This is a genomic window from Mesorhizobium sp. NPDC059054 (genome assembly GCF_042739215.1).
GTDB lineage: Bacteria > Pseudomonadota > Alphaproteobacteria > Rhizobiales > Rhizobiaceae > Mesorhizobium.
In genome coordinates, this window is sequence record NZ_JBHYHV010000001.1 from 1,232,216 (window position 1) to 1,620,575 (window position 388,360).

The 388,360-nt window shown below is 60.4% G+C and carries 347 protein-coding genes and 3 tRNA genes (1 of these 350 only partly in view); 198 read left to right on the forward strand and 152 right to left on the reverse strand.

Going from position 1 to position 388,360, the window contains the following annotated elements:
- Together ACFWXH_RS06035 and ACFWXH_RS06040 are read left to right on the forward strand one after the other, a co-directional pair.
- Positions 1 to 866 carry the 3' portion of an ArnT family glycosyltransferase gene (locus tag ACFWXH_RS06035; RefSeq protein ID WP_379118337.1) on the forward strand. Its footprint begins 649 nt before the window's first position, so the window shows 866 of its 1,515 coding nt (coding positions 650-1,515); the start codon falls outside the window, past its left edge; the stop codon is at positions 864 to 866.
- 228 nt (positions 867 to 1,094) lie between these two features.
- Positions 1,095 to 1,358, forward strand: a complete 264-nt coding sequence (locus ACFWXH_RS06040) for a DUF982 domain-containing protein (RefSeq protein ID WP_379118981.1) — start codon at positions 1,095 to 1,097, stop codon at positions 1,356 to 1,358.
- Between the two features lie 13 nt (positions 1,359 to 1,371).
- Here ACFWXH_RS06040 and ACFWXH_RS06045 read toward each other — a convergent pair whose 3' ends face one another.
- The 3 genes from ACFWXH_RS06045 to ACFWXH_RS06055 are packed head-to-tail and all read right to left on the reverse strand — an operon-like array spanning position 1,372 to position 3,516.
- Entirely contained in the window at positions 1,372 to 1,821 is a 450-nt protein-coding gene (locus tag ACFWXH_RS06045; RefSeq protein ID WP_379118339.1) for an Lrp/AsnC ligand binding domain-containing protein, read from the reverse strand.
- Entirely contained in the window at positions 1,706 to 2,875 is a 1,170-nt protein-coding gene (locus tag ACFWXH_RS06050; protein ID WP_379118341.1) for an amidohydrolase, read from the reverse strand. The genes ACFWXH_RS06045 and ACFWXH_RS06050 overlap by 116 nt, the downstream gene beginning before the upstream one ends.
- A 2-nt stretch (positions 2,876 to 2,877) precedes the next feature.
- The gene (locus ACFWXH_RS06055) at positions 2,878 to 3,516 is read right to left on the reverse strand and encodes a GntR family transcriptional regulator (protein WP_054313255.1); all 639 of its coding nucleotides are present in this window, start codon (positions 3,514 to 3,516) and stop codon (positions 2,878 to 2,880) included.
- Between the two features lie 308 nt (positions 3,517 to 3,824).
- On the opposite strand from ACFWXH_RS06055, the gene glpX reads away from it, so the two are divergent.
- Together glpX and recJ are read left to right on the forward strand one after the other, a co-directional pair.
- Positions 3,825 to 4,808 (forward strand): class II fructose-bisphosphatase, encoded by a 984-nt coding sequence (gene glpX / locus ACFWXH_RS06060; protein WP_054313254.1) that lies wholly within the window; start codon positions 3,825 to 3,827, stop codon positions 4,806 to 4,808.
- A gap of 62 nt (positions 4,809 to 4,870) precedes the next feature.
- Complete coding sequence (recJ, locus tag ACFWXH_RS06065; RefSeq protein WP_379118343.1) at positions 4,871 to 6,655, forward strand: single-stranded-DNA-specific exonuclease RecJ; 1,785 nt, start codon at positions 4,871 to 4,873, stop codon at positions 6,653 to 6,655.
- Between the two features lie 26 nt (positions 6,656 to 6,681).
- Here the strand turns inward: recJ and ACFWXH_RS06070 are convergent, their stop codons facing one another.
- The 3 genes from ACFWXH_RS06070 to folE form a co-directional block, all read right to left on the reverse strand.
- The gene (locus tag ACFWXH_RS06070; protein WP_379118345.1) at positions 6,682 to 7,653 is read right to left on the reverse strand and encodes a patatin family protein; all 972 of its coding nucleotides are present in this window, start codon (positions 7,651 to 7,653) and stop codon (positions 6,682 to 6,684) included.
- Between the two features lie 85 nt (positions 7,654 to 7,738).
- Positions 7,739 to 8,197, reverse strand: coding sequence for a phosphoribosyl-AMP cyclohydrolase (gene hisI, locus ACFWXH_RS06075; RefSeq protein ID WP_379118347.1), 459 nt, complete (start codon positions 8,195 to 8,197; stop codon positions 7,739 to 7,741).
- Between the two features lie 36 nt (positions 8,198 to 8,233).
- Complete coding sequence (gene folE / locus ACFWXH_RS06080; protein WP_379118349.1) at positions 8,234 to 8,872, reverse strand: GTP cyclohydrolase I FolE; 639 nt, start codon at positions 8,870 to 8,872, stop codon at positions 8,234 to 8,236.
- Between the two features lie 241 nt (positions 8,873 to 9,113).
- Between folE and ACFWXH_RS06085 the strand changes: the two genes are divergently transcribed.
- Complete coding sequence (locus ACFWXH_RS06085) at positions 9,114 to 9,560, forward strand: iron-sulfur cluster assembly scaffold protein (protein ID WP_379118351.1); 447 nt, start codon at positions 9,114 to 9,116, stop codon at positions 9,558 to 9,560.
- 8 nt (positions 9,561 to 9,568) lie between these two features.
- Here the strand turns inward: ACFWXH_RS06085 and ACFWXH_RS06090 are convergent, their stop codons facing one another.
- Together ACFWXH_RS06090 and ACFWXH_RS06095 are read right to left on the reverse strand one after the other, a co-directional pair.
- Positions 9,569 to 10,681: a glycosyltransferase gene (locus ACFWXH_RS06090; RefSeq protein WP_379118983.1), complete on the reverse strand. Its 1,113-nt coding sequence runs from the start codon at positions 10,679 to 10,681 to the stop codon at positions 9,569 to 9,571.
- Between the two features lie 28 nt (positions 10,682 to 10,709).
- On the reverse strand, positions 10,710 to 11,273 hold the full coding sequence (locus ACFWXH_RS06095; protein WP_054313248.1) for a polysaccharide biosynthesis/export family protein: 564 nt from the start codon (positions 11,271 to 11,273) through the stop codon (positions 10,710 to 10,712).
- A 276-nt stretch (positions 11,274 to 11,549) separates the two neighbouring features.
- Between ACFWXH_RS06095 and ACFWXH_RS06100 the strand changes: the two genes are divergently transcribed.
- A complete protein-coding gene (locus tag ACFWXH_RS06100) occupies positions 11,550 to 13,793 on the forward strand; it encodes a GumC family protein (RefSeq protein ID WP_379118353.1) in 2,244 nt (747 codons plus the stop codon).
- 99 nt (positions 13,794 to 13,892) lie between these two features.
- Here ACFWXH_RS06100 and ACFWXH_RS06105 read toward each other — a convergent pair whose 3' ends face one another.
- Positions 13,893 to 15,119, reverse strand: coding sequence for a GNAT family N-acetyltransferase (locus tag ACFWXH_RS06105; RefSeq protein ID WP_379118355.1), 1,227 nt, complete (start codon positions 15,117 to 15,119; stop codon positions 13,893 to 13,895).
- A gap of 105 nt (positions 15,120 to 15,224) precedes the next feature.
- On the reverse strand, positions 15,225 to 15,440 hold the full coding sequence (locus ACFWXH_RS06110) for a DUF2842 domain-containing protein (RefSeq protein ID WP_054313245.1): 216 nt from the start codon (positions 15,438 to 15,440) through the stop codon (positions 15,225 to 15,227).
- Positions 15,441 to 15,591: 151 nt separating this feature from the next.
- Here ACFWXH_RS06110 and ACFWXH_RS06115 point away from each other — a divergent pair, with 151 nt between their 5' ends.
- A complete protein-coding gene (locus ACFWXH_RS06115; protein WP_379118357.1) occupies positions 15,592 to 16,686 on the forward strand; it encodes a COX15/CtaA family protein in 1,095 nt (364 codons plus the stop codon).
- A gap of 23 nt (positions 16,687 to 16,709) precedes the next feature.
- Here ACFWXH_RS06115 and ACFWXH_RS06120 read toward each other — a convergent pair whose 3' ends face one another.
- From ACFWXH_RS06120 to speB, 3 genes are all read right to left on the reverse strand, one after another.
- Positions 16,710 to 17,546 carry an aminoglycoside phosphotransferase family protein gene (locus tag ACFWXH_RS06120; protein WP_379118359.1) on the reverse strand — a complete coding sequence of 279 codons (837 nt, stop codon included), beginning with the start codon at positions 17,544 to 17,546 and terminating at the stop codon, positions 16,710 to 16,712.
- 67 nt (positions 17,547 to 17,613) lie between these two features.
- Positions 17,614 to 18,546 (reverse strand): N-acetyl-gamma-glutamyl-phosphate reductase, encoded by a 933-nt coding sequence (argC, locus tag ACFWXH_RS06125; protein WP_379118361.1) that lies wholly within the window; start codon positions 18,544 to 18,546, stop codon positions 17,614 to 17,616.
- Positions 18,547 to 18,580: 34 nt separating this feature from the next.
- Positions 18,581 to 19,570: an agmatinase gene (gene speB / locus ACFWXH_RS06130; protein ID WP_379118363.1), complete on the reverse strand. Its 990-nt coding sequence runs from the start codon at positions 19,568 to 19,570 to the stop codon at positions 18,581 to 18,583.
- A 344-nt stretch (positions 19,571 to 19,914) separates the two neighbouring features.
- Between speB and ACFWXH_RS06135 the strand changes: the two genes are divergently transcribed.
- On the forward strand, positions 19,915 to 20,364 hold the full coding sequence (locus ACFWXH_RS06135) for a universal stress protein (protein WP_054313242.1): 450 nt from the start codon (positions 19,915 to 19,917) through the stop codon (positions 20,362 to 20,364).
- A 95-nt stretch (positions 20,365 to 20,459) separates the two neighbouring features.
- Positions 20,460 to 20,717, forward strand: coding sequence for a DUF1344 domain-containing protein (locus ACFWXH_RS06140; protein WP_379118366.1), 258 nt, complete (start codon positions 20,460 to 20,462; stop codon positions 20,715 to 20,717).
- A gap of 253 nt (positions 20,718 to 20,970) precedes the next feature.
- Here ACFWXH_RS06140 and ACFWXH_RS06145 read toward each other — a convergent pair whose 3' ends face one another.
- Positions 20,971 to 21,456 carry a phasin family protein gene (locus ACFWXH_RS06145; RefSeq protein WP_379118368.1) on the reverse strand — a complete coding sequence of 162 codons (486 nt, stop codon included), beginning with the start codon at positions 21,454 to 21,456 and terminating at the stop codon, positions 20,971 to 20,973.
- A gap of 300 nt (positions 21,457 to 21,756) precedes the next feature.
- Between ACFWXH_RS06145 and ACFWXH_RS06150 the strand changes: the two genes are divergently transcribed.
- The 4 genes from ACFWXH_RS06150 (at position 21,757) to ACFWXH_RS06165 (ending at position 26,634) form a co-directional block, all read left to right on the forward strand.
- Positions 21,757 to 23,055, forward strand: coding sequence for a DUF445 domain-containing protein (locus ACFWXH_RS06150; RefSeq protein WP_379118370.1), 1,299 nt, complete (start codon positions 21,757 to 21,759; stop codon positions 23,053 to 23,055).
- A 69-nt stretch (positions 23,056 to 23,124) separates the two neighbouring features.
- Positions 23,125 to 23,553, forward strand: a complete 429-nt coding sequence (locus ACFWXH_RS06155) for a phasin family protein (RefSeq protein WP_379118372.1) — start codon at positions 23,125 to 23,127, stop codon at positions 23,551 to 23,553.
- A gap of 15 nt (positions 23,554 to 23,568) precedes the next feature.
- Positions 23,569 to 24,837 carry an alpha-hydroxy-acid oxidizing protein gene (locus tag ACFWXH_RS06160; RefSeq protein WP_379118374.1) on the forward strand — a complete coding sequence of 423 codons (1,269 nt, stop codon included), beginning with the start codon at positions 23,569 to 23,571 and terminating at the stop codon, positions 24,835 to 24,837.
- Between the two features lie 291 nt (positions 24,838 to 25,128).
- Positions 25,129 to 26,634 carry a helicase HerA domain-containing protein gene (locus tag ACFWXH_RS06165; protein ID WP_379118376.1) on the forward strand — a complete coding sequence of 502 codons (1,506 nt, stop codon included), beginning with the start codon at positions 25,129 to 25,131 and terminating at the stop codon, positions 26,632 to 26,634.
- Between the two features lie 34 nt (positions 26,635 to 26,668).
- On the opposite strand, the gene ACFWXH_RS06170 is transcribed toward ACFWXH_RS06165, so the two are convergent.
- Positions 26,669 to 27,442 (reverse strand): esterase/lipase family protein, encoded by a 774-nt coding sequence (locus ACFWXH_RS06170; protein WP_379118378.1) that lies wholly within the window; start codon positions 27,440 to 27,442, stop codon positions 26,669 to 26,671.
- 202 nt (positions 27,443 to 27,644) lie between these two features.
- Positions 27,645 to 29,084: a wax ester/triacylglycerol synthase family O-acyltransferase gene (locus ACFWXH_RS06175; protein WP_379118380.1), complete on the reverse strand. Its 1,440-nt coding sequence runs from the start codon at positions 29,082 to 29,084 to the stop codon at positions 27,645 to 27,647.
- 260 nt (positions 29,085 to 29,344) lie between these two features.
- Here ACFWXH_RS06175 and ACFWXH_RS06180 point away from each other — a divergent pair, with 260 nt between their 5' ends.
- The 4 genes from ACFWXH_RS06180 to phaZ all read left to right on the forward strand — a co-directional run bounded on the left by ACFWXH_RS06180 (position 29,345) and on the right by phaZ (position 34,240).
- The gene (locus ACFWXH_RS06180) at positions 29,345 to 31,042 is read left to right on the forward strand and encodes a long-chain-fatty-acid--CoA ligase (protein ID WP_379118382.1); all 1,698 of its coding nucleotides are present in this window, start codon (positions 29,345 to 29,347) and stop codon (positions 31,040 to 31,042) included.
- 75 nt (positions 31,043 to 31,117) lie between these two features.
- Complete coding sequence (locus ACFWXH_RS06185; protein WP_054313232.1) at positions 31,118 to 31,603, forward strand: MaoC family dehydratase; 486 nt, start codon at positions 31,118 to 31,120, stop codon at positions 31,601 to 31,603.
- 3 nt (positions 31,604 to 31,606) lie between these two features.
- Positions 31,607 to 33,361 carry an alpha/beta fold hydrolase gene (locus ACFWXH_RS06190; protein WP_379118384.1) on the forward strand — a complete coding sequence of 585 codons (1,755 nt, stop codon included), beginning with the start codon at positions 31,607 to 31,609 and terminating at the stop codon, positions 33,359 to 33,361.
- A 48-nt stretch (positions 33,362 to 33,409) separates the two neighbouring features.
- Complete coding sequence (gene phaZ / locus ACFWXH_RS06195; RefSeq protein ID WP_379118386.1) at positions 33,410 to 34,240, forward strand: poly(3-hydroxyalkanoate) depolymerase; 831 nt, start codon at positions 33,410 to 33,412, stop codon at positions 34,238 to 34,240.
- A 106-nt stretch (positions 34,241 to 34,346) separates the two neighbouring features.
- Here phaZ and ACFWXH_RS06200 read toward each other — a convergent pair whose 3' ends face one another.
- The 3 genes from ACFWXH_RS06200 to ACFWXH_RS06210 are packed head-to-tail and all read right to left on the reverse strand — an operon-like array spanning position 34,347 to position 36,781.
- The gene (locus ACFWXH_RS06200; RefSeq protein WP_379118388.1) at positions 34,347 to 35,387 is read right to left on the reverse strand and encodes a zinc-dependent alcohol dehydrogenase family protein; all 1,041 of its coding nucleotides are present in this window, start codon (positions 35,385 to 35,387) and stop codon (positions 34,347 to 34,349) included.
- Between the two features lie 48 nt (positions 35,388 to 35,435).
- A complete protein-coding gene (maiA, locus tag ACFWXH_RS06205; protein WP_379118390.1) occupies positions 35,436 to 36,089 on the reverse strand; it encodes a maleylacetoacetate isomerase in 654 nt (217 codons plus the stop codon).
- Entirely contained in the window at positions 36,086 to 36,781 is a 696-nt protein-coding gene (locus ACFWXH_RS06210; protein ID WP_379118392.1) for a fumarylacetoacetate hydrolase family protein, read from the reverse strand. The genes maiA and ACFWXH_RS06210 overlap by 4 nt, the downstream gene beginning before the upstream one ends.
- Before the next feature lie 231 nt (positions 36,782 to 37,012).
- On the opposite strand from ACFWXH_RS06210, the gene ACFWXH_RS06215 reads away from it, so the two are divergent.
- Complete coding sequence (locus ACFWXH_RS06215; RefSeq protein WP_054313260.1) at positions 37,013 to 37,696, forward strand: response regulator transcription factor; 684 nt, start codon at positions 37,013 to 37,015, stop codon at positions 37,694 to 37,696.
- Between the two features lie 67 nt (positions 37,697 to 37,763).
- On the opposite strand, the gene ACFWXH_RS06220 is transcribed toward ACFWXH_RS06215, so the two are convergent.
- Together ACFWXH_RS06220 and ACFWXH_RS06225 are read right to left on the reverse strand one after the other, a co-directional pair.
- Entirely contained in the window at positions 37,764 to 39,098 is a 1,335-nt protein-coding gene (locus ACFWXH_RS06220; protein WP_379118394.1) for a hybrid sensor histidine kinase/response regulator, read from the reverse strand.
- 5 nt (positions 39,099 to 39,103) lie between these two features.
- The gene (locus ACFWXH_RS06225) at positions 39,104 to 40,306 is read right to left on the reverse strand and encodes an FIST N-terminal domain-containing protein (protein WP_379118396.1); all 1,203 of its coding nucleotides are present in this window, start codon (positions 40,304 to 40,306) and stop codon (positions 39,104 to 39,106) included.
- A gap of 223 nt (positions 40,307 to 40,529) precedes the next feature.
- Between ACFWXH_RS06225 and ACFWXH_RS06230 the strand changes: the two genes are divergently transcribed.
- The 3 genes from ACFWXH_RS06230 (at position 40,530) to ACFWXH_RS06240 (ending at position 44,408) form a co-directional block, all read left to right on the forward strand.
- The gene (locus ACFWXH_RS06230) at positions 40,530 to 41,030 is read left to right on the forward strand and encodes a (2Fe-2S)-binding protein (protein WP_379118398.1); all 501 of its coding nucleotides are present in this window, start codon (positions 40,530 to 40,532) and stop codon (positions 41,028 to 41,030) included.
- Positions 41,031 to 41,144: 114 nt separating this feature from the next.
- Positions 41,145 to 43,487, forward strand: coding sequence for a xanthine dehydrogenase family protein molybdopterin-binding subunit (locus tag ACFWXH_RS06235; protein WP_054313225.1), 2,343 nt, complete (start codon positions 41,145 to 41,147; stop codon positions 43,485 to 43,487).
- A 111-nt stretch (positions 43,488 to 43,598) separates the two neighbouring features.
- The gene (locus ACFWXH_RS06240; protein WP_379118400.1) at positions 43,599 to 44,408 is read left to right on the forward strand and encodes an FAD binding domain-containing protein; all 810 of its coding nucleotides are present in this window, start codon (positions 43,599 to 43,601) and stop codon (positions 44,406 to 44,408) included.
- Between the two features lie 52 nt (positions 44,409 to 44,460).
- Here ACFWXH_RS06240 and ACFWXH_RS06245 read toward each other — a convergent pair whose 3' ends face one another.
- On the reverse strand, positions 44,461 to 45,324 hold the full coding sequence (locus ACFWXH_RS06245; protein WP_379118402.1) for an NmrA family NAD(P)-binding protein: 864 nt from the start codon (positions 45,322 to 45,324) through the stop codon (positions 44,461 to 44,463).
- A gap of 195 nt (positions 45,325 to 45,519) precedes the next feature.
- Here ACFWXH_RS06245 and ACFWXH_RS06250 point away from each other — a divergent pair, with 195 nt between their 5' ends.
- Positions 45,520 to 46,158 carry a class I SAM-dependent methyltransferase gene (locus ACFWXH_RS06250; protein WP_379118404.1) on the forward strand — a complete coding sequence of 213 codons (639 nt, stop codon included), beginning with the start codon at positions 45,520 to 45,522 and terminating at the stop codon, positions 46,156 to 46,158.
- 322 nt (positions 46,159 to 46,480) lie between these two features.
- Entirely contained in the window at positions 46,481 to 47,857 is a 1,377-nt protein-coding gene (locus tag ACFWXH_RS06255; RefSeq protein ID WP_379118406.1) for an OFA family MFS transporter, read from the forward strand.
- A 176-nt stretch (positions 47,858 to 48,033) separates the two neighbouring features.
- On the opposite strand, the gene ACFWXH_RS06260 is transcribed toward ACFWXH_RS06255, so the two are convergent.
- Both ACFWXH_RS06260 and ACFWXH_RS06265 read right to left on the reverse strand, forming a co-directional pair.
- Complete coding sequence (locus ACFWXH_RS06260) at positions 48,034 to 48,528, reverse strand: GNAT family N-acetyltransferase (RefSeq protein ID WP_379118408.1); 495 nt, start codon at positions 48,526 to 48,528, stop codon at positions 48,034 to 48,036.
- Entirely contained in the window at positions 48,525 to 49,292 is a 768-nt protein-coding gene (locus ACFWXH_RS06265; protein ID WP_379118410.1) for a copper homeostasis protein CutC, read from the reverse strand. The genes ACFWXH_RS06260 and ACFWXH_RS06265 overlap by 4 nt, the downstream gene beginning before the upstream one ends.
- Before the next feature lie 426 nt (positions 49,293 to 49,718).
- On the opposite strand from ACFWXH_RS06265, the gene ACFWXH_RS06270 reads away from it, so the two are divergent.
- The 5 genes from ACFWXH_RS06270 to msuE are packed head-to-tail and all read left to right on the forward strand — an operon-like array spanning position 49,719 to position 54,200.
- Complete coding sequence (locus ACFWXH_RS06270; RefSeq protein WP_379118412.1) at positions 49,719 to 50,729, forward strand: ABC transporter substrate-binding protein; 1,011 nt, start codon at positions 49,719 to 49,721, stop codon at positions 50,727 to 50,729.
- A 55-nt stretch (positions 50,730 to 50,784) separates the two neighbouring features.
- Positions 50,785 to 51,573, forward strand: coding sequence for a taurine ABC transporter ATP-binding protein (locus ACFWXH_RS06275; protein WP_379118414.1), 789 nt, complete (start codon positions 50,785 to 50,787; stop codon positions 51,571 to 51,573).
- Entirely contained in the window at positions 51,570 to 52,424 is an 855-nt protein-coding gene (locus tag ACFWXH_RS06280; protein ID WP_379118416.1) for an ABC transporter permease subunit, read from the forward strand. Before ACFWXH_RS06275 ends, ACFWXH_RS06280 begins: the two co-directional genes overlap by 4 nt.
- 35 nt (positions 52,425 to 52,459) lie before the next feature.
- Positions 52,460 to 53,611: an FMNH2-dependent alkanesulfonate monooxygenase gene (gene ssuD / locus ACFWXH_RS06285; protein ID WP_379118418.1), complete on the forward strand. Its 1,152-nt coding sequence runs from the start codon at positions 52,460 to 52,462 to the stop codon at positions 53,609 to 53,611.
- Positions 53,612 to 53,639: 28 nt separating this feature from the next.
- Entirely contained in the window at positions 53,640 to 54,200 is a 561-nt protein-coding gene (gene msuE, locus ACFWXH_RS06290; RefSeq protein WP_379118420.1) for an FMN reductase, read from the forward strand.
- Between the two features lie 27 nt (positions 54,201 to 54,227).
- Here the strand turns inward: msuE and dusA are convergent, their stop codons facing one another.
- The 3 genes from dusA to ACFWXH_RS06305 form a co-directional block, all read right to left on the reverse strand.
- Positions 54,228 to 55,247 carry a tRNA dihydrouridine(20/20a) synthase DusA gene (gene dusA / locus ACFWXH_RS06295; RefSeq protein ID WP_379118985.1) on the reverse strand — a complete coding sequence of 340 codons (1,020 nt, stop codon included), beginning with the start codon at positions 55,245 to 55,247 and terminating at the stop codon, positions 54,228 to 54,230.
- A 98-nt stretch (positions 55,248 to 55,345) separates the two neighbouring features.
- A complete protein-coding gene (locus ACFWXH_RS06300; protein ID WP_379118422.1) occupies positions 55,346 to 56,050 on the reverse strand; it encodes a TIGR02281 family clan AA aspartic protease in 705 nt (234 codons plus the stop codon).
- A gap of 5 nt (positions 56,051 to 56,055) precedes the next feature.
- On the reverse strand, positions 56,056 to 56,289 hold the full coding sequence (locus ACFWXH_RS06305) for a DUF1289 domain-containing protein (RefSeq protein ID WP_379118424.1): 234 nt from the start codon (positions 56,287 to 56,289) through the stop codon (positions 56,056 to 56,058).
- Positions 56,290 to 56,493: 204 nt separating this feature from the next.
- Here ACFWXH_RS06305 and ACFWXH_RS06310 point away from each other — a divergent pair, with 204 nt between their 5' ends.
- Positions 56,494 to 57,489 (forward strand): nicotinate-nucleotide--dimethylbenzimidazole phosphoribosyltransferase, encoded by a 996-nt coding sequence (locus ACFWXH_RS06310; protein ID WP_379118426.1) that lies wholly within the window; start codon positions 56,494 to 56,496, stop codon positions 57,487 to 57,489.
- A 105-nt stretch (positions 57,490 to 57,594) separates the two neighbouring features.
- Here ACFWXH_RS06310 and ACFWXH_RS06315 read toward each other — a convergent pair whose 3' ends face one another.
- Entirely contained in the window at positions 57,595 to 59,118 is a 1,524-nt protein-coding gene (locus ACFWXH_RS06315) for a sensor histidine kinase (protein WP_379118428.1), read from the reverse strand.
- A gap of 73 nt (positions 59,119 to 59,191) precedes the next feature.
- Between ACFWXH_RS06315 and ACFWXH_RS06320 the strand changes: the two genes are divergently transcribed.
- From ACFWXH_RS06320 to ACFWXH_RS06335, 4 genes are all read left to right on the forward strand, one after another.
- Complete coding sequence (locus ACFWXH_RS06320; RefSeq protein ID WP_379118430.1) at positions 59,192 to 59,812, forward strand: thermonuclease family protein; 621 nt, start codon at positions 59,192 to 59,194, stop codon at positions 59,810 to 59,812.
- A 45-nt stretch (positions 59,813 to 59,857) separates the two neighbouring features.
- On the forward strand, positions 59,858 to 60,469 hold the full coding sequence (locus tag ACFWXH_RS06325) for a glutathione S-transferase (RefSeq protein ID WP_379118432.1): 612 nt from the start codon (positions 59,858 to 59,860) through the stop codon (positions 60,467 to 60,469).
- A complete protein-coding gene (locus tag ACFWXH_RS06330; RefSeq protein WP_379118987.1) occupies positions 60,409 to 61,092 on the forward strand; it encodes a uracil-DNA glycosylase family protein in 684 nt (227 codons plus the stop codon). The genes ACFWXH_RS06325 and ACFWXH_RS06330 overlap by 61 nt, the downstream gene beginning before the upstream one ends.
- Before the next feature lie 108 nt (positions 61,093 to 61,200).
- Positions 61,201 to 61,692: an Lrp/AsnC family transcriptional regulator gene (locus ACFWXH_RS06335; protein ID WP_054313024.1), complete on the forward strand. Its 492-nt coding sequence runs from the start codon at positions 61,201 to 61,203 to the stop codon at positions 61,690 to 61,692.
- Between the two features lie 6 nt (positions 61,693 to 61,698).
- On the opposite strand, the gene ACFWXH_RS06340 is transcribed toward ACFWXH_RS06335, so the two are convergent.
- The 9 genes from ACFWXH_RS06340 to moaA form a co-directional block, all read right to left on the reverse strand.
- A complete protein-coding gene (locus ACFWXH_RS06340) occupies positions 61,699 to 62,238 on the reverse strand; it encodes a GNAT family N-acetyltransferase (RefSeq protein WP_379118434.1) in 540 nt (179 codons plus the stop codon).
- 4 nt (positions 62,239 to 62,242) lie between these two features.
- The gene (locus ACFWXH_RS06345) at positions 62,243 to 62,944 is read right to left on the reverse strand and encodes a DNA alkylation repair protein (protein WP_379118436.1); all 702 of its coding nucleotides are present in this window, start codon (positions 62,942 to 62,944) and stop codon (positions 62,243 to 62,245) included.
- 19 nt (positions 62,945 to 62,963) lie between these two features.
- On the reverse strand, positions 62,964 to 63,833 hold the full coding sequence (locus tag ACFWXH_RS06350; protein ID WP_379118438.1) for an NAD(P)-dependent oxidoreductase: 870 nt from the start codon (positions 63,831 to 63,833) through the stop codon (positions 62,964 to 62,966).
- A gap of 98 nt (positions 63,834 to 63,931) precedes the next feature.
- Positions 63,932 to 64,756 (reverse strand): ABC transporter permease, encoded by an 825-nt coding sequence (locus tag ACFWXH_RS06355; protein ID WP_379118440.1) that lies wholly within the window; start codon positions 64,754 to 64,756, stop codon positions 63,932 to 63,934.
- Positions 64,753 to 65,466: an ABC transporter permease gene (locus ACFWXH_RS06360; protein WP_379118442.1), complete on the reverse strand. Its 714-nt coding sequence runs from the start codon at positions 65,464 to 65,466 to the stop codon at positions 64,753 to 64,755. The genes ACFWXH_RS06355 and ACFWXH_RS06360 overlap by 4 nt, the downstream gene beginning before the upstream one ends.
- A gap of 115 nt (positions 65,467 to 65,581) precedes the next feature.
- Positions 65,582 to 66,367, reverse strand: coding sequence for an ABC transporter substrate-binding protein (locus ACFWXH_RS06365; RefSeq protein WP_054313018.1), 786 nt, complete (start codon positions 66,365 to 66,367; stop codon positions 65,582 to 65,584).
- Positions 66,368 to 66,567: 200 nt separating this feature from the next.
- Positions 66,568 to 67,077: a molybdopterin-guanine dinucleotide biosynthesis protein B gene (gene mobB / locus ACFWXH_RS06370; RefSeq protein WP_054313017.1), complete on the reverse strand. Its 510-nt coding sequence runs from the start codon at positions 67,075 to 67,077 to the stop codon at positions 66,568 to 66,570.
- Positions 67,074 to 67,700, reverse strand: coding sequence for a molybdenum cofactor guanylyltransferase MobA (gene mobA, locus ACFWXH_RS06375; protein ID WP_379118445.1), 627 nt, complete (start codon positions 67,698 to 67,700; stop codon positions 67,074 to 67,076). Before mobA ends, mobB begins: the two co-directional genes overlap by 4 nt.
- A 166-nt stretch (positions 67,701 to 67,866) precedes the next feature.
- Positions 67,867 to 68,874, reverse strand: coding sequence for a GTP 3',8-cyclase MoaA (gene moaA / locus ACFWXH_RS06380; protein WP_379118447.1), 1,008 nt, complete (start codon positions 68,872 to 68,874; stop codon positions 67,867 to 67,869).
- Positions 68,875 to 69,156: 282 nt separating this feature from the next.
- Between moaA and ACFWXH_RS06385 the strand changes: the two genes are divergently transcribed.
- Entirely contained in the window at positions 69,157 to 69,516 is a 360-nt protein-coding gene (locus ACFWXH_RS06385; RefSeq protein WP_379118449.1) for a gamma-butyrobetaine hydroxylase-like domain-containing protein, read from the forward strand.
- Between the two features lie 67 nt (positions 69,517 to 69,583).
- A complete protein-coding gene (locus ACFWXH_RS06390) occupies positions 69,584 to 70,195 on the forward strand; it encodes a pyridoxamine 5'-phosphate oxidase family protein (RefSeq protein WP_379118451.1) in 612 nt (203 codons plus the stop codon).
- A gap of 45 nt (positions 70,196 to 70,240) precedes the next feature.
- Here ACFWXH_RS06390 and ACFWXH_RS06395 read toward each other — a convergent pair whose 3' ends face one another.
- Entirely contained in the window at positions 70,241 to 70,693 is a 453-nt protein-coding gene (locus tag ACFWXH_RS06395; protein WP_379118453.1) for a MarR family winged helix-turn-helix transcriptional regulator, read from the reverse strand.
- A gap of 48 nt (positions 70,694 to 70,741) precedes the next feature.
- Between ACFWXH_RS06395 and ACFWXH_RS06400 the strand changes: the two genes are divergently transcribed.
- Positions 70,742 to 71,653 (forward strand): alpha/beta hydrolase, encoded by a 912-nt coding sequence (locus tag ACFWXH_RS06400; RefSeq protein WP_379118455.1) that lies wholly within the window; start codon positions 70,742 to 70,744, stop codon positions 71,651 to 71,653.
- 15 nt (positions 71,654 to 71,668) lie between these two features.
- On the opposite strand, the gene ACFWXH_RS06405 is transcribed toward ACFWXH_RS06400, so the two are convergent.
- A complete protein-coding gene (locus tag ACFWXH_RS06405) occupies positions 71,669 to 72,064 on the reverse strand; it encodes a rhodanese-like domain-containing protein (protein WP_082407567.1) in 396 nt (131 codons plus the stop codon).
- Positions 72,065 to 72,131: 67 nt separating this feature from the next.
- A complete protein-coding gene (locus ACFWXH_RS06410) occupies positions 72,132 to 72,758 on the reverse strand; it encodes a TetR/AcrR family transcriptional regulator (RefSeq protein WP_379118457.1) in 627 nt (208 codons plus the stop codon).
- A gap of 102 nt (positions 72,759 to 72,860) precedes the next feature.
- Here ACFWXH_RS06410 and ACFWXH_RS06415 point away from each other — a divergent pair, with 102 nt between their 5' ends.
- Together ACFWXH_RS06415 and ACFWXH_RS06420 are read left to right on the forward strand one after the other, a co-directional pair.
- On the forward strand, positions 72,861 to 73,607 hold the full coding sequence (locus ACFWXH_RS06415) for an SDR family NAD(P)-dependent oxidoreductase (RefSeq protein ID WP_379118459.1): 747 nt from the start codon (positions 72,861 to 72,863) through the stop codon (positions 73,605 to 73,607).
- A gap of 221 nt (positions 73,608 to 73,828) precedes the next feature.
- Complete coding sequence (locus tag ACFWXH_RS06420; RefSeq protein ID WP_379118461.1) at positions 73,829 to 75,724, forward strand: murein L,D-transpeptidase; 1,896 nt, start codon at positions 73,829 to 73,831, stop codon at positions 75,722 to 75,724.
- A gap of 34 nt (positions 75,725 to 75,758) precedes the next feature.
- Here ACFWXH_RS06420 and ACFWXH_RS06425 read toward each other — a convergent pair whose 3' ends face one another.
- From ACFWXH_RS06425 to ACFWXH_RS06510, 18 genes are all read right to left on the reverse strand, one after another.
- Positions 75,759 to 76,451: an MOSC domain-containing protein gene (locus ACFWXH_RS06425; RefSeq protein ID WP_379118463.1), complete on the reverse strand. Its 693-nt coding sequence runs from the start codon at positions 76,449 to 76,451 to the stop codon at positions 75,759 to 75,761.
- Positions 76,452 to 76,842: 391 nt separating this feature from the next.
- Positions 76,843 to 85,194, reverse strand: coding sequence for a beta strand repeat-containing protein (locus ACFWXH_RS06430; RefSeq protein ID WP_379118465.1), 8,352 nt, complete (start codon positions 85,192 to 85,194; stop codon positions 76,843 to 76,845).
- A gap of 1,967 nt (positions 85,195 to 87,161) precedes the next feature.
- Entirely contained in the window at positions 87,162 to 88,595 is a 1,434-nt protein-coding gene (locus tag ACFWXH_RS06435; RefSeq protein ID WP_379118467.1) for an HlyD family type I secretion periplasmic adaptor subunit, read from the reverse strand.
- Between the two features lie 5 nt (positions 88,596 to 88,600).
- Positions 88,601 to 90,754, reverse strand: a complete 2,154-nt coding sequence (locus ACFWXH_RS06440) for a type I secretion system permease/ATPase (protein WP_379118469.1) — start codon at positions 90,752 to 90,754, stop codon at positions 88,601 to 88,603.
- A 232-nt stretch (positions 90,755 to 90,986) separates the two neighbouring features.
- Positions 90,987 to 91,250 carry a hypothetical protein gene (locus tag ACFWXH_RS06445; RefSeq protein WP_379118471.1) on the reverse strand — a complete coding sequence of 88 codons (264 nt, stop codon included), beginning with the start codon at positions 91,248 to 91,250 and terminating at the stop codon, positions 90,987 to 90,989.
- 73 nt (positions 91,251 to 91,323) lie between these two features.
- Positions 91,324 to 91,398 (reverse strand) — tRNA-Val (locus tag ACFWXH_RS06450).
- 112 nt (positions 91,399 to 91,510) lie between these two features.
- The gene (locus tag ACFWXH_RS06455; RefSeq protein WP_379118473.1) at positions 91,511 to 92,191 is read right to left on the reverse strand and encodes a phosphoglycolate phosphatase; all 681 of its coding nucleotides are present in this window, start codon (positions 92,189 to 92,191) and stop codon (positions 91,511 to 91,513) included.
- Positions 92,192 to 92,269: 78 nt separating this feature from the next.
- Complete coding sequence (locus tag ACFWXH_RS06460; protein ID WP_379118475.1) at positions 92,270 to 94,078, reverse strand: ABC transporter ATP-binding protein; 1,809 nt, start codon at positions 94,076 to 94,078, stop codon at positions 92,270 to 92,272.
- Complete coding sequence (locus tag ACFWXH_RS06465) at positions 94,075 to 95,019, reverse strand: acetamidase/formamidase family protein (protein WP_379118477.1); 945 nt, start codon at positions 95,017 to 95,019, stop codon at positions 94,075 to 94,077. Before ACFWXH_RS06465 ends, ACFWXH_RS06460 begins: the two co-directional genes overlap by 4 nt.
- Positions 95,009 to 96,652, reverse strand: a complete 1,644-nt coding sequence (locus tag ACFWXH_RS06470; RefSeq protein WP_379118479.1) for an ABC transporter substrate-binding protein — start codon at positions 96,650 to 96,652, stop codon at positions 95,009 to 95,011. The genes ACFWXH_RS06465 and ACFWXH_RS06470 overlap by 11 nt, the downstream gene beginning before the upstream one ends.
- Before the next feature lie 42 nt (positions 96,653 to 96,694).
- A complete protein-coding gene (locus ACFWXH_RS06475) occupies positions 96,695 to 97,615 on the reverse strand; it encodes an ABC transporter permease (protein ID WP_054313005.1) in 921 nt (306 codons plus the stop codon).
- A complete protein-coding gene (locus tag ACFWXH_RS06480; protein ID WP_200911788.1) occupies positions 97,612 to 98,478 on the reverse strand; it encodes an ABC transporter permease in 867 nt (288 codons plus the stop codon). Before ACFWXH_RS06480 ends, ACFWXH_RS06475 begins: the two co-directional genes overlap by 4 nt.
- Before the next feature lie 19 nt (positions 98,479 to 98,497).
- Positions 98,498 to 99,103: an ANTAR domain-containing response regulator gene (locus tag ACFWXH_RS06485; protein ID WP_054313003.1), complete on the reverse strand. Its 606-nt coding sequence runs from the start codon at positions 99,101 to 99,103 to the stop codon at positions 98,498 to 98,500.
- A complete protein-coding gene (locus tag ACFWXH_RS06490; RefSeq protein ID WP_054313002.1) occupies positions 99,100 to 100,233 on the reverse strand; it encodes a transporter substrate-binding protein in 1,134 nt (377 codons plus the stop codon). Before ACFWXH_RS06490 ends, ACFWXH_RS06485 begins: the two co-directional genes overlap by 4 nt.
- A 184-nt stretch (positions 100,234 to 100,417) precedes the next feature.
- Entirely contained in the window at positions 100,418 to 101,809 is a 1,392-nt protein-coding gene (gene gor, locus ACFWXH_RS06495; RefSeq protein WP_379118482.1) for a glutathione-disulfide reductase, read from the reverse strand.
- A 111-nt stretch (positions 101,810 to 101,920) separates the two neighbouring features.
- On the reverse strand, positions 101,921 to 102,538 hold the full coding sequence (locus ACFWXH_RS06500) for a DUF2059 domain-containing protein (protein ID WP_379118484.1): 618 nt from the start codon (positions 102,536 to 102,538) through the stop codon (positions 101,921 to 101,923).
- A gap of 20 nt (positions 102,539 to 102,558) precedes the next feature.
- Positions 102,559 to 103,257: a ribose-5-phosphate isomerase RpiA gene (gene rpiA, locus ACFWXH_RS06505; protein ID WP_379118486.1), complete on the reverse strand. Its 699-nt coding sequence runs from the start codon at positions 103,255 to 103,257 to the stop codon at positions 102,559 to 102,561.
- 90 nt (positions 103,258 to 103,347) lie between these two features.
- Entirely contained in the window at positions 103,348 to 104,211 is an 864-nt protein-coding gene (locus ACFWXH_RS06510; RefSeq protein WP_379118989.1) for an alpha/beta fold hydrolase, read from the reverse strand.
- A gap of 86 nt (positions 104,212 to 104,297) precedes the next feature.
- On the opposite strand from ACFWXH_RS06510, the gene ACFWXH_RS06515 reads away from it, so the two are divergent.
- Positions 104,298 to 104,483 (forward strand): hypothetical protein, encoded by a 186-nt coding sequence (locus tag ACFWXH_RS06515; protein ID WP_379118488.1) that lies wholly within the window; start codon positions 104,298 to 104,300, stop codon positions 104,481 to 104,483.
- Here ACFWXH_RS06515 and ACFWXH_RS06520 read toward each other — a convergent pair.
- The gene (locus ACFWXH_RS06520) at positions 104,470 to 106,380 is read right to left on the reverse strand and encodes an ABC transporter ATP-binding protein/permease (protein ID WP_379118991.1); all 1,911 of its coding nucleotides are present in this window, start codon (positions 106,378 to 106,380) and stop codon (positions 104,470 to 104,472) included. The genes ACFWXH_RS06515 and ACFWXH_RS06520 overlap by 14 nt on opposite strands.
- A 433-nt stretch (positions 106,381 to 106,813) precedes the next feature.
- Between ACFWXH_RS06520 and ACFWXH_RS06525 the strand changes: the two genes are divergently transcribed.
- A complete protein-coding gene (locus ACFWXH_RS06525) occupies positions 106,814 to 108,187 on the forward strand; it encodes a class II 3-deoxy-7-phosphoheptulonate synthase (protein WP_379118490.1) in 1,374 nt (457 codons plus the stop codon).
- A gap of 56 nt (positions 108,188 to 108,243) precedes the next feature.
- Here the strand turns inward: ACFWXH_RS06525 and ACFWXH_RS06530 are convergent, their stop codons facing one another.
- The gene (locus ACFWXH_RS06530) at positions 108,244 to 108,537 is read right to left on the reverse strand and encodes a hypothetical protein (protein ID WP_379118493.1); all 294 of its coding nucleotides are present in this window, start codon (positions 108,535 to 108,537) and stop codon (positions 108,244 to 108,246) included.
- Positions 108,538 to 108,645: 108 nt separating this feature from the next.
- Here ACFWXH_RS06530 and ACFWXH_RS06535 point away from each other — a divergent pair, with 108 nt between their 5' ends.
- Complete coding sequence (locus ACFWXH_RS06535; RefSeq protein WP_379118496.1) at positions 108,646 to 109,548, forward strand: LysR substrate-binding domain-containing protein; 903 nt, start codon at positions 108,646 to 108,648, stop codon at positions 109,546 to 109,548.
- Here the strand turns inward: ACFWXH_RS06535 and ACFWXH_RS06540 are convergent.
- The 3 genes from ACFWXH_RS06540 to ACFWXH_RS06550 form a co-directional block, all read right to left on the reverse strand.
- Positions 109,522 to 110,295, reverse strand: a complete 774-nt coding sequence (locus ACFWXH_RS06540; protein ID WP_379118498.1) for an RES family NAD+ phosphorylase — start codon at positions 110,293 to 110,295, stop codon at positions 109,522 to 109,524. The two genes, ACFWXH_RS06535 and ACFWXH_RS06540, sit on opposite strands and share 27 nt — an antisense overlap.
- Positions 110,255 to 110,635, reverse strand: coding sequence for an MbcA/ParS/Xre antitoxin family protein (locus tag ACFWXH_RS06545; protein ID WP_054312994.1), 381 nt, complete (start codon positions 110,633 to 110,635; stop codon positions 110,255 to 110,257). Before ACFWXH_RS06545 ends, ACFWXH_RS06540 begins: the two co-directional genes overlap by 41 nt.
- Before the next feature lie 142 nt (positions 110,636 to 110,777).
- Positions 110,778 to 111,848, reverse strand: a complete 1,071-nt coding sequence (locus ACFWXH_RS06550) for a diguanylate cyclase (RefSeq protein ID WP_054312993.1) — start codon at positions 111,846 to 111,848, stop codon at positions 110,778 to 110,780.
- Between the two features lie 366 nt (positions 111,849 to 112,214).
- Between ACFWXH_RS06550 and ACFWXH_RS06555 the strand changes: the two genes are divergently transcribed.
- Positions 112,215 to 112,574: a diacylglycerol kinase gene (locus ACFWXH_RS06555; protein ID WP_054312992.1), complete on the forward strand. Its 360-nt coding sequence runs from the start codon at positions 112,215 to 112,217 to the stop codon at positions 112,572 to 112,574.
- Here the strand turns inward: ACFWXH_RS06555 and ACFWXH_RS06560 are convergent.
- Together ACFWXH_RS06560 and ACFWXH_RS06565 are read right to left on the reverse strand one after the other, a co-directional pair.
- Positions 112,556 to 113,176, reverse strand: a complete 621-nt coding sequence (locus tag ACFWXH_RS06560) for a DedA family protein (RefSeq protein WP_379118501.1) — start codon at positions 113,174 to 113,176, stop codon at positions 112,556 to 112,558. The two genes, ACFWXH_RS06555 and ACFWXH_RS06560, sit on opposite strands and share 19 nt — an antisense overlap.
- On the reverse strand, positions 113,173 to 113,751 hold the full coding sequence (locus ACFWXH_RS06565; RefSeq protein ID WP_379118503.1) for a DUF1003 domain-containing protein: 579 nt from the start codon (positions 113,749 to 113,751) through the stop codon (positions 113,173 to 113,175). The genes ACFWXH_RS06560 and ACFWXH_RS06565 overlap by 4 nt, the downstream gene beginning before the upstream one ends.
- A gap of 99 nt (positions 113,752 to 113,850) precedes the next feature.
- Between ACFWXH_RS06565 and ACFWXH_RS06570 the strand changes: the two genes are divergently transcribed.
- The 5 genes from ACFWXH_RS06570 to gltX all read left to right on the forward strand — a co-directional run bounded on the left by ACFWXH_RS06570 (position 113,851) and on the right by gltX (position 120,450).
- Entirely contained in the window at positions 113,851 to 114,564 is a 714-nt protein-coding gene (locus ACFWXH_RS06570; protein ID WP_379118505.1) for a DNA-3-methyladenine glycosylase I, read from the forward strand.
- Positions 114,565 to 114,672: 108 nt separating this feature from the next.
- Entirely contained in the window at positions 114,673 to 116,352 is a 1,680-nt protein-coding gene (locus ACFWXH_RS06575) for an NAD+ synthase (protein WP_379118507.1), read from the forward strand.
- Positions 116,353 to 116,354: 2 nt separating this feature from the next.
- Positions 116,355 to 116,762, forward strand: a complete 408-nt coding sequence (locus tag ACFWXH_RS06580) for a GNAT family N-acetyltransferase (RefSeq protein ID WP_379118509.1) — start codon at positions 116,355 to 116,357, stop codon at positions 116,760 to 116,762.
- A 367-nt stretch (positions 116,763 to 117,129) separates the two neighbouring features.
- On the forward strand, positions 117,130 to 118,932 hold the full coding sequence (locus ACFWXH_RS06585) for an ABC transporter ATP-binding protein (RefSeq protein WP_379118512.1): 1,803 nt from the start codon (positions 117,130 to 117,132) through the stop codon (positions 118,930 to 118,932).
- A gap of 144 nt (positions 118,933 to 119,076) precedes the next feature.
- Complete coding sequence (gene gltX, locus ACFWXH_RS06590; protein ID WP_379118993.1) at positions 119,077 to 120,450, forward strand: glutamate--tRNA ligase; 1,374 nt, start codon at positions 119,077 to 119,079, stop codon at positions 120,448 to 120,450.
- Here the strand turns inward: gltX and ACFWXH_RS06595 are convergent.
- From ACFWXH_RS06595 to ACFWXH_RS06605, 3 genes are all read right to left on the reverse strand, one after another.
- Positions 120,368 to 121,477 carry a DUF2865 domain-containing protein gene (locus tag ACFWXH_RS06595; protein ID WP_379118514.1) on the reverse strand — a complete coding sequence of 370 codons (1,110 nt, stop codon included), beginning with the start codon at positions 121,475 to 121,477 and terminating at the stop codon, positions 120,368 to 120,370. The two genes, gltX and ACFWXH_RS06595, sit on opposite strands and share 83 nt — an antisense overlap.
- A gap of 67 nt (positions 121,478 to 121,544) precedes the next feature.
- Positions 121,545 to 123,875 carry an NADP-dependent malic enzyme gene (locus ACFWXH_RS06600; protein WP_379118516.1) on the reverse strand — a complete coding sequence of 777 codons (2,331 nt, stop codon included), beginning with the start codon at positions 123,873 to 123,875 and terminating at the stop codon, positions 121,545 to 121,547.
- A 158-nt stretch (positions 123,876 to 124,033) separates the two neighbouring features.
- A complete protein-coding gene (locus tag ACFWXH_RS06605; protein ID WP_379118518.1) occupies positions 124,034 to 124,813 on the reverse strand; it encodes an SDR family oxidoreductase in 780 nt (259 codons plus the stop codon).
- Between the two features lie 214 nt (positions 124,814 to 125,027).
- Here ACFWXH_RS06605 and ACFWXH_RS06610 point away from each other — a divergent pair, with 214 nt between their 5' ends.
- Together ACFWXH_RS06610 and ACFWXH_RS06615 are read left to right on the forward strand one after the other, a co-directional pair.
- Positions 125,028 to 125,864, forward strand: a complete 837-nt coding sequence (locus tag ACFWXH_RS06610) for a UDP-2,3-diacylglucosamine diphosphatase (protein ID WP_379118520.1) — start codon at positions 125,028 to 125,030, stop codon at positions 125,862 to 125,864.
- Positions 125,865 to 126,008: 144 nt separating this feature from the next.
- Entirely contained in the window at positions 126,009 to 127,223 is a 1,215-nt protein-coding gene (locus ACFWXH_RS06615; RefSeq protein ID WP_379118522.1) for an MFS transporter, read from the forward strand.
- On the opposite strand, the gene dgcA is transcribed toward ACFWXH_RS06615, so the two are convergent.
- Positions 127,194 to 128,174, reverse strand: coding sequence for an N-acetyl-D-Glu racemase DgcA (dgcA, locus tag ACFWXH_RS06620; RefSeq protein WP_379118524.1), 981 nt, complete (start codon positions 128,172 to 128,174; stop codon positions 127,194 to 127,196). The two genes, ACFWXH_RS06615 and dgcA, sit on opposite strands and share 30 nt — an antisense overlap.
- A gap of 77 nt (positions 128,175 to 128,251) precedes the next feature.
- Here dgcA and ACFWXH_RS06625 point away from each other — a divergent pair, with 77 nt between their 5' ends.
- From ACFWXH_RS06625 to ACFWXH_RS06640, 4 genes are all read left to right on the forward strand, one after another.
- A complete protein-coding gene (locus ACFWXH_RS06625) occupies positions 128,252 to 129,436 on the forward strand; it encodes an MlaE family lipid ABC transporter permease subunit (protein ID WP_379118526.1) in 1,185 nt (394 codons plus the stop codon).
- Position 129,437: 1 nt separating this feature from the next.
- Positions 129,438 to 130,256, forward strand: coding sequence for an ABC transporter ATP-binding protein (locus tag ACFWXH_RS06630; RefSeq protein ID WP_054312979.1), 819 nt, complete (start codon positions 129,438 to 129,440; stop codon positions 130,254 to 130,256).
- Positions 130,257 to 130,264: 8 nt separating this feature from the next.
- Positions 130,265 to 131,638 carry an MlaD family protein gene (locus tag ACFWXH_RS06635; protein WP_379118529.1) on the forward strand — a complete coding sequence of 458 codons (1,374 nt, stop codon included), beginning with the start codon at positions 130,265 to 130,267 and terminating at the stop codon, positions 131,636 to 131,638.
- A 73-nt stretch (positions 131,639 to 131,711) separates the two neighbouring features.
- A complete protein-coding gene (locus tag ACFWXH_RS06640) occupies positions 131,712 to 132,311 on the forward strand; it encodes an ABC-type transport auxiliary lipoprotein family protein (protein WP_379118531.1) in 600 nt (199 codons plus the stop codon).
- A gap of 13 nt (positions 132,312 to 132,324) precedes the next feature.
- Here ACFWXH_RS06640 and ACFWXH_RS06645 read toward each other — a convergent pair whose 3' ends face one another.
- On the reverse strand, positions 132,325 to 132,714 hold the full coding sequence (locus ACFWXH_RS06645) for a DUF4440 domain-containing protein (RefSeq protein WP_379118533.1): 390 nt from the start codon (positions 132,712 to 132,714) through the stop codon (positions 132,325 to 132,327).
- 75 nt (positions 132,715 to 132,789) lie between these two features.
- Positions 132,790 to 140,193 carry a kinesin gene (locus ACFWXH_RS06650; protein ID WP_379118535.1) on the reverse strand — a complete coding sequence of 2,468 codons (7,404 nt, stop codon included), beginning with the start codon at positions 140,191 to 140,193 and terminating at the stop codon, positions 132,790 to 132,792.
- A 280-nt stretch (positions 140,194 to 140,473) separates the two neighbouring features.
- On the opposite strand from ACFWXH_RS06650, the gene ACFWXH_RS06655 reads away from it, so the two are divergent.
- Together ACFWXH_RS06655 and ACFWXH_RS06660 are read left to right on the forward strand one after the other, a co-directional pair.
- Entirely contained in the window at positions 140,474 to 140,839 is a 366-nt protein-coding gene (locus tag ACFWXH_RS06655; protein WP_054313037.1) for an Hpt domain-containing protein, read from the forward strand.
- 143 nt (positions 140,840 to 140,982) lie between these two features.
- Complete coding sequence (locus tag ACFWXH_RS06660; protein ID WP_054312974.1) at positions 140,983 to 141,303, forward strand: 2Fe-2S iron-sulfur cluster-binding protein; 321 nt, start codon at positions 140,983 to 140,985, stop codon at positions 141,301 to 141,303.
- 40 nt (positions 141,304 to 141,343) lie between these two features.
- On the opposite strand, the gene ACFWXH_RS06665 is transcribed toward ACFWXH_RS06660, so the two are convergent.
- Together ACFWXH_RS06665 and ACFWXH_RS06670 are read right to left on the reverse strand one after the other, a co-directional pair.
- The gene (locus ACFWXH_RS06665; RefSeq protein WP_379118538.1) at positions 141,344 to 142,822 is read right to left on the reverse strand and encodes an MDR family MFS transporter; all 1,479 of its coding nucleotides are present in this window, start codon (positions 142,820 to 142,822) and stop codon (positions 141,344 to 141,346) included.
- A gap of 280 nt (positions 142,823 to 143,102) precedes the next feature.
- Positions 143,103 to 143,783 carry a DUF922 domain-containing Zn-dependent protease gene (locus ACFWXH_RS06670; protein WP_379118540.1) on the reverse strand — a complete coding sequence of 227 codons (681 nt, stop codon included), beginning with the start codon at positions 143,781 to 143,783 and terminating at the stop codon, positions 143,103 to 143,105.
- Between the two features lie 84 nt (positions 143,784 to 143,867).
- Here ACFWXH_RS06670 and folP point away from each other — a divergent pair, with 84 nt between their 5' ends.
- The 3 genes from folP to folK are packed head-to-tail and all read left to right on the forward strand — an operon-like array spanning position 143,868 to position 145,574.
- Positions 143,868 to 144,719, forward strand: a complete 852-nt coding sequence (gene folP / locus ACFWXH_RS06675) for a dihydropteroate synthase (RefSeq protein WP_379118542.1) — start codon at positions 143,868 to 143,870, stop codon at positions 144,717 to 144,719.
- Positions 144,719 to 145,078: a dihydroneopterin aldolase gene (gene folB / locus ACFWXH_RS06680; RefSeq protein WP_379118544.1), complete on the forward strand. Its 360-nt coding sequence runs from the start codon at positions 144,719 to 144,721 to the stop codon at positions 145,076 to 145,078. The genes folP and folB overlap by 1 nt, the downstream gene beginning before the upstream one ends.
- Positions 145,062 to 145,574 (forward strand): 2-amino-4-hydroxy-6-hydroxymethyldihydropteridine diphosphokinase, encoded by a 513-nt coding sequence (gene folK / locus ACFWXH_RS06685; protein WP_379118546.1) that lies wholly within the window; start codon positions 145,062 to 145,064, stop codon positions 145,572 to 145,574. Before folB ends, folK begins: the two co-directional genes overlap by 17 nt.
- Before the next feature lie 126 nt (positions 145,575 to 145,700).
- Here folK and ACFWXH_RS06690 read toward each other — a convergent pair whose 3' ends face one another.
- Together ACFWXH_RS06690 and ACFWXH_RS06695 are read right to left on the reverse strand one after the other, a co-directional pair.
- On the reverse strand, positions 145,701 to 146,243 hold the full coding sequence (locus ACFWXH_RS06690; RefSeq protein WP_379118548.1) for a DUF924 family protein: 543 nt from the start codon (positions 146,241 to 146,243) through the stop codon (positions 145,701 to 145,703).
- A gap of 51 nt (positions 146,244 to 146,294) precedes the next feature.
- Positions 146,295 to 148,139, reverse strand: a complete 1,845-nt coding sequence (locus tag ACFWXH_RS06695; RefSeq protein ID WP_379118550.1) for a monovalent cation:proton antiporter-2 (CPA2) family protein — start codon at positions 148,137 to 148,139, stop codon at positions 146,295 to 146,297.
- A 164-nt stretch (positions 148,140 to 148,303) separates the two neighbouring features.
- Between ACFWXH_RS06695 and ACFWXH_RS06700 the strand changes: the two genes are divergently transcribed.
- Positions 148,304 to 148,768 (forward strand): hypothetical protein, encoded by a 465-nt coding sequence (locus ACFWXH_RS06700; RefSeq protein ID WP_379118552.1) that lies wholly within the window; start codon positions 148,304 to 148,306, stop codon positions 148,766 to 148,768.
- Between the two features lie 79 nt (positions 148,769 to 148,847).
- Here the strand turns inward: ACFWXH_RS06700 and ACFWXH_RS06705 are convergent, their stop codons facing one another.
- From ACFWXH_RS06705 to ACFWXH_RS06720, 4 genes are all read right to left on the reverse strand, one after another.
- Positions 148,848 to 149,405, reverse strand: coding sequence for a hypothetical protein (locus ACFWXH_RS06705; protein ID WP_379118554.1), 558 nt, complete (start codon positions 149,403 to 149,405; stop codon positions 148,848 to 148,850).
- A gap of 101 nt (positions 149,406 to 149,506) precedes the next feature.
- Complete coding sequence (locus ACFWXH_RS06710) at positions 149,507 to 150,577, reverse strand: YcjF family protein (RefSeq protein WP_379118557.1); 1,071 nt, start codon at positions 150,575 to 150,577, stop codon at positions 149,507 to 149,509.
- Complete coding sequence (locus ACFWXH_RS06715) at positions 150,574 to 152,049, reverse strand: YcjX family protein (protein WP_379118560.1); 1,476 nt, start codon at positions 152,047 to 152,049, stop codon at positions 150,574 to 150,576. Before ACFWXH_RS06715 ends, ACFWXH_RS06710 begins: the two co-directional genes overlap by 4 nt.
- Positions 152,050 to 152,145: 96 nt before the next feature.
- Positions 152,146 to 152,649 carry a SixA phosphatase family protein gene (locus ACFWXH_RS06720; protein WP_379118563.1) on the reverse strand — a complete coding sequence of 168 codons (504 nt, stop codon included), beginning with the start codon at positions 152,647 to 152,649 and terminating at the stop codon, positions 152,146 to 152,148.
- Between the two features lie 250 nt (positions 152,650 to 152,899).
- On the opposite strand from ACFWXH_RS06720, the gene dksA reads away from it, so the two are divergent.
- A complete protein-coding gene (gene dksA, locus ACFWXH_RS06725) occupies positions 152,900 to 153,316 on the forward strand; it encodes an RNA polymerase-binding protein DksA (protein ID WP_054312962.1) in 417 nt (138 codons plus the stop codon).
- A gap of 82 nt (positions 153,317 to 153,398) precedes the next feature.
- On the opposite strand, the gene ACFWXH_RS06730 is transcribed toward dksA, so the two are convergent.
- The gene (locus tag ACFWXH_RS06730) at positions 153,399 to 154,118 is read right to left on the reverse strand and encodes a hypothetical protein (protein ID WP_379118566.1); all 720 of its coding nucleotides are present in this window, start codon (positions 154,116 to 154,118) and stop codon (positions 153,399 to 153,401) included.
- Positions 154,119 to 154,355: 237 nt separating this feature from the next.
- Between ACFWXH_RS06730 and cckA the strand changes: the two genes are divergently transcribed.
- Complete coding sequence (cckA, locus tag ACFWXH_RS06735; protein WP_379118568.1) at positions 154,356 to 156,986, forward strand: cell cycle histidine kinase CckA; 2,631 nt, start codon at positions 154,356 to 154,358, stop codon at positions 156,984 to 156,986.
- 46 nt (positions 156,987 to 157,032) lie between these two features.
- Here the strand turns inward: cckA and ACFWXH_RS06740 are convergent, their stop codons facing one another.
- Positions 157,033 to 157,338, reverse strand: a complete 306-nt coding sequence (locus ACFWXH_RS06740) for a ribbon-helix-helix domain-containing protein (RefSeq protein WP_379118571.1) — start codon at positions 157,336 to 157,338, stop codon at positions 157,033 to 157,035.
- Between the two features lie 235 nt (positions 157,339 to 157,573).
- On the opposite strand from ACFWXH_RS06740, the gene ACFWXH_RS06745 reads away from it, so the two are divergent.
- The 3 genes from ACFWXH_RS06745 to ACFWXH_RS06755 all read left to right on the forward strand — a co-directional run bounded on the left by ACFWXH_RS06745 (position 157,574) and on the right by ACFWXH_RS06755 (position 160,196).
- Positions 157,574 to 157,969 (forward strand): VOC family protein, encoded by a 396-nt coding sequence (locus ACFWXH_RS06745; RefSeq protein ID WP_379118573.1) that lies wholly within the window; start codon positions 157,574 to 157,576, stop codon positions 157,967 to 157,969.
- Between the two features lie 83 nt (positions 157,970 to 158,052).
- Positions 158,053 to 158,583, forward strand: coding sequence for a twin-arginine translocation signal domain-containing protein (locus ACFWXH_RS06750; RefSeq protein ID WP_379118575.1), 531 nt, complete (start codon positions 158,053 to 158,055; stop codon positions 158,581 to 158,583).
- A 41-nt stretch (positions 158,584 to 158,624) separates the two neighbouring features.
- Positions 158,625 to 160,196 (forward strand): GMC family oxidoreductase, encoded by a 1,572-nt coding sequence (locus ACFWXH_RS06755; RefSeq protein WP_379118578.1) that lies wholly within the window; start codon positions 158,625 to 158,627, stop codon positions 160,194 to 160,196.
- A gap of 85 nt (positions 160,197 to 160,281) precedes the next feature.
- On the opposite strand, the gene ACFWXH_RS06760 is transcribed toward ACFWXH_RS06755, so the two are convergent.
- Positions 160,282 to 160,680, reverse strand: a complete 399-nt coding sequence (locus ACFWXH_RS06760) for a hypothetical protein (protein ID WP_379118580.1) — start codon at positions 160,678 to 160,680, stop codon at positions 160,282 to 160,284.
- A gap of 317 nt (positions 160,681 to 160,997) precedes the next feature.
- Here ACFWXH_RS06760 and ACFWXH_RS06765 point away from each other — a divergent pair, with 317 nt between their 5' ends.
- The 3 genes from ACFWXH_RS06765 to ACFWXH_RS06775 all read left to right on the forward strand — a co-directional run bounded on the left by ACFWXH_RS06765 (position 160,998) and on the right by ACFWXH_RS06775 (position 163,290).
- Entirely contained in the window at positions 160,998 to 161,174 is a 177-nt protein-coding gene (locus tag ACFWXH_RS06765) for a hypothetical protein (protein ID WP_162839673.1), read from the forward strand.
- A 101-nt stretch (positions 161,175 to 161,275) separates the two neighbouring features.
- Positions 161,276 to 162,286: a hypothetical protein gene (locus ACFWXH_RS06770; RefSeq protein WP_379118582.1), complete on the forward strand. Its 1,011-nt coding sequence runs from the start codon at positions 161,276 to 161,278 to the stop codon at positions 162,284 to 162,286.
- Positions 162,287 to 162,291: 5 nt separating this feature from the next.
- The gene (locus tag ACFWXH_RS06775; protein WP_379118584.1) at positions 162,292 to 163,290 is read left to right on the forward strand and encodes a hypothetical protein; all 999 of its coding nucleotides are present in this window, start codon (positions 162,292 to 162,294) and stop codon (positions 163,288 to 163,290) included.
- A 64-nt stretch (positions 163,291 to 163,354) separates the two neighbouring features.
- Here ACFWXH_RS06775 and ACFWXH_RS06780 read toward each other — a convergent pair whose 3' ends face one another.
- Positions 163,355 to 164,887: an acyl-CoA carboxylase subunit beta gene (locus tag ACFWXH_RS06780; RefSeq protein WP_054312952.1), complete on the reverse strand. Its 1,533-nt coding sequence runs from the start codon at positions 164,885 to 164,887 to the stop codon at positions 163,355 to 163,357.
- Positions 164,888 to 165,429: 542 nt separating this feature from the next.
- Here ACFWXH_RS06780 and ACFWXH_RS06785 point away from each other — a divergent pair.
- Both ACFWXH_RS06785 and ACFWXH_RS06790 read left to right on the forward strand, forming a co-directional pair.
- Positions 165,430 to 166,971, forward strand: coding sequence for a DEAD/DEAH box helicase (locus ACFWXH_RS06785; RefSeq protein WP_379118587.1), 1,542 nt, complete (start codon positions 165,430 to 165,432; stop codon positions 166,969 to 166,971).
- Positions 166,972 to 167,093: 122 nt separating this feature from the next.
- Positions 167,094 to 167,516 carry a GNAT family N-acetyltransferase gene (locus tag ACFWXH_RS06790; RefSeq protein ID WP_379118589.1) on the forward strand — a complete coding sequence of 141 codons (423 nt, stop codon included), beginning with the start codon at positions 167,094 to 167,096 and terminating at the stop codon, positions 167,514 to 167,516.
- A 3-nt stretch (positions 167,517 to 167,519) separates the two neighbouring features.
- Here ACFWXH_RS06790 and hutC read toward each other — a convergent pair whose 3' ends face one another.
- Together hutC and ACFWXH_RS06800 are read right to left on the reverse strand one after the other, a co-directional pair.
- Positions 167,520 to 168,245: a histidine utilization repressor gene (gene hutC / locus ACFWXH_RS06795; protein ID WP_379118591.1), complete on the reverse strand. Its 726-nt coding sequence runs from the start codon at positions 168,243 to 168,245 to the stop codon at positions 167,520 to 167,522.
- Between the two features lie 38 nt (positions 168,246 to 168,283).
- Positions 168,284 to 169,639 carry a formimidoylglutamate deiminase gene (locus ACFWXH_RS06800; protein WP_379118593.1) on the reverse strand — a complete coding sequence of 452 codons (1,356 nt, stop codon included), beginning with the start codon at positions 169,637 to 169,639 and terminating at the stop codon, positions 168,284 to 168,286.
- Positions 169,640 to 169,740: 101 nt separating this feature from the next.
- Between ACFWXH_RS06800 and hutI the strand changes: the two genes are divergently transcribed.
- The 11 genes from hutI to ACFWXH_RS06855 all read left to right on the forward strand — a co-directional run bounded on the left by hutI (position 169,741) and on the right by ACFWXH_RS06855 (position 190,591).
- Positions 169,741 to 170,973, forward strand: coding sequence for an imidazolonepropionase (gene hutI / locus ACFWXH_RS06805; RefSeq protein ID WP_379118595.1), 1,233 nt, complete (start codon positions 169,741 to 169,743; stop codon positions 170,971 to 170,973).
- Positions 170,970 to 172,514 carry a histidine ammonia-lyase gene (gene hutH, locus ACFWXH_RS06810; protein ID WP_379118597.1) on the forward strand — a complete coding sequence of 515 codons (1,545 nt, stop codon included), beginning with the start codon at positions 170,970 to 170,972 and terminating at the stop codon, positions 172,512 to 172,514. Before hutI ends, hutH begins: the two co-directional genes overlap by 4 nt.
- Positions 172,511 to 173,329, forward strand: coding sequence for an N-formylglutamate deformylase (gene hutG / locus ACFWXH_RS06815; protein ID WP_379118599.1), 819 nt, complete (start codon positions 172,511 to 172,513; stop codon positions 173,327 to 173,329). Before hutH ends, hutG begins: the two co-directional genes overlap by 4 nt.
- 19 nt (positions 173,330 to 173,348) lie before the next feature.
- The gene (hutU, locus tag ACFWXH_RS06820) at positions 173,349 to 175,025 is read left to right on the forward strand and encodes a urocanate hydratase (RefSeq protein WP_379118601.1); all 1,677 of its coding nucleotides are present in this window, start codon (positions 173,349 to 173,351) and stop codon (positions 175,023 to 175,025) included.
- Positions 175,026 to 175,029: 4 nt separating this feature from the next.
- Positions 175,030 to 175,605 carry a HutD family protein gene (locus ACFWXH_RS06825; protein WP_379118603.1) on the forward strand — a complete coding sequence of 192 codons (576 nt, stop codon included), beginning with the start codon at positions 175,030 to 175,032 and terminating at the stop codon, positions 175,603 to 175,605.
- Between the two features lie 280 nt (positions 175,606 to 175,885).
- A complete protein-coding gene (locus tag ACFWXH_RS06830) occupies positions 175,886 to 184,450 on the forward strand; it encodes a GH36-type glycosyl hydrolase domain-containing protein (protein WP_379118605.1) in 8,565 nt (2,854 codons plus the stop codon).
- A gap of 277 nt (positions 184,451 to 184,727) precedes the next feature.
- A complete protein-coding gene (locus tag ACFWXH_RS06835) occupies positions 184,728 to 186,503 on the forward strand; it encodes a glucan ABC transporter ATP-binding protein/ permease (RefSeq protein WP_054312940.1) in 1,776 nt (591 codons plus the stop codon).
- 215 nt (positions 186,504 to 186,718) lie between these two features.
- Positions 186,719 to 187,474 (forward strand): heme ABC transporter permease, encoded by a 756-nt coding sequence (locus ACFWXH_RS06840; protein WP_379118607.1) that lies wholly within the window; start codon positions 186,719 to 186,721, stop codon positions 187,472 to 187,474.
- A gap of 134 nt (positions 187,475 to 187,608) precedes the next feature.
- The gene (locus ACFWXH_RS06845) at positions 187,609 to 188,295 is read left to right on the forward strand and encodes a D-lyxose/D-mannose family sugar isomerase (RefSeq protein WP_379118609.1); all 687 of its coding nucleotides are present in this window, start codon (positions 187,609 to 187,611) and stop codon (positions 188,293 to 188,295) included.
- 293 nt (positions 188,296 to 188,588) lie between these two features.
- Positions 188,589 to 189,587, forward strand: coding sequence for a YeiH family protein (locus ACFWXH_RS06850; protein ID WP_379118995.1), 999 nt, complete (start codon positions 188,589 to 188,591; stop codon positions 189,585 to 189,587).
- 107 nt (positions 189,588 to 189,694) lie between these two features.
- Positions 189,695 to 190,591 carry a LysR family transcriptional regulator gene (locus ACFWXH_RS06855; RefSeq protein ID WP_379118611.1) on the forward strand — a complete coding sequence of 299 codons (897 nt, stop codon included), beginning with the start codon at positions 189,695 to 189,697 and terminating at the stop codon, positions 190,589 to 190,591.
- A 17-nt stretch (positions 190,592 to 190,608) separates the two neighbouring features.
- On the opposite strand, the gene ACFWXH_RS06860 is transcribed toward ACFWXH_RS06855, so the two are convergent.
- From ACFWXH_RS06860 to ACFWXH_RS06870, 3 genes are all read right to left on the reverse strand, one after another.
- Positions 190,609 to 192,030, reverse strand: coding sequence for a coniferyl aldehyde dehydrogenase (locus ACFWXH_RS06860; protein WP_379118613.1), 1,422 nt, complete (start codon positions 192,028 to 192,030; stop codon positions 190,609 to 190,611).
- A gap of 178 nt (positions 192,031 to 192,208) precedes the next feature.
- Positions 192,209 to 193,798: a GMC family oxidoreductase gene (locus ACFWXH_RS06865; protein WP_379118615.1), complete on the reverse strand. Its 1,590-nt coding sequence runs from the start codon at positions 193,796 to 193,798 to the stop codon at positions 192,209 to 192,211.
- Between the two features lie 4 nt (positions 193,799 to 193,802).
- Entirely contained in the window at positions 193,803 to 195,305 is a 1,503-nt protein-coding gene (locus tag ACFWXH_RS06870; protein ID WP_379118617.1) for an aldehyde dehydrogenase family protein, read from the reverse strand.
- Between the two features lie 196 nt (positions 195,306 to 195,501).
- On the opposite strand from ACFWXH_RS06870, the gene ACFWXH_RS06875 reads away from it, so the two are divergent.
- The 8 genes from ACFWXH_RS06875 (at position 195,502) to ACFWXH_RS06910 (ending at position 202,229) form a co-directional block, all read left to right on the forward strand.
- On the forward strand, positions 195,502 to 196,290 hold the full coding sequence (locus tag ACFWXH_RS06875; RefSeq protein ID WP_379118619.1) for an SDR family NAD(P)-dependent oxidoreductase: 789 nt from the start codon (positions 195,502 to 195,504) through the stop codon (positions 196,288 to 196,290).
- An 18-nt stretch (positions 196,291 to 196,308) separates the two neighbouring features.
- A complete protein-coding gene (locus ACFWXH_RS06880; protein ID WP_379118621.1) occupies positions 196,309 to 197,103 on the forward strand; it encodes a MoaF C-terminal domain-containing protein in 795 nt (264 codons plus the stop codon).
- 14 nt (positions 197,104 to 197,117) lie between these two features.
- Entirely contained in the window at positions 197,118 to 197,507 is a 390-nt protein-coding gene (locus tag ACFWXH_RS06885) for a nuclear transport factor 2 family protein (protein WP_379118623.1), read from the forward strand.
- Between the two features lie 60 nt (positions 197,508 to 197,567).
- The gene (locus ACFWXH_RS06890; RefSeq protein ID WP_379118625.1) at positions 197,568 to 198,770 is read left to right on the forward strand and encodes an amino acid ABC transporter substrate-binding protein; all 1,203 of its coding nucleotides are present in this window, start codon (positions 197,568 to 197,570) and stop codon (positions 198,768 to 198,770) included.
- A gap of 145 nt (positions 198,771 to 198,915) precedes the next feature.
- Positions 198,916 to 199,653: an ABC transporter ATP-binding protein gene (locus tag ACFWXH_RS06895; RefSeq protein ID WP_054309983.1), complete on the forward strand. Its 738-nt coding sequence runs from the start codon at positions 198,916 to 198,918 to the stop codon at positions 199,651 to 199,653.
- Positions 199,634 to 200,359 (forward strand): ABC transporter ATP-binding protein, encoded by a 726-nt coding sequence (locus ACFWXH_RS06900; RefSeq protein WP_379118628.1) that lies wholly within the window; start codon positions 199,634 to 199,636, stop codon positions 200,357 to 200,359. The genes ACFWXH_RS06895 and ACFWXH_RS06900 overlap by 20 nt, the downstream gene beginning before the upstream one ends.
- On the forward strand, positions 200,359 to 201,249 hold the full coding sequence (locus tag ACFWXH_RS06905; RefSeq protein WP_379118630.1) for a branched-chain amino acid ABC transporter permease: 891 nt from the start codon (positions 200,359 to 200,361) through the stop codon (positions 201,247 to 201,249). The genes ACFWXH_RS06900 and ACFWXH_RS06905 overlap by 1 nt, the downstream gene beginning before the upstream one ends.
- Entirely contained in the window at positions 201,246 to 202,229 is a 984-nt protein-coding gene (locus tag ACFWXH_RS06910; RefSeq protein ID WP_379118632.1) for a branched-chain amino acid ABC transporter permease, read from the forward strand. Before ACFWXH_RS06905 ends, ACFWXH_RS06910 begins: the two co-directional genes overlap by 4 nt.
- Before the next feature lie 127 nt (positions 202,230 to 202,356).
- Here ACFWXH_RS06910 and ACFWXH_RS06915 read toward each other — a convergent pair whose 3' ends face one another.
- On the reverse strand, positions 202,357 to 203,304 hold the full coding sequence (locus ACFWXH_RS06915) for an AraC family transcriptional regulator (protein ID WP_379118634.1): 948 nt from the start codon (positions 203,302 to 203,304) through the stop codon (positions 202,357 to 202,359).
- 182 nt (positions 203,305 to 203,486) lie between these two features.
- Complete coding sequence (locus ACFWXH_RS06920; protein ID WP_379118636.1) at positions 203,487 to 204,260, reverse strand: IclR family transcriptional regulator; 774 nt, start codon at positions 204,258 to 204,260, stop codon at positions 203,487 to 203,489.
- A 157-nt stretch (positions 204,261 to 204,417) separates the two neighbouring features.
- Here ACFWXH_RS06920 and ACFWXH_RS06925 point away from each other — a divergent pair, with 157 nt between their 5' ends.
- The 9 genes from ACFWXH_RS06925 to ACFWXH_RS06965 all read left to right on the forward strand — a co-directional run bounded on the left by ACFWXH_RS06925 (position 204,418) and on the right by ACFWXH_RS06965 (position 214,702).
- A complete protein-coding gene (locus ACFWXH_RS06925; protein ID WP_379118638.1) occupies positions 204,418 to 205,812 on the forward strand; it encodes a transaminase in 1,395 nt (464 codons plus the stop codon).
- 3 nt (positions 205,813 to 205,815) lie between these two features.
- Positions 205,816 to 206,613 carry an SDR family oxidoreductase gene (locus tag ACFWXH_RS06930; protein ID WP_379118640.1) on the forward strand — a complete coding sequence of 266 codons (798 nt, stop codon included), beginning with the start codon at positions 205,816 to 205,818 and terminating at the stop codon, positions 206,611 to 206,613.
- Positions 206,610 to 207,383: an SDR family NAD(P)-dependent oxidoreductase gene (locus ACFWXH_RS06935; protein ID WP_379118642.1), complete on the forward strand. Its 774-nt coding sequence runs from the start codon at positions 206,610 to 206,612 to the stop codon at positions 207,381 to 207,383. The genes ACFWXH_RS06930 and ACFWXH_RS06935 overlap by 4 nt, the downstream gene beginning before the upstream one ends.
- Positions 207,384 to 207,427: 44 nt before the next feature.
- On the forward strand, positions 207,428 to 209,092 hold the full coding sequence (locus ACFWXH_RS06940) for an amidohydrolase (RefSeq protein ID WP_379118644.1): 1,665 nt from the start codon (positions 207,428 to 207,430) through the stop codon (positions 209,090 to 209,092).
- Entirely contained in the window at positions 209,079 to 210,170 is a 1,092-nt protein-coding gene (locus ACFWXH_RS06945; RefSeq protein WP_379118646.1) for a CobW family GTP-binding protein, read from the forward strand. The genes ACFWXH_RS06940 and ACFWXH_RS06945 overlap by 14 nt, the downstream gene beginning before the upstream one ends.
- An 86-nt stretch (positions 210,171 to 210,256) precedes the next feature.
- Positions 210,257 to 211,384, forward strand: coding sequence for an ABC transporter substrate-binding protein (locus ACFWXH_RS06950; protein ID WP_379118997.1), 1,128 nt, complete (start codon positions 210,257 to 210,259; stop codon positions 211,382 to 211,384).
- 60 nt (positions 211,385 to 211,444) lie between these two features.
- Positions 211,445 to 212,314, forward strand: coding sequence for a branched-chain amino acid ABC transporter permease (locus tag ACFWXH_RS06955; protein ID WP_054309973.1), 870 nt, complete (start codon positions 211,445 to 211,447; stop codon positions 212,312 to 212,314).
- On the forward strand, positions 212,301 to 214,013 hold the full coding sequence (locus ACFWXH_RS06960) for an ATP-binding cassette domain-containing protein (protein ID WP_379118649.1): 1,713 nt from the start codon (positions 212,301 to 212,303) through the stop codon (positions 214,011 to 214,013). The genes ACFWXH_RS06955 and ACFWXH_RS06960 overlap by 14 nt, the downstream gene beginning before the upstream one ends.
- A complete protein-coding gene (locus ACFWXH_RS06965) occupies positions 214,010 to 214,702 on the forward strand; it encodes an ABC transporter ATP-binding protein (RefSeq protein WP_054309971.1) in 693 nt (230 codons plus the stop codon). Before ACFWXH_RS06960 ends, ACFWXH_RS06965 begins: the two co-directional genes overlap by 4 nt.
- Positions 214,703 to 214,757: 55 nt before the next feature.
- Here ACFWXH_RS06965 and ACFWXH_RS06970 read toward each other — a convergent pair whose 3' ends face one another.
- From ACFWXH_RS06970 to ACFWXH_RS07015, 10 genes are all read right to left on the reverse strand, one after another.
- A complete protein-coding gene (locus tag ACFWXH_RS06970; protein ID WP_244483312.1) occupies positions 214,758 to 215,321 on the reverse strand; it encodes a PRC-barrel domain-containing protein in 564 nt (187 codons plus the stop codon).
- Between the two features lie 86 nt (positions 215,322 to 215,407).
- Positions 215,408 to 216,448, reverse strand: coding sequence for an EscU/YscU/HrcU family type III secretion system export apparatus switch protein (locus ACFWXH_RS06975; RefSeq protein ID WP_054309970.1), 1,041 nt, complete (start codon positions 216,446 to 216,448; stop codon positions 215,408 to 215,410).
- A 27-nt stretch (positions 216,449 to 216,475) separates the two neighbouring features.
- Entirely contained in the window at positions 216,476 to 217,273 is a 798-nt protein-coding gene (locus ACFWXH_RS06980) for a lipopolysaccharide assembly protein LapB (RefSeq protein ID WP_082407292.1), read from the reverse strand.
- Positions 217,274 to 217,350: 77 nt separating this feature from the next.
- On the reverse strand, positions 217,351 to 217,785 hold the full coding sequence (locus tag ACFWXH_RS06985; protein ID WP_379118652.1) for a hypothetical protein: 435 nt from the start codon (positions 217,783 to 217,785) through the stop codon (positions 217,351 to 217,353).
- A gap of 10 nt (positions 217,786 to 217,795) precedes the next feature.
- Positions 217,796 to 219,151 carry a type II and III secretion system protein family protein gene (locus tag ACFWXH_RS06990; RefSeq protein WP_379118654.1) on the reverse strand — a complete coding sequence of 452 codons (1,356 nt, stop codon included), beginning with the start codon at positions 219,149 to 219,151 and terminating at the stop codon, positions 217,796 to 217,798.
- Between the two features lie 66 nt (positions 219,152 to 219,217).
- Positions 219,218 to 221,371: a type III secretion system export apparatus subunit SctV gene (gene sctV, locus ACFWXH_RS06995; RefSeq protein ID WP_379118656.1), complete on the reverse strand. Its 2,154-nt coding sequence runs from the start codon at positions 221,369 to 221,371 to the stop codon at positions 219,218 to 219,220.
- A complete protein-coding gene (locus ACFWXH_RS07000) occupies positions 221,368 to 221,607 on the reverse strand; it encodes a hypothetical protein (protein ID WP_244483311.1) in 240 nt (79 codons plus the stop codon). The genes sctV and ACFWXH_RS07000 overlap by 4 nt, the downstream gene beginning before the upstream one ends.
- Before the next feature lie 89 nt (positions 221,608 to 221,696).
- Positions 221,697 to 221,963, reverse strand: a complete 267-nt coding sequence (locus ACFWXH_RS07005) for a hypothetical protein (protein ID WP_379118658.1) — start codon at positions 221,961 to 221,963, stop codon at positions 221,697 to 221,699.
- 161 nt (positions 221,964 to 222,124) lie between these two features.
- Complete coding sequence (locus ACFWXH_RS07010; RefSeq protein ID WP_054309963.1) at positions 222,125 to 223,096, reverse strand: FHA domain-containing protein; 972 nt, start codon at positions 223,094 to 223,096, stop codon at positions 222,125 to 222,127.
- Positions 223,097 to 223,215: 119 nt separating this feature from the next.
- Positions 223,216 to 223,398 (reverse strand): hypothetical protein, encoded by a 183-nt coding sequence (locus ACFWXH_RS07015; RefSeq protein ID WP_054309962.1) that lies wholly within the window; start codon positions 223,396 to 223,398, stop codon positions 223,216 to 223,218.
- Between the two features lie 142 nt (positions 223,399 to 223,540).
- Between ACFWXH_RS07015 and ACFWXH_RS07020 the strand changes: the two genes are divergently transcribed.
- On the forward strand, positions 223,541 to 224,473 hold the full coding sequence (locus tag ACFWXH_RS07020; protein ID WP_379118661.1) for a MurR/RpiR family transcriptional regulator: 933 nt from the start codon (positions 223,541 to 223,543) through the stop codon (positions 224,471 to 224,473).
- 73 nt (positions 224,474 to 224,546) lie between these two features.
- The gene (locus ACFWXH_RS07025; RefSeq protein WP_379118663.1) at positions 224,547 to 234,590 is read left to right on the forward strand and encodes a LysM peptidoglycan-binding domain-containing protein; all 10,044 of its coding nucleotides are present in this window, start codon (positions 224,547 to 224,549) and stop codon (positions 234,588 to 234,590) included.
- A 16-nt stretch (positions 234,591 to 234,606) separates the two neighbouring features.
- Here ACFWXH_RS07025 and ACFWXH_RS07030 read toward each other — a convergent pair whose 3' ends face one another.
- The gene (locus ACFWXH_RS07030; protein ID WP_379118665.1) at positions 234,607 to 235,530 is read right to left on the reverse strand and encodes a LysR family transcriptional regulator; all 924 of its coding nucleotides are present in this window, start codon (positions 235,528 to 235,530) and stop codon (positions 234,607 to 234,609) included.
- 51 nt (positions 235,531 to 235,581) lie between these two features.
- On the reverse strand, positions 235,582 to 236,253 hold the full coding sequence (locus ACFWXH_RS07035; protein ID WP_379118667.1) for a L,D-transpeptidase: 672 nt from the start codon (positions 236,251 to 236,253) through the stop codon (positions 235,582 to 235,584).
- Between the two features lie 189 nt (positions 236,254 to 236,442).
- Here ACFWXH_RS07035 and ACFWXH_RS07040 point away from each other — a divergent pair, with 189 nt between their 5' ends.
- From ACFWXH_RS07040 to ACFWXH_RS07100, 13 genes are all read left to right on the forward strand, one after another.
- Positions 236,443 to 237,105 carry a type III secretion protein gene (locus tag ACFWXH_RS07040; RefSeq protein WP_379118669.1) on the forward strand — a complete coding sequence of 221 codons (663 nt, stop codon included), beginning with the start codon at positions 236,443 to 236,445 and terminating at the stop codon, positions 237,103 to 237,105.
- Positions 237,106 to 237,179: 74 nt separating this feature from the next.
- On the forward strand, positions 237,180 to 237,725 hold the full coding sequence (locus ACFWXH_RS07045) for a hypothetical protein (RefSeq protein WP_379118671.1): 546 nt from the start codon (positions 237,180 to 237,182) through the stop codon (positions 237,723 to 237,725).
- 81 nt (positions 237,726 to 237,806) lie between these two features.
- A complete protein-coding gene (gene sctJ, locus ACFWXH_RS07050; RefSeq protein WP_379118673.1) occupies positions 237,807 to 238,571 on the forward strand; it encodes a type III secretion system inner membrane ring lipoprotein SctJ in 765 nt (254 codons plus the stop codon).
- Entirely contained in the window at positions 238,568 to 239,191 is a 624-nt protein-coding gene (locus ACFWXH_RS07055) for a SctK family type III secretion system sorting platform protein (protein WP_379118676.1), read from the forward strand. Before sctJ ends, ACFWXH_RS07055 begins: the two co-directional genes overlap by 4 nt.
- Positions 239,192 to 239,195: 4 nt before the next feature.
- A complete protein-coding gene (sctL, locus tag ACFWXH_RS07060) occupies positions 239,196 to 239,813 on the forward strand; it encodes a type III secretion system stator protein SctL (protein WP_379118678.1) in 618 nt (205 codons plus the stop codon).
- Between the two features lie 41 nt (positions 239,814 to 239,854).
- Positions 239,855 to 241,159 carry a FliI/YscN family ATPase gene (locus tag ACFWXH_RS07065; protein ID WP_379118999.1) on the forward strand — a complete coding sequence of 435 codons (1,305 nt, stop codon included), beginning with the start codon at positions 239,855 to 239,857 and terminating at the stop codon, positions 241,157 to 241,159.
- Positions 241,146 to 241,634: a hypothetical protein gene (locus ACFWXH_RS07070; RefSeq protein WP_379118680.1), complete on the forward strand. Its 489-nt coding sequence runs from the start codon at positions 241,146 to 241,148 to the stop codon at positions 241,632 to 241,634. Before ACFWXH_RS07065 ends, ACFWXH_RS07070 begins: the two co-directional genes overlap by 14 nt.
- Before the next feature lie 29 nt (positions 241,635 to 241,663).
- On the forward strand, positions 241,664 to 242,755 hold the full coding sequence (gene sctQ / locus ACFWXH_RS07075) for a type III secretion system cytoplasmic ring protein SctQ (RefSeq protein WP_379118682.1): 1,092 nt from the start codon (positions 241,664 to 241,666) through the stop codon (positions 242,753 to 242,755).
- Positions 242,748 to 243,401, forward strand: a complete 654-nt coding sequence (gene sctR, locus ACFWXH_RS07080; protein ID WP_379118684.1) for a type III secretion system export apparatus subunit SctR — start codon at positions 242,748 to 242,750, stop codon at positions 243,399 to 243,401. The genes sctQ and sctR overlap by 8 nt, the downstream gene beginning before the upstream one ends.
- 16 nt (positions 243,402 to 243,417) lie before the next feature.
- On the forward strand, positions 243,418 to 243,687 hold the full coding sequence (locus ACFWXH_RS07085; RefSeq protein ID WP_054309953.1) for an EscS/YscS/HrcS family type III secretion system export apparatus protein: 270 nt from the start codon (positions 243,418 to 243,420) through the stop codon (positions 243,685 to 243,687).
- Positions 243,688 to 243,696: 9 nt separating this feature from the next.
- Positions 243,697 to 244,512, forward strand: coding sequence for a type III secretion system export apparatus subunit SctT (gene sctT, locus ACFWXH_RS07090; RefSeq protein WP_379118686.1), 816 nt, complete (start codon positions 243,697 to 243,699; stop codon positions 244,510 to 244,512).
- Positions 244,513 to 244,579: 67 nt separating this feature from the next.
- Positions 244,580 to 245,464 carry a D-glutamate cyclase family protein gene (locus tag ACFWXH_RS07095; protein WP_379118688.1) on the forward strand — a complete coding sequence of 295 codons (885 nt, stop codon included), beginning with the start codon at positions 244,580 to 244,582 and terminating at the stop codon, positions 245,462 to 245,464.
- Positions 245,465 to 245,540: 76 nt separating this feature from the next.
- Entirely contained in the window at positions 245,541 to 247,316 is a 1,776-nt protein-coding gene (locus ACFWXH_RS07100; protein ID WP_379118691.1) for an SLC13 family permease, read from the forward strand.
- A 61-nt stretch (positions 247,317 to 247,377) separates the two neighbouring features.
- Here the strand turns inward: ACFWXH_RS07100 and ACFWXH_RS07105 are convergent, their stop codons facing one another.
- Positions 247,378 to 248,004 (reverse strand): dihydrofolate reductase family protein, encoded by a 627-nt coding sequence (locus tag ACFWXH_RS07105; protein WP_379118694.1) that lies wholly within the window; start codon positions 248,002 to 248,004, stop codon positions 247,378 to 247,380.
- 186 nt (positions 248,005 to 248,190) lie between these two features.
- On the opposite strand from ACFWXH_RS07105, the gene ACFWXH_RS07110 reads away from it, so the two are divergent.
- The 10 genes from ACFWXH_RS07110 to ACFWXH_RS07155 all read left to right on the forward strand — a co-directional run bounded on the left by ACFWXH_RS07110 (position 248,191) and on the right by ACFWXH_RS07155 (position 261,584).
- Positions 248,191 to 248,427 (forward strand): hypothetical protein, encoded by a 237-nt coding sequence (locus ACFWXH_RS07110; protein WP_054309948.1) that lies wholly within the window; start codon positions 248,191 to 248,193, stop codon positions 248,425 to 248,427.
- A gap of 8 nt (positions 248,428 to 248,435) precedes the next feature.
- On the forward strand, positions 248,436 to 250,886 hold the full coding sequence (gene ligD / locus ACFWXH_RS07115; RefSeq protein WP_379118696.1) for a DNA ligase D: 2,451 nt from the start codon (positions 248,436 to 248,438) through the stop codon (positions 250,884 to 250,886).
- Between the two features lie 27 nt (positions 250,887 to 250,913).
- On the forward strand, positions 250,914 to 251,774 hold the full coding sequence (locus tag ACFWXH_RS07120; RefSeq protein WP_379118698.1) for a Ku protein: 861 nt from the start codon (positions 250,914 to 250,916) through the stop codon (positions 251,772 to 251,774).
- Positions 251,771 to 252,853 carry a tetratricopeptide repeat protein gene (locus tag ACFWXH_RS07125; protein WP_379118700.1) on the forward strand — a complete coding sequence of 361 codons (1,083 nt, stop codon included), beginning with the start codon at positions 251,771 to 251,773 and terminating at the stop codon, positions 252,851 to 252,853. Before ACFWXH_RS07120 ends, ACFWXH_RS07125 begins: the two co-directional genes overlap by 4 nt.
- Complete coding sequence (locus ACFWXH_RS07130) at positions 252,850 to 253,491, forward strand: alpha/beta family hydrolase (RefSeq protein WP_379118702.1); 642 nt, start codon at positions 252,850 to 252,852, stop codon at positions 253,489 to 253,491. The genes ACFWXH_RS07125 and ACFWXH_RS07130 overlap by 4 nt, the downstream gene beginning before the upstream one ends.
- Before the next feature lie 3 nt (positions 253,492 to 253,494).
- Positions 253,495 to 254,268, forward strand: a complete 774-nt coding sequence (xth, locus tag ACFWXH_RS07135; RefSeq protein WP_379118704.1) for an exodeoxyribonuclease III — start codon at positions 253,495 to 253,497, stop codon at positions 254,266 to 254,268.
- Positions 254,269 to 254,644: 376 nt separating this feature from the next.
- Positions 254,645 to 257,983 carry a M10 family metallopeptidase C-terminal domain-containing protein gene (locus tag ACFWXH_RS07140; protein ID WP_379118706.1) on the forward strand — a complete coding sequence of 1,113 codons (3,339 nt, stop codon included), beginning with the start codon at positions 254,645 to 254,647 and terminating at the stop codon, positions 257,981 to 257,983.
- A gap of 108 nt (positions 257,984 to 258,091) precedes the next feature.
- Entirely contained in the window at positions 258,092 to 258,496 is a 405-nt protein-coding gene (locus ACFWXH_RS07145) for a hypothetical protein (protein WP_379118708.1), read from the forward strand.
- Between the two features lie 47 nt (positions 258,497 to 258,543).
- Positions 258,544 to 260,277, forward strand: a complete 1,734-nt coding sequence (locus ACFWXH_RS07150; protein WP_054309940.1) for a type I secretion system permease/ATPase — start codon at positions 258,544 to 258,546, stop codon at positions 260,275 to 260,277.
- Positions 260,274 to 261,584 (forward strand): HlyD family type I secretion periplasmic adaptor subunit, encoded by a 1,311-nt coding sequence (locus ACFWXH_RS07155; RefSeq protein WP_379118710.1) that lies wholly within the window; start codon positions 260,274 to 260,276, stop codon positions 261,582 to 261,584. The genes ACFWXH_RS07150 and ACFWXH_RS07155 overlap by 4 nt, the downstream gene beginning before the upstream one ends.
- Positions 261,585 to 262,089: 505 nt before the next feature.
- Here the strand turns inward: ACFWXH_RS07155 and ACFWXH_RS07160 are convergent.
- Together ACFWXH_RS07160 and ACFWXH_RS07165 are read right to left on the reverse strand one after the other, a co-directional pair.
- Positions 262,090 to 262,404, reverse strand: a complete 315-nt coding sequence (locus ACFWXH_RS07160) for a hypothetical protein (protein ID WP_379112677.1) — start codon at positions 262,402 to 262,404, stop codon at positions 262,090 to 262,092.
- 126 nt (positions 262,405 to 262,530) lie between these two features.
- On the reverse strand, positions 262,531 to 262,866 hold the full coding sequence (locus ACFWXH_RS07165; RefSeq protein WP_379112674.1) for a hypothetical protein: 336 nt from the start codon (positions 262,864 to 262,866) through the stop codon (positions 262,531 to 262,533).
- A gap of 592 nt (positions 262,867 to 263,458) precedes the next feature.
- Here ACFWXH_RS07165 and ACFWXH_RS07170 point away from each other — a divergent pair.
- Positions 263,459 to 264,571, forward strand: coding sequence for a hypothetical protein (locus ACFWXH_RS07170; RefSeq protein WP_379112672.1), 1,113 nt, complete (start codon positions 263,459 to 263,461; stop codon positions 264,569 to 264,571).
- A gap of 193 nt (positions 264,572 to 264,764) precedes the next feature.
- Here ACFWXH_RS07170 and ACFWXH_RS07175 read toward each other — a convergent pair whose 3' ends face one another.
- Positions 264,765 to 264,974 carry a hypothetical protein gene (locus ACFWXH_RS07175; RefSeq protein WP_379112670.1) on the reverse strand — a complete coding sequence of 70 codons (210 nt, stop codon included), beginning with the start codon at positions 264,972 to 264,974 and terminating at the stop codon, positions 264,765 to 264,767.
- A 264-nt stretch (positions 264,975 to 265,238) separates the two neighbouring features.
- Here ACFWXH_RS07175 and ACFWXH_RS07180 point away from each other — a divergent pair, with 264 nt between their 5' ends.
- The 6 genes from ACFWXH_RS07180 (at position 265,239) to ACFWXH_RS07205 (ending at position 272,595) form a co-directional block, all read left to right on the forward strand.
- Positions 265,239 to 266,534: an HlyD family secretion protein gene (locus tag ACFWXH_RS07180; protein ID WP_379112667.1), complete on the forward strand. Its 1,296-nt coding sequence runs from the start codon at positions 265,239 to 265,241 to the stop codon at positions 266,532 to 266,534.
- The gene (locus ACFWXH_RS07185; protein ID WP_379112664.1) at positions 266,531 to 268,639 is read left to right on the forward strand and encodes a peptidase domain-containing ABC transporter; all 2,109 of its coding nucleotides are present in this window, start codon (positions 266,531 to 266,533) and stop codon (positions 268,637 to 268,639) included. The genes ACFWXH_RS07180 and ACFWXH_RS07185 overlap by 4 nt, the downstream gene beginning before the upstream one ends.
- A 1,111-nt stretch (positions 268,640 to 269,750) precedes the next feature.
- Positions 269,751 to 270,926: an abortive infection family protein gene (locus ACFWXH_RS07190; RefSeq protein WP_379112661.1), complete on the forward strand. Its 1,176-nt coding sequence runs from the start codon at positions 269,751 to 269,753 to the stop codon at positions 270,924 to 270,926.
- A gap of 1 nt (position 270,927) precedes the next feature.
- The gene (locus ACFWXH_RS07195; RefSeq protein WP_379112659.1) at positions 270,928 to 271,434 is read left to right on the forward strand and encodes a hypothetical protein; all 507 of its coding nucleotides are present in this window, start codon (positions 270,928 to 270,930) and stop codon (positions 271,432 to 271,434) included.
- A gap of 347 nt (positions 271,435 to 271,781) precedes the next feature.
- Positions 271,782 to 272,252 (forward strand): hypothetical protein, encoded by a 471-nt coding sequence (locus ACFWXH_RS07200; RefSeq protein ID WP_379112656.1) that lies wholly within the window; start codon positions 271,782 to 271,784, stop codon positions 272,250 to 272,252.
- 64 nt (positions 272,253 to 272,316) lie between these two features.
- On the forward strand, positions 272,317 to 272,595 hold the full coding sequence (locus ACFWXH_RS07205) for a DUF5334 family protein (protein WP_379112654.1): 279 nt from the start codon (positions 272,317 to 272,319) through the stop codon (positions 272,593 to 272,595).
- Positions 272,596 to 272,636: 41 nt separating this feature from the next.
- On the opposite strand, the gene ACFWXH_RS07210 is transcribed toward ACFWXH_RS07205, so the two are convergent.
- Positions 272,637 to 273,692 (reverse strand): lysozyme inhibitor LprI family protein, encoded by a 1,056-nt coding sequence (locus tag ACFWXH_RS07210; protein ID WP_379112651.1) that lies wholly within the window; start codon positions 273,690 to 273,692, stop codon positions 272,637 to 272,639.
- Between the two features lie 194 nt (positions 273,693 to 273,886).
- Between ACFWXH_RS07210 and ACFWXH_RS07215 the strand changes: the two genes are divergently transcribed.
- From ACFWXH_RS07215 to ACFWXH_RS07240, 6 genes are all read left to right on the forward strand, one after another.
- Positions 273,887 to 274,159 carry a hypothetical protein gene (locus ACFWXH_RS07215; protein WP_379112648.1) on the forward strand — a complete coding sequence of 91 codons (273 nt, stop codon included), beginning with the start codon at positions 273,887 to 273,889 and terminating at the stop codon, positions 274,157 to 274,159.
- On the forward strand, positions 274,156 to 275,565 hold the full coding sequence (gene hxsB, locus ACFWXH_RS07220; protein ID WP_379112645.1) for a His-Xaa-Ser system radical SAM maturase HxsB: 1,410 nt from the start codon (positions 274,156 to 274,158) through the stop codon (positions 275,563 to 275,565). The genes ACFWXH_RS07215 and hxsB overlap by 4 nt, the downstream gene beginning before the upstream one ends.
- 98 nt (positions 275,566 to 275,663) lie before the next feature.
- On the forward strand, positions 275,664 to 276,668 hold the full coding sequence (gene hxsC / locus ACFWXH_RS07225; RefSeq protein ID WP_379112642.1) for a His-Xaa-Ser system radical SAM maturase HxsC: 1,005 nt from the start codon (positions 275,664 to 275,666) through the stop codon (positions 276,666 to 276,668).
- On the forward strand, positions 276,668 to 277,231 hold the full coding sequence (gene hxsA / locus ACFWXH_RS07230; protein WP_379112639.1) for a His-Xaa-Ser repeat protein HxsA: 564 nt from the start codon (positions 276,668 to 276,670) through the stop codon (positions 277,229 to 277,231). The genes hxsC and hxsA overlap by 1 nt, the downstream gene beginning before the upstream one ends.
- A 147-nt stretch (positions 277,232 to 277,378) precedes the next feature.
- Positions 277,379 to 279,604: an AAA family ATPase gene (locus ACFWXH_RS07235; RefSeq protein WP_379112636.1), complete on the forward strand. Its 2,226-nt coding sequence runs from the start codon at positions 277,379 to 277,381 to the stop codon at positions 279,602 to 279,604.
- Position 279,605: 1 nt separating this feature from the next.
- Positions 279,606 to 280,514, forward strand: a complete 909-nt coding sequence (locus tag ACFWXH_RS07240; RefSeq protein ID WP_379112633.1) for a hypothetical protein — start codon at positions 279,606 to 279,608, stop codon at positions 280,512 to 280,514.
- Positions 280,515 to 280,610: 96 nt separating this feature from the next.
- On the opposite strand, the gene ACFWXH_RS07245 is transcribed toward ACFWXH_RS07240, so the two are convergent.
- From ACFWXH_RS07245 to ACFWXH_RS07255, 3 genes are all read right to left on the reverse strand, one after another.
- Positions 280,611 to 281,048, reverse strand: a complete 438-nt coding sequence (locus ACFWXH_RS07245; protein WP_379112630.1) for a MucR family transcriptional regulator — start codon at positions 281,046 to 281,048, stop codon at positions 280,611 to 280,613.
- 170 nt (positions 281,049 to 281,218) lie between these two features.
- A complete protein-coding gene (locus tag ACFWXH_RS07250; protein WP_379112627.1) occupies positions 281,219 to 283,234 on the reverse strand; it encodes an ATP-binding protein in 2,016 nt (671 codons plus the stop codon).
- On the reverse strand, positions 283,224 to 284,609 hold the full coding sequence (locus ACFWXH_RS07255; protein WP_379112624.1) for an SIR2 family protein: 1,386 nt from the start codon (positions 284,607 to 284,609) through the stop codon (positions 283,224 to 283,226). Before ACFWXH_RS07255 ends, ACFWXH_RS07250 begins: the two co-directional genes overlap by 11 nt.
- Positions 284,610 to 285,016: 407 nt before the next feature.
- Here ACFWXH_RS07255 and ACFWXH_RS07260 point away from each other — a divergent pair, with 407 nt between their 5' ends.
- Both ACFWXH_RS07260 and ACFWXH_RS07265 read left to right on the forward strand, forming a co-directional pair.
- Positions 285,017 to 286,306, forward strand: a complete 1,290-nt coding sequence (locus tag ACFWXH_RS07260; protein WP_379112621.1) for a hypothetical protein — start codon at positions 285,017 to 285,019, stop codon at positions 286,304 to 286,306.
- Entirely contained in the window at positions 286,303 to 286,461 is a 159-nt protein-coding gene (locus ACFWXH_RS07265; protein WP_379112620.1) for a hypothetical protein, read from the forward strand. The genes ACFWXH_RS07260 and ACFWXH_RS07265 overlap by 4 nt, the downstream gene beginning before the upstream one ends.
- 53 nt (positions 286,462 to 286,514) lie before the next feature.
- Here ACFWXH_RS07265 and ACFWXH_RS07270 read toward each other — a convergent pair whose 3' ends face one another.
- Positions 286,515 to 286,751 carry a multiprotein-bridging factor 1 family protein gene (locus ACFWXH_RS07270; protein WP_379113129.1) on the reverse strand — a complete coding sequence of 79 codons (237 nt, stop codon included), beginning with the start codon at positions 286,749 to 286,751 and terminating at the stop codon, positions 286,515 to 286,517.
- 153 nt (positions 286,752 to 286,904) lie between these two features.
- Between ACFWXH_RS07270 and ACFWXH_RS07275 the strand changes: the two genes are divergently transcribed.
- The 3 genes from ACFWXH_RS07275 (at position 286,905) to ACFWXH_RS07285 (ending at position 289,679) form a co-directional block, all read left to right on the forward strand.
- Positions 286,905 to 287,540 (forward strand): hypothetical protein, encoded by a 636-nt coding sequence (locus tag ACFWXH_RS07275; RefSeq protein WP_379112617.1) that lies wholly within the window; start codon positions 286,905 to 286,907, stop codon positions 287,538 to 287,540.
- Positions 287,541 to 287,697: 157 nt separating this feature from the next.
- Positions 287,698 to 287,961, forward strand: a complete 264-nt coding sequence (locus tag ACFWXH_RS07280) for a hypothetical protein (RefSeq protein ID WP_379118712.1) — start codon at positions 287,698 to 287,700, stop codon at positions 287,959 to 287,961.
- Positions 287,962 to 288,089: 128 nt separating this feature from the next.
- The gene (locus ACFWXH_RS07285; protein ID WP_379118714.1) at positions 288,090 to 289,679 is read left to right on the forward strand and encodes a recombinase family protein; all 1,590 of its coding nucleotides are present in this window, start codon (positions 288,090 to 288,092) and stop codon (positions 289,677 to 289,679) included.
- On the opposite strand, the gene ACFWXH_RS07290 is transcribed toward ACFWXH_RS07285, so the two are convergent.
- Both ACFWXH_RS07290 and ACFWXH_RS07295 read right to left on the reverse strand, forming a co-directional pair.
- Positions 289,647 to 289,720: transfer RNA gene (locus ACFWXH_RS07290), tRNA-Gln, on the reverse strand. The two genes, ACFWXH_RS07285 and ACFWXH_RS07290, sit on opposite strands and share 33 nt — an antisense overlap.
- Before the next feature lie 138 nt (positions 289,721 to 289,858).
- The gene (locus ACFWXH_RS07295) at positions 289,859 to 290,809 is read right to left on the reverse strand and encodes a lysylphosphatidylglycerol synthase domain-containing protein (RefSeq protein WP_379118716.1); all 951 of its coding nucleotides are present in this window, start codon (positions 290,807 to 290,809) and stop codon (positions 289,859 to 289,861) included.
- Between the two features lie 295 nt (positions 290,810 to 291,104).
- Here ACFWXH_RS07295 and ACFWXH_RS07300 point away from each other — a divergent pair, with 295 nt between their 5' ends.
- Both ACFWXH_RS07300 and ACFWXH_RS07305 read left to right on the forward strand, forming a co-directional pair.
- Positions 291,105 to 292,460 carry a Ppx/GppA phosphatase family protein gene (locus tag ACFWXH_RS07300; protein ID WP_379118718.1) on the forward strand — a complete coding sequence of 452 codons (1,356 nt, stop codon included), beginning with the start codon at positions 291,105 to 291,107 and terminating at the stop codon, positions 292,458 to 292,460.
- Positions 292,457 to 293,167: an RlmE family RNA methyltransferase gene (locus ACFWXH_RS07305; protein WP_379118720.1), complete on the forward strand. Its 711-nt coding sequence runs from the start codon at positions 292,457 to 292,459 to the stop codon at positions 293,165 to 293,167. The genes ACFWXH_RS07300 and ACFWXH_RS07305 overlap by 4 nt, the downstream gene beginning before the upstream one ends.
- A 10-nt stretch (positions 293,168 to 293,177) precedes the next feature.
- Here ACFWXH_RS07305 and ACFWXH_RS07310 read toward each other — a convergent pair whose 3' ends face one another.
- The 3 genes from ACFWXH_RS07310 to ACFWXH_RS07320 all read right to left on the reverse strand — a co-directional run bounded on the left by ACFWXH_RS07310 (position 293,178) and on the right by ACFWXH_RS07320 (position 296,964).
- Positions 293,178 to 294,593, reverse strand: coding sequence for a DHA2 family efflux MFS transporter permease subunit (locus tag ACFWXH_RS07310; protein WP_379118722.1), 1,416 nt, complete (start codon positions 294,591 to 294,593; stop codon positions 293,178 to 293,180).
- Positions 294,594 to 294,803: 210 nt separating this feature from the next.
- On the reverse strand, positions 294,804 to 295,883 hold the full coding sequence (locus tag ACFWXH_RS07315; protein ID WP_379119001.1) for a M48 family metallopeptidase: 1,080 nt from the start codon (positions 295,881 to 295,883) through the stop codon (positions 294,804 to 294,806).
- The gene (locus ACFWXH_RS07320; RefSeq protein ID WP_379119003.1) at positions 295,873 to 296,964 is read right to left on the reverse strand and encodes a YjgN family protein; all 1,092 of its coding nucleotides are present in this window, start codon (positions 296,962 to 296,964) and stop codon (positions 295,873 to 295,875) included. Before ACFWXH_RS07320 ends, ACFWXH_RS07315 begins: the two co-directional genes overlap by 11 nt.
- Before the next feature lie 267 nt (positions 296,965 to 297,231).
- Between ACFWXH_RS07320 and guaB the strand changes: the two genes are divergently transcribed.
- Positions 297,232 to 298,734, forward strand: coding sequence for an IMP dehydrogenase (gene guaB, locus ACFWXH_RS07325; protein WP_379118724.1), 1,503 nt, complete (start codon positions 297,232 to 297,234; stop codon positions 298,732 to 298,734).
- A gap of 48 nt (positions 298,735 to 298,782) precedes the next feature.
- Here the strand turns inward: guaB and rnd are convergent, their stop codons facing one another.
- The gene (rnd, locus tag ACFWXH_RS07330; RefSeq protein WP_379118726.1) at positions 298,783 to 299,940 is read right to left on the reverse strand and encodes a ribonuclease D; all 1,158 of its coding nucleotides are present in this window, start codon (positions 299,938 to 299,940) and stop codon (positions 298,783 to 298,785) included.
- 218 nt (positions 299,941 to 300,158) lie between these two features.
- On the opposite strand from rnd, the gene ACFWXH_RS07335 reads away from it, so the two are divergent.
- Both ACFWXH_RS07335 and aspS read left to right on the forward strand, forming a co-directional pair.
- On the forward strand, positions 300,159 to 300,575 hold the full coding sequence (locus ACFWXH_RS07335; RefSeq protein ID WP_379118728.1) for a GNAT family N-acetyltransferase: 417 nt from the start codon (positions 300,159 to 300,161) through the stop codon (positions 300,573 to 300,575).
- 168 nt (positions 300,576 to 300,743) lie between these two features.
- Positions 300,744 to 302,534, forward strand: a complete 1,791-nt coding sequence (gene aspS / locus ACFWXH_RS07340; protein WP_379118730.1) for an aspartate--tRNA ligase — start codon at positions 300,744 to 300,746, stop codon at positions 302,532 to 302,534.
- A gap of 81 nt (positions 302,535 to 302,615) precedes the next feature.
- On the opposite strand, the gene hspQ is transcribed toward aspS, so the two are convergent.
- Positions 302,616 to 302,939: a heat shock protein HspQ gene (gene hspQ / locus ACFWXH_RS07345; protein WP_054310027.1), complete on the reverse strand. Its 324-nt coding sequence runs from the start codon at positions 302,937 to 302,939 to the stop codon at positions 302,616 to 302,618.
- Between the two features lie 121 nt (positions 302,940 to 303,060).
- On the opposite strand from hspQ, the gene ACFWXH_RS07350 reads away from it, so the two are divergent.
- Positions 303,061 to 304,023 carry an AEC family transporter gene (locus ACFWXH_RS07350; protein WP_379118732.1) on the forward strand — a complete coding sequence of 321 codons (963 nt, stop codon included), beginning with the start codon at positions 303,061 to 303,063 and terminating at the stop codon, positions 304,021 to 304,023.
- Here ACFWXH_RS07350 and ACFWXH_RS07355 read toward each other — a convergent pair.
- Complete coding sequence (locus ACFWXH_RS07355) at positions 304,000 to 305,214, reverse strand: UbiH/UbiF family hydroxylase (protein ID WP_379119005.1); 1,215 nt, start codon at positions 305,212 to 305,214, stop codon at positions 304,000 to 304,002. The two genes, ACFWXH_RS07350 and ACFWXH_RS07355, sit on opposite strands and share 24 nt — an antisense overlap.
- A 117-nt stretch (positions 305,215 to 305,331) precedes the next feature.
- On the opposite strand from ACFWXH_RS07355, the gene ACFWXH_RS07360 reads away from it, so the two are divergent.
- From ACFWXH_RS07360 to ACFWXH_RS07395, 8 genes are all read left to right on the forward strand, one after another.
- On the forward strand, positions 305,332 to 306,228 hold the full coding sequence (locus ACFWXH_RS07360) for a DUF2182 domain-containing protein (protein WP_379118734.1): 897 nt from the start codon (positions 305,332 to 305,334) through the stop codon (positions 306,226 to 306,228).
- 14 nt (positions 306,229 to 306,242) lie between these two features.
- The gene (locus ACFWXH_RS07365) at positions 306,243 to 306,857 is read left to right on the forward strand and encodes a DUF1326 domain-containing protein (protein WP_379118736.1); all 615 of its coding nucleotides are present in this window, start codon (positions 306,243 to 306,245) and stop codon (positions 306,855 to 306,857) included.
- On the forward strand, positions 306,854 to 307,660 hold the full coding sequence (gene pcsA, locus ACFWXH_RS07370) for a phosphatidylcholine synthase (protein WP_082407288.1): 807 nt from the start codon (positions 306,854 to 306,856) through the stop codon (positions 307,658 to 307,660). The genes ACFWXH_RS07365 and pcsA overlap by 4 nt, the downstream gene beginning before the upstream one ends.
- 2 nt (positions 307,661 to 307,662) lie before the next feature.
- Positions 307,663 to 308,640 carry a quinone oxidoreductase family protein gene (locus ACFWXH_RS07375; protein WP_379118738.1) on the forward strand — a complete coding sequence of 326 codons (978 nt, stop codon included), beginning with the start codon at positions 307,663 to 307,665 and terminating at the stop codon, positions 308,638 to 308,640.
- A 119-nt stretch (positions 308,641 to 308,759) separates the two neighbouring features.
- Complete coding sequence (locus ACFWXH_RS07380; RefSeq protein WP_379118740.1) at positions 308,760 to 310,334, forward strand: ABC transporter ATP-binding protein; 1,575 nt, start codon at positions 308,760 to 308,762, stop codon at positions 310,332 to 310,334.
- Positions 310,331 to 311,446, forward strand: coding sequence for an ABC transporter permease (locus ACFWXH_RS07385; RefSeq protein ID WP_379118742.1), 1,116 nt, complete (start codon positions 310,331 to 310,333; stop codon positions 311,444 to 311,446). Before ACFWXH_RS07380 ends, ACFWXH_RS07385 begins: the two co-directional genes overlap by 4 nt.
- 1 nt (position 311,447) lies before the next feature.
- Positions 311,448 to 312,368 (forward strand): ABC transporter permease, encoded by a 921-nt coding sequence (locus tag ACFWXH_RS07390; RefSeq protein WP_379118744.1) that lies wholly within the window; start codon positions 311,448 to 311,450, stop codon positions 312,366 to 312,368.
- 50 nt (positions 312,369 to 312,418) lie between these two features.
- Positions 312,419 to 313,486, forward strand: a complete 1,068-nt coding sequence (locus ACFWXH_RS07395; protein WP_054309925.1) for a BMP family ABC transporter substrate-binding protein — start codon at positions 312,419 to 312,421, stop codon at positions 313,484 to 313,486.
- A gap of 81 nt (positions 313,487 to 313,567) precedes the next feature.
- Here the strand turns inward: ACFWXH_RS07395 and rimO are convergent, their stop codons facing one another.
- Both rimO and ACFWXH_RS07405 read right to left on the reverse strand, forming a co-directional pair.
- A complete protein-coding gene (rimO, locus tag ACFWXH_RS07400; protein ID WP_379118746.1) occupies positions 313,568 to 314,884 on the reverse strand; it encodes a 30S ribosomal protein S12 methylthiotransferase RimO in 1,317 nt (438 codons plus the stop codon).
- Positions 314,885 to 315,030: 146 nt separating this feature from the next.
- Positions 315,031 to 315,717 (reverse strand): TerC family protein, encoded by a 687-nt coding sequence (locus tag ACFWXH_RS07405; protein WP_379118748.1) that lies wholly within the window; start codon positions 315,715 to 315,717, stop codon positions 315,031 to 315,033.
- A 245-nt stretch (positions 315,718 to 315,962) separates the two neighbouring features.
- Between ACFWXH_RS07405 and ACFWXH_RS07410 the strand changes: the two genes are divergently transcribed.
- Together ACFWXH_RS07410 and ACFWXH_RS07415 are read left to right on the forward strand one after the other, a co-directional pair.
- A tRNA-Ser gene (locus tag ACFWXH_RS07410) sits at positions 315,963 to 316,052 on the forward strand.
- 253 nt (positions 316,053 to 316,305) lie between these two features.
- On the forward strand, positions 316,306 to 317,457 hold the full coding sequence (locus ACFWXH_RS07415) for a diguanylate cyclase (RefSeq protein WP_379118750.1): 1,152 nt from the start codon (positions 316,306 to 316,308) through the stop codon (positions 317,455 to 317,457).
- A gap of 129 nt (positions 317,458 to 317,586) precedes the next feature.
- Here the strand turns inward: ACFWXH_RS07415 and ACFWXH_RS07420 are convergent, their stop codons facing one another.
- On the reverse strand, positions 317,587 to 317,766 hold the full coding sequence (locus ACFWXH_RS07420; protein WP_244483319.1) for a hypothetical protein: 180 nt from the start codon (positions 317,764 to 317,766) through the stop codon (positions 317,587 to 317,589).
- On the opposite strand from ACFWXH_RS07420, the gene ACFWXH_RS07425 reads away from it, so the two are divergent.
- The 8 genes from ACFWXH_RS07425 (at position 317,756) to ACFWXH_RS07460 (ending at position 325,757) form a co-directional block, all read left to right on the forward strand.
- Positions 317,756 to 318,847: a septal ring lytic transglycosylase RlpA family protein gene (locus tag ACFWXH_RS07425; protein ID WP_379118753.1), complete on the forward strand. Its 1,092-nt coding sequence runs from the start codon at positions 317,756 to 317,758 to the stop codon at positions 318,845 to 318,847. The genes ACFWXH_RS07420 and ACFWXH_RS07425 overlap by 11 nt on opposite strands.
- Before the next feature lie 41 nt (positions 318,848 to 318,888).
- Positions 318,889 to 319,317, forward strand: a complete 429-nt coding sequence (locus ACFWXH_RS07430; RefSeq protein WP_379118755.1) for a hypothetical protein — start codon at positions 318,889 to 318,891, stop codon at positions 319,315 to 319,317.
- A gap of 70 nt (positions 319,318 to 319,387) precedes the next feature.
- A complete protein-coding gene (locus ACFWXH_RS07435) occupies positions 319,388 to 320,560 on the forward strand; it encodes a D-alanyl-D-alanine carboxypeptidase family protein (RefSeq protein ID WP_379118757.1) in 1,173 nt (390 codons plus the stop codon).
- 180 nt (positions 320,561 to 320,740) lie between these two features.
- Positions 320,741 to 321,415 (forward strand): dTMP kinase, encoded by a 675-nt coding sequence (gene tmk, locus ACFWXH_RS07440; protein ID WP_379118759.1) that lies wholly within the window; start codon positions 320,741 to 320,743, stop codon positions 321,413 to 321,415.
- The gene (locus ACFWXH_RS07445) at positions 321,412 to 322,467 is read left to right on the forward strand and encodes a DNA polymerase III subunit delta' (RefSeq protein WP_379118762.1); all 1,056 of its coding nucleotides are present in this window, start codon (positions 321,412 to 321,414) and stop codon (positions 322,465 to 322,467) included. The genes tmk and ACFWXH_RS07445 overlap by 4 nt, the downstream gene beginning before the upstream one ends.
- A 121-nt stretch (positions 322,468 to 322,588) precedes the next feature.
- The gene (gene metG, locus ACFWXH_RS07450; RefSeq protein WP_379118764.1) at positions 322,589 to 324,142 is read left to right on the forward strand and encodes a methionine--tRNA ligase; all 1,554 of its coding nucleotides are present in this window, start codon (positions 322,589 to 322,591) and stop codon (positions 324,140 to 324,142) included.
- Positions 324,142 to 324,936: a TatD family hydrolase gene (locus ACFWXH_RS07455; RefSeq protein ID WP_379118766.1), complete on the forward strand. Its 795-nt coding sequence runs from the start codon at positions 324,142 to 324,144 to the stop codon at positions 324,934 to 324,936. The genes metG and ACFWXH_RS07455 overlap by 1 nt, the downstream gene beginning before the upstream one ends.
- Positions 324,937 to 324,938: 2 nt before the next feature.
- Positions 324,939 to 325,757: an MBL fold metallo-hydrolase gene (locus ACFWXH_RS07460; protein ID WP_379118768.1), complete on the forward strand. Its 819-nt coding sequence runs from the start codon at positions 324,939 to 324,941 to the stop codon at positions 325,755 to 325,757.
- A gap of 255 nt (positions 325,758 to 326,012) precedes the next feature.
- Here ACFWXH_RS07460 and ACFWXH_RS07465 read toward each other — a convergent pair whose 3' ends face one another.
- The 3 genes from ACFWXH_RS07465 to ACFWXH_RS07475 all read right to left on the reverse strand — a co-directional run bounded on the left by ACFWXH_RS07465 (position 326,013) and on the right by ACFWXH_RS07475 (position 327,150).
- On the reverse strand, positions 326,013 to 326,381 hold the full coding sequence (locus ACFWXH_RS07465) for a GNAT family N-acetyltransferase (RefSeq protein ID WP_379118770.1): 369 nt from the start codon (positions 326,379 to 326,381) through the stop codon (positions 326,013 to 326,015).
- Between the two features lie 62 nt (positions 326,382 to 326,443).
- On the reverse strand, positions 326,444 to 326,629 hold the full coding sequence (locus tag ACFWXH_RS07470) for an alpha/beta fold hydrolase (RefSeq protein WP_379118772.1): 186 nt from the start codon (positions 326,627 to 326,629) through the stop codon (positions 326,444 to 326,446).
- A 143-nt stretch (positions 326,630 to 326,772) separates the two neighbouring features.
- Positions 326,773 to 327,150, reverse strand: a complete 378-nt coding sequence (locus ACFWXH_RS07475; RefSeq protein ID WP_379118774.1) for a tautomerase family protein — start codon at positions 327,148 to 327,150, stop codon at positions 326,773 to 326,775.
- Between the two features lie 94 nt (positions 327,151 to 327,244).
- On the opposite strand from ACFWXH_RS07475, the gene ACFWXH_RS07480 reads away from it, so the two are divergent.
- Positions 327,245 to 328,105 (forward strand): LysR family transcriptional regulator, encoded by an 861-nt coding sequence (locus ACFWXH_RS07480; protein WP_379118776.1) that lies wholly within the window; start codon positions 327,245 to 327,247, stop codon positions 328,103 to 328,105.
- Between the two features lie 177 nt (positions 328,106 to 328,282).
- Here ACFWXH_RS07480 and ACFWXH_RS07485 read toward each other — a convergent pair whose 3' ends face one another.
- Positions 328,283 to 328,984, reverse strand: a complete 702-nt coding sequence (locus ACFWXH_RS07485; RefSeq protein ID WP_379118778.1) for a GntR family transcriptional regulator — start codon at positions 328,982 to 328,984, stop codon at positions 328,283 to 328,285.
- 207 nt (positions 328,985 to 329,191) lie between these two features.
- Between ACFWXH_RS07485 and ACFWXH_RS07490 the strand changes: the two genes are divergently transcribed.
- From ACFWXH_RS07490 to ggt, 5 genes are all read left to right on the forward strand, one after another.
- Positions 329,192 to 330,235: an ABC transporter substrate-binding protein gene (locus ACFWXH_RS07490; protein WP_379118780.1), complete on the forward strand. Its 1,044-nt coding sequence runs from the start codon at positions 329,192 to 329,194 to the stop codon at positions 330,233 to 330,235.
- 76 nt (positions 330,236 to 330,311) lie between these two features.
- Positions 330,312 to 331,394, forward strand: coding sequence for an ABC transporter ATP-binding protein (locus tag ACFWXH_RS07495; protein ID WP_379118782.1), 1,083 nt, complete (start codon positions 330,312 to 330,314; stop codon positions 331,392 to 331,394).
- A complete protein-coding gene (locus tag ACFWXH_RS07500) occupies positions 331,391 to 332,314 on the forward strand; it encodes an ABC transporter permease (RefSeq protein WP_379118784.1) in 924 nt (307 codons plus the stop codon). Before ACFWXH_RS07495 ends, ACFWXH_RS07500 begins: the two co-directional genes overlap by 4 nt.
- On the forward strand, positions 332,311 to 333,138 hold the full coding sequence (locus tag ACFWXH_RS07505) for an ABC transporter permease (protein ID WP_379118786.1): 828 nt from the start codon (positions 332,311 to 332,313) through the stop codon (positions 333,136 to 333,138). Before ACFWXH_RS07500 ends, ACFWXH_RS07505 begins: the two co-directional genes overlap by 4 nt.
- Positions 333,131 to 334,717, forward strand: coding sequence for a gamma-glutamyltransferase (gene ggt / locus ACFWXH_RS07510; RefSeq protein WP_379118788.1), 1,587 nt, complete (start codon positions 333,131 to 333,133; stop codon positions 334,715 to 334,717). Before ACFWXH_RS07505 ends, ggt begins: the two co-directional genes overlap by 8 nt.
- 49 nt (positions 334,718 to 334,766) lie before the next feature.
- Here the strand turns inward: ggt and ACFWXH_RS07515 are convergent, their stop codons facing one another.
- Complete coding sequence (locus ACFWXH_RS07515; protein WP_379118790.1) at positions 334,767 to 335,090, reverse strand: SIP domain-containing protein; 324 nt, start codon at positions 335,088 to 335,090, stop codon at positions 334,767 to 334,769.
- A gap of 92 nt (positions 335,091 to 335,182) precedes the next feature.
- On the opposite strand from ACFWXH_RS07515, the gene ACFWXH_RS07520 reads away from it, so the two are divergent.
- Positions 335,183 to 335,659 carry a hypothetical protein gene (locus ACFWXH_RS07520; protein ID WP_379118792.1) on the forward strand — a complete coding sequence of 159 codons (477 nt, stop codon included), beginning with the start codon at positions 335,183 to 335,185 and terminating at the stop codon, positions 335,657 to 335,659.
- 86 nt (positions 335,660 to 335,745) lie between these two features.
- Here ACFWXH_RS07520 and ACFWXH_RS07525 read toward each other — a convergent pair whose 3' ends face one another.
- On the reverse strand, positions 335,746 to 336,822 hold the full coding sequence (locus ACFWXH_RS07525; RefSeq protein ID WP_379118794.1) for a DUF2218 domain-containing protein: 1,077 nt from the start codon (positions 336,820 to 336,822) through the stop codon (positions 335,746 to 335,748).
- An 11-nt stretch (positions 336,823 to 336,833) separates the two neighbouring features.
- Positions 336,834 to 338,948: a TonB-dependent hemoglobin/transferrin/lactoferrin family receptor gene (locus tag ACFWXH_RS07530; protein WP_379118796.1), complete on the reverse strand. Its 2,115-nt coding sequence runs from the start codon at positions 338,946 to 338,948 to the stop codon at positions 336,834 to 336,836.
- A 190-nt stretch (positions 338,949 to 339,138) separates the two neighbouring features.
- Between ACFWXH_RS07530 and ACFWXH_RS07535 the strand changes: the two genes are divergently transcribed.
- From ACFWXH_RS07535 to ACFWXH_RS07560, 6 genes are all read left to right on the forward strand, one after another.
- Positions 339,139 to 340,101 (forward strand): hemin ABC transporter substrate-binding protein, encoded by a 963-nt coding sequence (locus ACFWXH_RS07535; protein ID WP_379118798.1) that lies wholly within the window; start codon positions 339,139 to 339,141, stop codon positions 340,099 to 340,101.
- Between the two features lie 577 nt (positions 340,102 to 340,678).
- On the forward strand, positions 340,679 to 340,945 hold the full coding sequence (locus tag ACFWXH_RS07540) for a DUF982 domain-containing protein (RefSeq protein ID WP_379119008.1): 267 nt from the start codon (positions 340,679 to 340,681) through the stop codon (positions 340,943 to 340,945).
- A gap of 456 nt (positions 340,946 to 341,401) precedes the next feature.
- Positions 341,402 to 341,707 (forward strand): hypothetical protein, encoded by a 306-nt coding sequence (locus tag ACFWXH_RS07545; protein ID WP_379118800.1) that lies wholly within the window; start codon positions 341,402 to 341,404, stop codon positions 341,705 to 341,707.
- A 641-nt stretch (positions 341,708 to 342,348) separates the two neighbouring features.
- Entirely contained in the window at positions 342,349 to 342,558 is a 210-nt protein-coding gene (locus ACFWXH_RS07550; RefSeq protein ID WP_054309889.1) for a cold-shock protein, read from the forward strand.
- 113 nt (positions 342,559 to 342,671) lie between these two features.
- On the forward strand, positions 342,672 to 342,905 hold the full coding sequence (locus tag ACFWXH_RS07555; RefSeq protein WP_379118802.1) for a hypothetical protein: 234 nt from the start codon (positions 342,672 to 342,674) through the stop codon (positions 342,903 to 342,905).
- A 205-nt stretch (positions 342,906 to 343,110) separates the two neighbouring features.
- Entirely contained in the window at positions 343,111 to 343,320 is a 210-nt protein-coding gene (locus ACFWXH_RS07560) for a hypothetical protein (protein ID WP_379118804.1), read from the forward strand.
- A gap of 228 nt (positions 343,321 to 343,548) precedes the next feature.
- Here ACFWXH_RS07560 and ACFWXH_RS07565 read toward each other — a convergent pair whose 3' ends face one another.
- The 3 genes from ACFWXH_RS07565 to ACFWXH_RS07575 form a co-directional block, all read right to left on the reverse strand.
- Complete coding sequence (locus ACFWXH_RS07565; protein ID WP_379118806.1) at positions 343,549 to 343,698, reverse strand: hypothetical protein; 150 nt, start codon at positions 343,696 to 343,698, stop codon at positions 343,549 to 343,551.
- 9 nt (positions 343,699 to 343,707) lie between these two features.
- Positions 343,708 to 343,869, reverse strand: coding sequence for a hypothetical protein (locus ACFWXH_RS07570; protein WP_379118809.1), 162 nt, complete (start codon positions 343,867 to 343,869; stop codon positions 343,708 to 343,710).
- Positions 343,870 to 343,956: 87 nt separating this feature from the next.
- Positions 343,957 to 344,367, reverse strand: coding sequence for a host attachment family protein (locus ACFWXH_RS07575; protein ID WP_379118811.1), 411 nt, complete (start codon positions 344,365 to 344,367; stop codon positions 343,957 to 343,959).
- Positions 344,368 to 344,663: 296 nt separating this feature from the next.
- Between ACFWXH_RS07575 and ACFWXH_RS07580 the strand changes: the two genes are divergently transcribed.
- Positions 344,664 to 345,110 (forward strand): DUF305 domain-containing protein, encoded by a 447-nt coding sequence (locus tag ACFWXH_RS07580; protein WP_379118813.1) that lies wholly within the window; start codon positions 344,664 to 344,666, stop codon positions 345,108 to 345,110.
- A gap of 85 nt (positions 345,111 to 345,195) precedes the next feature.
- Entirely contained in the window at positions 345,196 to 345,504 is a 309-nt protein-coding gene (locus tag ACFWXH_RS07585) for a GFA family protein (protein ID WP_379119010.1), read from the forward strand.
- Here ACFWXH_RS07585 and ACFWXH_RS07590 read toward each other — a convergent pair.
- Positions 345,406 to 346,587, reverse strand: a complete 1,182-nt coding sequence (locus tag ACFWXH_RS07590; RefSeq protein WP_379118815.1) for a sensor histidine kinase — start codon at positions 346,585 to 346,587, stop codon at positions 345,406 to 345,408. The genes ACFWXH_RS07585 and ACFWXH_RS07590 overlap by 99 nt on opposite strands.
- A gap of 196 nt (positions 346,588 to 346,783) precedes the next feature.
- Between ACFWXH_RS07590 and ACFWXH_RS07595 the strand changes: the two genes are divergently transcribed.
- On the forward strand, positions 346,784 to 347,176 hold the full coding sequence (locus ACFWXH_RS07595) for a nuclear transport factor 2 family protein (protein ID WP_054309883.1): 393 nt from the start codon (positions 346,784 to 346,786) through the stop codon (positions 347,174 to 347,176).
- Between the two features lie 76 nt (positions 347,177 to 347,252).
- Here ACFWXH_RS07595 and ACFWXH_RS07600 read toward each other — a convergent pair whose 3' ends face one another.
- Positions 347,253 to 348,194, reverse strand: a complete 942-nt coding sequence (locus ACFWXH_RS07600) for a cation diffusion facilitator family transporter (RefSeq protein WP_379118817.1) — start codon at positions 348,192 to 348,194, stop codon at positions 347,253 to 347,255.
- A gap of 238 nt (positions 348,195 to 348,432) precedes the next feature.
- On the opposite strand from ACFWXH_RS07600, the gene ACFWXH_RS07605 reads away from it, so the two are divergent.
- Positions 348,433 to 350,754, forward strand: coding sequence for a glucose/quinate/shikimate family membrane-bound PQQ-dependent dehydrogenase (locus ACFWXH_RS07605; RefSeq protein ID WP_379118819.1), 2,322 nt, complete (start codon positions 348,433 to 348,435; stop codon positions 350,752 to 350,754).
- A gap of 123 nt (positions 350,755 to 350,877) precedes the next feature.
- Here the strand turns inward: ACFWXH_RS07605 and ACFWXH_RS07610 are convergent, their stop codons facing one another.
- Complete coding sequence (locus ACFWXH_RS07610; protein WP_379118821.1) at positions 350,878 to 351,360, reverse strand: RidA family protein; 483 nt, start codon at positions 351,358 to 351,360, stop codon at positions 350,878 to 350,880.
- Positions 351,361 to 351,553: 193 nt separating this feature from the next.
- On the opposite strand from ACFWXH_RS07610, the gene ACFWXH_RS07615 reads away from it, so the two are divergent.
- The 13 genes from ACFWXH_RS07615 to ACFWXH_RS07675 all read left to right on the forward strand — a co-directional run bounded on the left by ACFWXH_RS07615 (position 351,554) and on the right by ACFWXH_RS07675 (position 367,810).
- The gene (locus ACFWXH_RS07615) at positions 351,554 to 352,237 is read left to right on the forward strand and encodes a TetR/AcrR family transcriptional regulator (RefSeq protein ID WP_379118823.1); all 684 of its coding nucleotides are present in this window, start codon (positions 351,554 to 351,556) and stop codon (positions 352,235 to 352,237) included.
- A 149-nt stretch (positions 352,238 to 352,386) separates the two neighbouring features.
- Positions 352,387 to 352,785: a DUF2946 family protein gene (locus ACFWXH_RS07620; RefSeq protein ID WP_379118825.1), complete on the forward strand. Its 399-nt coding sequence runs from the start codon at positions 352,387 to 352,389 to the stop codon at positions 352,783 to 352,785.
- A gap of 62 nt (positions 352,786 to 352,847) precedes the next feature.
- Positions 352,848 to 354,218, forward strand: a complete 1,371-nt coding sequence (locus tag ACFWXH_RS07625; RefSeq protein ID WP_379118826.1) for a PepSY-associated TM helix domain-containing protein — start codon at positions 352,848 to 352,850, stop codon at positions 354,216 to 354,218.
- 226 nt (positions 354,219 to 354,444) lie between these two features.
- A complete protein-coding gene (gene adiC / locus ACFWXH_RS07630) occupies positions 354,445 to 355,785 on the forward strand; it encodes an arginine/agmatine antiporter (RefSeq protein ID WP_379118828.1) in 1,341 nt (446 codons plus the stop codon).
- Positions 355,786 to 355,787: 2 nt separating this feature from the next.
- The gene (locus ACFWXH_RS07635) at positions 355,788 to 356,093 is read left to right on the forward strand and encodes a hypothetical protein (RefSeq protein WP_379118830.1); all 306 of its coding nucleotides are present in this window, start codon (positions 355,788 to 355,790) and stop codon (positions 356,091 to 356,093) included.
- 9 nt (positions 356,094 to 356,102) lie between these two features.
- On the forward strand, positions 356,103 to 357,428 hold the full coding sequence (locus ACFWXH_RS07640; RefSeq protein ID WP_379118832.1) for an amino acid permease: 1,326 nt from the start codon (positions 356,103 to 356,105) through the stop codon (positions 357,426 to 357,428).
- Positions 357,428 to 359,734: an Orn/Lys/Arg decarboxylase N-terminal domain-containing protein gene (locus ACFWXH_RS07645; protein WP_379118834.1), complete on the forward strand. Its 2,307-nt coding sequence runs from the start codon at positions 357,428 to 357,430 to the stop codon at positions 359,732 to 359,734. The genes ACFWXH_RS07640 and ACFWXH_RS07645 overlap by 1 nt, the downstream gene beginning before the upstream one ends.
- Before the next feature lie 194 nt (positions 359,735 to 359,928).
- Positions 359,929 to 360,237, forward strand: coding sequence for a YtcA family lipoprotein (locus tag ACFWXH_RS07650; RefSeq protein WP_379118836.1), 309 nt, complete (start codon positions 359,929 to 359,931; stop codon positions 360,235 to 360,237).
- Positions 360,234 to 361,307, forward strand: a complete 1,074-nt coding sequence (mdtN, locus tag ACFWXH_RS07655) for a multidrug transporter subunit MdtN (RefSeq protein ID WP_379118838.1) — start codon at positions 360,234 to 360,236, stop codon at positions 361,305 to 361,307. The genes ACFWXH_RS07650 and mdtN overlap by 4 nt, the downstream gene beginning before the upstream one ends.
- Positions 361,285 to 363,327 (forward strand): FUSC family protein, encoded by a 2,043-nt coding sequence (locus tag ACFWXH_RS07660; protein WP_379118840.1) that lies wholly within the window; start codon positions 361,285 to 361,287, stop codon positions 363,325 to 363,327. The genes mdtN and ACFWXH_RS07660 overlap by 23 nt, the downstream gene beginning before the upstream one ends.
- Positions 363,324 to 364,913, forward strand: a complete 1,590-nt coding sequence (locus ACFWXH_RS07665; protein ID WP_379118842.1) for a TolC family protein — start codon at positions 363,324 to 363,326, stop codon at positions 364,911 to 364,913. The genes ACFWXH_RS07660 and ACFWXH_RS07665 overlap by 4 nt, the downstream gene beginning before the upstream one ends.
- Before the next feature lie 172 nt (positions 364,914 to 365,085).
- The gene (locus ACFWXH_RS07670) at positions 365,086 to 366,261 is read left to right on the forward strand and encodes an alpha/beta hydrolase (protein ID WP_379119012.1); all 1,176 of its coding nucleotides are present in this window, start codon (positions 365,086 to 365,088) and stop codon (positions 366,259 to 366,261) included.
- 181 nt (positions 366,262 to 366,442) lie between these two features.
- The gene (locus tag ACFWXH_RS07675) at positions 366,443 to 367,810 is read left to right on the forward strand and encodes an FAD/NAD(P)-binding protein (protein WP_379118844.1); all 1,368 of its coding nucleotides are present in this window, start codon (positions 366,443 to 366,445) and stop codon (positions 367,808 to 367,810) included.
- A 70-nt stretch (positions 367,811 to 367,880) separates the two neighbouring features.
- Here the strand turns inward: ACFWXH_RS07675 and ACFWXH_RS07680 are convergent, their stop codons facing one another.
- Positions 367,881 to 368,804 carry an LLM class flavin-dependent oxidoreductase gene (locus ACFWXH_RS07680; RefSeq protein ID WP_379118846.1) on the reverse strand — a complete coding sequence of 308 codons (924 nt, stop codon included), beginning with the start codon at positions 368,802 to 368,804 and terminating at the stop codon, positions 367,881 to 367,883.
- Positions 368,805 to 368,884: 80 nt separating this feature from the next.
- The gene (locus tag ACFWXH_RS07685) at positions 368,885 to 369,040 is read right to left on the reverse strand and encodes a hypothetical protein (protein WP_379118848.1); all 156 of its coding nucleotides are present in this window, start codon (positions 369,038 to 369,040) and stop codon (positions 368,885 to 368,887) included.
- Between the two features lie 273 nt (positions 369,041 to 369,313).
- Between ACFWXH_RS07685 and ACFWXH_RS07690 the strand changes: the two genes are divergently transcribed.
- Positions 369,314 to 370,498 carry an aromatic amino acid transaminase gene (locus ACFWXH_RS07690; RefSeq protein WP_379118850.1) on the forward strand — a complete coding sequence of 395 codons (1,185 nt, stop codon included), beginning with the start codon at positions 369,314 to 369,316 and terminating at the stop codon, positions 370,496 to 370,498.
- Between the two features lie 145 nt (positions 370,499 to 370,643).
- Positions 370,644 to 371,468 carry a nucleoside triphosphate pyrophosphohydrolase gene (gene mazG, locus ACFWXH_RS07695; protein WP_379118852.1) on the forward strand — a complete coding sequence of 275 codons (825 nt, stop codon included), beginning with the start codon at positions 370,644 to 370,646 and terminating at the stop codon, positions 371,466 to 371,468.
- 97 nt (positions 371,469 to 371,565) lie between these two features.
- Here the strand turns inward: mazG and ACFWXH_RS07700 are convergent, their stop codons facing one another.
- The 9 genes from ACFWXH_RS07700 to dusB all read right to left on the reverse strand — a co-directional run bounded on the left by ACFWXH_RS07700 (position 371,566) and on the right by dusB (position 382,094).
- Positions 371,566 to 371,961 carry a VOC family protein gene (locus ACFWXH_RS07700; RefSeq protein ID WP_379118854.1) on the reverse strand — a complete coding sequence of 132 codons (396 nt, stop codon included), beginning with the start codon at positions 371,959 to 371,961 and terminating at the stop codon, positions 371,566 to 371,568.
- A 1-nt stretch (position 371,962) separates the two neighbouring features.
- Positions 371,963 to 373,261: a GTPase HflX gene (gene hflX, locus ACFWXH_RS07705; protein WP_379119014.1), complete on the reverse strand. Its 1,299-nt coding sequence runs from the start codon at positions 373,259 to 373,261 to the stop codon at positions 371,963 to 371,965.
- A gap of 87 nt (positions 373,262 to 373,348) precedes the next feature.
- Entirely contained in the window at positions 373,349 to 373,594 is a 246-nt protein-coding gene (hfq, locus tag ACFWXH_RS07710) for an RNA chaperone Hfq (RefSeq protein WP_018428055.1), read from the reverse strand.
- A gap of 144 nt (positions 373,595 to 373,738) precedes the next feature.
- Positions 373,739 to 374,599 carry a D-amino-acid transaminase gene (locus tag ACFWXH_RS07715; RefSeq protein ID WP_054309865.1) on the reverse strand — a complete coding sequence of 287 codons (861 nt, stop codon included), beginning with the start codon at positions 374,597 to 374,599 and terminating at the stop codon, positions 373,739 to 373,741.
- A gap of 91 nt (positions 374,600 to 374,690) precedes the next feature.
- The gene (locus tag ACFWXH_RS07720) at positions 374,691 to 376,052 is read right to left on the reverse strand and encodes a sigma-54 dependent transcriptional regulator (RefSeq protein WP_054309864.1); all 1,362 of its coding nucleotides are present in this window, start codon (positions 376,050 to 376,052) and stop codon (positions 374,691 to 374,693) included.
- On the reverse strand, positions 376,042 to 378,330 hold the full coding sequence (locus ACFWXH_RS07725; RefSeq protein ID WP_379118857.1) for an ATP-binding protein: 2,289 nt from the start codon (positions 378,328 to 378,330) through the stop codon (positions 376,042 to 376,044). The genes ACFWXH_RS07720 and ACFWXH_RS07725 overlap by 11 nt, the downstream gene beginning before the upstream one ends.
- A gap of 148 nt (positions 378,331 to 378,478) precedes the next feature.
- Positions 378,479 to 379,939, reverse strand: coding sequence for a nitrogen regulation protein NR(I) (gene ntrC / locus ACFWXH_RS07730; protein WP_379118859.1), 1,461 nt, complete (start codon positions 379,937 to 379,939; stop codon positions 378,479 to 378,481).
- Positions 379,936 to 381,069 (reverse strand): nitrogen regulation protein NR(II), encoded by a 1,134-nt coding sequence (locus ACFWXH_RS07735; protein WP_379118861.1) that lies wholly within the window; start codon positions 381,067 to 381,069, stop codon positions 379,936 to 379,938. Before ACFWXH_RS07735 ends, ntrC begins: the two co-directional genes overlap by 4 nt.
- On the reverse strand, positions 381,066 to 382,094 hold the full coding sequence (dusB, locus tag ACFWXH_RS07740; protein ID WP_379118863.1) for a tRNA dihydrouridine synthase DusB: 1,029 nt from the start codon (positions 382,092 to 382,094) through the stop codon (positions 381,066 to 381,068). The genes ACFWXH_RS07735 and dusB overlap by 4 nt, the downstream gene beginning before the upstream one ends.
- Positions 382,095 to 382,233: 139 nt before the next feature.
- Between dusB and ACFWXH_RS07745 the strand changes: the two genes are divergently transcribed.
- Together ACFWXH_RS07745 and ACFWXH_RS07750 are read left to right on the forward strand one after the other, a co-directional pair.
- Positions 382,234 to 383,463 carry a bifunctional 2-C-methyl-D-erythritol 4-phosphate cytidylyltransferase/2-C-methyl-D-erythritol 2,4-cyclodiphosphate synthase gene (locus ACFWXH_RS07745; protein ID WP_054309859.1) on the forward strand — a complete coding sequence of 410 codons (1,230 nt, stop codon included), beginning with the start codon at positions 382,234 to 382,236 and terminating at the stop codon, positions 383,461 to 383,463.
- On the forward strand, positions 383,460 to 383,948 hold the full coding sequence (locus tag ACFWXH_RS07750; protein ID WP_379118865.1) for a CinA family protein: 489 nt from the start codon (positions 383,460 to 383,462) through the stop codon (positions 383,946 to 383,948). The genes ACFWXH_RS07745 and ACFWXH_RS07750 overlap by 4 nt, the downstream gene beginning before the upstream one ends.
- A gap of 50 nt (positions 383,949 to 383,998) precedes the next feature.
- Here ACFWXH_RS07750 and ACFWXH_RS07755 read toward each other — a convergent pair whose 3' ends face one another.
- The 6 genes from ACFWXH_RS07755 to ACFWXH_RS07780 all read right to left on the reverse strand — a co-directional run.
- Positions 383,999 to 384,457: a type II toxin-antitoxin system RatA family toxin gene (locus ACFWXH_RS07755; RefSeq protein ID WP_379118867.1), complete on the reverse strand. Its 459-nt coding sequence runs from the start codon at positions 384,455 to 384,457 to the stop codon at positions 383,999 to 384,001.
- A 9-nt stretch (positions 384,458 to 384,466) separates the two neighbouring features.
- Complete coding sequence (lipA, locus tag ACFWXH_RS07760; protein WP_379118869.1) at positions 384,467 to 385,435, reverse strand: lipoyl synthase; 969 nt, start codon at positions 385,433 to 385,435, stop codon at positions 384,467 to 384,469.
- 123 nt (positions 385,436 to 385,558) lie between these two features.
- The gene (gene lpdA, locus ACFWXH_RS07765; protein ID WP_379118871.1) at positions 385,559 to 387,001 is read right to left on the reverse strand and encodes a dihydrolipoyl dehydrogenase; all 1,443 of its coding nucleotides are present in this window, start codon (positions 386,999 to 387,001) and stop codon (positions 385,559 to 385,561) included.
- Between the two features lie 18 nt (positions 387,002 to 387,019).
- Positions 387,020 to 387,601: a GNAT family N-acetyltransferase gene (locus ACFWXH_RS07770; protein WP_379118873.1), complete on the reverse strand. Its 582-nt coding sequence runs from the start codon at positions 387,599 to 387,601 to the stop codon at positions 387,020 to 387,022.
- A 2-nt stretch (positions 387,602 to 387,603) separates the two neighbouring features.
- Entirely contained in the window at positions 387,604 to 388,242 is a 639-nt protein-coding gene (locus ACFWXH_RS07775; RefSeq protein WP_379118875.1) for an SGNH/GDSL hydrolase family protein, read from the reverse strand.
- 21 nt (positions 388,243 to 388,263) lie between these two features.
- The coding region (locus ACFWXH_RS07780) for a 2-oxo acid dehydrogenase subunit E2 (protein ID WP_379118877.1) at positions 388,264 to 388,360 on the reverse strand (97 nt) is incomplete at its 5' end.

Below are 388,360 nucleotides of genomic sequence, written 5' to 3' on the forward strand. Positions count from 1 at the left end.
CGATGATTGTCATCCCGCTTGTTGAACGGAAGCCGCGTGATGCTCTTGCTGCCATCGCCGTGGTTGTGCTCGCGCATCTGCCGATGCTGGCTTGGGTCTGGTCGAACCACCCCGATGCCGGCGCCGCGCACTGGATCAGCGAAATGCGGCTGGGCGGCGAGGTGGGTGGTGACAATCAACTGACCCGGTTGCTGCATCTCAGCGATCTGCCCCTGGCGATACTCTACCAACTGCCATTCCTGCCGGCTGCGGTTGCCATGGTCTTTGCACGCTCCGATTTGCCGCAGGAGCGGCGCTGGGTCGTCGACGCATTGCTTTTGGCTGCCGTCCCGATGGGCGTGCTGACCACAATCCTGCCGATCGGGCGGACACGCTATTCGATGCCTGCAACATGGCCGCTGGCCGTCATGGCAGGGCTGTGGGTGTCGATGAACTGGCGCCGGCTCTATTTCGCGCATTTCGTCATCGGCGCCGGCCTGACCGTCGCGGTTGTCGTGCAACTGGTGCAGATCGTCCTTATGGATGGGCGCACCGGCGGTCAGCGTCAGCTGCGTGCCGATGTCGAAGCTTTTTCAACGGTGATGAAAGACCTGCCGCCGGGATCGATGCCCGTAGTTTGGGATCGTGACCATATGAACGAGAACATTCTGGTTTACGGCCATCGCAAGATGTTCGAGCTGGGGCACGATGAGCTCGATTGCCAGGTGACAAGCGGCTATCTGGTTGCTGGTGCTTCCGATCTCGCTGTGTTGGATGCTTCGCCCAACTGGACAAAAGTGCAATCGTTGTCGGATTGGGGAGCGCTTTACAAACGGGTTCCTGATACGCCGACGCGAAACTGCAAACCGCGCTTCGCTCCTGCTTGATCGACGCTGCAACCGGACGCTTGTTTCTATTCGAGCGGAAAACGACCTCGGCGGGGCTGCATCGGATATGTCTGTTGCAGAGATACAACCAGTGGTCGCGCTCTTGCCACAATTCACCATAAAAGCCTCTGGCAAGGAACTTCCACTCAGAAAAGACGTTCACGCCCGGGTGGAGGCAGTTCAAGAGGCGTCGTCATGCGCGAATTGCAGTTTGCCATACCCGTTCGCATTGTTCCGGTCCCCGACCAGCCGGTCGAGGAGATCTATGGCGTGGAACAGGCGATGGACTTCTTGTCCGAATGGCCGACAGGCAAGCAGGGCAAACTCTATCAGACGGCCTTCAATGCCTGTTTTGGGGCCAGTGTCGGTGTCGCGACGTCGGAAGATGCCTGCCGGGCCTTTGCGGCTTTCTGCCGTGCCAGCGGCATCATGGCCAAGGACATGATGCGGCCGCGCAAGCGTGGCGAAGGATCGGAAATGCTGCCGATCTGATTCAGCGATAGGACTAAGATTCTACCAACGGGAGAATACGCCTTAGCAGGAATTCCGTCCTGATCTTCCTGACGCCAGGAAGTCTTGAAAGGACGTTCCGGTGCAACCTATCGAACTCCTGCATCTCACTGACTGAGACAAACAACAAATAGTCCGGATTGCCGGCGACCGCATAGCACTCCTTGATCTCAGGATGCTGCAGAAGGGAACGTTCGAACAATTCCACTGATGCTGTTGTGAGCGCTTCCAACTCGATCCAGATTGGAATTTTCGTGGCTTCGGACAGGCTCGCCTGTCGCACCTTGTCGCCGCGTCCAGGCAAAGCCCGCACTGTCGTTTTGCAGAAGCTAGTTCTGCCTGGCCTCAGCGAGTGAGGCAAAGTAGGAAGCCCCGTAGGGCAGCACCTCGTCGTTGAAATCGAACCATGCGCTGTGAAGTATGCAGCCGTTGTTATCCGGTCCATTGCCGATCCAGCCGTAGCATCCGGGTCGGTCCTGGAGCATGAATGCGAAGTCCTCAACGATCATCGTTTGTGGCGGGTTGGTCTCGATCCTATTGAACACCGACGACCCCGCAGCCTCTGCTGATCGGGCGGCGGATTGCGAATTGATGAGTGTCGGATATTGCTGGACGTAGGCAACCTTGCACCGGGCGCCCGTCGAAAACCCGATGCCTTCCACGATGCGCCGTATCGCGGGTTCGGCCGCTGCGCGCGCCTCGGGAGAGAATGCTCTTACGGTGCCTCGAATGGTGACATTGTTCGGCAAGACATTGTAAGCGTCACCGCCGTGAATTTGCGTGGCGCTCACTACGATTGCATCCAGAGGGTCGGTGTTGCGTGCCGAAATCTGCTGGAGTCCGACCAGGATATGCCCGGCCGTCATAACCACATCGACGCCTTTCTGCGGTTGAGCAGCATGCATTCCGGTGGACATGACCTCGATTTCGAAGGCATCGCCCGACGCCATCATTGGCCCCGCTTTCACGGCGAAGGTTCCGACGTCCATTCCCGGCCAATTGTGCAGTCCGTAGATTTCATCGCACCCAAACGACTGGAACAGACCTTCCCGGATCATGCGCGCAGCGCCGCCATCTTCACCGCCCATCTCCTCGGCGGGCTGGAAGATGAAGATCACACGGCCCTCGAAATTTCTCGTCTCCGCAAGGTAGCGCGCAGCTCCAAGAAGCATTGTGGTATGCCCATCGTGTCCACAGGCGTGCATGACGCCCTTGTTCGTCGAGCGATGCGCAAAATCATTGCGCTCCTCGATCGCGAGCGCATCCATGTCGGCCCTTAACCCGATGGAGCGAGCGCCTTTCCGGTTGCCGTAGAGGACGCCTACAACACCCGTTCCGCCGACACCTTCGGTTACTTCGATTCCGTAGGAACGGAGTTTTTCGGCGACGAATCTGGCGGTCTCCTGCTCCTGGTAGGAAAGCTCCGGGTTGGCGTGAAGATGATGCCGCCACTGCGTCATGTCATCGTGAAACTCGGCGATCCTGTTTATGACGGGCATCGCTATTCTTCCCGGTTTCGTATGTCGTGGTGGGCGAACCGCAAGTGCTCGCTCAGGATTGACATCGCGCCGGCTTCGTCGCCATTCCGGCAGGCCTGAAGCAGTTTCCGGTGTTCGGCGGCCGATTTTTCCGGGCGAGCGACAATGGAACTCGCGATCACCTCCGCGAGCGCCGACGCCCGGTTAAGCTGCTCGATGGTTTTCAGAAGTGTCTGCCGATTGGATGGGCGGTACAGGGCATGATGAAAATCCCAGTTCAGCGCTGAAAGCTTCGACGGTTGCCGTTCTGCTTCCGCTGCGTCGAGCGCCATCTCGGCTTTCGCAAAATCAAGCTTGGTATGGTGTTGAAAGGCGGATTTGAGCGCCAGCGGCTCAAGCAGGAGCCGCATCTCGAACAAGTCGTCGACCATCCCAGGGTCAAGTGCTGCGACCCTTGCTCCCTTGTAGTCTGTTGCCTCGACCAACCCGTCCTCGACAAGTGACTGTAGGGCGTGCCGCAACGGTGTACGACTGACGTTCAGCTGTTCCGACAACGCTTCCTGCCGCAGCGGCTGACCCGGTTGAAAAGTGCCATTCAGGATCAATGTCCTGATCTGGGCTGCGGCTGCTTCAGCTTGCGTTATGTTTGTATCCGAAATCATGATTGTATCCAATATTAATAGAGGCACGTGTTGTCAACACTTGGGACTTCGCTGCGCACCGGGATCTGCGCATGTTTCTCTGGCGGGCCTGGAGACGATGGAAAGGTAAGATATCCGCAGTTGTCTCGGCGACGCCAAGCGGAACCATGCTGCCGTGTGCGGCAGAAAAAGCCGTTATCTCTTTCAATCGATTGATATTGTTTCTTGGCCGGGAAAGCTTCTCTCCGGGTCTTGCTGTTGTCATGAGGCTTTGACACAAGAAGCGCGCCTGCGCCTATTGGCGCCTTGCAAATGAGGATTTCCACTTCATGAATGCTATTCAGAACACGATCGCCGGTCTCGACCGAATTCTCACCATGGAACTGGTGCGCGTCACCGAGCGTGCTGCCGTCGCGGCGGCGCGGCTGCGCGGACGCGGCGATGAGAAGGCGGCCGATCAGGTCGCGGTCGATGCCATGCGGTCTGAACTGAACCGCCTCAACATCAAGGGCACCGTGGTGATCGGTGAAGGGGAGCGCGACGAGGCGCCGATGCTCTACATCGGCGAAGAGGTCGGCTCAGGCAAGGGACCGGCGGTCGACATCGCGCTTGACCCGCTGGAAGGCACAACGATCTGCGCCAAGAACCTGCCGAATGCGCTGGCCGTCATCGCGATCGCCGAAAAGGGCAGCCTGTTGTTCGCGCCTGACGTCTACATGGACAAGATCGCCATCGGTCCCGGCTATCCGGAGGGCACCATCGACATCGACGCTTCCCCGGCTGACAACATCGCCAGCCTGGCCAAGGCCAAGGGCGTGCCGGTGAACGAGGTCACCGCCTGCATTCTCGACCGGCCTCGCCACGCCAAGCTGATCGAAGCGGTGCGTGCAACCGGTGCGGCCATCCGCCTGATCGGTGATGGCGATGTCGCCGGCGTCATCCACACCACCGACCCGGAAGAAACTGGCATCGACATCTATATCGGCTCCGGCGGCGCACCTGAAGGTGTTCTGGCCGCGGCAGCCTTGCGTTGCACCGGCGGCCAGATGCAGGGCCGGCTCATCCTCGACACGCCGGAAAAGGTCGCGCGTGCCGCCAAGATGGGTATTTCCGATCCGAACAAGGTCTACCGTGTCGATGAAATGGCACGTGGCGACGTGCTGTTCGCGGCAACAGGCGTCACTGACGGCAACATGCTGGCCGGCGTGAAGTTCGGCCGCAATTACATCACCACCGACACGATCGTGCTGCGTTCCTCCTCGCGGACGGTGCGTGAGATCAAGGCCCGTCATCAGGACCTCGATAAGTTTTGATTTTTGCCGGTTTCGCCGTATTGAGCCGTCATGTGGCTCAATACGGCGAACGGTAATCCCGCATGACCGGTGAAAAGCGGTTCTTCCTTGATGTCAGGCGATCGGCTACCGGGCTTGCCTGGATGCATCGGCTGTCCGAGCGGCAGGATATGACTGCGCTTGCCATTGCCCAGGGCCATGGCGTTCCGGACATCGTTGCACGCGTCCTGGCGGGGCGTGGCGTGACCGCAGTGGGCACCGAGCGTTTTCTTGACCCCACCATCCGCGATCTCCTACCGGATCCCGCATCGCTGACCGATATGGACAAGGCCGCCATACGGCTGGCCGAGGCCATCATACGCGGTGAAAGGGTCGCCATTTTCGGTGACTACGATGTCGACGGTGCCGCCTCCTCGGCACTGCTCAAGCGCTTCCTGGCGCATTTCTCGGTGCCGTCGGAAATCTACATTCCCGACCGTATCTTCGAGGGCTACGGTCCCAACCCCGATGCGATGCGCGAACTGGTCGGGCGTGGCGCGAAACTCATCGTCACGGTCGACTGCGGCACCAACAGCGCGGCTTCCATAGACGCCGCCAGGGAGGCCGGCGCCGATGTCGTGGTGCTCGACCATCATCAGGTCGGTGGCGCGCTGCCGGCTGCGACCGCCATCGTCAATCCGAACCGCGAGGATGATCTTTCGGGGCAGGGGCACCTGTGTGCCGCCGGCGTGGTTTTTCTGACGCTGGTGCAGACCGCCAAGCTGCTGCGCGAACGGGTGCCGGATGCGCCGAGACCGGATCTGCTCGCCATGCTCGATCTCCTCGCCCTGGCAACGGTCTGCGATGTCGTGCCGCTGGTCGGCGTCAACCGCGCTTTCGTCGTCAAGGGGCTGCAGGTCGTGCGCCAGCAAAGGAATGTTGGTCTGGCCGAGCTGGCGCGCGTTTCACGCATCGGCGAACCGGTCAACACCTTCCATCTCGCTTTCCTGATCGGTCCCCGTATCAATGCCGGCGGGCGCATCGGCGATGCGGCTCTGGGCAGCCGCCTGCTGGCGACGGACGATCCCGTCGAAGCTCGCACCATCGCTGAAACGCTCGACCGGTTGAACCAGGAGCGCCAGACCATGGAGCAGGAGATGCTTGCCCAGGCTCGCGCCGAGGCCGATGCCGAATTGACCGGCGGGGACGGGCCGGCGGTGGTCGTTACAGCCTCCGACAGCTGGCACCCAGGCATCGTCGGGCTGATCGCCTCGCGGCTGAAGGAGCATGCGCGGAGGCCGTCCTTTGCCATCGCCTTCAATGCCAATGGCATAGGCACGGGGTCCGGTCGCTCTGTCGTCGGCTTCGACCTTGGCCGGCTGGTGCGTGAGGCCGCGGACGCTGGCCTGATCGTCAAGGGCGGTGGCCATGCCATGGCGGCAGGTATTACCGTCGAACGCGAAAAGCTTGGCGCTTTGCGTGCCTTCTTCGAAGCGCGCGCGGCTGCCGACGTGTTCCGCCTGCGCGACGAGGAAAGCCTTCTGGTGGATGGTGCGCTCGCCGCGGAAGGGGCAACGCTCACATTGCTCGACACGCTTGAAAAGGCCGGACCGTACGGCACAGGCCATGTGCAGCCGCTCTTCGTGCTGCCGCGTCATCGGCTGGTTGACGCGCGTACGGTTGGTACCAACCACATTCGCGCCGATCTGGCCTCCGAAAGCGGTGGACGCATCCAGGCGATGGCCTTCCGCGCGGTTGACACCACCCTGGGTGAATTCCTCTTCAAGAACAGGGGAAAGACCCTGCACGTGGCCGGCTCGGTTTCGGGAAACTACTGGAACGGCAGCCGCAGCGTGCAATTCCGCATCACCGATGCGGCGATCGCTTGATCGATAAAAAGGTTGGCGCAGGCCAGCTAGGCCAGAACGGCCTGCAATCGTTTCAACTCCTCGACATGCGCCATCGTGGCTTCATAGCCGAGGCGGATCGCCTCGTCGGCGCGATGGAATTCAGTCAGGCCGACATGGCCGAGCTTGGGCTGCAACGACAAGTCCGGCGGGTCGCCCGCCATGCGGGCGCGCGAAATGCGATCCTGGATGATGTTGAAGGCTTCAACCATCATGCCGGTAATGCCGAGCCGCGTTCCTTGCGCGGTGGCATTGGGGTCGAAGCGGCCAGATCTCGGCGCGTCTTTCTGGACCACCAACTCACCGGCATTGTGCTTGATGACGGCGGCGCGGCCGAACAGGTCGTAGTGGAGGTTCACCGCCACCACCATCGGTTGCTCGTAGGCACGGCATACCGATACCGGAACCGGATTTACCAGCGCTCCGTCGGCCAACACGCGGCCATTGCAGTTGACCGGTTCGAAAACGCCGGGCAGGGCATAGGACGCACGCATTGCGGTGACCAGCGAGCCCTGATTGATCCAGATCTCGTGGCCCGTCCTGACTTCCGTTGCGACGGCAACGAATGACTTGGGCAGGTCTTCTATGCGAAGCCCGTCGAGATGCTCGCGCAGCCGGGCGTCGAGCTTCATGCCCCCGAACAGACCGCTGCCACCCAGATTGATGTCGAGCAGGCCGAAAATGCGCCGCCGGGTCAGGCTGCGCGCGAATTCTTCCAACTCATCCAATTTGCCGGCAAAATAGCAACCACCGACCAGCGCACCGATTGAAGTCCCGGCAATCATCGAGATTTCGAGGCCGACCTCATCCAGCGCGCGCAGCACCCCGATATGGGCCCAGCCACGTGCTACGCCGCCGCCAAGAGCCAGTGCGATACCGCATTTCTTAGGATGCTTGAGCGCTGGTGCCCCGTCCGATGACGACGGGTCATTCGCTTCGCGAACAATTCCCCTGCCACGCAATGACGCCCATTCGAGCATCACAGTCTCCCTTATCCCACGGCCATCTTACACAATGGCCGTATCGAAATCATGAATCGGGCAAAGTTGGGTCCCGGCGGGATAATCAACGAGGCGTCCGATAGGTTTCCTGCGCATCGAACAGTGGCTCGGAGCCATCTCCGGCGAGCGTCCCCTTGCCGTCGACAAGCACCACCGTCCGATAAAAACAAGAACGCCGGCCAGTGTGACAGGTTGCATCGTGTCCTGTAACTTTTACGCGAAGCCAGACCGCGTCCTGGTCGCAATCCGTTCTGATCTCAACGACATGCTGGAAGTTTCCCGACGTCTCGCCCTTCTTCCACAGCGCCTTGCGCGAGCGCGACCAGTAGTGAGCGATGCCGGTCTCCAGCGTAAGGGCGAGCGCTTGCGCGTTCATATGCGCGACCATCAGGAGCATGCCGTCATCCACGTCGGTGACGACGGCCGTGACAAGGCCGCCGGCGTCGAAACGCGGGGTAAAGTCACCACCTTCCTCCAGCTGGCGCTTGTCGCTGGATGGTTCGGAAAACTGCAAAGTCGTCATCGCCGGATCCTGGAAATCTGGAGCCGGAGAAGCGGATCAGGCTCCGCTGCCGGCGCGCACCATGGTAACGAACCGGATCTGTTCCTCGGGATTGTCCCGGAAGCTGCCGGTGAAGGTGGAGGTGAGGGTCGTCGACCCCTGCTTGCGGATGCCGCGCATGGCCATGCACATATGCTCGGCCTCGATCATCACCGCAACGCCGCGCGGATTTAGCACATCCTGAATGACACCGGCAATCTGCGCGGTCATCGCTTCCTGCGTCTGCAGGCGGTGCGCAAAGATATCGACGACACGGGCGATCTTCGAAAGCCCGACGACCTTGCCGTCCGGCAGATAGCCGACATGCGCCTTGCCGATGATCGGCACCATGTGGTGCTCGCAATGTGAATGGAACTTGATGTCGCGCACGATGACGAGGTCATCATAGCCGGCGACTTCCTCGAAGGTCCGGCCGAGTTCTTCGGCCGGGCACATATCGTAGCCGCCGAACATCTCGCGAAAAGCCTTGGCAACGCGTTTCGGCGTGTCGACCAACCCTTCGCGGTCCGGATTGTCTCCGGTCCAACGCAAAAGCGTGCGAACTGCCGCCTCGACTTCCTCCTGGCTCGGCCGGTCGGTAACCGGCTTCTCCATATAGGCCGACTGCGGCATCATCTTCTTGATGGCGGCATCCATGAAAGGCATCTCCCGTAGTTCCCTTCATAGAGGGAACGAGTTGAACGGACCACTGCCTTTTACGGTAGCGGGAATCCCACCCGGATTCCCGCCCGGAGGCGGCGTGAAAAAGGCCGGCTGACGCGACTGCCCGTCGCCTTGTCGATACCGGACCCGAAGCATTATATATGGTCGTGCCGAGCGAATGAAAGATACGCCAGCAGCATTCGATGATCGTGCCAGCATGGCAGGCTGAAACATTATGATCGACGACGTCTACAACACGAAAATTCTTGGCTTCGCGGGAAATATCGGCCGCATCGGTCGGCTGGAGAATCCTGACGCGACAGCCAAGGCCCATTCCAAGCTGTGCGGTTCGACCGTGGTGGTCGATGTCGCCATGCAGGATGGGATCGTCACCGATTTCGCACACGACGTGAAAGCTTGTGCGCTCGGCCAGGCTTCATCTTCCATCATGGCCGCCAATGTCGTCGGCGCAACCGCGGAAGAGCTGCGCGCCGTACGCGATGTGATGTGGAAGATGCTGAAGGAAAACGGCGCGCCGCCCGAAGGGCGTTTCGCCGATTTGAAGTATCTGGAGCCGGTACGTGATTACAAGGCGCGTCATGCTTCCACGATGCTGACCTTTGACGCTGTCGTGGACGCGATTGAGCAGATAGAACAAAAACGCGCCGAAGCCGCCGCCTGAATTCAGGACTAACCGGCCAGAGCCGCGAAATAGGCTTTCTCGATTTCCGCTGCCATGACGTCCGCACCGAACCGCGACTTGAGTTCGCTCGTTTCTGGCATCGCCTGTCGATAGGCGTCCAGATCGGCAAGCGCCTCGTCCATTTTCTCGCTGATTTCGCCGACATCCGGTTGCACGAGAGCGGGTGAGCCTGCACCGAAGATTTCCGGTATGCCGCCGACCGCGCTGGCGATCATCGGCTTTCCTGCCGCCAGGGTTTCGAGCACGATGTAGGGCATGGCCTCGGCGCGCGACGGCACGACCACAACATGCGCCAGCGCGAAAGCCGCGCGCGCCGGCATGGGCGGGAAGAAGCGGATGCGGCCGTCGAGGCCAAGCCGCTTCACCTGAGCGTGGTAGCGCGGCAGGTCGTCACCATCTCCGACCATGACCGCGCTGATGCTGCGGTCGGAGCGAACCTCGGCCTGGGCGAGGGCATCGATGAAGATGTCCGGCCCCTTCAGGTCGCGCATCATGCCGATATAGAGAAGGTCGGCGGCGTCCGTGTCCGCGGCGACCGGCTCGAATTCGATATCGCGCAAACCGTTATACACCAGCACGTTCGGAATACGCGGTTCGCCGACCTTGCGACGATAAGCCTGTCTCTCATAATCGGAAACGAACAAAAGATAGTCCGTAAAGAGTGCCATCGTCCGCTCAAGCGCGAAGAACAGCTTTCCGGTTGCCGTGCGCTCGTCATAGTGCAGGCTGCCGCCATGCGGCGAATAGAGGCGGGCCACGCGAGACCTTGAAACCCGCAACAGTGAGCCGAACAGACGCGCATAGGCGCCGCCCTTGGCGCCATGGCCATGGAGCACGTCCGGCTGCAATTCCTTGATGATCTTGAAGGTTCGCCAGGCCGAGGCGGCGTCCCCAGGACCGATATGCCTTTGCATGGGCGTGCGATGCACGCCAAGCGCCAGCGTTTCTTTCATGTCTTCGAACAGAACTTCCTCGAACGCACCGCCTGTCGTCGAATCGCAGACGATGCCGACGAGATGACCGGCTGCCGCTTGCGCATCCGCGAGGTCGCGCACGTGGCGGAAGATACCGCCTACGGGTGAGCGGAAGCAGTGAACGATGCGGAGAGAGGAAGGAGATGCCACGTGCTCAGAACAGGCGTTCGCGAACGTAGATCGTATCACCTGGCAGCAGCGGGTCGGACGTAACGACCCTGCCAGTCATCACCTCTCCATTGATGTCGCGCGTAACGTCGACTTCTGATTGATTGGCACGCGCCGAAAAGCCGCCGGCAATGGCGATCGCTTTCTGTACGGTCAAGCCCGGCACATAGGAATATTGGCCGGCCGCACCGACTTCGCCCATGACGAAGATCGGCCGGTAGCGGTCGATCTCGACTGAAACGTCGGGATCGCGCAGGTAACCCTGGCGCAGCTTTACAGCAAGGGCCTTTTCAAGCTGCTGGGCCGTGCTGCCTCGCGCAGGCACCGTGCCGACGAGCGGAAAGGATATGAAGCCGGACTGGTCCACACTGTAGGTGTTGGTCAAGCCATCCTGTTCGAAGACGGTTACCCGCACGCGATCGCCGGCACCAAGCCGGTAGGGCTGTGTAAGCGCGTCGTGGAAAGCCGGTGGTGTCGGTCGATAACTGGTGCAACCCGCCAGCAGCGACACTGCAAGCAACGCACCAAGGAGCGGGGCAGGGCTTCTCATCACCAGATATATGCCTTCGGCTGGTCGCCGGGTGGCCGGCTGACGTTCAGGATCGAGTCTTGTTATCGGTCTGTTAGGGTTAATGGCCGGTAAAATTCAATGGCGCCGAATATGCGTAAGTGCTGATTTTATAGTCGAAGCGCTTCGTGTCGGCTGGGCCTGAATGAATCTGGGCGCAGGGGAAATCACCGCCGGCTTATTGAGGTGCGGCTTTTTTAACGGCTGAGTTACCATGGTTGTTTACCATGCCTGCAACCCAAAGCGGGAGCGGGATGCATGTCGAGCGTACAATCTAGCGCGGCAGATGTTGATGTTGATCTGAGGCAGCTCTTCGCGAGTCTTGCGCGAAACTGGCTATGGATTCTCTTGGGTGCGCTGGTGGTGGCTGGCTTGGCCCTGGTTCTCACATGGCTCGCGACACCGCTTTATAAGTCCGAAACCCGGTTGTTGATTGAAGCGCGTGAGTCGATCTTCACGCGGCCCAATACGGGCAACGAGGCTGACCGTCCGAATCTGGATGAAGAGACGGTGGCCAGCCAGGTCGAATTGATTTCCTCGACGAACATCCTGAAGCAGGTGGCCCAGCAGCTCAATCTCGCGAAGCTGGCGGAGTTCGATGAGACGGTAAACATGTCGCCGATCAGTCGATTGCTGATCCTGGCAGGATTGAAAAGCGACCCCAACGAGATCCCTCCGGAAGAGCGCGTCTTGAAGAAGATGCGCGAGAAGCTCAACGTCTACCGTGTTGAAAGATCTCGCGTTATCGGCATCGAATTCTCGTCGCGCGATGCGAAGCTCGCTGCCGATGTGCCGAATGCCATCGCCGACGCCTATATCTCCATGCAGCGTAGCGCCAAGCAGGAATCGAATTCGGAAGCCACCGATTGGCTGGCGCCGGAAATCGCCGATCTTTCCAAAGGCGTGAAAGACGCCGAGGCGAAAGTCGCGGAGTTCCGTGCGCAGTCCGATCTTCTGATCGGTCAGAACAACGCTGTTCTGGCCACCCAGCAACTTTCCGAAATGTCGAGCGAGTTGTCGCGCGTGCGCGCCAATCGCGCCTCCGCCGAGGCGACGTCGCAGGGCGTACGCAAGGCCTTGCAGAGTGGTGGGTCGCTGGATTCCTTCCCGGAGGTGCAAGCCTCGGCGGCAATCCAGCGCCTGCGCGATCGGGAAGGTCAGATCAAGAGTGACATCGCCGATCTTTCGACGACCCTGCTTGAGAATCACCCGCGCATTCGCTCGCTTCGGTCCCAGCTTACCGACATCGACCGGCAGATTCGCGCGGAAGCACAGAATGTGCTGTCGAGCCTCGTTACTCAGGCGCAAACCGCGCAGGAGCGCGAGAATCAGCTCGTCACGGACCTTAACCGCCTCAAGGCCGAATCGGCGCGTGCCGGCGAAGAGCAGGTCGAACTGAATGCGCTGGAGCGGGATGCTGCCGCCAAGCGCCAGCAGCTTGAAGACTATCTCGCCCGATATCGGGAAGCCGCTTCGCGTCAAGGTCGCAACTACCTGCCGGTGGATGCGCGTATCTTCTCGCGCGCCGACGTGCCGATCGAACCCTATTTTCCGAAGATCGTCCCGATCGTCAGCGCAGCATTTGTCGCTTCACTGCTGATCATGTCGATCTTCGCCCTGCTGCGTGAGCTGTTCTCCGGTCGCGCCATGCGCCCGGCGCGTGGGCCGCAGCCTGAACCGGTCAGGCAGGTGCCGATGCCTGCCGCGCAGGTTGTTGTGGAGCCGGAAGCCGGGGAGATGCATCAGTCCATCGTGGAACCCCCGGCGCCGGTGAGGCAACCATCCGGCGACGAACGCGCAGCGGCTGTGCGCAAGGCTGCGGCGCTGATTGAGAACGCTTCGGCAGGACGCTCGCCTGTCGATGAGCCCGAGGCGGAGATATCGAAGCCGGAAGTGCCAAGCCTGGGTCTCGGCGAAATCGATGTCGAAAAAGCTGCCGACAGGCTGATTACCAGCGGCGCTGCGCGCGCGATCTTCATCTCGCCTGAAGGTGATGAAGCCGCCGCCAGCTCCATCCTGGTGGCCCGCGAGGTCGCGGATGCGGGCCTGCGTGTGCTGCTGCTCGACCTTACCGCCTCCGGGGCCGCTTCACGCCCGATGCTGGATGGCAGCAGTCAGGCTGGCGTCACCAATCTGCTGGCTTCGGAAGCTCAGTTCAGCGATGTCATCCATGCCGACCACTATTCGGATTGCCATGTGATTCCGGCTGGTACTGCCGATCCGGTGCGCGCCATGCGGGCGGCCGATCGGTTGCCCATCATTATGCAGTCGCTGACCACCGCCTACGATCTCGTGGTGGTGGAATGTGGGCCCGCCGATGCCGATGGTATCCGCCGCCTCGTTGGTGAGGCGACGGAAGTCTTCGTCAGCGTGTTGGAACCGAGCGATGCCGTCACCGATGCTGCTGTCAAGCTGATCGAGAGCGGCTATCCGGATCTGGTTCTGGTGACGCCCGCGGGCTATGGCAGGCCAGGTGCCCCGCTTGGGCGATCTGCTGCCTAGAGGGCACCAGAGCAATTCCAGCAAAAGTGCATAGCGGCTTTGCGTTCGGAATTGTGTAAAAACAAAGAGATAGAGCGCTTCCGTTAAAGCGGAGACGCTCTAGTTTTCTTCGGCGCCTCGTGGCGGCTCCTGGCCTTGCGCTCTGCGGCGCAGGGCCTTTGTGATCTTCCAGATCATCGGATTGTTCTTGATGAAGGCCTTGGTCCGCGCACCTTGATGCAGGATGCCGGCCAGCGCACGGCCTTTTGTCGTGAGCGGCAAAAGTGCATCGCTCTGCCGGATCTCAACGTCACACCACTGTCGCTTGTACGGCTCGTCCCCAACGGAGAAGTCGTAGAGAACATTGCCCTGCCGGCAGGCTTCCTGGATGTTGTCGAAGAACAGGAAATCGCCGGGACTGGCAAAGGAAAGTTCGTCTTCGAGGATTGCGCCGAACTCGCAGACGAGCCGCTTTGGCGAATGGCTGGAGCCGGTCACGGCACGCAGCTTGCCGGCGACTTCGAGCCCATGCAGGATGAAAGCGGGGTTCTTCTCGTCGAGGGCGCTCGTAAACAGCGTCTGGAAGAAGCTGCGTACGCGTTCGTCACCAAAGACGTTGCTGATGCCCATCTTGCGGAAACGCTGTTCTTTCATGGCAAAGAAGGCATCGAGCAGACGGCGTGCGTCCGCCGTGGTCCTGGCTTCGATCCTGGCGAAACCGCCAGCAGCCTCGAATTTGCGTGCCTGAGAGCGATGTTTCTTGCGTTTGCGTTTACCGCTGGCGCGTTCCAGAACACTGTCGAAGCCGCCGTCCAGATCGACGGCAAGAGCCAGGTTGGGGCTGGGAAACGAAGGAAGTGCCGCCAGCGGATTGCTGATGCCGTCGAGGTCGGGCTGCAGACGCTGCAGGGCAATGAGATCGATGTCGGGGCGGGCGGACTTGATGGCCGCAAACAGGGTCGGCAGCCATGAGGGCACGAGGTTTTGCCCAAAAACCACTGAGATAGCTGGGAAATTACCGTTGGCGTGTCGTCCGCCAAGAAAGCGGGCGACGCGGAACGGACCGCTGCGTTCGATTTCCAAGGCCAAGGCAAACATGGTTTGACCGTTGGCCATCAGTGACGCGATGATGGCATCTGGGCGCAGATGTTTGACCCAATGACGCACCCAGAGCGGATCCTGCGGTGGCGCGTGGAGAGCGGTCTGGCTGAACTCCGCATAAGAAGCGATCGCGTCTTCAGTCGCGGCTTCTACGGAAGCCGTGATCGCCGCTGCAGCCGGAGCCGGGTGAGGCGCCGTACGTGACGCGAAAGCCTTGTTTTCCCCCGACGCCGTTGCGTCCGCCATGCCTGCATCGTCCCGTTGGCGCCGTGCAGTGAGCCTGCATCAGACGGACGCAAAATGATGTAGGCATATTAGACTAAAAAGATAAATGAATCTTGGTCTTGCTTGCTAGTTCTTCGGGCGCGGCTCGAGGATAAGCCACTTGATGATGCCCATGGCAGGCAGGATCCAGAGCAGGCCGCTGAGAGCGAAGAAGGCGAGATGAGCCAGCGGGCCGGACTGCGAAAGCTGTGCGACGGCAACGATGGTTGCGACAATGGCGTAGACGACGACGAGCGCCACCAGGAGCACGGCTCCGATCAACTTCTTCAGGCGCATGGGCATGGCGACAATCCTTTGTGATCTTCGGATTATGCCGAATGGCAGTGACGCGCAACCGGCCAGCGCCGGCGCGACGGCGTGCCGCGCCGCGCTGCCTTGCCAGTTTTGGTGCTATGGTTCACTTGAGACCGCAAGACCAATGCTCGGACCAGCCATGGCAGCCACGACCGAAATTGCCGCTCCAGTTGCCGAACAGAACCGCGAGCTGCGCAACCGCGCGCTGGTGCGCGGCTGGCTGTATGTCGTGCTTCTGGTGCTTTTTGCAATCGTCATGGTGGGTGGAGCCACTCGCATGACCGGTTCTGGTCTTTCGATCACTGAATGGAAGCCTATCCACGGTGTCGTCCCACCGCTCAACCAGGCCGAATGGCAGGAAGAGTTCGAGAAATACCAGCAGATCCCACAATACCAGCAGATCAACAAGGATATGACCTTGAACGAATTCAAGGGCATCTTCTGGTGGGAATGGGCGCATCGGCTGCTGGCGCGCGGCGTCGGCTTTCTCGTTGCCGTTCCGCTCGTCTTCTTCTGGGTGACGCGCCGGCTGGAAAGCCGCCTGAAACCGCGGCTGATCGGCCTTCTGGCGCTTGGCGGACTGCAGGGTGCGATCGGCTGGTGGATGGTCGCCTCCGGCCTCAGCGAGCGCGTTTCGGTTAGCCAGTACCGGCTGGCAACGCATCTGACACTCGCCTGCATCATCATCACGGCGGTCGTTTACATCGCACGGGGCCTTGCGCCGTATAGCGAGCCGCCAGCCCGGCGCGGTACGCAGCGGTTCGCCGGCATCATGGTGCTGCTGGTCCTTATCCAGATCTATCTCGGCGCGTTGGTCGCCGGCCTGCATGCCGGCCTCACCTACAACACATGGCCGCTGATGGACGGCGCCATCATCCCCGGCGACCTGTTCATCCTCGACCCTGTCTGGCTCAACCTCTTCGAAAACCCGAAGACGGTGCAGTTCGTACACCGCATGTTCGCCTATTCGGTTCTGATCATCGCGTTGTGGCACGCGCTCTCGACGGTACGCTCCGCGCCCGGCAGCACGCACGCGCGCCGCGCCTGGGTTCTCTTTGGGCTCATTGTCGGCCAGGCCGCCATCGGCGTTGCCACGCTCCTGTTGCAGGCGCCGATCGACGTGGCACTGACCCATCAGGCTTTCGCGATGGTCGTGCTGATCTTCGCGACCGCGCATTGGCGCGGCACCAAGGGAGCTTATCCGCTCGAGACCGAGGTCGTCGTCAGAAGCTGACGGCAGCGGCGCTTGGCCGACATTCAGAAAGCGCTGTCGCGCACTGAGCGTACAGCCTCGACGATCGACAATTCCCGCGCTTCCTCGACGTCGTTCTTGTCCTGATTGTGCCAGGATGACGACAGGCAGCCATATGCAATGGCATGGTCGAGCAGGCGGCGGGGATCCTGGCCCATTGAGCGCGAGAAGATCGTTGCCATCGTCGCGATACGCTCGGGTTCGGTGCACAGCCGATCCAGCGGATTGAAGAACATGTTGGCGGCGTCGAAGCCCGGATCGCCCAATATGCCCTTGGGATCGATCGCCAGCCAGCCGCGCGGTGACTGGATGATGTTGTCGTGATGGATGTCGCCGTGCAACGGGCGCACGTCCAACGGATCGGAGAGCAGGCGCTCGGCGATTTCGGCAGCTTCGGCATAAGGGCTTTCAAGGCCGTCGCGCTTGTCCGCCTTGGCCTTGTCGAAGAGGCTGATAAAGCGTTCGCGCAACGGCTGCAGGTCGCTCGGCGCCGGGTGCCGCGACGGCGAATGCAGCCGTGCCATCACTTCGGCCGAGATTTCGGTGGCGGCGGTATCGCTCGCGTCATCAAGAACAGCGCGCAAGTGACGCTCTCCGGCATATTCGATCAGCATCATCTTGTCTTCGCTGTCGAGCAGGCGGACGAGGCCTTCGCCGCGCCGCCAGGATAGCAGGTGAACGCCGCGCAGTTCGTCTTCGACGTCGTCGAAGTCCTTCAGCGCCTTGACGATGGCAGGCGTGCCGTCGGCCTGACGTACCTTCCAGATGCGGCTGGAGAAGGTTTCGGTGACAAGAACAGGCTCGCTGACGTTCCAGCGCGCCGGCAGGGCAGGCGGGTGCATGGCTTCTTTCCAGGTGTTGAAAGCAAGGCCGCGCCATCGCGCGGCCCGGTTCTGATATCAGGTAAGATCAGCCGTGGAGGCCGAGCATCAGGTCCAGGTTTTGCACGGCTGCTCCCGATGCTCCCTTGCCGAGGTTATCATAGACGGCCACCAGCAGCGCTTGCGCGCGGGCATCGTTGGCAAAAACGTAGACCTTCATGCGGTTGGTGTCGTTGTACTGCTCCGGATTGAGTTCCGGCACGCGGTCGACAGCTTCGTAAGGCGCCACTTCCACCACACCGCCCTCGATGCCGGCAAAATGGTCGGCGATCGCCGCATGCAGCTCGGCGCCCGTCGGAATGTGGTCGAGCTGGGCCAGTTGCAGCGGCACGACGGTGATCATGCCCTGCGCGAAATTGCCGACTGCCGGCTGCATCAGCGCGTCATGCTTCAGCTTCGCATAGGCCTTCAGTTCCGGAAGGTGCTTGTGCTTCAAAGAAAGCGCATAGGGCGTGAATTCCGATGCGCTCTCGCCTTTGGCCTCATAGTCCTCGATCATCGTGCGGCCACCGCCCGAATAGCCGGAGATGCCGTTGAACGTGACCGGATAGTCGGCCGGCAGCAGGCCGCCTTCGACCAACGGCCGCAGTGTCGCGATTGGTCCCTGCGGCCAGCAGCCGGGATTGGCGACGCGCTTCGCAACCGCGATGCGCTTCATCTGCTCCTTGTCCATTTCCGGGAAACCGTATTCCCAGCCGGCAGCGACGCGATACGCGGTGGAAGCATCGATGACGCGGGTCGTGTCGTTTTTGATGAGCGACACGCTTTCCCTCGCTGCATCGTCCGGCAGGCACAGAATGGCGACATCGGCGGCATTGAGGAACTCGGCACGGGCTGCGGTCTCCTTGCGGCGCTCGGCCGGTACGGAGATGATCTCGAGATCGCCGCGGTCCGCCAGCCTGGCCCTGATCTGCAGGCCGGTGGTGCCGTGTTCGCCGTCGATGAAGATTTTCGGTTTCATTGCCTTGTCTGGTCCGATCTTTCTGGCCGGGACGTCAGATGTCCTGACCGGCATGGGTCTGGTTGGTGTTTTCTTCGGCTCTCGCCTTTCGTTCGGCCAGCAAGCCGAGATAGTGCATGGCGATGGTCGAACCGGCGATGGCCGTTATATCGGCATGATCATAGGCTGGCGCAACCTCCACGACATCCGCTCCGACCATATCGATCTGGCTGAGCAGCCGCAGCGTCGACAGGATCTTGGACGAGCTCGGGCCGCCTGATACCGGCGTGCCTGTGCCCGGTGCGAAGGCTGGGTCGAGGCAGTCGATGTCGAAGGTGAGGTAGGTCTTGCGGCCACCGGTGCGTTCGACAATGGCATAGGCGATATCGGCTGCGCGCATCTCCTCGATTTCGTAGCCGTGCAGGATCTTGATGCCGAAAGTGTCCGGCGCATGCGTGCGGATGCCGACCTGGATCGAGCGGTCGGGATCGATCAGGCCTTCCTTGACGGCGCGGCCGACGAAGGAGCCGTGGTCGATGCGCTTGCCGTCGTCCGGCCAGGTGTCCTGATGCGCGTCGAACTGCACGAACGCCAGCGGACCGTGCACGGCGGCGTGGGCCTTGAGCAGCGGGTAGGTGACGAAATGGTCGCCGCCTAGCGAAAGCAGGAACGCGCCGCTCTTCAGGATCTTGGCGGCCTCGCGTTCGATGATGCCGGGTGTCTTCTGGTGGTTACCGGTGTCCAGCAGGCAATCGCCATAGTCGATCACTGCGAGATGCTCGAAGAACTCGCGGGAGAACGGATATTGCGGATCGTTATCGAAGATGGCGGAGGCGCGACGTATCGCCTGCGGGCCGAAGCGCGCGCCCGGACGGTTTGTAACCGCGGCGTCAAACGGAATGCCCCACACGACGGCATCTGCACCCTTCACGTCCTTGGTGTATTTGCGGCGCATGAACGACAAGGCGCCGGCATAGGTCGGCTCGTAAGAGTGTCCGGTTTTACCGCGGGCGGTAAAAGCGTGATCGATGTTCTTGTTCGCCATCGCGTGTTCCTACGGTTATTCGGGCAGCGACACATAACGGACCGCTAAGAAACTTGCCAGTCACGAGACAGGAACGCTCCTGGCCCTAGCCGTGCCGGCGCGCCAGGATGCCGATCGAGGCCCGAGCAAGTCCCGCGTCTCGATTCGGCCTGGGAGCTTGCAAGCCTGCCGGACGCTTCGATCACGGTTTCATTGCACGAAGACGACAGGTCGTAACTACGCCCAAAGGGTTGGGTCTGCTCTTGTCACCTGGCCTTATCCTCGCGTGTCGCCTGTCCGGTTGATCTCGGTCAACACATACCCACCTTCTCTATGGGAGATTTAACTGACCAATGGAGATTGCGATGTACAAACATATTCTTGTTCCGACCGACGGTTCCGACCTTGCCGGCAAGGGGGTCAAGCAGGGTTTGGCGCTTGCCAAGGCACTGGGCGCCAAGGTGACGGTGGTCACCGCTACCGAGCCGTTCCCGGTGTCCGGCTTTGCGCTCGGCGCCGGCTGGGTTCCATCTGGCGCCGATATGCAGGAGTTCAGTGCCGCGCAGAAAGAGGATGCCGAGAAAATCCTGGCTGCCGTCAAGGCGGAGGCAACCAAGGCCGGCGTCGATGCCGACCTCGTCCATGTGCCTGATCAGCGCGCAGCCGATGCGATTTTGGAAGCCGCCAAGGCGCACAAGGCCGACCTTATCGTGATTGCGTCGCACGGTCGGCGCGGCGTCGAGCGTGTGCTGCTTGGCAGCCAAACCTCGGAAGTGCTGGCGCACTCGTCAATTCCGGTCCTGGTGGTGAAATAGGCTTTCGCCACCTTACCAATCTGTATGGTGGCGGCAATGCGCCCGCGAGATACGGCCTTCAATGTGGTGGTGCCTCAACAAAAGGAGTTGCCCTCATGAGGAAGTACATTGCCGCTACCGCCATCGTGCTCGCACTCGCCGGCGTCAACGGCGCCGTCGCCAAGGACCTCAAGGCCACTGTCAAGAAGGTCGATGCGTTGACCAGCTCGGTGACGCTCGACAACGGCCAGACGGTCAAGCTGCCGGCGGGCGTCAAGGCTGCCAGCCTGAAGGCCGGCGACAAGGTGTTGGTCAGCTATTCGACGGACGCCGCAGGCAAGACCACAGTACAGAGCATCAAGCCGTCGAAATAAGCAGCAGAGGCGTCTATTTCCGGCGCCTCGGACTGAAATTGTCATGGTAATTGACACGAAAAGGCCGGGTCGACGACCCGGCCTTTTGGTTGGCCCATAAGGTGTGCGGCAGAAATAGAAAGGCCCGCCGGGAAGCGGGCCTTTGTTATGCGAACTCTTACGCGACGTGCACTCGTACAGAAAATCAGAACCGGTTATGCGGAATTTTCCGCGCGGATGGTTTTCAATGCAGGCCGGTGTGTCCGGCTTGGTGTCAGGCAGCCTTCTTGTCGAAGGTGTAGAGCTTGCCGATTTCGGCCTGAACGGTCTTGGCGCCTTCGACGACGGTCGTCTTGGCGGTCTCGGCAGCGCCACGGACTCGCTCGATGTTGGCCGAGGCGTTTTCGCGCACGAAATCGGCCTGGATCTGAACGGCTTCGTTGAAGGACTGCGCACCGGCAATCTTCTCGACCGTGGTCAGGGTATGCTGGACATTGGCCAGCGTCGCATCGAGCAGGCCACGGGAGAAGTTGGCATAGCCGGCAACGAAGGAAGCGGCGAATTTCTCGACGCCGTCGGTCAGCTTGGCAGCGCCACCATGCACAGTCTCGGCGCGCTCCTTGGCCGTCGACGCGCCACGCTTCACGAAATCGCGGGCAGCAGCAGGAACTTCAAGCTTCGACTGAACGCCATCGAATGCGTTCTTGATCGAGGAAAAATAGTTGGAAGCAGGCGCGGTGGTCTTGGCGGTCTTGGTCATGGCGATTCTCCATCCTCATAAAGGAGCTATGGGTTGCACTCCGTTCAGGATCGACCCGGAGCATGGCGAGCATATAGAGATGATTTTTGTGCATTGCAACATGGTTGTTTGTTGCGGTGCAATAATATGCGCAACCCATTGTCAGAAAAGCATTTAATTTATTTCTGGCTAAGCGATACGGGGTTGAGACTGCTGCAATATGGCTCGGCTTGTGGCCGATGTCGTATGGCAATCGGCATGCGCAATCCCATTTTCCGATGCTAAGCTTATGTCATCGAGACAGGCAGGAGCAGACCGTCAATGTCGCAACAGGATGCTACCGCCACGGGATTTCTGGGCACCGACAAGGATGCCGAGGTAAAACTCGCTGCGCTGCGACGCACGAAGTTCGTGGCGGCCGCAGCGCTCGCGCTTTGTGTGGTGATTTTCGCCATCTCGAAGTCGCTGGAGGGGAGCTATCCCTGGCTCGCTTTTATTGCTGCTTTCGCCGAAGCGGCCACCATTGGCGGCCTGGCTGACTGGTATGCCGTGGTGGCGCTGTTCAAGCGACCGCTCGGATTGCCGATCCCCCATACGGCGATCATCCCGGAGAACCAGAACCGTATCGCCGACAATCTCGGCCGTTTCATCGAGGTCAATTTCCTGGCGCCCGGTCCGGTCCGGGAAAAGCTGAACGAAGTCGACTTTGCTTCCCTGGTTGCCGACTGGCTGGCCAACGAAGAGCGGGCAGCGGGCCTGTCACGCTTCGTCGTACGGCTGGTGCCCCAGACGCTCGGCGCCATCGAGCAGTCCGGCCTGCGCGGTTTCGTCACCCAGCGCATGCTGGAACAGATGGAAAAGGTTCAAGTGGCCCCGCTGGCTGCGGAATTGCTCGAGGCTTTCACGGAGGATCGCCGCCACCAGAAGCTGTTCGATGAATTCACCCGGGTCATCGGCCGCTTCCTTAATGACGAGCAGGCACTGGCAGCCATGCGTGAGAAGATCCGCGAGGAGTTGCCTTCGCTGTTCAATCTGTTTCGCGCCGACGCTTATCTCCTGAAGAAGATCGTCGCCTCCGCCGGCTCGCTGCTGGAGGAGGTGAGGGCCGATCCCGATCATCCGATGCGCGAGGAGTTCGACCGTTTCGTCGGCAAGTTCATCGAGCGGCTGCGTCAATCGAAAGAATATGCCCGTCGCGCCGAGCGGCTGAAACGCGGTTTCCTGGCGCGACCGGAAATCCGCGATCTGGCGCATGACATGTGGGACAGCCTGCGTCGCTTCATCGAGCAGGATGCGCTCGCCGAGAATTCGATGATCCGGCAACATCTGACCGGCATGTTCGTCGAGGTTGGGCGGCACCTGGCCAGTGATCCGCAGATCAGGGCCGACATGAACCAGGGATTTGTCGTTGCTCTTGCCTCCTTCGTGGAGAGCCAGAAGAGCGGTGTCTCCAAATTCATTGCCGATCAGGTCAAGCGCTGGGATCTCACGCAACTTACCCGGTTGATCGAAATGAATATCGGCCGCGACCTGCAGTACATCCGGTTCAACGGCATGATCATCGGCGGCCTGGCCGGCTTGGCGCTCTACATGATGGAACGGTTGTTTCTCGTCAATTGACGGTTGTATTCCCTGGTCTATTCTGACCCTGCGGCAATGGCGCCAGCGATAAAGGAGGAGAACACGACCATGGCCAAACAGTCCGAACCCGAATCCTTCATGGACATGTTCAGCAAGCTCGGCCGCGACCTGAGAATGCCGCAGGTGGACATCGACGCCATCCTCAGCCACCACCGCAAGAACCTCGAGGCGCTGGAGAAATCGGCAAGGGCCACGGCAACAGGTGCTTCGTCAGTCATGACCAAGCAACGTGAGGTGCTGCAGGATTCATTGCGTGAGATCACGGAACTCGTCCAAAACTACCGCGCTCCCGGCAATCCGCAGGAATTGGTGGCCAAGCAGGCGGATTTTACCCGCAAATCCTTCGAAGCGGCAGTGAAGAACGCCGGCGAGGTGGCCGACATCGTCAAGAAATCGGGCACGGAATCGGTCGATATCCTGCGCGCCCGCATCAAGGACGCGATGGACGAGATTCGGCAGAGTTACGAGAAGAAATAATCTCTTCAGCATTCCATGAACACCGAGCAGAAAAAGCCGGACGTCAGCCCAGGCCGTTTGCGCCAGATGCAGATTTATGTAACCGGCGCGGGCGGCAAGCGCCCAGCCGTCCCGGTTGCCCCCGATCTTCTGGAACAGGCAGCGATCCGCAAGATGACGCCGGAAGCGGCTGCCTACATCGTCGGAGGTGCCGGCGGTGAAGCCACGATGCGGGCCAATCGAGCCGCATTCGATCGTCATCAGATCGTTCCGCGCGTGCTGCGTGATGTTTCCCGCCGCGACCTTTCAGTTACGCTCTTTGGTCGCTGTCACGCCGTTCCTGTCCTGCTCGATCCGGTCGGCGTGCTGGAGATGGTGCATCCGGAGGCGGACCTTGCCGTTGCCCGCGCCGCAGCTGCGGAAAATATTGCCTATGTCTTTTCCAACCAGGCATCCGTGCCGATGGAGCAATGCGCTGCCGCCATGGGCGATACGCCGCGCTGGTTCCAGCTCTATTGGTCGAGTGACGATGATTTCGTGCGTTCGGTGGTCGCGCGGGCCGAGAAATGCGGCTGCGAGGCGATCGCCGTCACGCTTGACACCACGCTGCTCGGCTGGCGCCCGCGCGATCTCGACGCTGCCTACCTGCCGTTTCTGCGCGGTCTGGGGCTCGGCCAATATCTCAGTGATCCCGTCTTCAAGGGCAAGATTCCGCCCGGTTCTCCGGAAACCGGAGTCAGGCCGCGCGGGTTCGATCTGATCTCGACTGCGCTCAGCTTGCGCCGCAAGGGCAAGGAGTTCGGCTTGTCGATGCAGCAGATGCGGGCTGCCGTTGCCCATTTCACCGCGACCTATTCGCGACCGGACTTGAACTGGGTTGATATCAAACGGCTGCGCGACATGACGAAGATACCGATCCTCCTGAAGGGCATCCGCCATGCCGACGATGCACGGCTGGCGCACGAGCACCGCGTCGACGGCATCATCGTTTCCAACCATGGCGGCCGACAGGTCGACGGCGAGATCGCCACACTTGATGCCTTGCCGAGCATCGTTTCCGCAGCCAACGGCTTGCCGGTCCTGCTCGATTCCGGTGTCCGCTCGGGCAGCGACGTCGCCAAGGCACTGGCACTCGGCGCGACCGCCGTGCTGATCGGCCGGCCCTATGTCTACGGATTGGCGCTCGCGGGTGAGAACGGCGTGCGCGAAGTGATCCGCAACATCGTCGCTGAGTTCGACCTGACGCTGGCGTTGGCCGGACTGACCAAGGCGAGTGACCTCGACACGTCGATTCTGGCGGGGTAGGGCAGCTCTTCTGTGGGTTTCGCCATTCGTGCCCTGCACCGCAAGCCGGCGGGATGTTAGACGTCGCCTCCAAATGTCTGGAGCATGGTCTCGAAAAGTTGCAGACTTTTCGGGAAAGAATCATGCGCAAAACAAAATAGAGCGGAGTGCCGATTCATGGTGATCGTGCTCCGCTTTAGAGCAATTCCAGCAAAAGTGCGCAGCGGTTTTGCGTCCGGAATTGCGAAAAAACAAAGAGTTAGAGCATTTCCGACAACGCGGAAACACTCTAGAATTGGGCCGGGGTTTTGAATGAAGGTAGCCATCGAGATGGGGACGGCGTCGGGCGCGGCCGCCACGCTCGATCTTGAAGAATTGCTGGCGACGCGCCTGCTGGTGCAAGGCAATTCCGGCTCCGGCAAATCGCATCTCCTGCGCCGTCTGCTCGAACAGAGCGCGCCCTGGGTTCAACAGGTGGTGATCGATCCGGAAGGTGATTTCGTTACGCTCGCCGACCGTTTCGGCCACATCGTGGTCGATGCGCAGCGCACGGAGGCTGAACTCACCGGCATTGCCGGCCGCATTCGCCAGCATCGCGCCTCCGTCGTGCTCAATCTGGAAGGTCTCGACGTCGAACAGCAGATGCGCGGCGCCGCCGCCTTTCTGAACGGCATGTTCGATGCCGAGCGCGACTACTGGTATCCTGTCCTGGTGGTGGTGGACGAGGCTCAGCTGTTTGCACCGGCGGTGGCCGGCGAGGTCTCTGACGAAGCACGCAAGGTCTCGCTCGGCGCCATGACCAATTTGATGTGCCGCGGCCGCAAGCGTGGCCTTGCCGGCGTCATCGCCACGCAGCGCCTGGCCAAGCTGGCTAAGAACGTGGCCGCGGAAGCCTCCAACTTTCTGATGGGACGCACCTTCCTCGACATCGACATGGCCCGCGCTGCCGATCTGCTCGGCATGGAACGGCGCCAGGCGGAGATGTTCCGCGATCTGGCGCGCGGTAATTTCGTGGCGCTGGGCCCGGCCATGTCGCGGCGGCCGCTGCCGGTCGCCATCGGCACGGTCGAGACGTCGGCGCGCTCGGTCAGCCCCAAGCTGACTCCGCTGCCGGAGGCGATCGAGGATGTCGAGAGCCTGATCCTGACACCGAGCCCGGAGGAGTTGCGCCAGCCGCCGGTACGCCGTCCACGCCCGCCGGCGCCGACACCCACCGCTGACATCCTGGAGCAGCTGTCGCGTGCATTGCCCGAACAGGCTGCGACTTCAGAGCCGCCACCAACCCTGTTCGACGAAGTCGAGCGTGAGGCGCTGATCAAGGCGGTTCTTGCGGAGATCGTCGAAGATCCCGATGCGGCTTTTCGAGCGGATTCATTGCTTTACCAGGATTTCCTGGTGCGCTGCCGCATTCGCCGCGTACCAGGCGAACCCCTTGGGCTTTCGGTCTTCCGGCGGCGGCTGGCCATCGCCAAGACCGGTATCGACGAGACAACGGCGGCAAGCGATGTCTGGCAGCAGGCGCTGGCGCTGTCCGCCGACGTTCCCGAGGATCTGCAGGCGGTATTTCTGATTGTCGCGCAGGCGGCGGTGACGGGCTCGCCCTGTCCCTCCGATGCCGCGCTGGCGCGGGCCTATGGCACGCAGTCGGCGCGCCGCGCACGCCGGCTCCTGTCTTTCTTCGAAGAGCGTGGCCTGGCTGTATTGCGCACCGATTTCCACGGACGGCGCGTCGTTGCGTTTCCCGATCTCGGTTGCGAGACTGCGCCGGGAGACCCCAACCGGCTGGACGACGTGCCGGAACAGCAGGCGGCCGAGTAGCACGGCCTGCTTCTTGGGCCAATAGCGGCCGGTCTCAGTTCCGTTTCGGGTCGGGAAAGAACAGGCTCTTGAAGCCGCTGCGGTCGAATGGTCTCCATTCGCCCTCGATCTGCGCCAGTCGGTCGGCAATGGCATAGACCGCTGCAGGGTGATGGCCGAGGCCGCAATGACTCGCTTCAACCTCGATGCTCTCGGTATGCGGCAGTTCGTTTTCCATGCAGGCCTGCCAGGCACAGATGCCGTCGGTACGGCTGTAGATTGCCGTCGTCGGCACCTCGGGTGATTCCGAGATTGCGCCGCCCATATGGCCTTCGCGGTCATCAACCTTGTGGCCGGAGGTAAACTCGTAGAGTTTCCAGGCGTTGGTTGCGCGCGGATCGCCGTTGAACGGACTGCCCAAGGTGATCACCAGGCGGACTTCGTCGGGCAGCATCTTGGCGAGTTGCCGCGCATAGATGCCGCCAAGGCTCCAGCCGACAAGGCTCACCTTGCGGCCATGCTTGTCCGACAGCGCCTTGAGGCGGTCGACCAGCTTGCGCTCGACCCCAGGCAAGGGGCCGTAGTTTCGGCCGAGATCCCAGCCATAGGTGGCGTAACCCTTGGATTTCAGGAAACCGCGTAGCGCCACCGTCGAGCGATCGCTGGTGACGAGGCCCGGTAACACCAGCACGGGATGTCCGTCGCCGCGTGGCGCCAGCGCCGTCAGAAGTGGCAGTGAGGCAACGAAACCGCCAAGTTCGGGCAATGCCCTGAGTTCCAGCGCGAACAGCAGTCGCGAAGGCGGTTTCAGCGTATCAGCGTGGGCCATAACGGCTCCTGTCGGTTGCGCATCGGCCCGAAAATCGAACGATTTTCGGTAAGCACGATGCGCAGCTTTAAAGTTTTAGAGCGTCCTTTGCGCGTCCTGAAGGACGCGCGGCGCTCTAATTCCGGCTGCACTCAACGCAGATTATGCCGCTTTTGTTCACAAAACTGCAATATTGCGCACGGTTTCCGCAGCGGCAGCGGGTTCATCGTTTTTCATCTTTCGGCGAAGGCGGCGGCAGCTTTTCGGCTACCGCCTTGAGCTCCGCCATCGCCGTGATCAGCAGGTCGCCGAGGTGATCGATGTCGGGAACGGCGCGACGGTCGGCGGTGATGCCGAAATCGAGCCGGTCCTGATAGCTCTGCACGGTGATGTTGAGTGCGATGCCGTGGATGGGGATCGAAACGGGGAACATCGCCAGCACCTTGGCCCCGGCACAGAAAACCGGGATTGGAGGGCCAGGAACATTGGAGATGGTCAGGTTTGTGGTCGACGGCATCACGTCGGCGAGGCCGGTACGGCCATAGAGCTGGGCGAGGCCGGGGAACAGGATCGGCGCACCAAGCAGCGTATAATCCTTCGGCGAAACGTCTTTCACTGTGCCAGCCAAGGCCTTGGAATCGCCGCTGTTTTTGCGGATCGCCATCAGCCGTTCCAGCGGATCGGCAAGTTCCGTGGCAATCGGGCAGAACATGCCAAAGACCTGGTTGGAGGCATCCATGTCGCCCGGCTGGCGCAGCGAAATCGGCACGAAAGCCACCAGCGGTTTTTTCGGTAGTGCTTCGTGATCTTCCAGATAGGCACGCAAGGCGCCGGCGCTCACAGCCATCACCACGTCGTTGATCTTGGTGCCCGTCGCCTTGGCGATCGTCTTGGCATCGCTCAGCGACAGGGCGCGGGCTGCAAAGGACCGCTGCGCGGTAATGGTGACATTGAACGGCGTCTTTGGTGCCAACAGGTCGGGAATGCCAGGCAGGCCTTCGCCGCCGCTTTTGGCGATGAGAAGGTCTGTCAACGTTCCGAGGACCTGCGGCACGGCTTCCAGCGCTTTGATCTGCTGGCGCATAACATTCTGCACCACATCATTGATGCCGAGGATGGCACGTTCCTCGATCGTCGGCTTGCGGTTGGCCGGTTTTGGCTCCGGCGGCTTCACCTTTCGCGGCTGGGGCGACATGTCATAGAGGGCTGCCGCAATCGCCATGCCGGCACCGCCATCGATGGCGGCATGATGCACCTTGGAGTAGATGGCGACATTGCCATCCTCGAGCCCATCGATCACCGTGAACTGCCACAGCGGCCGCGAACGGTCGAGTAGGGTCGAATGCAGTTCGCCAACCAGGTCCTCGAGCTGTTTCCAATTGCCCGGCGAGCCCAAGGTCACGCGGCGCAAATGATACGAAACGTCGATCTCGCCGGCATCGACCCAGGCCGGGTGGTCGAGTTCCAGCACCGTGCGGGCGAGCTTCTTTTCGAAGATAGGCGCGAGATGCATACGGGTGAGGAAGAATTCCTTGAAATGGTCGTAGAACGAGCCTGAAAGATCGGCGGGCGGCTCATAGAGCGTCAGCCCGGCGACATGCATCGGCGTTTCCGGCGTCTCCATGTAGAGAAAGGTGGCATCGATGCCGCCGAGCTGCTTCATGCGTTCCTCCCCGCCACCGTAGCGCTCAACAGCCGCTCCGGCCCTCCTTTCAAATCATTTGCCGGATCGTGGGCAAAGGCAAGCTGCCGCACGGTGAGGTCGGGTTTTGCATATGAAGTGGCGCCGAGGCCGATTCAAATGCTGCCGCAACACGTTTCCGCTGGGTAATCACTGTGAGCCGCCTAAGACACTATGTGCCGCTTCCCAAGCATTTCCTGCGCGTCTAGATTGTAGGAAAGCGCGATCCAGGGGAGGAGCGCATGGAGCGTATCTGGGTAAGAAATTACCCTGCCGGCGTGCCGGCCGAGGTCGACATCAATCAGTATTCGTCGGTCGTTGCGCTGTTCGAAGAGAGCTTCGCGAAATACAGGAACGAAAAGGCCTATGTCTTCATGGACAAGGCCCTGACCTTCGGCGAAGTCGACAGCCTTTCACGCGATTTCGCGGCCTATCTGCAGGGGCTCGGTCTGAAGCGCGGCGATCGCGTCGCCATCATGATGCCGAATGTGCTGCAATATCCGATCGCAGTCGCGGCCGTCATGCGCGCCGGTTTCATCGTGGTCAACGTCAACCCGCTCTACACGCCGCGCGAACTGGAGCATCAGCTCAACGATTCCGGCGCGCAGGCGATCGTCATCCTCGAGAATTTCGCAGCCACTTTGCAGGAGGTCATCCGCAACACGCCCGTCAAGCATGTCGTCCTGGCCAGTGTCGGCGATTTGCTGGGTTTCCCGAAGGGCATGGTCGCCAATCTGGTGTTGCGCAAGGTCAAGAAGGCGATACCAGCCTTTTCGTTGCCCGGCGCGGTGCGCTTCAGCGCTGCGTTGGCAGCAGGCAGGGGCAAGAAATTCGATCGGCCGGAAATCGGGCCGAACGATGCGGCGGTACTGCAATATACTGGTGGCACCACCGGCGTTTCCAAAGGGGCGACGCTGCTCCACCGCACCATCATCGCCAATCTGCTTGCTTCCGAAGCGTGGACGCAGCCTGGTCTCAAACGCAGGCCGATCAGCGGCCAGCTGACCTTCATCACCGCGCTGCCACTCTATCACGTCTACGCCTTCATCACCTGCGGACTGCTTGCGATGCGTACCGGTGGGGTCAATGTGCTGATCCCCAATCCGCGCGATATCCCGGCGACGATCAAGGAAATGGCAAAATACCGCTTCCACGTCATGCCGGGCGTCAACACGCTGTTCAACGCGCTCGCCAACAATCCGGAATTCGCCAAGCTGGATTTCTCGCAGTTCCGCATCGCCAATGGCGGCGGTATGGCTGTGCAGGAGGCGGTGGCCAGGAAATGGCTGGCGGTGACCGGTTGTCCGATCGTCGAAGGCTATGGCCTGTCTGAAACCTCTTCCGGGATCGCCTGTAATCCGACCGACAACGATGCCTACACCGGCACGATCGGCTTGCCCTTGCCAAATGTCGAGATCAGGCTCCTCGATGATGACGGCAATGATGTGCCTCATGGTCAGCCCGGCGAAATCGCCATCCGTGGGCCGCAGGTCATGTCCGGCTATTGGAACCAGCCCGATGAGACCGAGAAGGTGATGACGCCGGACGGCTTCTTCAAATCCGGTGATGTCGGCATCATGGACGACAAAGGCTACGTCAAGATCGTCGACCGTAAGAAGGACATGATCCTGGTTTCAGGGTTCAACGTCTATCCGAACGAGGTCGAGGCCGTCGCCGTGCTGCATCCGGGTGTCCTGGAAGCTGCGGTCGTCGGCGTGCCGGACAAGAATTCCGGCGAGGCGGTGATGATGTTCGTGGTGCGGAAAGATCCGGCGCTCAGCAAGGAGGCGCTGGCGGAATTCTGCGTGAAGCATCTCACCGGCTACAAGAAGCCGAAATACATCGAATTCAGGGACGATCTGCCGCGTACGAATGTCGGCAAGATCCTGCGCCGTGAGCTGCGCGACCAGATGATCAAGGAGATGGCGGTGCCACGATGAGTGCTTTGTGGCCGAATTGACAGGGCGGCGCGTTCATGGTCGGACGGGGCAGCTGAAACAATCAGGAATGATGGAATGAGCAAGTCACCTCCGACCTACGAACAGCTCCGGGCCATGACCGGGCAGGAGCTTGGCGTTTCCGATTGGGTGGAGGTCGATCAAACCCGCATCGACCAGTTCGCCGAGTGTACCGAGGATCGGCAGTGGATCCACACCAGTCCCGAGCGAGCGAAGAAGGAAAGCCCGTTCCGTACGACAATCGCGCATGGCTATCTGAGCCTGTCGTTGATCGGCGGTCTCAGCCAGCAGATGAACGTCGTGCCTGAGAACACCCAGGCCGTCTTCAACTACGGCCTGGACAAGGTGCGTTTCCTGGCACCGGTCAGGGTCGGTACGCGGGTCAGACTGCGTGCCTCGCTGATCTCGGTGGAGGACAAGGCCCCAGGTCAGTACCTGATGAAATTCGCCAACACGATCGAGATCGAGGGTGAGGAGAAACCGGCGCTGATGGCCGAGACTCTGGCCATGTTCTACGAGCGGCGGAGAAAAGCGGGAGGATAATCCATGGCGAAGGCGCCGGCGAAGGACAGCAAGGACGGCGAAAAGCGTGGCGGTGAGGAAAGGGCGAGAGACACGCGCCCGCTTGCCGAGCAGATTGCCGATGAGGCAGCCGAAAACACGCTGGCGCTCAATCCGCTTGTCGGCCTGCGCACGCAGGATATCGCCGCTGCAACCGGCTCGGTGCTGAAAGCACTGGCCAGCCACCCGCAGGCGTTGGCCGAGCAATGGATCACCTTTGCCAGCGAGTTCGGCAAGATCGTCACCGGCCAGTCCGAAATCGCCGCCGATCCCAAGGATCGTCGGTTCGCCGATCCGGCCTGGAAGTCGAGCAGCCTGCACAAGGCGGTGATGCAGTCCTATGTCGCCTGGAGCAAGTCAGTGACAGAGTTGGTCGCCAAGACCGATCTGCCCGAGAAGGACGCGGCGCGTGCGCGGCTGATCACATCCATCTTCGTCGACACGATGGCGCCTTCCAACAACCCTGCCTTGAACCCGACCGCCATCAAGACCCTGGTGGATACCGGCGGGAAAAGTGCGGTCAGCGGGCTGAAGAATTTCCTCGACGACATGACGCGCAATGGTGGCCTCCCGTCCTCGGTCGATGCCTCCAAGTTCAAGGTGGGCGAGAACCTTGCCAACAGTCCAGGCACGGTCGTGTTCAGGAACGAGGTATTGGAACTCGTCCACTACACGGCAACGACCGAGAAGGTTTATCAGCGGCCATTGCTGGTCGTGCCGCCGCAGATCAACAAATATTATTCGGTCGATCTTTCGCCGGACAAGAGCATGATCAAATTCCTGCTCAGCCACGGCATCCAGCCTTACTGCGTTTCCTGGCGCAACCCGACGCCGGAACAGCGCGGCTGGGGCCTCGACACCTATATCGCTGCGCTGGATGAGGCTTGCGACGCTGCGCGCGAGATCACCGGCGCCGATACAGTCAACATCATGGGCTCGTGCTCCGGCGGCATCACGCTGTCGACCTACGTTGCCTGGCTTGCCGCGCAGAAGAAGGAGAAGATCAACGCCGTCATCCTGGCTGTCTGCGTGCTCAACACCCAGGCCGACACGGATTCGGATTTCGCGGCCCTGGTGACGCCCGAGACGATCATGGCGGCCAAGCAGATGTCGAAAGCGAGGGGCATCCTCGATGGCCATGAAATGGCGAAGATGTTCGCCTGGATGCGGCCGAACGACCTGATCTGGAACTATTGGGTCAACAACTATCTGCTCGGCAACGCCCCGCCGGCTTTTGACGTGCTCTACTGGAACGCCGACACCACCCGCCTGCCGGCCCGGCTGCATGGCGACTTCCTGGATCTCATCTTCACCAACCCGTTCATGAATCCGGGCAAGATGTCGATCCACGGCGTGCCGATCGACATGGGCAAGGTGAAGCACGACACTTATGTTATCGGCGGCACCACCGACCACATCACGCCTTGGAAAGCCGTCTATCAGACCGCGCGGCTCTATGGCGACAACACCACCTTCATCCTCTCCAATTCCGGCCACCTGCAGAGCCTGCTCAACCCGCCCGGCAATCCGAAGGCCTGGTATGTGAAGGGCAGGACGAAGGAAAAGGATGCCGATGCATGGACGGCAAAGGCAGAAAAGCACGAAGGCAGCTGGTGGCTCGACTGGGCGGCCCATCTCAAGGAGCGCTCAGGCGCCGAGGTCGCAGCGCCGAAAACGCCGGGCAGTGCCAAGCACAAGCCAATGGGGGCAGCGCCGGGCACATACGTGTTCGAGCCCTGATTGCTCAGGGACGTCGCAAAAGCTTTGAAACGAACGGGGACGGACTGAATGGCGATGGCTGCACGCAAGGCCAAGGCGGACTGCGCGATGGACATCAAGATGTTCGATGTCGACGGGCAGCTGCTGCGCGTCGGTATCCGTCACGGTAGTTCCAACCGTTCGCCTTTGATGATGTTCAACGGCATCGGCGCCAATCTTGAACTGGCTGCACCGTTCATGGCAGCGTTGGAGGACACCACCGGCATCATCTTCGACGTGCCGGGCGTCGGCGGCTCACCCAATCCGGTCTTCCCATATCGCCCTTCGACACTGGCGCGGCTTGGAAAACGCCTCGGCGAAATCCTCGGTCATGACAGGCTGGACATTTCGGGCGTGTCATGGGGCGGCGGGCTCGCCCAGCAATTCGCCTTTCAGTACCCGTCGGTCTGCCGCAAGCTGATCCTGGCAGCCACCGCGCCTGGGATCACCATGGTGCCGGGCGCTCCCAACGTGCTTTCCAAGATGGCGAGCCCGCGCCGCTACACCGATCCCGGCTACATGCGCTCGATTGCTGCCGATATCTACGGCGGCGATTTCCGCAAGGATCCGACGCTAATCAACCGCCATGCGTCGGCCATGAAGGGAGCCTCGCAATACGGCTACTTCCTGCAGCTCTTCGCGATGAGCGGCTGGACCAGCCTGCCTTGGCTGTGGATGCTGCGCCAGCCGACATTGATCATGGCCGGTACCGACGATCCGTTGGTGCCGGTGATCAATGCCAGGATGCTCAACACGATGATCCCCCGGTCGCGGCTTGAATTGCTCGACGACGGTCATCTGTTCCTGGTGACCAAGCCGAAACAGTCAGCTGAGATGATCGAGGCTTTCCTGAGGGAATGACCGATCGGAGCGTCGCGCGGCCTTTCGGACGCGCGAAGGACACTCTAACACTTTTATCTACGCATCGTGCTTTCCGAAAATCGACTCCGATTCTCGGGCCGATGCGTCAGAACCGTGTCACCACCCCAATGCCGGTGCCCTCGAAATTGCCCATGGCCATCAGCGCCGCCGGTGCTTCGTCGAGGCTGTAGGTCTTGCCGATCAGGAGGTCGGGCCGCAGCTTGCCGGTCTTGATCATTTCCATCATAGCGCCATAGCGGAACGCCTGCATGCCGTGGCTGCCACGGATCTCGAGTTCATGGGCGATGACCTTGGCCATCGGGATCGCCGCCTTGGCGTGGTCGCCGAGCATCAGCCCGACCTGAACGTGCCGGCCGCGGCGGCGCAGGTTCGAGATCGAGTTGTAGGACGTGGTCGGGTGACCGAGCGCGTCCATCGACATGTGGGCGCCGCCATTAGTGATCTGCTTGACCGCTTTCACCACATTGGGCGTCTCCGCAGCATTGATCGTGGCGACAGCCCCCAATTTCTTCGCCAGCTCGAGTTTCTCGTTGGTGAGGTCGATCGCGACGACATTGGCGCCCATGGCATTGGCGATCATGATGGCCGACAAGCCGACGCCGCCGCAGCCATGCACAGCTACCCATTCACCCGGAGTGACGCGGCCCTGGTCGACGACGGCACGGAAGGACGTCACGAAACGGCAGCCGAGGCTGGCCGCGGTGGCGAAATCCATTTCTTCGGGAATGGAGACGAGATTGGTATCGGCGTGATCGATCGCGACATATTCGGCATAGGAGCCCCAGGCCGAAAATCCGGGCTGGAACTGGTGCTCGCACACCTGGTGATTGCCGGAGGCACACTCGAAACAATGTCCGCAGGCTGCAACGAAGGGCACGGTCACACGCGACCCGGCCTTCCAGTTGCGCACCTGGCGGCCAGCCGCCACGACGGTGCCGGCAAGTTCATGTCCCGGCACATGAGGCAGGCGGATGTCGGGATCATGCCCCATCCAGCCATGCCAGTCGCTGCGGCAGAGCCCGGTCGCGGCGACCTTGATCACGACGCCGTCAGGCGAGGGAACGGGATCCGGCACCGTGCGGATCACGGGTGTTTCCCCGAATTTCTCGAACACGACGGCCTTCATTGGTAGTCTCCGTTCAAAGTCTTTTCTTCGGGAGTGCAGTGAGCTGCCCTAGCCCTCCGCGTCTGGCTGGTTCTGCGGTGCGGCCTTCTGGAAGGCGGGTAACTCCAGGCAGGCGGCGTTGATGCGTGAGATGACCGGATAGGGGCTCATGTCAACGCCGAAGCGGCCGTTGTTGGTAACCTGCGCGACAAGGCAGATGTCGGCCAGTCCTGGCGTGTCGCCATGACAGAACGTTCCCGTCTGCGGAGAGGAAGACAGCATCTTTTCAAGAGGTTGGAAGCCTTCATTGACCCAATGCCGAAACCAGTTGACGACGTCCTCGTCGCCTGCGCCGAACACTGTGCGAAGGCTGGTCAGCACGCGCAGATTGTTCACCGGGTGGATGTCGCAGGCGATCATCTGGGAAAGCATGCGCACGCGGGCGCGGCCGGCAGCATCTTTGGGCAGCAGTGCAGGCTCCGGTCTGATCTCGTCCAGAAACTCGATGATGGCCAGCGATTGCGTCAGCAAGGTGCCATCGTCCCAGATCAGCGCCGGCACGAGCCCCTGCGGATTGACCGAGAGATAGGCTGGCTCGAGATGCTCGCCGTGGCGCAGGTGGTGCGGCACATAGGTGTAGGTGATGCCCTTCATCTCCAGCGCAATTCGGACGCGGTACGACGTCGAGGAGCGATAGTAATTGTGCAGGACGATTCCGCTCATCGCGCTTGTCCTATTGTGAGTTGGATCGTGCCGATGCCGTCGACGCCGCCGTTGATGCGATCACCTGCAACCAGCGGACCGACGCCGGCTGGCGTGCCGGTGAAAATGAGATCACCGGGCTGAAGCTCCACCGCCTCGCTGCAGATCGCCACGATGTCGGCGATTGGCCAGATGAGCTCGGCAAGATCGCCCTCTTGCTTGACCGTGTCGTTCACCGAGAGCCAGATGCGACCCTTTTGAGGGTGACCGGATTGCACCGCCGGTGTCAAAGGCCCGCAGGGGGCCGAGAGGTCGAAAGCCTTAGCCCAATCCCATGGCCTTGCAGCCTTTTTTGCTTCCTCCTGCAAGTCACGACGGGTCAGGTCGATGCCGACGCCATATCCCCATACATGATCCAGGGCTTGCGCCGCAGGGATGCGGAAGCCGCTCTTGCCGATGGCGGCGACCAGCTCGATCTCATGATGCAGGTTTTTCGTGAGGGTCGGATAGGGGATCGTTTGTCCCGAATCGACCACGGCATCGGCAGGCTTGGTGAAGAAGAAGGGCGGATCGCGCTCGTCATTGCCAAGCTCGCGGGCATGAGCGGCATAGTTGCGGCCGACGCAGAAGATGCGCCGCACCGGGAAACGCTTGGAAGAACCGGCGATGGCGACAGACGGTGTCGATGGTGCCGCCAAGGCAAACGCGCTCATGCCTCATCCTTTCCCTGCCGAAACCCGGCATGTCGAACGCGCGCACATTCGTTTGTTTTGGATCGAGGGGCAAGGCATCAGCTTTCGCAAAAGGCAGCTTCCGCGATCAACAGTTGATTATGGCTGGCACACTGGCGCGATCTCTTTGCCAATGTACTATTGGCTAATGAACGGATTGTCGGTGCGGGCGTATGCTGGCCCATGACGACCGAGATCAGGGCGAGTGCGGCCATGAGTGCAGCGAGCGAAGTCGCAAGATTTCTGATTATCGACGACCACCCGCTGTTTCGGGAGGCTTTGCACAGCGCCGTGCGCATGGCCTATCCCGAGGTCGACACCGTCGAGGCCCGTTCGATCGGCGAGGCGGTTGAGTTGCTGGCCGAGGCCCTGCCATTCGATCTGGCGCTGCTGGACCTTTCCATGCCGGATGTTCACGGTTTCGAGGGTTTGCTGCAGCTGCGCACGCGTTATCCTCACCTGCCGGTCGTGATCGTCTCCGGTTACGAGGATCCCAAGATCATTTCCGAAGCCCTGTCTTATGGTGCGGCGGGCTTCATTCCGAAATCGGTGCGAAAGGACGATCTTGCCGCTGCCATCCGCTCGGTGATGGAGGGCGCGATCTATGTGCCCGATACTTACACCGCCGAGCAACCCGATTCGGAAAGCAGCGATCGTGCCGATATGGTGCAGCGGTTGTCGCGCCTGACTCCGCAGCAATTGCGGGTGCTGCAGATGCTGCGCCAGGGCATGCTGAACAAGCAGATTGCCTATGAATTGCAGGTCGGCGAGACGACAGTGAAGGCGCATGTCTCGGAAATCCTGCGCAAGCTCAACGTCTACAGCCGCACCCAGGCCGTGATCGAAGTGTCGAAACTCGACAACGCCGAGCTGTTCCGGGATCAGCAGGGGTTCTAGGGGGAGGCAGTAGGGGAGTAAGGCAAAGCACCATCTGCCTTATTGCCCTATTCCCTTAACTGCCCTTCTACGCCAGCAAATGCGCCAGCAATGCCCTCAACTGTGCTGGTTTCAACGGCTTGCGCATGAATTCGATGCCTGCGGCACGGGCGGCGTTCATGACACTTTCCGAGGGATCGGCAGTCACGAGCAGGGCGGGCACGGCACGGCCGAGATAGTCGCGCACTTGTGAAACGGTCATGGTGCCGAGGTCGCCGCCTTCCAGATGCTGGTCGGCAATGATGATGTCGGGCACCCAATCGGTATCGCCCAACGCGTCCAGCGCCTCGTCGGTCGACGTTGCCGCGCGCACCGTGCATTGCCAGCGTTCCAGCAGTGAGGTCATGGCAGCCAGCACTTCGATATCGTTTTCAACCAGCAGGACCCTGGTCCCGAACAGGCCGTAGCCAGGCTGGCGTTCGGTCTCGACCGTACCGGGTTCTGGAACTGAATGGGTGGAAACCGGCACGTCGATATGAAAGATCGTGCCGCGGCCGACCTTGGAAGAGAAGGTGACCGGGTGGCCGAGCGCGCCGGCCATGCGCTTGACGATGGCAAGTCCCAGCCCGAGCCCGCCGCCAGCCAACTCGGCATCGGGCATGCGCGAACCACGGTGGAATTCCTCGAACACCGCCTCGCGCTGATCCTCGGGAATGCCGCAGCCCGTATCTGCAACGTCGATGCGGATCACGTTGTCGCGCTGGCGTGTGCCGACGAGTACGCCGCCTTGCCGCGTATAGCGGAGCGCGTTGGACAGGATGTTTTGCAGGATACGGCGCAAAAGCGTGCGGTCGGACCGGACAGCGATCGCCACTGGCCGGAATCGGAGCGACAGGCCTTTTGTTTCGGCGATCGGCTGGAAGTCGGAGCGCAGTGCCGAAAACAGCGTTTCCAGATTGACGTCGGTCGTTTCAGGTTCGACCACGCCGGCATCGAGTTTCGAGATGTCGAGCAGTGTATGCAGTAGGTCTTCCATGGTCTGCAGCGAACGCTCGACCTGACGAACCAGTTTGCGGCCTTCTTCCGAAGTCTGCAGTTCGGCCAGCGCCGAAACAGACAAATGGGCCGCGTTCAGCGGCTGCAGCACATCATGGCTGGCAGCCGCCAGAAACCGGGTCTTTGAAAGGTTGGCATGTTCAGCGCTTTCCTTGGCGACCGAAAGCGCCATGTTCGACTGTTCCAGCCGGCGCAGCGTGGAATGCAGTTCCTCGGTGCGCATGCGCACCCGGTTTTCCAGCGATATCGCCGTCTGGAACAGCGAGAAGGCATTGCCCTGCTGGTCCATTGAACGTTCGACGCGGCTGACCAGAGCTGCGTTGATCTTCTTTAGCCGTTCGATATCCTGAATGTCATTGAGCGGCATCCGGCTTACTCCGCTGCCTGCGGTTGCCCGAACGCGATGCCGGTGAAGGTCTGGTTGAGGTGCATGGACCGGTATTGCTCGCCATAGGTCCCGAAGCCGATCACCTTGTTGGCGCGGTAGAGCTCGGAAATGTCCCGGAACACCTGGCGGTTGCGGGCATCGAGCCGACGCAGGACGCAATCGAAGCCGAGGATCATGTCGATGCTGCCCAACTTGGTCTCGACATCCTTGAGTGCGGCCTTGGTGGTCTCAACCATGCCCAAGGGCTGGGCGACCGACAGCACCACGCCATCGTCGATGGCACAGAAGAAGGACAGCGAGCCGTCCGAATTCATCTTCTGGATGGAGCGGCAGTAATACTCGCCGCCCACCTTTACCACGACTGGATGCGAGGCGAAGGAGAATGGCGTCAGCGTCTGCTGCACGATGCCGACCGAAGCGGCATATTCGGTGGCTGCGACATCGGCGTTGAATTCGCGCACGATGCGGTGATCGGGGTCGGATGCCGTCACCACCAGCTTCTCGTCGGTCGGCACGAAGTTGTCGGTCTTGAAGACCTGGAAGGGGATGGTCGTGGCGATCAGCACGACAATGGCGCAGTCGGACGCGACATGGCCGTTGCTGATCAGGGTGGTGGTCTCGAATTTGAGGTCGTCGCCGGCCGAACCGCCGAGCAGGGGAATGTCGTCGAGGCCCCAGTGGATCGCCGAAGTGACCGCTTCCTCTGCGTAGGAGAGACCATCGATGAAGCAAAGCGCGAAGGTGTTGCCGGTTCGCGCATATTTGCTTGTTGCGCGCAGTGTACGCCGCAACGTCTCCACTTCGCCGGTGATACCGTCCATTGCCGAGGATGACAGGTCCCGCACCATGGAGCTGGCAACGGTGAAGGTCGCCGAGGGAAGCAGCATCGCCAGCATATGGCCTTCTTCCAGGCCATCTGGCGTGATCTCGCCGGCGGTCGAGCAGGCAGCGTAGTCCAGGGTAGGGACATGGCGCTTCAGGGCGGCAGCAAGCGTCTGCGCATCGATCAGGCTCTGTGAGAAGAACAGCAACATGAAGCCTGCGCCGATCGCCTCGGCTTCCCGGGCGATCTCGGCCGCAAAATGTTCCGCATCGGGTTCGCTCGAGGTGAGCGCCGACAGGCCGCACACATAGCGCGTCCGCGAAGCGACCAGCTTTTCCTCCCCAATCCTATCGGCGCTCCTCAACGCCGTTCGTATTGTTGCAATAGCCTCCTCGATTGGCAATGGGCGCGCCCTCAAGCCCATGACCGAAAGTACAATATACGGCGTATTGGACGGATTGCATTCTCACAAAACAGGGATTGTCCGGAGTGAATTTTCAAGCGATTCCAAAACACAAAATACGGTCTGCCGGTCCGTCCGGAGGAAGCCGGCAGTCACACCGAGGTTGAATACCCAGGGAGGCTTCATGTCGGACATTTCGTTGACCGTGAACGGTAGGCAAGTGCGCGCCACTGTCGAGGACCGCACGCTTCTGGTTCATTTTCTACGCGAACATCAAGGACTTACCGGTACGCATGTCGGTTGCGATACCTCGCAGTGCGGCGCCTGCGTTGTCCATGTCGACGGCAAGGCGATGAAGTCCTGCTCGATGCTCGCCGCCCAGGTCTCGGGTTCGACCATCGTAACGATCGAAGGGATCGCCAATGGTGCGGATCTGCATCCCGTGCAGGCGGCCTTCAAAGAACACCATGGCTTGCAATGCGGTTTCTGCACACCGGGCATGATCATGACCGCGACCGATATGATTGCCCGCCATCCGGAAGGACTGGACGAGGCGACGGTGAGAGTGGAGCTCGAAGGCAACATCTGCCGCTGCACCGGATACCACAACATCGTCAAGGCGATACTGGCCGCTTCTCAAGCGATGTCGAAAGCATCGAAGCCGAAAGCGAAGAAAGCAGCCTGAGTCGCGACAAGGGCGAAACAACCGGCTGGCACGTCTTCGTCGATCAGGGACTTGGTCGCCAGGGCGACTGAACGGCCAAAACGAATTCACTTCAGGGTTCGGAGGAGAATTTTGATGGGTATGGAAGGAATTGGCGCTCGCGTCACCCGCAAGGAAGACAAGCGCTTCATCACTGGCGCGGGCCGCTATGTCGACGACATGGTGGTGCCCGGCATGAAACATGCCGTCTTCGTGCGCAGCCCGCACGCGCATGCGCAGATCAAGAAGATCGATGTCAAGCAGGCACAGGCCATGCCTGGCGTCGTCGCCGTTTTGACCGGCAAGGAATTGAAGGCCGATGGCATCGGCAATCTCATCTGTGGCTGGATGATCCATTCCAAGGATGGCTCACCGATGAAGATGGGCGCATGGTCGCCACTCGCCTTCGACCGCGTTCGCTACGTCGGCGACGCGGTGGCGATTGTGATCGCCGATACCAAGGGCGAGGCGCGCGACGCGGCCGAGGCCGTTGAAGTCACCTACAAGGAATTGAAGGCCGTCGTCGATGCGGTGAAGGCGCTGGAGAAGGGCGCGCCGCAACTGCACCCCGAAGCCGATAACAATCTCATCTTCGACTGGGAGATCGGCGATGCCAAGGCGACCGACGCGGCAATCAAGGCGGCGCATCACGTCACCCGCATGAAGATCGTCAACAACCGGCTTGTTCCCAACGCCATGGAGCCGCGGGCAGCGCTTGGGCACTACGATCGGGGCGAAGACCATTACACCTGCTGGACGACATCGCAGAATCCGCATGTCGCCCGCCTCGTGATGAGCGCCTTCTACAATGTCGCGCCGGAAAACAAGCTGCGCGTCATCGCCCCCGACGTGGGCGGCGGTTTCGGCTCGAAGATCTTCATCTATCCGGAAGAAGTCGTTTGCCTGTGGGCTTCCAAGAAGGCTGGTGTGCCGGTGAAATGGGTAGCCGACCGCACCGAAAGCTTCCTGACCGACGCACATGGTCGCGACCATCACTCGACGGTGGAAATGGCTTTCGACAAGAACAATCGCATCACAGGTCTGAAGGTGGACACCGTCGCCAATCTTGGCGCCTACATGTCGCTCTTCTCGTCTTCGGTGCCGACCTATCTCTACGCCACGCTGCTGTCGGGCCAGTACAACATCCCAGCCATCCACGCCAATGTGCGTACCGTCTATACCAACACCGCGCCCGTTGATGCCTATCGCGGGGCGGGGCGACCTGAAGCGACCTATCTGCTTGAGCGCACCATGGAGACGGCCGCGCGGGAACTTGGCGTATCGCCTGCCGAACTCAGGCGCAGCAATTTCATCACGCAGTTTCCTCATCAGACCCCGGTGATCATGTGTTACGACGCCGGCGATTATGGCGCCTCCCTGGACGCCGCGATGAAGGCCGCCGACTATGCCGGTTTCGCCAAGCGGCGCGACAAGGCCAGGAAGGCAGGCAAGCTGCGCGGCATCGGCATGAGCTGCTACATCGAGGCGTGTGGCATCGCACCCTCGGCGGCGGTTGGCTCCCTGGGAGCTGGCGTCGGGCTTTGGGAATCGGCGGAAGTGCGCGTCAACGCCGTCGGCACCATCGAGGTGCTGACCGGCTCGCACAGCCACGGCCAGGGCCACGAGACCACCTTCGCTCAGTTGGTTGCGGGTCGCTTCGGCGTGCCGATCGATTCCGTCAGCATCGTGCACGGTGACACCGACAAGGTGCAGATGGGTATGGGTACCTACGGATCGCGCTCGGGTGCTGTGGGCATGAGCGCCATCGTCAAGGCGCTCGACAAGGTGGAGGCCAAGGCCAAGAAGATCGCCGCGCACCTTCTGGAAGCCGACGAGGGCGACATCGTCATCGAAAACGGTGCGCTGAAAGTGGCCGGCACCGACAAGAATGTGCCGTGGTTCCAAATGGCGCTTGCCGCCTACACCGCGCACAACCTGCCGAGTGGCATGGAGGCCGGCCTGAAGGAGACCTCCTTCTACGACCCGACCAACTTCACCTTCCCAGCGGGCTGCTACATCTGCGAGCTCGAGGTCGATCCGGAAACCGGTCTGACCGAGATCATCCAGTTCGTGGCTGCCGACGATTTCGGCAACATCATCAACCCGATGATCGTCGAGGGGCAGGTCCATGGCGGCATCGCGCAAGGTGTCGGCCAAGCCATGCTGGAAGGCGCCTTCTACGATGCAAGCGGCCAGCTGCTGACGGCGAGCTACATGGACTACACCATGCCGCGGGCCGACGACCTGCCGTCTTTCAAGGTTTCGACCTCGAACACGCCATGCCCGGGCAATCCTCTCGGCATCAAGGGCTGCGGTGAGGCCGGTGCCATCGGCTCGCCGCCCGCGGTCATCAATGCGCTTACCGATGCGTTGGGCATCGCCGATTTCACCATGCCGGCCTCACCTTCCAGGGTGTGGGCGGCGGCGCAGAAACATTGAGGAAGCGAATAGTGAATAGGGAGTAGCGAGTAGGGTAGCCGAGGTGGAGTGGGAGAAATTCTCTACTCACTATTCGCTACTCTCTACTCGCTCCCGAAGGGAGAAAGAACCATGTACTCCGTCAACTACCATCGCGCCAATTCGGTCGCGGATGCGGTGAAACTGCTGAAGACCGGCGATGCCAAGCTGCTTTCGGGCGGCATGACGTTGATCCCGGCCATGAAAACCCGACTGGCGGCGCCGTCTGATCTGGTTGATGTGTCCAGGATCGCGGCGCTGAAGGGCGTCAAGGTCAGCGGCAAGACCGTGACCATCGGTGCAGCCACCACGCATTACGAGGTGTCGACCGACGCCAAGCTGCAGAAGGCGTGTCCCGCGCTGGCCGAGCTTGCCTCGATGATCGGCGATCCGGCGGTGCGTCATCGCGGTACGATCGGCGGCTCGATCGCCAACAATGATCCGGCCGCCGACTATCCGGCCGCCATGGTGGCGTTGGGGGCGACGATCGTCACCAACAAGCGGGAGATCGCCGCCGACAAGTTCTTCAAAGGCCTGTTTGAGACGGTGTTGAAGGATGGTGAGATCGTTACCGCCGTCACGTTTACCGCACCCGCCAAGGCAGCTTACCAGAAGTTCCGCAACCCGGCCTCACGCTACGCCATCGTTGGCGTGTTCGTGGCCAAGGGCAAAGCGAATGGCAAAGATGACGTGCGCGTTGCTGTCACCGGCGCGGGCGATGATGGCGTCTTCCGAGCCAAGACGATTGAGGCCGCGCTGGCCAAATCGTTCGATCCGGCGGCTGTCGCCGGCGCCAGGGTATCGGCCGATGGCCTGATGACCGATATCCACGCTTCGGCCGATTACCGCGCAAATCTGATCGGCGTCATGGCAAAACGCGCCGTGGCTGCCGCCAACGGCTGATGGCACTCGCAATCACCGTAAGGAGAAGGGGCCGGAAGGCTCCTTTTTCATTTCAGCGAGCATTTTTCACCAGGTCGTCGACGTAGCTTTGCAAAGTGGTGCGACCCCGTTTGACATTGTCGAGTTTGGTGGTGGTCTCGTCGACCACGGTGCCTGTCATGCGGGCGTAGGATTGTGCGGCAGGCTTGGAAAATCCGAACTGCTCGAAAGTTTCCACCCACCTTTCGCGTGGAATGACTTCGACGTCTATCGTCTTGTCGAGAGCTTCGGAAAAGGCACTTGCGACGTTGCGCGGCGTGTAATGTTCAGGACCTTCGACATAGCGTAGATCGGTCTCGTCGACCGGTTCGAGCAGGCGCGCGGCAGCGGCTTCGCCGAGGTCTTGTGGGGCCACCATCGGAATGGAAAGATCTGCCGGCAGGAAGCTTGGCAGCTTGCCGCTGGCTTGAACGGCATCGAGCATGCCACCCCAGTTGCTCATGTAGTAGGCGCCGCGATTGATGGCCGTCGCAATTGGTTGAGCTTTCAGCGCCTCCTCGAACTCGTGAAGAACGGTCAGGTCGCCGCATCGCTCGCCCGGTCGGGCACCATAGGTCGATGCCAGGACCACCTTCTCCAGCCCTGAGCCGTCGAGTGCCGTCACGATGGCTGCCAGATTGGCGCGTTCTTCCTTGTCGGTGTCGGTCGAGGGAGCGGCTGGCGGGTTGAGGAGAAATGCACGCCTGCCGGTGCGGAACACCTGTCGCAACCCATCGGTATCGCGAACATCGGCAACAACGATCCTCGCACCGGCCTTTTGCAGGTCTGCGCCGTGATCGGCATTGCGCGTGACTACGGTTACCGGCTTGCCGCGTTTAAGAAGTGTGCGTGCCGTTGCCGAACCAACCTGGCCTGCTCCGCCGACAATGATGTGCATTATGCTTCTCCTTGTCCTGAAACCACCATAGCGGTGGCTGTTGTCGGAACGTGTCAGGAGAGTACGGGTTCATTTGCATTCGTGATCGGCAGTCGGGTTCACGCGTTTCAGGGACGATGATCGCGGGCGCAATGTTCGGGTAATGCGAATTGCCTTTGATGGACAGGAGCCGATAGCTGCATGAGGAGCCTTCGCATGAGCGTTGCGAACGACGCCCGCTTCTGGGATCGAAGTTCGCGGGATTATGCCAAATCGGCGATTGCGGATGAGGACGGATACAAGCGAACGCTTGAGCGGACACGTTCGCTGCTCAATTCAGACGATCGTGTTCTTGAGCTCGGCTGCGGCACTGGAACCACCGCATTGCGGCTGGCGGGTGTGGTGAGGGGCTATCTAGCGACAGATTTTTCATCGGCCATGATCGCGATCGCCGAGGAAAAACACGCGGCCGCATCCACCTCCGGGCTGGAGTTCCGCACGGCGACCGTCGAAACCCTGGGCGCCGATGTTGGGTGGTTCAACGCTGTTCTCGGCTTCAACTATCTCCATCTTGTACGAGATCTACCGGGCACGTTGCGCTGCATCCACGGCCTGCTCGCTCCAAATGGACTGTTCATCTCCAAGACGCCTTGTCTCGGCGACATGAACCCGCTCATCCGCCTGGCGCTTCTCCCGGCGATGCGTCTCATCGGCAAGGCACCTTATGCGGGCTCCTTCAGCACGAAGGAACTCGGCCTCTGCATCGCACTCGCCGGTTTCGAGGTTCTCGTAGTTGAAAACCATGCCGCAAAGGGCAATGACAGGCGCCCCTATATCGTGGCACGCAAGAGATAGGCTGTGTCACCGACCACCGTAGATCAGCTGTCTGCGATGCAAACACAGCCGCAACGCTTCTGATCGCCTCATCGCAAAGCGACGAAACCGAGCCGCTGGCCTGGCACCATGGGAACGGTTTTCGCAATGCCGGCAGCGTCTCGTTCGGGCATTTGCAGTCCATCCCGGAAGTGTTCCTGGTGAAGGATCTGCGTTAAGGCCGAGCATCCAGCTTCGTATATTAGCAATGTCGCAATTAGACATTGGTAGTGGTGAGGGCATTCGCCGTTGCTTGCTCTCGTCGCAGTTCTATCCTCCCGGCAACTGAAGAGGGAGGAGAGAGATGCAAGCCAGGACGGAAGCCCCAGGCAGCTGGCTCGACCGTGCGCATACCGTCGCCGAACCCGGTTTCAACCGGTGGCTGGTGCCGCCAGCGGCCCTTTGCATCCATCTGTGCATCGGCCAGGCTTATGCCTTCAGCGTCTTCAATCTGCCGATGTCGAAGCTGATCGGCATCGCCGAATCCGCGCCGGACGACTGGAAATTGACCAGCCTCGGCTGGATTTTCTCGATCGCCATCGCCTTTCTCGGGATCGCAGCGGCCTTCGGCGGCGGCTGGCTGGACCGGGTCGGGCCACGCAAGGCGATGGCGCTTGCCGCCTGCTGCTTCGGCGGCGGCTTTCTCATATCGGCACTCGGCGTCTATCTGCATCAGCTCTGGATCATCTACCTGGGCTACGGCGTCATCGGCGGCATTGGGCTCGGACTTGGCTATATCTCGCCTGTCAAGACACTGATCACCTGGTTCCCCGACCGGCCAGGCATGGCGACCGGCATGGCGATCATGGGTTTCGGCGGTGGCGCCTTCATTGCCTCTCCGCTCTCGGTCTATCTGATGAAGCTTTTTTCGACCGAAACCCACGTTGGTGTCGCCGAAACCTTCCTGGTACTGGGCGTCGTCTATTTCATCTTCATGATGATCGGCGCCACCCTCGTGCGCGTGCCGCCGGAGGGCTGGCGGCCAGCAGGCTGGACCCCTCCGGTGAAGCAAAGCGCGATGGTGACAAATGCCAACGTGCATCTCGACGATGCGTTGAAGACGCCACAGTTCTGGCTGCTATGGGGCGTGCTCTGCCTCAACGTCACCGCCGGAATCGGGGTGCTTGGCCAGGCATCGGCGATGAGCCAGGAAATGTTCCCAGGCCGCATTTCGCCGGCAGCAGCGGCAGGTTTTGTCGGCCTCCTGTCGATCTTCAACATGCTGGGCCGCTTCTTCTGGGCCTCGACCAGCGATTTCATTGGTCGAAAAACAACTTATGCCATTTTCTTCCTGCTCGGTGTGATCCTCTATGCGGCCGTGCCGTGGACGGGCCAGACCGGCAGCATCTTCTTCTTCGTGCTGTTCTACGGTGTCATCCTGTCGATGTACGGCGGTGGCTTTTCCACCGTACCTGCCTATCTGCGCGACGTGTTCGGCGTTCGTTATGTCGGCGCCATCCACGGTCGTCTGCTGACCGCCTGGTCGGTCGCGGGCGTGCTCGGGCCGGTTTTGGTCAATTATATCCGCCAGTACCAGATCGACAGCGGGGTGGCGAAGGCCGACGCCTACACGGTCACCATGTACATCATGGCGGGCTTGCTCGTTGTCGGCTTTGTGCTCAATCTTTTGATGCGGCCGGTGAACGAACGCTTTCATATGAAAGTCGAACAACCGGCTTGAGGGAGGATGGTATGGCCAACGAAACGCAAGGCGGTTCGATCAAGCTGCTGCTCGCCTGGCTGCTGGTCGGCGTCCCGCTGGTATGGGGCTTCTGGATGACATTGGTCAGTGCCCTGCCGCTGTTCCGGTAGCACTTGGAGAGATGAAGCGTAAGCAGCGGCGCTCTATCCCGGATTTCAGGCCTTCAGCTGCTTGGCATAGTAGCGAACGGCTTTCTTGCCGCCATGGATGACGGCTTCGCCGACTGCGCGGAAACCAAGGGCGGCGTGGAAGGCATCCGAGGTCGGATTGGGCGGGTCCAAATTGACCTCGCAGGTGACGATGTCGTGGCCTGCCGCCGCGGCGCGCGCGAACAGGTCTTCGTAGAGCCGGCGCGCATGACCGCGTCCCCGAGCGCTGGCTGCCACCACGATGCGGTCTACATAGACAAAGCGCGGATAGCGCCCCCGAAACCACAGGAAATTCGGACTGTCGTAGGCGGCTGTCTGGTCGAAGGTCAGCAGGAAAGCCTCAAGATCACCGATGCGGCTTGCCGAGAACGACGTGCCGATCAATGCGGAGAGTTCTTCCGGTTCCAACCAGGATAGTTCGGCGGCGTTCTCATTGTTGAGAACGAGCACTGCCGCTTCGTCGGCACCCCCGAGGGCCTCGATGGGAAGAGAAATCGTCATGCCCGCGCGGCCCTGATGGTGGCCGCCACAAGCGCCTCGTCGGTAACGGTGTTCCGGTATTCGCGGTCGAGATCGTCACCGCCCATGCCGACATGCGAATTGCGATAGAGCATGCCGCTGGCTTCTTCCCTGAGCGATGCGAAATGCATTTCGGTCAGCCCGGTCTTTGCCCGCACTGCGCCGATATTGTCGGGATCAAGGGCACCGCACCCCATGATGATGATGCGGCCGGCTGCTTGCTTGACCAGCGCTGCCAGAAGATCCGCCCCTTCCATGGCCGTGTCGCGCTGGCCGGAGGTGAGCACTCGTCCGACCTTGCAGCGGATCAGGGCTTCGAGCGCCTCGGTCGGGTCGCGTGTCATGTCAAAGGCCCGGTGGCAGGTGACGGCGAGCGGTCCAGCCGCGTCGACCAGGCCGACCATGCGCTCTTCGTCGATCTCGCCATCGGCGGTGAGGCAGCCGACCACGACGCCGGCGACGCCGAGTTCGCGAAGCGCTGCGACATCGGCCAGCATCGAGCGATACTCGGTCTCGCTGTAGAGGAAGTCACCGCCGCGAGGTCGCACGATGACGTGGAAGGGGATCCTGGCCAGTTCCAGCGCCAGGCGAACCGTACCGAGGCTCGGCGTGATGCCACCCTCCACCAGGCTGGCGCAGAGTTCCACGCGATCGGCGCCCGCGCTCTCTGCGGCGAGAAGGCCATCGATGCCCTCGACGCAGATTTCGATCACTGGGAGTTTCTTCGTCACATCGGGGCTGGCCAAGATCCGTTTCCAGTTCGGTTAGAGAGTGTCGATGCCCTAGCACTGCATGCCGTGAGGAGGAAGCGGGCAGGGCGATGAAATCAAGCTGCCAGTGGGCCAGCAATGATCGTTCAAACTTCGACGAGACCCGCTTGGGCGTCCGCGAGAACTCTTCACCGCTGGCGTCACCTTCGATCTCTCCGGCAGCATACCGCATACCGAGGCGAATTATGTCGGTTCGTCTTTAGCCGGCCCGGGGCGCGCCATTCCCCATATCGAACCCGGGTTCGGCATTTCGGTGTGTCGTTAGATAGATCGTTCGCATGTGCGGCGACATTCGCAAAAAGCTTTCTAAACTAATTCTACAAATTCAGTAGCGTTTAAGCCGATCAGCGACGTGCGCTGAGTTTCGAGGGCTAAACCTCGATCATGGAAAGGGGTAAACGCATGCGCAAACTCTTCACCGCCGCCCTCGCGGGGCTTTCGCTTGGCGCTTCCGTCTCGCTGGCTTTCGCCGCGGACGACAAGAAGGTGGTCATCGCCTACCAGACCGGCTCGATCCCTTACTTCGTCGGCATTGCCAATGGCGACATCGCCAGAAAAACCGGCTGGGATATCGAATTCCGCCGCTTCAATTCGGGCGCCGACATCTTCGCCGCCATTGCCTCCGGCGCCGTGCAGATCGGTGATGTCGGTTCCAGCCCCTATGCCGCCGCTGTCTCCAAGGGACTGGACGTCAAAGGTTTCTACATCTCCTCCGTCTCGCGCGACGGCGAGGCGCTGGTGGTTCGGCCCGAGATAACATCTCCGAAAGACCTGAAGGGCAAGAAGCTGGCCGCAGCGCCGGTTTCCACCGACCACTACCAGCTGCTCGCGGTGCTGAAGCAGGAAGGCATTGCCGAGAAGGATGCCCAGGTCATCGCCATTCCTCAGCCCGAGATCGTCGCGGCCTGGAAGCGCGGCGACATCGACGGTGCCTTTGTCTGGGATCCGGCGCTCTCCGAACTGAAGAAGAACGGCAAGGTGCTGTTGACGGCGGGTGAGGTGGCCGACCGTGGCGCCCCGACCTTCAGCGCGCTGGTCGCGACCGGCGAATTCGCCAAGGAGCATCCCGACTTCCTGACGCAGTATGTGCAACAGGTGGATGGCTACTTCACCTCCTTCGCCAACGACAAGGCGGCATGGGGCGCGGATTCGGAAAACATCAAGCTGATCGCCGGCCTGCAAGGCGGTACACCGGCCGACCATGCCGAGCGCATCAAGACGACCGTCGTGCCGCCGCTCGCCGAACAGCTTTCCGACAAGTGGCTGGGCGGTGGTGAAAACAGCGGCGTTGCCAAGATACTCAAGGACACCGCCGGCTTCCTGAAGGAGCAGCGCAAGATCACTGCTGTGAAGGACGACTACGGCGTCTTCGCAGACCCGCAATACGCGGCTGCTGCCAAGGTCTCTAACTGACGAATTGACCCGGCACGGGCTGAAAGCGGTTCGTGCCTGGTCTTGAGGGTTCACCATGCTCCAGATCCGAGACGCCAGCGTCACTTTTCCGGCCTCAGACGGCAGCGCCGTGCATGCGCTCGATCATGTGTCGCTGGATATCGCTCCCGATTCCATCGTCGTTGCGGTCGGCGCATCCGGTTGCGGTAAGTCGACGCTGCTCAACGCCATCGCCGGCTTCCTGCCGTTGACCGAAGGTTCGATCACGCTCGACGGTGAGGAGATCAATCGGCCTGGTGGCGATCGTGGCGTCGTCTTCCAGAAAGACACGCTGCTGCCCTGGGCAAGCGTTGTCGACAACGTCGCGCTGGGGCTGAAGTTTGCCGGCGTCTCGAGGACGGTACGGCGCGAGCGCGCTCGCGAACTGCTCGACCTTGTTGGTCTTGCCGATTTCGCCGACAAGCCGCCTTATGAGCTGTCGGGTGGCATGCGCCAGCGTGTCGGTCTGGCGCGTGCCCTGGCGACGGATCCGAAGATCCTGCTCATGGACGAGCCGTTCGGCGCCTTGGACAGTTTGACGCGCGAGACGATGCAGCAATTGCTAGCTTCAGTCTGGGCTCGCACCGGCAAGCAGGTCCTGTTCATCACCCATTCCATCGAGGAAGCGCTGACGCTGGGCACCACCGTGGTGGTGATGTCGCCGCGGCCCGGCCGCATCGTTGCGCGCTTCAAGGCGGGTTTCGTGCGCGAATTCGCCGAGACCGGTGACATCGGCCCGATCCTCTCCAACCCGCACTTCATCGAACTGCGCGAGGAAATCCGCGCGCTCATCCATCGGCCAGCCGGCAAAGGAACCTTGCAATGACGCTTGCCGCAGATCCACGCGCTGTCTTCACACACGTCCAGCCGGCGGCGCGTCGTCCGCCAACGAACCGGGCAAGCAAAACGGTATCGTCCGGTACGCTTCTGATAAGCACGATCACCTTGCTGGCGTTGCTCGCTCTGTGGTTTGTCGCGACCCAGCTCGGTTGGGCCACACCGTTGTTCCTGCCGTCGCCGGCGGAGGTGTTGACGCAGTTTCAAGCCGTCGCTCTTGACGGCTATGCTGATGGCACGCTCCTCCAGCACACGTTGGCGAGCCTCGGGCGGATCCTCGTGGCGCTCGGCATCGGCGTGGTGCTTGGCGTTCCGATCGGGTTGCTTATGGGGCTGAACCGCTGGGTACGGGGCACCCTGTCTGTGCCGATCGGGCTCTATTGGGGGCTGCCGCCGCTTGCCTATCTGCCGCTGCTGATCATCTGGCTGGGGATAGGTGAATCCTCCAAGATCGTTCTGCTTTCGCTGTCCACCTTCGCGCCGATCTGCTTCTCGGCGCAGGCCGGCGTGCGCTCGGTGCCGGTCGAGCGCATCAACGCGGCGCTTTCACTCGGCGCCACGCGGTTGCAGCTCTTCACCAACATCATCCTGCCTTCGGCGCTGCCCGAAATCCTGACCGGCCTGCGCATCGCGGTCGCCGCCGGCCTGTCGTGCCTCGTTGCGGCCGAACTCATCGCCGCCCGCTCCGGGCTTGGCTACATGATCATGTCGGCCGCGAACTTCCTGTCGACCGATGTGGTTTTCGTCGGCCTCATCCTCATTGCAGTCCTGGCTTTCCTGTTCGCCATCGGCATGCGCTGGCTGGAGCGCAGGCTGGTGCCCTGGAAGGGCAAGATCTGAACAATCGATACAAGCGATCGCAGAAGGAACATTCCATGTCCAACGCGCCCCTCGACGTCTACTGGTATCTGCCGACTCATGGCGACGGGCCATATCTCGGTACCGACGAGCGGCACCGCCCGGCAACCTTTGGTTATCTCAGAGAAATTGCACAGGCAGCGGACAGGCTCGGTTTCAAGGGTGTGCTTCTTCCCACGGGCACGCGCTGCGAAGATGCCTGGATCACGGCGGCTGCGCTGATCCCGCAGACCGAGCAATTGCGTTTCCTGGTGGCTCTGCGGCCTGGGAGCGGCACGCCTGCGCTGTTTGCGCGCCACGCCGCGACGCTCGACCGTATCTCGAATGGTCGTGTCCTGCTTAACGTTGTCACCGGCGCCGACCCCGCCGACCTTGCTGGTGACGGCAACAAGCTAAATCACACCGAGCGCTACGCACAGACCGATGAGTTCCTGACGATCTGGCGTGACATGCTTTCGGGTGAGGAGGTGGATTTCGAAGGTCAGTATCTCTCGGCGAAGGGCTCGGACATTTCGTTTCCGCCGGTGCAGAAGCCTTATCCGCCGCTCTGGTTCGGCGGTTCGTCGGATGCCGGCATCGCAATCGCCGCCAAGCATGTCGATGTTTACCTGAGCTGGGGCGAGCCGGTCGATCAACTCGCTGAAAAGCTGGAACGCGTGCGCGTGGCTGCGGCCAGGGAAGGACGCAGCATCCGCTTCGGTTTGCGTATCCATCTCATCGTACGCGAGACCGAAGAAGAGGCCTGGGCCGCAGCGGACCGGTTGATCAGCCATGTCACCGACGAGGTGATCGCCGAGGCGCAGAACAATTTCGTCAACGTTTCGGAATCGGTTGGCCAGAAGCGCATGTCGGCACTGCACCAGGGACGCCGCGACAAGCTGGTGGTCGGGCCCAATCTATGGGCAGGGCTTGGACTGGTGCGTGGTGGAGCGGGGACCGCGTTGGTCGGCAGCCCCGACAATGTCGCCGCCCGTATCCGCGAATACCAGGCGATCGGCATCGAAACCATAATCGCTTCGGCCTATCCGCATCTGGAAGAGGCTTACAACGTTGCCGAACTGCTGTTCCCCAAGCTCAATCTGCACGGTGAAACCGCGCCGGCACTGCGCGGCTGGGATGTCGAATTCGGGCGCGGTGCGCGCCCCCGCGTCGTCGCCTCGGCATCCTGAGGCGCATTAAAGTAAAGGAGACTATCCCATGACCCGCGCGCGCATTGTCGGTTTTTCCGGCAACATCACCCGGCCGTCCAAGACCTCGGCCTTTGTCGACCACATCGTCCAGGAGATCGGCCGCCGCAACGGTTTGTCGGCAAGAAGCTGGGACATTGAAGACCTTGGCCCCTCGCTTGTCAGCGCACGCAGGGCGGGCGCGCTGGACGATCCGGCGCAGGCGATCCTGCAGGCGATCACGGAGGCCGATCTGCTTGTGATCGGTTCACCAACGTATAAGGGCAGTTACACTGGTTTGTTCAAGCATTTCTTCGATCTGCTTGACCCGACGGCACTTCGAGGCAAGCCGGTGCTCCTGACCGCGACCGGCGGCGGCGACCGTCATGCGCTGATCGTCGAACATCAATTGCGGCCACTGTTCGGCTTCTTTGAAGCCTTTGCTTTGCCGACCGCCGTCTATGCCACGGACCGCGATTTCGATAACGGTGTGCCTGTCTCCGAACCCTTGCTGCGGCGGGTGGCACAAGCGATCGGTGAGGCGGAGACAGTTCTCGGCAGCCGAGCGCCGCTTGCTGTAGCGGCTGAGTAAAGCGCCGCTCGCCACTGCGTTCCTGGTCTAGGCGGCCGCCTCTGCGTTGAAGTCGATCGAAGCGAATGCCGCCTTCAGCACGTCCGGTCCTGCGCCCGGGCGTGTGGCATCTGTGGACAGGATCTGCCGCCAGCGGCGCGCGCCCGGCAGGCCATGGAACAGGCCGACCATGTGGCGTGTGACATGGCCAAGCCGGCCGCCTTGTTCGATGTGGCGCGCAGTATAGCCGGCCATGGTGTCGATCAGGGCAGTAAAATCGAACGCCGTCGCCTGTTCACCGGACAAGGAAGCATCGACGGAAGCCAGAATGCCAGGCGTGTGGTAGGCGGCCCGGCCGAGCATCGCGCCATCGACATGGTCGAGATGGCCAACGGCATCTTCAACCGACGGGATGCCACCATTGATGCCGATGAAACGCTCTTGCAGCCGGGCTTTCAACCGATAGACCCGCTGATAATCGAGCGGCGGGATGTCTCGGTTTTCCTTCGGGCTCAATCCTTCCAGCCAGGCCTTGCGTGCATGCACCCACAAGGCGTCGGCGCCGGCGGCAAAGACGCCATCGGCCAAGGTGTCGAGCGCCGGCTCCGGGTCCTGGTCGTCAACGCCGATGCGGCATTTGACGGTGACGGGGACTTTCACCGCTGCCTTCATTGCGGCGACGCAGTCGGCAACGAGTGCCGGTGTCTTCATCAGGCAGGCGCCGAACGTGCCGGACTGAACGCGATCGGAGGGGCAGCCGACGTTGAGGTTGATCTCGTCGTAGCCGAAATCCTGGCCAATGCGCGCCGCTTCGGCCAGTTTCCGAGGGTCGGATCCGCCAAGTTGCAGCGCGACCGCGTGTTCGACCGCATCGAAACCCAGCAACCGTTCGCGCTGGCCATGGATCACCGCATCCGCCACGACCATCTCGGTGTAGAGTAGCGCGCGTCGTGTCATCTGCCGATGAAAGAAGCGGCAATGACGATCCGTCCAGTCCATCATTGGGGCAATGGAGAACACGCGCTGTCCGTAGAGCGTGCTTTCTTTCGTTTCAACGGTTTGCAGCATCACGCTGATATCTGGTCCTTCGGCGCTGTCGAGGCGTCGCCATGTAGCAGATTAAGCGGTCGCACGTAACCATGGCCTGCCTTGAGGCCTGGTGCGCCTCAATCGCGCAGGATCATGCGGTCGCCGCGCACATCGAAACCGGACAGCGAGCTGATGAAATTCATACCGAGCAGGCTCTGACCGAGTGTGCCGGGCGCGGCGATGAGGACAGGCATGTCGCGCCTTGCGATGCCGCCGAGCGCCAGTTCATTGGTGCGCACCGCTGCCGTGTTGGCGTTGCCGTTGGCCGTCGAAACACGCACGGTGTAATTCAAGCCATCCGGGTCGATCCCGGCAGCGCGGGCATCCTCGGCGGTGAGCACGGTTGTCGTCGCACCCGTATCGACGACGGCGTCGATCGGCTTGCCGTTGACGAGGATACGCGCTTGGAAATGGCCGTTGTTGCCCTTGTCGAGCGTCACCGTCGCGCGGCCGTCTTCCATGCCGAGCGCGAGCGGACTTCCGGGGACGAGGCCGGCGGTGATACGGCTGGCCACATCCTGCAATTCATAGCGGTACTGATAGCCGGCGATCAGCGCCAGCACGATCACGGCCCAGGTGCCGAGATTGCGCGCCATGCTGCCAAGCGGCTGACCGGAGCGCAAAAGACCGGCACCGATCACAGCGCCGATGATGCCAAGCCAGACCAGGTTGCCGAAATCGTAGTTTTGGAAGCCGAATGTGCTGCCGGCTGAATCATTGTAGGCGAGCAATGCTATCGCGGCCGCAATGACTACCAGGATGATAACAAGCGAGCGATTCATAGGCGTTAGGTCACCTCGCCGCGTTCGCGTGCCATGCGCGTGCGTCGCGTTTCGCGGCGCGGCTTGCGTTCCACCGTCGCGAGCCTTGCCGGCAGTTCGGCCATAACGGCCCGACGCCTTTCCGGCGCCATGTCGAGCCATGCCGAGATTTCATCGCGCGTACGTCCGCAACCGAAACAATAGCCGGTCTTCATGTCGATCGAGCAGACCAGGATGCAGGGCGATTCGATGGCCGTCATGGGAATATCCTAGGGGCATGCTCCCACATGGTGCAACGAATGTGGCAATGCAAGGTCTTGGGCTTGCGCCACTTAAGGTCGCCATCCGGCGTCCTTGCCGGCCGCTGTACGAATTTCGAAATCACACCGGGGTTGTTTTCGTGACCCATATGGTTGTGCGGGGCGGGCAGGGCGGCTATTGCCGGCTTCGAACAGGAACCTGTCATGACCAGCGCGCTGCCTTTCGACGATTTCCGCAACCTGATTGCCAACCTGCCGCCGATAGACGACGCTGCCGGCGAGCGGGTGCGCGTGCTGTTTGCCAAGGCGGACAAGTCGGTCGGGTCGCTGGGGCGCATGGAGGACATCGCAGCGTGGCTGGCCGCATCGAGCGGCAAGGCGCCGCCGGTGGTCAATCGCCCGCTGGTGGCGGTCTTTGCTGGAAATCACGGCGTGACCAGGCAAGGCATTTCACCTCGTCCCGTCGCGGCAACTGCGAATGCCGTCGAGCTATGCGCCGCTGGCGGTGCAGCAGTAAACCAGGCCTGCATCGCCTATGATCTCGGCCTCAAGGTCTTCGATCTCGCCCTGCACATTTCGACCGGTGACATCACCGGGGAAGCTGCGCTCGACGAGCGCGGTTGCGCCGCCACCATGGCTTTCGGCATGGAAGCAACAGCGGGCGGGACTGATCTTCTGTGTTTGGGTGATATCGGTGTCGGCAATTCCACAGTGGCGGCCGCACTTCTCGCGGCCGTGCTGGGCGGGAAGGGCGCTGACTGGGTTGGTCCTGGCTCCGGCGCTGACAAGGCCATGCAAGCGCGCAAGGTGGCTGCCGTGGATGCGGCGCTGGCGTTCCACGGCAGCAATCTGAAGGATCCGTTGGAAGCGCTGCGACGCGTTGGAGGACGGGAATTCGCGGCCATAGCGGGGGCGATCCTGGCAGCACGGATGCAGAATGTTCCAGTCGTTCTGGACGGATTTGCCGCGACCGCTGCAGCGGCAGTGCTCCATGCCGCCAATCCCACTGCGCTCCACCATTGCCTGCTCGCAGGCCTCTCCCGGGAGCCCGGTCACGCCGAGGCAGCCAGGTTGCTGGGGCTCGAGCCGCTGCTTGACCTTGGCATCAGTCATGGCGAGGGATTTGGCGCGGCGTTGGCAGCAGGCCTTGTCCGGGCCGCGGCCTTGACCAGTTCAGGCATGGCCGCAGCGGTTCGCTAATTGGATTAGAGCAATTCTAGGAAAAGCGTGCTGCGGTTTTCTGTCCGGAATTGCGTAAAAACAAAGAGTTAAAGTGTTCCTTGTTTCCGAGAAGACGAAAACGCTCTAGCGGCGGCGGCCTCCGGCCGCGATCTTGGTTGGCAGCGCGGGTAGTTGTTCCATCACCCTGGTCGGCGGGAAGATGGCAATTGCCTCGGTGCCTTCGCGCAGCTTCGAATAGAGTTCGAACTCTCCGCCATGCATGGCCATCAATCCCTGAACGATGGGCAATCCAAGGCCCGTCCCTTGTTCCGCGCTCTTGATGGCGATCGAGCCTTGGCCAAAGGCCGACAACACGACAGGGATTTCATCCGCTGGAATACCGGGTCCATTGTCCTTGATCGAGACGTATTGGCCGCCGCCCGCGGTCCAGCCCACACGCACGCGCACCTCGCCGCCGGTCGGCGTGAATTTCACCGCATTGGACAGAAGATTGAGAGCGATTTGGCGTACCGCCCGTTCGTCGGCGAACAGGCGCGGCAATTGGTGTTCAAATTCCTCGACGATGCGGATATCCTTGTTGCGTGCCCGCAATTCCATCATGTGGCAACAATCCTCGACGATCGTCAAAAGCGTCACCGGCTCCTCGTTGAGCTGGTAGCGGCCCGCCTCGATACGCGACAGGTCGAGGATTTCGTTGATCAGGTCGAGCAGGTGTCGGCCGGAATCATGCACGTCCGAGGCATAGGTCTTGTAGGTGTCGTTGCCCATCGGCCCCAGCACCTCATTGGCCATCACCTCCGAAAAGCCCAAAATGGCGTTGAGCGGCGTGCGCAGCTCATGGCTCATTGAGGCAAGAAAGCGCGACTTGGCGAGATTGGCTTCTTCTGCCCGCCGACGCGCCTCATCCGACATCGCCTTGGCCGTTTCGAGTTCAGCGATCAGCGAATCCTTCTCTGTGCGGAAGGACAAGAGCATCACCGAAGAGCGGTTAAGGTGATGTGCCACATAGGCGAAGAAAGGCAGCGCCACGACCAACAGCGCGACCATGATCGGCTCTGCCGGCATCCACCCGTTGGAGCCGACATAGGCATAGGTAGCGACGGGGATGGCAAACGTGGCGAGCAATGCGCCACGCAGCGAGGATGCCATGATCGCGGTGGCGGCCATTGCCATCAACAGCACAATGGCCTTGATGACCGAAAACTGGTCCAGGGTGCAAGCTCCGCAGCCGAGGGACGCGAAATAGGCCCAGCCGAGACCGCTCACGACGTGAGCAGCTAGGAATGCGTTGCGGATTGGCGCTGGCTTGATGTCTGCAGCTTCGCTGCGGTCTATGCGACGGGCGATGAAAGCAAGGCCCGCATAGCAGCCCATAGTGATCAATGCCCATGCCAGCGTATCGGCATTCATGCCAGCCAGCACGCCGGCAATTGCGATTGTAAGTACCAGCAACGGCACTGCGGCGGCACCATTGACGATCGCGCGAGCGTGGAGCTTCAGCAATTCGCGGTCGAAATCAGGGATGCCGGCCTGCTGGGAAAGACGGTCGCGCGTGCGCCGCACAGCGCGCGCGACATCGCTGTTGCGATGCGGCTTGCTGCGGTCCACAATGTTCTTGTCCGCCGTGTTCGAGCTTAGCAGTGGCATGAAACTTCAGTTATCGCGGGCAGCGGCTCCAATCTGGACGCTAAGGCGGAATGATTAAGAACTTGTTTGCCATATGAGCCGGTCGTGGTCGCAAAGGTCCGGGCGACGGCCTTATCCGCCGCGTCCGCGCAGTGCGTGGCGCAAGTTCTTCGACTATGCGCTGGCTTTTTTGTTCCTGGCGCTGATTGCACTGATCGTGGCGCGGTTCGACCGTGTTTCGACACGTCAGGAAAACGGGAAGGCGACCGTCAATGACGGCGATACGATCACGCTGGGCAATGAACGCATCCGCCTTCGGGGTATCGATGCGCCGGAATACACGCAACTGTGCCGCAAGGATGGGGTGGACTATCCCTGCGGGAAGCTGTCGAGACAGGCGCTGGCAAAACTGATTGGCGGGCGCGCGGTTTCATGCAGTGGATGGCAGCGTGACCGCTATGACCGGCTTCTAGGTGATTGCAAAGTGGATGACATCGATCTCAATGCCGAGCAGGTCCGAGCCGGCTGGGCGGTAGCCTTTGGCGACTATGAACTGGAGGAAGCGTCGGCGCGTGTGAAGCGTGCTGGCATCTGGGCCGGCAGTTTCGAGGAGCCGCGCGATTGGCGTCGCATCCATGACGGTGCCGTGGAGCCGAAGCATGGGACGCTGGCGAGTGTCGGTGACACCGTGCGAGAATTGTTTCGCTTCCGCTGAACCCGGTTCTATGGTTGGCACCGACGAAACAATCAGGAGCAGGCAATGAAATTGTTCGACGGAGGGCGCGCGCCCAATCCTCGTCGGGTCCGTATCTTCCTGGCCGAGAAGGGGCTGAGCGTACCGCTGGAACCTGTCGACATGGGGGCAATGGGACATCGAAGCGACACGGTCACTGCCCGCAATCCGCTACAGCGACTGCCGGTGCTGGAACTGGACGACGGCACGGTGCTCACCGAAACCATCGCCATTTGCCGCTATTTCGAGGAATTGCATCCCGAGCCGGTTCTGTTCGGCACGGGTGCGCTCGGCCGAGCCACGGTCGAGATGTGGCAACGGCGCATGGAGTTCAACCTGTTCACGCCAGTGGCGCAGGCCTTCCGGCACATCCATCCTGCCATGAAGGAATGGGAAGTGCCGCAGGTTCCCGAATGGGGCGAGGCCAACAAGCCCAAGGCAGTGGAATTCCTGCGCCTGCTCGACAAGGAGTTGGCCGGGCGCGAATTCATCGCCGGTGACAGCTATTCCGTGGCCGACATCACCGGTCTGGTCGCGGTCGATTTCATGAAACCCGCCCGGGTCCAGATGCCGGAAGACTGCATGCATGTGCAGCGCTGGCACAAGGCTGTCTCGGGACGACCAAGTGCCAGTGCCTGAACTGCATGAAGGCTGAATTGGAACAGCTTGTCTCCCAGGTGCGGGCTTGTCGTATCTGCGTCGAAATGCCGAGCGGCAGGCCCTTACCGCATGAGCCGCGGCCTGTGCTACGGCCGTCGTCGACCGCGCGCATTCTCTTGGCCAGCCAGGCACCGGGCACGAAGGTACATCTTTCCGGCTTGCCGTTCACCGACGCTTCCGGCGATCGGCTGCGGGATTGGTTGGGTGTGACCTCGGAAGAGTTTTACGACACTGAAAAATTCGCCATCGTGCCGATGGGCTTCTGTTTTCCGGGCCAGGACGCCAAGGGTGCCGATTTGCCGCCGCGTAAGGAATGTGCACCAGCCTGGCGTGCGCAACTCATGGCGGCAATGCCGCAGATCGAACTGGTTCTGACGATCGGTATCTATGCGCAAAGCTGGCATATGGGCGCGGCACGCCGCGCTTCGCTGACCGAGACCGTGTACGATTGGCGCAAGATCTGGAACGCTGCGGCTGGCCCGAAAGTGCTGCCGCTGCCGCATCCATCCTGGCGTAACACTGGCTGGCTGAAAAAGAATCCCTGGTTCGAAATGGAGTTGCTGCCATTCCTGAAATCGGAAATCCGCTCTCGCATTGATTGATTTCAGCGCAAATTATCACTCGTTTCACGGCGATTGGGCAGAATTCCTTTCTTGTCTGTGACAGAATTTCGAAGGAATATGGGGAAATATTTTCCTCGGGAGCCCAAGATGGATCGCCTTGATAGAAAAATCCTCCGCCTTTTGCAGGAGGACGCGACCCTTGCGGTTGCTGACGTCGCCAAGAAAGTTGGCCTGTCGACGACGCCGTGCTGGCGCCGCATTCAGAAGCTGGAGGAAGAGGGCGTCATCAAGCGGCGTGTCGCGCTGCTCGATCCGGAAAAGATCAACGCACGCGTGACGGTGTTCGTGTCCATCCGCACCAATTCGCACAGCCATGAATGGCTGCGCCGTTTCTCGGAAGTGATCCAGGAATTCCCGGAGGTGGTCGAGTTCTACCGCATGAGCGGTGATGTCGACTATCTGCTGCGTGTCGTCGTGCCGGATATCGCCGCCTACGACGCCTTCTACAAACGTTTGATCGCCAAGATCGAAATCCGCGATGTTTCCTCGGTCTTTGCGATGGAGCAAATCAAGTTCACCACTGAAATGCCGCTGGATTACATGACGCTCGATCGCGAGGCTGGCCAGAGCGCGGCTTGATTTTGTTCAGGCCGCTGTCAGGCGCATGATGTGCCTGCGGGAGCCCGCCGTGCCGGTTTCAAGGAAACCGCGGGCAAGAAACATGTCACGGAAGCCCATGAAGCGGTAACTTGGCGAAGCCTGCTCGACAGGATAGGCTTCAACCGCCCGAGCGCCTTTTGCGAAGGCATGTTCGACCGCCGCATCCAGCAGCGCCTTCGCAAGTCCGGAGCCGCGCCGTGCGCGCGGTACATAGAAGCAGACAATCGACCAGATGCCTCGTTCGGTATCGTCCTGCAGGCGCGAAAGCCTCCGATAGGTTTCTCGTGGTGCGACCGAGCACCAACCAATGGGATCGTCGGCATCGTAGGCCAGGATGCCGACCGGCGTTCCGCCGGCAATCCTCCCCACCATCAGACGTTTCTTTTCAGCATTCTCAACATGCTCGCGCGTATGCATGTCGCGCCATGCCATGCACCAGCAATAGCTCGGTCCGCCCTTGGCCTGGAACAGAGCTTCGAAATCGGGGCGGGTTTCTTTGGTCACTTCGGCGAAACGCAGACCCATGGCGTTACTTTCGTTTGTCCAGCCTTTCCAATATCTTCGGATTGGTCAATTCACGCACGGCATCTTTACCGATCCAGCGTTCGGTCTTGTCTTGAGAGGCCGCGAGTTTTTTCGCCAAAACAAGCGCAGGGCCATGCAGTGCCATCGAGCGTTTACCAATTTGGCGCAGGGCCCAGTTGATTGCCTTTTTCACAAAGTTGCGGCTGTCTTTTGCATGCTTTTCAATCAGCGGCAGCAAGCTTTCAAACGTGACGTCCGGTTCCTTTTTGCGATGTACGGAAGCCCAGGCGATCATGGCAAAGGCTGCGCGGCGAACAAACTCGCGATCGTCCTCGGCGAATTCGGCGATGAGCAGTTGCCAGTGTTCGGTGTCGACGAACAGATCCGTGACACCATCGACAATGTCCCAGGAATCGAAGGTCGCTGCCCAAGTCCTTGCATCGTCGGCGGAAAAGCGTTTCGGATCCGCCGTCGCCGAGGCGATGAACTGCGCCTCGACAATGCCGCTTTCCCAGAGTTCGAAAGCGCGTTCGTGATTGCGCTTGATCTTCCTTGCGATGTCGCGCTGGGGGCCATGCGGAATGCCCAGCGCTCGCTCCACCTTGATGCCGAAGCGCTGCATACCCCGGCGATTCTCTTCGGAGGAAAGGGTATGCAGATGAGCAAGGACTTCCGCGGCGGTCGAGGCCGGTGACAGGTTGTTCATGCACCAGCCCCTCCGCGGACTACTTCTCCAATCGTGCGAGCAGCGAGGAGGTATCCCAGCGGCTGCCGCCCATCGCTTGAACGTCCTTGTAGAACTGATCGACCAATGCGGTGACCGGCAATCGCGCGCCATTGCGATCGGCTTCCGCCAGGCAGATGCCGAGATCCTTGCGCATCCAGTCGACCGCGAAGCCGAAATCGTATTTGCCGGCATTCATTGTCTTGTGGCGGTTCTCCATCTGCCAGGAACCGGCCGCACCCTTGGAGATGACATCCACCACCTTTTCGACGTCGAGCCCCGATTTCTTGCTGAAATGAATGGCTTCGGCGAGGCCCTGAACAAGGCCTGCGATACAGATCTGGTTGATCATCTTGGCGAGTTGGCCTGCACCGACCGGCCCCATCAAACCAACCATGCGGGCAAAGGCGGAAATGACTGGTTTGGCTTTCTCGAAGGCATTGTCGGCGCCGCCGACCATGACGGTGAGCACGCCGTTTTCGGCACCAGCCTGTCCGCCTGAGACCGGTGCGTCAAGGAAGGAGAAACCGCGCTTTTCTGCCTCTGCCGCGAGTTCGCGTGCAACTTCGGCAGAGGCGGTGGTGTTGTCGATGAAGATCGAACCCTTTTTCATTCCATGGAACGCGCCGTCCGGGCCTGTCGTGACGGAGCGCAGATCATCGTCATTGCCGACGCAAGAAAAGACAAAGTCCTTGCCCTCGGCGGCTTCCTTTGGGGTGAGCGCCAGCGCGCCGCCATGTTCGGCAACCCATTTCTCGGCCTTGGCGGCCGTGCGGTTATAGACGGTCACGTCATGACCGCCCTTGTTCTTGAGATGCCCGGCCATCGGGTAACCCATTACGCCGAGTCCCAGGAACGAAACCGCTGCCATCGTCTGATCCTTTCATATTGCTTGCGGCCGCAGTCTTAGCCGATTGCGGCACCGTTGAGCAATTTGGCGGTTGGTCCAGTCGAAGACCCGCGACCCCGTCAGCGGCGCAGATGACGAGTGATGCGCTGTTCGATCCATTCGATCGCATGGCGCAGAACTTCGACTATGATCAGGTAGAAGATCGCAGCCCAGATGTAGGCCTGGAAGTCGAAGGTGCGCGAATAGGTCAACCGTGTGATGCCCATCAGGTCATAGACCGTGATGATGGCGACGATGGCCGATCCCTTGATCATCAGGATCACTTCGTTGCCATAGGGGCGAAGCGCCACGATCAGCGCCTGCGGCAGGATGATCCGGCGCAACGTCTGCAATTTGTGCAGGCCCAGCGATGCCGCTCCTTCCCACTGTCCCTTTGGCACACTTTCGATGGCGCCGCGCAGAATCTCGGCCTGATAGGCTGCCGTGTTGAGCGCGAAGGCAAAGACCGCGCAGTTGAAGGCTTCGCGGAAGAAGCTCCACAGGCCGACCATTTCAAGTTGCGGCCGGAACGAGCCGAGGCCGTAGTAGATCAGGAAGGTCTGGGCAAGCAGCGGCGTGCCGCGGAAGAAATAGACATAGGCATAAGCGATGCCGGACAGAACCGTGTTCTTCGACATGCGCATATAGGCGATTGGAATCGATAGCAGGGCGCCAATCACGCAGGAGATCGCCACCAGCTTCAAGGTAACGACGATGCCCGACAGATAACCCGGAGCATATTTTTGGATGAGTTCGGGGTTCCAGGAGGAGGCGAGGAACCACACCAATCCCAGGCCGAGAAGCGCCCAGAGGGTAACCAGCACATGGCCGGCTATACGAGCGTTGGTCCAGCCTCGCGGCGGCTCCGGCGGTTTTTCGACCGTGGCGATATCGGCGGCGCTCATCGCGAGGCCTCCCTGCGTCCAACCGCCCGTTCGATGGCGTTTATGCCAAAGGATGAGATGATGGAGAGCACCAGATAGATCAGCGCGGCATAACTGAAAAATAGGAAAGCGTGCTTGGTGACGCGTGCGGCAACGCCGGTCTCGCGCAAAATGTCGGGGAGGCCGACTGCGGAAACAAGGGCGGTGTCCTTGAGCAGGATCAGCCACAGATTGGCGAGACCGGGCAGGGCGATGCGGATCAACTGCGGCAGAACAACAAGCCGCATGGTTTGGCCCTTAGTAAGGCCTACCGCATAACCGCCTTCATATTGACCATGCGGAATGGCGCGGAAGGCCGAGAGGAAGACTTCGCTGGCATAGGAAGAGAAGACGACGCAAAGTGCGATCATGCCTGAGATGAAGGCGTTGACCTCGACTGTTGCGGTTGGATTGAAGAGTTGGACAAGCTTCTGCAAGGCGATCTGCGCGCCGAAAAACACCAGGAACAGCGTCAACAGTTCCGGCAAGCCGCGAAAAATGGTGGTGTAGAGGTTGCCGGCGAGCCTGAGTGAGGGTTCTTTCGATCGCTTGGCCAGCGCGATCAGGAAACCGACGGCAAGGCCGAAGGGCAGGGTGGCAGTCGCAAGTGCAATCGTGACCAAAACGCCATTGAAGATGTTATCCGACCAGCCATCCGGTCCCCAACTCAGAAGCGTCCAAACGCTTTCCATACGCTCGCCTGTTCCCCTTCTTTTGAAACCCGTCGCGTCATCCCCTCATGACACGGCCGGTCAGGACAGGAAAGGCGGGAATTTCCCGCCTTTCTCCATTTCAACAATCAAACGATCAGGAATCGGCGCCGAAAACGTCGAACTTGAAGTATTTGTCGTTGATTTCCTTGTACTTGCCATTGGCCCGGATGGCCTTGATGGCGGCGTTCAGCTTGTCCTTGAGTTCGGTGTCGCCCTTGCGGATGGCAATTCCTGCACCTTCACCGAAGATTTCGACAGGCTGAGGCGAAGGCTGGCCGAGCAGCTTGCAGCAGGCGCCGTCCTGGGTTTCGAGCCACTGGCTGAGAACGACGATGTCGTCCTCGACCGCATCGAGGCGGCCATTGGCGAGGTCGAGCTGGTACTCTTGAGCGGTCGGATAGGCCTTGACGGTCGAGTCCGTGAAGGTCTTCGATGCGTAGTTGAAGTGGGTGGTGGACGATTGCGTGCCGATGGTCTTGCCGGCGAGGTCTTCCTTGGTCACGCCTTTCAAGGCGCTGTCCTTCAACACCGCGATAGCGGATGGCGTGTTGTAATATTTGTTGGTGAAATCGACCTTCTGCTTGCGCTCGTCCGTGATCGACATGGACGCCACGATGGCGTCGAACTTGTTGGCCTGAAGGGCGGGGATGATACCATCCCAATCCTGGGCGACGAATTCGCACTTGACCTTCATCTCGTCGCACAGCGCCTGGGCGATATCGATGTCGAAGCCGACGAGCTTGCCGTCGGATGTCAGGTTGTTGAAGGGCGGATAGGCACCTTCGGTGCCGATCTTGACGACCTTCTCCTGGGCCTGGGCGGCGCCCAACGCCAGCATGATCGCCGACGTGGCGAGCGCGATACGCATTGCAATACGCATGATGATCCTCTCTGTTGGTCCCGGCCGCTGTCCAAGCGGCTCGTTCGGGCGGGGCTGTTGACCGCCCGCTGGACCAAATACTGGAACTTTTTGCCAAGTGAAAGCAACTGTAAAACCGCTGAGAATACCTTTCAGCGTCGGCAAAAATACGGGGTTTTTCGGCATATCGTTGGGGAAGCTTCTGCCGTTCGACGGCACGGTCAGCGGTTTAGGCCGACTCGCTCTTCGATGAAGTCGGCTATCGAAGCGATGTCGTCGAGGTCAAAGACGGGCAGCGTCTCATTCGGCTGAGGGTGGTCGGCCGCGACGGCGATGATGCTGGGATCGGATGGCGCAAGCGGTGCACGATCCTTCGCGGCGGTGCGCCGTGCCTCGATCTTGAAATGGCTCTCGCGTTTGTAGCCTTCGACGATGACGATATCCGCCGGCGCCAGCCTCCCAAGAATGTCGGCAAGTTTCGGCTCCTCTTCGCCGCGCAACTCGTGCATCAGTGCCCAGCGGCGGCCAGAGACGATTGCGACTTCGCTGGCGCCGGCCTGGCGATGACGAAAAGAGTCGGCACCTTCCTTGTCGATGTCGAAGTCGTGATGAGCATGCTTCACGGTCGACACGCGCCGGCCGCGCCGCACCAGTTCGGCCACCAGTTTTTCCGTTAGCGTCGTCTTTCCGGAGTTCTTCCAGCCGGTGATGCCGAAGACGCGATTGCTCATGCGGGAAGCTCTTTGAGGATTCGCTGCGCCTCCGTGAGATCGGCGGGCGTGTTGATGTTGAAGAACGGGTCGAGCGTATCGTCGCGCAGTGGAAGCAGCGGAAAGTCCACCTCGATGAAGCGATGCCTCTCTATGAAGGACAAGACACGACGGTTTCCTTCCTCGACGAGGAAGTGGCGTAACGGCTCCCGGAGGCCGATTGGCCAGAGTGCGAAAGTCGGATGCAGGCGGCCCGAAGAGCGGGCCACCGCGATCGTGTCGTGATCGACGGCATTAGCCAGCTCGCTAACCAGGTTTTCGGGAAAGAAGGGGGTATCGGCAGCAACGCTAACGATTGTCGAAGTCTTCGTTTCCGAGGCAGCCCACTCCAAGCCGGCGAGAATGCCGGCGAGGGGGCCGGGAAAGCCTGCGACGGTGTCAACCAGGATCGGATGCTGAAAGCTTGAAAAACGAGCGGGATCGCCATTGGCGTTGAGAGCAAGCGGACCGACTTGTGGGGCGAATTGAGCCGTCACCCACTCAAGAACGGATTTGCCTCCCAGTGACAGCAGGCCTTTGTCGCCACCGCCCATGCGGCTCGACAGTCCTCCCGCCAGTATGACACCGGCAACTTCGACGCTCATGGCGCGTTCTCACCTCCTGGCGATTCAATTTCGACATTCGCATCTCGCTGGCCACCGTGCGAATGTCGAAATCAAAAGACCGCTGGCAACTACGTGTCTTCTGGTGGAGCTTTGAACTTCGCTGCTTGGCTCGAAACGCCAAGCGGTTGATCTGCAAGATCGCGTCTCACCCGCCGGTGACGCTCATGTGCCGCGATACGGACGGCCGATTGGTGCGGCGGTCGATGACGAAGTCATGGCCCTTCGGCTTGCGGCCGATCGCTTCGTCGATGGCGTTCGAAACCAGCTCGTTGCCCTCGGAGGCGCGCAAAGGAGAACGCAGGTCTGCGGCATCTTCCTGCCCAAGGCACATATAAAGCGTACCGGTGCAGGTCAGCCGCACGCGGTTGCAGCTCTCGCAGAAATTGTGCGTCATCGGCGTGATGAAGCCGAGCCGACCACCGGTCTCGGCGACCTCGACATAGCGGGCAGGGCCGCCGGTCTTGTAGGGGATATCCTTCAGCGTGAAGTCGCGTTCCAGTTCGGCGCGCATCAGCGACAGCGGCATGTACTGGTCGGTGCGGTCGCCATCGATCTCACCCATCGGCATGGTTTCGATGAGCGTCAGGTCCATGCCGCGGCCGTGTGCCCAGCGCAGCATGTCGGGGATTTCCTGGTCGTTGAAGCCCTTCAACGCTACGGCGTTGAGTTTCACCTTGATGCCCGCCGCCTGTGCGGCATCAATACCAGCCATCACCTTGCCGAGATGGCCCCAGCGGGTGATGGCGTGGAATTTGTCGGCGTCGAGCGTGTCCAGCGAGACGTTGATACGGCGCACGCCGCAATCAGCCAGTTCGTCGGCGAAGCGGGCAAGCTGCGAGCCGTTGGTGGTGAATGTCAGCTCTTCCAGGGCGCCGCTTTTCAGGTGACGCGACAGTTCGCGCACCAGATGCATGATGTTCTTGCGTACCAGCGGCTCGCCGCCGGTGAGACGCAGCTTGCGAACGCCCTTTTCAATGAAGATGGTGCAGAGCCGGTCGAGTTCCTCCAGCGTGAGAAGGTCCTTCTTCGGCAGGAAAGCCATGTCCTCGGCCATGCAATAGACACAGCGGAAATCGCAGCGGTCGGTGACAGACACACGCAGGTAGCTGATCGTGCGGCCAAACGGATCGATCATGGGATTGGCAAATTGCATTCTGTCGCCTTCAGTCCGCGGTCTCGGCAATCGAAAACTCGTTAGTCGAATGTCGGGCCTTGGTAACTATCTTTCAAGCCCGGCAAAGGTGCCATTTGGTATCACTTGCTGTTTGTCAGACGCAACCACGACCAGGTCGCGTCTGGGACATCCAACGCTTGTGGTGATCCGTAGCACGAAGACGTCGGGCGTCATCCTTATCAGCATTGGGCCAATGGGGACCGGAGTTACGGTCTTCCCAAGGAAGACGAACAGGCGTAGTCGGAGCCAACCTAAAAAGGGATGTCCATGACCGCTCCGAAGGAACTCCGGGTCTCCAAGGACCGCAAGCTGCTGACGGTGACATTTCCCGATCACCGGCCATTCGAACTGTCGGCGGAGTTGCTGCGTGTTCTTTCACCTTCGGCGGAAGTACAGGGCCATTCGGCCGAGCAGCGCGTAACCGTCCCCGGCAAACGCGAGGTCGCCATCCTCAAGATCGAACCGGTGGGCAACTATGCGGTTCGCATCACGTTTGACGACCTTCACGACACCGGCATCTTCACCTGGGCCTACCTGCACACGCTGGGCCACGAAAAGGAAAGCCGTTGGCAGGGTTATCTCGATGAATTGGCCGGGAAGGGCCTGCGCCGCGACCCTTAGCCGGGTAGGTCCTGTCGTCAAACCGTCATGTGGCTGCGATAGCCGCAGGCTTCATGGAGCAAGGACGATGTCGAGAATAGATACGGTGGAACAACTGGAAGCTCTCTACGGGCTGCCTGGCGAAGCATCGCTGGTCAAGGAACTCGATCACGTCATTCCCGAGTACGCCGCCTTCATCGAGGCCTCGCCCTTCGTTGCCCTGGCAACATCGGGGCCGGAGGGGCTCGATTGCTCCCCACGCGGCGATCTGGCCGGCTTCGTGCGCATTCATGATCCGAAGACGCTGATGATGCCTGATCGCCGTGGCAACAACCGTGCAGATTCGTTGCGGAATATCATCCGCGATCCGCGAGTCGGTTTGCTCTTTCTCGTGCCGGGGTCGGGAACAACCTTGCGGGTGAATGGCACGGCATCCATCACGACCGATGCCGAATTATGCACTTCCTTCACCATGGAGGGAAAACCGGCACGGTCGGTCACCATCGTCGCGGTCGAGACGGTCTATTTCCAGTGCGCCCGCGCCATTCATCGCTCCGACCTGTGGAATGCGGAGAAACATGTCGATCCGAAGAACCTGCCGACACCCGGGCAGATTCTCGAGGTCACCAGCCGCAAGAGCATCGACGGCACTACTTACGACAAGGAATGGCCGGAGCGAGCGAAGAAGTCGATGTGGTGAACGCGTCGGCCGCGCGTTTTGAATGCCGCGTCCTGATAGCGGGCTCTATTCCACCTTCATGGCTTCGGTGATGCGCAGCATCATGGCACCCATGCGGTCACATTCGGCAGCTGTCGACTGCGCCATCACGCGTTCTATCAGCGTCGTGTAAACCCGTAGCGCTTCCATCAGCAGTGTTTCGCCGCTTTCGGTAAGGGTTAGCCGCATCACACGCTTGTCCTTGGCATCGTTCTCGCGCGTGACCAGGCCGCGGGTCTCCAGTTGCGGCAGAAGCATCGTGATGTTGGAGCGTCCCACCAGCAGCCTGCGGGCGAGATCGTGCTGCGACATGCCGGGATGCCGGTAGAGGTTCATCAGCATGTCGAGCTGGGCGATCTTCAGATCGAGAGGCTGTAGAGCCTTGGTAAGCGCTGCCACCACGGCCTTTTCGGCACGCACCAGCGCAATCCAGTTGCGGAATCGCGGATTGTCCCAAGGCAAGTCTTGTTTTTTGTTCATTCTTGAACTAACATGTTCACGGTTGAACTAATCTGTTGGATCGCCACTATGGCATCATTTGGTTTGAAGGTCATCCGCGGCCTGTTCGGGCTCGGTGAGCACATTGCACCCGGCTTTGCCGGCCGCGCCGCGTTCGAAGTGTTCTGCCGCACGCCCAATGTCAACAAGGTGAGCGACGGCGAACGCCGCGCTATCGACCGTGCTGCCGATTTCATGTCTGGCGCTCGCCATCATAGGCTGAAGACAAGGGCGGGCTGCGTGGTCGTGCACGAATTCCGTCCGGACCAGGGCAGGGGATCGCGTGGCACGATTCTCGCCATTCATGGTTGGCGCTCGCGTACGGAATACATGCGCTCGCTGATCCAGGGGTTTCTGGAAGATGGTTACAGGGTGGTGTCGCTCGATCTGCCTGGCCATGGCGCCTCTTCCGGGCGCCGGCTCAACATGATCAATGCTGTAGAGGCGGTGCGGCTCGCCGGCGACTGGTTTGGTCCCTTCGTCGCCACTGTCGGCCACTCCTTCGGTGGAGCCGTTGCGACCAACGCGGCAGTAGGGTCGGTGAAGGGATATCTACCGGTCAACACCGAAAAACTTGTGCTGATCGCGGCCCCCAGCTCCATACCGGACCTGTTTGCGGAATTCAGCCAGGTGCTCAACGTTGGCCCACGCTCCCAGACAAAGATGGCGGGTCGGGTGGAGCAGCTTTCCGGACGACCGCTGAAGGAGTTCCAGGGAGGCCGCCAGCTCGCCCATATGCCGGTTCCAACCCTTGTCATTCACGCGCCTGACGACAAGGAAGTATCGGCCCGGCATGCCGATCTCTACGCCAGCGCCGGAGACCATGTTCGCCTGCATTGGGCGAACGGCCTGGGTCACCGCCGCATCCTGGCAGATCCCGGTGTCGTCCAGAAAGCGGTGACCTTTGTTGCCGAACGCACCCGGCCGGAGCTCGTGCATTGACGAGGGGGCGGTCGGTTACTTTTTGTCTTCAGGCGCTTCAATCGGCAGGCCGGCATCTTTCCAGGCGGTGAAGCCGCCGAGGATATGTTTGACCGGCGTGAGGCCCATGTCCTGCGCGGTCTTGGTGGCAAGCGCGGAACGCCAGCCGCCGGCGCAGAAGAAGACGAAGCTCTTTCCGGAAGCAAAATAGGGTTTGTGGTAAGGGCTCTCCGGGTCGATCCAGAATTCCAGCATGCCGCGAGTGCAGTGTTTAGCACCAGGAATGCGTCCGCTTCGCTCAACTTCACGCGGGTCACGCAGGTCGATGAAGATTGTGCCGTCGTCTTCCAGCAACGCCGCCGCCTCGTCCGGCGAAACCGCCTCGATCTCGGCATTGGCCTCGTCCAGCATCTGGCGAAACCCTCTTTTCACGGCCATCCTCCGCAAGATTTGACACCGCAGCGTCCCTGCGGATTTCCATCACACCACGGCGGCTTTGTCACGGGCCATGAGGCGCATTGGCCTTGTCCACCAATGGCTGGAACGCAGCCATGGCTCCATCCGCGACAGCGGCGAGCGCCTCTCGTGAGGCACCATCGCGTGCGATGATGGACATGCCTTGCTGGGTTGTGGCGTAGAACAGGGCCGCCGCATCGCAATCGAAACCTGCGGGCAGGTCTGCCTCTTCCACGCTCCGCCGGAACCGGCGCCGCAGGGCGTCGATGTTTTCGGCGCGCAAACGGCGTAACTCGCTGCAAATAGCGCCCGAGCTTGAATCCTGATGCAGTGCGGCCAATGCGATCAGGCAGCCCTGCGGGGCATCAGTCCTGGAATAGGCCTCGACCGTAGCGTCGAGAAAATCCCGCATTGCGTCGTGTGCTGTCGAGGCTGTCTCGACCGCATCCCAAATCTCCGTGCCAACCACCTTGTTGTAATGAGCGATTGCTTCGAGGAAGAGACCTTCCTTGCTGCCAAAGGCAGCGTAAAGGCTGGGGCAACCTATGCCCATCGCCGCTGTCAGGTCGTTCAGCGATGCGCCTTCATAGCCCTTTTTCCAGAACACCCGCATGGCCCGCTCGAGGGCCTCGGTGCGATCAAAACTGCGTGGACGTCCGCGGTCCGCCATGGGAGTTCCATTTCTGTATTAATCAATACATAAATCGCTTGACGGCTCTGCGCAACCTTGTCAGAGATTTCTGTATCGATCGTTACAGAAAGGAAAATGTCGATGACTTCCACTAAATTGCAGGACAAGACGGCTCTGGTGACCGGCGGTAGCCGAGGCATTGGCGCGGCGATCGCCCGCCGGCTCGCCGCCGAGGGCGCGGATGTGGCGATCACCTATGTCAACGGTGCCGAAAAGGCCGAGGCAGTTGTGGCGGAGATCAGGGCAGGCGGTCGTCGCGCGCTCGCGATCAAGGCTGACAATCGCGACGCCGATGCCGTCGAACGTTCGGTAAAGGAGGCAACCAAGGCTCTCGGCCGACTGGACATTTTGGTCAACAGTGCCGGCATCTGGCGCGCCGAACCGGTGGACAGTCTGTCGCTCGCCGATTTCGACGAATCGATCGAGGTCAACCTGCGTGCACCCTTCGTGGCGTCGAAGGCTGCCGCTGCCCTGATGGGCGAGGGCGGTTCGATCATCTCGATCTCCAGCAACCTGGCTGACCGGATTACCGATCCGGGACTAGCAGCTTATTCCGCCAGCAAAGCCGGTTTGGTCGGTCTTACCAAGGCGTTGGCGCGCGATCTCGGCCCCCGTGGCATCACCGCCAATGTCGTCAATCCGGGCTCTACCGACACCGATATGAACCCGGCGGACGGGCCGCATGCCGAACATCAGCGCCAGAAGATGGCGACACCGCGCTTCGGCGATGTGGCGGAAATCGCGGGTCTCGTTGCCTGGCTCGCGGGCCCTGAAAGCCGATTTGTCACCGGTTCTGCGTTCACGATCGACGGCGGCGCCAACACCTGACGCAACCGCTTTCCATCGATTTTCGTTATTGTGGCGGTGCGGAACGTTTCCGTGCCGCCACACTGTCTTTGTGGAAGTGATCGGCTGATCTCGACTTGTTTAACGAAGGCTTAAACAAATGCGCGTGAAACGCTATCATCCTGTCACAGAACCGCTATGCGAATGATCACAACATTCGCGGCGGTATTCGGAGCCCGAGGACGGGTCGGAGAGGGTGGTCCATGAAGTCGTTCGCGAAGAGATCCGCGTTGCTGCCGTTTGCTGCCTTGGCTGCGACGTTGCTGGGATCTCCGCACGCAAATGCCGAGGGCCTGTTTGATATGCTCTTCGGCGGTGGCGTGCGCCACCAGTCGCCGTCGATGCGCGACGGCGACTATAGCGCTGCCAACAGGCGTCCTGCACAGAGACGCAGCGAGTTCCCGCCGCCGCCCAAGACCCGCACGGCCGTGGCCATAGCCAAGATCACCGGGCCGACCTACAACACTTACAAGGCCGATCCACTGGTGAGGGTCGATTTCTCGCCGTTGTCGGCAGTGCCGCAGAATGCAGCCTTCGAACCAACGCAGGCAGCCGATGCCTTCCACGAGGCGCTGGCCGGATTGGCCGACTATGACTTGCGTGCCGAGGCGGCGAACGCGAAGGCCCTGACCGCCTACTACGCCGCCAATCCCGATTTCATCTGGGTGACCGACGGCGAGCCGAACGAACGCGCCAGGCAGGCGATGCGCGTGCTGGGCGATGCCGCAACCTATGGGTTGGCGCCGGAGGATTATCTCGTCGATGTGCCGGCATTCAGTTCCGTCGACACGGCGACCCGCGCGAAGGAGATGATTCGGTTTGAGATGGCGCTCTCGTCGCGCGTGTTGCGTTACGTCGACGACGCGCAGGACGGCCGCATCGATCCGAACCGCATCTCCGGCTATTACGATTTTCCGGCCAAGCCGCTCGATCGCGAAGGCGTGCTCAAGACGCTCGAACGCACGCAGGAGGTGGGCACTTATCTGGAATCGCGTCATCCGCAGAACGCCGAATACCAGGCACTCCGCGTCGAGCTCGAGGCGCTCAAGGCGAGTGAGGAAAACGAGGTCGTCGTCGATTCCAAGCTCAAGCTGAAGCCGGGCGAAACCAGCCCGGAACTGCCCAAACTGCTGTCGCTGATCGCGCATGACCTCGATGACGACATGGGCGGCGACTACGGTGAGGTGCTGGCCAGGCTCGTTACCAGCGAGGTCTATGTTCCCGAACTGGTGCCGGTCATCAAGGCAGCGCAGAAGAAGGCCGGGGAGAAAGACGATGGGGTCATCGGCCCACGCACGGTCGCAGCGCTTGCCGGCACCTCGAAAGCTGACCGCATAGCCAAGGTGCAATATGCACTTGAGGAACTGCGCTGGCATCCGTCCGAACTTGGAGATCCGCGCGTCTTCATCAACCAGCCATCCTTCAGCGCGAGCTACATCGAAGGTGGCGAAGAGAAGCTGAGGATGCGCACCGTTATCGGCAAGGTCGCCAATCAGACCAGTTTCTTCTACGACGAGATCGAACAGGTAGACTACAATCCCTATTGGGGCGTGCCGCAGTCGATCCTGGTCAATGAGATGTTGCCGCGGCTGCGCCGCGATCCTGGTTATCTCGACCGCGCCGGTTACGAAGTGACGGATTCGCGCGGCAAGCGCATCCCGTCTTCCGCGGTCAACTGGGGCGCCTATGGCGCAAAAATCCCCTACAATGTGCGCCAGCAGCCAAGCGAGGCCAATTCATTGGGCGAGCTGAAGATCCTGTTCCCCAACAAGCATGCCATCTACATGCACGACACGCCGCAGAAGGCGTTCTTCCAGCGCGACAATCGAGCGTTGAGCCATGGCTGCGTGCGCCTGCAGGATCCACGCGGCATGGCTGCCGCCGTGCTTGGCACGTCGGTCGACTATGTCGCCGGCAAGCTGGCCAAGGGGCATTCGTCCGAGAAGGTAAGCCGCAAGATCCCCGTCTACGTCGCCTATTTCACCGCCTGGCCCGACATGTCCGGTAAGGTCGAGTACTACGACGACGTTTATGGCCGCGACGACCGCCTGCAGCAGGCACTGGAAGCGGTTGCAGCGGTGCGTGGTCCCGTGGGCTAGTCGATCGACCGGCTATCCTGCACCGGACCAGTGTTTATTCCGTCGGCGTTTCGATGCGGCGCGACCAGTCCTCGGTCTGGCCAGATGCCAGGCGGGCGGCAGCCAGCCGTTTCCAGCTGTCCGTCAAGCCGGGCATGGCAGCTAGTTCGACAAGTGCCGGCCGATTCATGCGGTCGTGGTAGAGAAGGTGGGAGACACGGGCGACCGGCCAGTCCGAATGCGGTCGTTCAATCAACATGCCTTGATCGCCCGCAGCGATCGCGCCGGCCTCCAGCACTCTGAAATACCAGCCGCTGCGTCCGGTATCCTGCACGCGGCGCGCCATATCCGGCAGATCGAAACGCACGTTGAGCTTCCAACAGGGCTGCCTGCCTTGGCTGACTTCGAGCAAGGCCTTTCCCAGCCGCCAGCGGTCGCCGAGGCAGAAATCGGCCTCCGTAATGTCGTCGACGACCAGATTCTCTCCAAACGCACCCGCCTGGAAACGGTCCGCGCGATGCGGCAATTCCGCGGCCCATCGGGGCAGATGTGAGCGGGCGTAAGCGTGGAGCGCCTTGTTCGGTCCGCCATGCAGCTTGCGGTCACCTTGTTCGTCACCGTCAAGGCCGAGCGGTCCAGCGTGGATTGATCCTCGAACAGGCTGCTTGTCGATCGCGCTGAACTTTCCGCCGGGGCCGTACGGGACTGCTTTTCCAACACGTATCTCGGCCACTTTGAAGGTGTTCACAGCGAGATTCCGATCGATGCTCTGCTACCTGACGTAGTTTGCCGATTGGAGGCATGTCTCCTCAAGCCGCCAACCCGCGCAAAGAGATAGCCCATGCTGGTTTGTGACGATGCGCAACATCAGTGCGTACCGCATGCGAAAGATGGTCTGAGAGCTGGCGAGTTTGGGTAAAGCGGAATGGTGGGCGATGTAGGGATTGAACCTACGACCCCACCCCGTGTGAGGATTACTTCTCGATGGAGAAGGAACCAGCCGACCGCCGCGCGCGAGGCGCATTGCTAAGATAGCAGTTATCGTACCCAGTTGCAGACGGATTTCGAATTGGTCTCGTCGAAAGACAAACGCCGATTCCATCAGGAACCGGCGTCGACTTTAAACTAAGAGTTGGAGACTAAGCAGCGCTCCAAACTTGGCTTGAAACTGCAAGGTGATCTGGCTTCCAAGCTCCGATCGTTTCGCTGCCATCCTGGCTCAGTTCAGTTGTTCCCGCAGAAGTGTTTGCTCCGAACGAAGCCATCGCCGCAACCAGGCTGTCGACCTTGAGATTGGCCGGCATCGCCCCTGTGCCATTGGCCAGAGTCGGTTCTGTCGCAGGTTCAGGTTCGGCAGGGCGCGACACGAGCTTCACGTCTCCGACCAAGTTTCTGGTCCCGCCAACAGTCTCAAACCAACTCGTCCCATAAATCTCTGAGCCGTCAGCAAACTGCTCCGAGCCTTGTGGATCAGCGACCAGTCCAATCCGCATTACACCAACCTCAGCGAGCGTCATTAACTCGCCAGCATCTGTCACGCCGTTCTGGTTGGCGTCGCGCCAAACTCGGAACTCGTTCCAGCGCGCATCGCTGCTGTCGAACACATTGTCTTGGTTCGTGTCGAAAATAAGCCTCAGAGCATCGAGATCCGTGGCGTCAGAGGTGGCGCCGTTCTCACCGTTGATCCAAAGATTGAATGCGAGTTCCTTGGCTTGATCGATAACACCGTCTGGGCCTGCCGATCCGTCTGCGGCCAAATCGATCGCCAGGAACGCATCGCCAGCGCTAGCCCACGAAGTCTGGTCGCGGAGACCGTCTCCATTCCAGTCGAAGCGAGGCCCAGACTGATCGCCTTGGGGAGCTAGTGTTTGAATGCCAATGCTTCCGTCTTGATCCAAATCGAGAACGACAGGACCGTGCCCTCCTCCTCCTCCTGGTTTGACAGGGCCTGTAGTCGATCCGACAGAACCGTTGTCATAATAGATCTTGTCAGACATCAGCACATTGTCGCTGCTGTAAAATCTCTCCCACCTAGTCCAGCTATACTGACTGTAAACGTCATAATCTGTTGCAGTGTAAGTGTTGTTGTAATTGGTCAGTTTTGTATATGTCACCCGCCCATCAGAAAGTGAATTTTGTTGGTAGGTCTTATACGTTTGTCCAACAAGCGCGCCCTGCCATATGTCAACCCTCGAGTTATCGTCGTATATTGTTGTCTCCTGATAGTATTGATTGCTGGAATTGTAGAATACCGTGTAGCTATACCAGCTGTTCGCATTTGTGGCGTCGTATGCCGTGCCAGATTTCGAGCCGTCGTCGTTGTATTGGTTCTGGGCGGTAATTCTATTCGATGAATCAAAATACTGGGTGATTAGGTTCCACGATTGGGTATTGGCCGCATCGCGGTAGTCGTAATAGCGCGTGCCGTCGTCATAGTAGATTGACTCATTCGTAACTCGGCCGGCTGTATCCACGTAATAGTATACGACGGAGTAGTTCTGCGCGTTCGTGGGGTCGTAGTAAATTTGTACGCCGGTGCCATCATCATTTGTTTGGATATGATCTGTTTGCTGGCCATAAACGTTGAAGTGTTGAACAATGGTTGACCATGATGATGCGTTTGATAGGTCTCTGAATTCGATATACTTAGAGTTGTCGTCGTAGGTCAAATTGTACTGAATAAGTCGTTCGGCAGAGTCGTAGTAATAAGTGAATTCTTTCCAGGTTTGAGTGCTCGCGACGTCATAGACGGTATACGATTTTGTACCGTCATCATTGAACTGATATTGTTCTAGAAGCGCATTGGTGCTGCTTCTCCACTGAACGATATTTGTCCAAGCGTTCGCATTGGTGGCGTCTTTGTAGTCGTGGCGAGCTCTGCCGTCATCGTAGGCAATTGAGTTTTGGATGAGCCGGCCGGCGATGTCGTAATAGTTGGTTGTTGTTGTCCAAATCTCGGCATTAGCAGGGTCAAAGGTAATCTCAGCACGCGTCCCATCATCCATGAACTGCTTTTCGAGAGAGACCTTCGTTCCATCGCTGGTGTAGGTCTGCTCGACGCGGGACCATGACTTGGCGTTTGCCGGGTCGTAGAGAACGTTGCTGGCCAAGACGCCATTTGAGTAAGTCGCCTGGGCGATCAAGCGATTGGATGTGTCATAGGTCAAACCTTGGATTTGCTTGCCGGTTGACACATCGAAGGTGATGTCGACCCGAGTGCCATCGTCCATGAACTGCTTTTCGAGTGTCTTCTTGCCATCGGCATTGAAGCTCTGTTCGATGCGGGTCCATAGATCGGTGTTCTTTGGATCGTAGAACGTGCCGCCTACCAATTTGCCGTCTTTGTTCAGACTGTGACTTGATCGGATAGCCTCGTCTGCGCCGACATAGGTGTATTGCGCCGCTGTCCCAGTGCTCCAGAGCAGATACTCTTCCGTTTTGTGGCCAGCCCCGTCCCGGACAGTGCGATGGGTGAGCTTGCCCGTGGAGGTTATGTTCTCGCCCGTTGATTGCTTCAAAGTACCATCTGCATTGTAGTCCGATGTCGTCCGGACAATCGTCCCGTCGATGAACAGTTCAGTCTTTTCGCCATGGTCGTAAAGGCCGTCGTTGTCGGAGTCCTTTGACAGGATCTTCGTCCGGCCATCGTTGCTAACGGTAAGCGTGCCCTTTGCAATGACGCCGCCACTGGCGTTCACTTCCGCGAATTCGGTGACCACTGAGCCGTCAACGCGTGTCCTGGACACTGCCGTCGTTTCCAACGTGCCGTTGCCGTCAAAATCCGATTGCTCGGTAGTGGTCAGCCCATCGCTGCTCACGGTCGTGACAACCTTCGCCGCGATGGCCTGTTTCCAGTAGATCTCACCAAGAACCAGATTTTCAGCCTTCTGGGCCTCCGTATTGTTGGTCGTCGTGGTCACCGCACCGCCGCTGGCGTCGATCTTAGTCAAGGCGACTTTGTCGAATACGCCATCGCCATTTGTATCGATGGAGAGCGTTTTCGACCTTCCGTCAGCGCTGACCGAGCTCGAGACAATCCTGACGCGGGTGTCGGCTGAGCCTGCAACGATCTTGTAGTCTGTTGACAAGCTCGTCTGGCTGCCGTCGGCCTGGAGGCTGTTGGCGGTGATGCGTCGCCTGTCGACTGTACCGTCAAGATCCATATCCCACTCGACCGTGGACGAAAGACCATCGGCGCTGGTCATAAAGGTGGTCTTGTCATAGCTGCCGTTGCCGGTGATCACCGTCTTCGTTGAGCCATCGACATATTTGGTGCGTTGCTCGAGCTGATCGACAGTACCATTACCATCGATGTCGCGTTCTATGATCACTTCACGTCCGTCAGCGCTCGTCGTTGTAACCCGCTTTTCAACAACGCCGTTGGTGGTGTTAGTGAGTGTCGTCTTCTCGATTGTCGAACCATCGGCCAACGTTGCGACACTGGTTGTGATCGTGCGGTTCGAGAAGCCTAACTGCGGGCGTTCTTCGACCGTGGTCACGGTGCGTCCATCGGTGCTGGTCGTGGTAGTGGTGCTGGATAGCTTCGTGCTGCCCGCGAAGGCGGTGACGGTTCGAGTGGTACCCTGATCTGTAACAGCTATGGTCTCGGTGGCAGTCTGGTCCACCGACCCGTTTCCGTCGACGTCCCATTCTTTGAGGTTTGACCTGCCGTTGCCGCTCGTGGTTGTCTGGTAGCGCGACTTCACGACCCCACCGATGGACGTCTCCATGGTTTCAGTCGTTGCAAAACCGTAGCCGGCACGCTCACCGAAAGTCGTTGAGTAAGCTTCCTTCTTGTCGACCGTGCCGTCAGCGTTGAGATCGTAGCTGTCAGTGCGGGTTTTCCCATCGGCCGAGACGGCGATGACGGTGCGTTCTATCGCCTGTGACGTGCCGCTGAAGCGTGTAATTGTCGTCGTCTTCGACCCATCGGCATTGAGCACGGTAGCTTCGACGACACGGTTGTCGACCGTGCCGTCACCGTTGGTATCAAAGTCGGTGGTGACGGTCAGGCCGTTGGCACTTTCAGTGACTATCTTCTTCGCCGTTACCAGGATGCCGTCGGAACCGAGATCGAGATAGGTCGTGGTGACGCTACCGTCCGCATTGACGACGCCCGTCGATTTCTGATCGATGACCCCGTTGCCGTCCGTATCAACGGCCGTGGTGACGGTCTTCTTGTCGGCGCTCGTTGTCGTCACCGATTTGCTTTCGAGAGCGCCGCCAGCCTTCTTGTAGGTAAGGCTGCGCACAGTGCTGCCATCGGCATTCAGTGTTGTTACGTCGTCAAGCGACCGCGTAACGGAGGTTCCCTTCGCCATCCACTGCGTGGAAACGACAAGCCCATTGGCGCTGGTGTCGACGATCGATTTGTCTTTGATCGATCCGCCGGTGTCAAAGTTGGTGAACGTCTGGGTCTTGCTTCCGTCAGCATTCAACACTGTCTCGGATCGGCTCGAACGATCGGTCGTACCGTCGCCATTGGTGTCGGTTTCGATGGTCGTGACCAGGCCGTCGGCACTCGTGGTCTTGATAGATAGCGAGGCGAGGGTCCTTGTCAAATCTGTCCCAACGTATGTGGAGACAGTTTCGGTCACCGATCCATTCGGTTGGTTGACGATTGACTTAACAACGTCGTCGTTTCCATCGCCATCCAGGTCATTTTGGGTGGTGACCTGCTTTCGATCTGTGGAGGTCGATGTCGACGTCTTAGAGATCAGACCACCACTACCACTCAACACCGAGGACGAGTCAGTAACACTTCCGTCCGAAGCCAATGTCCTGACAGTCGTCGAAGTCCTGTCGACGGTGCCATTTCCGTCGAGATCACTTGCCGTTGTGACGGAGTAACCGTTGGCGCTGGTGGTTGTGGTCGTTTTATCGCGCAACCCGTTCGCGCCATCGAAATGCGAGACAGTACGCGCCCTCGAACCGTCAGCATTCAGCGTGGTGACGTCGGATGACGATTCATCAATGATCCCGTCTCCGTTCAAGTCAGTGCTGGTGACCGTTGCCAAGCCGTTTCGACTGACGTTGGTCTCGGTGCTGGCGGTCAGGGTTCCATTGCCTGTCCGCCACTGCGTGGTCGTCTTACGGGAACCATCGGCATTGAGTATTGTCGTCTCCGACATGCTGTCATCGTAGGTTCCGTCCCCATCGATATCTGTCTGAACGGTCTTGGCCAGGCCATCGGCACTGACGGTCGCCTTCTTCTGGCTGATGGTCGAGCCGTCGACCGCGGTTAGTTTGGTGATTTTCTCGACGCTGCCATTGTCAAGCAAAGCAGTCGTTTCGGTCGAATCGATTGCACCGTCACCGTTCGCATCTGTCGTCGTTGTGACAGTGCGCCCGTTGCCGGATTGAACAGTCGTTTTTTGCGAAACCAGAGTATCATTGCCGCTGCGGGTCGTGACTGTCTGGGTCTGACTGCCGTCGCTTCCGAGCGCGGTCCGGTCGACGACCTTCCAATCGACGACGCCATCGCCTGTCGAGTCGGTGAGTGTCGTGGTAACCAGTCCATTCCCTGACGTCGTCGAAACGGCCTTGCCGATAAGGCTGCCGTTTGAACTCGATGTCGAGATCGTGCGGGTCCTGCTGCCATCCGTGTTGAGTACCGTGGCATCCGTCTCAGTCAGGTCATAGACGCCATCGCCGTTGATGTCGGTTTTCTTGGTTTTGGCCAGACCGTTTGCTGACGCGGTGATCAGCGTTTTCGCATCACGCGAACCATTCGCATTGAACGTTTCTTCTGTGACCGAGGTTGTCCCATCTGCAGCGATGCTCGTGGTTTTGACATAGTCATTCTGGCCATCGCCATTGGCGTCGGTGGAAGTGATGCTGAGGGTCTTGTCGGCGCTGACTACTGTTGTCGTCTTACCCAGCAGACTGCCATCGCCACTGCGAATAGTGGTCGTTTCGCTACGGGAGCCGTCCGCAGCAAGTACTGCGGCGACGGCCGTGGTCTGATCGATCGTACCGTTGCCGTCGAGATCGACCTGGGTCGTCGAGGAGAGTCCGTTCGCACTTGTCGTCGTGATCGAATTGCGGACGAGGGAGGTGCCGGCAAAATCGGAAACTGTCCGTGCTTTCGAGCCATCTCCATTGAGCACCGTGGTGTCGGTGGACTTGACGTCATAGATACCGTCGCCATCGGCGTCCGCTTGCGTTGTGACGCTCAACCCATTTGCAGATGTCGTTGAGGTCGACTTGCCAATCAACGCGCCATTGCCGGCAGTCTTTTCAACTGTGGTGGTGCGGCTTGCGTCGGTTCCAATGATGGTCTCGGAACGCGTCGTGACGTCAAACGCACCATCGCCGTTGAGATCCAGTTTTTCGGTAACGATGAGCTCGTTGCCCGACCTGACTGTCTCCGACTTGGCATGCTGAACGCCGTCGGCGCTGGTATCAACGACAGTGATCGTATGGCTGCCGTTCGCCGCTTCGATTTCCGTCACGGTACGGTCAATGTGGCCGTCCCCGTCCGCATCAAGCGTCGTTGTGGAGGTTTTGCGATCTGCACTGACCGCAATTGTTGTCTTGTCGAGCAGGGAGCCGTTGGCGTTGTAGGACGATGTTGTCTCTGTGCGGCTGCCATCGCTGGCCAGCACGATCGATTTCGTCGTCACCAAATCCGCTGTGCCGTCTCCGTCCAGATCCTCACGCAACGTCTGGGTAAGGCTGTCCGCACTTGTAGTAAGGACTTTGCCGCCGACTACAGTACCATTAGCGCTGGTTACGTTGAGTATCCGGACTTGGTTGTTTGAGCCATCGGTGGTTGTCACATCGGTTGCTATGACATCATAGACACCGTCGCCATTAAGGTCGGCCTTGGTTGTGACCGAAAGCCCGTCTGCGCTCGACTGATCCCAGGTGCTGCCTTTTACGCTTCCGTCAGCGTTGGACGCCGTTTTGGTGGTCGTGGTGACGCCGCTTGCATCCACCACAATGGTTGTCGTCGCGTCGGTCTTGCCGTCGCCATTGCTATCGGAAATGATCGAGATCGACTTACGATCCGCACTGGTGGTCGTGACGGTTTGCCCCAGCAGCGTGCCAGCGGCGCTCTTGGTATGCTCTGTCTGGGTTCGAGAGCCATCACTCGCAACCACAGTCGTGTCGGATGCAGAAACATCAAATGTCCCGTCGCCATCCACATCGGTCTGCTGTGTTTTGACCAAGCCATCGGCACTTTGTGTCGCTACGGTCTTGCTAATGAGGCTGTTCGTGCCCGAGAAGGTGGAGACGGTCGTTGTCACCACGCCGTTGGTGTCGACGTTGATCGAGCTTTCATCTCGCGTTTCGAAGGCGCCATTGCCGTCCAAATCATGCGACACGGTTTTGGTGCGTCCGTCCACAGACGTGACTGTCGTTTCGCGGCCAATCAACGTGCCATCGTTGCCACGACGTTCGACGGTCTTCGTGCGGCTGCCATCGCCCCCAACGACCGTCGTCTCGCCAACGACCACGTCATAAGTCCCATCGCCGTCGCTATCGGTGCTTGTGGTCTTCGACAGCCCGTCACTGGAGGAGGTGATGGACACCTTCTTCTGCAGCGTGCCGTCGACGGCAAACTGAGAAATGGTCGTCGTGGTCGAACCGTCGGCATTAACAACGTAGATCTGGGTTTGATCCGTATTGCCATCACCGTCCTGATCAAGCGAGGTGGTGACCGTCTTGCCGTCTGCACTTGTGACGGTTGTGATACGGTCCTTTAGTGATCCATCGGCATTGAAGTTGCTGACAACGCGCTGGCGTTCACCGGCGACGAGCGTGGTGATATCGGTTTGCGACCTATCCCAGGTTCCATTGCCATCATCATCGAACTGAGTAGTCCTGCTTTGGCCGTCGGCACTTGTGACTGTGCGGTTACGGAATGCAAGCGTACCGTCCTTGTTGTAGCCAGTAAGGTCGACTGTCTTTGAGCCGTCCGCATCTGTCGTGGTAACGGTCTTGATGACATAGCCATTGGGATCGACTGCGAGCACGGCATCGCCTACCGTGCCGGTGGTGCCATCGGACTTCGTGTACTCAGCAGTGCCGGTGATCGAGGATCCGTCTTCGAAGTTCTGGCTGCTTCCTTTAGGCGTCAGGCCGATCGAGGTGATGCCAAGCGAATCTAGTGAAACCAACTGGCCGTTGATCATGACTTTGAAGTCGGCCCAACGCAGGTCGCCGGCATCGAGCAAGCCGTTGTGGTTGGTATCGAAGACGTTCTTGATCGCTTCTAGATCGCTCTGGGCGGTCTGATCCCACTCCGTGAACATGAACTCGCTGGAACGGCTGATCTTGCCGTCACCATCGGCATCGAGGACAAGAACGCCGGTGCCGTCGCCAGCCCAAGCCGTGCGATGCTGATAGCCATCGCCGTCAAGATCAATGAATTGTTGTGACGAGCCAAGCGTGTCGATCGACAAGCCTTTGCCTGAAAGGTCAAGCAGAATGGGCTTGCCGGCCCAACCGGCACGACCGCTGCTGCCGTCGCCATAGCCACCCATGGACGAGGAGCCTTTGCTGCCGCTGGAAGAACTGCTGCTATGACCGCCTGCCTTGCCGCCGCTTCCACCGCCGAAGGCTGAACTGAAGGCTTTGCCGAGCCCTCCTAAAAGGCCACCAATTGCTCCGAAAACTGCGCCGACTAGGCCGCCAAAGAATGCGCCAACTTGCCCTAAAACACTTCCGATAGTCGAAGGCTGACTGAATGATGACGGGTAACCGAGGGCTGAAGTCTGGGTAGTGGTTTCTATATAAGAAGTCGGGATAGGTTTTGGGGCGTGGAACTTCTCCTCGGTCGTTAGGGGGCGGGTTGCTGGGGTCGTGCCAAATCTGTCAGGTTTATTGTCTGGGCTCAAAGGCGTCGAAGCAGGATGTGCATTGGGGCTGGTATTAGGGCTTGGTTGAGACGTGCTAAAATTCCCGGGAGTTCCTGACCAATAGCTGTGATCAACGACGTGCGCAGATGGGGTAGTTCCTGGTGCGCTGTTTTCCGGTCCTGGCGCGCCGACATTATCGGGTTTATTTCCCCAAGATGGCGACCCAGATGGCCCCGGCCGGGGGGAAGGAGTGGGGCCTACCGAGGGAGTCGAAGGCCCTCTCGAACCGGATCCGATTGATGAACCGTTGGGATTTGAATTACCTGATCCTGAAACTCCTCCCCAATTAGGTGACGAGTTCGGATTGAGAGAGCTGCCGTTACCTGTCGATGACGAAGTACCACCACCGGCATCCGATCGCCCGCCAAACTCACTTCCGCCTCGCCTGCCGCCACTGTCATTGCCGTTCCATGAGTTTGGGCCGATCGGACCCCATGCCGAAGGTGGAGCGCTTGGTATCGTAGGTACCATTGGCTGTGGCGGGGAAGATGCTGGAGGTTGAATTGGATCGCTCGGATTGAATCCTATTGGCGCAGGGTTCGCCTGTGGTAAATCCGTTGGCCTCGGCGTAGGGACTGGTGGGCTAGTTCCCACAGTGCTGTCTAAAAAGGAGGAATTGGCTCCAATTGCATAGGAGCCAGGCGAGGGGAGTCCAAATTTCTGCTGGGACAGATCAACTCCAAGACCGGGGGCGCTTCCGCTGTAAGACAAAGATTTTGGATCTATCCCCAAAATGCGCATCATAAACGCAGCTGCAGAATTAGAATTTGCGGATCGTCCCAGCACGTTCGGTACCGGCTCGTATGGAATGCCACGGTTATTCACATCTTCCAGAAATTTATCAATCTGGTCTATCAGCGCAGCACCCAAGCCGCCGTTTACAGTGATGCTGCCGGCTATTCGGGAATCCATGGCCATAGAGTTCTTTATTCCACCCAGGGTGTCTCTGGGGTCGCCTGGGAGGCCAAACGCTCTATAGGTCCCATCGAGAAATGACCCGAAATTCCATTCACCAACAGGGGTGCCGTTTTCAGTTGTCGCCCTGACACCCAGGTGAGAATAATTGCCGAGAAGGTCGGGTAGTGCGATGTGATATTCGATCACCGAAAAAGTGATGCTGCCTGTTCGACTGCTAGTATTTTCCATTTCCCATGTACCTCCCGCTTAGAAGATCTTGCTGTAATCGTAACGTACCAATTCTGCTGCTCGGACATTTTCCGTCAATTTTAGCGAATCGTCTCTGGATGGACGGGTATCTAAGCTTCTCGTCGTCGTAGAAAATTAAGTTAATACCCGAAACGTCATCTTTTATCGATCCTTTATTGCAAATCAAACTTAAGCAATGAATCGATTTGTCGAAATCCGAGTGAATGCAAGAGAAGCCATTTTCTTTTAGATATTCAGATATCCTTGATGTATTTCTTTCGAATCGCTTAAGTATGTAAGAAAAAAACTCTTCTGTATCTTTCTGATTTGTGATCACCGGCTCGGTGTGGTTTTTTGACCAAAGTAAATCATTGGAGAATGAAGGTGTTGTTTGCCCGAGCGCGAATAGCGCGGACGCGATCTGGAGCGCCTTTTTCAAATTTCTTTTATTGCTCATGGAATGCCTCGTCTTTCATCTCCATCAGCGGGTCGAGCAGGAATTCGATGACTCGGCGGTCGCCCGTTTTGATCTCTGCTGTGACCGACATGCCGGGTGTTAGTTGAACATCTTGGCCATCTGCGCGAATGGACGTTTCCTTCAGTGTTACACGCACAGGGAAGACGAGGGGGCCCGCGGTATCCTGCGCGGCCTCATTACCACCTGCGCTCGGCTTTGCCGGGATGGCGTCGTTTGAGACCGACTGCACGGTTCCATTCAGCGTACCGTAGCGCGTGAACGGGAAGGCCTCTAGCTTGATCCGGGCATCCTGGCCCTCGCGCACAAACCCCTTGTCCTTGTTGAGCAGCATCGCCTCGACTTCGAGCGCCGTGCCATCGGGCACCACCACCATCAGCCGCTGGCCGGTCTGCACGACTTCGCCGAAGGTGCTGACTTCCACCTGTTGCACACGGCCTGCTACGGGCGCCTTCAGTGTGCTGGCGCGTTCAAACAGTTCGGCCTTGGCGAGGTCTTGGCGCAGGGCGCCGATATCTCGCTCCGTGTCAGTGAGTTCCGTCGTAGCTTTGTCAAGGAAGGCCTCGTGACGCTCGTGTTTCCGGGCTTCCAGCGCTGATTTGGTGGCCTCCAGTTCAGCGATGCGGCCTTCATCTGTCACGACGGCCAGCAGCTGATCCTGCTGGCTTTGGCGAGCATCGATGGTGCGCGACTTGATACCAAGGCCGCGACCCTCGAGCGTTTCGAAAACATCGAGCCGATCGCCGGTCAATCTGACCAACTTCTTGCGTTCAGCCAGCGTCCTGGCACCACGTTCGATTTCAACCGACTTCTGCGCAATGTCCGCTGCGAAACTAGCTTGCTCCGCCTCATAGGCCGCCAGCGCCTGTCGCATACGTTGCTGCTGCAGGTCGATGACCGAAGAGGGAGCGTTCAAGGGGGCAACAAAGCTGGCTTCGGTCAGCGCTGTACCACTGTTGATTCCGTTGATCATCGATCTAAGCCGAGCGGCCGAGACCTCGGCAACTGAAAGGTTGCCTGCAAGCTTTTGACGTTCAGCGACCTGTTCCGCGGGGTCGAGCTCAAGGAGCGTCTGACCGGCGGCGACGTGGTCACCGGATTTGGCGTGAATGGCTTTGATGCGGCCGGTGATCAGCGGCTCGATGACTTGCACCTTGCCGATCGGTATGATCTTGCCCTGAACCGTGGCAAAGGTGTCGATGCGGCCGAACCACGACCAGGCAAGAGCGCCTGTGGCGAAAACGATGATCAACCCAGCGAAAATCCTTGCCGTCGGCGATGCCGGCGTTTCAAGAATTTCGATTGCCGCTGCCTGGAACTGCCGTTCATTCGCATTGAGGCGAGGGCGCTTTTCCAGACGCTCCCTGGCGATACCATGTCGTACGGCTTGCCAGATGCGTCCCATGGCCTCTACTCCGCAGCCTCTGACAGCGTCCCGCCCTGGAGGCGGTATAGCTGTGCGTATCGACCGTTCTTGGCAAGGAGTTCGTTGTGGGTTCCCTGTTCGGTGAGGCGGCCTGCCTCGATGGTGATGATGCGGGTCGCGTCTCTCAGGGCTGCAAGCCGGTGCGCGATGATGAAGACGGTGCGGCCTTGTGCCATGCGCTTCATGTTCTGCTGGATGACATATTCAGATTCATAGTCGAGTGCGCTTGTTGCCTCGTCGAAGAGCAGGATGCGCGGGTTGGTGACAAGCGCTCTGGCGATCGCGATACGCTGACGCTGACCTCCAGAGAGGTTGGCGCCGCGCTCTTCCAGCACTGTGTCGTATCCCGACTTCAGCTTGACGATGAATTCGTGCGCTCCCGAAAGCTTTGCTGCCTCGATGACGCGGTCGAGCGATAGGGAAGGGTCGGACAGGGCGATGTTCTCGCGCACCGTGCGCCGGAACAGCACATTCTCCTGAAGTACGACACCGATCTGGCGGCGCAAGCTGCGTGGGTCGATGAGAGCCAGGTCGACACCATCGATCATGACACGGCCACGCTCCGGCACATGCAAGCGCTGCAGCAATTTGGCAACCGTGCTCTTGCCCGAACCTGATGGACCGACAATGCCAACGATCTCGCCGGCGTCGACCGAGAACGAAACGTCGGAAAGGATCTCGCGCTCACCCGGACGATAGCGGAACGTGACGTGGTCAAAACTGGCCTGCCCGACGATCTTGCGGATCGAGCCTTGTCCAGTGCTACCGGTGAGTTCAGCGGGTGCGTTGAGGATGTCGCCAAGGCGGTCGATGGAAATGCGAACCTGCTGCAGGTCCTGCCACAGTTGTGCCAGTCGCAGCACCGGGCCTGAGACCCGCCCGGCCATGATGTTGAAGGCGACGAGTTGGCCGACCGTCATGTCGCCAGCCAGAACGGCTTTGGCGCCGAACCACATGGTCAGGACGATGACTGCCTTGGAAATGAACTGGGCGGTGTTGGAGGCGATGTTGCCGAGGTTGGAGGTGCGGAAGCCGGCCTGTACATAACCGGCAAGCTGGTCCTCCCAACGGCGTTGCATCTGTGGCTCGACCGCCATCGCCTTGAGCGTTTCGACCCCGACGATGGTTTCAACCAGGAAAGTCTGATTTTCCGCGCCACGATTGAAGCGCTCTTCGATGCGCCGTCTGAATTCCGGAGTCACCGCAACGGACAGCAGCACATAGACTGGGATCGAGCAGACGACTATGAAAGTCAGCCAGGGGCTGTAGAGGTACATCACAGCCAGGAACACAAAGAGGAAGAAGACGTCGAGCAGGACAGTCAGCGCTGAGCCGGTGAGGAAGGCGCGGATGTTCTCAAGCTCATGCACGCGAGCAACTGTTTGGCCGGTCTGGCGAGCCTCGAAATAGGCGATCGGCAAGCCGAGCAGATGATTGAACAGCTTGGCGCCCAGCGCGACGTCGATGCGGCTGGTGGTGTGTGTCGTCACGTAGGTGCGCAGCCCCGTCAGCAGCACCTCGAACATAGACACGACCGATAGGCCGATCACCAGCACTTCTAGTGTGGTCAGGCCGTTGTGGACCAAAACCTTGTCGATGACGAGCTGGAAGAAGATCGGCGAAATCAGGCCGAGCAATTGCACGAAGAACGAGGCAAGCAGCACTTCGGCGAAGATCCAGCGGTAGCGAATCATCTCCGGAATAAACCAGGAAAAATCGAAGCGCCGCGCAAATCCGTCGGCAAACGCGCGGCTGGTGATCAGGATCGCATAGCCATTCCAACCCGCCTCAAACTCTGAGCGTGTCAGTTCTTGCGCTGCGCCGACCGCTGGATCCTGAATGAGAACCCTGTCGGCGGAGAGAGCGGCAAGAATGGCAAATCCGCCACTTGATTTCTCAACAATGATTGGAAGCGCCAGGTGATCCAGTCGTTTGGCGGCCGGACGGACGATGCGCGCTTTGAGCTTGAGACGCTTTGCAGCGCGGACAACATCTTCGCGGCCGGCGACGTCGACCACAAGTCCAAGGTCATGCCTGATGACTTCCGAATCTGCGGGTTTGCGCAAATACTGAGCGATTAGCGCCAAGCAAATGACGCCGGTGTCGACGACACCACTCTGCCCCCCGAACCCGTCCACACGCCCCCGCGCAATAGAAAGTTGCCAGACAGCAACTGTCTACATCGGGTTAAAGCGCTTGCAAGTAACATTGTGAAACATAGGGCCCAAACCATTAGTCCAGCCCCCTAAGCATATTCTAATGATAATTTACTGAGTTGAATATTGGGTCGGATTCCAGAAATCGAGAACAGGGGAACATTTGTATCTGAAAGTTTGAAAATGTAGTTGCGATCTCGCCAAGGTGGCGTGATCATGTGAAACCGCTCAAAGCGGCGAGAATGAACATCAACTGCCTGAGAGCAGGCCACACGACAAAGTACAGTGCTGCAACGATTGCGACGGCGATGGCGAGAACCTTCAATGGTCGTTTTGGAGCAAGTTCCATAGCGACGCCTGTCAGGTGGGTGGAAGGCGCATGCGCGCTCGCATTATGGGCCAACTCGGCCTCAAGTTCGGCGTTCGCGTCATTCGAGAGGTCGCTCGCAGAAAGAAGGCCGATGAGTGCCGCGCGCACTTCCTCCCGTATCCAGCCGACGGCAGTCAGTTCTTCGTTCAGGATTTCAAGGCCGAGCGTAAGGCACAGAAAATGGTGGGCGATGTAGGGATTGAACCTACGACCCCACCCGTGTGAAGGGTGTGCTCTCCCGCTGAGCTAATCGCCCGCTCCATGCCCGAAGGCCAAGCGCGCCGCGATATAAGGTGGGTGATGGTCGGAAGTCAACCGTCCCATCCGCGCTTCCAGGCTACGAAAGCGCGGATACGGCAAAAGATTTTTCAGCGCGCCGCCACGATCAGTTTTTCGACGAGGGCAGGGGTCAATTCATCGAAGTGCGAGATGACGACGGATGGCTCGAATTCGCTGACATGGCGGTCGGTGTAGCCGAAATCGACCGCCACCACCGGGATGCCAGCCGCTTTGGCGGTATCGATATCGGTCTGCGAATCGCCGACCATGACAGCGCGTTCCGGGTCACCGCCGGCCAAGGCGATGGTTTCGAGCAGATGGCGGGGGTCCGGCTTGCGGAAGGCGAAGGTGTCCTGGCCGGCGATCGCGGCGAAGTGTTCGTTCAACCCGAGCGCTTCGATCAAAGCCTTTGAGTTCGCTTCATATTTGTTTGTGCAGACTGCGAGAACATAGCCTGCTTCCTCCAGCCGGCCGATCGCGTCCACGACACCTGGGTAAGGCAAGGACTTGCCGGGAATATTCTGGGTGTAGTGGGTCATGAACAGGCCGAGCAGGCGGTCGAGTTCCTCCACCGCCAATGCCCTGCGCTGCGCCGCATAGGCGCGTTCGATCATGACGCGTCCGCCCTGGCCGACAAAGCGCTTGAAGCCGATATAGTCCACGCTCTCCAGCGCGCCATCGACCAGGCTGTGGTTCAGACTGTCGAGCAGGTCGGGAGCGGTGTCGACAAGCGTTCCGTCGAGGTCGAAAACGATGATGGGGCGCTTCATGATCCAGTCCGTAGTTGCAGTCGCAGCAGGCGATAGCTGTTCGCTCGCCTCGATACAAGCAGTGTGACCGGCCGCAGCCTAATGGGCTGCGACCAAATGGCCGTCGCCGACATCCTGCAGCAGCAGTTTCACGGGTGGGTCGCCGACCCGACGAACCGGACTTGCGATCTCGCTGTCCAATCGGGCGAACCGTGTCCGCCGACGAGCAGGATCGGGCACCGGAACCGCCTCGATCAGCCGTTTCGTGTAGGGATGGCGCGGATTGGCGAAAACCTGCTCGCGCCTGCCCATCTCCACGATCTGGCCGAGATACATTACCGCCACCTTGTCGGAAATGTTCTCGACTACAGCCATGTCGTGCGAAATGAAAAGATAGGCGACGCCGAACTCGCTTTGCAGTTCCTTGAGGAGTTTCAGCACGCGCGCCTGAACCGAAACATCGAGTGCCGAAACGCTTTCATCGGCGATGATCAGTTTAGGCCGCAGCGCCAATGCGCGCGCGATGCAGATGCGCTGGCGCTGGCCGCCTGAGAATTCATGCGGATAGCGCTCCATCTGGTCGGCTGTGAGCCCGACGCGCTCGAACAGTGCCGCAACGCGCTCCGTCCGTTCTTTTGGAGTGCCGATCCCGTGGATCAGCAGGGGCTCCGCGACCAGATCGCCGACAGGCATGCGCGGATCGAGCGAGGCGTACGGGTCCTGGAAGATCATCTGGATGTCACGGCGCACCGCCTTGCGCTCGTCTCGACCCAATCCTGCAAGGTTCCTTCCGCCTATGGCAATGTCGCCGCTATAGGGCAGGAGCCCGGCAAGCGCCTTTGCGGTTGTGGATTTGCCGCAGCCGGATTCGCCCACCAGCGACAAGGTTTCGTTCGGCGCGATCGAGAAGTTGACGCCTTCCACGGCGTGAACGCGGCGCGTGACGCGGCCGAAGAAACCGCCGTGCAGGTCGAAACGCACATGGAGTTCGCGGACTTCGGCAACAGCGGCAGATTTTGCCGGTTCCTCCGATTTGCCCGATGCCGCGGCGCGCCCAGAACCCATCCTGGGCACGGCGGCAAGCAATTCGCGTGTGTAGTCGACCTGCGGCCGCTCGAAGATGTCGGTGATGGTGCCTTGTTCGACCATGCGGCCGTTGCGCATGATGATAACCCGATCCGCCATCTCGGCGACGACGCCCATGTCGTGGGTGATCAGGATCACGGCGGTGCCTTGCTCGCGCTGAAGGTCGCGCAGCAATTCCAGAACCTCGCCCTGCACCGTGACATCGAGTGCCGTGGTCGGCTCGTCGGCGATCAGCACGTCCGGCTTCAAGGCGAGCGCCATGGCGATCATGACGCGCTGGCGCATGCCGCCGGAAAGCTCGTGTGGGAACTGTTTCAGCCGGCTCTCGGCTTCGGGAATGCGGACTGCCTTCAGCGCTTCGATGGCGCGGGCACGTGCATCGCCTCCGCTTAAGTTGGTATGGACCTCGATTGCTTCGATCAACTGGCGCCCGATCGACAGAACCGGGTTCAGCGAGGTCATCGGTTCCTGGAAGATCATCGCGACGCGGTTGCCGCGAACGGCCTGCATGCGCTTTTCGCTGAGTGCCGTGAGGTCGAGATCGCCCAGCCGGATCGAGCCGGCCGAAACGCGTGCTTGCGGCTGCGGCAACAATCCCATGATCGCCAGCGAGGTCATCGATTTGCCGGAACCGGACTCGCCTGCGATGCACAGCGTTTCGCCGCGAGCCAGCGCAAACGAGAGATCGGAGACCACCGCCCGTTCGCCCTCTTCCCCGCGTACGGAAACAGTAAGGCCAGAGACGGTTAGCACCGGCCTCTTCTCTGGATCTTCAGACGCGGCAACTGCCGCGCCTGCCTTTATATCGGCGGCTGCGATCATTCGAACACGCAACGCGGGAAGTAGAACGACACCACCCAGTTCGGCATGTCGACAATCTCGCTGATCCTGAGGTCGCCACAGACCGAAACCAGCATATAGGCATCGACCGGATCCATCTGGTAGCGGGCCGCGAGCAGGTCGACCATTTGGGCAACCGCTTCCTTGGCGCCCGTCATCAGGTCGGGCCCGATGCCGGTCGTGACCTCGTAACCCTTGGCGTCGAGATGGCGCGTCACCGGACCCGGCGTGGTGAAGCGCGGCATCTTCAGCCGGGCATCCTTGACCAGATCAAGGGTGAGCACGACATCCATCGGGCTTTCGATCGCGGTACCGCAGACTTCACCGTCGCCCTGGGCGGCATGCGTGTCGCCCACCGAGAACAGCGCGCCGGCCACTTCTACCGGAAGATAGAGCGTGGTGCCGGCGGCAAGGTCGCGGATGTCGAGATTGCCGCCGACGCGGCGCGGCGGCACCACGGAATGCAGGCCCTTTTGCGCCGGCGCATTGCCGATGGTGCCGGCGAAGGGCTTGAGCGGCACACGACCATTCTTGCCGAACAGCGCCGGTTCCAGCGAATTGACGTCATACTTCCAAACTGCCAGAGCCGGCTCCTTGAAGTCGTCGGCAAGCAAGCCAAAACCCGGAATGTTCGCCGTCCAGCCGAAGCCGGACGGTTTGAACTGCTCGATGGTGATTTTCAGCGCGTCGCCAGGTTCCGCCCCTTCGACATGGATCGGCCCGGTTACAGGGTTGATCTTGCCGAAGTCGAGCCGGGCGATGTCCGCGACCGTGCTGTCGGGCTGCAACTGGCCGCCGGAGGAATCCAGGCAGTTGAACTCGATGGTGGAGCCGGGTTCCACCCGTTCGGCCGGGACGAAGGAATTGTCCCAGCCGAAATGATGATGACGCCCGTGGATCGTATAGTTGCAGTTATTGCACATCGTTCACATACACATAGTCGTAGTTGATCGGGATATGGACCGGGTCGACGTAGAGCTTGTCGTCGCCCGCCATGCGTGGCGAGCGCATGGTGAAACGCTGTTCGTTGAACACCGGCGCCCACGGCGCGTCTTCCATGACCTTGGCGTAAATCTCGCCCCACAGCTTGTAGCGTTCGTCGGCCTTGGCTGGGTCGACGATGGAGTCGGCCTTGGCCGCCTTGTCATCAAGATCCTTGTTGCAGTACCAGGCCCAGTTCCAACCACCCTGAACGGCGCCGCCACAGCCCAGGATTGGGCCGTAGAAGTTGGATGGATCGGGGAAGTCGGCGATCCATGCCATGCCGCCCGACCAGATCATCGGAGCGCCGGCCTTGTCGCCGCCGGCCGCGATCACATTCGCCTGCGCCAGAGACTGGATCGACGCCTTGATGCCGATGGCTGCGAGATCCTGCTGGATCGCCTGGGCGATGCGCGGATTGGGATCGGTGTTCATGACGAAAAGTTGTGTCTCGAAGCCATCCGCATGACCGGCCTCGCCAAGCAGCGCCTTGGCCTTCTCGACATCGTATTTGTAGCCGGCGAAGTTCTTGTCGTAGCCAGGCATCGACGGCGGAAGCGGCTGGTTGGCCGGTACCGCACGGTTGTTGATGATCTTGACGATGCGTTCCTTGTTGATGGCCATGTTGACGGCCTGGCGCACCTTCACATTGTCGAACGGTGCCATGGTGGTGTTCATGGTGACGTAGCCGGTCTGCAACTGGCCGCCTTCGACCACACGCGCCTTTTGCGCGGGATCGGCCATCACTTCCTGGAACTTGGCTGGCGGGATGCCGTCGCCCGGCACGTCGACTTCGCCCTTCTGCAGGCGCAGCAGCGCCACGATTGGCTCCTGGCCGATCTCGAAGGTGATCTTGTCGAGATAGGGCAGGCCCTTGTGCCAGTAGTCGGCATTGCGCTCGAACACGAGGCGCTGGCCGAGCGTCCATTCGCCAAGCTTGTAGGCACCGGTGCCGACCGGATGCTTGCCGAAGTCGGCGCCGTATTTCTCGACCTCTTCCTTCGGCACGACATGGCTGAAATTGATCGCCATCACGTGCAGGAAGGTGGCGTCCGGCCGCGACAGTTCGATCTTGACGGTCGCGGGGTCGACCACAGTGACGCCGGCCAGGCTTTCGGCCTTGCCGCCTGCTACGTCCTCGTAACCCTTGATCGAGGCGAAGAAACCGGCGCCGGGGCTCTGCGTCTTCGGATTGGTGACGCGGTCGAGCGAATATTTGACGTCGTCGGCCGTCATCTCGCGGCCATTATGGAATTTCACGCCTTTGCGCAGCTTGAAGGTGAAGGTCGTACCATCCGGCGAGATCTCGTAGCTTTCGGCAAGTTCAGGCCGCAGATTGGTTGTGCCGGGTTCATAGTCCATCAGGCCGTCGAACAAGCTCTTGATCATCGACCAGTTCTGCCAGTCATAGCCGATCGCCGGGTCGAGTGTTGCGACATCGTCCTTGTAGGTGATGGTGATGGCGCCGCCCTGCTTGGCGTTCGGGTCGAGCTTCTCATCGGCGGATGCGGGCGCGAGGCCAAGCACCAGCGCCAGCGCCGAGGCGGCTACGGTTGAGGCCAGATATTTCTTCATGTTCTGTTCCCTTCTTGTCTTGTTTGTCGTTGGTTGCTGTTGTCAGCGCAGCTTGATGCGCGGATCGATGAACGGGGCGACGATGTCGGCAAGCAGGTTGCCCAGCACGATGGCGCAGGCTGAAACCAGCGTCACACCCATGATGATTGGAATGTCGACACGCTGGATCGCCTGCCAGGCGAGTTGGCCGATGCCCGGCCAGCCGAAGACGCTTTCCACGACCACGATGCCGCTCATGAACAGGCCGATGTCGATGCCGATCATGGCGACGACCGGCAGGATGGCGTTGGGCAGCGCGTGGCGGAAAAGGATGGCGTGGCGCGCGAGCCCTTTGGCGCGAGCGGTGCGGATATAGTCCTGACGCAGCACGTCGATCATCGACGAGCGCATCATGCGCGAGTACCAGCCGGCCCCGAGGATGCCGAGCGTCAGCGAGGGCAGCACCGCGTGCTGCCAGGTGCCGTAACCGCCGATCGGGAACCAGCCGAGTTGGACGGCAAAGACGTAGAGCAGCAGCAGGCCGACCACGAATTGCGGCGCCGAGACACCGATGAAGGAACCGACCATCAATGTCTGGTCGGTGGCACTGCCGCGTTTCGCGGCTGCGATCAGACCCATAGTCAGGCCGATCGCCAGTTCGCACAGGATCGCACCCACCATCAGAATGAGGCTTGCCGGCAGGCGCGAGACAATCAGTTCGGTGACTTCGGAGCGCTGGATGTAGGAGCGGCCGAGATCGCCCGAGAGCAGATTGGTGAGATAGCGCCAGTACTGCACGACAAACGGTTGGTCGAGACCGAGTTGCTGGCGAATGCTTTCCACTGTCTGCGGCGTGGCGCTGCGGCCGGCGATCTGGCGCACCGGATCGGCCGGCAGCAGATAAAGCAGGGCGAAGGTGATGATCGAGACGCCGAGAAGAATGAGTGCGGCCTGGATCAGGCGGCGGGTAAGATAAGCGATCATGCCCGTCCCCTCTGCGTCGGATCGAGAATGTCGCGTAGCGCATCACCAACCAGGTTGAAGGCGAGCGCCAGGGCAAGGATGGCCGCACCCGGGAAGAAGACCAGCCAGGGGGCAGCCTGGAAGTAGGTCTGGTTCTCAAAGATGATGTTGCCCCAGGACGCGGTGGGCGGCTGTACGCCGATGCCGAGGTAGGACAGCGTTGCTTCCAGCAGCACCGTGGTCGAAATGCCGAGCGTACCCCACACGATGATGGTGGGCAGAAGGTGCGGCAGGATGTGGCGGAACAGGATGCGCGGTGTGCTGGCGCCGATGGTGCGCTCGGCATCGATGAATTCGCGCTCGGCCAGGGAACTGGTTTCCGTGAACACGACGCGAGCAGTCTGTACCCAGTTCACCAGGGCAATGACCATGGCGACGATCCACAGGCTCGGCTGGAAGACGGCGGCGAGGCAGATGGCGAGCAGCAGTGCCGGAAAGGCCATCATCAGGTCGGTGAACCGCATCAGCGTGCCGCCGATCCAGCCACGGAAGTAGCCGGCGGTGACCCCGACCAGTGTTCCTATGAACAGGGCAGCCCCATTGGCGACGATGCCGATGATGAGCGAGGTTCGTGCGCCGTACAGGATGCGGGTCAGAAGATCCCTTCCAAGCAGATCGGTACCCAGCCAGAACGCGGCATTGGGCGGCAGCGGTGCGCCTTCGAGCGTCAACCCGTCAAACAGCTGTTCGTTGGGATCGTAGGCCGTCAGCCATGGCGCGAAGATCGCGCCGAGAACAGTGACGGCGATGATGATAAGTCCGATGACGGCGAGGGGCCGTTTCAGCAGCCGACCGAGCACACCCACCCGACGTTTCGCCGGCATGGGTGCCGTGATCGGCGCGTCAGGCGCGATAGGGGTGGTCAATGCCGCCCTCCTGTTCGGTCATGGCGACAACCCGGCGCGCAGCGTCTTCGAGGTTCACCTGCCAACTCATGGCGAGCGAACGCAGTTGCGCATAAGCGCGCTCGTCGTCGATGCCCTGGCTGGACAAGGCTGCTACGGCGCGCACAATGGTCTGGCGCTCGGCCACGCGCGCCTGCAGCGTGGCAATCTCGTCGGCCAGCTGCCGACGCGCGGCAAAACTCTGACGGGCGATCAACAGCGCCGAATAGACACCGGAATTGCCGACCGGTTTCAAAAGCTGGGCATCGGCATTGTGCGACAGTGCCCATTCGATGCGCCCCGGTGCTTCGGAGCCGATCAGCGCGATGATCGGCATCGGCGCTTCGCCTGGTACCCAGGGAAACTGCTCGTCGAAGCCGAGGTCGACATCGAAGAAGACGAAATCCGCACCGAGCGCCTCCGACGGCAGTTCCGGCCAGCAATCGGTGGCGGAAAGCCCGATAGCGGAAAGCTGGCGTAGGATGGCGTTGAGGTTGGCATGCGGCCGATGCAGCACGAAAGCTTTCGCACCACCAAGAATGGGAATGCGGGCGGCGCGCTTCATGACACCACCTTCAGCTTGCGACGGCCGAATACCTTGGCGCGGTCATAACGCGACAGGTAAGGGTCTGGCTCGACTGTCTTGGCAATGCTGACTTTTTCGAAGCCGCCATTGGCGATACGGCCAATTTCGACGGGCAGCGTCGCATGCTGCGTTTGTGGATCGATGCTGATCGCGCCGAATGGCGTGTTGAAGCTGTTCTGTGCAAAGGCGGCGGACAGATCGCTCGGGCTGGCGTCGCCGTTTGAAGCGAGGGTCGATGCCAGAACCTTCACGCAAGCATAGGCAGAGGCCTGGAAGGAGGAGGGCCGCGAACCGTCATGTTCGGGTTGGCCAACCAGCCAGACTTCCTTGACGGAAGCGTCATGGAAATAGGGGCCGGCGGAAAGATGACCGTCGCCGGCGGCACCAATAGCCGGCAGCTCGCATTCGGTCAGGTTGCAGGAGACGATCGGACAGCGCTGAGGCGTGAAATGATCGTCCTGCCGCGACATTTCCGCATAGGCCTGGAAGAAGGCATAGGAGGAGGGGCCGATGAGATTGTTGAGGATGAAGTCCGGTCGCGTTGCACGAATTTCTTCGATCAGCCGCGATACGTCTGTTTCTCCGAGCGGCAGGTAGCGTTCGCCAAGCACCCGTCCGCCGGCATCGGCAATCAGATCGCGGGCCACGCGATTGGTTTCCCAGCCCCAGATGTAATTGGAGCCGGTCAGGAAGCCGTTGGCGCCGTAAAGAGGTATGATGTGTCCGAGCAGCGGCACGAGATGCTGATTGGGGCATGCATGCATGTAGACGACATGCTCATTGGCCTCGAAGCCTTCGTAAGGGCACGCATACCAGAGCGTGCCGCCCGCTTTTTCGAGAACCGGAATGATTTCCTTGCGGCTCCAGGAAGTCACGCCGCCGATGATGTGGCGGGCGCTTGAATTGCGCAGAATGTCTTCCGTGAGCGTCGCATAGCGGTCTGCGTTGCCTTGCGGGTCGCGTTCGATAGGAACGAACTCTATGGGGGAAAAAGGGTCGGCGTTGATCGCGGCGACGGCCTGCATGGCGCCGCGATGACAGGCTTCCGAGACGAGCTGGTAATTCCCGGAACGGGAATACAGAATGCCGATCTCGACGCGGCGTTTCACCAGCGATACCCCCCAAAAACGAAAAATGCCCCGCAGCCATCGCCGTCGGGCGAGGCATACGAGGCACGCTTGCCGTCCGGCTAACAAGGCCGGTATTTTGTCCTTAAACTATCCCGTGCTTCTCTACAGTCAAGAGTGGGCGGACTGATTTCCGCCTTGGCGGCAACGAACGGGTAGCGAGGCGCTAATCGACCCGTTCGCCGTTTTTAACGCGGTAGGTGGGTTTGTACATGGTGACGAGCTCTTCGGCTGCAGTCGGGTGCACAGCCATGGTGCGGTCGAAATCGTCCTTGGTCAGGCCCGCCTTGATCGGAATGCCGAGAAGTTGCGCCATCTCGCCGGCATCGGGGCCGAGGATATGCGCGCCGAGCACCTTGCGGCTCAGTGCATCCACCACCAGCTTCATCAGCATCTTTTCGTCTCGCCCGGCCAGCGTGTGGCGCATCGGCCGGAAGACGGCGCGGTAGACTTCCAGTTCGTCGAAACGCTTGGCGGCGTCGTCTTCCGAAAGGCCTACGGTGCCGATCTCCGGCTGCGAGAACACCGCGGTGGCGATGGTGTCGTGATCCGGTGAGATCGGATTGTTCTTGAAGGCCGTCTCGACAAAACACATCGCTTCGTGAATGGCGACAGGGGTAAGTTGGACGCGATTGGTGACGTCCCCCACCGCCCAGATGTTGTCGACATTGGTGCGGGAATACTGGTCGACGATGACCGCGCCAATCGGCGACAGCTCAACGCCAGCAACCTCGAGGCCCAGCTTTTCGGTATTCGGTTGCCGACCGATGGCGAGCATCATCTGATCGACGGTGAGCACGTCACCTCCCGTCACCCGCACGTCGAGCCGACCGTCGGGGCGGCGCTTCACCTCTTCGGAAACCGTGCGGCAGAGGATGCGGATGCCCTTCTTTTCCATGGTTTCGTGCAAGGAGCGGCGCAGATCCATGTCGAAGCGGCTGAGGATTTCCGTGCCGCGGTAGATCAGGGTCGTTTCCACGCCAAGCCCATGGAAAATGTTGGCGAATTCGACTGCTATGTAACCGCCGCCTTCGATGGCGATCGCCTTCGGCAGTTCGGCCAGGTGAAACGCCTCGTTGGAGGTGATGCAGTGCTCATGGCCAGGCAGTGCCGGATGTGCGGCCGGGCGCCCGCCGGTGGCGATCAGGATCTGGTCGGCAGTGATGGTGCGGTTTTCTGCCTCGAGCCTGATGGTGTGGCGGTCGATAAGGGTGGCGCGGGTCTGGAAGGTTTCACCGCCGGCGCCCTGGACGCCTTTGGCGTAAAGTCCTTCCAGCCGTGCGATCTCACGGTCCTTGTTGGCGATCAATGTCTGCCAGTCGAAACTCGCCTGCGGCACGGTCCAGCCGTAACCGGCGGCATCCTCGAAATGCTCCGGAAACTGGGAGGCGTAGACGAAGAGTTTCTTCGGCACGCAGCCACGGATCACACAGGTGCCGCCGAAACGGTATTCCTCGGCGACGCCGACCTTCTTGCCAAGCGCCGCCGACACCCGTGCCGCCCGCACGCCGCCCGAGCCGCCGCCGATAACGAAAAGGTCGTAGTCGTAAGCGCTCATGGCGAAATCCTGGTTCCTTGTGCGACGCAGGTCACAGGTAGGCGTCGAATCGCCAAAAGAAAAGCCCGGTCGTGGCCGGGCTTTTGATCCAGTCGCGCTGACAGGCAGCGATCAGTTGGCGCTGCCATCCGCAGGCGCGGCACCTTCGGCCGGAGCCACTCCACCGGCTGGCGCGGCACCCTCTGCCGGAGCGGTTCCGTCGGTCGGGGTCGGGGTGGGAGCCTTAGCGCCTGCCGCAGCCTGCAGCGCTTCGCCAACCTGCTGGGCGAGGTCGCGGGCGACGCCGTTCTGCCAGATTTCAGCAGCTTTCACGAGCTCGCGCGTCACGATCGGGCCGCTGTCGAGCAACTTCTTGCCGGTCTCGGACTGATAGAAGGTAGCGATGTTGTTGAGGTCCTGCTCGGAGAACACCTTGGCATAGGCTGTCGCCGCTTCCTTCTCCAGATCGGCGCGGCGCGAGGCCAGCGCGAGGGCTTTGGCATTGATCGTCTGACTGATCAGTTCCTGCAGGTCGGGGTTCTTCTGGATCAACTGTGCCTCGAGGGCGGCAGCCGCCTGCGGAAGGATGGTGTCGAACGGGTCGGTCGCACGAATGGCGCTTACGGCGGCGCGTGCTGCCTTGAGGTGCGATTCGGAGATTTCCTGGGCGAAGGAAGGAGCTGCAAAGGCAACGACAGCAGCGGTCGCCAGCATCATGGAAAGACGACGAACCCGGTTATTCAACATCATGATCGGAAAGACTCCCTTGTTTATCGGGGTGCGTGGACAGTTTCGATGCCATTGGCACCTGCAACGACCGCCGCGGACGCCAGCCCGATGAAAAGACCGTGCTCTACCACGCCAGGAATGGCATGAAGGGCATTCGATAGCGCTCTTGTATTCGGAATGCGGCCAAAAGATGCATCGAGGATGAAATGACCGCCGTCTGTAACAAATGGCTGGCCCTCCGTCATCCTCAATGTGATCGGCCCTGAAAGGCCGAGTTCGCGTGCCGCCGCGGCAACCGCGATCTCCGTGGCGCGCAGGCCGAAGCGGTTGACCTCGATGGGTAGCGGAAAGCGGCCGAGCGTATCGACAAGCTTCGAACGGTCGGCGATCACGATCATGCGCTGCGAGGCTGCGGCTACGATCTTTTCACGCAGCAAGGCGCCACCGCCGCCTTTGATGAGAGTGAGTTCAGGATCGATTTCATCGGCGCCATCGACGGTGAGGTCGAGTTCGGGCATCTCCTCGAGCGTCGCCAACGGTACGCCGAGTTCGGCACATAGCGCCGCCGTCCGTTCCGAGGTCGGCACGCCGATGACGGAAAGGCCCGTCGCAACCTTTTCAGCCAGCAGACGTACGAATTCCTCTGCCGTCGAGCCGGTGCCGATGCCCAGCCGCATGCCATCCGTGACATGGGCAAGGGCTACCCTCGCGGATTCGATCTTCAATTGCCTGGCATCCATGGTCGGAATTCGTCGCTCCGCGCCTTCGTTGCCGGGCTCCTAGCATTTTTGTCTGCACGGTCAAAGGGTATGCGGGCAGACGGTGCGCCTCTAGACGTATTGCGTAGGCGGGCTGCCTGCGGTGAATTCCGTGCCATCGAGCAACCAGGCTAGAAATGGCGGCCACAGTGTCTCGGCGAAGCGCGACCGGAAGAAACCGAGATGGCCGATGGAACTGCCTGCGTCCTTCGGCGAAATCCAGCGCCTTAAGATCGGCGCACGGTCGTAGTGCTTCATCAGCGAAACCACGGCACGTTCCGTTCCCCATGGATCGTCTGTCATGCGCAGAGACAGGATCGGCGTGTGCACCTTGGCAAAACGTGCGGTTTCCTCGAGATCGGGATCGTCGAAGAAATAGTCCGGCATCGAACACCACCGTGCCCAGTCGCGGAAAACCGTCGCAGGGATCGGTTCGCCCAGACGCATCCATTTCGGCATGTCGCGAAACAGGAGGGAAAGCGGCACGCCAAGCAGGAACATGCGCGGCCCCGCCCATCTGTCGTCAAGGCCTCGGTGATAGCCCGACATGACCGCAACCATTCCATAGCGGGCGAATCGGTCGGAAATGCCGCTCAAACCCAGCGCCTGGCCGCCATAGGATTGTCCAACGCCGACCATGGGATGCCCGAGGGCAATCGCGTCGAGCGTCTTGGCCGCCGCCGGCATGTCGTGCAGTGCCCAATCGGCCATGCCGATGCGCTTCGACCAGCTCCTGGGGCGGATGGAATCGCCTGTGCCGCGATAGTCATAGATGAGAACGCCGCGCGCACCGGCCTTTACAGCCGCCGTGGCAAAGGCGGCATAGAAGCCGCGTGGCACTGCGGTGGCAGATGAGATCAGGATGAGTGGCTTCTGCCCGTCGCCCTCGAACAGCGTACCGGCAAGAGGAAAGCCATCGTCGGCCTCAAAGCGGATATCGCGTTTGCGTGCTTCCAGAGCGTTCTGGTGCGCGTTGGCTTGGGCGGATTGCGCGAGGGAAGGTGTCATCGATCCTGCCTCCCATGATCGAAGCCAACGCTACCATTGACGTGAACGTCAAAGTCAAGATGATGACGAAGGATGAATTCACTGCCCTCGGGCAGCTCTGTTGGTTTGAGAACCAGCAGAGCAGTCGCCAGCTTGTCAGCGGAAGAAGTCAAGCCAAAGCGATTGAAATGACTTACGGTCGAGCTGTTATTTCTGCCTGAGCCGCATGCGCGTAATGCGGGCCCAGCCATCCTCCAGCATCGGCGTCCTGGCGATTGGCCGAGCAGGTGGATTGGCAAGGATCGTGGTGATTTCCCGTGGCAGGGTCGGGACGAGCGGCTTCTTGGTGGCGACACCATCGGCGATGCTGAGCACGCTGTTGTAGAATTCCTCGCCGGTCGCCGAGCGCGGCGGGATCGCCTCGTGCATCACGCTGATGACGATAACGTCCGGGCAATTGTCCTTGATCGCCTGGTGGAAGGCGACCTTGCCGTCTGGGTCCAGTGCAGCTGTCGCCTCGTCCAGGAACAGCAGGCCCGGCTGTTGCAAAAGGATACGCGCAACGATCAACTTCTGCTTCTGGCCACCAGAAAGGATCTGGTCCCAGCTATGATTGTCGCGCGTGCCTTCAGACAGATATTCGATGAATTCGCCGAGCCCGGCACGGTGCAGGGCGGCGGCGGCCTTGGTGTCGGAATGGTCGTCCGGAGAATCCGGCAGACAGACCAGTTCCTTCAGCGAGACCGGCGGCAGCTTCACCTCCTGCGCTGCATAGAAGGTTTTCACGCCTTCCGGGAAGACGACCGTGCCGCGTCCGTAAGGCCACAGGCCGTTGATTGCTTTGATAAGCGAGGTTTTGCCGCTGCCGGATTCGCCTTTGAGGAAGGTCCATTCGCCGCGCCGGAAGCGCAGCCTTTCCGTCGTCACGAAGGGAGCGGCATCGACGCCTCTCTGCATCAGTTCGAGATGCTGGATTGTCAGGCCAAACACCGGGTTCTGATGCGTGTAGCGGAAGTCAGAGTGACCGCTCTGGCGGTAGAAATCGGCTGGCTGCTGTACGTTTTCGATGGCTTCGGCCAGTTCGATGACGCGGCGGCTGTTGGCCCTGAGCGCTGCGATCGCCGGCATCACATGGATGAACCATGAACACTGGCTGATCAGCGAATTGACCAGTTCGGCGCCGGTTATATAGCCCTTGAGGTCGACCTTGTTGTGAATGAACGGGATGAGGCCCGGTCCATAGGCAACGATGCGGGCGCCGATGAAATTGTAGACCAGCTCAAATGACGAATAACCGGCATTGACGCGGTTCAGGCGTCCCCATGTCTGATCGATATCTTGATAGAGGCGGCCGTGCATGGCCTTTTGCACCTCTTCGCCACGCGCGGCGGCGACGTGGAAGGAGCGGCGCAACAGCGTCGTCAATTCGCCGCGATAGCTGCCCTCGGCCTGCTGCATCCTGACAGACAGCCGCTCAAGCATGCCGCCGAGCTTCATGGCGATCCAGGTATTGAACGGGACATAGATCGCAACCGCAGCCAACGCGAGTACGGCGCTGCCATAATCGCCGAGGAATTCCAGGCCTGCGACTTCAGTAGAGTCCGCGATCAGCTTCTGGCCGACAAAGAACAGCGAAGTAGCCACCGCCAGCACGCCCATGGCGAGCCCGATGGCACCGCCGGTCATGTCCTTGATCGATTCCTGCACACGCTGATCGATGTTGTCGGGCCCGCTGCCTTCGGCTCCGTTCTGGGCATGGAAATGTGTGTGGTTGGCATCGAGCAGGGCGTCATTGAAACGGCCGTTCAGCCAGCCACGCCATTTGCGATGCAGCGTCGCCGAAACCAGAGTGCGGGTGCCGGTGATGCCGACGTCCTTGATGACAACGAGCAGAACCAGCCAGCCCGCATTGCTCAGCAGCGAGGTGAGGGGCGTGGTGTTGGCCGCATCGTGGAAGAAGGCGATGGAGTTGACCAGTTCGCCAGACGCTACCGCAAACCATACGCCTGTTTTGCTGGAGAGCGCCGTCAACAGAGCGATGATGACGGCTAGCGCCCATGCTTCTTGCCACCGGTCCGAGAACCAGTAGGCCCGCATAAGGCCCCAGAAACCGCGCATCGATGAAACCGGCGTCTGGGTTGACGGTGCTGCCGGATCGTGGCGCCGCCGTCTCAGCATTGAATGTTTCGGTCTGTCGGCCCGAATCACTTCCCGCCCAAACCTCTCTAGTTTTGTTACGCAGAGTAACACCAATTGATCATTTTCCGTTAACATTCTCGCCAAATGCCATGCAAGGGTCTGTGATTGGCTTCACCTGCGTGGCCTATCGGCCACAGTGACGCTCCGGTGAGATCTTATCCAGACAGCTGATTTGAGGCGCCTAGCGCAAATGGCGTAGGCCTCAAGAGGGGCACATAAGCCGTTCGCGTCCCTGCCAAATCCGGGGTAGAATAGGAAACCGGCTTCCTGTATGGAGCCGCATCTCCTTTATGGGGAGCGAAGGGCTTGGGCGATGGTGCCGAAGCGTGAAAAGCGCGTTGGGTGCGACAAAATGACAAAGTGGTCCCCGAATTCCTGGAGAGCGAAGCCTATCCAGCAGGTTCCTGCCTATCCGGATCTTGCTGCTCTGAAGGAGACCGAGGCTCGCCTTGCCAGCTTTCCACCGCTGGTTTTCGCCGGTGAGGCCCGCAAACTGAAGAAGCAGCTTGCGGCCGTGGCCAATGGCGAGGCTTTTCTGCTTCAGGGCGGCGATTGTGCAGAAAGCTTTGCGGAACATGGCGCGGACAACATCCGCGACTTCTTCCGCGTGTTCCTGCAGATGGCGGTCGTGCTCACCTTCGCGGGATCGCAGCCGGTGGTGAAGATCGGCCGCGTTGCCGGTCAGTTCGCCAAGCCGCGCTCATCCGACAATGAGACCAAGGGCGAACTCACGTTGCCCAGCTATCGTGGCGACATCATCAACGGCATCGAATTCGACGAGAAATCACGCGTGCCGGACCCCGCCCGCCAGGAAATGGCCTATCGTCAATCGGCGGCGACGCTCAATCTTCTGCGTGCCTTCGCCCAGGGCGGTTACGCCAGCCTGGAAAACGTGCATCGCTGGATGCTTGGCTTCGTTGCCGATAGCCCGCAGGCCGAGAAATACGAAGCGCTCGCCAATCGCATCACCGAAACCATGGATTTCATGCGGGCGGTTGGCATCACCTCGGAAACCAACTTCGCGCTGCGCGAAACGGATTTCTACACCAGCCACGAAGCGCTGCTGCTCGGTTACGAAGAGGCGCTGACCCGCGTCGACTCCACCTCCGGCGATTGGTATGCCACCTCCGGCCATATGATCTGGATCGGCGACCGCACTCGCCAGCCAGATCACGCGCATATTGAATATTGCCGCGGCATCAAGAACCCGCTTGGCCTGAAATGCGGCCCGTCGCTGACGCCGGACGGATTACTGGAACTGATCGACCTGCTCAATCCGGAAAACGAGCCGGGCCGGCTCACACTCATCGCGCGCTTCGGTGCTGATAAGGCTGGCGACCATCTGCCGAAGCTGGTGCGCGCGGTGAAGAATGCCGGCCGCAGCGTGGTGTGGTCGTGTGACCCGATGCACGGAAACACCATAACCGCCGCCGGCTACAAGACACGGCCGTTCGAGCGCATCCTGAAAGAGGTGCAGACCTTCTTCGAAGTACATCAGGCGGAAGGTACGCATGCGGGTGGCATTCATATCGAGATGACGGGCAAGAACGTCACCGAGTGCACCGGTGGTGCCCGCGCCATCATGGCGGAGGATCTGCAGAATCGCTATCACACCCATTGCGATCCGCGCCTCAATGCCGACCAGTCGATCGAACTGGCGTTCCTGGTGTCGGAATTGCTCAAGAAAAGCCATGTCCGCCAGCCGCATACGCAGGCGGCTGAATAAAACCGTTGGACGGCATGGAAGGAAAAGGCGCCGAAACCGGCGCCTTTTTTATGTGATCAACCGACCTGCGTGTCGTTCTTGACGCCCAGGCGCGGCTTCATGGGGCCGGAGCGGGTGTTGCCATTCTCGCCGACCGGCGTTCCGCCTGTGCCGGGAAACAGGACCTCGAGGGCAGGTGGTTCGCGCAGCCGCAGATAGGTTTGCTCGTCGCCTCGCCACAGGCCAATGTCGCGCAACTGCGCATCATTCATCCCGTTGAAGGAGCCTGCGCTATCGAAGCGGCGCACGCCGGCAATACCGCGGCGAGAAAAGGCCAATCCGGCGATAAGTCTTCCCAACAGCGCTTTCATCTTGGCCTCTGGATTCGGCAAATCGTGCGAAAGCAAAGATGGTGGGTATCACCCGGTCTGACAAAGCGAATTATCGCAATCTGCCATAAAGAATGCTTATGTATCGGCATGAAGCTGCCGCCTATTGCCGCCATCCGGGCCTTCGAGGCCGCTGCCAGATATCAAAGCTTTACGCGCGCGGCCGAAGAGCTCGGCATGACGCAGGCGGCGGTCAGCTATCAGATAAAGCTGCTGGAGGAGCGCATCGGCGTTCCGCTGTTCGTGCGCGAGCCGAGGCAGGTCACGCTGACGGCGGCCGGCCGCAAATTGTCGCCAAAGGTCACCGAAGCTCTGGATCTGCTTGGATCAGCCTTTGTCGAGGTGGCCAGAAAGCCTGATCTCCATCTGATCATATCGACGCTGCCGACTGTCGCTTCCACATGGCTCGTGCCTCGCCTGCCGTCTTTTCAGGCCGCCAACCCGGAGATCCGGATCAAGCTGCATACATCGAACGACAGTTTCGATTTTGCCAGGAAAGACATCGACGTGATGATCCGGGGCAGCGATAGCGTGCTGCCCGAGCACGAGGTCTTTTCGCTGTTCCCAATGGAATATGCACCGGTCTGCACAGCCGAATATCGTGAACGGCATGCCATCGTGCATCCCGCCGACCTTTTGAAGGTCCGTCGCTTCGGTGCCCAGAGCTGGTGGGCGCGCTGGCTCCAGGGCGCCGGCGTGGAGAAAGGCGGCGATGACAACCGCATGGATCTGGTGATCGGTGTTCAGACGATCGATGTCGGCCTGACTCTTCAGGGGCAGGGCGTTGCCATGGTGATGCCGATATTCTTCGCCGAGGAACTGAAAAGCGGCCACCTGATACGTCCCTTCGACCATCTCGGACGCGACGACCGCAGCTATAGCCTCGTTTACCCGAAGTCGCGTAGACAGTCGCGAAAGATCGGGCTTTTCCGGGACTGGGTCATCGCCGAAGCGGAAGCGACACGATCAGCCTTTGCCGCGATCCCATTTTAACGCGACAAGCCGTGGATCGCCGGCAAAGGCGGTGCGATCGAAGCCTATGCGACGCGATGGGAATTCACATAGCGCCTGCACGCCGGAAGCGCTGAGGCGTACGCGCCAGGTCTGCCATTCCGTCGGTTCCGGCTTGCCGAAGATCGTGCAGGTGAGCAGCGCGAGATTCTTGCCCTCCGGGTCCCGTACGGATTGATAGCGGATGGCTTTGACGCTCATCTCTCGTGCGCTATCCGCCAGGGTTTGACAGGCCGCATAGTCGGTTGGATGCGTCCATGCGGCCGCGTCGCGTTCCAGCGGCGGTCTGGTGAGATCCAGCGCCTTGTCGGTGCTGAACGTGGCTGAAAAGGCAGTGTATTCGGCGGCGTCGCGCGGCCAGGGTGTTTCGGGGGATTCCGCGAAGAACAGCAGCCGGTAGAACGACATCTCCGCCACTGCTGTCGCGATGGTCTCCGCGGCGTAGTAGACGCCAAGCGTTCGACCGGCACGGCGGAAACGCGAGCCGTAAGGATAGACCGAACCGTAACGGAACGGCGTGGCGAGCAGATAGTGCAGGTGCCGGCATTCGAAAGGGATATGCGGCTTGGTGTCCTCGATCAGCTCTTCCAGAAGTGTCTGCTCATCCAGCGTGTCGACAAGCTTCAGCGTGGAGACGTGGTGCTGCGCCTCGACCATGCGCCAGCATTGTCCGCCGAGGCCGATTGCCTCAGACGAGAGCGCGGCGGGCGTCCAGATAGGCGATGACATCGACAAGTCCGGTAACGGTCAGGATTTTCTCCAGCGGCTTGCCGCCCAGCGCTGTGTTGGCGTTGCGCAACCATGCACGAGCCACTGTCTCGTCGCCACCGGTGATGGCGTCGAGCGACCGGAACAGGCGTATGAACAAGACCGCCAGTTCGAACGGCTTGGAGCCCTTGTCGAGCAGGAACTCGCTCTTGCGCATGCGCGAGACGGTAGCCTCCGACACACCGATGACCATCGACAAGACCCGCGCCGTCACGTCCAGTCGTTCGGCGGCCCGCAGTGTCGCCTTGGTGATAACGGCGCTCTGTTCGGTGCGAGGAACTGCTGCAATCCGGGTCGACATGATTCTTCCTTTCTACTGCAAATATAAGGAAGAGAAATTCATAATGAAAGGTTTTTCGTTTGATTTAAGAACAAAACAAGAACAAGCAAGCCAACAGCAATGCCATGGTTGTTCAACATCGCCCGTGCGATAGTTGGCGGGCTCAGTCTTTCTTGTAGATCAGCCAGTTCTTGCTGGCACGACCGCCCATAACCGAATGGCGGGTGACGCGGTTGCGACCCTCTACCTTGGAGCGGTAGAGGGCGCGATCAGCCTTGGAATAGAGATCTTCCGGTCCGATTGCCTCCGAAGCCATGCAGATGCCCATTGAAATCGTTACCGTGCCGTAGCTGGTGCCACTCTGGCTGCTGACGAAAGGGGTCTGCTCGATCAGGATGCGGATACGCTCGGCGATATCGAAGGTGGCTTCCTCGCTGGCTCCTTCGAGGATGAGGGCGAATTCCTCGCCGCCGGTGCGAGCGACAAACATGCCGCTGGAAACGCTGGTCTGGAAGATGTCGGCGATGTCCTTGAGGATCTTGTCGCCCACCGGATGGCCGTAACGGTCGTTGATCTCCTTGAAACGATCGATATCGGCCAGGATCAATGCGCTGAACAGGATGCCCTTGTTGCTGTTGTATATGCGAGCGATCTCGGCGTCGAAAGCACGGCGGTTCCAAACCTGGGTCAAGGGATCGGTGTCGGCGAGCAGCTTATATTCCTCGAGCTTCGACTTGACGCTTTCGAGCTCGGCAGTCTTGTCGCCCAACGTGCTCGCCACCTGCTTGCCGTGGTCGATGGTCGACGTGGTCGCCGTAGAGACCGCGCCGACGATCTTTTCCAGGAGCTCTTTGGAAATCGCGCTGCGATTGGCAAGTCCGTCGGATGTCTCATCGAGGATCTTGCCGTATTTTTCGATATGGCTGCGTTCGTTGCGCAGCAGCGAGGCGATGTCTTCCAGTTCGCGTGCGAGCACGTCGCGCACGTGGTCGACGATGCCGTGTCTGTGGTTTTGCGCGAAGAATTTACGCCCGATGCGGTCGAGATCATCCTGCGTTGGCCGTTTGCTGAGGTCGAGCACGGCAAGGCTCAGCTCCGGATTTGTTCCGGCCAGCGCCTCATAAAAAATCTCGTAGTTGCGCGGCATCGCGATGACACCGAGTTGCCGCATCGTGGCCACGACAGTGGTCGCAATATCGGAACTCCGCTCAGGCGTGACGGCTGCCGGCTGCATTTGGACCCAATTCCCCCATCAGAACCGACACGAGAACAAAAATCTCTAAGCTGCCGGTTGCAGAACCATTTCGAAGCCGAATCCACACGAAAGACGTTCCGCCAACGACTTTCGCTTGCAAGACCTTAGATGTACTAGCGCTAAAGTTTTCTTAACCTGCCGGGTATTCCGGCGCATTTTTCTACTTGAGGCTGTACTGGCTGCGCAAGTGCAGGGCGAGATATTTTTGTCGGCTTTCAACTTGAACGCGGAAGAATGGAATCGGCAATCTTGGTTGCGGATGACTGAAGGATATTGGATAAGCGCGCCATTCCATCGAAAAGGCGAAATCGAACGAAGCCGATCGTCGGAAAAGGACAGGACCCCATGAAGCGGCTGATCGACGCCTTCCACAACTCCGTTCGCGCGTTCCGCCGGCTCGCGCAAAGCGAAGCCGCCTTCCAGCAGGAATTGATGCTGCTTGTGCTGGCCATTCCGCTTGGCTGGTTCGTCGCGACGAGCTGGAGTGGCTACGCGCTGCTGATTGGCGTGGTTCTTGTGCTCATCATGGTCGAAGTCTTGAACACGGGTATCGAAGCGACCTGTGATGCCATCAGCCGTGAGTTCAACATCGACATCCAGCTCGCCAAGGATTGCGGCTCGCTCGCCGTGCTGATCTCCATCGTCCTTGCCGCTGGTGTGTGGCTGTTCGCTATCGTTGAACGCGTCTACGGCACGTCGATCTGATTTGCGCCGGTGGTTCGGCTTTCTCTTGCCTTTTCTCGGTGAAGCAGGGTCCGGCCAACGGTGACCGCGATCGTCATCACGATGACGCCGATTGCAAATGCGACCAGCAAGCGTTCGTGATGAAGCAGGGCACGGCCGACGATCTGTTCCGCGCCGAGGCCGAACAGATAGCCCAAGCTGCAGAAGAATGTCGCCCACACGGCAGAAGAAATAGCATTCAGAACGAGAAACCGGGCAGCCGCGATACCGGAGAGGCCGGCGACGATGCCGCCCAGAATACGCATGCCGTAGATGTAGCGGTTTGACAGCACGTAGATGTTCGGGTGGTCGGTAACGAGCTGGTAGGCGCGATTGAAGCCGGGCTTGCGACTGACGCTTTGTACAAATCCGGCTTGCGCGAAGCTTCGTCCAAGCACGAAGAAGGCGCTATCGCCGAGAAACGCGCCGGCAAAGACGGCCAGCAGCGTCTGCCAGGTGGCGAAGACGTGCTGGTGAGCAAAGAAGCCACCGAGCATCGCAACGGTTTCGCCCTCCGCCAGACAGCCGAGGAAGACGGCCAGCAGCCCATAGTGTTCAATGAACCGATGGAGCGTTTCCGTCATTTGCGGGAACGGCTGCTGGCCGGTTTCTGGATCAGTTTGTTTTCGATCCGCTGCATCTTTTCAGCAAGGCTGGCAATGTCATCGCGCATCGCCATGATTTGGCTGTGCCGTAACTCGTCCAGCTTCTCGTGCAACGCCATGATCTCGATTTCGGCTTTGAGATTGACTTCATAGTCGTGCGCGGCAGCGGCACGATCGCGTTCGGCCTGCCGGTTTTGTGACATCATGATCACGGGCGCCTGGATCGCAGCCAGCATCGACAGCACCAGATTGAGGAATATGTAGGGGTAGGGATCGAACGCGCCGCCGACCAAAAGAACGCTGTTGAGCAGCGCCCAGGCGACCAGGAACACCAGGAAGGAGATGATGAAGCTCCACGAGCCGCCGATTCTGGCCACCGCATCGGCAATGCGCGCGCCGGCCGTGGTGCTCTGCTGTTCGGTATCCCCGGCATAGAAAGACACCGTCTTGCGATCGATCGCACTCTGCAGCACGCGACGTTCGCTGTCGGTCAGCGCATCGGCATTGCGTGACAGCCAGCGGCCGGCCAGTTCCGCCATGGTCCTACGTTGCATGGGCTCCTCCCTTGCCGGTGCTTGCGCGTTCCGGCGAACTATAGAAGATAGCGCGAACATTTCACCGCGGCCCGCGCCGCAGCTCGGGGAGGGCGAGGCATGCTCGAGTTTCAGCAGATTCGCACCCGCGCCGCAAAGCGCAAGGGTGGTGATGCAGTTCTCGCATCGCTGCTGGGTGCTCCGCCCGACAATGCGGCACTTGCGAAGGTGCCTGACGATCGTGTGCTGTCGATCATGGCAGAGCGCGTTTTTGCCGCCGGTTTCGTCTGGAGCGTCATTGAGCAGAAATGGCCTGGATTCGAGGAAGCCTTTCTCGGTTTCGAACCCAGGCGGCTGCTTTTCCAGCCCGACGATTTCTGGCACGACCTTGCCGCCGACAGGCGCATCGTGCGCAACCCGCAGAAGATCCGCTCTGTGCGCGACAACGCCGCTTTCGTCGAGCGAGTTTCAAAGGAACATGGCTCCTTCGGCAAGTTCGTGGCGGCATGGCCGGCGGACGATCAGATCGGGCTGACCGCCTATTTCGCCAAGCATGGCAGCAGGCTCGGCGGTAACACCGGCCAATATCTGTTGCGCTGGCTGGAATGGGACACCTTTATCATTTCGAAGGACATGTCAGCGGCATTGCGGGACGCTGGGCTGGATATTGCTGAAAGCCCGACCTCGAAGCGTGACCTCGACAAGGTCCAGGCGCAGATCAATATCTGGGCGAAGGAGACCGGCCTGCCGCGCAAGCACATCTCCCGTATTCTTTCGATGTCGATCGGCGAGAACCACGCGCCGGAGACCATTCGTGAATACACCGGTGAATGACATTCGAAGCCAAGAGAGCGGGGGTATTATGCTCACATTGAGCATTGGCATAAACAGTCTCCGGCCTTGTCCGTTGCAGGCGCAAGGTTGCCACGCTAAACCCCTGTCATGACCAAGACCGCTCCCGATACGCTTCGCATCGCCATCGCCCAGTTGAACCCGACCGTCGGCGACATCGCCGGCAATCTCGCCAAGGCGCGCGAGGCGAGGGCGGATGCTGCCCGTCAGGGCGCCGACCTCGTCTTGTTCACGGAACTCTTCATCTCCGGATATCCTCCGGAGGATCTGGTGCTGAAGCCGGCCTTTCTGGAAGCTTGCGAACGCGCGGCCAACGAATTGGTCAAGGATACGACAGACGGCGGTCCGGCTGTCATCATCGGCACGCCGCTGAAGCGCAAGAGCGGCACCCACAACTCCATCCTCTTCGCGGATGGCGGCAAGGTTCTGGGCGAACGCTACAAGATCGATTTGCCAAATTATGGGGAGTTTGACGAGAAGCGTGTCTTCCAGGCTGGGCCTGAGATCGCCGGACCGGTGAATTTCAGGGGCGTCAGGGTCGGCGTTCCGATCTGCGAGGACATCTGGGGCGAACTCGGCGTATGCGAAACGCTGGCCGAAAGTGGCGCCGAAATCCTGTTGGTGCCCAACGGCTCGCCCTATTACCGGGCCAAGATGGATGTACGCCACCAGGTGGTGATCAAACAGGTCATCGAAACCGGACTGCCGATGATCTACGCCAATCAACTCGGCGGGCAGGACGAACTGGTGTTCGACGGGGCCTCTTTCGCCATCAATGCCGACAAGTCGCTGGCTTTCCAGATGAGCCAGTTTGAAGAGACGCTCGCCGTCACCGAGTGGAAGCGCACAGCCGACGGCTGGCTGTGCACCGAAGGGCCGATGTCGAAAATACCCGAGCGGGAGGAGGCTGACTACCGTGCCTGCATGTTGGGCCTGCGCGACTACGTCAACAAGAACGGCTTCAAGAACGTCGTTCTTGGCCTTTCCGGCGGCATCGATTCCGCGATCTGCGCGGCACTTGCCGTTGATGCACTGGGCGAGGAACGGCTGCGCGCGGTCATGATGCCTTACCGCTATACTTCCAAGGATTCCCTGAAGGATGCAGAAGACTGCGCCCGCGCTCTTGGCTGCCGCTACGACATCGTGCCGATCTTCGAGCCGGTCGACGGCTTTTCCCATGCGCTGACGCAGCTCTTCGAGGGCACCAAGGAAGGTATCACCGAAGAGAACCTGCAGAGCCGCGCTCGCGGCACGATCCTGATGGCAATCTCCAACAAGTTTGGCTCCATGGTCGTCACCACCGGCAACAAGTCGGAAATGTCGGTCGGCTACGCCACGCTGTATGGCGATATGAACGGTGGCTTCAATCCGATCAAGGACCTCTACAAGATGCAGGTCTACGCACTCTCGCGCTGGCGCAACGCGCATGTGCCTCCGAGTGCGCTAGGACCTTCGGGGGAGGTCATCCCAAGCAACATCATCGACAAGGCACCCTCTGCGGAATTGCGTCCAAACCAGACCGACCAGGATTCGCTGCCGCCTTATCCGGTTCTCGACGACATTCTGGAGTGTCTCGTCGAAAACGAGATGGGCGTCGACGACATCGCTAAGCGTGGCCATGATCGCGCTATCGTCGAACGCATCGAACATCTTCTCTACATCGCCGAATACAAGCGCCGGCAGGCCGCGCCAGGCGTGAAGATCACCAAGAAGAATTTCGGCCGCGATCGCCGGTACCCCATTACCAATCGCTTTCGTGACCGGGCCTGAACATGGCCGAAGTCGAGATTTCTTTCGACCCCGGTCGCATCGATTTCGCCGCGACATCCGAGGTCATCAAGGCGAGTTACTGGGGCGCGCAACGCAGCGATGAGATCCATCGCCGAGCCTTTGGCAATTCGCTCTGTGTCGCGGCTTTCATGGATGGCGAGCAGGTGGGATTTGCCCGCGTGGTCACCGACTATGCCTGTTTTGCTTATCTGTGCGATGTCATCGTCTGGCCGGAGCGCCGCGGTGCCGGTATTGGCAAGAAACTGATCCGCGCGCTGCTCGATCATCCGGATCTCGCCACGGTGGGAGGCTGGAGTCTGCGCACCGCCGATGCGCACTCGCTCTACGCCGGTTTCGGCTTTGAGGTTTCCGAAGACGGCAAGGCCATGCTCCTCAGACGCAGCAGATGAACCCTATCGCCCGCGCCCCGAGTGTTGCAGCATAGCCTCACCGGTTATGCCAAGGCACTTTTGTGACAGAGGCGGGGTTGGCGCGACAAAACGCCTCTCCTATAAGGTCTGCATCCGCGATTCCCTGACCGGGAGGATACGAATGATGGCATTTGAAAACTCTATACGAGGTAACGAAGCTTAGGTCTTCGATGCTGTTCCCGCAGGAACACGTCATCGCAGAATAGGCCTCGGAATACCTCGACCACCGCCTGTACAGGCTGGTCAGATCCATTTTCGCATCCGCATCCAGGGCGGCTTTAGCTCTCCACCGCGGTGTTTTCTTTACGCTTTTTCGGGATCAGGCACGATTGTGCCTGCAAACATCATGACTCGTTTGAAGATCGATTTGCGCGCTGGCGCATTCGGCAGCGTTCTTGGCTTCACTCTGATTCACTGGCGGCGCCAGCCACTCAGGGTGCTGTTCATCATGTTGATGATTTTGCTTTCGACGCTGGCCGACGTCCTGACGCCGCTCTATTCCGGCCGTCTCGTCGATGCTGTTGCTTCGGGCGCTGCATCGAGTGATGAGGCGTGGAACGCCGCCATTGCCGCATTCGTGGCACTGGTTGGACTGGCATTGTCGTCGGTCCTTTTCCGTAACTTTGGCTTCTACGCCATCGTGGAACTGACGCTGAAGATGATGTCGGACATCTGTGCCGATGCATTCCATCGCGTCCAGCGCTTTTCGACCGATTGGCATGCCAATTCTTTTGCCGGCTCAACCGTGCGCAAGGTCACGCGCGGCATGTGGGCGCTCGACCTCTTGAACGATACGATCCTTATCGCGCTGTTCCCGTCAGTGGTCATGCTGGTGGGCTCAACGGTGCTGCTCGGCTGGTATTGGCCGATGATGGGCCTCGTCGTGGCGATCGGCTCGTTCGTTTTCATCGCCGTCACGGCGATCCTGTCGCTCGCCTATGTCGCGCCGGCTGCAAGGCTTGCCAACTCCTGGGACACGCGGCTTGGCGGTGCTCTTGCGGATGCCGTGAGCTGCAACGCCGTGGTGAAGGGTTTCGGCGCGGAGGCGCGGGAAGAGCAGCGACTGAGCGAGGTCGTCACCAAATGGCATCACCGCACGGGTCGCACCTGGAACCGCGGCACGGTCAACGGCACCACGCAGGGTGTGATGCTGCTGATCCTGCGCACCGCGGTTATCGGTGTCGTGCTGTTGTTGTGGTTGCGCGGCCAAGCCTCGGCAGGTGATGTCGCTTTCGTACTGACGTCCTTTTTTGTGCTGCAGGGCTATCTGCGGGATATCGGCATGCATATCCGCAATCTCCAGCGCTCGATCAACGACATGGAGGAGCTGGTCGATTTTCAGGCACAACCGCTCGGCATCGAGGATGTGCTGGGAGCTGAGCTGTCCCATATCACCGATGGCGGTATCGTGTTCGATCACGTCACCTTCCACTACGGCAGCCATCGCGAACCGCTCTACCGCGACTTCTCGGTGGCGATCGAGCCGGGTGAACGGGTTGGCCTCGTCGGTCACTCGGGATCGGGCAAGACGACCTTCGTCAAGTTAATCCAGAGGCTTTACGATATCAGCGGCGGGCGCATCCTCATCGATGGCCAGGATATCTCGCAGGTCACGCAATCGTCGCTGCGCCAGCAGATCGCCATCGTTCAGCAGGAGCCGATCCTGTTCCACCGTTCGCTTGCCGAGAACATCGCCTATGCGAGGCCGGACGCCACCCAGGCCGAGGTCGAGGAAGCTGCGCGCCTTGCCAGTGCACACGACTTCATCACGAGGCTGCCCAAGGGCTATGGCACGCTGGTTGGCGAGCGTGGCGTCAAGCTTTCGGGCGGCGAACGCCAGCGCGTGGCGATCGCCCGCGCTTTCCTTGCGGATGCGCCGATCCTGATCCTGGACGAGGCGACTTCGAGCCTCGATTCGGAATCGGAGGTGCTGATCCAGCAGGCGATGGAAAGGCTGATGGTCGGCCGCACCACGCTGGTCATCGCTCACCGTCTGTCGACGGTCAGGGCGCTCGACCGCTTGTTGGTCTTCGACCGCGGCAAGATCGTCGAGGAAGGCTCGCACGAAGATCTGATCCGTCTGGGCGGCGGTATCTATCGCCGGCTGTTCGAGCGGCAGGCGCTGGAATTGACCAAGGGTCTCGTCTGAGACCTGCGGGCTGAAGATATGGAACGGATCGCATCGAACGATGCGGTCCGTTATCTTTATCTGAATTGCGTTGCCCTATTTCCGGCCGATCGAGCTTTTAAGGCGATCCTTGCCAAGCTCCAACGCATCCGCTACGCCCCCTTCATGACAGTTACCGTCCGTTTTGCTCCGTCGCCCACTGGCCGCATTCACATCGGCAACGCGCGCACCGCGCTTTTCAACTGGCTGTTCGCGCAAAAACACAGAGGCCGCTTCATCCAGCGTTTCGACGACACCGATACGCTGCGCTCGAAGCAGGAATATGCCGATTCCATCCTTTATGACTTGCATTGGCTGGGCATCTTCCCGGACGCCACAGATTATCAGTCGCGCCGCGTGCATATCTATGATGCGGCGGTCGAGCGCCTGAAGCAGGCGGGGGTACTCTATCCTTGCTATGAAACTCCTGAGGAACTGGACCTGCGGCGCAAGATCCGTCGCACGCGTGGCTTGCCGCCCGTCTACGGACGGGAAGCCCTGACATTGACCGCCAAGCAGCTCGCTGACCTCGAGGCTGATGGCCGTCGTCCGCACTGGCGTTTCCTGCTGCCCAACTTCAAGAGTGATCCTCAGGAGCCGGAGCGCACCGATATTCATTGGAACGACCTTGTGCGCGGCGAAGAGACCGTCGATCTGGCTTCCGTGTCGGACCCGGTTCTGGTGCGCGAGGATGGCACATACCTCTACACGCTGCCTTCGGTGGTCGATGATGTCGAGATGGGCATCAGCCATGTCATCCGCGGCGACGATCACGTCACCAACACCGGCGTGCAGATTGCCCTGTTCAAGGCGCTCGGCGCTGATGTCCCGATCTTTGGGCACCACAATCTTCTGACCACCACGACAGGTGAAGGGCTTTCCAAGCGAACTGGCTCGCTGTCGATCGAAGGGCTGCGGTCGGACGGCATCGAGCCGATGGCGGTCGCCTCACTCGCGGTTCTGATCGGCACGTCGGAAAACGTCCAGCCGATGCCGAACATGGGTGAGCTTGCTGCGCATTTCGACCCCGCGACGACATCCAAATCCGCCTCCAAATTCGATCCGGAAGAGCTGGTGGTGCTCAATCGTGGCCTGATGCATACGCTTTCCTTCGCCGATGCGCGCGATCGCCTCGCGGTGCTTGGCGTGTCCGGCGACAAGGCTGAACAGTTCTGGAACGTCGTGCGTGGCAATCTGGACCGTTTGAGCGATGCGGTCTCCTGGTGGCGCATCGTTCATGACGGGCCGCTCGACAAACCTGAGTTCGAACCCGAAGAGCGCCAGTTCCTGCGCGATGCGTTTGATCTTCTGCCGGAAGAGCCCTGGACGGCAACGGTGTGGAAGGAATGGACGAACAAGGTGAAAGAAGCCTCTGGCCGCAAGGGCAAGGCCTTGTTTCTGCCATTGAGGCTTGCGCTTACCGGGCTTGCTTCTGGGCCGGAGCTTGCAGATCTATTGCCGCTTCTGGGTCGGGAAGGAACGTTGGCCCGACGACCCTGACTTTGCGTTGTTCCGGCGGCAAGGCCGAGGCCGGCGAGGCGTCGGGTTTCTTCAGCAATTGGCGGATGGCCGCGATGTCGAGCTGTCCCGATGCATTGGCCTGCGTCTCGGGGTCCTCGGCCGGGTCAGGCTTATTTGTCGGGGTCGGCAGGAAGGCGCTGCTGGAACTGGCATTGGCGCCAGACTGGGCTGCCGGCGGGTTGCCGGCGATGATCTTGAAGTTCTGCGCGGCATTGCAGCCACAGCCTTGCGGCAACGGCTGGTCGGGGCGTTTGTAGAGAAAAGCTGCCGGAAGGTCCGAATAGGGACGGCCGGTCCTCGATGAGGTCATGGTTGCGGGATCTCCGGCCACGCCGCGTGAATAGAAGACCTGTATTTCTGTTCCGGGGCAGCCTGCTTCGCAGCGGCTCTGGTCGCGCTGGAAGTCGCTGACGGTGGCACGATTTGACATCGGGAAGAAATAGCCGTCGCAGGTGCGCACGCACATCGTGCGGAACTCGCCGGATGGTGAAGGCACGAAGGCTGCACCGAGTGCCGCATCTTCCGCCGCGGCTCCCGTTTCCCTGCCTTGCCCTCCACTCGCCTGAATGCGCGTTTCGGTGGTCGGCTTGCCATCGCATTCGTTGGTTTCAAGCGCTGCCAGCAGGCGGCTGCGATCGCTTCGCGGGAAACCTTTTCCCATTTGCGCGCGTTTGCGCTGAAGCTTGTCGAGATTGGTGTTCATCCTGTCGATGGCGGCATTGAGGGCCGCACACTGACTGATGCTGTCGCCAAACAACGAAAAGCCGCAGCCAGCGCCGCGCACCTGAGCGCGTGCCTTGGCCAATTCGTTGTTTTGACGAGCAATCGCACCGTCATAGCGGCGCTGCTGGCCAGCACTGCCACCTTTCTGCAACGAAGCAAGTTCCGCTCGCAGCTGACGGCAGATGCCCGAGGCGGCCTCTGTCTGTTTCGTGGAACAAAAGACAAGCGCGATGACGCAAAGCAACGTCCACGCAAGCGCCTGCCTTCGATCTGCCCCGGTCATCGCCCCATTGCCCGCCTGTATCGGGCAATGAAGATAGGTCGGGCCGGTTAAGCTTCTCTTGAACCCGTCAACCCCGCGGCGCGTGGAGCGCTGCCTGCGCCTTGTGCGAGGCTTCGACGACGGCCAGTGCGGTCATGTTGACCACGCCACGTGAGGTCACCGAGGGGGTCAGGATATGCGCTGGCTTGTCGGTGCCAAGCAAAATCGGGCCGACATGAAGCGCATCCAGCATGGTCTTAAGCGCCGTCAGCGTGATGTTGGCCGCGTCGAGGCTCGGGAACACCAGAAGATTGGCTTCGCCCTTCAGCCGCGAATGCGGATAGACACGCTGGCGCAGATGTTCGGAGAGGGCCGAGTCCGCGTGCATTTCGCCATCACATTCCAGTTCCGGCGCCATGCGGGCCAGGATTTCGGCGGCCTTGCGCATCTTCAATGCACTGGCCGCGTCGCGCGAGCCGAAATCCGACAGCGAGAGCAGGGCAGCCTTCGGTTCGATGCCGAAGCGGCGGATCTCCTCCGCTGCCAGGATCGTCATTTCGGCGATCTCCTCGGCGCTTGGATCGATCGAGACATAGGTATCGGTGAGGAACAGAACGCCGCGCTGCGAGATCAGCATGGAGAGCGTCGAAAGGTCATGATCGCTGATGCCGGGGCGGGCCCCTATGATCAGCGTGACGTTGCGCAGGTGACGCGCGAACCGGCCTTCGAGGCCGCAGATGAGTGCGTCCGCGTCGCCGCGTTTCAGGGCAAGGGCTGCAATCACTGTGTTGTCGGTGCGCACCATGGTACGGGCTGCCTCCGGCGTGATGCCACGGCGGCCGCCGAGTTCGATCAGAAGATCGACATAATGGCGATAGCGCGGGTCTTCTTCCGGATTGATCAAACCAAAGTCGACGCCTGGTTTGATACGCAGGCCATAGCGTTTGAGACGAACCTCGATGACATGCGGACGACCGATCAGGATCGGTTCCGCAATGCCTTCCTCGAGTACGACCTGCGCGGCCCGTAGCACGCGCTCGTCCTCACCGTCGGCATAGATGACGCGCTTGGCACTCGAACCGCGGGCGGTGGAGAACACCGGCTTCATCACCAGGCCGGAGCGGAAGACGAAGCGGTTCAGCTTGTCGAGATAGACCGCCATGTCGGAGATCGGACGCGTTGCCACGCCGGTATCGCAGGCTGCCTTGGCCACCGCCGGCGCGATGCGCAGGATGAGGCGCGGGTCGAAAGGCGAAGGAATCAGGAAATCCGGGCCGAAGATCGGCGTTTCGCCGGAATAAGCGCGCGCCGCAACATCCGAAGGCTCCTCGCGGGCAAGCGCTGCAATCGCGCGCACTGCCGCCATCTTCATCTCTTCGTTGATGGCGCTGGCGCCGCAATCCAGCGCCCCCCGGAAGATGTAGGGGAAGCAGATGACGTTGTTGACCTGGTTGGGGAAGTCCGAACGGCCAGTGCAGATCATGGCGTCGGGGCGGGCGGCGCGGGCAACTTCCGGCATGATCTCCGGCGTCGGGTTGGCCAGCGCCAGGATCAACGGTTTCTCGGCCATTCCCTTGAGCAGTTCGGGTTTCAATACGCCGGCGGCGGATAGACCAAGGAAAACGTCGGCGCCCGCGATGACATCGGCCAGAGTGCGTGCTTCGGTGTCCTTGACGTAAGGATCCTTCCAGCGGTCCATTTCCTCGACGCGGCCTTTGTAGGCAACGCCGAAGCGGTCGGTGACCCAGATGTTCTCGATGCTGGCGCCCAGCGAAACGAGCAGGTTGAGGCAGGCGAGCGCTGCGGCGCCCGCACCGGAGGTGACGATCTTGACGTCCTCGATCTTCTTGCCGGCGAGTTCTAGGCCGTTGAGGACGGCGGCGGCAACGATGATGGCTGTGCCATGCTGATCGTCATGGAAGACCGGGATGCCCATGCGGGCCTTCAGCCGTTCCTCGACCTCGAAGCACTCCGGCGCCTTGATGTCCTCCAGATTGATGCCGCCGAAAGTCGGCTCCAGTGCCGCCACCGTTTCGACCATGCGGTCGATCTCCGGCGCGTCGATCTCGATATCGAAGACGTCGATGCCGGCAAATTTCTTGAACAGAACGGCCTTGCCTTCCATCACCGGCTTGGAGGCGAGCGGACCGATATTGCCGAGACCGAGAACGGCCGAACCGTTTGAGATCACTGCGACAAGATTGGCGCGCGCAGTGTAGTCGGCGGCTGTCGCGGGATCATCCTTGATGGCCAGGCAGGGAGCCGCGACGCCTGGCGAATAGGCGAGCGCCAGGTCGCGCTGGTTGCCGAGCGGCTTGGTGGCCTGGATTTCCAGCTTTCCGGGAATGGGATACTTGTGGAAGAAGAGCGCGGCCTCGTCGAGATCCGAACGTGCCGTTTTGCCCTTGTCGCCTGCCATGCTTTCCCGCCTCCTGTTGCGTCACTCCTTGTAGCATGCGGCGACGGTTTTTCGAGACGGGATATCGCTCATTTAAGTATTTCTAGAATTGGTAGAAAATCATGCAGGATCAAAGCATTGAGGAGAGAAGTTGCGGGCAGGCCCGCAACCTCCCCAGATCAAAAGGCGCTGACATAAAGCCCGCCGTCGACCGGAACGTTCTGCCCGGTCAGGTAGCCCGCATGCACCGAGCATAGGAAGGCGCAGATCTGGCCGAATTCCTCCGGCGTGCCGAGACGCTTGGCGGGAATATCGGCGGCAAGACGTGCCTTGCGCTCCCTGGCCGCTTCCGCTGTCTCGACTGAACCCGGCTCGTGCGGGCCACGCAGGCGGTCGGTGTCCAGCTTGCCGGGCAGCATGTTGTTGATGGTGACGTTACGATCGATGACGGTGCGGGCGACACCGGCGAGGAAAGAGGTCAACCCGGCCCGCGCGCCCGAGGACAGATCGAGACCAGGGATCGGCACATAGACGGAGAGCGACGTAATGTTGACGATGCGGCCAAAGCCGCGCGCCGCCATGCCGTCAATGACGGCTTTCACCAGTTCGATCGGCGTGACCATGTTGTTGGTGACGCCCTCCAGGATCTTCTCGCGGTCAAGTTCGCGGAAATCGCGATAGGGCGGTCCACCATTGTTGTTGACGAGAATATCCGGGTCGGGACAGGCGACGATCAGCGCCTTCTGCACCTCGGGTTTCGACACGTCGCCGACCACTTCGACAACACGCACGCCGAACCGTTCGCGGATTTCCGCCGCGGTTTTAGCCAGAAGCACGGGATCGCGCCCATTGACCACCAGGTCGCATCCGGCGTCGGCCAGCGCGATCGCGCAGCCGCGCCCCAGTCCCTTGCTCGATGCGCAAACGATCGCCTTCTTGCCGCGAATCCCAAGATCCATGTCCGAAACCTCCGATTTGGTACCCAAGGCTAGAGCGTTTCCGTTTCCACGGAAACGCGGAAACGCTCTAGTTCTTTGTTTTTACGCAATTCCGGACGGAAAACCGCTACGCACTTTTCCTGGAATTGTTCTAGCGAAAGGACTGGCCTAATCGCAACCGTCATACGGTTGTTGCATGAATCGATGCATAGCCAGCGCGAAAGGTGAGATCGCGATGTCCGGCGCCAAACCACGCATGTTCCGCTCCATCTTCATCTCGGATGTGCATCTGGGATCGAAGGCGGCCAAGGCAGAGTTTCTGATCGATTTCCTGCGTCATCACGATGCCGATACGATCTTCCTTGTCGGCGACATCGTGGATGGGTGGCGGCTGCGCCGCAGCTGGCATTGGCCGCAGGCTCATAACGATGTTGTGCAGAAACTGCTGCGCAAGGCCCGCAAGGGCTCTTCGATCACTTACATCGCCGGCAATCACGACGAATTCGCCCGCCAATTCCAGGGGGTGCATTTCGGCGGCATCGTGGTGGCAGACCGTGCAGTCCACGAGACAGCGGACGGCCGGCGCATGCTCGTCATCCACGGCGATCAGTTCGACACGGTCGTGCACAATGCACGCTGGCTCGCCTATTTCGGCGACTATGCTTATGACGCAGCCATGCTGATCAACCGGGGTGTCAGTCGCTTCCGCAAAGTCTTCGGCATGCCCTACTGGTCGTTCTCGTCCTGGGCCAAGGTCAAGGTGAAGAAAGCGGTGAACTTCATCGGTTCCTTCCAGGAAGTGCTCACCGAGGAAGCCCGCCGGTCCGAGGTCGACGGGGTAATCTGCGGTCACATCCACCACGCGGCCATCGAAACCGTCGATGACGTTCAGTACATCAACACTGGCGACTGGGTGGAAAGCTGCACAGCGGTGGTTGAGCATTTCGACGGCCGTTTTGAAATCCTGCATTGGGCGCACGTCATGCCGGAAGCGATGCAGGCGGAACCGGTACTGGTGCCGGTGACTTTTGACGCCTTGCCGAAGAAGGTCAGGGCGGCAGAAGCCGCTTGAGCGGCTGGCGATCTCTACAATTCGCATACCCAGGCAATATTTGACATAAATCGATTAGGCCAACCAGTTTCTGACAACTGGCAGGCATGGTAGAGCAGGCGGCTGGCCGGTCATTTTGCCGGCAGCACTTGCCGATTGCCTTTCATGTCATTGCCTCCGCTTTCGCCTGAACAGCAGATCAAGCCGCGCAACTATGAACTGCGCATGGCACTGCTCTTCTTCACCGTTCTGGTGCCGAGCGGTATCTATCTGCCTTATTTCCCTCTCTGGCTGGAGGCGCATGGTTTCAGCCCGGAGAAGATTGCCGTCATTCTCTCGGCACCGATGTTCCTGCGCGTGGCGACGACCCCGCTGTTCACGTCCCTGGCCGACAAGGCAAACGACCGGATCAACGTCTACCTGACACTTGCTGCCGCCTCCGTGGTTGTTTCGGTGGGCTATTTCCTGCCGCCGAGCTATGCGACGGTGCTTGCCGTCTCGCTGGTGCTGGCTGTGGTCTGGACGCCGCATTCGCCCATTGCCGATTCGCTGGCATTGTCGGGCGTACGTCGTTTCGGTGCCAATTATCCGCGTATGCGCATCTGGGGATCGATCTCCTATTTCTGCGCCAATCTGGTCGGAGGCTTCATCCTGACCTCGACCGGAGCAGGCGCGGTACCGATCATGCTGTTCGTGTCGTTCCTGGCCATCGTCGCGGTTGGGTTGATGGCGCCACGCCTGGGAAGGCCGAGGCGTGCGTCGCCTCTCTCCGCAACCGACCTGCAGCAGGCGGTGCCCAGCCTGCGCAACCCGTATTTCCTTTATTTCGCCACCGGCGCCGGCGTCCTGGTCGGCAGTCACGGCTTTCTCTACGGATTCTCATCCATCTATTGGAAGTCACTGGGAATCGGCGATTCCGTCGTTGGCTTCCTGTGGGCCTTCGGCGTGGTGTGCGAAGTCTGCATGTTCATGGCCTTCAACCGGCTGTTCAGCCGTGTCCCGGTGGTGCGCGTGATGGGATTGGCGGCCATCGGCGCGGTCGTGCGCTGGATTGCGTTTCCGTTGATCTGGCCACTCGGCCTGGGCGTACCAGGCTTCTTCGGTCTCCAGGCACTGCACGCCATTTCCACGGCACTCGTGTTGATCGGTCTGCAGAAGATGATCGGCGAGACAGTAGCCGAGGACCGTACGGGGGCGGCGCAAGGCATTGCCTTCTTCGCCAACGGCTTCTCCATGGCCGCCGTCACGCTGGCTTCCGGCCCACTCTACCAGAAATTCGGGGGCGATGGCTTCTATGCCATGGTGCCGGTGGCATTGCTGGGCCTGGCACTCATCCTGCTTGCGGCGCGTTCAGCCCCACAGCACGCCGCTGGGCGGTGAAACCAGCGAACCTTCGTAGACAAGGCCCGGGTCGCGATCGCGCGCCAGCAGCAATGGTCCATCGAGATCGACGTAGTCGGCGCCTTGCGCCAGAAGCACCGCCGGCGCCATCGCAAGTGAAGTGCCGACCATGCAGCCGACCATGATGCCGAGGCCGCGCGCATGGGCATGGTCGCGCAGTTTGAGGGCTTCGGTCAGGCCGCCGGCTTTGTCCAGCTTGATGTTGACGGCATCATAGAGGCCGATCAGCGCATCGACGTCCTTTGCCGCATGCACGCTTTCATCGGCGCAGATGGGGATTGGACGAGCAATGTGCCTCAACTTGTCGTCGCGGCCGGCGGGCAGGGGCTGTTCGATCAGCGTAACTCCAAGTGCCGCGGCAGCAGCGATGTTTTCCGCGACATTGTCGTCGGTCCAGCCTTCATTGGCGTCCAGGATCAACCGGCTTTCAGGTGCTGCCTCGCGCACGGCGCGGATGCGCGCGGCATCGTTGTCACTGCCGAGTTTGACCTTGAGCAGTGGCCGCGTCGCGTTGGCGCGAGCTTGTGCAGCCATAGCCTCGGGCTCGGCAAGCGAGAGAGTATAAGCGGTTTCGAGCGGTTCAGGCGCGATGCCCAGCAGCGTGGCTGCCGAAGTGCCCGTCATCTTGGCTTCAAGGTCCCATAGGGCGCAGTCGATGGCATTGCGTGCCGCGCCGGCGGGCATCGCTGTTTGCAGCCTTCTGCGGTCCAGGCCAGCTTCAAGCGTCGCGCGCATCGTCTCGATCGCTGCCAGAACGCCCTCGATCGTCTCGCCATAGCGCTTGTAGGGCACACATTCGCCACGTCCGGTATAGCTGCCCTCGCTGATCGTGCAGGTGATGACTTCAGCTTCGGTCTTGGAGCCGCGTGCGATGGTGAAAACTCCGGCGATCGGAAAACGCTCGGCTTCGACCGAAATGACACGCGCCATATTTTTCTGCTCCGGCAATGCTGGGGTGACGCTGGCGATAAATCGACAGACCAGCGCCGTCAGGCTAAACAGGATCCATGTTGACGATCCGCAAACGCGACGCAAGCGACAAGGCCGCCGCAGCGGCCGTCGAGCCGCGCGTTGTCGTCAGCGACAGCGACGGAACACTCGCCTGCGCCTTTCACGGCAATTGGACGACGAGACGTGTGGCGCAAGTCGATGCTGAAATGCGCAAACTTGAAAAGCGTAATGACTTCAAGGTCCTGTCGCTCGATTTTTCCGAAATCGGACGGATCGACACAGCCGGTGCCTGGCTGATCGAGCGCCTGATCAACGCCCATGAGACACGCGGGGCCGAGATACAGCAGATCGGGCAGAGCGAGACGGTGACGACCCTGATCGCCGCCGTCTGCGACGCGGTGAAACGAAGCGAGTCGGTACAACCGATTCCCCAGCCGAACATCATCCTGCGGGCGCTGGAACTTATCGGGCGGCGGGTCTATGAGGCGGGGGACGATTTCCTGGCCGGCATGAACATCCTTGGTGCCACCATCCGCGGCGCTCAGATGAAGCTCGGACGCGGTCACGCGGTCAATCCGGCGGCCATCTTCAATCAGCTCGACCGCATGGGCGTTGGCGCCGTACCGGTGGTTCTTTTGATGTCGACCATCGTCGGCGCGATTGTGGCGCAGCAGGGCGCCTATCAACTGCGCTATTTCGGTGCCGATATCTTTGTGGTTGATCTGGTCGGGGTGCTGGTGCTGCGCGAACTCGGCGTGCTGATGACAGCCATCATGATCGCCGGCCGCTCGGGCAGTGCGATCACCGCCGAAATCGGCTCGATGAAAATGCGCGAAGAGGTCGATGCGCTGAAGGTCATCGGCCTCAACCCGATCGGTGTCCTGGTTTTCCCGCGTCTGGTTGCTCTCGTCATCGGCTTGCCTTGCCTCACCGTTCTCGCCAATTTCGCGGCCCTCGGCGGCGGTGTTTTCGCGGCCTGGCTCTATTCCGACATTCCACCTGCGGCCTTTATTGACCGGCTCAAGGTCGCGATCGATCTCAGCACGATCTTTGCCGGTCTGATCAAGGCGCCATTCATGGCCATCATCATCGGCACCATCGCTTCAGTGGAGGGCTTGAAAGTCGGCGGAAGTGCCGAATCGCTGGGCTTGCATGTCACCCAGTCGGTGGTGAAATCCATCTTTGTCGTCATCATCCTCGACGGGCTTTTCGCCCTGTTCTACGCGGCGATCAATTTCTGACATGACCCTCGTCGACGAAAACGCCGATCATACGGACAACGATCATGATGGCATCGTGCTGTCGGCAGACGATATCAAGGTGGCGTTCGGGGAAACGGTTATCCTCGATGGGCTGTCCTTGAATATCCGACGTGGCGAGATCCTGGGTTTCGTCGGCGCCTCCGGCGCTGGCAAATCGGTGCTCCTGCGTACGGTGCTCGGCCTTGTGAAGAAGCAGGCCGGCGTGATCAAACTGTTTGGCGTCGACGTCGACAAAGCCAGCGACGCCGAGCGACTGCGCATCGACATGCGGTTGGGCGTCCTGTTCCAGCAGGGAGCGCTGTTTTCGGCGCTCACAGTGCTGGAGAACGTGCAGGTGCCGATGCGCGAATATCTCGATTTGCCGAAAAAGTTGATGGACGAACTCGCCATGCTCAAGATCGAGCTGGTAGGTCTGCCGCCGGATGCCGCGCGCAAATACCCATCCGAACTTTCGGGCGGCATGATCAAGCGTGCTGCGCTGGCGCGCGCGCTGGCGCTTGATCCCGATATCGTTTTCCTCGATGAGCCCACTTCCGGCCTCGACCCGATCAGTGCTGCCGAATTCGACGAGTTGGTGGTCAAGCTGCGCGATACGATGGACCTGACCGTCTACATGGTGACGCACGATCTCGATTCGCTTTTCACCGCTTGCGACCGTATCGCCGTGCTCGGCAAGAAGCGTGTGCTGGTTCAAGGCACCGTCGAAGACATGTTGAAGAGCGAAGAACCCTGGGTGAAGTCCTATTTCCGCGGAAAACGGGCGCGGCAGCTTGATCTTGCAACGCGCGCGCAGCCATAAGTGAAGCAATGGAAACCCGAGCCAACTACGTCATTGTCGGCATTTTCACGCTGGTGGCGATCCTGGCGGCCTTCGGTTTCGTCTATTGGACCGCGAACATAGGCGACCGTGGCGAGACGACGAGCCTGCAGGTGCGTATTCCAGGCTCTGCCTCGGGCCTTGGGCGCGGCAGCTTCGTGCTGTTCAACGGTGTCAAGGTTGGTGATGTGCGCCGGGTCTATATCGACGTGGACGATCCGACCATTGCCGTGGCCGATACAGTGATCGACCGGATGACGCCGATCACCCGCTCGACGCAGGCGGACATCGGCCTTGCCGGCCTGACCGGGCAAGCGAACATCGAGTTGACCGGCGCCAATCCGAAAGAGCCGAAGATCCTCGACGAAGCGGAGAAGGATGGGCGCGTGGCGGTGATCGTCGCCAAGCCCTCTGCCGTGACCAATCTTTTGCAGACTGCACAGGACATCGCCACCCGCACCGACAAGGTCCTGGGTGAATTCGAGGGCTTCGCCAAGGATGTACGCGGGCCACTCACGCAGACTGCACAGAACGCAGCAAAATTTTCCGACGCCCTGGCCAAGAATTCGGATGGTATCGACAAATTCCTGTCGAGTGTCAGCGCGCTTTCGACGGAATTGCAGGGGGTTTCGGGAAAGCTTGATGGTGCGTTGAAGGCAGCGGAAGGGCTTCTCAATTCCGTCGATCGCGACAAGGTCAGGAACATCGTCGCCAACGTCGACGAATTCACCCGCAATCTGAGCAAGACGAGCGACCAGTTCGATTCGACCATCGCCGAGGTCAAGCAGGCGGTGGGGTCGATCAACGATTTCGCCGCCAAGACACAGGTGACGCTCGACAAGGTCAACGGCGTGCTTGACGGCGTCGATCCGGCCGATGTGCGTGTCGCGCTTGCCAATATCAAGGATGCCAGCGTCAATGCCGGCAAGGCTTCGGCCGATATCGCCAAAGTAACCGAAAAGGTCGCCGCGCGCTCGGATGACATTCAGCAGACCATCGAGGATGCGCAACAGCTTGCGGAGCGCCTGAACAACGCCTCCGTGCGCATCGACGGCATTCTGGCCAAGGTGGACGGCATGCTCGGTTCCGGTGACACCAAGGGTCTGGTTGCGCAGGCAAGCGAAACGCTGAAATCGTTCAAGCAGGTGGCCGACACGCTGAACAAGCACGTCGGTGTCATCTCCGACAATCTGCAGCGCTTCTCCGGCCAGGGGCTGCAGAATGTTGAGGCTCTGGTGGGGGACACCAGACGTTCGGTCAATCGCATCGAAGAGGCGGTTTCCGATTTCCAGCGCAACCCGCAGCGTATCCTGTCGGGTGGCGATGGCGAGGTTCGCCAGTATGACGGAAGGGCACGGCGTTGACGGCGCGGTGCAGTTCCATCGATAAATACCGCCCGGAAGGGGACCTGCCGGCTGTGTTCAGTGGGGACGTCGCGTGAAGTCGATCCGAGTGCATGCGGGCGCGTTGCTGCTCGCGACTATCCTTGCGGGATGTGCGGCGCTGCCGGGCGGTGGTCCGGCGCCGCTCGATACATTTGAGCTGTCGACGCCGAGCGTGCAGACCGGTGGCCAAAGCAAACGACAGATCCTCGTCACGCAGCCGGTAGCGCTGAAGGCGCTGGACAGCCAGAACATTGTCATCAAGACCGGCCAGCGCTCGATCCAGTATCTCAAGGGCGCGCAATGGGCTGACCGGCTGCCGGTCATCGTGCAGGCAAGGCTCGCCGAAGCGTTCCAGCGCACCGGCCGTTTTGCAGGGGTCGGCCGGCCGGGCGAAGGATTGGCGATCGACTACCAGATCATCACCGAGATCCGTGCCTTCGAGGTGCGCGCCGAACAAGGTGAGCAGGCGCACGTCGAACTCTACGTGCGCATCCTCAACGATCGCAACGGCGAAGTACGCGCCTCGCGCAGCTTCCGGGCCAGTGCACCGGTTTCCGGTGGCGGTGGCAATTCGGCTTATGTGAGCGCACTTGACCGCGCCTTCGGTCAGGCGGTGAGCGAGATCGTGAGCTGGTCGGATTCGACGATCTGAATTTTCTTCAGTTTCACTTGTTGGGAACGATCGTTCCCTGATGGAAACTCATTTGCCAGCGACCATCGATCTGCTGCCAGATCGAACTGCGCAGCGCGTGCCTTTCTATCCCGAGCTCGGATGAACGACTGACGGTGCGGTAGGTCAACAAGACTGCATCCGCGGAAAGAACCCGCATCCTGAAATCATCCGATTCGATTGCCGCATCGGAATTGGCTATCGGTTCCTTGGCCAAGGCGTCGAGTATGGTCGGCTTGTCATAGATGGAGCCGGAACTGCCAAACTCGACAAAGTCGTCCGCGAGCCATTCACCAACAGCGTTGCGCGAACGCCGGATGTCCGGACGGTGCAGGCTTTGTTCAAGGGAGCGGAAAAACGCGATGTCGGGTTGGCGATCGGGCATTGCATCCTCCAACAATCAAATAAAACAAAAAAAGGCGGGAATGGCTCCCGCCTTTTTAGCTTATTCGACGTGATCTCAGCGCAGGCGACCGCTGGCATGAGCCAGCATGGTGTAGACCTTGCCGGTGTCCGAGGTGAGGTAGGTCTGCGAGATCATGTTGTCACGATCGTTGCGCGAGACATCCTTGAGAAGCTTCTCGAAATCATCGCAGTAGCGGTCGACGGCAGCCCGGAACTCGGCTTCCGACTGATACTTGCGACGGATGTCGTCGAAGGTCTGCTGGCCCTTCAGCGTGTAGAGGCGACGGGTGAACACGTCGCGTTCACCGCGCCGGTAACGGTTCCACAGTTCGATCGAGGCATCGTGGTCGATGGCCCGGGCGATGTCGACGGAGAGCGAGTTGAGCGACTCCACGACATGCAGCGGTGAACGTTGCACCGGCGTTGCCCGGGGCTGGGCCGGCGTCGGCCGGGCACCGTCATCTTCCGAAGCGCCGGTCAGCAGGTCACGCACCCAGCCGCCTTGTGGCGTACGGGCGCCAGTGTCACCGCGTGGCCGCAACGCCGTCTCGCCAGCGTCCAGCGAGCCGCGCAGACCGGTTGTTGGGGCGGCTGGCGCTTCAGGGGCACGACGCTGCGGTTCCGCCGGACGCCGCAACGGCGGCTCCGATGGACGTGGAGCAGGCGTTGGGGCAGGGCGCAAGTTACGCGGCTCCGAAACGTCAACGGTGCGGCCTGACTTGGCGACGATGTCCGATAGTTCCTTGAGTGCGTTGATCTGCTCGGAAACCGCGCGGCGGATCGCCGTGGTCGATTCCTTCGCTTCTTCCGGCATCTCGATGACACCCTTGCGCAGTTCGGCGCGAGTCAGATCCAGCTCGCTCTTGATCGAGCCGGCGGTGCGACGCATCTCCTCGGTGGCGTCCGAGAAACGCTTGGTAGCGGAATCGACCACCTCCGAAATGGCGACGCGGATCTTGTCGGCCGATTCCAGTGTCCTGCCTTCGGCGCTTTGCAGCGTCTGGCCGACCAGCGTTTCGAAGGAACGCATGACCTTTTCCAGATCTTCCGACTTCTTGACCAGGCCAACCGCAAGGTCATCGAGCGAGGACTGACGTGCCAATGTGTGCTCCAGATTGCTCTGTGCGGAGCCGAGCAGGTCCGAGGCACTGGCAAGCAGGCGGCTGTGTTCGTCGAAGCGGGTGGCGATGGAAGCCACTTCGCGCAACGTCGCCGAAGACAGTTCGGTCAGTCTGGTCGTGTTGGAATCGACCAGGCGAGCCGAGCTGGCGAAGGTTTGCGAAGCCTTCTCCGTGGTCGCCGCGAAGCTCTGGGTCGAACCGGTAAGGCGGGTCTCGACCTCACCGAGATTTTCCGAAGCCTTGGCGATCAGCGTGTTGAGCTGGTCGGCCGAATTGGTCATGCGACCGATGAGATCGGCAACATTGTCGGCCAGAGACGAACGGGCGCCGTCGACTGCCGCGAGCGTTTCAGCCGTGCGGCTGGCCAGCGCGTCCGCAAGGGCGGCGTTTTCGCGCCGCAGCGTCGAGGTGGCGCGTTCGGTCGCTTCCTCCATGCTCTTCTGCATCTCGATGCCGCCTTCCGAGAACTTGTCGACCAGCGGGCGTGCCGTCTCGTCGAGGATCTTGGACAGTTCGGCGGAACGGGCCGCCAGCATCGAGTTGAGCTCGCGTGTGTTGGCACCGATGGTCTTGGCCGCTTCATTCGTGCTCTGACCGATATGCTGGCCAACGGCGGCGAAGGTTTCGGCGATGACATTGGCGCGCGAGGCGAGCTGGCCTTCGGCCTGCGTGATCTGCTGCTCGAGCTTCTGACCCATCGCATCGGCCGATGCCGCAAAGCGGTTCTCGACACTGGCGATCTGGTCTTCGACACGTGTTGCAGTGGCAGCCGCGCTGGAGGCCAGACGCTGGTCGGCGCTGGTCAAGGCGCGCTCGATCTCGACGGCATGGCCGGCAAGCTCCTCGCCGGTCATGCGGGCGCGGTCGGCCACGCGGCGCTCGGTATCCTCGAAGGCTCCGACGATCTGATCGGCATGGCTGCCGATCGCCGAAGCGCTGTCGGAAATGCGGGATACCATGCGGTTGTCGGCTTCGTCGAAGACGCGGCTGATCTCTGCGGCACGTGCCGACAGCGCGTCCGAGCCTTCCGCAATGCGGGCTGCCAGCTGCTGTTCGACCGTTTCGAAGACACGGCCGAGATCGGTTGCACGGGCGGCAAGCGCATCAGCGGATTCGCCGATACGGATGCCCATGCGCTGATCGGCATCCTCGAAGTTGCGCAGGATGTCGCCGGCGCGGGCAGCCAGGGTCTGTGCCGTCTCCACGGCACGGGCCACCAGCTTCTGGTCCGCGCTCTCGAACGTCTGGGCGATGTCTTCGGCACGTGCGAGCAGGGCGGCCGAGGTCTGTTCGGCGCGCTCGGCGATCTTGCGGTCGGCATCGGTGAAGGCAATGCCGGCCTGCTCGTGCAGCGTGTTGGTGACCTCTAGAACCTTTTCGCGCAGCTGGCCGGCAACATAGAGCGCGCTCTTTTCCAGCGCACCGCGAATGTTGTCGACGCCGGCATTGAGCGCGCGCTCCATCGTGCTGGAACGCTCCTCGATGACGCCGATCTGGCGAGCGAAAGCCTGCTCGACCTTGTCGATATCGGCTGCGATGGCGTCCGAAATGCTTGTGGAAGAGGTCGCGATCTGGTCGATGTGTCCAGCCAGGGCGCGGTCGATGTCGCGGCGGGCATCGACCAGCTTGGCGAGGTCTTCCTCGAGTGCCTGGGTGAGGGCCGAACGATCCGCCGAGAGCCGGTCGTTGTGGCCCGAAATCAGGCCCTGAACGTGCTCCAGGCTGCCTTCCAGCGCTTGCGCGAAGTCGGCGCGGTTGTCGGCCAAGCGCTGGGCGTGGCCGCCGAGCGCGCCGTCGATGGCGGCGAGGTCGGTTTCCAGCGCGCGGGTCAAGAGGTCACGACCTTCGGCCAGCTTGCCGACATGGTCGGCGATGACGGCATCGATGCCACTGCGGCTCTCGTTGAGCTTGGCGAGGTCGGCATCCAAAGCGCGCCGCAGGATATCACGGCCCTCGGCCAGCTTCTCCACCTGGCCGGCGACAAGGCCGTCGATGGACGAGCGGCTCTCGGCGAGCTTGGCGAGGTCGTCTTCCAGCGCCGAGGTGAGCATCGAGCGATCAGCGGCGAGCCGCTGGCTGTGGCCGGCGACGATGTCGTTGACGCGCCGCAATTCATCGTCGAGCGCCTGCTGGAAATCGGTGCGGGCATCGACAAGCTTCTGCGACTGGCCTGCCATGACGCCGCCGATTGACGACAGATCGGCTTCCAGGGCGCGCTTGAGGATATCGCGGCCTTCGGCCAGCTTCTCGACCTGAGCAGCGACAAGGCCATCGATCGCGGCACGGCTTTCGGCGAGCTTGGCGAGATCGTCTTCCAGAGACCTGGCAAGCAAGGCGCGGTCGCTGGCCAGTCGTTCGCCGTGGCCGGCCACCAGGTTGTTGACCCGGTTCAGGTCGGCATCCAATGCCTCTGAGAACTGAGCTCGGTTGTCGACCAGCTTCTGCGATTGATCGGCAATCGTCGCACTGATGGTATTGAGGTCGCTTTCCAGGGCGCGCTTGAGGATATCGCGGCCCTCTGCCAGCTTCTCGACCTGACCGGAAACCAGTCCGTCGATGGATTCGCGGCTTTCGGCCAGCTTGGCAAGATCCTCTTCCAGAGCGCGGGTGAGCATGTTGCGGCCTTCCGCCAGCCGGCCGACATGGCCCGCGATGGCCTCGTCGATGCCGCCGCGGCTTTCGCCGATCTTGGCGAGATCGGCTTCGAGCGCACGCTTCAGGATATCGCGGCCCTCTGCCAGCTTTTCCACCTGGCCGGCGACCAATCCGTCGATGGACGAGCGGCTGTCGGCGAGCTTGGCGAGATCGTCTTCCAGTGCCCTGGAGAGCAGAGAGCGGTCTGCCGCCAGCCTGTCGCTGTGGCTGGCCACGAGATTACTGACGCTCGAGAGGTTCTCTTCGAGTGCCTTGGAGAGCAGGGAGCGATCGGCGGCGAGCCGCTCGCTGTGACCGGCGACAAGATGATTGACGTTCGCAAGATCGGCATCCAGTGCCTGCGAGAACTCGGCGCGGTTATCGGTCAGTTTCTGTGACTGATCGGCTATCGTGGCCGTGATCGTGTTGAGGTCGGCCTCCAGGGCGCGCTTCAGGATGTCGCGACCTTCGGCGAGTTTCTCGACTTGACCGGCGACCAGTCCGTCGATGGACGAGCGACTGTCGGCAAGTTTGGTGAGATCGTCTTCCAGGGCCCTGGCAAGCAGGGAGCGGTCCGCGGCGAGCCGCTCGCTGTGGCCGGCGACAAGATGATTGACGCTCGCAAGGTCGGCATCCAGCGCCTGCGAGAACTGGGCGCGGTTATCGGTCAGTTTCTGCGACTGATCGGCAATCGTGGCCGTGATGGCATTGAGATCGGCCTCCAGGGCGCGCTTCAGGATGTCGCGGCCTTCGGCCAGTTTCTCGACTTGACCGGCGACCAATCCGTCGATGGACGAGCGGCTGTCGGCAAGTTTGGCGAGATCGTCTTCCAGAGCCCTGGCAAGCAGGGAGCGGTCCGCGGCGAGCCGCTCGCTGTGGCCGGCGATCAATTGATTGACGTTGCTGAGATCGGTGTCCAGCGCCGAAGAGAACAGGGCACGGTTGTCGGCAAGCTTCTGCGACTGATCGCCGATCGCTGCCGTGATGGCATTGAGATCGGCCTCCAGGGCGCGCTTGAGGATGTCGCGGCCTTCGGCCAGCTTCTCGACCTGACCGGTGACCAGACCGTCGATAGACGAGCGGCTGTCGGCAAGCTTGGCGAGATCGTCTTCCAGAGCTTTGGCAAGCTGCGAGCGGTCGGTTGCAAGCTGTTCGGCATGCCCGCGCACGAGTTCATTGACGCTCGCCAGATCCTGTTCCAGCAGGCGGGCGAATTGCGCGCGGTCGTCGGTCAGTCTCTGCGACTGGTCGGAAATGACGGAGCTGATCGTGCCGAGGTCGGCCTCCAGGGCACGTTTGAGGATATCGCGGCCCTCGGCCAGCTTCTCGACCTGACCCGCAACCAGCCCATCGATTGAAGCGCGGCTTTCGGCCAGCTTGGCAAGGTCCGATTCCAGTGTCTGCGAGAGCAGGCTGCGTTCGTTGACGAGCTGGCCGGAGTGGTCGGTGACCAGCCGGCGGATGCTGGACAGATCTGCGTCGAGCGCGCGACCGAGTTGGTCGCGATCGTCGGCGAGCTGCACGGAATGGCTTTCCATCAGCGCCTTGATGCTGTCGACGTCGGCCTCCAACGCACGTGCCAGAACGGCGCGGCCTTCGGCGATCTTGGCAACCTGGCCGGCGACCAAATTGTCAATGTCTGCGCGGCTTTCGGTCAGTTTGTTGAGATCAGCATCGAGAGCGCGAGCGAGGATACCACGACCCTCGGCCAGCTTGCCGACATGGCCGGAAACCATTTCATCGATGATGGTGCGGGCATGCACCAGCTTGTCGGCGTCTTCATTGAGAGCATGGGTCAGGCGCGAACGGCCTTCCTCCAGGCGCTCCAGATGGCTGCCGAGCGAGGCATCGATGGCCGCGCGCGACTCGTTGACCTTGCGCAGATCCTCTTCCAGAGCGCGGCTGATAAGGTTGCGTCCTTCGGACAGCAGGTGCACTTGCGAGGTGACGGCCTCGTCGATAGCGGCACGGCCTTCGGAGAACTTCTCCAGATCCGCCTGCATGGCGGAGGCCATGCGCTCGCGGCTCTCTTCCAGCTTGCGGCTGTGGTTCTCGACCGCTTCCTCGATGCCGGCGCGGGCGTCGGCGAGACGAGCGATATCGGCGTCGAAAGTGCGCGACACTGCGTGGTGCGCGGCCTCCATGCGGCCGGCAAAGTCGGTTGCGCGAGCCTCCAGCATCGTCGAGGTCGAGGTAACGATATCGGCCATGTCGGCGCCGATCTGCGCCTTGCCCTGATCGATGATGGCGGACAGCGTATCCTTGCCGTCGGTGAAGGCGTTGGCGATATCGCGCGCGCGATCGACCAGCGTTTCGTTGATCTGGCGTGCGCGTGCTTCCAGAGCGGCGTTGAGCTTCTGAGTGCCCGTGTCGAGCGCTTCTGCTCGGGTCTGGAATTCGCTGATCAGCGCCTGGCCGCGCTCGGCCAGCGTACGCTCGATGCCGGAGAGGCTGGATTCGAATTCGGAACTCAGCGTACGAGCGGCACCACCCAGCAGCGAGACCATGCCTTGCGTCCGGTCGTCGAGCAGTTCCGTCAGCGAACGGGTCAACCCGTCGGTGCTGTCGGTGAGCTTGGCGATGCGCGTGTCCAGCAGGCTGGCGAAGGCTTCGCCGGATGTGGAGAGGCGATCGGTGATCGTGTCGAGGCGGCTTTCGACGGAATCGAAAATCGACATCGAGCTTTCATTGATGCGGTCGATCAGCTGATCGCCCGACGAGCTGATGGTCATCGACAGCTTGCTCGAAGCGCCGAGGATATTCTCGCGGATGACGTCGCTGGCCGAGTTGATCTCATCGCGCAGGGTCTCATGCGCGCCCGAGATCGAAGCCCGCACACGCTCGGCATGGCCGATGACGGCCTCGCGTTCGCTGCCCAACCCGTCGACCAGGTTGCGGATGCGGCTCTCATTTTCCGTATAGGAGCGTTCGAGCTGGCTGACTTCGCTGTGCACCAGGCTTTCCAGTTCGACGGCACGCGCGAGCGTGCGTTCGATACCTTCGCCCATGGCCGCGACCTCGCGGCGTACGGCCTGGCCGATCATCATCACGCGGTCTTGTGCGATGTTCTCCGGCTCGGCGAGACGGAAGGCTACTTCCGTCATCGATTGGGCGGCCAATCGCATGTCCTGCGCGCGGCGGACCATCGCGGCGAAAGCCCAGAACAGGACGATCGGAACAATCGCCGCAACGGCGATGCCGATCAACTCCGGTCGCTGCAGCAGCTGCGCGAGCGAGCGAATGTTCCAGATGTCGGGACCGAAAAGGAGGTTGGCGAGTGCCGCGGCACCGGCGATCCAGGCGATCGAGACGAAAGCCACCACCCAATAGATGGTGTTGGAGGCGCGACGATTGAGACCGTGCAGCAAGGAGCGATAGTCCTTCTGGCGATCGTCATTGGCGGGAGAAAATCCAGCTGGCTGGGCTGCACCGTTGCGCGGCTCGGCGGGCCGAAGTTCGGCAGGCTTGGCTTCAGTCGTTGCGGCCTTGGCGGGCTGGGGGGCCTCTGCCGGTGCTGCCTTTTCGGCGCGGCCGGCGCGCGCGAGTTCGTCTGCAGCCTGTGATATCTGGGCTTCCAGATCTTCCATGGAGGCAGCGATGTCGAGGTCTCCCGACTGTCCGGAGAGGTCGAAATCAAGAGCTTGCTCGAGCTCCTTCGCAACCTCGGAATCGAGATTCTTCGTCGTGCTGGTTTTCTTCGCCATGCCTTCGCTACCCTGTACTAGCTGCTGCGAGAGCGGTCGTTATTGTCTTTTTTCGTCCCGCGCCGAGGCCTGATTTTGGACCCTCGTATCGTAATGACACAGGGGGGTAAAGAAAACATGCATTCGGCGGCATACGTAAAACTTTAAATATAAGGTTAACGGAGGCGTGAGCCGGGCACGCGTTGCCAAACATTTTTCACAACTCCTTGTTAACCCGCCATCCATCGGAATTCGTTAGCTTGTGCGGCCTCAGGCTGCTGCGACAATGGAGTTGAGTGTTATGCGTAGCGTAAACGTGGCGTTCTCGATGCCCGGTGGAGAAGCATCGGGCCGGGCCGGAAACAGGCCTGTGGATATGGAACATCTGTCTCGACAAACCATGGGCGATCGAGATCTCGAGCGTGAGGTGCTGGCACTGTTTGTGCAGCAGGCGCTCTCGGTGGATGAGAGGCTGCCGTCTGCGGACAAAAGTCAGCGTCTCCTTTTGGCACACGCACTGAAGGGCTCTGCGCGCGGGGTCGGTGCCTTGGCCATAGCCGATTGGGCGGCCGCATTCGAGCGCCAGCCGGAAGACGATCGCCTTGTGAAGAAACTCGGCCCGTTGGTCGAGGATGTCCGCGATTTCATCGCCGCGATCAGCCGATAGGGCGGTCTGCCGGCTGGATGGACGATCACTGTCCTCTGGCCGAAGCCCGGTTTTCCCAAAAGCGTCACTTTGAGGCGGTTTCGCGCGACAGTTGACTTGCGCCGCTGAGTGATTATCTCGGCTGTGACTTCTCAGGTGACCAAATGACAAAACTGACCTACATCACCCATGACGGGACGCATTTTGACGTCGATGCCGAAAATGGCTCGACGGTCATGGAGAACGCCATCCGTAACGCGGTCCCGGGTATCGAGGCCGAATGCGGCGGTGCCTGCGCATGCGCAACCTGCCACGTCTATGTCGATGAGGCCTGGACAGGCGTGGTCGGCGAGCCCGAGGCGATGGAGGAGGACATGCTCGACTTCGCCTATGAGGTGCAGCCGAATTCGCGCCTGTCCTGCCAGATCAAGGTTCGCGACGAACTGGACGGGCTGGTGGTGCGCATCCCCGCGCGCCAGGGCTGATGCCTCAGCTTAAAGCTGTAATGCTCTGTTTCTAAACGGCTTATTCCGCAATCATCGGCGCTTCGGCTTCGCGGCGGCCGCGTAGCGGCTTCTCCGGCATCATCGCGAGGGCGGCAAGCGTGGCGACAAGCAGCGCCGCGCTGACGAAGAAGATCGCGGCAAACGGAATGACCGACGACAGCTGCGCCTGCGTCTGGATGCCTTCACCCATCAATGGCAGGCCATAGGCGACGCCGACCGCACCCAGCAGCGCGACACCAAGCGCGCCGCCCAGAGACCGCATGAAGGTGAGCACGCCTGTCGCCACGCCGAGATAATTGTGCTCGACCGCATTTTGCACGGATATCGTCGCCACCGGGAAGGTGGTGCCTGCGCCATAGCCGACGCACGTGGTCAGCACGATCACCGAGATCAGCGAGGTGCTGCCGGCAATGATTGCGAGCGCTGCCAGGGAAACGATGCCGAAACAGACGCCAACCAGCGCGAGCCGCTTGTAGTGGACAAAGCGCGGGATCAGGCGTCCTGAGGTGGTGGCGCCAGCAACGGTGCCGAGCAGAATGCCGAGCATCGCGATGCCGGATTCGGAAGCAGTCAGGCCGAGATGGGCCTGCAGATAGACCGGCAGGTACACGGATAGTCCGACATTGGCGGCCTGCAGAAGGAACAGCGACAGCGTACCGGCAAGGACGATCGAATTACCGAGCACGTCCAGCGAGATCAGCGGCTCGATTGCCTTGACCAGTCGGAGTGCGAAGATGGCCCAGACTATTGCCGAGGCGGCAAACAGGCCGAGGATTTGCGGAGAATCCCAAGGGTAGGTGCCGCCTCCCCAATTCAATGCGAGAAGCAGCAGCGAGGTGGCGATGACAAGCAGCGCGGCCCCCAGCCAGTCGATGCTATGGCGATGGGCCGCGACCGGGAGTTTTTTCAGCGGCTTGTTGATGATGGCCATTGCCAGCAGTCCAAGCGGCAGGTTGATCCAGAAGATCAGCGACCAGTGCAGATGTTCTGCAAAAGTGCCGCCGAGCAGAGGGCCGGCAATGCTGGCGACAGCCCAGGTGCCAGAAATCCAGGCTGCGTAGCGAGCACGTTCTTTTGGCGGCACCAGATCGCCGATCACCGTTTGCGCCAGGGCGAACAGGCCGCCACCACCCAGCCCCTGGATCGCGCGACCGATGATCAGCACCAGCATGTTGGGCGCAAGCGCCGCCACCAAGGAGCCGGTGAGGAAGATGAGGATCGCCGCATAAAGCGTCGGCCGCCGGCCATGCACGTCGGAAATCTTGCCGTAGAGCGGGGCCATGGCGGTGGCTGTGAGCAGGTAGCCCGTGACGATCCAGGGGAGATACTGCGCATGACCGAGCGCCGCCGCTATGGTCGGCATGGCCGGTGCCACGATGGTCTGGTCAAGTGCTGCCAGCAGCATCGACAGAAGCACGCCGCCGATGATCGCGTTCTTTTCGCGTTCCGAAAGTGTGCCGCCTTCAACCGCTGCAGGCTTGGAAACGGTCTGGTCCATGGTCATTCACCTGTTTGCCGGGCACACCTGCCTGAAGCGAACCCAGCAGGGTCGGGTAATGTGTGCGGCTTTAATCGTCCGTCGAGAAGCCTGTACTGGCCGAACTTATGTCGCGCGTGCTGTGCTCGTTTCGACAGACGGCAGAATTTTTTATCTTGAGCGCAACGAATACGCCTCGTCAGCGATCTCGTTCCCTATATAGCCCGCGAGTCTCAAGGACCAATGGTTTGCTTCCGTTGATCCTGTTTCGCAAAATCCAATAAAATCTTGAGATTACCATTCAGCCAGGCAGGCGTCCGGCTTCGATCTGCTGGATACGGTATCGCATCAGCCGAATGATGCGGCTTTCGAAGTTGACCATTTCCACCCGGTCGAATTCAACCTGGGCTTGATCGTGCTGGGTGAGGATTTTTGCCGTCACTTCCTTGGCCTTCGCAGCGGCAACCTTGCAATCGTCCGCTTGGCCGATGCCCATCAATGCACTTTCAAGGCGATGCCCATAGTCCTTGGCTATCTCGACATGCCGATCCTCATGTCGCTTGATGTCGGCAGCAAGCGTATTCCAAAACAGCCGCACATCTGGTCCCACCTTGCCGCGCGGTTTCCATCTGGGCAAAACAACTCCGGTCTTAACAGTTACGACCGCTGACACAATTCGGCATGATTGCTCGAGCTTTCCATAGCCCGTGAATCTGCAGAACAGATTGGATGCGCCGTCCGAAGGGCAAGAATTTGCCTCATCAGCGTAACCAATGCGGCTGGTGAAAGCCATGCGAGTGGCCCCTGGGTGGCGCATGCCGGTGGATTTCACCGACGGTCCACGTTTCGACAGTTCGGATTGGATCTGCTCCAGCGAGCGCCCGCCGATTGAAAAATAGCTGTAGGTTTTCACCAGATTCGCCGCATCGGCCGTCGAAACGGCGAAAAGGAGAAGCAGCGCGGTGAGCAGAGTTCGATTCATTTTATTGCCTCTTGCCCCACCTTGCGTTACGGCCCTTGCCGGCGCAACGAAATACGTATCGCCAGCACAGCTTGGCGGGCAAAGATGAACAGACGATGGCAATTGGCGCATGGACGCCATCTCGACCTTGGCGAGAGGTCTGTCGTCATGGGCATCCTCAACGTGACGCCTGACTCATTTTCAGATGGCGGCCAGTTCGACGCGCTGGAGCTGGCGGTCGAACAGGCGTCCCGTATGGTGCATGAAGGGGCCGCCATCATCGACGTTGGCGGGGAGTCGACCCGGCCAGGCGCTGCGCCCGTCACGGCGCTGGAAGAGCAGCAGCGCGTGCTGCCGGTCATCGAGCAGTTGGCAAAGCGCGGCGAGGCGTTGATCTCCGTCGACACCTACCGCGCCGAGACCGCGCGTCTGGCGCTTGAATATGGCGCCCATATTGTCAATGATGTCCATGGGTTGCAGCGTGAACCTGAAATCGCAGATGAGGTTTCGCGAGCCAGTGCCGGTGTGATCATCATGCATACCGGTCGTGGCCGCGAAAAACTGCAGGATGTCATTGCTGATCAGCGCATCTTCCTGGAGAAGTCGCTGGAGATCGCGCGAAAAGCCGGTGTCGACGACGAGCAGATCGTGCTCGACCCCGGTTTTGGCTTCAACAAGGAAACGGCTGAGGAAAACCTCGATCTGATGGCGCGCTTCGAGGAATTGTCCGACCTTGGTTTTCCGCTCATCGTCGGGACATCCCGAAAGCGCTTTGTCGGCACCGTCACGGGCAAGGATGCCGCAGATCGAGCGGCCGGCACCGCGGCCACCAGCGTCATTCTGCGGCTCAAGGGCGCCGATCTTTTTCGCGTCCATGATGTCGCAATCAACGTGGATGCGTTGGCCGTTGCGGATGCTATGTTGGCCCGTAACAACACCCGGCAGGAACCTCGCTAATGTACGTCATCCGCATGAAGAACTGCGCCTTCTTTGCCAGGCACGGCGTGCATGACGAGGAAGAGCGGCTCGGCCAGCGCTTCTATGTCGACGCGGTACTGACCGTCGACCCTGCCAAGGAACTGGATGAAGATGCCATCGACGGTACCGTCGACTACGGCATTGCCTTCACCGTCATCGAAAAGATCATCACGGGCGAACGGCGTTTCCTCATCGAGGCGCTGGCGCTCGATGTCGCCAGGGCGCTGACTCAGCGTTTCCCGCAGATCAAGACGGCTGAAATCACCGTCCGCAAGCCCAATGCGCCGGTGCCCGGCGTGCTCGATTACGTTGAGGTCACCATTGTCTGGCCGCAATAACACCGTTTTTCTCAGCCTCGGCGGCAATCTCGGCGATCCGGCCCAGTCCATCGCCTCGGCCTTGCGTATGTTGAACCGGGATGCCGGAACACGCGTGGTGGCGGTCTCCTCGCTTTACCGTACGCCACCCTGGGGCAAGACCGACCAGCCGGATTTTCTGAATATCGCCGCGGAGCTGACGACCAACCTCACGCCGCATGTGCTCCTGGAACTGTGTCTGGAAACCGAACGAAAGCTGAAGCGGGTGCGCGAGGAACGCTGGGGTCCGCGCCTCATCGATATCGACATCCTCGTCTTCGGCAACCGCGCCATTCACGAAACCGAATTGGCAGTCCCGCATCCGCGTATGCTGGAGCGCGCCTTCGTCATGGTACCACTGGCCGAAATCGCGCCGCAGCTCGTCCTGGCCGGTAAGACTGTTTCAGAGCGGCTTGCGGCCATGGATATCGAGGGTATTGAACGGTTGCCGTCCGGTCGCGATTGGTGGCAGGCCTAGAGCGTTTCCGTTTTACGGAAACGTGGAAACGCTCTAACTCTTTGTTTTTACGCAATTCCGGACGAAAAACCGCTACGCACTTTCCTGGAATCGCTCTAATCTCGGCGGGCAGCGAGTTCCTTCAATTCAGCCGGAAAACCCACCGTCGTCGAGAAATGCCTTTTCCTGCGCGGTGGTTTCGCGGCCGAGTGGCGGATTGCGATGCGGAAAGCGGCCAAAACGCTCGATGATGTCACGGTGCTCGATGGCATATTTGAGATAATCCGGCGCATTGGCCTCTGTCAGCTCGACGCTGCGCTGCTGGTCCTTCAGATTCTCGGAATGCTCGAAGGGCAGGTAAAAGAACACTCGGACATCAACGTCAACCGTCATGTCGTGCCCTGCTGTCACGGCTTTGGCCGCGAAATGGCGGGCGAGCGGATCGGTAGCAAACATGTGCGCGGTGCCGCGGAAGCAGTTGCGCGGGAATTGATCGAGCAGGATCATCAGCGCCAGCGCACTTTCAGCGTGGTCAATCCAGTCGTCTAGTTCCCGCCGAGCCGCCGCATAATGCAGGTCGAGGAACCGGTTGCGGAGCTCGGTGTCGAAGGCCTCGTTTTTCAAGAACCACGCATCCGCGCCTGCTTTGCGCCAGAAGGCCGTGATGCCAAGCGCGCGTTCGTCCATCATTGCTATCTATTTCCTCTGTTATCTCAGTAAATTGCCTGGAAAAGTTTGAGTCTATGACGAGGCGGCGGAGCTCGCGTTTTTGAGGACCTCTGCCGTCTCCTCGCTGAGCGCCTGGGCCGGGCGGCGCGGCTGCGTCACAGGCGCTGGAGCTGGCGTCGCCAGATTGCCCTTCAGGAAGTTGCGCCCATCGCGAATATCTCCGGTGAGCTGCAGGTCGAAGCGTGCCGCGTCGCGCCGACGCACGTCCTCGATGACCTCTGCGACTTCGTCCGGATCTTCACCCAACGCTTCAAGCGTCGAACCGCCAAAGACCAGTGCCGATTCGAAGGTCTCACGCAGCTGAAAGTCGACACCGGCTTTGACCAGTTGCAGCGAAGTGCCGCGGTCGAAGGCCCGGGCGAAAACCGTCACCAATGGGAACTCCGCCTTGACCAGTTCAGCGACGCGTACGGCGGTTTCCGGCTTGTCGACGCAGATCAGCACCGCGCGGGCGCGTCCGGCACCTGCTGCGTGCAGGATATCAAGCCTGGTGCCGTCGCCGTAATAGACCTTGAAGCCGAAATTCGCGGCGGCCTGGATCATCTCGACATCGTTGTCGATGATCGAGACGTCGACGCCGCGCAGGATGAGCGGCTGGCTGGCGATCTGGCCGAACCGGCCGAAGCCGATGATGAGCACCGAGCCCGACAGGCCTTCAGCGACATCGACACCGTCAAGCGAGGGCTCGTCGCGCGGTGGGTACAGATAGCGAAGCGCTATGATCACCAAAGGCGTCAGCACCATTGAGATGATGATGATGGCGGTAAGGATCGCGTTCGCCGGACCGTCGATGATGCCCGCCTGGCTGGCGGAGGAATAGAGCACGAAAGCGAATTCCCCGCCCTGCGCCATCACAGCGGCACGTTCGATCGCCTCGCGATGCGACGCCTTCAACAATCGTGCCACTGCGTAGATGCCGAACGCCTTGGCAACCATGTAGGCGACGACATAGATCGCGACCAGTTGCCAGTTCTCAGCCACGACGGCGAGATTGAGCGACATGCCGACGGCCAGGAAGAACAGGCCGAGCAACACGCCGCGAAACGGTTCGATATCGGCCTCGAGCTGATGGCGGAAGGTCGATTCAGACAACAGCACGCCGGCCAGGAAGGCGCCCATCGCCATGGAAAGGCCGCTCATCTGCATGACAAGCGCCGATCCCAGTACGACCAGCAAGGCCGCGGCCGTCATCACCTCGCGAGCACGCGCATCGGCGAGGACGCGAAACAACGGATTGAGCAGATAGCGGCCGGCGACCACCAGGCCGACGATCGCGGCGACGCCGATGCCGATCTCGGCGACACGCTGTTGCAAGGTGGTGTCGGCGCCGCCCGGGGCCAGAAAGGCCACCAGCGCCAGCAGTGGCACGATGGCCAGGTCTTCGAGCAGCAGGATCGAGACCATGCGCTGCCCCTTCGGGGTGGCGATTTCGCCTTGTTCCTCGAGTAATTGCATCACGATGGCGGTCGAGGTCAGAACGAAGCCGGCGCCGGCGACAAAAGCCTGGGCGACCGGGAACCCACCCGCAAGTCCGCACGCCGTCAGCAGCAGCGCACACAATCCGACCTGCAGCGCGCCCAGCCCGAATATGTCACGACGCAGACCCCACAACCGCGACGGTTGCATTTCGAGGCCGATGATGAACAGGAACATCACCACGCCAAGCTCCGCCACATGCAAGATCGCAGCGGGGTCGGAAAAGATGCGCAGGCCGAACGGGCCGATGGCCAATCCTGCTGCCAGGTAGCCAAGGATCGAGCCGAGGCCGACGCGCTTGAAGATGGGTACGGCGATGACCCCGGCGCCGAGAAGCGCGACCACGTTCACCAATTCGCTGCCTGAAGCCTCAACCGCCATCGCTGTTCCTGCTTTTTGCTGTGTCGTTGGAGGGAGGAGTCCCTTGGTCAGGATAGAGCATGATGCCGAAAAGTTGCAGACTTTTTGGACAAGGATCATGCGACAGAACAGGAGCCGGAGTGGAATGCCATCTCTGCTGATCGCATTCCGCGCTGGCGACTTCATTGCGCCACGAACAGCCCCGAATCAGCGTCCTTCAAGCCGCGCCGATGGACGGGGTCACGGCCGGTAAATCCAATATTTCCAAGGGCTGTACGTTGGTGAGTTGCAGCAGGCCTCAGTGGCGCGCTATGGACGACGAGGGCTGGGGCTATAAACGCAGGGCGGACGGGATCGTCGCCATTATGGAGAGGACTACCATGAAGAAGATTGTGCTGGCTGTTGTCGGCGTGGCGGCGCTCGGTCTTTCAGCCTGCTCGAAGGCGCCCGAATGCACCGCCGAAGTCATCGGCAAGAAAACCCAGGAATTGACGACCGCAGTCCAGGAATCTGTGACCAAGAACCCGGCCAAGGCTTCGGAGTGGGCGGCCAAGGTTCAGGAAATCGCCACCAAATATTCGGGTTCGAACAACCAGGCCGACGCTTGCAAGGCCTATGACGAAATTATCGCCGAAGTGAAGAAGGGCTGATTGCTCATTCTTGCACCTTGTGCACGGTGAAAACGAAAACGGCGGCCATGGCCGCCGTTTTTTTTGGGGGGTCGTTCCGTCAGTTGCGGGCGATTGCGCCCACGGCCACTCCGTCGACGCGCTTCAGGTTCATGCCGATCACCGGAACCATCTGTTGGTCGACCTTCACTGAAACGGTGACGATCATCGAATTGTCGTTGGGCACGCGCGCCTGCATGACGCCGCGGAGCTGATTGCGGTTGATGGCGAAGACCACCTTGCGATTGTCGACGACGTTGCCGGAAATGATATCGAGCCCCGAGCCTGACGAACCGCCCATGAAGGAGCCCTTATAGCCTTCGCGCCCTTTGCGCTCGACCGTGGCGCCCATCTTCTGAGAGAAGACGCCGACGCGGCAATCACCGTCCAGCGACATGCCAACCTTGCTGCCCTCGGGTGTGGAACCCTTGAAATTGCAGGTAAACTTGGTTCCCTTGTATTTACCGGCAACGATTTCACCCGGTCCGACCCACTGTCCCTCGACCGATTGGAAGAACTGCTTGTCGCGGTCGGCACCGGATGCCGAGGTGGCCCCTGCAATCGAGGCAACAGCCGCGAGTGCGAAGGGCATGGCGGCAGACAAGAGCATGCTTTTCATGGATGACACCCGGCAACGAGGACGCTGTGTTGGAACCAGGCCAACCATGAAGAAGATTGGTTAATGCTTCGTCACCCGTTCGCGCCTGAAGGGCGGAAAACCTAGGAACTGGTGCCGCTACTGCGGTCCTTTCCACCGGCAAAAGAGGTCAGCGCGGTAAGGAAATCGCTCATGCCGGGCCGTTTGACCGCGGTGAAAGGCAAGGGGCGGGCGGTTTCCATGGCAGCAATACCGATTCGTGCCGTCATCATGCCGTTGACCACACCTTCACCCAGTTTTGCCGACAGCCGGGCCGCCAGGCCGTGACCGACGATCTGCTGGACAAAGCTGTCGCCGACGGCGATCGAGCCGGTAACGGCGAGATGCGCGAGCACGCTGCGGGCAAGCCGGAAAAAGCCCAGCGTGCCTGGACGGCCCCCATAAAGCTCCGAAAGGCGTCGGATCAGCCGTCCGGCCTCGAACACGACATAGGCAACATCGACCAACGCGCGTGGGCTGACAGCGGTTACCAGCGACACGCGCTTGGCTGCGTCCAGAATCATCGTCTTCGCCTGAGCATCGAGAGGGCCGAGGATTTCGGTCTCAGCCAGTCGGACGAGATCGCCGCCGTCAATGATCTCGCCGCGCAGTTCGGCCAATGCACGGCGGCCGGCCGCAGTCTGTGGTCGAGCCGCGACGAAAGCGGACAGTTCGTCGACCACCGCGCGTGCGGCGTTAGGATCGTCGCGGGCAATGGCATCCAGAGCGCGGCTTTGCAGCTTTTCCACCTTGGCAAGTCGCGCAATCGCAAGGAATTCGCGGGCCAGGATGACCAACAACGCCAGCAGAGCGACCGTCGCGACGCCGGCGGCCAACCAGCCCAGCCAGTCGGCACGCGTGAACAGGTCACGGATCAGCCGGTCCGTCCATAGGCCGATGGCCAGTGATACCAGGATGCCGATGGCGCCAAAGAAAAGATTGGCAAGCAGCGAACGTTTGCGCGGTGCCGGCGCAGGGGGCGGTTCGGCGGCGACCAGGTCCGGCTCGTCGAAAACGTCGACTGCATCAGGCACGACGACGGCTTCGGCTTTCATCGCACGCGGTTTGCGCGTTGGTTCCGTCGACTTCCCGATGGGATTCGGAACGGCTTCCGACTCGATGCGGAACGCCGCCGGCTTGCGGGACGTGGTCATGCGAGGCGGTCTCCGATCAGGAACTGCAGGGCACGGTCAAGACGGATGTGCGGCAGCGACAATGTCACGCCTTCGGCGGTGCGCTCGAGTTTCGGCGGCCGGAAGCGCACGAAGCGGATGGCGGGATCAGTCTCGCCGGCCTGGTCCGTCGCGGGTTCTTCGAAAACGGCATCAACACTTCTTGGTAAGTCACCGGGAAATATAGCTGTTTCTGTGTGCCCATTGAAAGTCTCGTCACCAATCCGTTCGCCTTCCAACGGTGTGCCGATGATCACCGGCAAGGTCTCTCCACCTTGCTTGACCGTACCTTCACGGGTGGCGCGAACAGCAGCCATCGCAACGACATCGACGGCAGCGCCGGTGAAACTTGCTTTGGCTATGGCGCGATCGGCGAGGCGTCGCACGATCGCCTGCAGGCGATCGTGGCTTTCATGGTGCAGATGGTCGGCCTTGGTCGCCGCGATCAGGATGCGATCGATGCGACGGGCGAACCAGTCGGTCAAAAAATTGCCGCGCCCCGGGCGGAAGCAGGCGAGGATCTCCGTAACGGCGCGTTCGAGATCGGCCATCGCGGCAGGCCCGGCGTTCAGCGCCTGCATGGCATCGATCAGCACGATCTGGCGGTCGAGACGGGCGATGTGCTCACGGAAAAACGGCTTTACCACATGCGTCTTGTAGGCCTCGTAACGACGCTCCATCATGGCATGAAGCGAACCGGGTCTCGCCCGCTTTCCTGCGATTCCGGGCAGTGGCGCAAAGGTTAGTGCCGGAGAGCCTTCGAGGTCGCCGGGCATCAGGAAACGACCGGGCGGCAAGGTGGAAAGTGCACGCTCATCGAGTTTGCACGCCTTGAGGTAGGCCGAAAAGCTTTCAGCCAGCCGCCGCGCTGTCAGTTCGTCGGCATCCGCGTCAGGCACTGCGGTCGCCGAAAGCGCGCGCCATTCACGGGCGAGGTCTGCGCGAACCGGCAGCGCAGCCAGCTCGAACGCTTCGTTGGAGAAATCGGTGAAGGATTTGCCGAGCAGCGGCAGGTCCAGCAACCATTCGCCAGGATAATCGACGATGTCGACCGAAAGTTTCCCAGCCGAAAACATCCGGTTCCAGCCGGAGGCCGATTCGAATTCGATGGTCAGTCTCAGTTCCGAAATGGCGCGCGTGGAGTCTGGCCATATGCGCTGATCGACCAGCGCGGCGATATGGTCCTCGTACTGGAAGCGCGGAACTGCGTCGTCCGGCTGCTCCTCCAGGAAGGCACGCGCGATACGCCCGGACTTTTGCGCGTCGAACAGTGGCAGGCGTCCGCCATGCACAAGGTTGTGGACAAGGGCCGAGATGAAAACCGTCTTGCCCGCGCGGGAGAGTCCGGTGACACCGAGCCTCATCGAGGGCCGGAACAGACCCGCAGCACGGCCGGTCACGGTGTCCAGCGCGATGCGGGCCTCATCGGAAATGGTGGTCAGCGATGAAGCCAATCGGTGTCTCTCGCGCTCCGCTCGTCCTGTCACCCGCGCTATGCGGGAACCCCGATATAGGCTGCGGCGGACGGCTTTTGAATGGCTGTCGCGTCGTCACACCGTGACGGGCGTCAGAAACGCTTCCAGATAACCCTTGCCCGGCGCTGCGTTCGTCAGGTTGCCATCGAAACGGACGACCGCAAGTCCTGAGGTCGGGAAGCCATGTTCCAGAGTTGCGCGCGCGCCTTCGTCACCGTCGCTGGATACAGCCATGGCAAGGTCTTCCATCATCGGATTGTGACCGATGACCAGGAGAGAACCGTAGCCGCCGTGGTCCCGTATGATCTCCAGGTAACCGGCGGCGTCCTCGCTGTAGAGTTTGTCGAAATAGAGCACGCGGCCGGTATCGGTGTGGCTGGCGATGCCGCCGAGGGTCTCGCGGGCTCTGAGTGCGCCGGAACATAGCGTCAGGTCCGGGACATAGCCATGAGCGCGCATGGCGGTTCCTATCATCTCGGCATCGGTAACGCCGGAAGGGTCGAGCGCCCGGTCGAAATCGCGTGTACCGGGCGCTGCCCATCCAGCCTTGGCGTGCCTGAGAAGATAAAGTTTCGCCACGCAGATCCCTTTCCAACCGGCGCCGTCCGCCGATCCTACGGTTAAGAATTAGCCAGCCGGAAGCCTCGACGCAACGGCTGGCCTGTTGGCAGATATGCCAAGAACGGTACGACCTGAGGTTGACCGCCAAGATGGCGGTGTGGGGCAGGGCTTGTATTAACAAATGCGTGACGGCACGACGGATTGCGCTTGTTAAGCAATTGCGTCGCGAATATATAGGCGCCAAATTTGGGGCAGTCGGGTGAGTCGAATGAGCGAAATAGTAGCTTCCGATTACGTACCCTCCGAAGACGAGCCGTTCATGAATGAACGGCAAAAATCATACTTTCGGCATAAGTTGATTACCTGGAAGAATGATATTCTGCGCGAGGCGCGCGAAACTCTCGAAATCCTTCAGCAAGAAAACGCCAACCACCCGGACCTCGCCGACCGAGCATCGTCGGAAACGGACCGGGCGATCGAACTGAGGGCCCGTGACCGTCAGCGCAAGCTGATCTCCAAGATCGACTCCGCTTTGCAGCGTATCGATGAAGGCACTTACGGCTATTGCGAGGAAACAGGTGAGCCTATCTCACTGAAGCGCCTCGATGCCCGCCCGATCGCTACGTTGTCGATCGAAGCGCAAGAACGCCACGAGCGCCGCGAAAAGGTCTACCGCGACGATTGATGCCTATTTGCGTACTATTTTGTCTTCGGAGATTTGGCCGGCTTAGCCGGCCATTTTCTTTGGCGGCGGGCGACTGCGCCGATCACCGCTTATGGCTGGAAAGCTCGCCGAGCAGTTTCGCCATCTCGTCGTCCAGCGATGGCTTCGCATTGGTTTTCACCGGCGGTACGTCGTCCTCTTCCAGCGAAACTTCGAGTTCGTGCATCAGCGCGTCGTCGAGCGGATCTTCCACCGGCTCCGGCGGGGTGCGAAATGGTGGTTCGGCACGAACGGGCTCCTGGCGTGCCGCGGCTTGCGCAGCGGGCTGCTGAACCTTCGGCGGCGAAGACAATGGCAAGGTTGGTTCTCGATGTGGTGTGGGTGTGCTGGACACGACCTGCTGGCGCGGCGGTTCAGGGCGGCGCGCTGGCGCAGGTGCCGGTTGCGGCTGGCGCTGCTCACCAGACGCCCGCGCTGCTGCCTGCTGTGGCGGGGCATCGCCGGTCAAAACCGGGCGGCGCGACGGCACCATGCGGATGTCGCGCTCGACCACGACGTCCGTCGGTCCACCGATAAGGATCAGATGTTCTATGTCGTCGCGGCGCACAAGGACAAGGCGGCGGTGGCTGTCGACGGCGGTGGCGTCCATGACGGCCAAGCGCGTCTTACGGTTCTTTCCGCCGGCGACGTAGGTGCCGAAGGTCAGACCGCGGATCAGCTTGACGATGACCAGCAGGAAGACGAGCAGGACCAGGGCCGCGAAGGTCCACAGAATGGCAGGCGCATAGTTCGGCCCTGCCATGCTTTCCAGCCAACTCAGCATAGATGTCCCCAAAAATGATCCGGCCCCCAGCGTCGGCGACACTAAAGGCGGTGTCCGGTTGTCGCAAGGCGCGTTTCGCGCTTTGTGAACAGGGTGCAGCGGAACGTCTTCTGGTTAGCGCCGTGATGGCGTCGTTTTTGGCGTACATTTGCCAGCAGGGTCTTTTCCGGGCAGGGAGAATATGATTCAACCGGGCGAGTCGGGCGCCGGTGGCTGGAATTGGTGAGCAGGGGGCATATGGCCAAGGAAACGGGCGGCGAGTTTTATCCCATGCCGATCGTCGACCAGGGTACACGGCCGGGCGCAGTCACGCGGCTTATCATCTTCATGGTGGTTCTGGCTGTAGCTGCCGTCGTCTTCGGCATTTTCCGCGAACGTTTCGGCGATCCGTTTTTGCTTGGCATGCTGGGCGTGCTAGCGATGATCGGCGTCGGTTTCCTGTTCGCGACGGCGATCGGTTTCGTGCAGATCGCGCCGCGCTCGACCAGTGACGAGCTCTCGAAGGCCTTCGTCGATTCCATGTCGCAGGGACTTTTGGTGACCGATGCCAAGGATCGCGTCATCTACGCCAACCGTGCCTATGCCGACATGACAGGCGCTACCTCCGCCGCGGACATCAAGACCGTGGAGGGGCTGCTCTCCGATATTCCCGAAGCAACCAGCACCATTTACCGGCTTTCCGCCGGCTTGCGCGACGGACAGGCTGGTGACGGTGAATTTCGCCTGGCGCAATCGGTCCGCCCGGGCGCCGAACCCGGCGCACGCTGGTATCGCACGCGGGCGCGCACGTTCTCGGTGCCGGGCCTGCGCCAGCCCCTGTCGGCGTGGCAACTCGCCGACATTTCGGTCGAACGCGCCGAGCAGGAGCGTTTCTTTCTCGATCTCCAGCAGGCAATCGACCACCTCGATCACGCGCCAGCGGGATTCTTCGCCGCCGACCAGGATGGCCGCGTTACCTATATCAATGCCACCTTGGCTGAATGGCTGGGCATCGATCTGGCATCCTTCACCCCGGGCGTGATTGCGCTGTCGGATATCGTCGCCGGCGATGGGATGGCGCTGATCCGCTCGGTGCGCGCCGATCCCGGCACCACGCGCAACGCCGTGATCGATCTCGATCTCACCACCATGGCCGGCAAGGCGCTGCCGGTGCGCTTCATGCATCGTGTTTCGGCGAGCCGCGAGGGGCTTAACGGCCCCAGCCGTACCATCGTGCTCAACCGTACTCAGGGTGAGGATGCTTCCGCCCAATTGCGGGCCTCTGAGATCCGCTTCACCCGTTTCTTCAATTCGACGCCGATGGCAATCGCCGGCGTCGATCATGACGGCCGCATCCTGCGCACCAATGCGCCGTTCCTGTCACTCTTCTCGCCCGCGGTCGATCGCGATGCGCTCGACCGCAAGGTGCGGCTCGACACGGTCATCCATGAGCGTGACAGGCCTGCCTTTGCCGCCGCGCTCGAAAAGGCACATCAGCGTCAGGCTGAGATCGCGCCGATCGACACAGTTCTGCCCGACAACGAGGAGCGCCATGTCCGCTTCTACGTCAACGCCGTGGCCGATGGCACCGATGGCGACGGCGCCGAAGAAGCGGCCATCGTCTATGCCGTGGAAACCACCGAGCAGAAGGCGCTGGAAGGCCAGATGGCGCAGAGCCAGAAGATGCAGGCCGTGGGTCAGCTCGCTGGTGGCATCGCGCATGACTTCAACAACGTGCTGACTGCCATCATCATGGCATCCGACCTGCTGCTGGCGAACCACCGTCCGTCGGACCCGTCTTTCCCGGACATCATGAACATCAAGCAGAATGCCAACCGGGCGGCATCGCTGGTGCGTCAGCTTCTGGCCTTCTCGCGCAAGCAGACGTTGCGGCCGGAGGTGCTCAACCTCACCGATGTGCTGGCCGACCTGCGCATGCTGCTTGCCCGTCTCGTCGGCAACAACATCAAGCTCAAGGTCGATCACGGCCGCGATCTCTGGCCGGTCAAGGTCGATATCGGCCAGTTCGAACAGGTGGTGGTCAACCTTGCCGTCAATGCCCGCGATGCCATGCCCTCGGGTGGTGATCTCGCCGTGCGTACCAAGAACATCACGGCCAACGAATGCGCCGCCTTTTCGTATCGCGAACTGCCAGCCGCCGATTATGTCGTCGTCGAGGTCGAGGACAGCGGCTCGGGCATTGCGCCGGATGTGCTGAAGAAGATTTTCGAACCCTTCTTCACCACCAAGGAAGTAGGCAAGGGCACGGGTCTCGGTTTGTCGATGGTCTACGGTATCATCAAGCAGACCGGTGGTTTCATCTTCTGCGATTCCGAGGTCGGCAAGGGCACGACCTTCCGCATCTTCTTGCCGCGCCATGTCGCCGAGGCTGCAAAGCAACCGGTTGAGGGCAAGCCGGGCGATACCAAGGCGATGGCAGCAGACGGCTCTGTTGCGGCCGAACCCGCCAAAAATGGCGACGCAGCCAAGGCCGGCGATGCCAAGGACCTCTCCGGCTCGGCTATCGTGCTGCTGGTCGAAGACGAGGACGCCGTGCGCATGGGCGGTGTGCGTGCGCTCAAGTCGCGCGGCTATACCGTGCACGAGGCGACATCGGGCGTCGAGGCACTGGAGGTATTCGAGGAACTCGAAGGCAAGGTGGACATCGTCGTCTCGGATGTCGTCATGCCCGAAATGGACGGACCGACGCTGCTCGGCGAATTGCGAAAGCGCCAGCCGACCATCAAGTTCGTTTTCGTGTCGGGCTATGCCGAGGACGCCTTCGCCAAGAACCTGCCGGCTGACGCCCAGTTTGGCTTCTTGCCGAAGCCGTTCTCACTGAAACAGCTCGCCACCGTCGTGAAGGACGTTCTCGAGGGTAAATCTTAGAGCCGCCGCCTCCCGGCCGGATGGAACGGGCGGCTTTTCCAAAACCTCAGGCCGCCTGGCGGCGCAGCGCTTCGAGATCTTCCGCACAAGGGCGGTGGCCGCGCAGATAAAGTGCACAGGTCGTGCGTAGCATCGAGGCGAAATTCGGGATTTCACCATTGATCTCAATGGCTTCGTCATAGAGCTTCGAGATGAATTTCGGCGTCGTCAAGCCTTGGCTATCGGCTATCTCGTCCAGCAATTTCCAAAAGGTGGCCTCGAGTTGAATGCTGGTCGAATGACCGGCGATGCGGATCGATCGATTAATCTGGCGGTACCCTTCCGGGTCCTGCCCGGCAAACACCCTGCACATCGAAAACCTCCCGTCTGTTTCTTGTTACCCATTGGAGCGCGTCGCGCTGTCGGGCTTTCGAACCATCTTCCGCCGAAAACACCAAGCCGGCAATCGGACTTTCGGCCGCGACGCAACATCAGAATCGTCAAAACCATAGGCGAGAGCATGGATTTGCGCGTGGTAACGGGCTGCCACCAAACTCTTTTCGCCGGGCGCATAATTCCTGCCAATCACGACGCGAACGGAGCTTTTCTTGGCCAAGGCAATCCACACCATGATCCGGGTTCTCGACGAGGCCCGCTCCGTTCAATTCTACAAGCAGGCCTTTGGTCTAGACGTTGCTGAACGGCTGGATTTCGAGACGTTTACGCTCGTTTATCTCGCCAACCCGGAAAGCGATTTCGAAGTGGAACTGACTGTCAACAAGGGCAGGGTGGAACCCTATGCGCTTGGCGACGGCTATGGTCATTTCGCGGTGTCTGTTGCCGATCTCGATGCCGAACATGATCGTTTCGGCGCGCTCGGTCTCAATCCGAAGAAGATCGTCGAATTCAATCGTGACGGCACGCTGCTGGCCCGCTTCTTCTTCGTCGAGGACCCCGACGGTTACAAAATCGAGGTCCTGCAGCGCCACGGCCGCTTCAAATAGGAGGAAAAGCCGTCGCATCCAGGGAGGGGTGCGACGCCAGCCACAGCGCCGGGAGGCGTACATAGCAAGCACGGGAGGAAAAAATGATCACGATCTATGAGGGCAAGCCTGGCTTGTCACGCCGCGAGCTTCTGAAACGCGGCGGCATCGGCGCGCTGCTGGTTGTTGCCGGCAACGCCGTCATCAGCCCCGAGAACGCCTGGGCCCTGGAAACTGCGACGCTGAAGCCCGAAACCATGGCAACACTCATCCAGATGGCGCGCGATATCTATCCGCACGATCAACTGGCCGACAAGTTCTATGCGGTCGCCGTGAAAGGTCATGACGAACAGGCCGGCAAGGATGGCAAGCACAAGGAGCTGATCGAGGCCGGCATTGCCGATCTCGACAAGCGTGCCGGCACGAGTGGCTACCGCGGGCTCGGATGGGAAGAAGAGCGGGTCGCTGTGCTCAGAGCCATCGAGACGACGCCGTTCTTCCAGGCGGTGCGCGGTGGGCTTGTCGTCAGCCTCTATAACCAGAAAGAGATCTGGCCGGTGTTTGGCTACGAGGGCGAGTCCTACTCGAAGGGTGGCTACATCAGCCGTGGCTTCGATGACATCGAGTGGCTTTAAGCCGCGCCGCACGACACCAGCACGAAACATGGGAGGAAACCATGGCAGCACCATTTGACCTGAAGAATGATGGCGTGGTCGTCATCATCGGCTCGGGCGCCGGCGGAGGCACGCTCGGCAACGAACTCGCCCAGAAGGGTATCGACGTCGTCATCCTGGAAGCTGGCGGCCGCTATGAATATGACGACTTCATCAACGATGAATGGGACAGCTTCGCCCAACTTGCCTGGAAGGATATGCGCACGACTTCCGGTGATTGGCGCGTGGCGAAGGACTTTCCCAATTTGCCGGCATGGATCGTCAAGGCAGTTGGCGGCACCACCACGCATTGGGCCGGTGCTTCCCTGCGGCTCCAGGAACACGAATTCAAGACGCTCACCACTTACGGCAAAATCGAAGGCGCCAACCTGCTCGATTGGCCCGTCACCTTGGCCGACCTCGAGCCATATTACGCCAAGGCCGAGGACAAGATGGGGGTGACGCGCACGAATGACATTCCAGGTCTGCCCGGCAACAACAATTTCAAGGTGTTGAAAGCCGGTGCCGACAAGCTTGGCTACAAGGAATGTCACACCGGCCGCATGGCCATCAATTCGCAGCCCCGCGACGACCGCAATTCCTGCCAGCAGACCGGATTCTGTTTTCAGGGCTGCAAATGGGGCGCCAAATGGTCGACGCTCTACACCGAAATCCCCAAGGGGGAGGCGACAGGCCATCTGGAGGTACGGCCGAATGCCATGGTCATCAAGATCAACCATGATGCGTCGGGCAAGGTGACCGGTGTCGTCTATGCCGACAAGGACGGCAAGCTGCAGGAACAGAAGGCGCGCATCGTTGCCGTTGCCGGCAATTCGATCGAAAGCCCGCGTCTGCTGCTCAATTCGGAATCGTCAAAGTTCCCGCATGGGCTCGCCAATTCCTCGGGGCAGGTGGGCCGCAACTACATGCGGCACACAACCGGCTCGGTCTACGCCATCTTCGACAAGCCGGTGCATATGTATCGCGGTACCACCATGGCCGGCATCGTGCGCGACGAGGCGCGCAACGATCCATCGCGTGGCTTCGTCGGCGGCTACGAACTGGAGACGCTGGCGCTCGGGCTGCCGTTCATGGCCGCTTTCCTCGACCCGGGTGGTTGGGGCCGCTCCTTCACCACGGCACTCGACCACTATGATCATATGGCGGGTCTCTGGATCGTCGGCGAGGATATGCCGCGTGCCGAAAATCGGGTGACGCTGCATGCTTCCGAGAAGGATGCCCACGGCATGGCAGTCGCCAATGTCCATTTCGACGATCATCCCAATGACACTGCAATGCGCGATCATGCCTACAAGCAAGGCACGGCGATCTATGATGCAGTGGGCGCGACGCGGGTCTTCCCGACGCCGCCCTATCCTTCCACACACAATCTCGGCACCAATCGCATGAGCGAGAAACCGGAGGATGGCGTCGTCAACAAGCATGGCCAGGCACACGACATCAAGAACCTGTTCGTGTCCGATGGCAGTCAGTTCACCACCGGCGGTGCAGAGAATCCAACGCTGACCATCGTCACGCTTGCGATCCGGCAGGCCGACTACATCGCCAAACAGATGGCCGCAAAGACGATCTGAAAACTCCCGAGCCTCGCGCGGGACACTCTGAGTGTTCCGCGCTCTTTTTTCGAGAATATCGGAAGGATAGCGGACTCTCCGGCCTTCAAGGCTTGCGGATCGTGCAGGTTGCCGCACTGAAAGCACCGTCCGGCTGACGCATGACGATGTCGAAGGACGCGTCGGTCGGGTCGTCGGCTGTCACCTGGGTCACCGATATGCCATTGCCGCCGGAGGTGAAGCCGCCGACGGGGCCGAGCCAGCTGATCTCGCCATTTTTGTCCATCTCGTAATTATAGCCCTGCATTACCGGCCCATAGCTTGGACCGCTGTAGACGCGTCCCTTGATGTTGATATCGCCGAGGCTGAGGAAAGCGCCGAGCAGATAGACCTCGCAATGATAGCTGCCGTCGGGAAGCGTGCCGTCGGCTATGGCGGCGTGCGCCCCGCCGGTCAAAAGCCCTGCAGCCAAGAGCGAACGTACATAGATCAGGTAACGCGTCATCGACCAATCCGAATGCGGCTAGCGCATGCTAGCATCACTTTTTCGACAATGCCGCAACATCGCCGAATGTTGTCTCTTGCGCAAAGTTCACCGTTCAAATCATATATTGACGACTGCTAATATTGCTACGCTTTGGCCGAGCCATGGTATCCTTCGGTCGGCCTTGGTGAGTCGGCCATATTTTCCGCGTCAAACTTGATTTGGGGGCAGATCGAGGAAGACCTCGTCGGCGCGGGCAAGTTCCGCGCAAGCGATCCGCTATAGTCTTTCTTCCGAGATCTGGGCGTTACTGGGCGCATCGGGCAAGGGACGGGCCGGTGGAGACGTTTTTCGAAGACTACCAGAAACGGCGCCTCGTGGAGCGCGTCGATATCCTGACTGCCATCAACATCCTGAAGTCGCAGGGTTATGACGAGGACGAGATCATTACCGAGATCACGCGCGTCTTCTATGTCGATCTGGATGAATACAACGATCTGGTAAGAGCAGCCTGAGGTTGTTCTACGGTGCGTACGCCGTTTGGCGTACGCCGGATGATCTGCCGATCGCCGCATGGCATCATGCTACCGTGCTCCATCCAGCGGGGGCTCGCGGCGTGAAACATCTCATTCTCGTTCATGGCAGGGATATCAAGCCATCCGGCTCAGCTCTGGCCACCCTGGCCAAGCGCGCCATCGTCAGGGGATTGCAGCGGACTGGACGAGTCGACATAGCGGACAGCATCGAAAGCGGTGCTGTCAAATTCACCAGTGCTTACTACGGTGACATCACCAATCGTATCGAGGCTTCCTACGATGCCAAAACCGCCGCCCTGCTGACCGCGCAGAACGAGCCGATCTACGATTTCAAACCATGCTTTCCTGCCGGCGCGCTGGACGCTGCCTTTGCCTTGACCGACGCGCTGCGTACCTTCAACAAGGCAACCTATCGGCATGTGCTCGACATTGCCGAGGATTGGCGTTTTCTCGACGAGGCGATACACGCCGCCTCCATGTTCGGCGAACTGCTCACTTTCGGCCTCGTCAACTCGCTGGTCGAAGTATCGATCAAATGGGATCTCGCCGTCTATCTTACATCGCAGCGTGTCGGCTCCGATATCCGCGCGCGGCTGCAGGATGTGCTGAAGCAAGCCCTGGCAGAGGGTGATGACGTCTGTCTCGTCACCCACAGCATGGGCTGCATGGTCGCCTATGACGTGTTCTGGAAATACTCGTTCCGGTCCGAATACGAAGACAGACGCGAGGACGGCGCGAACCCCGTCAAGCTGTGGCTCACATTAGGCTGTCCGCTCGGCGAAATAGGCATTCGGCGCAACCTGCTCGACGCCGTTGCGCTGGAGGAGGAGAAATATCCGCGCAACCAGTTCCTCGACTGGATCAATGTCCATGCCGAGGATGATTTCATCGCGCATGCGCAAAGCATGCGCACGGCCTTTTCAAGCATGCGCAGCAAACATTACTGCCGTTCGATTACCGACAAGAAGATCTACAACTGCTGGCACTATCGAGACGCTTCAGGCGGTCAGCTTGTCTCCAATCCGCACGATCTCTACGGATACCTGATGAATCAGGACACGGCCAAAATCATTGCCGGCTGGGCGGGGTGAATTTGATGATCTCGAAGAAAACGCAAAGCCCGCCGATCAAGCTTGCCGAACTGCGCAGACGCTGCCGGGAAGCGTCGCTGAGTGAGCAGGAACTCACCGACTATTTCCTGGCCGACGAAGAACACAGCAAGCCCTTCGCGCCGGCCTTGAAATTCAACGAAGCGCTCGTGGATGTCGGCCGCGCCAGGCCAAGCCCTGAGGCAATCTCCAGACTCTATGCCGAGGCAACACGAGCGCAAGCGCCACTCCCGAAGAAGCCACGCCAGCTCACGCAGACGCTTCGCAAGGCGGCACGCACCAGGCTGCTGGCCGAAGGCGATTCCTGGTTCAATCTGCCCGACTATATCTATCCCAGGACTGCGATCGATTTTCTTGGCAGCGACTATGACTTCAATGTCAGCAACATAGCCCTTTGGGGCGACGAACTGGAGGCCATGGTCAGGGCGAAGCAGTACCGCCAGCCGCTGCGTTCCGGTCTGTTCGGCCATTTCCTGTTCTCAGGTGGAGGCAACGATGTTCTGGGCTCCATTCCGACCTATGTGAAGCCGCGCAAGGCGGGTGATACCGATCCGGCGCACGCCGCCGACTACATCAAGGCAACCTTTTCGCAGAAGATCAGCCAAATGATGGGTTTTTACCGCACGCTGGCCAACGATGCGCGCGACGCCACCGGCGGCCGTGTCGTGCTTTATGTACATGGCTATGCCAACGCCATCCCGAAGAAAGGTGGGCACTATCTGGGTGATCCGCTGGATGCGCTCGGCTTCGATCCTGTCGATCATGCGCCGCTGTGCCGGGCGATCGTTGCTCGCATGGTGGAGCTGTTCAACATCGCCTTGCAGTCCTTCGCGCAGGGTACGGCGCATGTCGTCTACAACGACATGAGGCCGGTCATGACCGAGCGCGACTGGCATCGCGACGAAATCCATCCGAACGAATCCGGTGCTAAAAAGATCGCGAAGGTCTTTTCCGAAGCGGTGCGAGCCAACACGCCAATCGCTTGACGATCCGACTTTTTTGCTCCTGCCTGCCGTGATACGGCTGCCACCAAGCGTCGCCGTTCCACCCTCACAGCGGAATGTTGTCGTGTTTCTTCCAAGGATTCTGCAGGTCCTTGTTGCGCAGCATCCTGAGGGCCCGCGCCACGCGCCGCCTTGTCGAATGCGGCATGATCACCTCGTCGACATAGCCGCGCTCGGCCGCCACGAAAGGTGACAGGAAACGATCCTCATAGCGCTTGGTATGGGCCGCGATCTTTTCGGCATCGCCAATATCCTTGCGATAGATGATCTCGACCGCGCCCTTGGCGCCCATCACCGCGATCTGCGCTGTCGGCCAGGCATAATTCATGTCGCCACGCAGGTGCTTTGACGCCATGACATCGTACGCGCCACCGAAGGCCTTGCGGGTGATCACCGTCACCTTCGGTACAGTCGCCTCGGCATAGGCGAACAAAAGCTTGGCGCCATGTTTGATCAGTCCGCCATATTCCTGTGCCGTGCCGGGCAGGAAGCCAGGCACATCGACGAAGGTGACGAGTGGGATGTTGAAACAGTCGCAGAAGCGCACGAAGCGTGCCGCCTTGCGGCTCGCATCGCTGTCCAGCACGCCGGCCAATACCATCGGCTGGTTTGCGACGAAGCCCACTGTGCGACCCTCGACGCGGCCGAGGCCGGTGACGATGTTTTTGGCGAAGGACGACTGTATCTCGAAGAAGTCGCCTTCGTCCGCCGTCTTCAGGATCAGTTCCTTGATGTCGTATGGTTTGTTGGCATTGTCAGGGATCAGCCGGTCGAGCGACATGTCATGCTCGGTCACCGACTGGTAGCATTCGACTTCCGGGATCTCGGCGGTGTTGGAGGCCGGCAGGAGATCGACCAACCGCCGCATCTGCAGCAACGCCTCGACATCGTTGTCATAGGCGCCGTCTGCAATCGAGGATTTGGTCGTGTGCACGGAAGCGCCGCCGAGCTGTTCGGCCGTCACCGTCTCGTTGGTCACCGTCTTCACGACATCTGGACCCGTGACGAACATATAGGAGGTGTCGCGGACCATGAAGATGAAGTCGGTCATGGCAGGCGAATAGACGTCACCGCCGGCGCAAGGGCCCATGATCAGCGATATCTGGGGGATGACGCCGGAAGCCAGCACGTTGCGCTGGAAGATTTCAGCATAGCCGCCCAGTGCCGCTACGCCTTCCTGGATGCGGGCGCCGCCAGCATCATAAAGCCCGATGATCGGTGCGCGGTTGCGCAGCGCCATGTCCTGCACCTTCATCACCTTCTCGGCATGCGCTTCTGAAAGTGAGCCGCCGAACACGGTGAAGTCCTTGGCGAACAGATAGACGGGGCGGCCGTTGACCGTGCCCCAGCCGGTGACGACGCCATCACCGGCGATCTTCGACTTTTCCATGCCGAAGTCGGTCGAGCGATGTTCGACATACATGTCGAATTCCTCGAATGATCCTTCGTCGAGAAAGATTTCGATGCGCTCGCGCGCAGTCAGCTTCCCCTTGGCGTGCTGAGCGTCGATGCGGACCTGACCGCCGCCCGAACGGGCGATGTCGCGCCTGCGTTCGAGTTCCTTCAGCACTTCCTTCATTGGGTGGCCTCCCTTAGATGCTTAGAGCGCCGCGCGTCCGCAAAGGGCGCTCCAGCCCTTAGAAACTGCGCATCGTGCTTTCCGAAAATCGATTCCGATTTTCGGGTCGATGCGCTGGTCCGCTTTTGGTATCGGCGCGGGGCGGGGAGCGCAAGCAGGGCTTTGGTTTCATGATGCAAACCCGCCTTTCGCTCCTTCGATCGCGAACCACCGGCAACTGGCATCAGCAGGTCGGGTAATGCCGCGATGCTGCATTGCAACATGATGCTCTTGCATTTCTTTGCGAACTCCTCCATATGCGGCCCATAGGCGCTCGGGCCGGGTCTTTTCCGGCTTTCTCCCTGATTGAGACTGGTTGCGTCTGTTCCCCTTGCTTCGGGCAAGGCGGTGTAAGTCCCGCGGCAAGAGGCCGGCGGGCACGACAGCGCAGCCGAGCGGGCTTTTTTGCCCGCCCGCCTTGTCGTCCCATTCCTGTTTTTGACGGCGGGTTGCGCCCCGCCGCCATCGCTGTTTGCGGCAACGCCGCATGAAAGAAGATTATTTTGACTACTGAAATCAATGCGGAGCTGAACGGCTTCGCCAAACTCGGAATTTCCGGCCAACTCCTGAAAGCCACCAACACGGCAGGCTTCACGGAGCCAAAGCCTATCCAGGAGCAGGCCATCCCTGCACAGCTGGCTGGCCGCGACATCCTGGGCATTGCCCAGACCGGTTCCGGCAAGACGGCTGCTTTCGCGCTGCCTATCCTGTCCAAGATCATCGCGCTCGGCACCAAACGCCGACCGAAGACAGCACGCGCCCTGATCCTGGCGCCGACCCGCGAACTGGCTGTCCAGATCGAGGAGACGATCAAGGTCCTCGCCAAGGGCGCGCATATCTCCACGGCACTGGTTCTGGGCGGCGTTTCGCGCTTCAGCCAGGTCAAGAAGATCGGTCCTGGCGTGGATTTCCTGATCGCGACGCCCGGCCGCCTGATGGATCTTGTGCGCGAGAAGGACGTCATCCTGTCGGAGACCACCTGGCTGGTGCTCGACGAAGCCGACCGCATGCTCGACATGGGCTTCATCAACGACGTCAAGCGTATCGCCAAGGCCACGCATCCTGCCAGGCAGACTGCGCTGTTCTCGGCCACCATGCCGGCTGAGATCGAACAGCTGACGCAGAGCCTGCTGCGCGAGCCGGTGCGTGTGGAAGTCGCGCCGCAGGGCACTACTGCCGCCGAGATCGTTCAGAGCGTCGTGCTCGCCCGCACCAAGCAGAAGCGCAAGGTTCTGTCCGACATGCTGGCCGACGACGCCATGAGCTCAGTCATCGTGTTCGCGCGCACCAAGCACGGCGCCGACCGCGTTACCAAGGACCTCGAGCGCGACGGTTTCGAAGCCGCCGTCATCCATGGCAACAAGAGCCAGAATGCCCGCCAGAAGGCGTTGAACGGTTTCCGCGACGGCTCGGTGCGCATTCTGGTCGCTACCGACATCGCTGCACGCGGCATCGACGTGCCAGGCATCAGCCATGTCGTCAACTTCGACCTGCCGGACGAAGCCGAAAGCTATGTCCACCGCATTGGTCGCACCGGCCGCAACGGCCGCGACGGCATTGCCATCACGCTGGTCGATCCGTCCGAGAACGGCAAGCTGCGCCAGGTCGAACGCATCATCCGCATGAAGCTGCCGGTGCTCGCCGACCATCTCGGCCAGCCTGATCCGGCCCGCGAACCGCGTCCGCAGGGCGAGCGCAATTTTGCCCCGGCAAACGATGGCGCGCGTGAGGACCGTGGACAGCGCCGTGACGGCGGGGCGCGCAATGACGGCTTCGGCAAGAAGCGTTTTGGCGGCAAGCCGCAGGGCGGACGTCCGTTCTCCGGCAAGTCGGATGGTGAACACAACGCTCAGGGCGAACGCAGCCAGGGTGGGGACCGTCCGTTCAAAGGCAAGCCCAGTGGCGAGCGGCATTTCCACGGCAAGCCCAAGGGCGGCGACCGCCCGTTTGGTGACAAGCCGCATGGCGAGCGCAAGCCGGAGGGCGGCAAGCCGTTCCGCAACAAGCGCCGCTTCAACCGCAAGCCGGCGGCGCGCGCTGCTTGACCAACAGAATGAGGCCGTCCGGTTGGGACCGGCCCCATTCTCTTATTGTCCCGGGCCACACTCCATTGCCAGGCACCGTCTGATCCATGACCGCTTCCTTGAGCCGGCTGGACTTGCAAGACATGGCTCGTGTCGCTGTCGTTTTGCGGCAGGCGTTTGACGAACGGCTGCCATGGCTGGCGGGAATTCACACGCCGCAAGAAGACCGGCGTTTCTTCGAAAATCATGTCTATGCCAAGTGCGAAATCTGGGGTGCCGTCGACGGTGAAATCGTCGGCTTCATCGCTTTCCGCGAAGGATGGGTGGATCAGCTCTATGTGCTGCCGGGTCATCAGAAGCGAGGCATCGGTGCGGCACTGCTCGGTGTGGCGAAGGCGGCCTGGCCGATATTGCAGCTCTGGACGTTCCAGAAAAACATGGCCGCGCGCCACTTCTATGAGAAGCATGGCTTCGCGGCCATCCAGGAGACAGACGGTCGCGACAATGAAGAACGCGAGCCCGACATCCTCTATCTGTGGCGGCAGCAGGCTAGGTTGGAGAGCTGACGCTCAACCCTGCGATGGCGCAAAACGCGCGACCAGCTCGTGGCTTTCGGCAGCATAGACGAAGCGCACCTGGGTGACCGGGCGTTCAGCATTCCAGGTTCGTCGCTCCACGACAAGGCAAGGCGAACCGACCCTGATATCGAGCGCCGAGGCAACATCCTCATCGGCCGCCATGGCGCGGATGCGGTGCTCGGCCGCATTCCAGGGCACATGCCCGACCAACCAGGGATTCGGGCTGATCTCCAGGAATTCCTCCTCCTCAGCCTCCGGAACGGCGCTCAGGTTGATGAGCCGTTTTTCCTGGCAGAACGGCCGTTTTCCGGCGAAATGCCTGCATTCCACCGCCAACACCGATCCCGTCGCATCAAGGCCGAGTAGCTCACGGTCCTCGGCGCTGGAACGACGTTTGTGGCGCGAGACGCGCTCGAAGTGATAGGGCAGGCCGGTCGCCTCCACCTCGGTACGGATATCGTGGATCTCAAGGATCGCAGCCTGCGAATGTGGCCGGCGCACGAAACTGCCGGAACGCCGGCGCCGCTCGATCAGGCCCGCCTTGGCAAGCTGCGACAGCGCCTTGTTCACCGTCATGCGCGAGCAATTGTACTCGGCGGTCAGTTCGTGTTCGAAGGGAATGCGGTGGCCGGGTGCCCAGACGCCGGACAGGATCTTCTCGCTGATGTCGGACAGGATGCGTTGATGCAGGGATCCCGGTTCCGCTGTCATGGTCATCAGCCTGTCGTTCCCCGCTCTTCGAATCCCCGCGGCCTTCAGTCGGCCGACAACCGCATCATCACATTCCGGAAGCGTTCGGCAATGGCCTCGCGCGCGAAATGCCGGCCGTTCTCGACCAGCTTACTACCATGCACCCATGCACAGTCGATGCGCGTGCCACCTGCGAAGATCCAGGTGTCGAGGATCGCATTGCCGGATTTGCCGGCCAACGAAGGATGGTTGGCATCGAGCGAAACGAAATCGGCGGGTGCGCCGGTTTCAAGACGGGTTGTTGCAACGCCGAGAGCCACGTTTCCGCCGATCAGGGCTTGTGCGAACAGATTTTCGCCGTTGGATTGGCCGGGCACCGCTAGCACATTGCGGGCGCGGTGGAAAATGCGCTGGGAATATTCGAGTTGGCGCAATTCGTCTCCAACCCCGATCAGCACGTTCGAATCGGAACCCACCCCGTAGCGGCCACCGTGACTTGAGAATAAAGGCGCAGAAAAGGTGCCATCCCCTAGATTCGCCTCGGTGATCGGGCACAGACCGGCAATCGCGCCGGACTTTGCCATGGCGGTTGTCTCGTCATCCGTCATGTGGGTGGCATGGATCAGGCACCAGCGACTGTCGACGGCCTGGTTTTCGAGCAGCCATTCGACGGGCCGCTTGCCCGACCACGCAACGCAATCCTCCACTTCCTTGACCTGTTCGGAGATATGGATGTGGATCGGTGCTTGTGGTTCCAGCTTGGCGACAACCGACAATTCTTCCGGTGTGGCCGCGCGCAGGCTGTGCGGCGCGACGCCGACGACTGCACGATCAAGTCCCCTTACTGCTTCCTTCGATTTTTCGAGAAGCTTGGAAAAGCTGCTCAGATCATTGATGAAACGGCGCTGTCCTTCGTTCGGGGCACCGCCGCCGAAACCCGAATGTGCATAGAAGACCGGCAGTAGCGTGAGCCCGATGCCGGTTGCCTTGGCCGCTGCCGCAATGCGCTCGGCCATTTCGGCGATGTTGGCATAAGGGCTGCCGTCGCGGTCGTGATGCAGATAGTGGAATTCGCCGACCCGCGAAAACCCGGCCTCCACCATCTCGACATAGAGCTGGGCCGCGACCGCCTCGACATCGTCGGGCGTCATCGACAGCGCGAAGCGATACATCACCTCGCGCCAGCTCCAGAATGAATCGGCGCCCGGACCGCGCGTTTCTGCAAGGCCGGCCATGCCGCGCTGGAAGGCGTGGCTGTGCAGGTTCGGCATCCCGGGAACGACGATGGCGTGCCGCTCGTCACCGGCTTGAACGATCGCGTCGGGTTCGACCGTGACCAGCACACCATCGGAAACCACGAGACGCACATTCTTGCGCCAGCCGTTGCTCAGAAAAGCCTGTTCCGCAAAGATCGCCGTCACGCCTTCGTCCTCCGCTTGCCGTAACCTGTGCGACAATAATGCTTGCGTCGCGTCTTAATATGTATATACATAATTTCGACGGAGTGAAGTGGAAAAAGACTATGGCTGAGGAGGAGAATGGCCGGGCAGGGGCAAGCCGTGTCTGGCGCAATGCGCGCCTGGCGACGCTGTCCGAGAATGCCGCCGGTCTTGGTGAAGTCGAGCATGGCGCCATCATGGCGAGCGGTGGCCGGATCGTCCATGCCGGCCCCGAGAAGGATATGCCGGCGGTTCCGGCCGGGGCCGAGATCATCGACTGTGAGGGGCGCTGGATCACACCCGGCCTGATCGACTGCCACACACATCTCATCCATGCCGGCAATCGTGCCAACGAGTTCGAGATGCGGTTGGCCGGTGCCACCTACGAAGAAGTGGCCCGCGCCGGCGGCGGTATCGTCTCCTCAGTCAAAGCGCTGCGCGCGGCGAGTGAGGATGAACTTGTTGCCCAGACACTGCCGCGTCTCGATGCCCTGATGGCCGAAGGTGTCACCACGATCGAGGTGAAATCCGGGTACGGGCTCGATCTCGACAATGAGAAGAAGTCCTTGAAGGCGGCCCGGCGCCTTGGCGTCGAGCGCCCGGTGACCGTTCGCACGACATTCCTCGGCGCTCATGCCCTGCCGCCTGAGGCCAATGGCGACAAGGACGCCTATATCGACCTTGTGGCGAAGGCGATGCTGCCAGCGATCGCTGCTGAAGGGCTGGCCGATGCCGTCGACGGTTTCTGCGAAGGCATTGCTTTCTCGCCAGAACAGATCGCCCGCGTCTTCGATGCGGCGAAGGCCGCCGGCCTGCCGGTGAAACTCCACGCCGATCAGCTCTCCAATCTGAATGGTGCGGCATTGGCAGCAAGCTATGGCGCGTTGTCGACCGATCATCTCGAATATACCGATGAAGCCGGTGCCGTAGCGATGGCCAAGGCGGGGACCGTCGCCGGTATCCTGCCCGGCGCCTACTATTTCATCCGCGAGACCCGAAAGCCGCCGATCGCGCTGTTTCGCCAGCATGGCGTGAAGATGGCGGTGGCTACCGACAACAATCCCGGCACATCGCCGCTGACTTCGTTGCTGTTGACCATGAACATGGCCGCGACGCTGTTCGCCATGACCGTGCAGGAATGCATTGCCGGCACGACACGCGAAGCAGCTCGCGCACTCGGCCTGCTTGGTGAGACCGGAACGCTGGAAGCCGGGAAGTGGGCCGACCTTGCTATCTGGGACATCGAGCGGCCGGCAGAACTCGTTTATCGCATGGGCTTCAATCCGCTCCATGCCCGCATCTGGAGGGGACAATGACAGAACTCGTATTGAAGCCAGGCAACGCCACGCTGGCCGACTGGCGCGCCATCTATCGTGGCGCCACGCCGGTGCTCGATCCTGCCTGCAAGGCTGCGATTGAGGCCAGCGCCAAGGCCGTGGAACGCATCGTCGCCAAGGGCGAGCCGGTCTATGGCATCAACACCGGCTTCGGCAAACTCGCCAGTGTGCGCATTCCTGCCGCCGATCTCGAAACGCTCCAGCGTAACATCGTGCTCTCGCACGCCGCTGGTGTCGGCGAGCCGATGCCGGTTGCTGTGGCGCGCCTGATGATGGCGCTCAAGATGGCGAGTCTCGCACAGGGCGCCTCCGGCGTGCGGCAGCAAACCGTCGATCTTCTGCAGAAGATGCTGGCAAACGACGTTATTCCAGTCGTGCCCGCCCAGGGCTCGGTCGGCGCTTCCGGCGATCTGGCCCCGCTTTCACACATGACTGCAGTCATGATCGGTGTCGGCGAATGCTTCACCCCGCACGGCCGGGTGCCGGCTAGGGTCGCTTTTGCGTCGCACGGGCTGGAGCCGGTGACGCTGGGCGCCAAGGAAGGCCTGGCGCTGCTCAACGGCACGCAATTCTCGACCGCCTATGCATTGGCGGGACTGTTCGAAGCCGAAGTGCTTTATCAGTCGGCGCTGGTCGCCGGTGCGTTGTCGACCGACGCCGCCAAGGGCTCCGACGCGCCGTTCGACCCGCGCATCCATCTTCTGCGCAAACATCGCGGCCAGATCGAAACGGCCGATGCACTGCGCAACCTGATGGTCGGCAGCGCCATCCGCGAATCCCATCGTGTCGGCGATGAACGCGTTCAGGACCCATACTGCCTGCGCTGCCAGCCGCAGGTGATGGGTGCGGCGCTGGATGTGCTGCGCAAGGCAGCCGATACGCTGGAGACCGAAGCCAACGGCGTCACCGACAATCCGCTGATCTTCGCCGAGGACGATACAGCACTGTCGGGTGGCAACTTCCATGCAGAACCGGTGGCATTCGCCGCCGACATGATCGCGCTCGCAGTCTGTGAGATCGGCTCGCTGTCGGAACGACGCATCGCCATGCTGGTCGACCCCGCACTGTCGGGCATGCCAGCGTTCCTTACGCCGAAGCCGGGACTCAATTCGGGCTTTATGATCCCGCAGGTGACGGCAGCAGCGCTTGTTTCGGAAAACAAGCAGAAGGCCTATCCCGCATCAGTCGATTCCATTCCGACTTCTGCCAACCAGGAAGACCATGTCTCGATGGCCGCCCATGGTGCGCGTCGGCTTATCGGCATGATCGAGAACGCCACCGCCGTCATCGGCATCGAACTGCTCGCGGCTGCGCAGGGTTGCGACTTCCATCAGCCGCTTGCGTCCAGCCAGCCACTCGAGGCTGTGCGCAAGGTGCTGCGGGCGCAGGTGCCGCATCTCGATGACGACCGTCATTTCCATCCCGACATGGAAAAGGCGATTGCCCTGGTGCGGGAAGGTGCGCTTGCGAAGGCTGCTGGAGCAGTCACGCTTCCGGCCGTCAGTGGAGCCGCCGCGTGACCCAACCTTCATGGCTCGACGTCCAGCGTGGCGAGGCGCCGCTACTGGTCAGTATTCCACACACCGGTATCGATCTGGCCGGGCTCGACGATCGTTTCGTTTCGCCCTGGCTGGCCCGTCGCGATGCCGATTGGTGGATCGAGAAGCTCTACGATTTCGCAACCGATCTCGGCGCGACAATCGTGCGCACCACCATCTCGCGTTCCGTCATCGACGTGAACCGCGATCCGTCGGGTGTGTCGCTCTATCCGGGACAGGCGACGACCGAGCTTTGCCCGACGACGACTTTCGACGGCGAGCCGCTTTATAAGGCTGGTCAAGAGCCTGACGCCGACGGTGTCGCCGAGCGCCGAAAAAGCTATTTCGAGCCATATCACGCCGCGCTCGACGCCGAGATCTCGAGGCTGCGCGGCCTGCACGGCAAGATCGTGCTCTATGACTGCCATTCGATCCGCTCGGTCATTCCCCGGCTGTTCGAAGGCAAGCTGCCGCTGTTCAACCTCGGTACCAATTCCGGCAAGAGCACGGACCCTGTCCTTGAAAGACAAATCGCGGACATCATGGCCGCGACAGGACGACCTTGGGTGCTCAATGGCCGCTTCAAGGGCGGTTGGATCACTCGCCATCACGGTCGGCCGGAAGATGGCGTCCATGCCCTGCAGATGGAGCTTTCGTGCCGAGGCTACATGCTGGAGCCGGAGGGCAAGGTCGCTCAGGCGAACTGGCCGAGCCGCTACGATCCCGACTTTGCCGCGCCGATGCGCAAGACGCTGACCGAAATCCTGACGACCGCACTCAACTGGGCGAAGGCCTGATTTTCGAGGGAACATTCGCATGACCCAACACACCCGTATCGACAACTCCCGCACCATTCGCGCCGCCACCGGCACCGAGCTGACCGCCAAGAGCTGGCTCACCGAAGCGCCACTGCGCATGCTGATGAACAATCTCGACCCGATCGTCGCCGAAAAGCCGGGTGAGCTGGTGGTCTATGGTGGCATCGGCCGTGCCGCGCGCGACTGGCAGAGCTTCGACCGTATCGTCGGCGCGCTGCGCAATCTGGAAGCCGACGAAACGTTGCTGGTGCAGTCGGGCAAGCCGGTCGGCGTCTTCAAGACCCACAAGGATGCTCCGCGCGTCCTGCTCGCCAACTCCAACCTTGTGCCGCATTGGGCAACCTGGGATCATTTCAACGCCCTCGATAAGAAGGGCCTCATGATGTACGGCCAGATGACGGCCGGCTCCTGGATCTATATCGGCTCGCAGGGCATCGTTCAGGGCACTTACGAGACCTTCGTCGAACTGGGCCGGCAGCATTACAACGGCGATCTCTCCGGCAGATGGATTCTGACCGCTGGCCTTGGCGGCATGGGTGGTGCACAGCCCTTGGCCGCGACCATGGCGGGAGCATCCTGCCTTGCTGTCGAATGCCAGGCCTCGCGCATCGAAATGCGCCTGAAGACCGGCTATGTCGACGTGCAGGCCAAGGATCTCGACGATGCGCTGGCCATTCTTGACAAGGCCGGCAAGGAAAAGAAGGCAATATCGGTTGCGTTGCTTGGCAATGCTGCCGACATCTTCCCGGAACTGGTTCGCCGTGGCGTGAAGCCGGATGCGGTCACCGACCAGACTTCTGCCCACGACCCGGTCAACGGTTACCTGCCGCAGGGCTGGACGGTTGCGGAATGGGAAGAGAAGCGCGAGCGCGATCCCAAGACCGTTGCCAAGGAAGCGAAGAAGTCGATGGCAGTTCACGTCAAGGCGATGCTCGACTTTCACAAGATGGGCATCCCGACCGTCGACTACGGCAACAACATTCGCCAGATGGCACTGGAAGAGGGTGTCGAGAACGCCTTCGATTTCCCCGGCTTCGTCCCGGCCTATATCCGCCCGCTGTTCTGCCGCGGCATCGGCCCGTTCCGCTGGGCGGCACTTTCGGGCGATCCGGAAGATATCTACAAGACCGATGCCAAAGTGAAGGAGCTGCTGCCTGACAACAAGCACCTGCACAACTGGCTCGACATGGCGCAGAAGCGCATCAAGTTCCAGGGATTGCCGGCACGCATCTGCTGGGTCGGCCTGGGCGATCGCCACCGCCTCGGCCTGGCGTTCAACGAAATGGTTGCCAAGGGAGAACTGAAGGCGCCCGTCGTCATCGGTCGCGACCATCTCGATTCCGGTTCGGTCGCTTCGCCAAACCGCGAAACGGAAGCGATGAAGGATGGGTCGGACGCGGTGTCCGACTGGCCGCTGCTCAACGCGCTGCTCAACACGGCCTCGGGTGCGACCTGGGTGTCGCTGCACCATGGCGGCGGCGTTGGCATGGGCTTCTCGCAGCATTCCGGGATGGTCGTCGTCTGCGACGGTACTGAGGATGCAGCGCGCCGTCTCGAGCGTGTGTTGTGGAACGACCCGGCAACTGGTGTCATGCGTCATGCCGACGCCGGCTACGACATCGCCATCGACTGCGCAAAGGAGCATCAGCTCAACCTGCCGGGCATTCTCGGCTAAGCCGATGCGCATCCTTCGCGCTAGCGACTATCGCTCCATGCCGTGGAAGAACGGTGGCGGGACGACGACCGAGATCGTTGTCTCGCCGGCTGGCGCTGGGCTGGATGACTTCGACTGGCGCATCTCGATGGCGCGGGTCGAGGCGGGAGGGCCATTTTCCGTCTTTGTCGGCATCGACCGCACGCTTTCGATCCTTGAAGGCGAAGGCATGCGGCTCTCCATCGCCGGTCATGATTCTGTAGACCTGACGCGGGCCAGTGAACCCTTGTTCTTTCCCGCGGACGCCGCCACCGAAGCAACTTTGGCGGCGGGGCCGATCACCGACCTCAATGTGATGACCCGCCGCAGCCGCGCGCGCCACACCGTGCGCCGTGTATCGCTCTCCGAGCCACTTGATTTCACAACCGAAGCGACCGCCACGCTTTTGTTCTGCCACAAGGGCAGCATTCAGATCGGCGAATCGCCGACAGTTGCGCTTGGCGCTCGCGATACGTTGTGGCTCGACGAGGCGGGACAGACATTATGGCTCCGTCCGCAGCCGCACGCGGTCGTTTTCCTGATCGCCATCCAAAACGATTAAAGGTTGTTTCCAAGCGTTATCGAACCTGACCCGAAATATCGGGCCGAGCGGTTGCGCCATCACGAAATTGCCGGAATCCTTGCCATTCGCTCCTTTCCGTTGTGAGCATGAGTGCAAGTATCACAGTTGTCGGCAACGCCACGGCCGCTAATCTTGACGGGAAGACAGAACAAGCTCGTCCGACCCGCTTTGCTATGCAATCAATCACCTGTAAATCGATATTAAACACCGGGGACGAGGCGGTTGCGCCGCGACCGGTCCCCACCGCATGGATTGCTTGATGAATATTCAAACCAGCCCCGCCGACATCCGGACCGCCACCGCGCGTTCCCCTGAGACAGCGGAAGAGCCGATCCGGTCACAGTTTCTGCCTGAAGACAGGTTGCGGGCGCTGGGTGAAAGCCTCGCCAGAGGCGACATCTCCGATCTTGCCGGGCTGCAGCCTTTCGATTTCCAGAAGCGCATCCGCGAAAGTGCCAAGAAGATCCTTGAGGTCTACAAGCTGACCAATGTCGCCCAAGCCAGGGGCGAGACGGTGACGCCGGCCGCTCAATGGCTGCTCGACAACAACTATCTGGTCGAAGAAACGATCTACCAGATCAAGCGCGATCTGCCGCGCCGTTTTTACAGACAACTGCCCACGCTGAAACTCTCCGACGGCACCAGCGTGCCGCGTGCTCTTGCATTGGCCTGGGCTTACGTCGCGCATTCGGACAGCTCCGTCTCGGCTCAGATGTTCAAGGCGATCGTCGAGGGTTTCCAGTCGGTCGAGCCCATGAAGATCGGCGAAATCTGGGCGCTGCCGTCGCTGCTGCGTTTCGTGCTTATCGAGAACCTTCGCCGGCTTGCCGTTCGGGTCAACCGGTCGAGGGACATGCGCCTCATTGCCAATGACGTGGCCGACCGGGTTCTGGCGGCCGGCGACAGTGCCGACCGGCAAGCGATCCTGGACAAATATCAGGCCCAGGCTGCCGACACCTCATTTGCCACGCAGCTCCTCTATCGCTTGCGCGACGGTTCGCAAAATGCGGGCAGGGCGCTCGAGTGGCTGGAAACCGAGCTGGAGAAGTCCGGCACCGACGCTGAAAAGATCACCATTGCCGAGCATCAGACTTTGTCGAGCGGCAACGTGACCACCGGCAACATCATTCGCGGTTTGCGCCTCATCAATGACGTCGACTGGACGATCTGGTTCGAGGGCGTCAGCCGCATCGATGCGCTGCTGCGCGAACGCACCAATTTCAGCGAGCTCGATTTTCCATCCAGGGATCAGTATCGCACCGAGATCGAGGATCTGGCCAAACGTTCGAAGCAGTCCGAATACCATGTCGCCGAGCAAGCGACCGATATGGCGGATGCGGCGCGACAGGCGACGGGCGAAGCGACGGATGCTGCCGATGCCACCGATATCGGCTTCTTCCTTGTCGGTTCACGCCGTCCCGAACTCGAAAAAGCGATAGGTTATTCGCCAAGCCTGGCGCGCCGTCTCCTGCGTGGTTTTCGCAGGACCGGTTGGCTTGGCATCGTGTTGCCCGTCTTTCTGCTCACCGCGCTTCTGCTTTGGTTGTCCGGCAATGCGCTGGCCGCACTGGGGCTGCCGCTCTGGGGCATAACGTTGATGCTGGTGCTGTTCGCGGTGCCTGCGAGCGAAGGCGCTCTGGCCTTTTTCAACACCGTCATCCTGTTGTTCCTGAAACCCACGCGCCTTGTCGGCTATGAGTACAAGGACGGAATCCCGGCTGAGGCACGGACCCTTGTCGTTGTGCCGTCGCTGATTGGCTCGCGCGACGATGTCGAGGAAAATGTCCGCAACATCGAAGTGCACCATCTCGCCAATATGTCGGGTGAGCTTCATTTCGCGTTGCTCTCGGATTGGCCGGACAGCAAATCGGAAATCAGCGCCAACGATACGGAAATCCTGGAATTTGCCCGCGATCAGATCGCGGAACTCAACCAGCGTTACCCGAACGAAGGCGCACCTCGCTTCTACCTCCTGCACCGCCGCCGTCTCTACAATCCGGCGCAGGGGCGCTGGATGGGCTGGGAGCGCAAGCGCGGCAAGCTGCATGAACTGAACCTGCTGCTGCGCGGCGACAAGGACACCACCTTCCTGCCGTTGGAAACGCCGCTGCCCGACAACGTCGTGCATGTCATGACGCTTGACGCGGACACCCGCACGACGCGCGATGCCGTATCGAAGCTGATCGGCAAGATGTGCCACCCGATGAACAAGCCGCATTACGATGCGGAGAAGCGCCGGGTTACCGCCGGCTACGCGATCATGCAGCCGCGCATCACGCCTTCGCTCACCACCGGCGATGAGGCGTCATTCTTCCAGCGCGTATTCTCTGCCAATCGCGGCCTCGATCCTTACGTCTTTGCCGTCTCTGATCTCTATCAGGACGTGTTCGGCGACGGTTCCTTCACGGGCAAGGGCCTTTACCATATCGACGCCTTCGAAGCCTCGCTCAAGGGGCGCATAGAAGACAACACCGTCCTCAGCCACGATTTGCTCGAGGGTGCCCTGGCGCGTTCGGCACTCGTCACCGACGTCGAACTGGTCGAGGATTATCCGACGCGATACTGGGTTGACGCTTCGCGCAACCATCGCTGGGCTCGCGGCGATTGGCAGCTCCTGAGCTTCATCTTCGATCCGCGCTCGGGCGTCCCGGCACTGTCCCGCTGGAAGATGATCGACAATCTGCGTCGCTCAATTACCCCGATCTTCTGGGTGATGGCTGCGATAGCCGGTTGGACCTTGCTGCCCTTCACCCAAGCCGCCCAATGGCAAGGCCTGCTTATCCTGACGTTGTTCATGGCGCCCACCTTCGACATCGTCAACGCGATCATCCCGAAGAACAGCGATGCCACTCCGCGCGGTCATTTCTCGGCACTTGTGCACGACATAGCCTTCGGCACGGCGATGGTGGCGCTGAAGATCGTGCTGATGGCGCATCAGGCCTGGATGATGGGCGATGCCATTATTCGCACGCTCTATCGTCTGTTCGTCAGCCGCAAGGACCTGCTCGAGTGGCGTACCGCTTCGCAGGCGCATCAGGGCAGCGGCAACGACATCGGCTCCTATTATTCCATGATGTACGGCGCCGTGATCATCGGCGCCGTCGGCCTCGCCATTCCGGTTCTCGACGATTCAACCGGAGCCTTCGTCGCTTTCGCCTTTGCAGTGTTCTGGATCGGATCGCCGGCATTCGCCTGGCTGGTCAGCCGCTCCGCGGAAACGGAGGATCGCCTGCACCTGCTGCCGCAGGATGTGCACGCGCTGCGTATCGCAGCACGCCGCACCTGGCATTACTTCGAGAACTTTGTCACGGCCGAACAAAACCATCTGCCGCCCGACAATTTCCAGGAGAACCCGAAGCCGATCATTGCGACACGCACGTCGCCGACCAACATCGGCGTCTACCTGCTGTCGGTCGTTTCGGCGCGAGACTTCGGCTGGATCAGTCTTTCGGAGGCCATCGCACGTATCGACGCCACCATGTCGACCGTCGAGCGCATGGAGCGCAGTCGGGGGCATCTCTACAACTGGTATGAGACGACGACGCTCAACCCGCTGCGTCCAACCTACATCTCCGCAGTCGACAGCGGCAATCTCGCCGGCCATCTGGTGACGGTCGCTGCGACCTGCACCGAATGGGCGGAGGCTCCTTCCGTGCACCTGCATGGCGATGTCGAAGGCGTGCTGGACACCGTCGCGATCCTGAACGAGAGCCTGGACGAACTGCCGGACGACCGGCGTCAGCTCAGGCCGTTGCGCCAACGTCTGGCCGACCGGTTGGACGGCATGCGGCGTGCCGTGCGTACCATAAAGGCGCAGCCTGAAATGGCTTCGGCCCGCACCGTCAACCTGACCGTCCTCGCCGGCGAGATCCGCAAGCTCGCGGCTGCCATACATGCCGAAGCAAAGTCGACGGCCAGCGACATCATCGTCGATTGGGCCGCGCGGTTGGAAGCCACCTGCGAGGCCCATGTGCAGGATGCTCAGGCCGATGAAAAGACGGTCCAGGCCATGCGCGCCAAATTGCTCGAATTGCATGAGCGCACCCGGCGCTACGCCTTCGAGATGGAATTCGGCTTCCTGCTGCGCCAGGACCGCAAGCTGCTGTCGATCGGCTACCGTGTCGAGGAGCGTCAACTTGATGAGGCCTGCTACGACCTGCTCGCCTCCGAATGCCGACTGACCAGCCTGTTCGCCATCGCCAAGGGCGACCTGCCGACCGAGCATTGGTTCCGCCTGGGTCGGCCGATCGTCGAGATCGGATTCCGGGGAGCCTTGATGTCCTGGTCCGGCTCGATGTTCGAATATCTGATGCCGCCGCTGGTGATGAAGGAGCCCCAGGGCTCAATCCTCAACCAGACCAGCCAGCTCATCATCAAGAGGCAGATCCAGTACGGTCGCTCGAAGAGTGTGCCGTGGGGGATTTCCGAAGCCGCCTACAACGCCCGCGACCGCGAGATGAACTATCAGTACACCAACTTTGGTGTGCCCGGTCTCGGCCTCAAGCGTGGTCTCGGCCAGAATACGGTGATTGCGCCGTATGCCACCATCCTCAGCGCGCAATTCCTGCCGCGTGAGGCCGTTGCCAATCTGAAACGCCTGAAGGAGATCGGTGCGCTCGGTCGACACGGTTACTACGACGCGGTCGACTTCACACCGCAACGTGTACCGGAAGGCGCGACCTGTGCCGTGGTGCAGAACTACTTCGCCCACCATTCGGGCATGTCGATCGCAGCTATCGCCGATGCCGTTTTCGAAGGACGCCTGCGCGACCGCTTCCACAGTGATCCGGTGATCGAATCCGCTGAATTGCTGCTTCAGGAGAAGGCGCCACGCGAGATTCCGGCCGACACGGTGCGCACCGATGCCGAAGAGCAGGCCGTTGCCGACGAGACCGAGGCGCAGACCCCCGACATGCGTGTGGTGCTCGACCCTGCATGGGCCCTGCGCGCAACCAATTTGATGTCGAACGGCCGCTATTCCGTGATGGTGACGGCGACCGGTTCGGGCTATTCGCGCTGGGGCGATTTCGCCGTAACGCGCTGGCAGCCAGACCCGGTCGAGGACCGGCTCGGCTCCTATATCTTCCTGCGCGATGCCGACACCGGCGACTGGTGGTCGGCGACTGTCGAACCGAAGCGCGCGCCTGGTGAAACCGCGCAGGCACAGTTCTCGGATGACAAGGCGACCTTCATCAAGACCGTGCATTCGCTGCGCTCAGAGGTGGAATGCATCGTCATCTCGGAAGGCAATGGCGAGGGCAGGCGGGTCACGCTCTACAATGACGGCGCGACGGATCGGCATATCGAAGTCACATCGTTCGCCGAACTGGTGCTCGGCCAGGAGGCCGCGGACTATGCCCATCCCGCTTTCTCAAAGATGTTCGTAGAGACGGAGATCGCGCCGAACAACAATGCGATCTTTGCCACGCGTCGCAAGAGGGACGAGGGCGATCCCGATATCACTGCGGCGCATTTCGTCACCGATCCGTCGGGACTTGCCCGCGACGGCGAAGCCGAGACCGATCGTCGTGCCTTCATCGGCCGTGGCCGAACCATCGCCGATGCCGCCGCGTTCGATCCCGATGCTCGACTGGAAGGACACGCCGGGTTCACACTTGATCCCATTGCCGCGCTGCGACGGCGCGTGCGGGTGCCGGCGAACAAGAAGATATCGCTTACCTTCTGGACCGTCACTGGCGCCAATCGTACGGAACTGGAAGAGGCGATTGCGCGGCTTGACCACGCTGAGAGTTTCGCGCGTCAGTCGATGTTGGCCTGGACCCGCTCGCAGGTGCAGACCCGCCACATGGGCTTGAGCCTGACGGATGCCTCCAACGTGCAGAAACTGGCGCGGTATCTGATCTACCCGGATCCGTTCCTGCGTCTGCAGCCCGACGCGGTCGCTTCGGGCCTCGGTCGTCAGTCCAGTCTCTGGCCGACCAGCATTTCGGGTGACTTCCCGATCTTCGCGGTCCGTATCGGCGACGTTGCCGACCTCGAGATCGTCGCCGAAGCGCTTCGCTTCCAGGAATATATGCGTGCGCGCGGCATGACGGCGGATCTCGTCATCGTCAACGAGCAGGCATCGTCCTATGTGCAGGATCTGCAGCAGGCGATCGACGCCTTGTGCGAAAACAGTCGGCTGCGCGGCAATGAATTCGGTTCGCGCCAGCACATCTTTGCGGTGCGCCGCGATCTGATGGATGAAACCACCTACAAGACACTGCTCGCTGTGGCGCGCGTGGTATTGCACACCCGCAACGGTACGATCTTCGATCAGATCGAACGCGCCGAGACCGCGGCGATCCAGGCCCGCGACGCCTTGCACCCAGGTGGGGCCGCGGTGTCGCGTGACACCACGGCGCCTGCGCCACGCAAGCCGGCGAAGAAGGGCGAAGGCGGAATCCCTGCCGACGGCACCGGGCTCGACTACTGGAACGGCTATGGTGGATTCGACAGTGACGGCCGCCACTACGTAGTCCGCCTGACGGGCAGCCGTTCGACGCCGCAACCATGGATCAACGTGGTCTCCAATGAGGTATTCGGTTTCCATACATCAGCCGAGGGAGCCGGCTTCACCTGGAGCCGCAACAGCCGCGACTATCAGCTGACGCCATGGTCGAATGACCCGGTCACGAACCGTCCGGGCGAGGGCATCTACATCCACGATCTCGGCAGCGGTGAGGCCTATTCACCGACGGCTGCGGTGCTGCGCGATCCAGCTATGGTCTACGAAGCCTGGCATGGACAGGGATTCTCCACCTTCCGCTCCAGACGTGGTGCGGTGTCGATGGATCTGACTCATGTCGTCGATCCAGTCGACCCGGTCCGTATTTCGCGTCTGCGCATCCAGAACGCAGGATCGGCACCTGTCAGATTGCGTGTCTACGCCTATGCCGAATGGGTGCTTGGCAGCCATCGCTCGAAAACTGCTGCCACCATCCTCTCACAGCGCGACGAGGCCACCGGCGCTCTGTTGGCGCAGAACCCGTACGGGCTCGACTTCAGCGACCGCGTGGCGTTCCTGGCCAGTGATCGCGAGCCACAGTCGTTCACGGCTGACCGGCAGGAATTTCTCGGCCGCGACGGCAACACCGCAACGCCGCAGTCCGTCCTTGCGGGCTCGGCCTTGTCCGGCCGTGTCGAGGCGGGCGACGATCCATGTGCTGCGCTGGCGCGTGATGTCGAGATTCCAGCCGGTGGCGACGTCACCTTGCTTTGGCTGATGGGGGATGCAGGTTCCGCCAAGGAGGCGAGTGCCTTGGTCAAGACGCATCGTGCCAAGGATTTCGACGAAAGGTTGGCCGAGAACGAACGCAACTGGCGTGGTTTCCTCGATACCATCCAGGTCGAGACGCCTGACAAGGCGCTGAATGCCATGGTCAATCATTGGCTGCCTTATCAGGCGCTGGCCTGCCGTATCCGTGCGCGCTCGGCATTCTATCAGGCCAGCGGCGCTTTCGGCTTCCGGGATCAATTGCAGGATACGCTGGCCTTGCTGGCCCACGACCCTGCATTGGCGCGCGAGCAGATCCTGAACGCAGCCCAGCGGCAATTCCCGGAGGGTGACGTGCAGCACTGGTGGCTGCCACGTAGCGGCGCCGGCGTGCGCACCATGATCTCGGACGATGTCGTCTGGCTGGCCCATGCGGTGTCGCGCTACGTTCTGGTGACCGGGGACAAGGCAATCCTGAAGGAAGCGCTGCCTTTCATCGAGGGCAAGCCGCTGGCCGAGGGCGAGCACGATTCCTTCTTCGAACCTCAAATCTCGAAGACAAATGTGCCACTTTACGAGCACTGCGCGCGGGCGTTGGATCTTGCCATTCAGAGAACCGGCGCCGATGGCCTGCCTTTGATCCTCGGCGGTGATTGGAACGATGGCATGAACCGCGTCGGCATCGGCGGCAAGGGCGAAAGCGTCTGGCTGGGCTGGTTCCTGCTGAAGACGCTCACGGATTTTGCGCCGGTGGCCAAGACACAAAGCGACACCAAGCGCGCCAAGGCCTGGGAAGCACATGCGGCCAGCCTCAAAATGGCGCTGGAGAATGCCGCCTGGGACGGCGAGTGGTATCGCCGTGGCAGTTTCGATGACGGCTCGCCACTCGGCTCGCGCAGATCCGATGAATGCAAGATCGACTCGATCGCGCAATCGTGGAGCGTACTGTCGGGCGATGGCGACCCCGCCCGTTCACAGACCGCCATGGATCAGGCCGTCAAGCATCTTGTCGATGACGAGCTCAAGATCGTGAAGTTGTTCACGCCGCCTTTCTCCAGGACGGAGAAGGATCCCGGTTACATCAAGAGCTATCCGCCGGGCGTGCGGGAGAATGGCGGCCAATATACCCATGCCGCAACCTGGTTCGTGATTGCGCTGGCCGAGATGGGCCGGACCGATGAAGCCTATCGTTGTTTCTCGATGCTGAACCCGGTCAACCATGCTTTGGACGACGCGGCAGCTGAACACTACCGGGTCGAGCCTTACGTGGTGGCCGCCGACATCTATGCCGGTGAAGGGAAGGGCGGCCGTGGCGGCTGGACCTGGTACACCGGCTCGGCTGGATGGCTCTACCGCGCCGCCGTGGAGGGTATCCTCGGCATTGAGCGACGCGGCAACCGCATTGAGATTACGCCCAAGCTGCCCAGGGATTGGGACGGTTATTCGGCAAAGCTCAAGATCGCCGGCACCGAACATTCGGTCCGTGTCGTGCGTGCCAAGGCCACCAAGACCATCTCGCTGGAAGTCGACGGAGCCAAGGTGAAAGGCAACGCTTTCGACCTCAAGGAGGGCGGTTCCAGCGAGATTATCGTCAAGATTCCAGCCTGATAAGGGCAGAAATGGTTCCGGAGGCCCATCGGCGGGTCTCCGGTTGCACAAAAATGCGGCAGCAATGGGTATCTGCCGTAATTTTGCCGCAGGGTTGGGATTTCACCTTTTATCTCAAACCGTTACGCGATCACGGCAGATTTCTGCCCGTTGTCATGTTTTGTTCGTCGGAACGGAGCAGAAGGCATAGGCGGGCATTGTTTTGCCACCCATCTAGGGCTAGGTGTTCACCGCAATAATGCGGCGCACTATGGATCGTTACGCGGGAGTAATTGAGTTGTCCCTGCTGCAAATCTACTGGAGAGCGCTCGGCTATCTTACCGCCGATAAGAAGCGTCTCATCCTGATCTGCATGGCGAACGTCATGCTTGCGATGGTCGCGGTTTACGAACCGATGCTGTTGGGTAAGGTCATCGGCGCAATCGCCGAACGCACCAATCCGTTCACCGAGCTGGTCATGTGGGCAGGCCTCGGCGCCTTCAACATCATCGCTGTCGTTCTCGTCGCTCGCGGCGCTGACCGCTTCGCTCACAAGCGTCGCTCGGAAGTGCTGTGCGAGTCCTTCGAACGCGTCGTCACCATGCCGCTCGCCTGGCACCAGCAGCGCGGTACATCCAACTCGCTGCAGACATTGCTGCGCGCGGTCGAGTCGCTGTTCACGCTGTGGCTTGAATTCATGCGCCAGCATCTGTCGACCGTTGTCGCGCTGGCGTTCCTCGTGCCGACGGCGCTGAGCCTCGATGCCCGTATGTCTGCCGTTCTCCTGGTGCTTGGCGTGTTCTACTTCGCCATCGGTCGTCTTGTCATGCGCAAGACCAAGCAGGGCCAGGCCAACGTCGAGCGTCACTATCACACCGTTTTCGCCCACGTGACGGATTCTGTCAGCAACGTTGCCGTTCTGCAGAGCTACAACCGCATCGGCCATGAGGCTGAGACGCTGAAGCGATACGTCAAGGATCTGCTCAACGCCCAGAACCCGGTTCTGGATTGGTGGGCCCTGGCCAGCGCCATGAACCGCCTGTCTTCGACTGTTTCGATGATGGTTGTGCTGATGATCGGTTCCTATCTGGTCATGCACGGTGAATTGCGCATCAGCGACGTCGTTGCCTTCACCGGCTTTGCCACGCTGCTGATTGGTCGTCTCGACCTGGTGTCGAACTTTGTGACGCAGATTTCGGAAGCACGGGCCAAGCTTGAGGAATTCTACAAGCTCGAGGAAGACTCTGCCGAAGCTGCCGAGCCGGAAGATCTGCGTGATCTCGGCAAGGTCACCGGCCACATCCAGTTCGAGAACGTCAGCTTCAACTTCGCCAACTCCACACAGGGCGTCGAGGACGTTTCCTTTGAGGTGAAGGCTGGGCAGACGGTTGCGATCGTTGGTCCGACGGGTGCGGGCAAGACCACGCTCATCAATCTCCTGCAGCGTGTCCACACGCCGAGCGAAGGCCGTATCCTCATCGACGGCATCGACACCCGCACGGTGACTCGTAAGTCGCTGCGCCACTCGATTGCCACCGTGTTCCAGGATGCCGGTCTGCTCAATCGGTCGATCGAGGACAACATCCGCGTCGGCCGTGACGAGGCGACCAATGAGGAAGTCCATGCCGCGGCCGAGGCTGCCGTGGCGCAGGATTTCATCCTGGCCAAGAGCGATGGCTACGATACTGTCGTCGGCGAACGCGGCGGCCAGCTGTCGGGTGGCGAGCGCCAGCGCATCGCTATTGCCCGCGCCGTGCTGAAGGACGCGCCGATCCTCGTCCTCGATGAGGCGACGAGCGCGCTCGACGTCGAAACCGAGGGCCGTGTCAAGGAAGCGCTCGACGACCTGCGTCGCGACCGCACCACCTTTGTCATCGCCCATCGCCTGACCACGGTTCGCGACGCCGACCTCGTCATCTTCATGGACAAGGGTAGCGTCGTCGAGATGGGCGGCTTCCAGGAGTTGTCGATGCGCAATGGCCGCTTCGCTGCGCTGTTGCGCGCCGGGGGGCTGCTCGCCGAAGAGGATGTCCGCCGGCTCAGCATCGTGTCGGTGACCGGCGAGGCCGCCTGATCGTCGGATCATCCGGCCTCGGCCACGGGTGACAGAAATTGACACCGCGTACTCCCTGAGCAATTTCGGCAAAAGCGCGCAGCGGTTTTGCCGAAATTGCGCAACCACAAAGAGTTGGAGCGTTTCCACGGGTCCGTGAAAAACGCTCCGAGGTGCGCGGTGTTGTCCTTTCGGCATGGCTTCAAACGTCGACCGAAAGGTTCTAAGAACACCTCATGAGCGAAATGAGCACACGCCCCTCGAGTTGGGCAGACCTGGCTAACCCGACCCGTTTCATGGCTCTGGCCGATAGGCTGGTGCCTTGGCTGACTGGCATCGCGATGGTCGTGCTCGCGGCCGGTCTCTATATGAGCTTCACCGCGCCTGAGGATTTCCAGCAGGGCATCACCGTACGCATCATGTACATCCATGTGCCCTTCGCCTGGCTTTCCATGATGTGCTACACGGTGATGGCCCTTTCGGCGTTGGGCACGCTGGTATGGCGCCACCCACTGGCCGACGTCTCGCTGAAGGCCGCAGCGCCCATCGGCGCGGTGTTCACCGCATTGGCGCTGATCACGGGCTCGATCTGGGGCAAGCCGATGTGGGGAACCTGGTGGGTGTGGGACGCTCGCCTGACCTCGGTCTTTGTTCTGTTCCTGATGTATCTCGGCATTATCGCGCTGACCCGTGCATTGGACGATGCCGCGCGTGCAGCCTGGGCCGCCGCCATCATCACGCTGGTCGGCTTCATCAACATTCCCATCATCAAGTTTTCGGTCGAATGGTGGAACACGCTGCACCAGCCGGCGTCGGTATTCCGGCTGGACGGACCGACGATCGATCCCAGTCTTTTGTGGCCGCTTCTGGTAATGGCCATCGGTTTCACGGTTCTGTTTTTTGCATTGCATCTGATTGCGATGCGCACCGAAATCCGTCGCCGCCGTGTCATAGCGATGCGCCGCATGGCGGCGCGTCGCGCCGACGCCTGACGCCGCCCTCGCTGCACATCGACAGCCGGCGGGCGTTGCGCTATGCGAAATTCCCAAGCAGGTTCCGCAAAAATGTCCCGCGGTTTTGCGACGAGAACCTGCCAAAGGGTAACTGCTTTCACAGGATCGTCCTCATGAAACGTTCGACCGTCAACGCCATCATTCGCGAGGGCGATGCCTTCATCCGTTCATTCGGCTACGTCATGCCGCCTTTCGCCTATTGGACACCGGAGGACATGAAGGCGCGTCGCGGCACCTCCGCGGGCGTGTTCGACTCCCGGCTTGGCTGGGACATCACCGACTATGGCCAGGGCAAGTTCGACGAACTCGGCCTTTTCCTGTTCACGGTGCGCAATGGCCGTTTCGAGGACATGAAGAAGGGCGCGGGCATGCTTTATGCCGAGAAGATCATGATCACGCGCAAGGACCAGCTTTCGCCGATGCACCGACACGTGATCAAGGCGGAAGACATCATCAACCGCGGTGGCGGCAAGCTGGTGCTGGAACTGTTCATGCCCGATGCGGATGGCGGCATCGATCCCACGGCGGAAGTCTCCGTTCCGGTCGACGGCACCATTCGCAAGTTGCCGGCAGGCGGCCTGCTCAAGCTTGATCCGGGCGAAAGCGTCACGCTGCTGCCGGGTGTCTGGCACGCCTTCTGGGCAGAGGGCAAGGACGTGTTGATCGGCGAAGTCTCGACCGTCAACGACGATCTCACCGACAACATCTTCCGCGAGCCGATCGGTCGCTTCTCCGACATCGAAGAGGATGAGGCACCGCTGCACCTCCTGGTATCCGACTACGAACGCTGGGTCGGCTGATCCCTCGCTAGAGCGTTCCCGTTTTCACGGAAACGCTCTAATTCTTTGTTTCTACGCAATTTCGGACGGAAAACCGTTAGACATTTTTCCTGGAATTGCTCTCGCGTGGCGAACGCGCGGGTGACATCCAACGCGTCCTGCCGCCTGCAGTGATCGTTCGTTTGAATCGAATGATTTGACACGGACAATGCGTTGGATTGATGAGAGGGAGAATGGCATTCCAATTCTGCTTGGAATTGGAGAATGCCGTGTCTGCCGTATCGTTTGATCGCCCGGTTGCCCCGCCCGTCAAGATTGGCGAGCCGGCGGCCGTCAACAAAACCACAATCTGGCCCGGCATCGTGCTGGCGGCGATTGTGGCTGCGTCGGCTTTTTCGATCCGCGAATTACCAGGGCTCGGCATTTTCAGCCCGATGATCCTGGCCGTCATCGTCGGCATCGTCTTCGCCAACTTGGTTGGCTTGCCGTCCAACACGCGCGCCGGTATCGCCTTTTGCCAGCGCACCCTGTTGCGCCTCGCGATCGTGCTGCTCGGCTTCCAGCTGACGGTGACGCAACTTGCAGCGATCGGTGCAGCCGGTGTCGGCGTTGTCGCGCTGTCGCTGCTGGCCACGTTCTGTTTCACCCTCGGCCTTGGCCGGCTTCTCGGTGTCGACCGCAAGCTCACGGAATTGATCGCCGCTGGAACCTCGATTTGTGGCGCCTCGGCCATTGTTGCGACCAATGCCGTGACCAACGCAGGCGACGAGGATGTTGCCTACGCCGTCGCCTCAGTCACGCTGTTCGGCACCATCGCAATGCTCGGGTACCCGCTGCTGGCCGTCGCGACGGGGCTCGATCAGCATGGCTTTGGCCTGTGGGCAGGTGCTTCCATCCATGAGATCGCGCAAGTCATCGGCGCCGGCTTCCAGATTGGCCCGCAAGCCGGCGAAATCAGCACCATCGCCAAGCTGGCACGGGTGGCGCTGCTAGCGCCCATGGTGATAGCGCTTGGCGTCATGGCTGCGCGGGGCAGGGCCGCTGAAAAGGCCGCAAAGCCACCCATACCTTGGTTTGTTTTCGCCTTTGTCGCCGTTGTCGCGTTGAACAGCGCAGTCGAAGTGCCGGCCGAGGCCAAGTCCCTCATCGTTTTCGCAACCACCTTCATGTTGTCGGTCGGCCTGGCGGCAATGGGCCTGCAGACGCATATCGGCAAGATACGCTCGCGGGGTCTTCGCCCATTGCTGCTTGCGCTTTCGGCGTTTGCCTTTATCGCTTGCTTCAGCCTGCTTCTGGTCAAACTGGTGGGCTAGTGCATCGGCCCGAAAGTCGGGTTCGATTTTCGGCAAGCACGATGCGCAGATTTAGAGTTTTGGAGCGCCGCGCGTCCAATGGATGCGCGGCGCTCTGAGGAGTTCGCATGACGCTGGAGCAATTGCGCATTTTTGTTGCCGTCGCCGAACGCGAGCACGTCACCAACGCTGCGCGTGATCTCAATCTGACGCAATCTGCGACGAGCGCGGCGGTGGCCGCGCTCGAGGCTCGCTACGCGACGAAGTTGTTCGATCGTGTCGGCCGTCGCATTGCGCTCACCAATGCTGGGCGGCTCTTCCTGGCTGAGGCGAAAGCGGTGCTGGCACGCGCGACGGCTGCCGAACTGGTGCTTGCGGATCTTGCCGGATTGAAGGTCGGCTCGCTGGGCCTCGCTGCCAGCCAGACGGTCGGCAATTACTGGCTGCCGCCTTTCATCCATGCTTTTCGTTCGCAACATGCCGGCATTGCCGTTTCGCTCACCATGGGCAACACCGAGACGGTGGCAGCGCAGGTGCGAGAAGGTGAGGCCAATCTTGGCTTTGTAGAGGGTGAGGTCGATGAGCCGACCCTTTCCGTCAGCACGGTGGCAGAAGACGAGATGGTGCTGCTGGCGCCGCCCGATCATCCCTGGGGGAAGCTCGGCAAAGACGCCAAACCCTTGCTTGCAACGGCAAGCTGGATCCTGCGCGAAAGCGGTTCCGGAACGCGCTCGACCCTTGCTGCCATGCTGCGCCAGGAAGGTATCTCGGAAACCGATATCGACATTGGCCTGGTGTTGCCCGCCAATGAGGCAGTGCGGACAGCCGTTGCGGCTGGAGCTGGAGTGACGGTGATGTCTCGCCTCGTTGCGGCCAATGCGCTCGCCGCCGGCAATTTGATCGCGGTCGACTATCCGGTGCCGCGCCGCAAATTTTTCATGCTGCGCCACAAAGAGCGCTATGCCACCGCCGCCGAGACCGAGTTCATGCGGGTGATCGGCCAAGGCAACCGAACCAATAACTGACGTTGCCGCGCTTATGTTCAGGTCACCAGCCTGAGCATTTTCAGCACACGCTCGAACATTGCGCCGTAAGGAGGATGCAGAAGCGCTCCGCCGTTGAAACGCGATTGCAGGAAGACCGGCTTTTCCTTGCTGAAGGTACGGAATCCCCATTCGCCATGATAGGCACCGGTGCCGCTGGCGCCGACACCACCGAAGGGCTGACGTTCCTGTGCTATATGCAGCAGGCAATCGTTGATCGTGACACCGCCGGCCACGGTCTCGTGCAACACGCGTTCGCGTGCCGCGGAATCGGTTCCGAACCAATAGAGGGCAAGCGGTCTATCGCGTTGGTTCACATAGCTGATCGCATCATCCAGCGAAGCGTATTCGAGGATCGGCAACACCGGCCCGAAGATTTCCTCCTGCATCAAGCGGCTGTTTTCCGGTGCATTCTGCACCAGGGTCGGAGCGATTTTGCGGCCTTCAGCGGAAAGCGTCTCGTTTGCCGGATTGACCTCGGTCACGACAGCGCCGCCCGCCGCCGCTTCCTCGATCAGGCTGTTCAGCCGCTGGTAATGACGATCGGAGACGATCGAGCTGTAGTCGGTGTTGGCTTTCAAGGTCGGGTAAAGCTTCCTGACGGTCTCGGCGAACCTCTTCGTCAAAGCTGAAGCCTGGCCTTGCGGCACCATGACATAGTCCGGAGCGATGCAGGTCTGCCCGGCATTGAGCAGCTTGCCGAAGACAATGCTGCGCACGGCTGCATCCATGTCACAGGATGAATCGAGGATCGCTGGTGACTTGCCGCCCAATTCCAGCGTCACCGGTGTCAGGTTGGCAGCGGCTGCAAGCGCCACCTGGCGGCCAACAGAAGTCGAACCGGTGAAGATCAGGTGATCGAAGGGTAAAGACACGAACGCCTTGCCGGTCTCGGCATCGCCTGTAATGACATCGACTTCTTCAGGAGCGAAATGTTCGGCAACGAGATCGGCGAGCAAGGCCGAAAAACGAGGGGTGAGTTCCGAAGGCTTCATCAACACCCGGTTGCCGGCCGCGAGCGCCGCCGTCGCCGGGGCAACGGCGAGCTGGAACGGATAGTTCCACGGCGAGACGACGCCGACCACGCCAAGAGGCTGCGGCACGAGGCGGTTCTTCCCCGGCAGGAACGGCAGGCTGGTGGCAATGCTGCGGGCACGCATCCAGGAACCGACATGCGAGAGCGCGTGGTTGATGCCAGCACGCACCACGAACAGTTCGGCAAAACGCGTTTCATGTGCCGAACGGCTGCCGAAATCGGCGTCGATGGCCTCGCAAATCGCTTGTTCGTGATTTTCGGTCAGCGCCTGCAGGCGTTTCAGGCGATCCTTGCGGATGGCAAGGGAAGGAAACGGTTCCGCTGCGAAGGCGCGTCGTTGCATGTCGAAGCGCTCGCGCAGCAAATCGGGTTTGACATGCAGCATGGTCAGCTCCACCCCTGCTTGATCGTTTCGCCGTAAGGCATTGAAAACGCAAAAAGCACGCTCGCGCACTAGAATGCGCTGTACGCATACGGGAATGGAACGCCCGATTTGAACGAGCGTCAACAGCTTTTGACGGCGTCATAGCTGCCGATACGGAAGGTTGGCGCTCGTCTAATCGTCAGGCCGTCGCCAGGATGAAGTCGGCACACCGGTCCGCGATCATGATCGTCGGCGCATTGGTGTTGCCGCTAACCAGGCGTGGCATGATCGAGGCATCGCAAATGCGCAGGCGCGGTACCCCTCGCACGCGAAGCTGCGTGTCGACAACCGCCGCCTCGTCCGTGCCCATCCGGCAAGTGCCGACCGGGTGGTAGACGGTCTTGGCTGTCTGCATGATGTGGTCGACGATCTTGTCCTCCGACAAATCCGTCGCTCCACCAGGCCTCAGCTCCTCCCGGATCACCGCCTGCAGCGCCGGCTGGCGCAGGATGTTGCGCGCCACTTTCACGCCTTCAACGAGCAGCTTCAAGTCATCCGGGTTCGACAGGAAGCCGGTGGTGAAACGGATCGGATCGTTCAGGTCACACGAGCGCAACTCCACCTTGCCGCGCGACTTGGGGCGCAGCACGCAGGGGTTCAGTTCCATGCCGTGTTCAGCCACCGAGCCATGCACGGCGTTCTCGATCATCACCGGCAGCACGTGGAATTGGACATCCGGCCGACCGTCGCCGTCGGTGTCGAAGAAGCCACCGCTCTCCACGACGTTCGAGGTAAGCAGGCCGGTGCCGAAGAGCATATACTGCAGCCCATGACGAAGCGCCTTCAGCCCTTTGTCCTGGCCAAGCAGCGAAATCGGCTCGCGCGTTGCGGCGTAGACCGGCGTCGCGACATGATCCTGCAGATCCTTGCCGACGCGCGGCATATCGCGGACGATCGGAATCCCCAATTCCGCCAGGTGCGCTGCGGGACCCAACCCCGACAGCATCATGATTTTCGGCGTCGCCAGCGCGCCGGCGGCCAGGATCACTTCTTCCTTCGCGGAAGCCTGCACGATGCGGCCGTTGGCGGTTGTATAGGAAAGTCCGCTCGCCGCGCCATTCTCCAGCGTCAGCGCACTGACCTGGGCATCGGTGACGACGGTGAGGTTCGGATCGCTGGCGAGCGGTTTCAGGAACACCGTTGCCGCCGATTGGCGGACACCATCAAGCGTGGTCAGCTGATAGAAGCCGACGCCTTCCTGGCATTCGCCGTTGAAGTCGTCATTGTAGCGGTAACCGGCCTGTTGCGCGGCCTTTACATAAGCGAGTGAAAGCGGGTGCCTGTGGCGTGCGTCCGATACAGGCAAGGGGCCGCGAGTGCCGTGATAGGTGCCATCCAGCCGCTCGTTGCGCTCCAGCCGCTTGAAAGCCGGCAGCACATCGTCCCAGCCCCAGCCAAGGCAACCGAGATCGCGCCAGGCATCATAATCCTCGTGCTGGCCGCGGATGTAGAGCATCGCGTTGATCGATGAGCCACCACCCAGAGTACGTCCTTGCGGGATCGGCAGCTGCCGCCCACCGACATTCGTCTCCGGTTCGGACTGGTAGATGAAGCTGCGGTTGGTGCCGATGACCTTGGCGAAGGTCGCCGGCATATGGATGAATTTGTCGTTGTCGCGCGGCCCGGCTTCCAGAAGCAGGACGCGCTTGCCGGCCGTTACCAGCCGGTTGGCAACGGTGCAGCCGGCCGATCCCGCGCCGGCAACGATGTAGTCGAAGATTTCCGTCATCGGCTCAGGCGTACCGCATGATGACGGTTTTGGTCTCCAGATAGCTGTCCAGCGCCGCCTTGCCGTGCTCGCGACCGATACCGGACTGCTTGAAACCGCCGAACGGAGCGGCGGGGTCCAGCGTGTTATGCGAATTCACCCACACCGTGCCGGCCTTGAGGCCGTGTGCAGCCTTCATCGCCTTGCCGAGATCGCGCGTCCAGACCGATGCGGAAAGGCCGTAGCGGGTGTCGTTGGCAAGCCGGATCGCCTCGTCGAGATCTGCGACGGGCATCGCGGCGACGACCGGTCCGAATACCTCTTCGCGCACGATTTCGGCGTCGAGCTTCACATTGTGCAGGATGGTCGGTGCGATGTAGTGGCCCTTGCCAGGCACGGCGCGGTCGCTGCTGACACGTTCGCCGCCGGCAGCCAATGCACGGTCGAGATAGCCGAGCACGCTCTGCTTGTGCTTGGCTGACACCACCGGATTGATCTGCGCGCCTTCGTCTCGTCCGGCACCGAGCGTCATACCGTCGGCGATTTCAGCCAGCCTTGCCAGTGTGCGATCATAGATCGACTTTTCGATCAGGATGCGTGCCGCCGACGTGCAGACCTGACCCTGGTTGAAGAACATGCCGAGGCCTGCGAGCAGGGGTTCGATGCCGTCTTCCATGTCCGAGAGCAGGATCATCGGCGACTTCGAACCCAGTTCCAGCGTGAAGCGGGCGACACGATCCACCGCGGCATGGCCCACGCGCTTGCCGACTTCGGTCGAGCCCGTAAAGGTCAGCTTGTCGATGCCGGGATGTTTGATCAGCGCTTCGCCGGTCACCGAGCCTGAGCCGGTGACGACATTGACCACGCCGGCCGGGAAGCCGACCCCCTCGATCAGTTCGGCGAGCCGCAGCAGGCCGAGCGGTGTCTCCTGTGGCGGCTTGATGACAACGGTGCAGCCGGCAGCGAGTGCTGGCGCGATCTTCCACACGCCGATCATCAGCGGGAAATTCCATGGCACGATGGCACCGACCACGCCGACCGGCTCCATGACCGTCATGGCATGATGCTTGGCGCCGGGTGGTACCGGAATGGAGACATTGATCGTCGTGCCTTCGATTTTGGTCGCCCAGCCGGCATAGTAGCGCAGCCAGTTTACCGAACCGCCGGCCGACAGCATCTTGGCGACGCCGAGCGACTTGCCGTTCTCGATGCTTTCGATTTCGGCAAGCAGATCCATATCCGCTTCGACGGCATCGGCAAGTCTCAACATCAGCCGCTCGCGCTCGACCGGTGGCATCGAACCCCATGGACCTTCCAGTGCCGCACGCGCTGCCTTTACGGCCTGGTCGACGATTTCGGGACCGCTTTCGGGCACGCGAGCAACAATTTCACCTGTCGCCGAGTCATCGACCGGCAACGCCCCATCTTGGTCGATATCGACAAAGCGCCCCCCGATGAAAGGGCGATGCATGCGGGCAAGAAACGCCGATGCCGCGGCGCTGATCGGGGGAGCAACTCTCTCGTTCATCAAATCCTCCTGCCGGCCATTTGACCGTGCGGTCAGGGGTAGGAAGGCTGCTCGCGCGCTTCAAGGCAAAGACCGGCCAAGTGCACGTTCAGTCAAAACAAAGTTCCCGCTCGGACAAGACGTTGCGCCCGGCAGCATCGCACTATCGGTGCACATAAACGGACCGGAGCAGGCGGTCCGCCAACACGGGGCGACGATGAGGTTTTCCGGAAAGACAGCATTCATTACCGGCGGAGGCACCGGCATCGGCGCTGCTGTCGCCAGACGCATGGCCAAGGAAGGTGCCAATATCGTTCTGATGGGGCGTCGCCGCGAACCGCTCGAGGCCGTGGCGAACGACACCAACGCACTGATCGTTCAGGGTGATGCCGCCGATGCCGATGCAGTGCGCGCCGCCCTGAAGGAAGTGCACGCCAGGTTCGGTCTCGTCGACATCCTGATCGCGAATGCCGGCGGCCACGGTGTCGGCCCCACCATTTCGATGAGCGACGAGACCTGGGCGCTGGCGACACGGACCAATCTCGACACCACTTTCGTCTGTGCCCGCGAGATCCTGCCCGACCTGATCTCGCAGCGCGGCAACATCGTGGTCATTGCGTCGATCGCGGGACTTTTCGCCGGACCGGCGGCTGCGGGCTATGTGACCATGAAACATGCCTGCGTCGGGCTCGGCAAATCGCTGGCCCGCGACTACGGCCGCCGTGGTGTGCGCACCAACACCATCTGCCCGGGCTGGGTGGCCACCGCGATGGCCGACGAGCAGATGCAGGTCGTCGTCGAGAAACACGGTCTCGCCTCCGTCGACGAAGCCTACAGGCTGGTGACCAAGGATGTACCGCTTGGCCGTCCCGCCACGCCGGAGGAAGTCTCCAACGTCATCTGCTTTGTTGTCTCCGATGAGGCCGTGATGATGAACGGCTCTATCCTGACCGTCGATGGCGGCGCCACGGTGGTGGATCTGCCGACCCTAGCCTTTGTCGATTGAGCGTTCGAGGAGCTTGCAATGAATGACGTGAACAGACCGGCCGACTGGAAGCACTTCGATGACTTCGCCACCGGGATTGCCACCAACAGGCTGCCGGCGACCAAGGCGCTGGCCGGCCAGACCTTCAAGATCACGCTCAATGGCGGTCGCCAGATCGATCTGGCTTTCACCTCGGCGGATACCGTTGCCTGGGGTGAAGGCAAGGACGCTGGCGTCGATTGGTACGAGGCGCTCGAAGTCGCCGCCGACACCGTCTTCATCAATATGACGTTCGCCGCACGTCCGACCGAAGACGAAGCTTTCATCGTGAACACCCGCACACGGCGTGTCCTTTCGGTGCGCGAACGGGTGAGGGAAGCCGGTGAAGCGCCGGGCGAGCCGCGTGTCGCGCAGACGTGGCTGGCGGGCGTGCTCGGCGATCCATCAGTTGCACCAGGCGGTATCGAACCCGCACCGTCGCGCGACCTCGTCGGGCTCACCGCACATTATGAATACAGTCCCAACCACGTCTACGAGCATATCTACCTGTCGTCGCAGCGTTATGCCTGGCAGAATCTTGTCGGCGTGCAGCGTGGCCATGGCGATGTCGACCTTGCCACGACCTGGAAGTTTGCCGACGGTCAGTATGTCTTCGGTTTCCGCGAGTTCATCATCCCGGTGGCTTCGTTGTTCTTCTACAACTGGGCTGACATGCGCTCGACGGGCAAATTCCTCGGCGTGATCTCGACCGGCGCCATCGAAAACAAGCCAGCTGGCGCCTTCATCACCAAGAAATCGACAACCGACTACGGAAAGGGACCGGCGCCGGTTTGAGCGCGGGCAAAACCATGAGCAAGAACTACGAAGCGATCAAGGCGCACTACGCCGGCTCCGACAACAAGGACCTGGCTGCGATGATGGCGCCGATCACCGACCGCACGGCCTGGACCGAGATGGCCGGCTTTCCCTATGCCGGCACCTATGTCGGCACTGTCGCCATCATCGAAGGCGTGTTCAAGCGCATCGGCGACGAGTGGGAGGGTTATACCTTTACGCTGGAAAGGCTGGTCGACGGCGGGTCGACCATCCTCGGCATCGGCACCTACACCGGTACCTACAAACGCACCGGCAAGCCGATGAAAGCGCGTGTCGTTCACGTCTGGGACGTCGAGGACGGCAAGGTACTGCGGTTCGAGCAATTCACCGACACCAAACTGGTTGCGCAGGCGACCGGCTGACGATTTGGGGCAGGCCCGACCGGTATCCGGCGGGAGTGGAATTGGGAGGAGAACATGGGAATGAGCCTGAAAGGAATGCTGGCAGCGCTCGCGCTGTCCACGGTGCTGACCGGCGGCGCAACCGTCATTGCCAATGCCGCGGGTGACGAGATCGTCATCGGCGCGCCGGTTTCATTGACCGGTCCATTCGCCGGCGACGGGAAGGAACAGGAATGGGCTTACAAGCAGGCGGTCGCCGATATCAACAAGGCTGGCGGCATCATGGTCAAGGAAGCCGGCAAGAAGCTTCCTGTCAGGCTGGTCATCGCCGACGATGAAAGCACGGAAGCCAAGGTCGCTTCGGCGATCGAGAACCTGGTCAAGGTCCAGAAGGTCGATATCCTGCTTTCGACCCACTCCGGCCCGCTCAATGTCGCCGGTGCGATCGTCGCCGAGAAGTACAAGAAATTCTACATGATCACGGCGGCTTTCCCGTTCGAGTGGCAGCCGCTCAAAATGAAATATTCGGCGTTGTTCTTCTTCCATCCCGGCCCCGGTGCCGAGGTGCCGTTCGAAATCTGGCAGAAGCTGCCGGAGAGTGAACGTCCGAAGCGTCCGGCTCTCGTCACAGAAGATTCGCCAGACGGCAAAGGCTTCGGTGGCGCTTTCGAGGCCGCAGCCAAGAAATATGGCTACACCTTCGCCTTCAACGATCCGTGGGCAACCGGATCGACCGACTATTCGGCGATGATCACCAAGCTGAAAGCTGCCGACGCAGACGCCATGCTGGTGTTCGGCTCTCCGGCAGACACCGTCACGCTGATCCGCCAGATGAAGGAACTAGGCTTCAGCGTTCCCTATTTCCATGGCTGGAAGGGCACCTGGACCGGCGAATTCCATGACGCGCTGGGCAAGGATTCCGACTACGTCCTGACCGATGGTTTCTGGTCGGCAAGCTATCCCTACAACGGCGCCAAGGAATTGGGCGAGCGCTACGAGGCCGAATACAAGAAGGACTCCGTCACGGTCGGCGCCTTCTACGCCAACGCCCAGGTGCTGTTCCAGGCCATCGAGCGCGCCGGATCGACCGATGCCGCGGCAGTGCATGACGCCATCTTCAACCAGGAATTCAAGGATACCGTGGTTGGTCCGCTGAAATTCGACGAGACCGGCTTCGCCTTGATCCCATCGGTCGCCACGCAGTGGTGGGAAGGCAAACACCAGCTGCTCTTCCCGAATGGAACCTGGACTTACAAGCCGGCTCCCGCCTGGGACAAGCGCTAGACGTTGGGGGTGCCGTCGGGACGACGTCTGGCTTTGTGCCGACGCCGTCCCGTCGTGCACGCAGTTACCGACACGCCGTAGTTATGGCCACATAAATCCACGCAATCTTTCCCCTGAAGCCAGCGGGCAAAGGAATCGACCAAGCATGCAGTCAGACGAAACCGTGCTCAGCCTGGAGGCGGTGACCAAACGTTTCGGCGGCCTGGTGGTGCTCGACGGCATCGACCTGGTCGTCGGCCCGGGGGAACTGGTTGGCCTGATTGGTCCCAACGGCGCCGGCAAATCGACGCTTTTCAACGTGATGACGGCCATCTACGCCCCGACACGCGGCAAGGTCCGCTTCAAGGGCAAGGATATCACCGGCGCGGCGCCACATCATATCTGCCGCTTCGGCATCGCCCGCACGTTCCAGCTTGTCCGCACCTTCCTGACCATGACCGCCTTCGAGAACGTCATGGTCGGCGCCGTCTACGGTTCCGGCGGGCGGGTGCGGCATGCGAAGGAAGCGGCTGAAGCCGCGCTCGAGTTGGTCGGCCTCAGCGCAAAACGCGATGTGACGACGGCGCATATGACGTTGTCCGATCGCCGGCTGCTGGAAATCGCGCGCGCGGTAGCGTCAGAGCCATCGCTCCTTCTGCTCGACGAGCCGATGGCCGGTCTCAATCCGACGGAGATCAGGCAGATGGTCGAGGTCATCCGCCGAACACGCTCCGAAAAGGGCATTTCCATCCTGTGGGTGGAACACAAGGTGGATGCCATCATGAAAGTGTGCAGCCGGGTCGTCGTGCTCGACCACGGTGTCAAGATCGCCGACGGCACACCCGCCGAAATCGTCGCCAACCGCAAAGTCATCGAGGCCTATCTTGGCGAACCGGCTGCTTGAAGTAACAGATCTCGAGGTCGCTTATGGCGACGTGCGCGCGCTGTGGGGCGTGTCGATCCATGTCGATGCAGGTTCGGTAGTGGCCATCGTCGGCGCCAATGGTGCAGGCAAGACCACGCTGCTGAAAGCCATATCCGGCCTAGTCCCCACGAAACGCGGTGAGATCAAGCTTTCGGGCACCTCGCTGCTTAGGCGCGCTCCTGAAGATATCGCTCGCATGGGTATCGCCCATGTGCCCGAGGGGCGTGGGCTGTTTCGCCAGATGACCGTGCTGGAGAACCTGGAACTGGGTGCCTTCCAGCCCAAGGCACGGGCGAACATGAAACGCGCGCTGGAAAAGGCCTATGACCTGTTTCCGCGCCTGAAGGAGAGGACCGGCCAGAAGGCCGGCTCGTTGTCAGGCGGCGAACAGCAGATGCTGGCGATTGCACGTGCCACCATGTCCGAACCGTCGCTGCTCATTCTCGATGAGCCTTCGATCGGCCTGTCGCCACTGGTGGTGCAGCAGATGTTCCAGCTGATCGAGGCACTGCACAAGCAAGGCGTCACCATCCTGCTTGTCGAGCAGAACATCCACCAGGCGCTAAAGATCGCCGACTACGCATTCGTGCTGAAGACCGGCGAGCTTGCGATGCAAGGCACGGGTGCAGAACTCATCGCCGACCCCGAAGTCCAGAAAGCCTATATGGGCGTATTGGAGCTGTAATGACCCTGCCATCGCCGGAGATCTTCCTGCAGCTTTCCATCAATGGTGCGCTCGGCGGCGCCATGTACGGCGTTGCGGCTGTCGGCCTCAGCCTCATTTTCGGCACCATGCGACTGATTTTCCTGGCGCAGGGCGCCATGATCATTCTCGCCGCCTATCTGGTGCGCGCGCTGTTCCAGCATCTTGGCATCGATCCGTTCCTGTCGCTCATCATCATAGTGCCGGTCGGGCTGGCAGCCGGCTGGCTGATCTATCAGGGTCTGTTCCGCAAAGCGGCGGCCGAGGAGGATCGCAACATCTCGTTGCTGATCGCCGTCGGCGTCATGTTCCTGGTGCAGAACCTGATGACTGTCATATGGGGCGGCAACACCGCTGCCGTGGTCACCAGTTACACCGCGAGCGGTATCGAATTGCTCGGCGTGCGGGCCTCTTTCACGCGCTCCATGGGATTCCTGATCGCACTGGCAGGAACGGCGCTGGTGGTGCTTTTCCTGCGCAGGACCCTGGTCGGCAAGGCGGTACGGGCGGCGTCGGAGGACATGACAGCGGCCACGCTGATGGGCATCAGCCCGCACAAGGTCAATGCGATCGCCTTCGCCATCGGCATCGCGCTGGCGGGTGCGGCAGGCGTCGCGGTCGCGACGACCTTTCCCTTCAATCCCTTCGCCGGCTTCATCTTCAGCCTCAAAGCGCTGGTGGCGTTGGCGCTTGGCGGCATCGGCAACGTTGCCGGCGCACTCGCAGGCGGCATTATCCTTGGTCTTATCGAGGCTTACGTTCAGTTCTTCATCTCCGGCGGCTGGACCAACGCCATCGCCTACGGCGTCTTCCTGGCTGTCTTGATGTTCAAGCCGGAAGGGCTGTTCAGCCGGCCTTACAAGAAAGCATGACCGCCATGGCCAATTTCTCCTGGAAATGGGCGGCAGCGCTCCTCACCGTCATCCTCGCATTGGTACCATTCTGGCCGGGTGCGCTCGACAGCTATCTGTTTTCGTTCCTGTTCTTCGTCTTCATCTATGCGGTGATGGCGCAGGGCTGGAACCTCGTCGCCGGCTTCGGCGGACAGATCAGCCTCGGTTCACATGCCTTCTTCGGGCTGGGCGCCTATACAACGGCGATCCTGTGGAGCGGCAATTACCTTTGGGGGTCGCTCTACGAAACGTTCCCGCGCATTTATTACTTCGATCCGGTGACCATGGTGCTCAGCGGGATGGTAGCCGCGCTGGCCGCCGCACTGATCGGCCTGCCGCTGCTCTCCAAGCTGCGTGGCGACTATTTCGCTCTGGGTACTCTGGGATTCGGCGAAATCCTCAAGGTGATTTTCGTCAACGGCGGCGACTTCACCGGTGGTGCATTCGGCCTTGTGACGCCCTCCAGCACCTTCGAAACGCTGATGCCACATTACTGGACAGGGCTTGGCCTCACCGCAGGAACGGCACTGGCGATCGGCTGGCTGATGCGCTCACGCTATGGGCTCGCGCTGATCGCCGTGCGCGATGACGAGATGGCAGCTTCCGCCAACGGGATCAACACACTGAAGGTCAAGGTCGCGGCCTTCGCTGGTAGTGCCTTCATCGCCGGCATCGCCGGAAGTCTCTACAGCTATTACATTTTCCACGTCGGGCCGGACTCCGTTTTCAACCTCGACTGGATGCTTCTGCCCTTGATGATGACCGTCGTGGGGGGCACGGGCACGGTGCTTGGACCGATCCTCGGTGCCTTCACCATGTATGCGGTGTTCGATATCGCCCGTATCTTCGTGCCGGATTACCACCCCATCATTTCAGGGCTGACCATCATTTTGGCAATGCTGTTCCTGCCGAAAGGCCTTGTACGCAAGATCCTGCCGATGTCGCTCGCGCGCAACTAAAGGCTGTCGCTAGGGAAGTGGAATCACGAGGCGATCTCGCTCGACCCCGCGCCGGTTCTTCCTGCTACCGGAACGGCAACTAGACCAGCTCCACGCAATCGTCTCCTCCTTTTGGGAGGCAAAACCGTCAATGCAGCCGGCTAAGCACGGTGTCACGCAATTCGCGTGGCGAGACTTCGTATTTCGCCTTGAAGGCACGTGAGAAGTGCGCGCTGGAATTGAAGCCGCAGGCGAAGGCGATTTCGGAGACCGATACGCCGTTGCCTGCCATCAGCGCTTCACGGCTGCGCTCCAGCCGACGATCCCAGATAAAACGCTCCAGCGTGATATCCTCGCTTTCGAAAGCACGGTGCAGATAGCGGCGCGAGCAACCCATGTGCCGCGCGATCTCGTCGGCCGAGAGGTCACTACGTGACAGGTTGGCGTCGGTATAGGCGATGATGCGCTCGCGCAGCGCTTCCAGCGGCGAGCGGCGCTGATCGACGAGTTGAGGCTTGGAGCAGATCAAGCCGTTGACGAGCTGAATAAGGCTTTCGCCAACCCGTCGGCAATTGGCTTCGTCCAACCTGCGGCCGTCGTCGATGGCCATGCGCATCAGCCCTGACACGATGTGCGTAAGGCTATCGTCGTCGCCGGGCAGGGGCAGGGGAGCCGCCAGCCGCGCCAGCGTGTCGTCGCTGAAGGTTGATCGCGGCACCTGCAGGATGAGCTGGTCGACGCCGGTCAAATTCTGCAGGGAATAACTGCGCACCGGGTCGTAGATGATGGCCGAACGCGGATTGAGGTCGACGGCCACCGAATGCTGCTCGAAATGGCTGCGGCCGGCGACCTGCACCAGGATCTTGATCGCATCGGGGTCGAAGCTGCGCCAATGGGCGCGGTCGTTGACCACGACATGCGCCTTGGCCCGGATTTCGGAAAGCCGGCACGGGCCGAGATTGACCGAAAGCAGCTTGGGGATCGATTCGACCGAACCGCGCGCGAAACGCTGGGTGATCGGGCCGAACAGCAGGCGAGACGTGGACAGGAAAGCTTCGCCGTCGGCGATGCTGACATGACGGGCGGCATGCTGCATGGGGTTCCTCCTCGGTGGTGCCTCCCGTCTTGGCGCGGGCTGGCATGACAACGCCGCAGTCAGCGGGTGACATATTTTGAAACGGAACTTAACACGCTAATCATTCTTTTCGCAACGCTCATGCAAGCGGTCGCAAGCAAGCCGGTCAAGTGAAATCAGCGTCCATCGCGTGGCCGGAAACTTCAAGCCGGCAGTCGTCCCGCCGGTTCGACTGCCTCGCCGATGAGCCGCCTCGTGATCAGCCGTGTAGCTTCGATCAGTATCGCTCCCTGGGTCGCAGCCACGGAATCGTCGGCGCGTGACACCGGCGAGGCAATCGCCACCGTGCCGATCGGGTAGCCGTCGGAACCGAGGATCGGCGCGGCTACCGAGTGAACGCCTTCCTCATAACCCTGTGCGCTGCGTGAATAGCCACGCTCGGCCGCCAGTCCCACAGCTTGCAGCACCTTGTTCGCGTCGGTCATCGTGTGAGGGGTGAAAGCGGCGAGCGGCGCCTCCAGATAGTCGCGGCGTATCTCTTCGTGCGCGAAGGCGAGCAGTGCGATGCCCGAGGCGGTGCCGTGCAACGGCAGGATCTGGCCGACATTGACATTGACGCGATTGGCCTTGGCCGAGAGCTCGACATGAATGGTGAGGAGGGCGCCACCGCTGTACTCCGAAAGGTGCACGGTCTCGCCGGTCTGCTGTGACAGCTCACGCAGAATAGGCACTGCGACAGGCACCAGCGGCAGTTGCGCGTCGCGGATGCGAGCGAGCCGCGTCAGGCCGGCACCGAGGCGGTAACGGCGGCTCGCCGGCTCCTGTTCGACCAGGCGATGTTCGGCCAGCGCCACCAGCAGGCGACGCGCCGTCGCCTTGTCGAGACCGGCCTTGCGGGCGAGGTCCGAAAGGCCGATTTCCGGCTCTTCCAGCGTGAACAGTTCCAACAGGGACACGGCCTTGCGCACGGTGCTCATGATCAGCTTCCAAAACGATACTTAGCGTGTGAATTAACTTGACAGGGGACGATCTAGCTTGCAGTTTGTCTACAACAAATAAAACGATGGTTCAAATAATGAACCAGTGGGAAACGTGATCATGCCTTTGATGGCATGTACAGGGAGATTTCACGGCTTGACGCTTGCTGCACGAACAGACCGCAACACCGCGACCATCGCGGAATTGCTGGACCAGGAACAGGAGCGCTTCCGGCTCACCCATCCGCGTTCGGCTGAAGCCTGGGAAGAGGGACAGCGGCATTTCCTCTATGGCGGCCCGTCGCACTGGATGCGGCGCTGGGCGGGCGGTTTTCCGGTCTATGCGGCGCAGGCCAAAGGCGCGCATATCCGAGATATCGACGGCCAGGACTATGTCGACTTCGCGCTCGGCGACACCGGCGGGATGTGCGGGCACGCACCGGAGGCGGTGACGCGCGCCGCACTTCGCCAGTTGCAGAACGGCACCACGATGATGCTGCCGACCGAGGACAGCTTGTGGGTTGGCGCGGAACTCACCCGTCGTTTTGGCCTGCCTTACTGGACGCTGACCACGTCGGCGACCGACGCCAATCGCGGCGCTATCCGCATTGCCCGGATGATCACCGGCCGACCCAAGGTGCTGGTGTTTTCCGGCTGCTATCACGGCGGCGTCGAGGAGGCACATGTCGAGATCCGCGACGGTCGCGTCGGCCTGCGCAACATGATCCATCCCAATGGCGTCGATCATTCGACGGTGTCTCGCGTGGTCGAGTTCAACGATGTCGAAGCATTGGAACAGGCCCTTTCGGCTGGCGATGTCGCCTGCGTTCTCACCGAACCGCTGATGACCAATTTCGGCATGATCCCGGTCGCCGATGGTTTCCATAAAGCGCTGCGCGAGATCACGCGCCGCACCGGGACAGTGCTGATCATCGACGAGACGCACACCATTTCGAACGGTCCCGGCGGCTACACCGGCCAGCACGGCCTGGAGCCTGATATCCTTGTGGCCGGCAAGGCGATCGCGGGCGGCATTCCGGCCGGTGTCTTCGGCGTGTCGCAGGAAATCGCCGAGCGGCTGTGGGCGATCGTACCCAAGGTCAATCCGCGTGTGCGCCAGTCCGCCCATCTCGGTATCGGCGGGACGCTGGCAGGCAACGCGCTGACTGTGGCCACCATGCGCGCGGTGCTGGAAGAGGTTCTGACGCCGGCGAATTTCGAACTGATGACCGCGAATGCAACCCGGCTTGCCGAAGGTGCACGCGACCTCATCAAGGCCCGTGAATTGCCTTGGCATGTCACCCAGATCGGTGCGCGCGCCGAGATCATGTTCATGCCGAAGCCGCCACGCAACGGCGCCGATGTGATCGCCAGCCGGCGTGGTGATCTCGAGACGCTGCTGCACGCCTATTACATGAACGAAGGCATCTTGGTGACGCCGTTCCACACCATGTTCCTCATGTGCCCGGCGACGACTGCTGAGCAGGTCGACCGCCACACCGAGGTATTCGGGCGTTTCGTCGACCTCCTTGCCGACGCCGGAGTATCCTGAGCGATGGGCACACCCGGCTTCGATCTGACCGGACGGGTCGCGCTGATAACAGGCGGCGCGCGCGGCATCGGGGCCGCGATAGCCACGCGTTTTGCCGAGGCCGGAGCCTCCGTTGTCATCGCCAACCGTACCTTTGATGTGGCGGAGGCGCTTGCTGCGGAGCTCACCGCCCGCAATCTGTCGGTCCGTGCCGTGCCGCTGCCCGGTCTCGGCCGTTCGGAACTCCACGAGGTCGTCGACAATGCTGCTTCCGGAGCAGGGCGGCTCGATATCGTCGTGCACAATGCCGGCGGCTGCCCCTGGGCCTCGATCGATGAACTCGACGAAGACAAGCTTGAGCAGGCACTGTCATTGAACCTCAAGGCCTGCTTCTGGCTGGCGCAGGCGGCCGCACCCGTCATGCGCAGGCAGAACTTCGGCCGCATCCTGGTGACGTCGTCGGTCTCGGCGCGGGTCGCCATGGCCGGTGGAGCGCATTATTCGGCGGCCAAGGCTGGCGTGAATGCCTTCATCCGTGGCGCTGCCTTCGAATATGCCCGCGACGGCATCACCGTGAACGGTGTCGAGCCTGGCTTCATCGCCAAGGACCGTGGCTCGATGAGCAAGCCCGAAGTGGCAAACAGGCTCAGCCAGTTCATCCCTGTCGGGAGCTACGGCGAGGCCGACGATATCGCCTTTGCCATGCTCTATCTGGCGTCCGCCGAGGCCAAATACACCACAGGCCAGACTATCGTCGTCGACGGCGGGTCGACGCTGCCCGAGACCGGCTTCGCGGTCGAAAAGCATTGGGGGCTGTCGTGAGCGGGCGTTTGCAGGGTCGCAAGGCGCTGATCACCGGAGCCGCTACCGGCATGGGGCGGGCGACGGCGGAGCTCTTCAGCAAGCAGGGCGCTGAAATTGTCCTGTTTGGCCTGGGAGGCGACGCGCTTGACGACGCAGCCAAGGCCAGTCGTGGCAAGGCCGTGCATGGCGACATCACCGACAGTGCCGATGTGACGCGCGCCATCGATGCCTGCGGCGGCCAGGTCGATATCCTCGTCAATGCAGCCGGATTGCTGATTCCGGACGAACCGGAAACCGTGTCCAACGAGGTCTGGGAGAAGACCTTTGCCGTCAACGTCACCGGCACGATGATGATCTGCCGGGCCGCGCTGCCGCTGTTGAAGAAAAAAGGCGGTTCTGTCGTCAACATCGCCTCGGTCGGCGCCTTCAATGCCAGCGCGCAGAACGCCGCCTACTCGGCGAGCAAGGCGGCGTTGGTGTCCTACACACGCTCGCTTGCCTACGCGCATGGACCTGATGGCATCCGCGCCAACGCGCTGGCGCCGGGTTGGGTGCGCACACCGATGAGCGAGGAGGAGATGGAGGCTGCGGCGACCGCCAACGGTTCAACGCCGGAGCAGGAATTCGCGGCGCTGACCGGCCGCATTGCTTTGCGGCGCATCGCCGAGCCAGCCGAGATCGCGTCCTGCTGTCTGTTCCTGGCTTCCGACGAGGCGTCCTTCGTGACGGGCGCGGTTTTGGTTGCTGACGGCGGAGGGCGGGCACCGACCCAGAATAGGGCGGTGTGAGAGGAATACGGCAGCGGCCGAATGAATTGGGTGGAGGAAATAGAATGCCTGACAAAAGTGCCGATCTGGTTCTCGGGAACGGCCGCATCTACACGATGAACCGCAAGCAGCCCTGGGCATCGCATGTGGCGGTGAAGGGTGGGCGCATCGTAGCGGTCGGCGATGCGGCAAGCGTCGCAGCTTTTACCGGAAGCAGCACGCGCTCTATCGACCTCAAGGGTGCGATGTTGATGCCGGGCGTCGTCGACGTTCACGCCCATCTGATGATGGGGGGGCAGGCGGAGTTATTCGAACTCCGCTACGCCTCGACCTCCAGCTTCGAGACCATTGTCGAGAAGGTACGCGAGAAGGCGGCTTCCACAGCGCAGGGCAGCTGGATCATCGGCGGCCAGTGGGGCAGCGACCTGCATGGCAAGCTGAACAGCCTGGAATCGCTCGCCCAACTGGACGCTGCCGCGCAGGGTCGTCCGGTCATGCTGCGCGACGACAGCTATCACAACCGCTGGGTCAACTCGGAAGCGATGCGGCTGGCCGGCATCAACAAGGACACACCCGATCCCGACCAGGGCTCCATCGGCCGAGACCCGACAACCGGTGCGCCGACAGGCCTGATGATCGAATCCGCCTCCGGTCTGGTTGAAAGCGTCATCGCCAATTCCGGCTACTACACCGAGGAAATGGACCGGTCCGCTATGGCACAGTCCATCTCCACGCTGAATTCCTATGGCGTGACGGCGTTCCTCGACGCGGCCGCCATGCAGCCGATCCTGGCTGCCCTCAAAGGGCTGGACGATCGCGGTGAACTGACGGCCTGGTCGGTCTCGGCGATGCCGGCCGTCGAGCCATCCTTCATGTTCGGCATTGCCGGCGACGAGCTGATCGCCTTGAAGGATCAGTATCGCAGCGCCCATGCCAAGCCGGATTTCGTCAAGGTCTTCCTGGACGGCGTTCCGGGCGCCAAGACCGCCGCCTTCCACGAGCCTTACGTCGCCGATCCGATCCTCGGCTGCTGCTTCCGCGGCTCGACCATCGTCACGGTTCCGGATCTCATCCGCTGGGTTGGCAAGTGTGAAAAACTCGGGCTTGCAGTGAAGATCCATTGCGCCGGCGATGCCGCCGTCTCCCAGGCGCTCGATGCCATCGATGTCGTGCGCTCCTTCAACGGCCCGACCAGGCTGATCCATCACATCGCGCACGCCAGCTATATCGCACCTGGCGACATTCCGCGTTTCGCCGAACTCGGCGTTGCCGCCGATCTCTCGCCGTTCCTCTGGTACCCGACCAGCTTCCTGGAAGGCCATAAGCAGGCAATGGGCGTGGAGCGTGCATTGCGCTTCTGGCCGAACAAACAACTGCTGGCCGCTGGCGCGCTGCTGGCGGGCGGCTCCGACTGGCCGGTCATGCCCAATCCCGACCCATGGAACGGCATCGAGGGTCTGGTCACTCGCCAAAACCCGAACGGTGAGTTCGCCGGCGAAGCACTCTGGCCGGAAGAGGCGATCGACGTCGCCACCGCGCTGGAGATCTTCACCATCAATTCGGCCCGCGCCATCGGGCTTGGCGAGACGATCGGCTCGATCGAGGTCGGCAAGTCGGCGGACTTCATCGAACTCGACCGCAACGTGCTCGAAATCCCGGCTGACGAGATCGCCGACATCAAGGTCATGACGACCTGGTTCGAGGGAAGGGTGGTGTATGAGCGAACCTGACCCTGCCAGCGGGCTTGTCCCGGTCACCATCCTCACCGGCTTCCTCGGATCCGGCAAGACGACGCTGCTCAACCGGCTGCTCAAGGAACCGTCGATGGCGGGAGCCGCCGTCGTCGTCAACGAGTTCGGCGAGATCGGGCTCGATCACCTGCTGATCGAAGCCAGCGAGGAACAGTTCCAACTGCTCGACAATGGCTGCGTGTGCTGCACGGTGCGCGGCGATCTGGTGGAGACGCTGAAGACGCTGCACCGGCGCGCTGCCGATGGTGAATTGCCTCAGCTCAGCCGCGTCGTAATCGAGACGACCGGTCTGGCTGATCCGGCACCGATCCTGCACACGCTGATTGCGGAGCAGGATCTCGCCAGCCGTTACTGCATTGCAGGCGTTGTCACCACCGTCGATGCCGTCAACGGTCCCGCGACGCTGGAACGTCATGCTGAAGCCACCAAGCAGGTCGCGGTGGCAGACCGCCTGATCATCACCAAGGCCGATCTTGTCGACGGCTGGACGGTGGATGCGCTTCAGCACAGGCTTGCAGCGCTTGCACCGGCAGCAGAGCGCTGTCTCGCGGCGGACGCGGCGCTGGATACCCTTCTCTATGCCGAAACGCCAGGTTCTGAGGCGCGCGCCGATCAGGTCGCTGCCTGGTTCGACAGAGCTGCGCAGTCGATCCACGACCATGGATGCGGGCCGGATTGCGATTGCCATGATCACCACCACCATCATGATCATGGCCACCATCACGGTATCCAGTCCTACAGTTTTGTCATCGACGAGCCGGTGGAATGGGCAGCCTTCGCAACATGGCTGGACTACATCGCGGCATTGAAGGGAGAGGACCTTCTTCGCCTCAAAGGCCTGGTCTGTGTCGCCGACGACCTCGATCGGCCGCTGGTGCTGCATGGCGTGCAGCATGTGTTTCATCCGCCGGCCAGGCTGGAGTCATGGCCGTCGCCGGATCGCCGCACCCGGCTTGTCTTCATCGTGCGCGATATCGCGTACGAAACCATTGAACGGACGCTTGTGAAATTCGCCGGAGTTCGCCCCGCCAAAGGGCCCGAAAGGCATGCAGCGTAACAATCAACCAAACCAAGGGGAGAGAGAAAATGCATTGGAAATCAGCTTTGCTTTCTGGCGTCTTTGCCGCGATCGGCATCGGCACCATGACGGGAGGCGCCGCTGCTGCCGGTCCGACCTGCGCCAACGGCACCATCAAGGTCGGTGCGGTTTCGACCATCACCGGCCCGGCCGATTTCAGCGAGGTACCAAAGGCGACACAGGCTGCGTTTGATGCCGTCAACGCTGCCGGCGGCATCAACGGCTGCAAGATTGAATACACGATTGCCGACGACAAGGCCGACCCCGCCGTTGCCGCCCAAGCCGCACGCGACCTGATCGACAACAAGGAGGCCGTCGCCCTTGTTGGTTCGGGAAGCCTGCTCGATTGCGCCGTCAACGCCGTCAACTACAATCGCAAGAAAATCTCTTCGGTTCAGGGTCTTGGCGTCGACGCTGCATGTTTTTCTTCACCCAGCGTAGCACCCGTCAATGTCGGCCCGTTCACGCTGTCGACCGCCATGGGCTACTACGCCACCAATGTGCTGAAGAGCCAGAAGTTCTGCGCTTTCTTCATCATCATCGGCGGCACCCAGGAAGCCTACAAGAAGGGCATCGAGGACTGGGAGAAGATCAGCGGCCAGAAGGTACATCTGCTTGACCTTACCTTGCCTTTCCAGGGCGATCTCACGCCGTATGTCATCAAGGCGCGTGATGCAGGCTGCGACACCGTGCTGACCAACCAGGTCGAGCCACAGGTGGTGCAGCTGATCAAGACGGTGGATGCCCAGAAGATCACCGGCATCAACTGGCTGTTCCTGGCGCCGGGCTACACGGTGCAGGTGGCCAAGGCACTCGCCGATACCAAGCAGCCGATCTATGTCGGCACCGAGTGGGAGCCTTTCACCGAAACCGGTTCGGCCGCCAACGCGCAGTGGATTGCCGACATGAACAAGGCCGGCCGGCCGCTGACCGCTTTCTCGCAGGGCGGTTATCTGGCTGCCAAGATGTTCCTCAAGGTCATCGAGGGCATCGACGGTGAGGTGACGCGCGAAAGCGTGACCAAGGCGCTTCTGGAAATGAAGCCGATCTCCGATCCGCTGGCCGGCTCGCCTTACGTATTCGGTGAAGCAAAGACCCATTCGCCGATGCGCGCTACCAAGGTCATGAAGCTCGAAAGCGGGGCTTGGAAGGTGGAAACACCGGAATGGGTCGTGCTTCCTGACGCAAAGTAGCCGCTGACTGAAGGACGGCAGACATGTTCTGCCGTCCTCTTTTCTCATTCGGGATCATCGATGAATTCGTTTCTCACACCCGCCATTGCGGGGCTGACAGCCGGCGGCACCTATGCGCTGCTCGGCGTCTGCGCCGTCTTCACCTACCGGCTTGTCGCGGTGGTCAATTTCACCGGCGCTGCGATCGGTTCGGCCGGCACCTTCGCTCTGATTGCCTTGACCGAGTCCGGCTATCCGACCTTTCCGTCGGTGATTGCCGGCATCCTGGTCGGTGCGGCGGTTGGCGTGCTGATTGGTTTCATCATGACGCGCTGGTTCGCGGAAGCCAACCCGTCCACCAAGGCGGCGGTGACGGCGGCCCTTCTGGTCGGCCTGATCGCGATCGGCCTCAGATTGACCGGTGGCCAGCATCCTCGTGTCATGCCGGACCTGTTTCCGGGTTCCGCGTTTCGCATGGCGGGCGTCGAAGTGACGATCGCCTCCGTGCTCACCATCGGCCTCGCGGTGCTTTTCACCGTGCTGTCCGATCTGTTTCTCAACCGCACCCGCATCGGCCTGCATCTGCGCGCGCTGTCGGACAGGCCGCTTGCCGCCGAACTGATCGGCGTGAAGGTGAGACTGCTGTCGCTGCTGGTATGGGGTGCGACCGGCGCTTTCACCACCTTCGCGCTGATGATCATCGCGCCGCAGCGCTCGCCGAATTTCATGACGCTCAGCCTGCTCGTCGTGCCGGCGCTCGCCGCCGCGCTGGTCGGGCTGTTCCGCAGCTTCTGGCTGACGCTGGCCGGCGGCATCCTGCTTGGCGTCGTCGAAGGCCTGGCGAGTTCGGTCGACTCGATCAGCCAATACCGCAGCGCCATTCCATTCCTGGTCATCCTGGCCGTGCTTCTGTGGTCGCAAAGGGAGGCTCGCTGGGATGACGCGCGCTAGTATCCGGGCCTCGCTCACAATCATCATCGCCGCCGTGGTTCTCGGCAGTGTCATCGCCGGGCTCCTGCCGTCCTATTGGGTGTTCCTGGCGACATCCGTCCTGATCACCGGCGTGGCGCTGCAAAGCCTTGGACTGGTGGCCGGCCGCACCGGCATGATCGCGCTCTGCCAGATGTCCTTCGCCGGTGTCGGCGCCTGGACTGTGGGATATTTGAACATCGCCGAAGCGCCGGGCGGACTGGCGACCTGGATCCTGCTCGGCGGTCTTGCTGCTGTGCCGCTGGGGGTGGCCATCGGCCTGCCGGCCTTAAGGCTGCGCGGCATCAATCTCGCCATCATCACTTTGTCTTTTGCTGCCGCCTTCGACGTCATCCTGGCGACCATGACATTTCCCGGCCAGACCGCCTTCATCCAGGTGCCGCGGCCGACACTGTTCGACAGCGACGAAGGCTACTTCGTCTTCGCTCTGATCTTCTATGTGGCCATCGCCGTTGCACTCGAATTCCTGGCACGCTCCCGGCTGGGCGCGTCCTGGCTTGCAGTGCGCCATTCCGAACGCGCCGCAGCGGCGCACGGCGTCAGTGTCGCCAAGGCGAAGCTGTCGGCTTTCGCCATCAGCGCCTTTATTGCCGGCATCTCGGGTGGTCTGCTCGCCGGCTATCTCGGCACGCTGGTTGCCGAGAATTTCTCCATGATGCAATCGCTCAGCCTCTATGCCGTCGCTGTCATGACCGGCGCGCATTTCGCCGAAGGCGCCATCATTGGTGGTATCCTCGTCGTCATGTTCCCGGAAATCCTGCGCCGGTTCGATCTGCCGCAGGATATCGGCAACGTGCTGTTCGCGCTCGGCGCCACACAGGCATTGTCGACCGGCGAGACGATGAGCGAGACTTATCGTCGTCTGCTGCGCAAGTTGGCGCCACAGCGCAAGGCGGCCGGCAGCACCTTATCCGAGGGCGATCTGCCGGCGCCTGTCGAGCATGCGAAGGGGGCTGCACTCACCGTCGAAAAGCTCACCGTGCGTTATGGCGCGGTGTTGGCGCTCGATGGTGTCGATCTGACCATCCCAGCCGGTTCGGTCGCTGGCCTGATCGGGCCGAACGGGGCCGGCAAATCGACCTTCATCGACGCAGTCTCGGGGTTCCTCGCTAGATATGAAGGTTCGATCAAGCTGGGAAAGACACCGCTGGAGGGGCAGGCAGCGCATGTCAGGGCCAGGGCTGGTGTGCGCCGCACATGGCAGACCAACCGCATCGCCCCGGAACTGACGGTGGGCGGTTATCTGCGCCTTGCCGCCGGTAACCTGAGCGAAGCTGAAGTTCGCGCCATGCTGGATTGGCTGGACTGCCCGGACCCGGAAACGCCCGTGGTGGCGGTCGATGCCGGGACGCGTCGCCTGCTCGACGTTGCCGGCGTGGTTGCGGCAAGACCTACCGTCATCCTCCTCGATGAACCGGCAGCCGGACAGTCGCACGAGGAGACACTGAGGCTCGGCAGGCGCATCGCGGAGATTCCCACACGTTTCGGGTCTTCCGTACTGCTGGTAGAACACGACATGGATCTTGTCCGTGCTGCCTGCAGCCAGGTCACTGTGCTCGATTTCGGCCGCGTCATCGCATCCGGGCCACCCGCCGTGGTGCTGGATCAGGGGCCCGTCAAACGAGCCTATCTCGGCATTGAGGAGAGTGTCGCAGCATGAGTGAACTTGTCATTTCCTCGCTGTCGATCAGCCGCTCCGAACTGCCGGTCGTTACCGAGATCAATGCCCGTGTCGAAAGCGGTTCGATCAGCGTTGTGCTGGGCGCCAACGGCGCCGGCAAGACGACACTGCTCGAAGGGCTCTCCGGTATCATTCCGGTGTCAGGCGGAACCATCGCCATCGATGGTTCCGAAATCCAGAAGGCCCGGCCCGGCCAGCGCTCGCGCGAAGGCCTGGCGCATGTGGAGCAGGGCCGCACCATCTTCAGCCAGTTGACCACAGAAGAGAATATGAAGGTGGCGCTGCGCGACGGCAGCGATCTTTCCGAAGCATATGGCCTGTTCCCGGAGCTGATGCAGCGTCGCACCATTCGCGCCGGACTTCTGTCAGGCGGCGAACAGCAGATGCTGGTCATTGCACGCGCGCTGCTGACCCGCCCGAAGGTGCTGATGATCGACGAAATGTCAGCGGGGCTCGCCCCGGTCATCGTCTCTCGGCTGATGGCAGCGGTGCGCAAGCTGGCGGATGCTGGCCTCGCCGTCCTCTTGGTCGAGCAGTTCGCAGCCCTTGCCCTCGGTATCGGCAACCGCGCCTATGTGCTGCGACGCGGCCGGGTCGTGTATGACGGCGACTGCAAGACACTGCTGCGTTCGCCCGACGAGCTGCATAGATTGTATCTTGGAGGGTAGGGCACCCGCAAGAAACCCGGCCCGGAGAACCGGGCCGGGCGAATGGGTCACGCTCTTACTGCGCCGGTGGTGACGCCGTACCGCCTCCTGCCGGAGCCGTTGTACCGCTATCGGATGCGCCCGGACTTGCCACGCCTTCGGCCAGTTTGTTCCGGTCAAAGGCAGGCGCGCTGTTGAGCTGATCCTTGGTGGCCTTCATCACCAGCCAGGTCTTGCCATCGCTGCGCGTGGCCATCTGCAACTGATCAGGGCTGACGGCGACGTCCTTTTCGCCGACGCCAAGGAACCCGCCGACGCCAACGACCGCGGCCTCGATCTTGCCGTCAGGCGTCAGGATCAGGTCGTTGACCTTGCCGACGGTAGCAGCATCAGCCTTGTCGCTTTCATAGACGCTCTGGCCGATGAAATTGGTCACCAGCACTTGTCCGTCCTTCGGCTGGATGGAGCCGACGGTATTGGCGTCCGTACCAGCAGGAGGCGCTGCAAAGACGTCCTTCGTCGACACCGACATTTCGGTTTCAGCCGAACCGCCGGCCCCCGGTGTTGCGGTTTGCGCGAGCGCCGAGCCGCTGATCAGCAGCGCGCATGTCGCGCCCAAAAGTGCCGTTTTCATCATCATGGCTGATCTCCTTTGCTGCAGGGGATGCACAGAGACCCAACGGCACGCTGATGGGATCGTTCCGAAAAACTTGAGGGTGGCCGGGACTAAGTCAGCCCATGCCGGACGAGATGACGCACGACCGGCGAGAACATGTTCTGGCCGATGTAGTTTCCGGTATTGGTCTTTTCGAACAGATCCCGAGCCAGGACGGTGTCGCGCACGATGGGAATGCCAGCTGCCTGCGATTGCGCGATCATGTCCACGGCGGCGCGGCCCTGACCCTTGGCCACGACGGTCGGCACCGGCGTTTCGTCCTTGACGTAGCGCAACCCTACCGCGAGTTCGTCTCCGGCAAAAACGATGACAGCGTTTTGCACACCCAGCCGCGCCGGCTGTTGCACGGCCTCGCGTCGCTGGCGTCGCTGCTCCTGGCGGATGAGCGGATCGCCCTCCATGTCCTTCTGCTCGCGCTTGTACTCGGTCGTGGTCATGCGCATGTCGCGCAGGAACAGCCAGCGCTGCAGCGGCATATCCAGAATGCCGATGGCGAGGAAGGCGAGGGCGGCCGAGACGCCGACTGGAACCAGCACGCCCCACAGCATCGGCGTCATGCAGGACATGCCGCATGCAGGTGCATCGAAAAGCGGTTGCAGCCACTGCACCAGGATCACGACGAAGAGAGCGGACAGGAACACCAGCTTGATCAGGCCCTTCACGAACTCCACGACATTGCGCAGAGACATGATCTTCTGCAGGCCTTTGGCCGGGTTGATATGATCGAATTGCGGTTTGATGGTCTCGAAGGAAAAGACCGGGCCTAGCGTCGCCAGCATGCCGAAGACGAGGGTGACCGCGACGACGATCGCGACCATCGGTACGGTGATGTACATCAGCAGGAAAAATGCGTGACGGCCGCTGCGCAGCAAAATCTCGCTGAACGGAACGTTGTAGTCCGTTATCGTGTCGATCAGCCCTGAAAAATGCGCCAAGGCGGCCGGCCAGACGAGATAGATATAGGCCAGAACCGCGCACAGGCCGAAACCCGAAACGAAATCGCGGCTTTGCGAAGCCTGGCCTTTGCGTTTGGCATCGCGCAGCTTCTTGTCGGATGCCGGTAGCCTTTTTTCCTCAGCTTCTTCGGCCATGCCGCCAGCCTCTCGGGCCCGCCTTCGCTAACCGAGGACGGAACCCAGGGCCTGTGCCCTGGCTTGTGTGCTGCCCTTGGCGCGAATGGATTGAGCCTGCGCCAGCAGCTTGTTGATTTCCTGCGTCGGCAGGCCGACCGGAGGCGCAGCCCTGACCTGATCGCCCTGACCCAGCAGGCCGTAGACGATGACGGCATTGCGTTTGTGATGCAGCTGAGCGTTGGATGCGCTCACAAGCTTTTGCGCCAATGGCAATGCCACGCCGGCATTGCCTTCGAGTCCGGCTGCGAGAGCCATGTTGGTTTCGATGTCGAGGTCGCCCGGCGCCATCTTGAGCGCCTGGCCGAAGGTGACCTGCGCTTCCTGCGTGTGGCCGGAAAGCGTCTGTGCCACACCGAGGCGATTGTAGGAACTGCTGGTGTTGACCAGCGGTGCCGCCTGGGCCAGCGCCCGCATTCCGGCGTTGTAGTCGCCGGCATCCATCATCGCCGAGCCCAGGCCAAGCATGGCTTCGCCATTGTTCGGCGACTTGGCGAGCGCCGCTTCATAGGCCTTGGCTGCCTGGTCCGGATCGCCGGCGCGCATATAGGCGTCGCCGGTTTTGACATAGGCGCTTGGGCGCGCGTCGGGCAGGGCCGCCGCCTTCTGGTAGAGCGCGATCGCTGTATCGCTGTCGCCGCGCTTCGCAATGTCGTCGGCGAGCTTGATGAGGCGTTCGGACGGTGAGGCCGGGGCCGTTGCCTTCGGGTTGACGGCGCTGTGGGTTCCGGTCTGGCAACCCGCCAGTGTCAGGATTGCCAAAGCCGGCAGGAAAACGACACGCATATCCATCTCTCCCCATTTACCCTCTATCGTCGGTTGCGAATTCGCCCCGACCGTTCGTCCGGAACCCGCATCGTCGACTAGTTCGTCGTCAGATTAGGTGTCTCGGCAGCCGGTTCCGGCTGCTCGCCATCGAGATAACGCCGTGCTGCACGTGCCGTCGGGCCGGCCGCGGCTGGTCCCATGCGGCGACCTTCGACCAGGTCGCGCTGGCTCTCGACCATGCGCTGCAGATTGTACGCGTTGGCACAGCCCGGCGGCAGATGCGAGCCGACGCCGGAAATCTGCGTCAGGCTGGCGGATGAGGCCGACGGAGGGTTATCGTCGTCGACCGGGTCATTCAGGCATGCATTCGGTGCAAGCACCGAGCCGGACGCGCTCTTGTCCGACCCTCCCGAGCCTGTGGCCACATAGCTGTAGCCCGGCGAATAATCCTGCTCTGGCTTGGTGTTGCCGACACAGCCGCACAACAGGATGGCCGGGACGACAGCGAATAAGGCGCTCGACAGTCTCATCGCGGTTCTCCTATTTGACGATCAAGCCGACGGACGAACCGCCTTTTTTGCGCTTGGCGCGTTTCGCTGGCCTGTCCTGCGGAGTGGCAAGGCTGTCGCGCACCGGCTCGACCAGATAGGGCGTGATCAGGATCACGAGTTCGGTTTCCTCACGCTGGAAACGCTGCGACTGAAAAAGCGGCCCGAGCACCGGCACATCGCCCAGCACCGGGAACTTCTCGACATTGCGTGAGGTGCGTTGCTGGAACAGCCCTGCGATGGCGAAAGTCTGCCCGCTTGCCACTTCAACGGTGGTGTCGGCTCGGCGCACCACGAAACTCGGCAGCGAGAAACCGTTGGCGCCAATCGTGGCGCCGCTGTCGGACAGCGAGCTGACCTCCGGCTGTACGTTGAGAGCGATCCGATTGCGGCCGATCAGCGTCGGCGTGAACCCCAGCGACACGCCGAACTGCTTGTACTGCACGGTGACGACATCGTTGCCCTGCGGAATGGGAATGGGGATTTCGCCGCCGGCAAGGAATTTCGCCGTCTGGCCGGTTACGGCCGTCAGGTTCGGCTCAGCCAGGATCTTGACGATGCCGTTGCGCTGGAGCGCTTCGATGAGGATATCGAAGTTTATGCCGTGTTCCTGGCCGAGGTTGAGGCCGAAGTTTCCACCGTTGCCGCTTGGCACGCCGTTGTTCTGGAACATGTTGAATTCGAAGCCGGCGCTCTTGTAGCCGACGTTCCAGTCCACGCCGTAGGACTGCAGTTCCGTGCGCGAAACTTCAGCAAAACGCACGCGGATGTTAACCTGCTGCGAACCGCTTACCGTCATGTTGTTGATCGGCGGCTGTTCGGGCGGAGAGAAGGTGCGCGCGATATTGTCCATGTCCGTGGCTTCTTCGACGCCACGGGCTTCTCCCGTCGTCACGATGCGGTTGCCGAAAATGGCGAGATTGGTCGCCGAATTCGGACGCATGGCCTTTTTGGCCTGATTGGCTGAAGAGATATCGGCAGTTACGCGAAACTGGGCCGTCGCCTTGATGCGTTCGTCGGAAGTGATCGCGATCAAATTGGTCAGGCCGGGCTTCAGGCCGAAGACATAGACCACACCCGGCGAGACGACCTGCAGGTCGGCGATCGTGGTATCGGCGATAAGCACGGATTCGACCGGTTCGTTGAAACGCAGCAGGCGTCCCTGACCGACAGGCAGATCCACCATCGGTTGCGCTGACAGGTCTGAAATCTCTTGCGCCCTGAGGCCGGTCAGCGACGAAACAAGGCTCAGCAGGAAAACGGCAAGTGCGAGCACCAGCCACGGCGCCTTCATCCGGGCCGAACAGTCATGCCATCGTTCGGCTCTCGCGGCATAGTGGCTAGGCATGCAGTCCCTCTCTCAAGCATCTTCGGCATTCGTTGGTCCCCGATGCCGTTGCAGTTCGTCCCCAGTTCATCCGGCAGTGTTTTGCCCACCCAGCGCGCCGGCGGAAGGCAGCGATGGGGGTCTGGATCTCCCGGAGTTTCCCGAAATCGTCGCCAGCGGCTGGACATTGAATTCGGGCGCAAGCTCCTGGAATGAAAGAACCGGCATTTCGATGCCGTTCTGTACCAATAGCGCGCGCATATGGCGGCGCACGTCGGCCGCCGTCACAACGACCGGTGAAACGCTGGCAGCGGCGCGCGAAAAATTACGCTCGATCTCGGCGGCAAGGACCTGCACGCGCGAATCCGCCGTGTTGAGGAAATCTCCGGTCGGTGTCGTCTGCACCGCTTCGCGCAGGATATCTTCTGCGGAGCGCTGCAGCACATAGGCGGAGATGATGTTGTTGCGGTCGGCGACGCGGAAGCTGATCTGGCGCCTTAGCGCCGTCCTCACATGTTCGGTGAGCGGAACGACATCCTGCTCACGCTGCCCGGCCTCGACCAACGCTTCCAGAACGAGGCGCAGATTGCGGATCGGCACGTTTTCAGCCACCAGCCGCCTGAGTACCTCGGCGATCTTCTGCAAGGGAACGATCTCGGCGGTCTGCCGGACCAGATCGGCATAATCCGTTTCCATTTCGGAGAGCAGCTTGCGCGTTTCCTGGATGCCGACGAAATGGCCGCAATAGAGCTGAAGTGCGTGCGCGGTCCATTTGGAGGCGATCTCGATCGGCTCGGAATAGGGCAGTTGTGCCTCTTCGAGCGCAGAAATGCCGTCCCGGTCGACCCATGAGAATTTGCGCTGGCCGACGAGGGCAGCTCCTTCCTCATAGGTGAGGCTCAGCAGTTCAAGATGGCTCACCTCGGTTTCGACAAGCACCCGATCCGCCGGTATCTCGGCCTCGAGGATTGGCACACCTTCGAGATCGATGCGTATGTTGCGCGGGGCGATCGTTTCATTGACGTCGACGCCGATGGCAGGAATCTCGACGCCAAGGTCGTCGAATATGCTCCGGCGCATCACATCGGTGCGTTGGCTAAGTTGCGACTGGGTCACTTCGGTCGCCAATTCCGTTCCGAGCCTGACCACGATGCGGCTGGAACCGAGCAACGGCGTGGCGTTGCCTTCGAGCGCAGCCGCGCCCTCAGGCGCCTGCCGTGTCGTCGTGGGTAGGGTTTCCGCCGACTCGTCATCACGCCGGGATCGCCGATGGATCATAAAGGCGCCGGCACCGAAGGCGATGCCCAGGGCAACGAAGACGAGGCTGGGAAATCCTGGCACGAGTGCCAGTCCCATCATGATCACAGCGGCAAGGCCGAGGGCGCGTGGGTCGCGCAGCAACTGGAAGCTGATTTGTTTGCCGAGATCATCGGTGCCGTCGGCACCGCCGACGCGCGTCACCATCGTGCCGGCGGCGATCGCGACGAGCAGGGCGGGGATCTGCGCCACGAGACCGTCGCCGACCGTGAGTAGCGAATAGGTCGAAGCGGCCTGGCTGATCGACATGCCATGCTGCAGGGTGCCGACCGTGAAGCCCCCTATGAGGTTCACGAGGATGATGACGATGCCGGCGATCACATCACCTTTGACAAACTTCATGGCGCCGTCCATCGCGCCGAAGAGCTGGCTTTCGCGTTCGAGCTGCCTGCGCAGATGTCTTGCTTCGGCCTGGTCGATATCGCCGTTCCTGAGCTCCGCATCGATGCTCATCTGTTTGCCGGGCAGCGCGTCCAAGGTGAAGCGGGCTGCCACCTCGGCGACACGTTCGGCTCCGCGTGCGATGACGATGAACTGCGCCACGGTGATGATCAGGAAGACCACCAGGCCCACCGCGATACTGCCGCCGACGACGAAGTTGCCGAAGGCGGTGATGATCTCACCGGCGTCGGCTTGTAGCAGGATCAGGCGGGTGGTCGTGATGGTGATCGCCAACCGGAACAGCGTGGCGAGCAGGATGACGGACGGCATCGAGGAAAACTCGAGCGGATGCGAGACATAAAAAGCAACCAGCAGGATGAGGACGCTGAGCGCGATGTTCGCGGTGATCAGTGCGTCGACCAGGAAGGTCGGCAGCGGGATCAGCATCATCACCACCGCCACCAGCATCAGCACGGCAATGACCAGGTCGCCGCGCTGCGAGGCCTTTCCGAGCAGTTGCAGAAGCCTTTGCGAAATGGTCATTGCGCCTGCCTCTTTGCCAGAAAACGCCGGAAGGACTCGCGCGCTTCGGTCTTGCGCCCGGCCACGAGCAAGGCACGGCTCTTCAAAAGATGAAGGGTGGGGTGTTGCATTCCTTCCAGTGTCTCCAGCCTGGCGATCGTGGCGAGCGCCTTGTCGGCTTCTCCGTCCAGGATGAGCAGGTGTGCCAATGTCCTCAGTATGCCGGCGTCCTCCGGCGAAAGCTGTGCCGCAATCAACAGGTAGACCGCGCCCCGTCTGGCCTGACCGTGACATCCGTAGAGATGGCCAAGGACATGCAGCAGATGCGCAGCCTCGCGTGGCCCGGTCAGATTCCAGTCCCTCCCTGCAAACGCCCGAGCAGTTCGCGATGGCGCTCGATCTCGTCTTCCATCAACGTCCTGGCAAGCGCTCTCAGCGGCTCTCCGCCATCGAGATCCGGCACAACCTCCCTGATGAAATGATGCAGGATGGGCACCGAACGCCGCAGGATCGCCGGCTCGGGGATTTCCGGCATGACGAATTCGGCGAGGATCTCGTCGAGAGATTTGCCCGTCGTGCTGGCTGACGGCCCACCGAAGGCTTCGGCTTCCAATTCGTTCGCGCCGGACGCAGAGTTTGCGCCTTTTGTTTTGGTCCGGTTGACGCCATTCAGGCGCCGTCGTTCGATCGGTTGGGTGTGCGAAGCATTCGCATGCCCATCTCTGCCGATCGAGTCCGGTCGTGCGTCGAAACGTGGCCCGTCGACGCGGCGGCTCACTGGTACTTCAGCGCGACAGTGGCGCCGCCCTTTGTCAGCACGAGCGCGGTCTGGCCAATCTCCTTGATCGTCCAGCCATCGTTCGTGAAAGCGCCTTCGTGATAACGCGCTCCATCGCCCGCAATCACATAGGGCCTCTCGCCGTACCAGATCGCCTGCAAGGTGAGGCGCGGCGGCTGGGCCGCATCACCCACAGCGATGTTCGACACCAGCGGCACCTGTCCGAACTTCTGGTCGAACCACGAGCGGACGTCGGTCCAGGTGCCGGATTGCGCATTGGGTATCGTACCTGACACAACCAGACGTTCCGACGAACGTCCGACCGCAACGGTCTCCAAGCCCGATTGCGCGAGCCGCGCTGTCAGTTCCGCCTGCGCTGCCGCGAGGTGTTCGGCGTCGGCTCCGCCCGGAATGCTTCCCGTCACCTGGCCGTCGGCGAGCCCGAGCTTGGCCGATTTGTCGTCAGTTTTTGCGACGGACAAGCCGTTGGCGGCCACGGAAATCGCGAAAACCGCCGCAATGAGAACGCCGCCTGCGAGCAGCGGACGCTGCGACAAAGACCAGCGGCTCTTGATCGGTTCGGGTCCAGTGAGTTGCAACTGGGCATCGCCCAGCGAAATGCCGAGCGGCAGGCGGCGCCGGCAGCCCTGACCTTTGCGGATTGTTTCGCCGCTGGCGAGTTTGAGGTCGCCGCCGACGGCTTCGATTTCGACTTGGCTGCCTTTGCGGTGAAGTCGAGCATGGAGGGATTCGATGCCCGGATCCCTGAGAACGATGTCCGAATCGCCATCTGAGCCGATCGTATAGGAGGGCTTCGTGAGCTCCAGGCTCGCACCGCTGTGAAAGCCCTGAATGACGGCCAGTGTCGTGGGCTTGTCGGGGATAAGGCTCGCAGCACCGCTGGTCAGAGCGCGCAGTGCGAGCTTGCCCGTGCCACTTTCAAGCTTTCCGGTCGAGTGAGCGCTCATGCCTTTCAACCTCCCGCCATAACGATTTCAGACATCGGTCGACGCGATAGTCCTGCGCCGAGAATGCGGCACGCCGCCGGTAACGTCCGGCGGCGCAGAATATTTGATAACCCTGCGCCTCAGGCCTTTTCAGCCGACTGGCCAAGCGTCCTTGCGGTGCTCATCAACATGTCATGCTTGGACTTGGCGATCTCTTTCGTGATCTCCAGGCCGAACATCCGCTCCTGGTGCTTGATCATCTTGTCCAGGTTCTGTTCCGGACTGCCACCACTGCCGGTGGGAGGGATAGTAGTGTCACCCATGACTGTCTCCTTGAGGAACCATTCCACGCAATCGTGACAGCCCAACACAATGGACTCCCTTTAGATTGCTATTCGAACTTAGTGCAGTGCCGCAGAAATAGAAAGTCCATTTGGAATATAGAAAACATGAAAATTCCAACTGTTGCATTGCCGGCTGGCAGCAGGTAAATTCGAACCGGGCAAATTGGGGTTTATGGAAATGGAAAAAGGTCCTTTGTCGGAACTGCTCGTGGAGCGATTCGAGACGATGCCGCCGCAGTTGCAGGTTGCGGCGCGTTTTGTGCTCGACCATCCTCAGGACGTCGCCTTGATGTCCATGCGCGAGCAGGCCAGTCAGGCGGGTGTATCGCACAGCACCATGATGCGGTTGGCGCGCTGGCTGGGCCTCGATGGCTATGAAGATATGCGCAGCCTTTACGCGCAGGCGCTGCGCGAGCGAGGCGCGGGTGAGGGGCTGCGGCCCGGCCTGCTGCCACAGCAAGACCCGGACTATCCAGCGGCTGGCGTCGTGGCGGACACGCTTGCCGCTCAGATTGCCAGTCTTGGTGAATATGGCAGCGCCATACAGTTTTTGGCTGCAGCCAAGCTGGTGGCCGAATCGAAGACCATTTTCGGTCTGGGCTTCGGTGCCTCTCAAGCGGTGGCCAGTCATTTCGTGCAGGTTGTTTCGCCACTCCTCGGCGGGGAGCGCAAGGCGATGCTCGTGGCAGATTCCGGCCGTAGCGGTGCCGAAATGTTGCTGGGCGCCAAGGCTGGGGACGTCGTGCTTGTCGTTGGGGCCACGCCCTACGAACGCGCCACTATCGATTTTGCCCGCCAGGCTGCCGGCCTGGGTGCGGCGGTACTGGCCATCACCGACAGCAGCGTTTCCCCGCTTGCGCGGATGGCGCGCGAAACAATTGTGGTGACATCGAAGTCGGGGGCGTTTTTCCCAAGCATGGTGCCGGCATTCGCCGCGGTCGAAATCCTGGTGGCTCTGACCGCGCTGCTGTCCGATGTCGACGTCGAAGAAAAACTCAAGCAGTCGCAAGAGCAGCTCGCTGCCTTCGGCGTCTATTGGAAGGCCGATCGCTAGCATCCTTTGGGTGTTTGTCGGACGGACCTTCAGCCAGCCCTTAAGGGCTAAGCACATCGCGGAGGTCGTTCACGTGGTCCGTCCGATAATGCCGAAACTGAACCCGGCGCCAAGAGTCGACCCCAAAGCCAATGCTGCGCAGATCGCGCATCTGGAAACCCAGGCCGCTCAGCTCAGGGAGCAGATCAGGCTCGCCAACAAGATGGGCGAGCGTGAGTGGGCTACGACGGCGCGCAAGGAACTTTCTGAGATCACCGGCAAGCTCGACGCCTTGCAGCAACCCACAGCGGCGCCTGTCAACGGAAGCGTTCCCGCCAACGCCGGGACACCGAACAATGGCGGGGGCGTTCAACCAGCGCTGTACACTCCACCAGCGACCTTGACCTTCGCTCCTGTCAAGTTGAACACCGGCACGCCCGACAAGGATTCCGCCATCGAGACAACTGCTCGCAGCATTGCCGACGATGTGGCGAAGGGCAAAACCATCGACAAGATCGCCACTGAACGAGGGATGAAACCCGAGGATGTTGTTGCGGCCATCAACGCGGGTAAAACCCTCGAAGTCACTGTCACCGCCCCGTCGAGCGACAACGGCAATACCCAAACGACGGTGATCAAGGACACCAGCGATCCCAATAACATAAAGACCACGACGAGCCGCGACAATCGCGATACGGGAGCCATAACGACCCGTTCGGAGGAAGCCGGCAGTCCCAGCAACACCGAACGAACCTTGCTGCCGAACGGCACCACCGTGGAAACGGTGACGTCGAAGGAAGGACCTTCCATTCCCAAGGTTACGGTAACGGCTTCCGACGGGAAAAAAACCGTTCTCGATCCTTCACAACGTCCTGGCGGCTCGACGACGGAAGGCATCCAGAAAGATCTCGCCGATGGCAAGAGTATCGACCAGATCGCGCAGGACCGGCACCTGTCCAAGGAGCAGGTGATCGCCGAATTGCAGGCGGCCGGCTATCAGGTCAAGAACACGGAGCCGCCACGCGGCAACGGCGTCCAGACGGTCGAGCTCGACAATCCGCATACCAAGGAAAAGACCGTCTATACCCACAACCGCCAGTCCGGCGAGCGCAAGGTGGTCACCACCAAGGGCGATACCGAGACCACCGTTGCGCGCGACGGCAACGGCAATACCACCACCATCAACCGCAACATCAAAACGAACGAGAAGACCGAAACCGTTGTAGACGCCAAGACCGGAACCGAGGTCAAAACCGTCACTGACAAGGATGGTCGGATCACCAAGACGACCACCGAAAAGCTCAACGGTGGCAAGCCGATCGATTACGAAGTTAAACCGAACGATAACCTGACCGCCATTGCCGAAGCGCACGGCGTTACGCTGGACGAGTTGAGGAAGACGAACCCCGAGCTTTTCGAAAAGCGCAATCCGAACATTATCAACTCCGGTGAAAAGATCAGGATCGAGAACGGGACGCGTGTCACCGTCGAGGTGACCGCCAACGGCTACACGTTGACCACCAAGCCGGACGGCAAGATAACGCTGCACAACAACACCGGCGCAAACCTTGATATCAAGGTTGGTACGGCGCAAGAGCCGTTGGCCACGCTGCTCTTGTCGATCAACCCCGAAAGCAAGGACCCGAAGACAGCCAAGGCAGATGCGGTCCTCAAAACCACTCTGGAAGGCATCCTCGGCGGAGCAAGCCCCGAGTTGCTCAAGGACGTCGCGGACAAGCAGCAGGCGGTAAAGGAAGCGATCAAGAACTACGACGGCGGAAAACCCGGACAGCCAAAGCTCGACGGCTCCACCACGACCGTTGGCCCATTTGGCGACCCGCCGAAGGAACCAACCAAATCCGGCGGCAAGTGGGTGCCGCTCATGGTTGACGGAAATTGGCAATGGTTCGATCCGGAAGTGGCCAAGGCGATCGCCGCGGAGAACGCGGCCGTTGCGCGTCTCGGCGAGGCGCAGGCCAAGCCCGTTCAAAGCCAGGCGCAACTGGACGTCTACGCGCTGGACCCTGCCTATAAGGAAGCCATGAACTCCGCCAAGTCGACACTCGACAAGGCATTGGCCCCTTACGGTCTGGAATGGAAGACACCAACCCCGAAAGGCACGCTCGCCCAGGCGCAAGAGCGACTGACCCTCGCCAACGATGTGCTTGAAAAGGCCGCGACTGCCAGGACCGAATACGCGCAGGCCGAGAAAGACCTTCTCGCGGCCATCAGCAAACAGGCAACTTTGCCGGCTATCAACGACCCGAAACAGCCTGCAGCAGGCAATGTCGGCGGGCCGAGCAACGTGGAGCTCAACCTAGACGCCAAAGCCAAACACTCGGAAGTCTCCAACCTTTTCATCCAGTCAAGCTTGCACACCGCCAATGGTAACAAGGCTACCGTCGACCAGATGGTCAGTGCGACCGAATTGGAGTTGAAACTTACTGACACCAAGCCGGGAAGCCCGGAACATACGGCGATTACGGAACGGCTCAACGGTCTGAAAACGCTGCAAAAGGCGGCGGGCAGCCAGGTGACCCTGGCTGAAGCCTATGCGCAGTACGGAGTTGCGCAAAAAGAGGGTGCGGATCTGGAGGTTCGTGTCGAGCCGATCAAGCAGCAGATCATCGCGCAGGCGAGGGAGAGGAACCCGCATCATTTCGATGAGAAAGGTTTCACCAACGGCAACCAAGAGTTTTCCGGCAAGCGCCTGGAGCAGAAGTTTATCGAAGAAAATGGCCAGCTTTACATGGTCAACACCTACGAGAACGATATCTTCTCGGATGAAAATAACAACGACACCAACGTTCTGAAGGTTCAGCTAACCTACGATCTCAACGACGGGAAGATCAGGGATGATTTCCGCAACAACTCCCTGAACAAGCAGTACCAGGAAGTGATGTCGTCGACGCGGAGCACGCCGACTTCGGCGCCGGTTTGTACCCCGGGCGGCACAGGTTCGGTATCGGCGTTGGAGGCGGCCAAAGCCAAGATAATCGGCACGCAGGTCGAGCTGCTTGATGCCGGATTGAAAGATGCGAAGACCAAACTCATCAACGCAGACACGGCTCTCGAGAAGGCGATTAAAGAACACGGCGGCGGTACCATTGAAGCACCCGCGGGTACGCTGAAGCCAGGCGAGCAACCGGTGAAGATCACGGTCAACGGTCGTGACATATGGGTCGCGCCGGAAGTCGCGGCGGCCTACGGAAAACAGGGGCCGAGTGCGATTGGCGACAGCGGTAAGGCTGTCCAGATCGAGATGAACGGCCAGAAGCTGTGGGTCAGTCCCGAAGTCGCTGCTGCCGAAATCGATCGCGGCAGGGCTGAGGATGAAAAGAAACAACTGGAGAAGTGGGAGACCGAGTCCCGGCCTGCGATGGTCGTGGCGCGTGACTGGTACAGCTTCTCGGCCGGCCACTTCAAACTTTTCGATGACGGCGGCATGGCGCAGCGTGAATCGAAACTCAAGAACGAATATTTCCAGGAGCACAGAGACAAGGCACTTGCCGGATATCAGGTCCAGTTCGAGAATCTCTACGACAAGGGATTCACCGGCGAATACAAGCAATATAAGGCCGACGAGCTGACCGACGCCGTTGCGAAGACGCTCGGGCTCGACCCCTCCAGCGAGGGAGTCGAGAAAGTTACTGACGAGATCCATGATCGTGCCGGCGACGACGCCCAGGTGAAGATCGTTCCGATCTTCTCGCTGGACGGCGGGATGGAGTCTATGACGGCGCTGTTTGCCATCAAGGATGGTGGCGGCAAGGAAGTTGGCTACGTCGACACCTCCGGCAAATATTACAGCAGCTTCGACGAATTCCAGCACGAGAACCGCATCTTCAGCGACAAGGGCAAGCTGGTCATGGCGAAAGGCGGCAACATGTCGCTTGGCGCCGACGGAAAGTTCACGCTCGACGAATTGGAGGTCGCCGACGGACGCAAGGTGGACTTCTTGGACAAGGCCACGGATATAGGCCTTGGCATCGTAGCGGGTGCCGCCACCATTGTGTCCTTTATCCCTGGTGGTCAGTGGGCAATACCAATCGCACTCACTTCTGGTGCGGCCCTTGGTGGCAAGACCCTGTACAAGGAAGGCGAGCACCTGCTGCAGGGTGGCGAATTCGACGGCCAGTCCGCGTGGAACATCGCGACAGGCGTCGTTTCATTCCTGCCAGTCGGTGCAGGTTCGTTGCGAACAATAGGGCTGGCAAAGTCCAGCTCGTCCTTATCCACGTTCCAGGCTTTCAAGGGTGGATTTGGCATGACACGCATGGCCGATGCCAGCTGGGGTATCGGCAAATTCAAGGTGAATGTGCCTCAATCGTCCTATGCCGGCGAAGTGAGCAACTTCATGCAGAGTGGCAGCAGGCTCAATACTGCCGCCTGGGGCCTCGATGCCGCGGGCCTGACCACCGGCGTGCCGATACTGATGCGGTCTGTAGAGGACCTTGCACTGCACGGCGGTGAGATGTCGTTTGCCGAACTCGCCAATGCCATCGTGGGCATAGGCACAGGGGCCGTAGGCACTGGCCTCGGTGGCCGTGGACTGCTGAACAACATGCCCGGAGCATCGGGGCCACGTGGTGGCAACGGTCCCTCATCCGGCGACATACCGCCAACCGATACGCCGCCTCCGCCGCCTGCAGGCGATTCGGGTTCGGAGCCTCGGCCGCGCCACGTCTATGAAGCCGGCTCCGACGGAGTCTACAGGCCAACAGGCAGATATGTCATGCCGAGCCCGGATGAAATCGTCATCCAGGGCGAGGTGGTCAGTGAAAAGCCTGGCGGATCGGGGACCAATTTTGGCACTCGGAATGGTCCCGAAGGCACGCCGGAAGGTACCAACCCCACCGGTCCGCGCGCTCTGCCGGCCGGACACGGACCGGAACAGGCCACCGGCGGTAAGAGCGATCCATCGGGCGACGGGGAGGCCCCTGTCGTGACGCCCGCCCGCGTCGCGGGCAGCCCCTCCAAGGGGAACGCCGGCAAGCCGAGCGACAGCGACCCCATCATCGTACCGGACAAGCCGGTCACGGGAGATGATCCCGTGCGTCTCGTTTGGGATCCGACAACACGTACCTTCACCGGCATGCGGGAAAAGGACACCAGCGGCTACGTGTACACCAGCGGCAAGGACGAAGGGACGCCGTCGGCCTATCTTGAAAAGGGACCCGATGGACAAGTCTTGAAACTTACTCCTGAGCAATTGCTGGCTCGATACGAAAAGGAAAAAAGCTACTATTCAAGTCGCGAAATGGCCGAACGCTACGGACCGGATGGCGTCCAGGTGCCGCGGACTCCCATCCGGGAGGTTTTGCCGGACTTTCGTGTCGGCGTGACATTCCGGGTGCGCCTCAACACCGGGCAGGCCTTCGACATCGGCTCGCCGACTATCGCAGCCGTCGGGTTTGGTGTCGGTACCAAGACCGATTTCGGCCTCATCGGATGGTCTGTCGTCGACAGCTTCAGCCAACGCAGCATCACGCCATTCAAGGATGCGTTGAGCACGCAGGGCGTCGTTTCCTACCGCGCTCGCGAATACAGGAACATCACCGCGCTGCAGGCCGGCGTCTGGCCGGTCTCGGAGCAGACGGCTCTGCCGGTCCGCGCCAAAGACCTGTCGAGAGAGGCAAGCGCGGGCATTTTCAGCGACAAGGCTGGCTATGACGCCAAGCCGTTGGATGCCGTCATTGTCGGAAAAACACCGGACGGCGAGGGCACGGTGATCGAGTTGACCTATTCCCCCTCGCTCAAGGGAACAAAGGCTACGCTCAAGCCCGGCCAGCATGATTTCTTTGGCGTGCCTGCCGAAAACAAGGCCGGCCATGTCGAATTGGCAGGCGCGCTGCCCTTCGATCGCGTCATGACGGAGACCAAGGCTGGCCTGCGGCTGCCGATCGTCGCCAACCATGTCGGCACGGTGGACGCATTCCCACGTGTAGGCGTGGAAATGCGTCCGGAGTTGCCGGTCAAGGATACGCTGCAGCCGGGCGATGTGGTATCCAAACAGACCTACGACCAAATCCAGTCCAGTCTCGGCTCGACGGTCCTGAAGGTCCAGTTCGTGGTCAAGGATCCGGCGAAAGCTGCCGAGCTTGTTGCAGCGGTTGGACAGGGCAACGGCATTCAGTCGATCCGCGACTTGGTCGGGGCCGGCCAAATCGATCCGTCCAACACGGTGTCATACGCCGACGAACCGACGATCAGCGGATTGCGGCTCTCTGCTGTTCCGGGCAAGACGCCGAGCACCGACATTGTTCTCCTGACAGGAGAGAAGGTGCGCGTCCTCAATCCCGAAGCGATGCTGGTCGATGTCATCTTCAATGATCGCAATGGACTGCCAGGCGTACTCGGCACGAACCCTGACAAAATCGCGACGTCACTGACCTACAAGGTGAAGTCGACAGTCAAATCGTGGCTTCCGGCTCGCTTCCAGCCCGATGGCGCCGCGCAGTCGCGTTACATGCCGAGCGCGGGCAATATCTACAAGAACCTCTATGGGGCGGACGGCACACCGGCGACGCGCTACACCGCCTCGCTTTCGACACCGCCGCTGCCTGGAGGAGCGTTCGCATACAGCGCTGAAGTCAGGGTTCAGTTCAAGTCGAAGGCACCCAAGGCCGCGCGCTCCATCGCGAAGGACGAAACAGCCGATGTGACATTCAAAACTGCCGATGGGCAAAGCGAGGGACTGTCTGTTCCGGCCTGGATTGCGCGCGCTGTCGAGCCTTCGCGCGATGGCGCCGCCACTGGCATCCCGAAGGGTGGAGAGAAGTCCCTCGATCAGTTCCTCGCTCAACTGGAAACGACGGCGCGGCCCGATCAACTGGCGGCGATAGCGCAGTTCCGTAGCGAATTCGGCTCCGCGATCGTCGATGGCGGCTTCATGCGCCAGAACGTCGCCGACGGCGTCATGACGCTGCTCTCGTCGCAAGTCGGGCGCCGCAACAGTGGACCGATGCAGATCAGGGACGGGAATGGGCACTTCGTCACGGCAACCCGCTTCGGGCCGCTGCCAAAGAGTGCCGAGAGCGTCTATGTGCCGTCGGCGGATGGTCCGCAGGCTCGCGGCGACGAACCCGACTTGATGCACAAGTCGCATATCTTCTTCCGCGACCCGGAAACAGGCGAGGCCTATGTCCTGCCCTGGACGCGCGGTGCTTCGGAGGACCATGTTCCGGGTGGCACAGGAAAGCCGGACGACGGGGCTGTACCCGCGGGCGACAAGGAAGTGGAGGCCGCGCCCGTCAGGAAGGCGCTGGAGGCGGCACCGCCGACCACTTTCTCGTTGCAGCAGATCCGCAACATGCGGCAGCCGGAGAAATGGAAGGCCGGTGAGGTTTATACCCGCGAACTCAACGGCTCGCTCGGCGAGGCACATTTCCCTGTCCAGGCCAATCCAACCGGGCCGCACCCCGTCTTCGGCGAAGGTGGTCGTTATGTGGACGCGCCTGTTTTCAAGAGCAAGGATGACATCGAGGCAATCGAGGTCAAGACGTATCACCGCTGGACTACCATCAACGGCGTCGCGCAGATGCGCGAGGTTCCTTTGACGCCGAAACTTCAGGAGCAGATCAACAAGGACGTGGCGCTGCACAACGAGAATCCGAAATATCAGCCACGCTGGGTTTTCCTGGATGCGCCGCCTTCCGCGGAACTCCAGGGAGCGCTGGATCAGGCCGGAATCATCGGCAACATCTTCGGCCACAACAAGCCGGCAGCGGTCAAAGCGCCTCGAACCATCGCGCTCAAAGACAAGGACGGCGAGGTCATCGTTGCCGCTATGCTGGGAACCGACCCCAGGGGGCCGGAACAGGTCTACATACCGCCGTCCGACGGACCGCGGCTGGCGGCGGATGCCCCAGAAACAGCCACCAAGACGCATATCCTGGTCTACGACCCCGACAGCGGCGAACCCACTGTCCTTCCCTGGATACGCGGTGCATCGGAAGGTCATGTGCCGGATGGCGCTCCGCCACCGAACCCCGACGGGCCGACGCCCACCCAAGGACCGCAGGCCGCTTCGAACAACGGGGCGCTCACCCGAGACGGCGTCAGGGCGATCCCGCTCGACCAGGTCCCGAATCTCAACATGGGAGACTTCCAGCCGAAGCAGATCCCATGGCTGAAGCGTGAACAGGTGGCAGAGTTCACGGAGCCACAGTTCCAAGACATGGATCAGGCTGGCTTGCTTCCGTATCTGACCAAAAGCCAGTTGCGGGGAATTCCGAAATCGAAGACCGGTTTCGTGAATATCGCAGGCCTCGACGCGAGGCAGATTCCGTGGGTAACCAAGGGCCAGGTCAGCAACATGACCGGACAGCAGTTCGTGGATCTCGGCACCGCCGGCCTTACGCGTCACCTGATCAAGCCACAGGTCCAGGCGATTAAGGGAGACAAGATCGAATTCGTGGACGTGTCGACACTGGAGGGCCGACAGATCCCTTGGTTCAAGCCAGGCCAGGTCGCGAAATTCACGTCGCCGCAATTCGAGAAACTGGGAGAAGTGGGACTGTTAAAGCACCTTGGCGAACGCCAGGTCCAGGCGGTTCCCGAGACGATGGTCGGCTCCCTGGACATGACGAAATTCGATCCGCGTCAGGTGCCATGGCTGACCGACAGGCAGATTCCGGTGCTGACCCGCGATCAGTGGGGTGATTTCACCATTCACCACACCGAAGCATTGACGCAGCCGCAGATAGAAGCGGTGACCCGCAAGCAGTTCGAGGAAATGAGCCCTGGCCAGTTCCGGAAGTTCACCCTCGAGCAGTTCGAGTGGATGGGCATTGACCAGACCAATGGGCTCTCGGTCCTGCAACTGACGACGTTCCGGGCGACCCACAAGAAGTCGATGACAGCGGACCAGCGTGTCCTTGTCGACGGTGCTCTAGCCTACGCACGAACCAAGGAATACCAGGCTGCTCTCGATACCTTTGGCGCGATGGCCAGCACGTCCTACACATTGTGGAGCACGTTGCCACCGACCTGGACCGCGACGGCTGGAGCTGTCTCATTCGGCGTGCGCGGCCTCGTTTTCGGGGCGCAGGCCGTGTTCCCCAACGCGACCGCGGCCCACAAGCCATTCGGACGGTTCCTCAACGCGCTGGGCGGAGCCACATTCATTGCCGCGGCACCAGGCGCAGCGACAGGCGTGGTGCAGGGCAAGGATCTTATCGTCAACAGCACTTTCACGCTGGGCAATGTCGTCTATGGCACCAAGTCGATGCTGCAGTCCTTCACCGGCAGGCCGGTGATCCGTAACCTGGCCGAATATCTGGCCGGTCCGGGATATGTGCTGGGCTGCGCCGTCTATACGGTGAACTCATGGCCGGCGCCGATCGCCACGGCGGCGGGAGCGATGTTCACCTTCGGCTGCGCCGAATTCTGGGCGTCAGCGATCAGGACAGATCGCGTCAACAGCCGTTCGGTGCCACGCACGGACGCCGATATCGCAGCGGCGGAAAAGTCCGACAAGAAGTGGGCCGCGTGGGACCGGTGGACCCTTGGCATCACCTTTGGCGTCGGCATGCTGCTCTTCTCGATTGATGCTCTGCTTGGTGAACCGTGGAAAGCCGCGAAACCCGCTCCGGTGCCCGATCCGAAAAAGCCGGACGACAAATCTGGTACAGACGGAACGCAGCCCGATGACGGCACGGACAAGCCCGATCCGGAAACGAAACCGAATGACTTCCCGCAACTCGTTGTTCTCGCCGATGACGGCCTGAACCTGCGCACTGGCCCCGATGGCGACACGACCGTCGTCACGGTTCTGCAGCCTGGCACCTTCGTTGAGCAGACTGACAAGCCATCGACCGATGGTTCAGGAAAGGTCTGGCTTCCGGTCGAAGGTTACGGTCCTGACGGGAAGGCTCATCATGGCTGGGTTTCCGCAGACCTTGTGGAGCCTCATCCCGGCGGTTCCAGCAATCCAGATGGCCGCACCAATCCCAAGCTGGAGCAGAACGGCTACCGGTGGGTGGAGGTGAAGAACGGCGACAGCATCCGGCTCATCGCAACGGCCAATTCTGCCGATGTGGCCGATACGGTGGTGCTCAACATGGATCATATCTTGAGCCCCGACGTAGTCTTTGCCGGGGACCGCATCTACCTGCCGAGCGTCGCGGTGGGTTGATCGAGACCGGTTGTGATTATTGGGTACGCGCTCTGCCGGCGCGGACCGCATAGGAATGAGCCGTGCAGGCTGCCAACTGGGCAGCCTGTTCCGCCAGCGGATTGGACGGTTCCGACGAGTAGGAGGCCGTGAATTCCAACTCGGACGGATGCCAGTCGCAATCAACGATGCGCAATTTCCCAGCCATCGTATGCTCCAGGACGACATCCTGCGGGAGCGAAGCGATGCCAATTCCGCTCATCGCCATCTTAAGCGCGGCCGCGATCGAATTGGCGGGAAAGATGCGCGGCATCTCTTCAAGATCTCGGCTGAACTTTCGGTAGATTTCGGTATAGGGACGCGTGGTGCGGGCATAGCTGATGACGGGGAACCGAGTCAGCTCGCACAATGTCAGCCTTCGGTCCTTCGGAAGCTCCACATCTGGAGAGCAGACCCAGACGAGTGGGAAGGGGGGCATATTGATGTTCTCGATCGCATATTCCGAGACCGGCCCCATAAGAAACGCAAGATCGATGCGGTGAGACATCAGCTCGCTGCGCAACGTTGCCGATGAATCGACGAGGATGTCGGCATCGACGAGTGGACAGTTCGCCTGCAACTGCTTGAGAAAATCGGGCAGCCATGTGTGGACGATGGTTTCGGACACGCCAAGTCGCAGGACACCAGTGGTTTCCGACAGCGATTTGGCCGTCAGTTGCAGCCGTTCGGCTACTTTCAGCACGCTCTGGGCAGACGGAAGCAACTGCTGTCCCTGCACGGTCAGGCGCACAGTGCTGGCCTGACGTTCGAACAGCTTGGCGCCCAGCGCCTCCTCGAGACCGGCAATGCGTGTGGACACGGCGGGCTGGGTGGTGTTCAGCCGTTCGGCGGCCTTGCGGAAACTGCCAAAGGCGGCAACCAGAAGAAATGTCTCTAATTGCTTGATATTAAAAGGGATCATTGTACCAATCAAACATTTCTTGCTGCTGAAAAGTATCTTTAGCGAGGCTTTTTATTGCCTCACGATAACCTGGGCTCCAACTTGCACACGGGCATAAAGATCGATGACGTCTTCATTGGTCAGGCGGATGCACCCCGAGGAATTCGCCTTGCCTACAGTCCAGGGCTGGTTCGTACCATGGATGCGGTAGAGTGTATTGCCGATATAGAGGGCCCTTGCACCGAGGGGATTGTTCGGACCGCCAGCGACATGGACAGGTAGCGATTTTCCGGTAGCAGCGACGCGGCTGCGCATCTCCTGCGGCGGTCGCCAGTCCGGCCATTCCTTCTTGTCCGAGATCTTGTCGCGGCCGGCCCACTCGAAGCCCTCCTTGCCGACGCCGATGGCATAGCGAAGCGCCTTGCCGTTGCCGAGCACATAGTAGAGTCGCCGCTCGCCGGTGTTGACGATGACCGAGCCGGCAGGCTGCGCATCGTTGAAACTCACGACCTGCTTCGGAATGGGCGACCATGACGGCGGCGGACCTTCGTCCTCCGCGGGTCCATCGGCCTGGCCGAGCGACGATGGCGGGATCACCGCATTGGTGGCCTCATCATATGCCCAACTGCGTGGATCGTAGCCTGAATTGGTCTGCGCGTCGGTCGGGGTCGCCGTAACGGCGAAAGCCGCAAACAGTGCAGATAGATACAATCGTGTCGTCATCGAGACATCCGTTGTGGTCACGATCACCATCCCGTGATCACGATTGAGGCGCACCATATCGCTTTCATGAGTGCGCGCAACATTTGGAACTGATTTTGCATTCGCAATCCAATTGGACTTCCCATTTCAGCATGTGCGCGATAGAGTGAATCGGCGGGTGAATGTTGCATGGCCAGCTTGGCGAAAAGCCGGTCTTTCTCGATAGGATCAATGTTGACGGGACTTGTTTCCTGCAATTCGGATCGACTGTCTTTCACCGCCGCTGCTTTGAAATCAGCCGGTGTCGCAGGCCTTTGCATCCTCGGCATTTCGACCCTTTCCGCATCGGCAGCTGAGCCGCGCTGGCCTGACGGCCCGTATAAATACATCACCGTCGACCAGTCGGTGCGCGATGCGCTGATCGAACTGGGCCGCAACATGGGTGTGACCGTGCGGGTCAGCGATCAGGTGAAGGGGCGCTTGAGCGGTACCATGCCGGTCGGCACCGCGAAGACATTTCTCGATGAGTTGTGCAATCGCTACGGCCTTGTCTGGCATTTCGACGGCCTTGTGCTGAACGTCGCGACTGAAGCCGAAGTTCGCAATGAGGCGATCCCGCTCGATGCCAACGCGGCTGCCGGAGCAGAGGAGAAACTCACCCGGCTTGGTGTGATCGATCCGCGCTTTTCACTGAAGGTCTCACAGCAGGACGATGTGGTTCAGGTGGCCGGTCCACCATCTTACATCGACCTGGTCAAGAAGACGCTCGGCATCTCGAACCACACGAAACAAAGCACACAAAAGGCTGTTCCGGTTAGAGTTTTTCGGGGCAGGCAGGCGGAATCCCAGGTCTTTTCCGCCGAAAAGCCGAAACAGGGGCAGGAGGCACGCTGATGCAAGTTGCACCAATCGGAGCGCTGGAAGTCGCGCTTTCAAACATGTCCACGGGGATGGCTCTGCAGCAACAGGTGGCGACCGGCTCGGCCACGCAGCCCGGCAATGGCACGAATGCGGCCGACCCGAAATCGCAAGTCCTCAATGCGAAGAAATCCGAGCAAACAGGCGCTGCTGCCGGTGCCAGCCAGCAGGTCGCACAGGATGCGCCAAAGACCGCCCCTTCCACCGCTGCGCAGCGGCAAAACCTGGACCCTGTCGATGCGACAAGCGAGCACAAGCTGTTCGAATATCTGACACAGGTAGAAAAATCGGGAGGCGGGCAGGCTTCCGATACATCCGCCCTTCTGGGCTCGGCCGTGAAATCCTTGGAAGGGACGATGCAGAAGGTGCAGGCGGCCCTCAAAGAGGCCGGTGTCCAGTCGGATACCAGGACAAATGGCAATCAGGAGGTGGCTGGTGCCACGGAAGGTGAGGAGATCGGTTCGCCGGCCCAAAATGCTGAACAGCTTCTCAACCGTTCGATCTCGGTCATGTGGGCCGCGGCCAATCTCGAAGTGGTGACCAGCAGCGTGACCGCCGTCACGTCATCCACGAGCACCCTCATCAAGCAGCAATAGGCACTTGCAGTGGTGGGGAAGCTGATATCGTCGTTGTTGCGCCCGTTTGCGCCGCTTCATTTCAGGCGGTGGCTGCGTGCGATGCTGGCCGTATCGGCCATGCTCGTGCTGCAAGCCTGTTCCGTCGAACTCTATTCCGGCCTCAACCAGCGGCAGGCCAACGAGATTGTCGCCACCTTGATCCGCCACGGCATCCCGGCTCAGCGCGAGGCCGGCAAGGAAGGAACAATGACGGTCTTCGTCGAGAAGGATCGTTTTGCCGAGGCGATGGCGATCCTCGACGAAAGCGGGCTGCCGAAGCAGGAATTCCAGACGCTCGGCGAAGTCTTCAAGCGCAGCGGCATCGTCTCATCGCCGGCCGAAGAGCGGGCGACGATGATCTATGGTCTCAGCCAGGAGCTGTCGCGCACCATATCCGAGATCGATGGGGTGCTGTCGGCACGGGTTCATCTGGTGCTGCCCGAAAACGATCCTCTGAAGCAGGGGCTGGTGCCGTCTTCGGCATCGGTTTTCATCCGTCATCGGGCCTCGGTTTCGATGAACGAACTGATCCCGCAGGTGAAGATGCTTGTGGCCAAGGGGGTCGCCGGACTGACCTATGACAACGTGTCTGTGACGCTTGTACCGGTGGCGGCAACGCCAGAACCGGCGACCGGCGAGGCAGGCTTTACGTCGTTCCTGGGACTGTGGCTACACCCCGACAGCGTGGCGGCGGCGCAGTGGCTGTTCTACGGGCTGGTGGCGGTCATCGCGGTTCTTGCAGGATGGTTGGCCTATTTGCGCTGGTACCGGCGACCGAGCGTCTATGCGCTTGAGGTGCCGGCGGTGCCGGTGAAGAAGGCATGATACAGTTGGCCGGCCAAGAGGAAGCCGTCCATTCGGACTGGCAGGAATTCTGGTCGAATCCCGCCGACTATGCCGATGCGGGATGGCTGTCCGACTGTTTCGACGGCAAGGTCGGATTCGAGGCATGCGAGCGCATGCTGGAGACACCTCGCTTGCAGCCGAGACTGTCGAAACTCCTCGCCGAACGTAACGAATTGACGACTGACGATCCGCCTCAGTTGCCCGATCATATCGACCGGCAGATCGCGCTTGTTTCCGGTGAGGACCTCGAAAGACTGGCATTGCGGGCCGGCGCCATCTATTGGGCGAACAGCCTTGCCGCGGTTATCGATGGGCGTCAGGCTGGCGCCATCCAGACCGCCCTGGGGCCCGAACTTTGTGCATTTGCAGTGGCCAACAGGGACATTTCCGGTCCAGTCAGGCCGTTGGAGCCGCTGGATGGGTTGAGCGGCCGGATCTTTGCCGATGGCTTGAGCTGCCTTGAATCGTGGCTACAGGACATGCCGCCTCAACTCAGCAAACGGGTGCGATTGAGACTGGCGAACGGACTGCCGGGCCTTGGCGACGCCACGCAGGTCGCGGAGCTCGGCGCACGCATCCTGCGCCGTGCCATGGAATAGCAAGATGGCAAACGCGGACGCCACCCAGACCAGATTGCCGCGTCCGCGTGCGCGCATTGTGCGTGCGGATGAGGCGCGCGCGTGGCAGGACGGCTACACGTTTATCGAACAGGCCAAGGCGGAAGCGCAGAAGCTGAACGACGCAGCCAGGCGTGCCTACGCAGCCGAGTATGCGCAGGGCTACAAGGACGGCAAGGCACAGGGCGAAATCGATGCCGCGCGTCTTGTCACCGACACATCCGCCAAGGTCGACCGCTATCTGGTGGGCCTTGAGGCAGAGGTAGCCGGTCTTGCACTCGATGTGGTACGCCGCGTGCTTGGACAATTCGATGTCGGAACCTTGGTCGCCAAGGCGGCGAAGCAGGCTATTTCCGAAGTCCGGCGCGCCAAATACCTGAAGTTTCGCGTGCATCCGCAGAATGTCGCCAGGCTGCGCGACGAATTGAACCTCGCCTTGCAGGACAGTGATCTTGGCATGTCGGTAGAAATCGACGCCGACGAGACGTTGGGGACCGAGGCCTGCATTCTCTCGACCGATATGGCCGTGATCGACGCTGGCATCGAAGCGCAGCTTGCGGCTATCGCCGCGGCGATAGCCTCCAAATCGCGGGAGGCTTCGTGACAGGAGAGCGTACAGCACTCGAAGACCGTTTGGCTTCGATCATGCCCGGCTTGCGTTCCGGGCTGAGCGATGATGCGAGCCGGCCGAAAAAGGGGCGCGTGCGGCGTGTCGTCGGCACTGTCATCCACGCCTCCGTCGAGGAGGCCAGGATTGGCGAGATCTGCGAATTGATCGACAGGAGAACGGGCCGAACCATGAAAGCGGAAGTGGTCGGTCTCCTAGAAGAGGCCGCCATCCTGGTGCCGCTCGGTGATCTGACAGGCCTGTCCGGCATGACTGAGGTCGTTCCTACTCGGAAGGACCAGCAGGTGCCGGTGGGGTCTGGCTTGCTGGGCAGGGTCATCAACGCGCTCGGCGAACCGCTCGATGGCAAGGAATTGGCACTGGATGGCGCTTATCCCGTTCATGCCTACCCGCCATCGCCGCTGCAGCGCCGACTTATATCGGAGCCGATCCAGCTGGGCATCCGCGCTATCGACGGTTTGCTGACTTGCGCCAGAGGGCAGCGCATCGGCATTTTCGGAGAGCCCGGCGTCGGCAAGTCGATCCTGTTGTCGAACATCGTCACCGCCACCGATGCCGATGTCGCCGTCGTTGCCCTTGTCGGCGAGCGCGGGCGTGAGGTTCGCGAATTCGTCGAGCGGCAGCTTGGAGCGGAAGGGTTGGCGCGTGCCGTTGTTGTCGTGGCGACATCCGATCGTCCGGCCATCGAGCGTGTCAAGGCGGCCTATGTCGCCACAACCATCGCCGAATATTTCCGCGACCAGGGCAAGCATGTATTGCTCGCCATGGACAACATCACCCGTTTTGCCCGAGCCCAGCGCGAGATCGGATTGGCGTCAGGCGAACCACCGACACGCCGTGGCTTTCCATCGTCGCTCTTTGCTGCATTGCCGCGTCTGCTTGAGCGATCCGGCCCAGGAGCGGTCGGCTCCATTACCGGCCTCTACAGTGTTCTTCTGGAGGGCGATGGAACCTTCGATCCCGTAGCCGAGGAAGTGCAGGCCCTGCTTGACGGTCACATTTTCCTGTCCAGTGAGCTTGCGCAACGCAACCATTTTCCAGCGGTCGACGTGCTGCGCAGCCGCAGCCGGCTCATGGAGACGGTCGCGCCCGGTCAGCACCGGGCGGACGCCGCACGTCTCAGGCAACTGCTCGCGCGCTACGCCGACATCGAATTGCTGGTGCAGGTTGGCGAGTACAAGGCCGGCAGCGATCCGCTGGCTGACGAGGCCATCACCAAGATCGACGCCATCAATGTTTTCCTGCAGCAGGCCTCGGTCGCGAGTGAAAGCATGGAGGGAACGCGTCAGCGCATGAGGGAGATCGCCGGTGAACAAAAATGAAATGATCGCCCAGTTGCGGAAGCTCAGGAAACGCCGTGAGGAGCATGCGCGCGAGGTCGTTGCCGTTCATAGAGCTGGCGTCAACGAAGCCAGACAAGATGTTGATGCAAAATCGAAAGCGCTCGCCGACCACACGCGACAGGCGGTGGAGGAACAGAACGCGGTGGTTTCAGGACTCGTCGATCGCGTCGTGAGGGCCTCCGAATTCCATTTGGCGCAGAGCCGGTACGAGGCGTCATCTGCCAAAGCCGGGCAGATCAAGGCTCAAAATGAGGCGGCATTGCTCGTCCAGAAGCAACGCGAGGCCGGGCTGGCGGCAGCGCAGCAACAGCACCTGCAAAGCAGGAAAGCTCTGATGAAAGTGGAAAGGCTGACGGATCGGCTTGAGAAGCGAATGGCCCCACGCCGCGCTGCTGCGACCGAACTCCTCGACGAGGAGGGGCGTTCGAATGCCGCTTTTCCGCACAAGCAATGAGCTTTGATGATCGTGCAGGTGGCAGTTCGATGTCTCGCGCCCTGACGCCAGCGAAAGTTGCAACGCGGCGTAAATCTGCTCGCCGGCGATTCAACAGTGCATCGGTTGCCGATGTCCTGGAACTGGAAGCGATTCCGCCAGACCATGTAGCGGCACTGAACGCGTTTTACAGGAATCGTCTGCCGGCCGAGATAACGTTCGCCGGACAGCCCGCGAAGATCGCCACGGCCTGGCCAGTTGCCCGTGCCGACGACCTGTCATCCTGCTCGCTGCGTGTAAAGCTTGGAGATCGTTCCGCCGAGCTTTGTGCGCCGCTTTCCTTGATCGAGCAATTGCTGGCGACAGTGGACAAGACGGCCAGGCTGGAGAACCTTCCGCCTCGGCACGCGGCTCTCGTGCTGGAAGCTGCTGTTGCCGACGAACTCGACCGGCTCGAAGTCCAATTGCAGGCCCCGATAGAGCTCGCGGCCATTGAGAGGCGAAAACCTTCAGCCGGAATGCCATCCTTCGGATTTGTCCTGTCCGCGGGCGGACAACAGATGCATTGCACGCTGCGACTGGACGATGGCGCATTGCTTGCAAGACTGGGCACGCTGCTCGACGCAGCCAGTTCCGGCGAACCTTCATTGCCGACAGCATTTCCTTTGCCGGTTCGCCTGTGGCGCGACGTTCTCACCCTCAGTCTGGGCGAGGTGAGGGGATTGCTGCAGGGAGACGTCGTGCTGCTCGCCGAGCAGGCAGCAGCGGTGCTGGTCATCGGCGACCGTCTGATCGCCCCTGCAAGCATGACGTCGTCAGGGCCTCAACTGCTTGCCGCGCCAGTCACAATTGCCGGATCGAAATGGGAGTGGACGATGGGTCAGGATACTGCAGCCGCAGGACAGGCGCTGGACGATGCAACGCTTGAGGATCTGCCGGTTGCGCTCGCTTTCGAGGTCGGGCGCAAGGCAATGCCGCTTGGCGAGATCAGGCAACTGACGGCCGGCGCCGTCGTGCAGTTGGATACGACCGGACAGGCCGTGGACATCCTCGCCAACGGCAGGCGGGTCGGGCAGGGCGAAATGGTGAGGATCGGCGAAAGCCTTGGCGTGCGGGTCATCCGCATGTTCGATAATGCTTGAAGCTTCGCCCAATCTCCTCGGCATTCTGATCGCGGTCGGCTTTGTCGGGCTGCTGCCGCTCGCGGTCGTCACCATGACCGGTTTTCTCAAGATTTCGGTGGTGCTCTTTCTCATCCGCAACGCGCTTGGTGTGCAGCAAATGCCACCGAACCTCGTGCTTTACGGGATTGCGCTGGTTTTGACCGTCTATGTCACCACGCCGCTGATCAGCGAAATGGGAACAAGGCTGCAGGAAGGGCAGGTTCAATTCCAGACGACCGACGACCTAGCCCGGGCCGCGCAAATCGTGAAGCAGCCGTTGCAGCAACATCTGATCAAGTTCACACACCCGCGCGAACGCCAGTTCTTTCTCGATGGGACCACGCGCCTGTGGCCAGAGCAGGCGCGTCAGAACGTCAAGGATGATGACCTTTCCATCCTGGTTCCGGCCTTTGTCGCCTCGGAGCTCACCCGCGCATTCGAGATCGGCTTCCTGCTCTACATTCCCTTCCTGATCATCGACATCGTCGTTGCCAACATCCTGATGACGCTCGGCATGATCATGGTTTCACCCGTGCTGATCTCGATCCCGCTGAAACTGTTGCTTTTCGTTGCCATAGACGGCTGGTCGCGGCTGATGCACGGCCTCATCCTCAGTTACAGCTGAAGCAGAGGCGGTAAGCGTGAACAGCGATTTCATCCTCGCGAAAGTCCAAAATGCGCTGATAACGATACTGCTCGCCTCCAGTCCGGCCATCATCGCAGCGTTGGCAGTCGGGCTTCTGGTAGGGCTTGCCCAGGCGCTGACGCAGATCCAGGATCAGTCGCTGCCGCAGACGATCAAGCTGGTCGTGATCCTCGTGGTCATCATCATTGTCGGCCCGCTGATTGCCCAGCAGATCGCTGAACAGGCTTCGGCGGTATTCGACGAATTTCCCTCCGCGACCCGCTGAGGCCGCACCATGCAGGTCGAACCGCTGTTCGCATCGCTCAGGGACCTGCAGCTCTACCTTTTGGCGGGAGCCTTCGTGTTGGCGCGCCTGGGGGGCTTCATGCTGATGATGCCGCTGTTCTCGCGTGTTCCTTTGTCGGGGCTATTGCGCAACGGGGTTGCGCTTGCGCTAGCGGTTCCGATCCTGCCGATGCTCATGCACACGCTGGCGGGCCAGCAGATCGCCGGCGCGATGATCGTTGTCTACATCCTCAAGGAACTCTTGGTCGGCATTGCCCTTGGATTGGCGATGGGCGTGCCGTTCTGGGCTGCTGAAGCCGCAGGCGACATCCTCGATCTGCAGCGCGGTTCGAGCATGGGAAGCTTGATTGACCCGATGATGACGCATGAAACCAGCGCAACCGGAACGCTGCTTGCCATCGTCATGATCGCCATCTATCTCACGGCAGGCGGGCTGGAACTGTCGTTGAACGCCGTCTACGACAGCTATGGACTCTGGCCGGTCGAGCAGTTGACGCCGGTATTCAGCAGGGACGCCGCCGGGATTTTCCTGGAACTGTTGAACCAGCTGCTGAAAATGGCGCTGACACTGGTATTTCCCCTTATTGTCAGCATGTTGCTGTCCGATATCGTGCTTGCTTTCCTGGCCCGCGCCTCGCCGCATTTCAACGTCTTCAGCTTGTCGCTGATCGTAAAGACCTTGGTCTTCAGCTTCGTCTTCGTTCTCTACGCCGCTTTTCTTCTGTCTTACATGAGCCGCGATCTCGGCTTTCTGCATGAAGCGATACGGCAGATCAAATTGCTCAGCTGTTCGGAATGCCGGTGAGGTCGAACTGCGTCGGCCAATAAATACAATTTATTGTCAGGAGAAAATTCTGGTGATTTGACAAGCGGTGCCGCCGACTTCGATTTTACCGCTTCCTGAAAAGTCTAAGCAAGGCGGAATGCTTCGAAGCATGGGACCTCAGACCAGTTCAATCGTCGAAGATTTGCGTCTGGTCGAGCCTGGCCGGTTGCGCCGGCTGGTCAGGACCGGAGCCTACAAGGGTGCTACCGGCGGCTTGGCCCGCGGCAAGTTGCAGGCGAATGTGGTGATCGTGCCGCAGCGTTTCGCCGCCGATTTTCACAAATTCTGCCTGGCCAATCCCAAGGCGTGCCCATTGGTCGGGCTCGGTCGCGCCGGCAGTCCCTTTGTTCCCGCGCTGGGCAACATCGACATCCGCACGGATGCGTCGCAGTACAGTATCTACTGCTACGGCGAGTTCGTGCATCGCACCTCCCATATCGTTGATCTGTGGCGTCAGGATTTCTCCGCTTTCGCGCTCGGCAGTTCATTGAGTTTCGAGCCTGCGTTGATGGAGAAGGGCGTCGGCCTGCAGGGCCGTGTCAGCGGGACGGTGCCGAAGTACCGAACCGGGATCAGAAGCCGCGCGTTCGGTCCATTCGGCGGCAATCTGGTCGTTGCAATGCGCGCCATCAGGCACTGCGACGTCGACAAGGTCCGGGCGATTACTGCGCGCTTTCCGAACGCCCATGGTTCGCCCTTTCATGTTGGGGACCCTTCCATCCTCGGCATTGCCGATCTCGGCTGTCCGGATTGGGGAGAGGCGGTCGATGTCGGGGAGGGGGAAGTCCCCGTATTCTGGGCAAGCAGCGTCACGGCCCAGGAAGCTCTCGTGCATGCGGAGCTGGCAATCGCAATCACCGCTTCTCCTGGTCACCTCCTGATCACCGATGTGGATGCGATGGTTAGCGAAGGCATTGCCAGAGTCGCCTAGACGAGCTCCCGGCGGAATCAGCAGCCGCTTGAGCAAGGACGTTGACAAATGAGCCCGGAGAAGGAACGTCCTCTCCATGGCAATCAATCAGCTCCTCTCCATTGCCGTCATCATCTTGATGATGGTGGCCTTCGTTTGGGGACGCCTGCGTTACGATCTCGTCGCCTGCATTGCGTTGATCGTTGCGCTTGCGGTCGGCGTCGTCCCTTACGACCACGCGTTTTCAGGCTTTAGCGACGACATCGTCATCATTGTGGGAAGTGCATTGCTGGTCAGCGCCGGCGTGGCCCGCTCCGGGATCATGGAATTCGCGATCCAGCGCTTCGCACCCAATGTGACCAGCATTCGGGCGCAATTGGTGCTGCTGGTTGTCGTCGTCACGATCCTGTCGGCTTTCGTCAAAAACATCGGTGCGCTGGCAATCATGATCCCGATTGCCTTTCAGTTCGCTCGAAAGTCCAACAGCTCGCCGTCTGTCTTTCTGATGCCGATGGCCTTCGGTTCGCTGCTCGGCGGGCTGATGACGCAGATCGGCACTTCGCCCAACGTCGTGGTGTCGCGCATTCGCGAGGAGATCACCGGCACTTCCTTCACCATGTTCGACTTCACTCCGGTGGGAGCGGCGCTGGCTGCCGCAGGCATCGTCTTTTTATCATTGTTCTACTGGCTCGTGCCGGTTCGTGTTCGCGAAACCGGCACCGTTCAGGATGCGCTGGACGTCAACAACTACGTTACCGAGGCATTGGTCGTGTCCAGTTCGACCGTGAACGAAAAAACAGTCGCCGAGTTGATGAATTACGCAGGCGGCGAGGTGGTGGTTACGTCGATCCTGCGCTCGCGCACGTTCCACATCGCACCCTTGCCGGACGCGAAGCTGCGTCAAGGCGACATCGTCCTGCTCGAAGGCTCGCCGGAAGCGCTCGACCGCGTCGTCGCCCAGGCCAAGCTCGACCTGACCGACGGCCGCCAGGCTTCCGAAGAAGGCAGCAGTGAAGCCTACATGACAGTCGAAGCGGTTCTGGGGGAGAGTTCGCCTTTGATCGGCTGGTCCGCTCAACGGCTGGCGCTCTACGACCGGTACAAGATCAATCTGTTGGCCGTCAGCCGCACAGGCGAACGTATCAGCGAGCGTCTTGGAACACTTACGCTGCGATTGGGCGACGTGCTGCTGCTGCAGGGCAATCGGACACGGTTGCCGGATATCCTGCGTGAGCTCGGTGCGCTGCCGCTTGCGGAACGACCGATCCTGCTCGGCAGCGTGCGCGGCGGCAGTATCCCGATCCTGATCCTGGCCGCGGCAATGCTTGCTACGACCACGGGATTGATTCCCATCCCGGTCGCCTTCTTCACTGCGGCGGTCGCCATGGTGCTCTTCCGCGTGGTTCCGATACGCGACATCTACAACGCCATCGACGGTCCGATCCTTGTCATGCTCGCCGCATTGATCCCTGTCTCGGACTCACTGCGGCGCAGCGGCGCGACCGACGTGATCGCGATGTGGTTGGCCGAAATAGGTTCGAAATTGCCGCCGGCAGGCGCATTGGCGCTCATCCTCGTCGTGGCGATGGCAGTCACGCCATTTCTCAACAACGCAGCGACAGTGCTGGTGGTGGCGCCAGTGGCGGCGGGTTTCGCAACATCTCTTGGCTATCATCCGGAAGCGTTTCTCATGGCTGTCGCCATTGGTGCCGGCTGTGACTTCCTGACCCCGATCGGTCATCAATGCAACACGCTCGTGATGGGGCCGGGCGGCTACCGGTTCAGCGATTATCCCCGTCTCGGCCTTCCGCTCTCCATTCTGGTGATAGCGGTAGCGGTTCCGATGCTGATGCTTGTCTGGCCGCTGCGATAAACCTGAAGATCGACGTCTGCATATCCTCACGACAATCGGGACAGAGCATTATTTCGCAAGGTTAAAGCCATGCCGCAGACGCGTCGTAGGTCAAGAATGCCGGCGCCTCGGCTTTTTGGTAGACATTTACGGCCAAGCCACCCGGCGTCGCATCGACACTGAGCAGCTTGAAGCCCGCAGGCATGGCGCCGTCCAGGAACAACTTGCGGCCTTGCCCCAGAACCACCGGTGCGACCACCAGCCGAAATTCGTCGATCAATCCCGCAGCCAGCAGCGAATGGGCAAGGCGTCCACTGCCGTGGATCTGGAGTTCTCGCCCGAGCTTTTCTTTCAACCCGGCGACCCGGCCAGCTATATCTCCCGACAAGATCGTTGTAGGTGCCCAGGGCGCATCTTTCAAAGAATTTGATGCAACATATTTCGGCAAGCCATTCATCTTGCTCGCGATTGGATCATTTGGATCGTCCATCTTCGGCCAATCGCGAGCGAAATTTTCATACGTCCGGCGGCCGAACAGGAACGCATCCGCATTTCCCACCCAGGCCGTGACGGTCTGCATGAAGTTCTGCTCCAGGTAAGGAACGAACCAGCCGCCTCGCGTAAAGCCACCGGTCGTATCCTCATCCGGCGCTCCTGGACCTTGGCACACGCCGTCGAGCGATAGGAATTCCATCAGGACAAGCTTCATACCGAGCCCCTCTTTCCATGTGATTGCGCATGTGGTCGTGCGCCTTGATAATCAGTTATCCAAAAGGCTAACTAATGCAGGAAATCACTTAGCGCAAGAGCTAACTATAAACCACCAAAACCAACTGCGGTTGATCGCGGCGTGACAATGGAAGATAGTCATGAGTGCAAGCAGCGGAGCAGGCCTATGAGCACGCCCACGTCTCGCCAGGTCAAGCAGCGCAAGGCGGTTGCCGAAGCGCTCGGCCGTCATAAGATCTTCGTCAGTTCCCGCCGCTTCAAGGCCGGCGAGGAGCCCACCTATCGTGTCATCGTCGCCAACGAAGCCTATCTCGTCGGGCAGCGCACGCTCGATGAGCTCTACAAAGGCTATCGTCCCGCAGAACTCGGCCTGGAGCCCCTGCACGAGGAAGCGGGCGAATAAGCGCTCCCATGGCGGGTTCCCCCAAGCTCCGGTCCTACCGCGCCAAGCGCAATTTCGCCAAGACACCGGAACCCTCGGGTTTGGCAACCCAGCACGAGGGCAACCGCTTCGTCGTGCACAAGCATCATGCCACCGCGGATCATTACGATCTGCGCCTGGAGATCGACGGCGTGCTGAAGAGCTGGGCAGTGCCGAGGGGGCCGTCGCTCAATCCCGCCGACAAGCGGCTCGCCGTCCAGACCGAAGATCATCCGCTCGACTATATCGACTTCGAAGGGCTCATTCCCGAGGGGGAGTATGGCGGCGGTCCGATGATCGTGTGGGATACCGGCATCTGGGCGCCGATGGAGGATATTGAGACCTCCCTGGAAAAAGGTGCCTTCAAATTCCGCCTGTCGGGAGAGAAGCTCAAAGGCGGCTGGATGCTGGCCAGACTGAAGTCCAAGGAGGATGAGAACAAGGTCAATTGGCTGCTGTTCAAGGAACGCGATCAGGCCGCCGATGCCAAGCTCGACATCCTCGCCAAACGCCCCGAAAGCGTGAAATCCGGCCGCCGTATCGAGGAACTGGTCGAGAGGCCGAAGCCGGCTAAAAAACTGGCGGCGCCCAGGCCGGCGAAAGTGCCGGGCGCCGTACAGGATGCGATGCCGGCGCGGCTCGAGCCGCAGCTCGCCACCGCCGTCGCCGCCCCGCCTTCCGGGAAAGACTGGCTGCACGAGATCAAGTTCGACGGCTACCGCACGGCGGCGCATGTGAATGAGGGAACCGCCACCTTCATCACCCGCAGCGGCCTCGACTGGTCGAAGCGCTACGGCCGCTTGAAGACGGCGTTCGAGACGCTTCCCTGCGCCAGTGCCGTCATCGATGGCGAAATCGTCGTCACTGACGACAGGGGCATCAGCCGTTTTTCCGCGCTCCAGGATGCGCTGGCCGCCGGCGAGACCCACAAGCTTACCTTCTATGCCTTCGACCTGCTTTATCTCGACGGCTGGAACCTGACCAATGTTGCGCTGGAAAAACGCAAGGAGCTGCTTGCGCAACTGCTCGGCGGCGTCACGGCAAAAAGCGCTCTGCAGCTCAGCGATCATGTCGCCTCCGACGGCGACGCGCTCTACGAGCAGGCATCGGAGCTTGGCCTTGAAGGCATCGTCTCCAAGCAGGCTTCGTCCACATATGCGCCCGGCCGCTCCAAGAGCTGGACGAAAGTAAAGGCGCGCGCGGTCGGCGATTTCGTCATCGCCGGCTACACCGTTTCCGAAGCGGCTGAAGGCCTGGCGGCGCTGGCGCTCGCCGAATGGGTCGACGGCGAGCTGGAATATCGCGGCAAATGCGGCTCGGGTTTCGATGCCGAAGCGCTGCCGATGCTGCTTTCACGGCTGCAGCCACTGCAGGCCGACGCGGTCAGGCTGGAGGGCATGCCGCGCGAAGTCATCGCGGTCCGCCCGATACTGACGGCCCATGTCCACTATGCCAACCGCACCGCCGACAATGCGCTGCGCCACGCCGTCTTCAAGGGCCTGCGCGAGGCCGAGCTTTCGGCCCGCACCGCCGCACCACGCAAGCGGCTGATTTCCGACGCCGATCTCGCCGGCATCTTCGTCACCAACCCGACACGCCGCATCTTCGGCAAGACCGGGCCGACCAAGCTCGACATCGCCGTCTATTATGCCGCCGTCGGCGATTTCATGCTGCCGCATATCCTCGGCCGGCCAGTGTCGCTGGTGCGCTGCCCGACCGGCAAGCCTGCGGATTGTTTCTTCCAGCGTCACGCCTTCACCGGCATGCCGGCAACCATGGTGTCGTTCGAGACGCAGAATTTCGATGGTGAAGCCCGCAGCTACATCGCCGTCGAGGACGCCAAGGCCTATCTTGCATTGGCGCAGTTCGGCGTCGTCGAATTCCACACCTGGGGCGCGCATCGCCTCAGCATCGACAAGCCTGACCGCGCCGTCTTCGACCTCGACCCGGGCGAAGGCATCGGCTGGCGCGAGGTTGTCGAGGCCGCCGTCCATGTGCGCGGCGAGCTGGAGGGCATCGGTCTGGTGCCGTTCGTCAAGACGTCCGGCGGCAAGGGCATCCATGTCGTGGTGCCGGTGAAAAAGAAACTCGGCTGGCGGCAGTTCCATCAAGCCTGCAGCGATATCTCGTCCCGCATCGCCGCCACTGCGCCCGAAACCTTCACCACCACCATGGGCGCGGAGAACCGCCGAAAGCGCATTTTCATCGACTTTCATCGCAATGCGCGCAGTCATACGGCGGCGGCCCCTTATACGCTGCGCGGGCGTCCGAACATGCCGGCTTCGACGCCGCTGGAATGGAATGATCTGGAATCCATCGACGCTGCCGAGGATTTGAACTATTCTTCGCTTCCAGGTCTTTTGGCCGCATCTGGTGATCCCTGGGCGGATATGGATGATTTTGCCAGGGAATTGCCGGCGCCTGCCAAGGCGAAAAGGTAGTGTGTTGTCGTCGCGTAGGAGGCGGAATTGGCACCCAGGGCAAGTTGGAAAGGTTATCTGAAACTCAGTCTGGTGAGCTGCCCCGTGCGGCTCTATCCAGCGACGAGCACGAAGGAGCGCATCTCCTTCAACCAGTTGCACAAGAAGACCCACAACCGCATCAACATGAAGCCCGTCGACCCTGAACTCGGCCTGGTCGACCGCGCCGATCTGGTCAAGGGCTACGAATACGAGGACAAGCAATACGTCATCATCGACGATGCCGACCTCGAAAGCGTGCGCATCGAATCCAACCACACCATGAATATCGAAGCCTTCGTCGATGAGAAGGATGTCGACGTCATCTACCAGGACACACCCTATTACCTGGCGCCCGACGGGGCGATGGCAGAGGAAACCTTCGTCGTCCTGCGCGAGGCCATGCGCAAGTCAGGCAAGCTGGCGGTGGCGCGTCTGGTGCTGTCCAGCCGCGAGCGTGTCGTCACCATCGGTGCGCGTGAGAAGGGCATGTTCGTCTGCACGCTGCGCAATCCGCATGAGGTGCGTGGCACCGCTGAATATTTCGACAACATTCCGCAGGGCAAACCCGACCGCGAGATGCTGCAACTCGCCGAAGCGCTGATCCAGCAGAAGCTGACCAAGTTCGATCCGAAGAATTACGAGGATCGCTACGAGGCTGCCTTGATGAACATGATCAAGGAGAAGCTCAAAGGCCACAAGCCGATCGTCGCGGCAGCACCTGAACGCGGTAATGTCGTCAACCTTATGGATGCGCTGAAGGCCAGCCTTGGACAATCCAAGCCGCTGGCCAAGAGCAAGCCCAAGGCCGTGCCTGCTGAAAAACCGGCCAAGGTTGCCGCGAGCGGCGGCGCCAAGAGCAAGAAGTGACCTCGGCGAGAGGCAGGACGTTCGGTCTCATCGGCGGGCTTGCGGCATTCCCGCGCCGTCTGGCAGTGCGGGAGGTCGGCGCCCAGGGCGGCGAGTTGCAGCGCGGAGCCACGCGGCGCACCACGCATGTCATCTTTGGCCGCAAGTTGCTCGACAGGACCGATGCCGCCAGGATCGCGGCGCGCTACCGTGAGGAGAGGGCGAAAGGCCGCCAGCCTCTGAGTGAAAACGGCTTCCTCAGGCTGCTGGGGTTGATCGAGGCGCCGGCCGGCTCGACGCTGAGCCGCCAGTCCATCCTCGACCAGTCGAAGCTCGGCGCTGAGGATTTCGACCTACTCGCGCTTTTCGACGCGTTCGAACATGACGGCGAACCCTTTTCCTTCCGCGACCTGATCCTGGCCAGGAAATATGCCGGGCTGATCGCGTCGGGCGCCAGCTGGGGCACGATCGCAAGGTCTGTGCGCCGATCCGGCTCGATCGCCTCGCTGACCGCGCTTTCGCTGCATGCCGACCGTGACAACGCCATCTATGCGCGTTCGGATGAAGGCGTCAGCGAGCTCGACGGCCAGGCTTTGCTGCCGCTCGGCCGGGCTGAGCCGGAAGATCTCGACGAGCTCTTCGCCCTGGCCGAGGAAGCCGAGGAGGAAGGCCGGCATGGTGACGCCGCCGAGCTCTATCGGCGCTGCATCGCCATCGATCCGAGCGATCCGGTCATCTTCTTCAACCGCGGCAACTGCCTGCTCGCCGCCGGCAGGGCCAAAGAGGCCGAACAATCCTATCTCGACGTCCTCAAGCGCGACCCGCGCTTCGTCGAAGCCTGGTTCAATCTTTCCGGGCTGCTCGCCGGCGAAGGCAAGAAGGATACGGCACGCCGTCATCTGCTTGCCGCGATCGCCATAGACAGCGCTTACGCCGATGCCGTCTTCAACCTCGCAAACCTCGACTATGAAGCGGGTGATCTGGCCGGCGCACGCAAATGGTGGTCGCGTTATCTCGAGCTCGATTCCACATCGCAATGGGCCCGCACAGCCAGCAACGGCATCCGGTTGGTCGAGCTGGCGCAAAGAACAGCGAGTTGAGCATGTCCTTCCTTTTCGACGGCCCGGAAGACGCCGCCTGTACCATCCTGCTCGGCCACGGGGCAGGGGCGCCGATGGACTCCTCCTCCCTGAACGCCGCCGCCAAGGCGCTTGCCGAAGTCGGGTTTCGTGTCGCACGTTTCGAATTCTCCTATATGGCGAGCCGGCGCACGGAAGGCGGCCGCAAACCACCGCCACGCGCCGAAACCCTCAACCCCGAATATGTCGCCGCCGTAGCGGCTCTGGCCGCCAAGGGGCCGCTGGTCATCGGCGGCAAGTCGATGGGCGGCCGCATCGCCTCGATGGTGGCGGACGAGCTTTTCGCCTCGAGCAGGATCGCCGGCCTGCTTTGCCTCGGCTATCCATTTCATCCGCCGGCCAAGCCGCAGCAATTGCGCACAAAACATCTTGCAGGGCTGAAGACGCCGACGCTGATCGTGCAAGGCACACGCGACGAGTTCGGCACACGGGAAGAAGTGCCCTCATACGCGCTGTCGAAGGCGATCGAGGTTTTCTGGCTGGAAGACGGCGACCATGATTTGAAGCCGCGCAAGAGCGTATCCGGCTTCACGGCGGCCGATCATCTCAAAAAAATGGCCGAGAAGGTTTCAGCCTGGGCCGAAAAGCTCAAGCGCTGAGCGATGAAAATCGCGACGTTCAACGTCAATGGCATCAACGGCAGGCTTCCGGTACTGCTCGACTGGCTGGCTGAGGCCGAGCCAGATGTCGTCTGCCTGCAGGAACTGAAGGCGTCGGGCGACAAGTTTCCGAAAACGGCACTTCGCGACGCCGGCTACGGCGCGGTGTGGCTGGGGCAGAAAAGCTGGAACGGCGTGGCGATCCTGGCGCGCGGCGTCGATCCGATCGAGACGCGGCGCGGCCTGCCCGGCGACGAGGACGACACGCAAAGCCGCTATATTGAGGCGGCCGTCTCCGGCGTGCTGGTCGGATGCCTCTATGCGCCGAACGGCAACCCGGCTCCGGGGCCGAAGTTCGACTATAAGCTCAGATGGTTCGGCAGATTGCAGCAGCATGCTGCGGAGCTGCTCACCCACAACATCCCCGTCGTCCTTGCCGGCGACTACAATGTCATTCCGACCGAACTCGACGTCTATAAGCCCGAACGCTGGCAGGACGATGCCTTGTTCCGCCCGGAAGTGCGGCTGGCATTGCACGAGCTCGTCGGGCAGGGGTGGACGGATGCCATCCGGGCGCTTCATCCCGATGAACGCGTCTACACATTCTGGGACTATCTGCGCAACGCCTGGGGCCGCAATGCGGGGCTCAGGCTCGATCACCTCCTACTCAGCCCCGCAATCGCCGGACAGCTCACTGCCGCCGGCGTCGACCGCGAGGTGCGCGGGCGGGAAAAAGCCAGCGATCATGCTCCAGCGTGGATCGAGGTGTCGGTTTAGCCACCATACCGCGCTGGAAACCACGAAAAGATGTTGATCCTCGCGTTCGGCGCGTTCGGCTTGCTGCTCGTGTAGGCCTAGGCGGGCTGTTTTACGCAGCCAATCGGACCGCGGGTCGCGATGGTGAACAATTCATGCTCAACCTTCGCGCCGTCCGGATGACGAAATCTGTCGACTGCGAACAGGAAGTGAACTCGAACCTCGTGGCTGTCCTGCGCGGCACGGTCCAACAGTCTGGACAAGTCGAAAATTCCGATAGCATTATTGGCGAAGGTGACGGGGCTTAACAGGCGCGCAAGCGATGCCTGTTGGTGGTTGGAAGCAGCAAACCGGTACAGCCGTACTATCCACGGTTGTAGATGAGGGAACCCCAACGATGCCGAACCCAAGCCAAAATAGCGACCAATGGTGGATCAACGACCAGACGCCCGATAACCCCTATGGCAAGAGCGAGGATTACGAAGCCTACCTCGATTATCTTGGAGCGCTGGACCGCAGCCTGACGCCAGCGATCGCGGCGGGAACGCTGAGGATCAACGTCTACGAGCTCAACGACCACCCCGAATACAAGGCCGCCGCGATCGGCGCCCTGGAGATGTGGTCTCTTGTCACCCCTTTGAAGTTCGAAATCGTCGACGACGCGCCATACAACAGCGCAACGGACTGGATGCAGGTTGTCAGCCCCGAAGTGGGCGAGGAAGACGACGGCAGCGCCTATTCAAACGATCGTTATGTCAGTATAGGCCAGCGTTTCCACGACACGGAGCCCAACAAGACGGACGTCGGCGGCTATGTGTTCGATTCCTTCGTCCATGAATTCGGCCATGAATTCGGCCTGAACCATCCCGGACTCTATAATTACAGCGGTCCCGGCGGCGTCCAGATCAACTATCTGAACAATGCGACCTGGACCTACGACCGTCAGCAATACAGCGTCATGTCCTATTTCGATGGCATCGACGTCGGCGAAACCAGCCGCTGGTCGGCTTCGACGCCGCTCATGGCCGACATCGAAGCCGTCATCCGTCGCTTTTTCTCGACCGTCGACGCGAATGGTGAGCGCACCTATCAGGAGATCAACCTCAACACGGGCGACAACGTCTACGGCTTCGGCAGCACGCAAGACGGCTACCGGCTCTCCGCCTCGGGCATGCAGCACGATATCGGTTTTACGATCCATGACACAGGTGGAACCGACACGATCGACTTCTCCGGTTCTACGGCGGGCACGATCCTTGACTTGCGCGCCGGGCAGTTCTCCAGCGTGAACGGCCATAGCAACAATGTGTCGATCTTTGCTGGGCACAATGCCGATACGACCGCCTATTACATCGAGAACGGCATCGGCAGCAGCTACGACGACATCCTGATCGGCAATGACGGCGCCAATGTCCTCGACGGCCGCGGCGGCGGTGACCGCATGGCTGGTAATAGCGGCGACGATATCTACTTCGTCGACTCCCTCGACGACATCGTGCGCGAGGAAGCGAATGGCGGCAACGACACGGTCGTCCTGCTGTCCAGGGACCTGAAGATCGGGAAAATCGCGAACGTCGAAAACATCATTTACGCCGACGAGTCGACGCTTCAACCAGGAGGCGGTAGCCCCGAAACACCCGTCGTCGGCGACAACACGATGACCAGCATTATTTTCGGCTCCAGCGGAAATGATACGCTCGACGGCGGTGGTGGCGATGACACCATCTTTGGTCAGGGCGGTGATGACATCATCATCGGCGGTCGCGACTCGCTCGCCAGCCGCGACATCAACAACACGATCGACATCGAAGACCTTGAAGACCAGACGGAGAGCGATGACGGCAACGACACGCTCTATGGCGGCGGCGGCAACGACACCATCCTCGGCGGCCAAGGCAACGATATCCTCGACGGCGGCGATGGCGACGATACGCTGAGCGGCCAGGACGGCATCGACATCTTCCGAGGTGGCGCTGGCATCGACACGGTCGACTACAGCAAGGAAAGCCCCTTCCAACTGCTCGTCAACCTTGAGACGAACATCGCCAGTGGCGGCACCGCCTCGGGCGACACCTTCGACAGCATCGAGAACCTGATCGGGTCTGACGACCGCATCGACCGTTTCATCGGCACATCCGCAGCAAATCATTTCTGGGGCCAGGGCGGCGGCGATTACTTCAACGGCCGCGACGGCGATGACATACTGGACGGCGGCAACGATGGCGACATCCTGTACGGTGAAGGCGGCAACGACACGATCATCGGTGGCGCCGGCCAGGACTATCTGGACGGCGGCGACGGTATCGATACGGTCGTCTATGCGGGCAGCTCCGACGGCGTGACCATCGACCTCGCCAATGGCACCGCCAGTGGCGGCGATGCCGATGGCCCGGTGCAGATCGTCGGGCGCGGCACTGTTATCCGGCATGACATCCTTGCCGGCTTCGAAAATGCCGTTGGTTCCTTCTTCGACGACCATATCATCGGCAACGCCCAGGCCAACGAACTGTCCGGCGGTGGGGGTGACGATATCCTGACCGGCGGCGGCGGTGCCGACAAGCTGAATGGCGGCGCCGGAAGCGACACGGCGGACTACGCCGATGCGACCAGCGGTGTCAAACTCCAGCTCGGCGGCGGCAAATCCGCCGGAGACACCTATATCTCGATCGAAAATCTCGCCGGTTCGGGCTTCAACGATCAATTGACCGGCGACGGCGCCGCCAATGTCCTGACTGGGCAGGGCGGCAACGATACGATCAACGGTGGCGGCGGCGATGACACCCTGCTCGGCGATTTCGCCTATCAGGGCGACGCACCGCCACGCCCGGGTATGGGTACCGGCTACGCCACGCTCGGGGCCGACGCAACGAACAATTCGATCGCAACCGCCTTCGACATCTCGAACAACTTCTCGCTGACCGAGGACCCGGATATCTTCGATTCGACGACCATCCTTCACACGACCGTCAATGCCACCGGGAACGGCAAGGGCGGATATTATGGCATCACACTGGCGGCCGGTACGGTCATCTCGATCGACATCGATGGAATTGCCGATCCCAACGTCCATGACAGCTGGGTCAGGCTGCTGGACAGCAATGGCAATATCGTTGCCCAGAACGACGATGGCGGCGGCGACCCCGGTTCCACGACCAGCCGGGATTCGAGCACGGTCTTCGTCGTCAAGGAAACCGGAACCTACTACATCCAGGAAGGCATGTGGTCGCCCGACGTGCCCGGCGATGGCTGGGCGGATGCCGTGCCGGAAGGCTCGACATACAAGGTGAACGTGTCGGTCGAATTCCCGCCAGCGCCGGCCCAGCCGGGCGTTGCAGGTGCCGATAAGCTCAACGGCGGCAGCGGCAGCGACCTTCTGGATGGCGGTCTGGCGGCCGACACGCTGACCGGCGGCGCGGGCGAGGATTCCTTCCGCTTCTCGACAGCGCTTGGGAACGGCAATGTCGACTTGATCAAGGACTTCAACGTCGCTGACGACACGATCCTGCTGGACAACCTCATCTTTACGAGTGTGGGCGACGACGGCGCTCTTGCCTTGGGCGCGTTTTTCAAGAGTGCGTCGGGTGTCGCCCATGATGTCGACGACCGCATCATCTATGACACCGACAGCGGAGCATTGTCCTACGACGCAGATGGCTCCGGGCAAGTCGCGGCTGTTCAGTTTGCGCAACTGAACGCACATCTGAACCTTTCGGCAGCAGACTTCATTGTCGCCTGACCTCAGCACAGAAGGGGCGCTTTCGGGCGCCCTTTCTCTACACGGTGTTGGTCACCCTGTGCATTTAGAGCCTGCATAGGCACCGCAACGATCACGGAGAGTTTTGTGATGAAGCGCCCGACCAATCGCCGCACCGTACTGATGGCAGCGGGAGCCGCGGCTGTCGCCGCAGCCACCGCGACGGCTACTGCGCAATCAACGGATATTCGTGGGACGGTCACGTTCAAGGGCAACGTGGCCATCCCGGAAGGGCATCTCGAGATTTATCTTGAGGATCCTGCCAGCAAAAACAAGACCCAACGCCGTACCGCGGAAACGCGCGTCGAAAGCAACGGCGGCTCAAAGAAGCTGGAATTCTCCTTGCCCTTGACCGCAAGCCCTGCTGCTGCATCGCCAACGCTGCAGGTCGTTGCGCGCCTGGAGCGCGCGGACGGCTGGCTGGTCGCGCGGGGTAGCGCAAAAGTCGAGGCGGGCTCGCCCGTCCACGTCACGCTCAACACAGTCATGTACTAAGGGTCGAGACCAATGGCGAAGATGCCTCATTCCAATTGCGAGCTTGCATGAAGTCGACGCTATCGCCGTCGCTGACGCTGGTCGGAATTCTATCGTCTTTTCGACGTGCTTTTTCGGGCATTGTCCTGATGAGCGGCGTTGTGAACGTGCTGACCCTGACCGGTTCGTTTTTCATGTTGCAGGTCTATGACCGGGTCGTTCCGGGTCGCAGCGTGCCGACGCTGGTCGGCTTGGCGGTGCTTGCCGCCACCCTGTTCACGTTTCAGGGCGTGTTGGAGTTGATCCGTTCACGCCTCATGGTGCGGCTGGGGCAGGGGCTGGACGCGAAACTCAGTCCCTCGGTCTATTCGGCGCTGATGCGTCTGCCGCTGCGCTCCAAAACTTCCGGTGACGGCCTGCAGCCCTTGCGGGATCTGGATCAGGTCCGCTCTTTTATCGGAAGTGCCGGACCGACCGCGCTGTTCGATCTGCCATGGATGCCGCTCTACATAGGCATCTGTTTCATCTTTCACTTCTGGATCGGCGTTACCGCGCTCGCTGGCGCCATCGTCCTGTTCGCACTGACCCTTCTGGCTGAGTTCCGGACCAGCGGCCCGACCAAGATCGCCGGACAGCATGCGGCGGTCCGCAGCACATTGGCTGAAGCAACAAGGCGCAATGCCGAAGCCATACAAGCCATGGGGTTTGGCGGGCGCATCGCCGAGCGGTGGTATGCTGTCAACGCCGATTACCTGAACGCGCATGCCGCAGCCAGCGATGTTGCAGGAACGCTTGGCACGATTTCCAAGATTCTGCGGTTGATGTTGCAATCTGGAATACTGGCGATCGGCGCTTATCTGGTCATCCGGCAGGAAGCGACCGGTGGCATCATGATCGCAAGTTCGATCATGATGGGCAGGGCGCTGGCTCCGATCGAACTGGCGATAGCGCATTGGAAGGGTTTCGTTGCGGCGCGCCAGGGCTGGGCGCGCTTGAAGCAGCTTCTGTCCGCGCTTCCGGAAAGCGCAACCAGCGTGACCCTGCCGGCACCTGTCAGCGCATTGGCCGTTGAAACCGTCAGTGTCATGCCACCGGGCGAGCGGACACCCGTGGTCTGGGATGTGAATTTCACGCTGGCGAAGGGATCGGGCCTAGGGATCATCGGTCCCAGCGCTTCCGGCAAGTCGTCGCTGGTGCGTGCGCTTGCAGGCGTCTGGCTGCCGGCGCGGGGGTCAGTGCGACTGGACGGCGCGACGCTCGATCAGTGGCCGACCGATGAGCTGGGTAAACATATCGGCTATCTGCCGCAGGACGTGCAGCTGTTTGATGGAACGATCGCGCAGAACATTTCCCGCTTTGACCCGGACGCATCGTCCGAAATGGTGCTGGCGGCATCCAAGGCCGCGGGCGTGCACGATCTCGTCGTGCATCTGGCCGAAGGTTACGACACCAGGGTTGGCGAGGCCGGCGCCTCGCTGTCAGCTGGACAGCGGCAGCGTATAGCCCTTGCGCGTGCGCTCTATGGCAATCCGTTCCTGGTCATCCTGGACGAGCCGAATTCCAATCTCGATGCGGAGGGTGAAGCGGCCCTGTCCGGCGCCATCCGAGGCATCAGGGAACGCGGCGGCATCGTGATCGTCGTCGCACACCGGTCCAGCGCCTTGGCCAATGTCGACACTGTGTTGATGATGGCGAATGGACATGCTCAGGCCTTCGGCCCGAAGGATGAGGTGCTGAGCAAGGTTCTGCGATCGGCAGCGCCGCTGAAGGTCGTTACCGCGGAGAGAGGGGTCCCTGCATGAGCAAGGACAACACCACTTCGCATCAAAGACAGATCCGCCGCTATCTCGTGGCGGGAGTTGCCACCTGTCTGCTGCTCGTCGGAGGTGTCGGTGGCCTGGCGGCAGTGACCAAAATGTCGGGGGCGGTAATTGCTTCCGGCCGGCTGGTGGTCGATTCCAATGTGAAGAAGGTCCAGCATCCGACCGGCGGTGTGGTCGGTGAGATCAGGGTGCGTGAAGGTGACCTCGTCAAAGCCGGTGATGTTCTGGTGCGTCTGGATGAGACGACGACGCGCGCCAATCTGGCAATCGTCTCGACAGGTCTGGACGAGTTTTATGCAAGGCTGGCCCGCCTGGAAGCGGAGCGCGACGGCCACGACAAGATCATCTTTCCCGAAGTTTTGACATCGCGACGCGACGAAGCCGGTGTCGCGGCGTCGATGGCTGGAGAACAATCGCTGTTCGATTTCCGGCAGCAGGCGCGATCTGGCCAGCGATCGCAATTGCGCGAACGGATCGCTCAGTTGGCGCAGGAAGCTGCCGGATTGACCGAGCAGCGGCAGGCAAAACGTCGTGAAATCGAACTGATCCAGGTCGAACTGAAAGGCGTGCGGGACTTGTGGGATCGCAAGCTGGTATCGATCAACCGCATGACGGCGCTGGAACGGGACGCTGTGAAGCTTGAAGGCGAGCATGGCCAATTGACCGCGGGAATAGCTCAGGCACATGGCAAGGCTGCGGAGGTCGAACTGCAGATCATCCAGATCGATCAGGATCTTCGCAGCGAGGTCGCGACCGAGCTGCGTGAAACGCAGGCAAAGATCTCCGAGTTCGTCGAACGCAAGGTTGCCGCCGAAGATCAGTTGAAACGCATCGACTTGCGCAGCCCACAGGATGGCGCGGTGCTTCAGTTGGCCGTGCACACAGTCGGCGGGGTCATCACGCCCGGCGAGGAGGTGATGCAGATCGTGCCGATAACGGATGATCTGACCGTCGAAGCGCATATTGCGCCGCAGGATATCGACCAGGTGGCCATGGGCCAGGATGCGATCCTGCGCCTGTCGGCCTTCAACCGGCAAACCACGCCGGAACTGACAGGGACGCTGTCACGAATTTCGGCCGATCTCACCACCGATGAACGCGCCGGGACAAGCTTCTATGTCGCGCGGGTGAAGCTGCCGAAAACGGAGGTCGCCAAACTGCACGGGCTGGCGCTGGCGCCGGGCATGCCGGCCGAGGTATTCTTCCCAACGGGCGATCGGACGATGCTTTCCTATCTGGTGAAGCCGCTGTCGGATCAGATCCAGAAAGCTTTCCGGGAGGAATGAAGCCGCTCATTTGCGAGTGAGGCTGAGAGCGGTAGTCTTCTTTTGAGAAGGATGGTTGGCTGGGCTTCCTGGAAGCTTTTCGAACTTTCTGGGTTACGTCTCAGCCCGAATTTCGTGGCTTATTGGACAAATTGGGACGTTAGATACGGTTTTCGGAAAGATTTGAGAAGACATCGATCTCTGATTGCCGGTGACTCCCGATCGTGAACTTCAGCCGGAGGCCCCCTTATAGTTCTAAGCGCTGAAAGGTTATGCGCCGCATCTCGGCGCTGGTAGCGACGATGCGTGCCTGCTGGGTTGGCAGCATCGCATTCGTCGCTGACGCCGGAAAGACATTGCAGGGCCGTTCGCGTTAGATGGATCAGAAGCTCACAGGCAGGATAACTAGACCAGTCCTTCATAGGTGCGGGTTTCGCAAACGATCTAGATATTGCACCGAAATCACGGGCGGCATTTTTTGCTCTGCTGTTTGGGAAGCGGCAGAGCCGCCGATGTAGTGCCGGAACTATGAACGCTGGAGTCGCCCGAGAAGATGGGCAATGTGTCGTCCAGCAATTCTATGCAGCCATGACTTGGTAGCCAGCGCCATGCACACGAACAATACAATGCCCAAGTTGAGGCCTATCAAAAGGAGCCCGGCAATGCCTGCCATGACAGTTACATCGCCTCGCAGATTGCGAAACAAGTCCTTCAACCCGGTCGCAAACCCAGCGTGCGCAAAAAATACAGCAAAGATGGCGAGAAGAGCAGCCACGAGGACAGCGGCAAATCCAGCCTCAATGAGGTCGAGCGCTAACACCGTCTTTCCTGAATTGGTCATTCTCGGCTCCACTCGATATTCCGATGCGGAAGAAGCCTGAAAGGGTGGCATGGGCAACGGCTGACCATACATGATCATGCGGTCGCCGGGCTCGCCTAAGGTTCTCCGTGATGTGAATTCTGCAGATCATTGCTTCTTGAGAATGCCGGTAAGGATGCAGCCTTCTACCCAAAGAGTGCTAACTCCGCCTTCGACGGTGATCTGGTAGTTGCACTTCTCCAGGCTGCTGTCGGGCATGCCATCGAGCGTCAGCTCGACCTCACTCGAGTATCGGTTCTTCCAATTGTCTTTCCACTTACCGGAATAGGTACGGCCGTTCGTGTCGGTCAGTGTCAGCCTGCCGTCGCTCCAAAAGCTTAGGACGCCCCCTCGCTCATGTCGCCAATTGCCCTCGAGCGAAGAGCCACCGCTGCACCCCATCAACATGGCCGCAAATGCGATTGGCACAATGCACTTTTTCATGCCGGTAGGGTCCTCGACCGAGACAGCGAACGCTTATCTGGTCAGCATCGAGCGACGCCGGCCTTACGAAGCGCGCAGCCCTGATCGCGAGGCAGCTCTGATGCTGGCTCGAAAAGCCCCGCCAGCCTTCAACGCATGCATTTGTTGGCCTACCGTGAATATCAAGTGGAGGAATGGTTGAGCTTCCGTGGAATGGCGATGGCACCATTCTCTTTTGGGGTGCCGGTGACGGGAGACACGGATACGCATGGCCAGCTGGCCGAGCCGGCACGGGCTCGTGTAGTCGCGCGTCGGACCACAAGAACGGTGCACCGTCTGTTTTGTGAAGAATTACTTCAGGTTATGTGCAGGATCCATGCAGATCATAGCCAGCATATTGACGAGACAACCGTAGGAAAAATAGTCTCTTTATCTTCGACATATTCTGGAACCCGCCCCCTAGAAATCGACTGAGGAAGTGAAGTTTTTTCGTGCGGCGGGGACAGGCAGCAGCATGCCAGCGCGTACAGAGGGTTGCTGGAGGCGGTTTGAACTCCTCAATCCAACAAGAGCCGGCATCCAACGATACCAAAGCTGCCATCGGTAATGCATCATGACGCGCCAATACCTCACGCAACGTCGGATTAGAAACCGCACCTATCTGGCCGTCATAGCAGCCATCGCGCTCGTCTGCGCTTTAGCTGCTGTGCCAGCCTATGGTGTCTTCCGGCGCATCGATGCCGCGCGAACGCTTTATCTCGGTTTTGTCGAGGCGATGTACTCGAACACCCCCATTCGCGTGAATTTCCTGCCCAGCCGCGAACACAGCTTTCCATTCGCGGTGCGCCGCGCGCTGACGGTTGCAATCGATTCCGAAATCGACCCTGCGTACCTCACCAGAGTGAAGTCAGCATTCAGTGTGATGACAAGGCTTATGGGTTCGACCGTAACGTTTCGAAACGTCAATCCAGATTTCGACTTCCGCGACGATTACTATGTCTATGTTGGCTACAAAAAGGATCGATATGCTTTTCGGCCCAGCTACATAGCTGACTTCACCGACAAGCTGCACGGCGCGATTTCAAAGCTCTATGGCAGCAAACGGGATGATCTCCTTTGGGAGAGATTTAGACTGGGTCCGACGAACATGGTTTTTGGAACCGGCTTTTTGTTCAACGCCGAATACAATAGAATACCTTACAACGAACTCGTGGAAGAAAGTGATAAAATTCGGGCTTCACACCCCAATGCAGTCCCGGCAATGGCTGTTATCGAAGGAGACGTAAGTTACAAGCTAAACAACGCCAGCCCGACCAAGGGAGTATTTTTTGTTTCTACCAGGAACGACTCGACCGTTGTGGAGGCAAAATTCCGTGAACACACGAATGACACTATCACCCAGGAAATATTTCAAGGACTTATTCAGCAAAATGACCTCAACGGACCATTCAGGCTGAAGACCTTGCTGGATGACTATGACGATGTCGCCAATATCGTCAAACCGCTGTCCGACAGTGAAAATATAGATATCGCCAACAAACATGCAGCGCGCGGGCTATGCCTTCTGGATACGATTTACCTGTTGCATCTGGGATCAGTCGACGCTGAAGATTTCCGGTGGCAGCTGTTGAAATCGAACTGGTTCACTTACGCGAAGCTATACCTGCAGGCCTACTCTGAATACCGAAAGGGCCCGGCTGAGTTGTTCGATTCCAGATGCTGGTAGTATCTGCTGTCCCTTGCAGTTTCCGACCGCAAAGCCTCGGCGAATTTCCCAGAATGGCCCGCGGAACGCCGGATTCATCTGCCTAATAGGTCAGCCGCGGTGCCTGCCAAATAGCAAGTCCGTCACGTGCAAAGATACACGCGACGGAGCTTACTAGCCCTAAGCTAGGTGGGGACGATCAACATTCGATCCGCTACCGCCCGGAGCGACCACCACCCCAACGCGGACTATCAGATCCAGGCACACCTGGTTTGTTGTGCGACCAGTCGGCATCCCGCTTGGTCGGCCTGTCACCCTTCTTGTCGCGCCCGTGTCCATTGCCGCCGCCGCGCCCGCGACCGCCACTCCCGCCGCGTCCGCCGCCTGCCACAAGCTTCATTTCTTCGACCGAAAGTTCACGCATATTGGTCCTCATTTGCTTTGAATACTGAATAATATCTGCGCCATCGCCATCAAAATTCTACAGGAAGAAGACAACTAGCGTATAAATCTTACGTCTTTCATATTACTGGTCAATATCATATAAAAAATATTGTATCTCCACAATAACTATACAAAATCTCCACAATAAATTCACAAATTGATGCGCGTTGCCTCCAAAATTTCAATGAATTAATGCAAAATCACTTCGAAAACTAACAATCGACTTCGAATTTTGGGGGCAAGCTTGAATGAACCTCTTTTTCGTTCGGAAGCCATTGCTGCCCAAAAAGACACCTTGTTTGGTCATGTGGTGTTACTGCGTCCACTCGGCGTTTCGGTCGCGGTCGCGTTGGGGGTTGCCATCGTTCTGGCGATCACCAGCTATCTGATCTTTGGTGAGTATACGCGCCGCGTACGCCTGACCGGCGTTGTCACCCCAAGTGCAGGGATTGTGAGGGTTTTTGCGCCCAACGCAGGCCGCGTGACCTCGTTGAACGTTGTCGATGGCAGCGAGGTTCGCCAAGGACAATCCCTCTACACCATCACCTCCGATAGCACGACGTCGCTGGGAGATACTCAGGCGACGGCCGCGCTCCTGCTGCGCAAGCAGCTAAGCGAGTTGGCCGCCGAGATCGTGCGCCAGCAGGATCTCGATCGGATTGAGAAAGCCGGACTGACGAGAGAAGAACAGGGTCTGCTCCGAGAAATGGATCAGGTGCAGGTTCAGACAAAACTCACGGCCAGCCACGCAGCTCTGTTGAGCATCATCTCGGATAAATATGACGAACTGGTTCGTCGCCACGTTGTCCTGCAGCGGGAGGCTTTCGCTCGCATGGAAAGCCGCATCCAAAAAGAGCAGGAGTTGGAGAATTTGCACCGTGAAGCCATTCGCCTAGAGCAAAGATTGGCAGAGGTGCGCACAAAGCTTGCAGGTTTCGATTCGAAGGCAGCCTCAGTCATCAGCCAGTTGCGCAGACAAATCAGCACCATCGAGCGCGATCTCGTCGAGAGTGAAGCCCGCAGACAGATAGATGTTACCACGCCAAGAACCGGGAATGTTGCAGCCATCCTGGTCCAGTCGGGACAATTCGTTGCCGCCGGGACGCCGTTGTTGTCGATCCTGCCAAGCCAATCCCAACTGGAAGTTCATCTGTTTGGGTCGAGTAGCACCATCGGCTTCATGCATGAGAACGCCAAAGTCATGCTGCGCTATGCAGCCTTTCCTTACCAGAAGTTCGGCCTCCATCCGGGAATTGTCACAAGTTTCTCCCGGGTCAGTTTGAGGCCGGGCGATATAGACATGATTACCCTGCCCGAAAGGGGACCCTCCCCTACGAACGATCCGTCCGCTGGCCTGTATCGAGTTCTCGTCCGGCCGGAACAAAATTATGTCGCTGCTTACGGCAAGAAGGAGCCTATCCGGCCAGGCATGGCCGTGGAAGCCGACGTGTTTCTGGACAGGAGGCCGGTTTATCAGTGGTTGCTTGAGCCACTTTACAGCCTGCGAGGCACGCTTTCCAGCGAGGGCGACATCAAGTGACCTATCTGGAAAATCTCTTTTTCGGCTTCAGATCACGCTTGCCATTGATACTGCAAACGGAAGCAGCTGAATGCGGCCTCGCCAGCTTGGCAATGATCGCATCCCATCACGGCCATCACATCGATATCAGCAGCATGCGCCATAAATTCAGCGCCTCCCTGAAGGGCATGACGCTATTCAATATTGCCGAGCTCGCCAACAAGCTCCTGTTGTCGACCCGCGCGGTCCAAGTGGCACTTGATGACCTGCGAGAGTTAAAAACGCCCTGCGTCCTCCATTGGGACTTCAGCCACTTCGTCGTCCTGGACAAGGTCACTGCCAACGGGGCGGTCATCCACGACCCCGCCCGCGGGCGCCGTCATGTCTCCCGAAAGGAACTTGATCAAAGCTTTACCGGTGTCGCTCTTGAAGTTTGGCCGGCTCCATCCTTCTCGCCGAGGGTAGAGCAAAACCGATTTCAACTGTTGAGCTTGTTCAGAGGTGTCGTTGGTCTCAAGCGCGCTTTGGGACAGATATTCCTGCTTGCTCTTTGTCTTGAGGTCTTCGCCATTCTCTCGCCGCTTGGCCTTCAACTGGTCATCGACCAAGCTATTGTGAGCGCTGATCTCGATCTCGTCACGGTGGTCACGATCGGCCTGGCGCTGCTGGTCCTGCTGCAGACGGTAATTGGTTTTGTCCGCTCATGGGCGACAATGGTGCTTATGACCCGGCTTGCCGTCCAATGGGATATTGGCCTGTTTTCTCATCTGATACGCCTGCCGCTGTCGTGGTTCGAAAAGCGCCATGTCGGCGATGTGGTGTCGCGCTTCGGTTCGATCAGGACCATCCAGGATACGCTAACCACGGATCTTGTTAGTTCCACTATGGACAGCGTGATGGTTGCCGGCATGCTGTTCATGATGTTTCTCTACAGCCCGCCCCTGGCTGCAATGTCCCTGGCCTCGACGCTGCTCTACGTGCTGGTTCGAATTCTGTTCCATCGGCCTTACCGCGCGGCATCGGAAGCGGAGCTCGTCTATCGCGCGAGAGAAAATACCCACTTCATGGAGTCCATTCGCGGCGCAAGCAGCGTCAAGGCTCTTGGCCTCGAAGAACGACGCCAAAGCGTATGGCTCAACACGTTGGTCGACGCCGTTAATGCCGATCTCAAGACAGACAAGCTCGATATCGCTTTCGCTGGGATCAATGGGTTGCTGTTCGGCTTCGCGCGGGTTCTCGTGCTCTGGATCGGCAGCCGTGCAGTGATCGAGGGTCGTTTGACCGTTGGCATGCTCATGGCGTTCTCGTCCTATCAGGAGCAGTTCACCAGTCGTGTCACCGAACTGATCAACATGATTTTCAAGCTGCAGATGCTGTCCCTGCAAGAGGAACGGCTAAGTGATATCGCACTGGCCCAGCCCGAAGCGCACAAAGGCGTCTCACGGATTGGAACTTCGACCGGTATTGTGGCAGGCCACCTTGAGGCGCAGGGGATCCGTTTCCGCTATGGCGACGGCGAACCGGATGTGTTGGAGGGGATCAATCTGACGATTGCAGCGGGCGAAAGCGTCGCCATTACCGGCCCCTCTGGCTGCGGAAAGAGCACATTGCTGAAGATCCTTTCGGGGTTGATTCATCCTACGCAAGGGCGAATCTGCCTGGACGGCAACGACATCCGTGATGTTGGACTCTCCAATTATCGGAAGATCACGGGCTGTGTTCTTCAGGACGACCAGCTGTTTGCAGGTACACTGTCTGAAAACATATCTGCCTTTGATCCTCATTCGGACCCTGCTTGGATCGAGGAGTGCGCACGTCTGGCAGCGATCGACGGCGAAATCCACATGATGCCCATGGGCTATGAATCGCTGGTCGGCGATATGGGCAGCGCGCTTTCGGGGGGGCAAAAGCAGCGCTTGTTTCTTGCGCGCGCCCTCTACCGCAAACCACGTATCTTGTTCCTGGACGAAGCAACAAGCCATCTCGACGAGACCAACGAGTTTCTCGTCAACCGAGCGCTCGCGGATCTCCGCATCAGTCGCGTGATCGTGGCGCACCGGCCATCGACTATCGCCATGGCCGGCAGAGTTATCGCAATTGAGGATGGTCAGGTCCGTGACCCTTGAGGTCTCGCAGGTGCCTCATTCGTATCAATGTAGCATTTTGTGGCAGTGATGGTCGATGTTGGAAAGGGTCGGATGGCACGTTCTATGTCGGCGATCCGGCGGCAGACTGAACAGCCACCGCCCGCGCGCGCATGGCAAGGCCCGCAAGCTTCTGGGAGCGCATCGATGAACGGTTCGAGCGCAATTGAAACGCATGGCGTCCGCACGCTGACGGACACCATCTGAGACAAGGAGGTCCGCTGCGGCGGATGAGGCTGATGCAGACCAGGAACGACGGAACGCACGTTATCATGCCTGCGGCCGCGCCGATCGCAAGACGGCCGGACCGCGCTCGATTGCCTGTGACGCTGCTCTGTCACTCCGATGGAAGAGTGCGCCGCGACGGTTCGAACGCTGCAAATAAGCAGCGCTGCTACCCCATCGCAGAGCGCGGAAGACTGCACGGCGCATCGGAATTCAAAGCTGGAGAGCGGAAGCGTGACATATCGTATAGATTCGTGAATTATCGCAAAATATAAAAGAAATGACGATGTCGATCAAATAACGAAAAGTACAACCGATTATGATGGCAGGATAAAAGGCCGCAACGTGCGCGCCGGTCGGTTGGTTGTTTTTATTCAGGTTCTTGGCGCGTTCCGCACCGTGCATCATTTGGGTGCACGGTGCGCTTTCTTGTCAGTGCTTTGAAAAGACGATACTTTTCGCACGTTGCGACGACCGGCGCGCGCTCTTCGAGTTCAGTGAGAGGCGAGCGTGCCAACGAAAAATTTAGATCCCTTGCGGAGATTGCTGATTCGGCCATGTTTTGGGTTCCGCCTCAGGCGGCGGGCCTCGCGCCGTTGGCGCGCGGGTCTTTTCTGTTTTTGTTTTAGCCTGTTCCTACAGGACACCGAACATTAGCGTCGAGCGGACTCTGCCCGCGTTTTTCTGATAGTGCTCCGCATGTTCGCCACCGGGCAATCCTCGTCTGGAGCAGATGCAGGAAGCGGCCGGTTGCTCAATCGTGGAAATGGTCACGAACAAATGGAGATCATGCGAGTCCAGATAAAGGTTCGTTTGACTGGCACCGCCACTGAATTCGCGTGTAAATTGAAAGGGGGAGGGCCGCGGGTTGAAACAGCAGGCAGCACAGCAGTATCCGACGACGGCGGTCAAACAGCTTAGAACCGCACTGGCGTTCGCGATCTCCGGTTTCAGCGCCAACGAGGTGCCATCGTTGTGCAGCCGTCTCGGGCTGCGGGATGGAGATCGCGATGAGTCCTTCAAAAGCAAATTCAAGTATGCGGAACGACGTCTGCTAGAGAAGTCTGCGTCCGAAATGATCCCTATCGCTCAGCGCTTGGTTGAGGAGGTCGACTCCTACGATCTAGCGGAGGCCTTGGCCAAAATTCAAGAAATTGGCCAGGCAGCGGTTTCCGAACTTACCCGACGTCGGATCATGGCTCTTTTCGACAAACGACCGTACAGCACCGAGTTTGAAGATCTGGCCTTCATTCGCCGCGTTTGGCCTACGCATCGGATGCCTTCGGTCTTCGCGGATGCTCCGTCGGAACAGACGCTGGATGATGACCTCTTCAATGCGATCGGTCGAAACAACAACTGGAACAACCGAGAAACGTTGGAGGCGGTCGGCTACCTTACATCTTCACAAAAGCAATTCTTTCGATTCTTGGAAGAGGTCACAAGCCCGCTTACCCAATCGTCTGTCTATCAATCCGATATCGCCGCGGTGATCAACGAACACCTGCACCACGATGGCTACCGGCTGATCATCACCCGGCGACTATCGGGAAGCCCGGTTTATGAGGTGCAGCCTGCTGCTATCGGCAGTCCGGCTGACGATGCGATATCGCAGACCCTTGCGGACTTCGATCCTGACACCGTGCACGCGCGATGGGCCCAGGCGCTCGACCGACGAGATGCAGACCCCGAAGGCGCGATCACGTTGGCCAGGACGTTACTTGAGGATGTATGCAAATGGATCATTACCGAGGCTGGGGATGCGTTTGAGGAAAAGGACGACCTCCCAGGCTTGTACCGAAAATTGGCGACGATCCTGAACCTTGCTCCTGACAATCATACCGAACCCGTTTTCAAGAAGATTCTTGGAAGCTGCCAGTCGGTGGTCGAGTCCTTGGGATCACTGCGGAACAAGATCGGCGACGCCCACAGCCCCGGTCCCAAAAAAGTAAAACCTGCCGCCCGTCATGCACAGCTGGCCGTCAATCTGTCGGGGACAATGGCGACGTTTCTTGTATCGACTTGGGCGGCGAAGAAGGGCAGCTAGAATGAAAAGATTGAACTATAGATATCCTCTGGCTCTCGCCATCACGGCCTCCATCGTAGCCGGACCGGTGTCGGGGCGATCGGCTCCCGAACACCACCTGTGGCAGGACAAGCGGACGTTCGAGGCTTACAGCAAAACAGCCCGGTCTATCACGGGTTCGATAGGGCTTTCCGGTCATCGGGACTTCGCCACGCCTGGCAGCAAAATGACCATCACTTTCGGTAACGGCAAGAAAATCCAGCTGACGTCCCTCGGCGCATCATGGCGTCAGTGGGATGATGTCGACAACAAGAACGTGACCGCCGAAGTGTTCAAAATGGCGAGGGATCCAGGCAAGCTCCTCAACGGCAACACACTTTGTGGGGATGGAGCGCGCTATATCGTTTTCCATGAGTCCATATCGAACGGGAACTCTCTACTTAGCGTCGCCGTCTTCGATAGTTCGAAGGAGCCAAAGGACATACACAGTCCCGGGCTTTGTGGAACTTTCAACTTTTTCACCAATTGACGTCGGGCGCAAAAAGGCGGAGCAAGGCCGTTCGCTCCAGCATATGCGCCTTGATAGGCGTCAGGTCTGCGGCGATCATTGGTTTAAGATCCTTCCCGCAGGTAGAACCGCTAGTCAGTGTCATCGCCAAGGCGAGTGCGCATTGAAAGGCCTCTGCAGACTTACCGCGATTAAGCTGAAGAACTAACGCAAGAAAACCGACGCCGAGCAGGCTGCCAAGTTGTTGCACGAGGCTAGCGCTGGTCGCCCAAAGAAGGGCATCGCCAGCGCAAATAGTATGGCCCAGCGGAAGGGACTAGACATCATATGGGATTTCGCCCCAAGAATTGGCCTTGGGGGGGACCGATATGAAACATCTTCCACTGTTGTTGGCAGCCGCATTATCTTTTGGTGGCTGTACAACGAATACATCGATCGCACAAAAAGACCTCACGGGCGAAAGCACGCTTAGTTTATGCCGGATGCTAACGGCAAACTACGACGACGCGTACAAAGCCAAAATTGTCAGGCTGCTTGTTCGTCGCGGTGCTTCTGCTGAGAAGTGCATGAAGCTGATCGCGTCGGACAACTCCGTTGCAACCGGGGTTGCTGCGGCAGGGCTCGGCGCCGCCGCCGCAGCTGTGGCTGCCAATAATGGCGGCTATGGGGGAGGAGGATACTATCCACCATCCTATGGCGTGGCCTGGGATCAATTCTACGGCCCAAACTACACATTGATCTGGCGCTGCCGGGATCGTGCAACTGGCCGGTTCGTCTACGACGGCTACTGCGGAGGACAACCAATGGTCGACTCTACGTGGCCTGGCTGGAGCGCGTAGAAACATGCCCGGAAGACCTGTGATTCATTCGCCACATCAACTCAATCGCGATCGGAGTACACCAATGCTTACCTACCGGGCGGGCGCTTTCTCATGCTTACTCTTGTTTCCATTGAATGCCTTTGCGTGGGATGGAGTCGATACCAGCACCGGTAACTCGGTAGAAATCGAGAAAGGCAACCTTGTTCGGACGGGTCGAGACATCGAGATTTACGACTACGATGCCGGCGAGTATCGCGATGTCACGGTCGAAGACATCAGTCGCCACGGATCCACTGTGGAGGTGGAAGTCTACGACAACGAAAGTGGTGAGTACCGCACCCTGGAAATGGACGGCCAGTAGCTGACCTGCTCAGCCTTATTGGCATACCGCCTTTCCTGAGGTCACAATTTCTTCGCTGCGTCGCTGTTTTGGACATCTAAGGATTTTGACAGTTTGTCCCACAGGGGTGTCAGCGTGTGCCGAAGTTCGAACTTGTTTATTGTCGATCCGTAGTGGCGGAATTCTATCTGGCTCGAACTATTCGACCACGTGAGCACATCGTTCTCGAACTTGTTTCCCAGTTTGTTCTGCCATGTCTCGACACGTTGTGTCGGTTCCCCATATGCCTTGCGCATAAGTTGTTGGAGGCTGGCGAAGCTGTCGGAGGGACCCTCAGTAGATATCCAAAACAGCCTTTGAACGCCGGCATCATCTGGAATGAAATAGAACCCAGTCATCACGCTAACATCGCCCAGAACGATCCCGGCTTCCATGACCATAGGGCTGCCGTAGCTCATCTGAACGTCGTAAAAGTATGAACAGAAGACGACCCCTGCAGCCGCCAATTTGTCGGGATAGAGCCGTGCCGACGAATAACCGAGCTGCTCTGCCCGCGGATCGTTGCTGCAAACTAGATAGGCGTTCGGATTCTTGTCCGGGTCGGGATACGGGGCAGATCGGAATTCCCGCAGACTCATCCCAAGCCTGAAATCCCTCCGTGCAAAAGCAGCTGGCCATGGATTGGTAACAGCCATTGCAGGGTCGGGCTTGGGAGGATTGGCGGTGGTTCCTGAAACGACAGGTTCGATCTTGTTGGCAGGGCTGGCCTCGAATTGTATTAGCGCCCATTGTTGACTGAGTGCGATGCAAGCTTCGTCTGCCCCACAGGCATGCCGTCGCGCCAGGAACGCTTTTGCAATCGAAATAGCCTTCTTCCGATTTCGTGCTTTGAAGCTCTCATAGGCTGTTGTTGTTTCTAGGTCAGTTTGGGCCAAGTAGGGATTGGCGCAAATAGCAACCTCATCGGGACGCTTCGCCTTTGTGCAATCGAAGCTCGGAGATGCGGATGCAGAACTTGCGACTAATGCGACTAAAGCCCCAATGAAAATCCACTTCCTTGCGAGGAAAACGTCTGCCGACACGCGCCTGCGAACAATTAACATGCCAGCAAGCGTCAAGACTGCTCTCCAATCCATTGCCAAGCCCTCCCCAGAGCGCTCGAAAGATCGCTGCCTCATCCTTACAATGCAAGCTGGATTCTGGATTTCCGTTGCGTTTGCTCGCCAGCTGGAAATTCGTTGACTCTGGACCCATTAACGTCACTTGATTACAAGCATAACACGTGCACTATCCCCGTCGGGGAGAGCGGGCTGTGGGTAATATCATTTCAGAGTCGGATTCTATTCTGACGGTTGCTATTGCGCCGCAGTTCGAAGCCTTTGTTTCGAGTGCCTGCGTCAGATTTCAGGTCCAGTTTCCCGAACTGACGGTGCGGATAGAAAACGGGATGGCCGAGATTTCCGGTTGCAACCGCCGCAGCTCCGACATTCGGCGTGCGTTCCTCCATACCCTCTACCGCGAGAAGATCTACGCAGAGACCTTACCTCTCAGGGCAAACCTGGTCGCAGCGGTAACCTCGCGATGAACGTCTGGCCGCTCAAGTTCCGCGAGCTCGCGGATAGCCGAATTTTATTCGCCGACGATGCCGGCGGCTTCTTTAAGTCGGATGACAACTTCCTCAACCGATACGCCGGCGACATGTTGAATGACGGAGATCGATCCTTTCTTACGGAAGGCGGCCATTCCTCCGACGACGAGCTCGATCTTTCTTGGACATCCTTTGCCTATCGGTGGTCGCAGCGGCAATCGAAGCCCCAGCAGCTGAACTACGTCATTCTGGTGCCGACACTCCGGTGCAATCTCGCATGCGGGTACTGCCAGGTGTCCCGGGCTCCGGAAAAGGCACGCGGCTTTGATTGGACCGACGAAACTTTGGCCGCAGTTCTTGCTTTCCTTGGTTCCATCGAAGGCCAGAATATCAAAGTTGAGTTCCAAGGCGGCGAGCCGCTGCTTCGTATCGATCTCCTCGAGATCGTACGCGACTTTTGCCGTGGCAAGTTTGCTCGCGCCCAGTTCGTTGTCTGCACCAACCTTCAGAACTTGGACGAAAGAGTGTGGTCTTTCCTCGACGCTGATGACACTTTCATCAGCACTTCGCTCGATGGAGACGCGACAACTCACCAACGACAGCGGACGCATGACGAGGGCTGCACGCGGGCTTTCTTCTCAAATCTCGAAGCTGCGGTGGCGCGCTATCCTGAGGGGAAGATTTCGGCGCTGCCGACGATTGATGTCTCGTCGCCACCGGATCTCGGGGAACTTCTCGACAGCTATGAACGGTATGGGATCAAATCTGTCTATCTGCGGCCAATAAACCATCAGGGGTTTGCGCGGAAGCTTGATCAGGGCGCGGACGCGTTAGGCCGCTGGAACAAGCTCCATTCGGAATTCATCGACCGTCTGATTGACCGCAATCACCACACCGGTCGCTTTATGGAAGAGTACTATTTCAGTCAGTGCCTAAAGCGGGTTCTTCGCTCTGGAGCTGACAACCATGTCGATATCCGCAATCCCGGGTTCTTCGCTTCGGATTACGTCGTCATCGATCACGACGGGAAATTCTATCCGACGGACGAAGCACGCATGCTGTCGAGAATTGGCCGCATCGATCTCAGCATCGGGGATGTGAACACAGGCATCGACAGATCGAAGGTGGAGATCCTGAATTCCGGCGCCTTCAACCACTTCGATCCGGACTGCATCCACTGCGCATACCAGCCGTTCTGCGGTTCAGACGTTATCGATGACATCTCCCGCTACGGTCGCATCGACATGCCGCGCCACGACACCTGGTTCTGTGGTCGACACCTGTCGATTTTTGACAAGGTATTCGAGGTGATCTACCGTCAGGACGACGCGGCTCGCGGCTCGGTTGCTGCTTGGTTGGGTATAGGCACCTGGGACCCGAGCATGGTCGCGGTGCATTCATGACACCGCTCCGCATCAAAGCCGAGGCACAGGCCGCACAGCCATTTGTCGTCCGGCTCCGGTCATTCGAGGGTATGGCCAGCGTCGATGGACGGGCTGACATGAGTGCTTTCGATGTCAGCCTAGAGACCGCAGGCGCAGACGTTGCCGAATATGCAGGCGAGGTCGGTTCAGTTCGGATCCTCGGGATCGATCCATCGGATGTTGATGGCGATGTGCTGCTCGTTAATCCACAAAGAGGAACCGCTGATCGCTTGATCCGCAGCACGTCACCCCACAATACGTTCCTGGTGACGGAGCGTTGCGACCAGCTCTGCGTGATGTGCTCGCAGCCCCCTAAGAAACAGCATGTCGACCTTTTCGGGTATTTTGAGCAGGCTGCGATGTTGGCTCCCGAAGGGGCAACGATTGGGATCTCGGGTGGCGAGCCGACGCTCTTCAAGGCCGAGCTCTTCAAGTTCCTCCAAAGGGTTATGCGGGCCAGGGAGGATCTCCGGTTTCACGTCCTGACCAATGGGCAGCATTTCGAAGAAGGCGACCGCCCGAAGTTGCTGGAATTGGATCGCGAAAGGATCGTCTGGGGAGTACCCCTCTACTCGGCTGATCCCGTCATCCATGATGAAATCGTCGGCAAGACTGGGGCTTTTGGAAAGCTGCGTTCAGGCCTGGCATTCTTGGCACGAGCTGGTGCACAAATCGAGTTGCGCACAGTTCTCATGCAGCCGAATGCCCAGGGACTCCCCAGGCTCGCCAGATACCTAACAACATCGGTGCCGTTTATCCAAACCTGGGCGATCATGCAGCTCGAGAACATCGGTTACGCACGGCAAAACTGGAGCCGACTGTTCTATGACAGCTCAACTGGCTTTAGAGCAGTCGGGCAGGCCATCGACATCGCCCGAAGCCGCGGCATCGATGTTCGGCTTTTCAATTTCCCTCTCTGTACGGTCCCTAGATCGTATCGGCATCTAGCACCGTCGACGATCTCTGATTGGAAGCGGGCCTATATGGATGGCTGCAAGGACTGCAGTCTCAGGGGCGACTGCGGCGGTTTCTTCGAATGGCACCCGCGAGATCATGGGTATGTGGGCTTGGGTAGGGTCTGATGAAAAAGCGCTTGTTTGCGATACCGTCGCTGTTGGCGGCGGGCTTCATGCCATCAGAGGGGCAGGCCTTACCTTCAAAGCCATTGTTGACTGACGGCGGTAAGTCGCTGTCCTTGTTCGATATCTTCAAAATGGACCATGTGTACACGCTGGCGGGGCACCGCAGCCACAGCTCACACAGGAGCCATAGCTCTCATAGCAGCCATCGATCGTCGACCGGAGGCTATTCGTATCGGCCGCCTGTCTATAACAGTCCGTCGCCGTCTTATGTGGCACCTTCGAGTCCGCTCTATTCGACACCGTCGACCACATATCAGCCGCCCGCGGCAACAGCGCCGGCGCCGCTTCGGACGCTGCCTGGCAACGCGAACAAGTTCAAAGAGATCGTCCTCGAGGTGCAGTTCGCGATGCTAGCGTTTGGCTACTACAACGGCGAATTGAACGGTCTGATGGGGCCTGAAATGAGGGCAGGGCTTCAACGAATGCAGGTGGACTATGGTCTTAAGGTTACGGGGACGATTACGCCGGAGACGTTGAACGCGTTGAAGATCGAGGCGCGGTGAGATGGTGGCCTCTTTTAAACTCGAAGATGTGTCGCGTGAAAGCTAGTGAGTCCTCAGCTCCGCCTCCGAACTACGGCAGGAGGCCAACTGCTGAAATAGCATAGGCATGGGTGAAAGGAGCGGTGAGGCGGTTGGAGCGCGAGGGATGTGATTAAGGTTGGTCGTTTAGGGGCGAACTTTCCGCCGACTCTGGCATCAGATGATGCCATAGCCGCGCGCCGGGCTGTGGAGGAGGTTCTTCTTCTCAGTATCCAGGCACGAGCACAACGCCGTATACCCTTCGAAGCAAGGGTCTACGGCGCAGAGGACGTGCGCAAGTCTCTTTATGCACAGTTCGAAGGTAGATGCGCGTTCTGTGAGAACGATCTCCGAAACTCGGAATGGCCAGTCCATCATTTTCGGCCACTTAGAAGCGCGTCGGACAGCTCGGCCAAGTTTCCAGACGAACACTATGCTTGGTTCGCCTACGAATGGGGCAATTTGTATCCTGTATGCGGAGATTGCCATCGTGCGAAAAAGTCGAATTTTCCGGTAAAGGGAAGGCGCGCTGCACCGTTTTCATCATTGGATGAAGCTCGGAACATTGAGGCCGCTCTTTTGCTTGATCCTGATATTGATGACCCTTCACGCCATTTGATTTTTCGTTGGAATGGCGAGTGCGAGCCCAGTTCGGAGCGCGGCGAAGTCACAGTTGCGACATTCGATCTAAATCGATGGAATTTGGTGGAAGAGCGCCGCGATTCCGCACATCGTCTATTTGAATTCTTGAATGTAGCGCCGAGTAGGCCACCGACCGATGTGATCGTCGAGTTGAACAAACTTGTGCGGTTGCGCCCTGGCTTGTCCGGTGCGCTGCTGAAGCGATTTGTTGACGATATATGGGACAGGTCAGCACGTCGCTCACGATCACGCGGTCCATTCGATGCTCTGCAAGCGTTCCTCAAAGATATGGACTCCGAAGTTTACGGAGCTTGTCTCGAAGAAGCGTTGAGTGAATTTCGCAGTGATCCGGGCAGTACGGGTTCATATATCCCTGGGCCAATTATTTCGGAACCTATGATTTCGGTTGCTAGGGCGCAGCCGCTGCTGGCGCATGACTTTCAATTTCGTTCGATCAACATCAATGGTTTCAAGGCGCTCCGGTCAATACGGTTTCAAGTTCCAGAACGAAGGAATTCCACATACGGCGCGCCCTGTCTGATGCTGCTCGGTGAGAATGCTAGCGGAAAAAGCTCCATTCTCGAGGCCATAGCGCTCGCTCTCATTGGCACTGAGGCGGCGAGCAAGGTAGCAGGTCCGCCATCCGACTACCTCCGTCGAAAGGATCCACGGCGATGGGCGCTGGTCGACCCAGAGCCTATGTCAATCGCGATCGACTTCTTCGGTTTGAGTGACCCAGTGGAGCTTCGGGTGGATCCTGCGAGACAGGTCTTTGAGGGGCCAAGCAGTCCGACTGCACTAGTATTAGCGTATGGCCCTCGGCGGTTTTTTTCAAAGGGTGGTCGGATGCGGCAGGGAGGAGCTGAGAGGTATGTACGCACTCTCTTCGATCCGATGGCCACAATTCGACACCCGGGTGCTTGGTTGAATCGCCTGCGCGGCGACAAGTTTGATGCCGTCGCGCGCGTGTTGAGAGAGGTTTTTGTTCTTCGTCTTGACGATGAGCTCATAAGAGATGGCGAGATGGGAGTGTCCGTGCGTGCCAACGGACTGCTCACGCCGCTCGACCGAATGAGTGAAGGTTACAAATCGCTGTTTGCGATGACCGTTGACGTAATGCGCGGGCTGATGGGCCACTGGGATAACTTGGACGAGGCTCGAGCGATCATACTCATCGACGAAATCGAAACTCACCTTCATCCGAGATGGAAGATGCGTGTAATGGCAGCTCTGCGGCGCGCTCTTCCTTATGTCACTTTCATTGCCACAACTCACGATCCTTTGTGTTTGAGAGGACTCGATGATGGGGAGGTTTCAGTTCTTGTCCGCGACGAGCAACAGAACATTGAAACCTTGGACGATCTGCCAAGCATCAAAGGATTGAGAGCAGACCAGCTATTAACGTCTGATTTCTTTGGTCTTTCCAGCACGGCTGACCCGGAGATGGAGGAAAGGCTTTCGCTGTATGCGGGTCTGTTAACCACTCCTGTCGAACGACGAAGCACGAGTGAGCAAGCTAAGTTGCGCGAAGTAGAAAGTGAACTCGCCCAGACGTTGGTGATTGGAGATACCGCTGTCGATCAGGTTGTTGCTCAAGCAATGAGGCAATTCGTCGAAGCTCGGCAGGGGGCCCCAGTTGCTCAACGTACTGCTGCGCGTCAGCGGATGGTGTCGGCATTGCTCGATGCCCTTAATCAACCTCCAAGGACCTGACGTGCGCTTCGTCAACCGGAATGATGTTGCGGAACCTCCGTCTCTTGCTAGTGCGGATAGCGCTGGAAAGACCGAGCTTGAGAAGGCGCGCGCGTACTATGGGGCAACTCCACCTCCCAAGAAGAGTTACAAATTCAAGGCATATACGGCGGACGACGTACACAAAGCCCTCGACAAGCTCTTCAAGGGGAAGTGCGCATACTGTGAGACACCCTATCAAGCCTCTCAACCAGTAGACGTAGAGCACTACCGTCCGAAAGGAGGTGTGGAAGATGATCCAGATCACTTGGGCTACTGGTGGTTGGCGATGCGCTGGGACAATCTTCTTGCAAGCTGCATCGACTGCAATCGACGCCGTCGGCAGGTAACAGCAACTTTGGGCGAAACTCTACACGAGCTCGAAACTGCCTTTTATGAAGGCAAGACAAAGAACTCGGGTAAGAAAGACTCATTCCCGACTAGAAATGGAATTTGGGCTCGCACTGAGGCCGACGCTATCGACAACGAGCAACCGTTGCTGATCGATCCAACACGGACAAACCCCGACGGGTACATTCTCTGGCCGGTCGAAGGAGCCACTTCAGTGGCAGTATCTTCAATTGCTGTCGATGGGAGCGAAAGCCCGGAGGGGAAGGCATCGATCCACGTATACGGCCTGAACCGTATGGGTCTTATCCAAGAGCGAACGAAGCTATTGCTGGAACTGCGTGTAAGAGAAGAAAGACTCCGCAAATTGCTTAATGTGGCGGAACAAGCCGAAGCGGCAGGCCAGCCGATTGACGAGTTCTTGGATTTGGCGCGTGAAATGGCTGCCGATATGGTTGGGATGACCTCTCCGGAAAGTCGCTACTCTGCGCTCGCGGTAGCTTTCGTAACGGAGTTGAGAGCTAAGCTCAACGACCTCTTCTGACTTGCCGCTGGACCCTCCCTCATTAAATTCAACCGGCTTTGTGTCTAGATAGGTCGCGGTTCCTCCGCGTCATTAGGTACCGCAAGCCCAAAGTTCCTATTTTGCGATATCCTTCTTAATCCGCTTTCCCTTCGGCTTCCTTCCCAATCCGAGATTTTTAGCAAGCGCCGACCGCTGTTCTGAATAGCTTTCGGCCACCATTGGATAGTCAGATGGAAGAGACCATTTCTCACGGTACTGTTCCGGTGTTAGCCCCAAGGTTGTCAGGTGCCGCTTCAGCGTTCGATATTGCTTTCCGTCCTCCAGACTTATGATGTAGTCGCGCGTTACCGACTTCTTGATGGAGATGCGGGGTTTCTGCGGCTCAACAATCGGTTCCTTCGGGCTATTGATACCGCTTAGGCTGTGAAAGACGCTAGCGATGACACCTGGCAACTCGGATACCGGTACGGGATTGTTGGCAACGTAAGCGCTTACGATCTCAGCAGTGAGTTCGGTGAGTATGTCGGTGGAAGGTGGGTTTTCCTCGGCCATTTTATTGTTCCCCAGTTTTATTGGCGGATTCGCCATTATCCGAGAATGGGGCGTTTCGAAAGGTGAAATTTAAGGCTTAAAGTTCGGCCCGAGACACTCAAGGGGGAGCATGGCTGCGAGGATTGACCCTACTGTGAACCTTGACCAAGGCTCAACGAGCCACCCAACGCCTACCTTAGGAGATCGCCTTCATCTTCATCGTCACTGAGGATGACCTCCTGACCATTGGAAAGCGATAGGGGAGTGCAGCGACCAGTCTCCTGAAACCAAAGAGCACTGATATGCGCATCGTCGCTCGCGGGCAGCGGATCTGCCCGTCGCACCTTGAAAGTGGTGGGTAAGTTTACCGAATTTCCAAACACCAACGCATGCTGCTTCGGGAGTGAAGGCAATCGTCGTAACACTCCCTCAGATATCGTCGGTGACATTTGCCTGATCTGTGACAGATCGTCGGGATTCTGGATCCGGTGAACGACAAAATTAGAACACTGCGAGAGAACAGTCTTCGATAACTCGCTTGGCCGCTGGGATGCGACCAGCAGGATAAGTCCGTATTTTCGGCCCTCTTTAGCGATCCTGTCGAACACGCGTCCGGCCTCCAGGGCATAACGCGACGGTGTGGCCGAGATGTAGCGATGCGCCTCCTCCAGAAGCAGGTGGACGGGGAACCGGTTACGCGGTTCGGCCTGACGCAGCAGCCTGAAAATCATGCGAGCTACGACTGCGCTCACCAACTCGACGACTTCATCGTCGACGGAGTTCATATCAATGATAACGATCTGCGCCGACTTCAGATGTCCCTGCCCATGCGGGATCAAGCCTAATAGACTGGCGAGAAATGCTTTGGCATCGTTCGGTGCGCCAACTGCGGTATGGCGAAGAAAGTCATAGTCTTGCCGCTCTAGCAAAGCTTTGAAGCGGGTGACCATTTGCGAGCAATAGTCGCGGATTTGGCGATTGCCGTGCGCTTCCTCGTAAAGCAGCGCCAGGTCGATCGCATCCCCCAGTGCCTCGAAATCAAAAGGAATATTGCCATACTCGGGCATCTTAAAGTCGGGAATAAGAAAGCCGCCATGTCCGTCTGCGCCTATAAGGCGTTCAAAGGCATCGTTAATGTATTGCATCGTGCCGTAATTGACCTCAATCAGATCGCCGATTGTGTTCGAATTGATTTCGGCAGTGCTAAAGCGCTGCATAATTCCGAGAATGCGCGTTTGCTTAGCGCCCGGCGGTGTTTCGTCTGAGAGGATTTGGGTTATACACTTGGCGAGGATGTGGTTGCGGATCTGATTGAGTTGTTGACTCGCGGTTCCGCCAAACAGCGTCGCCAGCCCCAGGGCCATTCGCAAGATCGGTACTTGCGTCCGCTCGCTCGCCTGGAGCAGCAATTCCCATTCCGACAGATCAAGGAACCAATGCGGAATACGAAAACGTCCCGCGGCAGCGGTGCCGTCGAGGATGAGTCTGTCGACTCCGATCTTGGTGTCATTGGCAATGTTGCTGAACGCCTGATGGTATTCGCCGTTGACGTCAAACACCACGAACGTTGCACCCCTGGCGTGATGTTCGTCCCGTTTTTCGAAAAGCTCCTGAAGGATTGATGCCACCGTACAGGACTTGCCGCTACCGGTGTTGCCCAGCACTGCGGCATGGCCACCGAAGAATTCGTCGATTCGCACCTTCACAAGGTATTCCTCGAACACTACCGACTTGCCTATCTCAAGGATTCGCAATCGGGTGGCTTCGGGCGGGACAGGGCCGGCCCCGTCCAACCCGGTTGAAGGCTCCGTGGCCGGACTAGTATCAAAGATACGGTCAAGCTCGCGGTCCAGCGCGTATAGCGCGTCGGCGTAGAGCGAGGGGAAGACGGAAACGCCGAACCTGAACTTTCCCCCCTCTATTGGGAGCATGCCCACTGGCACTACGTCCAGAAATTTAGCTGAAGCCGCCCTATCCAGATCACTGCCCGCAGCGGTGTCGCGTTCCCGAAGTCCAACGATCTCTGCTACGACATAATCAGTCTGCGCCAGGATCATGACAAACGATCCCAATCGGGCGACATAGTGAACGTCGTCAAAACCCACTACCGTAAAGCTGTCCGTGTCACCCTTCATTTCTATCACGAACTTGTCGGCCGAGACCGACACCACTGAGCCGATGGTGCGCCGCCGATCGTCAGTCGTCACTGGCTACTCCGTCCGCTGTCGCTGTGGTCCCTGAGGCCATCGTGCGCAGCACCAACTTGACCGCCTCGTCGATGCGATCGGACGGCCGGCGAGGCAGTAGATGCTCCACAATTGTGCTGAAGTAGTGCGCTGGAGCGCCGTCGGTGGGGCCGGGACCACCAATTATCCAGATTCGCGGGTCGCCAAGCGCCCGAAGTTTGGCGATTTCGCCGCCTGAATTGGGGTCAGCATAAATAATCAGGCGGAACGTTGGGATCGTCAGCGCTTGATAGATGATGTTGTTCAGATGCTCGTCACCGAATGCATAGCCCATAGTGATCAGAACGCTCTGCTCTCGGACAACCCGTGACTGGAACTCGCGGAAGAGATCAGAATACGGGGAACCGAGACTTGAGTTCTGCTTGGCTGGCGTTGGGAAGATCATTACCTTTGAGGGTGATGTCTGCGGCCATGTTTCTCGGATTGGAAACAGCCCGTGATCGTCTTCAGTCCAACTGATCGAGCCGTGCAGCTTGCAAAGGTAGACGAAGCCGTCCACCGCTGACCACTTCCGGTTTGTTAAGTCGAGCTGTTCGGCAAGAGCATAACGAAATGTAGCAGGGTTGAACCGTCGCTCCACCACACCTGAAAAACCATTGGAGTAGGGCAAGCCCAAGCGATCCATCGCACGCTCGTTGAAAAGATCGTAGTTCGTTGTGAATACCCAAGGACGAGGCAACGAGCGGTCGCGTAGCACTAATCGACGATAGAAAGATTCGTACAGGTCGAGAACACTGTGGTCGCCATTCGAGAAAGGCCCCTCGGTGCATCGCTCCCAAAGGAAGGCATGTACTTTCTCAATAATGCCGCTGACCGTCGCGACTTCCTCGAAATCGCCCAAATCGTCGCTGCGATCGAGCACGAACCGGAGAGCGTAAAGTGTCTCCATCAGTCGCTCTAGGTTCTTGGCATACCCACCATCGAGCGATAGACCGTAGCCAGCGAGCCAAGAGATTTCGCTAGCGTTCAGCGCCCACTGGGGCGTTGATGAGGAACGCGCATCCGCATCATCGGGCACGGCTGCTGTCTCACTCCTCACTTCGGGTCTCGGAGGGGCTATGGTGCCACAGAATTCCTTGGCAAGCGGAAGCATGGTTGGTATGCCACGTTCTGCCTTTTCGACGACCATAGAAGAACAGCCCGCCCCGAGTAGGAATGCGACGTTGCGCGCACCAAGGGCATCTGCAAGTGCCTTGCGCACCTTCTCAGGTCCCCTGTCCCAGTCAAGCTGCTGAGTTGCCTGGTCTCCGTGTCTAACGAACGTGAAACGCCCGTCAGATACAGCCTTCTCATCCGCAGTCGAGATTTCCGCTACTACTTCGTTGTCCTGTTCCACGGCCCCCGCCGATCAAATTGAGTGCAACCACAATCCATCATCCGCCGAGATTATTACCCGATTCTACACGTCCGTTCCTTCCATTTCCTTCTTTCGAGGCGAGGTACAAGGCTTGACTGCCTCTTTGATATCGATGCCAGGCAACCTGCGCCCTATTTCGAGTGGTCTGAGGAGAAGGCTCTCTTTCCGCTAGTTCAAGCACTTGATACTTGGGGGGGCGTGAAACCTGGCGCTCTACGCGGTCCGTTTATTTAGCTTAATGCTGACACGTTTAACCTCTCGTGAGGTATCAACTTGGATTCAATGACGACGACCCCATCCAATTCGATCCGGATATGGACCCGAATTCAAATAGTTGGGGAGCTTATCTCATATTTTACAGACCATCGCGTCTGTCGGATGAGGAGATGCAATGGCATTTCAGTGATCGCGACGGCCGATGGAGTGAGCAGACGAAGGCGGCGATGAAGGCATCTGGTGCGAAGGGCCTAGACCTCAATCGCAACTGGGCTCTGACCCATCAGGTTTGGTCCTGTGCCGGATGTGGTAGGTCGAAAGGGCAATGCTTCCGACTTTCCAAGCGAGGCATTCTTCTAGGAAAGCTGGAGATACATCACGACCACCTGCGGGACCTCGTCTGGCCGCGTGCCGGGGAGCTGCTTGGAGAGGACTGGCGGGACAGGCTTCCCGGTACTGGGCAAATGCTGGGGCTCGCTAGGGAAATAACGTCGCGCTTTTCCGAAGCGATGGTGTGTTCGGAATGCAATGCAGCCGACGGGAAGGCTAAAAGACTGCTTCCTGAAATCGATCGCCGTTTCACATTCACCGTCTCTGAAATCAAGAAATTTGCGATTCCGCGCGCTGGCTTAGATCACGGTATCGATGTCGTGAGAGCTCGGTCGATCTGGGAGGAGCAACGTGATGGCTTTGAAATGCGATTAGACCTTCTTGATACGCTGATCCATGAGATTGGCAGCCGTCGCATCTCGCACGACAGGGAGGGATGGCTGGGCATCAGACCAATGCAGGAGCTACTCGGCAGCCAGGAAACTGTGTTGAACGCCTTCTACGAGCAGATTCGTGCGGATGACCGCAGGTCCGAGATTAATGGGCTGCAGGCAGAATTCCTTACTCGGTCCGTCAGCTTGGATTCGCTACGTTTTTCCGAACCGCGGGGGGTACTCCCTGCTGTTGCTCCTTCGGACGAGGAGTATGCAGCCTATTCCGATCCGGTTTCTCCAAAGACATGGGGGGCTGCGCCTGAGGACTGGACCTGCACCTGTTGTGGCCGCGCGAAGCGGGAGATTGTCAGGAAGGCCAAGACTGAAAAATGGTCAGGAGGTGTAAGGAGCCTTCGGGTTCTCGTTGACGAGACCGACCTCGAGACGATTACACGGAGGACACGACTGTTTCCTCAATACCGGAACGACTTCTGGGTCGGGGCCTCGCACTTCGTATCGGTCTGCTCCGACTGCAAAAAAGTCAACAGAGACGCACGTCAGAAGGACCGCACCGTGCCTGATGGCTATCTTTCCCTCGAGGACATTCAGGCCGCCCTCCAGGAGGTGCGTCCTCACTCAGAGCACCTAGTCGACTACGCCCTCGTGCGAGAGAAGATGCTGACAAACCGCCTTATGACTCTGCCTACGAAGCCTATTCGGCCTATCAATCACTCGTCCGGAAGCTCGCAATCGTGATGCAATACCGCATTGAACGACGTGTTCCACGCGAAGCGGTCGTAGCTGAATTTTGCGAGATCTTGCACTTCGAGCACGACATCGACTCCCCTGAAGAGCAAGAGGACTTTGTCGAATGGCTGCTGTCGCGGCAGAGATTGGATGATGATGACTGAAGTCACCGCCTAATTGAGATCGTATCTCTGCAGCGCCATCTTGGCCGCATCCGTCATGTACTCTTCGCGCGATGTGACAGGCGCACGCCAGGACCGCCACCGTTCTCCGGTATAAATTCTATCCCAACTGCCTCGAATGTGGCCTGTATCGCGGCTACCGTCGAACTCTTGAGATGTTCTCCTCGCTCAAATCGAGCGATGGTGTCAGGTGATACGTTGGCGTTCCGAGCCAAATCCCTCGTTCCCCAGCCAAGTGCAGCGCGCGCCATTTTGCATTGGATAATGTTCATTTCGTAACAGAGATACGATTTTCGTTGATCCAAAATTTCAATCAAGTTATCGTACCATTGATACGATAATAGGGTCTGGCCGCTGCGGCTGCTGACGGTGTTAGCACCACCCTCAGCAGCCTAACCACACCCAAGCTGTAAGGAGCTCGGATCATGGCTGATTCCGACATTAGCACGACTTTGCCTTCCGTCACGCGCAGGCGACTAATTGCGGGTGCTGCTGTGACAAGCGTATTCTGGCCGTTTGGAGTTTCAAGTCACGAGGGTCCACGAAGCGACCCGGAGCTAAGCGATGCTGTTCTCGACCTCTGCCAAAACTGGCAGAGGCTTCACGATAAGACACTGACGCTGTGCCACCGGCAACATCAGTTGGAAACAGATCTCGCTAGGACGGTGGGTTTTCCTCGCATCGACGTGCAGCTTTGCGATGGCCATGAGGTGACGGTCCATTCCATTGAGGACCTCAAGGATCTCCATTTTCCCGAAGTCGAATGGGGTAGGGCACTCGCGAGCTTGGCCGCGCAACAGGCGCGATGGGACGCTGCGGATGCTGAGATCGGGTATTCGAGAACAGACGATCTGATAAGGCAAGCGGAAGCGGCGGAACAGGCACTTTTAGATGACCTGTCACGGTCTCCTGTGTCTTCCATCGAAGGTATATTGGCTAAGCTGATGGTCATCATACGCAACGGCGAGCACTGGGAGGACCCACACAACTTCCCATGGCCTCATATCCGTTCGGTGCTCGACGACGTCGCCCGCCACCACTGCATCGACCCTACGACATAGTCGCATCACGCGAGCGACAGAGTGAAGGAGTCCATTCGCCCTATTGGTTTGCTGAAGGGGGTAGAAAAGGCAAGGCAAGCGCACATAACGGTCATTCGAGATTTTGGAAGTTTCTCTGATGCTGTTCCGATGCGGATGAAATCCGAGCGGAACAGGAATGGTGAAGACAGCTGGGCACTATTTAGACGATGACAGCGGATTGCCGGCCGAAACGGCTTTGTCGTCGTGCAAGCGCAAAGTCAATGACGCCGTGTTGGAACAAACTATTCGACTTTTCGAAAGTCGCACCGGCCGATCTATGTCCAAGGAAGATGCTCGGCAGATCGTGGAGAATGTCTCTGGTTTCTTTCGCATCCTTTCTGACTGGGATCGGACAGAGCGGGCGCAAAAGTCGGTGCCGCGTAATCATCCAGCGGAGTAACGGCAGGCGAGGGGCATAAATTATCTGCTAACCGGGTTGACGATGGGCCTGAGGCGTCAATGATCTGCCCGCCCTAGTCATTCTCACCGGTACTACCGCCGACCCCAATGACCAAGGAAGCGTCGACGATGGATCAGCGCACCATTCAACTCCCAAAAAACCCGAACTTGGTGAAAGCACTGCTCTATGCTCGTGTCTCTTCCAAGGAGCAGGAGAAAGAGGGATTTTCCATACCAGCGCAATGCAAGCTGCTTCGGGATTACGCCCTGCAAAATCAGTTCGCGATCGCCCAAGAATACATCGACATCGAGACTGCCAAGGCCAGCGGACGCACCAACTTCAGCGAGATGGTCAAGTATCTGCGCAAACATCCGGGCGTGCGCGTCATCCTGGTCGAAAAGACCGACCGGCTCTATCGCAACCTCAAAGACTGGGTGACGCTCGACGAATTGAATGTCGAGATCCACCTCGCCAAAGAGGGCGTGGTACTGTCGCGGGACTCCCGTTCCTCGGAAAAGTTCATGCATGGCATCAAGGTGCTGATGGCCAAGAACTACATCGACAATCTGTCCGAGGAGGCGCGCAAGGGCCAGATGGAGAAAGCCGAGCAGGGCATTTGGCCAACGAAAGCGCCGCTTGGCTATGTCAACGTCGTGGCCAAGGACGGGAAGAAGGTCATCGAGCCGGATCCTGTGCTCGCGCCAATTGTCGTCAAGCTGTTCGAACGCTACGCGACGGGACAGTATTCACTCAAAGCACTCACCAAAGCCGCCCATGCCGACGGGCTGGTCTATCCAAAGAGCGGCAATCTCGTCCCCGTGAGCACGACACATGCGATCCTGCGCAATCGGCTTTATTCCGGCTTGTTCCAGTGGAACGGCAAGCTGCACCGAGGCAAACACGAGCCGCTGGTGTCGATCGAATTGTGGGAACGCGTCCAGGGTGTCCTGACGGGGCGCAATGCGACTCCCATTCATTCTGGCGGGAAAGAGTTTGCCTTCACCGGCCTGATGACCTGCACCGAGTGCAACTGCGCGGTCGTGGCCGAGATCAAGAAAGGCAAATACGTCTACTACCACTGTACCGGGCATACCGACAAAGGCCGGGGCGGCTATGCCGATTGCCGCCGCAAATACGTTCGCGAGGAGGTGCTCGATCAGACATTTGCAGCGCTACTCGACGCGCTGCATTTTGACGAGGAAGTGCTGGACTGGGTACGGGAGGCACTCAAGGCAAGCCACGCGGACGAGAAGCGTGAACATGAGCAAGCCCTCCACAGATGCCAAACCGAATACAAGCGCATCGAAGATCGCTTGAACGCCATGTATCTCGACAAACTCGACGGGCGCATCGACAACGCCTTCTATGACCGCATGTCGACACAGTGGCGCGTTGAGCAGACGCGGCTGTTACGAAAGATCGAACGCCACGGCGAGGCTCAGGAATCATACATGGACGACGGCATTCGGCTGCTCGAATTGGCTCGCAACGCCAGCCAGTTGTTCGCCCGCCAACCCGCGCACGAAAAGAAACGGCTTCTGAATCTGGTGCTGTCGAACTGCGGATGGACCCGAGGTGAGGTTCAGGCGGTCTTCAGACAACCTTTTGATTTGCTTGCGGAAACTTTAGCTTCGGCTGCAGCGCAACAGGCCGGGAGAGCCAACGTATCGGCGGAGCATCCAATTTGGCTGGGGAACCTGGATTCGAACCAGGACTAACGGAGTCAGAGTCCGTGGGTCTACCGTTAACCTATTCCCCAAAAAGCATTGAACTCAATGCCTTGGTGAAACGAGCTGAAGTAACTTGTGGCTTTCCGCCGGCGGCTCGGTAGGCCGCGTGCCCGTTTCTGCGCTGCCTTGTAGCCATGCTCCGGAAATAGTCAAGCCTCGACTGCGTTTCAATTGGTGGCGCGGCCGAACTGCGAGCGCTCGAACAGCAGCACGACAATCAGGGCCAGGATGAGCGGGATGATGAGGTAGAACAGCCGGAATACCAGCAGCGCCGCGATGACGCCGGCCTGATCCATCTGCGGCAGGCCGGCAAGGAACACGACCTCGAACACGCCAAGGCCGCCGGGTGCATGCGAGATCTGCGCCGCCGAAAAGGCGACAAGGAAGATAGCGAAGACAACGAGGTAGCCTGGATTGTTTTCGACAGGCAGCGCGAAATAGAGGATCGCGCCGGCCGCCAGGATTTCCAGCGGCCCGATCACCAGTTGCCGCGCCACGATCGGCAGCCTGGGGTAGTGGATCTGAACGGAGCCGATCTTCAGCGGGTTCAGATGCAGCCAGCTGCCGAAGACATAGGCGCCGACCAGAAGAATCATGGCGATGCCGGCGCCCGCCGACAGCCCGCCATAGCCGATCTCTTTGAAAGCACTGACATCGGCGAATCGATCGAACAGGTCCGGGATGAGAATCAGCACGATGCCGCCCAGCAGGATCGATGACAGCACGAAGGTGATCCAGCAGATCGCCACCAGCACGCCGACTTGCTGGCCCGACAGGCCACGCGTGGCATAGGCGCGGTAGCGGATGACAGCACCGGAGAACACCGAGCCGCCAATGTTGTGCGACAGCGCGTAGGTGGTGAAAGAGCACAGCGTCACGAACAGCCAGGACACCCGCTTTTCAAGATGCATGAGGGCGATGTGATCGTAACCGGCAAGGGCCGCGTAAGCGACGACCGAACTGAATGCCGCCAGCAGCCAATGCGTCCAGCGTATGGCAGCGAGACTCGCCCAGACATCGTCCAGCGAAATACCGCGCAGTTCGTTGAAAAGAACCCATATGGAAAAGGCGACAGCTGCCAGCCCTATCACCGGCCAGATAAAACGCCTGAAATTCATGCCGTCATGGCCATCAGCAACCCCAACCCATCCTATTTCGATGCCCCGCGCAGGTTTTGCACCGACGACGAGCGCCAGCAAACCCGTTGAAACCAGAAATGCCTGATCGAAGCCGGCTATTCAACACTTGTGGCACGTTTACGGCGACACTTGTGACGCTACTGCGGCGGTCGACAATTTTCGTGCGGGTCTTGGTGATTGGGCCTTGCGCTGCTAGTCTGGCGCCAACTTACGAAAATATTCGTGCCAGCAGCGTCCGGACCACCGGTTCGCGCGGCACTGGAAGGAATTGACAGTGAAAGACCGCGACGCCGGCGCTGGAGCGCCGGAGGGCGGCATGTCGGAGGGGATTTCGGCATCGCCCGAGCCTGGATCCCGGGCCACAGGCCGCGAGGGACAGAGCCATGGTGGCGTGCGATGGGATTCGCACGCTTCGGCCCCACCGGGAGCCAAGGGACGTAAACGACGCAAGCGGCGGCGCGGGCGAAAGGTTTTCGCGCCCGCGGACGGCGTCATGCCGGGTCCTGCTACAACCGAGGCTCCGCTGAGAACAGGACAGCAGTCCGTCGCCGCGAATCCTCAACCGGCAAGACCAGCCAACCCTACTCCGTACGAGCAGAGGTCTCGCCCTTCATGGAACGGCGAATTGCCGGTCTTTGCCGCCCTCGACCTTGGCACCAACAATTGCCGTCTGCTGGTAGCGGTACCGGGTCGCCATGGACAATTCAGGGTGATCGACGCCTTTTCGCGTATCGTGCGGCTGGGCGAGGGGCTTTCGGCAAGCGGTCGGTTGAGCGACGCAGCCATGAACCGCGCCATCGAGGCGTTGAAGGTCTGCGCCGATAAGCTGCGTCTTCGCAAGGTCGCGGGGGCGCGGCTGATCGCCACCGAAGCCTGCCGGTCGGCGGCCAATGGCGCCGAGTTTCTGGAGCGGGTTGAACGCGAGGCCGGGCTGAAGCTGGAGATCATCGACCGTGAAACCGAAGCGCGACTCGCCGTTTCGGGCTGCGGTTCGCTGATTGAGCGCGAGACCAAGGGCGTGGTGCTGTTCGACATCGGCGGCGGGTCTTCCGAGATTGCACTCATTGATCTCAGCAACCGCCGCTCGCAACGCCTGGCAAATCATATCGTCTCCTGGACTTCTCTGCCGGTTGGCGTCGTCTCATTGGCCGAACGCTTCGGCGGCCGCACGGTGACGCGTGAGAGCTTCGCAGCGATGGTGGATGATGTCGCCGAGCGTCTTGCCGCCTTCGAAGGACGCCATCGGCTGAGCCATCTGGTTGCTGGTCCGCATTTCCACCTGCTCGGCACCTCCGGCACCGTGACCACGCTTGCGGGGGTCCATCTCGATCTGGAGCGCTACGACCGCCGCCGCGTCGACGGCTTGTGGATGGGGCGCGAGAATGTCGATCGCATGGTGGAGAAGCTGCTGGGCTGGGATTTCCAGCAGCGCGTTGCCAACCCCTGCATCGGTGCCGACCGCGCCGACCTGGTTCTTGCCGGTTGCGCGATTCTCGAGGCGATTCGAGCCGTGTGGCCGTCGGAACGCCTGCGCGTGGCCGACCGTGGCTTGCGCGAGGGTATCTTGAGTGAATTGATGGCCGATGACCGCGCTGTGCGCGGTTCCTGGCGGACAGAGGGCCGGCAATGACCAACAAAAAGGACGGTGCTGGCAGCACGACGCGTGTCTTGCGCACCAAGGTCAAGAAGAAGCGCGGCCTGAAGGAATCGTCCCGGCGCTGGCTGGAGCGGCATCTCAACGACCCGTACGTCCAGCGCTCCAAGGCGGATGGCTATCGTTCGCGCGCCGCCTACAAGCTGATCGAGATCGACGACAAGCACCATCTGTTGAAACCCGGCCAGAAGGTGATCGACCTCGGTGCCGCGCCGGGCGGCTGGTGCCAGGTGGCGGCCGCGCGCACGAAATCGACGGCCGAAGCGCCGCATGTGGTCGGCATCGACTATCTGGAAATGGATGCCGTTCCCGGCGCCGCCATCGTACAGATGGATTTCCTCGACGACGCGGCGCCGGCACGATTGATCGAAGAATTGGGCGGCGAACCGGATATCGTTCTCTCCGACATGGCTGCACCGACGACCGGGCATCGCCGCACCGACCATCTTCGCACCATGCATCTGTGCGAGGTGGCGGCCGATTTCGCCATGTCGGTCTTGAAGCCCGGCGGCCACTTCCTGACCAAGACCTTCCAGGGGGGCACGGAAAACGAGCTGCTGGACATGCTGAAACGAGCGTTCCGCTCGGTCCATCACGTCAAGCCGCCGGCTTCGCGCGACGAGTCGGTCGAGCTCTATCTGCTGGCCAAGGACTTCAAGGGGCGGGCGCCGGCCGAAAAATAAGCGTGGCGCTTCAAACTGTTGGCGCAGCGTTTTCGATCGGTTTACCAGGCTGCGCCTTGTAACCGGAGACGGCATTGCCGGCATCCGGCGACAGACGCATGAAGGACAACGCCGCCAGCGCAGCCACCGCGGCGACGATGAAGAAGGCGATATGGAAGTCGCTCAAGGTGAGCGGGCCGCCATGCACCTTGGTGGAGACCTCCAGGATACCGCCCGCCAGCGCCACGCCGAGCGCGATGTTCAGCTGCTGCGCCACTGCCGTGATGGGCGTTGCCTTTGACGTGTCCTCGGCCGGAATCTCGGCAAAGGCAAGCGCGTTGACGCCGGTGAAGAACATCGAACGGATGAAGCCTCCTGCAAGCAGCACAGCCAGCATCAGGAAATAGGGCGTCGTCGGCGTGAACAGCCCGTAGATGGCAATCGAGGCTGCTGCCAGAAGCGAGCCCCATATCAAGACACGCCGGAAACCCGCGACCCGGAACAGCCAGGCGGTGACGAATTTCATGCCGATCGCGCCAAGAGCCGAGACAAAGGTGATCATGCCCGACTGAAATGGCGTCAGGCCGAAACCGATCTGGAACATCAGCGGCAGCAGGAACGGCACGGCGCCAATGCCGATGCGGAACAGGCCGCCACCGAGCACCGATGCGCGAAAGGCCTGGTTCTGAAAAAGGTCGAGCGCCAGGAGCGGGTTTTTGGCGTGGCGCGCATGCCAAAGATAGAGCCCGCCACAAACCAAGCCGACGACCACAGTGACAAAGCCGACGATGGGGGGCAGCGCAGGCAGGCTGACCACCGAGAGCCCGAAGACAATGCCGGAAGCAGCCAGCCCGCTCAGCATGAGGCCGACATAGTCGAGCGGCGGCGTTTCGCCGGGTGGCGTTTTCGGCAGATAACGCGTCGCCAGCAGCATCCCGACGATGCCGATCGGCACGTTGATCAGGAAGATCCAGTGCCAGGAGAAGTAGGTGGTGATGAAGCCGCCGACCGGCGGGCCGACGAGGGGCCCGACCAGTGCTGGAATGGTCAGCCAGGACATGGCAGCGACGAGATCGCTCTTCGGCGTTGCCCGCACCAGCACCAAGCGCCCGACCGGCGTCATCATCGCGCCGCCCATGCCCTGGAAGAAGCGGGCAAGCACGAAGGTCTCGAGTGAATAAGCCATCGCGCAGGCCACCGAGCCCAGGATGAAAACGGCAATCGCTGCCCGAAACACGTTCCGCGCCCCGAAACGGTCGGCCATCCAGCCGCTGATCGGGATGAAGATCGCGAGCGCCACGAGATAGGCGGTAAGCGCCAGCTTGAGCGCGATCGGGCTCGTCTCGATATCCGTCGCGATCGCTGGCAGCGACGTGGCGATGACGGTGGAGTCCATGTTTTCCATGAACAATGCGACGGCCAGAACGAGCGGGATGATTCTGTTCACGAAAAGTCTGGACCTTGAAACCGCGGCGGGATCGTTCGGTCGACGCCGTTATCACGGCAATGCGGTTGCGTCCCATTTCGTTCGGTCACTTTTGTGCGACCCAGCCGGCATTGCAAGTATCCGGGAGCGGAGCACGCCAATCGTGCTGCGGAAACGAAACCGCGATAACGGCAGGCACCTCGCGTAATTTCCGCTTGCATGGGCCGGAAGTCATTTCCTGGCAGTGATCTCTTCGGCGTAGCGCCGTGTTTCGGCGACGCGCTCGGGTGTCGCCGGATGTGTCGCGAGGAAGCTTTTGCCGGACACGTCACCCAGCTCGTTTTGCAGCAATTCGAAGAAACGTGTAATCGCGGCAGGGTCGTGGCCCGCTTTATGCATGAGTTCGACGCTGTAGCGATCAGCCTCTGTCTCGGCGCTGCGCGAATATGAAAGCGCCAGCAGGGCAGCCCCCTGCACCAGGGCATCCTCTGTGCCGGAACCGATATCTCCGCCGATGAACATGATCAACGTAGCCACACCGGCAGCACGGTAGATCTGCCTTAGACTGTGCTGGCGAACGACATGGCCAATCTCGTGAGCGAGTACCCCGAGGATCATTTCATCATCCTGTCCGGCCAGTTCGACGAGTTCGTCGGTCAGGACAACCGTGCCATCCGGTAGCGCAAACGCGTTGGGGCCGATGATACCCCCCTTGCGGAAATTGAGCGTGTGGGGAGCTGCCGGACCGAACGCGCTCTTGGCACTGCTGGGCGTCAATGCCGCGATCTGCGCGAATTTGTCGGAAAGCGCTTTCTGCCGTTCGGGGTTCAATGCGCTTTCATGAAACACGGTCTTATCGAGGGAAACCAGAGCGCTTTGGCTCATCATCTGCGGCACCACCGGAGGTGTCACAAGCACGGCAATTTCCACGAGGGCCGGCACCGCGAAGCGATAAAGCGCAAAACAGAATGCCACAGCCAGGACAATGAAGAGGATGAGGCGCGGGCGGAATTGTTCGAGTTGATGGATCAAGTCGAAATGCCGGCTGACGTGCGGCTTCATCAAATCGTCGATGCCATCGTTGTCCGCTGTTTCGAAAACACCACGTTCGGGGAACGTGACGAGACGGGGGATCGAGCCAACCCGGTCGGAGATTCCAAGCGCTGACAACGGGAGGGAAACGGCAACGCCATCGCCCTTCACCGACACCATCGCGGAGCCGTCTATCGTGATAACCGCCGGTGTCGCTTTGCCGGAGTCCGGCAACCGCCAGAGACCCGAAACGGTCTTTGGAGCGGCTTCAGAAACCAAAGTCGAAGCCTTCGATATCCATGAATTCAGCCCCGACGGCGGAACCTGTATCGCGCACGGTACTGAGATAATTGTCGAGCGAACCGACCACGTGCAAGCCGGTATGATCAGCGAGATAGCGGGCCATGCGGACAGCAGCCCAGGGGCGGGCGAGACCGAGCGTGAAGATGGTTGCCAAGAAATTTGTGATGGCGATCCACGCATAGCGCCATCTGCCAACCTCCGACATGAAGCAATGCCGATGGTCTAGCACCGTTGCATTCAAGACAACGTTGCGGACGCCGGCTTTGTAGAGCAGCACAGGCAAGGAATAGACGAGAAATAGACCGACCAGCAAACCCAGCGGCACCACCGACATGATGCTCCCCGGCGCTTCGAATGCACCGTAAGCCGAACCTATTGCCGCGACGACAAAAACAATGACAGCCAATCCGACGACGGTCAGGATGGCAGACAGCCACCACGGCTTGTAGAGGTCGCCTATCCTGGGATTCGAAGAGATCGGGCGATCCCCATAGGTCAGATTATCGAGCAGGTAGCACCAGCTCCAGCGGGATGCAAAGGGGGCCAGGATGCCCAGTGATAGGCCAGCGACGACGCTCGACAGAATGAACGCGCGAAACGCGCCCCAGTAGCTGCCGTTGAAGTTCAGTCGCACGTTGCGGTAGCTCGTCACACGTGCGTTAAACCGAAGGCCGCGCATGATGAACCAGGGTATTGCCAGGAAGAAACCCAGTGCAAAAAGCAAACCGACGATCGGGAACAAATTCAACAGGACATTGTAGACGATCAAAATCACGATCACGATGATGCGGCCGATCAAAATCTGCTTCGGCTTGGCGTGATATTCGAAGCTCGAACCGGCGAGATACGTGTTGCCGTAGAAGTAGCGCTGGCGCCTGACCTTGGCCCATGCCGAATAAATACCAAGGGTTATGATCGTCAGAAGTACATTGACGATCCAGATGCCGAAATACTCTCCGGCTTGCCCCTTGAAAGAAAAACGTTCCAAGGCGCCTGGTACATTTCTGTCTGCCGCGGCCTCGGCTTGACCTTCTCGTCCCCATTGAATGCTAGTCATGAATTTCGCCGCCCCTCCCGCGCCGGAAATTACCACTACGCCATGTAAAGCAGGACGATTACAACCACGCAACTGGCCGCGCATGTGCCACCGCTATTCCCACAATTTCAGTTGTGGTTCCGCCAAGGACCGTTGCCGCTTTCCATTGGCGATCAGACGTGTTACCAGCCACCGCCAATCCTGAAAGGGAATTTCGAGTCGGCGCACCCATCCGGGTCAGCGCCCGTTTCGTTTTTAGACCCCATTTTGTCTGGATAGGGATCGGCAATGGCAAAGATCATCGAAACCGCTACCGGCGCTCTCGCGCTGACCTTCGACGACGTCTTGCTGCAGCCGGGACATTCGGAAGTGATGCCGGGCGAAACCGATATCCGCACGCGCATTGCCAACGACATCGAACTCAACGTTCCCATCATCTCGGCCGCCATGGATACGGTGACCGAAGCAAGGCTGGCCATCGCCATGGCGCAGGCCGGCGGCATTGGCGTCATCCATCGCAATTTTACGCCCACCGAACAGGCCGAACAGGTCCGACAGGTGAAGAAGTTCGAATCAGGCATGGTGGTGAACCCAGTCACCATCGGCCCCGATGCGACATTGGCGGATGCGCTCGGGCTGATGCGCCACTACGGCATTTCGGGCATCCCGGTCGTCGAGAATGGCGGCACCGGCGGTCAGATCACGGGTCGCCTGGTCGGCATCCTCACCAACCGCGACGTGCGTTTTGCCTCCAATCCCGCGCAGAAAGTCTATGAACTGATGACGCGGGAGAACCTGATCACGGTCAAGGAAAACGTCGATCAGGACGAGGCCAAGCGCCTGCTGCACTCGCACCGCATCGAAAAGCTGCTTGTGGTCGACAAGAAGGGCAACTGCGTCGGTCTCATTACCGTCAAGGACATCGAGAAATCACAGCTCAACCCGCATGCCACCAAGGACGCGCAGGGGCGCCTGCGTGCCGCGGCGGCAACCAGCGTCGGCGATGATGGTTTCGAACGGGCCGAACGCCTCATCGACGCCGGCGTCGACCTTCTCGTCATCGATACCGCGCACGGCCATTCGCAGCGCGTGCTGGATGCGGTGACGCGGGCGAAGAAGCTTTCCAACTCCGTGCGTATCATTGCCGGCAATGTCGCCACGGCGGCCGGCACTCAGGCGCTGATCGATGCCGGCGCCGACGGTGTCAAGGTCGGCATCGGCCCTGGCTCGATCTGCACCACCCGCATCGTCGCCGGTGTCGGCGTACCGCAGCTCTCGGCGATCATGTCTGCGGTGGAAACGGCCGACAAGGCCGGCATTTCGATCATCGCCGACGGCGGCATCAAATATTCGGGCGACCTTGCCAAGGCGCTGGCCGCCGGCGCCAATGCGGCCATGATCGGCTCGCTGCTGGCCGGCACGGACGAAAGCCCGGGCGAGGTCTACCTGCATCAGGGACGTTCGTTCAAAGCCTATCGCGGCATGGGTTCGGTCGGCGCGATGGCGCGCGGTTCGGCCGACCGTTATTTCCAGGCCGAAGTGCGCGATACGCTGAAGCTGGTGCCGGAAGGTATCGAAGGACAGGTCCCCTACAAGGGTCCGGTGGCCGGGGTACTGCATCAACTGGCCGGTGGCTTGCGGGCGGCAATGGGCTATGTCGGTGCTCGCGACCTTGGCGACATGCGCGAGCGGGCAACTTTCGTGCGGATATCCAATGCCGGTCTGCGGGAAAGCCATGCACATGACGTGACGATCACGCGCGAGAGCCCGAACTACCACGGCGGCGCCTGAGCGCGAACCAAACCTTGCAACGGGCGAGGGCGCTCCTCGCCCTCGCGATCAGGATTTCAGGTCGAAGACAGCAATCCTGCGCTTTTCGAACTTGATGCCGATTTCACCGCGCACGAGCCGCAGGGCGGCGTCGCCGAACACGGCGCGACGCCAGCCTTGCAAGGCCGGCACGTCGGCATCCTCGCCCTCCGCGGCAATCCGATCGATATCGTCGCTGGTCGCCAGCACCTTGGCGGCAACGCCTTGTTTTTCGGCGACGATCCGGAGCAGGACCTTGAGCAGTTCCGACGCCGCGCTTGTGCCTTCCGGCGGCTGAAACACCTTTGGCAGTTTCGGCATCTCTTCCTTCGGACGAGCCAATGCAGCATTGACCGCTTCGAGCAGGGCGGTCGCCGTTGCCGAGCGCTCCCATCCTTTCGGTGTCGTACGCAGGCGGCCGAGCGCGTTGGCGTCACGCGGCGCCTGTTGCGCGATCTCATAGATCGCATCGTCCTTCAGCACCCGTCCGCGCGGTACGTCACGCTCTCTTGCCTCGCGCTCGCGCCAGGCCGCGACTGCCTGCACCACAGCCAGTTCCTGTGGTTTGCGCAGCCGCATCTTCAGCCGCTTCCAGGCATCTTCGGGATGAGGGTCGTACGTCTCGCGGGAGGTGAGCACCTCCATCTCCTCATTCAACCAATGGGCGCGATCCTCACGGGCCAATTGGTCTTTCAGGTGCTTATAGACGTCGATCAGATGGGTGACGTCGGCCAGCGCATAGTCAAGCTGCTTGTCGGAAAGCGGCCGGTGGCGCCAATCGGTGAAACGCGACGACTTGTCGAGGCGGGCACCGGTAACCTTCTGCACCAGTTGGTCATAAGAAACGCTGTCGCCGAAACCACAGACCATCGCAGCAACCTGGGTGTCGAAGACCGGATGCGGCACGAGATCACCCAGATGGACGACGATTTCGATATCCTGGCGCGCGGCGTGGAAAACCTTGATGACCTTCTCATTGCGCATGAGGTCGAAGAACGGCTTCAGGTCGAGGCCAGGGGCCAGCGGATCGATCAACGCGGTAACGCCCGGAGCCGCCATCTGGATCAGGCAAAGCACCGGCCAGAATGTGGTTTCGCGGATGAACTCGGTATCGACGGTGACGAATTCGGATTTGGCGAGTTCGCGAACAACCGCATCCAGTTCTTCTTGGCTTGTTATCAGATGCATCAAAATCTCATTGGCAAGGAATGCGATCTTGTCTCGCCTGCCGACCGGTTTCGTCAAGTCATAGATGGGCGCATTCTTGCTATCGGCTGCGTATAACGGCCTTTTTCCCGCCAGATTTGAAACCGCTCAGTGAGAATCGCAAATATCGCGGCAAACGGAACACCAAAAAGACATTCCGAATCCGCCGACCTCTATTCAAGTGAAACCTCAGGTGTCCAATGGTGATGCTGACCGTCAGCGCAGAAGTCGATGAAGACATCGCCGATATGATCGGCGAGGGGCTGGACGAATACAACATCGCAAAGGGCGGGCCCTACAACCACCAGGAGCTTTGGATCCTGGCGCGCGACGACGATGGCAGCGTGCTGGGCGGTCTCAAAGGCAATACCGGCTATTCCTGGATGTTCGTCGACTGGTTGTGGGTGAGCCCTGAGAATCGCAAGGGCGGCCTTGGCAGCCAGTTGCTCGCCAAGGCGGAAGCGATCGCGCGCGAACGCGGCTGTCTCGGTGCCTATCTCGAAACCTTTTCCTTCCAGGCGCCGGAATTCTACAAACGTCACGGTTTTCAGGAGTTCGGCCGCATTGACGACTATCCGCCAGGACACGCCACCATCTGGCTGAAGAAGCAGTTCTGACCGGTAACGGCTCCGGCTGAGCGGCCGGTCGGGCCGCATGGCTGTTCAGTTATCGCGTTCACCTTGACAAAAGCCGGCTTGCGTGCGCTTTTCGCGCCAATTTTCGGGCATCGCGCATACTGCGCCGCCCGTTCGCATGAACCCCTGAAATCTTGGAATGGCAGTCCTATGCATCGTTACCGCAGCCACACCTGTGCAGCTCTCAGGAAGTCGGATGTCGGCCAGAATGTTCGGCTCTCCGGCTGGGTCCATCGCGTGCGCGATCACGGCGGCCTGCTGTTCATCGATCTGCGCGACCACTACGGCCTGACCCAGATCGTCGCCGATCCGGATTCGCCGGCCTTCAAGGCGGCCGAGACGGTGCGCGGCGAATGGGTGATCCGCGTCGACGGTGACGTCAAGGCACGTACCGCGGAAACTGCGAACGCCAACCTGCCGACCGGCGAGATCGAGATTTTTGCGCGCGAGATCGAAGTGCTTTCGGCTGCCAAGGAACTGCCGCTGCCGGTGTTCGGCGAGCCGGATTATCCCGAGGACGTGCGCCTGAAGTACCGTTTTCTCGATTTGCGCCGGGATACGCTGCACAAGAACATCGTCAAGCGCACACAGGTCATTGCCGCCATGCGCCGCGAGATGACGGCTGCCGGTTTCGCCGAGTACTCGACGCCGATCCTGACGGCTTCCTCGCCGGAGGGCGCGCGCGACTTCCTGGTGCCGAGCCGTATCCACCCCGGCAATTTCTACGCGCTGCCGCAGGCACCGCAACAGTACAAGCAGCTTCTGATGGTGGCGGGCTTCGACCGCTACTTCCAAATCGCGCCATGCTTCCGCGACGAAGATCCGCGCGCCGACCGCCTGCCGGGCGAATTCTATCAGCTCGACCTCGAGATGAGCTTCGTTACGCAGGAAGACGTCTGGAACACCATGACGCCGCTGATGACCTCGGTGTTCGAGCAGTTCGCCGAAGGCAAGCCGGTGACCAAGGAATGGCCGCGCATCCCTTATGACGAAGCGATCCGCAAATACGGCTCCGACAAGCCCGACCTGCGCAACCCCATCATCATGGAAGAGGTGACGAGCCATTTCGCCGGCTCAGGCTTCAAGGTCTTCGCCAACATGATTGCTTCGAACCCGAAGGTTCAGGTCTGGGCAATCCCTGCCAAGACAGGCGGTTCGCGTGCCTTCTGCGATCGTATGAACGCCTGGGCGCAGCAGCAGGGTCAACCTGGTCTCGGTTACATCTTCTGGCGCAAGGAAGCCGAAAAGCTGGAAGGTGCAGGCCCACTCGCCAAGAACATCGGTGAGGAGCGCACCGAGGCCGTCCGCACCCAGCTCGGCCTTGATGACGGCGACGCCTGCTTCTTCGTCGCTGGTGAACCGGACAAGTTCTACAAATTCGCCGGCGAGGCACGCACCCGTGCGGGCGAGGAACTGAACCTCGTCGACCGCGACCGCTTCGAGCTGTGCTGGATCGTCGACTTCCCGTTCTTCGAGTGGAACGAAGACGAGAAGAAGGTCGACTTCGCGCACAACCCGTTCTCCATGCCGCAGGGTGGCCTGGAGGCGTTGAAGAACCAGGATCCGCTCACCATCAAGGCTTTCCAGTACGACGCCGTCTGCAACGGCTTCGAGATCGCTTCCGGCTCGATCCGCAACCAGTCGCCGGAAACCATGGTTGCTGCCTTCGAAAAGGTTGGATTGAGCCAGCAGGATGTGGAAGAGCGTTTCGGCGGTCTCTACCGCGCCTTCCAGTACGGCGCGCCGCCGCATGGCGGTGCGGCGTTCGGCATCGACCGTATCATCATGCTGCTGGTCGGCGCCAAGAACCTGCGCGAGATCTCGCTGTTCCCGATGAACCAGCAGGCACAGGACCTGCTGATGGGCGCGCCGAGCCCGGCGACGTTGACACAGCTGCGCGAGCTCGAACTGCGCATTACGCCGCAGAAGAAGGACGTCTGATCGGCACTGCGACGCCGAACAAAAAAGGGCTCCGGATTTCGGAGCCCTTTTTGTTTGCGAAAACCGGGGTTCTCGACCAGATCAGTGTTTGGAATGATGCTTGGGCTCGTAACGCCCGTCAGCCGTCTTGTCGAACAATTCGTTGATCTGCGGGTGCCGTACCGGCTCGCCGGAATCGTCTTCGAGCAGATTCTGCTCCGAGACGTAGGCGATGTACTCGGTCTCCGAGTTCTCGGCCAACAGATGATAGAAAGGCTGATCCTTGCGCGGCCTGACTTCCGCGGGGATTGATTCATACCATTCTTCGGTGTTGGCGAATTGCGGGTCGACATCGAAGATGATGCCGCGAAACGGAAACAGCCGATGGCGAACCACTTGTCCGATTGAGAATCTGGCTGTTTTCATCATACTCACCACACAACTTTCCATTGTTATTTGGCGCAGGAACTGCCGCAATTCAATCCTGCCAAGCTTGCACCCTCCCTGATCAGCCTATAGGCCGGAGCAAGAATTGTCGGGGAACGGCATGTCGGAAGTCATCGGTCTGGTCCTGCCTTTCTTCGGGTTGATCTTCTTGGGTTTTCTGGTGGCGCGGCTGACCAGGCAGCCGCTGGAGGCGCTGGGATGGATGAACACCTTCATCATCTATGTCGCTTTGCCGGCGCTGTTCTTCCAGCTTCTTGCCAAGACGCCGTTCGAGAAGCTGACCGAATGGAATTTCATCCTGGGCTCGGTCTTTTCGACCTATGTCGTCTTTTCCCTGATGTTTGCCGCTTCCGTCATCATGTCGCGCGGCGAGATCGCCCAGTCGACAATCAAGGCGCTGGCCGCGGCCTATGGCAATATCGGCTATATGGGGCCGGGGCTGGCATTGCTTGCTTTTGGCGAACAGGCCGCGGTGCCGGTGGCACTCATTTTCTGTTTTGAAAACATCATCCATTTTGCCGTTGCACCGATGATGATGGCGTTGTCTGGCGGCGAAAAACGCCCCGCGCCGGAACTGATCCTGGAGGTTGTTCGCAAGATCGTCCTCCATCCCTTCATCATCGCCACGGCCGTCGGCGTTGCCGCGGCCTATTTCCAGTTCCGGCCACCGGTGCCGGCGGAAAGGCTGCTGGTCTACCTGTCGAACGCGGCCGCACCATGCGCGCTGTTCGCCATGGGCGTGACGCTGGCTTTGCGGCCCCTGAACCGTGTGCCGGCCGAAATGTTGCCGATCGCGCTGCTGAAGCTCATCGTGCACCCGCTGCTCTGTTATGTGGTGCTGAGCGCTGTTGGCAATTTCTCGCCGGCCTGGCTGTTTTCTGCGGTGCTTCTGGCTGCGTTGCCGACGGCGACCAACGTCTTCGTCATTGCCCAGCAATATGGCGTTTGGGTGCAGCGCGCTTCGGCCAGCGTGCTGATCACCACCTGCCTGTCGGTCTTTACGGTGACGGGGCTGCTCTATCTGATCCGCAACGGCATCCTACCGCCGGATCTGTTCCCTTAAGCCTCCGGCCAGGGCCGCGAAGCCGCTGCCGGGGCGTAGACCCTCGCGCATGAAGAAGGCGCGGAGCGGCGCGAAGCCGCCGAGCAGGCCAAGGCCCGCGCTGCGCGCCATCTGTGCCGGCAGCATGTCCGACAGCAGCGACATGTTGAGCAGGTTGACTGCGCCGCTTCTCGCCAGGATGTCGGGCCGCCGCTTGAAATCGTAAGCGGCGAGCGCCGCAGCAGCGCCCGGATCACCTTGGTTTTTCAAAGCAACATCAATGAGATCGTCGATATCCCTGATACCAAGGTTTAGACCTTGTGCGCCGATTGGTGGGAAGACATGGGCCGCCTCACCGACCAACGCGATGCGTTTTGCAGCAAAGCGCAGCGGGGTGGCGGCTGAAAGCGGGTAGATCTGCCGCCCAGGTTCGACGCTGACGCGGCCGAGCATCGACTGCATCCGTTCCTCGACCTTGACTGAAAGTGCGGCATCATCGAGCGCCGCCAATTCCTTGGCCATTTCCGGCTCAACCACCCAGACGAGGCTCGAGCGATTGCCAGGCAGGGGAACCTGCGTGCACGGACCTGTCTCGGTGTGGAATTCAGTCGACACAAAGCCATGCTCGACCCGATGACCGAAATTCAGCACCAAAGCGGCTTGCGGATAGGTGCGTTTGGCCGTCGTTATGCCTGCGGCTTCGCGTGCAGGCGACAGACGACCATCAGCGGCAACGGCAAGGGCACCGGAAACAGAAGTGCCGTCGGCAAGGATCGCTGTTGCCGTATCCCCGTCGAGAGACCAGCTCGTGACGAGGGACTTGCGCCAATCGATCCCGGGCGAGACCTCCACGACCTTGGCCAGAACTGGGTTGAGCACATTGTTGGGGAAGTTGAGGCCGAACTGCTCTTCGTCGATCTCGCTTGCGCGAAAAGTAACGACCGGACTGCGGATGAGACGTCGTGTGGCATCGACGATGCGCATGATCTTGAGGGGAGCAGCCACGGGCTGCAGTTCACCAAGGACGCCGATGCGGTCGAGCACTTTCAGCGCCGGATTCATCAGTGCGGTGGTGCGGCCATCGGAGGCATTAGCCTCTGGGCCAACTAAGGTTACTGGAAATCCGGCATGGGCAAAACCAAGAGCGGTGATCAAGCCGGCCGGACCGGTGCCGGCGACAAGGATTGGGGAATTCGAGATCGTGTCTGGCATCGGCACTCGCATGGTTTTTCTGCTGGCGGATCGAAGAGTGTCCGGTAGCGGTCGACCTGCCATGAACAACGCATATAGTGCAGCCGGACTTGCGTGATCAACGTGGCGATTCAGCCTATGACCGGCCAGAGTGATGATTTCAGCCATCTCGACCGCGTTGGGCGGGCTGTTGCCGGCGTCGGCGCCAAACCGCGTTACGTGGTTGTGGCAGTGCTTGGCGGAGCCGTTCTCCTGGCATGGCTGCTGCTGGCCGGCATGGCAATGCGCGGCGCACAGGCGGGGTTGGCCGGCTCCGTTCCTGGCGGTAGCCTGCTGCGAGATCTACCGACGATACCGCTGCCAACTGTGCTTGAACGTTTCGTCGCGCTCTGCGTAGGACCGGCACCGTTCCAGGCTTATTCGATCAGCCAGTTCTCGGCCCTGGCAACGATGTGGTTTCTGATGGCTGTGGCGACCATGTTGCCTTCCGCAGCGCCAATGATCCGCACCTACTGTGAGATCGCAGATACCGCTCGCATCAAGGGTGAACCCGTGGTGCATCCGCTGATCCTCGTGGCGGGCTATCTGGCAGTCTGGCTGGTCGCGTCATTGGCCTTCGCTGGCCTGACACTGGGATTGCAGGCGATAGCCCCGGACGGGCAGGCATTCGGTCCAGCCAGCGGCGTCGCCGCCGCCGTGTTGCTGGGTGCAGCTGGCCTCTACCAGTTCAGCGGCTTGAAGGAAGCCTGCCTCAAGAAATGCCGGCGGCCGTTTTCCATTCTGTTTGCGCGCTGGAGTGATAAGCCCCAACGCATTTTCCGATTGGGAACGGAGCAGGGCATATGGTGCCTCGGCTGCTGCTGGGCGCTGATGCTGGTGATGTTTGCCGTGGGCATCATGAACCTGTTCTGGATGGTGCTGCTCGGGCTGTTCGCCTTGCTCGAAAAACAAGTGAATGGCCGCCTGCCAAGCAGGATCGCCGGAGTGATACTGCTTGTATGGGCCACCGCCCTGCTATTAGTGTCCCTGTGTTAGAGGGACACCAGGCGATGACCGACCATAGTTGGGCAATGAAAGGAGAGCTTGTACTCTCTTGCAATTGCACGGTTTTTTGTCCCTGTGTGCTGTCGCTCGGCAATCATCCGCCTACGGAAGGCTATTGCCAGACCTGGGCTGGCTTTCGAATCGATGCCGGCCATTTCGGTGATGTCGATCTTTCCGGGCTCAATCTCGGCCTGATCATGGAAATCCCGGGCTACATGAGTCGCGGCAACTGGACCGCGGGTCTGTTCATCGACAAGCGGGCCTCGATCCATGCCGTGAAGGCATTGACCAAGATCTTCACCGGCAAGGCTGGTGGCACGACGTCACTTCTGTCGATCCTCGTCGGAAAGTTCCTCGGCGTCGAACAGGCCCCGATCACCTACGAGACCCAGGACCGAACGCGCGTTTTCCAGATCCCGAAGATCATCGACGGTGCGATCACGCCCATTCCCGGCAAGGCGCGCGGGAAGGACACAGTGATCAGCAACTCCGAATACTGGATTGCGCCAGAGATCATTGTTGCCAAATCCGACAAGAGCCGTATGCGTGCCTTCGGTCGCAACTGGAATTTCGCCGGCCGCTCGGCCGAAATCTGCAAGCTGGATTGGCGAGGCCCGTGAAGAAGAAAACAACCGCAAAAAAGATCGCCGAGCGTATCCCACGCCCTAAGAAGAAGGTGACGTGGCCGCAGGCGAGGGCGTTCTCCGTCCACCTGCTCACCGCGTCCGGCTCGTTCCTGGCTTTCCTGTCGCTGGTCGCTGCGAGTGAAGAACGCTGGACGGCAATGTTCTGGTGGCTCGGGCTTGCGCTGTTCGTCGACGGCATCGACGGGCCGATTGCGCGCAAGCTGGAAGTGAAGGAAATCCTGCCGACCTGGTCGGGTGAGCTGCTCGACAACATCATTGACTATGTTACCTACGTGCTGATCCCGGCCTTCGCGCTCTACCAGCGCGGTTTCATGGGCGAGGGGCTTTCGTTCCTGTCGGCCGCCATCATCGTGGTGTCGAGCGCGATCTACTACGCCGACACCGGCATGAAGACGAAGGAGAATTTCTTCAAGGGCTTCCCGGTGGTGTGGAACATGGTGGTCTTCACGCTGTTCGTCATCGAACCGGGGCAATGGGTGTCGTTTGCCGTGGTGGTGATAGCCGGCATCCTCACCTTCGTGCCGATCAACTTCCTGCACCCCGTCCGCGTTGTGCGGTTGCGGCCGGTGAACCTTACGGTGACGCTGTTATGGTGCGGTTTCGGCGCGCTTGCCCTGGCGCAGTCGGCCCTTGCCAATTTCTACAACCAGATCGGCGTTCTGGGCGAACAGGTCAGCCTTTTCACCAAGATCGGTATCAGCCTGACCGGCATCTATCTGTTCTGTATCGGTGGCGTCATGCAGTTCTTCCCTAATCTTGGCGCCAGGAAAGTTTGAGAATGAGCAAGGCAGTCCGTATCCACGCCCATGGCGGTCCTGAGGCATTGGTCTATGAGGATGCCGATCCTGGTCGTCCGGGCCCCGGTCAGATCCTTGTCAGGCATACGGCGATCGGCCTCAACTTCATCGACATCTATTTCCGCACCGGCCTCTATCCGGCGCCGAATGGCCTGCCATTGATCCCTGGCGGCGAGGCGGCTGGCGTCGTGCTGGAAATAGGTGAAGGGGTCAAAGGGCTTAAGCAAGGCGACCGCATCGCGTATGTGATCAATACCGGTGCCTACGCCGAACAGCGCGTGATCGCCGCCGACCGTGTCGTGAATATCCCGGACGGTATCAGCGATGAACAGGCCGCCGGCGTGATGCTGAAGGGCATGACGGCCGAATATCTGCTGCGGCGTACATTCAAGGTCGGCCCTGACGACACGATCCTCTATCACGCCGCAGCCGGCGGTGTCGGGTTGATCCTCGGGCAATGGGCCAAGCATCTCGGCGCTTCGGTGATCGGCACGGCCGGCTCGCCGGAAAAAGTCGAACTCGCCAAGGCGCACGGCTATGACCATGTCATCGACTACCGAACGCAGGACTTCGTTGCCGAGGTCGCCCGGCTGACGGGCGGCCGCAAATGCGATGTCGTCTACGACTCGGTCGGCAAGGATACATTCCCGGGTTCGCTGGACTGCCTTCGCCCGCTCGGCACCTTCGTCAGCTTCGGCCAATCGTCCGGACCGATCCCGCCCTTCAATATCGCGCTCCTGGCCCAGAAGGGTTCGCTCTTTGCCACCCGGCCGACACTGTTTGTCTACAACGCCAGGCGCGAGGATCTCGAAGCCTCGGCCAAGGCATTGTTCGACGTGGTGCTGAAAGGCATCGTCGAAATCAAGATCAATCAGACTTATGCTTTGAAAGACGCTGGAAGAGCCCAGGCCGACCTTGAAGGGCGCAAGACGACGGGAACGACTGTGCTTGTTCCATAAGCATTCACGGCGCTTTGCTGAAATTCTTGAAGCTCTTTCAATTTGCGTGCTGCTATCGGAGTTGAGCCGCTGCTGCCTACGATGATTGCGGGAACAAAGAACATATTCGGGAAAACCGAATGGGAGGCACCGTGAGTGCACAAGAAGCCGCCGCGAGCCTGCTCGAGGTTCGCGGACTGACGAAGGTATTCGGCACGCTGACGGCGTGCGACCATATCGACCTCACCATCGAAAAAGGCGAGATCCACGCGCTTCTCGGCGAAAATGGTGCCGGCAAGTCGACGCTGGTGAAGATGCTGTTCGGTTCGCTGGAGCCGCATTCCGGCGAAATCCGTTGGGACGGCCAGCCGGTCAGGATGACCAGCCCGAGCGTGGCAAAAAAGCTCGGCATCGGCATGGTTTTCCAGCATTTTTCGTTGTTCGAGGCGCTGACTGCGGCCGAGAATATCGCTCTTTCGCTGGATGACGGCGCGCCGATCGGCTCGATCGCGGCAAAGGCGAGGGCGCTCTCCTATTCCTACGGCCTGCCGCTCGATCCGGACTCGCTTGTCGGCGACCTTTCGGTCGGAGAACGCCAGCGCATCGAGATCATCCGTTGCCTGCTTCAGGCGCCGCAACTGATCATCCTCGACGAGCCGACTTCAGTGCTCACGCCGCAGGAAGCCGACAAACTGTTCGAAACGCTGGAGCGGCTGCGCGCCGAAGGCAAGTCGATCCTCTATATCTCGCACCGTCTGGAAGAGGTGAAGCGCCTCTGTGACCGTGCAACGGTCCTGCGCCACGGCAAGGTCGTCGGCCACTGCAATCCGCGCGAGGAAACGGCGGCGTCGCTGGCCCGCATGATGGTCGGCAACGAGGTGAAATCCGCCGAGCGGACGCCCATCACGCTCGACGGCGCACAGGAATTGCTCAGTGTTTGTGGACTGAGCCGCAAGCCCGCGGGCCCGTTCTCGATGCCGCTCAAGAACATTTGGCTTTCCGTGAAGGCAGGCGAGATCCTTGGCATCGCAGGCGTTGCCGGCAACGGCCAGGGCGAATTGTTCGAAGCGCTGTCCGGCGAAGTGCAGCAAACCAGCGCCGACGCGGTCCGCATTCGCGGCAAGGACGCCGGCAAGCTGGACATCACCGGCCGCCGTCTGTTGGGTGCTGCGTTTGTCCCGGAAGAGCGGCTGGGGCATGGCGCAGCACCACGCATGAAGCTTTCCGAGAACCTGCTGCTCTCGCGCTACGCCACCGACGGCAAGGCTTTCGTCGGCTCGGGCGGCATGGTCAAGAATGGCGCTGTCTATGAAGCGGCACAGCGCATCATCAAGATCATGGATGTGCGCAAGAGCGCGCCTGATCCGGAGGCTGCAGCGCTTTCAGGCGGCAACCTGCAAAAATTCATCGTCGGCAGGGAACTCGACCGCCAGCCGACGGTCATGATCGTCAATCAGCCGACCTGGGGGGTCGATGCCGGCGCTTCGGCTCACATCCGCCAGGCGCTGATCAAATTGGCGCGTGGCGGCTCGGCCGTGCTGGTCATCAGCCAGGATCTCGACGAACTGTTCGAGATCTCCGATGCCATCGCTGTCATGCACAACGGCGAACTGTCCAAGCCGATCCCGATCGCGGAAGCGACGTTTGAAAGGATCGGCCTGTTGATGGGGGGCGCCGAACCCGGACACGTCGACCAAAAGCTGGAGACCGCGTGATGCGCTTGGAACTCGTCAAGCGCCCGCAACGCTCCATGCTGTTTTCGGCGCTATCGCCGTTCATCGCCTTCGCGCTGACGATGGTCGCCGGCGCGATCCTGTTCGCGCTGCTTGGCATCAATCCGCTGACGGCCTTCTACACCTACTTCATTTCGCCGATTACCGAAGTGTGGCAACTGCATGAGCTGGCGATCAAGGCGGCCCCGCTGATCCTCATCGCGGTTGGCTTGTCGGTCTGCTTCCGTTCCAACATCTGGAATATCGGCGCCGAGGGTCAGTTCGTCTTCGGTGCGATCGTCGGTTCGGTCATACCGGTGCTCTATCCGGAAATGCAGGGACCATTCGTGCTGCCGCTGATGTTGCTGATGGGCATGGTTGGCGGTGCTGCCTATGCGGCGATTCCTGCATTCTTGAAGACGCGCTTCAACACCAACGAAATCCTGACCAGCCTGATGCTGGTCTATGTCGCGCAACTCTTCCTCGACTGGCTGGTGCGCGGGCCCTGGCGCGATCCCAAGGGCTTCAACTTCCCGCAGACAGTGCAGTTCAACCCGTCCGCCGTGCTGCCGGAACTGATGCCGATGTCGGGCCGCGCCAATCTGGGTTTCGTCTTCGCGCTGGTAGCCGCTGTGCTGGTCTGGATCCTGATGAGCCGCATGTTAAAGGGTTTCGAGATCCGTGTGCTGGGATCGAGCCCGCGGGCAGGGCGCTTTGCCGGCTTCAGCTTCAACCGCATGGTGTTTTTCGCCTTCATGTTGTCGGGGGCTTTCGCGGGCCTCGCCGGCATCTCCGAAGTTTCCGGCGCCATCGGCCAGTTGCAGCCCTCGATCTCACCCGGCTACGGCTTCACCGCCATCATCGTCGCCTTTCTTGGCCGCCTGAACCCGCTCGGTATCGTCGCCGCCGGCCTGGTGCTCGGCCTGACCTATCTCGGCGGCGAAGCCGCCCAGAGCGTGCTCGGTATCTCCGACAAGGTGGCGCGCGTCTTCCAGGGCATGCTGCTGTTCTTCGTCCTGGGTTGCGACACGCTGATCCACTATCGCATCCGGCTCGTCGGCCTGGCACCGGCGCCTAAGCTCGACGCTTCGCCGAAGCTGGAGGAGGCTCACTGACATGGACATGACCGTCAGCATTCTCCTGACCATCGCGACGGCTGCCACGCCGCTTCTGATTGCCGCCATCGGCGAACTGGTGGTCGAACGCTCCGGCGTTCTGAACCTCGGTGTCGAGGGTATGATGGTGATGGGCGCTGTCGCCGGCTTCGGCGCGGGCTTCCTGACCGGTTCGCCCTGGATCGGCCTCGTCGCCGCCATCGTCGTCGGCGCACTGTTTTCGCTGTTATTTGCCGTGATGACCCTGTCACTCGCGACCAATCAGGTTGCCACGGGCCTGTCGCTGACGCTACTCGGCCTCGGCCTTTCCGGCATGATGGGCACCGGCTTTGTCGGCCTGCCGGGCGAGCGCCTGCCCAACCTCTACATTCCGGTGCTGACGGATCTGCCGGTGGTCGGCAAATTGCTGTTCGGCCAGGATCCGATCTTCTACATTTCGATTGTACTCGTGTTCGGGGTGTCGTGGTTCCTGTTCAAGACCCGCACGGGGCTCACCTTGCGCTCGATCGGCGACAGCCATACCTCGGCGCACGCGCTGGGCATCCAGGTCATCAAATACCGCTATCTCGCAGTCATGTTCGGCGGCGCCTGCGCCGGCCTTGCCGGCGGTCATCTCTCGCTGGTCTACACGCCGCAATGGGTGGAGAACATGACAGCGGGACGCGGCTGGATCGCGCTGGCACTGGTGGTGTTTTCGTCCTGGCGGCCACTGCGTGTCCTCGCCGGCGCCTATATCTTCGGCGCGGTCTGGATTGGCCAGCTGCACGCGCAAGCCTTCGGCATTCCGGTCCCCTCGCAGTTCCTGTCGTCGCTGCCTTACCTCGCCACGATCGTGGTCCTGGTCATCATCTCGCGCAACAAGCGCCTGACCATGATGAACACGCCGGCATCGCTCGGACAGGCCTTCGTTCCGGATCGTTGACAACCTGAAAAAACAGAAGCATAGCAAGGTTAATCCAGAGAGGTAACATCATGAAAAAATTACTGATTGCCCTGATGACTTCGGCGGCGGCGATGTCCGTTGCCGTCTCCGCCGAAGCGGCTGAGAAACTGAAGGTCTGCTGGGTCTATGTCGGCCCGATCGGCGACTTCGGCTATTCCTACCAGCACGACCAGGGCCGCCTCGCGGTCGAAAAGAAGCTGGGCGACAAGGTCGAGACCGCTTACCTCGAAAACGTCGCCGAAGGCCCGGATGCCGAACGCGCTTTCGAACGTCTGGCGCGTCAGGGCTGCAAGCTCATCTTCGGCACCTCGTTCGGCTTCATGGACGCCGAAGTGAAGGTGGCCAACAAGTTCCCCGATATCAAGTTCGAACACGCCACCGGCTACAAGACCGCGCCGAACCTCGGCATCTACAATGCCCGCTTCTACGAAGGTCGCTACATCCTCGGCCAGATCGCAGCCAAGCAGTCCAAGAGCGGCGTTGCCGGCTACATCGTCTCCTTCCCGATCCCGGAAGTGGTGATGGGCATCAATTCCTTCATGCTGGGCGCGCAGTCGATCAACCCGAACTTCAAGGCCAAGATCGTCTGGGTGAATTCCTGGTTCGATCCGGGCAAGGAAGCCGACGCCGCCAAGGCGCTGTTCGACCAGGGCGCCGACATCATCGTGCAGCACACCGATTCCACCGCACCGCTCCAGGTTGCTCAGGAACGCGGCCTGCATGGCTTTGGCCAGGCTTCGGACATGATCAAGTTCGCGCCGAAGTCGCAATACACCGCGATCGTGGACGATTGGGGTCCGTATTACATCGAGCGTGTCGAGAAGGTTCTGGACGGCTCCTGGAAGCCGGAAGACCGCTGGGAGGGCATCAAGGCTGGCGCGGTCTTCATGGCGCCCTATACCAACCTGCCGGATGACGTGAAGGCGATGGCGGAAGCCACTCAGAAGAAGATCGCCGATGGCTGGAACCCCTTCACCGGTCCGGTTGCCAAGCAGGACGGCTCGGCGTGGCTGAAGGACGGTGAGGTAGCCGACGACAAGACGCTGCTCGGCATGAACTTCTACGTCAAGGGCGTGGACGACAAGCTGCCGCAGTAAGTGGGCGGCATGACGGAATGGAAAAGGGCGCCTCTCGGCGCCCTTTTTGATTCAGGTGTGCTCTGCTCGGCGGTCGAAAAATCAGACAGCCATGCCATGCAGATCGTAGGCATCGGCCCTGTCGATCTTGACGGTCACGATATCGCCGACACGCAGCGGCCGGCGCGACTGGATCTGCACCGAGCCGTCGATCTCGGGCGCATCGTATTTCGTGCGCCCCTTGGCGACGGTGCCATTCGCTTCGTCGATGATGACAGGCAAGCGCCTGCCGACCTTCTTCTGCAGTTGCGCAGCGGAGATCTTCTGCTGGCGCTGCATGAAGCGGTGCCAGCGCGCTTCCTTGACTTCGTCCGGAACCTGCTCGAGGCCGAGATCATTGGAACGTGCACCCTTCACCGGTTCATATTTGAAGCAGCCCGCGCGATCGATCTTCGCTTCATCCAGCCAGTCGAGCAGCATTTCGAAATCGTCTTCCGTCTCCCCGGGAAAGCCCACAATGAAGGTCGAGCGGATGGCGAGGTCCGGGCAGGCGTCTCGCCACGAACGGATGCGCTCCAGCGTCTTCTCGCCATGGGCAGGACGGCGCATGTTCTTCAGGACCTGCGGCGAGGCATGCTGGAAGGGAATGTCGAGATAAGGCAGGATCTTGCCTTCAGCCATCAGCGGGATCACATCCGCGACATGCGGGTAGGGGTAGACGTAGTGCATGCGTACCCAGATGCCGAGCTCGCCAAGTTCCTGCGACAGGTCGAGGAACTTGGCGCGAACTTCGCGATCTTTCCATGGGCTGGCAGCATACTTGATGTCGACGCCATAGGCGCTGGTATCCTGCGAGATCACCAGCAACTCCTTGACGCCGGCGGCGGCAAGTTTTTCGGCCTCGCGCAGCACATCCCCGGCCGGCCGCGAGACAAGGTCGCCGCGCAGGGCAGGGATGATGCAGAAGGTGCAACGGTTGTTGCAACCCTCTGAAATCTTGAGATACGCATAGTGGCGTGGGGTCAGCTTGACGCCCTGCGGCGGCACCAGATCGGTGAACGGATCATGTGCCGGCGGTGCAGCCTCATGCACGGCCTCCATCACGCTTTCATAAGCCTGGGGACCGGTGATTGCGAAAACATTCGGATGTTTCTCGCGGATCAGCTCAGGCGTTGCGCCCATGCAGCCGGTGACGATGACCTTGCCGTTCTCCTTCAAGGCCGTGCCGATGGCATTCAGGGACTCGTCGCGCGCGGAATCGAGAAAGCCGCATGTGTTGACCACGACAAGGTCTGCACCGTCGTGCTTGCGGGATATTTCATAACCCTCCGCGCGCAGCCGCGTCAGGATGCGCTCGGAATCGACAAGTGCTTTCGGGCATCCGAGGCTGACAAAGCTGATACGGGGTGCTGCGGTCATCGTGGCGTTCCAATGGACGCGGGCCGGAACCCTTGAAGGGCCGGCCCGGAAATCTCTGGTTTTCAGTTGGTGCGCTTTAAGCAGCGCTCAATTCAGCGGCGCAATAGCACAGTTCCAAAATCAAGCAAACCGCAGGGTGCAGCCTCTCAATGCGCAGCACCGGCTTCCTTGCCGAACCATGGCGTCAGGAATTGGAATTGTTCGGGGAACTGCTCCACCGCACCGTCGAGCAACATCTTCAGCGCGACGTAGAGGATGATGAGCAAGCCGATGTAGGCGATCCAGCGGTAGCGATGCAGCAGCCGCGCGACGAAGGACGCTGCAAAGCCCATCAGGGCAATCGACAGCGCAAGGCCGATGATCAGCACCGTCGGGTGTTCCATTGCGGCACCGGCGACGGCGAGCACATTGTCCAGCGACATCGAAACGTCGGCGATGACGATCTGCCAGGCAGCCTGGGCAAATGTCTTGCGCGCAGGCCCCGATGGCGCCTTTCCACTGTCGATATCGTCCAAGGCCTCGGTGGCCTCGTGCTCCTCCTCGTGGGTGACGCTTAGTTCGCGCCACATCTTCCAGCACACCCACAGAAGCAGCAGGCCGCCCGCGATGAGCAGCATCGGGCCGATAGCAAGCAACCACTGGGTGATCAGAGCGAAACCGATGCGCAATACCGTGGCGGCAGCGATACCCACGAGGATCGCCTTCTTGCGCTGATCCTTAGGGAGTCCAGCCGCAGCAAGGCCGATGACGATAGCGTTGTCACCGGCAAGGACCAGATCGATGGCGATGACCTGGAGGAGGGCCGACAAACCTGCTGCGGTGAAGATTTCCATCGATGGAAGCGCTCCTCATCGGGGGGGTATGAATCTGGCCCTACGAGCATCGACCTGTGGCGTCAAGCGCCTAGCGTGGAATGGCCGTGGAAAGCCGACACTTCAGCGTCTGCTTGATTATCCTAACATCAGCGACAATCGTAATGACACCGTCGATCCCGTTGACGCTGGGAACAGGAAAGCGCTAAAGCCGGTTTCGACCAGTTCGGCAGAGCAAGACAATTGCCTTGTTGGGGCCGAACAGTGGAGGGATGGCCGAGCGGTTTAAGGCACCGGTCTTGAAAACCGGCGTGGCAGCGATGTCACCGTGGGTTCGAATCCCACTCCCTCCGCCACTTCAGTTCCTGATCCTGAAGGCAGACGAATGTTGCTGAAGTCGGTGTGGCAGTCGGTTTCGATTCCGCTGCGGGTTTCAGCCGCCCGTTCACGCAGCTGTAGCCCGAGCAATATACATAAGCGCGGCTCTGCGGGTGAGATTGCTCGTCATTGAGCGGATAGACAAAAGGTCACAAGAAACAGAAATTTGAGAGCTTGCCACTAATACTTGGTCTTTGACCCGCAGTCGGCTGACGGAAATTCTGAAGACCCATGTTTTTCGATCAGGTCACTCTTCTACTCGCGGTAGGCGTCGCCTGTGGTGCGCTGTGTGCGACTCTGTTCGGGGCTTGGATCGGATCGCGCCGCGACACTTTCCTGTTCAACTGGTCGTTGGGCTTGGGTTCCATCGTCTTGGGCATCGTGCTGATCAGTGTGGTGGGTCACAATTACGATCCTTTGCTCCACATGGCGTCCTTCACTGCGCTTCTTATGGGATTTGGGTTCATCTATGCTGGCTCCATTCAGTTCCGGCTTGGCCAGACCCGCTGGACAGCAGTCTGGATTGCCACCGGACTGGGAGTTCTCTCGACGGCCAGCGCTTTTGCCCTGGGATTATCTGGTGTCGGTGCCGCAGTCGCCAACCTTGGAATCGCGCTCCTGCTGATGTTGACGGGTTGGCAGTATTGGGTTGGCCGCGCGGAAGGTCCGATTGTGATGGTGGCGGATGCGGTACTTTACGTCATCACGGCAATCTCATTTGCTCTTTGCGCTCTGGCGATCGGGCTTGAGCGCAAATGGACCCTGACGGAACTCCCGATAAACTGGGCCGAAGCCATCAACTCCATCGTGGTCCTTATTGGTTTGGTGAGCATCGGCGCACTGTCGCTTGCCGCCAACCAGGCGAGGATTTCACATTTTCATCGGATGGAGGCACTGACGGACCCTCTGACGAAGCTGCCCAACCGCCGAGCGTTGATGGAACGCTACTCATCGACGGCGCGCGCCCACACGGCCGCTATTCTGTTCGATCTGGACCATTTCAAATCGATCAACGACAGCTACGGCCATGCAGCGGGAGACCTCGTCCTCTGTCACTTTGCCGAAATTCTCTCCACCAGAATCCGCGTCTCAGATGTCGCCGCTCGAGTGGGCGGGGAAGAGTTTTGCGTCATTCTTCCCAATGTCGACCTGAAGATGGCAGTAAAATTCGCCGAGCACATCCGGATGAAGACTGAGGAGAAAACGGTTGCCTGGGTCAACGAACAGATAGCGGTGACAGTCAGCGTCGGCGTGGCATACACTGCGAAGGGCGAGGAGAACTTCAACACACTGTTGGAGCGGGCGGATCAAGCACTTTACAAGGCAAAGACGGGTGGCAGAAACAGGGTGGGAAGCGATAGTATCCACCTCGTAAGCCAATAAGCTGGTTCGCAGCGCAAAGCCACCGTTCCGCCACAATCTCGCCGGTTTCGGACCATAGTCGGTTAAGCGCATGATAAGCAATTCCTGCGCAAAAAGGGGCTCTGGGGATCGGGGCGTCGGACAGGCTTGTCACACGAAACGCGTCGGCTTCGCCTGTGTTTGAGTAGCGTCGCCGTTGTTCGGAGGGGACAGTTCCAGCATGCCAAGTTCGGCGCGTTTTCGTCGTATCTCCACCTGTGCGCTGTTGGCCGTTTCGGTCGGTTTTCTCGCCGCTTGCGCGTCATCCGAGCCGAAAAGCATGGTGAGCAAGAAGCGCTCCAAGGAATATTTCGCGGAATCCGACTACGGCGTGAAAGCCAGCCCGCGCGTCGCCATGCGTCGCGGAGGAGGGCGCGACCAGCTCGGCAAACCTTACCAGGTGCGCGGTAAGTGGTATTACCCGAAGGAAGAAAAGCGCTATTCGAAGACCGGAACCGCGTCCTGGTACGGCGAGGCATTCCACAGCCGCATGACCGCCAATGGCGAGGTCTATGACCTGTCGCAGCTCACCGGCGCGCACCCAACCATGCCGTTGCCGAGCTACGCGCGGGTCACAAATCTCGACAACGGCAGCTCGGTTATCGTGCGCGTCAACGACCGTGGCCCGTATCACGAGGGCCGCCTGATCGATTTGTCGAAGCGCGCAGCTGACATGCTGGGTTACTCGAAAATCGGCACCGCACGGGTCAAGGTCGACTATGTCGGCCGTGCGCCACTCGAAGGCAACGACGACTCCTATCTCGTGGCGTCCTATCATCCGGGCAACAAGCTGCCCGATCCGTCCGACGGGCTGCCGACCGGCGTGATGGTCGCCATGAATGGCTCGATGCCGAGCATGCCGGCGCGCGCCAGCGCCGCCATCCCATTTCCTGGCCAGTTGACGGATTCGACATCAACGCCCGAACCTTTCCCGTCAGCACAACCCGTCAGCGCCGACAGTGTCGTGCTGCCGGATTTCGGCCCCATCGCGCCGGTACGGCCCGACATCGCCGGGAGCCCGAAACTGCCGTTTGAAATGGCGAGCCTCAACTATGCGGCAGAGCGCACGGAGCGCTCCGCCGCTGCCTTCGCAGCGCTGGAGGGGCCGGCAGCTGCCATGGGCAACTGGAAACAGCCGGAGGATCCATCCGATGACTATGTCGCCGCCGGCACTTTCGACGATGCCGCGGAAGCAAAGCAGGTGGCGGCCGCGCTGACGGCTTATGGGCGCGTCGAGATCGACCAGGCCAAGCTCGACGGCAAGGACTGGTTTTCGGTCAATCTCTACCAGGACGGCCGCATGAGCCTCGACAACATGCTGGAAGCGGCCTGGAGCCACGGCGCGCCGGACGCGTTCGCCGTTCGCGATTGAATAAACTCCCGAGAGAGAACTCAGCAGGAGTATCTCAAAAAGTGAAACATCAACGTCAGCGGCTCTTCGGGGCGCATTCGCTCGGAGCTGTGACGCTGATTGGCATAGTCTTATCGGGATGCGTATCGGCTACAGGCACAAGTGTGCCCCAGAGCGAAGACTGGAAGAGCGTAAGCCAAACAATTGCTTACGGCAAACAGATGGATAAGGCCGGAATGCGGCCACTGACGATGGATTGTAAATTTTCGTCACCAAAAGGTGGCGGAGAGTCCCTTGTCGTCAAGATCAGATATGTAAAATCAAAACTCCCCAAACCATTCTTTCAGTTTTGGTTTGGTCCTGCCGACGAAATTGCAAAGGCAGAGAAATTTGCTCGTTTCGTAGATATGCCGCGAACGATCTTCAAAACGCTCAGGGATCCCAAATCAGGTCACGCAATCTATTGCGGAGTGTGGTCGCGCGAAAGATGATCAATATCTTCGAACAAGCGTGGCGCTGGCGTGATTGATCCGTGTCCGGCGACCCTGATAACGTCGTGATATGATTACCCAATCCAACCATTCGTTTTCCTTGGCCGGCTTGCTCGGCTCTGTCCTGCTGATGCTGTCGGCTTTTCCGGCAGTTGCGCAGTTGTTCGAGACCAAGGCGGCGACAGCATTCATGATCGACGCCGAAACCGGCACCGTGCTTTTTGCCAAACAGGCCGACAAGCCGATCCAGCCCGCGTCGCTCGCCAAGCTGATGACGTTGGAAATGGCCTTCAATGCCGTGAAAAGCGGCCGCATGACGCTCAACGACACTTTCGTGGTCAGCGAAAACGCCTGGCGCAAGGGTGGCGCGCCATCCGGCACCTCAACCATGTTCGCCGCACTCAAATCGGCGATCCGGCTCGAGGATCTGATGAAGGGCATTGCCGTGCAGGCCGCCAATGACGGCTGCATCATCATTGCCGAAGGATTTGCCGGGTCTGAAGGCAATTTTGCACTCCAGATGAATGAGCGCGCCCGCGAGATCGGCATGCCGATTTCGACTTTCGTCAACGCCACCGGCTTGCCGGCGGACGGGCAGAAGACGACCGTGCGCGAAATGACGCAACTGGCGTTGCGTCTGTCGCGGGAATATCCGCAATTCTATCCCTATTTCGCCCTGAAGGACTTCACCTGGAACAAGATCACCCAGCGCAACCGCAACCCTCTGCTGGCCATGGATGCCGGTGCCGAGGGACTGGCGGTCGGCGCCAGTGAACAGGATGGCTTTGCCATTGTCGGAGCACTCACCCAGGGCGGCAGGCGGGTGATTGCCGCCATGAGCGGCTTGGCCAACGATCGCGAGCGCTCCGAGGAATCCCGCAAGCTGCTGGAATGGGGCCTGCGTTCTTTCGAGAAGACGGAAATTTTCGCCAAGGACGAAGTCGTGGGCGAGGCGACCGTGTTCGGTGGCGCCAAATCGAGTGTGGCGCTGAAGGCCAAGGGACCGATCGAACTGCTGTTACCCATCGCCAACCGTGACAAGGTCACCGCACGCATCGTCTACAACGGCCCGCTGCCGGCACCTGTCGAGGCCGGTCAGCCGGTTGGCACCCTGCGCGTCTGGATCGGCGATACGCTAAGCCAGGAAAAGCCGGTGTTTGCAGCCGAAACGGTGGAGGTCGGTTCGTTGCCGCGCCGCGCCGCGGACGCCGTCAAGGAGCTTGCGGTTGGCTGGCTGCGCTAGTTTTGTGGATGGGATCACGGGCATCCACACCAATTCTTGTGCACGCTTTTGCGTGTCAGTTGTGGACCTTGCTGCTGGCCCGCACTATGAGGGTGTGATCGGCAGGATGCCCTAGTCCTCTCGCCGCGGCGGCATAGGACACCTATGTTTGATGTCGGGGCCATAACCGAGGCGCAGTGTTTGGCGAACGGATATTTCATCACTTTCGAAGGCGGCGAGGGCGCCGGCAAGTCGACGCAGATCAAGCGGCTGGCTGAGCGGCTTCGCGGCAAGAAATATGATGTCCTGGTCACCCGCGAACCAGGCGGTTCGCCAGGAGCGGAAGCCATCCGGCACGTGCTGCTGTCCGGCGCGGCCGAATCCTTTGGACCGAAGATGGAGGCGCTGCTGTTTGCCGCCGCACGCTCGGATCACGTCGAGCAGGTGATCCGGCCAGCCGTGGAGCGTGGCGCGATCGTGCTGTGCGACCGTTTCATCGATTCCTCGCGGGTCTACCAGGGCGCCACCGGCGGCCTCGACCCGGCCTTCATCGATACGCTGCAGCGTGTCGCCATCAACGGCATGGTGCCGGCCCTGACACTGATCCTCGACATAGACCCGCAAGAGGGGCTGCGCCGCGCAACGGCACGCCGCAATCCCGGCGAAACGCCTGACCGGTTCGAGAAGGAGACGCTCGCCATCCATCAGCAGCGCCGCGACGCCTATCTGGCCATCGCCAAGGCCGAACCCAAACGCTGCGTGGTCATCGATGCTTCCGGAGATGCCGATGCCGTCGAACATGCCGTGACGGATGCCGTTTTCGCGATGCTGCACAAGTCCAGGCCAACCAAGGCCAATCACAAGGCACCGGCATGAGTTTCGAGCGGCTGGCGCCCGAACAACACGACACGCTGGATGATGTTCCGGAGCCTGCGGAGAACCCGCGTCTGATCGGGCACGGGGAAATCGCGACGACATTGGCTTCGGCCTACAAAGCGGGCAAACTTCCGCATGCATTGATGTTGTGCGGGCCGGCAGGCATCGGCAAGGCGACGCTTGCTTTTCATCTTGCGCATCACGTGCTGAAACACCCTGACGCCAGGCTGGCGCCGGAAACACTGGCCGTTCCCGATCCCGCGTCAGGGCTTTTCCGACAGGTCGCCATGGGCGCTCACCCCTCGGTGTTGCATCTCACTCGGCCGATGAATGACCGCACGAAGGCATTCAAGAGCGTGGTGACGGTCGACGAGATCCGAAAGGTCGGGCAGTTCCTGTCGATGACCTCGCACGACGGTGGCTACAGAGTTGTGATCGTCGATCCTGCGGACGACATGAATACCAATGCTGCCAATGCTTTATTGAAGAATCTTGAAGAGCCGCCTGCGCGCACGGTTTTCATTCTCGTTGTCCATGCGCCGGGCAGCCTTTTACCGACCATCCGCTCGCGCTGCCAGGTGCTCAGGCTCGCACCGCTTGAAGAGCACGACCTCATGACCGTGCTCGCCACGATCGGCCAGGCAAGCCCGGATGATGCCGCCCAGCGCACCGCGCTCGCCGAACGGGCAGGGGGCAGCGCCCGCGCTGCGATCCTGCTCACCCAATATGGCGGTCTCGAAATCGCCGCCGCGCTTGAGAAGCTGGTTTCCGCGGGCAGGATGGATATCGCCAGTGCCCACAGATTGGCGGAGACGGTAGCTGGCCGCGATCAGGCGATCCCCTTCGCGACCTTCAATCGCCACGCTCTCGAACTGTTGTCGGACGCTGCAAGTTCGTCTGCCGTCGCCGGCAATCTCGCGCGAGCCAAATCTTTGTCCGACACTTGGCAAGATGCGCAGCGCGCTATATCTGAAACCGAGACGTACAATCTCGACAAAAAGCAGCACGCACTCACGATGATCGACCGCCTGAATTCTGCAATGCGAATGTGACGGCGTCAGTCCATCTGGACGCGCAAAGAACGCTCTATGGCTTTCGCCATGCCGATGCGATATCCACGCCCCCGATATCCGTTCAGACATTCTTCCATTCAGACATTTATGACGGCCCACCATGTCCCGTGAGAAATTCTACATCACCACTGCGATCTCCTATCCGAACGGCAAGCCGCATATCGGTCATGCCTACGAGTTGCTCGCCACCGATGCGCTCGCCCGCTTCCAGCGGCTGGACGGCAAGGATGTCTTCTTCCTGACCGGTACCGACGAACACGGCATCAAGATGCTGCAGACGGCCAAGAAGGAAGGGATCACGCCGCGCGAACTGGCCGATCGCAATGCCGCCGAGTTCCAACGCATGGCGCAGGCGCTCAACGCGTCGAACAATGACTTCATCCGTACGACCGAAGAACGCCACCATGTCTCTTCGCAAGCCATCTGGAAAGCGATGGAAGCCAATGGCGACATCTACAAGGGCGGCTATGCTGGCTGGTATTCGGTGCGCGACGAAGCCTATTACGGCGAGGAAGAAACCGAAATCCGCGGCGACAATGTCCGCTACGGCCCGCAGGGCACGCCCGTGGAATGGGTCGAGGAGGAAAGCTACTTCTTCCGCCTCTCGGCATATCAGGACAAGCTGCTGGCGCTCTATGAGAGCCGGCCTGATTTCGTCGGTCCGTCCGAACGCCGCAATGAGGTCGCCTCCTTCGTCAAATCGGGCCTGAAGGATCTGTCGATCTCGCGTACGACCTTCGACTGGGGCATTCCAGTTCCGGGCGACGAAAAACATGTGATGTATGTCTGGGTGGATGCGCTGACCAACTACATCACCGCCGCCGGTTATCCCGACACCCAGGCCCCATCGTGGCGTTACTGGCCGGCCACGCACATCATCGGCAAGGACATCGTGCGTTTCCACGCCGTCTATTGGCCTGCTTTCCTGATGTCGGCGGGTATCGAATTGCCGAAACGCGTGTTCGCTCACGGCTTCCTGTTCAACCGCGGCGAGAAGATGTCGAAGTCGGTTGGCAATGTCATCGACCCGTTCACGATGGTCGACCATTATGGTCTCGACCAGGTGCGCTATTTCTTCCTGCGCGAGGTGCCGTTCGGCCAGGACGGCAGCTACAGCCACGAGGCGATCGTCAATCGCACCAATGCCGACCTTGCCAACGATCTCGGCAATCTGGCACAGCGTTCACTGTCGATGATCGCCAAGAACTGTGGCGGCGTGGTACCGCAGCGCGGCACACTCGCCGATGCCGACAAAGCGATCCTCGATCAGGCGGCGGCCGCATTGGCGACGGCACGCAAGGCAATGGCAGATCAGGGTATCCACCACGCTCTGGCGGCGATCTTTGCTGTCGTTGCGGATGCCAACCGCTATTTCGCGTCACAGGAGCCGTGGGCACTGAAGAAGACCGATCCGGCACGCATGGAAACCGTGCTGTGGACGACGGCTGAGATCATCCGCCGGGTCGGCATCCTGTGCCAGCCCTATATTCCGGGCTCCGCGGCGAAGTTGCTCGATGTACTGGCGGTTGCTGCAGACAGACGCGACTTCGAGCATCTGGCTGACGCTCATGCGCTGGTACCCGGCACCGCGCTGCCGGCACCGCAGCCGGTATTCCCGCGTTATGTCGAACAGCCGCCGGAAGCGACCGCCTGATGCTTGTCGACAGCCATTGCCATCTGGATTTTCCGGATTTCGCCGAGGAACGGGCGGACATCGTCGCCCGCGCCCTGGCGGCTGGCGTCGGGCGCATGGTGACGATCTCAACGCGCGTGAAGCGTTTCCAACAGATCCTTGAAATCGCTGAAACTTTCGAAGAAGTTTTCTGCTCGGTCGGCACCCATCCGCACAATGCCGCCGAAGAGCTCGACATCACCACCGGCGACCTTGTTCGATTTGCCGACCACCCGAAGGTGGTTGCCATCGGCGAGGCCGGCCTCGACTATTTCTACGACAAGGCGCCGCGCGATGCCCAGGCGCAAGGTTTTCGCGCCCATATCGCGGCGGCGCGCCAGACCGGCCTGCCGCTGGTCATTCATGCGCGCAATGCCGACGACGACATGATCGCGATCCTGCAGGACGAAACAGGGAAGGGTGCCTTCCCCTTCATCCTGCATTGCTTTTCTTCAGGGCGACGGCTGGCTGAGGTCGGCGTGGCACTGGGCGGTTACGTCTCGTTCTCAGGCATCCTGACCTTCAAGAACTCGACCGAATTGCGGGAAATCGCCAAGGATGTGCCGCGCGACCGGCTGCTGGTGGAAACCGACGCACCTTATCTTGCGCCCGTGCCGCATCGAGGCAAGCGCAACGAGCCAGCCTATGTCGCTGAAACTGCAAAGGTTCTGGCGGAAACAATCGGCGTGGACCGGGAAGAAATCGCCCGGATCACCACCGACAATTTCTTCCGCCTGTTCTCGAAAATGCCGCGCCCAGCGCAGCAAGGCGGCTAAGCGTGGCCGATCGGCTCCGCCTTACCATTCTCGGCTGCGGCTCATCGCCCGGCGTGCCTCGCCTGAATGGCGACTGGGGCAACTGCGATCCGGCCAATCCGAAGAATCGGCGCATGCGCACCGCGGCTCTAGTCGAGCGTATCAAGGACAATGGCGCAAGGACCACGGTTGCGATCGACACCGGACCGGATTTCCGTACACAGATGCTGATGGCATCGGTCAAGAACATCGATGGCGTGATCTACACCCATGCGCACGCAGACCATATCCATGGCATCGACGATCTTCGCACCTTTGTGATCGGCCAGCGCCGCCTGATGGACATCCATGCGGACGCAGCGACAATGGAGCGCCTGAAACAAGGTTTCGGCTATTGTTTCGAGACGCCGCCCGGAAGCTCCTATCCGCCGATCCTGCAGCCGCATCTGATTGATCACGCCCAGCCGGTCATTGTGGAAGGAGAGGGGGGCGCCCTCACCCTCGAGCCGCTGCCACAGGTGCATGGCGACATCGTCTCTCTGGGCTTCCGTATCGGCGGGTTGGCTTATTGCCCGGATGTTTCGGACTTTCCGGCGTCGACGGCCGCTCGCCTGAAGGATCTCAACGTCCTGATCATCGATGCGCTTCAATACAGGCCGCATCCCAGCCATTTCTCGCTGTCCGAAGCGCTGTCGTGGATCGAAAGGCTCGCACCGAAACAGGCCGTGCTGACGCATATGCACGTGCCATTGGATTATGTAGTCGTGAAAGCCGAAACGCCGGACAACGTCGAACCAGCCTTCGACGGGATGATCATCGAAATCGCATACGATTCAATTTAGAGCGGGTGTTTGTTCGCACACGCTCCACGCAGTGGGTCTGTGAGCCGTGTCGTCTTGCTGCTTCCAGGCTGCAAGGCGCCAAGCCGTCCGCGTAGGCGGAAGTCGCAAGACGTAATTGTGCTGCACGAACCTTTCGTCGATATCCGTAAGTTCCATAATCTATCTTATGCGACTTTCGCTACCACCTCTGCGCGTTGAGGCGCTGCCTGCCCTCAGCGGCTGTTGTCAGATCTCGCCGAGGCTCTAAGCAGGAAATTAGGGCGTTAGCTGCTTCGTCATGTCGACGGTGTTCAAGGGTATAGTCTCGTGCGGATAAATTCGGACCTCCACCCAACCACGCGAGGCATAGAACTTCCGAGATTTCACATTGGGTTCAAGGCACCGCAAACGACCAATAGTGAAGCCGCGTGCGGTAATTTCTCTTTCGAGGTCAGCTAAAAGAGTCCCGCCCGCTCCGCGACCTTGCGCGGATGGATGAACCCATAGATCACTTACCGCGTCTGCCTGAGAAAGCCCGACACCGATGATGCGCTGTGCATCGCAAGCCACCCAAGCGCTCGTCCAATCATCGTCGTCAGCCTTCAACGGTTCAGAAGTCCAAAGGCCGCCGTATGTGGCTTCCATCGAAGCCTCCACGCACTGTTTGATGGCGGATACGTCTGCCGAAAGAGCCCTGCGTGTAATGATCATGCTGATCCCTGAAGCTCATCGATCAATGAACGCAGGATGCCGTTCAACGCGACTGGCTTCTCCAAGGGCACATAGTGTCCACATTCCGGGATGATGATCAGGTGGCCATCCCGTGTCGCCCGCACCTGCTTCTCCATAATGACGGGACCGGGTTTCACCGAGGCCATACAACGTGGGAGCATGAGTTCGTCCCGGTAAGATATCCCGCGGTTCTACCCACATCGATCCGATGAACGGCAGCGCGTGCAAAAACACAAGTTCCAAATTGGGTTCCCTCGCGTCGACGATGAATCCGCTCCAATACCCTACCCCACCTGGGCCAAACTCAGGCAAATTGCGCCAGGCCGTAGCCGACGGACCAATTCTCCTTGGGGGCGTCAAAGATGTTCACGAACACGTCTTCCGGCCGAATGCCGGGGTTTTCGCCAAGCAGTTCCGCGATTCGCCCGAACAGTGCTTTTTTTTGTTCCACGGTGCGTGAGTTGAACACAGTGATTTGGATGTACACTACATCGGCGCTCCGGGCGACGCCGTAGGCATTACCGTGTCGGAAGTTCGCGGCGTCGTGCTCGCTTATTGTCATGAACTGATCGTCTTCGGGCACGTTAAGCGTCTCGCGCATCGCGCGGTACAAGTTGTCGAAGATCGCCTGACGGTAGGTCTCTGGCTTTCCGGCGCGCAGTGAGATGTGAACGAGCGGCATCGCGGATCCTTTCTATCGATCAAGACTTGACGTTACGGGCCACTCGGTCATTTTCATATTCGATGAAAGCTAATTTCAGCAATTACGATTCAAAATGGTTGAACCTTCCCTCGATTTGGATGCCGTCAGGGCTTTTGTCCGCATAGCGGAGCTTGAAAGCTTCACGCGTGCGGCTGAAGCCATGCGGACGACGCAGGGTGCAGTCAGCTTGAAGCTGAAGCGGCTCGAAGAGCGCCTCGGCCGCCGACTCGTCGAACGGACGCCCCGGTCCGTGCAGCTTTCGGCGCAAGGCGCGGCCTTCCTCGAACACGCCCGCGAACTCCTGGAGAAGCACGATCGCACCCTCGCCGTATTTGGCAGATCATCCCGGCAGCGTCTCACCATCGGCATCAGCGACCATGTTGCGGGGCCGGATCTCCCGGCGCTGATCGCCCGCATGAACGCGCAAGATCCGCAGTTGTTGATCGAAATCCGGATCGGTTCGTCGGGCGACCTGCTTCAAAGCTTCGACCGGCAGGAACTCGACACGGTGATCGTCCGCCTGCACAACGGACGAAGCGACGGGGAAATCATTGCCGAAGAAAAATTCGGCTGGTTCGCAGCGCCGGGCTGGCAGCATCGTGCGGATGAGCCCCTGCCCCTCGCCACGATGGCGGAGCCCTGCGGTGTGCGTTCGATGGCCGAGCAACTTCTCGATGCGGCAGGCGTGCCCTGGACCGAAGTATTCGTCGGAGGCGGCGTGACGGCGGTCGCTGCCGCCGTCATGGCTGGACTCGGCGTTGCCGCATTGTCTCCGCGCATGGTGCCATTTGGTGCAGTCGACGTAGGCCCCAAACTCGGACTTCCCGAATTGCCACGCTTACCAATTCTGTTTCACTCAAGGGTCAGGGACGGTCGACCACGCGATGCACTCGCCGCACTATCGGCAGCCTTTAGGAACGCGGTGCGAGGCTAAGGATCAGGCCCTGCGGCTTTCCGGCGGAATCCAGCGGCTCCTCCCACGACCGGCCCCTGCCCTGAATTCAGCCCGGTTACCGAGAAACTTCCGAAGACATAAGTTTGCCGCCAGCCAATTCGCGATTCAGAAGTCGGGATTATTTCCGCGCCGAGGCAGCTTGGTAAGGCAATCCGGTCACGAGGCCTTGGTCAGAAAGGTCTGGTAGTCCGACCGGGCCTGCAACAAGCGCAAGATGCCGTCGCGCGAGCCACGCACATGTGAACGCGCGAGTTTGCCAGCCAGCTCTACCTCACCGTTGCAAATCGCTTCAACGATTTTGGTGTGCTCCTGGCGGGTTATTTTCCATTCGTCCAGCCAGAGCAACTCCGCCCACACGTAGTGCTGGCACTTGTCCAGTATTCCGCAAAGCATCCCATGCAACATTGCATTGCCGCCTATCTGGGCAATCACCCGATGAAGGTCGATGCCGACCTGCAGCTCCTGAAACTGGTCATTGACCGTACGGTTGGGGATGGCCGCCAGCCTTTCGCATTCCGCGAGTATTTCGCGCAAACGAACCTTGTCCTCTTCTGTCGCTGCAACGGCGGCCAATTCCGCCGAATAGCCATCAAGCACCTCGCGGATATCGAATGCCTCGCGGAACATGTTCAGGTCGAACTCGGTGACCACATAGCCCTGGCGTGGCCTTCCGGTAATCAAGCCATCACGCTCCAAGCGATTGAAGGCTTCCCGGATCGGGGTGCGACTGACGTTCAACTTTGCAGCGATATCGCTCTCCGTCACGCGCGCGCCCGGCGGTATCTGGGCTGTTACGATCATCTTCTTCAGAGAATTATAGACCGCGTCGCGAAGGGTATTTTTCGTTTGCTTGACCAAAGATCGCTTCCAGTTCTCGGCTCTTTACCCCGTTAATCTAAATCCACCTCAATCCCCATTCCAGCCTGCCCCAGGAGCTCCCCGAGAACCATTGAACTGAGGAACCATTGGAAACTCGACGGGTCTTGACAGCACACATCACCAGTTTACATTCAAAATTGTATACAAAAAAGAATCCATAATAAAGTGGGAACAACAGGAGGCACAATGGAACGGAAAGGCAATGTTCGACGGGCCGCCGTGGTCGGCATGGTGGCGTTTTCAATTGCGGGCCCAGCCACTGCCGCCGACACAATTACAGTCGCCTCATGGGGCGGCACGTACCAGGAGGCGCAGACAAAGGCCTTCTTCAAGCCGACAGCCGAAGCGCTTGGCATTACCATCAAGGAAGACACGACCAACGGCCTGGACGATGTGCGTCTTCAGGTTACTGGCAATGCGGTCAAATGGGACATTACCGAGCTTGGTGCCGACGAATGTGCTCGCGGTTCCAAGGAGGGCCTGTTCGAGAAGCTCGACTACACTGTCATCGACAAGAGCGGCATCAATCCAAAGCTCGTCCATGACGACTGGGTCGGCATCTCCTACACCTCCGTCGTTCTAGTCTACCGGACGGATGTTTTCGGAGATAAGGGGCCGAAAACCTGGGCTGATTTCTGGGATGTCGAAAAATTCCCGGGGCGTCGCGCCCTTTCCGGCAGCCAACCCACGGAAACGCTGAGCGTCGCGGCGCTGGCCAAGGGAATTCCGATCGACAAGGTCTATCCGGTCGACATCGAAGGCGCGCTTCAGTCAGTCGATAAGATCCGCAACCACGTCGATGCCTGGTGGACTTCCGGTGCGCAGGCCATGCAGCTCGTCAAGGACGGCGAAGTCGATATGGCCAGCATCTGGAATGGCCGCGCTGGCACCCTGAGGAAGGAGGGTGCGCCGATCAGCTTCTCCTTCGACCAGGGCGTGCTTACTGCCGACTGCATGGTCATCCCGAAAGGTTCGAAAAACAAGGATATCGCGATGAAGGCGCTGGCCAAATTCGTCAGTCCCGACCTTCAGGCCAGCCTGCCACTTTATGTCGATAATGGACCAGCCAACGAGAAAGCCTTCGAGACCGGCAAGATACCGCAGGAGCGTATCAAGGATATCAACTCCTCGCCCGAAAACATCGGGAAGCAGGTTCTGCAGGACCCGCAATTCTGGCGCGACAATCTGGTCGAGGCGACCGAGAAATTCAACAACCTGATCCAGCAATAGCTGCTGCCGGAGTGGCGCGCGCAGCCACTCCGCTCCGCTTCGCCGGCACAACGATCTGGAGTTGAAGGAGATGCTCTTGTCTCTCGCACCGTCCGCGCTTCCCATCGGCATACACCATATCGAGAAGCGCTTTGGTGCTTTGTCCATCCTCAGCGATCTCAACCTAGACGTCGCAGCGGGCGAGTTCCTCACGCTGCTTGGCCCCTCCGGCTCTGGCAAGACGACGCTGTTGATGATCCTGGCTGGCTTCGTGCGAGCCAATGCCGGCAGCATCAAGGTGGGCGATGAAGAGATCATCACCATGGCGCCCCACAAGCGCAACATCGGCATGGTTTTCCAGAACTACGCGCTGTTTCCGCACATGAACGTATTCCACAATGTCGCGTTTCCGCTGAAACAGCGGCGCGTTTCCGCGGCCGACACCAAGCAACGCGTGGACCACGCGCTCGAACTCGTGCGCTTGCAGGGACTGGGTGAGCGACGTGTCGACCAGCTCTCCGGGGGCCAACGCCAGCGTGTGGCCCTCGCCCGCGCCATCGTCTTCGAGCCTCGGATTGTTTTGATGGATGAACCGTTGTCGGCCCTCGACAAGGGGTTGCGTGAGCACATGCAGATTGAATTGCGGAACCTTCACCGCAGGCTTGGCATGACGACCGTTTACGTCACCCATGACCAGCGCGAGGCAATCACCATGTCGGACCGTATCGCGGTCATGAATGCCGGACGGATCGAGCAGATCGACCAGCCCGAGACCATCTATGCCAAGCCGAAAACGAAGTTCGTCGCAGGCTTCATCGGCGAATCCAATTTCATTCCCGTTGAATGCCGCAACGGCGCTATCTGGCATGAAAATCAAAGACTGCGCTTTAGTGGTCCCGCACCGTCAGCAGGTCGACATTTGATGGTGGTGCGGCCGGAAAAGCTGCGGCTGCTCGCCAATGCGGAACAGGCGGGGGACCTCAATGTGCTGAGGGCCACGGTAGGCGATATCATTTATCAGGGTGACAGCTTCATCTGCTACGCGGCACTCAAGGACGGCCGGCAGATAACTTTGCGCGAATATTGCCGTTCCGACGTGTTGGCGAATTTGCCAGCGCCTGGCGAGCCGATCACTCTCGGCATCGACGCATCGGACATCGTATTGGTGGCAGATCAATGAGCGCCGTGTCGGCAGGCCATGAGCACGCGGGACGGATAGACGGCACGTTGAACGCCGCGGCGCTACGCGCCGACACACGGCGTCAGGCGCTGGGTTTTCTGGCGTTGTTGTCGCCGGGCCTGTTCCTGGTCTTCGCTGTCATCATCGTACCTGTTGGCTGGTTGTTTTGGCTTTCGCTCTTCGATGAGACCGGTGCGCTAAGCGCTGCGAATTATGCGCGCTTCTTCGAACAGGCATCCTATATCAAGACGTTCACGACCACGTTCAAAGTTGCCTTCGTGGTCACCGCCGCCTGTGTGCTGCTCGGTTATCCGCTTGCCTACCTGTTGTCGCAGCTGCCCCGCCGCGCAGCCTCGATCTGCCTCGTATTCGTCATCCTGCCGTTCTGGACTTCGGTGCTGGTCCGCACCTATGCGTGGCTGGTAATCCTTCAGCGCAAGGGTCTGATCAACAGCTGGCTGATCGACCATGGCTTGATCAGCCAGCCGCTACAGCTGGCCAACAACTTCACCGGCGTCGTCATCGGCATGATCCACATCATGCTGCCGTTCCTGGTTCTGCCGCTCTATGCCTCGATGAAATCCATCGATATCGACTGCCTGCGCGCAGGCATGAATCTGGGCGCCAGCCCGGCTGCCACTTTCCGGCAGATATTCTTGCCGCTGTCGCTGCCGGGTCTCGCTTCCGGTGTCGTCATCGTCTTCGTGCTGTGCCTCGGCTTCTTCGTCACCCCAGCACTGATGGGCGGCGGCAAGGTCATCATGTGGGCAATGCGCATGGAGCAGGCCGCCAGCCTCTATTCCAACTGGGGTGCCGGCGCGGCACTTGGTGTTGTACTGCTTGCTGTCACCCTGGCGCTGCTCGGTCTCTTCCGCTGGCTGCTCGGCGCGCGTGCCACGGGCGTCTGGAGTTCGCGATGAACGCGGAGAACAGCCTTCCAATCTCGCACTGGCAACGCCTCTGGCTCTACCTGATCGGCGGACTTGTCATGCTTTTCCTCATCGCCCCGTCGGTGATCATCGTCATCATGTCGTTCTCGGGTTCGACGCTGCTGCAGTTTCCGCCTCAGCAATGGTCGCTGCGCTGGTATCAAAGTTACTTCGGATCGGTGGAATGGCGTGATGCCACCATCGTTTCGGTCAAGGCGGCGATAATGACGGCGATCGTGGCAACGCCGCTTGGCACGGCCGCCGCCTACGCCATCAACGCGGGTACCCTGAGGCTGACAGGCGCAATCAATGCACTGCTCACTGCATCGCTGATCATTCCGGTCATCCTGATCGGCATAGGCACCTTCTTCCTTTATGCTCGCATCGGCCTCAACAACACATTGACCGGTCTTGTTATCGCTCACACCGTGCAGGCCTTGCCGCTGGTCGTGCTGACCGTGCTTTCTGGCTTGAGGTCTTACGACATGAACCAGGAAATGGTGGCGCGCAGCCTCGGAGCCGGGCGTTTCGCGGCCTTCTTCCAGGTGACCATGCCGCAACTGCGCTTCTCGATTGTGTCGGGCGCACTGTTTGCCTTCATCACCTCCTTCGACGAAGTGGTCGTCTCGTTCTTCATCTCTGGCGGCGAGACCACGACGTTGACGCGGCGCATGTTCAATGCATTGCGCGATCAGATCGACCCCACGATTGCCGCCATTTCGACATGCCTGATTGTGCTGTCGATCATCTTGTTGTCCGCAGCCCAGCTACTTGGCCGCAGACGCCGAATGCAGGGACCAGAACAACATGCGTGATTTCCAGCTCCCAGGCCGCTCCCCTGCCCGTGCTACGGAAGCGATGGCCGCGACCTCGCACCCGCTTTCGACCCTTGCCGCGCTCGACATGCTGCGCTCAGGCGGCAACGCCATGGATGCAGCCGTTTGTGCTGCGGCGGTGCAAGCGGTGGTAGAACCGCAATCCACGGGTATCGGTGGCGATTGCTTTGTTCTCTATTGCCCCAAGGGCGAAGACAAGGTCCTCGCTTTCAACGGTTCTGGCCGCGCCCCCCAGGCGGCGACGGTCGACTGGTATCTCGACCATGGTTTCAGCGAATTGCCGAAGGAAGGGCCGCACGCTGTCACGGTCCCGGGTGCGATCGATGCCTGGTGCCGGCTTTTGGAAGACCACGGCCGTAAAGGTATCGCTGACGCCTTGGCACCTGCCATTCACTACGCGGAAAATGGCTATGTCGTGCACGACCGCGTTGCCGCCGACTGGGAGAAGCCGGAAATTGACCTTTCCGCCGACGAGGTTGCGGCGCGCATCTTCCTGCCCGGTGGCAAGCCACCCAAGGCAGGCGACGTGCATTACCAGCCGGAACTGGCTCAGACTTTGCGCCTCATCGCAAGGCACGGTCGCTCCGGCTTCTACGAGGGCCAAGTCGCCGAGGACTTGATCGAGCGGCTTCGTCACCTCGGCGGCCTCCACACACTCGACGATTTCGCTGCAACGAGGGGTGACTACGAGTCCGCGGTCTCTACTTCATACAGAGGCTATCATGTGCACCAGATGCCGCCCAACAATCAGGGACTGACTGCGCTCCTGATGCTGAACGTGCTCTCCGGCTTCGACTTGGGCGCTCTCGACCCAAACGGTGCGGAGCGGTTGCATCTGGAAATCGAGGCCGGGCGATTGGCCTACCGCGATCGCGACAACCTGTTTGCCGATCAGGAGCATGTCGCGGTGCCTGTAAAGGAATTGCTCTCCGGTTCCCATGCCGACCGGTTGCGTGCCGCGATCGATCGCGAACATGCCATGACCGATCTGCCGCGCATCGATCTGCCGGGGAGCGATACGGTCTACATTTCCGTGGTCGACCGCGATCGCAACGCGGTCAGTTTCATCAACTCGACCTATTACTCTTTTGGAAGCGGTGTCGTCGGCCCGAAAACAGGCATAGTGCTGCAAAATCGCGGCACCAGTTTCCGCCTCGACTCAAGTCATCCAAATTGCATCGCGCCTCGCAAGCGGCCGATGCATACGATCATGCCGGGCATGATGACGAAGGATGGCCGCGCGGTGATGCCATTTGGTGTCATGGGTGGCGGCTACCAGCCCTTCGGTCACGTCCATCTGCTGACCAACATGATCGATTTCAACATGGATCCCCAGGAAGCGCTCGATGCCGCTCGTGTATTCTATAACCACGAAGCCGTCGAAGCCGAGCGAGGCGTTCAGCCCCACGCAATCGAGGGCCTGCGTCGACGCGGCCACAGGCTGGTAGAGGCCGACCATCCGCTTGGTGGCGGACAAACCGTGCTGATTGATTGGAAGAAAGGCACGCTGACAGGAGCATCCGATCCACGCAAGGATGGACTGGCGCTCGGATACTGAGCCCCTGTGAGGCCTCTGAGCGCGTGTCCAACGGACGCTTCGCGTCCTTTCATCCGGCCATCAATCCCGCCTGCCCGCCGCGCCGACAAGCGGCGGCAATGGTTTGATCCCGGCCGCGGCCCATTTCATCTCGCCATGTACCGCGGACAAGTTGGCGGCTTCCGCCTCCGCAGCAAACCCAGCCGAAGGCAGTTCCTTCCTTCGGCCACTGCGCCGACAGAACATGTTCGGCCAAGCGCTCGTCAGTTCCCAGCGCCTTGCCGTCCCGCTCCAGCCAGTGCAGTTCGATCTGCGTGACGTTTTTATTGGTTGTCGAATATGCCGTAGATGGGCAGAACAGCCCCGCGACGATCAGGCTGGCAAAAGCCGCCAAAATCGCATCAGGTTTACAAGAGCGTTCATGCTATTGGAATATATACGTTTATCGGTTTCAGCCAACTTGCCGCCGCGAAAACAGGTCGGCCGTTGGAAACCAGCAACGGTGACAGGTTATTCCAATTGAAACTTCGAGAATTTCCGTGCCGGAAGATTCTGATCAGATGGCCCGCCTATTTGCTTTGCGGCTTTTTGGCCGTCACGGATTTCGCCGGCGCGGAAGAGCAATCCGCCTGGGCAGACCTGGTCTCAGGCACCACGAATGTTTCCGGCATAGGATCTGTCCGATACACTGTCGGATACAGCAGTGTCGGGTACGATCACTTTCAATCGGAGATTACGGTGGAATGGCACGACAACGGCTATCGAACACAAACGATCTACGACGGCATTTATGACAAGCCGCCAGCCAAGGTCTGGGGCAGTCTTGGTCGTCTATGCGTTTCGGTGGACGCTTGCGCGCGATATCAGGACGCCTGCACATCGCATGTGATGACTTATCAATATGACGTCGCAACGAAGTCCTTCGACGAGATCCAAGACGGAAATCGGACATGTCGGCGGTGACAGCTGCTCCCGTGAACTCCCTGGACAGCAGCCTGTTTCCCTCACTATTCCCCTACCAGGGCCCTACCCTGATACGGGCGCCCTCATTACCCAGCCATCAAGCCCGCCTGACCACGACGCCAGTAGGCGGCGGCTATGGTCTGATCCCGCCCGAGCCTCATCTGACCTCGCCAGGTCTCGCGGACCAGCTTGGCAGCCTCTGCCTCTGCCGCGAACCAGCCAAAGGCAGTGCCCTCCTTCGGCCACTCAGCCGATAGGACCTGTTCTGCCAAGCGTCCATCCGTTCCCGGCGCCTTGCCGCAGCGCTCCAGCCAATGCAGCTCGATCTGTGTCGCATTGTTTATCTGTTGTCTCTCGGCGCTGTCAGCGATTTCGATGAAGGCGACCCCTTTGGTGTGACACGGTAAGGTCTCGAGCAGGCGGCCAACTGCCGGCAATCCCGTTTCATCAGCGCCCAGCACGTACCAATCGGCCGGCCGCACGGGTCTCCCGACAGGCCCCATGATGCCGACCTTATGCCCTGCCCTCGCCTGCAGGGCCCAGGCGGAGCCAACGCTTTCTCCTTCGTGGATGAGGAAATCCACATCCATATGGCCGGCATCGAGATCGAGCGTGCGGATGGTGTAGACCCGCGCCACCGGTCGCCTGTCATCCGCGGGCCAGACCGGCAACCCATTGGCGCCAAGGCTTGGCCAGGCAGGGTCAGGGACGGCTCTGGTTGGAAACAGGATGCGAATATGCATGCCCTGGAATTTGCCGAAACGGCCGAGGTCCTCGCCAGCCAGACGGATGCGCCGCATATGCGGCGTCAGATCATAGACATCGGTAACCGTCATCTCGCGGAATTGTGCAAGTCGTGTGTCCTGGGCAAGATCCCCGGTCCAGACGATTTCCGGCCCGTCCTGCTTGGCGTAGATTTCAACGGCGGTAGCGAGGATATCCTTGGTCCGCGCGAGTCCGTCACGATCGCCAGCGCTGGCGCGCAGGACCAGCAGGTCGGGAACCATCTCCAACGTCGCCTCGCCGAAGGAGAACCGGAAATCCATCCGGCCCGAGTGCCTGGAAACGGCGGCATCGAAACTCTGCAACCTGTCGGTGATCAGATGCAGATAACTCGCAAGGTTCGGCAGCCGCAGTCGTGCTTGGCAGTTCAAGATGCTCATCCCCGCCCTCCTCAGCCGCCGATACGGCCCGTCAAGGCAATCTTGAACGTCCTGCCCTTCCCTTGCTCAGTCGCCGCCGTAGTCGACCATGAGCTTTGCGGATCGGTGTAGGACGCGTTGAAGACATTATCGATGCCGAAATCCAGCCGGGCATGATCGTTGATCTGCCAATTGGCGAAAACATTCACGAGGTTGAAGCCGGGGTCGATGACGGACGGGTCCTTTGGCCGTGACCTGTTCGTGCGTGTGATCTTGCCGATGCTGAGATATTGCGCTCCGAAGGTCAGCTTGTCCTCGAGCGCGCGAAAGCCAATCGTTGCCGCGAACCGGTCGAGTGGCGTGTTGTTCAAGGTTTGCCCGGCATAGATGCCATCGACAATCTTGGCGTCGATCAGCGCGCCGGAGAGATTTATGAAACCTGCGCCGTAGTCGTAGATCATTTCGGCCTCGACGCCTTTGAGGCGGGCATCGCCGATATTGATGGCCGTTCTTGGTGTCGTGGTCAGATCGACGTCGATGTAATCCTCGACGTCAGTGTGGAACAGATTGACCTTGCCGCGAACGAGATCGCCGGCAGTCAGCACGTCGTTGTATTTGAGATTGACGCCGGCTTCCCAACTCCTTGCCGTTTCCGGCTGCAGCAGCAGATTTGGAACGTAGCTGTCGCCGGAGCCATGCGCGCCACCACCGCGGTAGACATCCTGCAATCCAGGCGCCCTGTAGCCTTCGGAATAGGTTCCATAGACCTGAAACCCTTCAACCGGAGTGATCCCGACGGTCACGCGCGGCGACCAGCGGTCACCCGAGATGGACGCATCAACCGGCGGCTTGGTTCTGGTCTGTCCGTCGAGTGTATAGCCGTCGTAGCGTAGCGCCGTGATGACCTGCAGCCAGTTGCTGTAGTCACCTTGCCATTGCAGGAAGCCGCCATAGCCCTGCTGCTTGCCTGCACCGAAATGGGCGGCATCTGAATCGCCGGTCAGTTGATAATAATCCGCACCGTATGTGACGGTATGCGCAAGCCCTGCCCCTTCGAAGCGCGAAGAATTCTTCAGATTGAACCCGGTCGTTGCGACCTCGTAGTAGCGAGATTGGCCGATCGACGATTTCGGCCAGACCTGCGCCTGATCCGCCTTGGTTCGGTTGTGGTAGAGATTGGCGCTGAAGTCGATCAAATCGTTGTCTTCAGGCCGGAACGTATAGGCGGCGGTATAGGTCTGGTTGACCGTATCGGCATCGTAACGGCTCAGCGTCGGTGACGTGGATCCGCTCGAACCGGTGATGAAGTCGTTGTAGTTTTGCAGGATCAGGCCAAGCTTGAGCTCATGTTCGTCCGCAGGGCGCAATGTGGTTTTCAGGTAGCCGCTTGTCACCGTCTCTCCGGTCCAGGGCACCTCGTCACCATTGCCATCCTTGTAGGCGTCGCGGTTGCGGTAGACCAGGTTGCCGATGACATCCGCATCTTCGCTGAACCGGTAGGCTCCGGTCGTGCTGGTCGTGAAGCCATTGCCATTGCTTTCGTAGCCGAGCTTTTCGCTGAGCGCCCACCGTTCCTCCGCGACGAGGAAGTCGCTCGCATCCTTCGTCTCGAAGGAAACCACGCCGCCGATGCCCCCCGAACCGTAGGCGTTGGAACTTGGCCCGCGAATGACGGTCGCTTCCTTGATGAGCTCCGGCTCCACATAAAACGAGCCTGAGCCGTGGCCCACGCGCCAGTAATCCTGCCGGGCGCCGTCCAGCGTCACCACGACCCGGCCATACTGCTCCAACCCGCGAATATTGATCGCCGTTGCTGGATCGTCTCCGTTCATCGAGGCGGCAACGCCTGGCGTGGCACGGAAGATATCCGCCGCGGTATCAGACTGGATACGTTCCAACTCCCTGCCGTCCACGGTGCTGATTGCAGCCAACGCATCGACGACGGCGCCCTTCACCATTGTGGCAGTGATGGTGATGCGGTCTAACATGGTCGGTTGCTGCGTTTCTACGGAACCCAGTCTTTTGACCTTGGTTGAATCGGCAGTCGATACAGCGCCCTGGGCGTTAGCCGGCAAAGCCATCATGCTGCAGCACACGATCGGAACCGCCGTGCTCGTCAGCCATGTCTTCTTGCTTGTCAGTCTCATTCGGATCGAGCCCCCGCGCTCATGAAATGCATGGCTGGCGGTACCCGACGGGCGCGGCTGGCAAAGTTGAAATGCGCTACCGATTGGCAACAGCAGCGGTTAGATATTTAAACATGATGACAATAGTCAACTTTATTCGTATAGGCCTCGAACAGAAAATGAAAACCCTCCTGATCCGGGAACGAGCGCCATGGCCAGAGGCCAAAACCGAACGCGGAACAGTCTGGCTGAAAGTCTCGTCGGCGGGCTGATACGGCGTTGCGTGACTGTCGCGCTGTCCTTGTCGGCAGCAGCGATCTTTGTCTGTTCAAGCGCGGCGGCGGTCGAAATTCTCGATGCCCGAGGGCGCCTGGTGGAAACCGGTTCGGCAAGGCGGATTGTCACGCTGGGATCTGACATTACCGAGATCGTCTTTGGGATCGGTGCCGGCGAGCGCATCGTTGCCGTCGACCGAGGCAGCAAATATCCGCGTGAAGCGGCCAACAAGCCCAATGTGGGCTACAGGCGCAAACTCTCTGTCGAAGGTTTGGCTGCCCTCGATCCAGATTTGATCATTGCAGCGGAAGACATCGGCCCTGCGGAAGCAATCGATGTGCTGTCATCTCTAAAGACCCCGATCATCTATGTTCCGGAGGACAATTCGCGTGACGGAATCCGGCGCAAGATCGACCTCGTGGCTGCAGCTCTCGATCTCAAGCAGGCGGGAACGGACTTATCCCGCCAGGTGACGGAGGCGTTCGATACCGCCGCAAGGCTTACAGCCGACATACCAAGGGACAGACGCAAGAAAGTGGTGTTCTTTCACGGTCTTGTGCGCCTGACGGCGGCGGGATCGGGTACCGCCGCCGATGCCATCATCGGCTACGCCGGAGGGATCAACCCGATGGCGCAAGTGGTCGGCTACAAAGCCGCATCGGAAGAACAGCTGGTCCAGTTGGCACCCGACATCATTCTGATGATGGGCGACGGCAAGGGCGGCCCTACTGCGAGCGAAGTGTTTTCCATACCGGCATTGGCGGCCACGCCTGCAGCAAAGGACAAGGCACTCGTTGTGCTCGATGGAGCCTATATGATCGGCTTTGGTCCGCGCACGGCCGAGGCAATACGCGACTTGGCCAAAGCCTTGTATCCAGACATCGCCAGCCGGAACTGACCGATGATGATTGGTTGGAGGCTAAGGTTTTACGTTCGCACTTGTGGACACTGAGCCGAGCAACTCTTCGGCCGTCACTGCGATCCCGCATTTTTCGGAACATCAAATCGTGGCCGGGGTTGCTCCTTGGAAGCGACCGAGGAGATGTTGCCATGGCAGATCCGAAAAAGCCGGCCCCCGACGTGCCAAGTCCGCCGCCTGAGCCACAGCCCAGACCAAACGAAGACCCACAACCGTTGCCGCAGGAAATTCCTGCGCCGGACCCGAATGAGGTGAAGGAGATACCGCCCCATGCGCGAGGGCAATCGCGGCCATTGCGTGAACCGACGCCTCCGATCCCGCCTGTGCCGGATCCTGAACCACCCACGCCGCCAGGCCCCCTGCCCGACCCGGCACCCGGCCCGATGCCGACACGCTGAAGTGAGCCCAGCATAGCCGCTGCCGACGTGCTCCGGACTTGGAGGACGGCTGGCGAAGATTCCTGAAACCTGAGTGTGCATCGGTGCGTTGATCTAAACCCATAGATGTGGGCTTGGAGGCTGAAATGGATAGGCAGCCGAATAGACCTGTGCACGTGATGTTTGAGGACAGAGTTGAAGAAATCGCTACCGTTGACCGGGCACTCAATTTCCTTCGGCGCTGGCCGGAGGACAGGCGTGGCCATGTTTACCAGTGCACCTGGAATGCCTGTAACGCCGTGTCGATTGGCAGGGTGTCGGAACTTGACGCCATGCGAACGTTCATAGGCTTCGCAGAGGTCACCGGCATTTACGTTCGCGCCGAAGACTTGCCGTTTGTGGCGGCTAAACCGCGCGAGCCCCTGTTCAAGAAGGGACACCGATAGTTCGGCCAGAGATTTCTAGAACCAATGCCACGTGCCCCGATTGGTTACACGCAATCGGAGGCGACATGCCGTGAAACGGGAAAATCGGGGCTCGATCCTCAAGCCGGTCATGCCAAAGCCGGAACCTCCGATACCCGGCTGGAAAACCGGGCCCTGGAGCGCGGCGAAATCCTGCGGCGAAAGAGGTGTGTACGATCGCCACGAAGAGGTTTGGTTTACCGAACGTTCGAGATGCCAACTCCGCTTGCTTCGAACGTGTCACACACATGGCTGCGCGGGCTGCCATCACCCGACGCGGCCAGTCGAAAACAACTGGTGGCGACGATCTTCTCCGTCCTGTCGGCCCTCTTGCGCCCTACTGAAAAAAGGGGCGGAAATAGCCCGACTTTTGTCGGAACCTTCATTCCTTTGTCCGGTTAGCCCTATGCAACCGTAACCAAACGGAAGGAGAGCATCATGCTCAAAAAGATCGTAATCGCTTCAGCTTTCGCGATCGGATTTGCCGGTTCGGCTATGGCGCAGAATATCGGTGACCCGATGGTCAATGACCGCGTCGATCCGAACCAGCCGGCACCGACCGCAGTGGAACCTCAGCCGGTCTATCCAAGCCAGGTGGACACGATGACCACCCAGAGCGTCAACGACCAGAGTGGACCGTCTCAGGGCAACAGCAGTGCTGGTCCGTGTGCTTATGAGCCGGCATATGACGGACCACAAGCCGGTACAGGCCCTATCGTGAATGACAATTACTGCGGCAAGTAATTCAACCAGCTGATATTGTAGGCCGGGGCGCGTAGCGTCCCGGCAAGCGTTGTTCAAGCGGCAATTCCATTTCCAACCGCGTAAGCGCCGGCTATTTCCAGTCCTCCGGTCAGGCGACGCCTTGCCCTGTCTTGAGTTTGAACCGGGAAAGCCAGCAGGCCAATGACGAGCGCTTAGATGAGATGATTTCGGTCCATCGTTTCCTTTGCACGTCGCACTGCGCCCACGGCGTCGTCATCACGACGGCGCCGCGTTACCGATGACGGCGGAACGGCCCTCACCGCATTTTCAGCGATTGCTGACTTTTCCCATGGCAGGGCCCACAGGTCGCGGCGAAGCCGAAGCAGCGCATTTTTGCCAGTAACGTAGAACGCACGCATCAGCTTCCCGTCCTTTTGTGTTGGCTGCCAACCAATGAAAACGATGCGCTCCTTGCACCTTGCTGTCCATGTTTAATTTGAATATTTTTTCGCAAGCCTTGTATTTTCCCTAAATTGGTTTTAAGTATTTCGTATCGATCTTGCCTGTTGAGCTTGTTTTCGCGCTTCGGCGCCTAACCGATCTTCCTCTCAATTTCGAAGACTGCATCGTTTGGCATGATGTCAGACGGCAAATTTCTATGTCAATTGAAAGGAATTCTAATGGCTTCCGGAACAGTAAAGTTCTTTAATTCTACAAAGGGTTTCGGATTTATCGAGCCGGATGATGGCTCGAAGGATGTCTTCGTCCACGTATCGGCAGTGGAGCGCGCGGGTATGCGCGGTCTTGCCGAAGGGCAGAAGCTGAACTTCGAAGTAGTCGCCGATCAGAGAACCGGCAAAAGCTCTGCGGAAAATCTGCAAGCGATCTGAGACAGGGTCGTTTCTGGCCTTTGACCACGGATGTACTGGCATCGGCCATCGAGATGGCTTTTGGAGAAGGTCGGGCTTGCCCGGCCTTTTTTCTTTTTCGGAGAAAGTGTGACATGAACAAGTCAATTCCCAACGATGCGTTCAAGCCGAAACCGACGCGGGTGGAGTCGAAGGACGAGAACACGTCGAGAGCCGCAAAGGCGATAATCAACGACGAAGCGGCTCAGCGCAGGGCCAAGACCCAGCGTTTGCGTCAGGCCCGCCTTGCCCAGGAAGCCGTGGACATCGCAAGCCAACCGGCAAAAGCAACGGCGCGCAGTCGAAAACGTAGTATAGCGGCTCGCTAGATCGGTCCGAAAGATTCAGTTGGGCGCACGATTTTCGTCGGAAGCATTGGCGCCGGATTGGTTTCCTCTTGGCCTGTGAAGGCTGGTCGCACTCCGCGCTTGACTGTCAGTGAGCGCAATCCAGGCGATAGGCCCGCCTCCGGTTCGCTGGAGGTTTTTGCCTTTTAGGCATCGGCACGTATATTGCCCGCGAGGGAGAGGTGCCATGCCCATTCGCCGAAAGCTGGAAGATGCTGCGGTGTTTCAGCCTGCGGAAGTCGCGCTGCTCAGCAGGATTTTTGCTGAAACCACCATCGAAGGCGAGACTCATGAAGACCGTGAGCAGCGCGCCTCAAGGATCATCGCGAATTACCAGCTTGGCATCAGGGATGAGAAGGAACTGATCGAGCTTTCTCGGCGGCCGTTAGGTCGATAATCCTTTCCGGAACCGGCCTGAGCCACGGAGTAGGCCACATCGGGTCAGCGCCACGCGCGCTGGTGGGAAGAGAGGTCATCCGTGCCATAAAAACGGTAGAGCAGCAGGATCACGGTGGCCCGTTGGCTGGCTTCCTGGATCGTACCCGTCCTTTCTGAACCATCGCAACATCTCCCTTTCGGAAAAGCTGCGCTTGGACGTCACGATTAATGCCGGAAACTCAATCGACTAGCGGTAAAGCCTCCTCGTTGCCGCGTCCTGTTCCCGCTGTTCCGCCGGGCTTTTCCTACGCCGCGTGAGAAGAGCGAAAGCTATCACGCCGGCAAGAACAATTGGGCCGACGGTGAGCAGAAGCAGCCACATTTCGTTCTCGAACATCTGGACCTCCTATTGCGGCGGGTTCGCCGGCTGGGATGGTTGAGTTCCCTGCTGATCCGTTTCAGGGCTCTGCGTGGCAGGCTCGTTGCCCTTTTGGCTGTTGCTGCCACCATTGTCGCAGGCCGCCAGCATGGCGGCGGCGAGCAGAGCAATCGGCGCAAGGACTCTCATCAAATCATCCTCCTTGGGACGAACGGTCCCCCAGTGCGGAGGTTCCATCTTTGTCATTCCCCTGAAACCGCCGGCTCACATCCCGCGCTAACCTCGCTCTGCCTCAAGCACCGCCAGCAATGTCGGCAGGGCATGGCCGGTCAGGTCTTTGGCGATTTCCGCCTGGATCGCCGGCAGCATCTGGCCGTGGTAGCGCTTCCGCAGTTCGCCTAATGTGCGGGGCGCGGCAATCACAACCAGATGCTGGAATTCATTGGCAAGGAACATGCCAGAGAGGACGTCGGCGACACCGGCGGCAAAGCCGTCCTCCTCAAGCTGTTGCGCGTCCGGGTTGGCTGCCGTGTTCCGGTGCCTCACCCCGCTCGATCTGTTCTGCGTTTCCACCGGGCCCACGGCCAGCGGCACAAGGCTCGGAGCAATCTCATTGCCCTGATTGCGATAGAGGCTGAGCTTTTCTCCGTCGCAGACGGCGATGACGGTTCCATTGGCAATCAACATCTTCGTGCTCCCTGTTGCTCGTACGCATCGGCTCAAAAATCGGAATTTCGGAAAACACGATGCGTAGATTCAAAATGTTCGAGCGTCCTTTTGTGCATCCGAACGAACGCGCCGCGCTCTAACGGGGAACGCCTCCGCGGCCGAATGGATGCCTCGATCTCCAAGGCATGCAGAATCCCGGCGACAGTGCCTGTGGCGCCGGCTTTTCAGGAACCATCCGGATGAACGCCGGTTCATCCCATGAGCGTCGTTTGAACGATGTGAAGACCAGTCGAGATTTCGCTGGAGGGAGCGCCATGAGAACGCCCTATCTCAACCTGACGGTAAATCTGATCTTCAGCGCCATCGTCATGTATCTGGTGATGTTTGCCATGATCGATGCGTGGGCGGATTTCTACAACAATCTGAACATGCTCTACATGGCGCTGATGATGCTGGCGCCCATGGCCATCCTGATGATCATCACCATGCCGGGCATGTATCCCAGCAAGCGGGCCAACGTCGTCATATGCCTTGGCGCCATCGTCGTTTTCATGGGAGCCTTCGGCCTGATGCGAATGCAGGGCCTTGTCGGTGATACTCAGTTCCTGCGCTCGATGATCCCGCACCATTCCGGCGCGATCCTGATGTGCCGGGAGGCGCAACTGGAAAAGCCGGGGATCAAGGAACTGTGCGACACCATCGTCAAGTCGCAGCAGGACGAGATCAGACAGATGGAAGCCCTGTTGGTAGGGGCGGTCTGAGATGCTGCGTCGTGGAGGCTGCCTTTGCGGCAACATCCGCTACAGCGTAAGCCAGGACCCGCGCGTGCACTATTGTCACTGCGAGATGTGCCGGCGTTCGACTGGCAGCGCTTTCGCCGTGTTGTGCTGGGTCGGGAGGTCCGCCCTTCGCTGGGAAGGGCAGGCTCCCAGCTTTCGCCGCTCATCGCCGCTGGCCAGACGCGGCTTCTGCAGGCGATGTGGCACACCGCTTGCCCTGGACTATGACGGCTCGGCCGAAATCGCTTTGCATGGCGGCACATTCGATGAGCCGAACTCATTTCGTCCCGCTTACAATTATGGTGCCGACCGGCGCCTGGACTGGGTGTGTGCCGGAATAGGCCTTCCCGGGCACGCTATCATGGAGCGATGGTGAACGGGCGCGTCTAACGGGGTCGAACACCTGATGGCTGAGCGCCGGCTCTTCCTCGTTGTCTCGCACAGCCGTCACGCTCTCGACGGGGGCCTTGAGCAGCCAGCGCACGTAACCGGTGCCCCGATCGATTTCAGCGCTGCCATCCAGCGCTTGCGGCGTGGCCCGCAACAGCACGATGCTTCCGAATCCACGCGGATTTGCCTCGTGATGAGCCGCCGGCTTACCGGCAAAATTTTCTTCCCAGCAGAGCTGCAGCACAGGCACGCCCGACGCATCCGGTGCTATTTGCCATGTCACCGTTATGGAGCCCTTGGAACAAGCCAGGGCACCGTATTTGGCTGAGTTGGTGCCCAGCTCGTGCAGAGCCATGCCGAGATATTGAACGGCGCGCGCGTTCAATGTCAGCAGCGATCCCGAAACCTTGATCCGCTCCTCATGTCCGAAAGGCTTGAGATGCTCCTGCACCAGTTCAGCCACGTTCGCGCCCGACCAATCCGAGAGCACGAGCAAATCGTGGGAGCGCGACAGCGCGCATATGCGATCCCTGACATGACGCTCGAACTCTTGCGGAGACGTGGCACGTCGGCTCGTCTCCTTCACCATTGCCAGGATGACGGCATACTGGTTTTTCACCCGATGGTTGACCTCGCGCAGCAGCAGCCGGATACGGCGCTCGTTTTCCCGCGTCGCGGTTATGTCGCGGGCGATCTTGGAGGCGCCGATGATCTTGCCCTCCGACGTCTTGATCGGGGATATCGTCAGGGACACGTGGATCGGCGTGCCATCCTTGCGCAGCCGAACGGTTTCGTAGCTGGCAATGCGTTCGCCGCTGCGGATGCGCTCGATGATCTCATGTTCTTCGTTGCGCATATGCTCCGGTATCAGCATCAGGATGGATTGTCCCACAGCCTCGCCTGCCCCGTAGCCGAACATGCGTTCTGCGGCGGCATTCCAGCTGGTTATGACGCTGTTGAGATCCTTGCTGATGATGGCGTCGTAGGATGAATCGACGATGGCCGCCAAGCGGGCTTGTGCCTCCGCATCGGATTGAAGTTCGATACGGCCGGTCGTGTTGGACTGCATCATTCCCTCCGGTCACGCGCGTCGTAATGCATCCAGAGAAGAATCCGGTTCTCCCACGGTGGTTCCAAAAATCTGTAACCGACCAAGGCTGGCAGTCGGGACTGGGTTCGCCCCACATTCCTCGGAACCATCACCAGGATCGTCGGTTAGCCAGTTCAAACAGAGCGCCGAGGGCGCTCGCAACCAGGCGAAAACCATGACGGATTTCATGACATTCATGCGCGAACGCGATCAGGCGGCACTTGCTTACTGCCAAGGCGATGCAGCGCCGGTGAACGCTTTGACAACGGAGCACGGTCCGGCCTCGTTCTTTGGTCCGGATGGCCACGCCGTCCAGGGTCCGGAGGAAATCAAGGCGGCATTTTCCAAAGGAGCCATGGCCTTCGGCGTCAATGGCAACAGCCATCTCGAGATCGTCCAGTCCGGTTCCGAGGGCGAGATCGCCTACTGGTGCGGGTTCCAGTACGCCGAGGTGGACATGGACGGCAAAATGGTTCCGATGTCGCTCAGGATCACCGAACTGTTTCGCCGTGAGGCGGGCGCTTGGAAACTCGTCCATCGCCATGCCGATATGGCGAAAGCTGCCTGACCGATCCGCCGATGCATCGCCTCGATCAGGACGCCGTTCTGCTCCTGCGATCTGGTCCGGCCTTCGATTTTGCAGGTCAGGTCGCCGAAACAGCTTTGCGCCGCTCAAGATAGGTTCCGGCCCGTTGCGGTTTCACAAAAAGCGCCGTGATTTCGGGGTGGCTTGCTTTGACCTGGGTTTCGATCCGCTCCACTGCGAGTTCAATCTCCGAAGCGGTTAGCGCGTCGATAAACTCCAAACTCAAATTCGCGACCACTTGCTTCGGAGCGAGATGCACGGTCAAAACCCCATTGGCATGGTCGACAGCCGGATCGCGTTCCGCGACGGCAAGGATCGAGCGTTGCAGTTCGGGCGCTGCCGCTTCCCCGATCAACAGCCCCTTGCTTTCGCGGGCGAGGATCCCCGCCACGAATGCCAGGACGAGGCCGATACCAATCGACGCCACGCCGTCCAACTGCGGCATGTCGAAAAGCTGGGCAGTGAAAATGCCGATGAAGGCAATCAGCAGACCTACCAGGGCGGCGCTGTCTTCGAACAGCACGGTGAAGACGGTCGGATCCTTGCTTTGCAGGACGGCATCCACATAGCCCCCGGGTGCTTTGTCCTTGCGGAATTCCCGCAACGCGATCCACCACGACGTGCCTTCGAAAACCACCGATATACCGAGCACCACATAGGTGATCAGCGGGTTCTCGATCTTCTGCGGCGACAGGATGTGGACGATACCTTCGTAGATGGAGACGCCGGCACCGAGGGAAAAGATGAGCAGCGCCACGATGAACGCCCAGAAATACAGTTCCCGTCCGTAGCCGAGGGGATGGGCGCGGTCCGGCGGGTGCGCGGAACGCTTCAATCCGTAGAGAAGCAGGCCCTGGTTGCCGGTATCGACGAGCGAGTGCACGCCTTCGCTGAGCATCGCCGAACTGCCGGTCCAGGCCGCAGCGGCGAATTTGGCGATCGCGATGCCGAGATTGCCGGCAAGCGCGGCATAGATGACCTTCTTCGATTGCGACGCCATCTCTGCTCGAGCCCCACTTGATATTTTAGGGAACAGTCCGCCAGCTTACCGGTTCCGCTTAAGTGCCGCAGTGATAGCACTTCTGGCCGTTTACCCGATCATGAAAACGTATGACACGCCGTCGTTCGGCCAGCCGGTACCGCACGCCTTTCATCAATCGCAATAACGGGTTAAGGTCACTTGGGGTCGCGGGCTTCTACGAGCTGTCATTCAACAGTCCAAACGTCTGGGCGGCACCATGATCATGTTCACATCTCTCCTGCTAGGCTTGTTCGGCCTCCTGCTCGGGGTTGGCGGCATCTGGCTTATCACTCTTGGCGGCAGTCCGGCCTATCTCGCCATCGGCATCATCTTCCTCGTGGTGGCGCTGCTGCTTTACAGGCGCAGCCACCTGGCACTCTGGGTCTACGCACTCCTGATCATTGCGGCGCTCGCCTGGGCAATCTGGGAAGTCGGCTTCGACTGGTGGCAACTCGGTCCGCGCGGCGGCCTGATCATTCTCATCGGGCTCTGGCTGCTCACGCCCTGGGTGCGCCGCTCGCTTCGCTCTTCGGATGGGCCTGCGCCAAGCCCATGGCCATTGGCCCTCCCCTTGCTGGCGGCCATCGCGGTCGCAGCCTATTCAATGACCACCGATCCGCACGACGTGCCGGGCGAACTTCCGAAGGAGGGGGCTGCCGTCGCTTCCCTCGGCAATCTCGTCCCGCCAGGCGACTGGCATCAATATGGGCGCACGCAGTTTGGCCAGCGCTATTCCCCACTTGACCAGATCAACCCGGGCAATGTGGCGAACCTCAAGGTGGCGTGGCAGTACCAGACAGGCGACGTGAAGCTGCCTGACGATATCGGCGAAACCACCTATCAGGTCACGCCGCTGAAGGTTGGCGATGCGCTCTATCTGTGCACGCCGCACAATCTCGCAATCGCGCTCGATGCCGAAAGCGGCAAGGAGAAATGGAAATTCGACGCCAAGCCGGGCCTCAATCCCGACCGTCAGCACCAGACCTGCCGCGGTGTCACCTATTGGGCGGACACGCGGGTAGCGGCGGACCAGCCATGTGCTGCACGCGTCTATCTGCCGACCTCCGATGCCCGGCTGATTGCGCTCGACGCGGCCTCCGGCAAGGTCTGTGAGAGTTTCGCCGACAAGGGCGTGCTGCATCTGGAAGCCGGCATGAAATACAACCCGGCAGGCTACTATTATTCGACCTCGCCGCCCGTCGCCGTCGACGACAAGCTGATCATCGGCGGGGCGGTCAACGACAACTATTCGACGCAGGAACAGTCGGGCGTCATCCGCGCCTTCGACATCCGCACCGGCGCACTGCTCTGGAACTGGGATTCGGGCAATCCCGACGACACTGCCCCGATCGCGGAAGGCAAGACCTATACGACCAACTCGCCTAACAGCTGGTCGGTGTTCAGCGTCGATGATCGTCTCGGGCTGGTCTATATCCCGCTCGGCAATCAGGTGCCGGATCAGCTCGGCATGGGGCGCAGTGACAATGTCGAGCGTTTCTCGTCATCGATCGTGGCGCTGGATATTCTCACCGGCAAACTGCGCTGGGTCCGCCAGACCGTACATCACGACCTCTGGGACATGGACGTTCCCGCCCAGCCGGTGCTGTTCGATCTGACCAAGGCAGACGGCGCCATCGTGCCCGCGCTGGTCGGGCCGACCAAGCAGGGCGACATCTACGTGCTCGACCGGCGCACGGGCGAACCGATCATCCCGGTGCACGAAGAGCCGGCGCCGGGCGGCGCAATTCCAGAGGACTTCACTGCACCGACGCAGCCGATCTCGGATCTCACCTTCTCGCCGCCGCCGCTGCAGGAGAAGGACATGTGGGGTGTCTCGCTGTTCGACCAGCTGATGTGCCGCATCGACTTCCACCGCCTGAAATATGAGGGCCGCTACACGCCGCCCTCGCTGCAGGGCACCATCGTCTATCCCGGCAATTTCGGCGTCTTCAACTGGGGCAGTGTGGCGGTCGATCCGGAACGGCAGATCATGTTCGGCATGCCGACCTATCTGGCCTTCACCTCGCGCCTGGTGCCTCGTGCCGACATTCCGCCGAAGGGCAGCAACGAGAAGGGCAGCGAGCAGGGGCTGAACCGCAACGAGGGCGCGCCTTATGGCGTCTATATGGGCCCGTTCCTCGGCCCGCTCGGCATTCCCTGCCAGGCGCCGCCGTGGGGTTATGTCGCCGGCGTCGACCTGAAGTCCGGCAAGATCGTCTACAAGCACAAGAACGGTACCGTCACCGACATGACGCCGCTGCCCCTGCCCTTCAAACTTGGAGTGCCCGGCATCGGTGGTCCGATGCTGACGCGAGGCGGCGTGGCGTTTCTGGGCGCTGCTGTCGACAATTATCTGCGCGCCTATGACGTGACGAGTGGCAAGGAGCTCTGGAAAGCAAGGCTACCCGCCGGCGGCCAGGCCACGCCGATGACCTACGCCACCGCGAGCGGCAAGCAATATGTGGTGATGGTCGCCGGCGGGCACGGCTCGGTCGGCACCAAGCCGGGCGATTACGTCATCGCCTATACGCTGCCTTGAAGCAGCCAGCTGTCCGCAGGCCGGTCCCCGAAACCTCGCTGCCGGCTCGCGGAGCGCTTTTCATCTCAATAGGGACATGCATGTCCTGCAACCGGCCGCGCATTCTCGTAGCTCTGGCAGCCACTACTCCAGAATGACCACGGCTTCGACCTCGAACAGCATAGGGTCGATTGCAAGCTTGGGAACGGGAACCAAGGTCTGCGCCGGCAGTGTCTCGCCGAACATTTCCTTGACGTTCTCGGTCAACACCCCAAGCTTGGACATGTCGTGGTCGACCACGAAGACAGTGAGTTTGGCGACCTGATCCGGCCTGGCGCCGATCCCATCGAGGGCGGCCCGCAGATTTGCGTAGGCCTGCTTAACCTGGGCGGCGAAATCGGGCGACAGGGCTCCGGTGCTATCCTGGCCGCCCTGCCCGGAGATGTAAGCCACCCGCGCTCCAGGAGGCGTGATCACCGCCGTGCTGTAGCCATTCGGCGACGGGTCGTAGAGGTTCTTTGGATTGACGATGGTCAGTTTGTGATCCCTCGCATTCGCCGCCGTGGAAACTGCCATGGTCATGATGATTAGCCCTTCGATAAACAGATGCTTGATTGTGCGTGACATGATTTCGGCTCCGCGGACGACGAGCGACGGACGGTCGCAGTCGGTGTGACTGAATTCCAGACCTGTCGCCGATGCGATTGAATCGTACATCATACGATGTCATCCTATGGTACAATGTACGATTCAAGCGCTCGACATCGACATTCCTGACGTCGCCTGCCAAGGTCGGAATGCCTACCAGCGAGGAAGATGAATGGCAGCCAAACGCAGCGGCACCCGAAGCACACGGTCTCAACGGGCAGAATCCGTGCCTCAGCCGCGCAGCGAAACGCCACTCTCGCTGGAACGCATTGCGGCAACGGCGGTGGAATTGCTGGATGTCCATGGCGTCGATGGATTGACGATGCGTCGGCTGGCCGATCGCCTCGGCTCAGGCGTGATGAGCCTGTATTGGCACGTCGACACCAAAGAGGATGTCTTTGATCTGGCGCTGGACATGGTGCTTGAATATCGCGGACAGCCGCAAGCGGCCGGAACCCAGGACTGGCGTACGGAAGTCATTCATATTCTCGAAGACTGGCGCGCCCAGATGCTTCGCCATCCCTGGTCGGCGTCGCTGTTGCCGAGCCGAGCGCTTGGCCCGAACATCCTTTATCGCCTGGAACTCTTGGGCAAGACCTTGTCCGGGGCGGGTGTTGCCGACGCAAATCTGAATGTCGCGATATGGTCGCTTTGGAACCATGTGATGGGCGCCACCGTCACCAGGGCGAGCTTCGACCTCTCGAATGACGATCAGGCCGCCGCGCAGCAGCGCCTGCATCTGAGTGAACGCTACCCGACAATCGAGCGCTCGCGCCTGCCGTTGGACAACGATTGGGACGGCGTCTTCCGCAAAGGTCTCGACTTCCTGCTTGACGGCCTTGCTCCAAAACCGTGAAATTCGTCATCCCTGACAAGGCGATGTCAGGTCCTCTTCGCCAAGATGCCGTGCAGTCTCGCTGGGCGGTCAGGGGACTCAGTCACTCTCCTCCCCCGCGCGTCATCTGCCGCAGTGACTTCACGGCAAGAGTCTGGCATCTGAAGCCCATGGGAGCCACGCGGGACATTTTGAGGGACAGGCTGACGGCCACTGCCGTCGCAGTGATGCTTGTCTATCTGTTCCTGCTGCAGGCTTTTGTTGCGGGCATGACGCAAGGTGCGATGGCGGCCTCGGCCGCAGATCCACTGCACGTCATCTGTACGACAGACGGTGCAGATTCCTCATCGGATCCGAGCGGGCCAGCCGGCAAGGGCAACACCTGCCCTTGCGCGGCGCTGTGCAGCGTCACCGGGCTCGCGGCCCCGGCTGTTCTGGGCGGCCAGGACCATGTCTATCTGATCGCCGTTCGGACAGAGCCGGTCCGCCTACAACTTGCCGCCAGCCCATTCACGCCGTCACTGCGCGGCTTTGTTCCCGGGCCTCGCGCACCTCCATCTTTTTCCTGACCATCTCCGTTCCAGCGCGGCGACTTCGCTCGCCGTGCAGCTTTTCACGTCAGGAGAAACCCATGTCCGAACTCACCCTCGGGCGGGAGCCCGCAGGCATCGTTGCGCGCTCCGCGTCCGACCTCTATCGCGCCGTCTGGCGCTGGCATTTTTATGCAGGGCTTCTTGTCCTGCCTTTCATGATCACGCTCGCAGTCACGGGCGCGCTCTACCTTTTCAAGGACGAGATCGACGCGATCATTCATTCCGACCTCAAGCGCGTCGAGGTCCAGCAAGGCACGGCAAAGGCGTTGCCTTCTGCAATGATCACCGCTGCCGTGGCTGCATATCCCGGAACAGCTGTCAAATTCACCGATCCGGCATCTTTCGACAGTTCCGCCGAAATCACAGTCGACGCTGCTGAGCAGGGCAAACTCGCGGTCTATGTCGATCCCTACACCGGCAAGGTGCTCGGTGCCCTGCCCGACCGAGGCACGGTGATGTGGACCATCCGCTACCTGCACAGCCTCAAATATTTCGGCTCGTTTACACGCATGCTCATCGAGATCGCCGGCGGCTGGTCGATCCTGCTGGTCGGTACCGGAATTTATCTCTGGTGGCCGCGTCGTCAGACGGGCGGCGTGGTCAGCGTAAGAGGCACGCCGAGCCGACGCGTATTCTGGAGGGACACTCATGCGGTGACCGGCATCTTCGTCGGCTTCTTCATCGTGTTCCTGGCGATCACAGGAATGCCGTGGTCTGGGGTGTGGGGCGCCAAGGTCAACGATTGGGTCAACGGCAACAATTACGGTTATCCCACGGGCGTCTGGACCGGAGTTCCGATGTCGGACGAACATGCCAATCACATCGCCCAGATGTCCTGGTCTCTGGAACAAGCCAAGGTGCCGCAATCATCCGCGCAGGATGGCCAGGCGAAACCGGTCGGGCTGGATGAAGCCGTAGTTACCTTTGAGAAGCTCGGCCTCCACAAGGGCTACGCAGTCAATCTTCCAGCCGATCCATCTGGCGTTTACACCGGTTCCGTCTTCCCTAACGATCTTGCGGACCAGCGAGTCATCCATCTCGACCAGTATTCCGGCAAGCCGTTGATCGATGTCAGCTACGCCGAGTACGGTCCATTTGCCAAAGCGATCGAATGGGGCATCAGCGTCCATATGGGCCAGCAGTTCGGTATCGCGAACCAGCTGATACTTCTCGCAGCCTGTATCGCGATCGTCATGCTTGCCCTATCGGCCGGCATCATGTGGTGGAAACGGCGACCCTCGGGTTCGTTCGGCGTTCCTCCCGTGCCCGCCGACAAACACGTATTTCGCGGCTTGTTGGCCATCCTGATCGCCGGCGGCCTCATCTTCCCGCTGGTCGGGGTTTCGCTGGCGCTCATGCTGGCTTTGGATTGGGCCTGCTCCAGGACACGTCGGGCTCGAGGTCTCTAGAAACTCACCTTTTAAGGCGCGGCGTGATTAGCCGCGCCTCATTGGCATTGACAGTATTCCGCAAGATACCGGTCTGGCTGGCGGTTGATAAAACAAGATCAACCCTGTTTATCTGTTGACGAATCCGATCTTAAAGAATTAGCGTCGGGGAAATTACCAATATCTGTTTATTTACTTTAATAAAAATGTCGCAACCCAGGCAGCACGATTTCGAGGGACAAAGCTTATGGCGACGGATACGGCACAATCAGAAACCGGCAAGGTAGGCGTCGTTGCGGCAACCATGATGGTTGCCGGTTGTATCATGGGTTCAGGCGTCTTCATGCTGCCGGCCAATCTCGCGGCAACCGGCGGCATCGCCATCTTCGGGTGGGCGGTCACCATCGCCGGCGCCATCGCGCTGGCCCTGGTCTATGCCAAGATGTCATCGATCGACGACAGCCCTGGAGGTTCCTACGCCTACGCTCGCCGCGCCTTCGGCCCGGCCCTCGGCTTCCAGACCAACCTGCTCTACTGGATCGTCGGCTGGATCGGCAACATCGCGATGGTCGTCGTCGGCGTCGGCTATCTCAGTTATTTTCTGCCTATCCTGAAGCAGCCTCTGGTCGCCACCGGCGTCAGCATCGCCATCCTGTGGCTGTTCGTTTTCCTCAACATCCTTGGTCCCAGCCTGGTAACACGGGTGCAGTCGATCACCACCGTTTTCGCACTGGTTCCGATCGTCGGTGTGGCCATCTTCGGCTGGTTCTGGTTCCGGAGCGAGACTTATCTCGCGGCCTGGAATGTCAGTGGTCTGTCCACCATCGGCGCCATCCAGAGCACGCTCAATGTGACATTGTGGTCCTTCATGGGCGTCGAGACCGCAGCCGCGGCTGCCGGGGTGGTCGCCAATCCAAAGCGTAACGTGCCGATCGCCACCGTCGGCGGCGTGCTGATCGCCGCTGTCTGCTACGTGCTTTCCAGCACCGCCATCATGGGCATTATCCCCAACGACGTGCTGCAGAAATCCGCCTCGCCTTACGGCGATGCCGTTCGGCTCGCCATTGGCGATCTCGGCGGCGGCATCGTCGCCCTATGCGCCGCGCTCGGCTGCCTGGGTTCGCTCGGCGGCTGGGTGCTCGTCACCGGCCAGACCGCAAAGGCAGCTGCCGAAGACAACCTCTTCCCGAAGATCTTCGGGAAGGTGAATGCGCATGGCGTACCTGTGGCCGGCCTGCTCGTCGTCGGCGTGCTGATGACCATCTTCCAGCTCACCACCATCTCACCGAGCGCCAGCCAGCAGTTCGGCGTGGTGTCATCGATCACGGTGCTGTTCGTGCTGGTGCCCTACATCTACACCTGCGCAGCACTCCTGCTGGTCGGCCATGGCCACCTCGGTTCGTCGAAGGCGCTTTACACCATCATGATGATCGTCGCCTTCGCCTACTCGCTCTGGGCCATCGTCGGTTCCGACGCCAAGGAAGTGATGTGGGCAATGGTCGTCTCGCTGGCCTGTATCGGTCTCTACGCGCTCAACTACAATCGCACCCATCCGGCGGCATTCCCATTGGACAAGAGCGAGGCCTGAACATGGCAGAGCACCATTCGGCCTGGCGCACCACCGGCATCCTCGTGCTGCTGGCCGTGCTGATCGTGTACGCCTTCGCGCGCTTCCCGGAAGTGCGGGCAGATTTCGAGCAGGTCGTCCGCTTTCATCGCGGGCACCTGCCGCCAAGCGAGCCGACCGATAACGCCTTGCTTCCGCAGCCAGGCAATAAACATCTGCGCGTGCTGCGACCGCAGCCGGACACAGGGCCAGCACCTGCACCGGCCCCCACTACACCCGGAGCCGAGGTGCCGACCGCACCGGCAACGACTGCTCCGGCCGCCAACTAGAGCCGTGTGATGGTAGCCGAGAAAAAGATGGGCCTGTTCATGGCCACCATGCTGGTGACCGTGAACATGGTCGGCACTGGCATCTTCCTTTTACCCGCGACGATGGCAACCATCGGCTCGATATCGATCTATGGCTGGATTGCCGGCACGATCGGCGCGGCCGCACTTGCCATCATGTTTGCTCAACTCGGCACCGTCGACCCGCAAGCCGGCGGACCTTATGCCTATGCGCGAGAGACATTCGGCCGCTACCCTGGCTTCCAGACCAACTACGTCTACTGGAGCGCCAATCTGGTCGGCAACGTCGCCGTCGCCACCACCGTCGTCGGCTACCTCACCCAGTTCTTCCCAGCGCTCAAGATTCCGCTGCTCGCAACGATCTGCGGCGTCGCGCTGATCTGGCTCTCGGTCGTCATCAACCTCGTCGGTCCGCGTTTCGTCGGCTTTATCACCAGTTGGTCGGCCGGCATCGCCACGGTCGTTCTGATCATCATTTCCATTGTCGGTTGGGCATGGTTCGATCCCACCATCTTCAGGGCAAGCTGGAATCCCGGCAATCTCTCGACGCTGAACGCTACCATGTCGAGCGCAGCCATCGCGCTATGGGCCTTCATGGGCATCGAAAGTGCTTCCGTGGCTGCTGCGGTCATCGAGAACCCTCGACGCAACGTTCCGCTTGCCACAATGCTCGGCCTGGCGCTTGCCACCTTCCTCTACATCAGCACCTGCGTCGTATTGATGGGTATGGTCCCGGTCGACCAGCTCAAGAACTCCGAAGCGCCGTTCTCGCTCGCCGCCAGTCATGTCGTCGGTACATTCGGCGCGCTGGCCATCGCGCTCTGCGCCATCCTGAAAGCTGGCGCATCGCTGATCGGCTGGACGCTGACCATCTCGCAATCGGCGCAAGCAGCAGCCGATGACGGCATGTTTCCACGCGAGTTCGGCCTGATATCAGGGTCCGGCGTGCCGATCTGGAATTTCATCATTTCCGGCATATTGATGTCGGCGATCATCGTCGCAACCGCTTCCGCTTCACTCAATCAGCAATTCGAAGAAGTGATCAACATGGCGGTGGTGCTGACCCTGCTGCCCTACCTTTATACATCAGTGACTTATCTGAAAGCCTTCGGCCTCGACGCGAACCGCAAGAAGGCGGCATTCGCTATCGGTGTTGCGGTGATTGCCACCGCCTATTGCCTGGGTGCGGTTGCAGGCTCCGATGCCGATACAGTGCGCAGCGCGATGATCTTCCTGTTCCTCAGCGTGCCCTTCTACGCGGCCATCCGCCGAAACGATTACGCCAAGTCCCCCACGACCCGACACGGAGGAGCGTGATGCTCGAACGCACGATCAAGCTGCAGAAGACAAAAGTCCTCATCGTTGACGACAAGCTGGCGCAGCCAACCAGCATCGGCGGGCGCGCCGTGCGCGCATTGGCGGACGAACTGACATCGCGCGACATAGAGGTCGTGGAGGCCGTCAACTATCATGACGGCAAATCGGTAATCGTCTCCGATGCTTCGCTCGATGCCATCCTGATCGACTGGACACGCGAGCGGAAGGAGGGCCTGTCCCGCGCCGACGGGCTCGATTTGCTGAAGACAATCCGCAACCGCAATGCCGACGTGCCGATCGTGCTGATGGCCGATCATGCCAGCCGCGACGACCTCACCGTCGAAGTGATGCAATATTCGGACGAATATGTCTGGCTCCTGTCCGATACCACGCCCTTCATCGCCAGCCGCATCGCGGCGGCGATCCAGCGTTATCAGCGCGATCTTCTGCCGCCGTTCAACAAGGCGTTGCTCGACTACATGAATGTCGCCGAATATTCCTGGGCCGCGCCCGGCCACCAGGGTGGCGTCGCCTTCACCAAACACCCGGCGGGCCGCATCTTCTTCGATTTCTTCGGTGAAAGCCTGTTCCGCACCGACACTGGCATCGAGCGCGGTGGTCTGGGTTCGCTGCTCGACCACACCGGCCCGATCGGCGAGGCAGAAGCCTATGCGTCGCGCGTTTTTGGCTCGCACCGCTCCTATTCTGTGCTCACCGGCACCTCCGGTGCCAACCGCACCATCTTCGGCGCCGTGGTCGGCGATGGCCAGTTCGCACTCTGCGATCGCAATTGCCACAAGTCGATCGAACAGGGTTTGATCCTGTCGGGTGGCATTCCGGCCTTCTTCGTGCCGACCCGCAATCGCTACGGCATCATTGGACCAATTCCGCCGGAACAGTTCGATCCGAAGGAGATCAAAGCCAAGCTCACCAAGCATCCATTGAAAGAACACGCGACGAAGAAAGAGCCGGTCTACGCCGTGGTCACCAACTCCACCTATGACGGGCTCTGCTACGATTCCTCCCAGGTCGAGGAGCTTCTCGCCAAGAGTGTCGATCGTATCCATCTCGATGAAGCCTGGTACGGCTACGCCCGTTTCAATCCGATGTACAAGGATCGGTTTGCCATGCGCGGGGATGCCAAGGCGCACAAGGCAGACGGCCCAACCGTCTTTGCGACGCAGTCGACGCACAAGCTGCTCGCTGCGCTGTCGCAATCCTCCTACATCCACGTCCGCAACGGCCGCAATCCGATCGAACATAGCCGCTTCAACGAAAGCTACATGGCGCAGACGACAACCTCGCCGCTCTACGCGATCATCGCGTCCAACGAGATCGGCGCAGCGATGATGGACGGACCGAGCGGCAAGGCGCTCACCGATGAGGTCATCGAGGAGGCCATCACCTTCCGCCAGACACTGGCCCGCGCGCACCGCGAATATGCGGACAAGAAGGAATGGTTTTTCTGGCCCTGGAATGCGCCCAAGGTGAAAGACGCCAAAACTGGCAAGAAAGTCGCCTTCGCCGACGCCGATCCAAAGCAGCTCGCCACCGATCCGGATTGCTGGGTCTTCCACCCAAGTGACAAATGGCACGGCTTCGACGGTCTTCCCGACAACTGGTGCATGCTTGACCCGATCAAGGTTGGCATCGTCTGCCCGGGCATGGGCGATGACGGCAACATGGAGGACAAGGGTATCCCGGCGGCGATCCTGTCGTCCTATCTCTATCGGTTCGGCATTATTCCTTCACGCACCACCGACTTTATGGTGCTGTGCCTGTTCTCAATCGGCATCACCAAGGGCAAGTGGGGCACGCTGATGGGCGTGCTGCTCGACTTCAAGCGCGACTATGACGCCAATCGCCCGCTCGAACATTGCCTGCCGGATCTGGTCGCCGCAGCACCGGAAAAATACAGCGGCATGGGGTTGAAGGACCTTTCCGACTTGATGTTCGAGCACATGAAGACCAACCGCATGGATCACTGGCAAGCCCAGGCCTTCGGCACGTTGCCCAAGCCGGCGATGCTGCCGCGCCGCGCCTCCAACAAGCTCATGGCCGGCGAAGCAGAGCTGCTGCCGGTCGAAAAGCTTGCGAACCGCGTCTCCGGCGTTGGCGTCATCCCCTACCCGCCGGGCATTCCGATCATCATGCCGGGCGAAAGTTTCGGGCCCGCCAATGGGCCATGGCTGTCCTACATCCGCTCACTGCAGCAATGGGGCAAGACTTTCCCTGGTTTCGAGAAGGAAGTTGAAGGCACCGAGGTGGTCGACGGCAATTACCACGCCTGGGCGCTGAAAGAATAAAGGCAAACAGGGCGCGTCGACCCCGCTCGGCTACATAGTCTGTCGAGATTGCCATCAGGGAAATGAGAAACGGGCGGCCTTGGCCGCCTAATATCCGGTGGATTCATTCACCGTCCGTGCCCCGAGACTTGGTTGGAACAGTTTCCTGCACTAACGGTAAGAAATCGATGCTTTTGGGGGAGCCGGCACTGCATATGCATGACAGAAGCGGGAAGCTTGGCAGGATTCCTCGAGCGCTGAAGCGTGGAATTCAGCTTGGCGGATTTCTCGTCCTGTCGGCATGTTCCCCCGCGGCTCCCGCCATTCCGATCTTCGGTTCCTATTTTCCGGCCTGGATCATCGCGGCTGTGATCGGCATCGTCGCCACCATCTTGATACGCCTCATCCTGGTTGCAGCGGGTATCGACGAGCATCTGCCTGCACCATTGCTTGTCTACATCTCCCTCACGCTGCTCTGCGGCATCGGTGCGTGGTTCGTGCTGTTCGGCGGGGTGCCGGGTTGAGTGCGCTCGACCATGTCCGCCGCGGTGTTGCGTGGATTCTTGCGCTCGTCATCATCGTCGGCGCGGCTGTGGCGGTCTATTTCGCCTGGTGGGAAGCCGACCGCAGCCCACGCACCGATGTCGCCGAGATCGATGCGCCGACGGTACCGGTCGCCGCGTCCATCCCCGGTAAGGTCATCTCTGTCAGCGTTGCCAACAATGCTTCGGTGAAGAAAGGCGACATCCTTTTCCAACTCGACCCTGAGCCGTATCGCCTGCGCCTCGAGCAGGCCAAGGCCGAGTTGCGGGCAGCAGAGTCAGAAGTGGCTCAAGGCGGCCGCAATCTTGCCACCGAGCGTGACAATGCCGGCATCGCCGACAAGCAGATCGAACGCGCGCGCATCAACGCCGAGATGACGAAGCAGACGTTGAAGCGGCTGGAACCGCTCCTGCCCAAGCGTTTCGTCACCGCGCAGGAAGTCGACATGGCACGCACCGCCGCCAACGACGCGCAAGTCAGCCTGCAGCAGGCCCTGCAGCAGGCGCAGGGTGCCAACAAGATCATCGGCACGCTGGAGACACGCAAGGCTCAGGCTGATGTGGCGCGCGCAACGGTCGACCTTGCCCAACGCGACCTTGACAACACCACCGTGCGTGCGCCTTTCGACGGCAAGATCGTCGGCATGGAACTGTCGGTCGGCAAGGTGGCGATACCGGCTGAAACGCTGTTCACGCTGATCAACACAGCCGAGTGGGAGACGGTCGCCTTCTTCCGCGAAACGGACCTCGGCGCCATCAGGATCGGCAACAGCGCCGATGTGTTCGTCATGGCGGATTCCACACGGCGCATCAAAGGGACGATCTCCGGTGTGGGCTGGGGCGTGCGCTCGGATGAATCCGCCACCATTCTCGGCATCCCGATCGTCTCCTCCTCGCTGAACTGGGTCCGTGTCGCAAAGCGATTTCCCGTCTATGTGAGGTTGGAGAACCCGCCGGAAGAGCTGATGCGCGTCGGTGCCTCCGCTGTGGTGATCGTCGGGCCGGTTCCGGCAAACGGTGGTGGCGCCGATGCTGTATCAGCCGCCGAGTAGGACCTCGACACTTTCGCTGCTGTGGGATGAGCTGCAGCCCTATCCGGGTCGGCTCGATCTCTCGCTCCGCATCGCCCTGGTCTGTGTGCTGGTGACGGTGACCGCGATGGCATTGCAAGTGCCGGAAGCCGCCCTCTCCTGCTACCTCGTCTTTTTCGCCTCGCGCGCCGACGCCGGCACCGGCATCATCACAGCCGCGGGCGTACTGATCGGTGCGACCTTCGGTATAGGGCTTGGCATTCTGTGCCTGATGGTGGTCGCCGACAGCCCGATGCTGCGGCTCGGTCTGGTCGCCTTCTTCACGTTCGCAGGCATGTATCTGGCACAGGCCTCGAAAGCCGGCCCGCCGCTCGGCACGGTGGCGATGGTGTTCGCTTTTGTGATGACGCTCTACGACATCGTGCCGATCGCTGAACTCCTGGTACGGGCGCTCGCCTGGATGTGGGTCGTCGTATTCTTCCCGATGATCTACCTCATCGCGCTGAATGTCGTAGCAGGTCGAAGCCCTGCCAGGCTGCTGCGCAACGAGGTTGCGGAACGGCTCGAAAGCGCCACCGAACTAATCGACGGTGGCGATCAGCGGGGGCAACGCCGCGCCGGCCAGTTGCTCGCGGCTGGCAATGGCGAAGTCGGCAAATACCGTGTCTTCTCGCGCATCCTATCGCTGATGAACCAAAAAGAGGCGATGCGCTCTGGCGAATTGGCCGAGGCAAGCTTTGCGTTGCTGACGCTTGCGCTCGCACGCTCTGTTGGCGGTGAAGGCTTCGGCCAGGGTTGTGCCGTCGCGGCAGTAGCGCTCAGGGAACAAGCTTCCGATATCCGCGCCCGACGCCTGCGTGCGACGACCGAAGCCAAGATTCCTAATGGCTTAGATCCTGATATTGCTCGGCTTATAGACCGGATTGCGCGAATTCAGTCCAAAGCGCACGAGCCCCGGCCCTTGCCTGCCGGAGAGCAGGAAGGTTTTTTCGCTTCCGACGCCTTCACCAACCCGGTCTACACGCAGTTCGCGCTAAAGACGCTGCTTGCGGTGATGATCACCTACATCACCTACACCGCACTCAACTGGTTCGAAATCCACACCGCCATGATCACCTGCTTCATGGTGGCGCTGGGTTCCACCGGCGAGACCATGCACAAGCTGACGCTGCGCATCATCGGTTGCCTGATCGGTGGCGCGATGGCATTTACCTCGACCGTCTGGCTGGTGCCTCACATGACCGATATCGGCCACCTGGCATTGCTGGTCGGTGCAGCGAGTTTCATCGCCGCCTGGGTCTCCGTGGGGTCGGAGCGCATCTCTTACATGGGCTGGCAGATCGCGCTCTGCTTCTTCCTGGTCGTCTTGCACGGGTTCGGCCCGAGCCTGGACACCGATGCAGCGCGTGACCGCATCATCGGCATCATCTTCGGCAACGTCGTCGTCTGGCTGGTATTCTCTACGATCTGGCCAGTTAGCGTCGGCGCCGGCGTGCGCAAGCACTTGGCGTCTGGCATATCGGCGCTCGCCGACTTGATGACCAGACAGGGCGAACGTGTGAGCGCCTACGCCGATCTCGCCGGTGGGCTGTCCAAGGCCATGCGACAGGCCGAAATGCTGCGCTTCGAGGCGAAACGCGTGCGGCGCGGTGAAATCCAGGCGGATACTGCGGAACAGATTGCCGACGAAATCGAGGCGATGGCGGTGCCGATCATTCTGCTGCGCGAGCATGGTGACGCCACGGATCCGCATCATCGCATGCCGAAACCGGTAAAAGCTGCAACGCAGGACTACGAGAATACAGTGGCCGAATGGCTGAGCGCTCGCACAACAGATCTGAGGGCCGGCCGTTGGAACGATGCAGCAGGCTCGGTACGAACAGCACTGCGTCGCATCCAAGCCAGGCTTTCGCGAGCCGAACGCAGCAATCAAGCTGGTTTTCCCCGAAAACTTCGCGCCGAACTCGCCACGCGGCTTGCGCTGTATGAAGAGATCGCGCAGGCCGTGGAACGGGCGGAAGCAAAGGGAAGGCCGGCATGAGCCTGCGATTGCGCGCGGCATGTTCGACTGACCGGCCCGCTGGCGGCAGGAGCCGCCGGCTCCGCACGCTGTGTTGTGCCCTGGTCGGCGCTGCCTTTCTGCTGACTGGCTGCACGGCGTCTGCCCTGCAGGATCTTGCGCCACCCGCCGCCGATAAGCCTTCCTCCAAGGCTCCTGGCAATGTGGCCACGGCGCCGAAAGCGGTCGATGGCAAGCCGGATTTCGGGCTGACCTCAAACCCCGCGATCCCGATCACACTCAACAAACCGACGATCGATCCCAAGCATGCCTATTCGCTGCCGGAACTGATCGATATGGCGCAGATGGCCAATCCGGTCACGCGTGCAGCCTGGCAGCGCGCACGACAGGCGGCTATTGCTGTCGGTGCGACGGAAGCAACCTACCTTCCCGTCATCACGGCGGATGTCGTTGCTGGCCTCGCACAGACCTCGGTGACCGCGCCCGGCCTGGATCTTCCCATTCCGATCCCCGCCGGCACGCTCACCACCACCGGCACGCAAGTCGTTCCCTCCCTGACAGTGAAGTGGCTGCTGTTCGATTTTGGCCAGCGCGAAGCGACGCGGGAGGGAGCCAACCATCTTTCTTATGCTGCCAATGTCACCTTCAATGGCACCCATCAGAAGCTCATCTTCGATGTGTCGAACGCGTTTTTCATTCTCACCGCCGCCCGCGTGCAGCTGAAGATTGCCCAAGGCACGCTGGCCAATTCCGGAGTGGTCCTGGAGGCTGCCGAAGCGCGGCTTGGACGCGGGCTTGCCACGACCATGGAAGTGGCAACCGCCAAACAGCAGGTGGCGCAGGCGCGCTTCAATCTTACTCAGTCCAAGGGGCACGAGCGTAGCTCCTATATGGGATTGCTGGAAGCCATCGGCATCACGCCGACGACCGAGATCAAGATCCAGGATATCTCCAGCCGCATCCTGCCCAAGGCGGTGCCAACCGACCTCGACAGGCTGATTGCCGGTTCCTTGCAGCGTCGTCCCGACGTTCAGGCGGCCTTCGCCAAACTGCAGGCCGACCGCAGCGGCATCGCCGCCGCACGTGCCGAATTCATGCCCAAGGTAGCGATCGCGGGTAACGTCAACCGAAACATCGGTGAACTCTCGACAGAAGATTCGCGTTTCGACCTGCGCACGAAGCTGCGGGTCAATCAGCCCAATGCCAATCTCGTCGTGGGCATCACCATGCCGATCTTCGACGGTGGCCTGCGGGATGCACGCCTGCAAGGGGCAATTGCGCAGGCCGCGGCATCCGAACAGGAGATGGCGCAGCTGCAGAATACGGCAGCGCGCGAGATCGTCGTTTCTTATGACACGTTGCGCACATCCCTTGCCGGTCATGCGGCAGCAAGCGAACTGACGAACGCGGCGCAGACCGCCTACAATGCCGCGCTCGACTACTACAAGCAGGGCTTGGGCACGATCACCGATGTTTCGATCGCACAGACAGCCTTGCTGCAAGCCAGATTCTCGAAGGCGACCGCCTATTCGGACTCTCTCGTTGCTGCCGCAACCCTTGCTTTCGCCACCGGCACGCTCACCAACCGCAACGGACCAGGGCGGTAGTGAACGCCAGCCGGAGCAACACCTGAATTTGGCGAATGGCAGCGGTGTTCGCCCGCGACATGGTTGGGAAGGCGAGAGCCTGTCGTGCAGTTGCTTCTAGTCGCCGACCATCTGAGCCGCTAAGGCTGGATCGAACAGGCTGGTTTCTGCGACAGGGAGAGGGACAATCGTGGTGCGGCTTTCAGGCGCTTCCGGATATTTGCGTGCCCTGATACTCGCCAGCCTGGCGGTTGTCGCCGGCTGCGCCGGACAGCAGCACGATCTGCTGCCTGCAAAGGAAGTCGCCGCTCCTGCTGCCTCGGTCGCTCGCGACCATCACATCTACATTGCCACGACACGCGCCAAGGCCAAGGATCCGCGCGAGGTGTTTTCCGGCCAGCGCTCGCGAAAGACCGCCTATGCGATGGTCGACGTCAGCGTTCCGGCAAATCACAAGCCTGGCCGTATCGAACGCCCCACTGGCGCAATTGCAGACCCCGGCAAATATTTCACGGTCGAGAAGATCTCCGGCTATCGTGATGGTGAAGCGTTTTCGAACACGCTCAGTACCGACATCAAGGCGCATGGCGGCAACGCTCTTGTCTTTATCCACGGCTACAACACGCATTTCGACGACGCCGTCTACCGCATCACCCAGATAGTTCAGGATTCCGGCTACAAGGGCGCGCCGGTGCTGTTCACCTGGGCTTCGGCTGGCAAGACCGTTGATTACGTCTACGATACCAACAGCGCCACGGTCGCTCGCGACGCCTTGGAAGAAACGCTGAGGCTCGTCGCCAAATCCGGCGCCAAGCGCATCGATATCGTTGCCCATTCGCTTGGCAACTGGGTGACCATGGAAGCACTACGTCAGCTTGCCATCACCAAGGACAAAGATCTCAGCGGGAAGCTTGGCGATGTGGTGCTCGCATCCCCGGACCTCGATATCGATGTCTTCAAAAGCCAGATGGAACGCTACGGCAAGCCGAAACATCCCTTCATCGTACTGATCTCCAGAAAGGATCAGGCCCTGGATATTTCGAGCTGGATCGCCGGTGATAAGCCCAGGCTCGGAGACTATCTCGATGCCAAGGACATCGTTAATTACGGCGCGATCGTCGTGGATCTTTCCAAGGTCGAGTCAGGTGATGAACTGGATCACACGACTTTTGCCGACAACCCGGACGTCATCAAATTGTTGGGAAAAGGTTTGAATGAAGAGGATGCCCGCGCGTTGGGGAAAAGCTCGGATGTGACAAGCAGGGTCAATCGTTTCGCCCGTGGCCTCAGTCAATCTATGACCTCAGCAGCCGACATTGTCATCACGACACCGCTTGAGGTCCTGACGCTAGGCGCCGGCGGGCGATGATCTTTCCGTGTGTTCACTCCCGGCACGCCCATACGCTTTCCAGGCCCTGCCGAGTAAATCTATTCCATTTACGGTCCATCGAGTCGAATTAGCTTGTCATACGCTTCCTGAATTTCAGGATTTCGTTTCGCGCAATCATCCTTAAGTTTACTATCCTTATGGACTTAAGGGAGGAGCGACGATGATCGAACGTTCGCGCAATTCCGTCATCATCATTGGTGGTGGCGCCAGTGGCGTTTTGCTGACTGCGCACCTGCTGCGCTCTGACGATCCGGGCCTGCGCGTCACGCTGGTCGAGCGCCGCGACAGCTTCGGCAAGGGCATGGCCTATTCCGCCGCCCTGCCCGATCACCTGCTGAACGTCGCAGCCACCAATATGAGCGCCTTTCCCGACGATCCGTCGCACTATTGGCGCTGGCTTCAGGAAAAGCAGCTTGTGTCCGCGGATGCGGGCCCCGTGTACACACCGCGCAGCACCTACGGGCGCTATCTGCAGGACATACTCGAAAGCATCGCCGAGCGTGAACGCGCGACAGGGCGCTTGCGACTTGTGCAGCAGGAATGCCTTGGTGTCACAACAACACCAGCCGGAGTGGAAGCGCGGCTTGCCGACGGCACGAGCCTTGTTGGCCATGTAGCCGTTCTAGCCACCGGTCACGATCAGGAGCCTGCGCCTGACCAGAATTTCGCGGTCCGCATAGGCTCTGACGATGATATGCCGTTGGACCCCGATGCGCCCGTGCTCATCCTCGGCACGGGCTTGAGCATGGTCGATGCCTGGCTGACGCTCGAACATCGAGGACACCGGGGCAAGATCACCGCCGTATCTCGGCGCGGGCTCCTGCCCTGGCCGCACCAGAAGGGCAATCCGATCAAATTGGACAGCGCTGATATCCCCCTTGGTACCGAGCTATCCTATTTCGTCGACTGGTTCCACAGACTGGTGCGCGAGACGGAAAAGGCTGGCGGCAACTGGCGCGATGTCGTCGATGGGCTGAGACCTTTCAACCAGCGCATCTGGCAGAACTGGCCTTCCACCGCGAAACGACGGTTCCTGGAGCACACCAAGGCGTGGTGGGACATCCATCGCCATCGCATGCCGCCGCAGATCCATGCCCGTGTGAACCAGGCCGTGCATACCGGCCGGCTGAAGCTGCTTGCCGCGCGTGTGCTCGGCACGGCATCCGACAATGGCGACAGGCTGGTGAAGCTCTTGCCTCGCCGTGCGCGAGAACCTGAGACCTTGAGAATTGGCCGCGTCTATGATTGCACGGGTATCGTCAAGGATGTTTCCACCGGCTCGGTCGCGGTGATCCGCTCCTTAACCGATCGAGGCCTTGCCCGACCCGATCCACTGCGCCTTGGCCTCGATGTAACGCTGGATTGTGCGGTGATCGACCGCAACGGCGCCGCTTCCGACCGTCTCTTTGCGGTCGGTCCCCTCACCCGTGGAACATTCTTCGAAATCGACGCCGTACCTGACATCCGCAATCAGACCGCCAAACTGGCGGGACGGCTGACGCAGCGAGCAGCACCAGGGTTCCGCTAGGCCGCTTCACAACAGTAAAGGCGGCGCGACCCTTGGCCTGCGCCGCCTCGCATCCAGTTGCTGCAGAGCTTCAGGAGTTTCGAACGGCTGCCATATCGAAGCGGCCAGCGGCGACGCCGGAATTTGCCGCCCATGCGGCTTCGCGCCGCGCCGACGAGTTCTGAACGAAGGACGCCACATGTTCGAAAGCGTCAAGATCCTCGGCTTTCCGAATTCCCCTGACCATAAACTCAGAAACACCGGCATCGACGAAGCCCAGCAATTGAAGCGCCGCCTGGGCCGGCTGTCGCGACAGATTTACCTCGCCTGAGGTTTCCCGGCCTGCTGCGTCAAAGACAACCGGCAGTGCGAAACGAACCTTGCCCTGCCGGCCATGCCGCGCTGCGGCGGAACGAACCCGGCTCGCCAACAAGCGGGCCTCGTCCGGCGACACGGCGGCAAGCTCGAATATGTCGGCATGTTTTCCCGCGACGTTCAGGGTCGTTCCGGAGAGTCCGCCCATGCGGATCGGCACGACAATGCCGCGCGCGCCCTTACGCGGCACGAAGCCGCCGACGATGCTGTAGAAGGGACCTTCGTGATCGATCGGTTTCTCATTCGCCCACAGTCGCTTCAGGAGCGTGATGTATTCGTCGACACGACGCCAGAAGGCGATATGGCTCGGCTGCTGATCCGTATCGATCAGTCCTCGCGCGGGAACACGCAGCGCAATCCTGCCGTTGTATTGAAGCTGCAAGGCCGCCAGCCGGCGGGCCGCGGTGACGGGATCGAGTTCGCCCGCGCCATGGGTCAGCACAATTTGCTGCGGTTCGCTCTGCCTCATGAAAGCAAGATCGACAGCGCCAAGCTCACCCTGCTCGTCAGAAAGCCAGGACTGAAAGCCGGCACGCCACGCCGAAGCGGTGGTAACCTGTTTTCCGGAGACATGCCCTTTGGACGACGCGTCCGGTTGATCGGCAGTTGCAGGGGGTACAAAAGTGAACACAACGCTCATCACAACTTCTCCCTTTGTTGTGGTGGATAGGCGGGCGGTTCAACTCCTTTGGAATGGCAGGCGATCACATCGCCCGTAGCTCAGGGCACAAGCCCGAAGATGAAAGCACTTGCGAAAAGGAAAGAAACCGCGAAAACCGCGTAAGGCAGCAATGCACCGGCATTGCCGACAGGCGGCACTGAAATGCCACGGTGGCGTAATTTTCGTGCACCGGCCTGGGTCAGGAAATTCGCCATAGCGTCCTCCATTTCCCATTAGTCTATAAACTCAGTAGATTTTGTCGATTGCTATTTTTTGAAAGAAATTGGCATGACATTCTCAGGAACTGGTGCATCGCGGAATATCGTTCTCAACGATAAGGGTTCAGAAAACCCAGCGCTCGGGCACTGTACTGCCGGAATAGCGATGCGGCCTTTGGTGCTTCGTGCAATAATTCTGGCGCAGCCACGCCGTTTTTCGTATCACTCCGCCGCGCCCAAAAGGCGGCGCGATGCCATGGAAAGCCTCAGATGTTCGAAGACCTGCAGCCAGCGCCGACAGACAAGATTCTTGCCCTGATCGGGCTTTATCGCGCCGATCCACGCACCGACAAAGTCGATCTCGGTGTGGGCGTCTACAAGGATCGCAACGGCAAGACGGCGGTCATGCGAGCGGTGCGGGAAGCTGAGACACGGCTTCTGCAGAGCCAGGACACCAAGACCTATCTCGGCCTTGCCGGCGATCTCGCCTTCAACGAAGTGATGACGAAGCTGGTTTTCGGCGACGCCGCCGATCTCACGCGTATCCGCGCGGCACAGGCGCCAGGCGGCTCCGGCGCGCTGCGGCTTGCCGCTGAGTTGCTGAAGCGCACCCGGCCGGATGCGACGATCTGGATTTCCAATCCGACCTGGCCGAACCACATCCCTATGATGCGGGGAGCCGGGCTCACCATCGCCGAATATCCTTACTTCGACGCGGCCAGCGGCTCGGTCCGCTTCGACGACATGCTGGCGACGCTAAAGACGGCCAAGCCGGGCGACGCTGTGTTGTTGCATGGTTGCTGTCACAACCCGACCGGTGCCAACCTCAGCCTCGAGCAATGGGCGCAGGTGGCGGATCTGTTGGTGGAACGCGGCCTGCTGCCTTTTGTCGACATTGCCTATCAGGGTTTCGGCGAAGGTCTGGAAGCCGATGCCGCCGGCCTGCGCCTTATCGCCGGCAAGGTACCTGAAATGCTGGTCGCCTCGAGCTGCTCCAAGAATTTCGCTGTCTATCGCGATCGCGTCGGCGCCGCGATGATCCTGGGGAAGAACGGCGCGGAAGCAGACATCGCACAGAGCCACATGCTGGCTGCGGCACGCACACTCTATTCCATGCCGCCGGATCATGGCGCTGCCGCGGTCCGCATCGTTCTGCAGGACAAGGAACTGCGCGCCGACTGGGAGGCCGAGCTCGAGGAAATGCGCCAGCGCATGTTGCGGCTGCGCGTTGCTTTCGCGGAAGCGCTGCGCAGGCAATCCAATTCGGACCGTTTCGACTTCGTCGCGGAGCACCGCGGCATGTTCTCTCGGCTTGGTCTGACGGAGACGCAGGTCGATCGGCTTCGAACCGAATACGGCGTCTACATGGTGGGCGACAGCCGCATCAATGTGGCCGGCCTGCCGGAAGACGGCCTGGACAAGCTCGCCAAGGCGATTGTTTCGGTACTCGACTAGCGCATCGACCCGAGAATCGGAATCGGTTTTCGGAAGGCAAGATAGACGCACAGGGCTCTGACCTGGTTCTGCGAGATTGTGGACAAAAGGCCAATGCCGCTCAGCGGCATTGGCCGTTCTGCCCGATGCGGATTAGGCTCTTGCCATGAAGCCCTCCAAGGACATTTCCCGCCTCATCGAGATCATGGCCGCCCTGCGTGCGCCCGTCACCGGATGCCCGTGGGATATCGAGCAGGATTTCTCGACCATCGCGCCCTACACGATCGAAGAAGCCTACGAGGTGGCCGACGCCATCGCGCGCAACGATATCGACAATCTGCGTGAGGAACTTGGGGACCTCTTGCTTCAGGTCGTCTACCACGCACAAATGGCTGACGAAAAAGGCGAGTTCGCCTTCGGAGACGTGGTCGAGGGCATCACTCGCAAGATGATCCGCCGCCATCCGCATGTCTTCGGCAGCGAGGAAGCCCGCAGTGCCGGAATGGCCAAGGGCATGTGGGAGAAGATCAAGGCCGAGGAAAAAGCGGAACGCCGCGCCGAAAGGCTGGCGCGCGGCCTAGATCCGGAGGATCGCGGCAAGGGGTTCCTGGATTCCGTGCCGGTCGCCCTGCCCGCGCTCACCAGGGCACTCAAACTGCAGGAGAAAGCCGCGCGCGTCGGCTTCGACTGGAGCGAGGCTGAACCCATCCTCGACAAAATCGAGGAAGAGATCGCGGAATTGCGCGAAGCCCTGGCCAAGGGCGACACCGCTGCGATCAAGGATGAGTTCGGCGACATGCTTTTTGCAGTCGTCAATCTCGGCCGCCATCTCAAGGTCGATTCGGAAGCGGCCCTCTCCGGCACCAACGACAAGTTCCGCAAACGCTTCCACTATGTCGAGCAGGCACTCGACACCTCGGGCGGCAGCCTAGAACAAGCCTCGCTGGACGAGATGGAGGCACTTTGGCAGCAAGCCAAGGGCGGTGGCTGAATCCTAGAGCGTTTCCGTTTTTCACGGAAACGCTCTAACTCTTTGTTTTTACCCAATTCTGGACGGAAAACCGTTACACACTTTTCCTGGAATTGCTCTAGCGGCTCCACTCGGCACGCTGAAGCACCACACGGTATCCATCCGGATCCTGGAAAGTGACACCAACCTTGTCCCAATACGGATTGAACGACGACACCGGATCGAAACCCGCAGCCTTCATGGAGCTGACGGCATTGGCCCACGTGGTCTGATCGGGAAGATAGAAGACGAGAAGATGATCTTCGGACGGCGCGCGACCAGCAACCTCGCCATGCGCCTTCGTAAACTCCAGATGGTAGGGCGCGTTCGGGTGCCCTAGTATGATCCCGTCGAAGCCATCATGATCGTCGAAACGCGTCAGGATCTGCAAACCCAAGCCGTCTCTGTAAAAGCGCAGCAAAGCTTCGAGATTGTCGGATGGCCTTGCCACCCGCATCTTTGGGAGATTGGACATCTCATCCGCTTTTGCGTTGCAGTCGACCTTCGATCTCTTCGCGTGCGCTTTCGGTTGCCATCAACGACAAGGAAACGCTGCCATCTTCGTTGTCGGTGCGCTTGATGACATCGCCGTTGTGGTAAAGCCAATCGACCATTCCGAGTTGTGCCGGCTGCAAGGTGATCTCGACCGACTGCAATTCTCCCGACACGCGCGTTTCGATCAGAGCCTTGAGCGCGTCGATGCCCTCGCCCGTCACAGCCGAAATGGCGATCGGAGGACGTTTTCCGTCTGCGCTTTCCGCCAGCAGGCGCTCTCGATTGCCTTCATCCAGCAGATCGACCTTGTTCCAGACCTCGACGACACGGTTGGCGTCGGCGGCATCGACGCCGAGATCACCCAGAATACGTTCGACATCCTCCGCTTGCGCAGCAGTATCCGGGTCTGAGATGTCGCGCAGATGGATGACCAGGTCGGCCTCCACCACCTCTTCGAGAGTCGCGCGGAAAGCGGCGACCAGATGCGTCGGCAGGTCGGAAATGAAACCGACCGTATCGGAAAGGATGATCGGGGTCCCGTGCGGCAGGCGTACCCGTCGCAATGTCGGGTCGAGCGTCGCAAACAGCATGTCTTCTGCCAGCACCCCGGCGCCGGTCAATTTGTTGAACAGCGTCGACTTCCCGGCATTGGTGTAGCCGACAATCGCAACTACCGGAAAAGGCACCTTTTTTCGCTTCGCACGATGCAGATCTCGGGTGCGTCGCACCGTCTCCAGTTCGCGCTTCAGACGGATGATCTTTTCCTGCAATGCACGCCGGTCGGCCTCGATCTGCGTTTCACCTGGACCACCAAGGAAGCCGGCGCCGCCGCGCTGGCGCTCAAGGTGCGTCCAGGAACGCACCAGGCGACCCTTCTGGTAGTTGAGATGCGCGAGCTCGACCTGCAGCGTGCCTTCCTTGGTGCGTGCGCGCTCACCGAAAATTTCGAGGATGAGGCCGGTCCGGTCCAGAACCTTGACGTTCAGTTCCTTCTCCAGATTGCGCTGCTGCACCGGCGTCAGCGGATGGTCGACGATGGCGAGTTCCGCGTGCTTGTCCTTGACCGCCTCTGCCAGTTCCGAAACCTTGCCCGAACCCAACAGTGTCGCCGGTCGGGGTTCGGCAACAATGGCGATCGATGTCTGGACGGGATCGAGATCGATGGCACGCGTCAGGCCGACGGCCTCTTCCAGCCGCGCCTCGGGCGAACGCGCCAGCCGCACGCGACCAGTGTCGTCCTCTTGCCTTGCGTGATTCGGTAGTACTGGCACGATGACCAGGGCACGGGTTGCCTCTCCGGAGCCCGCGCCCCCATCATGTGCCGATTGCTCGCGGCCCTTTCGGCTCGCGTCGTTCTGCTTGGTCAATTAGCCGCCTTGGCTTTCCTCACCATCGAACATCTGAACCGGCTGGCTCGGCATGATCGTGGAAATGGCATGCTTGTAAACGAGCTGCGAATGCCCGTCGCGCCGCAGCAACACGCAGAAATTGTCGAACGAGGTCACCACCCCGGTCAATTTCACGCCGTTGATGAGGAAGATTGTGAGTGGATTCTTGCTCTTGCGCACCGAGTTCAGGAACAGGTCCTGAAGATTTTGCGAACGCTCTGCCATTGTTCTTATCTTTCGCCGATCCCCTTCGGTATGCATGCCAGTGCGCCAAAATACTCGGCATATGTCAAGCTTGCAGACGTGCTTGTCGTGAACAACGACAAGTAGAACGAGATGTATTGATGTCCATTCCTGTTGTGCCGGTTATCAGGCCGGACTTTTTTCCGCAACGTCAAAAAACGCTTGTCTCAACGAAAGTGTTACTGATCCCGGGTGGCCATTGGCAACGGTTTGTCCGTCGATGGCCACTACCGGCATGGCGATCGTGGTTGCGGAACTAATAAACGCTTCGCGTGCAGCCTTGGCCTCTGCAACGGAAAAACTGCGTTCCTCTATCTTCAGATCAAGCTTGGCCGCGACGTCGAATATCGTGGTACGGGTAATGCCGCGCAGGATCCCATGTTCCGCCGGTCGCGTCACCAGAACACCGTCCTTGGTGACAATCCAGGCGTTCGACGATCCACCCTCCTTGACGTTGCCGTCCTCATCGACAAACCAGGCCTCCTGGGCTCCGGATTCCTTGGCCTTCTGCTTTGCCAACACGTTCGGCAGCAGGCCGACTGACTTGATGTCGACCCGATCCCAGCGATTTTCCGGCACCGTAATGATCTTGATGCCGTCTTCGGCGCGTTTGGCCGCAAGCGCTGGATTCACTTTCCTGGCGGTCACAACGAGCGACGACATCGTGTCTGCGGGAAACAGGAAGTCTCGGCTAGCCACGCCACGCGTTACCTGCACATAGACCAGTCCGTTGAATACCTGGTTGCGCCTGACAACCTCGCGCAAAACGATCTCAAGCGGTTTTCGGCCAATTGGCCAGTCGATACGAAGCTCCCGCAGGGACCGGTCGAGCCGATCAAGGTGGCGTTTCATGTCGACAATGAACCCACGCGCCACCTCGCAGACTTCGTAGACGCCGTCGGCAAACTGGTAGCCGCGATCCTCGACATGCACGGCGGCATCGCGATGTGCGACGTAGCGTCCGTTGACATAGGCAATGCGCGGCATGGTGAACCCTCTGAAATATCAGGTTTTCTTACGCGATTCCGCTGACCGCGTATCGGACAAAGACATGGTCCAGCCGGTCGACACCGGCTGGTCAGACCCCGAGAGATTTAAGCTTGCGATGCAAGGCGGAGCGCTCCATGCCGATGAATTCGGCTGTCTTGGAGATGTTGCCTCCGAAGCGATTGATCTGGGCGATCAGATAATCCTTTTCGAACTGCTCGCGAGCTTCGCGCAACGGCAATGCCATGATGTGCTGGTCCGATTGATTGGGTGTGCGCGGCATCACGTCGCCAATCTCCGAAGGCAGCAGGTCGGCCGTAATCGGCGTCTCCACATCGTCACCTCGTGCCAGAATCATCAGGCGCTCGATGTTGTTACGCAGCTGGCGCACATTGCCCGGCCAATTGTGGGCCTGAAGAACAGCCATCGCGTCGTCACCGATGCGGCGTGCTTTGATCCCTGCCTGCCTCGATATCTGTTTGACGAAGGTATCGACCAGATAGGGAATGTCCTCCCGCCGTTCCGCAAGCCCCGGCACCGCCACCGGCACGACTGCCAGGCGATGATAGAGGTCTTCGCGGAAGCGCCCCTCGGCGATCATGGCTTCCAGGTTCTGCGCGGTCGAGGAGATGATACGCACATCCACCTTGACGCGTTTGGTGCCGCCCACCCGTTCGAACTGTTGTTCGACCAACACGCGCAGGATCTTGTTCTGAGTCTCGCGCGGCATATCGGCGACTTCATCGATGTAGAGAATGCCGCGATGCGCCTCCTCCAGCGCGCCGACCTTTCGCTCCGTCCCATTCGATTCGGTGCCGAACAGCTCGATCTCCATACGCTCGGGCGTAATGTTGGCTGCGCTCAAGGTCACGAACGGCCCGCTTTTGCGCGCTGACAAGGCGTGGATGGCTCTTGCCGCCAGCTCCTTGCCGGAACCCGACGGTCCCATGATCATGATGCGGCTGTTGGTCGGCGCTACACGTTCGATGGTCTGCCGCAACTGGCTCATCGCAGACGACATGCCGATCAGGTCAAACGTCTCGCCGCTGCGCTGTTTCAGGTCGGAAACCTCGCGCCGCAACTTGGAAGTTTCCAGCGCACGCTCGGCAACGAGGATCAGCCGATCCGCTTTGAAAGGCTTTTCGATGAAATCATACGCACCGCGACGAATGGCCGACACCGCCGTTTCGATATTGCCGTGGCCGGAAATCATCACCACCGGCAGATTGGGATGCAGGGTTTTGATTTCATCGAGCAGTGCCAGGCCGTCCAGTCGCGAACCTTGCAGCCAGATGTCGAGGAAGACGAGCCTCGGCGCACGGTCGGCGATTGCCGCCAGCGCACTGTCCGCGTCGTGAGCGGTGCGGGTTTCGTGACCTTCATCACTCAGGATGCCGGCAACAAGTTCACGGATGTCTTCTTCGTCGTCGACGATCAGAATATCAGACGCCATTACCGACCTTTTCAGTTTCTCGTTCGTTTTCCGCCGTCACCCGGGCGCGCTGCGTCGCGCCAGTGGCGGGAAGGATGATGCTGATCATGGCTCCTCGCCCGCCGTGGAAGTCGGCGGGCGCATCGTGCAGTTCGAGCCGTCCGCCATGGTCTTCCACGATCTTTTTGACGATCGCGAGGCCAAGCCCCGTGCCTTTCTCGCGTGTCGTCATATAGGGCTCGAGCAGCCGACCCCGGTTTTCGCGCGGAAGCCCCTTGCCGTTGTCAATGACGTCGACCTGGATCGAGCCGTCGACATGCGCGGCCTGGATACGGATCACGCTCTTTTCGCCGGGCGCCCGTTCGAGCCCTTCCATGGCCTCGGCGGCATTCTTGATGACATTGCCGAACGCCTGCGAGAGCAGACGATTGTCGAAAGTGCCCTTGAGCGGTTCGTCACCGAACGCGCGCTCGAAGGCGATGTCGGAGCGGCTGACTTCCACGAGGAACGAAGCCTCGCGCAATGGTTCGCGCAAATCGATCGCTTTCATTTCGGGCTTCGGCATACGCGCGAAGGAAGAGAACTCGTCGACCATGCGACCGATATCCTCGACCTGCCGAATGATGGTATCCGTGCATTGATCGAAGACTTCGCGGTCCTCTGTGATGACTTTGCCGTAACGACGCCGGATGCGTTCGGCCGAAAGCTGGATCGGTGTCAGCGGATTCTTGATTTCGTGAGCGATGCGCCGGGCTACATCGGCCCAGGCCGACGTGCGCTGTGCGGTAACGAGATCGGTGATGTCGTCTACAGTCACGACATAGGACTTCTCGCCCTCATAGGCCTCATCCTGGTCTTCCTCGATCGTCACCTGAACGTTGAAAGTCCGCTCGGCTCCTGCGCGGAAGAAGGTCACCTGCTCGCGATAGACCGGCTTGCCGGATTTGCGGCCGATTTCCAGCACGCGCCCGACATGAGGCAGCACCGCGGACAGGTTCTGCCCCAGCGCAGCGTCGGATGACATCGCCAACATCGCTTCGGCTGACTTGTTGACGATGGTGATCGTGCCGAAGGGGTCGACACCGACCACGCCGGAGGTGACGCCGGCCAGAACGGCTTCAGAGAACCTAAGCCGCTCGTCGGCAAGATCCTTGGCGGTCAGAATTTCGTTGCGCTGGGATTTCAACTCCAGCAGCATCTTGTTGAAGGTGTCGCCAAGATGGGCAACGTCGCCGTCGGAATGGCGAACGGGCACCGAGACGTCGAGATTGCCTGTTGCCACTTCGTCGGCAGCGCCGATGAGCTGGCGAATAGGCCGCACCAACCTGTCGGCCACAGCAATACCCGTCCAGATCGCCGACAGGATGACAATGAGCGTCAGCGACATATAGGGCAGTGCGAACGCGACCTGCGAGAACCCCCGATTCGTTTCGAGCCCGCGATACTCGGCGGTATTTGCCCGAACGATCTCGCGCGCCCTGATCACCTCAGGATCCACGACACGGATGGTGTAGAGATAGAGCCCCTCGATTTCCTTCAGCTTGATGATCGCGCCCATGATATTGCGCGTGCGCGGCTCGATCAGCAGCGGCCTGCCGTCCTGTGCCTGCCTCACCGCACCATCGGGCGGCCCCGGCATCGGGAAATCGGCGCTGGTCTTGGCACTCATGACGAAGGAACCGTCTTCCTTGACCAAGGCGGCGTGGGCGAGGCCGCGTCCAACAGCTTCCTTGTTCATGAGATCCAGGAATCCGCCGCGATCGAGACCGTAGAGCGTGCGTGAGCTATCCAGGTCGTAGGCCATGGAAAGCGTCGTGCCCTGCAAGTTGCGAGCATTCTCCTGCACATAGGCTTCCGCAATCGACAGCGACGAATTGATGATCGTCTTGGTACGAATCTCGAACCAGCGGTCGAGGCCGATGTTCAGCGTGATCGCGGCGATAATGGCGACCAGGATCGCCGGCACTGCGGCGACGAGGGCAAACATGATGACGATGCGCACATGGAGCCGGGATGCGGCCTTGCCGACGCGGCGCGCCATGATGATTCGTTGCGCTTCGCGGGCAACCAGCGCCACAAGGAAAAAAATGAACAGCGCATTGAGGCCGATGAGCCACAGCGTGGTTGTTCGGTCGGGCACAATCGGTGTCGCGCCGACCAGAATTGCGAAGGAAACCGCCGCCGTCAGCAACGCGCCAATGATCGCAATGATGCCGGGCAGCGCCATCAGCCGCCTGGCTTCCTGCACACCGGATCTTCGAAACAATGGTCCGCTCAATGGTATGGCCTGCTCAGCCATTTCGCCGCTTGCTGTCATGATTGCGTAGCATCTATGCAACGCATTGTGGCGAATATGCAACAAGACGCCAGATCACAAAAATCTTTCGACGCCTCATCAACTGATTTTTGATGGACTGGTGCAGCGTGACGGTCGCCGTGCTTCGCGCCTAACCCTGCCGCGCGCCGCGATAGACGTTGACGCCAAGATCGCGGATTTTCTTGCGCAATGTGTTGCGATTGAGTCCGAGCAGATCGGCAGCGCGGATCTGATTACCGCGCGTCGCCGTCATCGCCGCCAGAACAAGGGGATGCTCCACCTCTTCCAGGATGCGCTGATAGAGGCCAGCCGGTGGCAGATCACCGCCAAAGGAAGCAAAATAACGTTGCAGATAGTGTTCGACAGCCTGGCTGATCGACAGGTCATCGGGGATCAAGGCATTCGTGCCGGGCGCGACGGCCACGTCGCCAGTCCTCAGTTCCGCTTCGACGATTTCGGCGGAAATTTCGTCCTGCGGATAGAGCGCGGCCAGACGGCGCACCAGATTTTCAAGCTCGCGCACATTGCCTGGCCAGGGATAGCGCTTCATCAGCTCGATGCCGGCCGGCACGATGCGTTTGGTCTGCAGCCCTTCTTTGGCCCCAAGCTTGAAGAAATGGCGCACGAGGTCCGGAACATCCTCGGCGCGTTCGCGCAGACCTGGAAGTCTGAGCGGCACGACGTTGAGACGATAGAACAAATCCTCGCGGAACAGACCCTGGTTGATCAGCGTTCGCAGATCCTTGTTGGTCGCCGCGACGATACGCACATCCGTCTTGATCGGCGTGCGCCCACCCACGGTCGTGTATTCGCCCTGCTGCAACACACGCAACAGCCGCGTTTGCGCTTCCATCGGCATGTCGCCGATTTCATCCAGGAACAGCGTGCCGCCCTCAGCCTGCTCGAAACGACCCGTGGAGCGGTTCTGTGCCCCCGTGAATGCCCCCTTTTCGTGACCGAACAGTTCCGATTCGATCAGGTCGCGTGGGATAGCCGCCATGTTGATGGCAACGAATGGGCCTCCTCGGCGCCGGCCATATTCATGTAAAGCGCGCGCGACGAGCTCCTTGCCGGTACCGGATTCACCGCTGATCATCACAGTCAGATCTGTCTGCATCATGCGCGCCAGCATGCGATAAATGTCCTGCATGGCGGCGGAGCGGCCAACCAGCGGCATCGTTTCCGGCTGTTCCTCGGGCCGGACATCAGCCTTCGGCCGGCGTGGTTCAGCCATGGCGCGGCCGACGATGTTGAGCAACTCGGTGAGATCGAATGGCTTGGGCAGATATTCATAGGCGCCGGTCTCGGAGGCGCGGATGGCGGTCATGAACGTGTTTTGTGCGCTCATGACGATCACGGGCAGTTCCGGTCTCGCCTTTTTGATGCGCGGCAGCATATCGAAGGCGTTTTCGTCCGGCATCACCACATCGGTGATGACGATATCGCCCTCGCCCGCCGCAACCCAGCGCCAGAGCGTGGACGCGTTCGACGTCACCCGCACTTCATGGCCGGCGCGCGACAATGCCTGGTTGAGCACTGTGCGGATCGCCGCATCGTCATCAGCGACGAGAATGGTGCCGCGGGCACTCATAGGCGTTGTCCTTCTTCGCTTTCGGTCACAGGTTCCTTCCAGGCGGGCAGAAGCACACGAAAGGTGGTGCCACGCGGCGTTGCATCGCACTCGATGATGCCGCCATGCTCGCCCACGATCTTGGCCACCAATGCCAGCCCCAAACCGGAGCCATTCGGCTTGGTGGTGATGAACGGATCGAACAGAATCGGCAGGATATCGTCCGAGACACCCGGACCGTTGTCGTGCACGCAGAATTCGAGCGGCAGCGATACGCGGTCCTGTGTGCCGGGAACGGACATGCGGATGCCGGGGCGGAATGCCGTAGTGAGCGTGATCTCCCCCAGCGGATCGGAGCCGATCGCCTCGGCGGCGTTCTTGACCAGATTGAGGAACACCTGGATCAACTGATCGCGGTTGCCATAGACCGAAGGCAATGAGGGATCGTAATCCTCCCCGATCTTGATCCGATTGGCGAAGCCGTTCCTGGCAATTGCCTTCACATGATCCAGCACGACATGGATGTTGACGGGATAGCGATCGATCGGCCGTTCGTCCGAGAACACCTCCATGCGATCGACCAGCGAGACGATGCGATCGGTCTCGTCGGTGATCAGCCGTGTCAGGGCCCGATCCTCGTCGGAGGCGGAGAGCTCGAGCAATTGCGCGGCGCCACGGATGCCGGACAGCGGGTTCTTGATTTCATGCGCAAGCATTGCGGCCAGGCCGGTGACGGAACGGGCGGCGCCGCGATGCGTCATCTGGCGGTCGATCTTGTCGGCCATCGACCGCTCCTGGAACATCACAACCACGGAATCCGGAAATTCCGGCACCGGCGCCACATAAAGATCGACGATCTTTTCGATGCCGAGGCGTGGTGAGGAAACGTCCACACGATATTCGTTGACCGGCGCGCGCCGTTCGCGAACCTGGTCCACCAAAGTTAGCAGCGGACTGCCGAAAGGAATGAGCTTCGCCAGCGTATTGCGTGCCAGCATGGTCGCGCTGGAACGAAAGAAATCCTCGGCGTCGGCATTGGCATAGGTGATGTGACCTTCCGGCCCGACCATGATCACCGGCCGGCGAATGGTGTTGAGCAGGATCTGTGCGGCATCGGCTATGTCCGCGACGGGAACAACTGTCGCGGTCATGCCGCGCTCCGGATGTCTTCCGCATCGCTGCCGTGCAGAAGCGCCTCCCTCAACAACGCGGTGACACGGCCAGGCTCGAAGGAAGTCAGCACATCTTTGCGCAAGTCCCTGGACGTCGCGGCGGCATACCGGTCCAGATACCAGCCGAGATGCTTTCGGGCCTGCCTCAACCCGCTTTCCACGCCATAGTGAGCGAGCATATCTTCATAATGCGCAACCACGTAGTCGGCGAGTTCCGCTGTATCCTTCGGCACGCCTGCAGCCTCAATGCCGGCAGCGAAGGTAGCAATCGCACCTGCTGCCCACGGTGCGCCGTAGTGGACTCGACCGACCATGACGGCATCAGCGCCGGATTGTTCGAGAATCGCAATCGCATCGGTTGGCGTCGCGACATCGCCATTGGCAACGACAGGGATCGACACAGCCTCCTTCACGCGCGCGATGGCACGCCAATCGGCCTTGCCCTGGTAGAATTGGCAGCGCGTACGGCCATGCACCGTCACCATGCTCACGCCGGCCTGTTCGGCGCGGCGGGCAAGCATCGGCGCATTCAGCGCATCCTCATCCCAACCGAGCCGCATCTTGACCGTCACCGGCACTTTCACCGCACCGATCACCGCCTCGATCAGGGTGAGCGCGTGGTCGAGGTCGCGCATCAGCGCCGAGCCCGCATACCCGCCCGTCACCTTCTTGGCCGGACAGCCCATATTGATGTCGATGATGTCAGCGCCCTCACCTGCCGCGATGCGCGCTGCTTCGGCCATGTGCGTTGCTTCGCGCCCGGCAAGCTGCACCATATGCACCGGCAGACCGGAATGGCGAATGCGCAGGTCGAACCCCTCCCTGCCCCGCGCCAGCTCGCCGCTGGCCACCATTTCCGAAACGACAAGACCCGCGCCGTGCGCATAGGCGCGCTTGCGGAACGGCTCATCGGTGATGCCGGACATCGGCGCCAGGAAGACGCGATTGCGCAAAGCTACCCCGCCAACGGCGAGCGGCAAGGCGAGCTTATTCGGATCGGTCATGCACAAAAACCAAGCAACGTCTATCTTTGCCTATTCACTAGCCAGATCGGGTTGATTGTGCAATGCAGAATGAACATGCATTGCGGCTTATTTGGGAAAAAGCTGGCCTTCCTCTTCGCCCGCGACTAAGCCTCTGCGCATGAAGGAAACGAGCGCAATCAAGGCCGTATCCGCCGGTGGCGGTGTCGCCGCCGTCATCGTCGCGGCAGGCCGCGGCGAGCGAGCCGGTCAGGCTGATGGGCCCAAGCAATATCGCCATATTGGCGGCCGCGCCATCCTCGTCAGAACGCTGGAGACTTTCCTTTCGCATCCGCGCATCGACCACATCGTCATCGTCATCCACACCGACGACCAGGAATTGCTTCAGAAGGCAGTCGGCGATCATCTCGCCAGGATCACAATCGTCACCGGCGGGCGCACCAGACAGGATTCGGTCCGGCTCGGCCTCATCGCGCTGGACGGCAAGACACCGGACAGGGTGCTCATTCATGACGCCGTGCGGCCTTTTGCCGATCACGACCTCATCGACCGCGTCATCGACGTCATTGCCGCCGGTCAAGGTGCACTGCCGGCACTTCCGGTGGCCGACACGCTGAAACGCGAAAGCCGTGACGGCACTATCGGTGAGACCGTTCCGCGTGCGGGCTTGCATGCTGCGCAGACACCACAAGGTTTTCCGTTCCGTCCCATTCTGGACGCGCACGAAAAAGCACATCAGGCTGGCAGGGACGATTTCACCGACGATGCCGCCATCGCCGAATGGGCGCGGCTACCGGTCAAGATCGTCGCCGGTTCGCCCGACAACGTCAAACTCACCTGGGCACGGGATATCGTCATGGCGGATCAACGATTGAATGGCGCGCGTTCGAGCTTTCCCGACATCCGCACGGGCAACGGCTATGATGTGCACGCCTTCGAAGCCGGCGATCACGTGACGCTGTGCGGTGTCGAAATCCCGCATGATCGCAAGCTTTCAGGCCATTCCGACGCCGATGTCGGCCTGCACGCCCTCACCGACGCATTGCTTGCCACCTGTGGTGCTGGCGACATCGGCACGCATTTCCCGCCGTCAGATCCGCAATGGAAAGGGGCCGCCTCCCACATCTTCGTCGAACACGCCGCAAAGATCGTGCGCGCGCGGGGCGGTCGCATCGCCAATGCCGACATCACGCTGATCTGCGAAGCACCACGCGTCGGACCGCATCGCGAAGCGATGACCGCCGCGCTCTCCGGCATGCTGGGAATCGCGCCCGAACGCATCTCTATCAAGGCGACGACGAACGAGAAACTCGGCTTTGTCGGTCGCCAGGAAGGCATCGCAGCGATCGCCACAGCGAGTGTCGTCTACCCCGGAGAGGTGCCGGAATGAACGAACTCACGCTGCTGGCGGACCGCTTCCTGAGAGCCTGCCTAACACGCAAGATCATGGCCGCGACCGCCGAAAGCTGTACCGGCGGCATGATCGTTGCCCACCTGACCGACATCGCCGGCTCGTCGGCTGTCGTCGATCGCGGCTTCATCACTTATTCGAACGAAGCCAAGATGGACATGCTCGGCGTCAAGCCGGACACACTGGAATCCTTTGGAGCGGTGTCATCCGAAACAGCGCTGGAGATGGCTGCCGGTGCGCTGGCCCGTTCTCGTGCCGGCATTACGTTGGCGGTGACGGGCATTGCCGGACCGGATGGCGGCTCAGATGAAAAGCCGGTCGGCCTTGTGTGGTTCGGCCTGGCGCTCAACAACCAGGCAACCATTTCCGAGCACCGCATCTTCGACAATCGGGGGCGCGACTTCATTCGCCGCGAGACGGTGCGGCATGCGCTGGAGATGGGACTCAGGGCCCTCGCCAACTGAGTTTTTTGCTTGTGTGCCGGTCCCGCTAGCATTGCCGATGAACGGCGGCTTCAGGTGATGACATCCCGGCCATAGATCACGTCGGCGCGTTTTTCGAACGCCTCGGAGAACATGCGGAAGGCGCGGTCGAACATGGTGCCCATCATCGCGCCCAAAATGCGGCTCTTGAATTCGTAGTCGATGAAAAAGCGCACGAAGCAGCCATCGCTCGCCGGCTCGAAACCCCAGATATTGCTCAGATACTTGAAGGGGCCGTCGATGTATTTGACATCGATGATGCGTTCGTCAGGCTTCAGCAGCACCTGGGTCGTAAAAGTTTCGCGGATCGCCTTGTAACCGATACCCATGTCGGCGACGAGCACGGTGCGCCCGTCGCGCTCGCGACGAGAGCGCACGGCAAGTGCTTCGCACAGCGGCACGAATTGCGGATATTTCTCTACATCGGCAACCAGCGCGAACATCTGGTCCGGAGAATGTGATACGCGGCGCGTCGCCTCGAATTTCGGCATGAAACCGGCTTATTGGGCGGTTTTCTTGAGCTGCTCTGCGCGGGCAGCGCGCAACTGAGCAAAGTCTTCGCCCGCGTGATGGGACGAGCGCGTCAGCGGGCTTGATGCCATAAGAAGAAAACCCTTGCTCTTGCCGACGATGGCGTAGGACTGGAATTCCTCCGGCGTGACGAACTTCTTCACGGGATGATGCTTCTTCGACGGCTGCAGATACTGACCAATGGTCATGAAGTCGACGTCGGCCGAGCGCAGATCATCCATCAATTGCAGAACCTCGTGACGTTCCTCGCCAAGCCCGACCATGATGCCGGATTTGGTGAAGATCGAAGGATCGAGTTCCTTCACTCGCTGCAGGAGCCGGATCGAATGGAAATAACGGGCACCCGGGCGAACCGTCAGATAGTTGGACGGCACGGTTTCGAGATTGTGGTTGAACACGTCCGGCTTGGCAGCAACGACGATTTCCAGCGCGCCGTCCTTGCGCAGGAAGTCCGGCGTCAGGATTTCGATCGTGGTCGTCGGCGCAGCTGCGCGGATGGCGAGAATGACATCGGCGAAATGCTGCGCGCCACCGTCTTCGAGGTCGTCACGGTCGACCGAGGTGATGACGACATGGGAAAGCCCCATCGTCTTGACGGCTTGCGCCACACGGTTGGGTTCATCCGCGTCGAGCGCGGTTGGGATACCGGTCGCAACATTGCAGAAAGCGCAAGCGCGCGTGCAGATCTCGCCCATGATCATGAAGGTGGCGTGCTTCTTTTCCCAGCATTCGCCGATGTTAGGGCAGCCAGCCTCCTCGCAAACCGTCACCAGCTTGTGAGACTTCACGATCTCGCGCGTCTCGGCATACCCCTTGGAGACCGGCGCCTTGACGCGGATCCAGTCGGGCTTGCGCAACACTTCCTGGTCGGGCCGATGGGCCTTCTCCGGATGACGGGGGCGCGGCTTGTTGGCGACGAGATCGAGAACGGTAACCATCTGATCTTTCCTGCATCTCCCTGAATCGCAAAGTCAGGGATTGGGTACGAGCCTCATCTAAGGCTTTTCGTCGGTAAGAAAAAGACCGCGGCAACGCATGATACCGCGGTCATTTTTGCATCCCTACGCGTTCAACACGCGTCCATAGGCGTCGAGCACGCTTTCCTTCATCGTTTCCGACAGCGTCGGATGCGGGAAGATGGTGTGCATCAGCTCTTCCTCGGTGGTTTCAAGGTTCATCGCCACCACAAAGCCCTGGATGAGTTCGGTCACTTCCGCGCCGACCATATGAGCCCCGAGCAATTGCCCGGTCTTCTTGTCGAAAATTGTCTTGACCAGCCCCTGATCCTCGCCGAGTGCCACGGCTTTGCCGTTGGCGACGAATTGGAAGCGGCCGACGCGGATGTCCTTGCCCTGTTCCTTGGCCTTGGCTTCGGTCAGGCCGACGGATGCCACCTGCGGGCTGCAATAGGTGCAGCCTGGGATCTTGAGCTTGTCCATCGGATGGACATGCAGACCTGCGATCTTCTCCATGCAGATCACGGCTTCATGCTCGGCCTTGTGCGCCAGCATGGGCGGTCCGGCGACGTCACCGATGGCGTAGATGCCTGGCACATTGGTGCGGCAGAATTCGTCGATGGCGATGGCGCCGCGATCGAGCTTCACGCCAACGGTCTCCAGTCCGAGATTTTCGGTGTTGCACTGGACACCGACCGCCGAAATCATCCGGTCGGCGGTGATCGTCTGGGTCTTGCCATCCTTGCCTTCGACCGTCGCAGTGACGGAGTTGGCACCTTTCTCGACCTTGGTGACCTTGGTCTCGAGAAGGATCTTCATGCCCTGCTTTTCGAGCTGCTTCTTTGCCCAGGTGGAGATTTCAGTATCTTCCACCGGCATGATCTGCGGCATGATCTCGACTACGGTCACGTCGACGCCCATGGTGCGGTAGAAGGAGGCGAATTCGATGCCGATGGCGCCCGAACCCATCACCAGCAGCGACTTCGGCATGTCCTGCGGCACCATGGCCTCGAAATAGGTCCAGATCAGCTTGCCGTCCGGTTCGATCCCCGGCAGCGCGCGTGGCCGCGCGCCGGTGGCGATCACGATATGCTTGGCGGTATAGGTGCCCTCGCCCTTGGTACCCTTCGGGATCGGCCCCATCGGCTCCATCGGCTTCTTGGACGACTTGCCGACGACGATCTCGCCCGGCTTGGTGATCTTGGCTTCGCCCCAGATCACGTCGACCTTGTTTTTCTTCATCAGGAAGCCGACGCCGTTGTTCATACGCTGGGCAATGACGCGCGAACGGTCGACGATCCCCTTGAGGTCCGGCTTGATCGTGCCTTCGAGCGTCAGGCCGTAGCTCTTGGCGTGTTCGGCATAGTGGAAAATCTCGGCCGAACGCAGCAGGGCCTTGGTCGGGATACAGCCCCAGTTGGAGCAGATGCCGGCCAAATGCTCGCGCTCTACGATCGCGGTCTTGAGACCGAGCTGCGCGGAACGGATGGCCGCTACATAGCCGCCCGGACCAGAGCCGATGATGATGACGTCGTAGTTGTCAGCCATGTTTTCCCTGCCTTTTCATCAAGCGGCGCCACGTGTCAGCAGCACCCAGTCATGTTCCTTGCTGTCGTCAGACAGCGGCACGGCTTGCCGTCGGGTCACCTCGGCAAATCCGTGCGATTTGTAAAGCCCGAGCGCGGTCTCGTTGTGGCTTTCGGTGATCAGGCTTATCGGCCTCCCAGCGCCGCGCTCGACCTCGTGCAGGAGCAGACGTTTGCCCAAACCCTTGCCGCGCAGGTGCCGGTAGACCCCCAGACTGTCGATGAACCAGTGGTCGACCAACATCTTCTGCAGGGCCAGGATTGGTTCGATGACGGCGTGAGGCGCCACTTCGTTCGCGATGGACTGTTCGATCGGATGGCCGATGATCACGCCTGCAATTTCGTCGCCTGCCACAGCCACGCTCGAATCCTTCCAACTGGCGCGTTCGGTATCGGAGCGCATGAACGAGCGCCCCTGCTCGAACGCGGTCTCCTTGCTTCCGTCGAGCACGGCGCCATACCAGAACCAGGATGCAAAGCCGTGCGAACTCACATCGACCAGAATGGCAAGCTCGGCTGCATCGCTTTTCTTTGCCGCACGGATGATGATCTCGTCCGGCACGATCAAAGCTCCAGCATGGTGCGCACTCTTGGCGCCAGGGCGACGCCAATGCGGCGGGTGTTCTCGGCGTCGAGGTGGATACCATCGAGCGGTGTCGTCTCAGCCACCGTGCCCGCATCAAAGAAGCCGCAGCCCGTCTCCTGCGCCAAAGCACCATAAAGCCCTGCGAGCTTCCGCGATTCAGCAATCCCACCCTCGAACGTGGCGGCAAAATTGACATTCGCCGTCTCTCGAACAACCGGCGGTGACACGATCAGCACTTTGGGCGCCGCTGCCGTCATTGGATAGACCACACTGCGCACGATATCGACCAGCCGCGCCATGCCTTGCTTCGCGCCGATCGCGCGACCGCAGATAAACGATTTCATGTCGTTGGTGCCGAGCAACACTATGACGAGATCGAGCGGGGCATGCGTTGCAAGAACAGTAGGCAGCATGCGCGCGCCGTTGCGATCAACGTCGGCCAGATGATCGTCGAAGGCCGTGGTGCGACCATTCAAACCTTCGGCGATCACACGCGCCGTGCTGCCGAGCTCTGCCTGCAACACGCTCGGCCAGCGATCTTCGAACGCGTGGCGGCCAAGGCCCGCGGCATCATAGCCCCAGGTCAAGGAATCGCCATAACAGAGCACGGTCTTCATATGGCCGTCCTACTGCAGTTATCAGACCAGCATGGTCATCGGGTTCTCGATGATGCGCTTGAAGGCGCCGAGCAGTTCGGCTCCCAGCGCACCGTCGACGGCACGATGGTCGGTCGAC

What these genes read in the sequence shown, in the direction of transcription:
- ACFWXH_RS06045 (WP_379118339.1), bottom strand. Translation starts at nt 1,821, where the DNA reads ATGGACCGGATAACAACGGCTGCATACTTCACAGCGCATGGTTCGATT.
- ACFWXH_RS06050 (WP_379118341.1), bottom strand. Translation starts at nt 2,875, where the DNA reads ATGCCCGTCATAAACAGGATCGCCGAGTTTCACGATGACATGACGCAG.
- ACFWXH_RS06055 (WP_054313255.1), bottom strand. Translation starts at nt 3,516, where the DNA reads ATGATTTCGGATACAAACATAACGCAAGCTGAAGCAGCCGCAGCCCAG.
- glpX (WP_054313254.1), top strand. Translation starts at nt 3,825, where the DNA reads ATGAATGCTATTCAGAACACGATCGCCGGTCTCGACCGAATTCTCACC.
- recJ (WP_379118343.1), top strand. Translation starts at nt 4,871, where the DNA reads ATGACCGGTGAAAAGCGGTTCTTCCTTGATGTCAGGCGATCGGCTACC.
- ACFWXH_RS06070 (WP_379118345.1), bottom strand. Translation starts at nt 7,653, where the DNA reads ATGCTCGAATGGGCGTCATTGCGTGGCAGGGGAATTGTTCGCGAAGCG.
- hisI (WP_379118347.1), bottom strand. Translation starts at nt 8,197, where the DNA reads ATGACGACTTTGCAGTTTTCCGAACCATCCAGCGACAAGCGCCAGCTG.
- folE (WP_379118349.1), bottom strand. Translation starts at nt 8,872, where the DNA reads ATGGATGCCGCCATCAAGAAGATGATGCCGCAGTCGGCCTATATGGAG.
- ACFWXH_RS06085 (WP_379118351.1), top strand. Translation starts at nt 9,114, where the DNA reads ATGATCGACGACGTCTACAACACGAAAATTCTTGGCTTCGCGGGAAAT.
- ACFWXH_RS06095 (WP_054313248.1), bottom strand. Translation starts at nt 11,273, where the DNA reads ATGAGAAGCCCTGCCCCGCTCCTTGGTGCGTTGCTTGCAGTGTCGCTG.
- ACFWXH_RS06100 (WP_379118353.1), top strand. Translation starts at nt 11,550, where the DNA reads ATGTCGAGCGTACAATCTAGCGCGGCAGATGTTGATGTTGATCTGAGG.
- ACFWXH_RS06105 (WP_379118355.1), bottom strand. Translation starts at nt 15,119, where the DNA reads ATGGCGGACGCAACGGCGTCGGGGGAAAACAAGGCTTTCGCGTCACGT.
- ACFWXH_RS06110 (WP_054313245.1), bottom strand. Translation starts at nt 15,440, where the DNA reads ATGCCCATGCGCCTGAAGAAGTTGATCGGAGCCGTGCTCCTGGTGGCG.
- ACFWXH_RS06115 (WP_379118357.1), top strand. Translation starts at nt 15,592, where the DNA reads ATGGCAGCCACGACCGAAATTGCCGCTCCAGTTGCCGAACAGAACCGC.
- ACFWXH_RS06120 (WP_379118359.1), bottom strand. Translation starts at nt 17,546, where the DNA reads ATGCACCCGCCTGCCCTGCCGGCGCGCTGGAACGTCAGCGAGCCTGTT.
- argC (WP_379118361.1), bottom strand. Translation starts at nt 18,546, where the DNA reads ATGAAACCGAAAATCTTCATCGACGGCGAACACGGCACCACCGGCCTG.
- speB (WP_379118363.1), bottom strand. Translation starts at nt 19,570, where the DNA reads ATGGCGAACAAGAACATCGATCACGCTTTTACCGCCCGCGGTAAAACC.
- ACFWXH_RS06135 (WP_054313242.1), top strand. Translation starts at nt 19,915, where the DNA reads ATGTACAAACATATTCTTGTTCCGACCGACGGTTCCGACCTTGCCGGC.
- ACFWXH_RS06140 (WP_379118366.1), top strand. Translation starts at nt 20,460, where the DNA reads ATGAGGAAGTACATTGCCGCTACCGCCATCGTGCTCGCACTCGCCGGC.
- ACFWXH_RS06145 (WP_379118368.1), bottom strand. Translation starts at nt 21,456, where the DNA reads ATGACCAAGACCGCCAAGACCACCGCGCCTGCTTCCAACTATTTTTCC.
- ACFWXH_RS06150 (WP_379118370.1), top strand. Translation starts at nt 21,757, where the DNA reads ATGTCGCAACAGGATGCTACCGCCACGGGATTTCTGGGCACCGACAAG.
- ACFWXH_RS06155 (WP_379118372.1), top strand. Translation starts at nt 23,125, where the DNA reads ATGGCCAAACAGTCCGAACCCGAATCCTTCATGGACATGTTCAGCAAG.
- ACFWXH_RS06160 (WP_379118374.1), top strand. Translation starts at nt 23,569, where the DNA reads ATGAACACCGAGCAGAAAAAGCCGGACGTCAGCCCAGGCCGTTTGCGC.
- ACFWXH_RS06165 (WP_379118376.1), top strand. Translation starts at nt 25,129, where the DNA reads ATGAAGGTAGCCATCGAGATGGGGACGGCGTCGGGCGCGGCCGCCACG.
- ACFWXH_RS06170 (WP_379118378.1), bottom strand. Translation starts at nt 27,442, where the DNA reads ATGGCCCACGCTGATACGCTGAAACCGCCTTCGCGACTGCTGTTCGCG.
- ACFWXH_RS06175 (WP_379118380.1), bottom strand. Translation starts at nt 29,084, where the DNA reads ATGAAGCAGCTCGGCGGCATCGATGCCACCTTTCTCTACATGGAGACG.
- ACFWXH_RS06180 (WP_379118382.1), top strand. Translation starts at nt 29,345, where the DNA reads ATGGAGCGTATCTGGGTAAGAAATTACCCTGCCGGCGTGCCGGCCGAG.
- ACFWXH_RS06185 (WP_054313232.1), top strand. Translation starts at nt 31,118, where the DNA reads ATGAGCAAGTCACCTCCGACCTACGAACAGCTCCGGGCCATGACCGGG.
- ACFWXH_RS06190 (WP_379118384.1), top strand. Translation starts at nt 31,607, where the DNA reads ATGGCGAAGGCGCCGGCGAAGGACAGCAAGGACGGCGAAAAGCGTGGC.
- phaZ (WP_379118386.1), top strand. Translation starts at nt 33,410, where the DNA reads ATGGCGATGGCTGCACGCAAGGCCAAGGCGGACTGCGCGATGGACATC.
- ACFWXH_RS06200 (WP_379118388.1), bottom strand. Translation starts at nt 35,387, where the DNA reads ATGAAGGCCGTCGTGTTCGAGAAATTCGGGGAAACACCCGTGATCCGC.
- maiA (WP_379118390.1), bottom strand. Translation starts at nt 36,089, where the DNA reads ATGAGCGGAATCGTCCTGCACAATTACTATCGCTCCTCGACGTCGTAC.
- ACFWXH_RS06210 (WP_379118392.1), bottom strand. Translation starts at nt 36,781, where the DNA reads ATGAGCGCGTTTGCCTTGGCGGCACCATCGACACCGTCTGTCGCCATC.
- ACFWXH_RS06215 (WP_054313260.1), top strand. Translation starts at nt 37,013, where the DNA reads ATGAGTGCAGCGAGCGAAGTCGCAAGATTTCTGATTATCGACGACCAC.
- ACFWXH_RS06220 (WP_379118394.1), bottom strand. Translation starts at nt 39,098, where the DNA reads ATGCCGCTCAATGACATTCAGGATATCGAACGGCTAAAGAAGATCAAC.
- ACFWXH_RS06230 (WP_379118398.1), top strand. Translation starts at nt 40,530, where the DNA reads ATGTCGGACATTTCGTTGACCGTGAACGGTAGGCAAGTGCGCGCCACT.
- ACFWXH_RS06235 (WP_054313225.1), top strand. Translation starts at nt 41,145, where the DNA reads ATGGGTATGGAAGGAATTGGCGCTCGCGTCACCCGCAAGGAAGACAAG.
- ACFWXH_RS06240 (WP_379118400.1), top strand. Translation starts at nt 43,599, where the DNA reads ATGTACTCCGTCAACTACCATCGCGCCAATTCGGTCGCGGATGCGGTG.
- ACFWXH_RS06245 (WP_379118402.1), bottom strand. Translation starts at nt 45,324, where the DNA reads ATGCACATCATTGTCGGCGGAGCAGGCCAGGTTGGTTCGGCAACGGCA.
- ACFWXH_RS06250 (WP_379118404.1), top strand. Translation starts at nt 45,520, where the DNA reads ATGAGCGTTGCGAACGACGCCCGCTTCTGGGATCGAAGTTCGCGGGAT.
- ACFWXH_RS06255 (WP_379118406.1), top strand. Translation starts at nt 46,481, where the DNA reads ATGCAAGCCAGGACGGAAGCCCCAGGCAGCTGGCTCGACCGTGCGCAT.
- ACFWXH_RS06260 (WP_379118408.1), bottom strand. Translation starts at nt 48,528, where the DNA reads ATGACGATTTCTCTTCCCATCGAGGCCCTCGGGGGTGCCGACGAAGCG.
- ACFWXH_RS06270 (WP_379118412.1), top strand. Translation starts at nt 49,719, where the DNA reads ATGCGCAAACTCTTCACCGCCGCCCTCGCGGGGCTTTCGCTTGGCGCT.
- ACFWXH_RS06275 (WP_379118414.1), top strand. Translation starts at nt 50,785, where the DNA reads ATGCTCCAGATCCGAGACGCCAGCGTCACTTTTCCGGCCTCAGACGGC.
- ACFWXH_RS06280 (WP_379118416.1), top strand. Translation starts at nt 51,570, where the DNA reads ATGACGCTTGCCGCAGATCCACGCGCTGTCTTCACACACGTCCAGCCG.
- ssuD (WP_379118418.1), top strand. Translation starts at nt 52,460, where the DNA reads ATGTCCAACGCGCCCCTCGACGTCTACTGGTATCTGCCGACTCATGGC.
- msuE (WP_379118420.1), top strand. Translation starts at nt 53,640, where the DNA reads ATGACCCGCGCGCGCATTGTCGGTTTTTCCGGCAACATCACCCGGCCG.
- dusA (WP_379118985.1), bottom strand. Translation starts at nt 55,247, where the DNA reads ATGCTGCAAACCGTTGAAACGAAAGAAAGCACGCTCTACGGACAGCGC.
- ACFWXH_RS06300 (WP_379118422.1), bottom strand. Translation starts at nt 56,050, where the DNA reads ATGAATCGCTCGCTTGTTATCATCCTGGTAGTCATTGCGGCCGCGATA.
- ACFWXH_RS06305 (WP_379118424.1), bottom strand. Translation starts at nt 56,289, where the DNA reads ATGACGGCCATCGAATCGCCCTGCATCCTGGTCTGCTCGATCGACATG.
- ACFWXH_RS06310 (WP_379118426.1), top strand. Translation starts at nt 56,494, where the DNA reads ATGACCAGCGCGCTGCCTTTCGACGATTTCCGCAACCTGATTGCCAAC.
- ACFWXH_RS06315 (WP_379118428.1), bottom strand. Translation starts at nt 59,118, where the DNA reads ATGCCACTGCTAAGCTCGAACACGGCGGACAAGAACATTGTGGACCGC.
- ACFWXH_RS06320 (WP_379118430.1), top strand. Translation starts at nt 59,192, where the DNA reads ATGAGCCGGTCGTGGTCGCAAAGGTCCGGGCGACGGCCTTATCCGCCG.
- ACFWXH_RS06325 (WP_379118432.1), top strand. Translation starts at nt 59,858, where the DNA reads ATGAAATTGTTCGACGGAGGGCGCGCGCCCAATCCTCGTCGGGTCCGT.
- ACFWXH_RS06335 (WP_054313024.1), top strand. Translation starts at nt 61,201, where the DNA reads ATGGATCGCCTTGATAGAAAAATCCTCCGCCTTTTGCAGGAGGACGCG.
- ACFWXH_RS06340 (WP_379118434.1), bottom strand. Translation starts at nt 62,238, where the DNA reads ATGGGTCTGCGTTTCGCCGAAGTGACCAAAGAAACCCGCCCCGATTTC.
- ACFWXH_RS06345 (WP_379118436.1), bottom strand. Translation starts at nt 62,944, where the DNA reads ATGAACAACCTGTCACCGGCCTCGACCGCCGCGGAAGTCCTTGCTCAT.
- ACFWXH_RS06350 (WP_379118438.1), bottom strand. Translation starts at nt 63,833, where the DNA reads ATGGCAGCGGTTTCGTTCCTGGGACTCGGCGTAATGGGTTACCCGATG.
- ACFWXH_RS06355 (WP_379118440.1), bottom strand. Translation starts at nt 64,756, where the DNA reads ATGAGCGCCGCCGATATCGCCACGGTCGAAAAACCGCCGGAGCCGCCG.
- ACFWXH_RS06360 (WP_379118442.1), bottom strand. Translation starts at nt 65,466, where the DNA reads ATGGAAAGCGTTTGGACGCTTCTGAGTTGGGGACCGGATGGCTGGTCG.
- ACFWXH_RS06365 (WP_054313018.1), bottom strand. Translation starts at nt 66,367, where the DNA reads ATGCGTATTGCAATGCGTATCGCGCTCGCCACGTCGGCGATCATGCTG.
- mobB (WP_054313017.1), bottom strand. Translation starts at nt 67,077, where the DNA reads ATGAGCAATCGCGTCTTCGGCATCACCGGCTGGAAGAACTCCGGAAAG.
- mobA (WP_379118445.1), bottom strand. Translation starts at nt 67,700, where the DNA reads ATGAGCGTCGAAGTTGCCGGTGTCATACTGGCGGGAGGACTGTCGAGC.
- moaA (WP_379118447.1), bottom strand. Translation starts at nt 68,874, where the DNA reads ATGCAATTTGCCAATCCCATGATCGATCCGTTTGGCCGCACGATCAGC.
- ACFWXH_RS06385 (WP_379118449.1), top strand. Translation starts at nt 69,157, where the DNA reads ATGTCCATGACCGCTCCGAAGGAACTCCGGGTCTCCAAGGACCGCAAG.
- ACFWXH_RS06390 (WP_379118451.1), top strand. Translation starts at nt 69,584, where the DNA reads ATGTCGAGAATAGATACGGTGGAACAACTGGAAGCTCTCTACGGGCTG.
- ACFWXH_RS06395 (WP_379118453.1), bottom strand. Translation starts at nt 70,693, where the DNA reads ATGAACAAAAAACAAGACTTGCCTTGGGACAATCCGCGATTCCGCAAC.
- ACFWXH_RS06400 (WP_379118455.1), top strand. Translation starts at nt 70,742, where the DNA reads ATGGCATCATTTGGTTTGAAGGTCATCCGCGGCCTGTTCGGGCTCGGT.
- ACFWXH_RS06410 (WP_379118457.1), bottom strand. Translation starts at nt 72,758, where the DNA reads ATGGCGGACCGCGGACGTCCACGCAGTTTTGATCGCACCGAGGCCCTC.
- ACFWXH_RS06415 (WP_379118459.1), top strand. Translation starts at nt 72,861, where the DNA reads ATGACTTCCACTAAATTGCAGGACAAGACGGCTCTGGTGACCGGCGGT.
- ACFWXH_RS06420 (WP_379118461.1), top strand. Translation starts at nt 73,829, where the DNA reads ATGAAGTCGTTCGCGAAGAGATCCGCGTTGCTGCCGTTTGCTGCCTTG.
- ACFWXH_RS06430 (WP_379118465.1), bottom strand. Translation starts at nt 85,194, where the DNA reads ATGGGTGGCTATGGCGACGGCAGCAGCGGTCGTGCCGGTTGGGCCGGC.
- ACFWXH_RS06435 (WP_379118467.1), bottom strand. Translation starts at nt 88,595, where the DNA reads ATGGGACGCATCTGGCAAGCCGTACGACATGGTATCGCCAGGGAGCGT.
- ACFWXH_RS06455 (WP_379118473.1), bottom strand. Translation starts at nt 92,191, where the DNA reads ATGAAGCGCCCCATCATCGTTTTCGACCTCGACGGAACGCTTGTCGAC.
- ACFWXH_RS06460 (WP_379118475.1), bottom strand. Translation starts at nt 94,078, where the DNA reads ATGATCGCAGCCGCCGATATAAAGGCAGGCGCGGCAGTTGCCGCGTCT.
- ACFWXH_RS06465 (WP_379118477.1), bottom strand. Translation starts at nt 95,019, where the DNA reads ATGTGCAATAACTGCAACTATACGATCCACGGGCGTCATCATCATTTC.
- ACFWXH_RS06470 (WP_379118479.1), bottom strand. Translation starts at nt 96,652, where the DNA reads ATGAAGAAATATCTGGCCTCAACCGTAGCCGCCTCGGCGCTGGCGCTG.
- ACFWXH_RS06475 (WP_054313005.1), bottom strand. Translation starts at nt 97,615, where the DNA reads ATGATCGCTTATCTTACCCGCCGCCTGATCCAGGCCGCACTCATTCTT.
- ACFWXH_RS06480 (WP_200911788.1), bottom strand. Translation starts at nt 98,478, where the DNA reads ATGCCGGCGAAACGTCGGGTGGGTGTGCTCGGTCGGCTGCTGAAACGG.
- ACFWXH_RS06485 (WP_054313003.1), bottom strand. Translation starts at nt 99,103, where the DNA reads ATGAAGCGCGCCGCCCGCATTCCCATTCTTGGTGGTGCGAAAGCTTTC.
- gor (WP_379118482.1), bottom strand. Translation starts at nt 101,809, where the DNA reads ATGAGCGCTTACGACTACGACCTTTTCGTTATCGGCGGCGGCTCGGGC.
- ACFWXH_RS06500 (WP_379118484.1), bottom strand. Translation starts at nt 102,538, where the DNA reads ATGATGTTGAATAACCGGGTTCGTCGTCTTTCCATGATGCTGGCGACC.
- rpiA (WP_379118486.1), bottom strand. Translation starts at nt 103,257, where the DNA reads ATGGATGCCAGGCAATTGAAGATCGAATCCGCGAGGGTAGCCCTTGCC.
- ACFWXH_RS06515 (WP_379118488.1), top strand. Translation starts at nt 104,298, where the DNA reads ATGATCGAAGCCAACGCTACCATTGACGTGAACGTCAAAGTCAAGATG.
- ACFWXH_RS06520 (WP_379118991.1), bottom strand. Translation starts at nt 106,380, where the DNA reads ATGCGCGGTTTCTGGGGCCTTATGCGGGCCTACTGGTTCTCGGACCGG.
- ACFWXH_RS06525 (WP_379118490.1), top strand. Translation starts at nt 106,814, where the DNA reads ATGACAAAGTGGTCCCCGAATTCCTGGAGAGCGAAGCCTATCCAGCAG.
- ACFWXH_RS06530 (WP_379118493.1), bottom strand. Translation starts at nt 108,537, where the DNA reads ATGAAAGCGCTGTTGGGAAGACTTATCGCCGGATTGGCCTTTTCTCGC.
- ACFWXH_RS06535 (WP_379118496.1), top strand. Translation starts at nt 108,646, where the DNA reads ATGAAGCTGCCGCCTATTGCCGCCATCCGGGCCTTCGAGGCCGCTGCC.
- ACFWXH_RS06540 (WP_379118498.1), bottom strand. Translation starts at nt 110,295, where the DNA reads ATGTCATCGCCTATCTGGACGCCCGCCGCGCTCTCGTCTGAGGCAATC.
- ACFWXH_RS06545 (WP_054312994.1), bottom strand. Translation starts at nt 110,635, where the DNA reads ATGTCGACCCGGATTGCAGCAGTTCCTCGCACCGAACAGAGCGCCGTT.
- ACFWXH_RS06550 (WP_054312993.1), bottom strand. Translation starts at nt 111,848, where the DNA reads ATGCAGCCGGCAGCCGTCACGCCTGAGCGGAGTTCCGATATTGCGACC.
- ACFWXH_RS06555 (WP_054312992.1), top strand. Translation starts at nt 112,215, where the DNA reads ATGAAGCGGCTGATCGACGCCTTCCACAACTCCGTTCGCGCGTTCCGC.
- ACFWXH_RS06560 (WP_379118501.1), bottom strand. Translation starts at nt 113,176, where the DNA reads ATGACGGAAACGCTCCATCGGTTCATTGAACACTATGGGCTGCTGGCC.
- ACFWXH_RS06565 (WP_379118503.1), bottom strand. Translation starts at nt 113,751, where the DNA reads ATGCAACGTAGGACCATGGCGGAACTGGCCGGCCGCTGGCTGTCACGC.
- ACFWXH_RS06570 (WP_379118505.1), top strand. Translation starts at nt 113,851, where the DNA reads ATGCTCGAGTTTCAGCAGATTCGCACCCGCGCCGCAAAGCGCAAGGGT.
- ACFWXH_RS06575 (WP_379118507.1), top strand. Translation starts at nt 114,673, where the DNA reads ATGACCAAGACCGCTCCCGATACGCTTCGCATCGCCATCGCCCAGTTG.
- ACFWXH_RS06580 (WP_379118509.1), top strand. Translation starts at nt 116,355, where the DNA reads ATGGCCGAAGTCGAGATTTCTTTCGACCCCGGTCGCATCGATTTCGCC.
- ACFWXH_RS06585 (WP_379118512.1), top strand. Translation starts at nt 117,130, where the DNA reads ATGACTCGTTTGAAGATCGATTTGCGCGCTGGCGCATTCGGCAGCGTT.
- gltX (WP_379118993.1), top strand. Translation starts at nt 119,077, where the DNA reads ATGACAGTTACCGTCCGTTTTGCTCCGTCGCCCACTGGCCGCATTCAC.
- ACFWXH_RS06595 (WP_379118514.1), bottom strand. Translation starts at nt 121,477, where the DNA reads ATGACCGGGGCAGATCGAAGGCAGGCGCTTGCGTGGACGTTGCTTTGC.
- ACFWXH_RS06600 (WP_379118516.1), bottom strand. Translation starts at nt 123,875, where the DNA reads ATGGCAGGCGACAAGGGCAAAACGGCACGTTCGGATCTCGACGAGGCC.
- ACFWXH_RS06605 (WP_379118518.1), bottom strand. Translation starts at nt 124,813, where the DNA reads ATGGATCTTGGGATTCGCGGCAAGAAGGCGATCGTTTGCGCATCGAGC.
- ACFWXH_RS06610 (WP_379118520.1), top strand. Translation starts at nt 125,028, where the DNA reads ATGTCCGGCGCCAAACCACGCATGTTCCGCTCCATCTTCATCTCGGAT.
- ACFWXH_RS06615 (WP_379118522.1), top strand. Translation starts at nt 126,009, where the DNA reads ATGTCATTGCCTCCGCTTTCGCCTGAACAGCAGATCAAGCCGCGCAAC.
- dgcA (WP_379118524.1), bottom strand. Translation starts at nt 128,174, where the DNA reads ATGGCGCGTGTCATTTCGGTCGAAGCCGAGCGTTTTCCGATCGCCGGA.
- ACFWXH_RS06625 (WP_379118526.1), top strand. Translation starts at nt 128,252, where the DNA reads ATGTTGACGATCCGCAAACGCGACGCAAGCGACAAGGCCGCCGCAGCG.
- ACFWXH_RS06630 (WP_054312979.1), top strand. Translation starts at nt 129,438, where the DNA reads ATGACCCTCGTCGACGAAAACGCCGATCATACGGACAACGATCATGAT.
- ACFWXH_RS06635 (WP_379118529.1), top strand. Translation starts at nt 130,265, where the DNA reads ATGGAAACCCGAGCCAACTACGTCATTGTCGGCATTTTCACGCTGGTG.
- ACFWXH_RS06645 (WP_379118533.1), bottom strand. Translation starts at nt 132,714, where the DNA reads ATGCCCGATCGCCAACCCGACATCGCGTTTTTCCGCTCCCTTGAACAA.
- ACFWXH_RS06650 (WP_379118535.1), bottom strand. Translation starts at nt 140,193, where the DNA reads ATGGCGAAGAAAACCAGCACGACGAAGAATCTCGATTCCGAGGTTGCG.
- ACFWXH_RS06655 (WP_054313037.1), top strand. Translation starts at nt 140,474, where the DNA reads ATGCGTAGCGTAAACGTGGCGTTCTCGATGCCCGGTGGAGAAGCATCG.
- ACFWXH_RS06660 (WP_054312974.1), top strand. Translation starts at nt 140,983, where the DNA reads ATGACAAAACTGACCTACATCACCCATGACGGGACGCATTTTGACGTC.
- ACFWXH_RS06665 (WP_379118538.1), bottom strand. Translation starts at nt 142,822, where the DNA reads ATGGACCAGACCGTTTCCAAGCCTGCAGCGGTTGAAGGCGGCACACTT.
- ACFWXH_RS06670 (WP_379118540.1), bottom strand. Translation starts at nt 143,783, where the DNA reads ATGAATCGAACTCTGCTCACCGCGCTGCTTCTCCTTTTCGCCGTTTCG.
- folP (WP_379118542.1), top strand. Translation starts at nt 143,868, where the DNA reads ATGAACAGACGATGGCAATTGGCGCATGGACGCCATCTCGACCTTGGC.
- folB (WP_379118544.1), top strand. Translation starts at nt 144,719, where the DNA reads ATGTACGTCATCCGCATGAAGAACTGCGCCTTCTTTGCCAGGCACGGC.
- ACFWXH_RS06690 (WP_379118548.1), bottom strand. Translation starts at nt 146,243, where the DNA reads ATGATGGACGAACGCGCGCTTGGCATCACGGCCTTCTGGCGCAAAGCA.
- ACFWXH_RS06695 (WP_379118550.1), bottom strand. Translation starts at nt 148,139, where the DNA reads ATGGCGGTTGAGGCTTCAGGCAGCGAATTGGTGAACGTGGTCGCGCTT.
- ACFWXH_RS06705 (WP_379118554.1), bottom strand. Translation starts at nt 149,405, where the DNA reads ATGAAAAGCATGCTCTTGTCTGCCGCCATGCCCTTCGCACTCGCGGCT.
- ACFWXH_RS06710 (WP_379118557.1), bottom strand. Translation starts at nt 150,577, where the DNA reads ATGACCACGTCCCGCAAGCCGGCGGCGTTCCGCATCGAGTCGGAAGCC.
- dksA (WP_054312962.1), top strand. Translation starts at nt 152,900, where the DNA reads ATGAGCGAAATAGTAGCTTCCGATTACGTACCCTCCGAAGACGAGCCG.
- ACFWXH_RS06730 (WP_379118566.1), bottom strand. Translation starts at nt 154,118, where the DNA reads ATGCTGAGTTGGCTGGAAAGCATGGCAGGGCCGAACTATGCGCCTGCC.
- cckA (WP_379118568.1), top strand. Translation starts at nt 154,356, where the DNA reads ATGGCCAAGGAAACGGGCGGCGAGTTTTATCCCATGCCGATCGTCGAC.
- ACFWXH_RS06740 (WP_379118571.1), bottom strand. Translation starts at nt 157,338, where the DNA reads ATGTGCAGGGTGTTTGCCGGGCAGGACCCGGAAGGGTACCGCCAGATT.
- ACFWXH_RS06750 (WP_379118575.1), top strand. Translation starts at nt 158,053, where the DNA reads ATGATCACGATCTATGAGGGCAAGCCTGGCTTGTCACGCCGCGAGCTT.
- ACFWXH_RS06755 (WP_379118578.1), top strand. Translation starts at nt 158,625, where the DNA reads ATGGCAGCACCATTTGACCTGAAGAATGATGGCGTGGTCGTCATCATC.
- ACFWXH_RS06760 (WP_379118580.1), bottom strand. Translation starts at nt 160,680, where the DNA reads ATGACGCGTTACCTGATCTATGTACGTTCGCTCTTGGCTGCAGGGCTT.
- ACFWXH_RS06775 (WP_379118584.1), top strand. Translation starts at nt 162,292, where the DNA reads ATGATCTCGAAGAAAACGCAAAGCCCGCCGATCAAGCTTGCCGAACTG.
- ACFWXH_RS06780 (WP_054312952.1), bottom strand. Translation starts at nt 164,887, where the DNA reads ATGAAGGAAGTGCTGAAGGAACTCGAACGCAGGCGCGACATCGCCCGT.
- ACFWXH_RS06790 (WP_379118589.1), top strand. Translation starts at nt 167,094, where the DNA reads ATGGCTCGTGTCGCTGTCGTTTTGCGGCAGGCGTTTGACGAACGGCTG.
- hutC (WP_379118591.1), bottom strand. Translation starts at nt 168,245, where the DNA reads ATGACCATGACAGCGGAACCGGGATCCCTGCATCAACGCATCCTGTCC.
- hutI (WP_379118595.1), top strand. Translation starts at nt 169,741, where the DNA reads ATGGCTGAGGAGGAGAATGGCCGGGCAGGGGCAAGCCGTGTCTGGCGC.
- hutH (WP_379118597.1), top strand. Translation starts at nt 170,970, where the DNA reads ATGACAGAACTCGTATTGAAGCCAGGCAACGCCACGCTGGCCGACTGG.
- hutU (WP_379118601.1), top strand. Translation starts at nt 173,349, where the DNA reads ATGACCCAACACACCCGTATCGACAACTCCCGCACCATTCGCGCCGCC.
- ACFWXH_RS06825 (WP_379118603.1), top strand. Translation starts at nt 175,030, where the DNA reads ATGCGCATCCTTCGCGCTAGCGACTATCGCTCCATGCCGTGGAAGAAC.
- ACFWXH_RS06830 (WP_379118605.1), top strand. Translation starts at nt 175,886, where the DNA reads ATGAATATTCAAACCAGCCCCGCCGACATCCGGACCGCCACCGCGCGT.
- ACFWXH_RS06840 (WP_379118607.1), top strand. Translation starts at nt 186,719, where the DNA reads ATGAGCGAAATGAGCACACGCCCCTCGAGTTGGGCAGACCTGGCTAAC.
- ACFWXH_RS06845 (WP_379118609.1), top strand. Translation starts at nt 187,609, where the DNA reads ATGAAACGTTCGACCGTCAACGCCATCATTCGCGAGGGCGATGCCTTC.
- ACFWXH_RS06855 (WP_379118611.1), top strand. Translation starts at nt 189,695, where the DNA reads ATGACGCTGGAGCAATTGCGCATTTTTGTTGCCGTCGCCGAACGCGAG.
- ACFWXH_RS06860 (WP_379118613.1), bottom strand. Translation starts at nt 192,030, where the DNA reads ATGCTGCATGTCAAACCCGATTTGCTGCGCGAGCGCTTCGACATGCAA.
- ACFWXH_RS06865 (WP_379118615.1), bottom strand. Translation starts at nt 193,798, where the DNA reads ATGACGGAAATCTTCGACTACATCGTTGCCGGCGCGGGATCGGCCGGC.
- ACFWXH_RS06870 (WP_379118617.1), bottom strand. Translation starts at nt 195,305, where the DNA reads ATGAACGAGAGAGTTGCTCCCCCGATCAGCGCCGCGGCATCGGCGTTT.
- ACFWXH_RS06875 (WP_379118619.1), top strand. Translation starts at nt 195,502, where the DNA reads ATGAGGTTTTCCGGAAAGACAGCATTCATTACCGGCGGAGGCACCGGC.
- ACFWXH_RS06880 (WP_379118621.1), top strand. Translation starts at nt 196,309, where the DNA reads ATGAATGACGTGAACAGACCGGCCGACTGGAAGCACTTCGATGACTTC.
- ACFWXH_RS06885 (WP_379118623.1), top strand. Translation starts at nt 197,118, where the DNA reads ATGAGCAAGAACTACGAAGCGATCAAGGCGCACTACGCCGGCTCCGAC.
- ACFWXH_RS06890 (WP_379118625.1), top strand. Translation starts at nt 197,568, where the DNA reads ATGAGCCTGAAAGGAATGCTGGCAGCGCTCGCGCTGTCCACGGTGCTG.
- ACFWXH_RS06895 (WP_054309983.1), top strand. Translation starts at nt 198,916, where the DNA reads ATGCAGTCAGACGAAACCGTGCTCAGCCTGGAGGCGGTGACCAAACGT.
- ACFWXH_RS06905 (WP_379118630.1), top strand. Translation starts at nt 200,359, where the DNA reads ATGACCCTGCCATCGCCGGAGATCTTCCTGCAGCTTTCCATCAATGGT.
- ACFWXH_RS06910 (WP_379118632.1), top strand. Translation starts at nt 201,246, where the DNA reads ATGACCGCCATGGCCAATTTCTCCTGGAAATGGGCGGCAGCGCTCCTC.
- ACFWXH_RS06915 (WP_379118634.1), bottom strand. Translation starts at nt 203,304, where the DNA reads ATGCAGCATGCCGCCCGTCATGTCAGCATCGCCGACGGCGAAGCTTTC.
- ACFWXH_RS06920 (WP_379118636.1), bottom strand. Translation starts at nt 204,260, where the DNA reads ATGAGCACCGTGCGCAAGGCCGTGTCCCTGTTGGAACTGTTCACGCTG.
- ACFWXH_RS06930 (WP_379118640.1), top strand. Translation starts at nt 205,816, where the DNA reads ATGGGCACACCCGGCTTCGATCTGACCGGACGGGTCGCGCTGATAACA.
- ACFWXH_RS06940 (WP_379118644.1), top strand. Translation starts at nt 207,428, where the DNA reads ATGCCTGACAAAAGTGCCGATCTGGTTCTCGGGAACGGCCGCATCTAC.
- ACFWXH_RS06945 (WP_379118646.1), top strand. Translation starts at nt 209,079, where the DNA reads ATGAGCGAACCTGACCCTGCCAGCGGGCTTGTCCCGGTCACCATCCTC.
- ACFWXH_RS06950 (WP_379118997.1), top strand. Translation starts at nt 210,257, where the DNA reads ATGACGGGAGGCGCCGCTGCTGCCGGTCCGACCTGCGCCAACGGCACC.
- ACFWXH_RS06955 (WP_054309973.1), top strand. Translation starts at nt 211,445, where the DNA reads ATGAATTCGTTTCTCACACCCGCCATTGCGGGGCTGACAGCCGGCGGC.
- ACFWXH_RS06960 (WP_379118649.1), top strand. Translation starts at nt 212,301, where the DNA reads ATGACGCGCGCTAGTATCCGGGCCTCGCTCACAATCATCATCGCCGCC.
- ACFWXH_RS06965 (WP_054309971.1), top strand. Translation starts at nt 214,010, where the DNA reads ATGAGTGAACTTGTCATTTCCTCGCTGTCGATCAGCCGCTCCGAACTG.
- ACFWXH_RS06970 (WP_244483312.1), bottom strand. Translation starts at nt 215,321, where the DNA reads ATGATGATGAAAACGGCACTTTTGGGCGCGACATGCGCGCTGCTGATC.
- ACFWXH_RS06975 (WP_054309970.1), bottom strand. Translation starts at nt 216,448, where the DNA reads ATGGCCGAAGAAGCTGAGGAAAAAAGGCTACCGGCATCCGACAAGAAG.
- ACFWXH_RS06980 (WP_082407292.1), bottom strand. Translation starts at nt 217,273, where the DNA reads ATGCGTGTCGTTTTCCTGCCGGCTTTGGCAATCCTGACACTGGCGGGT.
- ACFWXH_RS06985 (WP_379118652.1), bottom strand. Translation starts at nt 217,785, where the DNA reads ATGAGACTGTCGAGCGCCTTATTCGCTGTCGTCCCGGCCATCCTGTTG.
- ACFWXH_RS06990 (WP_379118654.1), bottom strand. Translation starts at nt 219,151, where the DNA reads ATGCCTAGCCACTATGCCGCGAGAGCCGAACGATGGCATGACTGTTCG.
- sctV (WP_379118656.1), bottom strand. Translation starts at nt 221,371, where the DNA reads ATGACCATTTCGCAAAGGCTTCTGCAACTGCTCGGAAAGGCCTCGCAG.
- ACFWXH_RS07010 (WP_054309963.1), bottom strand. Translation starts at nt 223,096, where the DNA reads ATGAGCGCTCACTCGACCGGAAAGCTTGAAAGTGGCACGGGCAAGCTC.
- ACFWXH_RS07015 (WP_054309962.1), bottom strand. Translation starts at nt 223,398, where the DNA reads ATGGGTGACACTACTATCCCTCCCACCGGCAGTGGTGGCAGTCCGGAA.
- ACFWXH_RS07030 (WP_379118665.1), bottom strand. Translation starts at nt 235,530, where the DNA reads ATGATCCCTTTTAATATCAAGCAATTAGAGACATTTCTTCTGGTTGCC.
- ACFWXH_RS07040 (WP_379118669.1), top strand. Translation starts at nt 236,443, where the DNA reads ATGTTGACGGGACTTGTTTCCTGCAATTCGGATCGACTGTCTTTCACC.
- sctJ (WP_379118673.1), top strand. Translation starts at nt 237,807, where the DNA reads ATGCTGGCCGTATCGGCCATGCTCGTGCTGCAAGCCTGTTCCGTCGAA.
- ACFWXH_RS07055 (WP_379118676.1), top strand. Translation starts at nt 238,568, where the DNA reads ATGATACAGTTGGCCGGCCAAGAGGAAGCCGTCCATTCGGACTGGCAG.
- sctL (WP_379118678.1), top strand. Translation starts at nt 239,196, where the DNA reads ATGGCAAACGCGGACGCCACCCAGACCAGATTGCCGCGTCCGCGTGCG.
- ACFWXH_RS07065 (WP_379118999.1), top strand. Translation starts at nt 239,855, where the DNA reads ATGCCCGGCTTGCGTTCCGGGCTGAGCGATGATGCGAGCCGGCCGAAA.
- sctQ (WP_379118682.1), top strand. Translation starts at nt 241,664, where the DNA reads ATGTCTCGCGCCCTGACGCCAGCGAAAGTTGCAACGCGGCGTAAATCT.
- sctR (WP_379118684.1), top strand. Translation starts at nt 242,748, where the DNA reads ATGCTTGAAGCTTCGCCCAATCTCCTCGGCATTCTGATCGCGGTCGGC.
- sctT (WP_379118686.1), top strand. Translation starts at nt 243,697, where the DNA reads ATGCAGGTCGAACCGCTGTTCGCATCGCTCAGGGACCTGCAGCTCTAC.
- ACFWXH_RS07100 (WP_379118691.1), top strand. Translation starts at nt 245,541, where the DNA reads ATGGCAATCAATCAGCTCCTCTCCATTGCCGTCATCATCTTGATGATG.
- ACFWXH_RS07105 (WP_379118694.1), bottom strand. Translation starts at nt 248,004, where the DNA reads ATGAAGCTTGTCCTGATGGAATTCCTATCGCTCGACGGCGTGTGCCAA.
- ACFWXH_RS07110 (WP_054309948.1), top strand. Translation starts at nt 248,191, where the DNA reads ATGAGCACGCCCACGTCTCGCCAGGTCAAGCAGCGCAAGGCGGTTGCC.
- ligD (WP_379118696.1), top strand. Translation starts at nt 248,436, where the DNA reads ATGGCGGGTTCCCCCAAGCTCCGGTCCTACCGCGCCAAGCGCAATTTC.
- xth (WP_379118704.1), top strand. Translation starts at nt 253,495, where the DNA reads ATGAAAATCGCGACGTTCAACGTCAATGGCATCAACGGCAGGCTTCCG.
- ACFWXH_RS07140 (WP_379118706.1), top strand. Translation starts at nt 254,645, where the DNA reads ATGCCGAACCCAAGCCAAAATAGCGACCAATGGTGGATCAACGACCAG.
- ACFWXH_RS07145 (WP_379118708.1), top strand. Translation starts at nt 258,092, where the DNA reads ATGAAGCGCCCGACCAATCGCCGCACCGTACTGATGGCAGCGGGAGCC.
- ACFWXH_RS07150 (WP_054309940.1), top strand. Translation starts at nt 258,544, where the DNA reads ATGAAGTCGACGCTATCGCCGTCGCTGACGCTGGTCGGAATTCTATCG.
- ACFWXH_RS07155 (WP_379118710.1), top strand. Translation starts at nt 260,274, where the DNA reads ATGAGCAAGGACAACACCACTTCGCATCAAAGACAGATCCGCCGCTAT.
- ACFWXH_RS07160 (WP_379112677.1), bottom strand. Translation starts at nt 262,404, where the DNA reads ATGACCAATTCAGGAAAGACGGTGTTAGCGCTCGACCTCATTGAGGCT.
- ACFWXH_RS07165 (WP_379112674.1), bottom strand. Translation starts at nt 262,866, where the DNA reads ATGAAAAAGTGCATTGTGCCAATCGCATTTGCGGCCATGTTGATGGGG.
- ACFWXH_RS07170 (WP_379112672.1), top strand. Translation starts at nt 263,459, where the DNA reads ATGACGCGCCAATACCTCACGCAACGTCGGATTAGAAACCGCACCTAT.
- ACFWXH_RS07175 (WP_379112670.1), bottom strand. Translation starts at nt 264,974, where the DNA reads ATGCGTGAACTTTCGGTCGAAGAAATGAAGCTTGTGGCAGGCGGCGGA.
- ACFWXH_RS07195 (WP_379112659.1), top strand. Translation starts at nt 270,928, where the DNA reads ATGAAAAGATTGAACTATAGATATCCTCTGGCTCTCGCCATCACGGCC.
- ACFWXH_RS07200 (WP_379112656.1), top strand. Translation starts at nt 271,782, where the DNA reads ATGAAACATCTTCCACTGTTGTTGGCAGCCGCATTATCTTTTGGTGGC.
- ACFWXH_RS07205 (WP_379112654.1), top strand. Translation starts at nt 272,317, where the DNA reads ATGCTTACCTACCGGGCGGGCGCTTTCTCATGCTTACTCTTGTTTCCA.
- hxsB (WP_379112645.1), top strand. Translation starts at nt 274,156, where the DNA reads ATGAACGTCTGGCCGCTCAAGTTCCGCGAGCTCGCGGATAGCCGAATT.
- hxsC (WP_379112642.1), top strand. Translation starts at nt 275,664, where the DNA reads ATGAGTGCTTTCGATGTCAGCCTAGAGACCGCAGGCGCAGACGTTGCC.
- hxsA (WP_379112639.1), top strand. Translation starts at nt 276,668, where the DNA reads ATGAAAAAGCGCTTGTTTGCGATACCGTCGCTGTTGGCGGCGGGCTTC.
- ACFWXH_RS07245 (WP_379112630.1), bottom strand. Translation starts at nt 281,048, where the DNA reads ATGGCCGAGGAAAACCCACCTTCCACCGACATACTCACCGAACTCACT.
- ACFWXH_RS07260 (WP_379112621.1), top strand. Translation starts at nt 285,017, where the DNA reads ATGCAATGGCATTTCAGTGATCGCGACGGCCGATGGAGTGAGCAGACG.
- ACFWXH_RS07270 (WP_379113129.1), bottom strand. Translation starts at nt 286,751, where the DNA reads ATGAACATTATCCAATGCAAAATGGCGCGCGCTGCACTTGGCTGGGGA.
- ACFWXH_RS07275 (WP_379112617.1), top strand. Translation starts at nt 286,905, where the DNA reads ATGGCTGATTCCGACATTAGCACGACTTTGCCTTCCGTCACGCGCAGG.
- ACFWXH_RS07280 (WP_379118712.1), top strand. Translation starts at nt 287,698, where the DNA reads ATGGTGAAGACAGCTGGGCACTATTTAGACGATGACAGCGGATTGCCG.
- ACFWXH_RS07285 (WP_379118714.1), top strand. Translation starts at nt 288,090, where the DNA reads ATGGATCAGCGCACCATTCAACTCCCAAAAAACCCGAACTTGGTGAAA.
- ACFWXH_RS07295 (WP_379118716.1), bottom strand. Translation starts at nt 290,809, where the DNA reads ATGAATTTCAGGCGTTTTATCTGGCCGGTGATAGGGCTGGCAGCTGTC.
- ACFWXH_RS07305 (WP_379118720.1), top strand. Translation starts at nt 292,457, where the DNA reads ATGACCAACAAAAAGGACGGTGCTGGCAGCACGACGCGTGTCTTGCGC.
- ACFWXH_RS07320 (WP_379119003.1), bottom strand. Translation starts at nt 296,964, where the DNA reads ATGACTAGCATTCAATGGGGACGAGAAGGTCAAGCCGAGGCCGCGGCA.
- guaB (WP_379118724.1), top strand. Translation starts at nt 297,232, where the DNA reads ATGGCAAAGATCATCGAAACCGCTACCGGCGCTCTCGCGCTGACCTTC.
- rnd (WP_379118726.1), bottom strand. Translation starts at nt 299,940, where the DNA reads ATGCATCTGATAACAAGCCAAGAAGAACTGGATGCGGTTGTTCGCGAA.
- ACFWXH_RS07335 (WP_379118728.1), top strand. Translation starts at nt 300,159, where the DNA reads ATGGTGATGCTGACCGTCAGCGCAGAAGTCGATGAAGACATCGCCGAT.
- aspS (WP_379118730.1), top strand. Translation starts at nt 300,744, where the DNA reads ATGCATCGTTACCGCAGCCACACCTGTGCAGCTCTCAGGAAGTCGGAT.
- hspQ (WP_054310027.1), bottom strand. Translation starts at nt 302,939, where the DNA reads ATGAAAACAGCCAGATTCTCAATCGGACAAGTGGTTCGCCATCGGCTG.
- ACFWXH_RS07350 (WP_379118732.1), top strand. Translation starts at nt 303,061, where the DNA reads ATGTCGGAAGTCATCGGTCTGGTCCTGCCTTTCTTCGGGTTGATCTTC.
- ACFWXH_RS07355 (WP_379119005.1), bottom strand. Translation starts at nt 305,214, where the DNA reads ATGCCAGACACGATCTCGAATTCCCCAATCCTTGTCGCCGGCACCGGT.
- ACFWXH_RS07360 (WP_379118734.1), top strand. Translation starts at nt 305,332, where the DNA reads ATGACCGGCCAGAGTGATGATTTCAGCCATCTCGACCGCGTTGGGCGG.
- ACFWXH_RS07365 (WP_379118736.1), top strand. Translation starts at nt 306,243, where the DNA reads ATGACCGACCATAGTTGGGCAATGAAAGGAGAGCTTGTACTCTCTTGC.
- ACFWXH_RS07375 (WP_379118738.1), top strand. Translation starts at nt 307,663, where the DNA reads ATGAGCAAGGCAGTCCGTATCCACGCCCATGGCGGTCCTGAGGCATTG.
- ACFWXH_RS07380 (WP_379118740.1), top strand. Translation starts at nt 308,760, where the DNA reads ATGGGAGGCACCGTGAGTGCACAAGAAGCCGCCGCGAGCCTGCTCGAG.
- ACFWXH_RS07390 (WP_379118744.1), top strand. Translation starts at nt 311,448, where the DNA reads ATGGACATGACCGTCAGCATTCTCCTGACCATCGCGACGGCTGCCACG.
- ACFWXH_RS07395 (WP_054309925.1), top strand. Translation starts at nt 312,419, where the DNA reads ATGAAAAAATTACTGATTGCCCTGATGACTTCGGCGGCGGCGATGTCC.
- rimO (WP_379118746.1), bottom strand. Translation starts at nt 314,884, where the DNA reads ATGACCGCAGCACCCCGTATCAGCTTTGTCAGCCTCGGATGCCCGAAA.
- ACFWXH_RS07405 (WP_379118748.1), bottom strand. Translation starts at nt 315,717, where the DNA reads ATGGAAATCTTCACCGCAGCAGGTTTGTCGGCCCTCCTCCAGGTCATC.
- ACFWXH_RS07415 (WP_379118750.1), top strand. Translation starts at nt 316,306, where the DNA reads ATGTTTTTCGATCAGGTCACTCTTCTACTCGCGGTAGGCGTCGCCTGT.
- ACFWXH_RS07425 (WP_379118753.1), top strand. Translation starts at nt 317,756, where the DNA reads ATGGTGAGCAAGAAGCGCTCCAAGGAATATTTCGCGGAATCCGACTAC.
- ACFWXH_RS07435 (WP_379118757.1), top strand. Translation starts at nt 319,388, where the DNA reads ATGATTACCCAATCCAACCATTCGTTTTCCTTGGCCGGCTTGCTCGGC.
- ACFWXH_RS07445 (WP_379118762.1), top strand. Translation starts at nt 321,412, where the DNA reads ATGAGTTTCGAGCGGCTGGCGCCCGAACAACACGACACGCTGGATGAT.
- metG (WP_379118764.1), top strand. Translation starts at nt 322,589, where the DNA reads ATGTCCCGTGAGAAATTCTACATCACCACTGCGATCTCCTATCCGAAC.
- ACFWXH_RS07455 (WP_379118766.1), top strand. Translation starts at nt 324,142, where the DNA reads ATGCTTGTCGACAGCCATTGCCATCTGGATTTTCCGGATTTCGCCGAG.
- ACFWXH_RS07465 (WP_379118770.1), bottom strand. Translation starts at nt 326,381, where the DNA reads ATGGAAGCCACATACGGCGGCCTTTGGACTTCTGAACCGTTGAAGGCT.
- ACFWXH_RS07470 (WP_379118772.1), bottom strand. Translation starts at nt 326,629, where the DNA reads ATGCTCCCACGTTGTATGGCCTCGGTGAAACCCGGTCCCGTCATTATG.
- ACFWXH_RS07475 (WP_379118774.1), bottom strand. Translation starts at nt 327,150, where the DNA reads ATGCCGCTCGTTCACATCTCACTGCGCGCCGGAAAGCCAGAGACCTAC.
- ACFWXH_RS07480 (WP_379118776.1), top strand. Translation starts at nt 327,245, where the DNA reads ATGGTTGAACCTTCCCTCGATTTGGATGCCGTCAGGGCTTTTGTCCGC.
- ACFWXH_RS07490 (WP_379118780.1), top strand. Translation starts at nt 329,192, where the DNA reads ATGGAACGGAAAGGCAATGTTCGACGGGCCGCCGTGGTCGGCATGGTG.
- ACFWXH_RS07500 (WP_379118784.1), top strand. Translation starts at nt 331,391, where the DNA reads ATGAGCGCCGTGTCGGCAGGCCATGAGCACGCGGGACGGATAGACGGC.
- ACFWXH_RS07505 (WP_379118786.1), top strand. Translation starts at nt 332,311, where the DNA reads ATGAACGCGGAGAACAGCCTTCCAATCTCGCACTGGCAACGCCTCTGG.
- ggt (WP_379118788.1), top strand. Translation starts at nt 333,131, where the DNA reads ATGCGTGATTTCCAGCTCCCAGGCCGCTCCCCTGCCCGTGCTACGGAA.
- ACFWXH_RS07525 (WP_379118794.1), bottom strand. Translation starts at nt 336,822, where the DNA reads ATGAGCATCTTGAACTGCCAAGCACGACTGCGGCTGCCGAACCTTGCG.
- ACFWXH_RS07530 (WP_379118796.1), bottom strand. Translation starts at nt 338,948, where the DNA reads ATGAGACTGACAAGCAAGAAGACATGGCTGACGAGCACGGCGGTTCCG.
- ACFWXH_RS07535 (WP_379118798.1), top strand. Translation starts at nt 339,139, where the DNA reads ATGGCCAGAGGCCAAAACCGAACGCGGAACAGTCTGGCTGAAAGTCTC.
- ACFWXH_RS07540 (WP_379119008.1), top strand. Translation starts at nt 340,679, where the DNA reads ATGTTTGAGGACAGAGTTGAAGAAATCGCTACCGTTGACCGGGCACTC.
- ACFWXH_RS07545 (WP_379118800.1), top strand. Translation starts at nt 341,402, where the DNA reads ATGCTCAAAAAGATCGTAATCGCTTCAGCTTTCGCGATCGGATTTGCC.
- ACFWXH_RS07550 (WP_054309889.1), top strand. Translation starts at nt 342,349, where the DNA reads ATGGCTTCCGGAACAGTAAAGTTCTTTAATTCTACAAAGGGTTTCGGA.
- ACFWXH_RS07555 (WP_379118802.1), top strand. Translation starts at nt 342,672, where the DNA reads ATGAACAAGTCAATTCCCAACGATGCGTTCAAGCCGAAACCGACGCGG.
- ACFWXH_RS07560 (WP_379118804.1), top strand. Translation starts at nt 343,111, where the DNA reads ATGCCCATTCGCCGAAAGCTGGAAGATGCTGCGGTGTTTCAGCCTGCG.
- ACFWXH_RS07565 (WP_379118806.1), bottom strand. Translation starts at nt 343,698, where the DNA reads ATGTTCGAGAACGAAATGTGGCTGCTTCTGCTCACCGTCGGCCCAATT.
- ACFWXH_RS07570 (WP_379118809.1), bottom strand. Translation starts at nt 343,869, where the DNA reads ATGAGAGTCCTTGCGCCGATTGCTCTGCTCGCCGCCGCCATGCTGGCG.
- ACFWXH_RS07575 (WP_379118811.1), bottom strand. Translation starts at nt 344,367, where the DNA reads ATGTTGATTGCCAATGGAACCGTCATCGCCGTCTGCGACGGAGAAAAG.
- ACFWXH_RS07580 (WP_379118813.1), top strand. Translation starts at nt 344,664, where the DNA reads ATGAGAACGCCCTATCTCAACCTGACGGTAAATCTGATCTTCAGCGCC.
- ACFWXH_RS07585 (WP_379119010.1), top strand. Translation starts at nt 345,196, where the DNA reads ATGTGCCGGCGTTCGACTGGCAGCGCTTTCGCCGTGTTGTGCTGGGTC.
- ACFWXH_RS07590 (WP_379118815.1), bottom strand. Translation starts at nt 346,587, where the DNA reads ATGCAGTCCAACACGACCGGCCGTATCGAACTTCAATCCGATGCGGAG.
- ACFWXH_RS07595 (WP_054309883.1), top strand. Translation starts at nt 346,784, where the DNA reads ATGACGGATTTCATGACATTCATGCGCGAACGCGATCAGGCGGCACTT.
- ACFWXH_RS07600 (WP_379118817.1), bottom strand. Translation starts at nt 348,194, where the DNA reads ATGGCGTCGCAATCGAAGAAGGTCATCTATGCCGCGCTTGCCGGCAAT.
- ACFWXH_RS07605 (WP_379118819.1), top strand. Translation starts at nt 348,433, where the DNA reads ATGATCATGTTCACATCTCTCCTGCTAGGCTTGTTCGGCCTCCTGCTC.
- ACFWXH_RS07610 (WP_379118821.1), bottom strand. Translation starts at nt 351,360, where the DNA reads ATGTCACGCACAATCAAGCATCTGTTTATCGAAGGGCTAATCATCATG.
- ACFWXH_RS07615 (WP_379118823.1), top strand. Translation starts at nt 351,554, where the DNA reads ATGGCAGCCAAACGCAGCGGCACCCGAAGCACACGGTCTCAACGGGCA.
- ACFWXH_RS07620 (WP_379118825.1), top strand. Translation starts at nt 352,387, where the DNA reads ATGGGAGCCACGCGGGACATTTTGAGGGACAGGCTGACGGCCACTGCC.
- ACFWXH_RS07625 (WP_379118826.1), top strand. Translation starts at nt 352,848, where the DNA reads ATGTCCGAACTCACCCTCGGGCGGGAGCCCGCAGGCATCGTTGCGCGC.
- adiC (WP_379118828.1), top strand. Translation starts at nt 354,445, where the DNA reads ATGGCGACGGATACGGCACAATCAGAAACCGGCAAGGTAGGCGTCGTT.
- ACFWXH_RS07635 (WP_379118830.1), top strand. Translation starts at nt 355,788, where the DNA reads ATGGCAGAGCACCATTCGGCCTGGCGCACCACCGGCATCCTCGTGCTG.
- ACFWXH_RS07640 (WP_379118832.1), top strand. Translation starts at nt 356,103, where the DNA reads ATGGTAGCCGAGAAAAAGATGGGCCTGTTCATGGCCACCATGCTGGTG.
- ACFWXH_RS07645 (WP_379118834.1), top strand. Translation starts at nt 357,428, where the DNA reads ATGCTCGAACGCACGATCAAGCTGCAGAAGACAAAAGTCCTCATCGTT.
- ACFWXH_RS07650 (WP_379118836.1), top strand. Translation starts at nt 359,929, where the DNA reads ATGCATGACAGAAGCGGGAAGCTTGGCAGGATTCCTCGAGCGCTGAAG.
- ACFWXH_RS07660 (WP_379118840.1), top strand. Translation starts at nt 361,285, where the DNA reads ATGCTGTATCAGCCGCCGAGTAGGACCTCGACACTTTCGCTGCTGTGG.
- ACFWXH_RS07665 (WP_379118842.1), top strand. Translation starts at nt 363,324, where the DNA reads ATGAGCCTGCGATTGCGCGCGGCATGTTCGACTGACCGGCCCGCTGGC.
- ACFWXH_RS07675 (WP_379118844.1), top strand. Translation starts at nt 366,443, where the DNA reads ATGATCGAACGTTCGCGCAATTCCGTCATCATCATTGGTGGTGGCGCC.
- ACFWXH_RS07680 (WP_379118846.1), bottom strand. Translation starts at nt 368,804, where the DNA reads ATGAGCGTTGTGTTCACTTTTGTACCCCCTGCAACTGCCGATCAACCG.
- ACFWXH_RS07685 (WP_379118848.1), bottom strand. Translation starts at nt 369,040, where the DNA reads ATGGCGAATTTCCTGACCCAGGCCGGTGCACGAAAATTACGCCACCGT.
- ACFWXH_RS07690 (WP_379118850.1), top strand. Translation starts at nt 369,314, where the DNA reads ATGTTCGAAGACCTGCAGCCAGCGCCGACAGACAAGATTCTTGCCCTG.
- mazG (WP_379118852.1), top strand. Translation starts at nt 370,644, where the DNA reads ATGAAGCCCTCCAAGGACATTTCCCGCCTCATCGAGATCATGGCCGCC.
- ACFWXH_RS07700 (WP_379118854.1), bottom strand. Translation starts at nt 371,961, where the DNA reads ATGTCCAATCTCCCAAAGATGCGGGTGGCAAGGCCATCCGACAATCTC.
- hfq (WP_018428055.1), bottom strand. Translation starts at nt 373,594, where the DNA reads ATGGCAGAGCGTTCGCAAAATCTTCAGGACCTGTTCCTGAACTCGGTG.
- ACFWXH_RS07715 (WP_054309865.1), bottom strand. Translation starts at nt 374,599, where the DNA reads ATGCCGCGCATTGCCTATGTCAACGGACGCTACGTCGCACATCGCGAT.
- ACFWXH_RS07720 (WP_054309864.1), bottom strand. Translation starts at nt 376,052, where the DNA reads ATGGCGTCTGATATTCTGATCGTCGACGACGAAGAAGACATCCGTGAA.
- ACFWXH_RS07725 (WP_379118857.1), bottom strand. Translation starts at nt 378,330, where the DNA reads ATGGCTGAGCAGGCCATACCATTGAGCGGACCATTGTTTCGAAGATCC.
- ntrC (WP_379118859.1), bottom strand. Translation starts at nt 379,939, where the DNA reads ATGAGTGCCCGCGGCACCATTCTCGTCGCTGATGACGATGCGGCGATC.
- ACFWXH_RS07735 (WP_379118861.1), bottom strand. Translation starts at nt 381,069, where the DNA reads ATGACCGCGACAGTTGTTCCCGTCGCGGACATAGCCGATGCCGCACAG.
- dusB (WP_379118863.1), bottom strand. Translation starts at nt 382,094, where the DNA reads ATGACCGATCCGAATAAGCTCGCCTTGCCGCTCGCCGTTGGCGGGGTA.
- ACFWXH_RS07745 (WP_054309859.1), top strand. Translation starts at nt 382,234, where the DNA reads ATGAAGGAAACGAGCGCAATCAAGGCCGTATCCGCCGGTGGCGGTGTC.
- ACFWXH_RS07750 (WP_379118865.1), top strand. Translation starts at nt 383,460, where the DNA reads ATGAACGAACTCACGCTGCTGGCGGACCGCTTCCTGAGAGCCTGCCTA.
- ACFWXH_RS07755 (WP_379118867.1), bottom strand. Translation starts at nt 384,457, where the DNA reads ATGCCGAAATTCGAGGCGACGCGCCGCGTATCACATTCTCCGGACCAG.
- lipA (WP_379118869.1), bottom strand. Translation starts at nt 385,435, where the DNA reads ATGGTTACCGTTCTCGATCTCGTCGCCAACAAGCCGCGCCCCCGTCAT.
- lpdA (WP_379118871.1), bottom strand. Translation starts at nt 387,001, where the DNA reads ATGGCTGACAACTACGACGTCATCATCATCGGCTCTGGTCCGGGCGGC.
- ACFWXH_RS07775 (WP_379118875.1), bottom strand. Translation starts at nt 388,242, where the DNA reads ATGAAGACCGTGCTCTGTTATGGCGATTCCTTGACCTGGGGCTATGAT.